The sequence below is a fragment of the Tardiphaga sp. 619_E2_N8_4 genome (genome assembly GCF_051810905.1).
In the GTDB taxonomy this organism is placed as follows: Bacteria; Pseudomonadota; Alphaproteobacteria; order Rhizobiales; family Xanthobacteraceae; genus Tardiphaga; species Tardiphaga robiniae.
In genome coordinates this window covers 3,812,430-4,267,425 of sequence record NZ_JBPWQJ010000001.1, presented here as the reverse complement: position 1 = coordinate 4,267,425, position 454,996 = coordinate 3,812,430, and the positions used below count along the sequence as shown (strand labels likewise).

The window sequence follows — 454,996 nt, the reverse complement described above, 5'->3', positions numbered from 1 at the left end:
ACGCTCCTGGTAGACGGCGTCGGCGGCGAGATCGTCGAGGTCGAGGCCTATCATCACACCGAGCCCGCGGCCCATTCCTTCAACGGGCAGACGCCGCGCAACCAGATCATGTTCGGGCCGCCCGGCTTTGCCTATGTGTACCGCTCCTACGGCATCCACTGGTGCGTGAATTTCGTCTGCGAGGCCGAGGGTTCGGCCAGCGCGGTGCTGATCCGGGCATTGCAACCGACCTTCGGGATTGGCGAGATGCAGCTGCGGCGCGGGCTGCAGGATGAGCGCATGCTGTGCTCCGGACCTGGCAAGGTCTGCCAGGCGCTGGGGATCAGCATCGCGCATAACGGGCTGGCTTTGGACAAGCCGCCGATTGCGATTCACGCAAGGACGGAAGTGCCGGACATTGTCGCCGGCATCCGCATCGGCATCACCAAGGCCGTGGAATTGCCGTGGCGATACGGGGTGAGAGGCTCAAAGTATCTGAGCAAGCCGTTTGCGAAGGTGTGAGCGGTAGGATGGGTAGAACGTCTTCGCGAAACCCATCAATCGCGAACAGGGAGGTGATGGGTTTCGCTGCGCTCTACCCATCCTACGATCAAACTCACACCGCGTTCTTGAGTCGCTCCAGCGCTTCTAGCGTCTTGGCCTTGCGGGCCTCGGCTGCCTCGCGCTTCTCGCGCTCTTCCTCGACGATCTCTTCCGCGGCGTTGGCGACGAATTTCTCGTTGGAGAGCTTGGCGTCGGCGCGCTTGATGTCGGCTTCGGCTTTCACCAGTTCCTTGTCGAGACGCGTCTTCTCGGCGCCGAGATTGATCACGCCCTTCAACGGCAGCGCTGCGACCTCGCCGCGGATCAGGAGCTGCACGGCGCCCTGCGGAGCGACATCGGCGAAGGATATGTCGCCGAGACGCGCGAGACGCTTGACGACATCGCTCCAACGCTGGGCACGGGCTTGAGTTTCCGCAGAAGCGCCGGCCAGCACCAGTGGCGTCAATGTTGCCGGCACGATGTTCATCTCGGCACGCACCGAACGAACCTCCGTCACCAGGTCGATGACCCAGCCGATTTCGGCTTCGGCGGCGTCATCCTTGAAGTCGGCGACTGGTTCGGAATCGCCCATCAGGATCGGTGCGACGATCGGATCGCTCGCGGCGGTCGCGATGATCAGGGCTTCCTGCTCGCGCGTCAGGCCGCTCGCCTTGCGGGACCATGGTGCAAGGGCCAGCAGACCGTCGCGCGGTGCGGTGACGGCCCAGAGTTCTTCCGTGATGAACGGCATGAACGGGTGCAGCAGCTTCAAGATCTCGTCGCGGGCCCAAGCGACCATCGCGCGGGTTTCGGTCTTGGCCGGACCGTCCTCGCCCATCATGAATGGCTTGGCGAGTTCGAGATACCAGTCGCAATACACGTTCCAGACGAAGCGATAGGCCGCGCCCGCCGCATCGTTGAAGCGATAGGCTTCGATGGCTTCGGTGACTTCGCGCGTTGCCTTCACGGTCTCATGCGCGATCCAGCGGTTGAGCACTTCCTTGGCCTTGGTCGGATCGAAGCCCGCCGGCAACACGCACTCGTTCATCTCGGCGAAACGGCAGGCATTCCAGAGCTTGGTCGCGAAGTTGCGATAGCCTTCGACGCGCTGGGTCGCGAGCTTGATGTCGCGGCCCTGTGCGGCCATCGCAGCCAGCGTAAAGCGTAGCGCGTCGGCGCCGTACTGGTCGATCAGGTTCAGGGGATCGATGACGTTGCCCTTCGACTTCGACATCTTGGCGCCCTTCTCGTCGCGGACGAGGGCGTGGATGTAGACGGTCGGGAACGGCACGTCCTTCTTGAAGTGCATGCCCATCATCATCATCCGGGCGACCCAGAAGAAGATGATGTCGAAGCCGGTGACCAGCACATTGGTGGGATAGTAGCGATCCACATCGACCGAGCTCTGCGGCCAGCCCAGCGTCGAGAACGGCCACAGCGCCGACGAGAACCAGGTGTCGAGCACGTCTTCATCGCGCGTGATGAAGCCCTCGCGCTTGACGGGATCGAGCGCCATCTCGTGGCCCTGCTCTTCCGTGATCACTTCCTGCTCGACATAATAGCCGAGCGCGTTGCCGACTGCTTCTTCCTCGGTCTCGGCGACGAACACCTTGCCGTCCGGACCGTACCAGGCCGGGATCTGATGGCCCCACCAGAGCTGGCGCGAGATGCACCATGGCTGGATGTTCTCCATCCACTCGTAATAGGTCTTTTCCCAGTTCTTCGGCACGAACTCGGTCGCGCCGGTGCGCACAGCGGCGATCGCCGGCTGCGCCATGGTCTTGGCGTCCACGTACCACTGGTCGGTCAGATAGGGCTCGATGACGACGCCGGAGCGATCGCCATGCGGCACCATATGCGTGTTGGGCTCGATCTTCTCCAGGAAGCCGAAATCTTCCAGCCGCTGCACGATGGTCTTGCGCGCCTTGAAGCGCTCCATGCCATGCAATTCTTCGACCAGCTCTGACGCTGCGACCGGCAGGCCGCGCAGATAGTCCTCGTTGTCGGCGAGTGCGAGCTTGCCTTCGATATCGAGGATGCTGATGCGTGCAAGGCCGTGGCGGTTGCCGACTTCGAAGTCGTTGAAGTCGTGCGCCGGCGTGATCTTCACCGCGCCGGAGCCCTTCTCCGGGTCCGAATATTCATCTGCGACGATCGGGATCAGGCGGCCGACCAGCGGCAGAACCACGTTCTTGCCGATCAGATGCGTGTAGCGTTCGTCATCCGGATTCACGGCGACGCCGCTGTCGCCGAGCATCGTCTCGGGACGCGTGGTCGCAACGGTGATGAACGAGGTCGGATCTTCCGGATCGAAGTTCTTGCCTTCGAGCGGATAGCGCAGATGCCAGAGGTTACCCTTGACCTCGACCTGCTGGACTTCGAGATCGGAAATCGCCGTCAGCAGCTTCGGATCCCAGTTCACAAGGCGCTTGTCCTTGTAGATCAGGCCCTCGCGGTGCAGCTGCACGAACACCTTGATGACGGCCTCGGACAGGCCCTCGTCCATGGTGAAGCGCTCGCGCGACCAGTCGCAGGAGGCGCCAAGGCGCTTCAACTGATTGACGATGACGCCGCCGCTCTCGGCCTTCCACTTCCAGACGCGTTCGAGAAATGCCTCGCGTCCCATGTCGCGGCGACCGGGCTCCTGGCGCTCCGTCAACTGGCGCTCGACCACCATCTGGGTCGCGATGCCCGCATGGTCGGTGCCGGGCTGCCACAGCACGTCGCGGCCGCGCATGCGCTCGAAACGACAGAGCACGTCCTGCAAAGTGTTGTTGAGGGCGTGGCCCATATGCAGCGAACCGGTGACGTTCGGCGGCGGGATCACGATCGTATAGGGCTCGGCATCCACCCGGTCCGCGCGGCCCGCCTTGAACGCGCCTTCGGCTTCCCAGGCAGCGGCGATGCGGGTCTCGATATCGGCGGGCTGATAGGTCTTTTCGATCATGACAATTCAATCAAATCAGGGGTTTTTGGCCACGGTTTTGAGGCCTGGGGCGAACGCAGGAAGCCGATGGCGCTAGAAACCCGCCAGCGCGGCTCAAGTCAACATATAGGGCTGTTTAGCCATCCCGGAGGGCCAAACGAAGGCCCCGAAGGGCCGTCGTTGCTTGTCTCGCGGGCCTAGCGGCCGCCGCCGCGTGAGACGCGCTCGATCTCGGCCTTGACGATACGCTCGACGAGGCCCGGCAGGTTGTCGTCCAGCCAGGACTTCAGCATCGGACGCAGCATCTCCTTGACGAGATCCTCAAGGGTCCGCGCGTTGTTGCTCAGGACCGTATTGGCCAGCGCATTGAAGGCCGACTCCACGGACGACACGGTGCTGTGTGACAGGATCTGCTGCTGTGGTGCGACCGGGGGCGGATCATAGGACGACGGGTCGAAGCGCGGTGCGGGTCGTTGGCTGCTGGCAGCGACCGCTTCGGCGAATTCGAGGTCGTCATCCGGCTCGACATGCTGGAATGCGGGTTCCGGCTCGGGGTCGGCGACCACCATCTCGTCGGTCAGTTCGAACACATCACCATCGGGCTGCGCCGGGCGCACCTCTTCCTCGGTGGTCGCGGCTTCCAGGCTGGCCAACATCGCGTCGATGTCGTCCTGGCTGTTGGAAGCAGCAGGCTCCGGCGGTGGTGGCGCGGGCTTCGGGGCTGGCGGCGGGGCTTTGGCGGCAGCAGCCTGCGCGGCAGGAATCGCCGACGGCGGAATGTCTGTCATCGCAGCAGGCTTGGATGCAGGAGCCGGCTTGGGTGGCGGTGGAGGAGCAACTTCAGCAACGGCCGGCTTCGCTTCATCGTCGGCGATGATACGTCGGATCGACGCCAGAATCTCCTCCATCGAGGGCTCCTGGACCTTTGCAGGTTGCGTCATGTCCGACTCCGCATCATCAACGCTCTCGTCAATATTTTACACCAGACGAGGCTGAATTTGCGGGTTGTCGTTTTGACGACCGTTCGATTCAGCGCGCAAGCCTGACTTGTCCCCAAGATCAAGCGACGCCTGACCACCAACTGTCGCGCGGGAAATGCCCAAGGAACTAGGAGAGGCATTCCGAATCGCTAAGCCAGCAATGCAAACGGTACGTCATCGGACAAATTGATTGCAAGCAAAGGGCCGCACAAGCGGCCCTTTCGATACGATATCAGGTGATATCTGAGCGCGTTAGCGCCCGTCGGGTGTACGCACGCCGACCCAGCTATCGCGCACCTGATGATAGTGCACGCTGGGGTCATACACATTGGTGTTCAGCTTCATCACCGTCGGTGACAGACGACCGACTGCGTTAAGCACCGAGTACGATGCCACCACACGATCATGCTGCGCGGTGACAAGCGCGACGCGCGCGTTCACCAGCGCCTGCTGCGCGTTCAACACGTCGAGCGTGGTGCGCTGGCCGGCTTTGGCTTCTTCGCGAACGCCGTTCAGCGCGATTTCGGAAGCCTGCACCTGCGCCTGCGCGGACGAGACCTGCGCCCTGCCCGCCAGCAACTGACCCCAGGCCTGTACGACGCTCGCGCGGGTCTGATCGCGCACCTGCTCCAGTGCTAGACGCTGCTGGGCCAGCGTTTCCTTGGACTGCCGGATCAGCGAATATTCCGCGCCGCCCTGGTAAACCGGGATGGACACTTGCGCTATGCCTGATGCCGTCAAACCGCGCGGCTGCGAAATCGACTGTTCCCAACCCTGCTGGATGTTGGCCTGCAAGGTCACGCTCGGGAACAGAGCGCCTTCGTTGACCTTCACATTGAGGAAGCTGACGTCGATACCGAACATCGCCGCGGTGACGTTGGGGTTTTCGACGAGGCCGAGATCGACGGCGCCGGGCAGCGTATTCGGAAGGAAGCGATCAACGGGCGAACCCGCCTGCAGGTTGCTCGGTTCGTTGCCGATGATACGGCGGAAGTTCGAGCGCGTGGTGGTGAGATTCGACTCGGCGGTCAGCAACTGGGTGCGGCCGGCAGCGAGCTGGGCTTCGGACTGCGCCACGTCGGTACGGGTGACTTCGCCGACATTGAAGCGATCGCGGGTCTGCTTCAGCGTCTGCTCGAGCACACGCACGTTGCTCTTCTGCACCTCGACCACGGCCGAGTCGCGCAGATAGTCCATGTAGATGGTCGCGGCGGAGAGGATCACTGACTGTTCAAGCACGCGCAGACCTTCGCGCGCAGCCGACACCTGTCCCTCGGCGGCACGTGTGCGGTTCGCCGTCTGCTGGCCGTTGTACACATTCTGAGTGATGGTCGCGCCAACGGCGCGGGGAACCTGCACGCCGTGAATTGCGGTCGCAGTACCTGCAATGCTGTTGACCGCGTCCGTGTACTGATAACCGCCGCTCGCGGTGATAGCGACCCTCGGCCGATAACCCGACAAAGCCTGCGGCACGTTCTCGTCAGTGACGCGCACCGAAGCGCGCTGGGCATTCAATTGAGGATTGTTCTGATAAGCGCGAACCAACGCCGCTTCGATCGTGTCAGCCAGAACGGGTGACGCTCCGGCAAATGCCAGCAAAAGGGCCGCAGCTGCAGCACCGGTGAGAGCTTTTACGCCGCCCATTCTTGGTAATCCATTCATGCCGTTCACTGATCCGGGCGCACACTTATGGCGACCGAACAGATGATGTCCGTTAGCGAGTCTCCACTCACCATATTCCGCGCATTGGCGAGACGGAACCTCTCGTGGAAACTTGACAGTGAAAACTTGGCGAATGGGACATCCAAGCCACACTTGTAATTACCGCTGGCGATATTAGCGGTGCCCCGATGCCCGATAAGGCGGACAGTCAGCCCTAGAAAACGAATGCCGGGAGCTTTTCCATGCCCGGCAGGACCGGTGCGGTAGCATCGAACAGCGGGCGGGAGCCAAAATCCTCGTGGGAATGGGTCACGATCACGGCGCGGGCGGGCTTGGTCAGGGCGAATACGCCCACTAGCTGACCATCGGGGGCCAGCTGCTTGTAAAGCCCGGTCGGGACGACTTCCGTCGCGCCGGCCAGAACGATCAGATCATAGGGGCCGCTCGCGGCATCGCCATCGGCCGGCATACCGACCGCGCTGGTGACCTGCCCGGCAAACTGGGCGATGACGGCGGCCGCATAGCCCGTGGGGCAACCAACCACCAGAACCTTGTCGGTCGCCTTTACGTCGGAGGCCTGCAGCATCCGCGCCAGCACCACCGGCTTGATTAGAAAGCGATTCGGGGCGACTTCCAGGTCGAGGTCCAGATAGGCCATGGCGCGCTGGCTGGCAGGAACGAACTCCTCGCGCGGCACCGCAAGCATGGCGTCGATAATGCGCAAATCGGTGACGTCGCTGGGACGCACCTGACCATCAACCATCTTCTGGCGTGCGGTCGAAAAGTCGGACATGAGCAATCCCTTGCAAACGGCTGGAAGTTCCTTTTGCAGGAATTACGGCAGCGCACAGCGGGATGCAAGGTTCGTAAAAACACGGCAGCCAAAGCGCTATCGAGGCGGTCCCGAGCGCGGTTTCTGGCAGCCATTTTTGCGGAAGGATGTTTGGCTCCCCGGGCTGGATTCGAACCAGCGACCATTCGATTAACAGTCGAATGCTCTACCGCTGAGCTACCAGGGAACGTGCGAAGCTTGTTCGCAGGCCGCAGCGTATAACAAAGCGATCCGCGCTTGGAAAGCAGGAAATGCAGCTTGTCGCACGGCAACCGCCAATCCGGGAAAACTCAGGAAATGCCTGATGTTACGGGATCTTCTTGAGGTGTGGCCCGTTCCAGTCGGGACCATGTCGCATATGAGCGAAGAATAATCTTTCCAACCGTGTCGCTATTTAGTCTTATTGCACCGCAAGACTGCCCTTCGCGACGTTGAACAAGTTCCGAATCGAACGAGGTGACCGATGCCAGCCACGCACACCGACCGCGCGCTTCCGACCGACCTCAACTCCCTGCCCTTTATCAGTGATGACGAATGCGTCACCCGGCTCGCCGAAGCCGTCGAGGCGCATGACAGCGATCACCTCGATGAGGTGGCGCTCCTGATCGGGCGCCTCGCGGTGCCGATCGAAATCTAGGGAATCACGTTGCCCGGGGCCATTGTCTCCGGGATTACGTCCCGGGAATCACATTCCGACGCCGAGGAAGTCCCGCATCAGATCGGGACTGGCATTGAGGTCAGCCGGCGTGCCTTCGAACACCACGTGGCCGTTATTGAGCCCATAGACGCGGTTGGCGAAACTCAATGCCGCCGCAACGTTCTGCTCGACCACAATCATGGTGCGGCCCTCGGCGGCGAGATTGCGTGAGACCTCGACGAGATCACGCACGATCAGCGGCGCCAGGCCCTCGAACGGCTCGTCCAGCAGGATGATGCGTGCATCACGGATCAACGCGCGGGCAATCGCCAGCATCTGCTGCTCGCCGCCCGACAGCGTGCGTCCGGCCGACTTGTGGCGCTCCTTGAGGCGCGGAAACACGTCGTAGATGCGATCGTAGGACCAGGCATTCGGCGCCGTTAGCGCTGCGATGCGCAGGTTTTCCTCGACCGTCAGGCCGCCAAAAATGGCGCGCTCTTCCGGCACCAGTTGAACGCCCATGCTGGCGATGGCCGAGGGCGGCAAGCCCTCGATGGATTTGCCATCGAGACGGATATGGCCGCTGCGCGGCGACAGCACGCCCATGATCGAGCGCAGCGTCGTGGTCTTGCCGGCGCCGTTGCGGCCGAGCAGTGCCACGACCTCGCCCTGCTCGACCCTGATCGACAGGTCGAACAGCACGTGGGAATCGCCATACAGCGTATTGATCTTGTCGACTTCAAGCAGGCTCATGCGCGTGCAGCCCTCCCAGATAGGCGTCCTGCACGGCCGGATTGCGCCGGATCTCGTCGGCGGTGCCGTCCGCCAGCAGCCGGCCCTCATAGAGAACGGTGATGCGCTCGGCGAGTTCGAATATGGCGTCGAGATCGTGCTCGACGATGACCACGGTTCGCGAGCGCCCGATGTCGCGAATGAAGGCGCAGGTCGCGATGCGTTCTGCCGGGCTCATGCCGGCCAGCGGTTCGTCCAGCAGCAATACGTTCGGGCTGGTGGCCAGCGCCATGCCGATCTCAAGCCGGCGCTTTTCGCCGTAGGCCAGAATATGCGCCGGCGTGTCGGCGCGCTGGACGAGATTGAGCAGGCTGAGGATCGAGGCGATCTGCTCCTCGACGTCGGGAATGCTGCCGGCTCCGCGCAACAGGTCAAAGCGCATTGGGCCGCGACGGCGTGCCAGTGCCGCGATCCGCAGGTTCTTGCGCACCGACAGGTTGGGAAACAGCTGATTGAGCTGATTGCTCTTGGCGATGCCGAGCTGCGCGGCGCTGCTGACGCCGACGCCCGTGATTTTCTCGCCGAACAGCAGGACCTCGCCGGAGGACGGGCTGACTTCGTCGAGCAGCATCTTGAACAGCGTGCTCTTGCCGGCGCCATTCGGGCCGATCACCGCATGGATCGAGCCGCGGCGGACCTTGAAGGAGACGCCATCGACGGCTTTGAGGCCACCATAGTGCCGCGCCAGAGATCTGGCTTCGAGTGCAATGTCGCTATCACCTGTCATGGGCTCGGCAAGGGTCAGCCTGACCTCCCTGGGCGGCGCGGTGGGCCTAATCGCTGCATCAATATTATGCGCCTCGATGGCTTCAGTTTTGGCCGCGGCCGCACGTGCGGCAGCCAGATTACGGCGTTCGTTCCACCAATGGGCGATCTCGCCGCAGATGCCGCGGCGCAGCCCGATCACCAGAATGATGAAGGCGATGCCGAGCACCAGCTTCCACAGGATCGCAAAGCCCGGAATGAGCTGCAGATTGTCGCGCAGCCAGAGCCAGACAGCCGCGCCGACCAGCGGACCAATCAGCGTGCCGGCACCGCCGACAATGGTCTGAACTACGAGCTGTCCCGACGTCTCCAGCGAGAACGCATCCGGCGGCATGTAGCTCTGGAACGAGCCGAGCAGACCGCCGGCAAGGCCCGCATAGAGCGCGGCGATGACGAAGGCCGTCAGTTTGTAGGCCGGCACGTTATGGCCAAGCATTGCGACGCGACCGGTGTTCTCCTTGATCGCCAACAGGATTGCACCGACCGGCGAACCCACGATGCGGCGCGCCAGCACGTAACCGAGGAAGAAGATCGCTGCGAACAAGATATACATCGGCATGCCCGCGCTGATGCGGATCGCACTGGCGCCGAAGCCGAGCACCGGCACCGGCACGCCGGGGATTCCGTTCTCGCCGCCGGTATAGTCCGACAGCGGCGAATTCTCGATGAAATAGGCCATCTGGCCGAAGGCCAGCGTAATCATTGTGAAATAGATGCCGATACGGCGCACGGCGAACCAGCCGACCAGGAGGCCGAACAGGCCGGCTGCAACGGTGCCGATCGCCAGCGCCAGCCAGACGCTATCGATGGTGTGGGACACCAGCAGATAGGCGCTGACAAAGCCGCCGACGCCGAAAAATGCGGCCTGTCCAAAGGACAGCAGGCCCGTCAGGCCGAACAGGATATCGAAGCCGAGGCCGATCAGGCCCCAGTTCAACACACGTGTCAGCAGATCGGTCGAGAAACCGAGATGCGGAAACACGATGGGTGCCACGATCAGCGTGCACAGCACCGCGAGTTCGGGAAGCCAGCCCCGCAAGCCGCCGGAACGAGGACGCATCATGCGCGGCCTTCCGAACCGAACAGGCCTTGCGGGCGCATGATCAGCAGCACCGCCATCAGCGCGTAGAGCATCACTTCCGAATAGGACGAGTTGAAAGCACTGGTCAGGCTGATGATCTCGCCCGCGATCAGGCCGCCGATGACTGCGCCCGGGAACGAGCCGAGGCCGCCGAGCACGATGACCACGAAAGACTGCGCCATGAAATTGGCGCCCATGTCCGGCGTCACGGCCACGACCGGCGCATAGAGCATGCCGGCGAGACCGACGGCGACAACGCCGATGGCGAAGACCAGCAGGAAGGCGCGGCGCACATTGATGCCGAGGATGCCGACCATGCCGGGATTCTCGATGCCGGCGCGAACCACAAGGCCCATCGAGGTGCGATAGAGCACGAGATAGAGACTGAGCAGCAGCCCGGCAATGATGGCGATCAGTTGCAGGCGATAAGTCGGATAGATCAGGAAGCCCATCTGGGTCGCGCCCTGCCCCCAGGACGGCACCGGCACACGCTGCGCATTGCCGCCGAAGGCTGCACGCACGCATTCGACGAGCACGATGCCCACGCCGTAAGTGACAAGGATCTGATCCTCATGCGGCCGGTCGTAGAAATAACGGATGATGATGCGTTCCAGCAAGAAGCCGAGCACCAGCATGAAGCCGCAGCCGACGACGATCGCGAGCACGAAAGACGACGTGTATTGCAGCAGGACGAAAGCGGCATAGGCGCCCACGGCGAACAGCGCGCCGTGAGCGAAGTTGAGGACGCCAAGCGTGCCCAGGATGATCGTCAGCCCGCTACTGACGAGGGCCAGCAGTGTGCCGAGGGCCAGGCCATTAAAGGCCTGGGAGATGAGGACGGGCCAGCTTGGCATGGTGATCCTTAGGTGTAGGGGCCGAGCTTGCAGCCGAAGAAGTCCGGCGCGTTCATCACGCTCTCGCCATCCGCAATATCGACGATCTCGTAGAAGTCTTCCTTGTTCTTCATCTCGGACGGCTTCTTGCCGCGCAGGATCGGGATCGGCCGCACCATCTGGTGATCTTCGGCGCGGAAATAGACCTTGCCGATGGTCGTCTCGTAAGGCTGCACCTTGGAGCTCTCCATCGCCTTGATCACATCGACCGGATTGAACGTACCGGCGCGTTCGACCGACATCGCCCACAGATAGGTCTGCATGTAGCCGATATGCGCGCCCCAGCGCGGATAGTACTTGTTCTGCGCCACGAAGCTCTCGACGAAGGTCTTGGCGAGCGGATAGGTGTCCTGCAGTCCCCACCAGAAGTCGCAGCTGCCATAGACGCCCTGCATCAGCTCGGCGCCGAGCTCCTTGTCCTGAAACGAGGACAGGTTCGGCACCACAAGCTTCATGCGCTTGAGCACGCCGAACTGTTCGGCCTGCTTGGTCGAAGCGACCGCATCGCCGCCGAAGGCGATGTTGACGAATACGTCCGCGCCGCTATTGGCGATGTTCAGGAGCGCCGACGAATAGTCGGTGGTGCCGAGCGGCACGACTTCCTTGGCGACTTGCTTCCAGCCCTGCTCCGCCGAGAACTTGGCGAAGCTGTCATAGACGGTATGGCCATAGGTGTAGTCAGGCACGAGGAAGGCCGACTTCACGTTCTTGCCGAGCGCCTTGGCGACGACGGGCGCCATCGCTTTCGCGGCCATGTAAGCGTTCTGCTGCGAGCGGAAGCCGTAGCGCTGGCAGTTCTTGCCAGTGATGTCGTTGGAGCCGGCGATGCCGACCATGTACAGCACCTTCTCGCGCGAACCGAGTTCTTCGAGCGCGATGGCGCTGGCTGATGACACCGAGCCCGACACCATGATCGCCTTGTCGCGCTGGATGAACTGCGTCGCGCTCTGCACGTCGAGGTTGGGCTTACCTTCGGTGTCGGAGACCTTGTACTTGATCTGCCGGCCGAGCACGCCCTTGCCCTTGAGGCCCCACTTCTGCGCGATGTCGCCGCCGGCATTGATCTGCGCGATGGCCAGTTCATAGCCGAGCTTGAGATCTCCGCCGTCGCCCGAGAACACACCGGTGAGCGGTATGGTCAGACCGACGAAGACCGAATCCGCAGTGACGCCTTCCGGAAATGTGCCGATCGTCGCCGGCGATTGCGCGAACGCGCTGCCTGGAAGCATGAGGCCCGCGGCAGTGCCGACTCCCCCGAGCAAAAGCTGTCGACGGTCAAACTGCATGACACACCCTTCTGGTTCGATCACCGCCGCCATTGGCCGGTGAGCTGCGATGGGGGCTGGCCCCCGCGAAATTGAGCTTCTGGAACGGCATGCCGTCGCGACTCTCGTGGTGCCTGCGAGATCATCGCAAGAGCCTCATTCATGGTCACTCGCTGAACCCGGACTTCCGGCAGCGCTGCGTCCGCAAAGCGAGAGAGACGGATCGTTCTTTGTTCCCGTCAGGCTAGGTTGCTTCGGATCGCACGGGGTATAGACAATCCTGCAAAGGGCCTTGCAGACTGGCTTTTCCACCGCGACAAGGCGTCCCAGTAGCGCGTGCTGGCACAGCTCTTGCTGTTAACTCTGCATGGAAAACTTCAAATCGCTCGATTGGGACGACCTCAAGGTCTTCATTCACGCGGCGCGCGGCGGCAGCCTTGGCAGTGCGGCCAAGCGCCTCCGGGTCGATCAATCCACCATCAGTCGCCGCATCGCGCATCTCGAGAGCACGCTGGGTGTGGCGCTGTTCGAGCGATTGCCGTCCGGACTGAAGGTCAACGAGACCGGCGACCGCCTGCTCTGCCATGCCGAGCGGATCGAGAGCGCCGTGATCGCCATGCGGGAAGACGTGCAATGCGGCGGCAGCCGTATGGCTGGCCGGGTCCGTCTTGCCACGATGGAAGGCATCGCCTCGCTCTACCTCGCCTACCGCTTCGTCGAATTGCGCAAACAGCATCCCGACCTGACCGTCGAGCTGCTGACGTCACCGCAGAGCGTCTCGGTGAACCGGCGCGAGGCCGATCTGTTTCTGAGCTTCTTCCGCCCGACCGGTCAGGGCATGGTGTCCGAGCGGATCGGCTGCTTTCAGCTCGGGCTCTATGCGTCGCAAGAGTATCTCGACGCGCATGGCGTGCCGAAGAGCCCATCCGAACTCACAAAGCACAGCTTCGTCACCTATATCGACGACCAGATCCAGCTCGACTCCGTGCGCTGGCTCGATGACATCATCAAGAGCCCGCCGGTTTCGTTCCATTCCAACAGCATGTGCGCGCAGATGAACGCTGCGGCCGGCGGCATTGGGCTTGTACTGCTGCCAAGTTTTGCAACGGCGCGTCGCCCCGACCTGATCCCGGTGCTGCACGACAAGCTGTCCACCACGCGAGAGCTGTGGATCAACGTCCATAACGATCTGCAATTCGTGCCGCGCATCCGCGCGGTATCGAGCTTCCTGAAATCGACCTTCAAGGCGGATCCCCTGATGCAGGCCAGCACCAGGGGCCGCAAGATGCTGGATACGCTCCTGGAGACAGACACACCCGTTACAGCCCAGACAGTTTAATGTTACCGTCGGCGATGCTTGATCGGCGTTCGCGAGCCACGCCATTGATCCAGTGAGGTAAACGTCCCGGTAACCATGACGGGCCTCGCGTGTGGATCGGTACAATTTGAACGATCCATTCAACAGCCCAACAAAGGCTTTGCGTCAGATTGCTCCCAAGACAGGGAGCTAAAAGATGAGCGAAGCCGAATTTGACTATCTGCTGGAGACAGTCCGAGCCGAAATCGAGGCCGATGTGCGGGACGATCTGCGCAGCCAGGAAATGTTCTTCGCCCCGATTCCGACCGCTGCGAACGACAATGACGGCCCCTGGCCGCTGATTCCGTTTCCGGATGGCTGGCAGGCCTCCTGCTGATCTTGTGTCGGTATGTCGGACCCCATGAAAGATTTCAGCCGGGCATTGCCTAAATGGCGAACGGTCTGTAACTAACCCGCTATGGGGCCATGTGGCGGAATGGTTACGCGCCGGTCTGCAAAACCGTTTATTCGGGTTCGATTCCCGACGTGGCCTCCATCAATCCAATCAATAACTTAGCCTGCCAGACCCGCGATCGGGCGCGACTGCTATGAGTGGTGCGCTGCAACACTTCGCTTGGCAAGATTGGAGTATTGATCGTAGCATCCTGCCAACCCTAGGGGGCACGATGAACATCCGGGTCTTGATCGCAACGTTGCTGATGACCTCGCCAGGCTGGGCCCAGGCCAAACCGCCCGTTCCGGCCCGCACCGATCCCTGCGCGCCGATCGGCCGGACCGCCGACGGCCAGTTGGTCTACTCCCTGAAGTGCGAGAAGCTGCCGGTTCCAGTGGTGCCGCCGCAGGCTGCAGCCCCGGCACCGCCTCCCGCACCCGTCGTGGAAGAAGCTCGCGGCGGACTGTTCCGCAATCCGTTTCCGTCGCTCGTCAGACCGTCATCATCGAGTGACGAGCGTGAAGCCGGCGTCGGTCCGCCGCCCAGCAGCCGATAGGCCGGGATCAATCAAAACCGAACGCGATCAGGCGTGCTTCTTACGCCGCCAGTCGCGCTTGGGTTTGGGCTTTGGCGCCAGTTCCGGCATGACGGTCTGGGCTTCGCGATATTTCGCCAGCATCCGCTCGAAAGCCTCGTTCAGCGTGGTCTCGATCTCCGGCTTCCGTTCGAGGCTGGCCAGCAACATCCCCGCGGCTTCGATGGTCGACAGGCCGTCCTTGCGCGGTTCGCGGCGCAGCTTGCCGTAAAGCGACGGTTTGGCCGGTCCGAGGATCACGCGCTGGCATTTCAGCATCCAGGCATTGCGCCACCACAGCGCCTTGGCTTGGCTCCAGGTGCCGTCGAGCAGCACGATGCCCTGGATGTCTTTCAGCAATGCGCGCTGGTTTTCCTCAGCCTGACCCTTGCGGTCGATGGCGAGGATATCCCGGTCAGTCTCGTAATCGGTGACCTTGGCCGAGCCGAGATAGAGGATCGCCCAACGCGCGGGATCCGCGACCGGCTTGCCCAGCGCCTTGGCGAGGCTCGGCCAGGACAGGCCGATCTTGACCGTGGCCTTCTTGAAATGAAGCGCCGCGACGCGGGCGGTGCCCAGCGCCCTGTCCTGCTCCTGCGGATGCTGCAGGATCAGGAGCTCGATCTTGTTGTCGATGGGCGTAATGCTGTCGCAGATGCACAGCGGCATCGGCTTGTGGCAATGCGGACATTCCGGGATCGCTTCAGCGACCTCAGCGGCTTGCAGATCTGATTTCTTGGACATTGCCCGCTATACGCCGCGTGGCCCGAGGCTTCAACCGCCGTGACGCCCGGATTTTTGCTATTCGGCAGGCGCAGGTAGCGGTGCCGGGCGGAAGCGGTTACGCAGCCGGTCGATCAGGAGATAGATCACCGGCGTGGTGTAAAGCGTCAGCACCTGCGAGACGAACAACCCGCCGATGATGGTGATGCCCAGCGGGCGGCGCAGTTCCGTGCCCGGCCCGGTCGCGATGACCAGCGGGATCGCGGCGAACACCGCGGCCAATGACGTCATCAGGATTGGGCGGAAGCGCACGGTGCAGGCCTCGAAGATCGCCTCGGCGGGCGACAGTCCGCGATGCCGCTCCGCCTCGATGGCGAAGTCGACCATCATGATTCCGTTCTTCTTGACGATGCCGATGAGGAGAATGATCCCGACGAAGGCGATCACGGTCAGCGGCGTGTTGGTGATCTGCAACGCCAGCAATGCGCCGAGCCCCGCCGAGGGCAACGTCGAGATGATAGTCAGAGGATGCACCAGGCTCTCATAGAGCACCCCGAGCACGATATACATTGCGATGAGCGCGCCGAGGATCAGCAGCGGCTGCCGCCCCGTGGTCTTGCTGAAGTCACCGGCATTGCCATCGAAGCCGCCCCGGATTCCTTCCGGCATATGCAGTTCGTCGACCGCGCGCTGGATGTTGCCTGTCACGGCATCGAGCTGCACGCCAGGTAGCGTGTTGAACGACACCGTCGTCGACGGGAACCCCTGCGAGTGGAACACCGCCAGCGCCGACAACGTGCGCGACATGCGCACAACCGCCGACAGCGGCACCTGCGACCCATTCAGACCCGCGACATAGATGCGATCGAGATCGGACGGATCGTTCTGGAATTTCGGATCGATTTCCAGCACCACCTTATACTGGTTGCGCTGGGTGTAGATCGTCGAGATCTGTCGCTGCGAGAACGCGTTGTTGAGCGCGTTATCGATGTCCTGCACCTTGACGCCGAGGCTCGATGCCATCTTGCGGTCTATGGTCAGCGTCAATTGCAATCCGCCGGGATCGCGGTCGCTCGACACGTCGGTGATGCCCTCAACGCTCTCCAGCCGCTTGCCGACCAGCGGTGCCCATTTCTGCAGGAGATCGAGATTGGTCGAGGTCAGCGTGTATTGATAGTTGGAGTCGCTCTGGCGCCCGCCGGCACGCAGATCCTGGGCAGCAAACATGAAGAGACGGATACCGGGGACCGCGCTGAGCTTCGGACGCAACCGGTTGATGACGTCTTCGGTCGACGCTCCGTTGCGCTCCTCTGGTGGTTTCAAGGCGATAAACATGGTGCCCCGGTTGGCGCCGCCGCCGCCCGGCCCGCCAGTGCCGCCAAGCGACGAACCGATACTGGCCACGCCGGGATCGCTCAGCACGAGATCAGCCATATGCTGCTGCAATCCGAGCATCGCCTGAAACGAGACATCGGCCGATGCGCGCGTTGCGCCGATCACGAAGCCACTGTCGTCGTTCGGGAAAAAACCTTTCGGCGTCTTGATGTAGAGTGTGACCGTCAGCGCGATGGTGGCGAAGAACACCAACAGCGTCAGGAGTGGAAAACCCAGCACCACATGCAGCGTGCGTTCATAGAACGCCACGACGCGTGACAGCGTGCCTTCGACGATACGGTCGAAACGGGTCTCGGTGCTCGACAGACCGCTTTTGATATATTGCGCACAGATCATCGGTGTCACCGTCAGCGATACCAGCGTCGAGACGACAATCGAGAATGTCAGCGTCAAAGAGAATTCGCGCAGCAATCGGCCGACCAGACCATCCATAAAGATTAGCGGGATGAAGGCGGCGATCAGCGACAGGCTGATCGACAGCACCGTGAAGCCGATCTGCCTGGCGCCGCCGAGCGCCGCCTGCATCGGCGCCATGCCCTCTTCAAGATTGCGGTACATGTTCTCGATCATGACGATGGCGTCGTCGACCACGAAGCCGACAGAGATCGCCAGCGCCATCAGCGACAGGTTGTTGATCGAGAAGCCGGCCAGCCACATGCCGACGCAGGTACCGGCCAGCGCCAGCGGCACCGAGACGCCGGCCGCGATGGTGGGCGTGCCACGACGCAGGAACAGGAACACCACGGCCATCACCAGTACGGCCGTGGCAAATAGCGTCCACTCCATGTCCTCGACCGAGGCGCGAATGGTACCCGTGCGGTCGGTCAGAACCGAAATCTCGATCCCCGCGGGAATCCATTGTTTCAGATCGGGGATCAGCGCTTTCACGCGATCGACGGTGTCGATGACATTGGCGTCGCCCTGTTTGGTGATCTGGATGAGCACCGCCGGCTGCTTGTTGAACCAGGCAACCGAGCGACTGTTGCGCGTCGCATCCTGAACATCGGCGACATCAGACAGCCGCAGATAATTGCCGTTCGAACTCTTGACGATGATCTCGCGAAATTCTTCCGCCGTGCGCATCTGCGGATTCATCGAGATCGTCTCGCTCTGCCGCGATCCTTGGAAGATGCCGACAGGACCAAGCGGATTGGCATTGACGATGGCGGTGCGCACGTCGTCGGTGGCTATCCCGGCATTCGACAGCGCGACCGGATTGAGCTGGATGCGCACCGCGGGCTGGTCGGCGCCGCTGGCAGTGACTTCGCCGACCCCCGGCACCTGCGACAGCCGCTGTACGATCACGGTATCGGCGACGTCGTAGATCGCGGAGGCCGACATGGTTGGCGACGTCAAAGCGAGAATGAAGACAGGCGCGGCGGACGGGTTGGCCTTGCGGAACGTAGGCAGTGTCGGAAGATCGGTTGGCAGATCGGCCATCGACGCATTGATCGCGGCTTGCACGTCACGCGCGGCGCGATCGACATCGCGGCCGATCGCGAACTGCAACTGAATACTGGTCGAGCCGAGCGAACTCGTTGAGGTGATCTGATCGAGGCCGGCAATGATGCCCAGACGTCGTTCTAGGGGCGCTGCGACGGTCGCCGCCATGATCGACGGATCGGCGCCCGGGCGCGACGCCTGTACGCGGATCATCGGAAAATCGACATTGGGTGTCGCGGCGACCGGCAGGAAGTGATAGGCGACGACGCCGAGAAGAAACAGTCCGATCGCCAGCAACGTGGTGCCGACCGGCCGCATGATGAATGGCGCTGAGATGGAGATGGAAGCCACTAGGGCGGCCCCCCTGCTCCCGCCGTTCCGGCTGCACCCGCAACGGGCGGCGCACTCTTCTCGAACCGGCGGTTGATGCGATCCAGCGCCAGATAGATCACCGGCGTGGTGTAGAGCGTCAGGATCTGGCTGAGCAGCAGACCGCCGATGATCGAGACACCGAGCGGGAAGCGCAGCTCTGCGCCGGTGCCACTTTCGATCGCCAGCGGCAACGCACCAAACAATGCCGCCAGCGTCGTCATCATGATGGGCCGGAACCGCAGTAGACAGGCTTCGACGATCGCCGCTTCCGGTGCCATGCCGCGATTGCGCTCTGCATCCAGCGCGAAGTCGATCATCATGATCGCGTTCTTCTTGACGATGCCCATCAAGAGGATGATGCCGATCAGGCCGATCACCGACAGGTCCTGCCCGGTCAGCATCAGGGCCAGGATCGCACCGACACCGGCGGACGGCAGCGTCGAGAGAATGGTGATCGGATGGATGTAACTCTCATAGAGCACACCGAGCACAATATAGATCGTCACCAGCGCCGCGAGGATCAGCCAAGGCTGCCCTGACAGCGACTTGGAGAATTCCGCAGCATCGCCGGAGAACATCCCGACAATGCTGGTCGGCATGCCGATCCGGGTCTCGATCTTTTTGACCTCCTCAACCGCATCGCCGAGCGCCTCGTTAGGCCCGAGGTTGAAGCTGAGCGAGATCGCGGGGAATTGCGCCTGATGCGAGATCGCCAGTGGCGCCGTGGTACGCGTCAATGTAGCTACGGCAGACAGCGGCACCTGCGCGCCGGCCACACCCGGCAGATACAGTTTCGACAGCACATCGGGATCGCGCTGCTGTGACGGCAATGCCTCCAGCACAACGCGGTACTGATTGGCCTGTCCGTAGATGGTCGAAATCTGGCGCTGCGCGAAGGCGTCATTCAGCGTGTCGGTGACGCCCTGCAGATTGACGCCGAGCTGACCGGCGCGCTGCCGGTTGATATCGAGCGAGGCCCGCAGTCCACCGGTCTGGGCTTCCGAGGATACGTCTCGAAACATCGGATCGCGGCGCAATTCAGCAACCAGCTTCTGTGACCACTCGGTCACCTGCGCCGCATCAGTCCCGGTCAACGTATATTGATATTGCGAGCGACTACTCTGCGTACTGATCTGGATGTCCTGGACGGGCTGGAAATACACGGTCATGCCCGGGATCGCCGCGACGCGATCCTTGAGCCGCGCGATCACGGCGGTCATGTCATCCTTGCGCTCGCCGCGCGGCTTCAGGGTCATCACCAGCCGGCCGACATTGGTGGTCGGATTGACCGAGCCGCCGCCGATCACCGAGATGATTCCCGTCACATCCGGATCGGCCTGGATCGCTGCGGCTGCCGCGCCCTGCCGGCTCTGCATTTCTGCGAAGGACACGTCGGCACCAGCCTCCGTCACAGCCGTGATCGAGGCGGTGTCCTGCAGCGGCAGGAAGCCCTTGGGGGCGATGACATAGAGGCCCAGCGTTGCAACGATGGTCAGGAACGTGACGACCAGCGTCGCTGGCTGATGCTGCAACACCCACAGCAGCGTGCGGTGATAGAATGCCACCATACGGTCGATGAAGCGGCTAACGGCTCCCAGACCCGGCACCTGCCATTCATCCTTGGTGTGCTTCAAAAGCCGCGAGCACATCATCGGCGTCAACGTCAGCGAGACCACGGCGGACATGACCACGGCGATGGTCAGCGTCATCGCAAACTCGCGGAACATGCGGCCCACGAGGCCGGACATGAATAGTAGCGGGATAAACACCGCGATCAGTGACACCGTCAGAGAGATCACCGTGAAGCCGATTTCCTTCGCTCCCGCCAGCGCCGCTTCCATCGGGCTCTCGCCATCTTCCATGTGACGGACGATGTTCTCGATCATCACGATGGCGTCGTCGACCACGAAACCGGTGCCGATGGTCAGCGCCATCAGGCTGAGATTGTCGAGGCTGAAGCCGGCGAAATACATCACGCCGAAGGACGTGATCAGCGACAGCGGCAGCGCTACGCCGGCAATCAGCGTTGCACGCAGCGACCGGAGGAACAGCAGCACCACCAAAGTCACGAGGATCACGGACAGCACCAGCGTGAATTGCACGTCATGGACCGAGGCGCGAATGGTCACGGTGCGGTCGCTCACGATGGTCAGCTTGACACCGGCCGGCATCGAGCGCTGCACCTTCGGAATTTCCTCGCGTATCTGGCGAACGACCTCGATGACATTTGCACCGGGTTGACGCTGGATCTCGATGATCACGGCGGGCGTGCCTTGATACCAACCGCCCGTGCGGTCGTTTTCCAGGCCGTCGACAATCTGGGCGATGTCGCCGATGGTGACAGGGGATCCGTTGCGATAAGCGATAATGATCGGCCGATACTGATCCGCCGCCGCAATCTGGTCGTTCGCGGCAATGGTGTAGGCCTGCTGCGCGCCATCGAGCGAGCCCTTGGGACCCGACACATTGGCGCCGGCGATCGCTGCGCGCAGATCTTCCATCGCGATGCCGTAGGCAGCGAGCCGCGCCAGATCCGCCTGCACCCGCACCGCTGGCTTCAAGCCGCCAAGCACGGCAACCTTGCCGACACCCGAAATCTGACTGAGCCGCTGCGCCAGCAATGTGTCGGACAGGTCGCTCATCGATCGCAGCGAGATGGTGTCCGAGGTCAGCGCCAATGTCATCACCGGCGCGTCGGCCGGATTGACCTTCGCGTAGACCGGCGGATATGGCAGGTTTTTCGGCAAAACGCCGGCGGCCGCATTGATCGCCGCCTGCACGTCCTGGGTCGCGCCATCGATGTCGCGGTTCAGGTCGAACTGCAGCGAAATCTGGCTGACGCCGAACGAGCTCGTCGAGGTCATCGATGCCAGTGACGGAATCTGTCCGAGCTGACGTTCCAGAGGCGCGGTGATCAGCGACGCTGTCACTTCGGGGCTCGCGCCCGGCAATTGCGTCGAGACCTGCACGGTCGGGAAATCGACCTGCGGCAGCGCCGATACCGGAAGCCCGAAGTAGCCAAGCGCGCCACCGATCAACAACGCGATGCCGAGCAGCGACGTCGCGATAGGCCGGCGGATGAAGGGTTCCGAGACGCTCATGACTGTGCGCTCTTTGGTATCGAAATCATCAACTCAAGCGATCGATCGTGCGAACATCATGGCTACTTCGCTCCCGATGGCGCAGCGCTCGGGCTGGCTGGAGGCGGCGTCTGGCCAATCGGTGCCTGCGGATTGCCTTGGCCACCCGCACCACCTGAATTCTGGCCGCGCTTGCCACGACGCTCGCCAGCATCATTGCCCTTGCCCCCGCCACGCTTACGTGGTGCCAAGTCGGCGGTCGGCTCCTGATCGTTGGTGCCGACAGACACCTTCGATCCTTCTGCGAGATTGGCAAAGCCCGTGGTGACAACACGCTCGGTCGCCGACAGGCCCTTGGCGATGACGGCCGTGGTCTCGTTCTGCTGCGTTACGGTGACCGGCACCGCCTTGACGATGTCGCCCTCCTCGATCACGTAACTGAACGTACCGGCGGGACCGCGTTGTACGGCCGAGGTCGGCACCACCATCGCATCCTTCAGGGTCTCGACCTTCAGCCGCACATTGACGAACTGACCGGGCCAGAGCTGATAATTCGGGTTCGGGAATTCGGCCTTCAGCTTCACTGTGCCGGTGGTTGTATCGACCTGATTGTCGATGCCGGTGAGCGTACCGGTGTCGATGACGGTCACGCCGTCATTGCCGAACACATCGACCATCAGCGTGCCCTTGGCAGCAGCGGCGTTGGCGCGAACGATTTGCTGCTGCGGCAGGCTGAACAGTACTGCGATAGGCTGCAGTTGCGTGATCACCACGAGGCCCGTGGTATCGGACGCGTGGATGATGTTGCCCTGATCGACCTGACGCAGGCCGGCCCGGCCAGAGAGCGGCGCGATGATCTTGGTGTAGCTCAGCGTTGCGGCGGCATTGTCGATGGCAGCCTGATCGGCATTCACCAGAGCCTCCTGCTGGGCAACGAGAGACTTCTGGGTGTCGGCCTGCTGCTTGGAGCCGGCGTTTGACGTTGCGAGCTGCTGGTAGCGGATCAGGTCGAGCCGCGCATTGGCAAGCGTCGCCTCGTCCTGCGCCTTCTTCGCAACAGCCTGATCGTACAGTGCCTTGTAGAGCACCGGGTCAATCTCGCCGAGCACATCGCCAGCCTTGACGTCCTGACCTTCCTTGAAATTGACCTTGATCAGTTTGCCGTCGACCTGCGCGCGCACGGTGACGTTGTTCAAGGCCTTCACCGAGCCGACGCCATCGAGATAGACCGGCACGTCCTGGATCTTCGGCATCGCCGCAAGCACCGGCACCGTCATCATGTCCGGCCGGAAACCGCCGCGGTTGGCAGTCTGACGCTGCTGGAAGGCGTTCCAGCCGATATAGCCGAGCCCGCCGAGGATCAGCAGCGTCACGGCGATCGACACAGTACGGCGGCGCGCCTTGCCGGCGACCTTGGCGACACCATCGCCCGTCGCTTTCGCGGCCTCTTTCAACTCCGGCTTAAAGAGCATTGACCGGTCTTTCCATTTTCGGCTCCCAGCCGCCCCCCAGCGCCTGATAGAGGCTGATGATCGCCTGCAGTCGCGCCAGTTGCGCCTGCGACAGGACATCTTCCGCCTGGAACAGCGTCAGCTGGGTGTTTAGCACAGTTACGATGTCAGCGGTTCCGGCGCGCAATTGCTGCTCGGACAGCTCGAAGGCCCGCCGGGACGCCCGGACCACCTCACGCTGCAGCCGCAGCCGCTCGGTGGTCTGGCGAATCGCGACCAGCGCGTTGTCCACGTCGGCAAAGGACTGCACGACCGTCTTGCGATAGGTCTGCAGGAGCTCGTCCTGCTGTGCCTGGGTCAGCTCGAAATTGCCCTGGATGCGCCCGCCATCGAAGATCGGCTGTGTCAGGCCGCCGACGAGGCTGAAGAAGGCGGCATTGGGTTGGAACAGCGAGGCCAGCGCTGCGCTCTGATAACCGCCCGAGCCGGTCAACTGGATACTCGGAAAGAACTGCGCCCGGGCGCTGCCGACATTGGCCGTGGCCGAGGCCAATTGCGCCTCCTGCCGGCGGATATCCGGCCGCTGGGTTAACAGCTCTGACGGCAGGCCGGGCGTGACGCGCGGGGCTGCGATATTGTTCAGCGACCCGCCGGCCACGCGCACGCTTTCAGGGGGGCGGGACACTAGCGTCGCGAGCGCATTGACGTTCTGCGCCAGCGTGGTCCGCAGCGGCGGCACCGCAGCGCGCTGATTGGCCAGCACGCTTTCCTGCTGCGCGACATCGAGATCGGTGCCGGTGCCGGCACTGAAGCGCTGTTTGATCGCATCAAGGATACGCTGCGCGCTGGCGATGTTGCGCTCCGCTGTGCGAATGCGGTCCTGCGAGGTCAGCACCTGGAAATAGGCATTGGCGACAGCCGCCATAGTGGTTAGCGCCACCACGTCGCGGTCAAAGCGATTGGCCGTCGAGGTTTCTTCCGCAGCCAGCGCCGCGTCGCGGTTCTTGCCCCAGAAGTCGATCTCATAGCTGGCCGAGAGCGAGGCAGAATAGGTCACCACCTCGCGGCCGCCATTGGTTAGGCCGCTAGAGCTTGAGCCCGAGGTCCGCGAATAGGTCTCCTGCCCGCCGCCGCTCACGCTGGGCAGCAGCGCTGCGCCGGTGATTCGTGCCTGCGCATCGGCCTGCATGATTCGCGATGTTGCCGCAGCGATATCGAGGTTGACCGTCTGGGCCTCCTCCATCAGCTGCGTCAGTTCCCTGGAGCGAAAGCCGCGCCACCAGTCCAGTGTCGGCGTGGCGCCGTTCGGATTGGCCAGCCGTGCCGCCTTATAGCCCTCGGGAATATCGAGGGCCGGATCAGGCAGATCCTTGGTCAAAATGCAGCCTGCCGAACTGGCAGCAACGGCAAAGGCGACGATCGAACGCCCAATCTTTTTCGCGAACACGAGATTCACCGCACGAACATCCGGACAAGGCTCCGCCGCGCGCGCTTTGCGCCGAGATTCGGGGCGTTGGAGTATGCAGCCTGAGACACGTTCACCGGGTGATGCTGGTCAATGAAGCGAGCCCGCATTCTAGCGGCCCAATCATCCTGCGGACAGTGTTCTTACGTGTCGCAACGTGCAAGCGACACGAATGATGGATGCCCGCAAATGAGTGGATTTGCACAGATTCTCCCGATTTTGTGGGGTTTTTTGGTCCCTGACAGAAGCGCCGGCAGGTCAGGCTTACGAAGATTTCATGTGTTCATTTGTTGCTGACATCCGGATTGCGTTCACCTGCGCCGTCGACGCCATTTTGAAAGCCGCTGGGGATGCCAACCGTGACCTGGATGAACCGTTTGCAGGGCATTGCCGACGATGACGCCAGGGCGCTCGCGGCGCGAAAGCGCCTCGACCAGATTCAGGGCGAGCACCGCACCAGGTTCTGCGACGCATGGACTGGTTATTGGATCAAGGGTGCATACGCCTGGTGTCGCGTGAAGCAAACCATGCAAGAAATACCCGCTTGGCGAGCAAACAAGGCCGCGCTTATACTCCTGCAAAATCGTCCGCGCGTTGACCGAATTTCGCAGCGCACAAAGACGATCCTGTTCGACAAAAGAGCGGCGGCCACATCCTTCCATGCGACTTGAATTCGGGCACAGAACCACGAACTCCCCTGGATCTGCACATGTCTGATCTGATCGTTCTCACTCCGGAAAATGTCGACAAGGCGCTGCCCGATCTGCCGCGCATCGTCCGGCTGGCATTGGGCTTCGGCTCACGTCTGCGCCGCGGCACGCTCGACGTGACACTTCCCGATGGCCGGCGTGTCCGCCTCGGCGGCATGGAACCTGGTCCTGCCGCGGAGATGACGATCACCAGCTATGCGTTCGCGTCGCGTCTTGTGAATGGCGGCGATATCGGCATCGCGGAAGCCTATCTACACCGCGAATGGGACACGCCGGATCTCACGCAATTCCTGTATCTGTTCTGCGTCAATCACGATCTCATTCAGGTGATGCTCGGCAACAATCCGCTGATGCGCTTCGTCCAGATCGTTCGTCACTGGTTCAATCGCAACACCAAGCGGCAAGCTCGCAAGAACATCTACGCGCACTACGACATCGGCAACGCGTTCTATTCTGCGTGGCTCGATCCGAGCATGACCTATTCGTCCGCGATTTTCGAAGACGGTACGCAGGATCTCACGGCCGCGCAAAACAACAAATATCGCCGGCTTGCAGAAGCAATCGATCTGAAGCCCGGCCAGAAGGTGTTGGAGATCGGCTGCGGCTGGGGTGGCTTTGCCGAATATGCCGCGAAAAACTACGGCGCGCATGTCACCGGTCTCACCATCTCGACCGAGCAACGCGATTTCGCACGTAAGCGGATGCAGGACGCGGGCCTTGGCGACAAGGTCGAGATCAAGTTTCAGGACTATCGCGACGAACGTGGACAGTATGACCGCATCGCTTCGATCGAGATGATCGAGGCCGTCGGCGAACAGTTCTGGCCGCAGTATTTCTCACAATTGCGCGACCGGCTGCTGCCCGGCGGATTGATCGGTATCCAGGCCATCACGATCCAAGACAAGTTCTTCCAGACCTATCGGCGCGAGGTCGACTTCATTCAGCGCTACGTCTTTCCCGGCGGCATGCTGCCGTCGCCGGAAATCCTGAAATCCCTCGGGGCCAGATACGGCGTTCCTGTCATCAAAGAACGCATATTCGGACTGGATTATGCCAAGACGCTGGCGACCTGGAGAGATAGTTTCCGCGCGGCCTGGCCAAGCCTGACGCCGCTCGGTTTCGACGACCGATTCCGGCGGCTCTGGGAATACTACCTGGCCTATTGCGAGGCCGGTTTCCTGTCGGGGAATATCGACGTTCGCCAGGTCGTATTCGCAAAAGCCCCATAGTCCGCGCTCTGGACTTTCCGCACTGCGGCACCAGATCTTGAGGCCAGACCCTTCCCTTGTCTGGCCCGGCGGCCTCCACTAGGGTCGCCGCGAGATCGACAACCCGAGCGAAGAATTTCAGCACCATGACCTTCAACAAAGACGTCGTCGAGGCGATCGGCAACACGCCTCTGATCAAGCTGAAGCGCGCATCCGAACTGACCGGCTGCACCATTCTCGGCAAGGCCGAATTCATGAATCCCGGCCAGTCGGTGAAGGACCGCGCGGGCAAATGGATGATCCTTGAAGCCGAGAAGCGCGGCGATCTGAAGCCCGGCGGTCTCATTGTCGAGGCGACTGCGGGCAATACCGGTATCGGTCTCGCCGTGGTGGCGAGCGCGCGCGGCTATCGCACGCTGATCGTGATCCCGGAGACGCAGAGCCAGGAAAAGAAAGATATGCTGCGGCTCAACGGCGCCGAGCTGATCGAAGTCCCCGCGCTGCCGTTCGCCAATCCGAACAACTATCAACATGTCGGACGACGGCTCGCAGATCAGCTGCGCAAGACCGAGCCGAACGGCGTTCTGTTTGCCGACCAGTGGAACAATCTCGACAATGCCAAAGCCCATTATGAATCGACGGGCCCCGAGATCTGGGAGCAGACTGGCGGCAAGGTGGACGGCTTCATTTCGGCAGTCGGTACCGGCGGCACGCTAGCCGGCACGACCCGCTACCTGAAGGAAAAGAACAACAACATTATTACGGCCTGCGCCGATCCAAATGGCTTTGCGATGTATAACTGGTTCAAGCATGGCGAAGCCAAGTCCACGCCCGGCGACTCCATCACGGAAGGCATCGGGATTGGCCGCGTGACGCCGGTCATCGAGACTGCGAAGGTCGATACCGCCTTCTTGATCCCTGACGAGGAAGCCGTCGCCGTCATCTACGACCTGCTCCAGCACGAAGGCCTCTGTCTCGGCGGCTCGACCGGAATTAACATCGCCGGCGCGATCCGTCTCGCGAAGGAGTTGGGCCCAGGCAAGACCATCGTCACCCTTCTCTGCGACTCCGGCGGCCGCTATCAGTCGAAGCTGTTCAATCCCGACTTCATGCGCAGCAAGAACCTGCCGGTGCCGGCATGGCTGGAGACGAAGAGCGATATCTCGGTGCCGTTCGAGAAAGTCTGAGGCGCAAGGCCTCAGCGGAGAATCTGGCTCAGGAACAGCTTTGTCCGCGCATGCTGCGGATTGGCGAAGAACTTGTCCGGTGTATTCGCCTCGATGATCTGACCGGCATCCATAAATACCACGCGGCTGGCGACTTCCTTGGCAAAGCCCATCTCGTGCGTGACCACAAGCATGGTCATGCCCTCGCTGGCAAGATCGACCATGGTGTCGAGCACTTCCTTGACCATTTCCGGGTCCAGCGCCGATGTCGGTTCGTCGAACAACATCACCTTCGGCGTCATCGTCAGCGCCCGGGCGATCGCCACACGCTGCTGCTGGCCACCGGAGAGCTGACCGGGATAGGCATTGGCCTTGTCCGGAATGCGCACCCGCTCCAGATATTTCATCGCCGCAGCATCGGCGTCCTTCTTCGGCATATGCCGTACCCAGATTGGCGCCAACGTGCAGTTCTCAAGCACGGTCAGATGCGGAAACAGATTGAAGCTCTGGAACACCATCCCGACATCGCGTCTGATATCGTCGACGCGGCGCAGGTTAGGGCCGAGTTCGATGCCGTCGACCGCGATGCGGCCTTCCTGAAACTCCTCCAGCGCATTGATACAGCGGATCAGCGTCGATTTGCCCGAGCCCGACGGCCCGCAGATCACGATGCGCTCGCTGCGGCCGACCGCAAGATCGATGTCGCGCAGCACGTGGAAATCGCCGAACCATTTGTTGAGGCCGGCAACCGAGACGATGGGATTCACGGATACGGACATGTCACCTCAGCTCCGTCGATGCACATTGAGCCGATGCTCGACGAATAGCGAATAGCGCGAGATGCCGAAGCACATCACGAAATACATGATGCCGGCAAAGGCAAAGCCGGTGAACAAGGTCGTCGGCGTCGACCAGTTCGGATCGGCAAAGGATGCGCGTAGCTGACCTAGCAGATCGAACAGCGCGACGATGGACACCAGCGATGTATCCTTCAGCAGCGCGATGAAGCTGTTGACGAGGCCGGGAATGACATGCCGCAGCGCCTGCGGCATCACCACCAGACGCGTGGTCTTCCACCAGGACAGGCCCAGCGCACTTGCCGCCTCCGCCTGACCGCGCGGGATCGCCTGCAACCCGCCGCGGATCACCTCGGCATTGTAGGCGCCGGCAAACAGCGCGATGCCGATCAGCGCACGCACCAGGCCATCGACAGTGAAATTGCCAGGCAGGAACAGCGGCAGCATGTAAGTGGCAAAGAACAATACGGTGATCAGCGGCACGCCGCGCCAGAATTCGATGAAGGCAATCGAGAACAGCCGGATCAGCGGGATGGTCGAGCGTCGGCCGAGCGCCAGCGCGATACCAACGGGCATCGACGTCACGATGCCGGTGATCGAAACCACCAGCGTCACCAGCAATCCCCCCCAGAGCCGCGTATCGACGATCGGCAATCCGCCACGATCAAGCCGCAGCAGGGCGATGACGACGGCGATGCCAGCGAAGACGGAGATACTGTTGGCCAGCGCACGCCAGCCGCTGCGGAAGTGGCCGTTCAACAAGAAGATAAGTAGCGAGACAATGATGGCGGTTGTCGTCAGTTCGAACCAGACAGGTTTGCCATGATTGACGCCTTCGTTGCGTAACCACTCAAACGGCAGCGCGACGAGTTGCAGGCCGTCGCCGAATGCTACGACGCCGTCGCCTATCAGCGTCAGCGGATAACCGATGACAGCTATATCGGACAGAAGGCCCACGCCCTTGAGCCGGCGACCCACATCCGTGATGTGGACCGCGACGGTCGACAGAAAATCCGCGGCCCAACTGATTCCGAAGCCATTGATGCCACCGCCATACAGCAGGAAGAACGCTACGACAGGGAAGGCAAGGAAGAACAGTCCGGCATTCACGCTCTTCGCGGGTAGACGCGGGATCAGCAGCGGTAGAAGTAATAATGCACCGAGCAAGAATGTCAGGTTGACGCGCCAGCGTTCCGGCTCCGGATAGAAGCCGTAGATGAATTGTGTGAACTTGGCCTGCACGAACGGCCAGCACGCGCCCACCGGGCGACCGACGTTCTCCGGCAGACACGCGGTGCGGTCCGTGCCCCGCCACACCGCATCGACCAGCAGGAACTTCACCGTCGGCGCGATGGTGAACCACAGCAGCAACAGGCTGACGACAGTCAGCAGAATATTGGTCGGTGAATTCAGCAACCGTGTCTGCACAAAGCCGACGAAACCCGTGCTGCGCACTGGAGCGGCGCGCTCTGTAACCAGTTCTTTTGCAACGAAGCTGGTGTCGCTCATGCGCCCATGCTCCGCGAGATCCGCCAGCCATAGGCGCTCATGATGGCGCTAGTGACCAGTGAAATCACGAGATAGACCGCCATTGTGATGGCGATAATCTCGATGGCCTGCCCGGTCTGGCTCATGGTCGTCCCGGCAAAGACCGAGACCAGATCGGGATAGCCGATGGCAACAGCCAGCGACGAATTCTTGGTGAGGTTAAGATACTGGTTGGTCAGCGGCGGCAGGATCACGCGCATCGCCTGCGGCACCACGATCAGCCGCAGCGTTGCACCCCGGCTAAGTCCAAGCGATGCGCCCGCTTCGGTCTGTCCTTTATGCACCGACTGGACTCCCGCGCGCACGATCTCGGCGATGAAGGCGGCGGTGTAGGTCGAGAGCGCCAGTGTCAGCGCGACGAATTCGGGAAGTACGCGCAGGCCGCCTGAGAAATTGAAGCCTCTCAGTACCGGATACTCAAACGTCACAGGTTTGCCGAGTACGAGCACCGTCAGCAATGGCAAGCCGACCAGCAAGCCCAAGGTCATCGGCCAGACGGCTATTACACGCCCCTTGGCGAAGAGCTGCTGTCGCGCATAAACGCGCAACACCAGCGCGGCGATGATCGCAACGATCACAGCGACCGCGAACGCCGTGAAAGCCTCCGTCCCGATCGGCTTTGGCAATCCAAAGCCGCGATTGCTGAGAAAAAAACTGTCCAGCAACGAGATGCTCTGCCGCGGCTGCGGCAGTGTCGCGAGCACGGCGAGATACCAGAAGAGGATCTGGAACAGCAGCGGCAGGTTACGGATCAGTTCGACATAACCGCCTGCGATCCGCGCCAGCAGCCAGTTCGGCGACATCCGGCCGAGCCCGACGATGAAGCCGATGATGGTCGCAAAGAATATGCCAATCAGCGACACGACCAGCGTGTTCACGAGGCCGACAAAGAACACCTGCAGATAGGTGTCGGATTCCGAATACGGGATCAGCGCCTGACTGACCGCAAAGCCCGCGGTGTTTGACAGGAATCCGAAGCCGGATGCGATCTTCTGCGCGGCCAGATTGGAGCGTGCATTCTCGACGATCTCATAGCCGATCCAGACCAGCGCCGCGACAAACACGATCTGGAGCACAAAGCCGCTCCAGCCCGCCTGCCCGCCCAGCACACGTCGCAGTTTTGCAGCGAGTTGCAGCGGCGGTTTTCTGGCTTCGGTCGATGTCGCCACGGGCGATGATGCGCTCAGCGGATCGGCGGTGCGTATTGGATGCCGCCCTTGTTCCAGAGCTGGTTCAGTCCGCGCGAGATCCCTAGCTTCGAGCCTGCGCCGACATTACGGTCGAACACCTCGCCGTAATTGCCGGTCGCCTTGATGATGCGCGCAAACCAGTCCTTGGTGAGGCCCAGCGTTTCACCGAGATTGCCGTCGGTGCCAAAGATACGCTTCAGCTCCGGCCTGTCGGATTTTGCCTGGTCATCGACGTTCTTCTGCGTGATGCCGAGCTCCTCCGCATTGATCATGGCGAACAGCGTCCAGCGCACCACATCCAGCCACTGATCATCGCCATGGCGTACCAGCGGGCCGAGCGGCTCCTTGGAGATCACTTCAGGTAACACTGCGTGATCGGCAGGCACGGTGAGCTTCAGGCGTTCCGCATAAAGTTGCGAGAGATCAGCGGTGAAGACGTCACAGCGACCGGACTCATAGGCTTTGATAGTCTCGTCGGCGGTCGAGAACGCGATCACTTCATACTTCATGTTGTTGCCCTTGAAATAGTCGGCAACATTCTGCTCGTTGGTGGTGCCGGTTTGCAGGCAGATCGAGGCGCTGTTGAGCTCGAGTGCCGAGTTCACCTTGAGCGCCTTGCGAACCAGAAAACCCTGGCCGTCATAGTAGTTGATACCGGCGAAGTTCACGCCAAGCGACGTATCGCGCGACAGGGTCCAGGTCGTATTGCGCGACAGCACGTCGATCTCGCCGGACTGCAAGGCAGTAAAGCGATCCTTCGCCGAGAGCGGCACATATTTCACCTTGGTGGCATCGTTGAAGATCGCGGCCGCGATGCCGCGGCACAGGTCGACATCGAAGCCGACCCAGTTGCCCTTGTCATCCGGCGCCGAGAAACCAGGCAAGCCCTGGGTGACGCCGCAGGACAGCATGCCGCGGTCCTTCACGGTCTTGAGCGTCTGCGCAGATGCGCCTTGCGCGGTCAGACTGGCGGCAAGAGCGAGAGAGAACATCAAGGTTGCGCGTTTCATGTAAGGCCTCTTTGGGGACGTCAGGACGCTCGGTCGACGCAAAGAATTGAATGACGAGCCTACGGATCAGTTCCATAGCCGTGAATGGCCCGACCGGAAAGGCGAACGACAGCAGAGACGATCTAAAAAGACCGCACGAATCAGCAGGAAATCGCAGATTTCGCGGCAGGCCCCCAACGTGCCGCGGGGGATCGCGAGGTCCGCAACAGAGAACGATCAGCCAGCCGGGTCAAGGGGTTGACGGCCATCCGCTGTGTCCTCTTAGTGACGGAACCAGCCATTCGGCAACCCAGATGCCAATGGCCTTGCAACACCTGCAGACCGGCGGCCCCATTATGACAGCTTCGAACGATAATCACGGCACCACCTCGCTCAACACGGACACCGTGATCGTCACCGCTGGCCGCGACACCAAATCGCAGCGGGGCTTCGTCAATCCGCCGGTCGTGCGTGGCTCTACGGTGTTGTATCCGACCGCCGACGACCTCCACGCGCATCGCGGCGAGTTTCAGTATGGCCGCCACGGCACGCCGACCACCAAGGCATTGCAGGAAGCGTTGATGGCGCTGGAAGGCCCGAAATGTGCCGGCGTGGGGCTCGTGCCATCGGGCCTCGCCGCGATCTCGACCGCCCTGCTCTCGGTGCTCAAGGCCGGCGATCATCTCCTCGTCAGCGACAGCGCCTATCGGCCGACACGCAATTTCTGCAACGGCATGCTGGCACGCTACGGCATCGAGACCACCTATTTCGATCCGCTGATCGGCGCCGGCATTGAAGCGCTGTTCAAATCGAATACCCGCGCCGTCCTGGTCGAAGCGCCGGGCTCACAATCCTTCGAGATGCCGGATGTGCCTCTCATTGCCGGCATTGCGCATGCGCGCGGCGCGCTGGTGCTCGACGACAACACCTGGGCCACGCCGCTCTATCATCGCTCGCTCGAACAGGGCGTCGATATCAGTATCCAGGCGGCGACCAAATATATCGGCGGCCACTCGGACATCATGTTCGGCACCATCTCCGCCAACGACGCAGCGTGGCCGCTGATCAGCGAAGGCATCAGGCTGCTCGGGACATGTGCAGGCCCGGACGACGTCTTCCTCGCGCTGCGCGGACTACGCACTATGTCGGTACGCCTCGCGCATCATCAGCGCTCGGCGCTGGAGATGGCCCGGTGGCTGGAGACACGCCCCGAAGTGCTGAAGGTGCTGCATCCCGCTTTGCCCAGCCATCCAGGCCACGCCATCTGGAAGCGCGATTTCACCGGCGCATCCGGCCTGTTCAGCATCATCCTGAAGCCGTCGCCGCAAAAAGCGGTCGATGCCCTGCTCGACACCGTCAAGCTGTTCGGCATGGGTTACTCCTGGGGTGGCTTCGAGAGTCTCGTCATCCCGTTCGATTGCTCGGATTATCGGAGCGCGACGACATGGGCACCCGGCGGTCCGGCCCTGCGGTTTCATATCGGGCTGGAAAGTGTCGATGATCTGAAGGCCGATCTGGAGCGAGGCCTGGCGGCGTTCAATGCGGCGCTTTGATCGGTGAGGACGCCAGACGAAGACGCTCAGCTCTCGAGCGTCTTCGATCCGCTGCCGCGGTTCTTGATGATCAGCATGATGTTGCGGACATAGATCACGGTGGCGAAGGCCTGGCCGAGGATGATCACCGGCTCGCGCTTGGCTATGCCGTAGATCAGCGTCATAAACCCGCCGGCCATGGAGAAGAACCAGAAGGCCATTGGCACCACGCTCTGTCCGGCGCGTTCGCTGGAAATCCACTGCACGAGAAAGCGCGCGGTAAACAGCAGCTGGGCGATCAAACCAAAGGCGAGCCAGAAATCAAACTTCGCGACGAATACGTCGTAGATATAGTCGCCAAGCGCCTGACCGTATTGAATCAGCATTTATTTGAACTCGGTTGCGACCGGCGTCGTACGCTTGCGGCGGATCAGCCACCAGACGCCGGCGAGATCCATGATGCCGATCCAGAGCCGATCGAAAAAACCATAATTGGACACACCGGAATGGCGCGGCCGATCGGTGACATCGACATAAGCGATGTCGAAGCCCTCACGACGCACCAGCGCCGGGAGGAAGCGATGCAGACCATCGAAATAAGGCATCGACAAGAACACATCACGGCGGAACGCCTTCAGACCGCAGCCGGTATCACGGGTACCGTCCTTGAGGATCGCATTGCGTACGGCATTGGCGATCTTCGATTGGGCTTTCTTGAAGCCGGTATCCTTGCGGCCAACGCGCTGCCCGGCGGCGAGACCAACACGTCCGCCGCCATCCTGAATGGCCAAAATCAGGTTGGGCAGGAATGCCGGATTGTTCTGGCCATCGCCGTCCAGCGTGGCCACGATGGCGCCGCGGGCGTTGCGCACGCCGGTTCGCACGGCGGCCGACTGGCCCGATGACGCAGCGTGGTCGATGCGACGCAGGTTGGCGCGCGTTTGCATCAACTCGGCGAGCCGTGCTGGTGTCGCGTCGGTGGAGCCGTCATTGACGTAGATGATCTCATAGGGCCAGCGGCCGTCGAGCGCGGCGGTGATCTCGGCGATCAAAGGCGCGACATTGTCCTGCTCGTTGCGCACGGGCACGACAATGGAGACGTCGACGGGGGCAGCTTCGGGAGCGGACAAATCGGAGCTCATGGTTGGAGGGCGGTCCTGCGGGAACTTGTCGCAGCCGGCCCGGCGAAGACCGCTTATTATGGGGCCGCGGTCCCGCGGGCAACCCTTTTGAGATGGCCTGCGGACGGCCCTGGCAGCGGGTCGATCGTGCCGTCCTGGTGGATGGTGAAAGCCAGATGCCGGGCCGCAAACCAGTATCGCACCGTCATGGCGCCAATCCAGCCGACCAGCCCGCCGCCGACCACGTCACTGGCATGATGCGCCAGCAGGACGAGCCGACTGGCACAGATGGCGACGGCGTAGACGATCATCACCGTGCGCAGCCGCGGCCAAAGCGCGGCGACCGCGAAAGCCAATGCGAAACTCGTGGTCGCATGACCCGACGGGAAACTGGCATAGGCTGGCGTCCAGGCGAAATGCGAAAAGTGAAAGGGGTCTGCCGCGCCACTGACGAAAGGTCGGCCACGGCCGAGCATGCCTTTGATGATTTCAGCCACGAAGACCGACAGCGCGACGGACAGGAAGATGTACTGAATGCGCGTGCCGAAGCTGACAAGTACGGCGCGCGACGTGCCGTGCCGCAGTGGCGCCAGCAGGGCCAGAACGATCATAAACGCGAACAACGCCAGCAGGACATATTCGTCCTTGCCGAAGTCAGTGAAGATACGCAGCGGCCACAGGCCGGCCGTGCCCCGCGCCGGCATCAGTCCGATCTCGGTGGCATCGACGATGAACATCAGCGCGATGATGATCACGGCGGTCACGGCGCCAAGCACCAGCGAACGGCGCGCCCAATAACGAGCAGCTTCGGCACGCCGCGAATGCGACGGTGCGCGAACAAGCTGTGCGAATGACTGCCAGACCAGCGCAACGAGTTGCGACAGATAGGTCTGTGGCTGCGATTTGTCCGGGGCTACCATTACTCGGTCCCTTCGGAGCGATAGATCGCCACCGAAATCGCTTTGCCCTGCGAGAAGTTATAGCCGTCGATGCGGGTTGCCATGTTGTAGCGCAGGCCGATGGCCTCGGCGCGCATCGCGAACTGGCGCTCCGAACGCAATTCGACAAGCGCGAAGCGACAGCTGCCCTGCCCCAGGAAATCCGCCGCGCCGGCACCATCAGTGAGTTGTGTGGATGTGCCGGTCATGAACACCAGGCTCGGCTCGTGATATCCCGCTGCCGCAGCCTTGGGACCGACGCAGACCACGTTACGCAGCGCACGTGCGATCTGCACACTCGGAAACAGCGGTCGGAGCGACGGCAGCAGCACGCCATAAAAGGCGGCGCTCATGAACAATGAGGCCACAACCGCATTCAGCAACGAGCGTTCTGCGCGGGCGTTATCATACAGCCACCAGGCAAACAGGCCGAACACCAGTGCTGCGGCGGCAAATGGCCAGGCCAGAAACACCGGGTGGCGGACGATCGCGACGGCACCGATCTCGGCGACCACAGCGGTTAGCGCCGGGATCGCGAACCACCAAGCCGCGCCGCGCGCCAGCCAATTGCGCGCCAGCACCTGGCGTTCAAGCGCGCCGATGACGAGGATGGCGATCGCCGGATAGAGCGGCAGCACGTAATGCGGCAGCTTGGTCATCACGACTTCGAACACGATCCAGGATGGGATCAGCCAGGCCAGCAGATATTGTGCGCCGGGCTCGCGGCGCGCGCGCCAGATCGCCGGCGTGGCCATACCGGCCAGCGGTGCCCCGGGCCAGAAGGTGATCCAGAACAGCAGGAAATACATGCCCGGAGGCGCGCCGTGGGATTCTTGTGCAGCCAGTTTGCTCAGCATGTCGCCACCGAGCGAATTGGAGAAGAACGCTTGCCCGGACTTCAGGAAGATCGCGACGAACCACGGCAGCACCAGGAACAGCATCCAGATGACGCCGACCAGCGGCCGTAATCGCCACAGCCATGCGACCGAGCGATCCATGATCGCCAGCGCAATGATCGTCAGCCCGACGAACATCAGGATCAGCGGGCCCTTGACCAGAATGCTGATCGCCATGGCCGTCCAGAACACCGCCGGCTCCTGCCAGCGCGACTTGTCGGCCTCCTCGCCGCGCTGCCACGCCAGGTAAATTCGCGCCATCGCGCCCATCACGGCAATGACCGTCAGCAGCAGCATGGCGTCGGTCTTGGCGAGCCGGGCCTCGACGTTGAGCAAGACCGAACTGCACATGATCAACGCAGCCAGCACGGCGCCGCGCCGCGCCAGGAAAGCCAGCGCGGTCCAATAGGTCAGCAGCACTGCACCAATGGCGCCGATCAGCGATGGCACCCGATAGAGCCAGATGCGGACTTCGGCGTTCTGCAAGCCCAGCGCCTCGGCGGTCTCGACTACGGCCGCCTGCATCCAGTAGATGCCGACCGGCTTCTTGTAGCGGACCTCGTCCTGGAACCGGATGTCGACGAAATCGCCGGTCTCGACCATCTGCTTGGTCGCCTGCGCAAAACGCGCTTCGTCGCGGTCAATCGGCGGGATGGTGAAGAAGCCCGGCAGGAAGAACAGGAACCCGCAAATGGTCAGGAACGCGACTGCGCGGGCATGGCCGGAGCTGACGAAATCCAGCACGCGCACCAGTCTGCTGCCTGGATCGACACGGGTTTTCGGCTCGCGCGGGGCGCCAAATCGGGGTCTTGGATAGGTCTCGGCCATGCCTGTCGCATACGCTGAAACCGCCGACCGGACAACCAGTTAGCCCGTGCTTATTGGATTCTGACCACAACTGTGTCTGCGGTGCCCATGGCGTCCATGACCGTCAGCCGGACGAAACCCGGACCAGGCGGATCGACCAGCCGCTGGCGCCGGCTGTCGAGTTCCCCGGCGGCCATGCCGTTGACCAAAACGGTCATGGGCAGCACCCCGCCGGCCACCTTGACCGGTACGGCCGAAAGCTGCCCCTCGCCGCCACTGGCATCGATCCGGGAACCGTTCAGCGGGAACTGGATGTGCAGGGCCTGATCGCTGCCGGTACGGATCAACTCGCCGACCGGGCGGAACCGGCGCAGCGGCAGCGGCAATTTTGCATTACTGGCCATCAGCACGCCCTTGGGCGCCTTCGGCAACGAAGCCGGCAGCTTGCCGGTCCGGGCAAAGGCATCGAACAGGATCGGAGCCGCCGCCGTACGACCGACCAGGCCGGGCACCGGCGCGCCATCGGGCCGGCCGACCCAGACGCCGATGGTCATGCGTCCGTCGAAACCGACCGACCATGCGTCGCGATAGCCGTAGCTGGTGCCGGTCTTGAAGGCGATCCGGTTATGCGCGGCATTCTCCGGCGGCGGCGTGCCGATCAGGACATTGCCAACCTGCCAGGCTGCGACCGGATCCATCAGCCGCAACGACTCGCGATCGTCGCCGCCATTGGCCTGCATGATCTCCCGCAGCGGCTTCGAACTGCCGAGCCGCGCCACGCCCGTATAGAGCTGGACGAGGTCCTGCAGCGTAATGCCGACGCCGCCGAGACCCATGGCGAGACCGGGCGCCTCACCCGGCGGCAGCACCAGATTGCCGCCCGCCTGTTTGAGCCGTGACGACAACCGCGACGCGCCAACACGATCCAGCAGCGCAATAGCCGGCACATTCAGTGAGAGCTGCAGCGCCTTGCGCACCGGCACGGTGCCCTGAAAGCTCATGTCGAAATTCTCCGGCGCGTAACTGCCGAAGCGCACCGGCCGATCCTCGATCAGGCTTTCCGGATGCACGAAGCCATCTTCAAAGGCGAGGCCATAGATGAATGGCTTCAGCGTCGAGCCCGGAGAACGCACCGCGCGGGTCATATCGACCTGCCCGGCGCGGCGATCGTCGAAATAGTCGGGCGAACCGACATGGGCGAGCACGTCGCCACTCTCGTTGTCGACTGCGATCAGGCCGATGGAGATATTGTTGCCCAGTGCCGCGGCGCGATCACGTGCGAGGCCTTCAAGCGCCCGCTGGATGCCGGCATCGAGCGCCAGCTTGATGATGGGGCGATCCTTGTGCAGTGATGTCGCCTGATCCGCCGAATGCGGCGCCAGGATCGGCATCGGCTTGCGCAGCTTTGGCACGCTGACGGATTTCGCCTGCATGGCATCGGCAGCCGACACCCTGCCCTCGCCGACCATACGTTCGAGCACGCGGTCGCGCGCCACGCGGGCATTGCCGGGATGGCGATCAAGCCGGCGGTGTTCCGGCGATTGCGGCAGCGCTACGAGCAATGCAGATTCCGCCAGCGACAGCCGTTTGGGCTCCTTGCCGAAATAGGCGATCGACGCGGCGCGAAGACCTTCGAGATTGCCGCCGAACGGCGCCAGCGCCAGATAGAGATCGAGGATCTGATCCTTGCTCATCTGCCGCTCGATCTGCAGCGCACGGACGGCTTGTCTGATCTTCGCCGATATCGAGCGTTGCTGCCGTGGTTCGATCAGCCGCGCAAGTTGCATCGTGATGGTCGAACCGCCCGACACGATCTCGCCGCGGGTGACGAGCTGCAGCGCGGCGCGGCCAAGCGCCAGTGGATCGACGCCATGATGGCTGTAGAAGCGCTTGTCCTCATAGCCGAGCAGTATGTTGAGATAACCGGGGTCGACGGACGTCCTCGCGTCGACCGGCAGCCGCCAGCGTCCATCGGACATGGCATAGGCGCGCAGGAGCTTGCCGTTGCGATCGATAACGGTGGTGGAGATTTTGCGCGCCTGGTCGAGCGGCAAAGGGCCGAGGGAGGCCACCCACGCGGCGGTCGCTGCACCAGTCAGGACCACAACTACGGTGGCAGCGGCGACAGCCTTTCGGATAAGCCACCAGCCTCTCCTCACGTCGTGGCCGGGCTTGTCCCGGCCATCCACGTCTTGCCCACGATCCACACAAGAAGACGTGGATCCCCGGGACAAGCCCGGGGATGACGGAGTGTGTGGTGTGGACGTGCCCTCGCTCATTTCGCCTTCGCGACCTCGACACTGCCCGTCCCCGTCCGCCCGTAGCGCGACGGATTATACATGTCCTCCACATAGGCCTGCGGCAGCACGTACTTCCCGGGCGATACCGCCCGAACAATATAGGCGACGGTGAACACCGCCTTGTCGTCGCTCTTCCGGTCGATCGCCGCGGTGAAGCGGTCGTCGCGGAATTCTGTGTTCTCAGGTTCTTCGCCATCCTCGATCCAGTCCAGCGTGCCGCTGTCGCCCGACGACACTAGATGCGGATTGTCGATCTCGAAACCGGCCGGCAGATAGTCGGCCACCATGATGTGCCCGTATTCCGGCTTGGCCTCGGTGATCTTCAGCACCACGGCAAAGCGATCGTTCTGCTTGGCCTTGGTGACATCCGCGGGCTTGCCGTCGAGCGTGAAATAATTGCGCTCGATCTTGAAGCCGTTGGATGCCGCCGGCTCTGGCGTGATCGGCGAACCGGACACCGAGACGACCGCCTGCACCGGTGTGTCGCCGGTGTTTGTGATCTTGATCGGCTGCCCGGACATCTCCGCCGCCTTGTAGCTGCGATAGAGCGCGGTCTTCACAGCCGAGCCGTTGACGTCGAGCGCCAGCGTGTTGGCTTCCTTGGCCAGCGCACGCGACGCCAGCACCAGCCACGCATTCTCCTGCGTAGAGGTGAACGGCGTCAGGCCGCGCGCGGCCTCGACACGCTGGACCGCCTGCGTCAGCGTTGCACGCGGCGCATTGCCTTCGCTGGCAAGCGAGACCAGCGCCGCAGCATCGCGCAGCGCGGAGCCGTAGTCGACGCGGCCGAACTCGATGATCGGCTTCGGCGCGAGGCTTTCGACCGCTGCCGCGTAGACGCGCTCGGCACGGGCCCGGTCACCGACCAGCGCCAGTGCCGCGGCCAGCTGCGACTTGGCGATGGGCGTCGCCAGGTTCTTCAGTTTGGTGTCCGCGAGATAGCGCAGGTCGCCGATCGGCGCGGTGCCGTTCTTGGCCAGCACGTAGAGGCCGTAAGCGAGATCGCGGCCGCCGTCTTTTTCGGGCTCGTCAGCATTGACGACCGAATTGCGCACGCGGTCCAGCGCGGCACGGAACAGCACGTCCGGCACCACAAAACCCTTTTCGCGAGCGCGGGTCAGGAAGTCCGTCACGTAAGCGTCCAGCCAGGCATCGCCGCCGCCCGCCGACCACAGGCCGAACGAACCGTTCGAGCCCTGACGCGCCAGTAGTTTGTCGATCGAGTCCTTGATGCGCTGATCGACACCGGTATCCATCGCCAGATGCGCGCCGGCCGCAAGATCATTCACATAGAGGAGCGGCATCGCGCGGCTGGTGATCTGCTCGGAGCAGCCATAGGGATAGCGATCCAGTGCCTTCAGGATGGTCGCTGCATCAAGTGCTGTGGACAGGCTGACCGACAGCGAGGCGCCGCCGGTGCCCGATACGAGATCGGAGAACATGTCCGACGTCAGCGTCAGGCTCTCGCCCTTCGCGAGCGTGCGGATCGAGCGCCGCGCCAAGACTTGCGTCGCCGCCTTGACGTCGAGCACATAGTGCCGAGCCAGTGTCAGCCCGTTCGGTCCCTTGATATCGACGTCGAACTGCGCCGTGCCGGCACCGGATGCATCGATGGCCAGCGCCATTGAGGTCCGCTGCTTGGCGGCGAGCTTGATCGTCGTGGCCGGATTGCCGGTCAACTTGACGGGGCCGGAGGTCTTCACGGCAATGGTGTAATCGCCCGGTGCGCCTTCGACATTGTCGAGGTCGAAGCTCATGGTGCCTTTGTCACCGGACAGCAGGAACCGCGGCAGGGTCGCAGTGAGCACCACGGGATCGCGCACCGTGACGTCCACAGTGGCGCGGCCGAGTTTGGTCGCGGTCCAGGCCACGGCCATCACGCGCGCGGTGCCGGCGAACTCCGGAATCTCGAACTCGATCTGCGCGGTGCCATCGGCAGCCACAGTGACAATGCCGGAATATAGCGCCATCGGCTTCTGCGTGGGCGGCGAGCCCTCGATCTGCGCGCCGGCACTATCGCCGCCAGTGCGCAACTGACCGCGGGTGCCCTGCATGCCGTCGATCAACTGCCCATAGATGTCGCGAATTTCCGACGTCATGCGGCGCTGGCCGAGATAGTAATCGTCCGGCGCTGGCGGCTTGTAATTGGTCAGGTTGAGAATGCCGACATCGACCGCAGCCACCACGATCTTGGCGTCCTCGCCGGGATTGAGCCCGCCGAGTTTCACCGGCAGCTTCAGCGTCGTGCTAGGCCGGATCAGCGCCGGCGGCGACAGTGCGACGTCGAGCGTGCGTGCTTTTTTGTCGATACCGAACCACTTCAACCCGATGGCGCGGCCGGGCATCCGCTTGGCGGCGGCGTCGAGAGGTCGGCGCAGCGTGGCCACCACATAGGCGCCTGTGCCCCAGTCCTTGCCGACCGGGATCTTGATCTGCGACTGGCCTTCCTTGACCTGAATGCTCTGGGTCGTCAGCAGGCGGTCGCCGAGCACATTGATTGTCAGAAGGCCGGCTGTGCGGGCATTGACCGAAACGATCATGGTGTCGCCCGACAGATATTCCGGCTTGTCGATGGAGGTCTCCAGCAGGTCCGGCGTATCGGCGCTGCCGTCGGAATACCAGCCAACATCGAACTGCACCGAGGTGATCGGGCCGTCGGCTTCATTGGATTTCACGTCGAGCCGATAACGGCCGGGCTGCGGCTGCAGCGAGATGCGCGCGGGCACGTTGGCGGCGATGGTGAGATCGCCATCGGCGACGCGCTTCGTCGATTTGACCGGTTCATAGTCCCAGGACGAATTCTGCCGATACCACTGGTAGCGGGATTCCATTTTGAGCAATTCATAACGCAGGCCACTGCGTGCCAACGAGGCTCCCTCGGGCGATACGACCACGACGTCGAAGGCGGCGTTATCCCCTTCGGCGACGTTCTTGTCCTTGAACAGCGGCTTCACGCCGATCATTGGTGCACTGGGGGCAACCGGTAGTACGAACTTGCGCTCGACGGCACGACCGCCGGCTTCCGTCATACGGATGAAGATCTGCGCTTCCTGCGGACGGGTTGAAGACGGCGGCTTGGCGAGGCTGACCGGGAACGTCGCGACGCCATTGGCATCGGCTTCCGGCAGGCCCTCGATCGGCGTCCGCTCATTGCTGGCGCTTTCCTCGTCGGCAACGCCGAACTGGTAGCCAGCGAATCCGGGGCGGTTCGCGGCAGGGCTGACAAGCAGATCGCCTTCGAGCTGCAGGCCCGACGCGGGCGCGCCATAGAGGAAGCGACCATCGACCTTAAGTTCTACGGGAGCATCAGCTTTGATCAGCTTGTCCTTGGAAGATATATCGAATTCAATCCGGTCCGGGACGTAATCCTCGACCATGAAAGTAGTCTCACCGACCGATGGCGCCTTCGGATCGGTGAAGGCGCGGACACGCCAGGTGCCGGTTGGGACCGCAGAGTTCAGCGGCAGCGTCAGGCTGCGACCGCCTGCGCCCTGGTCAGGCAGGACGGCGCGGCGGAACTCGACGCCATCGGGGCGCTCGACCACGAGAGTCATTGGGCCCGAGGTCACGGCATTGCCCTGCCCGTCGCGCAACAGCGCGGTGAGATAGACCGTCTCGCCGGAGCGATAGACGCCGCGCTCGGCATAGACGAAGGCATCGGCACCGGTAGGAACCGCGCGGCCGGAGACGCCACGATCGCTGAGATCGAAGGCGTTCGATTTGAGACTCAGGAACGCATAGTCGTTCTTGTCGCTGGTTACCGTCAGCAATGCCGGCGACAGACCGCCCTCGCCCTTGGCGAGCCCCGCCTCGAACAGCACATGGCCGGAGTCGTCGGTCTTCCTGGTCGCAAGAATCTCGTTGTTGCGCGCGACCAGCCGGACGTCGGCCTTGGCCATCGGATCGGTCGAAGCGAGCGAATTGACGAAGACATGGATGCCGTCATTGCCCGAGAAGGCCGTGAGACCAAGATCCGACACGATGAACCACTGGGTCGCCAGCGAGCCGTCGTCATCGCCACTGCCAGACCCCGGACCCTTGGCCGCCGCGGTCATGACATAAACGCCGGGCTGCAGCTCGCCGATGGCCTGATCGACGGGGAATGCCGTGGTGACGTCGGCATTGAGCGTCGACGCCGTGGCCAGCTCGCCGGTCCAGACCTTCATGCCGCGCTCATCGCCGAGGCTCTCGAGCTGGTACTTGCTCAGTGCCGTCTGGAAGTCGCTGCCGATCACAGTGTTGATCAGATTGCGGTCGCCGATCCGGAACACGTTGACGGTGACCGCCTGGGTGTTGACCGAGACCACGGGGATACCCTGCTGGCCAGTGCGTGGCAGCACATAGGCACGGCCGGTGAAGCGCACGAACGGCTTGCGATCGCGCACGTAGATGTTGAACTCGGCCGACTTCGGCAGACTCTCCTTCACCGTCGACGGCAGACCGGCCCGCAGGTTGATATTGTAGCGCTCGCCATGCTTGAGGCCCTCGACGCAGAGCTGTTTCTCCTCGGAGGTCAATGCCGGCTTGTCGCTGCCGGCGAGCGCCAGGAACGGCGCGAAATCGACCCGCTTGGCGAGTTCTTCCGAGAACTGGAAACAGGCCCGCGGCGAGGCGGAATCCGAGTCCACTGTGTAATCGAGCAGCCGGAAGCCGTGATCGTCGCGCAGCTTCTCGTATTGACCGCGGACGTCGGCGACCTCGCGCATCTCGAGCGACAGGCGCAGCGCGTCCAGTGCCGGGCGCCACAGCTTGCGTTCTTCCATAGCCCGGCCAAGCACGGCCAGCGCCTCGGCCTCCTCGCCGGCATTGCCGGCGCGCTGATAGGCGATATAGGCCGCCGTCGCAGCGCGCTCGCGCAGGAAGGTGGTTTCGGACGAGGTTGCCGGGCGGATCTGGAAGATCGTCTTGGCGAGCCGCAGCCAGTTGGCGCTGTCATCGGGCGCAATCGCCACGATCTGGCCCAGCGTCTGCAGACCGGCGCGGAAATCCGAGCGTTTGAACGCGGCGTCGGCGTCGGTGCGCAAAGTTGCCGCGCTCTTGGCGACAGGCCCCGCCTCGCTCTTGATCTGCGCCTCGAGCTTGATCGCGGAATCCGCCAGCTCATCCCGTCGGAAAGCCTTGTCGGCCGCGTGAGCCGAGACGAAGCCGAACGCCAGCGTGGCGCAGACAGTGACGGCGCGAACCAGACCAATCATGGACAACTCCCCTGCACGGACGAATGCCGCCTGGATTCAAATGTGCGTAAAAACGGTGACGGACTCATGGCCAGCTTGTTCGCGAGTCTCTCGACCGGCGCAACGCGAGACACGGTGATTGCTGGCAACATCATGTGACGAACCCGGGTAACTCAAATCGCAGCCCCACGCGCAAGCCGCGGGCATCATGGCGGCGGGCCCTCCCGAAAGCAAAGCCACGTCACCGCCGATTGGTCGCCCCTGTGTGGGAAACGGTTCGAGCACGCGCCGACGATTTTGGTGACAGTTTTACAACGGGTCATACGCCCATGAACGCCCGGCCCGGCCCGGCCCGCGATCGCCCCCTACGCGTTTTAATCAAACGCGACACGTTAAGACTAAAAGCAGCCTGTTGGGGACGACCGGAGATCACGGGTACCCAAGTCTTCCAGCTGCGGTCAGATGGGTGCGCCTTGCGGCACCGGACGATCACGGCGATCGCCCGACCGTTCGGTCGTTCTGGGCGCATCGCATCATGATCGAACTTCTTTTGGCGACAAGTTCACTCGCGGGCCTCGCCGTCGGACTCGTCGGCCCCGTCTGGGTCATTGTCGTGACGACCGTGCTGGTCGCTGTCCTGTCCGCCGTCGTGACATGGGGCCAGGGATTTTCGGCGCTGGGCGGCGTTGCGGTCACGACCGGATGTCTGATCGCGTGCCAGATCTCCTATATGGCCGGCCGTTTCGTGACCAGGCAATACGGCTTCCCGGAGCAGCTATTTGAGGATGACGTCGACGGCGAGCCAGGCGAGACCGGCCAGCGCGGCATCTCCAGTGACAATAACAAGGACGACAAGCCACCATCGCGGCCCCCGCCGTCGGAGTCTTAGGGCCCGCCAATCTGCCGGCCCCGAAGCTGCGAAGGCATCCCCGAACGGGACAGGTATCGAAGCGACGTCGAACGCACAGACGGCTGTTCGGTTTTGGAACGAAAAGCGGATCAAGTCGGCACACTTTCTGGCTGAAATCGCGGGTTCACCGCTCAATCAGCAAGAGAAAGGCCAGCTCACCAACCGCCCAAACGCTTGAAAACCGTGTCCGAATCCGGCCAACTTACCCGGTCTGTCCAAGCCATACCGACGATGATATGACGACGCGCCGGTCCCATAGCTCAACTGGATAGAGTAACGGATTTCTACTCCGTGGGTTGCAGGTTCGAATCCTGCTGGGATCGCCACGTCATTTTCCGATTCCAATACTTTCAATGACTTGCCGTACATTATAACGCGGTAACTTTTTTCACGGTCAACGTGCCTCAATCAGAGACGCAGTCGTGGGTCTTTGCAGGATTGGCGATTGTGATCGCACTGATCACATACCGATCGTGGATTGGACAGATCGCGACGAATTTTTCAAAGCTGCGGCGGCCTTCTTCGGCGCCGCGTCGACTTCGCCTAAACAACGCTTAACTCCTTGGCACTTCGTTAGTTCCGCCTCCGCCAAAAACTGTCTTCTTGTGTCCCGCGCATGACGGCTTACGCTGAAGACCTTGCGGATCTCTCCGTCGCCGTGCCGACAGCGGTGCAGCCTTGTGGGCACCGCCAAACCGGACACGCATTAGTAGTTTCGCGGGAAGTGAACGATGGCAGAGACAAATAACGCTGGACGCGGTCTTTTCGAAAGCGAGCGCGCCTTTCGGCTCCTCGTTCAAGGCGTCACAGATTATGCGATCTATCTGCTGGACCTGAACGGCATTGTATCAAATTGGAATACAGGCGCCGAGAAGATCAAAGGATATTCCGCAGATGAAATCGTGGGTCAGCACTTTTCGGTTTTCTACCCCCCGGAGGATCGCGAAGCCGGACTTCCCGCTGCTGCGCTAGAGGCCGCGCGGCGGGACAAGCGCTTCGAAGCGGAAGGCTGGCGGATGCGTAAGGACGGTTCGCGATTTTTCGCTTCCGTCGTCATTGATGCCATTTATGAAGATGGTGTGCTTGTCGGTTTCGCGAAAATCACGCGGGACATCACCGAGCGGATGCAGGCGCGCTTCGCATTAAACGAGAGCGAGAACCATTTTCGCCTGCTGGTGGGAAATGTCACCGACTACGCTTTGTATATGCTTGATCCGGAAGGTCGGATCACCAGCTGGAACTTGGGCGGCCAGCGAATCAAGGGCTATCTTCCCGAAGAAATTATCGGACAGCACTTCTCGCGATTTTACACCCCTGGTGATCGCGAAGCGGGAAAGCCGGCGCGTGCTCTGGAGACTGCCCGTAAGAACGGCCGTTACGAGGAGGAAGGCTTACGCGTTCGCAAAGACGGCACGTTTTTCTGGGCGAGTGTGGTCATCGATCCCGTCCGCAATGATGCAGGCGAGCTGATCGGCTTTGCCAAGATTACGCGCGACATCACAGAACGACGCCTGGCGGTGCAGCAACTTGAAAATATGCAAAGGCAGCTGGCTGAATCACAGAAGATGGATGCGCTCGGTCAACTGACCGGTGGAGTGGCACATGATTTTAATAACCTGCTTATGGCGGTTACCGGTAACGCTCGGCTTATCAAGCGCCACGCCATCGACCCTCGCGTGGTCAAGGCAGCAGAAGCGATAGAGGCAAGCGTTCGCCGCGGGGCGGCACTGACGCGCCAACTGCTGACTTTTGCGCGGCGCCAACAAGTCGACCCGGTGCTGCTTGACGTTGGAGAGACAGTGCAAGCTGTACGCGAAGTCTTGGCCACAGTCCTAGGCAGCGCGATAAAGCTCGAAATCTCCGTACCCGCCGGAGTCTGGCCGGTCTTCGCGGATCCAACCGAGCTCGAGACCGCAATCATCAATCTCGGCATCAACTCTCGTGATGCCATGCCCGACGGGGGCACGTTGACGATCACAGCAGAAAATCATCGTGTCGTGGACGGAGAAGATATAGGCGAGCATGTGAATATCAAAGTGATCGATACCGGCGCTGGTATTCCTGAGGATGTCATTGCGAAGGTGTTCGATCCCTTTTTCACGACCAAGCCTGTCGGCAAGGGAACGGGATTGGGGCTCTCGCAAGTCCATGGCTTTGTCAACCAGGCTGGCGGCAGTGTAGAAATCAAAAGCAAGCTCGGCGCAGGCACGGAAATCGTCATTCGGCTCCCACGCGGAGAGGGCCATGCTGGCGTGCATGAAGCAGAGGTTCTGGCCGAAGGCGCCGGCACCGTTCTTCTCGTTGAAGACAATCCAGATGTCGCAACCTCCAGCACCGTTCTTTTGGAAGAGCTGGGATATCGCGTGAAATGGGTAACGGACGCAGAATCCGCAATGCGCGAGATTGAACGCGACGGCATCGACATTGTATTTAGTGATATTGTGATGCCCGGAAAGTTGGATGGTCTCGGCCTCGCTCGCAATCTTAGACGGAGTCACCCGCACATGCCGGTGGTGCTTGCGACGGGCTATAGTGACGCCTCCCGGAAATCAGGTTCAGAGTTTCTGCTATTGCGCAAACCCTATGAGCTTCACGAGCTCAGCAATGCATTAGAGACAGCTCGCAGCGGTGTCGCTTGACAGCATCCTCTGACCATCCACGTGAAGCGCGCCGGTCGGGCCGGCTCCGGCACCGCTTTCTGTGCCAAACCGGTTTCGGAGGTGACCTCCTTCACAACCGCGAATTTGTTGCGCCGCAGAGCGACCTATGGCGCCGGATTCGGCTCGGAACGATATTCGATGACTGAGATTGATCGCATACAGGCACGGAAGCAGCGCTCCCGATGCAGATCCCTTACGGTATTTCGGGCGATTTATTTCTCCGAGGCTCTTTACGTCTGATTTGTGGAGCGCAGAATGAGGTCTGTTCTGAAGTGGGGAGGAAGCGATGAAAGAGCTTCTACATGCACGAGCAATGGAGAGCATGTGTCGACAGCGCGCCTCGTTTTTTCCCGAGGAAAGTTGGAAATTTCTAGCCGAAGCAGAAAGGTGGAAGCATCGGGCGCTTGATTTGATCAGCGACCATCACGTTGACTGTAACCAGACAGCTCTGCCAGATGCTGCTGAACCTTCTAACATTCACGCGTCACGCTAGGTCTTTCATTTCGGCAACGCTGGAACTTTTATTCGCGTATCAATGCGAGCTGCGCCGCATCTTTCGAACTAGCACGCGAAAGCTGATGGCCCGATATCAATAGGCCCGCTCTTCGCCGGCCTTGCGATACTTTGTCTCATGGAACTACACTCATCTTCTTGTCGTTGGTTCAACGCGCCCGCTGTTTTGCGAAATAGTGGAGTGTTTGTCGCGCGGTGAAACCTAGGACATCGATGGCTCCCACAAAGCTCCAGCGAAAAGCGATCGCAACAGCAGTTCAACTGAGGGCCATGTCTCGAAGGTGCAAAGAGTTCGCCAAATTCGTCGGATTTCGGTCAGTATCAGATCGGCTGAATGCTTTGGCGGCGAAATACCAGGAAGAAGCTTGGCAGGTTGAGGAACGCGCTGGACTGCACTTGAACGGAGGGGATCCCGACGAGCCCTCGAGCGGATAGATTTCAGGCGAGAAGGTCTGACCATGGCCTGGAATGCCGCCCGCCGATTTACTTGATGGAAGCCCAAGCGATCGCGTCATGCGACGAGCCGGTTACGCGCGGCCGCGACAAAGCACCATGCAGTAGTACGCTCCGTCGCTCGCGGAACACCGCACGTTCTTAGGCAAGAGTAGAACGTCCTCGACAGCCTAAGCGATGAATGCCCCGCGTGCTGAAGGCCGGTTCGTCATGAACATCAGCAGTCGCTACCTTGAGCCTTCGCCCCGTCGGCCTGCTGCGCCGCAGTTGGCTTCCCTTGCATTTGCTTCTGGGCGTCCTCAGATGAAGCAGGAATATTCCCGGACTGCTGGTTCATGGCGCTCGTCGGCGGGTGCTGATCAGTTTTGGAATTTGCACCGACAGTCGAGCCGGTGTTGCCTGGAGTCGGGCCCGAACCAGCGTCGCGCATTTCAGTCGTTTTGCTGGTGTTGCATGGACCCGCTTGGACCGACGCGCTACCGAGACCCAGCGTGGCTGCACAAACTAGTACAACTTGGCGTGTTACTTTCATCTGCCTCTCCCTTGGGTAAGGCCCGCATAGCCACGCCCTCGCGAGGATGCCGGCCTTTGCCTTAACCGGCCCGATGACGCCAAGTTCCGAACTCGCTCGGAAACTGAGGCCGCGGATACCTTCTTGATAAAGAGCCTGAGGCGACGCGCCAGATGCGTCGCTTTTCCGCACAATCATATGCCCTTAGGAGAGTTCACTTAGCTCACATCAAGCCCAGCTGCGGCGCGCGCGACTTCGCCAAATTAGCCGGCCTTGACACGGCCGCCTTTGAGGCGCCGAACATTGCAATGGCAAATAAAGCTCAGTTCTCCATTCTCGCTTACCAGCGACGGCCAGGATTCTGGCGTGCAGCTATTTCCCGCAAAGATGGAGCCGTCCTGACCATGAATGGCGTTGCATTGAAAAGCGTTGTCACGTCTGAGGATTTCCCATCAGAAGAAGAGGCTTATACGGATGCCGAGAAGGTTATCCGTATGATTTAGGCAGAGGCTTCCACCAGCGCAGCAGACGCGCGGTACCGGAATCGAATTGCCGACGCCAGCCACCTAACGCATGTTCTCGAACGTCCGCATCGCAGATATCACCGCCGTGGTCAGGTAGGGCTTCGGAATGAAAAGCGCGTTGGCCGGAATCGTCATGGGCCTCGCCTTCCCAGTTGTGATAATGATGTGGATCGGTGGCCACCTGTCACGAACAGCAGCAGCTAGCTTGAGGCCATCCATGGAGCCGGGCATATCGATATCCGTGAACACGAGGTGGATATCCTGGCGGGCCTCTAGGACGGCAATTGCCTGATTGGCGTCGCCTACCTGCAAAACATCGAAGCCTGATTCGACCAATTCTTCGCTAATCAAATCCCGAATGAGGGGGTCATCCTCAACAACCAGCACTGTCGGCATTCCGAAACCTCGAGAGCCAACATGGCACTCCTCCTAAGTTAGTTAGCGTACAATCGTTCCCGATCATTACTTCGGAGACTTGAGATTGGAATCCCGCCAAGCCCTCGAACGAGCATCCGCCTCGTAGTCTCGAGCTTTCTTCAAGTGAGCCTGCTTGGCATCGCCCTCGGGGAGCTTGCCGGCCTTGTCAGACTGGATTTTCCCCAGCCGGCGGTTTTCTTCAGCGTCGGGCACTTGCTTCATGACACACCTCCGGTTTTTTCAGACCGGATAATGGATTTCTGTTCAGAGAGTTCCCGCGTAACGAACATGCAATCTGTTGGCGCCGGGCCAGTCTACAGAGACAAACGGGACTGGGTCAGAAATGGCGTCGTGGCATCAGCCCGGACACGCCGCGCCGGTCTTCGCCCAGGCTTCCACGAGAGCGCCCGCCTCAGCCTGCGTACCCGGCGCAGGCGCACGTCCGTAACCCGGCGCCCAAGCCCAGCCGACCAGCGTATCCTTGCCAATGTGGTCGATGAGATCCTCGACCTTGCGGCCGCCATTGCGTGCGGGATCTTTGATCTGCGCGCAGATCTCTGCGACGGTCTTGCCTTCCCATGCCATCTCGCGCGGCGCCAGGTGCCATTCGTGATGACCGGGGATGCGGCCGGGTTCGAAATTGGCGTCCTTGTGACAGGAGTTGCAGCGCATCGCCGCGGTGCCGTGGCCATCGGACCCACGCGTCACCGGCGGCTGATGCAAACGGCGCGCATCGCCCTGCCGCGGCATGTCGCCGGCGGGATGGCAGTTCACGCAGCGCGGATGCGTCAACACCTTGCCGAGTTCGGTAAAGATCGCTGCGGAGCGCGCACTGGTATCGGCGATGCCATTGAAACTCTCCGGGCTCGCCAGCCCTTTCGATGCGCCCTGCCCGGCCGCATAGGCCGTGAGCATGCTCATCCCGAGCGTCGCGACGACAACCAGAGTCTTGACGCGTGTCTCGGCTCTCATCCGCGCGGCTCCTGAATGAGATAGCGCTTCGCGTCGCTGAGGATCACATCGAGCACGGCCTCATGATACTTGAAGTAGCCGGTGCAGCGACACAGATGCCCGTCAAGCGCCTCGGCGATCCTCTCTTCAAGGCCCGCGCGCGGCACAGGCGTCCTGGCCATCTGCTCGAGCAGCACCTGCCCTTCATTGAGAAAACCGGCGGTACAGTAACCGCACTGGAACGCGAAATGCCTGATGAAGGCCTTCTGCAACGGCGACAGCTCGCCGTTCTTGGCGTGGCCCTCGACCGTGCGGATGGTCTTGCCGTGGAAGCTCGCCGCCGAGGTCACGCAGGTCGGATTGGTGTGGCAGGTGCCGTCGGGCTCGTCGACGATCACGACACAGCTCAGGCACTGCGCGGCGCCGCAGCCGAATTTGGTGCCGGTCATGCCCAGATATTCGCGCAGGAAGTCGTTCATGGAGAGATCGTCGCGCACCTCGGTGGGCGCATGGACCTGTCCGTTGATGGTGATGCCCAGTGTCGTCACGCGAGCGCTCCCTTGAGCATGGCCTGTGTCACCGGCAGCGCCGCGAAGCGGTGGCCGATGGCGTCATGGATGGCGTTGAGCAATGCCGGCACGATGGGGATCATCACCACCTCGGCCATGCCCTTCGGCAATTCGTCCGGTGTCAGCGGCGGCATCAGCTCAATCTCGACGTCGCGCAGCGACAGGTCTGATCCTCGCGCCACCAGATATTGACCGAGATTCCATTGCCCGTTGCCGGGTCCGCCCTCAAACGGCGGCAGCGTTTCCAAAAGTGCGTAACCGACGCCCATGGCGAAGCCGCCTTGTGCCTGGCCAATCACGACCTCCGGCACCAGCGCCTGCCCGCATTCGAATGCGGTATAGGCTTTGGCGATGCGCAGCACGCCGGTCGCTTTCTCGATCTCGACCCGGACTGTTGCACCGCATGCCGCTGTATAGGCCGTGCCCATCCGGTTGTTATCGGTTGGCGGGAACAACACGCTGGCACGGTTGATGCGCGTGAATTTGCCGGCGCCACGACGTAGCGCGAGCCCGTCGATCTCGGCGCGATACTGCTCGCCGTTAATGGGGAAACGTGCGCGTGCCCACGACCAGCGCGAGAACCCGTGCGCCACGGCGCCGGTGACCAGATTGCGTGCATGGGCCGCAGCGGCGAGTTTGTCCAACGGCAGCGACGGCAGGCCCGCCATTGTGAGCTGTCCGTCCTTCCACTGCGCTTTGGCAAAGTCCCTGGCGCGTGGATCGCGCGGGCCGATATTCCATAGCGCCAGCGCCGCCGGCCACAGACCGAAGCGGAAGATCACCCGCGCAGCTTCCGCCGCGGCATGGGTACCGACATGGGCGCCGATGGAGGCTGACGTGGCCGAACTGATCGACGGCACCCAGCGCGGATCCTTCTCGGCCTTGTCCTGGGTCTTCTGGTCCATGGTGTAGCAATCGCCGGAGGTCACCAGCTCCAGCGCATCGAACACGCCGACCTGCGACACCGCCACTTCGTCAGCAATGCTGCCGAGGTGCAATGCGACGCGATTGGCCAGCGCCGTGCCGATGCCATTGCCCATCTCCACATGGTCGCAGAAGATCGCGATCCTGCCGTCGGGGCTGAGTTCAACGCGACCGTTAGAACTATCGCCGCCGGTGCCGTAGTCCTTGGTCACACAGGCGACGCCGGTGCCGACCAGTATGCCACTGGTCGCGCGCGCCTTCTCTGCAGCTCGTTGCTTCCAGATCGCGTGCTGCTCGAGCTTGTCGAGAACCTCTAAGCTCCGCACCGAGACGATATAGGGATTGCCGGTCATGGTGCGGCCATCCTGCTTCAGGGCATTGCGTCGCCGGAAGTCGATGGGATCGAGCTTCAGCGCAAGCGCCGCCTCGTCGATCAGAACTTCCAGCGCGGTCATGGTCTGCAGCGAACCGTAGCCGCGCATCGAGCCCGCGGTCACGCCGCGGGTATGCTCTGCCACAGTCGTCACATCGACCTTCGGCACGTCATAGATACCAATCGCAGCCGTTGCGGCGCAGGTGGCGACATTGGCCGAGAAATTGGCGAGACCACCGCCATCGAGCACGTGATCGGCGGCGAAGGCCGTGATCTTGCCAGAGGCGCGATCGACCGACATGCGCGAGCGCATCTTGATGGCGTGGCGTTTGATGCCAGCCTGAAATTGCTGATACCGATCGTGCGCCAGCCGCACCGGACGGTCCGGGAAGAATATCGCCGCCAGCGTCACATAGAAAATGAATGGCGTATGGTCGCGGCCGCCGAAACCGCCCCCCACATAGGCGAATTGCGCGTTGATCGCACTCGGCTTGAACGGCGCTTTGGTTTCGCCAAGCAGAAACGCGATTGATTCCGCCGCTTCATACGGCGACTGCACGCCCAGCACCAGTTCGAGCGCCTTGTCTTTTGCGCTGTACCAGCCCAGCCCGCATTCCGGCTCCATAAACATCGGATCGACGGACTGCGTATCGAAGGTGCGGTCCAGTACCAGAGCCGAAGACTCGCTGGCGGCGATCTCGGCACGGATCTGGTCGCCATAGACCGCAGCCTTCTCGTAACCGGCCTCGTTCTTGTGCGCGGTCGAGGACCATACCGGCAGCGCGGACGCCTGGGTACGGCCGGGCGTGACCCAGCCGGCAAGGACCGGCGAGTAGACATCTGGCGCATCGGGCGTGGCGCCGGCAACGCGGGTGAAACGATACGCCGCATAGTTCGGCATTACGATCGGGCCGGTCTCCTCGCCAAACTGCACGAAGGTACCATCGCGCAAGGCCATCCGCGCGCGGTCATAGGTGTCGAACTGCTCAAAGATCAGCAGCGCAACAGGCTGGCCCATATAGAGCGGCGTCTTGCCGACGGGACAGAACAGATCGCCTTCATAGTAGGCGGGAACGCGGATGTTGATCCTGGCGAGATCCACCGCGGTGACGATTACCGTAGGCTTCAGCGCCCCGCTCAACCGCGCGAGGTCCATGCCAAGATAAACATGAGTGGCATCGGGCGCGCGCACCAAAATCGCGTGCGAGGTCTTGGCCGGCCAGCCCGGCAGGTCATTCGCCCGGAAATCCGAGGCATAGAGTTTCGAGCCGGTGACCTTGGCGACGCCATCGACACGGCCGGCGCCGCCGATAGCGGGATTCAACTTGCCCCGCCCCGGCAGTGTCTCGCGTGCCGGGAACGCCACCGGCTCCGCCGCAGCTAGATGCGACAGGCTGAGCGAAATACCGCCAGCCGATACCCACTTCATAAACTCGCGACGCGAAGTCCGCATGCTTCCACCCCTGATCGACAGTCGTCCGCCGCCGCGCCGATTACTTGAGATCGGCGATGGTGGCCGGCCCCGGCCCGGTCGTGATCAGCGTCGGCCACTGGTTGGAGCCGAACGGCACCACGGGCGGCAGGAACGGCGTCATGCCGCGCTTGGCGCTCTCGGCGATGATGGCAGCGCGGGCGTCGCCCCCCATCAATTCGTAGTCCATCAGGTGATAGTTGCCGAAGAACAGCGCCCCCACGGAGCGATCCGCGATGATGCGCGTCAGCGACTCCAGCATATCGGCCTGCGTGGTGGTGAACGACACGGTCTCGATCAGCAGCAGACGATCGTTGATGGCCTCCGGCGGGAAGAACTGTGCCAGCACGCTGAACAGCACGTTGTTCTGCCGTGCCACGTAAATCGTGTTGCTCGCGGCATAGGCCTTGTCCCAATCGGGACCCAGCATCTTCTTCCAGTCGCCCAGCACGGTCATCCAGTGATTGACCTGGGTCTGCGCGGCCCAAGTCACGTTCTTCGCAAGGAACGGCGCCTGCTTCTTGCCAAATGTCTCCAGTGTATCGAAGGGGATGACGCCCTTGGCGATGCACTCATCCATGAAAGCCAGGTTGTTCTGCAGAATGGTGCGGTTGTTGTCGCGCCAGTCGGCCTGCATCGGCGTGAGGTCGAGACCATCCAGCGCCGACTGCATGCGGCTGCGATAGGCCTTCATCGAGCCGAGCCAGGATTTGTTGTCGGGATTGTTCACATAGGGGCCGACCACCTCGGCCAGCGCCATGGTGCTGTGCCCGACCGACTTGAGCAGCTGATAGACCATCGGCACCGAGGGCGCGTCGAGTGGCGGTTTGCCGGGCTGGTACAACGTGAATTTGCCGCCGGCGCCGGAGAACAGGCCGAGGATCACGGGATGCTTGGCGAGAATATTGGTGCGGAAGACTTTCGCTGCGTCGCCATAAAGCTCAAACATGCCGGTGTTGAGCGCGAGCATATCCTTGGTGGCGGTCTCGGCAGGCGTTGTCGCGGTCAGCCCGGAAATCGGCGCCATGTAGGATGGCAGGGTCTGGGCATGGGCGGCGCCGACGCCCCCCAACAGGACAGCCGCAAGGGCGACAGCGTGGCGATACGTCATATCCGGACTCCTCCGAGTCATCTTGGCGATTGCTACTGTCACGACTAGCGCAGCACATCTTAAAAATCTGCCTTTCCATTCAGCAGAAATGGTCGCGACATAGTTGACGAAAGCAAACCCGCCGTGACGGGCGGAATGCTCTCGAATGCAACTGAACTGAATAAGAAAAACGCTACGAATCACGCAAAGCGCTGGTGGTTCAAGGCTACACGCAATTTCGTGACACAGGAATTGGTTCGCGATCCGGAATGCGCAGCGCGTAGCGGTTTTTCGTTCGCCTGTAGCGGAGGCTGGACGCTCGAAACAGGCGGGGTTATTTTCACGACACGTAGGTAAGCACCACTAATAGAGCTGTATGGCTCCGGGCGTCGAAGGGGGAGCGCATGGCAAAAAAGACGCCCAGCAAATCGACGGAGATCAACGAGGCAGGTTCTCCCTCCGTGCTGATCGACACGAAGATCAAGGAGCTGGGTGACTGGCGCGGTGAGATGCTCGCTTCCGTCCGAAAGATCATCAGGCAGGCTGTCCCCGACGTGGTCGAGGAATGGAAGTGGCGCGGCGTTCCGGTCTGGGAACACGCGGGCATCATCTGCACCGGCGAGACCTACAAGGCGGTCGTGAAGATGACCTTCGCGAAGGGCGCATCGCTCGATGACCCGTCTGGCCTGTTCAACTCCAGCCTCGACGGCAACACCCGGCGGGCCATCGATATTCACGAGGGCGACAAGCTGGATGAAAAGGCGCTGAAGGCGCTCATCCGCGCTGCGGTGGCGCTGAACACCTCGACAAAGAAGAAGCCAAAGAAAGCGTGAGCGTCGTTATTTAGCGACCGGCCATGACAGGTCGTAAGACATCACATAGATGACGATGGCTGCCAGGCACAGAACAACACCGATCCAGAACAGCGGCGAATGATGGATGGGGCGGTTGCGCGCCGCATCATCCCTTTGTTCGTCTTTCATTCGTCCTCCATTCCGGCGCCAAGTACCTCAATCGCTCGAATTGTCGCGCGACACTCTGACACGCTGCCTGCGCCCACTGAAGCAAGCATTGTCGCACCATTCGCAGGAAAGGTACGCATGCGGCACGGCGCGATTCGACGCAACGATGATGGTTTATCCGCGCTGCTCCAGCCAGCACAGCTGACCGATGTCGTCGACATTGGCGCCAATCCCATCGATGGCGATCCGCCCTATAAGCCGATGCTGCAAAGCAGACTTTGCCGCGTTACCGGTTTCGATCCGCATCCGCAGGCATTGGCGCAACTGCAGGCACACAAGGGCGCGTTTGAGACCTATCTTCCTTATGCCGTCGGCGATGGCGGCAGCCATACGCTGAACATCTGCCGCGGCATCGGCTTTGCCAGCCTGCTGCAGCCTGAGCCGAAAACACTCACGCACTTTCCGAATTTTACCGAGCTCGGACGTGTCGTCGACAGGCTCCCGCTCGATACACGGCGGCTCGATGATATCGCCGAGATCGACCACATCGATCTCTTGAAGATCGACATTCAGGGTGGCGAACTGTCGGTGTTCAGGAACGGTCGCAGCAAACTGGCAAAGGCCGTCGCCATTCAGACCGAAGTCTCCTTCGTGCCGCTCTATGAGAAGCAGCCGGTGTTCGGCGACATCGATCTCGAACTGCGCAGCCTCGGCTTCATTCCGCACATGTTCGCGGCCATCAACAAGAAGATGATCGCGCCGATGATGGGCCCCAACCCTGCTGCTGCCATTAATCAACTCGTCGAGGCCGACGTCGTCTATGTCCGGGATTTCATCCAGGCCGAGGCGATGGATAGCGAGCAGCTCAAGCACCTCGCGCTGATCGCGCATCATTGCTACGGCTCGTTCGATCTGGCGCTGAACTGTGTGCATCATCTCGCCAGCCGCGGTGCCGTCGCGCCCGATGCCAAGAACCGCTATGTCGCCCTGCTCCAGGCCAATCGCCCCAAAGTAGCTGGCGGCAGACTTTAAACTTCTCCGGTTCCGACGTAACATGGCGTCCGGCGCAGGGGGCGCGCCGACGCTTGCATCAGATTCCAGCCAGGACACGGGGCAGACAATGCTTTCTCGGCGCCGACTTTTGCTGACTGCGGGAATGGCGATCGCCTGCCCTGCAGTCCTGCGCGCCGAGCCGCTGAAGATGCGCCTCGCCCATAGCCTGCCGACCACCCATCCCGTCCACCCGGCCATGCAGCACTTTGCCGACCTGGCGCGTGAGCGTTCGCAGGGCGAACTCGACATCGCGCTGTTTGCGGACGGGCAGCTCGGTCAGGAAGTCGACCTGCTGTCGCAGGTACAGGCCGGCAAGCTGGATTTTCTGAAAGTCAGCGCCAGCGTGCTCGAACGCGTACATCCGGCCTACAAGGTTCTCAACCTGCCTTTCACGTTCCGCGATCGCGCGCACTGGCTGAAAGTAACGAGCAACGAGGTTGGCAACGACATTCTGGCCTCGACCACTTCGGCCGGCCTCACCGGCCTGACCTTTTACGACGCCGGCGCGCGCAGCTTCTATGGGCGGAAACCGATCCTTCATCCCGACGATCTCAAGGGCATGAAGATCCGCATCCAACCATCGGAGACCATGGTCAAGCTGATGCAGCTGTTCGGCGCCGAAGGCATCGAACTGTCATGGAGCAATGTCTATGTCGCGCTGAAGTCGGGATTGGTCGATGGTGCAGAGAACAGCGTGGCTGCGCTGATTGTCGGCAAGCATGCCGAAGTCGCAACCCACTACTCGTTCGACGAACACACCATGATTCCGGACGTGCTGCTGGTAGGCGCCGGCCGGCTCAACAGCATGACGCCGAAACAGCGGGAGATCATCCGCGAAGCCGCCGCCCTGTCGTATCATCACATGAACAAGCTGTGGACCGCATTCGAGGCGCAAACGCGCCTGCAGGTCGAGGCGATGGGCGTGACATTCGTCAAGCCGGACAAGGCCCCCTTCATCGCGAAGGCAGCGCCCCTCGCCGACATCTATGCCGGCGAGGAAGCGTCACGGACATTGCTGCGCAGGATCGCGCAGGCATAGGTTCGTTTGATCGGGCTTATTTGACGCCGAGCAGTTCGACGTCGAAGATCAACGTCGCATTTGGCGGGATCACGCCGCCAGCACCACGCGCGCCATAGCCGAGATCCGGCGGAATGATCAGCGTGCGCTTGCCGCCGACCTTCATGGTGGCGACGCCTTCGTCCCAGCCCTTGATGACACGCGACATGCCGATCGGGAATTCGAACGGCTCGTTGCGATCGACCGACGAGTCGAATTTCTTGCCCTTGACGCCGTTCTCATAGAGCCAGCCGGTGTAATGCATCACGCAGGTCTGTCCCTTGGCCGGCGTTGCGCCGGTGCCGACGGTGGTGTCTTCGATCTTGAGGCCTGAAGCTGTGGTCATGGTTTTTCCTGCGGCTGGCGCCATTTTCTGCGGCGCTTGTTTTTGAGGCGCTTGCGCCATGGCGGAAGAAAGGGAGACGTCGGACACGGCCACGATCATGGCCGCACTTAGCGCGACGGCCGTAGCTCTAACGGCACGCTGGGAGTTTCGCATCATGTCTCCTGGATGGTTGGGTCTGCGAGCGGCGCAGTCATGCCCCGTCATCGCACCGCAACGCAAGTCCTGGCAATGCCGAATCCCGAAGCCGCGATCCATGAAGATCGGTCAATGAGGATGCTTGAATCGGTCCTCAGTCAGGCTTCGAGCTGCGTCGGGCCAGCTGACCCTTGTAATTTTCAAGCAACCGGGTCGCCAACTCTGTCGCCTCATCGCTTGCCTGGATCGAGCGACTGTCGGACATCGGCTCTGCGAGCGAGGCCGGATGTTTGAAGCTGAACGAGCGGATGACGCGATCGATGGCTGCTTGCATGGATAACTCCCGATGGCGACAGGAACTCCGCATTTCGCGGAAAGTTCCTGATCAGTCAGCCGGAGGGCACCGCAGGTTCAAGGCAGCAGCACGGCCGCTGCAAAGCCGCAACATGGCCATTTTGGCTACAAATGTTGCTAAGGGCCTGCTTCTGCTGCGAATTGCAGCCCTTTGAAAGTCAGTCGCTTGGGGTCGCGAACGCCCGCCAGATACAGGCCGCGAATGAAGTGGGTCACCATGTCGCGATCACAGCCGGTCAGAATGACCACGGCATCGACGGCTGTCTTCTGGGCATCCATATCGGTCCTCGCGCCGCACAGGCGGCTTGCTCCGCGCGCTCCAAATCGCCGGATGACCAAAACATGCCCGATTCCCGGGATTTGCGGATATACGCGGATCACCCCGGCGCAAGCTCCGCCCCAGCCTCGCGCAGGCCTCCTGGCCGGCAAATCATGCGTAAGATTGCCGTAAATCGCAGATAGTTGATGCGTTGCCGCGCTGTCGGCTGTAAACCGCAGCGGAGTTTCGGCCATTGCCTGGGTGTTTGCCCGGCTGCCGCACCCGACGATGACCCACCCCAAACCAAAGAAAGCGACAAGGCCTCGTTCATGTCATTTAAGGAACCCAGCTTCGCGGATCGCCAGAAGGCTGCGATCGAAGCCAAGAAGAACATTCTGAACAAATTCAAGGCAGCACCGGGGCCCGATGATCCTGCCGTGAAGGCGCGCGCCGCCGAGCGCGAAGCCGCTGCCGTCGCACGCGCGGAAGCCAAGGCCATCCGCGACGCTGAGAAGGCCGTCCAGAAAGCCCGCGAAGCCGAGGAAGCCGCCGCTGCTCTAGTCCAGGCTGCGCGCGAGAAGGAAGAAGCCGCGCTTGCCCAGGCCGCGCTGGAAGCCCAGCAGAAAGCTGCCCGCGACGCCCGCTACGCCGCCCGCAAGAAGCGTAAATAAGCACGAGATCAGCGTGCCATCATCTGATGGCACGCTGCCTGAATTGATTGTCCGAGGTCAGTTCGTTTTGCCGAATTGCGGCTCGTCGGGTTTGACGAAATTGTTGCCGCTCGGGCCGTAGCCGGTGATCTGAATCACGGCGCCCTCTTCCCGTGTGCCGTCCCAATGCACCGCGCCAGCGGGATGCACCATGTAGCCGCCGGTCTTCATCGGGATCGATTTCTCGGGCACGAAGGCTTCGCCCGTGCCGGTGTACCAGATGCCCGACAGCACCACGACGTGACGATCTTCCGGATGCTTGTGCGGCTTGCTCATGATGCCGGGCGGCCACTTGATCCGCAGAACATAGATGCCTTGCTTTGAGGGATCTCCGTAAAGTGTCGCGACTTCGACGCCAACACCGAACGGGTTCTTCCAGACTTCCTCGCCCTGATTGATGCGCACGAAGCCCATCTCATCGGTGGCGCTCCATGTCGTCACGCTTGGAAACAGTGTTGCTGCGATCAGACAAGTCGCCGCAACGACGACGCGTCGTTCTTTTTTCATCATGGCCTCCCAGGCATTTTCTTGTGCGCGGAGGCTATGCCGAGTTTTCAGGTCCAGCAACGAGCAGCGCAACATGACAAGCCCGTCGCGCGGACGGGCCCGTCACAGCGATGCGTGTGAAGACGTTACTTCTTCATCATTCCGTCTTCCTTCTTCATCATGCCGTCTTTCTTCATGCCATCGTCCTTCTTCATACCGTCGTGAGACATGGCATCCTTCTTCATGCCATCGCCCTTCGACATAGTGTCCTTTTTCATGCCGTCATCCTTGCTCATCTTGTCCTGAGCGAACGCAGCAGGTGCCAGCGCGAGGCTGAGCGAGACGAGCGCGGCGGACACGCCGAGCGCAAACCTGGTGGAGATGGTCATGATGTTTTTCCTCGGATCCATTTCTGAAGCGCGACGTCTGTCGCTATGAACCAGACGTACGGAGGTCGCGGTTTGTTACGTCGGATCAAAAAAGTCTTGATGATGCATCCGATAGCCATTGCGTGCGACGCAACATCACTTGCCCGCCGGTTCGGATTGTATAAACGAAGGGACGCGCGGTGACGGAGCAACAGGACGCGGGCGCATTTTGTCCCGCCCGGCACCAGACGAACACTTTCAGGAGTTACGCATGCTGACTCGCCGCCACATCCTTGGATCGGCCCTCGCCGTGCCTGCGATCCTCCGTTGCGGTGTCGGTACGGCGCAGGCAGCGACTACACTGAAGATTTCGCACCAGTTTCCCGGCGGCAGCATCGACAACGGCGACTTCCGCGACCGTCTGGTCCGCACTTTCGCAGCCGCCATTGCCAAGCAGAGTGGCGGCGACCTTGTTGCCGAGGTTTATCCGGATTCGTCGCTGATCAAGGCGGATGCGCAATTTTCCGCCATGCGCAAAGGGACTCTCGATCTCAGCCTTTATCCCTTGCCTTATGCCGGCAATGAATTGCCGGAGGCAAATATCGGCCTGATGCCCGGTCTGGTCTCGACCTACGATCAGGGCCTGCGCTGGAAGAACCTCCCGATCGGCAAGGCATTGAGCGACATTCTCGCCGACAAGGGCATCATGCTGCTGACTTGGGTCTGGCAGGCCGGCGGTGTGGCTAGCCGCTCGCGCCCGCTGGTTGTCCCTGAGGACGCCAAGGGGCTCACGGTACGCGGCGGTTCGCGCGAGATGAACATGATGCTGCAGACTGCCGGCGCACGCGTGCTCTCAATGCCGTCCAACGAAATTTACGCGGCGATGAAGAGCGGCGCCTGCGATGCCGGCATCACCTCATCGACCAGCCTCATCTCATTCAAGCTGAGCGAAGTCGCCAAGCATCTGACCTCCGGCGCGGGTGCGTCCTACTGGTTCATGCTTGAGCCGCTGATGATGTCCAAGGCTGTGTTCGACAAGTTGCCGAAAGCACACCAGGATATTCTGGTCTCGGTCGGCGCCGAGATGGAAGCCTTCGGCAAGGCCGGCGCGCAGCAGGACGATGTCGAAGTGTCCAGGGTCTATGAGAAGGCCGGCGCCAAGGTCAGCGCGCTCGACGCTGCGACCGTCGGCAAGTGGCGCGATATCGCGCGCGATACGGCATGGAAGGACTATGTCGCCAAGACGCCGCTCACCGCGAACCTCCTCAAGCTCGCGCTGGACGTCCCGGCCTGACCTATCCTGTCGTTCGCCAGCTGGCTCTCAGCGCGTCTTCGCGTTGAGCGCCGAAGCGACACGACTGACCGGCGGGCGGCCGATCAGAGCGCTGATGGTGTTGGTCGCAGCGAGCAGCTTGTTCATGTCGACGCCTGTGGCAATCCCCATGCCTTCCAGCATGTAGACCACATCTTCGGTGCCAACATTGCCGGTCGCACCAGGCGCATAGGGGCAGCCGCCGAGACCGCCGGCAGCGCTGTCGACAACGCGACAGCCTTCTTCCATCCCGGCATAGAGATTGGCCAGCGCCTGACCATAAGTGTCGTGGAAGTGCATCGCGAGCTTTGGCATGGGAACCGAGCCAGCAACGGCGCGCAGCATCTGCCGCGCCTTCGACGGCGTCCCGACACCGATCGTGTCGCCGAGCGAGACTTCGTAGCAGCCGAGATCAAACAGCGTCTTCGAGACATCGACAACCGCCTGCGGCGCGACGTCGCCGTCATAGGGACAACCGAGAACGCAGGACACGTAACCCCGCACGCGGATGCCGTCGGCCTTGGCGCGCTCGATCACCGGCTTGAAGCGCTCGATGGATTCGGCGACCGAGCAATTGATGTTGGCACGCGAAAAGCCTTCCGAGGCCGAGGCGAACACTGCGATGACTTTCGCGCCGACCGCCTTCGCGCCCTCATAGCCCTTCTCGTTCGGCACCAGCACATGGAATTCACCAGGCAAATCGCGCACGCCGAGAAATACCTGATCCGAACCCATCATTTTGGGGATCGCCTTGGGCGACACGAACGAGCCGACCTCGACCGTATGCAGGCCAGCCCCGACCAACGCCTTCACGAAGGCGATGCGGTCTTCGACCGACACCGGCGTCTTTTCATTCTGCAAACCGTCGCGCGGGCCGACCTCGACGATACGAACCTGATCACTCATGTTTGTTTCAATCTCACGTGTCTTTCAGAGGATCAGGCGCTCGGCTCGACTTCCGCGAGCTCGACGCCTTCTCCAACGATATCGCCAACCTTGCACTTGATGCGCTTGAGCACGCCGGCGAACGGCGCGCGCAGGGTCTGCTCCATCTTCATGACTTCCAAGGTCAGGATGGCAGCGCCCTTCTCAAGGATTGCGCCCTCCTCGGCCAGCAGCGCCACCACGGTGCCGGGCAACGGCGCAACGATCTTGTCCTCGCCGACCTGCTCTTCATCGTCGCCGCCGAACGGATCGACCCAATGCATGTCGAAACGGCCGTGACGCGTACGCAGGTAGAGTTCGTGGCCCTCGATCACCGAAACGATGTGCGAGCGTGCTCCGTCCAGTGTCAGATCGAAATGCCCGTCATCGGCCGCTGCCGTCTCAAACCCCAGTTCGCGAGTGCCGATCGAAATCGTTGCAGGACCGCTGCCGTAATTCAACGTCACGCGCTGCTCGTCCGAACCATGCTTGAATTTGAACACCCGCTGGCGACGCCCGACCGGCATCCAGCCAGCCGTCAGCCAGGGCGAGGTACCGGCAGCCCGTGCTGCCTGCTCTTCGCTTGCGACGATGGCGGCGACTGCCGCGCATAGTTCGAGATCGCCAGGCGCCGCCGAGTCCGGCGTCAACACTTTCAATTCACGCTCGATAAAGCCGGTGTCGATGGTGTTGGCACGCACATCCGGATGCGTCACAAGCGCCGATAGGAACGGCGTGTTGGTGACGATGCCGCGAATATCGGTTTCTTCCAGCCCACGATTGAGCCGGTTGATCGCCGCATCGCGCGTCGGCGCCCAGGCGATCACCTTGGCGAGCATAGCGTCGTAGTTCGGCGACACCGCATCGCCCTCGCGATAGCCGGCATCGATGCGCAAACCGTTGGTTTCCGCGGGCGTGCGCCAAGTGCGGATCCTGCCCACCGACGGCATGAAATTCTTGTGCGGATTCTCGGCGTAAACCCGTGCCTCGATGGCGTGGCCGTTGAGCTTGATCTCGCTTTGCGTTAGCGGCAGCTTTTCGCCGAACGCCACGCGGAGCTGCCATTCGACCAGATCAACGCCGGTGATCAGTTCGGTGACGGGATGCTCGACCTGCAGGCGCGTGTTCATCTCGATGAAGAACACGTCCTTGCCGTCAGAGACGAATTCGATGGTGCCGGCGCCGACATAGTTCACCGCGCCTGCGGCCTTGCGGGCAGCCGCGCAAACCGCCTCACGCTGCGCGCCGTTCAACGTCGGCGACGGCGCCTCTTCGATCACCTTCTGATGCCGTCGTTGCAATGTACATTCGCGCTCGAACAGCGAGACGAGATTGCCATGACTGTCGCCGACGATCTGCACTTCGATGTGACGGGGATTGTCGACATACTTTTCGATCAGCATGCGGTCGTCGCTGAACGCTGCTTTGGCTTCGCGCTTGGCGCTGACGATGGCCGGAGCCAGTTCAGCCGCCGAACGAACCACGCGCATGCCGCGACCGCCGCCGCCCGCTGAGGCCTTCACCAGAACCGGGAAGCCGATTTTGTCCGCGGCTTTGGCCAGTGTCGCGTCGTCCTGCGCTTCGCCATGGAAGCCAGGCACCAGTGGCACGCCAGCCTTCTCCATCAGCGCCTTGGAGCCCGACTTCGAGCCCATCGCAGTGATCATCTCCGCAGTGGGTCCGACGAAGATCAGGCCGGCATCGGCACAAGCCTGCGCGAACTCGGCGCTCTCGGAGAGAAAGCCGTAACCGGGGTGGATCGCCTCGGCGCCGGTCTTCTTTGCAGCTTCGAGAATGCGCTCGATATTGAGATAGCTGTCGCGCGCACGCGCCGGGCCGATCAACACGGCCTCGTCGGCTTCCACGACATGCAGCGCATTGGCATCTGCCTCGGAGTAGACCGCGACGGTGCGCAAGCCCATGGCCCGCGCGGTACGGATGACGCGGCAGGCTATCTCGCCGCGATTGGCGATCAGGAGCGTGCGAAAGCGGCGATATAAAGCTTTTGAAATTTCGGCTTTGGCCATCATCACATCCTGAACAGGCCGAAGCGCGTCGGCTCGATCGGCGCATTGGCCGACGCTGACAAACCAAGTCCGAGCACCAGGCGCGTATCTGCGGGATCAATCACGCCATCATCCCAGAGGCGCGCCGTCGCGTAATACGGGCTGCCCTGGGTCTCGAACTGGTCGCGTGTCGGCTTGCGAAACGCTTCCTCCTCTTCGGTCGACCAGGTACCGCCCTTGGCTTCGATATTGTCGCGGCGCAGCTGACTCAGCACCATCGCGGCCTGCTCGCCGCCCATCACCGAGATACGGGCATTGGGCCACATCCACAGAAAGCGCGGGCTGTAGGCGCGGCCGCACATGCCGTAATTGCCGGCGCCATAGGAGCCGCCGACCACCACAGTGAATTTCGGGACGTTGGCCGTGGCGACAGCTGTCACCAGCTTGGCGCCATCGCGCGCAATGCCGCCGGCTTCGTATTTCTTGCCGACCATGAAGCCGGTGATGTTCTGCAGGAACACCAGCGGGATGTTGCGCTGGCAGCAGAGCTCGATGAAATGCGCGCCCTTTAGCGAGCTCTCGCTGAACAGGATGCCGTTGTTAGCGATGATGCCGACCGGGAAGCCCCAGATATGCGCGAAGCCGCAGATTAGCGTCGTGCCGTAGAGCTTCTTGAATTCGTCGAATTCGGAGCCGTCGACGATGCGCGCGATGATGTCGTGCATGTCGAACGGCTTGCGCGCGTCGGCAGGAATGACACCGTAGAGTTCTTCAGCCGCGTATACGGGATCGCGGGACGTCTGCATGTTCAGTGCGGCCCGCTGTGGTGGCTTCAGCGTCGCGACGATTTTTCGCGCGATGCCGATGGCGTGGCCATCGTTCTGTGCGTAGTGATCGGTGACGCCAGACTGCCGCGAATGCACATCCGCGCCGCCAAGTTCTTCGGCGGTGACAACCTCGCCGGTTGCGGCCTTCACCAGCGGCGGACCGCCGAGGAAGATCGTGCCCTGATTGCGCACGATGATGCTCTCGTCGGACATCGCCGGCATATAGGCGCCGCCGGCGGTGCAAGAGCCCATCACGACAGCAATCTGCGGAATGCCCTGCGCCGACATCTGCGCCTGATTGTAGAAGATGCGGCCGAAATGGCGCTCATCCGGAAAGATGTCGTCCTGCTGCGGCAAGAACGCACCGCCGGAGTCCACCATATAGATACACGGCAGATTGTTCTGCCGTGCGATGTCCTGCGCGCGCAGATGCTTCTTCACCGTCATCGGATAGTAAGTGCCGCCCTTGATGGTCGCATCATTGGCGACGATCATGCACTCCCTGCCCGACACCCGGCCGACGCCAGTGATAACGCTGGCGGAATGGACATCGCCGCCATAGAGGCCGTTGGCGGCCAATGGCGAGAGTTCGAGGAAGGCCGTGCCGGGATCGATCATCAGATCGACACGCTCGCGGGCCAGCATCTTGCCGCGCGCGGTGTGCTTGGCGCGGGACGCCTTGCCGCCGCCCCCGGCGACCGCACCGAGCTTGTCCTTGAGCTCGGCAACCTGCGCCTTCATCACATCGACATTGCGTTTGAACTCGGCCGAGGTGGGATCGATCGTGGAGCGAAGCGACATCGGCTTCCGTTTCCTGCAGGGTCTGTTTCTTGTTTGCACGGCGGCCCGGCAACGGGCCTGCCATGATGGTGTCACCCCGTCGTGGCGGGACGCAACCCTAACTTTCGGTGCTAGTCAGGGTGAGATTTGGGAGCGTTACGGGGGCTGATTTGCCCGCAAACCGGTCGTCAGTGCGACCATGGCTCCGAGCGGCGGAACGCAAAATTGTCGGCATAGGCGATGGTCCGGGGCGCACGCACCTTGGGCTCGATCACCTGATAGGGAATGCCTTCGCGCTCGCAGTAGGCGACCGCCTCTTCCTTGCTGTCGAAGTGGATGGACAGTTGCTGCTTCATGTCACCGGACGACGTCCAGCCCATCAGGGGCTCGATCACCCGCGCCTGCTCCGGCTCATAATCGAGCTGCCAGTCCTTGGTCTTGGCAAGGCCGGCCTGCATTGCGTTCTTGGGGGCTTTGAAGATACGTGCGGTCATGGAATGCGATAGCCTTTTAAGGATGGGCCTTCGTCTCGGGATTAGCGTCTCGGGATCGGCCTTGGTCAGCTGCGACACTGCGACAAATTGGTGAAAACGGCGGGGCTGGTATATCCAATTGTCACGAATTTGATCCGTGATTCCGTCGTTTGGCGGCTTCGTTATTGTGTATATTCGTTCCACGGCGTCGTGACAATCGGGGCACGAAGCGGTCTATCTGATCTCGCAATTCGGCATCACGAAGGGCTCCTGAAGCGGCACCCATGGATATTCACGCCATCCTTCCCCCCAAAGGCCGAGACCTTCGGCTGGACCTGTTCCGCGGTATCGCCAACTGGGCGATCTACCTCGATCACATCCCCGACAATGTGGTGAACTGGGTCACCACCCGGAACTATGGCTTCTCCGACGCCGCCGACCTGTTCGTCTTCATCTCCGGCTACACGGCGTCCTTCGTCTACGCCAAGATGATGCTGGAGCGCGGCTTCATCGTCGGCGCTACGCGCCTCACCAAGCGGGTCTGGCAGCTCTATGTCGCCCACGTTATCCTGTTCGTGATCTACATCGCCGCCATCGGCTATGTGGCGCAGCGCTATAACGACCCCGACATCATCAACGAGTTCAACGTTGCCGGTCTGGTCGACAATCCGATCCAGACGCTGACGCAAGGTCTGCTTCTCAAGTTCAAGCCGCTCAATCTCGACGTGCTGCCACTCTATATTGTGCTGATGGGCCTGTTCCCGCCGGTGCTGTGGATGATGCTGCGCAAGCCGGATCTGACGATGCTGGCGTCGCTGGCGCTGTATTTCGCGGCACGCCAGTTCGGCTGGAATCTGCCCGCCTATCCCTACGGCGTCTGGTACTTCAACCCGTTCACCTGGCAATTACTGTTTGTGTTCGGCGCCTGGTTCGCGCTCGGCGGCGCGCTCGAGTCACGCTCGGTGATCCGCTCCAAGGTGCTGCTGTATTTCGGTATCGCCTATCTCTTGTTCTCGCTTGTCATGACCATGGCCGGTCGCTTCCCGGACACCGGCCACATGATCATGCCGGACTGGTTGTTCGACGCGTTCAATCCGAACGACAAGACCAACCTCGCGCCCTATCGCGTGCTGCATTTCGTGATCATCGCCTTCTTCGTCACCCGCTTCGTGCCGAAGGAATGGAAAGGCCTGGAGTGGCCGGTGTTTCAGCCGCTCATCAAATGCGGCCAGCAGTCGCTCGCCGTATTCTGCGTCGGCGTGTTCCTGTCCTTCGTCGGCCACTTCCAGCTGATGATGTCGTCAGGCTCGCTGCTGGCGCAAATATTCGTCAGCGCCGCCGGCATCGGCATCATGACCTGCGTGGCCTATTACATCTCGTGGTCGAAGAAGCAGGACAAGCCGTTGCCGAAGCCGGCTGCTCCCGCAACGTCAGAACAGCAGGCATCGCCGTCGAAAGCCGCAGAATAGACCCGTTGTCGAACATGGTGCGGGACAGGCGAGAAATCGCCGGCAGATGCCTTGCTGCCCCCGGCCTAAGCGTGTATCGACACCGCATCGTCGGGGTATAGCGCAGCCTGGTAGCGCGGCGGTTTTGGGTACCGCAGGTCCTAGGTTCGAATCCTAGTGCCCCGACCATCCTCCATTATATTCAATGACTTAGCGCCTCTTGAACAGCGGGTGGACCACCTGGTCCCCGGGCGCGATTCCGTATTTTTTGGCGGTGCCTGCGACCACTTCGAGAACAGCCCGTGCCGGGCCTCCCGATGAAATGATCTTGAGGGATTGTGGCTCGGTATTCTCCGCGATCCGGAGCACCCGGCCATCACCGCCGATGAAGATCATGTCGAGTGAAACGAAGGTGTTCTTCATCCACATGGAGATCTGCTGCTCGGGGGTGAAGTCGAACAGCATACCGCGGCCATCCGCGAGCTCCTTGCGGTACATCAGACCGGTCGCCCGCTCCTCGTCGGTCTTGGCGATTTCGACGGAGAACATCCGCACACCTGACTTGGTGACGATTTCGAGCGGCTGGAATTCGGCGGCTGCGGCTGGCTTATAAGGGCCGACAAGGGCCAGAGCGGCGATCACCGCCAGCATCGAGAGGCGGCAGCGGGCGGCGAAGCGAAACAGACTCATGAAGGGCAATCCACGCAAAGAGCCCGGTCAGGACGCCGGGCGGCGCGACCCTAGCCTGACGACGCGTGCCAGCGCCAGACGGTCGTGATGCACAGCCGCGTGATGGCCCTAGGACGGTAAGGCCGACAGGAAACCTGCAAGAAACTTGGAAAACCGTAGACGGCTTAGTGCGACGAAAGACCCGGCGTACCGCCTTCGGGCTGGATCTCGGCAGCCATCATGCCCTTGGAACCAGGCCCGAAGCGCACTAGCACATACTGGCCGGGACGCAGTTCGGTCATGCCGAAACGGCGCAGGGTTTCCATGTGGACGAAGATGTCCGGCGTGCCTTCACCGCAGCTCAGGAAGCCGAAGCCACGCAGCCGGTTAAACCACTTCACCTGCGCCCGCTCGAGGCCACTGGTGGGCGTCACGCTGACATGGGTGCGCGGCGGCAACATCTGCGCCGGATGGATGGCAGTCGACTCGTCCATCGAGACAACGCGGAAAGCCTGATAGCCCTTGGACCGCTGGGTGCATTCAACGACCACACGGGCACCTTCATAGGCCGTCTGGTAGCCGTCGCGGCGAAGCACGGTCACATGCAGGAGCACGTCGGCTGCGCCATTGTCAGGAATGATGAAGCCATAACCCTTGGAAGCATCGAACCACTTGATAACACCGCTGATCTCGACGAGATCGACGGCGTTGCCTTCGCCGACACCCGCAAAGGGGTCGAGTGCGTCACGGCTTGCGTTGCCTGAAAGCTCATTCCCTGGTCGCGGACCACCCGCTCCGGGAATCAGTCCCCCCAACCGCTTGGACTCAAATGCGTCCGACCCCATGGCCCCGGATCCCACTATCATTTGCGCTGTCAGCCCTGTCAGCGCCATCTCACATGCCCCATCGAAGCTAATTCACGATGGCGCGGTGCGAATCTTTCGATTCGAAGATAACACTGTCGCCTGATCAGCAAAGACAAAAAACGAACACAGTGACAGCTATGAACAGCTTGCGCTCAAACGAATCAGATGCGCATCAATTTCCGACGAATGGTCCGAGCGTTTCGCCGATATCATGGCGAATGACAAGGTCAGCGTGATCGTCCTGCTCGGTCGCCTCATTGTTGATGATAACAAGGCGTGCACCGGCATGTTTCGCCATCATCGGGAATCCCGCTGCGGGCCACACGACGAGCGACGATCCAATCGCAATGAACAGATCGCAGTGCTGCGATAGCTCAGCTGCGCGACGCATCTCATCTTCAGGCATCGCCTGACCGAATGAGATCGTCGCAGCCTTCACGGGCTCGCCGCATACCGTGCAGTCTGGCGCCTGTCTTTCGGAATCGAATCTGCTCTTCACCCAATCGAGCTCATAGCGCCTCGCGCAACCGATGCAGCGCGCATAGGTCGTATTGCCGTGCAGCTCGATCACAGCGTCAGCCTTGAAGCCGGACGCTTGATGCAGGTTGTCGATGTTTTGGGTGATCACAGCAGGAATCTTGCTAGCCTTGTAGAGCGAGGCGAGTGCGCGATGCCCGCGACCTGGCTTGGCCGCAGCGAATGTCTCTTCCATCGCAAAGCGCCGGCGCCAGGCTTCATCGCGTGCGTCCTGGCTGGCGACGAATTCGTCGAACGGAATTGGCTGGTTGCGGGTCCACAAGCCACCAGGCGAACGAAAGTCGGGAATGCCCGTTTCAGTCGAAATCCCCGCGCCGGTGAACGGCACGATGGTTCTGGCTTCGGCGATCATCTCACCAAGACGGTCCACGCCAGTACGAAGGTCGGTTGCAATCATTGGAAGGTCCGAAAGGAAGTGATCCGACGACAATGCCGCAGACCGGGATCCGGTGCCATGCCGGGATCAATGCATGTTTCGCTTCGTCGCCATGTTTCCTGGATCTATTTCGCTTTGGCGCGTCCATTCCTGGCGGGCTTGTCGATCAAAAAGTCTTCCCGCTTGCGACCGGCGGCGATCTCCTTCGCGAGCCAGCCCGCAACACCGCCGCGCCCGGTCCAGGTCTCTCCCGTTTTGGGATGGCGATACTTCGCCGGAACCTTGATGCCTTTGACGCGGCTGGTTTTGCCATCGACGCTTCTGATCTGTGCGAGTTGCGCCTGCAATTCGGCACGGTGGGCTTGCAGTTGCTTGTCGATATCCTCCCGCAATGCGAGGAGTTCGGGAACTGAAAGAGACTTGATATCAAGGGTCGGCATAAACAAGCTCCGATCAAATACGTCCGCACTCCTTCTCCAAGGCGCGCAAAATATGCGCCAGCGTGCGTCAACTAAATGAAATGCGGGCGGTGTCAAAACACCACATCAAAATCAAATATCGGGGCGAAGCTGAAATGAGCTCCGCCCTTAAGTAATCAAATACCGATTTGCGAAATCTTTATGCAGCCCGCGAGACATCGGCGGAGAGCTCGCTCTTCGGCAGATCGTCCTTCTTTGGCTTTGCCACTGGCGTTGCCTGAGACTTCTTCACGGACTTGCCGTACTGCGCGAGCTTATCGAGCTCGGCTTCGAGCTCAGCCTGACGCGCAGCAACTTTTTCCGCCAGCTTGTCGGATGCATGATCGCGCAGTGCCGCAAGTTCCTCGATGCTCAGTGAGTCCAGATCGATCTTGGCCATGGAAATCTCCGTTTGTTCCGAACTAGCGGTAACATCCATGCGCCGCAAGCGCGGCAGCACGATCATCCACCGAAGACATCATGATGGATGCAATTCAATTGACGTCGAGCTCTTGCTTCGCAGACAATGCACGCGGGATTGAGGAAACGCGTCATGGCATCCTGGAAAGAAGAGCGTGACCGGCTGGTCGCGCAGACGCTTGTATTCGTACAGGAAGTCGCCGCAGCGCATCCGGTCGCGGCCCAGCGACTGAACATCTGGCAACCGCCGAGCCACGCGCCATCGCAAGCGTCTGTTTCAACGCAAACCGTCACCTCGCCTGCCATCATGGAGGCAGATCGCTTGACGGCCCCTACATTGATTGTACATGCGGCGAACGCGGCAATTGAAACCTCGGAGCGTAGTTCGCAGGACATTCCTGTTGCAGTTCCAACTAACGTGCCATCTCCTGCCCGGAGAGATCCGCTTTATTCGGGCCCATCTGAGCGGGCAGAGATCCTCAAGCGCGTTGCTTCGTTCAAGGCTCGCCAGGCCCAGATGATCCACGAGCGCGACGTCTATTACGAAGCCATGCAGACGCGTATCCGAACAACGCTGCGGAACGATTCCGGGCGCGACCGGTTGTAAAGCCGGAGCAGTTTCCCCGATGCTCTGTTTTCAGAAAGCCCCGTCCTCCCCCGGCGGGGCTTTCGCCTTGCGGGCTTCAACTTGCTGGAGCTTCAACGTGAGGAGACGGTCTGTCGGTTCGGGTTATTTGCCGAGGTGTCGCCGCACGGCGGCAACCGACGAGCCGACCTTTTCGATCGCGGCGTTCAATTCGGTCGGCGAGACGCTCAGCCGATAGGCCCAATAGTCGCGCTGGGTAGCGTCACTGGAATCGATCACCGGCGCCGGCCGGACGCCACGTTCGGACGCCAGGACGGCGGCGACTGGGACGAGACTGATCATGCCGGCACGGTAACACGTCGCCCGTACAGCCCAAGCGAGCGCTCGCTCCAACGTTAACAGGCGATTGATGCGATCTTGGAAAGTCGTCCAGCCAAAGCAAGCCTTGCCGCGAGCGGCTACTGAACCACCGAGCCCAGCGAGGCCTGGATCTCATTGAGCGGGATGCACAGCTTCTTGCGGCGCAGGCCGCGAATGGCGCCGGTGACCTTCAAGATCTTGCCGGCCGCACATGACCCGTCCTGAACCAGCGCGCTCTCGTAAGGCGCCAGGATGAGCGGTTCAGCTGTCCGAATGGACTGAGCGGCGGAAGGTGTGGCCAACGCCACCAGAGAAATTCCGAAAGTCCCCAAAACCCAAAAACGCATGGTCGTCCCCAACACAGCAAATACGCACCGGTCCAAGGGTAATCGTTCACGCCCTTCAATTTTTGCAGTCAGCTCTGCTCGAGCCGTTACCGCAATTATTGCCCCGGACCACCGCGAAACACAAAGCAATTTTCGCGCCGATTTCCGGTCTCAGCATAGGGTCAGAGCGTGACCTGCTCGTGACCGCACTCCTTGCAGGTGAAAGACACCCGCGCGACGCCCTTTGGCGCCGAGACCTTGTTCGCCGCGCCGCACTTGCCGCAGGTCGTCATAATCCGTGTGTCGCCCTGCTTCACTACCAGCGCCTTGCGCTCCATAGTCTCGCGGATCAGGCGCTCGGCCTCTTCGCGCATTGCCTGCTTGCTCATGCAGCTCTCCTGACAGACGCCGAAGCAAAAGGCCCCGATCGAGCGGCCTTATAACCGATGACAATGACACTCTCCATCGCGATCAAAATCGGGAGCCCCGGATCGCACCATTCCCCTGCAGAATTTCCGTGCATTCCAATCTGCCGCAGCGAGATCCCGATGGACAGAATGGCTGACCTGAACTAGAACAAATAGAGAACTTCATTCGCCAATGTTTTATCGGGACGTCACAGGAATCGCCGGGTTGGCGGGGCATACGCGGCTGGAAAACAGGGAGACTGACATGGATTTGCAGGCACGTATCGACCTTTGGAAAAGCATCGATCCGGATCCGGAATTCTGCCGCAAGGCAGAACGAGAAATGCTGCTCTTGAGTTGTCAGGACGAAGACTGGGTCAACGCGCGGATGCGGGATTTCGAACAGGCGCTTGCGTTGGAGAGTGCTGAATAACGGAACCCTTTGGCGTCGACGGCGTTACGTCTGCGCTGGAATATCCAACCTCGCTTCACAGCGGTGATGCGAGGTTTTGTTTTGCCGGTGATTCGGTGCGGGAGATCTGAGCTTGCGTGAGCGTCGCGCGCTGCGACTTATCCACCGGTCGCCTTGCAAAGATCGGATTGATGCCGCATTCGGCATCGATGCTCTCCTTGGGGAGCGAAACGAAGAGAAGAAAATGAACGAAGAAAGAATTTCAGCGGCGCGCGCCGACATGGAACGCCGGGTGGCAGAATTTCGCGAGAAGCAGGCGAAGTTCCAGCGCGAACGTGAAGACTATTACGAGACCACGATCGAAAAGGTACGGGCAACCGACTGGAACGAGTTCGTGACACCCCGTCAGGAGCGCCGTGTGCGGCACTAGCTACGATCTGCTCGCAGCAGCGACCAATAAAAAGCCCGCCATTTCTGGCGGGCTTTTTATTGAATGCGCGTCGCGCACGTGCAGCGCAATAGGCCCGAAGCAATGCTCCGGGCCGTGTTCGGCCCTACCAATAACCATAGCTGCGATAGTAACGCGGGCCATAGGCATAGGGGCCGGGACCATAGTAACCGCCATAGTAAGCCGGACGGTAATAACGCGGTCGGTAATATCCGTAGCCGGGACCGTAGCCATAATAGCGTGGGCCATATCCGTATCCGTACGGTCCGTACGCACCATAGGCCCCCGCGGCCAGCGCACCTGCGGCAATACCAAAGCCGATTGCGGGACCCGGTCCCCAACCTCTACCCCATCCGCGCGCTTCAGCAGGCGCCGTAACGGCGGTCGTGCCGATGGCTGCGACAGTGGCCAGGATCAATGCTGCTTTTTTCATGTGATACCCTTTCTGTTCACCACCGGCCAAATAACGCCAAGCTTTTTTGTTGGTTTCAGGGCCTGTAAGATTTCACCGCTCGGGTTCCGGACCGGAGGTGCGTCATGATGCCCATTCGCTATCGCCGTGCGCAACTCGCACGCCAGCTTCAGGCCTTTCACGCGGCGCATCCCGAATTCATCCGAGAGCGGCTTCGCGCTTTCGATGAACACAACGGACGCGACAAGATGATTCCCGTGACGCATCGCAAAATGAAACCGTCACCCTATGCGCGTCGCTTGGCTGCGCTCCCCCGCGACAAGGCGCCGATTAGCTCGGGGTGAAGCCTTAACGCGCCCCATATCGCCTTCACGTTTCATTAACCATGAGGGGCCGGTTATCGGAACGGCTCGCAAAGCCGACGCTTTCCTCTCCATGAATGTACGCGGAGTCGCACGGACACGCGTGCGAGCAGTGGAGTAATGGCGATGATTGAACAGATCGCAAAGATCGACAAGGCGCTCGATGAATTGCTCGTCGGCCTTGGCCAGATGGTGCTGCGCCTGTCGAGTCCGCATGTCACGCGTACGCGCGAGGAACGCGAGGCTCTTGTCCGCTCAGTCAATCAGTTCTCAACCTGCGCAGCCCGCTCCAGCGATCCGCGGGTCCTCAAGCTTGCTGACGACTTGCAAAATACGCTGAAGCCGCGCCTGCGTCTCGTGGCCAGTCGCTGACGACGCTGGGCGTCCCAAAACATTTGCAGGGCAACGACGTAGGAACGTTTCTCCCTTTTACCTGTTGGCCAGACACAACCAAAAGGGAGGCTCTACATGCCCATCGAAGCAAGTGAACAAGGTAACCTGATTGGCAGCGACAAGGTCGAAGGCACCGCAGTGTTCGGCGCTGACGACCAGAAGATCGGTTCAATCGAGCGCGTGATGATCGACAAGAAGAGTGGCCGGGTGTCCTACGCTGTGCTCAGCTTTGGCGGCTTTCTCGGCATCGGCGACGATCACTATCCCCTGCCCTGGCAGTCGCTGAAATATGATACCGCACTGGGCGGTTATCGCACTGGCGTAACGCAGCAGCAGCTGGAGAACGCTCCCAAATACGGCAACGACAATAGTTGGAATTGGGCTGACACATCGCGGGCCCGCGCGGTGAACGATTACTACGGCGTTCCCATGGGCAGCTGACGCCAGGGATATACCACACAGCAGAACGGCACCCGATCGGGTGCCGTTCTTGTTTGTTCACCCAGTCCGATGCATCGGCACTCTAGTGCGCCAGTTCCTTGCGCACTGCCGCAGCCGCATTGCCGACTTTCTCTACTGTTGCCTGCAGCTTCTCGCGGGACACACCGAGCTGATGGGTCCAGTATTTCACCTCATGCGCCTCGTGCATGTTGATCTTGCTGCGATCCGGCTGACCCTTGTTCTTCCGGTCGTCCATCGTCGTCGGCCTCTTCAATTAACTGGTTGATGTACATGGCGAGCTGCTCGCCGGCGTCATTGAAATCTTCGTCCACGCAAGGTGTCCCATATGCCGTTTGGTGAGTGCAAAACATGCACGACTGTGACTTGTTCCGGGCGCCGCTCATCTGCCACACAAGCAATCGTTCAAATGCCGGAGATTCCGCCAACCCGGCTTTAACTGCACTTCCAGAGCTCGGAGAACCCAATCGCACCCGCGGCATTATGGGAGATGATGTCCACAGCCCTTGTCGTTCAAACCGTCGAACTGAGGCCGAACCCGCCGCCTTACGGTCGGCTGTCATTGCGCACGGGGGCATGGGACCAGTTGCAGGCGAAACGGGCCTATGACGACCATCACGAGCCGCCGGAGGCGCCGGTCGAGCTCGACAAGAAGGTCTGAGGAGCCAGCAGTCCGCGGCGATCCACGCTCTAGTGCGAAACGCTTCCACCAATGCCGACGCTCCCGCCGACCCTGATGCAGGTCGACGTCCCCTCAACCTGGACGAAGCCGGCGCCGTATTGCTTACACGGATCTGCTTTTCGTGGTGCCGGCGTCATGCTCTGCTTCGTTGCCACTGGCTTCTTCGACGCCGCAGCGAAGGCCTGCAGCGGTATGACAGCGATCAGCAATCCAACAACGACAATTCTCATGGTCTTCCCCCGCCGCTCTTACGCGAGCCGTATAGCTCATTGGAACGAACGCCGCAGTGCGGTGTTTCCATGGCATGGGACCGAGAGAAGAAGATAATGGTGTATTGCTGCTCAGCGCGGTCGCGCTTGTCTGCGGAATGATCGCCTTCGTACCGTGGCTCCTCGAGCCGACACCCGCTGTTGCAAGCAAGAACGCCCGGCATGTCGCTTATGAACGACCTGTGTCGCAAGAGCCGGTGCGCGTGATCATGCCCTTTAGCCCGAACACCACGCCGAGCCAGCGTTGACGCTTTGCTTGGTTAGTTGGCAGTCACGGGCTGGCCGGCGGTGCGAGTGAGCTTGTCGGCTTTCAGCAGGACATGGTCCGTTGCCGGCTGCGGCCGGGCGAAGAAGCTCACCGCGACAAAGGCTGCGCAGAACAAAAATCCTACCAGCATCACCCGTCGATGCGTCGGCTTGTCGGCATTGTGAAACGAAGCGGACATGGTCACTCCCTCGATGGGAAATGAATAGCTCACTCTTATTTCCGCGCAATCATACTCTGGTTTTAACCTAACCGATGAAGGTTACTTGGCCGATCGGATTTTAACGAAGCCGTTGTGGACTGTTAATTTCCGGCGCTCCCGCGATCAAACTAAACTACAGAACCGCATCGTGAAGCGATAATACCTGGTTCGTTACTTCCTCTGCCTGTTACTTCTTATCGACGTTGTCCTGCGAAATCGGCGGAGTGCAGGTCTCCTTCGCATACTTCTCAGCGAGTTCGAATATTTCGCGACGGCGCTCCGGCTCGTTAATGGTGAGGTAAGTCACAACCATTTTTAAGGCCTCCTCGTCCGAAGCCCTTCCAAACCGCCACACGAGTAACACTCCCAAGTTGTACAGAAAGGTTTCGGAACCTTTTCCCTGTACGTTGAATTGAATGCCCATCAATATACGCAATATTACGGTCAGTTGGCCAATAAGTTCCGGGAGCGGTGATGATTGTCGGTCGGCCCATCTCGGAGATCTGCAGGGAGCTCGCCATCTCGGCGCAGGCGGGCCATCACACAGTTCTCGCGCAGATCCTGCGGATGGCTTCGCTCGAAGCCGCCCAGAGCGGCGTGCGTCATCATGAAGGCGATTCCAGTATCCAGGATCGATTGGTCGGCACCTGGGACTGGGACATCGCCAATGACCGCGTCTATGCAGACAGCAAATTCGCCCGTCTGTTCGGCGTCAATGCGGATTTGGCCTCGCGGGGCACGCCGTTGCAAGACTGGCTGGATGCCATTCATCCGGACGACATCGATGATGTCGCCGCCGCTATCACTCGCTCACTGACGACCGGTCAGGTGTTCTCCCGTGAATATCGTGTCGTCTCTCACGGCGACACGCATTGGGTCTATGCGCGCGGTAAGTGCACGCTCGATTCGTCGGGCAAGGCGGTTCGGTTTCCCGGCGCCATCGTCGACATCACGCGGGAGAAGATCGATGACCATCATTTCAGCATCGTCCCGACCTAATTCCGCACGGTTCGAGATTGCCCTTTACGACAGCGTTGCCGATAAAATGCTGCGGTCACGGCTTAATACATCGTCGCCGGGAACGTAGCCTTGCGCTGCCGGTTATGCCCGCATGGCAAGGAAATTTTTTAGCGTCGTCGTCGTTCGCTCCGTCGAGGAATCCGTGGAGATCGTCGTGGAGGCCAAGAGCGCCGATGATGCCCATGTGGCGGCCATTCAGCATTTGCGAAAAAACGGTGACGAATATGCGTGGGAGAAGCCGCGCAAGGATTTGACCGTCTGGCACAAGCGGGAAATCGATACGCCCGCCATCGTGGATGTCAGCGCCTGAGGGCAACGCTCTTCACAATTCAGATGGTGCGCCCTCTTTCTCAAGACGACATCTGCCATTTGTCTTGTTTAGCTGCTATGGCAAGCGCCGCTGCCCTAGTGGTTGCACGCTTGTGTCGATCCCATGGAGACAATCCCAATGCGCTACCTTCACACCATGCTGCGCGTCCGCAATCTGGATGCGGCCCTGAAATTCTATGCCGATGCGCTCGGGCTCAAGGAAGTCCGCCGGGTCGACAACGACAAGGCGAAATTCACTCTGGTGTTCTTGTGCGCCGCCGAAGACGAGGCGTTATTTGCCAAGACCAAGGGACGAGGCGCGCCGCTGGTCGAACTCACTTACAACTGGGACGAAGAGAAATATGGCGAGGATCGCTATTTCGGTCATCTCGCTTATGAGGTCGACGACATCTACGCCACCTGCGACCGGTTGATGAAGCTCGGCATCACCATCAATCGTCCGCCGCGCGATGGCCAGATGGCCTTCGTTCGCTCGCCGGATCTGCATTCCATCGAGCTTCTGCAGAAAGGCGACGCACTGCCGCCGCAGGAGCCATGGTCGTCAATGCCCAACACCGGACATTGGTAACTCACAAAACGCATCGCTGCAGGTGCAGCGGTGGAACGCCATGAGCAGTGCCGCGTTGTTGATGCGATACTGATTTCATGGAGGCTGAGACAATGGGACGTGGAATTCTGCTCTGGCTGCTGGGTGTACCGATTCCGGTGATCATTCTGCTGTGGCTCTTCTTCGGTCGCTGACGCCTCCCAAGCTGAACCAATCAACAGGCCTCGCTCACGCGGGGCCTGTTTTGTTTGCGGGCTCGCTACTTTGTGAGAGGTCAGCACCAGACCGGCCTTGCGATGGCGGCGCGTTGCTGGCTAAACCTGCGGCGCTTATTCGCCAGCGAGGTTCATCGTGCCACAGACTCCCACTCCATCCCTGCAGATCTGGGGCCGCGCCAATTCGGTCAATGTGCAAAAGGTTCTGTGGTGCTGCCATGAACTCGACGTCGCCTATGAGCGCATTGATGCCGGCATGCAATTTGGCCGCAACAGCGAGGCCGACTATCTGGCGATGAATCCCAACGGCCGCGTGCCCACCTTGGTGCAAGGCGATTTCGTGCTGTGGGAATCCAATTCCATCATGCGCTATGTCGCCCTGGCCTATGGCGCTACATCGCGCCTCTACCCATCCACACCAAAGGTGCGCGCCGGAATGGAGCGCTGGCTCGACTGGACACTGACGACATTGCAGCCGGCCGAACGCCCGTTGTTCTGGGGACTGGTGCGGACGCCCGTCGCCGACCGCGACATGGCCGCGCTGCAGAAGGCCGCGGATGCCAATGCGTTGCTGTGGGAGATGGTCGACCGGCAACTTTCCCGTCAGACCTGGATGGAAGGCGACGATTTCAGCCTCGCTGATATCGCCATCGGTTGCTATGCGCGGCGATGGTTCGGCGTCGAGGGCGTCACGCGTCCGGCACTTCCGCATCTGCAACGCTGGTATCAGGCGATCTCGGTACGGCCGGGCTTCCAGACCTATGTCGCGCCGCCGCTCTCCTGAGCGCACGCGTTCGCTTGAACGTTAGTTCAGCGAGCGTTCGAGCAGCAGGATGCCCATGATCACCACCAGCGTAATCGCGGCCACGATAAGGCGCGTGGACCAGTTCATGCCACGGCCGATCCACCACAGCAGCGCGCAGCCCATCAATACGGGAATGACGATATCGGGGCGCACGATCGTGGGGCCCTACGCGATGAAGCGAACGCCCAGCGTCTTGCCGCGGCGCCAGACCACTTCACACGTACGCCCGGTGCGTGCGTCGCGCGAGAAGGCCAGCTTCATCTTGTTGGGGACCGACGTGGGATCGTCGACGACGACTTTCGCGCCGGAGGCCGAGAGATCCAGCACATTGCATTGCCGGGCCGCGAATCCACCGTCCAGCGTGATCCATGCGGCCTGGTGTACGGACCGGCGTGTGTCGCGTTTTTTCGTCACTGCCATCGCATCACTCCACGCCCCCGGGAGAGAGCCTTAAGCCTGCATGCTTTAAGAACCGTTGAGAGGTGCAGAAGAGTTCGAAATGTCCTGTGCACAAGGTCCGTGCGCCGCGCATGGGGATCATCCACCTGATCCCTCACCGCCCACTTGCCGACCCGAACAAACGTCACTATACGTTCGGCCGCTGGCACCAAACTGATTTGCTTTCGGTCGGTGCCGCCCGCGATAGATCAGCCCTAAAGCTTTGATGTTGCGGCGATTTTAGAAATAGCCGTGCAGAACCGCGGTATCCTTGGCCTGATTTCGGGCCGCTGGATCGGCCGGGGTTTTTTGCTCCCTTCGTCTATCGGTTAGGACGCCACCCTTTCACGGTGGAGAGAGCGGTTCGATTCCGCTAGGGAGCGCCAAAGCTCTTGTTCCTAAGAAATTCACCAACAAAATCAAGCGCGCAGCCGACGCCCGTTTGCCATGTTGGACGTTTTGTTGGACGTTTTCAGCGAACTTTGTTCTCGCCTTGTTCACGTGGGTCTATTATGGTCGAGTGACGGCCGGGTCGCAGCTCGCCGCCCTCGATTTCCTAAATTACCTGTTCCGTTGCGGAACGGGTAAAAGCCGATCTTGTCGTAATGCAGGGTGGCGATGGCCGCGCAGTTCCTGCACCCCCGATCAGTTCTTCGCGTTATTCGAAGTACGACAACGGCCTGTCATAATTGCCCTTCTCTAAGGTCCGAGGGAACGGCTGACCGGGATGATCCGTGCGCCTCTTCTCGTTGCTGCTTCTTCGAAAGCGAGTCTCGCAGATGGTGGATTGGAGCAAACCGATTCTCTGCAAAATCGGTGAAGTACCCCAAGCAGTATCGCAAAAACCCCGGCGATCGTGCCGGGCCTTTTGCTTTCCCGCAGAGGTGACAGGCCGCATTGGTTTTGCAGCTTAGAACAGAGCACACTACTGAACCGCCGCCCTGCCCGGATTCACGCAATAAAACTCCTCCCGGAACAGTTTCTGCCGATATCGCTCGCTATCGCTCCAAGAAATGTTCCTCAACTGAACAATTCTTTTCTCCGGCCAGGATTAGCGCTGCAAAAATTCATTCATTAGCGAGCATCTCGGGCGGCCCTTTCGATGCGCATGACGGCAATCTGCCAATGAACCTTTAGGTATTACGGCGCTCGACAAAAAGCACCGAATCAGTGTTTTCATCCGACCTCGGACGCCTGCAACCGGTCATCGTCACCGAGGAGCAGATCTATCCGGTCTTACATCCCACGGATGTCGGAACGGATCGTGAGGAGCCATACGGCTTCGGCGCACTCATCGGCCTCGCGGAGGCCATGAGACGCGCGAAGCGCGCCGTGAATTCTCCTGCAGAATGCAACTTCATTGTGAAGCGTGCTGGTCCCGCATGTCGTTCAGCTGCTGCTATCAACAGCGTTGACACGAAGGACGGACTCAGTATTTTCATCCACGCATTCTCGCGCGAGACGCCTTTTCCAACTGGAAGAGAGTCAGGTTGAGCTGGAAGACGTGCCGACCGGTACGAAGGACAGGTCAACGTGGATCAGATAAAGATCCAGGCGCAACGCCAAGGCTCCATGAGCTTGGCGAAACAAAATGCATTTCGCTCAAGCCCGGCTCATCGCCGGGCTTTCGCGTTTCTAGAGCATGGTGTGTGGGCTCTGTTCCACGCTTCTCGGTCATTCCTGCGTGGACGTCGCGGCCCCTTATTACGAGCGCCGCCTCTGGATGCGTCACGCAACGGCCGGAAATCCCAAAAACTGCTCAATCGGAACGAGCGTCGATGACTATAATCAGAAGAAAGCACAGTTCCCGCTACGCGTCGTTTCCAAATTCGATCTGGGAAGACGGCAGGATCGGCGTCGATGAAAAAGGCGTCCTGGGATATCTGCTGTCACGACCTCCGAATTGGAGTGTGCATCTGTCGCAGGTCGGACGGGTCATGGGTGTTGGCAAGGATCGCATGCAGCGAATCTTTCGCACCCTGATTGCTGCCGGTTACGTTACCCGCGAAACGATCCGCAATGAAAATGGTGCGTTCGTCGCCCTCGAATATGTGATCCGTGACGAGCCCGCCCCCGTGACGGACGTCGATGATGTCGCAGGCGATGTTGTAACAGACGCTGTGGCATTTCTACCGCAGCCTGAATACCCGGCTCCGGCTGACCCGGCGCCGGCTAGCGCGGCTGCATATAAAGAAATGAAGAAACCAAACACTGACTTTACTAAACCTTCTTCTTCTACCGAGAGCTCTACTGCCGCGCGCGCGCGACCCCCTTCCACGCCACCGCCTGTTCGATCCGAGGCGCTGCAATCGCAAATTGCTGGTCGGCTGGGTCGCGGGGACGTGGCCCTTGGCTGGGAATTGCTCGGCGAACTTGCTCCCGGCCGGCTAGACCAGCTCACCGCCCAGCAGCGATCCGGCAGCCTGACCGAAGAAAGCCTGGCAAGGGTTCGACTCGAACTGATGAGCCGGAGGGCAGCATGACAGGTGGCATTTCAATGGATCGCCTGTCTCGCTTGGCAGACACGCTTCGAAAGGTCGATGATGCTGATGCGAGGCTGTTGGCCAGGTTGATCGAGGCGTTTGTGCACGTCATCGACGACGCCCCGCGGACTTCCAAGACGGGGCAGTCCGTAGTCGCCGCACAAGCTGCTCGCCCCGACCCTTTCAGGCGGTGGGACACGGATCCGCTGCTGGCCGCCGTTGTGAGGCGTCTACGGAGGCGGCTTGGCGATGACAAATGCGGCGCCTGGATCGCGAAGCTGAGCTTCGTTGGCGAAACGGCGGATGTCGTCACGCTGGCTGCACCGACCAACTTCGTCGCTGACTACGTCAATGCTCAGTTCGGTCTGACGCTCCTCGAGGCGTGGCAAGCTGAGAAGCCAACCGTGATGCGGGTGAAGGTTCGTGCTGCCCCACCTGATCCGCAATGACCGACGTGCGCTGCCGAAGTATGCAATTGGCGGAACATGAGCGCTAGCGCATCAGCGAATTATACGGCTCGACGGCCCTTCGGATGTCGAACGCCACATCGCACCACGGGACAGGACCAGCCAGTATATTGCGCAGACGCGCCCCCCCCCGGCGTAGGGACCGTATGCCCTGTTTTTCGTGTTACACGGGGTCGCAGCCCCTAGCATTTTGTCAGTAGATCACCTCGCAAGCGGTACACGCGTGCACGCATTTACACGTGTGTTTCCACGTATGACTCTGGCCGAGCCTCCCCGTGACCTCCCGCAGGACGGTCACCTTGGCGATGCCGTCAGCCGATTTGCGCTGGCGGCGGCTCGAGACAGATAAATGCAGCGCCCCTTGATAAACTGCCCCCGGTCCGTGATCCGGGCTCGGGCCGATCGCCCGCTTCTCTTGTTCGTGACCGTGACGTGTCTCGGAAGCGCCTGGTGCGGTGCGCGGCCGCCACCCATGCAGGCGCATTCACGAACAATAGCTGGAACGTCGGGCTCCAGGCTGACATATACCGCCAGAACGGCGGCCTGATCCCGACGATTACGATACAGGAGACTTTAACGCGCTCCGTGCCCGACGCTTCGCTGGCGACGACATCTTTCAACAACGTCATCGAAGCGGATTACGCTCTGAACGATGACGAGACGTGTGGAATGCTGGCCGCCCTTCAATACACAAAGGTGGCAGCCGGTGCTGTCTTGGCCACCGTCAATGCAAATCTGATCGGCTACATCGGCGGCTACTACCGGTGGGACAACAATTGGAAGCTCACCGGTCGCGTCGGGGTTCAGTCTTTCGGAGGCGCACGGCTCCTCAATTTTAATCCAATTGGATCGTTCACTCAGCCACTACTTCGTATAGACCTAGACCAGTTAGATGACAGTGATAACCATTTGTTCGGCGCCTCGTTACTGGTCTCCTGGGTGCCGAAGCCTTCTTATCAATTGACCTTCAGAACACCGTTATACATTGTGAGGAACTTGACACTGAATAGCGTTCCTTCCACGAGGCTCTGAACTCGGAAATCTGCTGGTGAACAGTTGAAACTGGCGGGGATTTGCCACTTTACGATTGCAGCGACAAGGTTGTGGGCCTCAGAAAGGGCTTCGTCGGCATAGGCTTTCCCGCTTCCGGAACAAGCACGGATTTGAGCGTTAGCGTTCCGATAATCGCTGGCGTGGCAGCAATGAAGACAGGTCACAACAGATACCATTGCGCAGGGATTCAACATGGCGCTGATCGGTCACCAACCCATTGCAAGCGGACCGTCGGAACTGAAAGGCACACATATCCTATTGGTTGAAGACTCTTGGCAACTCGGCAATGCTATGAAACGACTGCTTCGCTTATTGGGAGCGGATGTATCCGGTCCAGCTGCTACCATAGCCGACGCCGAGCGCCTGATTGCCGAAGATGCTCCCGATGTAGGCATCATCGATATCAATCTCCGAGACGGCGAGCGGTCTAACGACTTGATTGATCGCCTGCACGAACTTTGTATTCCCGTTCTCGTCGTCACAGGTTACTCGTCCGTCTCTCTACCTCCCGGCAAGGCCGAGGCCATTCTGACGAAACCCGTAAGAGCGGAAACACTTCTCGCGATGTTGCGCCCTATCCTTAACAGACAGAAGGAACGATGAGAGGTCCTTTCACGTGGCATCGGCTATGCCTGTTTTGAGTGGTATCTCGATTGTACAGGATATACCCTCAGACGAAAATGCAAGGTTGACCGTACCACCGAGCTCATGCGGGATGAGACTGCAAATGAGGCTTGTTCCGTATCCTTCCTGAGGCGGAGCCTCTACCGGTGGACCCCCTGTCTCGCGCCACACGATGTTCAAAACTTTCGCGGCGCCTCCATTGCTGCGGGAGCCCCAGCTTACGGACACCCTGCCTTCCGGGATCGACAGTGCGCCATATTTGGATGCATTCGTCACAAGCTCGTGCAACACCATCCCCAGCGCCTCAACTGCCACGGCGTTGAGCGCGATATCGGGTCCGCAAGTCGTCGTGTTTGCTTTCGTCGCATAGGGCGCCAACTGGAGGCGGACAATATCCGCGACGCGAACTCGCTCCCACTTATTCTGGCTTAACAACTCATGGGCAATTGCCATGCTTTGAATGCGCTGATCGAGGGATTGGACAAATTCGTCCATCGTACTGCTGCCCTGTCTCGTGCACATGGCGACCGCCCCGACCCGCGCAAGCACATTTTTGACGCGGTGATCAAGCTCTGCCACCAGCAACCGTTGATGCTCCTCAGCTCGCTTGCGTTCCGTTATATCGCGGGTCAGGCCCCTGATGCATATGCATTCCCCGGCTTGGTCGAACTCGGCCGTTGCCGTTTCTTCAAGCCACATTTCCCGACCGTCGGGGTGCATCACTCGAAAGGTGATTGCATACGAAGTTTTGTCCGGCCGGACATTTTTCACCTGCGACTTGAAGCGAGCGCGGTCATCAGGGTGAACCAGCGCAAAAAAGCGAATTGTTGTTAACGGAACTAGTGTGTCGCAGCCAAGTACGTTCGCAGCATTTTCACTATGTCGCGACAAGCCGGTGCGAGCGTCCCATTCGAAGGCCATTACCGCACCGGCCTCCAACGCCTCTTCCAACCGGGCCGCAACCTCGCTAACCGCTGCCTCGTGCTCACGCCGCTCTGCGAACAGAGAGGCAAGAACCAGCGCGCAGAGCGACGTTGTCAGGATGGCGGCTTGCGCGCCCACGACGCGTTCGTCTATCGGCAGATAAGGGGTGCCGAAATACCCAATGTCAAAGGCTATAGTCCACACGATTGTCAGCGCAAAGATGAATGCTGCTGCCGCGGCGAACATCGGTTGGCAACGGGCCGTCAGCAGCAGCAATAGCGGGAACAGCAGCGCGATGGGAACCACATGCGTCCATGATCCGTGCGGCGGAAAGACAACAAGGGCGCCCAGCACAGTTATTGCCAAGAGCAGTAATGATCCTTCCACAGCCTCGTTTGCCGACGGCGGGTTGCGCACGGCCGCGCCAGTTCCGATCAGCAAAGGCGCAAAGGTTACGATGCCAAGCGCGGCTGACGCGAACCAGTGCTCCCAAATGGTCAAGATCGGTGCTGTCGAACCCTGGAATAATTTGAACCCCAAGATCCCGCCGATCCCCGAGATAGCGCTCGCGAAAACCGCTGCCGCGAGCAATTCGAGGACATGTCGCAACCGGTCGAGAGCGAAACCCGGACCAAATCTGTGCTCAATAAGGCCAGCGGCAAGCAATGCCTCACCGGCATTGCACAGAGCAAAGATGACAGAGCCTGCCAAGGTTCTGTCTCCCGACATATTGGCTGCAATCGTTGCCGCGGCCGTCCCGATCGCAACTGGCAATTTGGCACGGGGACCAAGCGCTATCAGGGCTCCGGTGGCAACACCGGAAGCCGGCCAGAACACGGCCACGCCATCAGGCTTTGTCAGCAGAGTAAGACCGAGCCGCGCCGCTAGAAAAAACGCGAAGCCAACCGCCACGGTCACGCCAATCGCGGTGACCCATTGCCGGGTCGGATCAACTGCCCCTAGCCGCCCCACGCCATTGCCAGTCAAGAGTGCCTCCGCCCTGGAATGATCCCTGCCCCAACATCAAAGCATGGGAGGCAATCCCCAGCTAGAGCGGCAGTTACAAATACGTTGCGACATTCGTTCTGGATCATTCTCGACCGGGCCGAGGGCAGTTACGGCGCTGCCCGAGACGTTCCCGAATTCTGAAACCGGAGCCACGAAATCCCACGGGGTCTGGCTGAGGTGATGCCAGCAACACCCCGCATTGTCCTGTTCTTGAAACGATGGAAGTCGACTACCTTTCGCCCTACTAGCAATTTTGCCCGATTGCGTTCGGTCGACCGAAGCTACGAGCGGTACGCCGCACACGGCAGGCAACCTCGAGAGCGGCGTGCGCTCGGGCAACGCGCGAGGAATTGCATTAGGCCTGTTCTCCAGACGCGCCAGTTCGCTGCGCCCCAACCAACAGCTTGCGATCATGGATCAGGTTTTCCAGCCGATGGGCTGCCACGTTTAGCGCAACAACATCGCGGGCCTCCTCATCGCTCGACGCGCGCTTTAATTGTTGCGTCTGAAGCACTCCGTCGATCTCACGCTCGATTTCGTCGAGTTCAGCCTCGTCGCTGCTGCCACGGATACGCCGTCCGAGTGCATAGAGTACATCCAGCGCCTCCTCTTGGGTCAGCGGCGGCTTCGCCCACAGGAACTTCCAGGATGCAGCGAACACTGACGCAAGCGCGCCCACGATCATCGGCACCAAAAAGATTATGTTGCCCCATTTGTCCAGAAAACTCACCTGCGTGCCGTTGTAGAATTCCGCCGCCCCCGGGTGCGCCGGCAGATAGGCGGACGCGTCTGTATCGGCCGCCGAGACCTGAGCCAAGATCGGCAATTCGGCCAATAAGTCGCGCCGCGCTTTCATCACGGATTCCGTGAGGTCCGCCACGAGGTCGCTGCTCAACGTCTTTTGGGCAACCAGATAGAATGAGGTCCGCAGCGTAGTGACGTCCTCCGCCGGATTGGGCGGAGAGCCTCGCAACGTACCTTTTGGGATGTCGAAGGACTCATACGCCCGCTCCTTTTGGGCAATAGCCGGAGCCGATTCGATCGGAATCAGTGTTGGGCCGGATTTCCCGGCCTGCGGAAACAGACCGCGCAGAAGCGACAGATACTTTTCCGCAAGTGGCATCACGATCAGTATCGCGCGCACTTCCTTGGAGTCGATCATGCGTCGCGTGTCAGCCAGCCCAATATTCTTGAAGACGACCCCAGATCGCGTGAGGTCATACTCGTCGATCAAGACTTTTACGAGCCGCTGATTGATATCGCCGCCGACTACGCCGACGTTGGCGCGCTTCAGGCTTGCAATATCAGTAATAGGAGAGCCCGGTGGAGCGACCAGCAGAGCCACCGTATGCGTCACAACGGCGACCGCTTGCGCCTGCGAGAGGTCGCCAACGTCACCCCTGACCACGGCAAGATCCACCGTGCCGGAAGAAAATGCATCGGCCGCTTCGGCAGCGCCCGCTGCCTCAACGATGTTGAGCCGCACCGGCGCCTTCTGCTGCGCCAGCCTGCTAGCCAATGCAGCGACCAACCTGCTCGCCTCGCCATCCAGTGACCCCGCCGCGATGGAGAGGGTTGTAGGCCGGGCATGCCAGTGCCAGGCAAATAGTCCGGCGCTCGTCATCAGAACGACAGCGCCTGCGACCAAAGTGACCCGCAGCCAGATGGGTAGCTTGATCGCGTCCATGCTGCGTGCCTCGCACAAAAACTCCTCCACTGCGGCTTTGGGACCGTAAAAAGAGGAGCTGTCAGCCTACTGCCAGGAAATGACCGACGCTAATGGACCCCTGACCCGGCCGCTCATTGATTCAGATCAAGTCCGGGTAGCCGCAACCAGCGGAATCTGCCCGCCGAGGCATAGCGCGGCCGCTTGGTTGCGTATGAAACGATGCAGAGGGCAGCATGCATAAATTACTGGTTGCGACCACGGTCATATCATCATTGGTTGCGCCGGCCGCTGCAGAGGACAAGATGGTCGTCGACATGAGCAAGTCGAGCTGCAGTGAATTGACTAAGCTCGGCTTCCAGGATTTCTCCGGCGCCATGTGGCTGAGCGGCTACTACAACGCGAGCGTTCGCAATAACACCATCGACCTCTATCAATTCGCGCAAGCCACTAAGGTGGTGAAAGACTATTGTTCGATAAACCCACGCGCAACGGTGGTGTCCGGCGTTGAACGGGCGCTCGGCATCAAGATGCCACGACCGCGGTAGAGAGTATCGCTGCTAACACCAAAGTACGGACAAGAAGTGAGCATCGAGTGACCGCTTTAGGCACGTCGTGATTTCGTGGAGCTCATCTATTCATCGCCGGTACTGGCTGTCGAGTAAGACGATAGCGATATCGTGGCGGCACGATCTATTTCGGAAGGCATTCCACATTAAACGCAATGATGATCTGCGCAGGGTCGGCCTTACCGACACTCTTCAGGTCTTCAAGCCCGCTTTTCAACTTGGCTCCCGCCTCCTTTAAGCTGCCTTCAAGCATCAGCTTGGCCTTCTCGCATCGTTGCTCGTTGGAGAACTCCTGAAACACGACAGTTGGAAGAAGTCTCCATTCCGATCTGTCGCTTGTCACCGCAGGGCTAACTGAGTAGGAAAAGACGTACATCAGTATCCACATCGACATGCTCCATCTATGATGCGATAGCGATGACGGCCTTGCGTCTGTGCTACCATCAATAAACCAATACGCCTTAATTTTGCGGCGGCAGCGCCTCCGAACTAGGAACGGGCCGCCTGTCGTACAGGACGGACGCGCTGACGACCAAGACCCACAGTGGGAAAACGAGCAAGCTTCCATCAAAGTAATTACTTCCAAGCAAAAGAACAGCTGCGATGAAATATCCGCCGACCGCGAGCCAACGCGGCGTCAAACGGGTATAGATAGCAATAGTCGATGTCGTGATCATGAAGACGGCCGCCGTCTTCGCCAAATAGATGTTGACCATCCCGTAGGCCAGGCCGCGCCCGAAGTGAAACGTCGCAGAGTGAATGAGCAACTCGGGTGCCGCGTGGAAGGCAATGATGATCGCACCAACAACCGCGGCCGCGGCGAAGAGCATAGCCAACATCAAAAATCCGCTTCCTAAGAAGACCGTAGCAAAAAAGCGATCTTCCCGTGCCCCAAGTCGATCGCGAAGAACTCCCACGAACCATAGAAAAGCTATCCCGGCGAATGGCACTAGGTTCATGGCAAGCGTGACATAAGCAGTGTCCCCCGCAAGCCAAGCTCCCCGTTCGAAAGGATCGGAGGGGACTGAGAGCCGCATGAGCCCAAACACCGCAAACAGCAGGACCGAGAATATGATCCCGGCAAACGCCGCGGCCTTTGGCGTTCTCAGATAGGCGTCCGTTAAAGGCGGCTCGCTCGGAATCACAGCGAAGCTCCCGAGAAGGAAGAGATCAAGGTCTTTGTCTCGCAGGCACTAGTCGCGCTTGGGCGGCTGCTGACCTAGCCGCAGACGCTGCGCTCTCATTCGTTTTATTTCTTCATTCAGGGCATCGCTCTTTTCGTCGCGTACTGCGCTATCCGATTTTGCATCGTTCTCACGCAGTTTACTCAACGCTTTCTCTACGGAGAGTTTGGGTGTTTCAGCCATTCGGAACCCTCTTTCAATTCACACAATGCCAAGAGCCGTTTCTCCCCTACAAGTTCGCAGCACATATCAGGCGGTCCCGCCGCATCGCTGCAAGACCAGCGCCCTTAAACTGAGTGACCGCTCGGGCGGGTAAGACCACGGAGAGGTAAGAACTCTGTGGACACAACTGCGCTTGGGTCAGCGTTGGCTTGATCTAGATCAAGCATCAGTAGCCCGGCTGGACCAACATCCGAAACACTTGCTCGCGCAAAATCACCCCATCGGCACAGCGACCGAGGAAGCACCGGAGGAAACCATGAAAGCAAGTGTTGCTCTCAGGAAGGAAGCTGACACCAAAGATTGCTGGAAGGGGTTCCGGCCAGGAGACTGGCAGACTTCGATCAATGTGCGCGATTTTATTGTCCGGAACGTTACGCCTTATACCGGTAGCGAGAATTTCCTGGCAGCTCCATCGCAGCGCACAAAGGCGGTATGGGCGAAACTGCAGCCTTACTTTTCGGATGAGAGAAAGAAGGGCGTGCTTGCGGTAGATGCGGCCTCTCCTTCCACTATGCTGGCACACAAAGCTGGCTATATCGATCGCGACAACGAAGTCATTGTCGGCCTGCAGACGGATCAGCCCTTCAAGCGAGCGATCTTCCCCTTCGGCGGCCTGAGGATGGTTGAGAACGGTTTGCAAGCTGCCGGCTTCGAACCTGACGCGCGCGTGCACGAAGCATTCACGAAGTATCGTAAGTCGCACAATGATGGCGTGTTCGACGCCTATACGCCCGAGATCATGAACTGTCGGAGATCCGGGATCGTTACCGGTCTGCCCGACTCTTACGGGCGCGGCCGGATTATCGGTGATTATCGCCGTTTGGCTCTTTACGGGATCGACCGTCTCCTTGAGGTCAAGCAGGCAGAACGCGCCCAGATCGACGACATGTGGCCAACCGACGAAATCATTCGGATGCGCGAAGAACTCTCGGAGCAGATGCGTGCGCTCGGCGATCTGGCTGCAATGGCGAAGCTCTACGGGAGCGACGTATCCAAGCCAGCAGCGAATGCACATGAAGCATTCCAGTGGACGTATTTCGCCTATCTTGGCGCGATCAAGGAGGCAAACGGCGCTGCGATGTCGATCGGCCGTATATCGAGCTTCCTCGATATCTTCATCGAGCGCGACCTGAAGGCCGGCATTCTGGACGAAACCGGGGCCCAGGAGCTTTGGGACCAGCTTGTCCAGAAACTCCGTATCGTCCGCTTCCTCCGTACCCCTGACTATGATGCGTTGTTCAGCGGCGACCCCTACTGGGCGACCGAATGCGTTGGCGGCATGGATTTGGACGGGCGGGCTCTGGTGACCCGAAGCAGCTACCGGATGCTGCACACGCTCTACAATCTCGGTCCGGCGCCCGAGCCGAATATTACGGTGCTCTGGTCGACCAAGATGCCCGCCCCCTTCAAGCGATACTGCGTGAGAGTCAGCAAGGACACCTCCTCACTTCAGTACGAGAATGACGATTTGATGCGACCTTTCTGGGGCGACGATTACGGCATTGCCTGCTGTGTTTCGGCAATGCGCCTCGGAAAGCAGATGCAGTTCTTTGGAGCGCGGGTCAATCTGGCGAAAGCACTGCTCTATGCCATCAACGGCGGCCGAGACGAAGTATCTGGCGAGCAGGTCGCGCCTCAGTCGCAGCCCGTTGCGGGCGACTTCCTCGACTACGACGATGTGATGGGCAAGTTCGATACGACGATGGAGTGGCTCGCCAAGATTTACGTCCACGCCATGAACTGCATCCACTATATGCACGACAAGTACTTCTATGAGCGTCTGGAGATGGCGCTTCACGACCGCGACATCCTGCGGACGATGGCGTTCGGCATAGCAGGCCTCTCGGTGGTTGCCGATAGTCTCAGCGCTATGAAGTACGGAAAAGTACGCGTCGTGCGAGACGCGACGGGACTTGTGGTTGACTACCAGAACGAGGGTAACAAGTCGACGCCGCAGTTCGGAAACAACGACGACCGGGTTGATCAGATCGCCTCTAGCCTCGTCACGCGTTTCATGGAGAAGATCCGTAAGCATCCGACCTACCGGAACGCGACACACACCCAGAGCGTGCTCACAATTACGTCCAACGTCGTCTACGGCAAGGCCACCGGAAATACCCCGGACGGACGGCGGAAAGGAGAGCCGTTCGGACCTGGTGCGAACCCAATGCATGGACGCGATAGCCACGGTTGGCTCGCGTCCTGCCTCTCGGTCGCAAAGCTACCCTACAAGGATGCGCAGGACGGCATCAGCTACACAGTTTCGGTCGCTCCCCAGAAGGCTCATCTGTCGGAAGACCAACTCGTGGATGAAGCGGTCAAGGCGTTCGACGTCTATTTCGATCGAGGCGGGTTTCATATGAACCTGAACGTCATCGACAAGGAGGTCCTCGAGGACGCGATGAAGAACCCGGACAAGTATCCGCAACTCACGATCCGGGTCTCGGGTTACGCTGTGAATTTTGTCCGACTGACGCCAGAGCAGCAACGCGACGTGATCAGCCGCACCTTCCACGGCCAGATCTGAGCGAGGTGCACCATGTCAACGGTGCAGACACTGGAGCCGGGAAGTCGTCATGACCTCCGGGTCGGGATTTCACCCGACGCGCCCGATGAGGACAAATTCAAGGATCAGGAAGGCACGTTCGGATACTGCCATTCCTATGAGACGTCCTCTCGCTACGACGGGCCCGGCTTGCGCACCGTGCTGTTCGTCTCGGGCTGCCTTCTGCGATGCACCTATTGTCACAATCCAGACACTTGGCACCTTAAGGACGGCACCTACGTCTCGGCCGCCCACGTGCTCCGCCGCCTTGCTGATTTCGCGCCCTCCCTTCGGGCACTTGGCGGCGGACTAACCATCTCAGGTGGCGAGCCGATGGTACAGCGCGCGTTTACCCAGCAAATATTTGCCGGTGCCAAGAAGATGGGCCTGCACACGGCTGTGCAGACCTCCGGCTTCCTCGGCGATCACGCGGACGATACCTATCTGTCCGAGATCGACCTCGTTCTTCTCGACATCAAGAGTTCGGATCCCGAAACATATCGTCGAACTACCGGCCGCGACATCGCGCCAACGCTTCGTTTTGCCGAGCGCTTGGCGTCGATGTCGAAGCCGGTCTGGGTTCGCTTCACCCTCGTTCCCGGCGAGAATGACGATCCGGCGAATGTCGATGGCATCGCGCGATTTGTCGCGCCGATGAAGAATGTCGAATGGGTGGAAGTGCAACCTTTCCACCAGATGGGCGCGTTCAAGTGGAAAGCGATGGGTCTCGAATACAAACTTGCTGACACGCTACCGCCCAGTCCGGATCTGGTGAACCGGGTGCTCGGACAGTTCCGTGCTGCGGGATGTCAAGCACGCTGATCAAACAATTGTTCAGCAGATTTGGGAGTAAGACACATGATGGATTTTGCGCGCGACATCATCGGCAGCCAGCCAATCTTGACGGCTTTTCTGGCTATTGGATTAGGCTACCTCGTCGGCCAGATCAGCATCGCCGGATTTTCCATGGGCGTCGGAGCCGTTCTTTTTGTCGGCCTCGGGATCGGGGCCTTTGCGCCAAAAGCCCAGATCATTGGTCCGATCGGACTGACCGGTCTAATCATGTTCCTCTACGGGATCGGCATCCTCTACGGCCGTCAATTTTTCGAAGGCATGAGCGGAGTTGGGCAGAAATACAATCTGCTCGCCCTCGTTGCGTGCCTCACCGGCTTGGCCGTAGCGCTCGGGCTGGGGCAAATATTCAACATCAAAATTGGTCATACCCTTGGGCTTTATGCGGGATCGATGACAAGCACGGCATCACTACAGGCCGCGCTCGACGTCATGAAGAACAAGGACCCGTCGATCGGATATTCAATCGCATATCCGTTTGGCGTCATCGGTCCAATTCTCTGCATCTATTTCATGACCAGGCTCGTTAAGCCCAAGTTCCCGCCCAAGGCCCAGCATTTTCATATGGGCGAAATCACTATCGGCGAGAACTTTTCCGGTGTCACGCTTGGAGACCTCGCCACTGACTCTCTCGCCGAGCTGCAGATCACGATGGTCCGCCAGAACGGCCGCAACGTCGTTCCGACCGACGGCACCATTCTGAATGCGGGAGACGCCCTGCTCGTCGTCGCCGATCGCAAAGAGGAAATCGCACTGGCGGCTGAACGTCTTGGCCGACTCGAACCGGGCCGGCTCGCGAGCGACCGCGCCGACCTCGATTACATCCGGGTCTTCGTTGGCAAGGCCAGCACGGTCGGCGTACCGCTTTCGAAGCTGCCGATGCCGCCCGGCGTGCCAGCGCACATCTTGCACGTGCGGCGCTACGATGCTGACCTCGTTCCATCTCCCGACCTCATGCTGGAGTTTGGCGACCGCGTCGGAGTGCTGACGCCGCCGGACAAGAAAGAAGACATCCGCAAACATTTTGGTGACTCCATCAAGGCGACTGCTGACTTCAGCTATGTTTCGCTCGGTCTCGGCATGGTGATGGGCGTCCTTCTCGGTCTGATCCCTATTCCGATTCCGGGCGTGGGTACTGTGACGCTCGGCATCGGCGGCGGCCCGCTAATCGTTGCGCTCGTTCTCGGCAAGCTCCGCCGCACCGGACCGATGCTTTGGACCATGCCTCTGCCAGCGAACATCGTTCTTCGGAACTTCGGTCTCGCGATTTTTCTCGCAACTGTTGGGGTGAATTCCGGACAGCCCTTCGTCCGCACCGTAGCGGAATCGGGATTCACAATGCTGTTCATCGGCGTTGCCATACTTCTGACGACAGTGTTCATCGTCCTCGTTGTCGGCCACTACATTCTGAAGATCCCATACGATGACCTGGTCGGCGTGGCATCCGGCGCAACTGGAAACCCTGCCATCCTGGTCTATTCAACGAAAATGGCGCCGACCGAACGCCCAGACATCGGCTACGCCATGATCTTCCCATCGATGACACTTTTGAAAGTGATCGCGGCGCAGATCGTCGGGCTTTTGACGATAGGCAGTACAGGCGGGCAATAGCGCCAGTGACGACGATCGAGGAGAAGCAGGAATGCCCGATCGGACCCCCGCGCCGCAACCGGCTATCTTCAATCTGCAGGCTTACAGCCCGGCAGAAATCAAGGAAGCTGTAGAAAAGGTCGGTATAAAGAAGGCAGCGCTACCGTTCCTGGCCTCCTTCATGCTGGCGGTCATCGCGGGCGGTAGCGTCGGCTTCGGCGCCCTTTACTACACGATCATTGCCAGCGACGCAGATCTCAGCTTCGCCACTGTGCGCGTCGTCGGCGGGTTAGTGTTCTCCCTCGGACTTGCGCTTGTTCTAGTTGGAGGCGCCGAGTTGTTCACGGGCAACAACCTGATCGTGATGGCGTGGGCGAGCGGAAAGGTATCTACGGCGGCGATGCTCCGCAACTGGGCCATCGTCTATCTCGGAAATTTCCTCGGATCACTTGGACTGGTTGTACTGGTCTTTCTCTCTCATCACCCGGACATGAATGATGGCCGCATCGGCCTTTCGATACTGAATACGGCCGCCGGAAAAATTCGCCCCGATATGATGACACTGTTCTTCAAAGGCATCCTTTGCAACGTGCTCGTTTGCGCGGCGGTGTGGCTTGCTTATGCTGGCCGGTCAGTTACCGACAAGATCGTTGCAGTCATCCTGCCGGTGTCTGCTTTCATAGCAGCCGGGTTCGAACACTGCGTTGCCAATATGTATTTCCTCCCCCTGGCGTGGCTGCTAGTCCAGACCGGTCACGCGCCAGCGAATTTCGACACTTCATCCATCACAATGTCCGCGATATTCCACAATCTGTTGCCGGTAACGCTCGGCAACATCATAGGCGGCGCCGGCTTTGTCGGTGTCGCCTACTGGGCAATCTATCGTGCGGCGTTCGGCGCATCGGACCGAGATCAGAAATAACAGGCGCAATCTCCACGCTCGAATCGGCTTACCAACATGTCGCCACAGCCCAACCATCGGCAATCCTATCGGACGACCGCTTCGGACGCGATACGGAGCGGCCTGTTGAGCCGAACGCTTGCCCCAGCGACCGCAATTGTGACCGCAATGCTCCTCGCGGCCTTGGCCGCCGTCGGCAGCGTAGATGCAGCGACGCGAGCCAAGCCCAACCAGATCCGATACAAGTATGTTGCGCCAACGGACCCGTCGCACCAGGCGATCTACGATCAGATCGAGCAAGGCCGATCCCTCGAGCTCCTGCAGCAATTGCTGAGCCCTCTCCGCCTGCCCCACCCGCTCACACTCAAAGTCGCGAGTTGCGACGGCGTTCCCAACGCCTGGTACGAAGATGAGGTCGTCACATTATGCTACAAACTGCTGGCAGAGATTTTGAAGAATGCGACGACGCGCGATCTCTCTGCTGCTGGGGTCTCCAAAGCCGACACAATTCTTGTCACGGCGTCGGCACGGCAGTTCAATACCTCCTTAGCATGCCGTGTTCCACGCTTATGTCGCCGTAATCGGCGCACGCCACTTTAGGCGTTCTCCTCAAGGCCGCGAGCACTCGATTGGTCGTTTTTCCAGCCGCCTCTGATACTTCAGGACGGAATTTACTTCGGTCGTAATCCTTGGCATCGTGGGCCTTTATAGCAGCGTCATAAGCTTCGATCATTGCCATCGCCGCATCAGCGCTCCCGAGAAGCTTGGCCCCTTGTTGGACGCCGCCGACGCCATTGGCCTCGTAGCCGGTGCACCGTTGTTCGAGCACCGCGGCTGCGGTAGCAAGTTGGTCTAGGAACGTCGATTCGGCGTCCGTCAGCGTCTGCATCTGCATCTGCACCGTCACGATTATCGGGAGCAGTGCGATGGTCGCCAAAGTGATTTTCATCGTCTCGGTCCTCCCTACGGCGGTCGAAAGATTCAGCTACTGCTCGACGCCAGCATCCGCAAACCCATTAGCACCGAAGTATGAATTATCCATCGACGTCAATAGCGCCAAGCAACTCGGTCTGAGCGTGCCGTCGGCGCTTCGCGCAGAAGCACCGAAGTCATGGAAAAATCAGTGACCGCTTTCCATGTCTGCTGTACATGTCATTTTGCTTGGCTGCTGGATCAGTCGCCATGGCAGCGTATTATCCTTGCATTAAAACCACGGCCTTTCTCAAGCCAGATATCGTCAACAGTTGCGGTCGCACAGTCCCAACTCAGTCCCCTCCACAGAACCTGCGGACCCATGACGATGAATCGCGTTCCCGACTCTCAGCAGTAGCGCCACAGCGCGTCATCTTTGGCAACGGTGCCGCCGGTCGGGTCGGAGACAAAACCTTTGATCTAGGTCAACGTCTGCGAGCTTCAAGCATTCACGCTATAGTAACGCGCCCCACAGGCGTCTCCACCAGTCACCCTTCGGTGACGCAAGCGTGAAAGAGGGAGTGCGGCCATGCACCCGAGGAAAAGTCCATCAATCAAGTCGGCGACTATTGCCGGTATTATTGCGAGCGCCCTGTTGGGGTCTGCAGGCCTCACTCTCAATCCGGCGCCAGCCAACGCGGTCGTTTATTGCCAATACGTCAGCTATCCTTCAGGTTGTGTTGCCCGCGCGGGCGTCGCGCTTAGGGCACGTCCGGTGGCGCGCGCTGCGGTTCGTCATAACGCCGGTGGCAACATGAATGGTGGCGTCAATCGCGTCGGGGTGAGACGGTAGACGTCGGTATGCCGCGGCTGCCCGGCTCGTTGTCGCCATTCTCATAATTGCGGTCGCGGAGCTTCCAGGCCACCGCGATCTGCATGCCAGCACGCCCTGGCACCCGGCGCGGGCCGGCAAGTAAAGCGCTTGCGGCTGCCGCTTGCTCGCGGGCGCACTTCTAACAACTGAGATGATAGCTCAAATTCAACGCGCCATTCTTGAAAATCAAATCTCTGTTGCCCAAACCCTGCGGATAGTCCTGTACTCGCAAGCCGTAAGTCGATGCAAGGCTGGCGAACGTCTCCGCCCGCATCAAGCGAACGAGAGAGCTGCTCGAAGAGCGAAGAGACCCCTTAAAAGCAGGTCGAACATGTCGCCACAGGTCGACCATCTGCAATCCCATCGGACGACCGTTTCGGATGTAGTACGGAGCGGCTTGTTGAGCCGATCGCTTGCCGCAGTGACCGCAATACTCCTCGGCGCCATGGCCGCCATCGGCAGCGTAGATGCTGCGCCGCGAGCCAAGCCTGACCAGATCCGATACAAGTATATTCGGCCAACAGATCCGTCGCACCAAGCGATCTACGATCAGATCAAGCAAGGCCGAGCCCTTGAACTCCTGCAGCAATTGCTGAGCCCTCTCCGCCTTCCCCATCCGCTCACACTCAAAGTCGCGAGTTGCGACGGCGTTCCCGATGCCTGGTACGGAGATGAGGTCGTCACGTTGTGCTACGAACTGCTGGCAGAGATTCTGAAGAATGCGACGACGCGCGATCTCCCTGCTGGGGTCTCCAAAGCCGACACAATTCTCGGTCCAGCGCTCGACGTTTTCCTGCACGAGACCGGACATGCTGTTTTCGACATGCTGCAAATCCCTGTCATCGGCCGGGAGGAGGATGCGGCCGATCAGTTCTCCGCTTACGTCATGCTCCGGCTCAGCAAAGCCGAGGCCCGCAGAATGATCCTCGGCGCAGCCTATCTTCGCGCAAAGGAGCTTCCGGAAGCGGAGCCCCTGTCCTCTCGCGATAAGTTCTCGGACGAGCATTCGATGCCGGCCCAGCGAGCTTTCAATGTTTTGTGTATCGCTTACGGCGCGGACAAGAAGCTGTTTGCCGATATCGTCGCGAACGACATCTTGCCTAAGCAGCGAGCCGAAACCTGCGAGATCGACTACGACGATCTCACATTCGCTATGACGGCCTTGATCGGTCCGCATATCGACAAGACTTCAGCCAGGAAATTTCATGAGGTTTGGACGAGAACCGTCAGCGCCCGCCGTACGCGTCTGAATCGCCAGTAGGATAGATTTTATCCTCGTCCCGCTGTAGTCGGTCATCCCGGCGAATCGGCGTTCACCGTCTCCCAAGAAGCGATCGTCGAAAACCACTACCCCGAGCTTCTTTCTCGCAACCGAAACTTCCCGTCATGCCTCGCCCGTATTTTCTCTGCCGCTTGAGGTAATAGACCTCGTCGCGATAATCGAGCCAAACAACAGTATCTTCATGGCAATGCTCCCGCGCCTGCGTCTCATAGCGAAACGAAGTAAGCGGGAGAGCAGTGACAGCAGACGGCGCGAACAGCAGAAATGCGAACACCCAGGGGCACTGTCGGCAGATCAAGGCCTTACCGCGAATAGTGGATAGTTTACGTGACAGCACTAATCCCCAGCCAATTTCTGCGGACCGCACCAAGAATAGATAAGGCCTTTCAGGCGCTTTCGATAAATTCATACTGAGTGCGCACCTCTTACGAAATCAAACCGATTACGTCGTGACTATCCGCTCGTCACTCCTTCAGGGAAATTGTGATCTGGCCGATATTTCCAGCAAGCTCCACTCCCGCGCGGGGTCCGCGCAAGGCAATCCTTACACCCTGCCCATTCGTTAGTTGAACGCCGCCCATCCCGCCAACGAAGGCGCCTCCACCCCCAACAGAGCTATAGGTGCCGGCAAAGTCCCTGATCTGCCTTATGCCCGAGGCCCATCCTGTCAGTCGAATGACGGACACTCCCGCTGCAAACCCGAGACTCAGGCCGGATACCCTGAATGGATAGTCCCGGCCGCGATATGTCACGATGCCGCTGCCGCCGCCCGCTCCCAAGACCAGCCCCGCCTTCAACAGCTTTACCCGAACATAGCCGGATGCCTGAGCCCGGGACGGCGTCACCGGAACAGTCGATGTGAGCAGTACAACCGCCGTCAGATGCATCACGAGCAGACGCAAAGCAGATATCCCGCGCTCAGGGCTTTTCTGCATCGACTTTCTTCCAGGTCTGGTCCGGATCGAACAAGGACATGCGCCTCACGATCCGGTCGGTCTGCGGTCCGAGATCCTTTTCGTAGACCGTCCCGGCATGATTGACCACGAACGTCTTGACGCCGGAATTTCCGTATTCGGCAGGCCAGGCGATTAGTCCATAGCCGCCGATCATCTTGCCTTTCACCAAATAGATCAGCGCGCCGCCGGGAGCATTGGCCCCCTGTCCTTTCAGTATGCGAAAGTAGTAGCCGTGATACGGCTGCGGCTTTTCACCGACCTGGTAGCCTTCAGTTGAAGCTTCTGCGACCAACGCACCCAACGGGCTCGGATCGCCATCATCACGCCAAAACAGCCCGTCCTTCTTGCCCGGCGTCGATACAATCCGCTGTGCATAAACGCCAGCGCCCTCGCCGCGATCCTTCTCGGCATATTCGTTCTGGGCGTCGACATAGGCGAGACTGGTCTGGATCGCATCAAGTTCGTTACGGCCGATCCGGCGATACAGGACCTCGATGCGGCCCTCTTCAGTATCGAACTCCCAACCTGTCTTGGTGTTGATGAGTGGAATCGGGAACGGAAAGTCGTCCGTACCGAGCATCAAGGTAGCTCTCTTGTTGCCCTCCGTCTTGATCGCATGCTTGGCGTCATACATGGACGTGAAGCGCAGACGCGTGTCAGCGTCGGCCACCTCGTCACCGGACGACACGATGTCATCGGCTGCCTTGCCGAGGACCTTTAGAATATCGCTAGCGTCACCCTTGACCGCGATGGCAAGCGCCGCTGCAGCAGCCTCCGGCGTTGGAAAGGATTGTTGCGCTTCCGACACCGAGCCCATGAGAGCCAGCGCCACGACAGCCGCCGCAGTTGTCGATGCAGCGCGATGGATTGACGTCCAAACGATCATGGCGACATCTCCGAAGGGATTTTTGCGCCATTTGCAAGCCAATCCCGATAGGTGCGGAACGTCAGACCGAGCGCCTCATACTTCACCCGCAGGTAGCCGTCGCTGCCCCGCCTCACGGCATCTGGCACCACGTTTTCGACTTCCTGCGCGATCACGCCGACATAGGCCTTCTGGCCGCCGAGATAGCTGAAGCGATAGTAGCCGAGACCGTTGGCGAGATGGCCGAGCAGGACAACGTCATGCTTCAGAGCGATGTCAGACCGCCGCCCACCGCCGCCGCCGCCACGGAAACCACCGCCGCCACCGCCATGAAAGCCGCCGCCTCCGCGCGCACCAGCGAAGCTTGCGCCGCCGCCGCGCGGCATGCTCGCCATGCTGGCCCGCCCGCGTGCAGACGCCGCCGCCGCCGCGCGGCCGGACGACACATTCATTGCACCGCCACGATTTCCACCGCCACGCCCGGCCGCGCCGGCCCCGCTGCGGTTGGCAGTCTTCGCACGATCACCGCCGCCTTTGGCGCGATTGCCAGCCTTCGCGCGATCGGCGCCGCCTTTGGCCCGGTCCGCAACGCCGGCGCGATCTCCACCTCCCGGCCGATCTCGTGTGCCGGCGCCAACGCCGCCTCGATCTCCCGCGCGATCGCCAGCGCCCTGGTTCGGACGCAGCACCTGCTGCCCGTCGCGACCACGGAAATCCATCCGGTTCGAGGCGCCCGCCTTCAGATTGTTGTTGCTGAAGCGCTGCTGAACGTTAGCGTTGTTGTAGCGCACGCCCTGGCGGTGCGCCGGGTTGTGCTGCCAACCGTTTCCAACATTGGTCGTGCGATGGTTGACATAGACGTTGCGGTTACCCCAGTTGAAGCCACCGCCCCAGTAGTTGCCCCAACGCCCGATTGCCCATGCGGTGCCGAAGGCGACACCCGCCGCGACAACACCCGCGCCGATATAGGACGGGTACCCGAAGTAATACGGTGGATATTCCGCATAGGGCCAGGTCCCGTACACCGTTGCCGGATCGTAATACGGTACATAAACCGCCGCAGGATCCGCCTGTTCGATCACGACCACCTGCTTGCTTTCCTGGGCCTTAACGCTGACCTTTTGCTGCTTGGTGGTCACGAGCTTTTTGTTGTCATAGGCTTTCGCCCGCAGCCGCTGGATCGCATCCATGACATCCGGCTGTTGAGCGAGCACCGCATCGCCGAGGCTCTTTGTCCAATCGACCTTGTCGCTCATCATCGCCAGGACGTCCGGAGTGCTGACCAGAGCCTTGACGCTGTCGTCCCACGCCTGCTTGTCGACCGCTTCCTTCAGCGCGTCACCCTTGAGCGACTTGCGTTCCTTGGCCCAACGATCCGCCTGCACTACCTCCAGCGGGTAGGTCGATGCTGCCAGGATATTCGCGAGCAGTTCGTCGGGATAAAGCGCAATGGGTGCGACCAGCGCCTCAAGTTGCTCTGGCTTTAGCAGCTCGACGCTCGGCGTTGGTCGGCTCGCCGGAACGTCTGGAGCGGCTGCCTTGTCAACCGTCTGGGCCGAGACAGCGACAGGGATCGCCATCACCAGTGCAAGCGCGAACAGAATCTTGCGGCAGCAGAACATCACACCCTCCTTCGGGGTTCCCTGCAGCAAACATCGACGGAAGGGAAGAAGGTCCTTTGATCAAGATCAAGGAAAGCCGAATTTCCAGTGACCGCGACGTTGGAGGATCTCTGACTTCATGCCGTGGACGACTGCGCGAGAGCGAGTGGGATTTTGATCACAAACAGCGCGCCGCCTGATACTTGATTTGCGGCAGAGATCTCCCCTCGGTGCGCCTCTACGATAGTACGGGCGATGGCGAGTCCCATACCCAAGCCTTGCGCCTTGGTCGTGAAGAATGGGTTGAAGATGCTCCGGATATCCGCGACCACGATTCCTGGACCGGTGTCGCTAATCTTGATTTCGGCGTACGCGTTCAGCCGGGCCGTCGATATGTTGACTTCGCGCTCTTTATCGTCGGCATCGGAGATTGCGTCCATTGCATTAATGATCAGGTTGAGAATGACCTGTTGCAGCTGAACCGGATCGCCCTTGACGTACAAATCGCCCGAAGCGGCACCAAACCTTAGCGCAATGCCGCGTCGATCAGTCACTGCTTCCACAAGCCCGATCGCCTCCCGCACCGTATCGTTCAAATCGATATCGCGGACCTCGAACGGCGTTTTCTTCAGTACGCTGCGGAGCCGGCGGATCACTTCGCTGGCCCGTTGATCATCACGCCTGATGTCGGCAAGGATTTCCCTGACTTCGGCAAGATCCGGAGAGGCCCCCTTCAGCAAAAGCTCCGCTGTCTCTGTATTTGTAAGAATGGAGCCAAGCGGCTGGTTCAGCTCATGCGCAATAGAGGTCGTCAACTCTCCGGCGGCCGAATAGCGGTTGACGTGCGCAAGTTCCGCCAGCCGCTGTCGTGACTCGATCTCGGCAAGGCGTCGCCGGCGACGTTCGTGCAATAAGCCGCTGATCAACCCCGTTTGGATCAGAATCACGGCTGCAATCAGCTGAATCTGCCAGCGATACTGCGCCCAAATATCGGGCTCGCGAAACAGGATCTCGCTACCCGGCGGCAGATTGCTCTGGTTGATGCCCCAGCGTTGCATTTGCCGCCAGTCGAATTTCGGCGCAGCGAATTCAATCGGCTCGACTTTGATGTTCCCCGGCTTCTCGCCACCAAGGATTCGAATCGCGGCGTTGACAGTCTGCCTGCTGGTTTCGGCGATTGAATGCATCGGGCCGCCAACGGTTTCTGGATCGAAAAAGGCTTCCTGGTAGGAGAAAATCGGCGCATTGGCGACTGCATGAAGGCTACGCAAGGCAAGGTCGCCTTCATGGCTGACACCGGCAGCGTCGATAGACATCAAGCCCCAGAACAGGACGGTGTGCGGCGGAAGCGCAGACGCTCTCTTGAGAATTTCCGTGAACGGAAGATCGGCATAATAGACAAAGGCGACCCGCTTCTCTAACGGCTTCAGTTCCCTTTTTAGCTCCTCAAGCCAGAACTTCTCCAATGCTGAGGCACCGATCACGACGGCAATCGTCTGAGTTTCCGGCATGACCTGAAGAATATTCTTGAACGCGGCCAGAAAATCATTGCGGACCGAGATGACGGTATCGTTGTCTGTGACGTTCACGCGGTTGACCAGCCGCTGCTCCACCACCGTCAAAACCATTGGTGCCTCGGGAAAAAGTTGCTCGCGATACTTCTGAACGAATCTTGCCGCCGGCGCTCCGATGCTCAACACGATATCAGGTGGACGGCCATGGTAGAGCGAGTTCAAATAGTCGACGAACGGTGCTTCCGGACCCGGGTTATTGAGCCTCGCCGTGAGCAGCGCATGTTCCTGGATGTCCAGCGGCCACGGCGATAGCCGCTCGAGCGTTGCCTTGATGCTCCTTGCATGTTCGCTCCAGGGACGAAATTCCCGGCCGAACGAATGCAGCAGCAGCACGCGCTTTACTTCGCTGCGCTCAGTAGCGTCGACAGGTTGCAGCTGAACCGACATCCAGACCAGAACGCAGACACAGAGACGCACGATTAAGCGACGCACGATTAAACTTTGTAGATATAAGACAACAATAGGGAATCGTCGTCTCATCCTCTTCCCCAACCGTCAGAGACCCGCAAACTGTCACCGTTATACAGTGTCAGCGCATGCGAGTTTCTGCAACAGCCGGCCAGGCAGCCCAGATCTCAACAGACCGTCGTGACCCGCCCATAAGCATCCACGACTTGCCTGCATGATGAGCCATAGTAGGCGCCGGCTGCAACGCCTGCAGCGCCTACGGCGACGGCCCGGCGCGTGGTTCGGCGCGCTACACCCGCATAGCTCATCGGCGTCAGCGGTCGCCCAACTCTGGCCTCAGCAGTGGAGAACACTCCACGCGTTATGACGTCTTCGCCACTCCACGACCACCCCACTGCAAACGACGTGAGGGCGGCGGTCACCATAATCACCTTTGGCACTGATCTCATTTCTTTGCTCCTGATGGTGTGCCGGGGGGGACTTCATCGAACTCAGCCATAGCGCTGGAATCCAGATCGACCTTCGTCACGCCGGCAGGTGGCTTGAATACAAACGTGTCGGCATCCGCGACAGCATCGTTTTTCCAGTCTCTGATCCGTAATGTGTATTGCGGCGCCCCGGCCACAGCCTTGCTGGTGATCACATATTTCCGAGGGACAGGCCGCGCCCCACTCTCGATCCAGATCTGCCAGTCAGTATCAACACCGCGGAACGCAAGATGCTCGCATTCGACACCATCGATCATACCTTGCCCGATGTGCTGGGACAGGATGACATTGGACATCAATACGTCGTAGGTATTTGTAAGGAGCAAGTCCGTTCCCGGCATTGCAGCGCCCGATCTCGCCTGGATCAGGTCGACCAGTTGATCGATCGACCCGACAATGTCGGCCTGCACATATGCCTTCGCATTGTTGCCATAGATCGACGCAGTCTTTCCGTCGTAAATTAAGTCGACGTCAGTGTAACCGCCCGTTCGGCTGATCCGAAGCTTGTCCGGTCGCGATAGCTGCAGCTTTCCAGAGCTCGTGAACTGGATCTTCTCCAGCTCTGGTGTCACGACCTCGATATCACTCTCGAACGTCGCAGAGATCGACTTCTGCGCGGCCGTGTAGTCGGCCATTGCCTTAAGCAATTTTGCGGGATCGTCCGCTCTCGCCGGCTGGGCCGCGAATGCGATGAAGGTAGCGACCACAGTCACATTTGCAAAGAAATTAACCTTACCACGAAACTGCGTTCTCTTGTTCATAGCATTTCTCCGTTGATCAACCTCACCCAGCCACAAGCCACGTCGCCTTCTGTTGATCCAGGTCAAGCTTATCGTCGAACGTTAATCCGCTAAATCTGACAACGATGGTATGTCACTTTCATATCCACCATTCCCGGAAACTCGCGAGATATCGTGTTTTCATCGACCACGTTCAGGATGAATTGGACGTGCGAAAGCATAATGCTCGAGGCGCAAGCAGCGATCAGATTGATCGTTCGATCGCTTTCCTTCTTGGACGCTATTTTGCAAATCTCGTGTTTTCCCCTTAAGCGATCCGCCTCAGCGATAAATCCGCCGCCATACACTCCAGAGAAACTCGTGAAGGCGATCTGTTTCGCACGTCCCTTGCGGGTAAATACCTTGTTACATTGATCCGCGCTTGTCGCCCAGGCACCAGCAAGTTCGATCGCCTTTGCACTCTGCGGTGCCAGCAATGCAGCAGAAGTCGCAATCGATGCAAGGACGACAAGTTTTTGAAGCGTGATCATTGTATCTCTTCTCAGTGGCCGCTCAACACCAGTGTCTTGATGGGCAACAGCAACGCTTGGATTCGCAGTAGCAATGCATGTACAAGCCCGGTCGCATCTACGGCGTGCAGTAGAAATGCCTTCACTGCGCCGGTTTTCGGATCGGCAATGACATCATGATTACTGGTGTAGGCGTTGACAATGCACGCGCTACCCGGCGTAACCCCCTCGAGGCCACCTTTGTAGAGCGGCTCCAGAAAGGCGAGAATTGAACCGGGCCTTTGCAGGTTCTGCGGATCGATCAAAAGCTCGCCGGACCGGAACTGGCCGGCGGCGATGAAATCCTGCACGCTTGTGACGACCAGCGGAATGATGACCCACGGCTTCGAGATGCAAGTGGCTTCCGCGACCATACCAGGCTTCATCACCTGGGCTTCGATCTGGCCAAATCCTGCCTGTAGACTATTGCGGCCTGCGCCGTCAGGTATCAGGATTCCGGCCGGCCGCATCAACTGATTGACGACGTCGCCGGTGCGAACGAGGAATTGTTCAACGCGACCATCGACGCCCGCTCGCACATAGGTCTTATCGACATCCACCTGCGCTTGTGCCTGCGCAGCTTCGGCGCTTGCTCTCTCAGCCGGCAGGAGAATGGAAACGCGCAACAGCGAAGATTCCCTAGCCGCTGTCGCTGCATCGATACCGGCCTGCCGTTGATCCACCAGTACCTGGAGCTTCTCGATATCGCGCTGTGGTACGATGCCTGGATTTCGACGTTGCAGCTCGGTCTTGACTTCCAGTTCATCTTTGGCCTGCTGGTGCGACGCTCTTGCTTCAGCGATCTGGGCATCCGCCTTGGCAATGTCGGTTTGTGCCGAAATAAGCGACGCCTCCACCTCAGCGATTTTTCGCTTGGCGGTCTCCAGTGCTGCGTTCTGCGTCGAACTATCCAGTCGGAACAGAACATCGCCCTTCTTAACATTAGCAGTGAATCCGACATTCACCTCAGCGACACGACCGGAGCCCTCAGGGAGAATTGGTACCGTCCGGAAGTAGATCGCCGCCGACGTTGTGGATGGATGAAAATAGAAGATCATCGTGATCAGCCCGATCGTCAACATCAGGCAGCCAGTGATTCCCCACCTCAGTTCATACCAGACAGAGAAGAAAGTGATTTCTTTGCCGAACCGCTTTCCCTGCCGGTAGCGGCGATAGAGATAATCTGGAAGGATGGTAACCAGTGAACAGATCATGAGTTCAAGCATGGTCGTGTAACCCTTCCTTCATCAAGGCCTGAACACCGAGCTTGCCGCCGGTTACAGGGTCAACCTCGGCTTCAGCGGGAAGTGCACCCGGCGTAGCATTTGCAATGCGCTCGACAGAAACGGCAATGCTGCGCATCGGCGTACCGAAATCCGGCAGGTCGATCATGGCGAGCAACAATCCCGCAACCCAGAAAATATGCATGTGAGTGAACAGCGAGATCAGTCCAAGGACCGCTACGATCTCCATCTGCAGTTTTTGTGTTTTGTGGGCCATGCGCTCGGGTAGACTGTGCAGCTTCCAGTAAAACGTACCGGCCCATAGCACTGTCGCTACGAGAAAAAATCCCATCACTACCATCAGGGTATCCGCTCCGTCGGCACCGGGAACGAAGAATGGCAGATGATGAGGAGCTGCGGGGTGCAACTGTTCGTTCAAGGCTTCTCTCCCTTCCGGACGCCCGGACGCTCCGCAGCCATGCGCTCCATCGTGCCTCCCCACGAAGCGGATTGCTTGATTTGGATCAATAAAACACACCCACCCGTACATAACCTTGTGGCAGCGCCGAAGCCGACAATCACCAGGAGCAATCAATCATGTCTCGTAGCATCGACGATCTCATCCCCAACGCCACGCAGATCCGTAAAGAGGCCGCCCTCAAGGAAGCCGAAGCGGTGGAAAAGTACGCCCGCCTCGCCGCGGCGGCTGAGGCCGAGAAGCGCGCGCTGATCGAGCGACTCAGCCAACCGTCCGGCAAGAGCGAAGCCGAAAAGGTTCAGCTTGCGTCAACCATAATCCAGCGGGCGGTACGAAACGGTTTGACGGAAGTTCAGGTCTATCGCTTTCCCAACTCGCTGTGCACCGACAAGGGTCGCGCGATCAATCAGCAAGAAAAGGGGTGGGAGAAAACACTTACGGGAATTCCAAGTGAGATCTTCCAGCTTTGGAGCGACTATCTGCAGCCACGCGGCTATCGTATCGGCTACCAGACCATCGATTATCCGGGAGGCATACCCGGCGACATTGCCATCACAATTTCTTGGGGAGATTGAGCGTGGTTCGCATCGGATTCATGTTGGAGCTGTGACATGTCAGCTGACGTGCCAAGGGAGCGATTAAAGCGCAAGGACTACGAGAAGGAGTTAGGAAAGCTCCAGGTCGAACTCTGCCATTTGCAGGACTGGGTTAAAGCGAATAATCTAAAAGTCATCGTTCTGTTCGAAGGACGCGATGCCGCTGGCAAGGGCGGCGCCATCAAAGCCCTCACCGAGAAGGTGAGTCCGCGGGTCTTCCGCGTCTGCGCCCTGCCAGCACCGTCTGACCGCCAAAAGTCTCAACTATTCCTTCAACGTTACATCGAGCAGTTCCCGGCAAGCGGCGAGATCGTGATCTTCGACCGAAGCTGGTACAACCGCGCTGGCGTCGAGTATGTGATGGGCTTCTGCAGCCCGGCTGAACACAAACGCTTCCTGGAATTGTGCCCGCTGGTCGAGAAATTCGCTGTGGATGCTGGGATCATCCTGATCAAGCTGTGGCTCGAAGTCGGCATGAAGGAGCAGGAGCTGCGCTTCAAGGCACGCATCGAGGATCCTCTCCGTCAATGGAAGCTAAGCCCGATGGACACCGAGTCATTTGGGCGCTGGTACGACTATTCCCGAGCGCGCGACATGATGTTCAAGGCGACCGATACAAGGCATGCGCCATGGCGATTGGTCCGCTCCGACGACAAGCGGCGGGCTCGGCTCAACATCATATCGCATATCCTCAAGACGATCCCATACAAGAAGATTGCGCGAAAGAAGATTAGGCTGTCGAAGCGTTCCAACAAGGGCCGCTACAACGATCAGGCCAGCCTCCGTCGAATGAAGTTCGTCGAAAATCGTTACTAAAAGAAACGAGGCCGCGCAGTGCGCAGCCCCGTTCGACGCCGGCTTACTTCAACCGTATCGTGACGCCGCCAACAGCGGCGGATAGCTCAGCGCCAACTTTGGGGCCGCTGAGCTGCAGGATCACGCCATTGCCATTCTGCAATTGCACGCCTCCAGCGCCACCCACCACCGCCCCACCCGCTCCGACCACTCCGTAGGTGCCTTCAATTGATGTGGGCCCCTTCAAATTGATCGCGCGACCGATAAGCTTGGTGGTAGATGCACCAATCGTGAAACCCACGCTCATGCCCGAGACGGTAAAGGGATAGGTTTTTCCGCGGTACCTCAACACGCCCTCGCCGCCGCCGACCCCGACAATAAAGCCACCCTTGGTAAATATCACAGCAACCTGGCCCATATCCGCGCTTGATGGCGTGGCGAAGCCGACGACTCCAGCAAGCACCGCGACTACAACGGCAAAGACGCTAAATTTTCGCATGGTTCATTCCCTTCTGGTTGTGAAACTGACTTCTTGGGCCAAGATCATCGCGAACTATCCGAACACGGTGAAAAGTCGGCCGGACATGGCATGGCCGACCGGGAAGCCATCCTCGGTACCGAACTCTGGATCTCGCGCCGAGGAAGCCGATAATCGTTCCCGCGGCCAATGTCAGCAGATCGGTTGTTGCGGCGTTGCCGTCTTTGGACATGTAACAAATCCAGGATGCTGATGGCGTGTAGCCAATGCTGAAGCCGTTCCCAGTGGCGCCTGTTGATCCAAGTCAATGCAACGTGATGTTGTGAACGACGCTCCGCTTGGCACGGCAACACGGTCAACCTTTCCTCAGATCGTCGAGTACACTATCCATCCTTCGGGTCCAGTTGGCGCTGTCGGTCTTCTCCGCGAGGCCATCAGCCTGCAAAACATCTCGGACTTGCCCGCGGGCGCCGACGATCTGAAAAGCGATGCCGCGCGAGACAAGTTCGCCATGGAGGTCGTGAAGCATTTTCACGCCCGCAAGATCGATAAAGGGTGAGGAAGAGAGCCCGCAGACCACAACCTTGGTGTCCGGTGATGCGCGAACCTTTGCCATCACATTCTCCATCGCCGTTTCCGTATTGATGTAAAGTAACGAGGCCTCTGGGCGGAAAGCGAGAACACCGGCAAGGGACTCTACGTCAGGGTATCGCGCACTATCGGCATATCGGCCTGTTCCTGGTAAGCGCCCGAGAATCGCGACGTTTGGCTGCGAGGCACGCGCCAGTAACAGAAATATGGACGCTAGCGTAGCCAGCAGGATGCCCTGAAGGATGCCCAGCATCAGAACGGAGACTAGGGCGATCGCCGCAGCATAGAAGTCGATCCGACTGATACGCCACATCCGCATGAGCGCGGCGATGTCAACTAGTTTGTAGACAGCCGTGCAAACGATCGCAGCAAGTACTGCCTTAGGCAGATTGGTCAATATCCCCGTGAGGAAAAGTAGACAGATCGCCAAGGTGGCTGAACAAATGATCAGAGCGAGCGGCGTTTTCGCGCCGGCCTGATCATTAACGGCGGATTGTGACAAGCCTCCCGCAACAGGGTAACCATGGCCGAGCGCTACCGCCAGATTGGCGGCGCCCAACCCCAGAAACTCCTGCCGCACGTCGATGGGATAGTCGTGCCTCGCCGCAAAACTTCGCGCACCTGCGACGCCTTCGACATAGGCGAGCAACATGATGCCGGCAGCGAGAGGAAATAGTTCATCGAACTCAAGAAGCCCGAAGGTCGGCATGGCAATGCTCGGCAAGCCCTTCGGAATTTCGCCGGTGACGGGAATGCCAAGCGCCGGCAAGCCGAGCGCTGTCGCGATAACGATCGATAGGATGACGACTGCAAGTCCTACCGGCCTGCCGGGCAATAGACGCTCGCCCTGGAGCAGCATGATCGCAACAAGTCCGATCGCAAGCACGATCCAGTGAACACCACCGAGCTGCCCAACAAGCACGACAAGGCGATCGAAGAAATTTCGCCCGCCACCAGCAACGCCAAATAGGCTCGGCAGCTGCGTCATGATAATGGTGAGACCCGCGCCAGCCTTGAAGCCAACCAGAATGGTGTCGCTGATCAAGCGTACCAGCATGCTTAGTCGAAAGATCCAGGCAATCAGGCAGAGAGCCGCAACGCCAAGGGCTGCTACGCTCGCAATCTGCGCATAGCGAAGCGCATCGCCTGCCGCTAGACCCCCGACCGAAGCGGCGATCATCAGCGAAATCGCCGAAGTCGGGCCGACAGCAAGTTGCCGCGAAGAGCCCAACAAGGCATAGCCAATGCCGCCCAGCATGTAGCCATAGATCCCGATCTGGGGCGGCATGCCGGCGAGCGCAGCATAGGCCAACGACACCGGGATCGCATAGGCGGCCAGCGTGACGCCAGCGATCATGTCACAGCGAAGCCAGTCAGCGCGATATTCGGCAAGCCAGCGCGTCGGCGGAAAGATCCCGTGCGACCTCATGCCTGCTCCCTTCGATCAACGCGATCCCGCATCACGCCGCGGAATCCGCCGCAGCATAGAAGAACCAGCAGCAACGCACCGACAGGAACGGTTAGAGTGAGTGCTGGCGCCCGCTCTGTAATGAAAGCACCGACAGCGGCGCCTGTGCCAAATGCGGCGCAAACCCCCATGAATATACAGGACTTACGCAACAGACCGACCTGGATATCTCCAGCAACCAGTGCGACCGCTCCCTCAATCGCCTGGCGAAAGTTTCCTGTGATCATCACAGAGCTGTAGTTTGAACCCTCAACCTTGGTGAAATTCGAAGTCTGCATTGCGGCCGCCATCGAGACGCCCAGCGTGCCCGCAACGTCAGGCACGCGATTGTGCAGCACACCGACAAGGATCAGAACGCCAGCTTCTACGAGAATGCTGATCGGGCCGACTCGATCACCGACTGCACGCCGCAGCCATGAGGCGAGCACCACGCCGACGACGAAAGCGAAGAGCGATGGCACGAAGTGAAATGCCTCCGTCCACTTCCCGGCCGTCGCTTTTACCCATAAGAATACCAAGTTGGCGGTCTGCGCATTCGCCAGAACGCCATGCGTAATCCACGTATAGGCATCGAGATAGCCGCCTGCGAAGCCCAGCAGCAACGCGACCATCAGGGTTTCTTCGCGGCGCGTCGGCACATTAACCACACGTATCGCAGAAATATTCGAGCTCATCGGGCCAACAGGCGCTGGCTCCGGCAATGAGGATTGATCTGAATCAACCGCCTTCAGAATTTTGGCTGTCGGATCGCGACATGAGGCGATCCGGAAAGGCACCCACCATGCATGCCATTCACGCGTTCGTCACGGCGGCGCTTCTTATATCCATGGCCCCTGCCGCGCCGATGCAAGCGGCCGACAAGCCCGACGCTGCGCGCATCCAGGAAGAGCTCTGGGTGCTGCCGCTGCCGTTGCCGATGTTTGCCTATCTGGTGCGCCCGATAGGCAACGGCCCCTTCCCGCTGGTTATCATGAACCACGGCGTCTCGCTCAATCCGACTGACCGCGGCTTCTTTCCCCTGGTTGAATTCCGCGATGCGGCCAAATGGTTTGCGAGGCGCGGTTATCTGGTGGTGGCGCCGGTCGGCACCGGATATGGGGCATCCGCCATCGACATTCCCGAGCGTGCCATCTACGGCCCTTTCTTCTCCAAGATCGGAAAATGCGAAAATCCAAACTTCCACGACGCCGGGCTTGCAGTCGCAAAAGTTAACCTCTGGATTATTGACTATTTGATCGCAGAAAACCGCATCGTGCCGAACGATGTCATCGTCGTTGGACAATCCGCCGGAGGTTGGGCATCCATTGCGCTATCGAGCGTAAATCCACCACAGGTTAAAGCGATCATTACTTTCGCCGCCGGCCGCGGTGGCCGCGTCGACGGCAAGCCAAACAACAACTGCGCGCCGGACAGGCTCATCGAAGCGACGGCAGATTTCGGCCGCACATCACGCATGCCAATGCTGTGGATCTACATCGAAAACGATACGTTCTTCGGACCAGCACTGTCGAAACGTATGCACGAGGCCTTCACGGCCGCCGGCGGTAAAGCAGAGTACCGCTTGATACCGCCTTTTGGTGATGAGGGGCACTTTCTCATCGGATCGCCGGAAGCTATCCCGATTTGGTCGCCAATTGTAGCGAAGTTTTTGGATGACCAGAAATGAGACCAATGCCGGAGGTCAGCTGTGACATATTCCGATCCCAATAAACCACAACGCAAGCATCCGTTGAACCCCTTCCGAGCGCTCCTACTTGCGGCGCTGGCGAGCCTCACGTTCAACAAACCCGCAGTATCCCAACAAGACCCGGCGGCCACCGCTCCTGACGGGGAAGTTCGCGCCCGCGGTCAGCGCCCAGTGAAGGACATCACCTTCGGGGACTGGAGCAAAGTCTGCTTCAAGCCTGGCGGGGCAAAACCACTTTGTCGCACATCGATCACCGGTACTTTCCCGACCGGTCAAATGGCGGTTCGGCTGGACATCATCGAACGCGAAGGCGATGCCGCCAAGCGGATACAAATATTCTCCCCCGTAGGTATGTACCTGCAAAAGCCGGTTGAACTCACGATCGATCAAGGCGTGACTTACAGAGTTCCGTACACTTGGTGTCTGACCAATGCCTGCATCGCAGGAACTATCGCCGAACCAAGCTTGGTAAAACGTATGGCACAGGGGCATATTCTGCATCTGCAGTTTGTGGATTCCAGTCTGTTACGACTGACGACCTCGCTAGCCCTTGGTCGCTTCGCCACCGCTCATGAAGGCCCGCCCACGCAGATGTTCAATCAGGATATCGATGAATAGTGAGAGCTGCGGCCGCTGCGATTCAAACTCGGTCGCGCATCCCCAGCCGCTCTGCGATAGAAACGAGTTCTGCGAGTGAAAGGACACGCATTTTCTCCATTACCTGATGGCGGTGCGCTTTTATCGTGCGCTCCGTCGTTCCCAGACTTATGGCGATTTGCTTGTTGATCTTTCCACGTACCACTAGATCGAACACCTGTCGCTCACGTGGCGTAAGAGATGAAACCAGCAGGCGACATAAGGCGGTTTTCTCTTGCTGACCTCCCGTAGACTCCTGGCGCGCTAGCGCACGCTCAATCGCATCAATCAACTGCTGTGATGTCACGGGCTTGGTCAGGAAGTCTTCCGCGCCGGCCTTGATCGTTCGCACCGTTACCGCGGTATCGACATGTCCCGTAAGGAAGATGATCGGCATACTCGAGCCTAGCTCGATCAAGCGGCTCTGCAATTGCGGGCCGTTAAGTGCCGGCATCTGAACATCCAGCACGATACATGCGCGCGGATTAACGTCTGGCAATCGATCCAGAAACTGCTGTGACGAAGCATATACCGCAACCTCATACCCGGCCACCCTGAGCCGACGTTCGATCGCAGCTCTAAACGACGCGTCGTCATCCACTACATGGATCAAACCAGGCATTTTGCCCTCTGAGATCAAGTTTCTCTAATGACAATCACAGCTCTGACATTTCCTGCCCGACCGACCTTCGCATTCTCTCCTATCGATCATGCGAGTGCGCCGTCCATCCGCTCAAATGATTCATTCCAAGCGTAATGCCCTTGGCGACGTAAGGCCTCGCGCATTGTACTTTGGGACAATGACCTTTGGACCAATAGCCTAAGGTTGCACCCTAGTCTTAGATCAGCTCTAGAGGAAGCGAAAAGCTCAACACTTCCCTGCAATGCAACGTTGCTCTGGCGATCATTTGGTGAGGGGAGTTGACCCATGTTTGCTCGCACGACTACGAATCCGACGCCTCGCCCCAATTCCCTCCGTGAGTTCGGCATGGCCAGCGACTCGAATCCCATCGTCAGCTTGAATGAGTTTACTTACAAAAAGAGCACCGAGATCTACGGGGAGAAAGAGCCTGCAGAGTACGTATATCAGGTGAAATCCGGTGCCGTGCGAAGCTACAAACTGCTCTCCGACGGCCGCCGTCAGATCGGCGCATTTCACCTCGCCGGAGACATCTTCGGCCTTGAGAACGGTGGCGAGCATCGGTTCACTGCGGAAGCGATTGTAGACACCACTGTTCGCCTCATTAAGCGACAAAGTTTAGAGATCGTGGCTGAAAGCGACACCATGGTCGCGCGCAACTTGCTCAGTATGACCACAAGCAATCTGCAACACGCGGAGGATCACATGCTTCTGCTTGGCCGCAAGACCTCGCTGGAGCGGGTCGCGGCCTTCCTGCTTGAGATGGACAAGCGGTTGTCTGCCGCGGGCACTATGGCCCTGCCGATGTCACGCCGCGATATCGCCGACTACCTGGGCCTAACGCTGGAAACTGTTTCCCGCGTACTGTCGCGATTGCACGAACTGAGGACTCTCGGTTTCATCGGCAACACTCAGCGTCAGATTGTACTCTTGGACCGAAGCAGACTCGCTAGTCTGGATCTACAGGGCTGAAGCCGCGCGCACCGATCGCGGCAAGATGATCCAGCGTCTTACGCAACACTTCGAAGAGGACCGCAGTCGACCAACCAAACATCAGAATGCCATTCATGGCGGTCATCGGCCCGATCAGCCGCCAAGCTTGCACCGGCGTTATATCGCCGTAGCCGAGGGTGGTGTAATTTACGAATGCGAAATAAAGAAGGTCGCTGTCGTCTGGGGCAGCGCCGACTATTGCATAGGCCAGCGCCCAAGCGAGCATTTCCAGCGTATGTGCAATCATCAGCACGGCAGCGACCCCAACCATCACGGCCATCAGGTGAAGTCTCGGTCGCGTGGTGTGCCGTAGCCCTGCTGAGCGGGCGATGCCCACCGCACCAACGGTGACCAGCGCATGAACCATGATGGTGATCACGGTAACGATCGTGCCGACGAGGAGCTGAATTGCCATTGCCTGCCCAGATCCCTGCTATTTCGAACGCCCTCCGAACCATGCGCCGAAATAGCCTGCGTAGAGCGCGGGTAGTTCAAGATTCATCGAATGCCCGATACCGGGCACAACCACGAGCCGGCAATCTGGCATTACCGCAGCCATCGCCCGGAGATCGGCTGGCGGAATCCAGCCATCCTGTTCCCCCCACAACACCAGATGGGGATGCCGGATATCCGGCATGCGGCGTTTGAGTTCTCCACTTTCTCGCTCGCGGGTAAGATTGACCGGCGTGCCGATCCAGATCCCTTCAGAAACACCGAAGGTCTGTTCGATGATGCGTTCAAACAGCGCCGGAATTTCCCCGAGCCCTTCGCGAAAACGTGGGATCGCATTTGGCGCAAAGCTCTCTGGCAAGAATAGTGAGGACGCCGCGCTGGCCATTACCGTCCGCGTGACTTGCTTGCTTGCCATCATCGCCCGAAAAACGCCGATCTGATCGGCGTTGAAGGCCATACCGAGCGGTGAAACTGGATCGAGGGAGAATACGCTCCCAAAGCGCTCCGGCTGCATCAATAACATACGCGCGGCAATGATGCCGCCCGTCGAGTGCGTAGCGAGATGGCAGAATTTAACGTCTAGAGCGTCGAGCGCAGCTAACATATCCTCCGCATGCTGCTGCATGGAGTAGTTACTATAGTCGGCCGTCGCTTTCGTCCGATCGCTTTCGCCGCAGCCGCGCCAGTCGATTCCGACCACGCGCAGTCCGGAAGGAAATAGCGACGCGGCTAGTTCGATCCAATCCTTGCTGGCGAGGTTGCCGTGAATGAAGACGACGCTAACGTCGCCTCGTCCCCACTCCCTCCAGCCCAGAGAGACCTCACCTGCCCGCACTCTTGGCATGTATCACCCTACTTGTTCAGGCCGGCAGTCGGCGCAGCTCCGGGCGGCGTCGGTGCTAAAGGGACGGCTGACGCGACAGCTCCCCTGATCATACGGTCAGTGCCGAGTGGTGAACTGGTGTCGAGGGTTCCCTTCGTTACAAAATCGACCACGTCTGCGGAGTATTCAACTGGATTGTCCGTATGGATGAAGTGCCCGGTCTCCGGATAGATTTTAAGCATCGGCCGGTTGCCGGCATTGGTCATGCGCGACATGAACGGCGTAATGACGTCACGTCCCAGGTCGGTTAGCCCGTTAAAAGCAGGCGTCGGGATAAATGGCTCCTTGTCCCCGAACGCGAGGAAGATCGGCGCCTTGATCTCCGTCAGCCGATCGTAAAGGTTCTTCGGATCGTCCTGCTGCAACTCCGCCCCGATCGTGTAGACGTCGAAAATGAAGACGTTACACCACTGCTCGAGCTCCTTGGGATTTCCCTTCGTTAACCCAACACGCTGCTCCGTATGGAAGCGGGCATATTCGCTGTCGCTAAAGAAGTATCCGCTCTTGGCAGCCGACACCACGCCGGTCTCAGGGGCACGTTTCTTGAAGTAAAAGAAGTCGCGGATGTTCGGCTCAGATCGCCCCATTTCCGCTTTGAGAATTCCGGTCTGTTCCCAGCTCTGCTTCCACTTGTCGAAATCGCGGCCGAAGGCCTCATCGAACAAGCGCGCTTTCTTGTCCTTGGCGATCGTGATGTCGCGCGGATACTCCTCAAGGCCAGACGGCGCTTCAAGCGCAAGGCCCTGCACTGCATCCGGCCAAGTGAGCGCGTAACCCATCACAAATTGACCACCAAGCGAGTGTCCAAGGTAATGCGCCTTTTTGACGCCGAGCTGATTGACAACGAGATCGTAAATCACCTCGCGCATGTCCTGCATGGTCCGCGCCGGGCTCTTATCTAGATTGCCGGGCCCTGACATGCCGTAATGAGGTAAATCCGGAACGATCACGCGCAGTCCGCTGCGCAGCGCATACTGCATGATATTGCCGTAGTGCCCGCCAAACGCGCCCTTCCCGTGAATGACGACAAGAACTTTCGGTTCCTTGTCGGTCCCAGCATATTCGTCCATGTAGCCGATCTGCCAGAGCGTTCCACGCTTGTCCTTCGCGGTCGCGTATTTGACCGGATAAGGATAGGTCACATGATCTTTCCAGAATGATTTTGTCTTATCCACATTCTCGGCAACACCAGGAACACGATAATTCTTGTCGACGAACTTCTGCGCCCGATCAAGGCTCGCCACGTCGTCCATGAAAGCCACGAACTTCGGATCGTTCTTGCGATTGTTGATAATCGGGAACACGCCGTAGTGTGCGACCGGACTCTCCTCGGAAATGAGGTCCGCGCCCGGCACGCGATCGACGGCGCGCTGGGCGAGCTTGAAGTTCAGCCAGAGATCATTGGTGATGTGCATCACCAATGTGCGCGCCTGAATTCGGCCGAGGTACGGATTGACGTTGTAGGTTTCACCAACTCGATTGCGCCAGACAAGGTCGACCGCATCATACATCTTGGAGCGATTGTTGACACTGAGACCGGCCTTCTCGTTCGGTGGATCCCAATAGAAGACCTCGGGCTGTACCGATGCGAAACTCTGAGTAGTCCTGAAGCCGAAATCATATCCGGTCAGGCCGAGCACCGACCAGCCGAAGGCCATGCCCGGCAAGGGGTGCTTCTCCTTGGGAAGCTTGTAGTAATCACCTTTGGTGGATTGCCATACCGGATCAGATTGGATCGCGGCCGTCATCAACTGAAAAGTCCAATTGCCGACGGGGTCCTCGGCGTCGGACTGGGTCGTTCCGCCGATCGGCATAAGTGCGCCGATATACTCTGGATGCAGGACACCCCAAACGTAGGTCTGCGTGCCGCCCATCGAGACGCCAGCAACAAGCGCCACGCGCGCGACCTTCAGGTGATCACGCAACATGCGGTAGTTAGCCTGCACCATATCAAAATAGCTGTATTGCGGAAATTTGATGCCTAGACCGTCTGATGGCTTACTAGCACCCCAGGTCCCCAGCGGATCGACCATAATGACATAGTACCGGTCGGTATCGATCGGTCGACCCGGACCAATAATCGGCACGCCGCCCGACAGGGCAGCGCCCCTGACCCATTGCTCATACATGTCAGTGGAGTCACCGGAATAATAGGAATTGATGACAACGGCGTTGGTGATCTCGCCGGCCGCATTGCGGCGCGCATTCCCAATCGCGACGTACGCGGTGCGCAATTGTCCGCCACCGAGCGACTCCAGCGTGACCCCGCCCTCTCCGCCGTTCTCCCACTTGGTCGGATCGTTCAGATCATACTTACCGCCCAACCTGAAGTTTGGCACCTCATAGTAGTTTTTCAGCCCATCATGTTGCACTTGCGACGACCGGCGTGTGAAGGGTTGCGCAACCGCAATTGCAGTGCCAACCAGCAACAGGATCAGGCTGACGAGGCAACGTTTCATGGCAGCTCTACCGGTCATGACGGTCTCCTCCCGATGATGTTTTGTGCATATGTTGAGGGGCTCAATCAGGAAATGCTTGATCTAGCTCAATAGAAATTGTCTTCGTCCGCTGATCATTGCGACGATCAAATCGCCAACCGGTCAGCGCAATGCCCTTCCTGAGCTACGGTTCATATCGGATACGTTATGAGCTCGACGGACCGACGGACGCGCCCGTCTACGTTCTGGTCAACGGACTGACGCAATACGCTGAATTATGGACGGCCTATCGCGACGCACTGGTGGCGCGTCACTTCCGCGTCGCGACGTTCGATCTGCTCGGCCAAGGTGCGTCCGATAAGCCCGCGCTGTTCATCCGTCAGGACGACCACGTCGCCGCATTACATCTCCTGATTGGAGAACTCGGCGACGGTCCCATTTTTCTGAGTGGCATCAGCTTCGGCGGCCTTATTGCACTGCGCTATGCAATCGAACACGGCCAACGGTTGACCGGTCTGGTGCCGATGAGCTGCTTTGCCGAGCTACCGCCTCAACTGTATCTGCTCGGCAATGCCTTGCGAACCGGGTTAGTCCTTGGCGGCACCAGCTATCTTCAGGACCTACTGCTGCCAATGAACGTCAGCGACCAGTGGCTGAAGCCGGTTTTGGAAACGCTCGACAACGTCAAGCGGCAAGGCTGGCTTATCAATGACGTTTACGCCCTGCAGAATCTGATGGAGTCTTTCCTCGACTTCCAGCCTTTGACGCCGCAACTCCCTCTAATCGGCGTACCAACGATGATCCTCAACGGTGAATTCGACTTTCTGACGCCACGTGCACTCCACGAGACCCTGCGTATCCAAATTCCAGACAGCTCGCTTGTCATCGTTCAACGCGCTTACCATGCCTTTACGCTGGAGAAACCTGCGCTCACCGCCGACCTGCTCGCACGCTTTGCAGAGGATGTGCTGGCGGGGGGCTGGCAAGGCAACAAGGCTGTCTGGATTGCTCCGGAAGAAGCCGGCGGGCAGCTCGTTCCATTTCCAGCCGGCTACGACCATCTGCGAGCGATACCAGTACAGGAAACGCTACGATGAGGGCGTTCTTCGGACCACTCGACCCCGAAGGCCGCGTGCCCTTACATCAGCAAACACGCGTCGCAGCATTCTTGATCTCGGCCCACGGCGCGTTGGCGCGACACTTCGCGTTCGCCATGCCACTCAAGCTCGAATCCGCCTGGCAGACCGAATTGAATGCGCAATTCTATCGAGAAGCGGAAATCGTTTCCCTGTTGCTGCGCGCGACATCATGGATACCCGATCTTGCACTGAGCTATTTGGCAGCGTCTTGGGAAACGACATGGCTCCCAAAGCCCATCGAAGGCATTGACGATGCCCCCCTGGCACTGGCGGGTGATTTGGCTGCCCGCGCGCATGCCATACATGCTGGAATTCGGCCCGCCGCCCTCTTGCCGGTCGAAGCCGACACGCATGATCCATTCGTCACGGCGCTGCGCCGTATTGAATTTGAAAGCGGCCGCCTGCTGCAGGCACAGATCCTTCTTCTAAAGAGCCCGAATCTGACGCCCTTCCGTGAAGCCGTGAGCGCTACTCTCGAAGAGCGCCACGCAGAGATCCGCAAGCTCTGGGCGGAAGCCCTCGAAGGCGTGGGAGTCTCTGTTCGCGAAGGAAATAATGACAAGTCTTGACGCAGATCAAAGGAGCACCGGCTTCGTACACCGACACTTCTTCACCATCGGCTCTCCTGATCGACTGTTGACCGGAGCTCCATTATGAAGGCTGTTTCTCTGGAAGATGCCATTGCGATGATCCCGACCGGCGCAAGCATCATGGTCGGCGGATTCATGGGTGTGGGAACGCCGGAGCGCCTGCTCGACGAACTAGTGCGGCAGAAGAAGTCGAACATTTCTCTCATCAGCAATGATGCGGCCACCCCCGGTAAAGGTGTCGGGAAACTATTCGAGGGCGCACAGGTAGCCCACATGATCGGGACCCACATTGGCCTCAATCCGAAGGCTCAACAGCAAATGCTGGGCAAACAGATCACCGTTGATCTGATCCCGCAGGGCACTTTCGTCGAGCGCATTCGCGCCGGTGGCTGTGGGTTGGGTGGCGTATTGACGCCGACTGGCGTCGGGACGCTGGTCGAGGAAGGCAAACAAAAGATCGATGTGGGCGGGAAGAGCTATCTGCTCGAGACCGCCCTACGCGCCGATTTTGCGCTTGTGCACGCATTTCTTGCCGACTACGCCGGCAACCTGTCCTACGCCCTCACGGCCCGCAACTTCAATCCGGTCATGGCGATGGCGGCGGACACCGTCATCGTCACCGCGGAGCATATCGTCCCGGTCGGCGTCATCGCGCCCGACCACGTTATTACCCCCGCCCCCCTGGTCGATTACCTCGTCGCGAACGGGTGATCTATGGATGCACAAACCACTATCGCCCGCCGCGTGGCGCAAGAGCTTCGACCGGGCAACCTCGTCAATCTAGGCATTGGCATTCCAACTCTGGTCGCTAACTATGTGCCGCCAGGGTTGAACATTTTCTTTCAGTCCGAGAACGGATTGATTGGCACCGGTCCCATCCCCGAGCAGGGCATGGCTCATCCGCTGCTGACCGATGCCGGCGGCAAGCCGATTAGCGCGCTGCCCGGCGCCGCCACGTTCGATAGTGCGATGTCGTTCGGTTTGATCCGCGGTGGCCATGTCGACATCACCGTACTCGGTGGTCTGCAGGTAGATGCCGGCGGGCGGCTCGCCAACTGGACGATTCCCGGCAAGATGGTGCCAGGTATGGGCGGCGCGATGGACCTCGTTAGTGGTGCCAAACGTGTAATCGTTGCCATGCAACATGCAGCCAAGGGAAAGTCTAAGATTGTTGCCAAATGCAACCTACCACTCACGTCGGTTCGGCCAATCGATCTCGTCGTTACCGATATGGCGGTCATCGCCTTTCCTGGCGGCAACGCAACTTTGCAGGAGACGGCGCCCGGCGTCACCATCGCCGAGGTACTGGCGGTGACGGAGGCCGAGCTCGTCGTTCCAGACAAAGTTCCCGAAATGAAACTGTAACCTGTGGAATCGGATCACATTCATGCGGATTTTCAACGGGTTTGAAGAACTCAAGGCCGCCGTCGGTACAGAGGTCGGCGTTAGCGACTGGATTGAGGTGACGCAGGACCGCATCAACAAGTTCGCGGAAGCGACCTGCGACGAGCAATGGATTCATGTCGACCAGGAGCGCGCGGAAACGGAGATGCCGGGTGGTAAGACTATCGCTCACGGCCTGCTGTCCCTGAGCTTGACGCCGATGTTTATCCGCTCAGTGATGGGTCTGAAGGGGCTGAAGAATACCCTTAACTATGGCGCGGACCGCGTCCGCTATCTCTCGCCTGTGCCGGCCGGTTCAAAATTGCGCGGCCGCGTCAGCATAGCGGAAGCCGAGGAAGTACCACCCAACGGCTTGCGCACCCACTATCGCGTGACAATCGAGATCGAGGGCGGCAAGCGCCCTGCCTGCGTCGCTGAGGTAATCGGCCTACACTTCAGCTGAAGCAAGAACGCCACACGTTAATCGATAATGTGGTAGCCACCATCGACGTAGAGCACACTTCCAGTGATCAGCTTGGCACCGTCGAGCGCGAGGAATGCAGTCGCCCTCCCCACATCGTCAATGCTGACAAGACTGCGCGACGGCGCTTGCGACTGCGCCTTGTCCATCAGTTCGTCGAACTCCGGAATGCCGGACGCAGCGCGCGTTGCCAGAGGCCCGGGCGAAATCGCATGCACGCGAATGCCTTTTGGACCGAGTTCGGCCGCGATATAACGCACTGCGGCCTCGAGAGCCGCTTTCGCGACACCCATGACATTGTAGTTCTTCACCACCATCTGACTGCCATAATAGGTCATGGTGAACAGCGTGCCACCGTTCTTCATGAGCGGCTCCGCCAGGTGCGCCATCCGCATAAACGACCAGCACGAAACGTCCATGGTCTTCTGAAAGCCCTCACGATCAACGTCAACCACACGGCCATGCAACGCATTCTTGGGCGAGAAAGCAATGGAGTGCAAAAGAAAGTCGAGTTGCCCCCATTCCTTGCCGATCCGCTCAAACACCTTCTCGGTTTCGCCTTCAACCATCACATCAAGCGGCATGAAGATTGGAGACTCCAGCGCCTCCGCGAGCGGCTCGACGTGCTTCCTGGCCTTTTCGTTCAGATATGTAACGGCAACGTCGGCGCCAAGCGCCCGAAAGGCCTTGGCGCAGCCCCAAGCTATAGACTGGTCGTTGGCTATACCGACGATGAGCCCCTTCTTGCCTTTCAACGCGATACTGGTCTCTGGATATACCGGAATCTTCATGACACTCTTTCATGTTTCTGATCGTGCGTTTTCAGATTCATCAACAACGATAGCGTATGCTGCGCAATCATCAGCTCTTCGTCGGTAGGAATGACATAGACGGGAATACGGCTATCGAATCGCGATATCCTGCTTGCGTGTCCAGCATTCTCTGCCGGATCAAGCACGACGCCGAGCCAGGCAAGCCTCTCGACAATGCGCGCCCGGATCGATGCCGAGTTCTCACCGATCCCAGCCGTGAACACGAAGGCGTCGAGACCCTGCAACGCGGCAGCGAGCATGCCGGCGTGCAGCCCCACTCGATAGACGAAGTAGTCGATCGCAAACGCCGCGCGCGGATCCCCGCTGCTTTCAAGTTCACGCATGTCGTTGCTGACGCCAGATAGCCCCTTCAGGCCGCAGTCCCGATAGAGAAAATCCTGCACTTTCGATACCGACATGCCTTTCTCTGCAATCAAATACAGAACGACTCCCGGATCGAGCTGACCGACACGCGTTCCCATCGCGAGCCCATCGAGCGCCGTAAAGCCCATTGTACTCTCGACACTCTTTCCATTCTTGATCGCACCCATCGAGGCACCACTGCCGAGGTGGGCGACGATCACGCGTCCGCCTGCGACGTCGGGCGCAACCTGCGGCAGGCGCTTGGCGATATATTCGTACGATAAGCCGTGGAAGCCGTAGCGCCTGATGCCCTCGGCATGGAGCTCGTACGGAATCGCATAGTGATCCGCGAGAGCGTTGTGATCGCGATGAAAGGCGGTGTCGAAACAGGCGACCTGCGGCAGAGCCGGGAAGTTGTTCAGGATCGTTTTGATCGGCGCCAGGTTATGCGGCTGGTGTAGCGGGGCCAGCGAAACATATCGCTCCAGGCGCCCCACGACGCCGTGATCAATCAACACCGGATTTGCATAATCCGGCCCGCCATGGACGACGCGATGGCCGACGGCGACGGGGTTGATATTGAGTTCTTCGCGGAGCCAGGCGCCGGCGACAGACATCGCAGCTGGCACGTCAGCCACGGCCTCGATCGGATAGACACGATCGGCCATCGGCTCAGCATTAGGCCCGTTCGCACGTAACCGCGGACGACTGCCGATTCCATCAATCTGGCCCTTGATCCGCCTGTGTAAGTTCCCCTCTCCCTCGACCGAAAAGACCTGAAACTTGACGCTCGACGAGCCAGCATTGACGACAAGGATTGTGTCCATGGCTATCACCCAGCGACCGTTGGCGCGCGTTGACGCCTGGCATGCGCATAGAGCGACGCGATAGCGCAGGACGCCATCCGCGCGCGTGCCGTGTCGGCTCGTGACGTCAACACAACAGGCACTCGGGCACCCAGCACAATTCCCGCACCATCGGCCTTGGCGAAATACGCCAGGTTCTTTGCCAACATGTTGCCAGCCTCAAGGTTAGGAACAACCAGTATCTGCGCGCGGCCTGCGACCTCGGACTTGATACCCTTGATCCGCGCCGCCTCAACATCGATGGCGTTGTCGAATGCCAGCGGTCCGTCGAGCAATCCCCCGGTGATCTGACCTCGGTCGGCCATTTTGCACAGCGCTGCCGCATCGATCGTCGAAGGAATCGTGGCGGTAACGGTTTCAACCGCAGACAGGATCGCCACGCGAGGAGACTGGCCGAACCCGGCCTGATTGTAGAGATCGATGGCGTTCTGGATGATGTCTCGCTTGGCACCAAGGTCCGGGAAGATGTTGATCGCAGCATCTGTGACGAAAATGGTCTCGGTATAGGCCGGCACATCCATCACGAAGACATGGCTGATGCGCCGGTCGGTGCGTAAGCCGCCCGCCTTTGCCGTCACCGCGCGCATCAGCTCGTCGGTGTGCAGGCTGCCCTTCATCAGCATTTCGCCTTTGGCTGCGTGGATCAATTCGACGCCTTTGGCAGCAGCGTCCTCACTATGCGCGGCATCGACGATTTCAAAGCCCGTGATGTCAAATCCGCCCTTGTCTGCGGTGTCCCTGATCTTCTGCTCGGGACCGACCAGGATTGGCCGAATGATGCCGGCCTTCGCACTGTCGACAGCTCCGCGTAGTGATGTTTCGTCGCAAGGATGCACGACGACGGTTGAAACCGGCGGCACGGCCTGCGCCAACGCGATCAATCGATCATATTTACTGGGAGATTGTGCCTGGCTTGCGTCGGTTGACATGATGTTGCTCCCCCGTTTGAAATTTCTTTACGACGCTCGTGCCTCAGGGTCGAACGCGGCAACGTTTGACGCCCCCGCCTCTGCGGCGTCGACGCCGAACAACCCGGCGATCCGCGCCCAGCGGCTCGCGCGTTCACCAGCGATGTCACCGCTGGCGGACAAAATCTCACGCATTGCCGTGAAGGCCGATCGCTTTTGAGCACCGTCCGCGGGCAACAACTTCGGAATAGCGGCCAGCGCCCCTTCAGAATCGAGCAACAACATAAAGAACTGCTCACGCACCAACATCTTGAACTCAGGCAGCGTCAGTCGTGCTCCAGCGTGATCGCTCCGAACCTGACGCAGTGCCTCGATACTTCGCTCATCGACCATTCCCCGCGCAGAACCCACATAGAGCAATGAGCGCAAGGTCGCTTCGCGTAAGCCCCCTTGGGAAATCTTCGATTTTAACTCAGCGATCCTCTTGTCGAGCATCACGCGGTGTTCATCCGACATCTCCCGACGACGCGACGGCTCGGACTTCGGATCAATGCCGACGGCCGCCTGCAACGCCGGTGAACCATAGATGTTGAGGAACATGGCTTCGCTCAGCGCCTCCTGAGAGTCACGCCAGCTATCCAGCAGATGAACGATTTGCTCTCCCATCTGCTCCTGGAATGCCAGGAAGGGATTGTTCTTCGAGACCGGTTTACGGTTATCCTCAATGCCTTCGGCTGCGGACTTTACGGCGCTCATCCACGGATTTTTGCTGCTGAAGGCTTCATATTGCAGTCGTAACGGGTGCAAATTACGCATCATCTCCGCCATCTGCGGCGTCACTGCGTTCTTAAGCCAGGGTTGAACAAATTTTTGGTAGGCTGCGAGATTCATCTCAGAGACGCGCTTGGCCGCAGCGAAACGCCGCTCGTCCTCAGGCGAATTGCCACCCATGGCCCTGATATCATCGAGCGTCCGCGCCTCGCAGCGCATCACCCATTGGCCTACGACAAGGTCGGAGTTCGTGGTCTCCTCGCCCTTCGCCTCGAAGGTCGCTTCGTAGAGACCAGGTGGCAGCACATCTATGAGATCGATATTGCTAGAAAATTCGGCGTGTTCCTTCTTGGCGACGCCACCGGAAACGAAAATGCCGAGATGGCCGATGCTTTGGTGAACGGTATAGACAATCGTCTGCCCATACGCCCTGATCTCATCCACATCAGCATAGCAATCCAGTATCCAATTCAGCGCTTGTTGCGGCGGCGTAACGTTGTCACCCTCGGAACAGAACACCAGGATCGGCGACCTGATGTTGCGCAAGTCCACCTTTTGTCCGTCTGACATCTCGACCTTGCCCGCGGCAAGATTGTTGCCGATGAAAAGCTCGTCGACGATGAACTGGATTTCTTCGGCGTTCAGATTGACGTGCCCGCCCCACCAGCGCTCGAACTCGAGATAGCGATCCGCCTCGGTATCAATATTGGAGTAGACGTTATACTGCTTGGTCCACAGTGTGTTCGAAGGGTTCTGACTCTCGAAGTTCTGCACCAGCCACGCGCCATCGAATTTTCCCGCACCGAGATCACTGGTCATTGCGGTGAGCCAACTGCCGCCCATGAGGCCACCCGAATAACGCATCGGGTATTTGCCGTGCACGCCTTCCCAATAAGCCAACGGAGCCCCTGCAATGATCAGAGGCCCGAATAGCTCGGGTCGCAGTGACGCCAGGATCATGACGGCCCAACCGGCCTGGCAATTGCCGATGACGCAGGGCTTGCCGTCGGCCTTGGGATGCAGGCTGATGACCTTCTCGATGAACTGCGCCTCGGCGCGCGCAATGCGCTCGATGGTCTGTCCCGGCATAGGTTCGGGGAGAAAGCCGATGAAATAGCAGGAGTGCCCCGCTCTCATCGCTACGCCGATCTCACTGTCAGCCTTGAATCCGCCGATTCCCGGACCGTGACCAGCACGAGGATCGATCACGATGAAGGGGCGCCGCTCGATATCGATTTCGACGTCGTCTGGCGGAACGATGCGGACCAGTGCATAGTTGACGGGTTCGATCAGTTCGCGACCATCGATGATCAATTCGGCTGCATATTGCAATACATGCGGCGCTGTCTGCGCGACGTGCTCACGATACTGATCGCCGCGTTGGCGCATGACGTCCAGGAACAGCATGCTCCGCTGCCCCGCATCGACCATGTACTCCACTGCCGAGGCAACAAGCCCGGACATGGGGCCGCCTGGCAGGTTTGGCGTTTCCATCGACATGTTCTGGCCTCATCGTCGCGCAAGCTCATTCAAGGGGCTTCCCGGCCCGCAACGTTGATCTAGGTCAAGGGTCTAAGTCAGTTCGGCGCGGGTTGGGAACGATCCTCACGCATCCATGCGGCGATCAACTCCCAGGCAACCGAGAGAACAATTGGCCCGATAAAGAGGCCGACAATTCCGTGCGCGAGCGTTCCGCCGATGACTCCGATGAAGATGACGATCGTCGGTGTCGTGAGCCCGCGCCCCATCACGAGCGGTTTCAATATGTTGTCGAGAATGCCGACGGCGGTGAGGAATAATGTCAAAAGCAGCGCTGTGGTGAAATCCTTGTCCATCCAGATCCAGATGATCACGGGAAAGAGGACGATTGCTGCGCCGATCTGAACAATGGTCAGCAACATGACCGCGAAGGCCAGAAGGCCGGCGTTGGGGATGCCGGCCATCTTGAAGCCTATGCCCGCCAGCAGGGCCTGCACGACCGCGACGCCGATCACGCCTTGCGAGACGGCGCGGATTGTCGCCCCCGCCAAATCCAGCAAATGTTCGCTTTGCTCATGGACGATAAGTGACAGAAGGCGCCTCCCGCCCGAGACCAGTTGAAGACCGTAGGGAAAGAGAAAGCCGGCTATAAGAACAGACAGGAGAAATTTGAGCGTCCCGACACCGGCGCTGCCCGCAAGTGTGAGCATCGTCCCCGCCAAGGGCTTCAAATACGGTGCAACCTCACGCAAGACCGCCCGGACATTACTGGATGCCCGCCCCCAGAATTCGTAGAGCTTAGGCCCGACAATCCGCCATTCCTTGACCTGTTCGGGCGGTGACGGAATGGCTAAATTCCCGGCGGTCAGTTCACCGGCGAGTTGTCTCACCCCCTCCACTGCGCTCAAGCCTAGCCAGGTCGCCGGCCCGACGACCACTGCAAGATTGACGATGGTGAGGATGACTGCGGCGGTCTTTGGACGACCGCCCAGCAATTTGGCCAGCCAGTTGAAAGCAGGGTAGAAGGCGACTGCAAGGACACCGCTCCAGGCCAGAATTGGCACGAAGGGACGGATCACTATAAATGTCCAGGTCACCAGCAAAGCCAGCAGTCCCAGCCGGACTACAAGCTGGATGATGACGTCTCCGGATAGAAATTGACGGATGGTTCTCACGGACGCGCCTTGATTTGTGCAGGTCATACGAGCGTTGCCGTTGCACTCGCCCGCGGTCTTGATCCAGATCAAGCACCCGTCCGTCGGCCGCAGTTTGCTTGGCACTGGTCCGAACTAGTGTACCCGACCAGCCAGCGGAGTTCCCATGTCCGATGCCGCCACCTACGCCGCGCAAGAGCAGTTACGCGATGGCCGCCTGGTGAATATCCTGGCGCTTCGCCCCGAAGACGAGCCCGATATGCTCGCCGCGCTAGCGCAGGCCAGCGTGCAGTCGCTGCAGCGGCGCTTTTTCGTCATGAAGCGCCATTTCTCAGACAAGGAGCGCGCTTTCTTCATGGACGTCGACTTTGAGAACCATGTCGCACTGATCGCGCGGCTCGAGGAAACCGGCCACAATATCCTGATGGGCGGTTGCCGATATATCGTCTCGGAGCCAGATCGGGCCGAAATGGCGTTTATGGTCGTCGATGGCTGGCAAGGGCGCGGAGTGGGTTCGATCCTCATGCGCCACCTCATCAATCTCGGGCGCGATGCCGGGCTAAAAGAATTGACCGCAGAAGTTCTGCCCGAGAACACTGCGATGCGAAAGATTTTCACCAGGTTCGGCTTCAAGGCAGCCCCGAGGAAAGATCCGCAGATCGTCAGCCTGATGCTCACACTCACTTAAGATCCAAGGTCGGCAAATCCTAACGCATCTAGATACTGATGATGTGCATAGCCCTCGCGCCATCAGAAGAAATCCGGCCCTCCCGACGGCTTCTGACGCAACGCCGGCATTTTGTAGGGGATGTGGTGAAGAGCGGTCGAAGTGCGTTCGCGTTCTTCCAGCTTCGGGGTCTTGTTGAGCTAGATCAATACCGGTCCGGCGATGGGATCGGAGTTTCCGCCGTCGCATTCGATATGGAGATGGCGCCGCCATGAAACCCCTGCTCAAGCAAATTCAGCACACACCGCTGCTTTGGATGTTGATCTTCGTGCCTGCCGTACTTGTCACGGAAGCAATAGCGCCGCATTCCCATACGCTGCTGTTCATGCTTTCGGTTCTCGCCATCGTGCCTCTGGCCGCCCTGCTCAGCCACGCGACCGAAGCGGTTGCCGCCAAGACCGGTGATGCCGTCGGCGGATTGCTCAATGCGACGCTGGGCAACTTAACGGAGCTGATCATTGCGATCACCGCGCTACGTGCCGGCCAGTACATGCTGGTGAAGGCGTCAATTGCTGGTGCGATTGTCACCAATGCCCTCTTCATGCTCGGTGCCTGTCTGCTCCTCGGCGGCCTGCGCTACCATGTCCAGGAATATAATCGCTCCGGCGCGCGGCTCTACTCCGGTCTTCTACTCATGGCGACCGTCGCCCTGCTTGCCCCATCCGCAGTCGCCGACCTGGATCTTGTGCAGGGTGAGACCGTCATGCAGAAGCTCAGCATCGGCCTCGCCATCCTGCTCATCATTGCTTACGCACTCGGCCTGCTATTCTCGCTGAAGACCCACAAGGAATTGTTCGCAGGCGCCGCGCATAGCGAAGGCGAGGAACATTGGCCAATTGCCCTTGCGGTGGGCACACTGCTTGTTGTCACTGTGCTGGTTGCACTTGTGAGTGAGATTTTTGTCGAGTCGGTGCAGAAGGCCGCAGCAACGTTTGGAATGAGCCCGGCCTTCGTTGGCTTTATCATTGTCTCAATGGTCGGCGCCGCCGCCGAGTTTGCCGTTGCCTTTTCTGCGGCACGCAAGGACCGCCTCGACATGAGTGTCAGCATCGCGCTTGGCAGCGCCTCCCAGATTGCTCTCTTCGTCGCCCCCGCCCTGGTGCTACTCAGCTATGTCGTCGGACCAATGCCGATGAGCCTGCAATTCTGGCCCGGCGCCGTCACCATGGTCATGATTGCGACCGTGACAGCGAGCTTCATTACGAGCAGCGGCCGCTCGGCCTGGTTCGTCGGCGCCCTGCTCATCTTCATTTATGCAGTTTTTGCACTGACGCTGTATGTAGTCCCGCCGACGGGCCAAGGGGCGGGGTGAAGTACGCGCTCGCTGGGGACAGCGGGCCGCTAGCGCTCAGCTCTATTTGACATCAACGCTTCGGGATTCTGGCTTGCAGAGCATTGATTGAAATCAACTCTCAGGGGACTCTCGCTAGCAACATCCGTTGAAATCCGCAGGCACTCAGGGTTTTGACGATGCTGAAGTTGAAGGATACCGCTGGGGACGCGGCGATCATGGTGCAACAACAACGAGGCAAGATAGGGAGCCGAGATGATCACAATTCCTCAACTGACGGCGCAAGCCCTTGGCTCTTTTCTCGCGCGGGAAACCGAAGACCGCTTCCGCTCCTCGCATTCCGATCTGACAAAATTGCTGCCCTTTGCAGCTAGGCTGGCATTGGAGTGCATCGGGAATAGTGACGCACTCTATCACAATATCGAACATACCATGCTGGTTACGCTGGTCGGGAACGACATCCTGGCTGGGCGTGCCCTGCAACGTACCACCACCGCAACCGACTATGCGAACTTTATTATGGCCTGCCTAACCCATGACATTGGATATGTGCGGGGCATTATCCAAGGCGATGAAGACGGCGCTTATGTTGCGGACCTTACTGGGCGCAAAATTGCATTGCCGGTTGGATCCTCCGATGCCGCGCTCGCGCCCTACCATGTCGACCGCTCAAAGCTCTTTGTGATTGAGCGGCTCCATGCTGTGGAGGAAGTCGACGCCGCCCGGATTGCCCGGGCCATCGAATACACGCGCTTTCCCTACATCGATGCAACAAACGGAGGAGGTGATGACCTCGATGAGGAAGAAGGATTGCTGTTGCGTGCTGCGGATCTGATCGGTCAGCTCGGCGATCCCAATTACATCAGGAAATCAAATTCCCTATTCCATGAGTTCGAGGAGATCGGACTAAACAAAGTGCTTGGTTATGCAACGCCAGCCGACATCGTCTATAAGTTTCCTCAGTTCTACTGGACTAACGTTGCACCACAGATCCAGCTTGCGATCCGGTACCTCAATGTCACCTCTAGCGGCCGACAGTGGATCGCCAGCCTGCACAGCAATGTTTTTCGGGCTGAGCGTGAGGTGAACCTATCGGGGCCGCAGAGATGAACACTGACTTACTCCCCTACGCCGGGGTGATGAATTCGGGGCTTAAATGGCGCCGGACCATCCTGCGAGTACAGCGAAAAACTAATGTTCGTCTTCTGGAAGATGAGCAGACATAAGAACCGCATCTCCCCACGAGTAGCCTTTCGGACTCCGACGGAAGCGCCCCTCGAAATAGTCAGAACAATTAGGATACAGTAGTTCACAAGCGCCGGCAGCTTGCGCCACCGCGCTCGTTATTTCCCCGGAGATCTCATCAACCGTGATCTCCTGAAAGGCCTGCAGTTCGATTAGGGAGTTGAGGAGACCGGCGTAAAGACGGCGCCGGTTCCACCCTAAGACGTCGACCATGGCTTTCGTTGTTTCGATCCAACTATTCTCCGTCACATAACTGAGGCCATTCTTAACAGCCTGCAAGCGCTTTTGGTTATCCTCCGGTGCTTGCTCGTCGTAGATGGCCTCGAGCACTTTCCAGATTGCACCGAGGGCTTCCGCAATATTATCGACGTCAAAACTGAGCAGCTCTTCCACTTCAATTCGGTCAGCCTGCGCGCGTTCTCGCGCTCGGTCATCTGCGTCTGGACTGCCGTCCAGGCAAGCCACCCTGCGAACAAGGTGCCCGCGGCCCAATCAATCCGCCGGCTAAATTCTCGTGGTTCGCAACGACACATCTCATCCACTTTGGAAATTTTAACTCACAATAGCCATTCGACGTGGGATCATTGCGAACTCTGCGCCCGCAAGAATAGCAAATACAAACGCTAACAGCGATAGTCCGGCGGCGATTGCTTTGAGCTTAACTGGAGAGAATATCACTGCCGTTCTCAGCGCGCGGAACGTCGATATAGTATTGATCGAACTATCGGGCATTGAAATACCATGTGAGTGCAGTGTCTAAATAGAATTTGGCGATGCAGAGTGTTGGCGCGCAATTCAGGACAGTTCAGTGCTTCAGTCCACTCTGCAGCATCAACTCCTGAACCACCGTCCTGATATCACCCAGCAAGGGCTGGATGTCGCCACGCCTGGCCACGAAATAGCGGTTATGCGCCGACTTGTCGCCGACGTCCTTAAGCCTTGGCAACGCGGCCTTTAAGTTGCGGCTGGGGTTCCAAGCGGTCTCTGTCAAGGTCACGTTGATCATGTCTCGAAGGAACATGTAGTCCCCGCTGCCGGACAGCTTAATTTTTTGTGCGGCACCGTGCCTCTCGAATGTGGTGACTCCTGATGTCACTCAAGAATCTTTTCGCGGTCGCAAAGGCCATCCAGGAGGATGTTGATGTTGAACTAGGACCTCCCGAGGAAGGCCTCGTGCCGAACTCACATCATGTTATTATGAGCAGCTTAACGCGCGGCTCGCGCAGCTACATCGTTTCGATCGCCAACCAGATTAACGGGGCTTATGAGAACGGTTGGTACGATGCCTGCGCAGTGATGATCAGGCGCTTTGTCGAGACTCTTTTGATCGAGACACGGCTTCGACGCGCTGAACGACCAGGCGACGGCCGCAGTGCACGGTTCGAACCATGCGCTGAATATGAGTGATGTTCTTGTTTGCGGTGCCGATGGCAACTTGACGCTTCACGGCGCGGGCCTGCCAGTAATCGCGATACTTGAGAGCATCGTCGCGGGTCATTTCTTGCAGGGCCTTATCGGTCACCACCTCGATCAGGATCTCGATGGCGCGCTCTTTGCCGGCCTTCCATTTCTTGAGCTGCTTCGGTGAATAGTTCATCCGCTCGGTTGCCGTGGCCGCCTCGAATTCGGCGAACAGGGTCGAAAGCTTGATAAGCGGCTCAGTGACACCACCGAGCACGGCCGCGCGCGTCGCGGGATCATGCAGCCGGTCGCCCTCGGCCAGGGTTTCGATGCGTCGCTTCAGCTCGGCCGGCGCTTCCAATGCCACGGCCGCAGCGGGGCGATATGAAAGGTCGAGGATCCGCGCCCGCCGAATCGCTTCGGCGTGGTCCGTAGCCGCTCTGCCAGCTTCACCGGCGGCGCACTTCTGCCAGTAGGCTTCGAGGTCCAGATTCATCCGATCGGCGATCAGGGAGGCCCGCCGTCCATGCCTGTCTCGAGCAATGCGCACCTTTGTGGAAAGCTTCACGATGCCGCGTTTGTCACAACTTGAAAACTCTTCCGGCACCCGGCGCACGAAGTGCCAAGTCCCATTGCGCTTAGTTAGATGCTCGCCCATCCCTGCCCCATGTTGGACGTTTTGTTGGACGTTTTTGTCGACGAAGACCCAAAAAATGTCAAACAATTCGCGCTTTTATTCGTTAATTCAAGATGTTATGCACAACCTCGCTGGCACTGCTAGGGAGCGCCATTCGCGCACTGCCCTGGGTTAGGCCACGTTATTGCCACCCGAGCCTTATTTTCGTTGAACTTGGCCGCGAACCTCCCGAAATTCACGCGTTCTGGATGGTTTTGTCGCGGATTGGAACGATCACACGCCATAGGACTTCGAGCTTCATGGTCGAAATCATGCCGAGCGCTTCCCAGCACAGTTACGCGTCCGAGCCCAGTCACACCTGGCGCATTAGCCAGCAGCCGATCATGGTTGCGGCTGCGGCCCTGTTTCTGGTCGTGATCGGCATCGGCGGCATCTTCACGTGGCGCAGCTATAGCGGCGCAACGCCGGAGCCGGAGCGGCTCACCGCATCGCGCCTGCAACAGGCCCGTGTGGCGCAGGCGTCCGAACAGCTGATCGAAAAGACCAAAGGCATCGAGGCCACGCAGCAGCAGTCGATCGATCAGCTTCAGGTCGTGCAGGATCAGTTGCAGACCATGCAGCGTCTGATGACAGCGCAGCAGAACGAAGCGCGCAAGCTCAACGAACAGGTCGGCGCCCTCACCTCCACGCTCGACACTCTCCGGCAGTCTTTTGCCAGCACCTCGGCGACTGACGACAAGCCTGCCGCGCGAGAGCAACCGCGCCGCTCACGCTCCCGCGCCGCGGCAAGCAAGGGCCGTCAGAAGATGAAGATCGTTGTGCAGCGCAAGCGCCCCGGGGCGCGCGGCTAAGCCATCCCGCGCGATTGCTCCCGAGCACACGTGAACTGCTTGTACTCTCCACAGCACCGCGCCTAGTCTGTCTGGCCGAACGCAATCTGCACTGCTCAAGGTGCGAGATCATGCGATACCGGCAGGGAGCGAGACATGAAGCATGACGGCGGCGATCACCTTCACGCGCACGACAGCGCGATGACCGAGAAATACGGCAGCACCACACTGGCAACACTCCGCAAGATCTACGGCAAGTTTTTCGCAGCCGGGCATCCCGACACGCTCACGCTCAGCGAAGTGCTGCCGAAGCTCAACGACACGTCGCTCAGTCAGCTCCGCCGCGATCACGACACCGGGCATCTCAAGAAGAAGATCTCGAAGGCCGCGTGATGCGGGACGTTGGCGCTGGGGCTACAACGCCTTGCGCAGCAACATCACGGTCAGCACGATCACGACGACCGGTGCTCCGAATGTCACCGGGAGCAACCATGGACTGTCGGCGTCGATGAGTGTGCCGGGGATGACGCCGATCAAGGCGTGATCGACGATCCAGACCATTGCTGACACGATACTGGCGGTTTCGAACTTCAGACGCGGCATGCCGGTAATGCCCGCGACGCTGGTGACCAGCGCGCGCGCCGGCCCGATATGATAACCGACCATGATCGCCGCGATGCCGTAGCGCTCGAATAGCCCCCGCACCCGCGCCACCAGTTGCTGACGCGATTGGAGCATCCGCATCTCCAGCAGCCTCGGCCCGCACCGTTTGCCGAGCTCATAGGACACGCTCATGCCGAGCACCGCACCGCCGATGGCCCAGAGGACGAAAGTCCAGGATACCACGCCGGCGCCGATCAGCACGCCGGTCGCCGTCACGATGGCCGCAGCCGGAACGACAAAACTGGAGCCGACCAGACATCCGAAGAAGGCGATGACGAAGCCAAGCGGTCCAGCCCAATCGGCTTGCGCCGCGATCAGCGCCGAGATTTTCTGAATGATGTCCATCAGGGAGGAGATTCCGAACCGGCGCGCTGTGTTTCGTCCATCACCAGCAATGAAACAAAACCGCGGTCGAAGAAACCGTTTCCTCGCCTCCGCGCAAACTGCCTGAAGCGAACGCCCTCTATCCCATTGCTCCAACGACGCGCCGATCGGCGCACGGATGGACACAAGATCGAGGGACACACGATGACATTCACCACCGCCAAGCTCGCCGCCGCCACCGTTCTTGCATTCGGCATGCTGACCACCGTCTGCCACGCCTACAGCGCCGAACAGGAACAGCTTTGCACGGGCGATGCGATGCGACTGTGCAGTTCGGAAATCCCGGATGTCGATCGCGTCACGGCTTGCATGATCCGCAACAAGTCTCAGCTAAGCGATGGCTGCAAGTCGGTCTTTGCGCCTGCCTCGGCCTATCAGCCGGTATCGCTACGGACTACGAAGCCGGTCAATCTGGTGCCGGCCCGGATTCGCTGACGCCTAGCGCCGGCGCGCCACGGCGACGCCGAGCAGAAAAGCAACCAGCAGCGACCCCAGCGGCGCTTCACGCGCAACATTGGCCAGGATGCTCAACGGCATGCCTGGCTTCTTGCCGGACTCGATGGCACCGCCGATGCGGTGCGCGGTCTCGGTAACCGCCTCTTTCACATCCGTGATCGTTTCTGTGATTGTCGACCTGGCCTCAGGCACGGGCTCGACGCCTTCGTAGATGTAGGGGGGTGTCTTTGCGTCGTCGGCCATGGTCATTTCCCGTGCAGTATGAGCTGTGTCAGCCCAATCGACCGAACACTGATTGGTTCCGGCCCTGGCCCTGGCCCGCTAGCTTCTCTTTTGTCGCAGGCGGCTCCCGCAAGAGTCACTCTTTCCGGTCTGCCCGGCCGTCTATAATTAAGTTCCATGAACCTGCTCGAATCGCTCCCCACCGTGATCGGTATCGCCGCCGTCGCACCAGCTTTGCTGTTGCTGTGGCTGGTGATTGCTGCCGATGAACGGCCGGGACCGCCCGGGTTGGTCTGGGCGTCATTCCTGCTGGGGGCCGCCAGCATCTCCCTACTCGGCTATGCCCGCGCGCTGTTCGCGGCAATTCCGGGTCTTACGGACAACCCGACCCTGGCCATGGTGCTCCACGCCGTGTTTGGCGTCGCCGCGCCGGAGGAGATCGTGAAGATCTTCGTCATCATCGCGGTGTCCACCCAGCGCGCCCGGACGGCCGATCCGATGGACACGGTGGTTTACGGCGCCGCCGCCGGCCTCGGCTTCGCAGCCTACGAGAATCTCGTCTATCTCCTGCAATATCCCGACATGTGGCGGACGCTCGCGGTGCTGCGCAGCGTGCTGACCGTGCCATTTCACGGCGCGCTCGGCGTCATCGCCGGCGCTTACATCGCCATCACCCGTTCCGGCCGCGCGCTCGGCGCCCATCGCCGCGACGGCTGGGCTTTTATTCGCACGCCCATGCTCATTGTTCTCGCGCCGGTGACGCTGCATGCCTGTTTCGATCTTCCTTTGCTGACGCTGCAGCGACATCCGGAAATCGTCGGCGTGATGCGCCGCGTGCTGGAGGTTGCCGGCGTGGTGATCGGCTTCGGCACCATTGCGCTGGCGGCGCGGCTGGTCCGGCGGATCGGCGCGCATCATGCACCGCATACCGAGGTGTCACGCGAGCGGCTCAGCCAGTTGCGCGGCATGTGGGCACTGCTGGTTGCCGGCGGCGGTGCGGGCTTTGCCGGCACGGCCTTTTTGCTGACTTCGATTCATCACTGGTTTACGAACCCGGCGCGCAACGTCACCATGGTGCTGATCCCGCTCGGTCTGGCATCGATCGCCATCGGCGCCGTGCTGCTGGTCCTGACGACGACAGCCTATATTCTCGGGCGCAACCGCATGCGCACGGCCGCACCGGCCATGACCGCGCAGTCGTAACGTTCAAGACCTCACGCGACATTCGAGCTATTCCCGATCAACAAACTTGCACGCTTCCGCGTGTGAGCGGATAAATGCAAGGTACGGCCAGCATGCTGCCGGCCAGATCAGGACATGCCGCCATGACCATGCCGCCCAACCTCGCCGAGCTGCAATCGAAGATGAGCGACGCCGTGCGCGCGCATTGGAAGGCATTTCTGATCGAGGGCATCGTGCTGGTGATCCTCGGCTTCGCCGCGATGATCGTGCCGCAGGTGGCCAGCATCGCCGTCACCGTAATGCTGGGCTGGATGTTCTTCATCTCGGGCGTTGCAGCGCTGCTGATGACCTTCTGGGCCCGTCAGACACCAGGCTTCATCTGGTCGCTGATTTCAGCAATCCTCGGCATCGGCGCCGGCATCATTCTGCTTACGCGCCCGGCCGAAAGCACGCTGACACTGACATTCGTGGTTGGCGTCTATTTCCTCGCCGAGGGCGTAGCGACCATCATGTACGCGCTCCAGCATCGCAAGGAGCTGTCCGAGCGCTGGAGCTGGATGGCCTTCTCCGGTCTGATGGATATCGTGATCGCCTTCATCATCATCTCGGGCCTGCCCGGCACGGCAGCCTGGGCCATCGGCTTGATGGTCGGCATCAATCTGGTGATCGGCGGCGCTTCGCTGATCGGCTTGGCGATGGCCGCCCGCAAGAAGGCCTGACCCCGCCAACTGTCTGCAGGGGCTCAGCAGCCCTTGCAGATATTCTTGATCATACGATCAAGTTCGCGATCCTGCGCGTCGATGCGGGACGGATCGTTCTTGCCGGTCTCCGGCGGCAAATCGCCTGGGCGCGGCTGGCGATGGCCGACGGGAGCCTCTGGCAGAGCACCGCCGCTGTTGGTCTGTGTGGTCGGCTGCGAGCGCAGGCCCTTGGGTGGCAGGTTGCGGGACGAATCCTGCGCCAGAGCCAGCGAATGGCCGAGAACGAACAGGCCTGCCGTCATCACGAACAATGTTTTCATTTTTTGTCTCCGACACCAGGTGGCGCGTGTAAGCCGATCGCTACGGCTTCGGTGGATAGATATGAACGTCGCCGCAGTAATCCACAACACGATAGACCGATTCCGCAGAAGCTTCACCGTCAGGCTTGAGGCTGATTGAAGAATTCTCAGACAAATATTCGGGACCGATCGGCGCCTTGCCATAACCGCCGGGAATATCGAGCACATAATCCGGCTGGCACAATCCGGAAACATTGCCTCGAATGGCGCGCATCAAGGCCTGTCCCTCCGCGATGCTGGTGCGCAAATGTGCGGTGCCGGGCGCGAGGTCGCCGTGATGCAGATAATAGGGCTTGATGCGGCATTCGACGAAGCCGCGCATCAGCGCCGTCAGCGTCGCGGCATCGTCATTGACGCCGCGCAGCAATACCGACTGGCTCACCATGGGAATGCCGGCATCCACCATCAGCGCGCAGGCCGCACGTGCAGCATCCGTTAGCTCGCGCGGATGATTGGCATGCAGCGCCACCCATGTGCTGGCACCCGTGACTTTCAATGCATCCACCATCTCCGCACTCACGCGGCCGGGATCGGCCACGGGGACCCGCGTATGCAATCGAATGATCTTTACATGCGGGATATCAGCGAGATCCGCCATGATCTCGCTCAATCGCCGCGGCGACAACATCAGGGGATCGCCGCCGGTGAGGATTACCTCCCAGATCTCGTCATGGCTGCGGATGTAATCCAGCGCCGCTGCATAAGCCTCACGCGACAGCGCGGTCTCCTTGCCCGGCCCCACCATCTCGCGGCGGAAACAGAACCGGCAATACACCGCGCAGACATGTACCAGCTTGAACAGCACACGGTCGGGATAACGATGCACGATGCCGTCGATGGGCGCGTGGGCGTGATCACCGATCGGATCAGCGTTCTCTTCGGGCTGCGCGTTCAGTTCATCCACACTCGGAATGTACTGGCGCGCGATCGGATCGTCGGGATCGCTGCTGTCGATCAGTGCGGCTACGGCCGGCGTCACCGCGACCGCATAACGCGCGGCGACTTTCTCCAGATCAGCCAGCGTCGACGCCGGCGCGAGGCCGTTTTCGATGAGGTCGCTGGCTTGCCGCAGGGTCGTCGCAACTTTCACGTGACGGTTCATGACACACCTGCCGGCGGCGTCCACACCACCTGATCGATCCGCGTCGCGCCCGAGGCCAGCATCACCAGCCGGTCGAGTCCGAGTGCTACGCCGGATGCTGCCGGCATTGCCGCCACGGCTTCAAGAAACTCCTCATCGAGCGGATAGCGCGCGCCATAGCGACGCTCCTTTTCATCCATCGCTTCCATAAAGCGGCGGCGCTGCTCATCGGCATCGGTCAGCTCGCCGAAGCCATTGGCGAGTTCTACGCTGCACGCATAGATCTCAAACCGCTCAGCCACGCGTCGGTCGCCTTCTTTGGTGCGTGCCAATGCCGCTTCCGGCGATGGGTATTCAAACAGCACCGTCATCCGTCCCTGCCCGAGATGCGGCTCAACATGTTCAACCAGGATCTTGCTGAAAATATCTGACCACGTGTCGTCGTCGCTGATCCGCACCTTGCCAGTCGCAGCAGCCGCCAGCATAGCGCGATCCCCCTCGGCGCCATCGATGCTTGCAAGCAGATCGATATCCGCAAAGCGTGTGAACGCTGCTGCCACGGTCAACATCTCCGGCTCGGCAAACGGATCGGCAACCTGACCGCGAAACGTGAACTGCTTGATGCCTGTTGCCTGCGCCGCGCATGCAATGATCGCCACGCAATCGGCGATCACAGACTCATAGCTCTCCTTGGCACGATACCATTCCAGCATCGTGAATTCAGGCAGGTGCTTGTCGCCGCGCTCGCGGTCGCGAAACACCCGGGCGAATTCGAAGATTTTCGTCTCCCCCGCCGCCAGCAGCTTCTTGCAGGCGAATTCCGGCGATGTTCGCAAATACCGCGAGAACCGCTCGCCGTCGCGGTCAATCAATGTCGTCTTTGGAGCATGCAGATGGGTCTCATTGCCCGGTGAGACCTGCAGGACGCCAGTCTCGACCTCCAGGAAGCCCTGAGCCTCGAACCACGTCCGGATACCCTTCGTGATCGCTCCCCGCGCCAGCAGGAAGCCCCGGCGGTCCTGATGTCGCGCCGGGCTCCACCAGGGCGACGGACGGTCGGTTCCAGTCATCGGCAAACGGCCCTTTTGGGTTGCAAAACGCTGGCATCGCCGCGTGAAATCAGTATGTTGCCCCCCGAAACCGCTTCGCTGGCCACAGGACACACACGTCCGGATCGGTCCCGGGCCTGAAATCTAGGAAACATATCTGTGAAAGTCATCGCCAGTTCTATTCGCAAGGGCAACGTCATCGAGCAGGAAGGCAAGCTCTACGTGGTTCTGTCCGCGGAGAACATCCACCCCGGCAAGGGAACCCCGGTCAGCCAGATCGAAATGCGCCGAATCAGCGACGGTGTGAAGATCTCGGAGCGCTACAAGACCACTGACCAGGTGGAAAAGGCGACGATTGAAGACCAGAACTTCAATTACCTCTACAAGGACGCCGACGGCTTCCACTTCATGAACAACGACAATTACGACCAGGTTCAGGTGCAGAAGGACGTCATCGGCGATGCCGAGCCCTATCTGCAGGAGAACATGACCGTAAAGCTGTCGCTGCACGGCCTCGTTCCGGTGGCGATCCAGATGCCGCAGCGCGCGACCCTCGAAGTCGTCGATACCGAGCCGGTGACCAAGGGCCAGACCGCGTCGTCGTCCTACAAGCCTGCCATGCTGTCCAACGGCGTCCGCACCAACGTGCCGCCGCATGTCGGCACCGGCACCCGCATCGTGGTGCTGATCGAGGACGGCTCCTACATCGAACGCGCCAAGGACTAAAGGATCCCGGCTGTCGCAAGACTGCCGCAAGTTTTTCGCAAGACCGCCGGACGCCCGAAAATGGCTTCCGGCGGTCTTTTTTATACATGATATCAATCTGTTGTTTGCGTTGACGCGCCGCGACGCATTGCCCCTGCCACGGCGCAAATCATGCGGCTACAGTGGGGCATGACCGCACGCGATTCCCTGATCGACCGACGCAGTCTGTTCCGCTCCGCCCTCGGTGCCGGCGCGCTGCTGGCCATGCCCGGGACCGCCTTTGCGGCCCCCGCGGGCTTCGACGCGTGGCGCGACGGCTTTCGTGCTAAGGCAATTGCCAAAGGCGTCTCCGACGCGACCTACTCGCGCGTGATGGGCCGCATCGAGCCGGACATGTCCGTGTTCACCAAGATGCAGAAGCAGCCGGAATTTCACGAGCAGCTCTGGCAATACATCAACCGCCGCGCCTCCGACTGGCGCATCGCCGCCGGCAAGGACGCGCTGCGCAAGAACGAAGCCGTGTTCGACCGCATTGAGCGCGACTTCGGCGTCGAGCGCGGCACGCTGCTGGCGCTGTGGGGCGTCGAGTCCGCCTATGGCGATCCCATTGTGCAGCAGAACCACATGCGCCCGGTGTTTCCCTCACTCGCGGCGCTCGCATGGAACGAACCGCGCCGCCGCGCCTATTGGGAAACCGAACTGATCAACGCATTGAAGATCGTCGACAAGGGCTGGGGCACGCCGGACGAGATGCGCGGCTCATGGGCCGGCGCCATGGGGCATACGCAGTGGATGCCCGAGGTGTGGCTCAATGTCGGCATCGACTATGACCGCGACGGCCGCGTCTCGCCGTTCGGCAAGCCCGATGATGCACTCGGCTCCAGCGCACGCTTCCTCGTCAATCGCGGCAAATATCCGCGCGGCGAACACTGGGGTTATGAAGTCCGCGCCAACGCTGCTGGCTCATCGGATAGCAATCGCAGTTTTGCAGCATGGACCGCAGCCGGCGTGACCCGCGCCGACGGCCAGCCGTTTCCGCAGCCGAATGCGAACGCCAAATTGTGGGTGCCTGTGCAGGGCGGCCCGACCTTCCTGCTCGGCCAGGGCTTCTACGCGGTGCGCAGCTACAATCCGTCGATGAACTATGCGCTGGCGATCTGCCATCTCGGCGATCGTATTCTCGGCGCACCACCTTTCATCCAACCATTCCCCGGCTCGGAACGCGCGCTGACCCTTGCCGAAGTACAGGAAGTGCAGACCCGCCTCACCCGCGCCGGTTTTGATACCGGCGGCACGGATGGCCGCGTTGGCAACGACACGATGAAGGCGGTGAAGGACTATCAAACGAAGACGGGTCTGCTGCCGGCGGATGGCTATGGCGGGCTGAAGGTACTCGCGCGACTGCGGCAAGGCGGCTGAGCCGCTCCGTCAAATCCCCGCCATCCGCTGCGGATCGACGTGACGATCATAGTCTTCACCCGAGAGCAGTCCCAGTGCGATCGCGGCTTCGCGTGGTGTGATGGTTTCATCCAGCGCCTTCGCCGTGATGAGCGCGACCTTGTCGTAGCCGATCACCGGATTGAGGGCTGTCGCGAGCAGCGGCGCGTTGGCGACATTCGCAGCGAGCTGTCGCCGATCGACGTCGAGATCTCGGATCAATCGGGACGTAAAGACATCGATGCCGTCGGCGAGGATGCGGATTGACTGCAAGACGTTGTAGATGATGACCGGCTTGGCAACGTTGAGCTCGAAATTGCCGGATGCGCTGGCTGCAGTGACGACGGCGTTGTTGCCCGTCACCTGAAAACAGACCTGCGCAAGCATTTCGGCGATGGTGGGATTGCGCTTGCCAGGCATGATCGACGACGTCAGCCCGTCATGCGGGATGACGAGCTCACCAAGCCCGCAGCGCGGACCCGAGCCGAGGAAGCGCACGTCGTTCGCGATCTTCAGCAGCGTGACGGCAAGGCCGTTGAGCGCGCCGGACACTTCGACCAGCGCGTCATGTGCGCCCATGCCTTCGAACTTGCTCGGGTTCGGGACGAATGCAACGCCAGTCAGTGCGTTCAGGTGATCGCAAAAGGCGCTGTCGAATCCCTTTGGCGCATTGAGCCCCGAGCCGACGGCCGTGCCGCCCTGGGGCAGCATCAGCAGACGCGGAAACACTGCTTCGATGCGGTCAATCGCATGGCCGATCTGACGGGCGAAGGCATCGAAGGCCTGCCCCATCGTCATCGGCACGGCATCCATCAGATGCGTACGGCCTATCTTCACGACGTCGGAGAATGCGTCCGCCTTGGCGCGGAGATCATCGCGCAGCACCTGCAAGGTCGGAAGCAAGCGCCCGCGCAACTCCAGCGTTGTTGCCACATGCATCACGGTCGGAAAGCTGTCGTTCGATGACTGTGAGCAATTGACGTGATCGTTGGGATGAACGGGTGATTTGGTCCCAAGCGGCTGGCCCAGCAATTCATTGGCGCGGTTTGCGATCACCTCATTGGCGTTCATGTTGGTCTGGGTGCCGGAGCCAGTCTGCCAGATCGGCAACGGGAAATGATCGTCGAAACGGCCTTGCTGAAGTTCGAGTGCCGCTGCTTCGATCGGCGCTGCGATCTCCGGCGCGATCGTCCCGAGTTGCAGATTGGCGCGAACGGCCGCGATCTTCTGCAGGGCGAATGCACGGATCAGCGCGACCGGGAAACGCTCATCGCTAACCTGGAAGACCTCAAGCGCGCGTTGGGTCTGCGCGCCCCAATAGCGATCCTTCGGCACCGCGATGGCACCGAAGGCGTCATGTTCCGTGCGAACGTCACTCACGAGTCTCGCTCACTGCGCGCCGACAACGCCCGCTGCCTTGATGATCGGCGTCCACTTGTCGATCTCGGATTTCAGATGCGCGGCCAGCGCATCGGGCGTCGCCCGTTCCGGCGCTACTGGCTGCACGCCGAGCCCGGCAAGCCGGCTCTTCACGGTCTCGTCCTTCAGCGCCACGTTCAGCGCGGCCACGAGTTTGTCGATGATCGGCTTGGGCGTGCCCTTTGGCGCGAACAGACCGTACCAGACCGTGTAGGTAAAGCCCGGCAGCCCGGCTTCGGCTGTCGTGGGCAGTTTTGGCAGCGCCGGCGCCTTCTCGGTGCTGGTGACGGCGTAGCCCTTGATCGTGCCGCCATCGACATTGCCGACCACGTTGACGATCTGGTCGCACATGACATCGACCTGCCCGCTCATCATGTCGTTCATTGCCGGACCAGCGCCGCGATAGGCGATCTGGGTCGGTTGCGTACCGGTCGCCGTATTGAGCAGCAGGCCACACAGATGCGACGCCGATCCGATGCCGGCATGCGCGTAGTTCACTTTCTCCTTGTTCGTCTTCATCCAGGCGATCAGCTCGGCGAGATTGGCGGCCGGGAGATCCTTGCGTGCCACGAACACCGACGGCAGATCGACAGCGAGACCGATCGGCTCGTAGTCCTTTATCGGATCGTATTTGAGTTTTGGATACAGCGCCGGATTGGTCGCGTGGCTGATATGGATCAGCAGCAGATTGTAGCCGTCCGGTGGCGAAGCGGCGACCTTGGCGCTGCCGATGGAGCCGCCGGCGCCCGTCGTGTTCTCGACAATGACCTGCTGTTTCAGCGGGCCACTCATGCCCTGCGCCAACAGCCGCGCGATGGTGTCACCGGGGCCACCTGCCGAATACGGCATGTTCATGGTGATGGTGCGGGTCGGATAATCCTGCGCCAGACTTGGGCCAGACAGCAGTGCACCGGCGAGCACGAATGCGGTCGTCAAAATGTTCTTCGTCATCGAAATTCCTCCCCTGTTGTGTATGTATGTTGTTTCAGCGTCCGCTCATTCTCAGCACGCGATCGACCATCGGACCGCACAGGCCGAGATAGTTGGCCGGGTCGCAGTGACGACGGATGGCCTCCTTGCCACCAAGCGCTTCGGTGATTTCCGGGACCTCGGCGAGGATATCCGCAAGCTGTCCGCCGCCTTCGATCGCCTTGCGGCAGGCGTCGTAGACAACGTCATGCGCATGCTGGCGGCCGAGTTTCGGCGCCGCTGCCATCATCACCGCTTCGGCGACGATGAGACCACGTGTCAGATCCAGATTCTCCAGCATGCGCTTCTCGTGAACCACGAGTCCGGCCAGCATGAATTTGGCATTGGCCAGCGACGAGGCGGTGAGCAGGAAGCTCTCCGGCAACGACACCCATTCGAGGTGCCACGGCCCCGTTGCACGTTCCAGGTCATGGATCATGCCGTCGAGCATGGTCGCGACGTGCTGACGCACCGCCTTGGCAGCGGCGAGCATCAGTTCGCTTGAAATCGCGTTACGCTTTTGCGGCATCGTCGATGACGCGCCGCGACCGGGCACGAAAGGCTCAGACACTTCGCCGAATTCGGACGATGACAACAGCATCACGTCGGTAGCGATCTTGCCGAGCGTACCGGTGATCAGGCCAAGCAGCGTGACCGCCTCGGCGATGCCGTCGCGGGCGACATGCCAGGTGATCGACGGTTGATGCAGGCCGAGCTCCTCGCAGAACAGCTTTTGCATCTCCAGGCCGCCCTCGCCCACCGACGCGAGCGTGCCCGCGGCGCCGGAGAACTCGCCGAGCAGGATCCGCGGCAGTGCCTGATCGACGCGTTCGATGTGGCGATCGACGGAGGACAGCCAGACGGCGGCCTTGTAGCCGAAGGTCACCGGCAGCGCCTGCTGCAGATGGGTGCGCCCGGCCATCGGCGTGTCGCGATATTTTTTCGCCATGGTAGCGAGGACGTCGCGGACCTCGCGCAGATCGCGTGCAACGATCTGCAGGGCCGCGCGGATCTGCAGGACATTGGCGGTATCCATGATGTCCTGGGTGGTCGCACCCCAGTGGACGTAGCGGCCCGCCTCTCCTGCGGCTTCGGAGAGCTGATGGACCAGCGGCAAGATCGGGTAGCCGACGATTTCGGTCTCAGCTCGGAGCTTGTCGAAATCGATCCGGATCGATTTGGCGGCGGCCTCGATGGCCCGCGCGGCTTCCTTGGGGACAACGCCGAGACGGGCCTGGGCGCGGGCCAGCGCGACTTCGGCCTCGATGTAGCGGCCGACCAGGGCTTCGTCGGCGAAGACCGCCCGCATTTCCGCGGTGCCGAACATGTCCCGAAACAGGACCGAATCGAAAACCGTGCTGCCCATACCGCTTCCTCTTATTATGTTCGTACATATTAAATTGTACGAACATAAACCGTGTGTCAATCTCCTTCCTTGACGAGATGGTCGCCAATCAGGCTTCCATCCTGCGATCAGGGACTTAGGGGTCGAGGGACGACGGTGGAAAAGCGTTACGCGTTCGTGGCCCGAGCACTGACCGAGGCCATTGCAGACGGACGGCATCCGGTCGGGTCCGTGCTGCCGACAGAGTTCGAGCTGGCGGACCAGTTCGCCGTGAGCCGATCAACCGTGCGCGCGGCGATGCAGGAGCTGCAGGCGTCCGGCTTGGTCAGCCGGAAGCGCAATGCCGGGACGCGTGTCGAGGCGACGTCTCCGGCCAAGGGCGGTGATGGCTTTACGCAGGCACTCAATACGATCGAGGCGGTGCAGCAGTTCGGCACCGAGACGGAGCGCCACGTGCAGCGCGTTGCGGATGTCGTCGCCGACAGCGAGCTTGCCAGCCAGCTCGGATGCCGGCCCGGCCGCCGCTGGCTGTGCATCTCAAGTCTGCGCACGATTCCGGGCGACGTCACACAGACGCCGATCTGCTGGACGGACGTGTATATCGACGGCGCCTTCGCCGACGAAGTGCGCGCGAAGATGGGCGGGCATCATGAGATCTTCGGCACGCTGGTCGAGAAAATCTCGGGACGACGCTTTGTCGAGATCCGGCAGGACATTTCTGCGGTTGGCGTGTCGGACGCGATGGCGGAGCCACTGAAGGCAACGGCTGGCGCGCATGCGCTGTCGATCCGGCGGCAGTATCTGTTCGCGTCAAACGAGCTGGCTGAGGTCTCGCTCAGCATTCATCCGGCGGACCGCTATCGATACTCGACCAGACTGCTCCGCCGGCAAGACATAAATGGATGAGTGCGCCGGTCAAGCCGGGAGCCGACAGACTGAGATTGATATCATCTGATCATCTTCGGGCCGGGATCCGGCGCCGCCACATCGATCACGCGCATCTGCACGCGCTCGGCACCCTGCCAGCGATCGACGGTCAGCGAGCCCGCCACATGGACGGGCTGACCGCGCAGCTCCTGCAACGCGTTGCCAAGTTTCTGCCCCACTGAACGAAACGCGATACCGTTGACCATGGCGCCGTCCGACGCCTTAAAGCGCAGCCGCAGATGCGCCTGCCCGACTTCATCGACATAGACGAGCTGATGCGCCGGCAGCGCAATCACCGGCTCGGGATTGGCCTGCCCGAACGGGCCGGCGCGATTGAGCGTATTCACGAGATCCGTCGTCACACCGCGCGCAGTGATAGCGCCATCGATGAAGAGTTCTTTCTCGTTGCGGGACTTGCCGACATCCGCAGCCAGCGCGCTTTCGATATAGGCGCGGAATTCGCCGAGCCGTTCCTTGCGTAGCGTGATGCCCGCGGCCATGGCGTGGCCGCCACCTTTCATCAGAAGCCCATCGGCAACAGCTTGCCGCACGGCTTTGCCGAGATCGACGCCGGAGATCGAGCGGCCAGACCCCGTGCCAATTCCGCCAGGCTCCAGCGCGATGGCAAAAGCCGGACGCGCAAATTTCTCCTTGAGCCGCGAGGCGACCAGACCGACCACGCCCGGATGCCAGCCTTCGCTGGCCGTCACGATCACCGAGCCTTTGTCTTCGAGCCCGAGTGACGCCAACGCCTCCGCTTCGGCCTGCGCTTCCGCGGCCTGTTCGATTACGCGGCGTTCGATGTTCAGCCGATCGAGTTCGGCAGCGATCTTCGCGGCCTCGGAAATATCGCCTTCGAGCAGCAGCCGCACGCCCAGGTCCGCGCGCCCGATGCGGCCGCCGGCATTGATGCGCGGTCCCAGCATGAAGCCGAGATGCCATGCTTCCGGCGGACCATTCAAACGCGCCACATCCATCAGTGCGGTGTGGCCGATGTGATCGCGGCGGCGCAATGCGATGAGACCCTTGGCGACAAAGGCGCGGTTCAGACCGATCAGTGGAGCCACGTCGGCCACGGTACCCAGCGCCACGTGATGCAGCATGCCGAGCAGATCCGGCTCCGGCATCTCGGCGGTCCAGAAGCCGCGCTTGCGCAATTCGCGATTGACGGCGACCAGCGTGATCAGCACGAGGCCCACGGCAGCGAGATGACCGAGACCGGAAATATCGTCGAGCCTATTGGGATTCACGACGGCATCGACGTCAGGCAATTCCTCGCCGGTCTGATGGTGATCGATGACGACCACAGACATGCCGAGCTTCTTGGCCTCGGCCAGCGGCTCAAAACTGGTCGTGCCGCAATCCACGGTGACGAGCAGCGTGGCGCCCTTGCCCGCCAGCGTCTTGATGGCATCCACATTGGGGCCGTAGCCCTCGAAGATGCGATCGGGAATGTGGATCTGCGGGTCGAGCCCGCAATGGCGGAGATGCCAAGCCAGCAGCGCCGACGACGTCGCGCCATCGACGTCGTAATCGCCGAAGATTGCCACTTTCTCCCGGCGCTGTGCGGCATCCGCGATGCGCTTCGCCGCTGCTTCCATCTGCGTGATGGTGAACGGGTCCGGCATCAGCTTGCGGATGGTGGGATCGAGGAAGTCTTCGACCGCGTCGAGTTCGATATTGCGGCCGGCGATGACCCGCGCCAGCATCTCCGGCAATTGGAAACGTTGCACCATGGCCAGCGCCCGCGCCGCCCCACGCTGATCCACCCGGTCGCGCCAGATCCGCCCGGTGGCGGATTCGGTAACGCCGAGAAAGGCCTGCTGGGATTCGACGGGAATGATGGTCGGTGGCGTCATGGCATCAGCAATAGGCCGCGCAGCCGCTTTCGGCAAATCCCAAGCCGGTCAGCAGCCCATCCGCTTCGCCAGATCGTTGAAGTCGTCGGCCACCACGTCCCACGGGCCCTCGGCCTTGAAGTCGCGGTTCTGGTGCGGGCCGTATTCAGTGACCCGCGGCACGAAGGCGGTCTTGAGGCCGAGTTTGTGTGCGGCATCGAGATCGCTGTTATGGGCGGCGACCATCATAACTTCCGCAGGCTTCAGATTGAGCAGTGCGGCCGCGCCGAGATAGGCCTGCGGATCGGGCTTGTAGTGTTCGAACAGTTCCGCGCTCATGATCAGGTCCCATGGCAGGCCGGCGAATTTCGCCATGTTGGTCAGCAGCGCGACATTGCCGTTCGACAACGGGCTGATGACGTATTTTGTCTTCAGCCTGGTCAAGCCGCTCACCGAATCCGCCCACGGATGCAGCCGGTGCCAGCCGAGTGTCATGTAATGCAGATCGTTGTCCGAGAGCCCTTTGATGCCGAACTTGGCGACCAACACATCGAGTGACTGCCGATGCAGCGTGTCGAGCTTGACGAAGCCGCGCTCGGGATGATGGCGCACGACATCCATCGACGGCATATAGGCCTGCCGCCAGGCATCGACGAGCGCGGTCCAGTCAGCCGTGATGCCGCGCGCTTTGCCGAACGCGGTACAGTCAGCAATCAGGCTGGAACGCCAATCAACCACGGTGCCGAACACGTCGAACACCAGAGCCTTGACGTTATCGGTCTCGCTCATGGTCTCATCCCCATTTTGTTTTTTGGTTTTTAGTTCGATTAATCCGAGCGCATATTGGCGCGCTCGGATTGCCTTAATTAGAGTATCTTCCGATATTGCATAAATCCGGAATTGTCCGCGACCTGATCATACAGAATGCGCGCCTGCGCATTCTCGTTCTGTGTCAGCCAATGCACGCGGCTGCAGCCATCGGCCTTGGCCTTCGCATAGACCGCCTCGATCAGAGCGCGACCGACGCCGAGCCCACGCGCGTTGTTGTCGACGAACAGATCCTGCAGATAGCAGTAGTTGCCGGGCGTCCAGGATGAGCGGTGATACAGGAACTGCACGATGCCGGTGAGCTTGCCGTCCACATAGGCGCCGAGCAGGAACATCTGCTCATTGGCGTCGTGGAAACGCTTCCACGCCGTGTCGGTCGCGGCCTGTGGCAGCGTCGCCTTATAGAACGTCAGATAGCCCTGCCACAGCGGCTCCCAGGCAGCCCGCTCATCGGGGCCGACCGGGCGGATCTCAACATTCGCCTTCGCCATGTGACCGAACTCAATCCAGGTGGAATTTTTCGAGCTGGCGATGCTCGCCCTTGATAATGCGCACCGTGCCGGTCACCGAACGCATCACGATGGTCTCGGTCTCAATGACGTCGCCGCGGAACTTGACGCCCGACAGCAATGCGCCGTCGGTGACACCGGTGGCGGCAAACAGGCAGTCGCCCTTCGCCATGTCCTCGATGCCATAGATCATCTTCGGATCGGTGACACCCATCTTCAGCGCACGCTCGCGCTTCTCGTCGGTATCGAGGATCAATCGGGTCTGCATCTGGCCGCCGATGCAGCGCAGTGCTGCGGCCGCCAGCACGCCTTCCGGTGCGCCGCCAATGCCAAGATAGATGTCGATGCCAGATTTGGCGGGATCGGTGGTGTGGATGACGCCGGCGACGTCGCCGTCCGGAATGAGACGCAGCGCCGCCCCGGTCGAGCGGATCGCTGCGATCAATGCTTCGTGCCGCGGCCGCTCAAGCACGAGGGCGGTGATCGCCGACACCGGCACGCCCTTGGCCTTGGCGAGGCGCTTGATGTTCTCTTCCGGCGATGCGTCGATGTCGATCACGTTCTTGGCGTATCCCGGGCCAATCGCGATCTTGTCCATATAGACGTCGGGCGCGTGCAGCAGCGTGCCGCCGTCGGCCATCGCCATGGTGGCGATCGAGCCCGGCATGTCCTTGGCGCACAGTGTCGTGCCTTCCAGCGGGTCGACGGCAATATCGACCTTCGGGCCGGCATTGATGCCGACCTTTTCACCGATATAGAGCATCGGCGCTTCGTCGCGTTCGCCCTCGCCGATCACGATGGTGCCGTCGATCGGCATCTTGTTGAGCTCGCGGCGCATCGCATCGACCGCTGCCTGATCGGCCGCCTTCTCCTGCCCATGACCACGCAGCCGCGCAGCCGACACTGCCGCGCGCTCGGTCACGCGAACGATCTCCAGCGTCAGAATGCGCTCGAGCAGTTGCTGCGGCGGGACGGTAATATGGGTCGACATCGGCGGGCTCCTTCTACGGTGGGACGAATGTCCCCGTACAACTCTCAACGCGTGGATTTAGTTCTTCTCGATCCGGATAACCTGCGGCTTGCCCGATATCACCTTGTCGCTCTGTACGGCCTGGAGGGCGCGGCGCATCGCGTCCTCGGTGGTGGCGTAGGTGATCAGGATAACAGGCACCGGTGACGATTTCGTGCTCTTGCCGACCGGCTCGATGCCGCCGTTGGGATGGCGCTGCACAATCGACTCCAGCGAGATCTTCTGCTCGGCCAGACGCGTTGCGATGCGTGCGGCCGTGCCGGCAAGATCGCGCGCCATCAGGCGGATGTAATAACCACCTTCATGGCGTTCCATCGGCGCCTTGGTGGTGGTCTTGAGCTTCTCAACCGGCCGCCCGAACGGCAGCGCACGCACATTGCGGGCGACATCGGCGATATCGGCAAGAACGGCAGACGCCGTCGCGGCGCCGCCAGCGCCGGGACCGACCAGCGTGATCGGCGCGATGCCGGCACCGTCGACGGTGACAGCGTTGGTGACGCCCATGACCTGCGCAATGGAGGACGACAGCGGCACCATGGTTGGATGCACGCGCTGTTCGATGCCAGTCGCGGTGCGCATGGCAACGCCCAGTAGCTTCACGCGATAGCCGAGCTCTGCAGCAGCGCGCAGATCTTCAGCGGCGATGGACGAAATGCCCTCGACCGAAACAGCGCTCTGCGCGACCTTGGTCCCGAATGCGAGGCTGGCGAGAATGGCCAGCTTCTGCGCGGTGTCGTGGCCATCGACGTCGAAGGACGGCTCGGCCTCGGCGTAGCCAAGCCGCTGCGCGTCTTTAAGGCATTCCTCGAAGGACAGGCCCTCCAGCTCCATCCGGGACAGGATGTAGTTGCAGGTGCCGTTGAGAATACCGTAGACGCGATTGATATCGGTGCCGACGAGACCTTCGCGGATGGTCTTGATGATCGGAATGGCGCCAGCGACGGCGGCCTCGTAGTTCAGCGCGCCGCCGTGCTTCTCGGCCGATGCCGCGAGCTTCAAACCGTGCTTGGCGATCAGCGCCTTATTCGCGGTGACGACCGACTTGCCGGCGCGCAGCGCCGCCTCGATCGACGACAGCGCGGGATCGCCAACACCGCCCATCAATTCGACGAAGCACTCGACATCCGGATGCTGCGCAACCGCGAGCGGATCCTTCATCCAGTCGATGCCGCGCAGATCAACGCCGCGCTTCTTGGTCTTCAAGCGCGCGGTGACAGCAACCACCTTGACGCCACGACCGCAGCGCGCGGCCAAAATCGAGTTCTGCTGTTCGATGAGACGGACAACTTCGGCACCAACGGTGCCGAGTCCCGCGATACCCACTTTGAGGGGTGCGACCATTAAGCTTCAGACCTGTCGGAATTCTTGTTGAGCGATGACCGGTCCGAAAACCGGTTGCCGGTTTTCGGGGATCACGCCTATCGCCGGTTGGCGAGAGGAACCACGTTGTGCAACGTTTCGAGACCGCTTTCAAGGAAGCGGCGAATGCCGCGGGCAGCCTGGCGAATGCGCTGTTCGTTCTCGACCATCGCGATGCGGACATAGCCTTCGCCATGCTCGCCGAAGGCAACGCCGGGAGATACCACCACGCCGGACTTTTCAACGAGAAGCGTTGCAAACTGCATGCTGCCGACTTCGCGGAATTTCTCCGGCAGCGGCGCCCAGGCGAACATCGACGCCGATGGCGGCGGAATGTCCCAGCCGGCACGCCCGAAAGACTCCACCATGGCATCGCGGCGCTTGCGATAGGTGTCGCGCATCTCGCGGATGCAATCGTCCGGTCCGTTCAGCGCGGCAGTCGCTGCGACCTGCACGGGCGTGAACGCGCCGTAGTCGAGATAGGATTTCACCCGCGTGAGCGCGGCAATGATGCGCTCGTTGCCGACCGCAAAGCCCATGCGCCAGCCGGCCATCGAGAAGGTCTTCGACATCGAGGTGAATTCGACGGTGACGTCCATCGCGCCCGGTACCTGCAGCACCGAGGGCGGCGGGTTCTTGTCGTCGAAATAGACCTCGGCATAAGCGAGGTCCGAAAGAATGTAGATCTCGTGCTTCTTCGCGAAGGCCACGAGGTCCTCGTAGAAGTCGAGGCTCGCCACCTGCGCCGTCGGATTCGACGGATAGCAGACGATCAGCGCGATCGGCTTCGGGATCGAATGGATGATGGCGCGCTCGACGGCCGCGAAAAAGTCCGGCGTCGGCTCGGACGGCACCGAGCGGATCACGCCGCCGGCCATCAGGAAGCCGAAGGCATGGATGGGGTAGCTCGGATTGGGGCACAGCACGACATCGCCGGGCGCGGTGATCGCCTGGGCGACGTTGGCGAAGCCTTCCTTGGAGCCCAGCGTCGCCACCACCTGGGTGTCCGGATTGAGCTTCACGCCAAAGCGGCGCTCGTAATAGCCGGCCTGGGCCTTGCGCAGGCCGGTGATGCCCTTCGAGGCCGAATAGCGGTCGGTGCGCGGCTTGCCCAGGGTCTCCTTGAGCTTCTCGATCACATGCGGCGGGGTCGCAAGATCCGGATTGCCCATGCCGAGGTCGATGATATCGGCGCCAGCGTTTCGCGCGGCGGCCTTGGCCCGGTTGACCTGTTCGAACACATAGGGCGGCAATCGTCGGATGCGGTAGAATTCTTCCATGGGATCGGGCTCCAGAACCGCTTCATCATGCGGTTGAATCGCTTCTTTTTATCACGGAAGCCCGGTGACACCAGTCACGACGGGCAGTTTTGACTATTTGGCCGCCGGTTTGGCCGGCAGCACGACGGCCTGGCGATCGCGGGCGGCAGTCAGTTCGGCCTGCATCTTGGCCTGATCCGCCGGCGCCATGGCGGTGCCTTCGCGGGTGGTCGGCAGATCATGAACCGGCAGATAGGTGCCCACCTCGGCCGGACGCGCCGGAGCGCCCGCCGGCGTCCCCACCATGGGCATGTCGGCGATGGTCGAGGCGCAGCCGCCCAGAGGCAAGCCAAGCCCCAGCACCAGCAAGGCGGCCGCTGTCGCCGCCCGCCCGCTGCGACCGCCAATTGCCCTGAATGTGCCTCTACGCGTCACGCCACAACCCTACATCGCATTAGAATCGATTTCATCCCTATCGCAGCGCACCATCCAACCAATCTGGTCACAAACGATTAATGCCGGGAGAAGGCGCTAAAGGCTTGGATCTTCAATATGACGGAAGCAAGACCCAAAGCCGAATACATGACGCGGTGCAGCACATCGAATCCTGCGGCAATCCGCGAACTGTGCCATCATCGATTTTGCGTGGCGACGTACCGTTGCCCGACTGGAATGAAGCTGTTGTTGCGCCATGACCGAAGTTGCCGCCGACGCCAAAGCTGCTAACGACAAAATCTCGGGCGACGCGTCCGCCAAACCGTTCAATCCCGAAGCTTTTGCGCTCAACATGGCCAAGGCGATGGAGAATGGCGGCAAGGCCCTGGCCGCCTATCTGCAGCCGCGCCAGACCGGCGAGACGGTCGACAAGCCGCCAAACGAGCTGACGGAGCTGATCAAGACCTTCAGCATCGTCGCCAATTACTGGCTGTCCGACGACAAGCGTGCCGCCGAATTGCAGATGAAGCTCGGCAAGGCCTATCTCGACCTCTGGGGCTCGGCGATGCGCCGGATGGTCGGCGAAGCCGGCTTGCCCGCCATCGAGGCACCGCCGCGCGACAAGCGTTTCAGCGATCCCGAATGGAAATCGAACCAGTTCTTCGACTTCGTCATGCAGGCCTATCTGCTGACCACGCAATGGGCGCACGACCTCGTCAAGAACGCCGAGGGGCTCGATGCGCATACCCGCAAGAAGGCGGAATTCTACGTTCAGCAGATCACCAATGCGATGGCGCCATCGAATTTCGTGCTGACCAATCCGGAAGTACTGCGCGAGACCGTGATGTCGAACGGCAGCAACCTGATGCGCGGCATGACCATGCTTGCCGAGGATATCGAGGCCGGCAAAGGCTCGCTGCGCATTCGCCAGTCCGATCCGAAAAACCTCGAAGTCGGCGTCAACATGGCGACGACGCCGGGCAAGGTGATTTTCCAGAACGAGGTGATGCAGCTGATCCAGTATCAGCCGGCAACCGAGAACGTACTGCGCACGCCGCTTCTGATCGTGCCGCCCTGGATCAACAAGTTCTACATCCTCGATCTCAAGCCCGAGAAATCCTTCATCAAGTGGGTCGTCGATCAGGGCGTCTCGGTGTTCGTGATCTCCTGGGTCAACCCCGACAAGCGCCTCGGCGCCAAGACCTTCGACGACTACATGAAGGAAGGCCCGCTGACCGCGATGGACGTCATCGAGCAGATCACCGGCGAAATGACCGTCCACACCATCGGCTATTGCGTCGGCGGCACCCTGCTCGCCTCGACGCTGGCCTGGCTCGCCGAGAAGCGCCGCGTCCGCGTGGCATCGGCGACGTTCCTGGCAGCCCAGGTCGATTTCACCCATGCCGGCGATCTCATGGTGTTCGTCGACGAGGATCAGATCTCGGCGCTGGAAAAGGACATGCAGGCAGCAGGCGTGCTGGAAGGCAGCAAGATGGCCATGGCCTTCAACATGCTGCGCTCCAACGATCTGATCTGGTCCTATGTCGTGAACAACTACCTCAAGGGCAAGCCGCCTTCGGCCTTCGACCTGTTGCACTGGAATTCAGACGCGACGCGGATGCCGGCGGCGAACCACTCGTTCTATTTGCGCAACTGCTATCTGGAGAACAAGCTCTCGACCGGCAACATGATCCTCGACAACACCCGGCTCGATCTCTCCAAGGTCAAGGTGCCCGTCTACAATCTCGCCACCCGCGAGGACCACATCGCGCCGGCGCAATCGGTGCTGTACGGCTCGCAATTCTTCGGCGGCCCGGTGAAATACGTGTTGTCCGGCTCCGGCCATATCGCTGGCGTGGTCAATCCGCCAGCCTCCGGCAAGTACCAGTACTGGACCAACGATAACGCCCACGCCACCGATCTCGCCGACTGGATGAAGACCGCACAGGAACATGCTGGCTCGTGGTGGCCGAACTGGCGGGAGTGGCTCTCCGGCATCGATGGTGAGGAAGTTCCTGCCCGCCATGTCGGCACAGACGCATTCCCCGCACTGGAAGACGCCCCCGGCAGTTATGTGCGGGTGCGGGCGTAACGGCCCGCCTCTCCGCGCTTGCTTGGCGTCGTCACAGCAAACGTCTATGATTTCAGCTAGGACGCGTCGCATCCGCTTGCGGCGCGTGTGTTTTGCATGACCATCTCCGCGTTTTCCGCGGGAATTTCGACTGAAAGGATACCCGGATGACGCGCGAATTGTTCTGGCTGACGCTGACCGTGATTCTCACCGGCCTACTCTGGGTGCCTTATATGCTGAACCGCATCATGGTCCGCGGTGTCACCGGCGTCATGGCCAATCCGACGCGAACCGACAGGCCGCAGGCTGAATGGGCTAACCGGATGATGTTCGCCCATGACAACGCCGTCGAGAATCTCATCATCTTCGCGCCGCTGGTGCTGATCCTGAATGCCGCCGATGTCTCGACCCCGACCACCGTTCTGGCCTGCGCGGTCTATTTTTGGTCGCGCGTGGTGCATCTGATCGTCTACACGCTCGGCCTGCCGATTTTCCGCACGTTGGCCTTCGTGGTCGGCTTCATCGCCCAGGCGGTGCTCGCCATCGCGATCCTGCGGATTCCGTACTAACACTTCTTCTCGCCAGATTGATCTGCAATGAACCACGCTGCCCCAAGTCTCCATCTCGTCGTCAAGGAAATTGCCGACGAGATGGCGCAGCGAACGGACCGCGGCGACGTCGCGAGCTATATTCCGGAACTGGCGGGTGTCGATCCCAACCAGTTCGGCCTTGTGGTCATCGATGCCGATGGCCAGGTTGCGGCTGGCGGCGATGCCGATGTGCCGTTCTCGATCCAGAGCATCTCGAAAGTCTTCACGCTGACGCTGGCGCTCGGCATGGTCGGCGACCGGCTGTGGAAACATGTCGGCCGCGAGCCCTCGGGCAATCCGTTCAACTCCATCGTCCAGCTCGAACGCGAGCGCGGCGTGCCGCGCAATCCCTTCATCAATGCCGGCGCCATCGCCGTCACCGACGTCATTCTGTCCGGCCATCAGCCGCGCGAGGCGATCGGCGAAATCCTGCGTTTCATGCAGTTTCTGTCCGGCGACAGCTCCATCGTGATCGATGAAACCGTCGCCGCGTCCGAGAAACGCACCGGCTTTCGCAACACCGCGCTCGCCAATTACATGAAGTCGTTTGGCGTGGTCGAAAACCCCGTCGACTTCACGCTCGGCGTCTATTTCCACCACTGCGCGATCGCGATGTCGTGTCGGCAGTTGGCCATGGCGACGCGCTACCTCGCTTATTCGGGCCGCAATCCGTCGACCGGACTCTCGGTGGTGTCGTCGGAGCGCGCGCGCCGTATCAACGCGTTGATGCTGATGTGCGGCCATTATGACGGTTCGGGTGAGTTCGCCTATCGCGTCGGCCTGCCAGGCAAGAGCGGCGTTGGCGGGGGCATTATCGCAGTCGCCCCCGGAAAGGCCTCGATCGCAGTCTGGGCGCCGGGTCTCGACAAGCACGGCAATTCGCATCTCGGCCGCATCGCGCTCGAAGCGCTTACGAAGCGGCTCGGCTGGTCGATCTTCGGCGTCTGACGCCAACCCGGTTTACGGTCATGAAAAAGGGCTGAAACATCGTTGTTTCAGCCCTTGATCGTCGTCGATAAACCGCACCCGGGGCGGTGAACCTTGCGTCCGGCCAAGCACCGTCAATGTTCGTAGGTCCGATTGGCTTCCTGGATGGCAGCCTCGTGGTACCAGCTGTCATAGTCGGCCACGGTTTTTACCGTCGAGGCACGCAGATCCAGCGGCTTGCTGAGCCGTCCCCGCGGGCCGACCGATCCACGGCCGCCAACCGGGAATTGGTAGATTTTAGCGGTATGGGGGTGATGCGTTTGAGACGTCGGCATCGCTTCTCTTCCTTCCTCTGATCTGTTTTTTCCTTTCGGATCATCATTGTAACAGAGACGCCCTTCTTTTGTGCCGACTGCCTCGTAAGAAGCATCCAAATGGCTACAATATGCGCACTGGATGGACATGCGCTTTGGGCGCGCAGGTTTTGAAGCCGCCTACGCAGCGCCTGACCTCTCATTTGAGCGTCTGAAAGGCAGAAAAGTTCCGGTCCAAAATAGCCTGCAAGGGAATTGGGCAGCCGGTATTTTTCGCGCGCGGTCGAATTCCTCTGAAAAATTCGCGAATCCGGACCGATTCCCGGTCTCCGATGCCCTCTCCAGACAGCGAATTACAGCCCCGTTGGGGACGCGCCGCGGTTTTCGTCACAAAAGCGTTGCGCCGCGACAAGTTGGCATACTACGTGCTTTATATGCAGCGCCTGGGCGGATTTTGCGTCCGCCCGCCGGCAAGCTCAGGGCTCACGCCCTACGCATCGCCAACTCATGAGAGACCCGCATGACAAAGTATAAGCTCGAGTATATTTGGCTCGACGGTTACACGCCGGTTCCGAACCTGCGTGGCAAGACGCAGATCAAGGAATTCGAAGATTTCCCGACCCTCGAACAGCTCCCGCTGTGGGGCTTCGACGGTTCGTCGACCATGCAGGCCGAAGGCCACAGCTCCGATTGCGTGCTGAAGCCGGTTGCGATCTATCCGGATGCGGCCCGTGAGAACGGCGCCCTGGTGATGTGCGAAGTCATGATGCCCGATGGCGTCACCCCGCACTCGACCAACAAGCGCGCCACCATTCTCGACGATGCCGGCGCCTGGTTCGGTTTCGAACAGGAATACTTCTTCTACGAGAACGGCCGTCCGCTCGGTTTCCCCGAGGATGGCTATCCCGCGCCGCAGGGGCCCTACTACACCGGCGTCGGCTTCAAGAACGTCGGCTCGATCGCCCGTGAGATCGTCGAAGAACATCTCGACCTCTGCCTCGAAGCCGGCATCAACCACGAAGGCATCAACGCCGAAGTGGCGAAGGGCCAGTGGGAATTCCAGATCTTCGGCAAGGGCTCCAAGAAGGCCGCTGACGAAATGTGGATCGCGCGCTACCTGCTGCTCCGTCTGACGGAAAAGTATGGCATCGACATTGAATTCCACTGCAAGCCGCTCGGCGATACCGACTGGAACGGCTCGGGCATGCACGCCAACTTCTCGACCGAATACATGCGTACGGTCGGCGGCAAGGCTTACTTCGAAGCCTTGATGGCCCAGTTCGACAAGAACCTGATGGACCACATCAACGTGTACGGTCCGGACAACGACAAGCGTCTGACCGGCAAGCACGAAACGGCTCCGTGGAATAAGTTCAGCTACGGCATCGCGGACCGCGGCGCCTCGATCCGCGTCCCGCACTCCTTCGTCAAGAATGAGTACAAGGGCTATCTGGAAGACCGTCGCCCTAACTCCCAGGGCGACCCCTACCAGATCGCTTCGCAGATCCTGAAGACCATCTCGGAAGTCCCGACCGCCAAGTCGGCAGCCGCGTAAACGTCACTTACAGATCAAAAGCGAACGGCCCGAACGCAAGTTCGGGCCGTTTTGTTTGGCCCCTGCGTCCTTTCGCCGCCTTAGAGGATTGGACAAGAGATCGGCAGGATCGGTCTAACGCCGGCCGTGCGACATGCCCCAATGCTTGTCCGCTGTCGCAACATTCACGCGGCGAGAAAAACAGGGAGAAGCGATCATGTCATATCGAACGACCGCTTTCGTTGCGGCTTTCTGCGTGCTGGCATCCACGGCAAGCCTTCGCGCGGAGACGACGGAAGAACGCCTGCGACGCGGCGACGAGGTTGTTCGATCACTCAATGCCGGCAGCAGCCAGCCGACCCTCGAAGACCTGCGCGCCGAATTTCCATTTCTCGCCGATGCGATCACGGGCTACGCACTCGGCGACGTCTGGGCGCGGCCGGTTCTCGACGCGCGCACGCGACAGCTAGCAGCCGTCGCCGCTTTCGCGGCGCTGGGGCATCGGCCGTTCATGAAGATCCATGCGAACTACGCGCTCAACGCCGGCGTGAAAGAGGAAGAGCTGAAGGAGATCGTCTATCTGACGACCGTCCATGCCGGTTTCCCGCGCGCCATTGAGGCGGCGCAGACACTGAGTGAACTGTTCAAGGAGCGCGCACCGAAGCCGGGAGCGGCGAAGTGACAAGAGCATAGAAAAAAGGCCCGAACGCAAATTCGGGCCTTTTCTGTTGTCTCTCGCTGTCGTCACCCGGCCTGCAATGCGGGCCAAGGTGTATGCGCGCTCTCTACGGGAACATCGCGGGCTGATCGATGCCCAGCGTCTCGGCAAAGCCAAGCACCAGATTCATGTTCTGCACCGCCTGCCCCGATGCGCCCTTGGTCAGGTTGTCGAGGGTCGAGACGATGATCGCGCGGCCCGGGATACGGTCAGCGGCAACGCCGATGAAGGTCATGTTGGAGCCGCGCACGTGCCGCGAATGCGGCGTCTTGCCGAATGGCAGGATGTGAACGAACGGCTCCTTCTCATACTGTTTAACCAGCACCTCGTGGAGATCCTGCGCCGTCTTGCCCCGCCGGCCACGCACATAAATGGTCGAGAGGATGCCGCGGTTCTGCGGCAAGAGATGCGGCGTGAAGCTAACAACAACCTCCTTGCCGGCAGCCTTGGAGAACTCCTGATCGAGCTCCGCCATGTGCCGGTGATGGCCGACACCATAGGCGTTGAAGCCTTCGGACACTTCGGAGAACAGCATCTCTTCCTTGGCCGAACGCCCTGCGCCCGTCATGCCGGACTTGGCATCGATCACGATCTCATCGGTCTCGATGGCGCGCGCCTTCAACAGCGGCACCAAAGGCAGGATCGCGCATGAGGTGTAGCAGCCGGGATTGGCGATGAGCCGCGCCTTCTTGATGTCGCGCCGATAGAGCTCGACGAGGCCGTAGACGGCTTCCTTCTGCAGCTCCAGCGCATGATGTTCGTGGCCATACCACTTCGCATAGGCGGCTGCGTCCTCGAGCCGGAAGTCGGCCGACAGATCCACCACCTTCGTCTCCGGCGCCTTGGCCAGCAAATCCTGCAGTACCTTCTGCGTGGTCGCATGCGGCAGCGCGCAGAACACCAGATCGAGGCCAATGGTCGTCCAGTCGACGGAGTCGATGCTTACGAGCGTCGGCAGTTCATAGGGTGCGAATTGCGGGAACACATCGCCCATCGCCTGCCCGGCGCGCCGGTCGGCCGTCAGCAGCACGAGCTCGACCTTGGGATGGCGCAGCAGCAGCCGCACTAGTTCGGCTCCGGTGTAACCGGACGCACCGAGAATGCCGATTTTCTTCTTCGTGCTCATCCCATAAATCCTTCGGCCTCAGCCATAGCAGTCAATTGTGTCGTCTCTTCCGCAAACAAATGCGGCCGCAATTTGCGCATCGCATTTGAAATCTCGAACGCGGCAGGCTCCGGCCGCAGCGCCAGTGCGCTCATGACAGCCAGATGATCGGCATCTGACTTGTGCTGGTTGAGCTTGGAGCTACCCTCCACCTCGTCCACTGTCATCACCACACCGACGATCGCCTTCTTCATCGCCTCAAGCCGCCCCGCCGCCATCTTATCGGAGGTCCAGGGCTTCTTCGGCGCCAGCCGTGTTTCGAACCTTGCGCTCAGCGCGTCAAGATGCGGGCCAAGTTCACCACCTGACAGGATGCGCACCGGTCCGGTGAGATGGACCGCCTGATAGAGCCAGGTCGGCACCTGATCGGGCGATACGTACCAATCGGCCGACACATAGGCATCAGCGCCCAGGATGGCCATGGCCCATGGCGTCACGCCGTCTGCGAGCTTGAGCAGCGGATTTTGTCGCGCAAGGTGAAAGGCCAGACGCGGCGTACCGTCATTGCCGTAGTCGAGGCAGAAAGGCACCGCGGAGGCGATCGGCTTCCTGCCATCGAAGGCGCAGACCGTGCCGAAGCCGCACGCGTTCGCAAACGCAAGTGCGTCGGTCCGGTCGGTCTGAAATTTGGGCGGCGTATACATGACGGGCTCCTTCCTGAGTGAAGGCCGCCGGATGGGTCGCGCTGCTGTTTGGGAGAAAGACTGCCGCGGACCATATCCGGCGGCAGTGAGAGATCGAAACGCTTATGCGCGCATATCTCCACCTGCCGCGAGAATGCGGCGGCGGCGGGCGATGATGCTGGTCGCAAGGTTGATCATGGGCGCGGTCATAGGGCCGCGCCCGCGATCCGTCAAGATCACCAGAGCGCAGACCTCAGAGAACTGGGCTCCACGGCGCCGGCACGACGCGGTAGCCGTTGCCATCCTTCTCGACGAAACCGTTGGCCGGGAACGGATAGTGGAAGCCTTGCACCCGCATCCTGTCGGCGACCAGCATGTCATAGACCTTGCGGCGGGTGGCTTCGGCCTGCACCGGATCCTGGTCGAAATTCACGTGCCAGCCGGGATTGGCGGCGAATAGCGCCGGAAGGTTGGTGACGTCCGACTGGATGAAGACCTTGTCCGATCCGGACGACAGCACATAGGACGTGTGGCCCGGCGTGTGCCCAATCGAGGCGACAGCCAGCAGCCCGGGCGCGACGTCCTTGCCCCATTCATAGGGCGTAACCTTCTTCTTCAACCCGGCCTCGAACACCCGCCGATTGTTCTTGAACAGACCGGTCATGCGATCGCCGGTGGCACGGCTCATCTCGCCGTCGTCCATCCAGAACTTCCACTCTACTGCCGGCACCAGCACTTCGGCATTGGGAAACGCCAGCACGCCGTCCGCCGTCAGCAGGCCGTTCACATGATCGCCATGGAAGTGCGAGATCACGACCATGTCGATCATCTTTGGATCGATCCCTGCCGCCGTCATGTTGGTAATGAACTGACCGACATTGCCCTTGCTACTGGCATAGGCGCCCGGCCCGTTGCCGGTGTCGATCACCACCAGCTTGCCACCGGTGTTGATCACCAACGGCGCATAGAAGTTGGTGATCTGATCTTTCGGCAGAAATGCCCTGGCGAGCACGGCATTGATATCATCGCGTTTGGCGTTGGAAATATAGGTATCGGCCAGGGGAAACGTCGCCGCACCATCGGAAATGGCGTTCACCTGGATATCGCCGACCTTGTAGCGATAGAAACTCGGCGCCTGCTTATCGGCCGGCGGTGCGGATGCCTTTGCCGGGGCCGATGAAAGCAGTGGCGTCGCTGCGAGCGCGGCGGCGCCCGCCAGCGCGTGTCGTCGTGACAGATCCATGAAGTCTTCTCCCCTTGCTTTGCAGGTCGCTGTTGGCGCGACTCCGGCGCAGAGACTGGCACGACGCACCGACGGAGGCGATGGGTGTTACGAGGCCAGCCGGCCTGCACTGCAGCGCAGGCCGGGAAATTTGCCAGGCTTCGTTTAGATCACCGGGCTCCATGGGGCCGGCACCAGCCGATAACCGTTGCCATCCTTCTCGACGAAGCCATTGGCCGGGAACGGATAGTGGAAGCCCTGCACACGCATCTTCTCGGCCACCAGCATATCATAGACCTTGCGGCGCGTGGTTTCCGCCCGCGCCGGGTCCTGGTCGAACATCAGATGCCAGCCGGGATTGGTGACGAACAGCGACGGATGGTTGGTGACGTCGGACTGAATGAACAGCTTGTCGCTGCCGGACGACAGCACGAACGAGGTGTGGCCAGGCGTATGGCCGACCGACTCCACGGCGAGCAGGCCTGGCGCGACGTCCTTGCCCCATTCATAGGGCGTGACCTTCTTCTTCAGCCCATCGTTGAAGAGCTTGCGGTTGCTGGCGAACAGACCCTTCATGCGGTCATTGGCGGCCTTGGCCATCTCGCCGTCGTCGTTCCAGTACTTCCACTCGGCGGCCGGGACGAGCACTTCGGCATTCGGAAAAGCCGGCGTGCCATCGGCGGCCAGAAGCCCGTTCACGTGATCGCCATGGAAATGCGAGATCACGACCATGTCGACGTTCTTGGCGTCGATACCAGCGGCGGCCATGTTGTTGGCGAACTGTCCGACATTGCCCTTGGTCGCCGCGAGGGCTCCGGGGCCGTTGCCCGTATCGATCACCACCAGCTTGCCGCCAGTGTTGATGACCAGCGGCGCAAAGTGGATGGTCATCTTGTCCTTCGGCAGGAAGGCCTTGTCGAGCGCGGCGTTGACCTCATCCTTCTTGGCGTTGAGCACGAAGGTGTCGGCCAGCGGAAAAGTGCTTGCGCCGTCGGAGATTGCATTCACCTGCGCATCGCCGACCTTGTAGCGGTAGAAGCTCGGCGCCTGCTTGTCGGCGGGTGGAGCAGACGCCTTGGCAGAGCCTGCGGTGAGCAATGGAGATGCGGCGAGCGCGGCGGCTCCGGCAAGGGCGTGGCGGCGTGACAAGTCCATGATGTTCTCCGGGGTGAAGCAGTGACAGGCGGGGGCTGGCGGAATTATTTACCAGCGTTCGATGACTTCTGCGAGATGTCGCGGCATTCAGGCACCGCGACATGTCAGCCCGTTCAACACCCGGACACGGCGGTTATTCCCCGCCGGACTACTTCAGCTTCCAGAGCCATTCCACGGTCATCGACAGGCCGTCGCCGAACAGCAGCAGGACGCCCGCCCAGATAAAGGCCGAGGTGAAGTTGGCGACCTGAAAGCGCCAATAGGGCATTTCGAAAATGCCGGCGGCCAGCGGCACTGAGGCCCGCAACGGGCCGAAGAAGCGGCCGATATAAATGCTGGGCACGCCCCATTTTTTGACGAAGGCTTCGCCGCGCGGAAGCAGGTCGGGAAATTTGGACAGCGGCCAGATCTGGGCGACCTGGTCCTTGTATCTGAAGCCGAACCAATAGGAGAGCCAGTCGCCGAGCGCCGCGCCGAGAGCGCCGGCAATCAACACCGGCCAGAAGCTGATGCCGCTCGCGCCGACCAGTGCGCCGATGGCCACCAGCGCGCCCCAGGCCGGCAGCAGCAGGGAGATGAAAGCGAGCGATTCCCCGAAGGCCAGCAGCAGGACGATCGGCGCCGCCCAGACCTGGTTCTGGCGCACGAATTCGATCAGCCCGTGCATCCAGCCTTCCATATGGAGAGTGTCCCTTTACGGCTCTGGCCCGGCCGGATTGGCCGCGAACCGCTTTAACCTTCAAACGCCCGCGACAGGTAATCCGGCGGCGCCGATCACATCAAGTCACAACATCTGAGGGCCGATAGCCGCGGTGCGGGTGCCCACCGGTAAATTTGAACCTTTTCCAGGCCTCTGCGTCCAAGGTCAGAGACCGGCTTACCCAATGGCAACTCTGTACCGCCGTTGGGCTGACTTCCCGCCCGGCTGTCAAAAATCAAGAACGCAAAGGACTGAAGATGATCGGATCGCTGATGATGTGCGTGAGTGCGCTGGTATTGCTGATCGGCATGGTCGCCGGCATCGTGATGGGCATACGCCAGGACTTCCTGCTGAGCCCCGCGCATGCGCATCTCAACCTCGTCGGCGGCGTGCTGCTGTTCCTGTTCGGGTTGTATTACCGCCTGATTCCCCTGGCCGGACGCTCGCTACTGGCCAAGGTCCAGGGCACGATGCACATCGTCGGCGGCATCATGTTCCCTGTCGGCATCGGCATCACCCTGCTCGCCAACCACGCCTATATGGCCATTCCGATCATCGGTTCACTGATCATGCTCGCGGCCATGGCCCTATTCGTTGTGATTGTGCTACGCACCGAGCGCTCTGGCACGGCCGCATGAGCCCCGAGGTCGCAGCCACATTGCCAACCTGAACGTGGCATAGTCACAGCAACGATTCGCCGCGCCTCGCGCGGCGCCAACCGAGACAAAACTTTAAGACATATGGCCAAGGCACAGAAATCAAACGCGAAAGCTGATCTTTTTGGTGGCGCCAGCGCGCCAAAATCGGCTGCGGCACCGAAGGCGTCCACCCGCTCCGCCAATGCCGAAGACGGCTATACGGCCGCGGACATCGAGGTCCTCGAAGGCCTCGAGCCGGTCCGGCGTCGTCCGGGCATGTATATCGGTGGCACCGATGAAAAGGCGCTGCATCACCTGTTCGCCGAAGTGATCGACAACTCGATGGACGAGGCGCTGGCTGGCCATGCGACCTTCATCGAGGTGGAACTCACCGCCGACGGCTTCCTGTCGGTGTCGGACAACGGCCGCGGCATCCCGGTCGACCCGCATCCGAAACATCCGAAGAAATCCGCCCTCGAAGTCATCATGTGCACGCTGCATGCCGGCGGCAAATTCGACTCCAAGGTCTACGAGACTTCGGGCGGTCTGCACGGTGTCGGTGTCTCCGTGGTCAACGCCCTCTCCTCGCTGCTCGAGGTCGAGGTCGCGCGTAACCAACAGCTCTACAAGATGACGTTCGCCCGCGGCATTCCCCAAGGCAAGCTTGAGGATCTCGGCAAGGTTCATAACCGCCGCGGCACCCGCGTGCGCTTCAAGCCGGATACCGACATCTTCGGCGCCAAGGCAGCCTTCAAGCCGCAGCGTCTGTTCAAGATGGCGCGCTCCAAGGCCTATCTGTTTGGCGGCGTGAAGATCCGCTGGAAGTGCGATCCGGAACTGCTCAAGGGCCTCGAGGACACTCCGGCCGAGGACGAATTCCACTTCCCCGGTGGCCTCAAGGACTATCTCGCCGCGGCGATCCATGCCGATACGCTGGTGCATCCGGAGATCTTCTCCGGCAAATCCGGCCGCAATGGCGCCCATGGCGCCTGCGAATGGGCTGTCGCCTGGACCGCGGATGCCGACGGTTTCATGTCGTCCTATACCAACACCGTGCCGACGCCAGACGGCGGCACCCATGAAGCCGGCATGCGCAGCGCCATGCTGCGCGGATTGAAGGACCACGCCGAACGCGTCGGCCAGGGCAAGCGCTCTGGCACCATCACTTCGGAAGACGTGATGGTCGGCGCCGCCGTGATGCTCTCGGTATTCGTGCGCGAGCCGGAATTCCAGGGCCAGACCAAGGATCGTCTCGCGACCGCCGAAGCCCAAAAGATCGTCGAACAGGCCATCAAGGATCCGTTCGACCACTGGCTGTCCGGCAATCCCGTCCAGGCCAACAAGCTGCTCGAATTCGTGCTCGAGCGCGCCGACGAGCGTCTGCGCCGCCGCGCCGAAAAGGAGACTTCGCGCAAGACCGCGGTGAAGAAGCTGCGCCTGCCCGGCAAGCTGGCCGACTGCACCAATACCGCGACCGAAGGCTCCGAACTGTTCATCGTCGAGGGCGATTCGGCAGGCGGCAGCGCCAAGCAGGCGCGCGATCGCAAGACCCAGGCCATCCTGCCGCTGCGCGGCAAGATCCTCAACGTCGCCTCGGCGACCAAGGAAAAGCTGACGGCCAACGCGCAGATATCAGACCTCATGCAGGCGATCGGCGCCGGCACCGGCGCGCATTACCGCGAAGAAGACCTGCGCTATTCGCGCATCATCATCATGACCGACGCCGATGTCGACGGCGCCCACATCGCATCATTGCTGATCACCTTCTTCTACCGGCAGATGCCAAAGATGATCGATGAAGGGCATCTCTATCTCGCAGTCCCCCCACTCTACCGCCTGACCCATGGCAGCAAGACGGTCTATGCGCGCGACGATGCGCACAAGGACGCGTTGCTGAAGAGCGAATTCAACGCCAATGCCAAGGTCGATGTCGGTCGCTTCAAAGGCCTCGGCGAAATGATGCCGGCGCAGCTGAAGGAAACCACCATGGACCCGGCGCGCCGCACCTTGCTGCGCGTGCAGCTGCTGCCGGAAGACCGCGACGGCACTGCTGACTCCGTTGAGCGCCTGATGGGCACCAAGGCCGAAGCGCGCTTTGCGTTCATCTCGGACAAGGCGGAATTCGCCAACGAGGAATTGCTGGACGTCTAAAAGCTCGTTTCTCGGACGCGCTCACGCTTCAGAAATCATCGGGCGCGTGCCGGGAGCAATCTTTTATTCCCTATTTAGTCATTGCCCCTCGCCGCCCGGCGTGCGAACGCCGGCGATCAGGATATCGACGAGCCGCTTGGCGCTGGCTTCCCAATTCGGACCTGCGCTGACACTGGCCACGCCGGCCAGTGCGCGCAACATGTCGAGCGGATCGAGATCGAGGCGGATGTCACCATTGGCAACGGCGCGGTCGACCAGCATTGCCATCGCAGTTTTGATCTGCGTGCCAGCATCGGCATAGAGGTCCGAACAGTCGCCAACAATCGAACCCAGCACACCCGCCATCAGTTGCTTCGTCGCAATGTGATCGACGAAGATTCGCATCCAGGTGCGCAAGGCCTCCACCGGGGCATGTGTGGTCGCAAGTTCCGCAGCGGCCTCGGCAAGCTGCTGTGTCTCGTTGCGATAGACCGCCTCGACCAATGCGTCGCGGGTGGGGAAGTGGCGATATAGCGTCCCGATTCCGACGCCCGCGAGCCGCGCGATCTCCTCAAGACCGGCCGCCTCGCCCTTTTCGGCAAATGTCGCCTTTGCCGTTTCCAACAGCCGCTGACGATTGCGCTGCGCATCGATCCGTGGTCCGCGAACGGCCTTCGGCTTGGCCTCCTGTGCCATTTTACGGGTCACCTCTTGATAAACGGAGGGTGCCTCCGTATTTAAACGGAGACGGCCTCCATTTATACCCTCAAAGCGCCGTTCGACAAAGCTCGATCAGCTCGGAGGCGCGTCGTGCCAAACGCAAGGAGCTATCATGGCAGGACCTTTCAGTGCCACTTCCACCACCAACGACGTGCTCGCTGGCGTCGACCTCCGCAGCAAGCGCATTCTGGTCACCGGCGTCTCAGCCGGGCTCGGCGTCGAGACGGCGCGCAGCTTGGCCGCCCGGGGCGCGCAGGTGGTCGGTGCCGCCCGTGACCTCGCCAAGGCGGAAGCGGCGACCGCGCAAGTGCGCGCCGATGCCACTGGTGGCGGTGGCCTCGAACTGATTGCACTCGATCTCGGCTCGCTGGCCAGCGTCCGGGCCTGCGCCGACGCACTGGTCGCGGCTGGCCGCCCGTTCGACCTGGTGATCGCCAATGCCGGCGTGATGGCGCCGCCGTTCGGCCTCACCGCGGACGGCTTCGAGACCCAGTTCGGCACGAACCATCTCGGTCACTTCGTATTGGTCAACCGTATCGCGTCACTGCTGTCGCCCACCGCGCGACTGGTCAACGTCGCTTCGTCCGGCCATCGCTTCGCCGATGTCGATCTCGATGATCCCAACTTCACCAAGGGCTCCTACGAACCGTTCATCGGCTATGGCCGCTCGAAGACCGCCAACGTACTGTTCGCCGTCGAGTTCGACCGGCGGCATCGGGCACGTGGCGTGCGCGCCACCGCGCTGCATCCCGGCGGCATCAAGACAGAACTCGGCCGCCATATGGGCGAAGCAACGATCGATGCCATGCTCGACGGCATCAATGCCGAGCTCGCTGCCGAGGGTAAACCGCTGTTTCAATGGAAGACCATTCCGCAAGGCGCTGCGACTTCGGTGTGGGCCGGCGTGGTCGCCAGCGCGGACGAGATCGGCGGCCGCTATTGCGAGAACTGCCACGTCTCGGAGATCGTCGACGGGCTGATCAATCCGGCCAGCGAAGGCGTGCGCGCTTACGCGCTCGATGCCGAACGCGCCAAGGCGCTATGGGCCAAGAGTGAGGAAATGGTTGGCGAGCGCTTCTGATCGCCCTGCCGAAATGAAACTGCGGTGATGAACCAAACAGTTGGTTCGTCACCGCCACAGCTGGCGCTTGAAACCTTTGGCTCCGTTCATTGTATCTATCCCATGCGCGCACCACTCCTCACTCTCGGCATTCTCGCTTTTCTGATCGGCACCTTCTGGATCGGCCAGGGCACCGGGCTCGTGAACTGGCCGAAATCCAGTTTCATGATCAGCCAGATGCAGTGGGCCTATTACGGCGCTGCCCTCGCCGCGCTTGGCGTCGGACTGATGGGACTGGCGCTCGCGCGGCGCTGAGGCCCTCTTCCATCTTCCCGCCAGTCTTGCGATGATCCGTCCCAGACGCGCCAAGAACGCGTCGGATACAACGCAATGCGGGACGGACACCTTTGACCAGCAATCTCTTCGACCTCGCCGGCAGGGTCGCCATCGTCACCGGCGGCAATACCGGAATTGGCCTCGGTATGGCGCGTGGGCTCGCGAATGCCGGTGCCACCCTCGTGATCGCCGATCGCAACCGCGATAATGCCGCTTCAGCAAAAGCCGAACTGGAGACATCCGGACATCCGGTACTCGCATTGACGACCGATGTTACCGACCCGAACTCGATCGCGCAGATGGTGTCCGCAACGTTGAACGCGTTCGGCCGCATTGACATCCTCGTCAACAATGCCGGCATCAGCATCTCCGCGCCAATCGAAGAAATGGCGCTGGCCGACTGGCAGAAGGTCATCGACGTCAACATGACCGCGCCTTTCATCTGCGCGCAGGCTGTCTACCCGGCGATGAAAGCCGCAGGCCGCGGCAAGATCATCAACATCGCCTCGGTGTTGGCCACACTCGGCGCCGGCGGCGCGGCGAACTACGCCTCAAGCAAAGGCGGCATCCTGCAATTCACCCGCGCGCTGGCGACTGCCTGGGCTGCGGACAACATCCAGTCCAACGCCATTCTCCCCGGCTGGATCGACACCGACCTGACCAAGCGCGCCAAGGACATCCGACCCGAACTGCACGATCGCATTCTCGGGCGTGTACCGGCGCAGCGCTGGGGTAGGCCTGATGATCTTGCGGGCGCGGCCGTGTTCTTGGCCAGCGGGGCTTCCGACTTCGTCAACGGTGCCGCGCTCACGGTCGATGGCGGCTTTTCAATTCAAGGCTGATGCAATGAGGACAACACCATGACTGCAGGACTGTTCGATCTCTCCGGCAAAGTGGCCATCGTCACTGGCGGCAATGGCGGCATCGGGCTCGGCATGGCGCGGGGTCTGGCGCAGGCCGGCGCCGCCATCGCGGTGGTGGGACGCAACCAGACGAAATCCAAGGATGCCGTCGCGGAATTGACTGAGAGCGGCGCCAGGGCGGTCGCCATTGCGGCCGATGTGACCGACAAGACCGCTGTCGATGGAATGATCGCACGCGTGCTGAAAGAACTGGGCCGCATCGATATCCTCATCAACAATGCCGGCATCAACATCCGCAAGCCGCCGCACGAGATCGCACTCGACGAATGGGACAGCGTGATCAAGACCAATCTCACCAGCGCCTTTGTATGTTCGCAGGCGGCGCATCCGGCGATGAAGGCCGCGGGCGGTGGCAAGATCATCAATATCGGCTCGATGCTGTCGATCTTCGGCGCGTCTTTCGCGCCAGCCTATGCCGCCAGCAAAGGCGGCATCGTCCAGTTCACCCGCTCCTGCGCCGTCGCCTGGGCACCTCACAATATTCAGTGCAACGCCGTTCTGCCGGGCTGGATCGATACCGAACTGACACAGAATGCGCGCCGTGAAATCGACGGCCTGCATGACAAGGTACTGGCACGAACGCCCGCCGGCCGCTGGGGCGCGTCGGGAGATTTCGCGGGCATCGCGGTGTTCCTGTCGTCGCGCGCCTCGGACTTCGTCACCGGTACGGCAATCCCCGTGGACGGCGGCTTCTCGGTGCAGGGATAGCCTCTCCTACGCTTCCGGCGACTGCACGTGCTCCGGTCGTACGCCAATGGCCAGGAAACGCGCGGTTAATCCCTGCAGCGGCGGAAACGCGCTGACCAGGCGCATGATCAGCGGCGGCGTCAGCGGCTCGCCGCCCTTGGCCAGTGCACGGCTGATGATGTTGTTTTGCATCACGACCTGCATGCCCTGTGTTGCGCGCATCGGGAATTCGCGGCGGCGACGCACCGCGCCGAGGTCGTCCTCGGTCACCGGTCCCTTCGCCAGCTTCGCCGCCAGCAGGTTAGCGGTCGCGACGGCGTCCTGCACCGCGATATTCACACCGACGCCGCCAACCGGGGACATCGCATGCGCGGCGTCGCCGATGCACAACAGCCCCGGCCGGGTCCAGCGCTTGAGCCGATTGATCGCGACGGTCAGTAGTTTGACGTCGTCCCAGCTCTTCAGCTCTTCGATATGCGCGCTCAGGATCGGCGCCAGACGTGACGTTTCGGCACGGAAAGCCTCAAGGCCACGCACCTTGATCTCCTCATAGTGCCCCTTGGCGATCACATAAGCGCATTGCCAGTAGTCCCCGCGATCGATGGTCACCATCATCTTGCCGGGCTCGAGCCGCGCGAACACGCTCTCGGTCTCCGCGCCCTTGGCAACGCGAAACCACAAGATGTCCATAGGCGCACCGATGTCTTCGACCTCCAGCTTCGCCGCCGGCCGCACGATCGAATGCCGGCCATCGCAGGCCACTGTCAGATCGGCATGGATCTCGACCGGCCCCTGCTGCGTGATGGCCTTGACGCCGACTACTTGCTCGCCCGACCAGATGAGATCGGTCGCCTCGGTGTTCATTATCACCTTGAGATGCGGATAGCGCTGCGCTTTGTCGCGCAGGAAATTGAGGAAATCCCACTGCGGCATGAAGGCGATAAACGGATACTTCGCGCTGGTGCGGCTGATATCCGCAATGCGCAGCTTATGCGTTCCGAAGAAGCCATCCATCTTCTGGATACGATCGTGCTTGATCTTCAGGAAGTCGTCGATCAGGCCAAGCTCGTCCATCACCTGCAGCGTCGATGGATGCACGGTGTCGCCGCGGAAATCGCGGAAGAAGTCGGCGTGTTTCTCGATAACGATCGTATCGACGCCCGCGCGGCCGAGCAGATAGCCGAGCATCATTCCGGCAGGGCCACCGCCAACGATGCAGCAGCGCGCGGTCAGCGAGTTCTCGTTCGCGCCTCCAGCCATTCGCTACTCCTCCGGCGAGTCGAATTTCTTGATCAAGGAATGCGAGCTTGCGATAGTCGAAATGCCGTGGTTCGCAGGGCGGTGTCGATCATGCTCATCGATTTCCCGAACGTCGGAAGCTCTTGGTTTCGGAGATGCTGCCGTCCCGAAACGTCAATTCGACCGACACGAACTTCGTCGAGGCCGGGATTTTGATGTAGGTCTCGGCATCCGACGGCGTCGCAATGGGGTCGCGCAGGTCGCAGGGCGGGAATTTCAGCAGCTTGTCCGGCACGGCGCTATCGATCCCGACGCGGGCCTCGCGAATGGCACAGCGATACGACATCAGATGCGTATAATACATCAGGGGCGTGTTGTAGCCACCGAAGGCAAGCCAGCTTCCAGCGGTCATATCGAGGATCTTGCGCTGGTCGCGAACCAGCGCCGCCTCGGGATCGAAGCGGATCGGAAACGGGCCCTGCATCTCGCCGTTCGCGTCGACGTAACGCAGATAGATCGTCGTCGCCGCGGCGTCGGCGTCGAGCTGGATCGCCGGATTCGGCATTCGCTTGCGCGTGCGCGGATCGAGCGTGTCCATGAAGCCGGTCTCGCGGAAATTACCTCCCTCGCCCATCCGCCAGGAGATACCCAGTGTCGGATCGGCGATCGAGAACATCACGGTCCAGCCGCCATTGTGGCGCGAGAAGCTGGCGATCGGTGCGTTCACCGCATCGTTGGCCGGCGGTAGTTGCGGAACGTTGACGGGCGGCAGCGCAGCGACCTGCTGCAGCGGTTCGGCCGGCCGCGCATCAGCCTGCTTGAGCGCCACACCATTGAGAAAGACGTCATCGACCATCTGGTCGAAATACACCGGCACCTGACGGTGCTTCACGGTCTCTGCCATCTCGCTGACGGTCCGCCGGGTGCGCTGCGCGACCTGCACGAGGTTCAGCGATGGCTCCTGCAGCTCCTTGATGAAGGCGCGCGTGAAAACCGAATTCGGATCGGTGTCGTTGTTCGACAAACGATCCAGCGCGGTCTGCCGCGGCCCGGCCGAGAAGATCGAAAACACGCCTTCCGGGAGCGTCGTCATCGGAGCGAGGCCACCGCTGCCGGCCACAGCGCGGGTGCCAGCGCGCTCGAACGGATTGTTGCGACAGGCGTCGAACACCAGAATCGACGTCCGCGCGCCGCGCATCTGCAGCCGCGTTACAATCCGGTCGGCGAGAATCGCTGAGTCGCGCACCAGCTCTTCCTGCCCTTCCGTGGCGGCAGGGACATCCGTCGGCAGCAGGAAGTTCTGGCCGGCGATCTCGAAGCCGTGCCCTGCAAAAAAGAAAAAGGCCGTGTCGCCTTTTTCAATCGTCGAATCGAAAGCGAGCAACGACTGACTGAAGGCTTGCCGGGTCTGGTTCTCGGCCACCATGACACTGAAGCCGAGATTCTTCAGTGCGTCCCCTATGCTGCGGGCGTCATTCACGGCCTTCTGCAGTTTCGGCACATTGCGATAATCGTTATTGCCGATGACCAGCGCCACGCGTTTTGCAGCAAAAGCCGGCGCTGTCGAAAGTACCGCCGCTGCCAGCGCTGCCAGCAGAATCAAAAGCCGTCGCATTGTTCTATCCCCGCCCCGCCAGCACATGTATCCGTGTGGTGGCTCGACCGCGTCATTGTCTGCCTTGGTCGAGGCAGAACTGCGGCCGGTTCAAACCGAGGTCTAGCCGTTACCACCCATTTTGTCCTGCCTGCTCAGGCAGATCATCTGCCCGCCGATTGCAGCCCCGCTGCCACATTTTCCGCCTTAATCTCCGCTAGCCCGAGCCCCAATCAGAGTCAGGAGATCCTCGTGAAATCACTCGTCCTCGCAGCCGCCCTGCTGCTTCCCACCATGGCACTCGCGCAGGATGCGGCCCCCGCTACCGCGGCGAAACCGCCGGCTGCCGCCGCCAAACCGAAACGCGCCCCGGTAGCCGCCAAGCCTGCACAGACCACCCCTGAAGTGCTCGATATCAACCAGATCATCGGGATCCGCCAGGTCGATCCGGCGACGTATGAGGTCGATGCCCGTCTACAGAGCGGCAGCGAGGTGCATCTGCGCATGAATGCTTTCGTGATGCAGAATCTCGGGATGCAGCTAGGCACTTACGGCAAATAGTCAGCCTGCGGTATCCCTCTCACGCGCGCCGGAATAAGTCGACTTCCGGACGGCTCGGCGTGCGCTCTCGATCAGGGGTGATGAGGTACCACATGTCGCGAAGTCCTGTGGATAAGGGTTACGCGGCCAATCATCGACATGATTGCCCCGACATGTGCTATGTGACAATTCATCAGGTCCGGAGCCAATCCGGGGAGCAATTGCTAAAACCGGCTCCTGCTACAGGCAACCAACGTCAGGAAGCGCGCTTCAGGAACTTTGCGTTCCTCGTAGCTTGGCGATTTGAGGATGGGATTTTTTAGACTGTAAGATTTCAGGCAGTTTTAATCACCCGCCCGAAGCCCGCTACGACTGGATACCTGACGACCAATGGCAAAGAAGATGATTACGCCCGGGCACGAGTTGCTGCTTCGGGTCAACAAGGCATTTCTCGACCACGGCTATGCCGGCCTGTCGATGGTCGGTCTCGCGAGAGAGTGCGGCTTCACGCAGCGCGCGCTCTATTACTATTTCAGCAACAAGGAAGAGGCATTTCGTGCCTCGATCGGCCATCGCAATGAAGTCGCGATAGCACAGGCACTCGAGGCCGGCCAGAAGATCCGGGAAAGTGGCGGCAGCGCACTCGACATCTTTGCGACGATCATCGACCTGAGATACGGCGAAACCCGTCGGATGCTGACATTCTCACCGCATACCGTCGAGCTCAATGCGGAAGCCTTTCGGCGCTGCCGCGATCTCATGATCGAGTCCGCAATCGCCTTCCAGGCCGAGCTGGAAAAGCTGATTATCGATTTCCACTACAGCAAGCTGCTGATCCTGACCGGCCGTTTTACGGCCGCGCAGATCGCGCAGGCGCTGGCCGACGGCGGACGGGCTGTCAATCAGGCACTCCCTCCGATCGCAGCGAATGACTTCTCGGCGCGCTATCGCCAGACCTGCGAGATGATCCTGTATGGCTGCGCGGCAACGCCGACGCAGATTTGAGACGCTGCGGTTCGCCGCCACATACCCTCCTCTCGACTCATCCAGCTCCATCGACATATGGTCCGCGCGGGCAGCGGAGGACGCGCATTGCGTTGCCGCTATGAGATGCGGGGCGTCAAATGAACGACCAGGTGCGGACGCACGGGGCGCCAGCGGGCGCAGCCGTGCCAACTATTGCGGCACGCCTGGACGGGCTGCCAGTCACGCCGCTTCACCTCGGCATCTTCGCGCTCTGTGCCTTCGGCCTGTTCGCAGACATCGCCGAAGTGGCGCTCAGCAATGCCTTTTCCGGCATCTTCCTCGCGCCGCCCTACAGCATCTCGCGCGGCGAGCTCTCGCTGTTGTTGGCATCGGTCTTTGCCGGCGGCGCCGTTGGTGCACCTGTGTTCGGCTGGATTGCGGATCGCTATGGCCGCCAGATCGCGCTGCAGAGCGCGCTTGCCGTCCTGGCGCTGAGCTCGCTCGCCGTCGCCGCCAGTCGCGATGTGGCAACCATGACGGCCTTCCGCTTCATCTCCGGCCTCGCCATCGGCGGCTATCCGCCTTTGACATCGGCCTATCTGTCAGACCTGCTGCCGCCCCGGCGGCGTGGCCTCTTGATGATGCTGTGCGGCGCGCTCGCCTTTCTCGGCGCACCGGCAATCATCCTGATGATCCGCTGGCTGACGCCCATCGCGCCATGGGGCATCGAGGGCTGGCGCTGGGCTTTGATCTTCGGCAGCGCGTGCTCGACCCTGACAGCCCTGCTGTTCTTCCTGGTGCCGGAATCGCCGCGCTGGCTCGCATCGGTCGGACGCGACGCCGAGGCTGATGCCGCCTGCCGCCGCTTCGAGGCATCCGCGCGTCAGCCGTCACCGCCGGCGATCTCCGCTCCCGAAACTATTGCGACCAGATCCAGCGGCTTCCGAGCGCTCGCCCGCGATCGGATCAGCCTGCGGCGCACAGCGCTCCTTGCCGCGCTCTATGTACTCGGACCCTGGGCCACCATTGGCTTCCCGCTGCTCAGCGCCGCGGTGATGGTGCAGAAGGGATTTCATGTCAGCGAGTCCCTGCTGTTCGCGGGACTTACGATGTTCGGTCCATCGATCGGCATCGCGGCGGCATCGGCCTTCGTCGATCGTATCCCGCGGCGCCTCGCTCTGGTCGCCTGTGCCGTGGTGATGATCGCAACCGGGCTGACTTTCGCTGTCAGCACGGTGCTAACGCCGCTCATCGTCACCGGCATCGTGTTCAACCTCGCCAGTGCCGTCTACAGCGCCGTGCTTAGCCTCTACGCTGTCGAGCTGCTGCCGACGCATCTGCGCGCCTCGGCTACCGCTGGCGCATGGGGCCTCGGCCGCGTCGTATCGGCGCTGGTACCGATCGCGCTGCTGCCGCTGCTCGGCAGCCACGGTCCGATCGCGATGTTCACGGTGATCTCGACCGCGCTGTTACTGAGCGGCGCACTCATCGCCATTGCCGGTCCACCCGGCCGCGAACGCAGGCCGGTCGACTAACGGTCAGTGCTGCATCGACGTCACACGCGACGTCGCGTAGCGGCCGTCCGGCGGGGCCCCAAGCCCCGCCAATATCCCGGTTTTGGCCCTTTTCCGCTAAAACATTAAGCTTTTTGGGATGTTCCAGGGTGTGGCGGATTGACTTTGGCCGATTCCAGCCTATGTTCCGGCTCGACGCGGCCCGGTATCGAAACGCGATATCTTGAGTAAGCCGCCTGTCAGCGCCCAGCGTCTCCGTGCATGTTTGCGTGCCGCTCCGGGGATAAGCGCTGCAGTATTTCCCGAGAATCCAAGCGGCGGTTTCGACCTGAGGCGTGATTCCGAACGGTGATCATCCGGATACCGGATCAGATCATGCCCCCATACAGAGGCTCAATGTCCTTCTCCAATCTCGGCTTGTCCGACAAGGTTCTCGCCGCCGTTGCGGCCACCGGTTACACCACCCCAACCCCCATTCAGGAACAAGCGATTCCTCATGTGCTGGCGCGCAAAGACGTGCTCGGCATCGCCCAGACCGGCACCGGCAAGACCGCTGCCTTCGTTCTCCCGATGATGACCATGCTGGAAAAGGGCCGAGCCCGCGCCCGCATGCCCCGCACGCTCATTCTCGAACCGACCCGCGAACTCGCCGCACAGGTCAAAGAGCAGTTCGACAAATACGGCGTCGGCCAGAAGCTCAACGTGGCGCTGCTGATCGGCGGAGTCTCGTTCGGTGATCAGGACAGCAAACTCACCCGCGGCGTTGACGTCTTGATCGCCACGCCGGGGCGCCTGCTCGACCATACCGAGCGCGGCGGACTGCTTCTCACCGGCGTCGAATTGCTGGTCATCGACGAAGCCGACCGCATGCTGGACATGGGCTTCATCCCCGACATCGAACGCATCTGCAAGCTGGTGCCGTTCACCCGTCAGACTCTCTTTTTTACGGCGACCATGCCCGCCGAAATCCGCCGCGTCACCGAGACCTTCCTGCATAATCCGGTGAAGATCGAAGTCTCCAAGCCCGCCTCCACCGCCGTCACCGTGACCCAGTCGCAAGTGGCCGTCGGTCGCGAGCCGCACGAGAAGCGCGAAGTGCTCCGGGCCCTTCTCCGCGAAGCCACCGACCTCAAGAATGCGATCATCTTCTGCAACCGCAAGCGTGAAGTCGCGTTGCTCGCCAAGTCGCTCCAGAAGCATGGCTTCAGTGTCGGCGCCCTGCATGGCGACATGGAGCAGTCGGCCCGCACCGCTGCGCTGGACCAGTTCCGCAAGGGCGAGCTGCCGATCCTGGTGGCTTCCGACGTCGCCGCCCGCGGCCTCGATATTCCCGCCGTCAGCCACGTCTATAATTTCGACGTCCCGCATCATTCCGACGACTACGTGCACCGCATCGGCCGTACCGGCCGCGCCGGCCGCACCGGCTCCGCGATCTCGCTGGTGTGCCCGTCCGACCAGAAGTCCATGCTGGCAATCGAAAAACTGATCGGCCAGTCGATCCCCAAGGTCGAAACTTCCATAGCGATCTCCGAGCCTGTCGAAGGCGAAACCGCTGAGGCGTCGCGCCAGTCGCGCAACCGCACCGGCAATCGCGAAGCCAATGCCGAACAGCCGCGCGGCGGCCGCAACGATCAGCCCCGCGAAGGCGGACGTGATCGCAAACCGCGCCGTGAGCGTGGCCCACGCCGTGAAGGTGGTCGTTCGGAAGGCGGCGAGCGCAGCCCGCAGCCGCAACCCGCGGAAGCCGCTTTGGCAGCACCGGTCGTGGCAGCGGCAGCCCCACAGGCGCAGCGTCCCCCCTCCATCGGCCGCGCCGAAGCGCCACGTCCGCGCCGCGAAGACAACGAACCGGCGGATCATTCGCACCTGCCGGCCTTTCTGTTGCGTCCGATCCGGGCACGCGCATAGGTAGTATCGCGCCAGGAACGTTTACTTGCCGTTCACTCTCGTCCCCTAATCTGAATGCGATATTTTTAACGAATTTGCATTTCAGAGGACCGCGTATACCCGCTGTCCACGAGGGCACAGAACGTGACCGGCATCCTGGACGAACAAGAGCGGACTTTGGCCTTTGCCGAAGTCGCGCTGGGCCAAATCCGATCGCTGCGCCAGACGGCGATTCCGCGCAACTATGAGATCTGGTACGTCTATGCGACTGGCTACAATTCGGCGCTCAACAAGGTCATAAATGAGACGCTGGCCCGCAACGGCCGCCTGACCGAAGCCGACCTCGACCTGATCCACGACACTTATCTCTCACAGATTCGAACCACCGATCGCATCGATCAGGTCGGCGCCCGCGTTATCGGCGAGATCGACGACGTGATGGCGCTCATCACCGACGCTCTGGGCATGACGACGAACTTCAATGCCAGTCTGGATGGTGCCAGCAAGGATTTGTCGCGGGCGCACGATTCTGCTGCGGTGAAAGCCGTGATCGAGAGTCTCGTCAAATCTACCCGTGAAGTGCACGACACGAACAAGGCGCTGGAAGAGCGGCTACTGTCCTCGAAGAGCGAGGTCTACACGCTGCAACAGAGCCTCGAGGCGATCCGCGCCGAGAGCCTGACCGATCCCCTCACCGCACTCGGTAACCGCAAATATTTCGACCGTGCGCTGATGGCGGCAATCGATACCGCGGTGAAGCGCGGCGAACCGTTGTCGCTCCTGATGCTCGACATCGATCACTTTAAGTCCTTCAACGACAATTATGGCCATCTCACCGGCGACCAGGTGCTGCGTCTTGTCGGCCAGTCATTAAAGCAGACCATCAAGGGCCAGGATATCACCGCGCGCTATGGCGGCGAGGAATTCGCCGTGGTGCTACCGAACACGCCGTTGCGTCAGGCGCTCACCGTTGCCGATCACATCCGCCGCGCCGTGATGTCAAAGGAGCTGAAGAAAAAATCGACTGGCGAGATCCTGGGACGCGTCACGATTTCCGTCGGCGTCTCGATGCTGCAGATCGGCGACGATATGGAATCGATCATCGGCCGTGCCGACGCCTGTCTCTATGCCGCGAAGCGCAGCGGCCGCAACCGCGTGATCTGCGAAGTCGATCCGGAGTATTCGGCGGAGCTGCAGTTTCAGGTAGCGTGACGCCCCACACTCCGTCCTCATGGTGAGGAGCGCGTCTTCGCGCGTCTCGAACCATGAGCTCGCGCGCCAGCTCCTGTAGCTATCCCCAGCGAATGGCTTCACCATTCGCAAGGAGACGCCGCGCAAGCGCACGGCTCCTCAGGATGAGGATTTACGCTTCTTTGCGGCTTTACTGGCTTTCTTGCTGGCGACCGTCTTAACTGCAGCCTTCTTGGTGGCCTTCTTTTTCGCCGCGGTCTTCTTCACGACCTTCGCTTTCTTCGTTGCCCGCTTCTTGCTTGCTTTTGCCAGCGATGCACGGATCGCTGCGGCATGCGCGACCCTCGCCCATTCGGTGACTTCATCGGGATCGTCATAGAGCCGTTCCGGCAGCTGCCAATAGGATCCGATCATCCGCAGCTTGCCGCGCATCTCATACTGAAAACACTGCGAGCCCTCACTCTCGAAACGCGGGATCGAGATTTCATCGGCACGCAGATAGACCGCGCCGCGCAGCACCAGCGCGAAGTTGATGCCATCGGCGGAAATGCCAAAGCCGGAAAACATCCGGCGGATCGTTACCGGGCCAAAGCCGGCGAAAAGTTCACTGAGAAATTCGCGGTCCATCGGGGAAGTGTAGGATGCGACGCGCGATTGCGGAAGCGGTACGTCCGCGTCGTCTCCCTACGTCATGGCCGGGCTTGACCCGGCCATCCAGTCTCCCTCGCTTTCACCGAAGCCCAGAAAAATGGATGCCCGGGACATCTAGCGAAGCCGCGCTTCGCGCTTTGCCCGGGCATGACAGAGTTTTAATTTCGAAAAGACAACTCTCAGCCGTCGATCTTCGCCGGCGTCAGTTGCACGGACTCGCCGCAGCCACAGGCCGAGATCTGGTTCGGGTTGTTGAACACGAACTGGGCCTGCATGCGGTCGGTCTTGTAGTCCATCTCGGTGCCGAGCAGGAACAACACGGCCTTAGGATCGACCAGGATCTTGACGCCCTTGTCCTCGACGATTTCGTCGGTCGGCTTGATGTCGTGGGCATATTCGACGGTGTAGGACTGGCCGGCGCAGCCACCGTTCTTGATGCCGACGCGCAGGCCGACGATCTCGGAATCCGCACGCTCCGTCAGCTCCCGGATCCGCGTTGCGGCAGCATCCGTCAGGCGCATCACCTGCGGACGGGGTCGCGGCTTCGGCTTGGCAGCCGGTATGGTTGGGTTCGGTGTCATCTCAGTCATGTGTTCAGTCCCTTCGGCGGTTCAAGGCCGCCATAGGAATTCAAGCGACTTGGGCGTATTCAGCAAACCGGACGCAACTCACCACATATTCAGAACGAGACGGGCCTCGTCGGTCATCCGGTCCGGCGTCCAGGTTGGCTCCCAGACGATCTCGACCTTGACCAGACCGACTCCGGGCACGCTGGCCACGGCGTTCTCCACCATGGTCGGAAGCTCTTCGGCCGCCGGACAATTCGGCGTCGTAAGCGTCATCTCGACCTGGACGGAGCGATCGTCCTTGATGTCGACCTTGTAGATCAGGCCGAGCTCGTAGATATCCGCGGGGATTTCCGGGTCGAACACGGTCTTCAGTGCAGCGACGATCTCGGTGCCCAGGCGTTCGGTTTCGGCGGGATCGAGCGCCGAGGTGGTCTGCATGTGAGCGGGCTTCTCAGCCTCGGGGGTGGCGTCCGGCGTTTTGGCTTCTGCAATGTCACTCATGCAAACAACTCCCGTGCCTTGATCAGCGCCTGTGCGAGGTGGTCGACCTCCTCGCGGGTATTATACATTCCGAATGATGCACGGCACGTGGCCGTCACATTGAATCGCTCCAGAAGCGGCATCACGCAGTGGGTCCCCGCGCGGACAGCGACGCCCTGTCGGTCGATCACGGTCGCCACGTCATGGGCGTGCGCGCCCTTCAGTTCGAACGAAATCACCGGGCCCTTGTTCTTGGCAGTGCCGATGATACGCAGCGAATTGATCTCGCGCAGCCGGTCCTGTGCATAGACCAGGAGGTCGTGCTCATGGGCGGCAATTCGCTCCTTGCCGATCGAATTGACGTAATCTATGGCAGCGCCGAGGCCGATGGCCTCGACGATGGCCGGCGTGCCGGCCTCGAACTTGTGCGGCGGATCACCATAGGTGACCCACTCCTTCGCCACTTCGCGGATCATCTCGCCGCCACCGGCATAGGGCCGCATCGCGACCAGGCGGTCATATTTGCCATACAGCACGCCGATGCCGGTCGGTCCGTACAGCTTGTGGCCGGTGAAGATGTAAAAATCGGCGTCGATATCCTGCACGTCGATCGGCATGTGCACGGCAGCCTGGCTGCCATCGACCACGACCGGAATGCCGCGCGCATGCGCGAGCTTCACAACGTCCTTGACCGGAACCAGCGTACCCAGCGCATTGGACATCTGGGTGATGGCGACGATCTTGGTACGATCGGTCAGCAGCTTCTCGAACTCATCGATCAGGAAGTTGCCTTCGTCATCGACTGGTGCCCACTTGATGACGGCGCCCTGGCGCTCGCGCAGGAAGTGCCACGGCACAATGTTGGAATGGTGCTCCATGATCGAGAGCACGATCTCATCGCCTGGCTTGATGTTGTCGCCGCCCCACGATGCCGCGACAGCATTGAGCGCATCGGTGGCATTGCGGGTAAAGATGATTTCCTCGGGGCGCTTGGCATTGAGGAAGTGCTGCACCTTGATGCGCGCGCCCTCATAGGCCTCGGTCGCGGCATTGGCGAGGTAATGCAGTCCGCGATGCACATTGGCATATTCGGACTTGTAGGCCTCGGTCATGCGGTCGAGCACGGCATACGGCTTCTGCGCCGATGCCGCGTTGTCGAGATACACCAGCGGCTTGCCATAGACCTTCATCTCGAGCGCCGGAAAATCCTCGCGGACGCGAGCGACGTCATATGACCCGTTCGAGACCGCGGGATGCAATGTCATGCGCGCGTCTCCAGCCAGCGCTCCGCAGCCGATATCGCAACGTCGCGCAGATCGTCATTCACGATCGACTCCAGCGCTTCGCCAACGAATGCCTGGATCAGCAGCGCCTGTGCCGCCTTCTCCGGCAGGCCGCGAGCCCGCAGATAGAACAGCAGGCTGTCATCCAGCGCGCCAATGGTCGCGCCGTGGCCGCACTGTACGTCGTCAGCGAATATCTCGAGCTCGGGCTTGTTGTCGATCTCGGCCTCGTCGGACAGCAGCAGCGCCCGGGACATCATCTTGCCGTCGGTCTTCTGCGCGATTTGATGGACGTTGATGCGACCCTGGAACACCGAATGCGCGCGATCATCAAGCACGGCGCGGAACAGCTCACGGCTGAGGCAATTCGGCGCCGCATGCTCGATCACAAAGGTACAGTCGCCATGCTGCTTGTCGCGCAGCAGATGAACGCTGTTGGTCGACAGCTCCGAATCCACGCCAGCCAGCGTGATGAAGCTCTGATAGCGGCTGACGCCACCGCCAGTGGTCAGGCTGAAGGTGTTGAACTTGGTGCGCGCACCGACTGTGACGATGGCCGTTGCGATATTCGCTGCATCGCCGGCGTCTTCCATCACGCGCACATGCTGCAGATCGGAATCGTCGCCGATCCAGATCACGACGGCATCATGGGCCTGATACGCCTTCGCGGATTCTGTCGCGACGAAGCTTTCGACCAGCGTCACGCGCGCGCGATTGCCGATACGCACCAGCGACCGCGTGAATGCGGCCACGCTCGGGCGTGTCGCGACATGCACGATATGCAGCGGCCGGGCCGGAACGGCATCGTCCGCGATATCGATCAGCATGCCATCGGTCGCAAAGGCGGCATTCAGCGCGATCATCGGATCGACAATGCGCGAGCGCAGCAGGTCGGCACGCGTCGCACTGGTCGCGTCATCGAGCATGGCGCTGAGCGCATGCACGGTCACGCCGCCGCCCGACGTCAGATCGGAGAGACCTGCCGCGAAGACGCCATCGACGATGACCAGCTTCTGCGTATCACCCGTACCAAGCGTTTCGACGAGCTTCGCGGCCTGGGCCAGCGCGGCCTGATCCGGCGCGGGTGCCAGCGGCGCCACGTCACGCAACAGGTTGCGCAGGTCGGTATATTTCCATTCTTCGATGCGCCGGGTCGGCAGACCGGTACGCGCGAAATCGTCGAACGCCTGCTGGCGCGTTTCCGCCACCGTGCCGACGCCCGGCAGCCGGCCGCGCGCAGCGGCGAATGTGCCGTCCAGCACCGCGCCCGTCGTTGTCTTTGCGAGAGCTACATTCATGATTGTCTCACTCAGGCCGCCGCGTCTTCATACTGCGCGTAACCGGACTCTTCGAGTTCCAGCGCCAGTTCCTTGCCGCCACTCTTCACGACGCGGCCCTTCGACATCACGTGCACATGATCCGGCACGATGTAGTTCAGCAGGCGCTGGTAATGGGTGATCACCACCATGGCGCGATCCGGGCTGCGCAGCGCATTGACGCCGTCGGCAGCGACGCGCAACGCGTCGATGTCGAGACCGGAGTCCATTTCGTCGAGGATGCACAGGCTCGGCTGGAACAGCGCCATCTGCAGCACTTCGTTGCGCTTCTTCTCTCCGCCGGAGAAGCCGACATTGACGCCGCGCTTCAGCATATCCATTGGGATGTTCAGCGAAGCAGCGACCTCGCGGACCTTCCTGAGGAAGTCCGGCACCAGATATTCGGATTCGCCGCGCGCCTTGCGCTGCGCGTTCACCGCAGTGCGCAGGAAGTTCATCGTGGTGACGCCGGGAATTTCCACGGGATACTGGAACGCCAGGAACACGCCCTTGGCGGCGCGCTCGTCGGGCTCCATTTCCAGCAGGTCTTCGCCCTTGAACAGGATTTCGCCGCCGGTCACCTCATAACCGGGCTTGCCGGCGATGACGTGGCTGAGCGTCGATTTACCCGAACCGTTCGGTCCCATGATGGCATGCACTTCACCGCCATTCACGGTCATCGTCAGCCCATGGAGAATCTCGCGATCCTCGACACGAACCTGCAGGTCTTTCACTTCAAGCAATGCGGTCATCAGTAACTTCCTTCTTGCCCGGCTTGCCTGGATTCGGTGGCGCCGATGCATTGACGTTCAATTGAGACGATCCGGTAGGCGTCGACGTGCCCAGCAGACCGAGAAGTTCTCCGAGAGGCGACAGAAGCAGAGCAAAGAAACCAAGTGCTCCAATCCCGCTGACCGCCCCTCCAGCTACCCTGGCATTTTCAAATCCGGCCATGCCGCCGAATAACGCAACGATCGCGCCTGCGAATGCGAGAAACAGCGTGATCGCAAACAGAAGACCCACGGCACCTCCGAGGATCTTCAGCATTCTCACTATCCCACGCTGCCTTCGAGACTGATCGAAATCAGCTTCTGAGCTTCCACCGCGAATTCCATCGGCAGTTGCTGCAACACGTCCTTCACGAAACCGTTGACCACGAGGCCGACGGCTTCTTCCTGCGACAGGCCACGCTGGACGCAATAGAACAGCACGTCTTCGGAGATCTTCGACGTCGTTGCTTCGTGCTCGAACAGCGTCGAGGCGTTCTTCGCCTCGATATACGGCACGGTATGCGCACCGCACTGATCGCCGATCAGGAGTGAGTCACAGGCCGTGAAGTTACGCGCGTTCGTCGCCTTGCGATGTGCGGTGACGAGGCCGCGATAGGTGTTCTGCGACTTGCCGGCAGCGATACCCTTCGAGATGATCCGGCTCGTCGTGTTCTTTCCGAGGTGGATCATCTTGGTGCCGCTATCGACCTGCTGATAGCCGTTCGAAATCGCGATCGAATAGAACTCGCCGCGCGAATTGTCGCCGCGCAGGATGCAGCTCGGATATTTCCAGGTGATGGCAGAGCCGGTCTCGACCTGGGTCCAGGAAATCTTCGAGCGGTCGCCGCGGCAATCACCACGCTTGGTGACGAAATTGTAGATGCCGCCCTTGCCTTCGGAATTGCCGGGGTACCAGTTCTGGACCGTCGAATACTTGATCTCGGCATCGTCATGGGTGACGAGCTCGACGACAGCCGCATGGAGCTGGTTCTCGTCGCGCTGCGGCGCCGTGCAGCCTTCGAGATAGCTGACATAGGCGCCCTTGTCGGCAATGATCAGCGTTCGTTCGAACTGGCCGGTGTTGCGCTCATTGATGCGGAAATAGGTCGACAGCTCCATCGGGCAACGCACGCCCGGCGGCACATAGACGAACGAGCCGTCGGAAAACACCGCGGAGTTCAGCGTGGCATAGAAGTTATCCGAGGTCGGCACGACCGTGCCGAGATACTGCTTCACCAGGTCGGGATGTTCGCGGATGGCTTCCGAGATCGGCATGAAGATCACGCCAGCCTGCTTCAGCTCCTTCTGGAACGTGGTCGCGACCGACACCGAATCGAACACGGCATCGACGGCGATCCTGCGCTCACCTTCCGGACGCACGACGCCTTCCAGCGCCTCGATCTCGCGGAGAGGAATGCCGAGCTTCTTGTAGGTTTCGAGAATTTCAGGATCGATCTCGTCGATCGAGCCAATGGTCTTCTTCGGCTTCGGCGCCGAATAGTAATAGAGATCCTGGAAGTCGATCTTCGGATACTCGACCCGCGCCCACTTCGGCTCTTCCATGGTCAGCCAGCGGCGATACGCCTCAAGACGCCATTCCAGCATCCATGCCGGCTCGTTCTTCTTGGCGGAGATGTAACGAACGGTTTCTTCGGAAAGGCCCTTCGGGGCCTTCTCGGATTCGATGATGGTCTCGAATCCATAACGATATTGATCGACGTCGATCTGGCGAACCCGATCAACGGTCTCTTGTACGGCAGCCATTTTATCCTCCGCTCGCGGTTTCAAGGACCGCGGTGGATCAATCCAGAAACGTGAAACTCAAAGCTTGTCGGGGTTCTTTACGATGTTCCCGCGGGGAAATCACCCCTCTTAGAACCGTTCAAGCTGTGTTTCGTCGCTATGTTTAAGTAGTGTACCCGAGAGCTTTCGCCAAGCCTCCAGGCACCGATCGACGTCCGCTTCGGTGGTCGACCAGCCCAGACTGAGACGCACAGCACCCCGGGTCAGCTCCGGCCCGAAACCCATGGCTTCGAGCACGTGAGACGGCTGTACCTTACCAGAAGAACAGGCCGATCCCGACGATACCGCAATACCTTCGAGATCAAATCCAATTACGGCGGTCTCGGCGCGCAATCCGGGGGCGCCGAACAGGACCGTATTGGGCAGACGCGGCACATCTTGGGCGAACACAAGTCCATTGCTGGATTGCCGCAAGCCCGCCTCAAGCCGCTGACGCAGTTTTTCGACCCGTTTCATGTCATCAAGCGACGCGATAGCGGCCGTCACGGCGGCGCCGAAGCCGGCGATTCCGGGCACATTCTCGGTTCCCGCCCGACGCCCCAGTTCCTGCCCGCCGCCGCTGAGCAGCGCATTGAGCCCGGCGACGCCATTGGCCAAGACCAGCGCACCAATACCCTTTGGGCCGCCGATCTTGTGCGCAGAAATTGATAGAAGATCAGCCTGCAATAATTTGATATCTATTGGTATCTTTCCGAACGCTTGCACCGCATCGACATGCAGCAAGCCGCCGGCGTCATGCACGATGCCCGCAAGCTCAGGAATTGGTTGAAGGGCGCCGGTTTCATTATTGGCCAACATCACGGAAACCAGCGCCGGCTCCCCACCCGCCAGGAGCGCCCTCAACTCATCCGGTTTCACGACGCCATCGCGGTCCACGCCCAGCACCTGGAGGTCTTCCGCGGCGAAGCGCCCGCCCGCGAGCACCGAGGCGTGCTCCACCGCGGAGACGATCAGCCGCCGCACGGCCGCGCCTGGATTGCGCACCAGCCCGGGCGTTAGCGCCAGCACATTGGCTTCGGTTCCGCCTGAGGTGAATATGACGTTTCGCGAATCTGCGCCCAAGGCACCTGCGACCGCCGCACGGGCGTCCTCAACGGTCCGGCGGGCCTGACGGCCCTCGGTATGAACCGATGACGGGTTACCAGCCAAATCCCACGCGGCCACCATCGCCGCCCGCGCCTCAGGGCGTAGCGGTGTCGTCGCATTCCAGTCGAGATAGACCCGGTCTTTGGCCAATTCTGCTTTACCTTGAAGGACTTGGAGCCCTGCTGGCGGCATCGGACGTCGTCCGGTGCCGCGCGCCGTCTCTCTTAGCCCAATTGCTCACCAAATGCGCCCGCGGCAACGCATGTCACGGCCGCGGACACGTTCAATATGCTTGCTTTTCGCCCCTGCGCTCATGGTAGAACGCGGCCTCAACTTCACCCGGTGCCGCCCGCCATCAACCTGACGGTGCCCGATCGCCCTTTCCTCGCAGGGTCCCCTCCGAGCCATTCTCGCCGAGCCCTGCGCGAAACCGGCTGATCACGCCAAGAACGGGACCTAAGGATCACTATGCCCGAAGTTATTTTTACCGGTCCCGCAGGCCGTATTGAAGGCCGCTATCATCCGGCCAAGCAGAAGAACGCGCCGATCGCCATGGTGCTGCATCCGCATCCGCAATTCGCGGGCACGATGAACCACCAGATCGTCTACCAATGCTATTACGCCTTCGTGCATCGCGGCTTCTCGGTGCTGCGCTTTAACTTCCGCGGCGTCGGCCGCAGCCAGGGCTCGTTCGACCATGGCACCGGCGAGTTGTCGGATGCAGCGGCAGCGCTCGACTGGGCACAGACGATCAATCCCGAAGCGCGCGCATGCTGGGTTGCCGGTTTCTCGTTTGGCGCCTGGATCGGCATGCAACTCCTGATGCGCCGCCCCGAGGTCGAAGGCTTCATCTCGATCGCGCCGCCGGCCAATCTCTATGATTTCTCGTTCCTCGCACCCTGCCCGTCCTCGGGCCTGATCGTGCACGGCGAGAAGGATGCGGTCGTGCCGCCGAAGGACGTCAACACGCTGGTCGAGAAGCTGAAGACCCAAAAGGGCATCGTGATCGATCAGCACATCATTCCGGGTGCCAATCACTTCTTCGATAACAAGCTCGAGCCGCTGATGGAATCGGTCACCGGCTATCTCGACATGCGCCTCGCCAACGTACGCTAAGGCGTCGATCGGCCTCACGCCGGCCGCTTCATGTCAACCTAACAAAAAGCCCTCGGCCGGATCGGCCGAGGGCTTTTCAGTTTCAGTTTTAGGTCCTGATCGGGATCAGAACGAGCGCAGGATCTGGACCGAGCCGTTGTAAAGATTCTGATCCTTGATCTGGTAGGCCTGATTGGGCTTGCCACTTGCCGTGCCGGTATAGGTGCCGTCGAGATTCTGATCGAGGCGGCTATAGGTGAATTCAGCCGACAGGGTCAGGTTCTTGACGGGGGTCCATGCAGTACGTGTACCGACCTGGGCAATTCCGAAATCAAAATTGTTGGTCGTGCCAGTAATGCTGCCAGCCGTAGAGCCCGGGTTGGACGAACTGCTCGTTCCCAGGCGACCGCCGGCCGGGCTGAATGCCGCGGCGAGCATCGCGTTGCCGGCATCGCCATAGGAGATATGGCTGTAGTTGCCGAACACCGAGGTGCGCCATGCCCTGTTCCAGTAGTGCTCATAGAAGGCACTGACTTCCCAGGCATCACTCTGCTGGATCGAGCTTCCCGGTGAATACACACCATCGAGCACGTAGCCGAAGCCAACCGTGTTGCCATCGAACTTGGCAAAACGACCGCCGCCGGAGGTTTCGAGCGAACCGCCGGTGAAGGCATAACGCGCGGCGCCCTTTGCATAAGACGCTTCGATCTTCAGGCTGTCGTTTGCACCGGTTGGCAGGACCTTGAATTCCACCGCGCCGCTGACGGCAAAGCCGTAGACATCGTCAGGATGCCCGAAGGATTCATTTGCCCCGTAGAAGCCGGCCGTGGATGTGTGCATGGCCGCAGCGAAATGCAGCGAGCCCCACTTCTGATCGAGCCGAAGGTTGCCGACGACATCAGGAATATGGTTGCCGCCCGTGGCGTTGCCGAAGAACGTGTTCGAATTGGTGCCGTAGAAGGCACCGGTGAACGACCCCGCGCCCGGCGCGACGATGAAGTTTGCGGTGTTGTAGAGGCCGGCATTGCGATAGGGCGACGCATTCTCGAGCGCGATGGTGCCCGAGAAGCCGTTGCCGAATTCAGCGGTGTAAGCGATTTGGGGAATGCCGGTCGTATTGCTCGAACCCGCAAGGAAGCCCGATGAGATCCAGGGCTTGGTCAGCGCCCATTGCGGATCGAAGTTCGAAACAGCCTTACCTAAGGTGAATCCGGCGAACTGGATGAATGCGAAATCCACTTCCGTGAAGCCGCCGGCGATGCTGTCGCGGTTCTGCGTGAAGTCGAGCTGCATGTTCGCATAGGTACGCACCACGCCGTATTCGGAGGCCGTGCGCGTATCGGTCGTGATGTTGATACGTTCGCGTGTGAGGAAGTTATCCTTGGTCCAGAGATTGTTGCCACCGGCGCCGCCCTGCCAGAACGGCGCGTCGTACGGGCCACCGTTAAAAGTCGTATCAAGGCGGATCGCGCCGCCGATCTTGATGCAGGTGTCGGTGCCCGGGATGTAGTAGAAGCCGGCACCGTAGATCGAGCAGATCTTCACGTATTCGACAGCCTTGGCCTTCACCGGAAGGTCCGCCGCCTGGGCAGTGCTCGCTGCCAGCAACGCTGCGGCGGAACCAAGTATCATTTGCTTCATCGTGGTGGTCATGTCGCCTCCGTACCGATCGTGTCGGCACGCGCGATTGCCCCGGGCGTGCCATTCATGAGGCAGAGTTGTGGAAGATCATGTTGCGAAACAATGCGCGCGGTCGATTGTCGCAGCATCATTTTCCGGCTGTGTGCTTTCGGCAACATAATCGGCAAGCCGCGGCATTTCCGTACCGAACTTATCACGAGATTTAATGATGCCATCACGCATCCGTGTCCGCGGCAGCTTGCCGACTACCACAGGCTCGACGCCGTTATTCGCGATCAACCTGATTCGTTGAGTGAGTCGAATCGCCTTAGCTATGGCGAACTTCGCACTAGCTCGCGAGGTAGTCCGCTCTCACACCGCCCGTCATCGGCTCCGGCACACCAGTCGTTGCCGGATAGCTCAACGGCAAGCCCGCAAGCGAGCGCACCGCCAGGAACGCGAAGGCCTGCGCTTCCATCGCATCGGCCGACCAGCCCAGGTCATTCGCACTCTCGACGCTAGCGGCCGGCAATCGCTCCCGCAGCATGCGCAGCATCGTCGGATTGCGTGCGCCGCCGCCGGTGATGATCCAGCTGCGCGGCGGCTTCGGTAACAGCGGCGCAATGCTGGCGATGGTCGCCGCGGTGAACGCCGTCAGTGTCGCTGCACCATCAGCCGGAGTCGTATCGCTCAGTTGCAATGCAGCGAAGTGATTGCGGTCAAGCGACTTCGGCGGCGCTGCCGCAAAGAACGGATTCTGCAATCCCCGCGCGATCCACGCATCATCGACGCGGCCCTGCGCCGCCAGTGCGCCATCCGCATCGAACGGCTGCCCCGTTGCGCGCAACACGAAATCATCGAGCAGCGCATTGCCCGGACCGGTGTCGCAGGCAATCAACGCGATATCGCCATCAATGTAAGTCACATTGGACACCCCGCCGATATTGACCACGGCCACGGGCCCGTCGCGATGCAGTCCCTGCGCCAAGGCACGGTGATAGACCGGCACCAGCGGCGCTCCCTGCCCGCCCGCAGCCACGTCAGCCGCGCGCAGGTCGTGGATCACCGGCAGGCCGAGCATCCCGGCAAGACTCGCCCCATCGCCAATCTGCACGGTGAGTCGATCGGCGGGACGATGCAGCACGGTCTGGCCGTGAAAGCCGATGATGTCGATGCTGCCTCGTGCGATGCCATGATCAGTCAGAAACGCCTCGACCGCCTCAGCATGGACCGATGTAACCACCCGCTCCGCCTCGGCCAGACTGCCCGGTCTGATATCGCGCCGGCTCAGTTGCACGGCCTCAGCCAGCGCCTGGCGCAACACGGCACGCTCAGCCTCGCTATATGGCCGATACCCCGACGGGCCAAACGACCCGACCCGTTCGCCATCAGTCTCGATCAGGGCGACATCGACCCCGTCCAGCGAGGTTCCGCTCATTAGTCCGATCGCGGTCAGCATATCAGGCACACGGCAAAGCCCTCATTTCCGGTCAAAACTTGTGTCGAAGCGTCCAATCTTATAATGCCACAGGCACTTTGGGGCAGCCAGCACGCCCCCACCTTGCCGCCAATCCATTGAGACAGCGTAAAATTATCCAACCGAGCCGTAAACCGATGACCAGCTACAAGTCCGATTTTCTCAACGTCCTGCAGAGCCGCGGCCTGATCCATCAGGTCTCGGATGCCGAGGCGCTGGACGCCGCCTGCTGCAAGGGACCGGTCACGGCTTATGTGGGTTATGACGCCACGGCGACCAGCCTGCATATCGGCAATCTGATCTCGGTGACCATGTTGTACTGGTTTCAGCAGACCGGCCATCGCCCGATCACGCTGATGGGTGGCGGCACCTCCATGGTCGGCGACCCGTCGTTCCGGGACGACCAGCGACAATTGCTGACGGTCGAGAAGATCGCGGAGAACATCGAAGGCATCAAGAAAATCTTCGGCAAGATGCTGACCTATGGCGACGGCCCGACCGACGCACTGATGGTCAACAATGCGGACTGGCTGCTGAAGCTGAACTATGTCGAATTCCTGCGCGACGTCGGCCGCCACTTCTCGGTCAATCGTATGTTGTCCTTCGACAGCGTGAAGCTGCGCCTTGATCGCGACCAGTCGCTGTCCTTCCTCGAATTCAACTACATGATCATGCAGGGCTACGACTTCGTCGAGCTCAACCGCCGCTACGGCACGCTGCTGCAGATGGGCGGCTCCGACCAGTGGGGCAACATCATCAATGGCGTCGATCTCAGCCACCGCATGGGCGGCCCGCAGCTCTACGCGCTGACAACGCCGCTGCTCACCAAGTCATCTGGCGAGAAGATGGGCAAGTCGGCCTCCGGCGCCGTCTGGCTCAATGGCGATCTCTTCAGCCCCTATGACTTCTGGCAGTACTTCCGCAACACCGAAGATGCAGACGTCGGCCGTTTCCTCAAGGTCTTCACGCGCCTGCCCCTCGACGAAATCGCCAAGCTCGCGGCCTTGGGCGGTTCGGAGATCAACGAGGCGAAGAAGATTCTCGCCACCGAAGCGACGGCCGTAGTGCACGGCCGCGATGCAGCAAATGCCGCTGCGGAGACGGCACGCAAGACCTTCGAGGAAGGCGCGCTCGCCGACAGCTTGCCGACCGTCAATATTCCGCAAGCTGAACTTGAAGCAGGCGTCGGTGTCCTCGCGGCCTTCGTCAATGCCGGTTTCGTCGCGTCGAACGGCGAAGCGCGGCGGCAGATCAAGGGCGGCGGCTTACGCGTCAACGATGTTGCGGTGACCGACGAGAAGATGATGCTGACCCCCGCGTTGCTGACGGAAGGCGTCATCAAGCTCTCGCTCGGGAAGAAGCGGCACATCCTGCTCAAGCCTGCATAGCCACATTCATCCAGCGCACTTGTTCATGCACGGTGAAACGCGCTCCATGGCGCAGCTGTCGCAAACGCCGTGAAGAAGAGCCAGATGGATTTGAAGTCGTCGCAACGCATCGGACTATCGGTCCTCGGCCTCAGCTTCACCTTTGCGCTGTTCGGCCGGGGACTGCAGGAGAGTTTCTCGGTCTTCCTGCTGCCTATTTCACAATCATTCGGCTGGGACCGTAGCGAAGTCGTTTCGATCTATTCGTTGACGGCGCTGTGCGTCGGCCTGTCATCTCCATTGATCGGCCGGCTGTTCGATCGCTCGGGGCCGCGCACGGTATTCGTCGTCGGCCTTTCGGTCCTTGGACTTTCGTTGCTGGCCGCCGCCTATGCCCAGCACCTGTGGCAGTTTCAGCTCGCCCTCGGTGCCTGTTTCGGCTTTGCCGTCGCCTGCATCGGCAACGTCCCGAATGCGCTGCTGCTGGGACGCTGGTTCGGCAAGCGACTGCCGCTGGCAATGTCGGTTTTCTATTCCGCCACCGGCGCAGGCGTCCTGGTGATGCTGCCGCTTGCCCAGCTTCTGATCGATCGCATCGAGTGGCGTGGCGCCTACCGCACCTTCGGCATGATCGCGCTGGCCCTGCTGGTACCCACCATATTGCTACCTTGGCGTAAGATCAGCGCGGGGTCGCCGCATCTCGATAAATCGGAGAAGCACGACGACATCATCGACGAAGGATGGACACTGGTCGGCGCCATGCGCCATCACGCATTCTGGGCGCTATTCGGCACATTCTTCTTCACTGCCATCGGCATGTTTGCAATCACGCCGCAAGTGGTCGCCTATCTCGTCGATGTCGGCTTCCCGCCTCTGCAAGCAGCGACGGCTTGGGGCTTCAGCGGCATAGCGCTGCTGTTCGGCATGATCGGCGTCAGCTGGCTCGACGGCGTGATCGGTCGACGGCCGTCGATCCTGTTCAGTTATTCAATGTCGATCCTCGGCATCGTGATGCTGTGGCTGCTGCAATGGTATCCGAACTACGCGCTGCTCACCGGCTTCGTCGTCTGCTTCGGCAGCATGATCGGATCGCGCGGCCCGCTGCTGTCAGCGACCGCCATGAAGATCTTTCGCGGCAAACGGATGGGCACCATTTATGGGACGATCACCTTCGGCAGCGGGCTCGGAGCGGCACTTGGCTCATGGACCGGCGGCCTGCTGCATGACTGGACCCAGAGCTATAACGCGCTGCTCGCCTTTGCCTTGATCAGCGTCGTGATCGGCATGATCCCGTTTCTCGTCGTCCCTGTCTTGCGCCGCTAAATCGCTACACGCGCGTTCGCACAGCGAACTCGTTGAGTTTGTCAGCTTTCACGATTGGTAAGCGACTCGCTGGTATCTCTTTGCCAGTAGTGCTCCGATCAGAGGTCGACATGAGTTTGCTTAGCCGTTTCACCATTCGCACCAAGCTCACCAGCATGGTGCTGGTCTCTGCTGCGTCTATTTGCGCCATCATCGCGGTGGCCGCTTCGCTGAGCCAGAAGCGCATGCAGCAAGACCGCATGGAGCAGCTTCACACTGCCGTCGATCTGATGGTCGGCATGGCCGACAGCATGCAGGAAGAAATTGCAGCCGGAAAGATCACCCTGGCTGACGCCCAGATGCGCTATCGCCAGCTCGCCCGCAACATGACCTTCGGCAACAAGCAGGGCTATCTCGTGGCCTACAGGCCCGACGGCGTCCTGTTGGTAAATGCCGGTAATCCGAAGTTGGAAGACAAGAACACGGGCGCCAAGGATTCCAACGGCATTCTGATCTCAAGGGCCATCATCGACGCCGCACGCCAGACCGCAAATGGCGGCAGCACTTACTATCTCTATCCGCGTCCCGGCCAGACCGAGCCGACCGCCAAAATGGTCTTTGCTCGTTACTATGCCCCATGGGATATCACCTTCAGCACCGGCCTTTATATCGATGACCTCGACGCCGACGTTAATGCTCTCCTCGTCCGCCTCGGCTCGCTCGGCGCCGGCGTCCTTGCTGTGATGGCATTGCTGTCCTTTCTGATGGCCAGCGACATCCTGAGCGCACTCCGCCGGCTGCAGGCTCGTATGCACGCGATTGCCAATGGCGCGCTCGATGAGAATGTCGGCGAAACCGATCGCGGTGACGAAATCGGCCGCATGGCCGAAACGCTGGAAATGCTGCGCCAGACCTCGCTGACCGCCCGCTCCCTCGAAGCCGAGCAGGCCAAGTTGAAACAGATGAGTGAAGCCGAGAAGCGCGATGCGCTGATTGCCCTCGCCGATCGTTTCGACTCCTCTGTCGGTCAGTTGGTCGGCCTGATGGCGTCCGGTTCCACCGAGCTCGAAGCCACCGCGCAGTCGATGAGTGGCACTGCCGCCCGCACCAATGACCAAGCCGGCATCGTCAACACTGCCGCCTTGCAAGCCAGCACCCGCGTGCAGACGGTCGCCGCCGCCGCCGAGGAGCTGTCATCGTCAATCGCCGAGATCGCGCGTCAGATGGCGCAGTCGGCCAAGATCACCACCCACGCCGTCGACAGCGCCCGCCGCACCGACACCATCGTGCGTGCCCTCGCCGACGGTGCTCAGCAGATCGAGCATGTCGTCGAACTGATCTCCACCATCGCCGGCCAGACCAACCTACTGGCGCTGAACGCAACGATCGAAGCAGCCCGTGCAGGCGATGCAGGTCGCGGCTTCGCCGTCGTGGCGACCGAAGTGAAGAGCCTCGCCGGCCAGACCGCCGACGCCACCAAGGAAATCAGCACCCGCATCGCGCAGATCCAGAGTGCGACCAAGGAAGCTGTCGACGCGATCCAGGGCATCACCGCCACTATCGAGGAAGTCAGCGCCATCGCCACCACGATCGGCTCTGCGATCGAGGAGCAAGGTGCCGCGACCGCAGAGATCGCCCGCAACGTGACCCAGACGGCGCAGGCGACGCAGGACGTCACCACCAATATTGGCGGCGTCAGCGCTGCCGCGCATGAGACCGGCGACGCTGCCGGCATGGTGCTCAACGCCGCTTCCGGCCTATCGAAGCAGGCCGAGCAATTGTCTGGCGAAGTCACGACGTTCCTCGCCGGCGTGCGGGCTGCCTAAGCATGACGAACTAAACCCCATTGAATGAAAGGCGCAGTCAGCAATGACTGCGCCTTTTTCATTTCAGGACCTGACGAAGCGGCACATGCTGAAAGGGATGCATTGCAACCCGTGATTTACCATTGGTAAGCAGGTTGACGGTATTATTGTCTGGCCACTCTCACGCCGAGGTCCAGATGAGTCTGCTCAGTAACTTCACGATCCGCACCAAGCTCGTCAGCATGGTCGCGGTCTCTGCCATTGCGGTCTGCGCCGTCATCGCGGTCGCCGCTTCGCTTAGTCAGAAGCGGATGATGGAGGATCGGATTTTGCAGCTCCGCACCGCCGTCGATCTCGTCACTGGTCTCGCGCAATCGCTCCAGGACGAAGTTGAAGCGGGCAAGATGAAGCTGCCGGAAGCTGAAGATCAGCTTCGCCTGCGCAGCCGACGCATGTTGTTCGACAAGGGACAGGGCTACGTGCTCGCCTATCGCGCCGACTCCACCGTGATGGTCCACGGCACGCTTCCGAAACTCGAAGGCACCATCACCAACGGCAAGGATTCGAACGGCGTCCTGATCGCCTCCGCCGTCATCGCCGCCGCCAACAGCAAGCCTGAAGGTGCGACCGCGACCTATCTGTATCCACGTCCTGGACAGGATGAGCCTCGGCCGAAAGTCGTGTTCGCGCGCAAATTTGCGCCGTGGAACGTCGTCATCAGCATCGGCGTCTATGTGGACGACCTCGATGCCGACATGAATGCGCTGCTGATGCGCCTCGGCGCTATCGGTGCTGGCGTCCTCGCGCTGATGGCGCTGTTGTCCTGGCTGATTTCCAGCGACATCCTCGGTGCACTTCGCCGGTTGCAGTCACGCATGCATGACATCGCCAACGGCGCGCTCGACGCCAAGGTCGAGGAGACTGATCGCGGCGACGAAATCGGCCGCATGGCGGAAACGCTGGAAATGCTTCGGCAGACCTCACTCACGGCACGGTCTCTCGAAGCCGAGCAGTCCAAGCTGAAGCAGATGAGCGAAGCCGAGAAGCGCGAGGCGTTGATCGCCCTTGCCAATCGTTTCGACGCATCCGTCGGCCAGCTGGTCGGACTGATGGCGTCGGGTTCGACCGAGCTCGAAGCCACCGCGCAATCCATGACGGGCACGGCCGATCGGACCAACCAGCAGGCCACGATGGTCAGCTCGGCTGCGACCGAAGCCAGCACGCGCGTGCAGACGGTCGCATCTGCCGCCGAGGAGCTATCCTCGTCGATCACCGAGATCGCACGTCAGATGGCCCAGTCCGCCAAGATCACGTCGCACGCGGTGGATAGTGCACGCCGCACCGATACCATCGTGCGGGCGCTGGCGGATGGCGCACAGCAGATCGAACATGTCGTCGAGCTGATCCAAACCATCGCTGCCCAGACCAACCTCCTCGCTCTGAACGCCACCATCGAAGCTGCGCGCGCTGGCGATGCCGGCCGCGGCTTCGCGGTGGTCGCCACCGAAGTGAAGAGCCTCGCCGGGCAGACCGCCGATGCCACCAAGGAGATCAGCACGCGCATCGCGCAAATCCAGAGCGCGACCAAGGAAGCCGTCGATGCCATCCAGGGCATCACGGCCACGATCGAGGAAGTCAGCGCCATCGCCACGACGATCGGCTCGGCCATTGAGGAGCAAGGCGCGGCGACTGCCGAAATTGCTCGCAACGTGACGCAGACAGCGCAGGCGACCCAGAACGTCACCACCAATATCGGCGGTGTCAGCTCGGCAGCGCACGAGACCGGCAACGCTGCGGGCATGGTGCTGAGTGCGGCAACCGGCCTATCGAAACAGGCCGAGCAACTGTCCGGCGAAGTCAAAACCTTCCTCGCCGGCGTTCGCGCCGCCTGACGCAGATATCCCTCAAGCACGAAGGGCGCGGTCAGCAATGACTGCGCCCTTCGCTATTTTAGGAGTAACTGCCGATCAACGCGCGGTGAAGCCGCCGTCCACCGGCAGCGCAACGCCCGTGATAAAGGAGGCATCGTCCGAACCGAGCCACAGCGCGGCATGCGCCACATCCTCGGCCTTGCAGAGACGGCCCATGGGCACCGCCGCCAAAAGCTTGGCCTCGTTGGCCGCAGCTTCCGCTGCGACGCCCGAGCGGCCGGTGAAACCGAGCTTCATCGGTGTATCCGCAAGACCCGGGCAGATCACGTTGACGCGGACTTGATCGGAAGCAAATGCCTGTGCCAGCGACTTGGTGAGGCCGACCACAGCGAACTTAGCAGCCGAATAGATCGGGCTCATCATGGAGCCGACAATGCCCGACACCGACGAGGTGAAGATCACCGAGCCGCCGCCGCGCTTGCGCATGTGCTTGATCACTTCGCCGGCCGCCAGCGTCGCCGAGGTGACGTTGAGCGCCATCGCAAATTCATAGGCCGTGAGGTCGAGATTCTCGACGCCGGCCGGCCCCGGTGTGCCGGCATGGGCCCAGAGGATATCGATACCGCCGAGCGCGGCAGCCGCGTCGTTGATCGAACTCTTCATCTGTTCGGTCTTCGACAGATCGGCCTGGATGGTGGTGAGCTCATAACCCAGCTTCTTCATGTCGGATTTGAGCTGCGCGAGCGCGTCCGCATTGACGTCAATGGCGGCGACCTTGGCGCCTTCCTTGAGGAACAGTTCGACGCCGGCGCGTCCCATGCCCGATGCAGCAGCGGTGACGGCGGCGAGTTTATTGGCGAGACGCATTCTGTTGTCCTTGTGATGGTTTTGATATCGCGGTTCAGAAAAAGAAAAACGCGCAGTGCGGGGTCACCGACATCTACGCGTTCTCGTCGTTCGTTGTTGTGCCGTTACTTAATCAGCGGGCAGCCGCCGTCCTTGAGCGGACGGAAGGCCGTGTCGGCCGGGATCGTCGCCAAAACATTGTAATAATCGTACGGCTTCTTCGACTCAGCGGGCTTCTTGACCTGGAGCAGATACATGTCGTGCAGCACGCGGCCGTCTTCACGCAGCGTGGTCTTGCCGAACAGCGGATCGTCGAACGTACCCATCTCGCGGATCGCCTTCACGACCGCCGCGCCATCCTTCGGCGAGCCAACCTTGGCGACCGCCTTCAGATAGGTGAGCGACGCCGAATAGGCGCCGGCCTGGTTCATACTGGGATAGCGACCGTTGTTGCGCTTGGCGAACCGCTCGCCAAAGGTGCGGGTCTGCTCGTTCAGATCCCAGTAGAAGCCCTCAGTGAGCTGCAGGCCCTGCGCCGTGTTGAGACCGAGAGAGTGGATATCCGAAATGAACATCAGCATGCCGGCGAGCTTCTGGCCCGCCTGCACGATACCGAATTCAGACGCCTGCTTGATCGCCTTGATGGTATCGCCGCCGGCATTCGCCAGTGCGATGACCTCGGCCTTGGAGGCCTGCGCCTGCAGCAGATAGGACGCGAAATCGTTCGAATCGGTCGGGTGCTTGATACTACCGAGCACCTTGCCACCATTGGCACTGATGACGGCTGTAGCATCACGCTCTAGCGAAGCGCCCAGCGCGAAGTCGACAGTAAGGAAGAACCAGCTCTTGCCGCCGGCCTTGGTCATGGCGTCGGCCGTGCCGTGCGCCAGTGCCCAGGTGTCATAGGTCCAATGCACCGAGTTCGGCGTGCAGGCCTTGCCCGTCAGGTCCGACGTGCCTGATGCCGTGAACAGCGCGACCTTGTTGAGCTCCGCCGTGAGCGGCGCGACAGCCAGCGAGGTGGCGCTGGTCGGAATGTCGACGAGGACGTCGACGCCTTCGGTCTCGTACCACTTGCGCGCGATGTTGCGCGCGATGTCCGGCTTGTTCTGCGGATCGCCCTGGATCACCTCGACCTTGAACTTGTCGGCGCCCGGAAGCTTGTTGAAATCCTCGACGGCCATCTTGGTGGCATCGAACGAACCCATGCCGCCGATATCAGAGAAAATGCCGGACATGTCGGCGAGGACGCCGAGTTTCACCGGCGTCTGTGCCGACGCCATCTGCGCGGACAGCAATCCGAGCGACAGCGCCACGGCTGACACGGCAACAGTATTGCGAATGGTCATCTATTCCTCCCCTGACAAATTCCGTGATTCACCCCGGCAAGGCGCCAGCCCGGCAATCACGTGAATAATTCTTGTTTATGAATTTATAAGACCTATACGTGAATTGTAAGTCAAGACCACCGCCGCCGATCTGGATGGCTTCAAGGACGTTTCAGCGATACAGGGGCCAAACAGAGCGCGCAGAATCGCAAGCGTGTCGCGACGCGTGACGTGCCGACAAGGAAGAATGAGAATTCCAATGCTGGTCAGACAAGCTGCCAACGTCCTGGAACTGATGGAATATTTCGCCCGGCGCAAACGCCCCGCGACGCTGGCCGAAATTTCGGACGACCTCGGCTGGCCGCGCTCCAGTACGTTCAATCTCGTCGGCACCATCGCCGACAAGGGCTGGCTCTATGAGCCCCGTGCGCGCAACGGCTACTATCCCAGCCCCCGCTGGCTAATGCTTGCCCGCGCTGTCGCAGATGCCGAGCCGCTCCCGGACGCGGCCCATGCGCTGGTGACCGAAATCGCCGACCAGACCGGCGAAACGACCGGCGTCGCCGCCCTCGCCGGAACGTCAGCAATCTTCCTGGATGTCGTCGAGTCCACGCATTCGGTGCGCTACTTCGCGCAGATAGGCGACCGCGTTCCGGTCCATGCGAGTTCGGTGGGCCGCGCCATTCTCGAGCAGCATTCGCCCGAGGAACGCAAGGCGATCTATCGCAAGATCAAGTTCGAAGCCTTCTCCCACACGACACCGACAACGGCGGAGGCGATCGAGGACGAACTCAGAGAGGCGGCCGAGCGCGGCTATCAGCAAAGTTCATCGGAATATATCGCCGACCTCGCGGGCGTCGCCGTGCCCTTGCCGGTGCAACATCGCCGGTTGTCGCTCGTGGTTGCCGGTCCGACGTCGCGCTGCCTGACACGGCGTCCCGAAACGGCAGCCATCATCCGGAAGCTGATACAGAGATTCGCATCCGAACTCGCGTCAAGCTAAGCCCCGCACAATGCGGCGAGCGCTGCGCTTGAGCCACAGACGTCGTTAGTTGCTGTTGTTGTTCTGGTTCGGGAATTCGACCGAATTGTTCTGCTTGCCGGTGCCGAATTCGAAGATCTTGCGGAACACGCCCGGTGCCATGGCCGAGATCGGATTGACGCGCAGCACCGGCGCACCTGGCGTACCGACGACTTCGTAAGTGACGCCGATCAGGCCTTCATTGCTGCCGCCGCCGAGAAACAGTCCGACAATCGGAATCTGGCCGAACATGTTGTTCAGCCCATACATCGGCACAAAGGTGCCGCTCATCCGAACCTGGTTGAGCGGGTAATCGATGCTGCCCTCGATGGTCGCACCGACGGTCGGGCCTTTGACAACGCCGTCCCGAATGGTGAGCTGGCCGTTTTGCCGCGTGAACTCGGCACGCAACCGCGAGAACGCGACGCTGCTCTGCGCCGCGTTCTGCCCGCCTCCGGCGACGCTGGCCAGTTGCGCCTCGCCCTTGACGTTGAAGTCGCGGATGTTGATCAGGCCTTCCTTGGCGCGGGCGTCCGACGATGGCGGATCCATTGCCAGTGCGAGCTGGCCCCCCGACATCTTGGAATAGGTGTCGGTCGCGCGCAGGAAGGCGCCGGCATCGTTGGTCTCGATATAGATGACGTCACGGCCGGCACCCTGGGAGCGTCCGCGCATATCGCCCGTCAGCGGTGTGTCGCGTCCAAGCTTTCCGCTCAGGGAGAATTTCTGGATCGTACCGTTGCGCCGCGAAATCTTGGCATCGACACTGCGAACCGCCTCGCCGTAGTAACCGGCAACGGCGCCGAGCTTCACATCAATATCGAAGTCGACCGACTTGGTTTTGCTCTTGGGATCCCCATCCTTGCCTGAAATCGCCGATTTCAGGAAGCCGCGGCCGTCGAACACGTCGCCACGCATCGTGACTTTCAATACGCCATCCGGACCACGGTCTGCCTTCAACGACGTCTTGTCGCCTTCGGACGGCGAATAAGTCGGGAAGTTCACACCGACGAGGTCACCGTTCTGATCGACTTCGACGGAGCCTTTGATCGAAGCCCCACCACCATCGACGACGATATCTTCCAGACGGGTTGTGTCGCCCTTCTTCACGACGTTGAAGACAGCGCGAGCGCTCTTGCCGGGCAGCTTCATCCAGCCTGGCAGGATGTTGTCGAGCTTCAACGGCGTCAGATCGGCGTCGACCCCCAGCTTGCTGTCACGGTCACCAGAGCCGATCTTGCCAACAACCTTGATCGGGAGATTGCCGACCACCGCCGGTCCGAGGTCCACACCGAGCCGCGCGCGACTTGCATCGTCGAGCGTCGCGTTGATACGCACATCGGCATCGCCATCGGTTGGCTTGCGATAGTCGAGCGATGCCGCCTGCCCGTTGATCTTGACGTCACCCTTGACCTGATAGCCCTGATTGTTCGCTGTGACCTTCAGCGAATTGGCTTCGAGCTTCTGGTTCATTACCAGCTTGTCCGCGGAAAATGCCGTTAAATCCGCGGTGATGTTGTAGGTCGTATCGGCCTTGGTCAGTTCGTGCTGGATCGGCATGCCCATGGCGACCTGCGCGGTCACATTACCCTTGGTGGTCGCCGGGTCGAGCATGTTGCCGGTGACTTCGCTCAGACGGTTGGAGTTGAGGACATCGGCCACCGCCGCCACCGGTCCCTCCAGTTTGAAACGCACGCGAGCTGGCGATGGCTTCGGCGCCATATCCGGAACTTCGAACACGATATCGCTGAGATTGAGCTTGCGTCCGCCCGCGGTCTCGGAGTTTGCCTGACCGATGGTCACGGTCGCGGTCCGTCCCGTGACGCGCGCGCGCAGATCGCCGTCGCGGATCACCGGCATGCCATCCACCGGACGCAGCGCCACGCCATTGGCGAGGATCTTCACCGACAGCCCCTCATCGGGGATTGGCGGCCCGCGCCGTGTCAGGTTCTTGGTTGGCGAATTGACCCCGATCTCGATGCTCTGAAGCTGCCCGCCCTCGATGCGTTCGGTGACCCATTCGCGCACTTCAGGCACGATCAGGATCGGCCACATGCGCTTGAGCGCCGAGGCGGACATCGGCGTTCCCGCAAAGCCGAGGGTCATGCGCGGCTCGCCGGCGTAGTCGATACTGCCTGTGCCGGCGACGCCGATCTCGCCGTTGCTGATATTCGCCCGCGTCAGCAAAACCCGGCGGTTGTCGGAATCGAAACGCAAGCCGATGTCGATGCTGTTGAAGATCAGTGGCGCTTCACCCGGACCTCCACCCAATACGATGGTGCCGCCGCTGATCCCTGCCTGCCACGAGTCGGTCGCGCCATTGGGTGGCTCGACATGGGCAAGCGAAGTGACGCGGTTCTCACCGGACACGAACTTGAACGGCGCCAGCAGCACACGGCGGCCGGCATCCCACTCGACGCTCAGCTCCGCCTGATCGATCGGCATCGGATAATCCGGCGTGTCATTATCGATGATGTTGCCGGCGCCTGCAGTGAGCTTGCCGCGGAAATAGGTCGGGAGGCCGTCGCGCCCGATTTCGCCCCTCAACTCACCGGTCAGCGGCAGATCGGCGCTGTAAGTCAGATCCTTCATGCGCAGCGCGAGCAGGATATTCCGGGTCGAGACCTTGTCGGCCCGCAGACTGACCGCACGTACGCCATTGGCTGGCGCACCGACTGTGACGCCGAGTGTCCACGGGGCCTTGCCGCCTTCGCCCACTGTCATCATGACGCCGCCGCCGCTCGGTCGGCGCAGGGTCAGGCTGATATTGTTGAAGTCCCACGTATTGCCGCGCTGCTGGTCATCGACCACCAGCTTGCCGTTCTTCAGACCGATCTCGTTGAGGTTCTGTCCGTCGAGGCCCGACAGGGTCAGGCTGTCGAGCCAATCGAGACCCGCAAGCAAGCCGGTCGAGGCCTCGCGCTTGTCAGCAGGGGGCTGCGGAATCTGGACCACTGGCGGCTGCGGCTGCCGCGGGAAGGTCAGTTCCGGTTGCCTGCCCGGACCGAGCCACGACCCTGGCGTGCGCGGCGATGCGACACCCGTCGCGATCGGGCGAGCATTCTCGCCAGTCGACACGGTCACCTGCCCATCCGGCGTAATGCGCACAGCCAGCACGACATCGACCAGGTTGAGGCTTTCGGCGCGCAAGCGGCCCATCATCATGGCAGCAGCGGAGAGCCGGACTTCGGCTTTCGGAGCACTGGCCACGACGGCGTGATCACGATCGCGGACGACGATGTCGCGGATTCGCACAGCCATCCGGACCCGCCCGGCGCGTTCGATCTGCGTGCCGCCAACTTCGACCGTATTACCCTGCCCGATATTGTCCTGGATCGCCTCGACCAGCCACGGTGTGGCCATGTCGAAATTGATCGGGCCTGCGCCCAGCCGGACCCACAAGGCGCCAAAGCAAACGCCAAAAATAATCAGAAGGATGCCGAGAACAGCCGCGATCCGCTTGACCCATCGACCGCCGAACAGCCAATCGCGAACCGCAACGAGTCGATCGCCGAAACGGTGCCAGCCACTATCTTTCTTGGACAGCAAGCGGCGTGCACGGTGATGCCCGGCCTCGTCATGCTGATGATCCCAATCGGCATCATCCCATTGCAAGGACTCGTCATCGGCGCGCGATCGATACGCTTGTGGCGGCTTATTTCTGGCCATTGCCTCTCGGTGCTGGCGCTGACTATGAGAATGATCGTCACCGGCCCTTCGCGCATCGACAACCGACGAGCGCTTTTCTGCCGGCATCGCTGCCAATCCTCGGTTTGAATTATAACTCGTCGTGCGGTCGTTGCGGCGCCCCTATGGCGCACGGAACGTGTGTTGCGTCGAATCCTTTGTAACCATACTCCGAGACCAGCATATTTGGGCTAGCGCATTTGCACCGCAACGTGCCGCCACCCGATCGCTGGTGCTTTGCAATGTCATCACACTGAGCCGCTGAAAGCGACGAAAGGAAGGCGTATGTCCAAGAAATCGCGCAAGAATCCCTCGAAACGAGCCATCTGTACAGTGGCAGAAAACGCATCGGGCGCGAAAGCCGGATTGACGCTGGAAACTGCGGCCAAGCGCCTCGTCGGGCGCGCCGCGCAATTGAACCGCTGAACGCGAAGAAAGGAACATCCATGGCCAAGAAAGCCAGCAAGAAAACGGCCAAGACTGCTTCTCCCTCGAAGGCGAAGAAGCCTGCCAAGGCTGCGACAAAGTCCCCAGCCAAAAAGGCTGCCGCCAAGCAAGCCAAGCCTGTGGCGAAAGCCGTGTCCAAGGCGCTAGCCAAGCCAGCCGCCAAAGTCGCGAAGGCTCCTGTCGCCAAAAAGGCTCCAGCGACTAAGACGATCGCCGCGAAGGCGTCGCCCAAAGCAGTTGCGAAGCCTGCGCCGCCCTCCGTGGCGGCACCGAAAGCAACTCGCGAGAAAATCGCACCGGCGCCCAGTGTCGCAGCCGAGGGGGCCAAGGCTCCGGCCTTCCAGTTGCCCCGTGACGGCGGCGCCACGGTCTCGCTGTCGGACTATGCTGGCCAGAAGCTGGTGATCTTCTTCTACCCCCGCGCCAGCACTCCGGGCTGCACCAAGGAAGCCATCGACTTCACCCGCCTGTCCGCCGACTTTCAGGCAGCCAACGCCGCCGTGCTTGGCGTCTCGGCCGACCCGCTAAAGGCTCAGGAGTCGTTCCGCGACAAGTTCGCGCTGGGAGTTCCGCTGCTGTCGGATGCGACACAATCGATGCTGAAAGCCTATGGCGCCTGGGGCGAGAAATCCATGTACGGCAAGACCTTCGAAGGCGTTCTTCGCACCACGGTTTTGATCGATGCAAAAGGCAACGTTGCGAAGATCTGGCACAGCGTCAAAGTGGACGGACACGCAGACGCGGTGCTCGAAGAGGCACGTCGGATTTGATCAATGTCATTTGCTCAAAATTAACCATGAAGGGCTCAAATCGCCTCCGTTGAGCCAGCCGACGAGTCTCCGGCTGGCATCAGGAGTGCTGATGTCGAACCGCCCTACCCAATATGCCGAGTACCCTCAGCACCACGCACATGACCATGGACGGCCACAGGCGCGCCGCGTCGGGCCGGTCAAGGCGCCGCCGCCGAAAGCCAATCAAAGCGACTATACGATTGCTCATGGCGGCAAGCAGGTCCGCATCGGGCCTGTGGTGTTCTGGATCGTCGTCGGCACGGTGACCGTGCTGGGAGCATGGTCTGCGGCCACAGCCACTTACTTTGCCTTTCGCGACGACGTGCTGACCAAGCTCATCGCGCGCCAGGCGGACATGCAATATGCCTACGAAGATCGCATCGCCGAACTCCGCGCCAAGATCGACCGTACCACCAGCCGCCAGATGCTGGACCAGGAGCAGTTCGACCAGAAGCTCGATCAGGTCATGCGCCGGCAGACCACGCTGGAATCGCGCGCCACGGCGCTCGGCACCATGCCCGATCTGTCTGTTACAGGTTCGATCGGCAAGCCGCCGGCCCGTGGCGCCGCGATCGAGCCTACGACATCGATCCCCAAGCCGTCGCCGATCAGCGACACGGTGACCTTCGTGGCGCCGCCGGATCGCGAAGCGCGGCTTGAGTCCCGCACGCCTGCGCTCACCGCCCAGCAACCTAACCAGTTCGCCAAACTCGGCGGCGTCGACAATGTGATTGGTCGTCTACAGGCCTCGCTCGATCAGGTCGAGAGCCGCCAGATTGCGACACTCGCCGCGGCTGAAGAATCCATGGACTCCAAGGTTCGCCGCATGCGTGGCGCGATTTCGGACCTCGGGCTGAATATGGCGAAACTCGAATCCGCCACACCGCGCGCGCCCATGGGCGGCCCGTTTGTGCCGGTCAAATTGTCATCGAGCGCGGATCCGTTCGAACGCCAGCTCTACCGCATCCACGTGACCCGCGCGCAGATGGACAAGCTCAACCGGACGATGGCGCTGGTGCCCTATCGCAAGCCCGTCGTCGGCGAAGTCGAATTCACCTCAGGCTTTGGCGTGCGCAGCGATCCGTTCCTCGGCCGTCCTGCGATGCATACCGGCCTCGATTTCCGCGGTGCTACCGGGGATCCGATCCGCGCCACGGCCAATGGCCGCGTCGTCTCCGCGGCCTATGCCGGCGGCTACGGCCGCATGGTCGAGATCGACCATGGCAACGGATTGTCGACCCGCTACGGCCATATGTCCGCGATCAACGTCAAGGTCGGCGATATCATCAAGATCGGCCAGGTGATCGGCCTGGTCGGTTCGACCGGCCGCTCCACCGGCCCGCATCTGCACTATGAAACCCGTATCGATGGCGAAGCTGTCGACCCGCAGAAATTTCTCCGCGCCGGCGTCCGCCTAAACGCAGGCTAAGTGCGGCACGCAGGGCATTGTTGCCCTGCTCCGACTGTGGTTGAAGCGGGTCTCCGTCGATCAGAGGCAGCCCGTTGAAATCCCCCCAACGCATCGGTCCCCGTTTCCCCCGCCTCGGCCGGTTCTGTTTCCGCGCCACCCGCCGGCTTGCGACCTGGGCGATGACGCTGGCAGGATTTCATGCCAACGACTCCCACTTTACTGTCCGTCGCATCTCGGAGCTCCGCGCCAAGCTGGCGCGCGGCGAAACGGTTCTGCTCGCCGGCCTCGGACTGCCCGGCACGCACAATTCCGGCGTAGCGCTGGTCGAAGTCACGCAGGCTCACGGGCCGCGCCTCATCGTCAACAACGAAGAAGAACGCTTCTCGGGCGACAAGCACACTACGCAATATCCCCGCGCAGCACTCGATGCGATGCGCGTCACGCTGCAGGCGATGGGCCGTGACGTCGCCGATATCGATGCATGGCTGACGACCTGGGACTATCCCGATCTGCTCGGCACGCTGGTACGAAGCATCGTCGAAGAACTGCCCGACGGATTGAAGCTGCTGCGCACCAAGAACTCCGTCAGCTTCGACGCACGGCGCCTCGAGCAGATGACGCGGACCCCGAAGCTGCTCCGCAAGCAATTCGGCCTGCCCGCGCGTGTCCCGCTGCTGATGGTGCCCCATCACGACAACCACGCCTGGTTCTCCTTTGCCGCATCGCCCTTCCCCGATGACGAACCGGTCGCGATCGCCGTGCTGGATGGTACAGGGGATCTGGGCTCGGTCTCCCTATATGTCGCCAAGCATGGCGAGATGCAGCGGCTCTATTGCAATAACAGCGTCTTCGACTCCTTGGGTGCGTTCTACAGCGTCATCTCGTCGACACAGGGCGGCTGGACCTGGCTCTCCAGCGAGGGCCGCTATATGGGCGCTGCTGCCTGGGGCGACATGGATCGCGCCAGCAATCCGTATTACGCACGGTTGCGCGAGGTGCTGCATTTCGGTGCGAATGGTGAGATCCAACTCAACCGCGCGATGGGTAACTGGTATTGCGACCCGTTCGAAGCGCCTTACAAGTCCGCATTGATCAAGATTCTCGGCGAGCCGCTCAAACCAGATCAGCTCTGGAATCCGGACGCAGTGCTGCGCGTCGAAGATATTCAGCATCGACCGGATACGCAGGATCGCCTCGATAAGGCCGCGGCCACGCAACTCGTCTTCGAAGATGCGATGAAGCACGTCGTCGATCATCTACTGCGCACCACCGGCGCGCATCGGCTGGTGCTCACCGGCGGCGTGGCACTGAACGCGCTCGGCAACATGCGACTGCTGCAGCATTTCGACGAAACATGGTTCCAGAAGGCGCAAGGTCGCGCGAAACGACTGCATCTGTGGATTCCACCGACACCCGGCGACCCCGGCGTGACCATCGGCGCTGCCTGGATGTTCGCGCATCTCATCGGCGCGCCACGCGGCGCCGCGATGACGCACGCGTTCTATTGCGGCGATGCGCCGACACAGAGCGACATCACCGCGGCACTGCAGGCTGACGACATCAAGACACAGACAATCGGCAATATCTCAACGCCTGAGGGCTGCGATGCAATTGCCGACCTGATGGCCTTCATGGTCGCTCAGAGCGGCATCATCGCGCTTTATCAGGGCGCGGCAGAGACCGGCCCACGTGCGCTCGGCCATCGCTCGATCCTCGCCAATCCCTGCGATGCCGGTACGCGCGAACGGCTCAATGAACGCGTGAAATATCGCGAGGCGATCCGCCCGTTGGCGCCGATGGCGACACTTGACGCGGCGCACGAGTATTTCGATTTGCTGGAAGGCGCGTCTGACGCGAACTACAACGCCTACAATTACATGGTGCTGACGGCGCAATCGAAGCCTCATGCACGGGAGAGAATTCCGGCCGTTATCCATGCCGATGGCACCGGCCGTATCCAGATCGTCCGCGCCGAGGACGATCCACTAACCTATGCCTATCTCAAGGCGCTCGGTCGCCATATCGGCGTTGAGCTCTCGGTGAATACCTCATTCAACGTCGCTGGCCCGATCGCACAGACGCCGCAGCAGGCCGTAGAGACCCTGCGCCGTTCGGCGGGTCTCGACGTGGTGCTGATGGTTGCGAGCGACGGTCAGATGACTGCCGCCTGGCATGGCGGCACCCGCGACAGCGGCCGCTTCACGGCCTGGCTGTCGGAGTGGACGCGCAGCCGCAATTAGACCTTGCCGATCTTCCTTGCGACGGCAACCAGACGCGCGCTGTCTTTGGCCACGAACGCCGCGAACTCTTCCGAGTCCTGATAGGCGGGCATGTTGCCGGCAGCCTCGAATGTCTTCGTGACTTCCGGATCGCTCATCGCCTGCTTCATGGTCTCGCGCAATTTGGTCACGACAGGAGCTGGCATTCCCTTCGGCGCGAACAGACCGGCCCAGATGTAGAACTCGACATCGGGATAGCCCAGTTCCTTGAACGTCGGCAAATTCGGGAAGGCAGCGAGGCGTTCACCGCCGAAGTTCGCGAGAACACGCAGTGTCCCGGCATCGACATGCTGCTTGAGCGTGCCCGGCGCCGAGGCCAGCGCCTGGATTTGGCCGCCCAGGAGATCGCTGATCGCAGGCGTTGCGCCGCGATAAGGGACGTGGAGCAGCTTGATGCCAGCGGCGATCGCAAACATCTCCATCGAGACGTGCAACGTACCGAACGGGCCCGACGATCCGTATGATATCGCTCCGGGTCGCGCCTTGGCGTCGGCGACGAATTCCTGAATCGTTTTCCAGGGCGCACTAGCCGGCACGGCGAACAGGGTCGGATCTGCGAGCACGCGCGCAACAGGCTGCAGTTGATCGACTTCATAGGCGACCGGCCGATCGTAGATGCGATCCGACTCAGGCAGCACCGCGAGCGACGACAGCGTCATCAGCAGCGTATGCCCGTCAGGCTGGGCGCGGGCAACGGTCGCGTTGCCGAGCGAGCCGCCGGCGCCGCTGCGGTTGTCGATGATGACCGGCTTGCCGAGGACCTTCTGCATATAGCTCGCGACCGGACGCGCGGCGATGTCGGCCTGCCCGCCGGCCGGAAATGGCACGACCATGGTGATGTTGCGGCTTGGCCAGGCTTCCTGCGCGCGTACGCCCTGACCGGTCAAAGCGAGCGTCGACAGGCCCCCGAGGCCTGCAATGAAGTCACGACGTTTCATACTTGTCTCCCGTTTTGTTTTTAAGCAACGCATTGGTTTCAGTCGCATCCAGGGGACGACGCGCCATCTCGGGAGACAGCGCCTGCGCGCCTTGGAGCGCTCTCAAAGCTCTAAGTTGTTGAAGTTCGCAGAATTGAGCGTGGGGCAGATGATGCCCCGCGCCTCTTCATCAAAACCGCAACCGATGTAAGCTTAATCAGCCGACCGGGTTTTCGAGTTTGCCGATGCCGCTGACCTCGATCGTAACCACGTCGCCCTTCTTCAGGAAGCGCGGCGGCGTGAAGCCGAGGCCGACGCCAGCCGGCGTTCCGGTCGCGATCAGATCGCCCGGCTCCAGCGTGATCCCTGCCGAGAGCGTCTCGATCAGCGTCGGAATGTCGAAGATGAGATCGGTCACCGACGCATCCTGGCGCTTTTCGCCGTTGACGGATGTCGTCAGTCGCATTTTCGTCGGGTCGGGCATCTCGTCAGCGGTCAGGATCGCCGGACCCATCGGGCAGAAACCGTCGATGCCCTTGCCGATGAACCACTGACGATGCTTGTGCTGCAGCGTGCGTGCCGTGACATCATTGATGATCGTGTAACCGAACACATGCGCCAGCGCGTCTTGCTTCTTGATGCCGCGGCCGCCACGCCCGATGACGACCGTCAGCTCGCCTTCGTAGTCGGTGCTGTCGGTCGGATCGAGATAATTCGGAATCGACTTGCCGGAACCGATCACCGTGCTCGACGGCTTCGTGAAGATGACTGGCGCTTCCGGCACGACTTCCTTTGCCGAGGAGTCGAAACCACTACCCGCGAATTCCTTCGCGTGCTCATGGTAGTTCTTGCCAACGCAAAACACATTGCGTGCCGGGCGCGGGATTGGCGCAAGAAGCTCAACGCTGGCGATAGGAAGGGGCGCGCCCGCTGAAGCGGTAAGCGTACCCTTCAGGCTATCGAAATTGGCAATTAGCGCAATCATATCGGGGGCAACGTCGCGCGGCAGCGGCGAGACCTGAGTGAGCGCCTGATCTGCAATGCCGACCGTGGCCCGGCCCTCATGCAGGAAAGTAACAAGGTGCATTCTTCCTCCTGATATGTCTGCTTGTCGGCGAACGGATCGCCGGCATCTTCTAAAGATACACCTATCTTCGATAGAAGATTTTGGCAAGCTGATCATCCCGGCTATTTATTCTTTAGAAGACGCACGCGGTCATCTGCCGCAGCAGGATGTGACATGGCGGGCAACGGCGCCTAAGATGGAATCACCGGCGGATTACATCCGCGAATGACATTGGAGCAGCACCCGATATGGCGAAACCGGCGACGCGGAAGGTCGTTCGTGAAGACCCCGTCAGTCGCGCATTCGGCGATCGGGTTCGCATATTGCGTGAACAGGCCAACCTGACCCTGGAGCAGTTCTCCAAGCAGTCCGGTGTCAGTCGGGCGATGCTGTCGAAAGTCGAGCGCGGCGAGAAGAGCCCGACGATCGGGGTCGCGCGACGTATCGCGCTGGCTCTGGAAACATCGTTCTCGACGCTGATGGGCGACGACGACGCGCCGCGCCGGGCCTTCGCTGTGGTGCGCAAGGATCAACGCCAGATCTTTCGCGATTCAAAGACGGGCTTCGAGCGCTTCCTGCTGTCGCCCGTCATGGCCGGCATGGCAGTGGAAGTCGTCCTGCATCACCTGCCCCCGAAAACCTCGACCGGCAAATTGCCCGCCTACCCGCAGGGCACATCCAAACACGTCCTTGCCACGCACGGACGCGTCACCGTGCGCACCAAGGATACCGAGACGGTTCTGGATGAGGGTGACTCGCTGTATTTCGAAGTCGACGTCGAGCACTGGTTCGAGAACAAGACTGCGCGCCGGTGCGAATACTATCTCGTGATTTCGGTGCCTCCGAGTTACGGACGACGCAGCGACGGTAAGGCCTAGCACGCGTCCGCAAGTTTGAAGGCCCTCGCTCACCTGCGAGCGAGGGACCTGTTGGCTAGCAGCCGATTTCAATCTGCCACACGATTACTTCTTCAGGCAGAGACCAACGGTTGGCGTCGTGGTGCACTTGGTGCCATCCGGTGCGCCGCCACTCGGGCAGACAACGGACACCAGCGTCTCTGTCGCCTCGCAGCTAATCGCGCCATCTGCCTGCACCGCGCGGAAGCTCACTGGTGCCGCATCGCCCTTGTCACCCTTGGCGCCGGGCGTGCCCTGCGGACCTTGAGGTCCCTGTGCACCCGCCTGCCCCTGCGCGCCGGGAATGCCCTGAACGCCTTGCGCACCCTGCGGACCGGCCGGCCCCTGCGCGCCGGTTTCGCCCTTCGGACCTGCTGGTCCGGGATCGCGGCCACAGCCGCCCAGCATCAATGCAACGCCAACAGCAAGAATTGGAATGATCTTCTTCATGCCCCACACCCCGTTGAATTCGTGACACCGCGACATGCGGAGTCAGGATAAGCCAGCGCCGGATATTGAGTTCCGGCATGGGGATGATATCGGGTGACAAGAAGAACGGAAGCGGCCACGCAGCGACGCGACTGTTTCAAGACGCCGCAGACTTTGGCGGGCGGTTAGCTTGCTCAGCCGTCTCTCGGTTGCGAGATGAGCTCGATCATTTTGGCTTCGTCATCGTCGGGCGCGAAAGCCTTTGCCTTTTCATAGGCTTCAACAGCCGCCGCGCCGACCAGGGGCCTCGCCTGCAAAAGCTGCTCCGCCAATCTCACAGCATAGGCCGCATCCTTATGGCGCAATGCAGCGGTGAAGGATGCACTTGAATAATCGCGGGCCACCATCCGCGGCGCATGTCGCAGCACCTGTGGGCTTGCCGCGACGCCGCTCGCGATGGACTCCAGCACCAGCTTCATGTCCAGCCCGGCATGTTCTGCGATGGCCAGACCTTCGGCGAGCCCAGCGATATGGATTGCGCCCATCAGGTTGTTGATCAGCTTGTAAACCGTACCCGATCCGACGGGGCCGAAATGCCGGATCGTCGATCCGATCGGCGCCAGGAACGGCCGGGCCTTGTCGAGGTCCGCAGCATCCGCGCCGACCAGCAGCGTGAGTTTGCCGCTCGCAGCCGCATCCGGCAGACCGGTGACCGGACTATCGATATAGATCAGGCCGCGATCCTGCAGCGCCCTGGCAAGATCGAGCGCATGCTGGTGCGACACCGTCGAACATTCGATCGCCAGCGCGTCCGCCTTCGCGGTTCGCCCGGCACCATCAATGCCGAGCCACACAGTCTGTGAAGCCTCGTCATCGGCGACCATCGTGACGATGGCATCGGCGCCTTCGGCTGCATCCGCCGGTGAAGCTGCCCAGCGTGCGCCACGTGCGATCAAATCTTCTGCTTTCGCCCTGCTGCGATTCCAGACGGCAACGCTGAAGCCGGCTTCGAGATAGCAGCCGGCCATGCCGTGCCCCATGCGTCCCAAACCGATGAACGCAACATGGGGCAAAACTTGGGGCATGGCTTAGTCCACGTCGTCGATTGCGCCTGGCGATGTGCCGAAGGCGCGCTGCGCCAGTGTCGCCGCCATGAACTCGTCAAGATCGCCGTCGAGCACGCCTGAGGTGTCCGACGTCTGCACGCCGGTGCGCAGATCCTTCACCATCTGATAGGGCTGCAGCACGTAAGAGCGGATCTGGTGACCCCAGCCGATATCGGTCTTGGCGGCCTGATCGGCAGCAGCCTTCTCTTCGCGCTTCTTCAGCTCGATTTCGTAAAGACGCGCGCGCAGCATGTCCCAAGCTTGGGCCTTGTTCTTGTGCTGCGAACGGCCGGCCTGACAGACCACGGCCACGCCGCTCGGAATATGCGTCAGACGCACCGCCGACTCCGTCTTGTTGACGTGCTGACCGCCGGCGCCGCCTGAACGCATCGTATCGACGCGGACATCGGACTCGTTGATGTCGATCTTGATGCTGTCGTCCACGACCGGGAAGATCGCGACGCTCGAGAACGAGGTGTGACGACGGGCGTTTGAGTCGTAAGGCGAGATACGCACCAGACGATGCACGCCGCCTTCGGTCTTCAGCCAGCCATAGGCATTGTGACCGGAGATCTGGATGGTGGCCGATTTGATGCCGGCTTCTTCACCCTGCGTCTCTTCGAGATACTCGATCTTAAAACCGTGCTTTTCGGCCCAGCGCGTATACATGCGCAGCAGCATCGAGGCCCAGTCCTGGCTCTCGGTGCCGCCGGCGCCGGCATGGACTTCGAGATAGGTGTCGAAGCGATCGGCCTCGCCAGAGAGCAGCGCTTCCAGCTCGCGGCGCGCGACCTCTTTCTTCAGCGCCTTGAGCGCATTCTCGGCTTCGGTCACTACGCCCTGATCGCCCTCGGCCTCGCCGAGCTCGATCATTTCGATATTATCGTCGAGTTCGCGCATGACCTTGCCGATGCCCTGAAGCGAATCCTCTAGCGAGGTGCGCTCCTGCATCAGCCTTTGGGCCTTTTGCGGGTCGTTCCAGAGATTGGGGTCTTCGGCGAGAGCGTTCAGCTCTGCAAGTCGTGCCGTGGATGCATCGACGTCAAAGATGCCTCCTCAGCAGCCCGACTGACTGCTTGATCTCTTCTACGAGGCGTTCGATTTCAGCGCGCATGGAAACTCTGATCTGGCGGCATCAGCCGCAATACGAATGGTGATCGGGATGTAGCGGCGTGCGCGGCAAAGCGCAATCCGCAAGGATCTGCTGTGGGTCAGATGAGCCTCAATACAGCCCGCCCGTTCCCGGTCGCATGAAACTGCGGTCGGTTTCCGGCGACACCGAGAGCGAACGACCATCCGCATCGGCGACCCCGATCACAGAATAGTTGTCCGGCGGCGCCGTACCCGGCTTGAAGGCCTCGAGGATGGTGCGACCGCCATCGCCCGGTCCGGCGCGCATGCCCGACTTGGCGTCGACGCGGATCAGCTTGATGCCAGCAGGCACGCGGAACGGCACAGCCGGCTTGTCGGCGAGCGCAAGCTTCATGAAGTCCTTCGCAATCGGCGCAGCCAGCGCACCGCCGGTGGCCTTGTTGCCGAGGTTCCGGGGCTTGTCGTAACCGACATAGATACCGACCACGACGTCAGGCGAGAAGCCGATGAACCATGCATCCTTCTCGTCATTGGTCGTACCGGTCTTGCCGGCGATCGGCTTACCAACTTCGCGGAGCACGGTCGCGGTGCCGCCCTGCACGACGCCTTCCATCATCGAGGTGATCTGGTAGGCGGTCATGGCGTCGAGCACCTGCTCGCGGCGATCGACGAGCTGCGGCTCGGCTTGGTTCTTCCAACCCTCCGGCGCGTCGCAGCCGCGGCATTCGCGCTGGTCATGCTTGAAAATCGTATGCCCGTAGCGGTCCTGAATACGGTCGATCAGCGTCGACTTCACGCGGCGGCCACCATTGGCGAACATCGAGTAGGCCGTCACCATCCGCATGACGGTCGTTTCACCGGCGCCGAGCGCATAGGAGAGATAGTTCGGCAATTCATCATAGACGCCGAATCGCTTGGCATATTCGCCGATCAGCGGCATGCCGACGTCCTGCGCCAGTCGCACTGTCACGGTGTTCAGCGAGCGCATCAATGCATTACGCAGCGTCACCGGGCCGTAATACTTGCCGGTCGAATAGTTTTCCGGACGCCACACCCCGGCGCCCTGCCCTTGATCGATCTCGATCGGCGCGTCGACTACGACGGTGGACGGCGTGTAGCCATTGTCCATCGCTGCCGAATAGACCAGCGGCTTGAAGGATGAGCCGGGCTGACGATAGGCCTGCGTGGCGCGGTTGAACTGGCTCTGGTCGAACGAGAAGCCGCCGACCATGGCGAGCACACGTCCAGTCAAAGGATCCATCGCAACCATGGCACCGGACACTTCCGGATACTGCCGCAGCCGGAACTGGCCTTCGACGACCGAGCCGTCCTTGTTTGTAAGCGGATCGACATAGATCACGTCGCCCGCGGCCAAAACCTGCGACACTGCCGTCGGTGTTTTGCCCTTCGTCGGTCCGGCCGCGGGCTTGGCCCAGCGCACGCCGTCCAGCGTCAGAATGCCGGTCTGGCGATCCTTGAGCACGGCACCGCCGAGTTCACGGCCCGGCTGAAAGCCGATCCGCGCCGACTGATCGCTGACATCCAGCACGACCGCGAGCTTCCACGGCGCGATGTCGGACAGCGCTTTGACCTCGGCGAGCTTCACGCCCCAGTCGCCGGAAATATCGATCTTGTTGGTCGCCCCGCGCCAGCCACGCACCTCGTCGAAATTGATCAGGCCGTTGGTCATGGTCTTGCGCGCCATCACCTGGAGCTTGGGATCCAGTGTGGTGCGGACCGAGAGGCCGCCCTCATAGAGCTTCTTTTCGCCGTAGCGTTCCAGGATGTCGCGGCGCACTTCCTCGGCAAAATACTCGCCGGCAAAGATGTGACCCGAACTGTTGCGGCCGGTGACGCTCAGCGTCTCCTTGCGCGCCTTGTCGGCATCGGCCTGCTTGACCCAGCCGTTCTCCAGCAGACGATCAACCACATAGTTGCGGCGCTCGATGGCACGGTCGCGGTTCTTGATCGGATGCAGCGACGACGGCGCCTTCGGCAAAGCTGCGAGATACGCCGCTTCCGACACGGTCAGTTCGTTCACCGACTTGTCGAAATAGACCAGCGAGGCGGCGGCGATGCCATAGGCACCGAGGCCGAGATAGATTTCATTGAGATACAATTCGAGAATCTTGTCCTTCGAATAGGTGCGCTCGATGCGCATCGCCAGCAAGGCTTCCTTGATCTTGCGGGTGAAGGAGACCTCGTTGGTCAGAAGGAAGTTCTTCGCAACCTGCTGCGTGATCGTCGACGCGCCCTGCGGCCGGCGGTTGGAGCCAAGGTTCTGCGCGTAAAGCACCATCGCGCGCGCCATGCCCGAATAATCGAGGCCACCATGCTCGTAGAAATTCTTGTCTTCGGCCGCGAGGAACGCGTTGATCACGAGCTTCGGCACGGCCTGAATCGGCAGATAGAGCCGGCGCTCCTTGGAGTATTCGCCAAGCAGTGCACCGTCCGCCGCATGGACGCGCGTCATGACCGGCGGCTCATAATCCTGAAGCTGCGAATAGTCCGGCAAGTCCTTGGAATAATGCCAGATCAGCCCGGCGGCGGCGGCGACGCCCACCAGGAACACCACGGTTCCTGCAGCGAACAAGAAACCCAGAAACCGCACCAGCAGACGCATTATCGACGATCCGTTTCAATCGCTGTGCCACAATATAGCATACGGCGGCCCCCATGGGCGCGAAGTCAGCAACAAGTCCCGCGGCAAAAATCAGCAAGGAGACAACCCGAAATGGCCGTCAGTCTTGACCGATTCTGACAGCCACACGGAAATTTTTATAGAGCTCCGGCTGTGGCCAAACTAGGGCTTTCATACTGAAGGCCAGGGCTTTCGTACTGAAAGATTTGTCATTTTCAGTTCCGGTCGTCAGTTTCCCGGGCCGGCAGAGACCATCCGCTTGGAGAAGAACCCGTCGATCGCCTTGGCGACCGCCCCGACCGTCTTGGAGCGCCAGTTCTCGGACATCAGTTGCTGGAGATCGTCCTTGTTGGACACGTAACCCAGTTCGATCAGCACCGAGGGGACGTCCGGGGCCTTGAGCACGCGGAAACCTGCCGATTTCAGGGGATGCTTGTGCATCCGCGCCGTGGTCTTCATCTCGCCCACCACAAGCCGGGCAAAGCGGTTTGAGAAGGTCCGGGTTTCGCGCTGCGCCAAGTCGATCAGGATGTCGGCAACGTCGGTTGGCTCTTCCGTCAGATTGACGCCGGCGATGGCGTCCGCCTTGTTTTCCGAGTCTGCCAGCCGCTCCGCCTCCGCATCGGAAGCCTTGTCGGACAGGGTGTAAACAGTGGCGCCCTGCGCATCCCCCTCGCCTCGCGGCAATGCGTCGGCATGGATGGAGACAAACAAAGCAGCCGACTGGTTGCGCGCCACCTTCACCCGTTCATCCAGGGGGATGAACGTATCGTCGGCGCGGGTCATGACGATGCGGTATTTGCCAAGCTTCTCCAGACGGTCACGCAGGGCCAGACCGAAGCCCAGCACGATGCCCTTCTCACTCTCACCGCCCGCCTGTGTGCCGTTATCGATGCCGCCATGACCGGGATCGATCACGATGACCGGACGGGCGTCCGGCGCGGCATCGGGCACTCCGCTGGCGACCACCTTGGTGGCAACCGGAGACGCCGCAGCAGTCGTTCCGATGGCCGGTCGCAGATCCGGGCGATTCTCAACCGCCAGCGCCTGTACGAATGTGGTGCGATCGACCGATTCGAGTTCGATCACCATCCGCGCCGGCTGCCCGTTAGCGGGATCGAGCGCGTAGGAATTCTTGATCTTGGCTGGTCCGGTCAGGTCAAACACCATGCGCGACCCGCCCGGCATCACCAGACCGTAGCGGAACGCCTTGATCAGGCCGCGGGAGACCGTCCCGGCGCCAGGATCGAGATGGAAATTGACCTGGGGAAGATCGATGACCACCCGATATGGGTCAGCCAGCGCAAAGGCCCGCAGCGGGATCTTCCGGTCGAGATCGAGAATGAAACGGGTCTGTTTCTCGTCACCGGCGATGCGCACGTCGGAGGCGATCGGGAAAACGCCCTCGACTTCCGCGCGTGGCGTCTCGCCGGCGGCCTGGGCGGAATTCGGGCACCAAAACAGCCCGAAACCGGCGCTGAAGAGCACCGTGGCCAGCCTGACGATGTGGTTTGCGCGGCTCGTCAACGAATCCACTGCCTCCGAAGCAGCCCCTCATTAACCCAATAGGATTGCAGGGTTAACCGGAGCTTAAGTCGGCCATATCGAATAAGCCTGAGTGTTGCAGCCTTGTGACGCTTCCCTTGCATGCGACCCCCATTCCTCGTATGTACGAAGAGCTGACGGTTTAACTCCCGGTTGTGTCGCGTTCAGCCTCCCGGTGCAACGCTCGTTCCCCCGACCATCTATCGGTGGATCCAGCGTTTTCCGGCTTCCTCTCTACAACCAGCGCAGCGCGCGGTTGCCCAGAGAGGCGGTCTTAGCCCAGGCGGTGTCCGGTCCCAGGTCCTTTCTCGCTCCCGGGGCGGCTTTAGACACTTCATGACCGATTATTCCGGCCTTACGGGCGGAGTATGCGACAGCCGGTGACCGCGTTCTGCGGCGCGCCGGACGTCAGCAAAAGGCGGCGCCTTTGCCGCCAAGATGTTCAGACGGGCCGACGCTTGATGCGCCAGACTGTGATGCCGACCGAGACCCAGGTGGGAACTATGCCGATGCGAGGCCCAAGCCTCGCGCGTCGCCCCGCACTGACCTCGCGATCGGCACGGCGTTCAGGGCTGTGTTTCGGCCTTCCCCTCACCCCCGAATCAGGTGGACCGTTGCGTCACCCGGCTGCGCGATACGCGCTTGCCGCCACGCACGCCGTCCGCCTCCATGAGCTTCCAAATGCCAAACAAAATGTTGATCGATGCGACTCACCCGGAAGAGACCCGGGTCGTCGTGGTTCGCGGCAATCGCGTCGAAGAGTTTGATTTCGAGACTGCGCAGCGCAAGCAGCTCCGCGGCAATATCTACCTCGCCAAGGTCACGCGCGTCGAACCATCGTTGCAGGCCGCCTTCATCGAATACGGTGGCAACCGCCACGGCTTTCTCGCTTTCAGCGAAATCCATCCGGACTACTATCAGATCCCGGTCGCCGACCGTCAGGCGCTGATCGAGGCGGATGAACGGGCCCATCGCGAAGCTGAGGAAGAGACCGAAAACCGCTCCAACCGTAAGCGCTCGCGTCATCGCAACTCCCGTCGCCGCGACCGTGGCGAGCGGGTGCAGAGCGATGTCGTCGATACGACGGCGATCGATCCGTCGCAGGCCGAACAGCCGCGCGATCCGGCCTTCGAGGTCCACAGCCATACCCATGATGACGGACACCACGCTGCCGATCACGACCATCATGACCATGACGGTCACGAGCACACCCACGCGCATGAGCACGCCGAAGGCGATCATGCGCACGACCATGATCATCACGATCATGCCGCCGCACCGGTCGCGTCCGAGAGCGTCGCTGCCGAAGCTGTGGCTCCCGAGGTCCTCGTGTCAGAGGTCGTTGCATCCGAGCCTGTGACCGAACAGCCTGTTTCGGCAGGCTTCTCGCCTGCTCCGGTCGAAGCCGTTGCGGAGACGCCGGCGCCAGTCGCCGCCGAGGCGCATGATGATCACGCGCATGACGAACAGATTCAGGCCGCTCACGCCGAAGAGAACGCGGCGCATGCCGAGGACGTTCACCACGAAGAGCGTGCCGAGGGCGAGCACACCGCTGCCGCTGACAGCGACGAACACGACGACGAGGAAGACGAAGACGACGGCGAGGAAGAAGCCGAAGAGGATCAGGTCGAATCCGTCGGCGGTGACGACGTTCTCGAGGAAGTCCCGGAGCGCGCCTTCCGTCCGCGTCGCCAGTACAAGATCCAGGAAGTCATCAAGCGCCGCCAGGTCATGCTGGTGCAGGTCGTCAAGGAAGAGCGCGGCAACAAGGGCGCTGCACTGACCACCTACCTGTCGCTTGCCGGCCGTTACGCCGTGCTGATGCCGAACACTGCCCGTGGCGGCGGCATCTCGCGCAAGATCACTTCGGCACAGGATCGTTCGCGTCTCAAGGAAGTGGTGTCGGACCTCGACGTGCCGGAAGGCATGGGGATCATCCTGCGCACCGCCGGTGCCTCGCGCACCAAGCCGGAAATCAAGCGCGATTTCGAATACCTGATCCGGATGTGGGAAACCGTCCGCGACATGACGCTAAAGTCGCAGGCCCCGACCCTCGTCTATGAGGAAGGCTCGCTGATCAAGCGTTCGCTGCGCGACCTCTACAACAAGGAAATCGACGAAATCCAGGTTGCGGGCGAAGCCGGCTACCAGGAAGCGCGCGATTTCATGCACATGCTGATGCCGAGCAATGTGCGCGCGGTGAAGCAGTATCGCGACGGCCAGCCCCTGTTCTCGCGCATGGGCGTCGAGAGCCAGTTGGACGCAATGTTCTCGCCGACCGTGCAACTGCGCTCCGGTGGCTATATCGTCATCAACCAGACCGAAGCCTTGGTTTCGATCGACGTGAACTCGGGCCGTTCGACCCGCGAGCACCACATCGAAGATACCGCGCTGAAAACCAATCTCGAAGCGGCCGAGGAAGTGGCGCGTCAGCTCCGCCTGCGCGATCTCGCCGGCCTGATCGTGATCGACTTCATCGACATGGACGAGAAGCGCAACAACCGCGCTGTCGAACGCAAGATGAGCGACTGCCTGCGGCAGGATCGCGCGCGCATCCAGGTCGGCCGCATCTCGCATTTCGGCCTGCTCGAAATGTCGCGCCAGCGCATCCGCGCCAGCGTGCTGGAAAGCTCCACGGATATCTGCCCGCATTGCGGCGGCAGCGGTCACGTTCGTTCGGTGTCGTCGGTGGCCCTGCAGTTGCTGCGCGGCCTCGAAGAGACCCTTATGAAGGGCGCCACGCATAACCTGATCGTGCGCACCCGCACCGATGTCGCGCTCTATGTGCTGAACCACAAACGTGGCCATCTGCGCGATCTCGAAAATAGCTTCAAGGTGACGCTCGCCGTCATCGCCGATCCGAATGTCAGCGGTCAGCAGTCCTTCGTGATCGACCGCGGCGAACAGGTCCATACGCTGGAAGCCGCCAAGGCGCTTCTCGCGGCTCAGGTTGCGGCCTTCCCGCCGCCGCTGGAAGAAGAACCCTTCGACGACGAAGACCTGTTCGAGACGGAAGCCGAAATCGAAACCGAGGAGACCGAAGGTCTCACCGACGACGAGACCTCGGGTGAAAGCGCCACCGGCGATGCAGACGGCGATGGCCGCAAGCGCAAGCGCCGTCGGCGCCGTCGCGGTCGCTCCGGTGAAACCCGCGAAGGCGGCGCTCCCGGTCGCGAGGGCGGCGATCTCCAGAACGCCGCTGAAGGCGCGGTTGAAGGTAACGTCGAAACCGTTGGCGACGACAGCGAAGGCGAAGACGACGAGGCCGACGATCAGCCTCGTGAGGCCCGTGCCGATCAGCCGGCCGATGGCGAGCGTCGCCCGCGTCGCCGTGGCCGTCGCGGCGGACGCCGCCGGCGTGGTGGTAACGACGAAGGTCTGGCCGGATCGATCTCCGATGAACTCGGACCGACCCAGAGCTCGGAAGCCAGCGATGCCGTGGCCGATCTCGAAGGTCAGGACACGCGCCACGACGCACAGCCGCACCAGTACGCAGCTTCGGACACCGTGACGTCCTATGTAGCGCCACAGCCAGAGGCCGAACAGAGCCGTCACGATGCCGTGCCGATGTTCGCGCCGGCAGCGCCTGAACCGACGCTAGTCGCTCCTGCTCCCGTCGCAGCACCTACCCCCGTGCAGGAAGCCGCGGCACCGCAGGAAGATGACAAAGCTGCAGCACGTCGTCGCTCGACGGTGCGCGAGAAGGTCAACTTCGGTTCGATGTCTCCGGAGCCACAGCCCGCGGCAGCGCCTGTCGCTACAGCCCCGGAGCCGGCACCTGCTCCAGCCGCTGCACCGGCCCCTGCGGTCGAAGCCCAGCCGCGCAAAGCCGGCTGGTGGTCACGCGTCCTCGGCAGCGACTAAGCGCCTTCCAACGCAACAACGAAAAGCCGCCCGGCAAAACCGGGCGGCTTTTTTAGTGCTGCGATCTACTGCGGATCAGTCCGTGGTGATTGCCGTTTCGACATCCGATGGATCGATGGTCTTGTTGAGATTGGCGTGCATCGTGTCGTGATCAAGCTCGCCTTCCCACCACGACACGAACACCGTAGCAATGCCGTTGCCCGTGATGTTGGTAAGCGCGCGCACCTCGCTCATGAATTTGTCGATCGAGAACACGATCGCCATGCCGGGCACCAGACGCGGATCAACCACCGACAGCGTGGCTGCCAGCGTGATGAAGCCGGCGCCGGTGACGCCCGAAGCGCCCTTGGAGGTCAGCATCGCCACGATCAGGATAGTCACCTGCTGGCCGAACGACAGATCCACACCGAGCGCCTGGGCGATGAACAGCGTCGCCAGGGTCATGTAGATGTTGGTGCCGTCGAGGTTGAACGAATAGCCGGTCGGCACCACGAGGCCGACGACCGACTTCGAACAGCCCAGACGCTGCAGCTTCTCCATCAGCTGCGGCAACGCGCTTTCCGACGAAGAAGTGCCGAGCACGATCAAAAGCTCATCCTTGATGTAGACGATGAACTTGAAGATGTTGAAGCCGACGATGCGGGCAATGATGCCGAGCACGACCACCACGAACAGTGCTGCAGTCGCGTAGAACAGCACGATCAGGCTCAACAGGTTGGTGAGCGCCGCCGGGCCGAACTTGCCAATGGTGTAGGCCATCGCGCCGAATGCGCCGAGGGGGGCTGCCTTCATGACAATGGCGATCACGCCGAACACGGCATGCGACGTCTCATCAATCATGTCGCGCAACCTGTGGCCACGCTCGCCCAGCGCCATCAGCGCAAAACCGAACAGGATCGCGAACAACAGCACCTGCAGGATGTCGCCCTTGGCGAAGGCGCCAACGACACTGTCGGGAATGATGTTGAGCACGAAATCGACCGACTTCGTTGCTTCAGCCTGCTTGACGTAATTGGCGACTGCGCCTGCGCTACCTTCGGTCTTGGTCACCAGACCATGGCCGACCTGGAACAGGTTGCCCATCACAAGGCCGAGGATCAGCGCGAAGGTTGAGACGATCTCGAAATAGACCAGCGCCTTGATGCCGACGCGGCCAACCTTCTTGGCGTCCTGGATATGTGCAATGCCAGACACCACGGTACAGAAGATGATCGGCGCGATCACCATCTTGATCAGCTTGATGAAGCCGTCGCCGAGCGCCTTGATCCATTCATTGGTGGCGAACTGAGGCTCCAGCCACCCGACCAGCACACCGATCACGATGGCGATCAGCACCTGAATATAGAGAACCTTGTACCAGGGCTTTTTGGCCGGAGTAGCCGCTCCCGGACCCGCCGTTGCCGTTACCGCAGACATTCCGCTTCAACTCCCTGAGCATTTTTACTGCCGCGGTCATTAGTCACATGGGCGGCCTCTTGCAAGCCGCCACGCGGAATTACTTGGGCGATTAACGAACAAATATCGCGCCGAGCGTTCAGCGATACCGGCGATCAACCATTCCGCGCAGGACGGGCACTAGGATCGCGCCCAATGTGTTCTTCACTAATGCCCCCGCCAGGAACGGCATGACGCCGACCAACCAGGCTTTCTCGGCGCCGAGCTTCATACCGTAAGCCAGCCAGACAAAGCCCATGGCCATAATCACGATGTGGCCGATGGCCATGGCAACGAACAGGCGGACCATCGAGCGATCCCATCCGCGTTCGCTGAACCAGCCCGTGACGAACGCAGCAACGACGAAACCCGACAGGAAGCCGGCCGTCGCCCCTGTGAGCGGTTTGAGACCGCCAACGGGCCCGGCGAACACCGGCAATCCCAATGCACCGGCGGCGAGATAGGCGATGATCGTCAACGTGCCGAGGCGCCAGCCACAGACGGCGCCGATCATCAAAACGACCAGCGTCTGCAGGGTCATCGGCACATATGGCAGTGGCAGATTGATCTTCGCCGAAACCGCCAACAACGCGACTCCAAACGCCGCCAGCACCACGGCGCGCCGCAGGACGGCAAAACCTCTCCTGCGGCTTGGCCACCATACTCCGGCGATGGGGACACGACGCGCGTTCGCGGTGGATGCATCCGACAAGATGGGCTCCCTCACTTCGGGCCGCCCTGCCCGAGCCATTTGCTGATCCGCGCGACCGCCTCATGCATGTCCTCGGTCGAGCTCGCATACGAAAAGCGAATATAGGACTTGCCATGGATCGGATCGAAGTCGCTGCCGGGCGTTGTGGCCACATGTGCCTGTTCCAGCATCTGCTTGGCGAAATCGAAGCTGTCAGTGGTGAATTTCGACACGTCTGCATAGAGATAGAAGGCGCCATCGGCCGGCAGGAAGTCCGTGAGGCCGGCTTGCGGCAATCCTGCGGTCAGGATGCGGCGGTTCTCCTGATAGCCATGCTTGATGTCTTCCATCTGCGCATGACCGTCGAACGCAGCTTCTGCCGCAATCTGCGACAGCGTCGGCACCGAGATCGATAGGTTCTGCTGCAGCCGTTCCATGGACCGCACCAGCGGCTTGGGCACAACCATCCAGCCGACGCGCCAGCCGGTCATGCAGAAATATTTCGAGAACGAATTGATCACCAGCGCGTTCGGCGATAGCTCGGCCGCGGTCACTGCGGGAAATGCATAATCGAGACCGTGATAGATCTCGTCGGAGATGAAGCGAATGCCCGCATCATCTGCCGCGTGGATCAGGCTGGTGAGCGCTTCGCGCGACATCATGGTGCCCGTGGGATTGGCCGGGCTCGCGACCAGCACGCCCTTCAGCGGCTTTTCGCGATGCGCGGCGAGCAGATCCTCGGCGGTCAGGGCGTGGCGCTTGTCGGCATGGGTTTCGATCAGCACCGGCTCGCAGCCCAGCGCAGTCAGAATATGCCGATACGGCGGATAGCCAGGCACGGTGACGGCGACGCGGTCGCCGGGCTCGAACAGGGCCAGGAAGGACAGGATGAACGCGCCGGAGGAGCCGGTGGTCACCACGATCTGCTCCGGATCGACCGTGCAGCCATAGACGTCGCGATAATGCCTGGAGATCCGCGCACGCAGCGACGGGGTGCCAAGCGCAGCGGTATAATCGATCCGCCCGTGCGCCAGTGCAGCCTGTGCAGCCTCGATGGCCACCTTGGGCGCGGGCGCTGCCGGCTGTCCGACTTCCATGTGAATCACGTGCCCGCCAGCGGCCTCGATCCGCGCCGCAGCGGCCATCACATCCATCACCATGAACGGGGGAACGTTGCTGCGGCCGGAGGCTGCAAGAAGGCTGTGTGCCCGGGTTTTGAGGATCGTATCTGGCATGGAAATCTGCTATCTGCGCGGCGTTATGCACGTTACGGCATGGGAGCAACGCCGCGCTCCCGCCGCAATATTTGACTTGTTAGGGCTTATATCGAATCCGAACCTCGGCCAATGATGAAAGACCTGCAGCTGCAGCCTAAAAGGGCTGCATCTCGATTGTTCTCGAAGCTGACCACGCTGCTGACCGCGGCGACGCTGACGCTGACGCCAATGGCCGCCCAAGCGCAGCAAGGCGACGCTCCGCGCCTGCTGCGCGACGCCGAGATCGAACAGCTGCTGCGTGACTATACGCGCCCGATTCTGCGCGCCGCAGGCCTCGAAAAGCAAAACATCCAGGTCGTCATCATCAACAACGCCAGCTTCAATGCCTTTGTCGCTGACGGTCGCCGCATCTTCGTCAATCACGGCGCGCTGATGCAGTCACAGACGCCGAACCAGCTGATCGGCGTGCTCGCCCACGAAACCGGCCATCTCGCCGGCGGCCATCTGTCAAAGCTGCGCGAGCGCATGGCGCAGGCGCAGACCCAGATGATCGTGGCGATGCTGCTCGGCGTCGGCGCCATGGCGGCCGGAGCGCGCGGCGGCAACTCCAATGGTGCTGCCGGCAATATCGGCGCCGCAGCGGTCGCCGCGCCGCAAGCGATGATGATGAATACGATGCTGTCCTATCAGCGGCAGCAGGAAGAGAATGCCGACCGCGCCGGCGTCAAATTCCTGAACCAGACCGGCCAGTCGTCCAAGGGCATGTACGAGACGTTCCAGCGCTTCGGCACCGACAGCCTGTTCGCAGCACGCGGAAGCGACCCGTATATGATGTCGCATCCGATGCCCCGGGAGCGCGTTGCCGCCCTCGAGGAGCTTGCGAAGTCGAGTCCCTATTGGGACAAGAAGGACGATCCGGCGCTGATGCTGCGCCACGAGCTGATGCGCGCCAAGACCGCCGGTTTCATGGAGCAGCGTGACACGGTGCTGCGGCGCTATCCGCCATCCGACACCAGCCTGCCCGCGCAATATGCCCGTGCCATCGCCACCTATCGCCATGGCGATCTGCGCGTGGCTGTCGAGCAGATCGATGCGCTGATCAAGGCGCAGCCGAACAATCCATATTTCTACGAGTTACGCGGCCAGGCGCTGCTCGAAGGCGGCAAGCCCAATGAGGCGATTGCGCCGCTGCGCCGTGCGGTGCAGCTCTCCAACAACGCGCCACTGATCGAGATGATGCTCGGCCAGGCGCTCGTCGCCTCCGACAACAAGGCCTATACCGACGAGGCGATCCGCATCCTGCGCACTGCGGTGGCGCGCGAGAGTGAAGCGCCCGTCGGCTACATGCAGCTCGCCATGGCCTATGGCCGCAAGGGTGAACTCGCAGAGGCCGACTTGGCCTCGGCCCAGGCCGCCTTCCTTCGCGGCGACAACAAGACCGCCCGCGACCTTGCCTCGCGCGCCAAGGCGCGGTTTGCCGTGGGCACGCCCGGCTGGGTCAAGGCCGATGACATCATCGCCGCGAAAATGCCGGGCAAGAACTAGCGCGACTCCCTCTGCAATGTTCTGAAACAAATGGCGGCTGATCCGTAATCTTTCGCAATGTGGCTGACAATTTGTCTCCGTACGCAGTGTCCCTGACTATTGGGGGACATCTCTATGCGCGCGAACGCCATCAACCACGTGTTGAAACTGATATGCCTGCACGCTCTGACAGCAACTGTCGCTGGATGCGCCACGGCGCAGCTGGAGACATCAGGGTCTCTCGCCTCGTATAACGACCTCGCGCCGGCCGACGGCATCACTACCAAATCCAAGATGCGCGTCGACAAGGCCGGTGTCCTGGCGGCCAGGAGTGTCAGCATCATACCCACGTCCTTCTCTCATGCCGCATCTCGAGCCGCCCTCACCGACAAGCAACGTCGCGTCATCGCGAATGCTGTCGACCGTTCCGTCTGTATCGGACTGAGCGACCGCTTCAATGTGGTCCCATCCGGGCAACCCGCCGACCTCACGGTGCATGTCACCGTGACGCGTGTGACCGTCACCGATCCGAATGTCGCTGGGGCCGCCAAAGTTGCCTCCGCCGCACCTATGTTCATCAGTGCAGGCTTTCCCATCGTCGTGCCCAGAATCCCGTACGGCATGGGCGGCCTGTCGGTCGAGGCGGAAGCCCGCGACGTACAAGGCCAGCAGAAAGCGGCATTCGTCTGGGCCCGCGATGCCGACATGTTGACGAGCACACCGCGCGTTGCGGCATCCGGCGACGCCTACGATCTGGCGGGCGAGTTCGGCGCAGATTTCAGCAAGCTCCTCATTACCGGTGAAAATCCGTTCGACAAGAAGCTGTCCACGCCCAGTCTACAGCGCGTGAATTCGGCTTTTGGGGGGAAGCCTAAATACGCTGCCTGTGACGCCTTCGGGCGCACCGGCGTTTCCGCCTTCATCGGCGGGAAAATGGGAGCACCTCCCGAGTGGAACGACGACGCGATGCCGGTGACGGAATGACCGGACATGCATGACAGTGATTACCGTCCCTCCGCCCAAGACAGCTATGCTACGACATTAGCAGTCACGTTGAACGAACCACCGCCTGGAGCCGGATGCCGCCCAATGCAGACCATGTCTCACATCCTCATCGTCGATGACGATCTTGCCATACGAAAATTGCTGGGACGCTATCTGACCGAACAAGGCTACCGCGTATCCATCGCCTCCGACCAGCGAACGATGAAGGAAGCGCTGCAGACCAACGAGGTCAGCCTGATCGTTCTCGATGTCCTGCTCCCCGATGGGTCGGGGCTCGATATCTGCCGCGATCTTCGGCGGGAGGGCTCCGAGATACCCGTCATCCTGTTGACGGCGCTGAAGGAGGATGTCGACCGGATCATCGGCCTCGAAATCGGCGCGGACGACTATCTCGGCAAGCCGTTCAATCCGCGCGAATTGCTCGCCCGCATCCGCGCGGTGCTTCGTCGCAAGGTGACGCAGGACATCCAGCTCTCCCAGGTGCTCGAACATCACTTCGGCAGATTTAAACTCCATCCCGGCGCGCGGCAGTTGCTGGACGAAAACGGGCAGCCGTTCGATCTCACAACAGCCGAATTTGAACTCCTGCTGGTGCTCGTCAGACGGCCGGGTCGCCTGCTCTCGCGTGATCAGTTGATCGAACTGACGAACCGCAGCTCCGACGACGTATTCGATCGCTCGATCGACGTGTTGATGAGCCGGTTGCGCAAGAAGCTTGGCGACAATGATGATTTCCAGTTGATCAAAACCGTGCGCAACGGCGGTTACATTTTCTCGGCACGCGTTGAAACCATTGGCGCAGACACATGAACTCCATACGCATTCGATTTTCCTTGATGCTCGTGGGCTCGGTCCTTTGTGTGGTGATCCTGGCCAGCGCCGTGATGTCGCAAATGATACTCGGGCTGGTCGAAAAGGATTTTCGTGACGGATTGACGTCTCGCGTCGCTGCATTTTCCAACAGCATCACCTTTCGCGGAAACGATGCAGTCTTTCATCTTCAGCCGGCGCCCATCGAGGGAAAGCTTCTGGAAGCGCCGACCAAGCTTCTGCAGGAAGCATTTCAAAAATCGCAAGCCAATTTCGACATTTTCGTCAAGCAAACGCCGGATGGCCAACGATGGGCGTCCATCAAGATGGGCCCCGGCTGGCTGAGCTGGCCCATACGCGAGCACGCGCCGCCTCCTGAAGTGTGGTGGGGCCTCGCCGGCTGGATGGTACTGATCACGGTTGGCGTCATCGGGGTTGCTCTTACGGTCGCCCATCAGACGACGAACCAGCTTAAATTGCTGCAGAGCATGGCGATGTCCGTTGGTAAGGACGGCGTGCTGCCCGTGCTCAAAGAAGAAGGGTCTATCGAAATCAAGGCAACCGCTCAGGCACTGAACATGATGGGCGCAAGTCTCAAAAAAGCGATGGACAGCAAGATCAGACTTGTGGCTGCCGCGGGGCACGATTTGCGGACACCCATGACACGCATGCGTCTGCGCGCCGAATTTCTCAACGAACGAGAGCGTGAGGAGTGGCTGCATGACCTCGATGAAATGGACCACATTGCCGACAGCGCCATCCAGCTCGTTCGGGAAGAGACCGTCGGAAAAGGCACCGAACACGTCAGACTCGACGAACTCGTCGGGGACGTTTGCGCCGAACTCACCCTGATCAAGATGCGGGTGACAATTGCCGGACTCGATCACAGCAGCGTCAAGATCTCACCGCTCGCACTCAAGCGCGCCCTACGCAATCTCATCATCAATGCTGCGACCCATGGCGGCGGCGCCATCGTAAGCCTGAGAGTTCACGATCGCCGCGCTGTCGTCCTGATCGATGACAACGGTCCCGGCATTCCCGAACAATTCCTGGCAAGTGCCTTCGAACCGTTCTTTCGCGCCGATCCGGCCCGCCGCCAGTCAATCCCCGGCGCCGGGCTCGGCCTGGCCATCGCCAAGGAAATTGTCGAACGACAGGGAGGCACACTCGAAATCGAGAACCGGCAACCTCACGGGTTAAGGCAGACGCTTTCCATTGAGATCGATATCGCGAACGTATCATCGGTCGCAGCCTGAACGACGCGCTCGCCATGCGACCACACGGTGCCGCTGCAGACGATCGCTGAAGAACGATCCTTGGCAAGCAGCTCCTGTTCAGCCGGACCACAAGATCATCGCGATCCCGAAGACGAGCAACGGATAATACGCAACCTCCACGCTCAGGAACGCGATCTCTTTTGTGCGAGACCAAAGGCGCCGAACGGATATCCGTATTCGGGAGCGTTCCAAAGACGCTGTTGGAGCGATGCGACACATCTAGCTACCCTGCCCCCTCAACCCTTCCAGGTTGGATTGAAATCCACTCGCCGAACCGCCCTTGGCGCGACCGTAGGCATAGAGCTCTTTCATATAATCAGTATCGAAATTGGTTGGATCGCTCGTGGTAAGCTTGCCCGCGTCGATGGCCGTTGCTTTGAAATCCCAGTTGTTGCGTTTGCAGAAATCGTATGTCGCGATCATCGCATTGCGCGTATTGGCCTTCACCGAGGTCTGAAACGAGCGCGCCACGATCGGAAGCGTCAGATCCGATGTATAGGAGGCGTCGGGCGACAGCTTGCCGTTAACGATCACGAAGACCCGAGACTTCGTAGCCAGCGATCCAGCATGGGCCGTCAACACGCTTTCCGGCACAGCCAGAATATTCGACGTCACGCCGCCATCGACATGCATCTCGGAATACATGTTTCCGCTGGACTCGACGGCGATCAAGGCCGGCGGGAAAATCCCGGGAATAGCGGCCGACGCAGCGAGAACATTCCGGAAAAACTCATAGCGGCCAGGACTATCGCTGCTTGCGATCTCCCCCATATTCCAGAGCGTCGTCCCTTGGGTGTCGAGGTTCGTGGTGGCCACGATGAGCATCTTGCCCTTGCGATACCGTGCGCCGACCGCATCGATGATCCGATCATCGGCATATTTTGAGATGAGGTCTTTCATCGGTCCCGCCTTGAAGACGCCCGATCCAACAACGGCGTTGATCCCCGCGATACGCATCAGATTTTCAGTAGCGCCGCTGGTGAAGATCGTTTCGAGACGGCCGTCATAGCCCGGGCCGAGAAACGCAAATGGCGCAATCAGGGCGCCGACGCTGGAGCCAGTGACGATATCGAAATCGGGGCGCAGCCCGGAGTCGGACCAGCCTTTCAGGAATCCTGCGCCATAGGAGCCGTCAGCGCCGCCGCCGGACAAGGCAAGGATGGTGAGCGGTGCGGCACCGCGCCGCGATCCCGCGAAGATGCGATAGCCTTCGTCGGGCGATATCCTGGCCAACGGAATCTGCGGGATCGTCGCGCGCGCGCTTGCGATCAGCGGAGCGCGCGGCAGCGACGCACAGGCCGACAGCAGCAGCGCCGTGCAAATAATGGTAAGCGTCGCGCGAGACATCACGCGAGCTCTGCAACGATCAAAGTGAATCTTGAAAACTGGGCCATGCGGGTTTCCATGTCCGGAAACTCTTGCACGGTTGATTTGCCATTTGTTTGCGCGCTTATTTCATTATGTTTCGCGCGGCGGCTGCAATCCGAATGCGACAATTCCATCCACGCGTCCACGAATGGGAAGATGACCGAGTGCGCTGATCGTGAATGGCGGAGTCGAGGCAAAGCAATCCATCGCCGCCTTCGAGGCGACAAAACCGCCCTCTACACCACGACTGAGCTCTTCCAGCCGCGAGGCGGTGTTCATGACGTCGCCATTGAAGACAATCGCACGTTTGACGTCGCCGATTTCGCCGATGATCACCGGCCCGAAATGCAGGCTACCGCGAATGCGGGGCGCTGCGCCAAACTCACGTTCAAACTGCCCCGCTTTGCGTGCCAATTCGTCGCGCATGGCGATGAAGCAGCGCAACGGACGGCAATCGACCGCACCGTCCCGCTTCGTCCAGGTCACGATCATCTCGTCGCCGACATAGGCAAGTACCTCGCCGCGATAGTCGACGACCGGGAGCGATAGCAGGCGAAAGGTCCGATCGAGGAAACGGTGGATACCGACGCCACCGAGTTGCTCGGCCAGGCTGGTCGAGCCCGCAATATCCACGAACAGGACGAAACGCTCTTCCTCGACCGGCGTGTGATAGCGCCCGGTGAAGAAGTTCAACAACGCGCGTCCGCCGACGAGATTGGTGATTGCCAAAGCCAGATTGACGACGATGGAGACGACGACCGAATAGACCAGGCTGGACCAGAACGTATCCTCCGCGATCTCGACCGTCCGCCCGATCAGCACATCCGCAAGCCGAAACCATTGCACGGCCAAAATCACGACGGCGTAGAACGCGCTCTTGATCAGGAGGTTGGCGGTGAACGAGCGACCGCTCAGCCAGATCCGGATCGGACCATCGGCCACGATGATTTCGAAGCCGCCCAGAACCGTGCTGATCACCAATCCGATCACGAGCCCGGGCAGAATGGGCAGATCGTGGGTGGCACTGAACGCCACGCCGGCGGCGGCGCCAGCTGCGATAATCGTCGTGAGGACCCTCAGTTTCCGTTCAAACCTGGCGTTCATGGTCCCTCCCATCGGCACCGCCGACGGGAGGGGGTATATCAGATCGTCCGAGGGAGGGCTGGCACGGGCCGATGGCAAACGTTGCCCGCCTGCGGCGGCCTCACCGGGCCCTGCCGTGCACGCCGATATGATCTTCATCCTTTTACAACCACCCCAAGCTTCTCGCCGGCAGCGGTCAGGTTCCGTTAACGGAACTCGCTGCATTTAGTGAAAATGGATGCGCTCATCGCGTCCGGCGGGGAGACCAATGCAGCCATCGGAGCACGAAACCGCACACAGCGGCGTCACACGCACGTGGGACCGGCGGCAATGAGCACGACGACCATCTTCTGGTTCACGCTCGCCAACTTCCTGTCATCAGGTCTCGTCTGGGCCTATGTCGCACGCTGCTATCCGAACTTCGTCCCGGCCCGCTACTGGAGCGCCGCTTCACTGAGCGCGTCGATCGGCCCTGCTCTCGGCCTGCTGTTTCCCAATCCCGTCGGCCTGCTGTTCGCCGCGCAGATGACAGTTCTCGCTTACTGTCTGTCAGAGGTCGGTATCCGTCGCTTTTACGACAGGCCTACATCCTGGATCGCCACCGCCCTGGTAATTTCCGCGAGCCTAGCCGGATTCCTGTTCTTCAGACTGGTCATCGACGATTATGCGATGCGCGTTGTCGTCTACTCGCTGAGCCAGGGCGTTCCCGTGGCGCTGACGCTACCGCTGCTACTGTCGCGTGATCATCGGCGCAGCAATCACGGCGCACGGATGGCCGGCTACCTCTCGATTCTCTTGCTTGTTGCTTTTGCCTGCCGCGCGATTGCCGCGCTGCTTCATCTGGGCGGCAGCGAGACGACCATGGTGACGGTCGATGCGGTACAGGCCGGCTTCATGCTGGTGGCGGCATTCCTCGCCATGACATGGAATTACGGACTGCTGATGATGGCGATCGACCGCCTGCGTGGCGACGCAGCCGAACTGGCGCTGATCGACGATCTGACCGGCGCTGGCAATCGCCGCCGCCTGTTGCAGCGGATGGACGAGGAATGTGCGATGGCGCGGCGGACCGCACGCCCATACGCACTGCTGGCGATCGACCTCGACGGCTTCAAGGCGGTCAATGATGGCTTCGGTCACAGCGCCGGCGATGACTGCCTGAAGCAATTCGCCCAAGCGGCGCAAGATCAGTTGCGCCCCGGCGATACGCTGGCCCGATGCGGCGGCGACGAGTTCTGCATCGTGCTGCCCGACACCGACCTGCAGCAGGCCGGCGAGATCGCGCGGCGCGTGCTGGCAGCCTGCCCGCGACAAATTGGCAATGCCGGACACACAGTGAGAACCCTATCCGCCTCCATCGGCGTCGCGCAGTGGTCCCCCGACCTCATCGCTTCCCCCGAACGATTAATGGCGGCTGCCGATCACGCCCTGTATCAGGCCAAACACAGCGGCAAGAACCGGGTCGTGCTCTATGAGCCCGCACCACCGCTGGCACCGATCTTCGATGACGAGATCGGAAGCGCTCCCTTGCCGGCACCGCATGCCCTCACTGCAATGACCGGGCCGGATCACCACCATTCCGGCTTCTGAGACCTGCGGCGCCATGATGAATTGCGCGTGACCGCCTTCACAAATAACGCGTATTTCGCCCTCAAAATGCTAAGCAGCTTCCCGAATGACACGTGGCTTTCTGACTCGGCCTTTTCCAAAGGATAATTTGCCCATGCCTTCGTTCCGCCTTCTCGCCTCTGCCGCTGTGGCCCTCGCCCTGTGCGGCGCGCCTGCATCGGCGCAGACGTTCAATGACGCCCAGCGCGGCGAGATCCAGAAGATCATCAAGGACTACCTGATCACCCATCCGGAAATTCTCGAAGAGGTCTCGGCCGAGCTGACCAAGCGTCAGGCCCAGGCTGAAGCCGAGAAGCATCAGGCTGCGATCGCCGCGAATGCAAACACCATCTTCAACTCGCCACGCGGCGTCGTCGTCGGCAACAAGGATGGCGACGTCACCTTCGTCGAGTTCTTCGATTACAATTGCGGCTACTGCAAGCGCGCCATGGACGACATGGTCGGCATCATGAAGAATGATCCGAAGCTCAAGGTCGTGCTGAAGGAATTCCCGGTGCTCGGGCCCGGCTCGGTTGAAGCCGCCCAGGTTGCTGTCGCCGTGCGCATGCAGGACCCGACCGGCAAGAAGTATCTCGACTTCCACCAGAAGCTGTTGAGCGGCCGCGGCCAGGCCGACAAGGCCCGCGCCTTGGCAGCGGCCAAGGAAGCAGGTCTCGACGTCGCCAGACTGGAAAAGGACATGGCCAGCCCGGAAGTGCGCGCGACCATCGAAGAGAACTTCAAGCTCGCGGAATCCATGGGCATGAACGGCACGCCGAGCTACGTCATCGGCAAGCAGGTGATCATCGGTGCCGTCGGCGCAGACGCGCTGAAGGAGAAGATCAACCAGGCCCGCTGCGGCAAGGCGCTCTGTTCGTAAACCCAGACACCGCCAGGGTGATTCATACCATCGCCCGCGCCGTCCTGAACATCTCGGAAATATGACAAACCGGCTGCATCGCAGCCGGTTTTTTATTTATCTTGCGGTAGCGGTCAAAGCGGCTGAACGCCATCTGTGATAGGGTAACCTATCCCCAACGGTAAAAGGATGCAGCGGACACCCCGCCTAAGTTCCCAATGTTGACCGATACCAAACAGGAGCAGCGGCTCCTGAAGATTTCAATTTACGTCACGCTTCTCATTTCATTTGCCAGCATCGCTTTCGGGCTCGCCATCAGTTCGCGCGCCATCGCCTTCGACGGTTTTTACACGTTGATCGACGCAGCCATGACCGGCGTTGCATTGCTGACCGCAAGACTGATCAGCAGAGGCGAAGACGACCGCTTCCAGTATGGCTACTGGCACCTTGAACCGATCCTCGCGCTGATCAACGGCACGGTGCTCAGCTTCGCCTGCGCCTATGCCTTCATCGACGGCCTTAACGGGCTGATCACCGGCGGTCGCGCCATCGAATTCGGCCCCGGCGCTATCTTCGCTGCGGTGGCGGGTGCCATCAGCTTCGGCATGAGCATCTATATCCGCCGCTCGGCCGGCGAACACGGCTCGCAACTGCTCGACATCGATGCCCGTGCCTGGCTGATGGGCGGCGTCCTCAGTCTGGCGGTCTGCATCAGCTTCTTGCTCGGAGCGGTGATGGCGAAGACTCCGGCAGCGGCCTATGCACCGCTGGTCGATCCGCTGATCCTGCTGGTGGTTGCGATCTGCCTGCTGCCGTTTCCGCTTTCGACGATCTGGAATGCCGGCCGTGACATCCTGCAGGTCGCACCGAGCGATCTCGACGAGGAGGTTCGCGAGCTCGCGCAATCGATCGCGTACAAGCACGGCTTCAGCGATTGCAGCTCGCATGTGATGCGCTCCGGCCGCCAGCAATTCATCGAGATAGGACTGGTGGCACCGTCTGGCGAGATCAGCAAGACCTTCGCCGAACTCGACGCCATCCGCGCGGAGATTGCCCTGGCCATGGGCGGGCTCAGCCCCGGCTACTGGCTGACAGTGGACTTCACCGCTGACAAGCGCTGGGTTTAAGTCACACCCGCGCCTCGCGCCGAACACGCCAGGCTAGAACAAAAGCAAGAAACAGGACGAGCAAAGCGCCAAACGCGATCGCGCCGGCGCGAAGCCGGCCGCCGGGACGATCGATATAAAGCGAGCGCAGCGATGGCGCCTCTCCGTCGTGCGCAAGACGAAACGCCACGACGCTGTCGCCGATCGAGGTGCCTACTTCCGAATGACCGCCGGCGGCGATGACCACATACTGCTCTCCGCCGATGACGTAAGTCATGGGATTGGCGACGCCCGGCACCGGTAGCCGCCCCTGCCAGAGTTCGGCGCCGGTCTTCGCATCATACGCACGCAGGTAGGCGTCCATCGCGCCGGTGAAGATCACGCCGCCGCGTGTCGCCAGCAGACCATTGACCAGCGGCATGCCGGTGGCCAGGGCGAGGCCCAGTGGTGCGATATCCTCGCTGGTGCCGACCTTCGACTCCCACAGCACTTTGCCGGCCTTGAGGTCCACCGCGACCATCGCGCCCCAGGGCGGCTTGTTGCAAAGCATGCCGAGCGGCGACGTTACAAGCGCCCGCGTCATGGCAAAAGGCGCGCCGCGCTGCGCGCCGAAATCGGCACCGGCCGGCCGCCTGTAGTTCTGCGCCTCGGCGCGCGGGATCAGCGTCACCCGATGCACGGCGCGGCTCGTATTGGCATAGAGCACCTGCCGGACAGGATCGAAGGCAACACCGCCCCAGTTGACGCCGCCGCCGGTCATCGGAAACAGCAAGGTGCCGGCACCCGTCGCAGGTGGCGTGTAGAGGCCTTCGTTACGTCCATTGGCCAGTTCATCCCGGCACTTGCCGCGATCCCAGAATGTCACGCCGAACGCGTCATCCGGCGTTACCCGCTGCGGCACCAGTGTCGGAAGATGCGTCGGAAATGGCTGCGTCGGCGATAGCGCTTCGCCCTCGACACCGCCTTGCGGAACGGCCCTCTCCTCCACCGGCCAGATCGGCGCGCCGCTGGTGCGATCCAGCACGAACAGAAAGCCCTGCTTGGTGGCCTGGATCACGACGTCGCGCGGACCGCTTGCCAGATCGATACGGGCCAGCGTCGGCTGCGCCGGCACGTCGTAGTCCCAGACATCGTGATGCACGGTCTGGAACGACCAGACCAGTTCACCCGTGTCGATCTTCAGCGCAACGACCGAATTGGCATGCGCATTGTTACCGGGCCGCTTGCCACCCCAGAAATCCGGACTGGGTGACGACGTCGGCAAGAACAGTAATCCGCGTTCGTCATCCACCGACATCGGCGCCCAGACATTGGCATGCCCGGCTTCGATACCGTCATGGACCAGCGGATCCCACGACCATCGCGGCGCGCCGCTGCGCACATCGAACGCGCGGACGGTCCCCTTGGGCGCGCTCACACGCCGATTGTCCGCGAGTGCAGAACCGACCACGACGACGTCGCGCCCCACCACCGGCGGCGATGTGATCTGAAATTCACCGGGGCCATCAAGCGGCATTCCCGGGTCGAGCTTGACCTCACCCTGCGCGCCGAAGTCTGCACATGGCAGTCCGGTCGCGGCATCCAGCGCAATGATGCGAGCATCGTTGGTACCCATGAAGATGCGGCTGCGACAGGTAGCTCCAGATGCTGCGCGATCGTCACGCCAATAGGCTACGCCGCGGCACACCCATCGATTGGCCGGACGCACATCCGCTGCGACCCGCGCATCGAAACGCCACTTCTGCCGACCGCTAGCAGGATCGAGTGCAATCACCTCGTTGAATGGCGTACAGAAGACGAGGCTGTCTTCAACCAGGAGCGGCGTCGCCTCGAACTTGGTGCGCGCCATCTGCGCAGGTGTGCGACGCAGGAGATCGCCAGTCTGGAAGCGCCAAGCCTCGATCAGGCGGCTGACATTGTCGGAGGTGATCTGCTCAAGCGGCACAAAGCGAGAGCCACCAGGGTCGCCGCCCCAATGCTCCCATCCGAGCGCGGGCACAGCCGACAAGACTACCAGCGCCAGGATTCCTCCAATCCAATTCCTCATCGAAGCACAGCTCCGCAGATCCCGACTGACATGACCTGATGTTAGTCGTTGAGCCCGCCCTGTCCATGTCGAACGCATAGTAAAGAGGCCGGCTGCGTAACAGCCGGCCTCTTTGAAACCTGATCAATATTACAACGATGGTTACGCGACGTCCTCGACTGTCGTCTCGCCGTCATCCGAGCGCTGCTCAAAGCGCGATAGCCTGTTTGCCGTATTTTCCAGGACGCCGGCGACAAAATCGAACACCGAATTCTCGATCGGCGCCGCTTCCGCTATCTTCTGAACGATCATCTCCACAAAGGCAGGCATCGCATTTTCCTTATTCGATAGTGCAATGCACGTGCTGCCATTTGGTTCCGGCTGAGACCGTCTTCATTCCATTTCCGACTTAGGAACATCCCCAACGGTGGTGGATTGCCCTTTACGGAGGAGGAGAAAGAGCAATGCCAAAATATCATTTCGAGATTGTCGATGGTTTCCGGCTTGAGGACCCCGTAGGTCTGGATTGTAGCGACGACACGCAAGCCAGGGATGTCGCCAAGAGTATTGCTCATCAAATCGCGGTTGATATCGCAGGCGACTGTGACCGGAAGGTCGTCGTCATCGATGACAACGGCGATGAAGTCTACAAGACGAAGATCAAGCCCTGACGCGGCGTGACGTATACTCAAGCATAACAAAAGCAATGGAACTACACTTTCTCAGGAACATCCCTCCGCCAATGCCGTTGTACGGCGGGCAATGCATCGCGAGGAGAACCAAGATGAACAACCGTTTATTGATGAGCGTCGCCGCCGCTGCACTGATTGCAGGTTCGGGTTTGGCTAGCGCGCAAAATCCCGGCGGCGCGGGAGCTGCAACGTCGGGTGGTGGCGCCGGAGGTGCCGGAATGACCCGTGAGGCGCCGGCGGGCGGTGCTGCACGTAGCGGCGCAACGAGCGCGCCCGCAAGCGGCGCGGCTGCTGATCGTGCTGCGCCGGCCGAACGCAACGCACCAGTCAACAAGGACGAAGCGACCGACACCACCAACAAGTCCGAGCAGAAGCCGGCGGTGAAGTCGACGCAGTCGGACGACAAGATGCAGCGTGACGACAAGCGTACGACCGACTCGACCCGTGACAGCGGAAAAGCCGGCAAGGACATGAAGGCCGATTCCAAGTCGACCGACTCCAAGTCAGGTGCTGACACCAAGTCGACATCGACGGAGACCAAGTCGACCACGACTACCGGTCAGGCCGGCGCGGGCGCCAAGCTGACCACCGAGCAGCGCACCAAGGTCACCACGGTCATCAAGCAGCAAAATATCCAGCCGGTGACCAATGTGAACTTCTCGATCTCGGTCGGCACCCGTGTGCCGCGTGAAGTCCGCTTCCACCCGCTTCCGGCTGAGATCATCACCGTCTATCCGGATTGGCGCGGCTATGAGTTCTTCCTGGTTCGCAACGAGATTATCGTCGTGAACCCGCGGACACTCGAAATCGTCGCAGTCATCGACGCCTAAGGCGGGGCATCTGATGTGACACCCGGGCGGGCTCGAAAGGGTCCGCCCGTTTGCTATCCGGGACGCTCCGCCCCTGTCGTGATCCGGCAGATTGCCGGAATGGCACCAGTGGCTTTAACCTTGGTTAATAAGCATTTTCCACAGGTTCCATCGGGCTTTTTATGAATTGGGTGAGGTATTTGGCTGGGGGAACCCGGGGTCTAGAGGCTTCCCCTCCGCGGTTTGGTTACCTATAACCCCGGGCAGAACGGCGCCCACCCGCGCCCATTGCTATTGCCCGGGATGTCCGATGGCCAATGCCACGACCAACACCATCTACGTGCTCAACGGCCCCAACCTCAACCTGCTGGGAATCCGCGAGCCGGACACCTATGGGCATGCAACTCTGGCCGATGTCGAGAAGTTGTGCGTGACCACGGCCGCGCAATATGGCCTGACCGCAGATTGCCGGCAGTCCAATAGCGAGAGCGAGCTCATCGGCTATATCCATCAGGCCCGCGAGAAACACGTGGCCGGCATCGTGATCAATGGCGGCGCTTATTCGCACACCTCGATCGCCTTGCACGACGCCATCGTCGGCGTGCGCATTCCAACTGTGGAAGTGCATGTCAGCAACGTCTACACCCGCGAAAGCTTCCGCCACCATTCCTTCATCGCCAAGGCAGCCTTTGCCAGCCTCTGCGGCTTCGGCATCGAGGGCTATCGCCTTGCCATCAGCGGCCTCGCCGCAAAAATCGGTGCCAACGCCATCGCGTGACGCGCCCGCTTCGCTCATTATTCGTCTTTCACTTCAGACATTGGATTGCCCATGGCCCGCAAGCCTGACGACATACAGACCGCAACGCCGCAAGCCAGCAACGATAGCGGCATGATCCGCGAACTGGCGCTGCTGCTGGATGAAACCAACCTCACCGAGATCGAGGTCGAGCGCGCCGGTCTGCGCGTGCGCGTCGCGCGTAACATCAGCGTTGCTGCCGCTGTGCCGGCTTATGCGCCCGCACCGGCTGCTGCACCCGCGCCTGTCGCCGCAGCTGCTGCCGCACCGGCCGCCGCCGACATGACCAAGCATCCCGGCGCCGTGCCCTCGCCGATGGTCGGCACCGTCTACCGCGCCCCGGAGCCCGGCAAGCCGGCCTTCATCGAAGTCGGCGCCAAGGTTGCTGCCGGACAGACTTTGGTCATCATCGAGGCGATGAAGACCATGAACCAGATCCCAGCACCGCGGGCCGGTACCGTGACGCAGATCCTGATCGAAGACGGCTCGCCGGTCGAATACGGCGAAGCGCTGGTCATCATCGAGTAACACCACAACGTCCTCTGACTTCGGAACGCCATGTTCGAGAAAATCCTGATCGCCAACCGCGGCGAGATCGCATTGCGCATCCTGCGGGCCTGCAAGGAGCTCGGTATCGCGACCGTGGCCGTGCATTCAACAGCGGACGCCGACGCCATGCATGTGCGCCTCGCCGACGAGAGCGTGTGCATCGGCCCGCCGGCGTCGAAAGACAGCTACCTCAACATCCCGTCGCTGCTCGCCGCCTGTGAAATCACCGGCGCAGATGCGGTGCATCCCGGTTACGGTTTCCTGTCCGAGAATGCGCGCTTCGCCGAGATCCTCGCCGACCATAATCTGAAGTTCATTGGCCCCAAGGCCGAACACATCCGCCTGATGGGCGACAAGATCGAAGCCAAGAAGACCGCCAAGCGGCTTGGCATTCCCGTGGTGCCCGGCTCCGACGGCGGCGTCGGCCCCGAAGACGATGCCATAGCCATCGCCCGCGAGATCGGCTTCCCGGTCCTCGTCAAGGCAGCCGCCGGCGGCGGCGGCCGGGGCATGAAGGTCGCGCAGACCGAAGCCGATCTGCTGATGGCGCTGTCCACTGCCTCGAACGAGGCCAAGGCTGCGTTCGGCGACGCGTCGGTCTATCTCGAAAAGTATCTGACCAGGCCGCGCCACATCGAAATCCAGGTGCTGGGCGATGGCCGCGGCGGCGCGCTGCATCTTGGCGAACGCGATTGCTCGCTGCAGCGCCGGCACCAGAAGGTCTGGGAGGAAGGCCCCTCGCCTATCCTGTCACCGGAAGCGCGTGCCAGGATCGGCGGCATCTGCGCCAAGGCGATGCAGGACATGCAGTATCTCGGCGTCGGCACCATCGAATTCCTCTACGAGGACGGTGAGTTCTATTTCATTGAAATGAACACCCGCATCCAGGTCGAGCATCCCGTCACCGAGATGATCACCGACATCGATCTCGTGCTGGAGCAGATCCGCATCGCCGCCGGCGGCGACCTGCCCTGCACCCAGGAAGAGGTCAACATCATCGGCCATTCCATTGAGTGCCGCATCAATGCCGAGAACCCGGAAACCTTCCGGCCCTCGCCCGGCACGATCACCCAGTATCACGCCCCCGGCGGCCTCGGCGTTCGCATCGATTCCGCGGTCTATCAGGGTTACAAGATCCCGCCTTATTACGACTCGCTGGTGGGCAAGCTGATCGTTCACGGCAAGAATCGGCCGGAATGCCTGATGCGGCTGCGCCGGGCCTTGGACGAGATCGTGGTGGACGGCGTCGAGACGACCCTGCCGCTGTTCCGGGCCTTGGCCCGGGAAAGCGACATTATCGAGGGCGACTACCACATCCACTGGCTGGAACAGTATCTCGCGGGCAAGCCCGCCAAGACCTGAAACATTTGGGATCAGTCTGGAACCAATCGCCTCGATCCGCGTTTTTTGTGCTGCCGGGAGACGTCCGGCGGCGGGGGCCATATTGAAGTCCAATCTGCAATCCAAGCGAGTACTACGTGACCGCTGACGCCGCCCGCAGGCGAGCGCTATGGCAAATCCTGCTGCTCCTGGCGGGATTGCTGGTGCTTGCCGCCATCAGCGCGGCCTCCGTTATCCTGGTGAACCAGGCACGTGACGATTCCAGGTGGGTGGTGCACACCGTCGAAGTCCAGAACCAGATATCGAACCTGCTGCTGGAAATCCGCCGAACCGAAAGCGCGACCCGCGCCTATCTGCTGTCCAGCGGTCCACAATTCCTTTCCGAATACGAAACCTCGGCGGCCGCGATCCTGCCGGCCGTCGACAGACTGGTGGCCCTCGCCAACGACAATCCGGCCCAGGTCGCCAACACGGTCAAACTGCGTGCAGCCGTCGAGCAGCGACTGGCGGAATTCGCCAGGGGGATCGACCGCATCAAGAACAACGACATCCAGTCGAGCATCGACATCCTTCGTCGCGGCGGCGCCAATCAGGCCGTTCAGGACATCGCCGATATCACCCGGGCGATGCGCGCCGAAGAAGGCCGCCTGTTTGTCGAACGCACCCGGACGGCCGACCAGAGTCAGCAATGGGCCTCGTTAGTCACCGTGGCCGGCTCCGGCCTGGTGGTGCTCCTGGCGGCGCTGTCGATCTTCCTCGTGCGCCGCTCGTCAAACGCCCGCGATGAGGCGGAGGCCAGGTTGCGCGACAGCAACATCGACCTCGAAGCCGCCGTTGAGGAGCGCACCGCCGACTTGCGCGAAGCCAACGACGAGCTGCAGCGCTTCTCCTATATTGTCAGCCACGACCTGCGCTCGCCGCTGGTCAACATCATGGGCTTCACCAGCGAGCTCGAGGAGCTGCGCGGCGACATCTTCAGGCGCATCGCGACGCTCGCCAATGCAGAGCCCGTCGTGGCCGATGTGAACGGCGAATTGCCGGAGCCGGCGCTGCCCGAACAGGACAAGCAACTCTCCGCCGATTTCACCGAAGCGCTCGGCTTCATCAAGTCATCGATCGGCAAGATGGACCGCTTGATCAGTGCTATTCTCAATCTGACCCGCGAGGGCCGGCGCGAATTCAAGCCCGTCAAGATCGACACCCGCGAACTCATCGAAGGCATCGCTTCCACTGTAGCGCATCAGGCAGCCGAGACCGAAACCCAGATCCGCATCGAGCCATTGCCTGACATCGAGAGCGATCGTCTCGCAATGGAACAGATCTTCGGCAACCTGATCGACAATGCGCTGAAATATCTGAAGCCCGGCGTCCCTGGCGACATTCTCGTCAAGGGCCGCACCAAGATGGGCTTTGCGATCTTCGAGATCATCGACAACGGCCGCGGCATCGATCCCCGGGATCATCAGCGCATCTTTGATCTTTTCCGCCGTGCGGGTACACAGGACAAGCCCGGCCAGGGCATCGGATTGGCCCATGTGCGCGCTTTGGTGCGACGAATGGGCGGCACCATGTCGGTGTCATCGGAACTCGGCAACGGCAGCAACTTCACCGTCACGCTGCCGGCCAGATGGACGGGGCATAACCGGGATAAACAAACATGAGTAAGCCAGTTACCATCATTATGATCGAAGACGACGAGGGGCACGCCCGTCTGATCGAACGCAATATCAGGCGCTCGGGTGTCAATAATGAGATCATCCCGTTCACCAACGGTACAGACGCCGTCAACTATCTGTTCGGCAAGGATAGCACTGGCCTCGATCACAAGGGCGAAGCCCTGCTGATTCTGCTCGACCTCAACCTGCCCGACATGACCGGGATCGATATCCTGAAGCGAGTCAAAGAGAACGAATTTCTCAAATGTGCGCCCGTCGTGGTCCTCACCACCACCGACGACGCGCAGGAAATCAAGCGCTGCTACGAGCTCGGATGTAACGTCTACATCACCAAGCCCGTGAACTACGAGAGCTTCGCCAACGCGATCCGCCAACTCGGTCTGTTTTTCTCCGTCATTCAGGTTCCACAAGCGTCCACATGACATCTGCCACGACGCCTACGCTGCTGTATATCGATGACGACGCAGGTCTTGCGCGGCTGGTGTCGCGCGGCCTGACGCGGCAGGGCTTTGGCGTCGAGCATTGCGACAATGGCGAAGCCGGTATCGAACGGATCAAGCAGGGTGGCATCGACGTCATCGCGCTCGATCAGTACATGCCGGGCCTCGACGGGTTGGAAACGCTTGAGCAGATCCAGAAACTGCCCTCGCCGCCCCCTGTGGTGTTCGTCACGGCGTCGCAGGACAGCAAGATCGCCGTTACCGCACTAAAAGCGGGCGCTGCTGACTATCTGGTGAAGGACACCCAGGGCGACTTCCTGCCGCTGCTGCATGTCGCCTGTACGACTGCCATCAAGCAGGCCCTGATATCGAAGGCCCGCGACGACGCCGAAGCGGAAGTCCACGCATCGCGTGATCGCTACGCTGCCCTTGCAGCCGAGCGCGAGGTATTGCTGCGCGAGGTCAATCACCGCGTTGGCAACTCATTGCAGATCATCGCTTCGCTGCTACATCTGCAGGCGAATTCAACCAGTGAAGATCACGTCAAGGTAGCGCTGACCAACGCCATGGGCCGTGTCGCCGCCGTGGCGCAGGTCCATCGCCGGCTGTACACCTCGCACGACCTCAACAGCGTGCTGCTCAATCAGTATCTGGAAGCCCTGCTGGAAGATCTACGTCGCTCGGCCGAGGGCAACCGGATGTCGCGCCTGACGCTGAAGGCCGAATCTGTCGAGATCGATCCGGACCGCGCCGTAGCCATCGGCATCATCGTCAACGAACTGGTGATGAACGCCGTCAAATATGCCTATCCCGACGGAGCCGGCCCGATCCATGTCGTGCTCACCGCGCAGGGCGACCAGCTCGAACTGTCGATCACTGACGATGGCGTCGGCCTCAACGTGAAAGTCGACCCGCGCTCCACCGGCATGGGCCAGCGGATCGTCAATGCCATGGCCAACAAGCTCGACGCCTCCGTCGAGCGCGATCCCGACCATGCTGGCACGCGTATCGTGCTGCGGTTCTGCGCCGTCACCAAGCCCGTGGCCAAACCGCCGGTCAGCGCTGCGGGCTAGGCCCGTCTGCGCTGCGGCCGCGCCTTAAACACTCCCAACCTGCACAAATATGCCGCGCCCGTTCGCCTTGCGCGGTTCCATCGCATGCCTAGACTGCACCTTTCAGTCTGCTGATATTTCTCTTTCTTTCCGGACCTCGGATTTCATATGCGCTGCCTTGTCGTGGCCGACCTGCATTATTCTCTGCCCCAGTTCGACTGGCTGCTGAGCGTCGCGCCGCAATTCGACCTCGTGATCTTTGCCGGTGACGCGTTGGATATCGCGTCGATCGTGGACTTCCGTGCCCAGATCCTGGTGGTGAAAAAGTATCTCGGCCTGCTTGCCCAACGCACCAAGGTGATCCTGTGCTCTGGCAATCACGATCTCGACGAACGCAACGATGAAGGCGAGAAGATCGCGCGATGGGTTGGCGATGTCAGGCAACTCGGCATCGCCTGCGATGGCGACAGCCTCACCATCGGCGATACGTTATTTACAGTCTGCCCGTGGTGGGACGGTCCGCTGGTTCAGCAGCGTATCGTGCAACAACTCAGCGAAGCATCCGCACAAAGCGCAAAACGCTGGATCTGGGTCCATCACGCACCGCCGACCAACTCGCCGACGAGCTGGAGCGGCAAGCGATACTTCGGCGACGTCGAACTGGTGCAATGGATCGAGGCGCATCGGCCTGCGATGGTGATCTCAGGCCACGTGCATGAGTCTCCGTTTGTCAAAGACGGCTCATGGTACGACCGGATTGGTGAGACCTGGGTGTTCAATGCAGGCCGACAGTTCGGTCGGCCGCCAACTTACATCGTGCTCGACCTTGATGACGGCACAGCATTCTGGCTATCGGCGGAAGGCGCTGACCATATCGATCTGAACGCTCCGCTGCAGCGTCCGGCGTTACCGATCAAGGTCGCGCCCGCATGGCTCACATCCGTGGATCGTTTTGTCGATCCGAGCCCCGATCCGAACCTGGTGACACCTTCGTCGGCGACAGGTTGACCATGTTGTCCAGGAGCTCGCCGACCATCGACAGATGCGTACCATGGCCGGCATATTGCTGCTTGATATCGGCAAGATAGCTCGTCGCCACATTGAGCCGCTGCGCCAGCAGCCGCGCGATCATCAGCGCGACGGTCGGGTGATCCCGCAAGAAATCCGTCGCATTCTCGAATTCATAGACTTGCGTCTCCATCGCGGCGCGCACGGTCGCGGTATGCGGCTGTTCGAGGAGCACCGACATTTCACCGACCACAGCACCGGGTTCGGTCAAACTCGCAACCACCGTGTCGCCCTTGACGACATCGAGCTGCCCTTCGATCAGCACGAACAAATGCCCGCTGGTCTGTCCTTCCCGGATGATCGTATCGCCCGCTGCAACGCTGTGCTTCACGCCATCGCTGCAATGATCCAGAACGGCGCGCATATCAGGCACTCCAACATGGTTGATAAAGCGTATGCTCGCCGTGACGATCGCGTGACACAAGGCCCGAATGCGCCGAAATTGTCGGCAACCGGCGCATATTGGGTGCGGCGGAGCTTGCGAGACGTCCCGCCCCGGCTACCACGTCTTTCTCCCTGTTGCATTTGTTCGGGAGATAGTTATAGTTAGTTGCTTCCTTAGCAATAAGGCCCGTCCTTCCAGACGGGCCGTTGCCATTTTAGGGGGCCTTTGCGATGAGCCGTTCCAACCGGATCGATCATATTCGCCTGACGTCGCATCCTGCGCCGGGCGCCAAGCATCACTTCCCGATCCATTGGGGCGCAGCCTCCGCACGCGAACGTGGACCGGTCATTGGCACCGTATCCCGCCCGCAGGACCGCAACGTCATTGGCACCCATGGCGGCTCCTATTCGGTCTATCGCGCGCTCGCCGTTTCATCCGGCGCGCTTGATCCGCTGAAGCGTCCCGATCTCACAAATACCCATCCCGCTGCTATCGTCGGGCCTTTCGGACAATGGACCGATCCCGAGAAGATCGTATCGCTCGATCCCTGGGGTCATCTCGTTGCCGAAAACTTTGCGCCCGAGATCGCCGAAGGCATCGATATCCGCCCGAGCATTGCGATCACCAAGGCGCGGCTCGATCTGCCCGAGCTGCAGGCCGCGATCGCTGGCGGTCGCCTCAAACACGACGGCGACGTCGTGCATGCCAATGGCAGCGTCTCCGTGGTCAAGATCGCTATCGATCCCGTGTGGTATCTGCCCGGTCTCGCCAAACGTTTTGATACCAGCGAGAACAATCTGCGCCGCCAGCTGTTCGAACAGACCGCCGGCATGTTTCCCGAACTCGTGACCCGGCCTGACCTGCAGGTGTTCCTGCCGCCCATCGGCGGGACTACTGCCTATCTGTTCGGCGACGTCAGCAAGCTACCGGATCACACGACCAAGATCACCTGCCGCGTCCACGACGAGTGCAACGGCTCCGACGTGTTCGGCTCCGATATCTGCACCTGCCGCCCCTATCTAATTCACGGTATCGAGGAATGCGCGCGCGCCGGTCAGTCCGGCGGTCTCGGCATCATCATCTACAACCGCAAGGAAGGCCGTGCGCTCGGCGAGGTCACCAAATTCCTCGTCTACAACGCGCGCAAACGTCAGGAAGGCGGCGACGCTGCTGCGCAGTATTTCGAACGCACCGAATGCGTTGCCGGCGTGCAGGATGCGCGCTTCCAGCAGTTGATGCCGGATGTGGTGCACTGGCTCGGCCTCAAGCGCATCGATCGCTTCATTTCCATGAGCGACATGAAGCATGATGCGTTGACCAGTCAGGGCGTCGAGATCGTCGAGCGCGTGCCGATCCCCGACGACATGATCCCGGCCGATGCGCATGTGGAGATCGCCGCCAAGAAGGCGGCTGGCTACTTCACGCCGGACCCGGTGACACCGCAGGATCTGATCGATTCCGTCGGTCGCGGGCTTGAGAAGTATTGAGATATCAGCAGTGAATCCCCAGACCCCGGAAGCCTCTGCGGCCCTCTCGTTACTGTCAGCTCACGCCGTACGCACCCGTGCGCAACGCATGCTGACCCTCGGCCTCGACGACAAACTGCCGAACTTCCGCATCGATCTCACGCGCATGGACGACGTGATCAACCTGGTGCTGGACACGACGCGCGCCTCCTATCCGTCGCTCGATGTCCCGTTCCATTCGCGCTGGCGTCACTTCGTCAATGCCGGCGACAATCGCTGGGCCGATGTCGCGGGTGGCACTTCATGGCCTGATCGCGCAACACGCGGACGCGCGGAATTCGATCTCGCTATCACCAGCGTGTTCCTCGATGCCGGGGCCGGTCCAACCTGGCGCTATACCGATCCCCAAACCGGCGCGGCCATCGGCCGCTCCGAAGGTCTCGGTCTCGCCAGCCTTGCGATGTTCGCCGGCGGCACGTTCTCTGCCGATCCCGCACAGCCACTGCGCGCCGATGCCAGCAAGCTCGCAGAGCTCGACGTCAGCGATCTCAAGCACGGCATGCAGGTCTCCGACACCAATCCAATGGTCGGCATCGACGGCCGCGCCGATCTGCTGCGCCGGCTTGGCGAACACGTAGCGTCGAAGCCCGATATGTTCGGCACGAAGGGTACGCCGCGGCCCGGCGGATTGTTCGACCGTCTGGCGTCGCTGGCTGACAATGGCCGCCTGCCCGCTCCCACCATCCTCTCGGAACTGCTGCTGCAACTTGGTCCGATCTGGCCGTCGCGGCTGACGCTGGACGGCATCGCGCTCGGCGATTGCTGGAAGCATCCGGCGATGACGACCTCGGATGCGACGAGCGGCCTTGTGCCCCTGCACAAGCTGTCGCAATGGCTGGCCTATTCGCTGATCGAACCGCTGCAGACCGCAGGCATCGATGTGACCGATATCGACGGCCTCACGGGATTGGCCGAATATCGCAATGGTGGTCTTTTCGTCGATGGTGGTGTCCTGAAATTTCGCGATCCTGCTGACGCCGCGCGTGAGCACGACGTATCGTCGCCGCTGGTGGTGGAATGGCGGGCACTGACCGTAGCGCTACTTGACCGCGTTGCCGGCGGCCTGCGACAAAGACTGAAGCTCGACGCGACGTCGCTGCCGTTGGCCAAGGTGCTCGAAGGTGGCACATGGGCCGCCGGCCGCATCCTGGCGCGCGAGCGCCGCGAGGATCATTCGCCGCCGGTGAAGGTCATCAGCGACGGTACGGTTTTCTAGATCAAAGACGGTTTTACACTCTCGCAACGGATGAGGTTCATGGACGGCGTCACGATCGTTAATCACCCGCTGGTGCAGCACAAGCTGACGCTGATCCGCGACAAGAACCGCTCGACCAAGGGCTTTCGCGAACTGCTCAACGAAATCGGCATGCTGCTGTGCTACGAGGTGACGCGCGACCTTCCGCTCACCGATGTCGAGATCGAAACGCCGATCATGAAGATGACCGGCAAGGAAATCGCCGGCAAGAAGCTGGTCTTCGCACCGATCCTTCGCGCCGGCCTCTCTTTCGTCGAAGGCATGATCGGCCTCGTCCCTTCCGCGCGCATCGCGCATATCGGCCTGTACCGCGACCCCGAAACATTTGTCGCCGTGGAGTACTTCTTCAAGGCGCCGACCAATCTCGACGAGCGTCTGGTGATCGTGATCGATCCGATGCTGGCCACAGCGAACACGGCCGTCGCCGCCATCGACCGCATCAAGGAACGCGGCGCCAAGGATATCCGGTTCGTCTGCCTGCTCGCCGCCCCCGAAGGTATCGAGCGCCTGCGTGGTTATCACCCCGATGTGCCGATCTGGACAGCCGCGATCGACGATCGTCTGAACGATCACGCCTATATCGAGCCGGGTCTCGGTGATGCCGGTGACCGTGCTTACGGCACCAGGTAGCGGGGTGCACCGACACGCTGGCGCCTCCTACCACGCGACACTTCCTTGGACTGTGGCTCAGTTGATCATCAGCAGCCAGGGCATTACGACCAGCAGCAAGCCGGCGAAATAGATCAACCCGAAGATCAGGCCAAACTTCCAGAAGTCGGCCTTGCCGATATAACCGCTGCCAAAATACATCGGTGCCGGTCCGGTGGCATAGGGCGAGATCACGCCCATCAGGCCAAGAGAATAGATACAGAGCAGTGTCAGAGTCGACATCGGGATTCCGGGAATGCTCGACCCCACCGCCAGCACGACAGGCAGCATCGCCGCCGCGTGCGCCGTAATGCTCGAGAAAAAATAGTGGATCCAGAAGAAGATCGAGACCAGCAGGATCATCGCAATGGTCGGGCTGAATGTGGCGAGTGGAGCCGCCAGGCCGGCGGCAGCCCATTTGATGAAGCCGATGTCGTTGAGGCCGGATGACAACGTCAGCAGCGATGTGAAGTAGAAAAACACCTCCCACGCAGCCTTCTCGGCGATGATGTCGGAAAACGTGATGACGCCCGTGACGAGCATCAGCGAGATCACAACGAACACCACCATGGTCGCATTGATGAAGTTCGAACCGACGCCCGGCAGCGAGATGTCGGGATTGGATCCGGTGATCCACAGGAACATCGCAAGCACGACCAGTCCGGCCATGATCCATTCACTGCGCGACAACGCCCCCATCGACGCGAGTTCGCTCGCGCTCCACGCCACGATCTCCGGGCTTTCTTTCACCTCCGGTCGGCAAATCGCGTAGCTCAGCAGTGGCAGAAGCAAAATCAGCGGCACGCCGAGCGGCGCGAAGCCGATGAACCACTGTGACCAGCCGACGTCCACGCTCACGATCTTCTTGGCGATGCTCAGAGCAGCCGCATTGGGCGCAAGCGCGGTGAGGAACATCGAGCTCGTGACAGCGGTCGCCGCGAAGGCGGTCCACATCACATAGGTTCCGATCCTGCCGGCTGTCGGACCCGGCTCCGATCCGTAGATCTTCGGGATGTTGCTGACAATCGGATAGACCGTGCCGCCACTGCGCGCGGTGTTCGATGGCGTCGCTGGCGCGAGAACGAGATCGGACAGCGCAACGGCGTAACCCAGTCCCACCGTGTTGCGCCCGAGGCTGCGAACCAGCAGCAAGGCCAGACGCCTGCCAAGACCGCTCTTGCGATAGCCGGTCGAGAATACGAAGGCGCCGACAATCAGCCACACCGTGCTTTCGGAGAATCCGCTCAGCATCCAGCGCAGCGACTTGTTGGGATCGTGTTCGACATATCCCATCACGCCCGCAAAGGTCAGACCGATCAGACCGACCGCGCCTACGGGCATGGATTCCAGGATCAGGCCGGTAATCACCGCAGCGAAAACGGCAAAATAATGCCACTGATTGGCGACAAGCCCTGCCGGAATCGGGATGACGTACAGCACCAGCCAGACAGCGAGAGGTGCAATCTTCTTCCAGCTCAGCGACACAGCTTCTCCCCCGGCGAACCGAGCCGCCGTACCTGCGACAATACGTCCGGCAACGTAACACCAGTTATTGCCCGGCGAGCAACCGCCAACGCGATCTGCGCCGCATGTATCACCATCTTAGAGCGCGCCTCTCTTTCCTTTCGCATCCGCAGCAAACGTCGCGCTGTCATGCAGCCGGTTACGCGCGGCGTTGCGCCGGCAGCTCCGAACGCGACATGGAGCGGCGGGAAATGCCGGTCTATCGGATGGTTTTCTTCAACGCATGGGGAGCAAGCCGACGACTGATTATGAGTGAAGCTGCCGATCACCAGCACATTGCGTGCGCGTAGCTCGGCCTGTGGGCGCACAGTCAGGCAACGCTCTCAGGCTGGATCAGCCGCGGCCCACGCTTGGCGGCATCCATGGCGTCTATTTTTGCCAAACCGCCCTGGCAACCGCCCCAAGATTTCAGCGCGCCGAACTGACGCGCTTTTCCTCGCCGCTATGCGACGGCACGGATTTGATATCGACCACGGCACGCCCCTGCGTGATCAGCCGCGCGCCGCGCTGATCCAGCGTGTGGATCCAGAGCCAGTTGATCGCAACGGCAAGACGATTGCGCAGCCCGATCAGGAAGTAGATATGGGCGATGCCCCAGATCCACCACGCCAGCGCGCCGCGCAGCCTGACGCGGCCGAAGTCGATCACGGCGAGCTTCTTGCCGATCTGTGCGAGACTGCCGTCGTGCGAATAGCGAAACGGTGCGGGCGTCTCACCACGCAAACGTTGTTTGATTGCTGACGCCACATAGCGCCCTTCCTGCTTTGCTGCCGGGGCAATGCCAGGTACCGGCTTGCCATCAGGAGCAGCAATGGTCACGGTGTCACCGACAGCGAATATCTCGGGATGACCCGGCACTGTAAGATCCGGGTTGACCTGCAGACGTCCGGCGCGATCAGCGGCAACGCCCAACCATTCGGCAGCCGGCGACGCGCGCACGCCTGCCGCCCAGATGATCGTCCTGGCGCCGAGTGCCTTGTCGCCATAGACAACGCCATCGATGTTGCAATCGGACACGGCATGTCCGAGCGCGACTTCAACGCCGAGCTTCTCTAACGAGCGTTGCGCATAGGCCGACAGATCCTCCGGAAATCCAGCGAGCACGCGTGTCCCCGCCTCGATCAGCACCACGCGCGTCTCGCGCGTATTGATATTGCGAAAATCTTCCGGCAGCGTCACCCGCGCGAGCTCCGCGATGGTGCCGGCGAGTTCGACACCAGTCGGTCCGGCGCCGATAATTACGAAGGTGAGCAGCGCCGCGCGCTTGACGGGATCGCTCTCGCGTTCGGCACGCTCAAAGGCCGTGAGAATACGACGGCGCAGCGTGGTCGCGTCTTCCAGCGTCTTGAGGCCCGGCGCGAACGGCTCCCATTCATCATGGCCGAAATAGGCATGGCCGGCACCTGTGGCGAGCACCAGCGTGTCATAGGGCAGCGCCTGCCCGTCATCGAGCAATACCCGGCGCGCCCCCGCATCCACGCCGGTCACGGTGCCGAGCAATGTCGTCACATCCTTGCGTCCACGCAACAGATAACGGATCGGCCAGGCGATCTCCGACGTCGCCAGCGATGCGGTCGCGACCTGATACAGCAGCGGCTGAAACAGGTGATGATTGCGGCTATCGACAATGGTAATGCTGACATCGGCGCCAGTCAGCCGATACACGGTCTCCAGCCCGCCGAAGCCGGCACCGACAACGACCACCCGATGAGGCGTTGTCGATCTGGTCGATGCCTTGCCGTCGATTGTCACGATATTCGTCATGGTGAACAGGCTCCCTGCCTGCATCCTGATAGCTATGCCCGTCGTCCGAACAATCAAGCAACAATCGGGCGCGCCAGGCCGGTTGTTGAGCGGTTCCAGATTGATCAGCCCGCGTTGGCGTCAGTGTGCCCTGCGCGACCAGGACCGATCCAATAAGTAAGCCAAATGCCGGGCATAAGCATTGCTTGGTTCGTGATTCCGATCCTCCGAGGCACCCTCAATCCGCTCAGCGCCTGTTGAGCGCCGAGACCGTCGCCCGCGCCGCCTCCGCCTGCTATGCTGGCCGCATGAGCTCACGCGACTCCGCCTCTTCCGAGGTCACGCCCGAACTGCTGCTGCGCGCCTATGCCTGCGGCATCTTCCCGATGTCGGAAAGCGCCGACGATCCCGGCCTGTTCTGGGTCGAGCCTGAGCAGCGCGGCGTCATTCCGTTGGATGGGTTTCGCATCAGTTCACGCCTCGCCCGCACGGTGCGTTCCGATGTTTTCACCGTGACCGTCAACACCGCCTTCAAGCGCGTGATGGCCGAATGTGCTGCGCCAAAGCCGGGCCGGGAGGACACCTGGATCAATACGCGTATCCGCGATCTCTATGGCGAGCTGCATGAGATGGGCCACGCGCACAGCGTCGAAATCTGGCAGGACGACACGCTGGCCGGCGGGCTCTATGGCGTCTCGCTCGGCCGCGCGTTCTTCGGCGAGAGCATGTTTCATCATGCGCGCGACGCCTCGAAGGTGGCGCTGGTGCATCTGGTCGCCCGGCTGATCGCCGGCGATTTCAAGCTGCTCGACACGCAATATGTCACCGATCACCTGCTGAGCTTCGGCGCACAGGAAGTGCCGCGGGCCCGCTATCGCAAGCTGCTCGACGCGTCGCTCGACGGCATTGCGGAATTCGACAGACTGCCGATGGATTTCCCGCTCAAGGGCGCGACGATGCTGGACATCATCGCGGGACGGAACGCCGCCTCTTAAGACGCGCCGTAGTGCTTACTGCCGGAACGCCGGGAAGCCCGGTGGCGGCTGCAGGGGCTGCTGCTGGGCGCGCGGCTGCTGCTTCGGCGGCGCACGCTTCTGGGCCGGCGGCGGCGCACGCGGGGCGTCGGGCTGTGTCGTCGCAACCGTGGCTTCCGGCTGCTTACAATCGGTCAGCCAGATGTCGTAGATCGGGTGCTCGACGCCGTGCAGACCCGGACTGGCCGCAAACATCCAGCCGGAGAAGATCCGCTTCACCTCGCCCTGCAGGGTGATTTCATCGACCTCGACGAAGGCGTCTGTATTCGCGGCCTCGGTCGCCGGACGCGTGTAGCAGGCATCGGTCTTCACGCGGAGCGCGCCGAACTGCACAGTCTCGCCAATGTCAGCGTCGAAATTGATGATGCGGCCGGTGATCTTGTCGAGGCCCGAGAAGCTCGCCTTCTTGTTGACGATCTTCTGCGCCGGCGGCTCGGTAACGACTTCATCGCCGGGTTGCAGCGTGGCTGGCGTCGGCGGCGCCACCTTCGGCGGCTGACGGCCACCGGGAGTGGCGGCAGGCGGCGCGTTGGCGACGCCGGGCTGTTGCTGCCCTGGCGCAGCCGGCTGCTGGGCCTGTCCCTGCCCCGGCGGGTTCTGCGGAACGATAGTGGTGTTGCTGCCGGGCGGCGGCGCCAGCGGCTGCGACTGCACGGCGCCGGGCGGCGGTGCGCCCATGCCCGGACGGGTCGGCAACAGACGGCCCTGCGGCAGTTCCGGCACCTCTTCCTCGTCGTCCATGGGCGGCGGGGGTTGCTGGCCACGCGGCACGGCCCCGGGCGGGCGCGGCGGCGTGTCGCCGAACAGCGGACCGAACTGCGCTTGCACAGGTGCAGGCGACAGTGAGGTGGCGGCCAGAAGGGCCGCAAATCCGGCAATGGTCAGGGTTCGCAACATGCGGCGCGGCTCAATCGAGAATCAGGCTCGCGACATTGTAGGAGAATGGCCGCGTAATCGCCTCCGGTTAACACGCCGAATGCGGCGGCGAAAGGGCACCCTGCTCCCCATACCGCCCGGCTGGTCAGGTCATTCTCCCCGTGAAATAGTCCACATCAGGCAGGCGCGCGATACGCGACCAGCCATCAATCCGGAACAAACCGGAGCATGGGGAGAACGTTCAAGATGACTGACGGAATCCGTCTGGACGGCAGAATCGCCGTCGTTACCGGCGCGGCCGGGGTGATCGGCACCGAGACCATCCAGCTACTGGCGGCGCGCGGCGCCAAAATCGTCGCGGTGGATCGCGATGCCGGCGCGTTGCAGCGCGCCGTCGCAGAACTCCCCGCCTCCGCCGAAGCGCTCGCTCTCACCGCCGACGTGACGAGCGAGGAAGACGTCATCGGCTATGTCGCCGCCACGGTGAAACGTTTCGGCACCATCGACATTTTCTACAACAATGCCGGCATCGAAGGCACGATCACGCCCATCGTGAAGATGTCGCTCACCGACTTCCGGCGAGTGCTCGACGTCAATGTGGTCGGCGTCTTTCTCGGCATGAAGCACGTGCTGCCAGTGATGCTGAAGGCCAACAAGGGCTCGATCATCAACACCGCGTCCATCGCCGGCATGATCGGCTCGGCCGAAGTCGCCGTCTACAGCGCCAGCAAACACGCCGTCATCGGCCTCACCAAGAGCGCGGCGCAGGAATGCACCGGCACCAATGTGCGCGTGAACTGCGTCTGTCCCGGCCTGATCGACAGCCGCATGCTGAGCGCGATTGTGGACGCCCGCGTCGGCCGCGGAGCGCCTGCCCCTGTGGACAAGGTCGTCGATCGCGTGCCGCAGCGCCGGCTCGGCCTCGCCCGGGAAGTCGCGCCGATCGTGGCCTTCCTCGCCTCCGACGATGCGAGCTACGTCACCGGCTCCGCTTACACCGTCGATGGCGGCCGCACCTCCGCCTAAACATCCAAAAACCAAGAGCAGATCACATGCCCGTTGTCCTCGATCCCGATGCCGCCGCCGTCCTCAACGTCTTCCGCGATGCCGGCCGTCCGCCCTATGAGACGATCTCGCCCCAGGAAGCGCGCGAGTGGTATTTGAAAGCGCGCCCGGTCGCCAATCCCGAACCGCCGGAACTGGCGTCGGTGACATCCATGACGGTGCCCGGCCCGGCCGGCACTATTCCCGTGCGCCTCTACACACCAAAGACCCTACGGAAAAAGGACGGCATGTCGCCATGCCTGGTGTTCTTCCATGGCGGCGGCTGGGTGATCGGCGATCTCGATAGCCACGACGTGGTGTGTCGCATTCTTGCGCATGAAGGTGAGATGATCGTGATCTCGGTCGACTATCGCCTCGCGCCCGAGCACAAGTTTCCCGCCGCCATCGACGACGCCATCGCCGCAACGCGCTGGATCTCCGACAATGCCGTGCAGCTCAATGTGGATGCAAAGCAGATCAGCGTCGGCGGCGACAGCGCCGGCGGCAATCTCGCCGCCATCGTGGCCATCGATGCGCGGGACAATGGCGGGCTAAAGCTCGCCGGCCAGTTGCTGATCTATCCCGCCACCGATTTCCGCATGAGCCATCCCTCTCACAGCGAACCGGAGACGAGTTGCCTCCTGACCCACAACGTCATCCGCTGGTTCGCCGATCACTATCTCACGGGCAAGGCCGACGTGGACAACTGGCGGGCGTCACCTGCCCGCGTGGAGAACCTGAAGGACCTCCCGCCGGCCTATGTGCTGACCGCCGGCGCCGATCCGCTGCGTGACGAAGGCGACGAATATGCCAGACGCCTGTCGGACGCCGGCGTCGCCGTGGCCTACAAAACCTATCCCGGGCAATTCCACGGCTTCATCACCATGGGCAAGATCCTGCCGAAGGCGAACACCGCGCTCCATGAGATGGGGGAATGGCTGAAAGGGTTGGGCTAGCGCGCTGGCGGCGCCCCGGGAGCAATCACGATGAAGAAGCCGGAGAAGATCGCGCCCGGCGGTCCGGTTAGGGGCCATTGCCTGTGCGGCACGGTTCAGTTCGAAATCGATTTTCCGGCGCGCTGGGCGTGGCACGATCATTCCCGCGCAACACGTCAGGCGCATGGCGCCGCCTACGCCACCTATGTCGGCAGCTGGCGCAAGCGTTTCCGCGTCACCGCAGGCGAAGCGGAGATCACACGCTTCGAAGACAAGGCGTCGGGAACAGCGCGAAGCTTCTGCGCGCGGTGCGGCACGCCGGTGTTTTACGAGCGCGCCCGCTCGCCGCATATGGTCAACATTCCCCGCGCATTGTTCGAAAGCCGCACCGGCCGGCAGCCGCTTTATCATATCGGAATCGAGGAGTTGCAGGAGTGGACCTACACCGGCGAACCGCTGGTTCCGCTCAAGGGCTTTCCGGGCGTCGTCTGGGAACGTCCGGGAAGAAAGAAGAAACGGACTCCCAGCGACGAGCCGTTCTAGGTTTTCGGCTTCCTGCGCTGCTGGATGGTCTGCTGCCGCGATGGAGCCGGTCTCAGCCAGTCCGAATTGCCAAGCGCATGTTTCACGCAGTCATGGATGTGGGTGTGCAGCAATTTTCGCGCCTTCGCGGAATCCCGTGCCAGGGCGGCGTTCATCAATTCGCGATGCTCGACCGCGGCCACCTCGCCGCGAAACACGACGGCGAGCATCTGGTAGCGCAGATACTTGTCGTAAGCCGCCGACAGCGCATCGAGCAGGACCTGCGATCCACAGGCCGCGATCAGCGCACGGTGAAATTGCCAGTCGCACTGCTTCCAGGCCTCGGTCTTCGACTTGTCGCCAGCCAGCATGGCCTTTTCCATGGCGGACAGCTTGTGATGAGCCGAGACCACCAGCGCTTCCCAATCGAGATCGCCTGATTTGAAAGACTGCTCGATGGCATGGCCCTCGAGCAGTTCGCGCAATTCGGCGATCTGCTGGAATTCCGTGGCCGAGATCGAGGTGACCTCGAAGCCGCGCTGGCCTTCGGCTACGACGAAGCCTTCCGAGCACAATCGGTTCAGAGTCTCGCGCAGCGTGCTGACGCTGGTGCCGTAGGCGACGCTCATCTTCTCCAGCTTCAGCTTCTGGCCGGGCTCAAGCGTGCCGAAAATCACGTCGTTGCGGATGCGCCGATAGGCGCTGTCGCCGACGGTCTCTCCGGCGCGGTCCGCAATGGGGGTATCCAGCATGAAAGGTCCTGGTGACGAGGAATGGTCGCGCTGCGCCACCATACATCACCCCGCGCCTCAGACACAAATCATCATAGATAATGTAAAATATCGGTTGATTTTTGTTTTGTCGTAGATGACGGTGACGCCAAGAAGTAAAAATACCATCCAAGGGAGCTTCAACATGTCTGCACACTCGAAGTCCGCCGTCTGGCTTGCCGCCATCGCCGCCACCCTCGCCATCGCAGGCGGCCCTGCATCCGCGCAGGTGCAGGAGCGCACCATCCGCTGGGGTCACCTCAACAACACCGATCATCCCGTCAGCAAGGGCGTGCAGAAGTTCACCGAACTCGTCGCGGCCAAGAGCGGTGGCAAGATGAAGGTGCGCGAATATCCCGCCAACCAGCTTGGCTCGGAGATGCAGCAGCAATCCGCACTGCGCGCCGGCACGCAGGAAATGCAGTCGCCGGCCACGACCTCGCTGGTCGGCATCGTCAAGGATTACGGGCTGATCGATTTCCCGTTCATCGTCTCGACGCCGAAGCAGGCCGATGCGCTGCTGGACGGCCCGCTCGGCTCGGCCCTGCTTGCCAAGCTGCCGGAGAAGGGTCTGATCGGTCTGGGCTACTGGGATCTCGGCTTCCGCAACGTCACCAACAGCCGCCGCCCGGTCACCAAGGGCGAAGACCTCGACGGCATCAAGATCCGCGTGATCCCGAACCCGGTCTATCTCGAGACCTTCAAGGCGTTCAACGCCAATCCGGTGCCGATGAGCTTCTCCGAGCTCTACACCGCGCTGGAAACACGCACGGTGGACGGCCAGGAAAATCCGTTCTCGGTGATCCTGTCGAACAAGTTCTATGAGGTGCAGAAATATCTCAGCGTCACCAACCACACCTATTCGACCAATATCATCCTGGTGAGCAAGGTGTTCTGGGACAAGCTCTCCAAGGACGAGCAGAAGATCCTGCAGGATGCCGCCAACGAGGCCCGCGACTATCAGCGCAAGGTCAGCCGCGATGCCGCAGCGGCTTCCATCGGCGAGCTGAAGGCCAAGGGCATGGAGGTCAACGAGATCGCTCCGGCCGAGCTTGCGAAGATGCGCGACAAGACCAAGCCGATCGCGGCAAAATTCTCCGCCGACTACGATCAGGAGATCGTCAAGCTGTTCAACAGCGAACTTGAGCGCGTTCACAAGGACTGAGCCGCGCATCACCAACCGTCACTACGCGGCGACCCCACGCTCACTGCGAAAGCATCCATGCCCGCTTCATCAACTACTGCGACAAGCAGGATCGTCGAAGCCTATTACCCGTCGATCAAAATCGTCATGGCGGTGTTGCTCGCCGCCATGGTGGTCCTGGTATTCGGCAATGTGGTTCTACGTTACGTCTTCAACTCGGGCATCGCCATTTCCGAGGAGCTGTCGCGCTGGTTGTTCGTCTGGATGGTGTTTCTCGGCGCCATCGTCGGCCTCCGCGAACACGCCCATCTCGGCGTCGACAGTTTCGTCAAGCTGCTGTCGCCGATGGGCCGTAAGATCTGCTACGCGCTCAGCCATACGCTAATGCTCTACGCCTCTGTATTGCTCACCGAAGGCTCGTGGAAACAGACGGTGCTGAACTGGGACACGACAGCGCCCGCCTCCGGTCTCTCCGTCGGCCTGTTCTACGCCGCAGGTCTCGTCTTCGGCGTCGCCTCAATCCCGATCCTGCTGCATGATCTCTATCGCCTGTTCAGCGGCCAGCTCGCCACGTCGGAGCTGATCGCCATCAGTGAATCCGAGGAGCATGTCCCTGCGGCGCCCGCCCCTGCCAACGGGAACGACCGCCGATGACCATCAGCATCTTCACGTTCTCGCTGCTCGGCGCGATGGCGATCGGCATGCCGATCGCATTCGCCCTGATCATCTGCGGCGTCGCTCTGATGACCTATCTGGATATCTTCGACTCCCAGATCATCGCGCAGAACGTCATCAATGGCGTCGATTCCTTCCCGCTGATGGCGGTGCCGTTCTTCATCCTGGCCGGCGAGATCATGAACACCGGCGGCCTCGCCCGCCGCATCCTGAACTTCGCCATCGCCCTTGTCGGCCATCTGCGCGGCGGTCTTGGCTATGTCGCGATCCTGACCTCCTGCATCCTGGCATCGCTGTCCGGGTCGGCCGTCGCCGACGCCGCCGCGCTCGGCGCATTGCTGGTCCCGATGATGGTTGCGGCCGGGCATAACCGCGCCTCCGCGGCCGGCCTCGTCGCCGCCGGTGGCATCATCGCGCCGGTGATCCCGCCTTCGATCGGATTCGTGATCTTCGGCGTTGCCGCCGGCGTTTCCATCTCAAAACTGTTTCTCGCCGGCGTGGTGCCGGGCCTGATGCTCGGCGGCAGCCTGTGCTTTGCCTGGTGGTGGGTTGCACGCAACGAGAACTCGGTGAGCCCGCCGCGCCAAGAGCCTGGCGCAGATCTTTCGCGCGCTGATCGACGGCTTCTGGGCCTTGATGCTGCCGATGATCATCATCGTCGGCCTCCGCTTCGGCATATTCACGCCGACTGAGGCTGCCGTCGTTGTTGCGGTCTACTCCTTCATCGTGGCAACGTTCGTCTATCGCGAGCTCACGCTGGCGCAGCTGATGAACATCCTGATCAGTTCAGCCCAGATCACTGCCGTGGTGATGTTCCTGGTCGCGGCAGCGCTGGTGTCGTCGTGGCTGATCACGGTGGCCGAAATTTCCGGCCAGATCGTCGAACTGGCCCGGCCCTTCATGGGCAACCAGACACTGCTCATGATTGTGTTGATGATCATCGTCGTCATCGTCGGCACCGCACTCGACATGACACCGACCATCCTGATCCTGACGCCCGTGTTGATGCCGATTGTCCGCGAGGCCGGCATCGATCCGGTCTATTTTGGCGTGCTGTTCATCATCAACAACGCGATCGGACTCATCACGCCGCCGGTCGGCGTGGTGCTCAACGTGGTGTGCGGCGTGGCGAAGGTGAGCATGGACGAGATCATGCGCGGCGTCTGGCCGTTCATGATCGCACAATTGGTGGTGCTGGCGCTGCTGACGCTGTTTCCGTCGCTCGTGATGGTGCCGGCGAAGTGGCTCGGCGGCTAGAAGGAAGTTCGATAATGAAACGCGTGATGATCCTCAACGGTCCCAACCTCAACCTGCTCGGCGTGCGGGAGCCGCATATCTACGGAACCACCACGCTCGACCAGATCAAGGCCAGTTGCGAGGAACAGGCGGTCAAACTCAAACTGGCGCTGGCGTTCCACCAGTCGAACCACGAGGGCGTATTGGTCGATCTCATCCAGTCGGCCCGTCAGGATGCCGACGCCATCATCATCAATCCCGCGGGCTATTCGTTCACCTCGATCGCCATGCTCGACGCGATGAAAGCGTTCGAGGGACCGATCGTGGAGCTGCACATTTCGAACATCCACGCGCGCGACAAGTATCATCGCCATTCCGTGCTCTCGCAGGCTGCCACAGCTGTGATCTGCGGTCTCGGACCGTACGGCTACGTCGCAGCGATGCTGGCGGTCGCGCAGATGCCCACGCGTTGATCGCGCCGGGCCGATGCGGCCTTCATTCGCGGATCAACATACTCTGGGGTTTGGTGAGTACGTCGGGGTGGAGAATGGCAGCAAGGGTCGCTGCAGGTAGCAAACCTTTTTCCAGCACCAGATCGTAGACGCTGCGGCCGGTCGCATGGGCCTCGACCGCGACGGCGGTGGCATTGGCGTAACCGATATAGGGATTGAGCGCAGTGACGAGGCCGATCGAATTCTCGACATAGGCACGGAGACGTTCGCGGTTCGCGGTGATACCCGCGACACAACGTTTTTCCAGTGTCAGGCAAGCCTCGCGCATATGGCTGACGCTCTTGAACAGGCTGTGTGCGATGATCGGCTCGAACGCGTTGAGCTGAAGCTGGCCGGCCTCGGCCGCGAAGGTCACCGTGAGATCGTTACCGATGACTTCAAAGGCGACCTGGTTCACGACCTCGGGAATAACGGGGTTCACCTTGCCCGGCATGATCGAGGAACCTGCCTGTACCGCCGGCAGATTGATCTCATTGAAACCGGCGCGCGGGCCGCTCGACAGCAGCCGGAGGTCATTGCAGATCTTGGAAATCTTGACGGCCACCCGCTTGAGCACGCCTGAGAGCTGAACGAACGAACCGCAGTCCTGCGTGGCCTCGATCAGGTTTACAGCGGTGACCAGCGGCATGCCGGTGATGGCGACGAGATGCAGGCAGACCAGACGCGCGTAGTCCGGATGGGACGTGATCCCGGTGCCGATGGCTGTCGCACCCATGTTGATCTCGCAAATCAGCAGTGCTGTCTCGCGGAGCCGGTCCTCGTCCTCGCCGATCATGACGCCGTAAGTGCTGAACTCCTGACCGAGCGTCATGGGCACCGCATCCTGCAACTGGGTGCGGCCCATTTTCAGGACATCCTTGAACTCTTCGGCCTTGCGTTCGAAACCCTGGCGCAACACGGCCATCGCATCGATCAGGTGAAACACGCCGTGATAGGTCGCGATCTTCAACGCCGTGGGATACACGTCGTTGGTGCTCTGGCTCATATTGACCTGTTCGTTCGGGTGCAGGTACCCGTAGTCGCCTTTGCCATGACCGAGAATTTCCAGCGCACGATTGGCGATCACCTCATTCGCATTCATGTTGGTGGAGGTCCCGGCGCCGCCCTGGATGACGTCCACCACGAACTGGTCATGCAGGCGACCGGCGCGAATTTCCTCGCAGGCAGCGATGATCGCATCGCCGCGTATCTTGTCGAGCAGCCCCAGCTCCATATTCGACAGTGCCGCCGCCTGCTTGATCGCGGCAAGCGCACTGATGAGTTCGGGATAGATGGAAATCGGAATCCCGGTGATCGGAAAATTTTCAACGGCCCTCAGCGTATGAACGCCGTAATAGGCGTCGGCCGGAACATCGCGGTTGCCCAACAGATCGTGCTCACTGCGCGTGTCGTTGGTCATGTCGGATTTTCCTGAGTTGTCGCTGTGAACAGACGAATGATCTCGTCAGCCGTCCTCGTCCCCGATCATGCCAGTGAGCTTTCGAAACCGAACATCTCGAACTCACATGTTACGGCTATATCGTATCCGCTCTAACCCAGTCGATCGAGTACAATCCGGCGCCGCCCTGCAAGGCGGGCTCATCCGAGGCGGCACGCCGGACGTGCTTGCCGGTCTCACTGCAAAAGCTGGCGGCTGGAAACAATGCGAGGCCGCGCGCGCCGCAGAGCGGCTCGCACAACCGGTCGTCCAGAACGGATGAGTCGTTACGAGCCCGGCGTCCAGGCCTGGTAGTCGCCGGTCGCCTTGGGACGCCGGCCGCTGGCCAGAGTCGAACCAGACGGACGATAGGCTGCGGGCGTGCCGGTTAGGTTCGGCTGATGCGGCTTCTGCCATTCGCGCGGCGTATAATTCTCTTCGGTCGGCGGCACGTCCACGGTGTGGTGGATCCAGCCATGCCAGTCCGGCGGGATCTTGGTGGCTTCGGCATAGCCGTTATAAATCACCCAGCGGCGCTCGAAGCCCAGCGTCGGGTCGATCTTGCCGCCCTTGGTACGGTAATATGTGTTGCCCTGCTCGTCGGTGCCGACCAGTTCGCCGAATCGCGACGTCCACAGGTTCGTCCCGAAGGTCGTCCCGCTCCACCACGTGAAGAATTTCAGCAGAAACTGTTTCATATTTTGAACCGTTCGAAGGTTTTCGTTGGGCTGTTGATGCCATCCGGGCCGCCAAATGTCCAGTTACCGCCGCGACCGATCGCCGCCTGCAACTGATTGTGACATGCCTCGTATGGGCCTCCCCCGAACCCTACTTCCAAAGTACCTGCAGTCGCAGAAACGGCGCAATCCATTCATGCCGCATACAGTTCCGGACCATCATTCTGTCGTTGCGCAATAACCGCGTGGCGGCAGGGAACGGCAGTCCCTTCAGGGGGTTGAACATGCATCCCAGACAGGAGCAAATGATGACGAATTTGAAAATCTTGAGCGTCGCAGCAGCCGTCGCTGTGGCCATCCCCGCTTTCGCAGTGACCCCCAGCTACGCACAGAACACCAAGGTCGTGGGCGTCGGCCCCGGCGGTGCGCGCACGATCGGCACGTTCTCTGGCGGCGGTCAGCGCTTTGGTGGCGGAGGTGGCGGCTGGCATGGCGGCCAGCGCCCCGGCGGCGGCGGCTGGAATCACGGCGGCGGCTGGCGCGGTGGTGGCTGGCGTGGCGGCGGTTACGGCCCGGGCTTCGCAGCCGGCGCCATTATTGGCAGCGGTCTGGCCGCCAGCAGCTATTACGGGAATTCCTACGGCTATTACGGCGGCAGCCCGTATTACGGCAGCAGCTATTATGACGACGCGCCGGATGTGGTCGAAGTCGCTCCTGACACCGGCGGCGGCGACGTTGACTACTGCATCCGCACCTACAAGTCGTACAATGTCCGCACGGGCACCTATCTCGGTTATGACGGCCTGCGTCACGCCTGCCCGTAACACGACGATCTAAGCGTTACGCAAAAGACGGTGCCTCGCGGCATCGTCTTTTGTCGTTTCTGGTTTGCGCCTGCTGTCTCAAGGTCTAAGAACGTGGGTGCAGCGTACGGGGGACATTCAGGGAACTCGCGCGTAGTGTTGGTAGACATGTGGACCTATCTACCGGTTCGATGGGTCGACGTCGGGTGTGAGCAGGTTCAGTGGACGCGTCAGACAAGCCGAAGATCGCCAGGCTCCATCCCAATGAAGCCGAACGCCTCAAGGCGCTGCGCTCCTACGGCATCCTCGACACCGCCATTGAGCCATCCTTCGACGACATCACCAAGATCGCCAGCTATGTCTGCCAGACGCCGATCTCGATCATTAGCCTCGTCGATGACGGCCGGCAGTGGTTCAAGTCGGAGATCGGTCTTGGCGTGCGGCAGACGCCGATGGATCAATCGATTTGCGCGCACGCGATCCTCGAACACAGTTTTCTCGAAGTCGAGGACGTCACCAAGGATCCAAGATTCGACTGCAATCCGCTGGTGACCGGCGAGCCCCATTTGCGCTTCTATGCCGGCGCACTGCTGCGCACACCGGACGGCCTGCCGCTCGGCACCGTCTGCGTGCTCGATGACAAGCCGCGCGTGCTCTCGGTCGAACAGCGCGAGGTGCTGGCCGCCCTCGCCCGCCAGGTCATGGCGCAGATGGAATTCCGCCGGGCGCTGCATCTGTCGGATCGGCTTCAGCGCAATATCAGTCGCCTGATGGCGGTGGCAGGCCACGACCTGAAGCAGCCATTGCAGGTCATGATCATGGCGATCGACCGCATCCGCAACAAGCTGACCGACGAGAAGGATCGTGAGCGGCTCGGCTATGCCATCGATGCCGGCATGCGGATGGCGGAAGAGCTCGACCGTCTCGCCGAGACATCTGTGCTGGATGCCGGCTTTGGGATTCCGAACCTGCGATCGTTCCCGATCTCTGACGTGTTCGAGTCGATCAGCGCCAACTGGCGCCTGCATGCCGAAGCCAAGGGCCTCGACCTCGTCATTGTGCCGAGCAAGGCGCAGGTGGTCAGCGACCCCGGCATGTTGCGCGCGATCCTTGGCAATCTCGTCGGCAATGCCATCAAATATACCGAGCGCGGTCGCGTGCTGGTCGGCTGTCGCAAGCACGCAAACGCGGTGACCATCGAGGTGCTGGACTCTGGCACCGGCATTCCCGCCGAACAGCTCACCGCGATCTTCGATGCCTTCCACCAGATCAATCCGGCCAGCGAGGGCCTTGGCCTCGGACTATCGATCGTTCGGCGCACGGCCGAAGCACTCGGCCATGTGATCGAGGTGAAGTCTGACCTCACCCACGGCTCGCATTTCACAGTGAAAGTGCCGTTGGCGGCGAAACCGCTCTAGCGACTACTCGCCCGCATTGGGCGCCTCACGCGGGGGCAATGTAACGGGCGCAAAACCCCATTCGTTATTGCCGCGCAGGAATGCGATCCAGCCCCACGCCGCACCGGCGTGACGCAGCAACTGAAAACTAAACGGTTCGAGGATCGCCGCGAACACCGCTGCGGCGAAACTCGTCCGCGTGCGGCCGCCTGTCAGGCGCTGATAGAGATGCACGGTCCAGAGATAGACCAGGAAATCCGCGACGATCTTCGCGGTGATCAGACCGAACACTGGCACGGCGATGGCGGTCTTGCCGGTGACGAGCAAAGCCAGTAGCAACACGAAGGCCGTGAGGCCGTAGATCGGCTGCAGCGTATCCAGCGCCTTGATCAGCAACATGCGCATACCGAGCCGGCCATAGCGGCGATTGCCGGTCATGTCGCGATTCCAGTACTGCGTCTGCAGGAAGCCCGCGAACCAGCGCCGGCGCTGCCGCAGGAACGTCATGACCTGAGACGGCGCTTCCGTGCGCGCTAGCGACGTACCAACCATCCGCAACTGCCAATCCAGACCGTGATCGACGGCATGGCGATGCATGCGGTGGGTCAGCTCATAGTCCTCGACAAGACACTCCGGATCGAAGCCACCGACGGCCACCAGCGCCTCCCTGCGGAAGCCAGCAAAGGCGCCGGAAATCAGCAGCAGGCTGTTGCCGCGCATCCAGGCGAAGCGCGAGATGATGTTGCGGATATATTCGTAGGTCTGGAACCACTGCATCACGCGGCCGCTGGCGCTGTCGTCGCAGACCGGCACGAGAATGCCGCCTGCCGCGACCAGTGCGGGATCGGCGCCAAAGGCCGCGCGCATTTCGGCGATGGCGTCATCAGCCAGAAACGTATCGGCATCCAGCGTGATGACGATGTCGGTATCGGCCTTGAGGATCGCCGTGTTCAGCGCCCGCGCCTTGCCCTGATGCGGCAGGCGCAGCCATTGCAGTCTCGATCTGCCGAACTGGCCGATGCTGCTCTGGCCGACGGCCGGAATGGCGAGACCGTAGCGGTCACGGAGGAGCGTGTCGGTTGCATCGCGCGAGCCGTCATCCGCGATCAGGATCAGATCCGGCGCATCGGACTGGCGTGCGATGGCGGCCAGCGCCTCTGGCAGATTCAGCACCTCATTATGCGCGGCTATCAGGATGCCCACCGATGGACGCGATTGCGCAGCAACCGCTCCAGATGGACCACGCGCGGACACTGCCAGCGGCAGCGTCTGCCACACCACATAAAGCATCAGCACCGTGTCATAGGCGATATAGACCATGCCCGCTGACCACGCCCAGATGCTGTTCAAAAAGAACGCGCGGCCGAACAGCAGCGCCCATAGCGCGAGTACGGCGAGATAGATCATCAGGCTGATGAACGGCATCCGGCGCGGTGTGATACGCGGCGATGCGGCGGCGAAGGCCGCCTGAAGGGATATTGTCATGCCGTCAATTCAATCGCGCGTTCGAGCAAACCGATCCTGCGAGAGCTACGCGTGAATCGTGATCGAGTTGCGGAGCCGCGATCAAATAGCGCGTGATTGCGGTCACGACGAACACACAAAGTCGTCATGCCTCAAAAGACAAATCCTGTTTAAACTTATTCCATGCACGCACAGAAAATGCCGATTCAACGTTACAGCCGCATCGCCATGATCCTGCACTGGCTGATTGCCGTTCTGATCACACTCAATGTCGCGCTGATCTGGAGCGTGAACCTCATTCCCGAGGACAACATCCGGTTCGTCATCGATGCGCACAAGTCATTCGGCATCACCGTGCTCGGCCTCGTGCTGATGCGCCTGTTGTGGCGCGCGGCCAACAAGCCGCCTGATCTGCCCGAGACCTATCCGCCCGCCGAGAAGGCCGCCGCACATGGTGCGCATCTCGCGCTCTATGTGCTGATGATCGGACTGCCGCTGTCCGGCTGGATGCACGATTCCGCCTGGAAGGCGGCCGGCGAGATTCCAATGTACCTGTTCGGCCTGTTCCAGTGGCCACGCATTGGCTGGATCATGTCGATCGAGCCGGCCTTCAAGGAACGCCTGCACGACATCTTCGGCGGCATTCACGTGTGGCTGTCCTATGCGCTCTATGCACTGGTCGGCCTGCACATCGCCGCCGCGCTGAAACATCAGTTCTGGGACGGCCATCCCGAACTGCAGCGGATGTGGCCCGGTGGCGACGCGCCCGTGCCTAGCCCCTTGTCGCCAGCGCAACGCCCGCCAGCGTAAATACCAGGGCCGCGATCTGCATGGCGCCGAGCGGTTCCCGCAGGGCGATGGCCGAGCTGACCACGCCGATCACGGGCACCGCCATGGTCCCGATTGCGGCCACCGAGGCCGGCAACTGCTTAAGCGCCGCGAACCAGCAGACGTAAGCGATGCAGAACCCCACCAGCACGACATAGGCGAGCAGCCCCCAGCCCAGTGGCGTCAGTGCTGCAAAATGCGGGCTTTCGAAGATCAGACCCAGCAACAGCACCGGCACGCAACCGATCCCGATCTGCCAGGCGGATGACGTCACCAGTGGCAGCGTGAGCCCGAACTTCTTGGCCAGCACCGTGCCGAGTGCAAAGCCGAACCCGCCCAGCAGCGCCAGAGCGATTCCCGGGAGCTTCTCCGCGCTCGCGGCCAGACCACCGCCCCCCATCAACGCGGCGATGCCGGCAAAGGCCATCAGCATGGCCACGATCCGCTGCATCGACAGGCGCTCGCCGAGGATCAGCCAGGCCAGTCCGGCAGCCCAGACCGGCATGGTGAACGCAATTACCGCGGCCTCGCCGGCCGGCAGCCACAGTAGCGACAAGCCGACGAAAGCCATCCAGCCGAACACGTTCAGGCCAGCCAGCACGACCAGATGCAACCATTGATGATGCGGTACGCGAAGACTCTCGCCGCGCCAGACGGCGATCCCGGCCAGCAGCAATGCCCCGACGATGCCGGTGCTGCCGCGCGCCGATAGCGGTGGCCATTCCGACAGCAGCGCTTTCGACACCGGCCAGTTCAGACCCCAGGCGATCGACGCGATGGCGAGCAACACGAGACCGAAGGGAGCGATTCGCGCGCGCGAAACGGGGGGACTGGGCATTGTCATGGAGGGAACCGGCTGAGGAATCGGCGGGACCATGCGCGCAGTTGAAGGGTCTGACCACTGCCGGTGGAGGGAACCTGCCCGGCAACCACCGCTGCGCCTGAGTCCCCCCAAACGCAATCCCTGGATGACAAAATAAAGTTGGGCTGTGAACAGTGGGCGCAGCTCGGATTCCGGACAGTTTTAGAAATATTTTTGACTTCCGAATCCATGAGGACTCACTGATACTTGACCTCAATCGAGGCGCGCTCTGCCCCCTTGGTTATCCACCCTTTCCACCATATTTAGTATTTGATTCAGGAACCCCGACTACTCCTTGACGGGTGAGATCGGTTTGGCCTAGTTTTCGAACTGTTCGGCGCGGGTCGTTTTTTGTCCCGTCGGACGCTCCCAAACGGGTTCCAGATTGACCGCTCCGTCCTCCAGTCGAGGCTACGGGATCGGGGATTTGCGTCCTGGAATCCGGGCCGGAAAGTCGGCGCTTGGAGCACTAAAAAACGGGCCGGAAACCGGCTCAAACAGCGTGGTGAGGCGTTAGGATCAGGTCGACCCGCAACAGCGAGGAAGCCCGATCCAAGGAAGCATGACCCCGGCAGTCCCGGGTGGCCGAGATGACGGCCAGCACATGCTCCACAGAGAAAACAGGACCGGTTCACCCGGCCAAGCTGCGGCGAATTTGGGGCAACCCGGACGTCGCTAACAGAAATCGCCGATGCCGCCAGATGGGGTGTCGGGCTTAAGACGGGGCACGACCACGATGCAGATTCAACGCCGCTACACCACCGAAGGACAGTCGCCCTATGCCGGGATCGACTTCCGCCACACCACGTCCGAGATCCGCAATCCGGATGGCTCCGTGGTGTTCAAGCTTGAAGGCGTTGAAGTGCCCGACTCGTGGTCGCAGGTCGCCTCCGACGTGCTGGCCCAGAAGTATTTCCGTAAAGCGGGCGTCGCCGCGAAATTGAAGAAGGTCGAGGAAGAGACCGTGCCGTCGTGGCTGTGGCGCTCGGTGCCGGACACCGAGGCCCTCGCCGCACTGCCCGAGAAAGAGCGCTTCGTCAGCGAACTCTCGTCCAAGCAGGTGTTCGACCGCCTCGCCGGCTGCTGGACCTATTGGGGCTGGAAGGGTGGCTACTTCACCTCTGAAGCCGACGCCCACGCCTTCCATGACGAGCTGCGCTTCATGCTCGCCAAGCAGATGGTCGCGCCGAATTCGCCGCAGTGGTTCAACACGGGTCTTCACTGGGCCTACGGCGTCGATGGTCCCGGCCAGGGCCACTATTATGTGGACTGGAAGACCGGCAAGCTGACCAAGTCGAAGTCGGCTTACGAACATCCGCAGCCCCATGCCTGCTTCATCCAGGGCGTCGAGGACGATCTGGTCAATGAAGGCGGCATCATGGACCTGTGGGTGCGTGAAGCCCGTTTGTTCAAATATGGCTCGGGCACCGGCTCGAATTTCTCGAAGCTGCGCGGCGAAGGCGAGAAGCTGTCGGGCGGCGGCCGCTCGTCGGGCCTGATGTCATTCCTGAAGATCGGCGACCGTGCCGCCGGCGCCATCAAGTCGGGCGGCACCACGCGCCGTGCGGCCAAGATGGTGGTGGTCGATGCCGACCATCCGGATATCGAGACCTATATCGACTGGAAGGTGAAGGAAGAGCAGAAGGTCGCGGCCTTGGTCACTGGTTCGAAGATGAACCAGAAGCACCTCAAGGCGATCCTGAAGGCTTGCGTCAATTGCGAAGGCTCCGGCGACGACTGCTTCGATCCCGAGAAGAACCCGGCGCTGCGCCGCGAGATCAAGCTCGCCCGCCGCTCGCTGGTCAATGACAACGTCATCAAGCGCGTCATCCAGTACGCCAAGCAGGGCTACAAGGACATCGACTTCCCGATCTACGACACCGACTGGGATAGCGAAGCCTACCTCACCGTTGCCGGCCAGAACTCCAACAACTCCGTCTCGCTGAAGGACGATTTCCTGCGCGCCGTCGAGACCGATGGCACCTGGGACCTGATCGCCCGCAAGGACGGCAAGGTCATGAAGACCATCAAGGCCCGCGATCTCTGGGAGAAAATCGGCTACGCCGCCTGGGCGTCGGCCGACCCCGGCCTGCACTTCAACACCACCATGAACGACTGGCACACCTGCAAGTCGTCGGGCGATATCCGCGCGTCCAATCCGTGCTCCGAATACATGTTCCTGGACGACACCGCGTGTAACCTCGCCTCGGCCAACCTGCTGACCTTCTACGACACCGCTTCGGCCACCTTCGACATCCACGCTTACGAGCATCTCTGCCGTCTGTGGACCATGGTGCTCGAAATCTCGGTCATGATGGCGCAGTTCCCGTCGAAGCCGATCGCCGAACTCTCCTACGAGTTCCGCACCCTCGGCCTCGGCTATGCGAATATCGGCGGCCTGCTGATGACCATGGGTCTGTCCTACGACTCCAAGGAAGGCCGCGCGCTGTGCGGCGCCCTCACCGCTGTCATGACCGGCGTCAGCTACGCGACCTCGGCCGAGATGGCCAAGGAGCTCGGCCCGTTCCCCGGTTACAAGAAGAACGCAGCCCATATGCTGCGCGTCATCCGCAACCATCGCCGTGCAGCCCATGGCGAAACCCGCGGCTATGAAGGCCTCGCTGTCGCCCCCGTGGCGTTGGACCATGCCTCCTGCCCGCAGGCTGACATCGTCACCCGCGCCAAGATTGCATGGGATCTCGCCCTCGAACTCGGCGAACTCCATGGCTATCGCAACGCCCAGACCACCGTCGTGGCGCCGACCGGCACCATCGGCCTGGTGATGGATTGCGACACCACCGGCATCGAGCCTGACTTCGCGCTGGTGAAATTCAAGAAGCTCGCCGGTGGCGGCTACTGGAAGATCATCAACCGCGCCGTCCCCGCAGCACTGCGCGTGCTCGGCTATCGCGAGAGCGAAATCGCCGAGATCGAGGCCTATGCCGTCGGTCACGGCTCGCTGTCCAACGCGCCGGGCATCAATGCCTCGACGCTGAAGGCCAAGGGCTTCACCGATGAAGCACTGAAGAAGGTCGAGGCTGCGCTGCCGACCGCCTTCGACATCAAGTTCGCCTTCAACAAGTGGACCTTCGGTGAGGACTTCCTGCGCGACACCCTCAAGATCGAAGCCGAAGCCATTGCCGCTCCGGGCTTCGACCTGCTGGCCGCGCTCGGCTTCACCAAGCGCGAGATCGAAGCCGCCAACGTGCACATCTGCGGCGCGATGACGGTGGAAGGTGCCCCGCACCTCAAGGCCGAGCACTACAGCGTGTTCGATTGCGCCAATCCCTGCGGCAAGATCGGCAAGCGTTATCTGTCGGTGGAAAGCCACATTCGCATGATGGCGGCGTCGCAGCCCTTCATCTCGGGTGCGATCTCCAAGACCATCAACATGCCGAACGACGCCACGGTGGAGGACTGCAAGTCCGCTTACCTCCTCTCGTGGAAGCTCGCGCTGAAGGCCAACGCGCTGTATCGCGACGGCTCCAAGCTCTCGCAGCCGCTCAACTCGCAGCTCATCAGCGATGATGACGAGGACGAGGATACGCTGGAGAACCTGATGGAGAAGCCGATGGCGGCCCGCACCGCCGCGATCTCCGAGAAGGTGGTCGAGCGTCTGGTCGAGCGCATCGTGGTGATGCGCGACCGCGAGAAGATGCCGGATCGCCGCAAGGGCTACACCCAGAAGGCCGTCGTCGGCGGTCACAAAGTGTACTTGCGCACCGGCGAATATGATGACGGCCGCCTCGGCGAGATCTTCATCGACATGCACAAGGAAGGCGCGGCGCTGCGCTCCTTCATCAACAACTTCGCCATCGCCGTCTCGCTGGGTCTCCAGTATGGCGTGCCGCTGGAAGAATATGTCGACGCCTTCACCTTCACCCGCTTCGAACCCGCGGGCCCGGTGCAGGGCAATGACAGCATCAAGTTCGCGACCTCGATCCTCGACTATGTGTTCCGCGAACTCGCGGTCTCCTACATGTCGCGCTTCGATCTCGGCCATGTCGACGTCTCCGAGTCGGGCTTCGATGCGCTCGGCAAGGGCGAGGACGAAGGCAAGGCGCCGGCCGACCAGAACAAGTATGTCTCCAAGGGCCTGACCCGCTCGCGCACCGACAACCTCGTCGTCATGCGCGCGCCGGCTCCGGCTGAGAACACCGACGCCCGCGCTTCGGGCAACGTCACCTCGCTGAACGCGTCGGGCGCCACCGCCCGTCACGGAAGCGGAGATGCCGCGGTGGCCCTCAAAACCGCCGAGCCCGAGCACGCGCTCTCGCCGACCGAAAAACTCGAGGCGCAAGCCTGGAGCAAAGCGGGCACCGCCGCAGCCGCCGCGCCCTCCAAGGCCGAACGCCGCGCCGAAGCGAAAGCCAAGGGCTACGAAGGCGACATGTGCGGCGAGTGTTCGAACTTCACGCTGGTGCGGAATGGGACGTGTATGAAGTGCGATACGTGTGGCAGCACGACGGGGTGCAGCTGATATCAAACGACGTCATCATCATGGCCGGGCTTGACCCGGCCATCCACGGCTAAAAGGCGACCGGTAGTAAAGGGTGTAGTTGTTTTTCGAGTGTGACTTAATCAAACGCAAGTGATGAGAAAGGAACGATCAAATGGCAACAAACCCTCCCAAAGGCGACGGACACCGTAACGGCGCAGTGAAGGACCGATCTCAGACATACAATACAAAGACCGAGACTTGGACTAAACGCGACGCGGACACCGGCCGATTTATGGACGGCAAGAAAGACGGGACGCCCTTCAAGGGCGTGCGTAAAGAAGACTAGAAAATTATTTGGGGCGCCATTCCACCTCTGGAATTGCGCCCCTATTTTTAGTGGGGCGGCGATACATTGCTAGCGCGCGCTGACGTTTGAAATTCGAAAGCAGAGGTGGGGGTCAAGCAGCTTTAGGAACACCAACAAAATGAATGACGACTATAGAGTTAAATCACTCAAAAATTCAGAAGTGCGCGCGATAGCAAAGAGGCAGCGCGACTATTATGGCGTAGGCAGCGAAGAGAGGATCGATATCCTCGCATGCGTAAAGCGCAACACGGTTCTGACTGTGAATGGCGAAAAGCGACTCAACCTCAATATCCTATCAGATAACGAGATGGCATTGGATGACGGCACAACGTCATACGATGGAACGACTATAAATATTTCAATCAAGAGAACAATACATCAGCGTGCTTACATAGGCGACGGATACGCCAGAAACACTATAGCACACGAACTCGGTCACGCTGTCATGCACTACGAAACAATGACTCACGGCGCAAAATTGGCGCGCCGAACGATTGGCAACAAAACTCCGGGCTGGTTGAAATTTTACGAGTCAGCCGAGCACCAGACCAAGGTGTTTGCGCCTGCATTTCTTATAAATGAAGATATTGCCAGAACTCTATCCTCTGCGACCGAAATTTCGGTCCGCTTTGGGGTAAGCCAGCAATCTGCAGAGATTTATTTTGCAGAGTTGATCGCGGAGATAGATCGGCCCAAACAACGCGCCGAACTTGGGCAACAGATCAGAGCTTTTGCAGATGAATTCAAGAGAAGCACAACTGACCGGCCCGTAGAGATCCAATACTTGAGTGACCCATGTACGTGCTGCGGTCGCCCAACCGTATTCCCCGTGGGACATAAATTTATGTGCCAGACGTGCGATACAATCTATGATCGATTTCAAGACGGTGATCGCGCAGAATAACAAGCCTGGCCCGGACTTAGCGAAGCGTAGTCCGCCACTCTATTTCTCCGCAACTAGCGCAGTACGATTCGCTACTACGATCTACTCGCTGCTCTTTTTGGGATTAAAGATTTGAGCTTTCCAAATGAATTTGACAGAAAGCTTTTGCGATTTGCGAAGTTAGTTGCCGAAGTCGGCGTCAATGTCTTGGTCGTTATTTTTAACAAGCAAATGCGATTAGTGGGACTTGGAGAGGTCAGAATCAAGACCAAAGAGGGCCGCATCAAGCTGTTGGTTGGTGACGCGACAGAAGCGTCGGTTGACGAAAGAATAGCAAAAATCGAGTCAGCACGAACCAGTCTAACCGAGGCACTCTCCGCCATTGATGAACTCAAAGAACGCGCAGAAGAAAATAAGCAAGACTTAGAATTTCTGACGAAACAAATAGAGCGAGCAGAGCTAGACAAAGCAAATCTGAGCGGAGAGCTACAAACCCTCAAGGGGCTTGCTGCGTTGGATTCTGATTCTGTCAGGCGAGTTCTAAAGCTACCAACAAGAGTGAGTATCTGGACTGAGCGAGTAATTGCATTCCTATTCGGAGTTGCAGCGTCCACAGTGGCCAGTTTGTTGTATGAATACGTTGTGAAAAAGTTCATTTAGCTTTCAACAGCGAGCGTAAGCCGAATTAGCGCAGCGTGCACGCCTTCGTCCTATCAGCGTAGCACGCTCACTCTTGCGCTCTGCTCACTGATCGTCCGAGTGATCAGCTCTCTGCTTCCGCCTTTCTGCCGCCGCTTTCAATTGTGTGTGCCTCACCTCAGCAATTCTACGTTTTTTCCCGAGCTTGGATTTCCCTCTTCGTACTTTTGCGACCAGATAGTTTCTTCACTGACATTTTTCCACCCGTGTTGTGCCCAAAGCAATGGCCTGCAATACTGCACGCAATTAGAAACCAACTGTACAATTTCAACCGGAGGGCGCAATGACCGATCTGGGGAACTCAATTGTTGTGATCATTTTGGGTTGGGCGATCCCAGCCATTCTAGCTGCGCTCGTAAGTCGCTTTCCCAAGATAAAGGAGCGGTATCCGTTCGCCGCAAGCACGGTGATTAGCTGCCTGTTTGCAATTGCTGCCAGCATAACCACTCTCGTCATATACGATCGCATGTTTGTTCGTGATCGATTGGGCATTCCGAAGGACTCCGTTGTCTTCGCTCGTGAAGACGGCCGATGTCCATCAGGCTACAGAGATATGAGCACGCTACTCATTGCGACGTGGCGGGACGCGCCTGAACGATTCCAAACTGCAAAAGATATCAACCTGACTATAGGCGTGAGCCGTGACTGGCCATGGGATCATTTCAAACTATGCCTCAGACTGTAGCGGCACTATTCAACGCAGCAAGCGTAACGCGGATTAGCGCAGCGTAATCCGCCACAGCTATTTCTCGGCGCAATACCCTTCGGCATTCCGCCCTACGCGCTGCGTTTTCCCTAGTCCCTTGGATGTCTTGCAGTACGCGGTCAAACCGTCCACGGCCATTGTCGAGGCACGAGGCGCGCTTCATTCACCAGAGGTCGGGCACGGCTAGGCGCTGGTGACGCAGCGCCGCGTGATGTGGTTGATGTCCAGCGCACCCACCTGCCGCATGATCGTGATGAACTCATCGTCCAGGATCTGCAGCACCCGGTCCACGCCGGCCTCGCCGAATGACGCCAGGCCCCACACGTAAGGCCGGCCAATGCCGACAGCCGCGGCGCCCAAGGCGAGCGCCTTCAGGACATCGGTGCCGCGGCGTACGCCCCCGTCGATGAGAACCGGGATGCGGCCGCCGACCGAATCCACGACCTCCGCCAGCACACCGATCGTCGACTGCCCGCTCTCTTCCGCGCGCCCGCCGTGGTTGGAGACGATCAGGCCGTCCACGCCGTGGCGCAACGCCTCCTTGGCGTCCTCACCCGTCATGATGCCCTTGAGCACGAGCTTGCCCTTGACGATCCCGCGCAGGCGATCGACGAACTCCCACGTCATCCCGGTGCCGTAGAGGTTGGTGACTTTGGAAACGTCGATGTCCGCGAAGTTGGCCTTGCGGCTGACCTCATTGGTGAAGCCCGGTGTGTGACAGCCCGAGCACTCGCGCAGGTCCTGGCGCCGCTCGCGGAACAGGGTTTCGGTGTTGCGGCCGCCCTGGCGGTCGACCGTGAGGACGATCGCCGGAGAGCCCGCGCTCTCGGCGCGCTGCACCAGCGCGCGCGTCACGTTCCAGTCATCGGTCGGATACAACATGAACCAGGCGGGCCGGCCGTGCGCCTTGTTGACGTCGACGATGCTCGCATTATCGACCGTCGAGAGAATCATCGGATGGTTGCGCTTGGCAGCGGCGCGCGCCACGGTGACCCCGGCCTCGGGATCGTAGGCGCCGAGACTGCTGACCGGGCACATGAAGATGGGGCTGGCCCAGGTCTCGCCGAAGATCTTCACGCTGGTGTCGATCTTCCGCGCATCGATGAGACGCTGGACGCGGATGTTGTACTTCGCGAAGGCCGTGTGGTTGGCGTCGCGCGTCACGTCGCCGTCGACGCCGCTCTGGAGGTAGCCCCAGTGGGCCGGCGCGTCCTGGCTGAGCACGGCCTTCTTCGCCGCCGGCTCGAACTCAAACACGTCCAGCGCATCGGCCGGAGCGGTGATGATGCCGTCCGGGCCGAACGCCCTTCGCGAGCCGCGCAGCACGTCGTAGCTCTGCGCGAGCGCTTGATGCGAGTTAGCCGTCAACAGGGTGGTGATCGCACCGAGAGAGGTCGCCGTGAGAAGAGGACTGGCGGCGAAAAAACGCAGGAGTTGGCGGCGCGCGATCATGGTGCGCTCTGAAATATCCGACACCCCGGCTGCACTTGTCGCCTTCACCAGCGTCGTCCTGCGCGAGAGACCTGTCATCGTGTTCTTTCGAATGCGAATGAGTGCTGCAGGTTAGGCGGATTGGTCTGTATCGTCGTCACCAGTGTCATCAGGTAGGCGATGACATTCCGGCGATATAATGACAATTTTGGTCGCATGTCCATCGGCAAGCGGTGGCCGGATTGGCGCTGCGTAATCCGCCATCGTCGTATCGGCTACGCTTCCGCCTTCGCTCTGCGAGCTACGGCGGACAGGTCGCACTTGCGCCCCACCCGTTGACTTCGGACGTTGCGCCCGTTGGGAGGCGACCGCGCGTCGACCTCCGTCATTGACGAGTCCTGCGATGCTCTATCTAGTTGCCGCGGGGCCGTCACGCGGCAGCCCGATGACCGGAATATCAATATGCGCTTTCAAATAGCTCGCTGCCTCACGCGTCTCACCGTCGCAACTCTGCTGTCCGCCGCACTGTCGCTGCCCGCTCACGCGGACACCGGCAAAGTCCGCTTCAAGTTCTTCAAGGCCGGATGGTTCATCGGAGCGCAGGCAGGGAGCGGAATCCTCAGTTTCCGTGGTGAGATGTATCCGTTTCGCATCGGCGGCGTGAGCGCGGGCCTGACGTTTGGGGGCTCCTCGACCGATCTGGTCGGCGCGGCGCAAAATATGCATCAGGCTTCGGACATCGAAGGCATTTATACGGCGCTCGGTGCAGGTGTGGCGGTCGGCGCAGGCAGGCGCGCCATCCAGATGCGCAACGCCAAGGGCGTCGTCCTGACGCTGGAAGGCGAACAACTGGGCCTCCAGTTCGATTTCGACCTGAGCGGAATGAGCGTCTCCATCCAGAACCAGTAATCGGATGCACCAACGTCGAGACATCTGCTGCCGGTGAAACCATCGCGACCCGCGCATCACGAAACCCGGCCGCTCGCCGTCCGGCGCTGTGAAGCGAGGCAACTGCGTATCGCGAAAGCAAGCGTAGCCCGAATTACGCGGAGTTTATCATCGGGCGCGCGACGCGCGACCCGTTGGCTTCATCCGGGCTACAGACTATTATAAGTGCTCATGAAACTAAGCCAGAAATCCGACGCTGTCTGGACCTCACAGCAGGACGAAGAATTGCGGCGGCAATTGTCGGTCGGTCGCAGCGTCAACGAGATCGCGATCCGGTTGAAGCGGTCACCGCTATCAGTCCGCACCCGCGTCAAGAAGCTCGGCATCAGCCAGCCGCAGGCGGATTAGCGCGCTGCCATCAGCCATGACGAAGGTCCCGTTCATCTTCAGCGCCAAACGCCGTCACCGCTGGCGGCGCAGCCTGCGCTCGGCGCAACGGAAGCTCGCGAAACTGCCGCGCGCCATTCAAATCACTGGCGCCGTCGCAATCGTGCTTGTCACCCTCGTGCTGTCCAACCTCATCTATCACGTGATCCACAAGCCGACCGAGTTGTTCTTCTTTGTCGGCCACAGGCTGGACAAGGAGCCGGCCGAGACGTGGCGGCATTACGGGCCGCTGTTTCGCGCCTTTTCGACGCGGTCGATCACGCCCGAATTGCTGGCCGCGCTGGCGCAGGTCGAGAGTTCCGGCAATCCCCTGGATCGCACCTATTGGCGCTGGCGGTTCAGCTTCAATCCGTTCGCGATCTATCGGCCCGCATCCAGCGCCGTCGGTCTCTTTCAAATGACCGATCCGGCCTATGCCGAAGTTTCGCGCTTCTGCATCCGGGCGAACGCGGTTCAGGATACGGGCTGCGGCTTCGGCCCCTATATTCGTGCCATCCCGAGCCATGCCACCGAGCTCGCATCGATCTATCTGGACCGCAATGTCGCCGCCGTCCTCGCGCGCGCCGGCGGCGTGGCGCCGACCCCGCAACAGGTGCAGGATCTCGCCGCCTTCATCCATCTGTGCGGTGGAGGACCCGCCACCGCTTATGCACGCCGTCGCTTCCAGATGACGGCCAGTGAGCGATGCGGCGACCATTCCGTTGCGGGTTATGTCTCCAGGGTCAACGCGCTGAAGCGCAAGTTCCTGCTGATGGCATCCGATAGCGATAAATAGCGCGTAGTTTGGGTCGAGCAAGCGCCGCCGGGATGAAGCTCTTGCGTCATCCGGGATTGATCCCCTCAGTTCTTGAACCTCGCCTGCCCGGACTTGCCGTCGGCGGTCTTGAGCGTGACGCTCACCGACGCCCCCTTGGCGATGTCGCCCTTCGCTTCGGCTTTCAATGCAGTCCCGGAGGTGACGAGCGGCAGCGTCTCGCGGTCGCTTCCGGCTATCAGCAAGACCGCGCCGGAAAAGCCGCTGGCCGGGAGCGGCTTGTTGGCCTCGTCGAGGATGTTGAAGGTCAGCACCTTCCCCGCAGCGATCATCTCGACATGCACGCCGGCGACATCCTCCATGGGTCCGCCATTCGGCCCCTTCTGATGGGCGTGCTGCGCCATCGCCGGCGCCGCCAGCACCAGCGCGGATAGGACGAGCAGGATTGTCTTCATCAATGGTCTCCGTGGATGGCATGGACAGGCTTCGCCTCCGCATGGGCAGGCGACGATTCCCGGCGGAACAGGATGTAGAGCGCCGGAAGAACGAGAAGCGTGAGGATGGTCGAGGAGACGATGCCGCCGATGACAACGGTCGCGAGCGGGCGCTGCACCTCGGCCCCCGCCCCCGTCGCGATCGCCATCGGCACGAAGCCGAGCGAGGCCACCAGCGCCGTCATCAGCACAGGCCGCAGGCGCGTCAGCGCGCCTTCGCGCACGGCCTCCACCACCTTCTTTCCGTCGCGGCGCAGCCGTTCAATGAAGGTGATGATGACGAGACCGTTGAGCACCGCCACGCCCGAGAGCGCGATGAAGCCGATGCCCGCGCTGATCGACAACGGAATGTCACGCAGCAGCAGCGCGAAGATGCCGCCCGTGAGCGCCAGCGGCACGCCGCTGAAGACCAGCAGCGCGTCGGCCACGGAGCCGAGGCTGATGAACAGCAGCAGGAAGATCAGCAGCAGCGCGATCGGAACCACGATGGTCAGACGCTGCGTCGCCGAGACGAGCTGCTCGAACTGGCCGCCCCAGCCGATCCAGTAGCCTGCGGGCAGTTTGACCTTCTGCGCGATCTGCTGCTGCGCCTCGCCGACGAAGGAGCCGAGATCGCGTCCGCGTACATTTGCGGAGACGACGATACGGCGCTTGCCGTCCTCGCGGCTGATCTGGTTCGGCCCCGGCGCAACCGAGATTTCCGCCAGTTCCGACAGCGGCGCGTAGCGCATCTGGGCCAGCGGCGAGGTGCCGAACGCCGCCGGCATCGCCTTGTTCTGGCTCGGCTGGCCCTCCAGCGGCGGTAGAGGGATCGGCAGCGCTTTGATCGCCTCGATATCCGTCCGCAGTTCGTCCGGAAGGCGCACAACGAGATCGAAGCGGCGGTCGCCCTCGAACACCAGGCCGGCGGTCTTGCCGCCCACGGCGATCTCAACCAGGCTCTGCACGTCCGACACGCTGATGCCGAAGCGCGCCAGCGCCTTGCGGTCCAGCTTGACCGTCAGCACCGGAAGCCCTGCGACCTGCTCGGTCTTGACGTCCGCGGCGCCCTGGATGTTCTGCAGCGCCGACTGCACCTGCCCCGCGATCCCTGCCAGCACATTGAGGTCGTCGCCGAAGATCTTGACGCCGACGTCGCTGCGCACGCCCGAGATCAGTTCGTTGAAGCGAAGCTGAATCGGCTGCGAGAGTTCGTACAGACTGCCGGCGACCTCCTCGGATGCGGCCTCGATCTCCTTCATCAGATCGAGCTTCGACTTCTTCGGGTCCGGCCACTGGTCGCGCGGCTTGAGCATGACATAGCCGTCGGAGATCGACGGCGGCATCGGATCTGTTGCTACCTCCGCAGTACCGGTGCGGGCAAAGGATTCCTTCACCTCCGGAATCTTCAATAGCCGTCGCTCGAGCGCCATCTGCATCTCGAGCGATTGCGTCAGGCTGGTTCCGGGGATGCGCATCGCCTGGATCGCCACGTCGCCCTCGTCGAGACTCGGGATGAACTCGCCGCCCATCCGCGTCGCAGCGTATCCGCTCACGACGACCAGCGCCACGGCCGCAGCCGCCACGACGACGCGCAGACGGATCGCGAGTTCGAGCAACGGCACATAGGTCCGGCGTGCGGCACGCATGAACCAGTTCTCCTTCTCGGAGACCTTGCCGGTCACGAACAGCGCGACAGCGGCCGGAACGAAGGTCATCGACAGGATGCTGGCGCTCAGCAACGCCATCAGCACGGTCAGAGCCATGGGCGTGAACATCTTGCCTTCGACGCCGGTCAGCGTGAGCACCGGCAGATAGACCACCGCGATGATCAGCGTGCCGAACAGGCTGGGCTTGATGACCTCGCGCGACGCTTCGATGATCGTCTCGAAGCGTTCCTCGCGGGTCAGCAGGCGCCCTCGCTTCGCCTGCTCATGGGCGAGCAGACGCAGGCAGTTCTCCACGATGATGACAGCGCCATCGATGATGATGCCGAAATCGATTGCGCCGAGGCTCATCAGGTTGGCGCTGACCTTGTTCTCGAACATGCCCGTGATGGTGAACAGCATGGACAGCGGAATGACGAGCGCGGTGGCGAAGGCCGCCTTGAAGTTCCCGAGGATGAGGAAGAGGATCACGATGACGAGCAGCGCGCCCTCGACCAGGTTCTTCTCGACGGTCGCGATGGTCGCATCGATCAGATGGGTCCGGTCGTAGATCGCGCGCAGAGAGATGCCCTCCGGCAGCGACTTCTGGATCTGCTCCAGCTTCTGCCCGACACGCTGCGCCACGGTCCGGCCGTTCTCGCCGATCAGCAGCATCGCCGTGCCGAGCACGACTTCCTTCCCGTCGACGGTCGCCGCGCCAGTGCGCAGGTCCGTGCCTTCCTTGACCTCCGCGATGTCGAGGATGCGGACCGGGACGCCGTTCCGGGAGCCGATGACGATCTGCCGGATCTCCTCGACGTCAGCGACCTGTCCGGGCGTGCGCACCAGATACTGCTCGCCGTTCTTCTCGATGTAGCCGGCGCCGACATTGGCATTGTTGTTGGCGAGCGACGTCATGACGTCGCGGAAGCTGAGGCGATAGGCCATCAGCCTGGCCGGATCCGGAAGCACGTGGAACTGCTTCTCGAAGCCGCCGATGGTGTTGACCTCGTTGACCCCCTGCACGTTGCGGAGCTGGGGCTTGATGATCCAGTCCTGCACGGTCCGCAGATCGCTCGGCGTGTAGGGCTTGCCTTCAGCGTTTTTCGCGCCCTCCTTCGCCTCGACGGTGTACATGTAGATCTCGCCGAGGCCGGTGGAGACCGGTCCCATCGCCGTCTCGATGCCCGTCGGCAACGAGTCCTTCACCCGCTGGACGCGTTCGTTGACCAGCTGGCGCGCAAGATAGATGTCCGTGCCGTCCTTGAACACGACGGTGACCTGGCTGAGGCCATAGCGCGACAGCGAGCGCGTGTTCACGAGGTTCGGCAGGCCGGCCATCCCCGTCTCGATCGGGAACGTGATGCGCTGCTCGACCTCCAGTGGCGAGAAGCCCGGCGCGTTGGTATTGATCTGAACCTGGACATTGGTGATGTCAGGAACGGCATCGATCGGCAGGCGCGTGAAGTTCCAGACGCCGAAGGCGCCCATCATCAACACGGCGATCATGACCAGCCAGCGCTGGTGCACGGAGAATGCGAGAAGCCTGTCGATCATGGTTGAATTCCCGGAGCGAGCTCAGTGTTCATGGGACGCCGATCCCTTTCCGAGCTCCGCTTTCACGATGAAGCTGTTCTTCGCCGCGTATCTGTCGCCGTCGAGCAGTCCGAACAGGATCTCGACATTGTCGGAGTCGCGCGCGCCGAGTTCGACGTCGCGCGCCTCGAACTTGTCGCCGTTGCGGACGAAGACGACGCTGCGGTTCTCGACCGTCTGGATCGCCGACGCCCGAACGGCGATCGCGACCGGCTTGGCTGACAGGATCAGGCGCGCGGACACGAACAGGCCCGTACGCAGGCGCATGTCGATATTCGGCACGACGGCGCGTGCGAGCGCGCTTTGCGTATCGCTGCTACCGACCGGCGAGATGTAGGACAGGCTGGCCTCGATCGGCTGTCCGCCATCGCCGACATCGATCAGGATCTTGTCGCCGATCCGGACGCGCGGCAGGTTGCGACGGTAGACGGACAGATCCACCCAGACCGTCGAGATGTCGGCAACGATGAAGGCCGGCTTCTGCTCGGAGGCATATTCGCCGAGCGAGATCTGGCGGTCGATCACCGTGCCCGAGATCGGCGCCCGCATCTCATAGACGCTCAGGCTCTGGTTGCTCTCGATCTTCGCGAGGAGTTCGCCCTTCTCGACAGTATCGCCGATGCGTTTCTTGATCTCGCGTACAACGCCCGGAAAGCGCGGGGTCACCTGCACCAGCGTCTCCTGATTGGGCTGCAGGATGCCGTTCAGCACCAGAGAGTCGTGCAGCGTCTCGCTTTTGGCGGAGAGTATCTCGATGTTCGACGAGGCGACGCGGGCATCGCTCATTTCCACGACGCCCTCTTCACCGTGGCCTTTCTCGTCGCGGCCCTTCTCACCCTTCGCCTTTTCGCCTTTGGCCTTGTCGCCCTGCCTGGCAGCCTTGGAGGTGGCCGCGGCCTGCGTGTCGGACTTGCTCGGTGCGGTGGCGTAGACCCCGGCGCCGAGCGCGAAGATCGCGGCGGCGCTCACCAGGAACATGATCGGCTTGTTCATCGTGCGCTCCCCCGCGCCAGTGCAAACGGATTGCCGACCAGCCCCTCGATGGTGGCGACAGCAACGTGGAAATTCTGCTGGGCTTCCTGCTCGCGCAGGCGCGCCTGCGCGACGCTGGCCTGGGCGTCGAGCACTTCGAGCAGCGAATAGCGCCCCTGCCCGTAGCCTTCGGAAATCGCGTCGGCCGCGTCCCTGGACTTGGGGATCGCGGTCTCGCGCAGGATGGCGAGTTCGCGCAGCGAGCCCTGCAGCGAGTCGTAGGCGCGGCCCGCCACCACGATCAGCATGTTGCGGTTGCCCTGGCGTTCGGCAGCGGTCTTGGCGAGGCTTTCCTGCGCGGAGAGGATGTTGCCCTGGTTCTGGTCGAACACCGGGATCGGCACCGACAGCGAAAGCCGAACGGCGTTGTCGCCGGTCTCACTGAAGCGGCGCCATCCGGCGGATATCGTGACGTCCGGATAGGGCTTCAACCGGGCGAGCAGCAGTTCGGCATTGCGCTGCGCATAGATCGCCTTCCAGCGGACGAGCTGCGGGTTGGCATCAATCGCCGCGACCACCGACTGGAAGGTCGGCGGCTTGCCGGTCGCTTCCAGCCGTCCGGAGACGGCCGCGAATTTCGGCGCGCTATCGCCCATCAGGATCGCCAATTCACGGCGCGCGCTCGCGAGCGACGACCTGGTGCGCTCACGGTCGGCCTTGACCAGTGCCGATGCGACCTCGGCGCGTCCGGTCTCTGCGATGGATGAGGCGCCAGCTTCGACGCGCCGCTGCAGCAGCGGCGAGATCTTGTCGATCGCCTCGATCTGTTCGTCGAGGATCTGGATCCGCCGCTGCAGGCCGAGCACGCTCACGAAGGCGATCGCGGTCTCGGACAGCACTTCGAGCCGGACGGCCAAGCGTCCAATGCCCGCGACGTCGAGGCCCGCCTGACCGGCGGCGATGCGCGCGTCGCGCTTGCCCCACAGCTCGAACATCTGGCTGACCTGCAGCGTGGTCTCCGCCGAGCGGGTTCCCCTGTAGGCGCCCGAACCGAACGAATTGTCCTGTTCGTACGAAATCTCCGGATTGATCAGCGCGCCGGACTGGATGCGCTGACCACGCGCGATCCCGACGTCACGCTCGGCGGCTGTCAGACGCGGACTGGCGGCAAGCGCGCGTTGAAGCGCAGCACCCATGGTGAGGGTTTGCGAATGAGCTACCCCCGTCAGCGACGAACTGACGAAGAGCACAGCCGCGCACGCAAAACGCGTGGCGATCTTCGAGAACATGATGGAAACCTGACGAATGACGGAGTCTGGGCGCCAAGCGCCCGGCGATGACGGTCAGGTCAGGAATTTGGGTGGGGGAGGATCGATCCCGCGCGGCAGGCTGCGACGTTCGACATCATGGAAGACCGCAGTGCGGGTCTCGATGGAGACGGGCATCGCCGCAAAGACAAGCGGCTGTGCCGTCACAGAGAAGCAGCCGTGACAGTGATTGTCCGCGACAACTCCCTTGTCGGAATGGCCGGTCGCCTTCTCCGCGAGCGAGACGATCGTCGCTCCGGACGGATTGGTCACATCGAATTCGCAGAGACCGTGCATGGCGCCGGCGAAGATATAAGTCGCCAACACAACCATCACCAACGCCTTGCGCGAGATGCGCAGCAGGCCATGGCGAAGAATGCGGGCGAAAATCGTCACTTTCAGCGTCTCTTTCAAACTCTGCGAGCGAGGTAGCACGGATCGGCGATTCATGTCGATGCGCAATAATGTAACAACATATGGTTATGCGCAGGGTACGTATTGCCTGCGTGTTACCATGTTAACGAGTAACCAGATCGCAAATGTGGCAAGCGCGACGTCTGGCCACATGGTCATGATCGCTGGACGTGGCTGCAGGAGAGGAACTCAATCGGATGGGTTAAGTTCGCTTCAGCCAGTCTCACCGAGACGTGGAAAATTCGTTGCCCTGCATGCCATCTGTCCTGATCTGCCCGAGCAGGCTGTAGATGTCACCGAGCACCCAGAGGTCGCGCACCTTCGGCCCGTCGAACGAAAAGATAGGCGCTCCAAGCCAACCAACGAGCTTTCCTGTCGGCGGATTGCCGAACATCGCTTCGCGTTGAACGCCATGGAAGTAGACCTTGCCGGAAACGCGATTGCCCTCCTCGATCATCAGGAGAATGTCCGTCGTATAATTCTGCAGCACGCCGGTGACCCAGCGGACATAGTCGGCGAACTGGGCATGTCCGACCAGCACCGGTCCGAGCGATCCCCTGAAGGTGAAATCCTCATGGAAAATTTGCGGGATCAAAGTCACGTCCGCATGGTCCCACATATCCTTGTAGAAGGCGCGGACCACTTCCTTCTGCGGCGTGAGCGTCACGCCATCGAACGTCATTGGCTTTTCAAGATGATCGCTGCGTGTGTTCATCGCCCTCGGCCCGGCATGATGGGATTGAACAACAACACTAGCAATCGCAGGGCGGATTGGCGAAGCGTAATCCGCCACCATCGAGATGTTTGCGCAGCGGAATACGCTTCGCTGTTCCGCCCTGCAACTGAACGGCGACCGCCTCCTGCCCCTCACGTCAATCTTGCACACGGCCCAGGAAACCGGGAATATCCCGCCCAATTCAGAGACGCCCCCGGGAGATTCCAGGCCTATGAAGTTCGATGACGTCATTCTCGGCCGCCGCAGCATCCGTGGCTACAAACCAGATCCGGTCCCCAAAAAGCTGATCGAGGAAATCATCAACCTTGCGATGCGCGCGCCGTCGTCGATGAACACCCAGCCATGGAATTTCTATGTCGTGACCGGCGAGCCGCTCGACAGGATCCGCGCCGGCAATACCGAACGGATGATCGCAGGTATCCCGCAGTCACGCGAATTTCGCACCGGTCAGGCTTTCGGGGGTCATCACCGCGACCGGCAGGTCGGCGTCGCCAAGCAGTTGTTCTCGGCCATGGGGATCGCCAGGGACGACAAGGAGATGCGGCAGGACTGGGTGCTGCGCGGCTTCCGCCAGTTCGACGCGCCGGTCTGCGTGATCGTGACCTATGACCGCGTGCTGGATGGCAGCGACGATACGCCGTTCGATTGCGGCGCCGTGGCAACCGCCCTCGTCAATGCGGCCTGGTCGCGCGGCCTTGGCGCCGTGATCAACAGCCAGGGCATCATGCAGTCACCGGTGGTGCGCGAGCATGCTGGCATTGCCGACGATCAGGTCATCATGAAAAGCATTGCGCTCGGATGGCCGGATGACAGCTTTCCCGCCAATGCGGTGGTGTCCGAACGCAAGTCGGTCGAGGAAGCGACGGTGTTCGTCGGCTTCGACAATTAACGCGTCGCCTATTGCGGTCCGACTGTGCCGGTGTGTTTCAGGCGGGATGATCTGACCCAGCCTGTGACGCCGCCGCCCGTCGCACGCGCATACATCACCGAGGTCCACCCGTCGCGCGTTTCAGCATAAGCGACCAGATGATCCCTGGGGATGACAAACACACCGGCCATCGCGCAATGCGCGCTTGGCGCCGAATGAAATTGCAAGCGCCCCGTACCGGTGACGACGGCGCCGAGCGGCGGCGAAAAGATCGGCGTGTCTTTGGTACCGGTGCCGGGCTCGTTGCAGGCGGCGAATACCGGAGACGCCAGGAATGCCAGCGCGATCACCAATGCTTTCGACGTCACGTGCATTCTCCCGGGGCTGATTGAGCGAGGCCGCGTCTCGGTATCAGCTCTCACCCTGGGTTGGTCGGGCAAAACGCATTGCGGTTCAGCAAGCGCTGGGCGGATCGACGTTGCACGCGCCCTATGCGCGCAGCGCGGTTGACGTCCCTGCCTTTCCCGCGCATCCAGCCTCCAACGAGAAACCTGGGGGCGGAACGTGCTTTACCTGATCTGGGCGCTGCCCGCGTTGGCGGTGATCGGCGCCATCGCCAGCGGACTCGCCGGCACGCTCCCCGCCTCGCTCATCGGCCTCGCCACGGCGCTTGCGGTCGCACTGGCCACCGCCCCGCAACTGTTCGGGATTTCTGACGCCTGGACGGCGCTGCTGCGCGGCGCATGGATCGGCTGGATCGTCGTGCCCTACATTCTCGGCGGCTTGCTGTTCTGGCAAATGGCGATCCGCCCTGGCGACGCGGCCATGCCGGTCGAGACGTCGCTGCCGGATGCGCATGCGCGGCGCCGCCTGCTGTTCACCGCCTGCTATCTGATCGGGCCCTTCGCGGAATCCGCCACCGGCTTCGGCATCGGCATCATGGGGACGATGGTGCTGATCCGCCGCCTTGGCCTGAAGCCGATCGAGCTCCTCGCCTTCTCGCTGATCAGCCAGACCATGATCGTGTGGGGCGCCATGGGCAGCGGCGCGGTGGTCGGCGCGGCCTTCGCGCGAACCGATCCCACAGCGCTCGCGCTGCACACCAGTCTCATCTATCTCGTGTTCAACATCCTGTGGCTGCCGATCTACTGGCGCATGGCGGAGCGCGCCGGCATCGGTGCCGACTGGCGCGAGCGCGCCAGCGAAGCGCTCTGGCTGCTCGGCAGTCTTGGCCTCACCATCGTCGCGACCGCGTTTCTCGGGCCGGAGCCGGCGATGCTGGCGGCGTTCGGGCCAGCCATCGTGCTGCGTTATCTCATCGACGAGAAGCCGGACCGTGCGGCGATCGCCGCTGCCGCACGGCGCATGCTGCCATTCACGCTGCTAATCGGCTGGCTCGCGCTGACGCGCCTCGTGCCTCCGCTCAATCAACTGCTCCAGACCGCATGGAGCATGCAGCCCTTCGACGGCGCGCCGGTCTGGGCGCCGTTGTTTCACGCCGGCACCTGGCTGGTCGCAGCCGCCGTGCTGACCGCCCTGCTACACGGCCATCAGCGGGCCTTCCCTGCGGAGATCACAGCCGCCTGGAAGACCGGCCGGCTCGCGGTGCTTACCGTCATCGTGTTCTCGATGATGGCCGAACTGCTGTCGCGCTCGGGCATCGCCGGCGGCCTCGCCCGCGGCATGTATGACACGTTCGGGGTCTGGTCGGTGACGGTCACGCCGATGATCTCGGCCGTGTTCGGCGCGCTGGCCAATAGCGGCAATGCGGCCAACGGATTGTTCATGCCGTCGCAGCTCAGCCTCGCCACCGAGGCCGGCCTCGACGTCGCCGCCGTCGTCGCGCTTCAGCACGCCGCGGCACTGTCGCTCAACATGGTCTCACCGGTGCGGATGTCGATCGTCTGCAATCTCGCCGGCACGCCCGGCCACGAGCGGGACGCCTATCGCGCGATGCTCCCCTTCGTCGTGGTCATCGTCGCGGTTCTGCTCGTCATCTCCGTCCTCATCGCCACCCGGCTCATCTGAGGTTCTGGATCGATGCCGCCGGTTGGCTGAAAGCCGGTGGCGATCCCCCTCAGCCGATCTTGAACTTGCTGTAAGCCTCGCTCGTGCAAATGATCACATGCTCGGCACAGCCGCTAGTCCGGTGCGGGTCGCAGAGATTTTCATAGTCCGGTGACGTCATCATCTCGATGAAGGCTGCAACGGAGGGATAATACACCAGCGCCAGATAGTCCCACTGCTGGTGATCCGGTTCGCCGAGCGCGATGGCCTTGGCGTCACCGGTCCACAGCAAGGTGCCGCCGCGTGCCTTGATCATCGGCACGGTCAGCGCGCTGTAACGCAGATAGGCGTCCCAGCCCGACCCATCGCCGTCGAGCGAGCGCTCGCGGAATCGCATCAGATTGACCATGACGACCGGGCCCTGATGCTCCAGCTCTTTGAGCCCCTTGATGTTCAAGAGATCGACACCCATGCACAATCTCCTGTTTCAACTGGTGGTAAGCAGATGAGCGCACAGCGCGGTTAGGCCTCGGGATCGACATCGTCCAGGAACGTCGCTGTGGGAACGAAGAACAGCGTCCCCGTCACCGCGCGGCTGAAATCCAGCAGATGGTCGTAAGTGCCCGGCGGGTTGCCGATGAACATGTTCTCCAGCATCTTCTCAATGCGCTGCGGGGAACGGGCGTAACCGATGAAATAGGTGCCGAACTCACCTTTGCCCACCTCGCCGAACGGCATGTTGTCGCGCAGGATTTGAAGCTGCTCGCCGTTCTCTTCAATCGACGTCAGGACGTTGTGCGCATACGGCTTCTTCTCGGAATCGCGCTGTTCGATATCGGACAGCTTGTGCCGGCCGATGATGTTCTCCTGTTCCTCGACGGGCACCTTGTTCCATCGCGCGACGTCGTGCAGATATTTTTGCACGATCACGTAGCTGCCTCCGGCAAAGCCGGGGTCTTCATCGCCGACAAGGGTGGCCGCGTCAGCGGCCTGACCGACAGGGTTTTCAGTTCCGTCAACAAAGCCGATCAGATCGCGGTCGTCGAAGAATTTGAAACCGTGCACCTCGTCCACGGCCGAAACCGCGCCGGCGAGCCGCGACATGATGTGCGTCGCCAGCTCGAAACAGAGATCCATGCTCGCCGCGCGGATGTGAAAGAGGATGTCGCCGGGTGTCGAAACGGCAGTATGCACGCCGCGAATTTCGCGAAACGGATGCAAGTCTTTCGGACTCGGCGCTCCGAACACCCGACTCCAGGCGTCAGAGCCGAACCCCATGATGCAAGACAACTGCCCATTGAGATTGCGGAATCCCACGCCGCGCAGCAGGCTCGACAGGTCGCCGCACAAGACACGAACCGCCTTCTCGGGGGCCGGTCCGGGATTGATCGTCACGACCAGGAATATCGCCGCCCGCGTCAGCCTGGCAGCGACCGACTGGGACACGGGAGCCGGTAAGCTTGAAACCATGTTCGATCCATTCGATATCCGCTGTGTCACGCATCTTTAGCACGACGAAGACAAGATACGCCGACACGCCTATTGCCGGCTGACATGCTTTGCCGGCAGCTTGCCGCCATTCCACTTGCCGTCGATCGCCCGCTCGATCTGCGCGGCCAGTTGCAGTAGCAGGCCGTCATTCGCCTGACGCGTCTGCGCCTGAATGCCGAGCGGCAGTCCGTTCTCCTGCGACGCCAGCGGCAGCGAGATGCCGGGGATGCCGCACAGATTGGCGAGCGGTGTATAGGCGAAATTCTTCCACAGGTTGGCGAACCAGTCATGGACCGACGGATTGGTGCTGGTGGTGAGATATTCCGATGTGCCGACCTTCGGTGTCGGCTTGGCGGTGATCGGCGTCAGGATGATGTCGTAACGCTCGAAGAACGCGCCGAAAGCGCGCGACGTCGTGTTGAACACGGCCTGCATCGCGTTGCGCTCGGTATAGGACGTGTTCAGCCCGCTCTCCCAGATCTTGATGTTGATCGGCTCCAGCAGATCGGTGGTCGGTTTATCCAAACCGAGCCGCGCCAGATGACCGGCGATCACCTGCGCGAAATTGCTGATGTAGCAGGTCGTCTGCGCGGCGAACGCGTTGCGGAAATCCACCTCCGGCAATGCCCATTCCACGTGATGGCCGAGCCCTTCGAGCATTTTGCCGACACGCTCCAGCTCTGCAACGAAATGCGGCGGCGCCTTGTAGTCGCCCCACTCATGCGACAGCGCGATGCGCAGTCTGCCCGGGTCGTGCTTGATCAGATCGCTATAGGGTTCGACCGGTGACCAGAACGGCATGAATTCGCCGGGTGCGCCGCCGCGACAGTTGTCGACGAAGGCTGCGGTGTCGCGCACGCTGCGGCTCACGCAGCCCTGGATCGAGACCAACCCGGAGAGATCCGACAGCGCGGGCGCCAGCGAATAGACGCCGCGCGAGACCTTCAGGCCGATCAGGCCGTTCACACCTGCGGGAATGCGGATCGAACCACCGCCATCCGTGGCATGGGAGATCGGCAGCACGCCGGCCGCGACCATCGCCGCAGAGCCAGCGGAGGAGCCACAGGTGGTGTAGTCGGTGTCCCAGGGATTGCGGGTGACATAGAGCTTGTTCTCGGCAGAACTGCAGACGCCGAATTCTGGCGTGGTGCTGCGGCCAATGATGTTGAGCCCGGCGCCCCGGATCTTACCGGTCAGGAAGCTGTCCTGCGCGGGGCGGTGCCCCTGCATGATCATGGAGCCGAATTCCTGCAGCCGTCCCTTCAGGGTCGGGCCGAGATCCTTCATGAGGTACGGAACGCCAGCGAACGCGCCCTCGGCATTCATACCGTCCTTGGCAGGATCGGCGACGACGTCGTCGAACACTTCGACGACGGCATCGAGCGCGGGATTGGTGCTGGCGATGCCGGCGGCGGCCTGCGCCGCCAGATCGGCCGGCGTCAGGTCGCCCTTGCGCACGCGCGCGGCCAGCGCCACGGCGTCGTGTTTGGCCCATTCGTCCCAGCTCATCGCCAATGTCATGTCGCACGTCCAATTCGAGATTCGGTTGGTGCGAGCCTAGACCGGATGGCGGTTTTTTCGGAAGCCGTGGCAGGTGCCCTGAGCGCGCGGCAGACGCAGGGCAGACCAGCGTGCCGAAGCGCGATCGCCGTCACCCTCCCCGGCGGCGGCGGTAAATTCCAGCAGGACGTCAGCGTGCGGCACCATAACCAAGCCGCCGACGCCCGGGTGGCGCTTCGCTCACCCGGGCACCGCGCCGCTCTCGTCAGTTTGCCGAGAACGGCAGAGAATACGGCCGTCCGAACGGGACCCCGCCGCGCACGGTCTGGACCGCCTTCAGATAGGCCTTGCCAGTGCGGGGCTTGTTCGAGGTATCGAGCAGTTCGACCGGCCCCTCGACGAGTTCGAGAATGGCGACATCGGCGGGCGCGCCGACCTGCAGCGTGCCCAGTTTCGGCACGCGGTTGATGACATTGGCCGGCTTGATCGTGGCGGCCGCGATCACCTGGTCGAGCGAGAAGCCAAGCGCGAGAAACTTGCTGAGCACCCAGGGCAAATACGGCCTGCTGGGCGTGTTCGCCGCGGCCACATGGACGTCGCTGGAAATCGTATCGAACACGAGCCCCTGCTGGATGGCTTCCTCGGCAATGTCATAGTCGAAGCTGCCGGCGCCATGGCCGACATCGATGATGACGCCGCGCTTCTTCGCCTCCAGCAGCGCCGGAAGCACCTTGCCGTTCTGCACCGTGTTGTTGCCGAGCGCGCTGTAGGGATGCGTGAGGATATCGCCGGGACGCAACGTATCGACGAGCACCGACAGATCGCCCGGTGCATTGCCGATGTGGCACATCACCCGCCCCTTGGTGCCCGAGCGTTCAACGGCCAGAATGGCCCGCTTCAGCGGCTCGATGCCGTTATTACCGACGAAAGCCAGCGTCTCGCGCACCTTGGCGCCGAGCACGAGATCGGGATTTTCGGCGATGGTGCGCGCCGCGGCATCGACATTCGCATAGTCGATGTTCAGCAATTCGCCCACGGGAAAGCCCGCAAGGCCGATGGTCGAGATGTGCACGAAAGCAAACAGCCGGCTGCGCGAATGCCCGACGACATCGCGCTTGAATCCGGCAAAGGTGTTGGCGCCGGCATCTCCGGCACTCACATAGGTCGTCGTCGCCGAGAACGGCACCAGCTCGTCCGGCGGAATGCCGATCGCCGACCCATAGGGATAGACATGGGTGTGAAGATCGACGAGGCCGGGCGTCACCAGTTTGCCCTTGGCATCGATGCTCTGCTTTGCGCGCTCCGCTGGAATGCTCGGCTCAACGGCGGCGACCTGCCCGAACTTGATGCCGATATCGCGAATGCCGCGCAGATTCTGGCTGGGGTCGATGACCTCGCCGCCCCGGATTACGAGATCGAAATTCTCGGTGGGCTGCTGGCCGAACGTCCCCCCGGATGCGCCAAGCGACCCAAGCATGGCCGCGCCACCTGCCAACACATCACGTCGTGAAATCTTAGCCACTGATATCTCCGCCCCTGAACCAAAGTCCTGTCGGGCGAAGATAGTGGCCGGAACTCGAAATGTGCTTTCGTTGATTTTGATTTCACGGCGCTTTTGAACTCCGCCGCGATCAACCCGGAGCAACAGATAGTCGCTGCGATGATTTAATGAAGGTCGCTACAACGTCGACCGGAAACTTTCACGGGAATCGGCGCTGCGAGATGCGCCGCCTCGCCTAGCCGCAATTCCAGATCGGTCCGATCGGGGTTCGCGTCCAGCATGGGCCCATGCTGCCGCCATTGTACTGGCCGCGATAGAAACCGGGCCGGCCGAAATAATACCTCTCGCCGTCGGACCAGCGGTAATAGACCGGGGTACGGTCGATATACCAATGGCGCCGGTCGCGTTTGGCCATACGCAGGTCCGCGCGCTTCTGCATGAACAGCGGAACGCTGTTATTCAGCGGCTGGTGATAGCCCGGCAGGAAGCCGTAGCCCTTCCATTGCGGCGGCTTCTTCTTGACCGGCGCCGCAAGCGCAGCGGCGGAGGTGAGCGACAGGACGAGAGCAATCGATAGACACATGAATCGCGACATGCCCACAGCATAGAGATTTGGCGCACCGGCAGCCATTCAAATTCAGGTGGGGCAGATGGGTTCCTCAGGGTATCCCCGTGACGTTGTGTGTCCGTCGTAATACCTTGACGCCATGAAAACGAAGCCCCTCGCCGATATCCTGGAACGCGTCGAGACGTGGCCGCCACATGTGCAGGACGAGCTGGCGGCCTATGCCCGCGAGCTTGAAGCCGGCGTGAAGGGGGACGCGTATCAGCCAACACCGGAAGAACTTGCCGGCATCGATCGCGGATTGCGGGCTGCCGATGCTGGCCGGTTTGCCACCGTGACTGATGTCGAAGCCGCCTTCGCCAAATTCCACCGCTGATGAAGGTCGTCTATACAGACGAAGCTCTCGCAGACATCGATCAGATTGCTGACTGGCTTATCGCCTATTATCCGGCGATCGCCCCCACCGTGGGACGGCGTATCCAGGCTGCATATCTCAAAACGTCGGCGGCGTGCAGACGCTGATCAGCTCGCAGGATTTCGCGCCGACGCAGCGAAAGCGATGCGGGCGTCGGCTTTAGAAACAACAGGCATCGCCGGAAGCGAGGATGCGTCGTTCTTCGCGGACATTCACCTCCCGCGAGTCATTGGCACTTGCACCCTGCCTCGCCTCGCAACGTGCCCCTGTGAAACACCTGCGATCTCCGAGCAACGATCCCGATCAGTTTCGGCTCATGTTGATGGTGACGTTCCGGATGTCGCCTTCGGACGATATCGAGAAAGACTGCTTGTTGCCGCGCGTCGAGAGCGACAGGCTGGCCGAAAAGCCCGGCGCGTCGATGACGGCCGAGATGAGGCCGCCGGACTCCCTGCCCGCGATGCTTCCGCTGATTCCGCGACTGGTTTCGCTCCACGTTCCGGCGATGGTCCCATCCTGGCTGACCACGTCGCTGTTGAGATCGAAGCGGTAGCTGTCGCTCGCGCAACGCAAGCTCTGCAGGAGCCGCCTTTCGCCATTGCTGACCTGGTATGTCGCCTTGCAGCGAAGCCGCTCCTTGGATCCGTCGGACAGCGAGATCGCTCCTGCGCCTGCCCAGGATCCGGTAAGGCCGGTGAACGGCGGCGACTGCGCCGCCGCCGACCCTGAGGCGGCGGCGAGCAGGATCGACACCAGGGCAAGCCGGCGGGGCGAAACGATCTTGCGAAGCATGGAAAGTCTCATGAGGTCACTCCTGTTTCAGCACGCATGTGCCGGGTTTGAACGTCGCATCGCGCATCAGTTGCCGCTTGCGACTTGCCGCGTGATTGCTGTGTGTGACGCCGCCACGGAATCCTGATCGTCGGAGGGCGGGGATTTCGACCAGAGACGATTGCCCCGCGCCCTCTCGTAACCGTACTGGAACAGCGCGCGCATATAGGCGGTGTCGAAGCCGGACATCGGCGATGGCGGTCGATCGCCCTCGATATAGGTCAGATTGAATCCGAACTTGTTGCGGCGAGCGAAGGCATAGGTGTTGTAAAGGATGGAGCGTGTCTGAATCTTCGTCACAGTCGATGACGCCCGCGCAGCGATTTCGATGGTGGAATTGGGAATGACCTGAAATTCCCGTTCGATCTTGTTGTTGATCAGGACGTAGAGTTGCAGCTTCTCTGCCCTGGCGAATGTGGCGTCGCGCAGCAGGAAGGCCTCCGGCAATGTCAGGACAGGCGCGGTGACGCCGCCATCGACATGCATCTCCTCGAAGCGCTTGCCGTTCGCCTCCGCGGTCACCAGCATCGGCGGAAACACCACGGGCAGACTCGCCGAAGCCGCGACAACATCCCGGAACAGGTTCAGTGCTTCGGGCGTACGCAGCGAAGCGATCCGTCCCATGTCCCAAATGGCGGTCCGCTGGGAGTCCAGGTTGGTCGTGACGACGAACAGCATCCGCCCCTTCGCGTGTTCGGCTGCGACGGCCGCGACGAAGGTCTCGTCGATATACTTCGCCACCAGTTCGCGTAGCCGCGTGTTGCCGAACAAGCCCGAACCAAAGATCGCATTGAACGGATTGGGTGCATCGAGCAAGCTCGCGGCGACACCGCTGGTGTAGACGTCACGCAAGGTCGCGTCATAGTCGGAACCGAGAAACGCGAAGGGCGCGATCAGCGCGCCGGTGCTCACACCGGAGACCATCGAGAACGACGGGCGCGTCCCCGCCTCGGTCCAGCCACTCAGCACGCCGGCGCCATAGGCGCCGTCCGCCCCGCCTCCCGACAGCGCCAGATAGGTTCGAGGCCCTCGCAACGCAACCTGATTTTGACCGCTTCGGAATGTCGAGGCCGGTTCGTCCGCATAACGGCGCAGGTCCGTAAGATCGAGGACGCGCGCACTGGATGCATCCGCGGCGCTATGCGGTGTCCGTGGCAATGACGAACATCCGGCCACCAGAAGGCTCAGCGCCGCAAGGACAGGCAACGAAACCGACGGCCGCCAACGGCGGCCACGCATGACATGTTCGGTCAGGAGAGCGCTCACGGGTTCGACGCCCCGTCCATAGAACCGCGTCGCTGGGCAACCTGAAGGGATGCCGCCGCGGGTTGAGTAACGAGTTCGAGGTAGTCCCGGTGGATCGCCTGGACGGTCGTGCGCTCGTCGAACTTCACCCGCCAACTGCTCGGCGAGCCGCGGCCCACGATGACTCCCTGGCGATCGCCGTATTTGGGATGCCGCTCACGACCGAGAACGCTCATCCGGACACGGGCACCACGGAATAGTCGCGGCGGCGATGCGTCACTATCCGCATTCATCATGCAGCCCTCGCCCGGTCGGGCGCCTGATGGACAATCAGTTTCGCTTTCGCTGTGGCCACGGTTTCGATCAGCTTGCGTCGCCGATCTGCGGTGCCGGCCGCATCGGCTGGCAACGGAGACATCATTTTGAAAGCACTATGCATTTGACCGCGCGTGTTAAGTGAGCAATCACTCACTATTATTGACTGACTCAAAAGTCAATAGCAGCCCTGCCGGGGATCGATTATCCTGCCCCCATGAATGCTGAGCTGAAGAAGCGCGCCCGACGAAAAGCGGAACGACCGATCGAGATCCTCGACGCGGCCTTCGAGGAATTCGCCAAAAACGGCTATGCGGCGACCCGGCTGGAGGATGTCGCCGCCCGCGCATCCGTCACCAAGGGCACGATCTATTTCTATTTCGAAACCAAGGAGCGCGTGTTCGACGAGATGATCCGATACAAGTCCCAGGCGTTCTTTCCCGAACTGGAAAGCTATGCCGCGACGCTGGAAGGATCATACAACGCGCGCCTGCGCGCACTCATGGTCTTCGTGTATCGCAAGATTGCCGAGGACAGACCTTTCCGCGAAACACTCCGCTTCCTGATCGCCGACGGCTCCCGCTTCCCCGACCTCGTGGACCGGCACTATGACGAGTTCATGCGGCCCGTCATCGACCAGTTCCGAATGGTGATCGAAGCGGGAGTCGCGGCCGGCGAATTCCGCCCGTCGCAGGCAAGCACATTCACCGAGATCGTGATGAGCCCGGCGCTGCTGTTGACCGTGTGGTCACTGCTATTTGGAACGCGAAGGCAGATCGACGTCGCGGTCTTTACCGATGCCAGTATCGACCTGCTGATGCGAGGAATCGATACTTCCCGTTAGCCCGGGCGTGAGCTTAGGTCCTCAAAACGTCGGCGGCGTGCACGCACTGATCACTTCGCAGGGTTTCGCGCCGACGCAGCGAAAGCGATGCGGACGGCGGCTTTCGAAATAATAGGCATCGCCGGGATCGAGGATGCGGCGCTCCTCGTCGACGGTCACTTCCAGCCGGCCTGAGACCACGATGCCACCCTCCTCGCCGTCATGCACCAGCGGCACCCGTCCGGTGTCACTGCCCGGCTCGTAGCGCTCCTTCAGGATCTGCAGGCTACGGCCGAACAGATTGTCGCCAACCTGACGATAGGAGATTGGCGTCTTGCCGATCTCGGTCAGTTCGTCGGAGCGGTAAAATGCTTTGCGCGGTCGGTCCGGCTCGATGGCGAAGAAGTCGGCGAGCCCCATCGGAATGCCATCGAGAATACGCTTGAGCGCGCCAACCGACGGGTTCATCTGGTTGGACTCGATCAGCGAGATCGTCGAATTGGTTACGCCCGCGCGCTTGGCCAGTTCACGCTGCGACAGCTTGTGACGCCCACGCACGAAGCGCAGCCGTTCGCCTAGATCGATGGTCACGCCAAATCCCTGTTGCGAGTGTTTCGGATCGAACAAATATGACCCGGACCATTCAATAAAATCAACAGGTTAATCAGATCGAGAAAAGGACTTGTTGCATTCGGGCGAACATGATCCAGATGCTGAATCAGCCAAGGGAGCCGCGCCGTGACCGTTCATCAGATTCCGAACACGCTACAACTCGAGTCGTTCTGGATGCCGTTCACGGCCAACCGCCAGTTCAAGGCGGCACCGCGCATGTTCGCATCCGCGCAGGGCATGTATTACACCACCGAAGACGGCCGCAAGGTGATCGACGGATCGGCTGGCCTCTGGTGCACCAATGCCGGCCACGGCCGCCGCGAGATCGCCAGCGCCGTTGAGAAGCAGCTTACCACCCTCGACTTCGCCCCCGCGTTCCAGATGGGCCATCCGCTCGCCTTCGAATTCGCCAATCGTCTGGCTGAGATCGCACCCGCCGGCCTCGACCGCATCTTCTTCACCAATTCCGGTTCGGAGTCGGGCGATACCGCGCTGAAGATCGCGCTGGCCTATCATCGCGCCAACGGCCAGGCCTCGCGCACGCGCCTGATCGGCAGGGAACGCGGCTATCACGGCGTCGGCTTCGGCGGCACCTCGGTCGGCGGCATGGTCAATAACCGCCGCGCCTTCTCGTCCGCCCAACTGCCCGGCACCGATCACATCCGCCACACCCACGATCTCGCACGCAACGCATTCTCCAAGGACCTCCCGGAGCACGGCGCCGAACTCGCCGACGACGTTGAGCGACTGGTGGCCCTGCATGGCGCCGACACCATTGCCGCCGTCATCGTCGAGCCGGTGCCCGGTTCGACCGGCGTGCTGCCGCCGCCGAAGGGCTACCTGCAGCGTCTGCGCGAGCTCTGCACCAAGCACGGCATCCTGTTGATCTTCGACGAAGTCATCACCGGTTTCGGCCGTCTCGGCACGCCGTTCGCCGCAAATTACTTCGGCGTGACGCCGGACCTGATGACCACCGCGAAAGGCATCACCAACGGCACCGTGCCCTGCGGCGCCGTGTTCGCCAACCGCAAGATCTATGACGGGCTGATGACCGGACCGGAAAGCCAGATCGAGCTGTTCCACGGCTACACCTATTCGGCGCATCCGGTCGCCTGCGCCGCGGGCATCGCGACGCTGGACATCTACAAGAGCGAGGGACTGCTGACGCGCGGTGCCTCGCTGTCCGACTACTGGCGCGATAGCCTGCACGCGCTCCGCGACCTGCCCAATGTCATCGACATCCGCAATTGCGGCCTTATGGGCGCCGTCGAACTTGCGCCCCGCAAGGATGCACCGGCTGCGCGCGGCTATGACGTCATGGTCGACTGCTTCAACCGCGGCCTCTATCTGCGCCAGAGCGGCGACGCCTTCGCGATGTCGCCGCCCCTCATCGTCGAGAAGAACCAGATCGACGAGATCGTTTCGATCCTGAGCGACGCCATCAAGCGCGTCGCCTGAGTCCACACACCGTCTGATCCAACAAGGCCCGGATGAAGCGCCTGCTTCATCCGGGCCTTGTTGTTTAAGAGATCCGGTTGCGATCAACTCGCGCTGCCATGCGCCCGCGCGCACATCCGTGTCACATGATCCGCGCTCATCACCGGCGTCGGCGCAACGGTGTCGCTCGAACCTGTGCTGGTCGTCCATGAGAGACCGCCGAGCGACGCCATGACAGGCGCTATGGCAAAGCGCGACATCATCGCGACATTCACCATCGCCGGCACGTCGACGCGGGGATGGCTGACGATCGCGTCCAGGATCAGGCCGAAGGCGGCCAGTCCCAGTGTTCGCTTGCGAGATCTGATTGAGGTCTTGCGGAATTGGATCGGCATCGCGGGCTCATGGGCTTGAGGATGCGCACGCACCGGAGTCGGAGTGCGCCGACGCGTCGACGTCGCGCGCAATTCTACAGCTCGACTGTGACTATCCGGTCGGGCACCGCGAACAACAAAGCTCGCAACCGATCACGTCGCGAAGAGTCGCTCGATATCGGTCATCACATCTTCACGAGGACGAGACCTCGGACGCGGCGAGCAACCGCCAGGCTTCGTGTCATCCGGACAGCGTCTCGATCATCCGGCAGTCACTGACCCTGCCATGACTGCACTCTTCCACCATGCGCTTCAATTCTCCGCGTAACGCGGTGAGTTGCGCGATCCGGCGCTCGACGTCCGACAAGTGCCGGCGCGTGATCCGATCGACCTCTGCGCAAGACTGATCGGGTCCCTCGCTCAGGGTCAGCAATTCGGCGATATCGGCGATCTCGAAACCGAGCTCGCGGGCGTGCCGGATGAAATTCAGGCGGGCGACATCCTCCGGCCGATAGCGGCGCTGCTTTCCCTCCGTCCTCGTGGGCGCGGCCAGAAGGCCAATCCCCTCGTAGTAACGGATCGTCGGCACCTTGATGCCCGTCAGACGCGACGCTTCTCCGATTGCGTAATCCATTTTTCCCTTGGACCTCTAGTCGCTAGAGATTGTACGCTTGTCTCACATTGAGAGGAAGCCGATGTCCGACAAGACCTGTTGCACCACCGACACCTGCTGCGAGCCGCCGCCCATCGATTTTTCGAAGGCGAACGCGAAGCCTGTCTCCCCGGCGGCCTGCGAGACCGAGGCATGTGGTTGCTCCGGCGGCGTTCCGGTCTTCGACGGCGTCGATCCCCGCTACAAGCGCGTGCTGTGGACGGTCATTGCCATCAACGGCATCATGTTTCTTGTCGAGATGATCGCGGGACAAATCGCGGGATCGCAGGCGCTGAAAGCGGATGCGCTCGACTTCCTCGGCGATACCGTCACTTACGGGCTGAGCCTCGCGGTCATCGGCACCGGCATCAGGACGCGGGCAACGGCGGCTTTGTTCAAGGGCCTTTCGCTCAGCGTCATGGCTCTATGGGTGTTCGGTTCGACCGTCTACCACACGCTTATCCTGGGCGTTCCAAGTGCCGAGGTTATGGGCGCCATCGGCTTCCTGGCGCTGGCAGCCAATCTCGCCTCGGTGCTGCTCTTGATGCGTTACAAGGACGGCGACGCCAATGTGCGCTCTGTCTGGCTGTGTTCCCGCAACGATGCCATCGGCAACGTCATTGTCATGTTCGCAGCCCTGGGAGTCTGGGGCTCGTCGAGCGCGTGGCCGGATCTGGCGGTTGCCGCCGTGATGGCCTTCATATTTCTCTCCTCCTCGGTGCAGATACTCCGTCAGGCCTGGACTGAATATTCCGAACAGCCCGCGCCCGTTGGCATGTCCCAGCGTTCCTGAGCCTAACATGCTGCCCTCTATTGCTGACGTGCTCGCCCGCGGCGATGGCCTTGAAAATAATCCTTGACGTTGTTTTCAAGGAGATTATATTCCATTGCATCCCGTCCCACTTCGAGGGGCGTTGCCAGGGACGCTTGTTAGCGCGGGGCGGGATGTGGTGCCTGCGGGCGGGAGGGAGACGTTTCCTCACGCACTCGGGAGGCCTTGGGTCACCGTCCGGCCCCACTACGGGGGTCTGCCACTCATGCTGGCTGGACGTGGCATTGGTGAACGGCGGGAAACCGTCGGGATAAGCGGACTGCGGAGGTCTGCGCCTTTGCCCGGAAGAACGGTCCCGGGGACGGAAATCGCCACGGTGGAGCGTCGAAAGGCGTTTCCGCGGCCTCTGCGGTTCGGCGATCCGGACACTACGCTGCGGCACTGTTACCAAGTCGCGCCTTTCGGCGCTTCATCTCCCTCATTTTCGAGGGAGGCCACCGGGACGGCCACGCACGCGCACAGGCGCGGGCAAGGATGGCGCACGCTCGTCCCTCACCTGCATCACAGTAATCAACAACGTCATCACGGGAGGTCACATGCTCCTTGGTCACAAGCATCCGCGTCTCACATCGACAAATTCCACGCTGCGGCAGCAGACGTTAGCGGCCTTTCGTCTACTTTCCCCGTTACCATGCGATGCGGTAGCCTGCCTACGGGACTCTGCATTCCGCGACATCCGTCGCGGCGCAGAACGGGCAGACAACAAGAAGAACGGTCTGCGATCCAGAGCGAGCGCTACGGCGCTCCCGCCGCTCTGGAGCGCGCCGGCAGTCGAGGAAATGAAATGATGAAGAGCTTCGTCCGCGCCGCGAGCGTGATCGCCGTGATGGCCGCCTGCGCCGGCAGCGCCGGGACTGCCTTTGCGCAGAGCTGGCCGAACCGGCCGATCCGCATGGTCGTGCCCTATACGCCGGGCGGCTATACCGACCTGATGGCGCGCCTCGTTTCCGAAAAGATGTCGACGGCGCTGGGCCAGCCGATCGTCATCGAGAACAAGCCGGGCGCCAATGCCGCCATCGGCACCGACGCCGTCGCCAAGGCAGCCCCCGACGGCTACACCTTCGGCACCGTGATCGCGGCGCATTCAGTGAATCCGACGCTCAATCCGAAGCTGCCCTATGATGCGATGAAGGACTTCACTTACGTGTCGCTGACCTCGGTCGCGCCGCTGATTTTGATTGCGACGCCGTCCCTGCCCGCCAAGGACATGAAGGAGTTCATCGCACTCGCCAAGGCGAAGCCCGGCTCGCTGAATTTCGCCTCGTCAGGCATCGGCTCGGCGGCGCATCTGACCATGGAAATGCTGAAGAGCCGCGAAGGCATCAATCTGCAACACATTCCCTACAAGGGCACGTCCGGCGCGCTGCAGGATACGGTCGGCGGCCAGATCAATGTGATGTTCGACGTCATCGGCCCGCTGATGTCGCAGGTGAAGTCCGGCAATGCCAAGGCGCTCGCCGTCGCCGCCAAGGAGCGCGTCCCGGCGGCCGGCGACGTGCCGACCATGGCGGAAGCCGGCGTGCCGGATTTCGTCTCCGGCACCTGGTCCGGCATCATCGCGCCCGCAGGCACACCGAAGGAGATCGTGGATCGCGTAGCCGCGGAGGCAAAGAAGGCGCTCACCGATCCCGACCTGAAGAAGAAGCTCGACGATCAGGGCATCGTCCCCATGGGCACCACCCCGGATGAATTCCGCGCCTTCGTCACCGACGAAATCGCACGCTGGAAGAAGGTGATTACGGACGCCGGGATCAAGATGGAGCAGTAAGAGCCAACCTCGTCATTCCGGGACGTGCTGATCTGCGAAGCAGACCGGCGCGCTCCCGGAATGACAGAGCCGCCCTCACCCTTCGCTGCGCGTTTTCAGAATCGCCAGATGCACGAAATGCAGCTTTCCCCTCACCGCCTGTGTGAGATGAAACGGATAGGCGTCGCTCATTCCCATCGAACGATTGAGTTCGTTCATGCTGTAGGACACAGCATCCCACAACGACAGCAATGCTTCGAAGTCACGCTCGAGATAGGGATCGTCCAGCGTATGACGCGAGCGCTCGTCCAGTGACAGCGGCAGCGAAGACGCGGTGTCCAGCGTCGAGACGATGTGCAGGAAATGCGCAAAGGTCTCGGCCCAGTCTTCCCAGGGATGCGACGTCGCATATTCGCTGATGAAGGCATCGCTATTCCAGGAGCGATCGGCGCGATTGTGATAGGCCGCGAGTGCCTCGCCATAGTCGCGCGTTTCATCGCCGAAGATCATCCGGAACGGACCGATGAGCTGCGACTGATCGACCAGCGCTTCCCAGTAGAAATGCCCGACCTCGTGGCGGAAATGCCCGAGCAGCGTTCGATACGGTTCGCGAAACGCTGCGCGCCGCGCCTCGCGCTCGGCATCGTCAGCTTCCGAGAGGTTCATGGTGATCAGCCCCGACAAATGCCCGGTCATGATCGGATGTCCGGCGGTCTCATCCGAGAGAATGTCGAACGCGATATGCGCGCCGCTGGAAACGGCAAGGGGCAGTCTGAGCCGCATCAGATCATAGGTGAGACGTCGCTTGGCCTGTTCGACCCGCTTCCAGAGCGCGACATTGCGATCCGACACCAGATTGGGAATCGTGCGCGTAAGCCGGCAGGACGGACAGAACGGATCGCTCTCATCCGTGGCCCAGTTGCACGCGATTAGATCGCGATTGGCACAGGATATGGCCAACGCGGCACTGACGACATTGGACTGCGCGGTGTCGAAGATCAGCGCCTCGCCGCATTGCACGCAATCGCTCTGCTCGAAGAAGACGCGCGTCTGGCAATTGGGGCAGATCAGTTGTTTCATGGATGAAGTCTAACCCAAAACGGCCGGGATGGTTCAACGCGCTCGCAACATTCGCCGCCCGGCCGTGCCTGTTATGCGCGATGCCGGCATGCAGGAATGGCGCTTGAGCCATCCGCCCAAATCGCGCTTCAATCCTGGCGTTCAAAAGAACCAATAAAAATCGAACCGGGAGGCCATCATGAAGACGCTCGCAGGAGCCATCTGCGTTCTGGCGCTATTTGCAGGCAACGCGCAGGCACAGACCGTCAAGGATTTTCTAGCGCAGGTGATGGTCAAGTGGACCGCGCCATTCGAGCCTTTTCAGCTCATCGACAACATCTATTACGTCGGCACCGACGGCATCGCGGTCTATCTCATCAAGACATCCGACGGTCTGATCCTGATGGACACCGGCGTCCCGCAATCGACGGGGATGATCAAGGAGCACATCACGAAGCTCGGTTTCAAGGAAACCGATATCAAGATCATCCTCAACAGCCACGCCCATTTCGATCACACTGGCGGTTTTGCGGAGATCAAGAAGGACACCGGCGCGCAACTGATCGCAGGCCTACGGGACAAGCCGTTGCTCGAGAGCGGCACCTATCCGGGCGATGAAAAGAACACCGATATCGGCTTCCCGCCGGTCAAGGTGGATCGCACCGTCACCGAAGGCGACAAGGTCACGCTCGGCGGCACCACGCTGACGGCGCATGCGACGCCCGGTCATTCGCCGGGCTGCACGAGCTGGGAGATGACCGTGAAGGACGGCAGCGAGAACCGTGAGGTCCTGTTCTTCTGCAGCGGCACCGTGGCGCTGAACCGGCTTGTCGGCAATCCAACCCATACCGGCATCGTCGACGATTATCGGTCGACCTATGCCAAGGCCAAAGCCATGAAGATCGACGTGCTGCTCGGACCGCATCCGGAAGTCTATGGCATGCAGGCCAAGCGCGCGGCGATGAAGGACGGCGCGCCGAATCCGTTCGTGAAACCGGGCGAGCTTGCCGCTTACGCTGCAGTGCTCGAACAGGATTTCGACAAGCAGCTCGCCAAGCAAACGGCTGCGCTGCAAAGCGGCAAATAGCGACTGCCAGCCGCGGCGAGCGATTTGTCGCAAGCCGCGGCAGTTGTCGGCGATTGCGGTCGGCTGGTAGTTTTGCGCATCAGATGAGGTGCGCCCATGGAACTCGCCTGCCCCTGCAACGCCGTGAAGCTCAGGATTTCAGCCGACCCCATCGCCCATTTCTGGTGCCACTGCGCCGACTGCCAGACCGTCCACGGCGCGGCTTATGTGGCCGAGGCCGTCTATCCGGCTGACGGCGTTGAAGTCGTACAAGGCGACACGACGTCGTTCGCGCTGAAGACGACCCCGCGCCTCAGTTGCGCAAAGTGTGCCACGCGGCTGATTATCGAGCTCGACGGGATCGGCATGCGCAGCATCAACGGCTATCTGCTCGGGGACGCGTTCAAGCCGAGCCTGCATATCAATTGCAGCGAGGCGATCGCTCCAGTCCGCGACGGCCTGCCACATTACGCCGCCATGCCGGCTGCGTTCGGCGGCGACGACCGGCTGGTCGACTGGTAGGACGCCGAGGTTTTTCCTCGCTAGGGCAGCGCCAGCAAACCCGCTGCAACCACCATGGTCGCCAGCGCCGACAGCGCCAGCGACCAATGGATCCCGATCATGCTGCCGACGACGCCGACCGAGATGCCGCTGAAGGCGCGCAGACCCAGGCTCGCCATATTGAACAGACCGATGACGCGGCCGCGTTTGTCCAAGGGTGCATCGAGCTGCACAAGGCTCTGCGCCATGGCGTTGAACGACAATTCGAGGAATCCCGCCGCAAACAGGAACACCAGCGCAATGGCGTAGTGACCGGTCAGCGCGAAGATCGCCAACGCACCGCACCAGAGCAGCGCCAGAATGATCGCTGTGCGCGGCTTCGGCGCCAGCAATTGCCTGCCCTCCAGCGCCAGGCCGGCAAGCAGGCCACCGGCTGCGTCGGCCGCCAGCAGCATGCTGTAGGACATGCCGGGATCGCCATGGCCGAGATCACTGGCAAAGCCCGGCATCTGTGAACTATAGGCGTTGCCGACGAAGAACGATGCCGCGCCGGCCAGCGCGATCATGGAGACGATCACCGGACGGTGGCGAACGTCGCGCATGGTCTGGACGATGTCCGCAAAGCCCCGCACGGCACGCTGAGGCGCGGGCGCGCCGGTGCGAAACCGCGGACCATAGGGCGCCTTGATCAGCCACAGCACCAGCGGCAGGTAGAAGATGATGTTAAGCATGATGCCATAGGCCGGACCCAGCGCGAGCAGGATCACGCCGCCGACCGCAGGGCCAACCATCACGCCGAGATAGCGCGCCATGGCGTTCAGGCGCACCGCGCTCGGCAGGTCGGCGGAACCGACGACGTCGTAGAGCAGCATCTGGTTCGGCGTCTGCCACAGCACGCCGGCACAGCCATGGATCACCAGCAGCACCATGGCCTGCCACATCTGCAGCGTATCAGTGATGAAGAAATAGCCCCAGCCCAGCGATGCCAGAATGAACAGCGCCATGCCGCACTGGATCACGCGCCGCGGGTCGAACCGCTCCGCCAGCGCGCCAGATGTGACCGAGAACAGCAGGAACGGCAGCCAGTGCGAGACGATGGCAAACCCACCGAGCGCGGGCGACTGGAATTTCTGAAACACCACCCAGTAGCTGATCACATGCTCGATATTGTCGGCCATCATGGCCAGCACATAGGTGATGAATTGGGCGCGGAATCCCGGGTGATGCAGCGCCGCGAAGGATCGTTTGGTGGGCGATGCGCCGACGGTCTGCGCTGGGGTGTCGCTCATCGGGAGGGGAATCTTCGGACGGAGGGAAACGCCGCCATCGGCAATTACGGCGCAGACTCGTTACATCGCATGTCTTCACCCGGCACAAGGCGGCTTCCGGCATAGGACGCCTCGCCATCTTGCATGCAATTGCATTCATCCCTACCTGTCCCCGGCAACCATCAACCCTGCCCCTTTTCCGGAGCCAGCCTGACATGACCGACGCCCCCTACACGCCTCCCAAAGTCTGGACCTGGGACAAGGAAAACGGCGGTAAATTTGCCTCGACCAACCGGCCCATCGCCGGTCCCACCCATGAGAAGGAGCTCCCGGTCGGCAAACATCCGTTCCAGCTTTATTCGCTGGCGACGCCGAACGGCCAGAAGGTCACGATCATGTTCGAGGAACTGCTCGCAGCCGGCCACACAGGCGCGGAATACGATGCTTGGCTGATCCGGATCGACGGCAACCAGTTCGGTTCGGGTTTCGTCGATGTGAACCCTAATTCCAAGATTCCAGCTCTGATCGACCGCAGCGGCGACAAGCCGTTTCGCGTGTTCGAATCCGGCGCGATCCTGGTGCATCTCGCCGAGAAATTCGGCGCCTTCCTTCCAAAGGGCGGCCCGGAACGCGCCGAGTGCCTGTCCTGGCTGTTCTGGCAGATGGGCAGCGCCCCCTTCCTCGGCGGCGGCTTCGGCCATTTCTATGCCTATGCGCCGACCAAGATCGAATACGCCATCGATCGTTACGCCATGGAGACGAAACGTCAGCTCGACGTGCTGGACCGTCGCCTCGCCGATAACGAGTATCTCGCCGGCAAGGATTATACGATCGCCGATATGGCGGTGTTCCCCTGGTATGGCGGCCTCGCAGAGAATGCGATCTATGGCGATGCCGGCACTTTCCTCGATGTGCAGAGCTACAAGAACCTGCAGCGCTGGACCAAGACCATCGCGGCACGACCTGCCGTGAAGCGCGGTCGCATGGTCAATCGCACCTCGGGCGACCCGGCCGGCCAGTTGCGCGAACGCCATGACGCCAGCGACTTCGACACGAAGACTCAGGACAAGCTCGAAGCGAAGAGCTGAGACGAAGACTTCGAGTTGACGTCGCTTCAGCCCGGAATCGAAAAGCCCTGCGCGAGCGGGGCTTTTGCGCGTCTGGATGCGTGAGGCAGCAGCCTCAGCCCTTCATGCACTTGTTGACCGATGAGGTCTTGGCGGCGCCGGCCAGTGGCTTGCCCTCGGCGCTCTTGGCGTTGTCCTCGCAGCACTTCTTCATGAAGCTCTTCTTGGCAGCGCCCGCGAGCGGCTTGCCGTCGCCGCTGACGGCGTTGCAGGATTGCGCCATTGCGGGCGCAGTACTGAACAGGCTCAAGAGAACGAGGACAGACAGACGTTTCATGGACCGACTCCCGGTTTGTTGGAGCTGCAGCCTAGCGCAACCACGGGCTCTCGCAAGACCGGCTATGCATCACGTGCCTACCGCTTAAACGCTATGTCGCGGCGCAGCGATTTCGCCGCGCACAGAGGCAACGCCCATCTCGAAACTGTCAGCGATACGGCGCGCGCGGATCAGGAAGGCCTCGGTGACCTCAGCCGGAAATATCTCGCGCGCGGTCTGTTCGAACAGCAAAAGCCAGCGATCGAAATGTTCGCCCTTCAGCGGCAGCACGAGATGCGGACGCATCGGCCGGCCATTGTAGCGGCCGGTCTTCAGCATCATCGACGACCAGAAATCGCTGATCTGCGCGATGTGATGATCCCAGTTAGTCACCGCGCTGTTGAAGATCGGCCCCAGCAAATCATCCTCGCGGGCACGGCCGTAAAAGGTCTGCACCAGGAGCGCGATATTCTCTTCATTCAGGGAAGGCTGGAAGCTGGTGAAGCCGATTTCGGAGGTCTGCGTCATGCGCCCTGATGTAGGCGACGGCGGCCAGCTCGGCAACCGCCATCGCCCGAAATCCGTTTTGCAATTGATCCAGCGCAAGCTCAGTTGCGACGACCCGCCGTCTGCGTCCGTTCCATCAGGTCCCATTCCGAGCGAACGCCATAAAATGCCTGCAGGAGCATCCCCCGACGCAACTTCCCGGGTGTGATGGAGCGGCACCCAGAATTCTTATAGAGCTGCCGAACTCCTCGGAGAGACCGTCCAGTGTCGCATTCGCCAACACGCGGTACTCTCCGGCTTTTTGCGATAGGATGACGCTGATAACCGTGCCCCGAAACCGCAAGGACACCTTCACTTGCCCGAAGCTCTCCTCTCCGCCCGCTCCGGCGAGTTTCCGACCTTTGAAACCTCGGATTTCGCGGGCGAAGGCTCGTTCTACTTCGACCTCGTACGACTGGAGGACCGCGACGACATCCCGCGCGGTTTCCTGCACCGGCACAACTACTACCATCTGCTCTGGATGACCCGGGCGAGCGGCACGCACACACTCGACTTCGCGCATTTCGACGTGCGCGACCACTCAGTGTTCTTTCTTTCGCCGGGCCAGGTCCATGCCTGGACGTCATCGGTCAAGCCTCACGGCTACGTGCTGAACTTCAGCACCGACTTCTTCGCGCGGATGTTTCCGCGCGCCGAAGATGTCGCGAAACTTCCGTTCTTCCACCCTGCGCGCGGCAATAGCGCGCTCTATCTCACGCAGGCCCAGCATGACGGCATGCTGCCACTGCTCTGCGAGATGGAGCGTGAGGCACGCGATCGCCAGCCGGGATTTCCCGATGTGGTGCGGGCCAGCCTGCTGATCCTGCTCACGCGCCTGCGCCGTGTGTGCCCCGGCAACGAGCCCGCTGGTGGCGTTGGTCCACACCAGGCGCTCGCGCGCCGTTTCGCGATGCTGGTGGAAACGCACTACCTGCGCTTCGGTACCATCGGCCAGTACGCCGAGGCGCTTGGCGTGAGCGAGCGCCAGCTCAACGATGCGGTCAAGCGCACTGTGGCGCGCACGGCCAGCCAGGTGGTGCAGGAGCGCGTGGTCCTCGAAGCCAAGCGCTGGCTCAGCAACACCGAAACGGGCATCGCCGAGATCGCGTTCCGCCTCAATATCGAGGATCCGGCCTACTTCGCGCGCTTCTTCAAGAAGCAGACCGGCCTCACGCCGGGCGACTTCCGGAGGAAGCATTGCCGTCCACTGGACTGACACGCGAAAAAGTCCAACACAACGTCTGATCCGTCCTAGCGCCGTCGCCGCGCGGCTGCATAGAGTGTCCCGCATGGACGCCTGACCGGGCGCTGCCATCGCCACCTGCGCGTTTGTATGCGCAGGTCGGCATGGCATGACGCCCACCGCCACGACCGCCCCGCATCTGCGGAGCGCGCCGTCGGCAGGACATAAAAACAAGAGGCAGAGGAAACAAAATGCACAAAGCAATCATCCCGTTGCGGAGCCTCGTCGTGGCCGCAGCATTGGCCCTCACCTCAGTCAGCGCGATGGCCGATTATCCAGAACGTCCCCTGCGCGTGATCGTGCCGTTCGCCGCCGGTGGTGCCACCGACGTGATCGCGCGCACCGTGGCGCAAGCCATGTCGGTACGGCTCGGCCAGTCGATCGTGGTGGAAAACAAGGCCGGCGCCAACGGCAATATCGGCGGTGCCGCGGCGGCGCGCTCGGAGCCCGACGGCTATACGCTGCTGATGGCCACATCGAGCCACGCGATCAATGCATCGCTCTACCAGAAGCTCAGCTACAGCCTCACGCGCGATTTCGCGGCCTTGTCAAACCTGGCGTCGGTGCCCCTGCTGCTGGTGGTGCACCCGTCGGTGCCGGTCAATTCGGTGAGCGAACTCGCCGCTTACGCCAAGGCCAATGCCGCGAGCGTCAACTATGCATCGGGCGGCGTGGGCACCGCGTCCCATCTGTCCGGCGAGCAATTCAGCACACTGGCTGGTGCGAAGATCACGCACGTCGCTTACAAGGGCGGCGCGCAGGCGCTCAACGATATGATCGGCGGCCAAGTGCAGATCATGTTCGCCAACCTGCCCGAAGTTCTCTCTCTGGTGCAGAGTGGCAAGCTCAAGGCGCTGGCGGTGACGGGCAGCACGCGTCACGCCGCCTTGCCCGACGTGCCCGCTTTCTCAGAAACGCCGTTCCCCGGCATGAACGCGCGCTCGTGGTTCGGCCTGTTCGCACCGGCCGGCACGCCCCCCGCTATCGTCGAGAAGCTTGCGCAGACCATTGTTCAGAGCGTGGCTGACCCCGCTGTCCAGGAGCGGCTCAAAGGGCTCGGCGCCGACCCCGTCGGCGACGATCGGGCGACATTCCAGAAATACGTGAACGACGAGGTGGCGCGCTGGGCCGTGCTTGTCGCGCAGTCCGGCGCCACCGCCGAATGACCCTATTGATCCGCCACCGCTCGAGGAAACCCCATGCTGCTTGACGTTCGCACCTACACCTGCCGCCCCGGCACGATCAAGAAACACCTGGCGCTGTATGCCGAGCACGGCTACGAGATCCAGAGCCGCCATCTGGGCAAGCCACTCGCCTACGCGCAAATTGAGACCGGCAACGTCAACAGCTACATGCACATCTGGGTTTATGACAGCGCAGCCGATCGTGAGGCCAAGCGCCAGGCGCTGCAGAAGGACCCGGCCTGGGCCGACTACCTGAAGATCAGCGCCGAGGCCGCCTATCTCATCAGCCAGGACAACCAGTTGATGACGCCGGTATCGTTCTTCAAGCCGTAGGCGGACCTGTAGTCGCGGCATCTGACTGCCGAACCTACGATGCGCCGCATTCTTGATGCTGCGCATCCCTTCTGTTCATCAGGTGGATGCCGCGCCTGCGAGCCCGGCAGTCGCCGAGCCTGCCAGCGCAAGCTCAGTTGCGATAGGACGGATCGACCCGGTCGAGCTTGCGGAGCAGCGCCGGCCACGCCAGTTCGCCACTGAGGCCCGGAACATTATCGCGCGGCTTCATGCGGTCATAGGTATCCTGCAGGACCTTCTGCGGCGGCGTGATGAGCTTGGTGTTGCACGACAGCGCTGCAACCTGAACCTGACAGGCCCGCTCCATCCGGAACAGCACGTTGAAAGCCGCGGCGATGGTCTTGCCGACCACCAGCAGGCCATGATTACGCAGCACCATCGCTTCGTGATTTCCGAGATGCGCAATCAGCCGTTCGCGCTCCTCGGGATTGTCGGCGATACCCTCGAAATCATGATAGGCGACATGAAGGAAGCGCATGCAGGTCTGCGCCACCGGCAGCAATCCGCATTCCATCGCCGATACGGCCATGCCGGCCACCGTATGAGTATGCGCGACGCAATCGACATCGTGACGCGCCATGTGGATGGCACTGTGGATCACAAAGCCCGCGGCATTCACGGCGTAGTCGGACGCGTTGAACAGCGTGTTGCCGTCGAGGTCGATCTTGACGAGGCTCGACGCATCGATCTCCTCATAGAGCATCCCATAGGGATTGATCAGGAACTGATCTTCCGTTCCCGGCACGCGGCAGGAGATATGGTTGGCGATCATCTCGGTCATGCCGTACATCGCCGTGAGACGGTAGCAGGCCGCGAGATTGACGCGCGACTGCCATTCCTCGGGGCTGACCTGATCTTGCACCGAACGGACGACTTTCACGGCGGGTGAGCTGACGGCTGCATTCATTGATGTTCTCCCTTGATCTTGTTCACGCGGTCAGTCGACCGTGATGTTGGCTTCACGAATGAGTTTGCCCAGGCGGTCGCGCTCGCTCTTCACATGGGTCTCGAGTTCCGCCGGCGTCATCGGCCACGGCTGATTGCCGATGGGCTCCATTTTCTTTGCAAATTCCGGCGTCTTGACGATGCGGGTGATGGCAGCGCTGAGTCTGTCCAGAACTGGCTGCGGCGTACCCGCGGGCGCGAAGACTGCGAACCATGTCGCGCCGACGATCGAGGGAAATCCGAGCTCCTTGAAGGTCGGCACATCAGGCAATGGCGGAAGGCGCTCCTCGGACAAGACCGCCAGCGCGCGGTACATGCCCGCCTTGTGGTTTGGCACGGTATTGGTCAGCGCCTCCACATTGCTGTCGACGATGCCCGCAAGCAGGTCGTTCATCGCCGGCGCTGCACCGCGATAGTGTACATGCTGCAGCTTCACACCGAGTCCGCGGGCCACGATCTCACCCATGAGGTGCACGGTGCTGCCCGGTCCGTTGGTGGCATTGTTGACCTTGCTCGGATTGGCCAGCGCATAGGCACGAAACGCCGCGACGTCGGCGGCCGGAAAGTCCTTCTTCACGACGAAGGCAAACGGCACCTTCACGACCATCGCGACCGGCGCAAAGTCCTCGAGCTTGTATTTGATGGAGGCCAGCAGATGCGGGTTGGTCGTGAAGGTCGTCGCGCTGGCGAATAGAAGCGTGTAACCGTCCTTGTCGGCACCGGCCACGACTTGCGCACCGATCGATGTGCTGGCGCCGCCGCGATTCTCGATCACCACCTGCTTGCCGAGTTCGGTGCTGAGCTGTTCGGTGAGGATGCGCGCGACGATGTCGGTCGTTCCGCCGGGCGGAAATGGCACGACCATCGTGATGTTGCGCTCAGGATATTGCTGCGCCTGCCCTGGCGCTACGGCGAACAGCGATGCGGCAAGGATCGCGGCGATGGCAAACCATCGCCCCTTCTTGTTGTTGCTCACGTTTTCTCCCTTTGCGCCGGTCCATTGGGCTTTCGCCTGGAACGACATTTTCGGGAGAGGCTAAAACAAGAGCCCAGCCGATGCGACGACTAAATAAGCCGGGCAGCTATCGGATTAAACGGGACGCGCAGTCGGCGAACGGGACGCTACCGTCTCCGTGAATCAATGCACCGTGGCGTTCGAGAACAGGTTGATCACGACCTGATCCTTCCTGCCGACCGATAACGGCTGCTCCATGCATTCCGGGGCAGTCAGCACCGCTTTCGCTGCCGATGTCGTATAGAGCCATGCGGGCTATGTCCTCATAGCCTATCCCCGAGAGAGTCCCGTGACCGCTCCGACGCCGCCTGCTTTCGCACTCGATGCACCCTTCTTCAAGCTCCTCATCGGGAGTTATCTCCGCACTGTCGGGAAGCCCCTGTTGGCGCCTGGGCAAGATGCAGCGTGGCTCTACAGCGACGCACCATTTGCGGTGCTCGCACATAATACTGCCGCCGATCCGGTCTTCGTCTATGCCAACAGAACCGCACAGCGCTGCTTCGAATATGGCTGGGATGAATTCATCACCATCCCGTCGCGCCTCTCGGCAGAAGCGCCGAACCGCGACGAGCGCCAGCGCCTGCTGGATGCCGTCGCGCGTAACGGCTTCATCGACAATTATCGCGGCCTGCGGATCGCAAAATCCGGCCGGCGCTTCTGGATCGAAGGTGGCATCGTCTGGGAACTGAGAGACGAGAACGGCGAGCGACGCGGTCAGGCGGCGCTGTTCACGTCATGGACGGATGTGTGAGCGCAGCAGCTACGACGTCGCCAGCGCCTCGCGCAGCGGCCGGCGCAACTGTCCGTTGGCATCGGCAAGGCTTGCGAGATAGTCGGCGGCCTCGGTGATATCGGCGACAATCTCGCGCTCGGCGGCATCGGCATCGCCTGCGACGATGGCCTTGAGCGCCGCCGTGTGGTGATCCCAGCCCTTCAGCAGCACGACATATTCGGGAATCACGAAAGACAGCGCCGGGCCGCAGCGCAGCCACATATTCTCGATGGTCTCGACGAGGATCGGGACGCCCGACATCGCATAGATCTCGAAGTGAAACTGGCGATGATAGTCGAGATAGCTTTCGAGATTTTTTGCGGCGATCAGCGACTGCATCGTCGCCAGCAGTGACTTCAGACGTTCGAGTCCTGCCGCGTTGCGCCGGGTCGCGGCTTCCCGCGCCGCCTGTCCCTCCAGCGCACAGCGCACCACGGTCAGATCCGCGAGTTCACTCGCCGTCAGATGCGGGACGATCGCCGCATTGCGCGGTCCCTGCTGCAACACGCCCTGTGCGACGAGCCGGGTGACTGCATCACGTACAGGCGTGATCGACGTGCCGAAGCTCTCCGCGAGCGCGCGCAAGGTCAGCACCGTGCCCGGCGCGAAACGGCCAGCCAGCAGCGCGTCCCGGAGCTGCGCATGCGCCAAGTCCCAGAGCGGTTCGCGTTCGATCCGTTTCAGTGCGGTCATTCCCTGCTCGCTACCTCACCCCATTGAGTCCCGCAAATTCATGTCCCGCAACCGCGGTGAGTTGCTCCATTGACCCGTAAAGATGTTTGTTATAACAAACACCAAAAATGGGAGGAAAACAATGTTTGTTCAACGCGTCAGCTTTGCCGCGCTCGGATTGGTATTGGGATGCTGGTCCCTGCCTGCTCACGCGCAATCCAACTTTCCGCAGAAGGACATCACCTTCATCGTGCCGTGGAATGCTGGCGGCTCCAACGACGTGGCCGCACGTGCGCTGGACCCCATCCTGCGCGAGCACGGCATCAAGATCGTGATCGAGAATGTCGTCGGCGCCACCGGCGTCATCGGTATGAAACGCGTCGCGAGTTCCGCTCCGGATGGCTACACGATCGGCATGGGGACCAGTTCGACGCTGGCGCTGATCGCCCAGAACAAAGCGAACGGACTCACCAACAGCAATTTCACCCACATCGCGCGCGTCTCGACCGATCCCCTGATGCTGCTCGTGCCTTCCACCGGCACGATCAAGGCCCTCCCCGACTACATCGCCAACATGAAGGCGAAGCCCGGCAAGGTCACCATCGGCACGCCCGGCAACTACAATCTCAACCACATCTTCGCATCGATGACGGCACGTGCGGCCGGCGTCGAATATGTCAATGTGCCCTACACCGGCGGCTCGAAAGTCGTCGCAGACCTGATCGGCCAGCATGTCGATTCCGGTGTGTTGAAGCCGTCGGAAACGCTCGGCCAGATCCAGGAAAAACTGCTTACGCCGCTCGGCATCTTCGCCAATGAACGGCTCGAGATGTTTCCGGATGTTCCGACATTCAAGGAAAAGGGCATCGACGTCTTCCCTTACGGTCCTGTCGTGCAGATGGCCTATGTGGTCGGCCCCGCCAACCTGCCCGCCGATGTCCGCACCAAGCTGACCACGGCTTTCCGCGCCGCCATCCAGGATCCCCGCTTCAAGGAATTCGCCAAGAAGAACGTCTTCCTGGTCGACGACCTCACTGGCGATGCGCTCGCCAAGGAAGTCGATGGCGTCGCCGCCGCGATCGGCAAAGTCGCCGCACAGACGTTCCCGAAAGAATAACCGCAGCCGGCGCTGCGCCGCCGGCTGCATTCATCTGCCAGTACCCGACGAGGATCTCACTTTGAAAATCAAGAAAATCACCTGCCACGTTGTTGCCGCTCCCGTGCAGCGTCCGTTCACGTCATCGCGCGGATGGCTCTACAAGACGCGCGGCACCTGCCTCGTCGAGATCGAAACCGATGACGGAATCGTCGGCTGGGGCGAATGCTATGGCCCCTCCGCCGTCGCCAAGGCCTTCATCGATACGCAGCTCGCGCCCCGCGTCGTCGGGCGCGATCCGTTCGATGTCGAGGTGATCTGGGAAGACCTCTATAATCGCATCAAGGACTACGGCCCAAAGGGCATGTCGATCGCCGCCATCAGCGGCATCGACATCGCGCTGTGGGACATTATCGGCAAGGCTTGCAACAAGCCCGTTCACAAGCTGATCGGCGGCGCGTTCCGCACCGAAGTCGATTGCTATGCAACCGGCCTCTATTTCACCGACATGGAGCGCCTTGTTGACGAAGCCGTCGAGGAGGCCGAGGGCTACAAAAAGGCTGGCTTCAAGGCGATCAAGATGAAGATCGGCCTCGGCTCCATCAAGCGCGACTATGAGCGCGTCAAGGCCGTGCGCGAAGCCATCGGCTCCGACATCAAGCTGATGGTCGACGCCAATCACTGCCTCACGGTGCCCGCAGCGATCAAGCTCGGCCGCAAGCTCGAAGAGCTCGATATCGAATGGTTCGAGGAGCCGATTTCGCCGGAGGATATCGACGGCTATATCGAAGTCACCCGCGCGCTCGACATGGCGGTCGCCGGCGGCGAGAACGAATTCACCCGCTGGGGATTTCGCGACGCCATCGTGCGCAAGGCGATGGACATCGTGCAGCCGGACGTCTGCGCCGCCGGCGGCATCACCGAATGCAAGAAGATTGCAGCGCTCGCCAGCACCCATGGCGTCGAATGCGTGCCGCATGCCTGGGGCTCGGTGGTCGGCCTCGCCGCCACGATCCACTTCCTCGCCTCAATCTCGAACCAGCCGCCCAGCTTGTTCCCGATGCCGCCGATGCTCGAATTTGAACAGGAAGAAAACCCGTTCCGCGACCATCTCGCGAAAACACCGATCCAGCAGGTCAACGGCGTCATCGCTGTCCCGACCGGCGCAGGCCTCGGCGTCGAGGTCGACCGCGCGGTGATCGACAAGTATCGCGTAGCGTGATGACGAGGACGCACGCATGAAGTTTGTCACCTTCGTCGAGTCCGGCCTGACGCGCGCCGGCGTCCTTGTGGGCGACGCCACGCGTCCGACTGATATTGTCATCGATCTGGCTCACCCGGCGATGCGGGTGGGCCTCAACGGCATAGCACCACAAATTCAGGCGTTTCTCGACGCAGGTCTTGGCAAGGTCGTCAGTATCATCACGGCTCACGGGCTGGCCGATGCCGCGCGGTTGACTGCGGACCGAGTGACGTTGCTGGCGCCGCTCCCCGCGCCGCGGCGCATCTTCGGGATCGCTCACAACTATCGCGACGCGGTTGCCGAACGTGGCATCGTCCCGCCATCCGAACCGGTCCTGTTCATGAAAGCTGCGCGTACGGTCATTGCCGCCGGCCGGTCGATCATCCTGCCCGCAGGGATCGGCGGCGTCACCTATGAGGCCGAACTCGCCGCCGTGATCGGCAAGCGCGCCGTGAATGTCTCGAAGGAACAAGCACTCGAATGCGTCGCGGCCTATGGTTGCTTCAATGACATCAGCGCCAGCGAAATGATCAAGGCCGACGGCCATTTCGACCGCGGCAAGAACATTTCGAGTTTCGGCCCGTTCGGACCGTTCCTCGCCTCATCTGACGAGATCGCCGATCCGCAGGCGCTGCAGGTGTCGCTGACCATCGACGGCAAGGTACTGCAGAAGGGATCGACCAAGGACATGATCTTCGGCGTTGCCGACCTCGTGTCCTGGCTGTCGCATCGCGGGCCGCTTGAGCCTGGCGACGTCATTGCGACCGGAACGCCGGCTGGCGTCGCGGCCATGCACAAGCCACCAGCCTGGCTGAAACCCGGCTCGACCGTGACCGCCAGTGTCGAGCGACTTGGCCAGCTCGCCAATCCCATTACCGAAGGACCGGCTTTCGATGCCTGACATGCCCACCGTTCTCCTGACTAACCCGATGCATGCCGATGGCGAAGCGATCCTGTCGCCGCATGCGCGGCTGATCACGGCGCCCGATACCAAGCCGGACACGCTGCGCGCATGGGCGAAAGACGCCAACGGCATCATCGTACGCGCAAAACTGCCCGACGACATCGTCGATCACGCGCCGCACCTGAAGGGCATGGTCCGTCACGGCGTCGGCCTCGATTTCATCCCCGTCGATGCGGCCACGGCGCACGGTGTCGCCGTCGCCAACCTGCCCGGCAGCAACACGAGCGCAGTCGCGGAATATGCGATGTCGGCGCTGCTGCATCTGCGGCGTCCGATCCATCTCATGAACGGACTGATACGCGATAAAGGCTGGGGCGCGTCGCGCGCGACAGCCGAGACCTTCACTGAACTGAACGGCTCGACACTCGGCATTCTTGGCGTCGGCACGATCGGCCGCCGCGTCGCGCAGATTGCCAGGCAAGGTTTTGGCATGAAGGTGATCGGCACATCGCGGCGCAAGGGATCGCTTCCCGCCGATGTCGAGGAAGTCTCGCTGGATCAATTGTTCGCGCGCAGCGATGCCCTCGTGATCTGCTGTTCACTGACCGATGAAACGCGCGGCCTCGTCAATGCCGCGCGCATCGGCCAGATGAAGCCCGATGCGGTTCTGGTCAACGTTTCGCGCGGCGCCGTCGTCGAGAACGCCCCGCTGATCGCCGCGCTCAAGGCGAGCAAACTCGGCGGCGCGGCGCTCGATGTGTTCGACATCCAGCCCCTGCCTGCGGATGACACTCTGTTCGATTGTCCGAACGTGCTGCTGACGCCGCATTCGGCAGCGATCACCGCGAGCAGCAGCCGCGGCATGGCAGTCGGTGCTGCCGAAGAAATGCTGCGCATTCTGCGCGGCGAACAACCGCTCAATCTCGTCAATCCCGATCACAAGGCAGCGTGAGGCTCCCATGAAGATTAGTGCGATCAAAGCCGTTCCGATTTCCTATCGCGTCCCACAGGGACAAAACGTCCGTCTCGGCATTGGCCGCGCTGTCAAGCGTGACGCAGTGCTGGTGAAGGTCACGACCGACGAGGGCATCACCGGCTGGGGCGAAGCGCATCACGGCCGCTGCCCGGGTGCGATCGCCAAACTCATCGACACGACTATCGCCGAACTCGTCATCGGGATGGACGCGATGAATGTCGTCGGAGTGTGGCACCGCGTCTATCAGATGCAGTTGTCGAGCCATGGCATGGGCTATGCCGCGGCCATGGCGCTAAGCGGTCTCGATCTCGCGCTGTGGGATATCCGCGCCAAGGCAGCCGGCTGGCCGCTCTACAGACTGCTCGGCGGCGCGTCGAAGCCGATCAAGGCCTATGCCGGCGGCATCTCGCTCGGCTGGCAGGCGCCGGAGTCGCTCGCCGAGGAAGCGCAGGGTTACGTCGCGAAAGGATACCGCGCGGTGAAGCTGCGTGTCGGCGATAATCCGCGCGATGACGTCGCCCGCGCCACGGCCGTGCGCAAGGCTGTTGGCGACAGCATCGAGATACTCGTCGACGCCAATACCGGCTACACGCTCGACGATGTGCGCCGCGTGATGCCGGCCTACGACGATCTGCAGATCGGCTGGCTCGAGGAACCGTTCCCCGCACTCGACTATCGCTCCTATCAGGCCGCCGCCGCGATGGGCTCGACGCCGCTCGCCGCCGGCGAGAACCACTTCACGCGCTACGAGTTCAATCGCCTGATCGAGGACCGCGCCGTGAGTTTCGTGCAGCCTGACCTGTCGAAGACCGGCGGAGTCACCGAGTCCATGCGCATCGCCGGCATGACCCAGGCGTGGAAGCTCTCCTTCAATCCGCACACCTCGGCGACCGGCATCAACATGGTGGCGACCATCAACGTGCTCGCCGCTGTCGAAGACCCCGGCTATTTCGAAGGCGACGTCGCCAAGCACAATCCGTTCCGGGATGAAGTTGGTGGCATTCCCTACAAACTCGACGCCAATGGCTGCGTCGCTCCGTCGGAGATCCCCGGCCTCGGCGTCGAGATCGACGAAGCCTTCATCAATGCACATCCGCTGATCGAGGGTCCCTGTTATGTCTGATCCGCGACAGATTGAAGTTGTACTGCGCGCCTCGCGTCTCGTTCACTTCGCCTGCCGCGCGCTCATTCTTCTGCTGGCCGGTACAGCCTGCGTCCATGCGCAGGCGTCCCCGCCGACGGGCGAGACCTATCCCAGCAAGACGATCAAATACATCGTCCCCTATCCGCCCGGCGGCTTCAACGACACGCTCGGGCGGATCTTTGCGCAGAAACTGCAGGACGCCTTCGGCGTTCCTGTCGTGGTCGAGAACCGGCCGGGCGGCGGCACGCTGATCGGCACCGAAGCGGTCGCCAAGTCCGCGCCCGATGGCTACACGCTGCTCGGGGTCGCCTTCCCGTTCGGCTCCAATCCGAGCATCTACAAGAACCTGCCCTATGACACGGTGAAGGACTTCACGCCGCTGGTCTTTGCAGGGCAGACGCCGAATCTGCTGGTCGTCAAACCGTCGCTGCCAATCAACTCCATCAAGGAGCTGATCGATTACGCACGTCAGAATCCCGGCAAGGTGACCTACGGCTCGACCGGCATCGGCTCCTCGAACCATCTGTCGATGGAACTGTTCAAGAGCCTCGCAGGTATCGACATCGTGCACGTTCCCTACAAGGGCAGCGCGCCGATGGTGAACGACATGCTCGGCGGCCATATCGATGTCGCCTTCGACAACACGCCCAATGTGCTGCCGCAGGTGAACGGCGGGAAGCTTCGTGCCCTTGGAGTGAGCAGCAAGACGCGATCGACACTCGCGCCCGACGTTCCCACCGTCTCCGATGCCGGCGTGCCCGGCTATGAGGTCAATGTCTGGTTCGGCGTCGTCGGCCCAGCGGGCATGCCCGACCAGATCGTGCACAAGCTCAATACCGAAATGAATGCGATCCTCAAGCAAGAGGACGTCAGGCGTCGCTTCATCGACCAAGGCGTCGAACCCGTTGGCGGCACGCCCGCGCAATTCGCCGATCAGATCAAGACCGAGATCCAGAAATGGGCCCGGGTCGTGAAGGACGCAGGCATCAAACCGGAATAGACGACTGCAGTGATCCGCCGCCCGCGTTGCCATTGACCGACGTTCAAGATGCGCCGCTTCGGCCGACGCGTTTCGCCATGTTGCCGATCACGCTTTCGTCCATAGCAGCTTGCGCGACCGCTCTGCCATTAAAACACCGCATGATTTCAGCTATAGAACATCATGACGGTTTTACGACAGCAACGATTCCAATGGCGATTGATCGCTCCACTGCCGGGATTTGCCGCGCTGCTGCTGGCGCCTAGTCTCGCCATTCACTGGGGGTTTCTGCCGTTCGAATACCGCATTCCCGCATTGCTGCTGGTCTCGGTGCTGTGTATCGCGCTGTGCCTGCTGGCTGGCTTTTCTGTTGCGGAACTTGGCCTCAGCCGTCCCTCTGACATCAGGCACTGGCTGTTCTGTGCCGCGATCACGGCAGGCATCGCGGCAATCATGGTGGCGCAGACCCGCTTTCTGACCTTCGACCACAAACCGCCGGTCTGGCTCAGCTTCGCGCCGTTCTATGTCCTAGTCTCCAGCCCATGCCAGGAAGTCGTGTGCCGGTCTATACCGAAACTGATGACCGATCGGCTGCAGGTCAGGCCGTGGACCTATGTGATCTATTCCTCGGCGGTATTCTCGCTGATCCACATCGCCTATGGCGACAGCGTGCTGCTGCTCAACACGTTCCTGGTCGGCATCGTCTGGGGTTTCGCCTATCTACGGATGCGCAACATCTGGCCGGTGATCCTGTCGCATGCCGCGATCGGCACGCTGGCCTTCTCGCTCGGGCTGGCCTGATTCAGATTTGCCTGAGCCTAGCGATCGTATCCGCCGCCGAAGCTGCTCTTGATCTGATGCAGCAGCGTCAGCACCCAGCATAGCGCAAAGGCTCCCGCGAGGCCGTAGGCCGTGCGGCGATCGATCACCGACAGGCCGGTCCAGAGATAGATGCGATAGAGCCAGAGGCCGGCGAGACCGACGCCGAGCAAACACACCAACAGCTTGACGAAGCGCGCATTGGCCACCCCCACCGCGGCAAACAGAATGGTCAGCGGCACCAGAAACAACTGGCAGATAGCGATCAGGCTCTCGTTCACAGGCGGCTCCAGGGAAACGCAAAAGGCGACTCAGAGCCGGGAGTTTAGGCGGCCAATTTCAAACAAATGGTTGCGGACGCATGCGGCAGAAAATCGCTGTCGCAGCCCCATGAACCCGCCCGCTGCCGCCGCGACAAAGGATCATGACACCATCCTTGCCTCGCGACCGCCGCACCCTCGCCGTTGCCATGATGATGCTGGCCGCGCTCACATCACACGCGGCAGCACAACAGCCCTGCACCACCGCCCCGCTCGCACAATATGCCGAGGTGAGATCCACGCTCGCCGACGTCGCCAGACGCGGTCTGCGCGGCCGGCACTATTACGAGATCACGTTCAGGACCTCGTTCGACGGCGTCATCGTGCCCGATGCCCAGCGCGCCAAATATCCCGAAGAGATGACGTTCGTGCTGCAGCACCAGTTCGAACGACTGAACGTCACCGCGGATCGCTTCAGCGTCAACCTGTGGTTCAAGGGGATCAAGTCGCGCGTCACGGTGCCGTTCAACGCCGTCACCTATTTCGTTGATCCGTCGGTGAATGACCAGCGCGAATTCGACGTGGGTACGCCGGCGCGCGCCTGCGACAGACCGCAGTCAGGCTAGGCTGATCAGAAGCACATATTGCTGACCACGTTGCCGCGCTTGTCCTTGAGCACATAAGGGCACTTGATGCGTTCCAGCGCCTTCTTCGCATCGTCGTCGCCGAGCGCTGCAGCCTTCTCATAATAGGCCTTCGCGGCATCCTTATCCGACGCACCACCGCGGCCGCTTTGCGCGAACGCGCCCATGCGCTCCAACGCTCCCGCATGGTTCTGTGCTGCCGCCTTCTCGAACAGGCTGCGTGCCGCAACATCGTCTTTCGCGCCGCCGATGCCTTCCGACAGCATCATGCCGAGCTGATATTGCGCCTCGGCATTGGTCTCCGCGGATTTCGCCAGCAATTGCCGTGCACGCACCGGGTCTGAACCCGCGCCTGCGCCTCCGGATAGTGCCGCAAGATTGCTTACGCCGCGCGGATTGCCGGCTTCAGCCGCACGCTCGAACAGTTTGCGCGCCTGCGCCTCGTCGCGCGCGACGCCGGTTCCGTTGCCATAGGCGACGCCGAGTTCGACCATGGCGGAGGTACTGCCTTTGTCAGCCGCCTTGCGCCATGCCGCGAGCGCCTCAGCTACCTGCGCATTGGCCGCGTAAGCACGCCCGAGCTGGAACATCGCACGGCGCGACCCGCCGGACGCGGTCCGGCAGAATTTGATGGCGGTGGCAATATCGGCTTTGGCAATATCGGCCACGCCCTTCACATCGGCAGGCTTGTCGGGATCGGCAGGATCGGCCGCGAGGCGATCGCACAGAACCAGATCGGCGGACTGGGCCTGCGCGCGTGTTGGCGCGGACAGCACAGCCAGTCCGGCGGCGACGCCGAGCAAACAGATCAGAGCGGTCGCGCCGATACGCTGGGTCATGGATTTGTCGCCACCTGTGTCATTCGCCGGTGACATTACGGACAGGCGCGCACCCCATCAAGCCGTGCGCCAGCCTGGAACTTACACGGCCTTGCGGATCAGCTTCAGCACTGCCTGCAACCGCAGGCTCCGTTTGCCGGCCAGCGCCGTGGCTTCCAGTTCGGCGCCGGTTTCGTCGCAGGTGCCGGAAAAGCCGATACCGATTTCATGGCCGCCGAAGACCGGGTTCTCGCCCTTTGCCGGCGTGTGCTCCTGATTGAGCATCTCGCCCTTCCAGCGTCCGTCCGCGGAGGAATAGGCGCCGAGATAATAGAAGAACGCGTCTCCGCCGAGGATGCGGCCGTCATGCAGCAGCATCACGCCGTTGAGCCCGCCATCGATGCCGTCGAGTGTGCGCAGATGGATCGAATACAGCCCGTTGGCGATGCCACCCGCACCGATCGGTCCGGCCGGAGGCATCTCGCCGTCATCGATCGTCGTCATGACCGACTCGAATTTTGCACCCGGCATTTGCGGCGACGAACCCTGAAAACGATAGGTGTCACCATAGGGCCGGCCGGTGACGCTGATGGTCGCCACATCCTGGCCGAGCAGCGAGGGATAGTTGGGATCGTTCATGTGGCGGCGGCTCTCGATCTCCGCCACCACCTCGTCACCCCGGAGCTCATAGCTGCCGATATGGGCAAAAGCGGAATTGCCCCCGAGCATGCTGCCATGCTCGACAAACATCACGCTGCGGCCGACCGCCTCATCAACCCGGTATTCGCATTTGTAGAAACCCGTCCGCAACCCGTCATTCCCCTGCAGCGCCTTTCGCATTGTAGCGGAAGATGTGCAGTGGAGGAAAGCGCACCCGGCCAATTGGGGGCGATTCCAACAGCCTTGGACGCAGGCTACGCAATTCCTCGCCCTAGAATGGGTCGAAACGGCGCATCCGTGGACCAGCAGCCCTCATCAGGCGTCTCCTTCCCCGATCCCGGGCGTTACGAATGCGACGTGGCATGCGGGCGCGATTCTGCTTCGTGCGATCCCGGTGCCAGCGGCGCCGCCTGATCGACCGTCGCTTCGCCATGCTGGGTCAGCGGACGGTTGCCTGCCATGCCGCGCAGCAGCACGTAGAACATCGGCGTGAAGAAGATGCCAAAGGCCGTGACGCCAATCATGCCGGCGAACACCGCGACCCCCATGGCATGACGCATCTCCGAGCCTGCGCCAGTGGACGTCACCAGCGGCACGACGCCCATGATGAAGGCCAGCGACGTCATCAGGATCGGCCGCAGCCGCAGACGGCTGGCCTCGATCGCGGCCTGGATCGGTGTCCGCCCGGAAAATTCCAGCTCGCGGGCAAACTCCACGATCAGGATGGCGTTCTTCGCCGACAGACCCACCAACACGATCAAACCAATCTGGGTGAAGACGTTGTTGTCGCCCTTGGTCAACCAGACGCCGAACATCGCCGCCAGCAAGCCCATCGGCACAATCATGATGATCGACAATGGCAGTGTCAGGCTTTCGTATTGCGCGGCAAGCACCAGGAACACCAGCAGCATCGCCACCGGGAACACGATCAGCGACGAATTGCCGGCGATGATTTCCTGATAGGTCAGTTCAGTCCATTCGAAGTCGATGCCCTTGGGCAGCGTCTCCTTGGCGACACGCGCCACGGCGTCCTGCGCCTGGCCGGTGGAATAGCCGGGCGCCGCGCCGCCGTTGATGTCGGCCGACAGGAAACCGTTGTAGCGCATGGCGCGCTCCGGCCCTGCACTCTCCTTAACGCGCAGCAGCGTCGAGAGCGGGATCATCTCGTTGCTGTCGGAGCGAACTTTCAACTGGCCAATATCGTCGGCCCGCGCCCGGAATTTGGCGTCAGCCTGGACGCGCACCGAATAGGTGCGACCGAATTTGTTGAAGTCGTTCACATAGAGCGAGCCGAGATAGATCTGCATCGTGTCGAACACCGAGGTAACCGGCACGTTGAGCTGCCGCGCTTTGGTGCGATCGACATCCGCATAGAGCTGCGGCACATTGATCTGATAGCTTGAGAACAGACCGGCCAGCTCCTTCTGCTGCATTGCCTTGCCGATAAAAGCCTTGGTGGCGTCGTTCAGCGCCTCATAGCCGAGACCGGCGCGATCCTCGATCTGCAGCTTGAAGCCACCGATCGTGCCAAGACCCGATACAGGCGGCGGCGGGAACATGGCAATAAAGGCGTCCTGAATTCCGGCAAACTTCTTGTTCAGCGACAACGCAATGGCATTTCCGCTCAAGCTCGGATCCTTGCGTTTGTCAAACGCATCCAGACCGATGAAGACGATGCCGGAGTTGGACGAGTTGGTGAAGCCGTTGATCGACAGGCCCGGAAACTGGATCGAATTCTCGACGCCGGGCTCCTTCTGCGCAATCTCGCCCATGCGACGGATCACCTCTTCGGTACGATCCAGCGTAGCGCCGTCGGGGAGCTGCGCAAACCCGACCAGATACTGCTTGTCCTGACCGGGGACGAAACCGCCCGGGACTGCGTGGAACAGATAACCGGTGACGCCAATCAGCAGAACGTAGATTCCCATCACCGCCGCGCGGCGCGAGACGACGCGCTTCACGCCGCCGCTATAAGCGTCGGAGCTTCTGGCAAAGAAGCGGTTGAAGCGGACGAAAAACCAGCCGAGCGTCTTGTCCATGAAGCGCGTCAACGCATCCTTCGGCGCGTCATGGCCCTTCAGAAGCAGCGCAGCGAGTGCTGGCGACAGTGTCAGCGAATTGAAGGCGGAGATCACAGTCGAGATCGCCACCGTCAGCGCGAACTGCTTGTAGAACTGCCCGGTCAGGCCGGTGATAAAGGCCAGTGGTACGAACACGGCGACCAGCACCAGCGCGATCGCGATGATCGGGCCGGTCACTTCGCGCATGGCCTGATAGGCCGCGCTCTTCGGATCGAGTCCGCGCTCGATATTGCGCTCAACATTCTCGACCACGACGATGGCGTCGTCGACGACGATGCCGATGGCCAGCACGAGGCCGAACAGTGTCAGCGCATTCACCGAAAAGCCGAACACATGCATCACGGCGAAGGTGCCGACCACCGATACCGGCACGGCGATCAGCGGGATGATCGAGGCTCGCCATGTCTGCAGGAACAGGATGACGACGAGCACCACCAGTGCGATGGCCTCGAGCAGCGTATGGATCACCGCCTCGATCGAGGCGCGAACGAATTGCGTGGGGTCGTAGACGATGTCGTAGGTGACACCGTCCGGCATGTTTTCCTTCAGCTCCTTCATCGTCTTGCGCACGTTGTCGGAAATCTGAATCGCGTTCGAGCCGGGCGACTGGAAGATCGGAACCGCCACTGCGGACTTGTTGTTCAGCAGCGAGCGCAGTGCATAGTCGGCGGCGCCGAGTTCGATACGGGCGATGTCGCGCAGCCGCGTCACCTCGCCATTGTCGCCGTTCTTGACGATGATCTCGCCGAATTCCTCTTCGGTCTGCAGGCGCCCCTGCGCATTGATGGAGAGCTGCAGGTCGAGGCCCGGCTCATTGGGCGAACCGCCCACCTGCCCCGCTGCTGCCTGCACGTTCTGCGCGCGGATCTCGCGCACGACATCGCCCGGCGACAGGCCGCGCTCGGCGACCTTCTGCGGATCGAGCCAGACGCGCATGGAGTAGTCGCCCGAGCCGAACAGCTGCACCTGACCGACGCCTTCGATGCGCGCGAGGCGGTCCTTCACGTTGAGCACCGCGTAGTTGCGCAGATAGGTCATGTCATAGCGGTCATTCGGCGACAGCAGATGTACGACCATGGTGAGGTCTGGCGCGCTCTTGATCGTCGTCACGCCCAGCGCGCGCACTTCCGCCGGCAAGCGCGGCTCGGCCTGCGAGACGCGGTTCTGCACCAGTTGCTGCGCCTTGTCGGGATCGGTGCCAAGGCGGAAGGTGACGTTGAGCGTCATCCTGCCGTCGGTGGTCGCCTGGCTGCTCATATAAAGCATGTTCTCGACGCCATTGATCTGCTCTTCGATCGGCGTCGAGACCGTTTCCGCAATCACCTTTGGATTGGCTCCGGGATAATTCGCTGTCACCACCACGGTCGGCGGCGCGACTTCCGGATATTCGGAGATCGGCAGCACCGGCATCGACAACAGGCCGGCGAGAAAAATCACCGTCGACAACACGCCGGCAAAGATCGGACGATCAATAAAGAATTTTGAAAAGTTCATGGCGCTATTCCGTGATGATCCAGACCTGCGGGGTACAATGGCCCCGCGCGACCGATCGCTCGACCTCGATGACGTGCTGTGTATTAGGAAGAGCGCCCTGCCCGCCTGCGGACAGGGCGGTCGTTATCAGTTCTGCGCGACGGCCTTGATCGAGACGAGAGACGCGGCGTTCATCGCCACCATCTCCGGCTTGATGGTCACACCCGGCCGCACGCGCTGAAGTCCGTTGACGACGATCCGTTCACCGGCTTTGAGGCCATTGAGGATCACGCGCATGCCATCAACCGAGGGTCCCAGGATCACTTCGCGATATTGCGCCTTGTCCTTGGCATCGACCACCATGACGAACTTCTTGTTCTGGTCGGTGCCAACTGCCCGCTCGCTAATCAGCAGCGTCTGTTCTGCCTTCGGCTGGCCCATTGTGAGCCGCGCGAACTGGCCGGGCATCAAGCGCCCATCGGCATTGTCGAACATCGCACGCACCCGCACCGTGCCGCTGCGCGGATCGACCTGATTATCGATGAACTGCATGCGGCCCTTCACCGGTGCGCTATCAGTGACGGTGGTCATGTGAACCGGGATGCGGTCGATATCGCCCGGCGTCTTCTCGTCTGCCAGCGTCTTCAGCGCGCGCGATACCACCTGTTCGTCGGCATTGAAGCTTGCATAGATGGGATTGACCGAGACCAGCGTCGTCAGCAGCGGCGCGGACGGGCCGGCCGAAATCAGGTTGCCGACGGTGATCTCCACCTTGCCGACCCGGCCCGCGACCGGCGCGCGCACTTCAGTGTAGCTGAGATTGAGCTCGGCGGTCTTGAGCGCGGCTTCTGCAGCCTTAAGGTTGGCTTCAGCCTCACGATACGCATTGACACGATTGTCGAGGTCGCGCTGGGTGATGCTGGAGCTGGTCAGTTGCTGACCGCGGTCGAAATCGGCCTTGGTGAGGATCAGGCGCGCCCGCGACGCGGACACTTGTCCCTGGGCACGATCGACGTCGGCGGCGTAGAGCGCCGGATCGATCAGCACCAGAAGGTCGTCCTTCTTGACCAGCGCGCCTTCGCGAAAGTGGATCTCCTGGACGGCGCCTGCGACGCGGGAGCGAATCTCCACGCGCTCGATGGCCTCAAGGCGGCCCGAGAACTCGTCCGAAGGCGCCGTGGCCTTGGCTTCCACCAGGGCAACCGAAGCCTGAACAGCAGCGGGAACAACCGCGCCGGACTCGGCTTGAGCCGCTACGCTGGACAGATTCATCAGCGCCGCGCCGCCACCAACGGCGACCGCCACCAACGCGATTCCGGCGCCAAAAGCGATCTTGCGAGGGAGATTGTGTGCCATTGTGAACCCCATTTAATCTGCGTGGGCCTTGTAAAGCCCTGTCATTTCAGTAGCTAAGCTGTACATTCCGCGTCTGGCCGGTCCCGCCGGGCATCTCGCTGCAACGCACACATTCGTAACGTCCGGTATAGATGGACTATCGACATCCACTGTCAAGAGACTTATCTACTGAACGGTAGAAAACTTTGGAGGGCCCGTCGTGGCACTGGGACGTCCTCGTGAATTCGATACCGACACGGCCCTCGACCTCGCGCTGCATGTGTTCTGGCGCAAGGGTTACGAAGGCGCGTCGATGGCCGACCTCACCGAAGCCATGGGCATCACCAAGCCCAGTCTCTATGCAGCGTTTGGCAACAAGGAAGATCTGTTCCGCAAGGCGCTGGATCGCTACGTCGATGGCCCCGGCGGCTATTTCCGCACCGGCCTGGAGAAGGCCACGGCCCGCGAAGCGGTCGAACATATCCTCTACGAATCCGTTGAGGCGGTGACTGATCCCAGAAATCCCGGTTGTCTCGCGGTCCAGGGCGCCCTCTGCTGTGGTGATGCCGCGGAAACGATCAAGCAGGAACTGATGGCGCGCCGCTCGAAGAGCGAAGGCGATCTGCGCCTCCGTTTTACACGCGCGATCGCCGAAGGCGATCTGCCAGCCGATGCGGATGCCGGCGATCTCGCGCGCTACGTGTCTGCCATCTTGCAGGGCATGGCCGTGCAAGCCGCAGGCGGCGCACCGCGCGAGCAATTGCGAAAACTCGCCGACATGGCCATGCGCAGCTGGCCTCCGGTCTGAGCCGTCCGCCTGCATTTTATGCTGAGATCGCACAGCCGGCCTATTGTCCGCTGACAGCCGCTCCATCGAAACGCCTCTCGACAGTTTGATGACCGAGATGCGCAATGCTGCCTCCCCCGCGAGGCGGTCGCCAAATCCCTGAGGTCGTGGCACATCTCCTGATATTGCATCGCAATATTTCCGCTCAGGAGAATACCCATCCGACTATCCCTTCCTATTCTCGCATTGGCTGCGGCATCTTTCGGCATCGGCACGACCGAGTTCGTCATCATGGGCCTGCTGCCCGACGTCGCGCGTAGCCTGTCGGTGACCATCCCGCAAGCCGGCTATCTCGTGTCGGGTTATGCATTGGGCGTCGTGATCGGCGCCCCCATCGTGGCAACGGTGACCGCAGGCATCCCGCGCAAGACTGCTCTCCTGGCTCTGATGGCGCTGTTCACGATCGGTAATCTCGGCTGCGCCCTCGCGCCGGATTACTGGTTGCTGATGACCGCGCGCGTGGTCACTGCCTTTGCCCATGGCGCGTTCTTCGGAATTGGCGCCGTCGTTGCCAGCAATCTGGCGCCACGTGAGCAGCGCACGCAAGCGGTGTCGTTGATGTTCGCCGGCCTTACGCTGGCCAATGTGCTCGGTGTGCCATTCGGCACAGCTCTGGGACAGGCCGCCGGATGGCGTGCGGCATTCTGGGCGGTCGTGGTGATCGGTATCGTTGCGTTCCTCGCGATCACGCGTTTCGTTCCATCGGGCATGCCGGGCACACGCGGCGGACTGGCGAAAGAGTTTCGCGCCTTGGGCCGCTGGCCGGTGCTGCTGCCGATGCTGATCTCGACCATGGCTTCAGTCAGCATGTTCAGCCTGTTCACCTACATCACGCCGCTGCTCGAAGAGGTCACCGGCCTCACGCCGCATGGCGTGACCGGCGCACTGCTGGCGATCGGCGTCGGTCTCACCATCGGCAATCTGATCGGCGGCCGCCTCGCCGACCGCAACCTGCTCTCGACCATCATCGGTGCATTCATCTGTCTCGTCATCGTGCTCGGCGCACTTGCGCTTGTGGTGCACATGACGCTTCCGACCCTGGTGCTGCTGATCCTGTGGGGCGGTATCGCCTTCGCGCTGGTCTCGCCGCTGCAGATCTGGGTGGTCGATGCGGCCACGGACGCGCCGAACCTCGCCTCGACCCTGAACCAGGGCGCGTTCAATCTCGGCAATGCCACCGGCGCATGGATCGGCGGCGCAGCGCTGAATGCCGGCGTGCATTATGCACAGCTCCCGCTGCTCGCAGCACTCGTTACCATGGTCGGGCTTGGGCTCACGCTGAGCAGTCTCATTGACCGCCGGATCTTGCCGGCGCAAATCAGTCCGGCAGAATAGCGCCGCGACCGCATAAACACTTTCTCGCATTTTCAAGGAATCGATTTTGGCCCTCAGGCGCGACAGCTTCGCCTTCACCGCCTTTCTGGGCACATTGACAGCATTGCCACCGCTTTCGATCGACATGGGATTGCCGGGCCTTCCGGCGATCGAGGCGAGTTTCGCCGACGCCGCAGGACGCGGGCCGTTGACGCTCAGCCTGTTCCTGGCGGGCTTTGCGATCTCGCCGCTGATCTGCGGTCCCTTGGCTGACCGCTTTGGGCGCCGCGCAACCTTGCTGGATGGACTGCTGCTGTTCTCGATCGCGGCGGGCGCCTGTGCGCTCGCGCCGTCGTTTAGCGTGCTCCTCGCGTTTCGATTGCTGCAGGGCCTCGCCGCAGGCGCTTGCGCCATCCTGCCCTTCGCCATCGTGCGCGACCTGTTCGAACACGGCACGGCGCGCCACAAGCTGTCGCAGATCGCCGCCGTACTCGGCATCGCGCCGATGATCGCGCCGGTGCTGGGCGGCTGGGTGATGACCGTCAGTGACTGGCGAACGATCTATGCGGTGCAGGCCGCCGTCGGCCTGATCCTGCTGATCGTCGGCGCGATCAGTCTTGAGGAATCCCAGCCCGTCGAGAAACGCCGTTCGCTCAATCCCGCGCAATTGCTCGAGAGCTACCGCATGGTGCTGTCCGATCGCATCTTCGTCGGCTTCTCCCTGCTCTACGCCTTCGCCTTCGCCTGCATGTTCGCCTTCATCTCGGGCGCGCCATCCGTGTTGATCGGCAGCCTCGGTCTCTCCACCACGATGTTTGCGCTGCTGTTCGGGTTGACCTCCTGCGGCGTGCTGGTTGCCTCGCTGATCAGCGGAAGCCTGAGCCGCCGCCATGTGGCCTCACGCAAGATCATCATGGCCGGTCTGCTGCTGATGATCGCCAGCGCTGTTGTAGCCGTCGCTTTGGTGCCTGCCGGCGCCATCACGACGCTGTCGTTGATGCCGCTGATGGCGCTCACGATCTTTTCCTTCGGCCTGCTTGCACCGAGCACCAACCACGAAGCCTTGCAGAACCTGCCGCATGTGGCAGGTGCGGCAGCCGGCGTGATGCGATGTATGCAGATGGTCATGGGCGCCTTCGCCAGCGCCATGATCGCGGTGTTCGAACCGTTCGGGCATCCGGCGCTGGTGATGACCGGCCTGATGGCCGGCATGGCGCTCGCCGCCGGTGCGATCTATCTGTGGCTATTACCCAAGGCCAATTCCGGGCAGGATCATCGCGCGTAACAGGAGTACCCCATGAACGGAAAGATCGTCGTCATCACCGGAGCGTCCGGTGCGCTGGGTCAGGTCGTGCTCGAACGCGCCGTTAAGAGCGGTGCAACCATTGCCGCCATCGACCATTCCGCCAGGACGCCGGCCTCAACGCCAGATCGCTTGCAGATCGGCGGCGTCGACCTCTCCGATGCCGCGCAAGCCGACGCCGCCATCGCTGCAGTGGTCAAACAATTCGGCAAGATCGACGTGCTGATCAATATCGCCGGCGCATTCACCTTCGAGAATATTGCCGACGGTAACAACAAGAGCTGGGAGACGATGCATCGGCTCAACTTGCTCACGGCTCTCAATGCCTCGCGCGCGGCAATCCCGCATCTGACGTCGTCGAAGGCCGGACGGATCATCAATATCGGTGCGATGGGTGCGCTACAGGCCGGCGCCGGCATGGGGCCTTACGCCGCCTCGAAGGCTGGCGTGCATCGGCTGACGGAAACGCTCGCCGCCGAGCTGAAGGGCAAGGTCACGGTCAATGCCGTATTGCCGTCGACGATCGACACAGTCGCGAACCGCCGCGATATGCCCAATGCCGATTTTTCAAAGTGGGTCACGCCGGACGAACTCGCCAGCGTGATCCTGTTCCTGGCGAGCGATGCGGCGAGTGCGTTGACCGGCGCGCTGCTGCCGGTAAGCGGACGGGTTTAGCCACTATTTGTCCCACGCTCCGCCCTCATCCTGAGGAGCGGCCGCTTGGCCGCGTCTCGAAGGATGATTGCATATCACCAACTCATGGTTCGAGACGCGCGCTAAAGTAGCGCGCTCCTCACCATGAGGTCGGAGCCCAGACTACCCGGCGTTGCCCCAGATCTTTTTCTTCTTGCCGAAAGCCGGCTTGGCAGCTGGCGCACCGCCATCGCGCTTGGCCTTGGCGACGTAGGGCGGCTTGTCCGCGCGTGGTTTCTTGTCGAACTTCGGCTTGCCTTCGTAACGCGTGTCTTCGCTGCGGGGCTTTGCATAAGCCGGCTTGTCGGCGCGCACCGGATCGTATTTCGGCTTGCCGTCGAACTTGGGCTTGCCTTCATACTTCGGCTTGTCGTCGAAACGCGGTTTGCCCTCGTAGCGCGGCTTGTCGCCCTGGTAAGGCTTGTCGCTCTTCGGCTTGTCCTTCCAGGACTTCTCCTTATAGGCACCCTTGTCCTTGAAGTCCGGACGGTCGCCATCGGATCTGAAGCTGGGCTTGCGCGGGCGCTTGTTGGAATAGTCGCGATCTTCCGGCGCCGTGCGGCTCGATGCGACCGCGCCTTCCGGACCGTTAGCTAGCGGCTCGATGTGGATATTGTCTTCCTTGTCCGGACGCTTGATCATGGTCGCGAACTTCTCAGCCGCGGCTGCCGAAATCTCGAATTCCGAATTGCCGTCATAGATCTTGATCGCGCCGATATCGGCCTTCTCGATGCCGCCGCGACGGCAGATCATCGGCAGCAACCAACGCGCTTCGGCATTCTTCTGCCGGCCGATGGCGACGCGGAACCACTTGGCGCCCTCGCCCATCGGTTCGCTCTTCTTCGGGGTCTTGCGGACCGGAGCGCCTTCTTCGTCCCGGCGACGGCTGCCGGGGCGATCCTCGCGACCGCGGAACGTGCCGGGATCCTGCACATCTTCCGGCGACGGCAGACGCGAACGATACAGCCGCGCCAGCGCCGCTGCGATCTCCTCGGCCGAACGCTCGGCGAGCATCGCGCGCGCCAGCGTCAGATCGTCCTCGGTGGACTCTTCAGTGAACAACGTATCCTGCAGCATGCGCTGCTGATCGAGCACGCGGATTTCCTCGACGGTCGGCGCTGATCCCCAGACGGCATCCGTGCCAGCGAGATTGAGCAGCATCTCGGCGCGGCGACGGCGCGATGGTGGCACCAAGAGAACACTGACGCCCTTGCGGCCGGCACGGCCAGTACGACCCGAGCGATGCTGCATCACTTCCGGATCGTTCGGCAGGTCGGAGTGAATGACGAGACCGAGATTGGGCAAATCGATACCGCGCGCAGCCACGTCGGTGGCGACGCAAACCCGTGCGCGACCATCGCGCAGCGCCTGCAGCGCGTGAGTACGCTCGTTCTGCGACAGTTCGCCCGACAGAGCGACGACCGAGAAGCCGCGCTCCAGCAGAACGGTCTGCAGATGGTTCACCGCATTGCGGGTGTTGCAGAACACGATGCTGCTCGGCGATTCAAAATAGCGGAGCACGTTGACGACAGCGTGTTCGACGTCGTTCGGCGAAATCCGGATCGCACGATATTCGATGTCGGAGTGGCCACCTTCGGTGCCAGCGACTTCGACGCGGAACGCCTGCTGCTGATACTGCTTGGCCAGATTGGCGATGCCGCGCGGCAACGTTGCCGAGAACAGCAGCGTACGGCGGGATGCCGGCGTGGTCTTGAGGATGAACTCCATGTCTTCGCGAAAGCCCATGTCGAGCATTTCGTCGGCTTCATCGAGCACCACGGCCTTCAGTTCGGAGACGTCGAGGCGGTTGCGACGCAGATGGTCGCATAGACGTCCGGGCGTACCGACGACGATATGCGCGCCTGCGGCCAGTTCGCGCTGCTCCTTGCGCGGATCCATACCGCCCACGCAGGAAACGACGCGTGCGCCGGCATATTGATAGAGCCAGGTCAGCTCGCCATGCACCTGCAGCGCGAGTTCGCGCGTCGGTGCGACGATCAGCGCCAGCGGCGATCCAGCCTTCGGCAGCTTCTCCGCGCCTTCGAGCAGATTTTCGGCGATCGCCAGACCATAAGCGACGGTCTTGCCGGAGCCAGTCTGCGCAGACACGAGAAGATCACGACCGACAGCATCGTCAGCGAGGACAGCGGCCTGGACGGGGGTGGATTCATTGTAGTTGCGCTCAGCCAACGCGCGGGCGAGCGACGGACCAGTCGAGAGAAATGACACAGATGTAAACCTTGGTTGCAGCGGACCGCGTCGCGGTCGGACTCATTGAGATCCACGGGATCAATACTTGGGACCAAACGGAAACGAATCTGCCGCCCTTCAGTTGGCGGTCACGTCGGGTCCAGGAGTCCGGTGCGTATCGGGATCGACGGAGCTTTACGCTGCTTCGCAGCAAAAGGCCAATCATTGCTGCCATGTGCCGGCGAAATCGGGCGAATTGAGGTTAACCCTCACAGAATTGCGCCAGCACCGGTATTTTGTCGCTCAAATTTCGCTGGGAGGCTTTTTAACGTCCTCTTCCGTCTTTGGCCCCTCCTGCTTGAAAGGTACCAGGAGCCAAAGAGTCAGGAAGGTGAACAGCGAGATGACGACCGCCACGTCATAGGCGCCGAGGCCCACGGCAGCGCCAGTTGCGCCGGTTGCCCACAGACTGGCTGCAGTGGCGGTACCACGCACCGAGCCGTTGTCTTTCAAAATGGCGCCGCCGCCGATAAATCCCATGCCGGTCATCAGGCCTTCGATGATACGCGCCGTGCCTTCGGGATGACCGTTCAGAAACCCCTCGGTCGCCTGAACGATGCCGCAAGTGGCAAGCGCCACCAGCGGAAAGGTCCGCAGCCCGGCGCTGCGCTCGGCGCGCTCGCGATTCCAGCCGATGGGCAGCGCCAGAACATAGGCGATCGACATGGCGATCAGATGCGGCAACAGACGAAAGCTGTCCGACATTTCCAGAAGGGTCTTCACCGCGGGTCTCCGATCGCACAGGGATAAGGCGCCTCGGGTGTCGCCGCGGGCCAACCCGGATAAACTCCGCCGGTGAGTCGCGGTTGCAGCGACGCATCGTCTCATGGACCTCGACTTGGACATTCGATTTGGAAACCTCGCTCTACCTCCCGGTAAAACGCTTCCTCGAACGCCTTGGCTTTACCGTCAAAGGCGAGATATCAGGCTGCGATCTCGTGGCGCTGAACGGCGATGATCCGCCAATCGTCGTGATCGGCGAGCTCAAGCTCAGCTTCAATCTCGAACTGATCCTGCAGGCTGTCGATCGCGCCGGCGCCTGTGATGAAGTCTGGGTCGCCGCCAAGCTCTCCATCCGCGGCAAGGGGCGCGAAAGCGATGCGCGCTACCGCAACCTGTGCCGCAGACTCGGTTTCGGCATGCTCGGAATTACGGAAGCCGGCGGTGTCGAGGTTCTCGTCGCGCCTGCCACTGTCGCGCCCCGACGCAATCCGAAGAAGCGTTCACGCCTCATTACCGAACACAAGAAACGTCAAGGCGATCCTGCCCTTGGCGGCAGCACGCGCGCGCCGATCATGACGGCCTATCGTCAGCAGGCGCTCGCTTGCGCTGCGATGCTCGTCGTCGGTCCGCGCAAGGTGCGTGAGCTCACGCCGGATTATCCGGATGCGCAGAAGATCCTGCATCGCAACGTCTATGGCTGGTTCGAAAGTCCCGCGCGCGGCACCTACGCGCTCACCGATGCCGGCCACGCGGCGCTGAAACGTTGGCCGCAACCCCAACGGGATACCGCCCCGCCATCCGCTTTGTCGTAAAGCTACCGATCAAACTCTTTCTCGTTTTCCGGGAACAAGTTTGCATGGCTGCTTTGTCGCGGTAATTCCATATTGCAATGCAACAACGGCTCCCTTAGGTATCGCAAATCAACACTGAGGCGAGCGATGAGCGAAGACTGGAACACGAAATACGGAACGCGGCGCGTACGGCGCGATCCGCCGACCCTGGAAGAAGCCATCTTCGCCGCGATGGGTATCACCGAGGATCTCGATCAGCAGGCTGAGATCGCTGCATCGCTGATGGGCATGCCATTCGACGCCGTGCAGGCCGAAGTGAAGAAGGCCAATCGCTCGACCGGTACGCTGCGCGTCACCCGCGTCATCGCAGGCGAGCAAGGTGCTCAGCGTTCGGTGGTCGTGGAACGTCGCGTGACGCGCAAATTCGGTAACGACAAGCGCATCTGATTTTGAGGGCGCTCACAGCCCTCCCCGCAGTCGCAAAAAAGGCCTCGTTCACCACGAGGCCTTTTCTTTGTCGCGATAGTTTCTTGGCTCAGGACGATCTGCCCCAGCCGGCGAGCTTCAACCACAGACCCCAATAAGCCCGGTTATAGTCGGCCACCGCGCGCGCCACATCGAGCGCCGAGGTCTTGGGCTGCGGCGCGACACCAGCGCCCATGGGATCGCGCAGGTCTATAACTCCCGTGGATTCGCCGTGCCGGAACGACAGGTGCGCACCAAACTTGTTGGCCAGTGCACGCATCGCATCGTTCTGCGCGCCGGTGGTGATACGCAGCCTCGCGTAGCCCATCGACCGCGCCTTGGCGATCAGCTTCGTGAACAGGATGCTGCCAACGCCCTTGCGGCGCACGATGGCTTCAACGCTGAAGGCAATCTCGGGCAGTGAGTCCGGCGACAGGTCGGCTTGATGCAATTCGGCGGCGCCGCGCACGATGCCATCCTCGAAGTAAACGAGAATGACGGTGCCGGTATTGACGGACTTCTCGGCGTAACGCGCGACCCATTCGTCGTCGAGCGAACCGTTGAAACGATCACGGCGGCTTTCGCGGTCCAATCTCAAGAGATGATCGCGGAACAGCGGCAGCTCGCGGGCTGCAAGGACACGCACATGTCCGCGGGCCGGAGCGCGTGTCGAAATGGCAATGGTGGTAGCTGCGTCTAACATGGTCAAAATCCTCAAGTTGCCCTCGAGGAAAGCGTCGATTCCCTAGATGCCCTATATTGTGCAACGCACCATGAAATTCAAGGGCGCTGATGCCGCACCTGCCAGCGCCCACCGCAGGTGAGCCATGCAATTATCCAGGATTAACAAAGCCTTAAAGGCGCAACGCGCCGCTCTACAGCACCAGTTGGGTCTGCGTCACGATGCCCACCAGCTTGCCCTCCTCGGTCTCGATTCGGGTCTGCCAAACCTGCGTTCTGCGCCCCCGATGAACCGGTGTTGCGATCGCGCGCACGGTGCTTCCTGCTTTCGCCCCGCCTGTGAAATTGGTCTTACTCTCGATGGTCGTCGTTCCCTTGGCGCCCTCCGGCAGATTGATGACCGTCGCCGCCGCACCAACCGCATCGGCGAGCGCCATCACCGCGCCGCCATGGATCGTGTGGCCGAGTGTGCACAGGTCCTCGCGCACCAGCATCGTGGCAACGACGCGCTCCAGGTCGGCGTCGGTAAAGGTCACGCCCATCGAGACCGAAAACGGCATCGTGAGGCTGTGGATCTTGTCGAGTGGCGTCATGCTGGCCTCAACTCCCTGCAGTCTGTCTCGCCCATCGTCGTGCGGGCTTGATGAAATTTCACGACACAACACCCCGCCGTGACAAGCTCTTTGTTAACAGGCATATCGACGTCATGCGCCACTTCCCGCCAAGCCGGATCGTCTGTCTTACGGAAGAGACCGTGGAGACGCTGTATCTACTCGGCGAGCAGTATCGCATCGTCGGCGTTTCCGGCTATGCGGTGCGGCCGCCGCAGGTGCGGCGCGAGAAGCCGCGGGTGTCCGCGTTCATCTCAGCCGATGTGCCAAAGATCCTCGCACTCGATCCTGACCTTGTGCTGTGCTTCTCCGATCTGCAGGCCGAGATCGCCGCAGACCTGACGCGCGCCGGCATCGCCGTTCATGTATTCAACCAGCGCGACATCGCTGGCATTCTGGCGATGATCCGCACGCTCGGCGCGATGGTGGACGCCAGCGAACGCGCAGAGCAACTGGCGGTACAATTCGAGCTGCGACTTTCCAGCGTCAATGCTGCGGCAAACTTGCGACTGAGCAGACCGCGCGTCTATTTCGAGGAATGGGACGATCCGCTGATTACCGGGATCGGCTGGGTGTCCGAACTGATCGAGATCGCCGGCGGCGAAGACGCTTTTCCGCTGCTTCGACATCAGAAGGCAGCAAAGGATCGCATCGTCATGCCAGCCGACGTGATTGCCGCGGCCCCCGATGTGATCCTCGCCTCGTGGTGCGGCAAGAAAGTCGTGCCCGATAAAATCCGGCAGCGACCGGGCTGGAACACGATTCCTGCCGTGCGCGACAATCGCATCTATGAGATCAAATCGCCGCTGATCCTGCAGCCAGGACCAGCAGCGTTGACGGATGGACTCGACGCGATCGTCGCGGCGCTGTGGCCGTAACCGGCACGAGCACCGACGCCGTCATCTGAGATGCTCGCCCCTTACCCCTTCGGGTATTGCAGAAAATAGGCATCTGTCAGCGCATCTTCGAGCAGCCGGCCTTCCGAATATGCTTGCAAGGAGGCCGGTCGTTCGACGCCGGGCAACAACCGCGGACACGGCTCCGGCGCGCCGATCACCGTCCTCACCGGAATGCGCTCGGCATAGATCGGCAGTTCGTAATCCTCGTCATCGTCAGCCACGCCCTTGGCGCGAATTTTTGCCGACGCCTCCTCGACCTCCATGGCGATGAAGGACGTCGCCTTCATCTCTTGTGCCGTGGTCTCGCGCAGACTGGCCGTACGATCCGGAAAGAAACGGTCGACCATCGCGATGCCAGCCTGCTCCTTCTCGTGGGGATCGGTGACGAGATAAGCGTTTCCGAATGCCATCACCGCACGGTAGTCCGCTGAATGATTGAAGCCGCAACGTGCCAGCACGAGGCTGTCGAGAAAAGCCACAGTGAGGCAAACGCGTTGCTGCGCGGTCTGGTTCTTCAGCATGCGGCTGGCGCTGCTGCCGTGCCAGTACAGCTTCGTGCCTTCGCGCCAAAATAAGGTCGGCGTGCAATAGGGCTGCCCGTCGATCACGTAGGACACATGGCACATCATCGATGCGTCCAGAATTTTATGGACGGTCTCGTGGTCATAGAAGCCGCGGTCATGGCGTCGCTTCACGCGATTGCGCGCCGTGAGCGGATAGGACGGTGTGGTGTCGGTACCCGTCGTTTCAGTGGTCTTCAGTTCGGCTGTAGTCACGGCAATCCCCCGTCAATTGGAAGTGTTCGAATGTGTTGTACCGCCGCATTTGGTCTGCGATAGTGCCAATTCCATGCGAAAAATTCCGACCAATTTGGCGAAGCCAATTCCGAAACCCGAGCTACCGCTCGATCTCACGGGCGCACATATCACCGAAGGATCGTCCTCGCAGGATCGGCTCTATCAGGCGCTGTGCCATGCCATCACCGGCGGCGTCGCCAAGCCCGGCGCAGCTCTGCCGCCATCGCGTATCCTTGCGAAGCAAACCGGTTTTCAACGCAATGCCGTCACCAATGCCTATGAGCGTCTGATCGCCGATGGCTTTGCCGTCGCACGCGTCGGCTCCGGCACCTTCGTCGCCGCGCGGATTCCGACGCGGACCAACAGCAAGCCAGCCAAGGCCATCGCCATCGACGCGCCGCAGCGGGGCACGCTCGCTCTCGGCTGTACCGATATCGACGAACAGGCGCTGCGCCGTTTTCGCGCTTTCGCCGGCCGCCGCCTGCGCGCTTTCGGCGCCGAGCATCTGCACTACGGCGATCCCCGCGGCAGTCATGAACTACGCACCGCCATCGCCAATCATCTTCTGTCAGCGCGCGGGCTGCGCTGCGATCCCGATCAGATCATGCTGACATCGGGCACACAGCATGGGCTGCGCATCGTGCTGTCAGCCATTCTCAAGCCAGGCGAACAGATCTGGTGCGAGGACCCCGGTTACCCCGCCGCACGAAAATCGATCGAACATTGCGGCGCGCGGCCGGTGTCGGTGCCGGTCGATGACTTCGGCCTGATCGTCGCCAGGGGCCGTGCCACGGCGCCATCTGCGCGCGCGGCCTATGTCACGCCCTCGCATCAATTTCCACTCGGCGTGCAAATGGCGATGCCGCGGCGTCTTGAATTGCTCGACTGGGCGAAGGACGCCGGCGCATGGATATTCGAAGACGATTACGACAGCGAGTTTCGCTATGACGGCGCGCCGTTGCTGTCGCTCGCCGGCATCGATCACCTGCAACGCGTGATCTATATGGGCACGTTTGCCAAGACTCTGTTTCCCGGTCTGCGCATCGGCTACTGCGCCCTGCCCGAACGCCTGATTGGCCCGGTCACGACGGCGCGCGCGGCGATGGACCGCTTTCCCGGCACATTGATGGAAGGCGCGGTCGCCGACATGCTGAACTCCGGCGCCTTCGCAGCCAACCTGCGCAAGATGCGGAACATCTATCGCGAGGCGCGCGACGCTCTGGCGACGACGTTGACGGATGCGTCGGACGGGCAACTGACCGTGCCGGTGCCGTCACAGGGCCTGCATCTGGTGGCGAAGTTCGCGCCCGCGACGTCGCTTGAGATCGCCGCAAAGGCCAAGGCTGCAGCCGGCGTCGAGGGCTGGTTGCTGGCTGACACCTATCTGCGCGCCCGCCCTGCGCCGGGCTTCGTGCTCGGCTTCGCCGGCCATCCCATTCGTGAGCTTGTCACATCGGCGGAAAGACTGGCGAAAGCCTCAGCGGCGAGTTTGCGCGCCCACCGCAAGCCTGCAGCAAAGACGCGTGGAACCCGCGTGGGGGCTAAAACTTGAGGCTGGCTGGCACTCAATGCCGGCAACCGCTGCGCTTCTAGAATCGGATGCGCATCCCTACAATCCAGGCAGACAAAATGCCCAGCGGGCAGATCTGCCCCCAACGGAGACCTCATGTCCGGCAATCGCAACGTGCTCTACCTGATCATCGGCGCGCTGATCGTCGGCATCGGCGTGCTCGGCTACAATCTCTACCAGACCAAGAAAGAACCCAGCGGGCTGCAGATCAATGTCGGCCCCGACGGCCTCAAGATCCAGAACAAGTAATAAAGGTCGCACAATGCGCTCGGCAATTTGGCTATCAGGAATTCTGGCTTCGCTTGCGTTAGCGAGGCCGGCGCTTGCAATCGATCAGGTCAACCGCGAACAGGACATTGTTGATGTCCGCCTCGGCCAGCGCATTCTGGTCGATGACGGCTCTTGCCCCACCGGCCAGATCAAGGAAGTGTCCGGCACGACGCTGACCACGTCCGGTGTGACGCGTGTTCGCAAATGCGTTCCCCGCGCGGGCACCAAGACGCGCTAGTCCAAGACATGCTCATCAATGTCGCAGCGGCTCGCTTGGCGGCACCGGTGAACCGGTCTGGCCCACACTCGCACCGCCATCGATCGCTAGCGTAATCCCTGTGATCCAGCGCGCCTCGTCGCTGGCAAGAAACAGAACACCATAGCCGATATCCCAGCCGGTCCCTTCGGTGCCCAGCAGTGTGCCCGCTGCGCGCGCTTTGCGCATCTCATCGCTCATGCCACGCGACGCCACCATCGGCGTATAGACCGTGCCGGGCGCGATGCAGTTGACGCGAATGCCGTCGCGGCCGTGATGTGCCGCCATCGCTCTGGTGAGGCCGATCACCGCCGATTTCGACGTTGGATACAACAAGCTCGGGTGGCCCCCGCGCAGGCCGGCGATCGACGTCAGGTTGATGATCGAGCCGCCGCCGGATTTCATCATTTCCGGAATCGCATACTTCGCCATCAGCATCATTGAGGCAACGTTGATACGCATGGCGCCGTCCCAGGCGCGGTCGTCGACCTCGATGGCGTCGCCGCGCGGCCCGGTGAGGCCAACATTGTTGACGAGGATATCAAGACGGCCAAAGCCTTCGACGGTGCGTTCGACGATCGCCTCGCATGACGCGCGATCACTGACATCGCCGTCATAGATCTGCGTGATGCCGCCCTCCACAGCGATCAATCGCGCGGTTTCTTCGGCAGCGTCTACGTCGGTGTCGACCAACGCGACGCGCGCGCCATGCCGCGCCAACAACACCGCTGCGGCACGTCCGTTGCCAATGCCATCGCCGCGGGAACCCGCACCGGTGATAATGGCGACCTTGCCTTTCAATCGATCGTCACGCTGGGGCTGCGCCATATCCATCAGAACATGCCGTTGGTGTTAGCGGATTTTTCCGGGATCGGCTGAACGGCATCCCAATGTTCGACGATCTTGCCGTTCTCAAGCTTGAAGATGTCGATGATCGCGTTACCGCGCGTGCCCTTTTCGCGCACGGCATGCACATGCAGGATCACATAGTCGCCGTCGGCGAAGACCTGCTTGATCTCGCTATGCGAGTCCGGGAATTTCTCCCGCAGGAAACCGATAAAGCCTTTGAAGCCCTCGACACCATCAGCCGCGTTGGGATTGTGCTGAACATAACGCGGACCGAAATATTTGGACGCCGCCTCGAAGTCTTTCTGGTTGAGGCCCTTCTCATAGAATTCAACGACGGTTTTCTTGTTGGTGTCCTGGGTGCTAGCATCTGCAGCCAACGCCGCGCCGGTCAGAAATATCGAGACACACGTCAAGCCGATCGAAACAAATCGCATAAAAAATCCCTCGGTTCCCACCAATTCAATTAGTAGCGAATCCACCCACCTAACGGTGGTGTAGTAAAACGCTATCATTGGCAGTAACGGGATGACGAGAGGGAAAGACAGAAATCCGCTATCATTTTGGCGCGACGACGCAGCGCAAAAAGATCACGCGAACTAACTGAGTGGTTCAATCCAGCGGCGCCGGATCATACATGCATTGCAGGGTCGGCTTCGCGATCTGCGTGAAGGTCGCGCTGATCATCGACTGCTTCGATGCCGGGATCCAGTCCTTCTCGATCGTAGGTACGCCGCGCTCACTGATGCCCCGCAGCAGTGCCTCGCGCAAATCAGCGTCTTCCACCGTTGCCACGGCGTGGTCATGCAGGCAGCCGCACACTTCTTCCGGATGCGCCCAGCGCCCGACCATATGCGGCGAGCACAAACGAACGAACTCGCCACGCTGGTCCGGCAATTTCCGCCATGACCAGATCTGCGCCTGCGCCGCACTTCCCGTGATGGAACTCGCAAGGGCGGCAGCGACAACAATGGCAGTCAGAATACGTGGTCTAGTCATTTCAAAACTTTTCTTGTTGTTTCTCGGGTTATCCGCCCGCGATCGAAATCAGCGTGCGTAGGCCACAAGCATCGGCGCAGTAGCACTGATCGCGGGCGAACCGGTAAAGGCGAAAGTGCCGATACCCGGCAGGTTACCCTCAATGGAACCGGCCATCGACGGGCCAGCCAGGATGAAGGCGAAAGCGAGGATGAAGCTGATGGTACGCATCTGACGTCTCCAGTTCGGCAGCGCTGCCCGCCGCGTCGTTGACAAATGGATAGCCAATGCGGGTTTCGGCACGTCTGCGGCCCAAGAGGAAAATGGTTTCGTCCCCCGTCGAATTGTTTCGTGGCGCCCATGCCGACGACACAATCCGGGCGGCAAATCTGCGAACGGCTTAGAAAGAACGCCTTGGAAAGGATGTCTCGAAAGTTCGTTCGGCTGTCGCACGCCCTTAACAAAACTGAACCGAAACGCGGCTAAAGCGACTTCAGGAGAGCGTATGCAACCTTTTCAGGCGACTGCGCGTTTCTGTTCACCTCGAAGAGAAGGAATGCAGTCGTGGGAACCGGCAACAACGACGTTGGCAAGGATACCCCGATCAGCGCCCCCGGACGGCCACTGGTCTCCACGGTACACACGCGCGCCAAATGCCAAGGCGCCATGTCGCAGCAGGGCTACGGCTCGCACGGCAACGAGTGCTATCCGCAGCAGCTGGTCCAGCTCGTGGGCTATCGTGACCCGCAGCCGCAGCAGTCATGGGACCGCTTGCGCACGAAACGCGTCGTCACCCACTCCGCTGAATAGCGAAGCATAGCTAAGTTCTAGCGGCCAATAGCTCGCTTATTTGATGAAGTCGCCGCATTTCTGCACGGCGGCGTCTGACTGCCCCCAGGGCATGATCGGAACTGATGACGTTGAGTTCTTCGGCGAACCCTCGATGATCCGGTCCGAATAGACCATGTAAACCAGCACGTTTCGCTTGGCGTCGCAGCCGCGGACGATTTGCATTTTCTTGAAAAAAAGGCTGCGGCGCTGCCGGAACATGTCCTCGCCCTGATCGCTCTTGGCCTTGAACGTAATCGGGCCGATCTGCCGGCACGCGAGCGAGATGTCCGAGACTTCTTCGGCCAGACCGAGCCAGCCCTTGAAGCCGCCTTTTTCCGGCACCGTGAAGTGGCAGGCCACGCCCTCGACCTCGGGGTCGTCGACGCCGTAAGTCGCCAGCTTGTCGTTTGGGCTGAGCCATTTGAACACGGTGGAGCGCCGGAAAATCAGATCCGGCTCGTCCGCAGCGTGTGCCGGGACAATTGCCAACGCCGCGAATGCCAAAAGCGCCAAGACGCCGCGCCGCAGCATCTTGGTGAGCGCGCCAGATCCATTAAACGTCATGCAACTCTCCGTGACCGATCCAGAATATGTAGGCATTCCAACCGGATTCGGAAGCCAGGATGCCCCTCTGTTAATTCAATGTGAGGCTTTTTTGCTAGGCTGATCCCGACTCAGCGGTAGCCAGATCACTCATGCTGGTGAACCCATCTCGCGCCTGCGAGACTAATGTTTTCAGATGGATTCGAGGATATTGGACGTGAGTGCATTTCAATTGTCGCGGGGATCAACGGACAAGAGCCGCTTTCTGGGCAGCACATTCTTTTCCGGCAGCTTCCTGCGGATCGCACTCGTCGCCATGGCCGGCATGACCGTGGCGGCGCCTGCCGATGCGGCGGTGTTCTGGACCGACGAAAATCCAATGATCATGCGGGAGATCGAACCGCCGGCGCCGCAACCGCAGCAGCGCCAGAAAAAGCTGAAGCGCCTTGGCGCCAAGCTCGAGAAGCAGGTCAAGGAACACGCAAAGCCGGTCGGCCCGCTGGTGATCGCCATCTCGATCGAGCGACAGTCCCTGCGGGTATTCGACGCCAATGGCCTGTTCGCGGAAACACCGGTCTCGACCGGCATGCGCGGCCATTCGACGCCCATGGGCGTGTTCAGCATCATCCAGAAGAACAAATGGCACCGCTCCAACATCTATAGCGGCGCGCCGATGCCCTACATGCAGCGCATCACCTGGTCGGGCATTGCTTTGCATGCCGGCGCGCTGCCAGGCTATCCGGCGTCCCACGGCTGCATCCGCATGCCGATGGCCTTTGCGACCAAGATCTGGGGCTGGACCCGCATGGGCGCCCGCGTGATCATCGCGCCCGGTGAAATCTCTCCTGCGGAAATTTCGCATCCGCTGCTCGCCGCTCAGAAAATCGCGCCGGGTCCGGTCGCGGCAGCGGCGCCTCAAGACGTCCAGACATCGCCAAAGGCTGATAAGGCATCGGCAGATGCGAAGCTCCAAGACCTCGGTCTGAGGCCATCCGCCGCCGACCGCACCAAGACTCAGGACAAGACCCAGACCGCCGATGCCAGCAATGCGATGACAAAACCGGCGCCTGCGACTGTGATGTCGGACGCCACACCTGCAAAGGTCGAAACCGCCGTTAAGGCCGCAGAGCCCGAAATCATGACGCGCCGCGATCTCGACGCCGCGATCGCCAAGGTCGTCGAATTGCCGACCCCCGAGGTCAAATCGGCAGAGACCGTCGCGGAAGCACCAGCCAAGCTTGAACCTGCCAAGACGGAAGCACCGAAGGCGGAAATCGCAAAAGCTGACGTCGCACCGGCCGTCGCCAGTGTGCCCGACGTCAAGAAGGACGAAACGCGCCCCGCCGATTCAGCCAAGGCCGAGATGCCTGCGGCACCTGCCGCCGATGCGACGCCAAAGCGATCCGGCCAGATTGCCGTGCTGGTCAGCGGCAAGGACGGCAAGCTCTATGTGCGGCAGAATTTCGCGCCGCTGTTCGAGACGCCGATCGCCATCAAGCCCAGCGATCGCCCGCTCGGCACTCACATCTTTACCGCCCGCACCGACAAGGATGATGCCAAGGCATTTCACTGGACCGCAGTCTCGCTGCCTGCCGTCCCGCGTCGCGCCGACGAGGACGACAATGTTTCGCGTCGCCGCAAATCCACTGGCGCCGTTGAAGTGAAAACCCGTCCTCTGCCAAACAGCGCCGCAGAGGCGCTCGACCGCCTGACGATCCCTGCGGACGCGATGGCCCAGATCACCGAAGCGCTCGCGAGTGGCGGCTCCATCGTGGTGTCCGATCAGGGCATTGCCGCCGGCGGCGAGACCGGCCAGGGCACTGAATTCGTGGTGCCGCTGCGCTAGCCTCGTTCACTCCGGCCTTGTAACAGCTTGTTGAGTGCGTCATCTCGGAGATAACGCTACTCTGCTCGCGAAACAGGCTGGGCTACGACGAATGGCGATGATCAATCGCAGGCAGATACTGACAACGGTATTGGGCGCGGCAAGTGCCGTGGCGGTCGCGCGTCACGCCTCGGCGCAAGGCGCCGTGAGCCGCATGACCGCCTATGGCTTCGCGTTTCCCGGCCTCAAGGGTGGCGACATCAAACTTGCCGACTATGCCGGCCGCCCGATCATGGTGGTCAACACCGCCTCGCAATGCGGCTTCACCCCGCAATATGCCGGGCTTCAGACACTGTGGACCGAATTCCGCGAGCGCGGCTTGATGATCGTCGGCGTGCCCTCCAATGACTTCGGTGGACAGGAGCCGGGGGGCGCCAAGGAGATCGCCGAGATTACCGAGGGACATTTCGGTATCGGCTTCCCGATGGCCGCCAAGACAGTCGTGAAGGGACCGAACGCACACCCGTTCTACAAATGGGCGGCAGAGACACGGCCGCGCGACCTGCCGCGGTGGAACTTTCACAAATATCTGGTCGGACGCGATGGCTACCTCATCGACTCCTTTGCATCCGAATTCGAACCGACCGACACACGCATCAAGACCGCCGTCGGACGCGCCCTAACCGCGGCTTGAGCGGTTCAATATCGAAGCCAGGCGCTGACTGGGGAGCTGACTGGGGATAAGGTCCGTTGCCATAGCGGGACCGCCTGAAATCGCGCTAGAATTGCGATCACGACCATCTGGATCAGCCCGACCACCTCGCTGACGACGCTGGTCGCAGGTCAAGGGGGACGTGATGCGCAGTGCGGCAGGTCTGATTTTTGCGAGCGCTATTTCATTGTGGGCAGCAGGCGCACAGGCGCAGGCACCCAAAGCCGGAGCCCCAGCGCCCGCCCCCGCGGCAACGCCCGCGCCGCCACCGGCGCCCGCGGCTGCACCTGCTCCCGCCAAATCGACCTGCGCCAATCCCGATGCGCTCGGCGTCAGCCGTGTGGTCGAGATCGACACGACGGGCGGTCCGGGCTTCGGCTTCGAACATTTCAAGCAGCTCGACTTCCTGCGCGACAAGGAAGTGGTGCTGACCTTCGATGATGGTCCATGGCAGACCACAACGCCGACTGTGTTGAAGACGCTCGCCGACGAATGCGTCAAGGCGGTGTTCTTCCCGATCGGCAAGCACGCCACCTATTATCCGGAGGTGCTCAAGCAGGTCGCTGCGGCCGGCCATACCGTCGGCGGACACACCTGGGCTCATATCGCGCTGACCAACAAGAAACTGACCCAGCAGCAGCGCATCGATGAAATCGAGAAAGGCTTCAGCGCGGTGAAGTGGGCACTCGGCTCAGCCCCCGCACCGTTCTTCCGCGCTCCGGCGCTGCAGCACCCGCCGGAAATCGTGACCTATCTCGGCACGCGCAACATGGCGATCTTCTCCTGTGACATCGACTCGTTCGACTTCAAGACGCGCAAGTCCGAACAGGTCATCACCAATGTGATGACCAAGCTCGACAAGCTCGGCAAGGGTATCATCCTGATGCACGACTTCCAGAAGCATACCGCCGAAGCGCTGCCGACCCTGCTGCGCAAGCTCAAGGCCGGTGGCTACAAGGTCGTGCATATGCGTGCCAAAGCGCCCGTGCAGACCATCGCGTCCTATGATGAAGCGATCGTCAAGGACGCCAAACTGCCGACGGTCAGCAGCCGTCCTGTGAACAGCGTCGTCCAGACGATCTCGGAATAATGAGGACGCGTCGACGCCCCTGATGCCCGCATTTCGTTTTAACGGCTACGTCATCGTCTCGGCGGACGGCATGCTCGCCGACGCCAGTGGCGTGATGCCCGATACCCTCAAATTTCCCGGCGACCTCGCCTTTTTCACCGCAGGTCTCGACCGTGCCGACCTGATCGTGCACGGCAGGCATTCGTTCGAGGATCAGCCGAACTCACCGAAGCGCAAGCGCATCATCGTCAGCCGCAGCATCGCTGCCCTAGGCCCCGATCCCGAAAACAACAAAGCCACGCTGTGGAATCCGGCCGGCGCATCTTTCGAAGACGCTTGCGCACATGCTGGCGTTCATGCCGGCACCGTCGCCGTCATCGGCGGCCCCAGCGTATTCGAGATGTTCTTTGATCGCATCGACGTGTTTTGGCTGTCGCAGGCGCCGCATGTCCGTCTGCCCGGCGGCGAGGGATGCTTCCCCGGCGTCCCCGAACGATCACCGCAGGACATTCTCTCCAGTCACGGCCTACAAGCGAGCGAGGTCCAGCTCCTCGACGCCGCGCGTGAAGTCGCAGTAACGGCCTGGCGGCGGGTGTCCTGAACGACAACTACACTTCGTTGTAGCCGCCCGGCAGCCGCGCGCTGCGGCCGATACCGGCGATCATGAAGAGGCCGCCGATCAGCGACAGGTTCTTCAGCGCGTGGATCATCTGGTTCTTGGCCTCAGGGCCTGTCAGGTTCCAGAAGTCGTGGAAGTAGAACGTTGCGGCCATCACGAACAGCACCAGCACCAGGGCGAAGAAGCGCGCGCCCAGATTCAGCGCGACGAGAATACCGCCGACCAGTTCCAGTGTTGCAATGGCGATTGCGAGAATCTGCTTCAGTTCCATGCCCGCCAGCCCTTCGAGCTGCGTCGCATAGGGCGTCACGACTGCGGGGATCGTCGGGATAACCTTGTTCGCGATTGCATCCGCAGTTGCGCTGAGGTCGAGAAACTTGGATGCGCCGGACGCAATGAAGATCACGGCAAAGAGAATGCGCCCGAAAGTAATAAACGCTGGCATTTGTCGGCCTCGCTGGACTGCAATGAATACTTGTCGAAATACGTGACGAGTATGATCATTCCATCACATTTTTCAAACGAACAAATGGATGACCTCGTTGGCGTCATCCATTTGTCGCGATGTCTTTCAGATCGGCGAACTATCCAAAAGCGCAATAGCCGGGCAGCATCCAGCCAGCGCGAGGCTGACTGAACGCGCTAGCCGAACAGGCTCGCCTGCGGACGCCCAGCCCGCTCCTGCGCCTCAACGGCGGCCACCGCCGTCATGTTGAGGATACCACGCGCTGTCACCCCCGGCGTCAGGATATGCGCCGGACGCGCCGGGCCGATCAAGATCGGGCCGACCGGGAGCGCATCCGCCAGCGTCTTGATCATCTGATAAGCGACATTGGCGGCATCGAGCGTCGGCATGATGAGGACATTCGCCGAGCCTTCGAGTTTCGAATGCGGCAGCACGATCTTGCGGGCCGCTTCCGACAGCGCGGTGTCGCCCTGCATTTCGCCATCGGACTCGATTTCCGGATGCTTCTCACGCAGCAATGCTGCGGCGCGGCGCATCTTGCGCGAAGAGTCCGTATCGTAACTGCCAAAGTCAGAATGCGACACGAAAGCGATCTTCGGCTTCATGGCGAAGCGCTGCACGTGGTTGGCAGCGAGCGCCGCGATTTCCGCGAGTTCTTCCGCGCTCGGATTCGGACGCACCTGCGTATCGGCGATGAAGTGCGCACCCTTGCTGGTGATCATCAGCGACAGCGCTGCAAAATCGCTGACGCCCGGCAGGAAGCCGATGATCTCACGCACATGGCGCAGATGGCTCATGTAGCGGCCTTCGACGCCGCAGATCATTGCATCCGCCTCGCCGCGGATCACGGCGAGCGCGGCGATCACCGTCGCATTGGTGCGGACGACCGTGCGCGCCGCATCCGGCGTCACGCCGCGACGGCCGGCCACGTCGATATAGGACTGCACGTAAGAGCGATAACGCGGATCGTCCTCGGGATTGATCAGGTCGAAATCCTGGCCGGCCTGGATCGCCAGACCAAACCGCTTGATGCGGGCTTCGACGACCGACGGACGGCCAACGAGGATCGGACGCGCCAGCTTCTCTTCCAGCACCACCTGCACGGCGCGCAGCACGCGCTCGTCTTCGCCTTCGGCATAGATCACGCGCACCGGCTGGGTCTTTGCCTTCGCGAAGACCGGCTTCATCACCAGACCGGAGCGGAATGCGAAACGCTCGAGACCTGCGGTGTATTCCTCGAAATTGGCGATCGGGCGCGAGGCCACGCCCGATTCCATCGCCGCCTTGGCGACGGCCGGCGCGATGCGCAGGATCAGGCGTGGATCGAACGGGCTCGGGATCAGCGACCCCGGACCGAAGCCCTGGGTCTCGTTGTCGAAGCCGGCGGTCACAGCATCCGACGGCGGGTCTTGCGCAAGCTGCGCGATGGCATCGACGGCGGCGATCTTCATCGCCTCATTGATGGCCGTCGCCCCGCAATCGAGTGCGCCGCGGAAGATGAACGGGAAACAAAGGACGTTGTTGACCTGGTTCGGAAAGTCCGACCGGCCGGTGCAGATCATCGCATCCGGGCGCGCCTTGCGCGCTTCGTCCGGCATGATCTCCGGCGTCGGATTGGCTAGCGCCATCACCAGCGGCTTGTCTGCCATCGCCTTGACCATCTCGGGCTTCAGCACGCCCGGAGCGGAGACGCCCAAGAAAATATCGGCGCCGGCGATGACATCGCCCAGCACGCGCGCATCGGTCTTCTGCGCATAGACCGCCTTCCAGCGATCCATCAGGGTGTTGCGGCCCTCATGCACGACACCGTCGATATCGCAGACCCAGATGTTTTTCTTCTGCGCGCCCAGCGACACCAGAAGATTGAGACAGGCGATCGCCGCAGCGCCAGCACCCGAGCAGACGATCTTGACGTTCTTGATGTTCTTGCCGTTGAGCAGCAGCGCATTCTTGATTGCGGCGCCGACGATGATGGCGGTGCCATGCTGATCGTCGTGAAACACCGGGATCTTCATGCGCTCTTTAAGCTGCGCCTCGATCTCGAAACATTCCGGACCCTTGATGTCCTCAAGGTTGATACCACCGAAGGTCGGCTCCAGCGCCGAGACGACCTCGACCACGCGCTCGATGGTGTCGGCGGCGATTTCGATGTCGAACACGTCGATGCCGGCGAATTTCTTGAAGAGGACCGCCTTGCCTTCCATCACCGGCTTCGAGGCCAGCGGACCGATATTGCCGAGACCAAGCACGGCCGTGCCGTTGGAGACGACAGCCACGAGATTGGCGCGCGAGGTCAGCGACGCCGCTTCATTGGGGTCGGCAGCAATCGCGAGACACGGCGCCGCCACGCCCGGCGAATAGGCCAGCGCCAGATCGCGCTGGTTGGCAAGCGGCTTGGTAGCCTGGATTTCGAGCTTACCCGGCTTGGGAAGGCGGTGATAGGCAAGCGCCGCGCGCGAGAGATCGTCAGAAGATGAAGAAGACATGCGTGCTCCCGCGCGTCATAAAACAAAAGTTAGGTAGAAGGGCGTTTCTTCTTGTTGGTTTGCCGGACTACTTGTCCTGCAGATTGAGACGGATATGCGCTTCACGCAACTGCTTCGGCGAAGCCTCTGACGGCGCGCCCATCAACAAATCTTCAGCACGCTGGTTCATCGGGAAGAGCGAGATCTCGCGCAGGTTGTTCGTACCGCAGAGCAGCATCACGATACGATCGACGCCTGCCGCCATACCGCCATGAGGCGGTGCGCCGTACTGGAAGGCGCGATACATGCCGCCAAAGCGCTCGACCACCGTCTCCTCGCCATAGCCGGCGATCTCGAATGCCTTCACCATGGCTTCTGGCTTGTGATTACGGATGCCGCCCGACGCGATCTCGTAGCCGTTGCAGGTGATGTCGTACTGGAAGGCCTTGATGGTCAGCGGATCCTGCCCGACCAGCGCATCCATGCCACCCTGCGGCATCGAGAACGGGTTGTGCGAGAAGTCGACCTTCTTGTCGTCCTCGTTGTACTCGTACATCGGGAAATCGACGATCCAGGCCAGCGCAAAGCGCTCCTTGTCGATCAGGTTCAGCTCTTCGCCGACCTTGGTGCGTGCGAGACCGGCGAACTTGTAGAATTTCTCGGGATCGCCCGCGACGAAGAACGCGGCATCGCCGGCCTTCAGGCCGAGCTGCTGACGGATCGCTTCGGTACGCTCCGGTCCGATGTTGTTGGCGAGCGGGCCTGCACCCTCACCGCCCTCGCGCCACATGATGTAACCGAGGCCCGGCTGGCCTTCGCCCTGCGCCCAGGAATTCATGCGGTCGCAAAATGCACGGCTGCCGCCGCCGGGACCGGGGATCGCCCAGACCTGATTCTTGTCGTCTTCGAGCATGCGCGCGAACACCTTGAAGCCGGAGCCGCGGAAGTGCTCTGCCGTGTTCTGCATCTCGATCGGGTTGCGCAGGTCCGGCTTGTCGGTGCCGTATTTGCGGAGCGACTCCGCGTAAGGGATCTTCGGCCAGTCCTTGTTGACCGGCTTGCCCTTGGCGAACTCCTCGAACACGCCGGTGATGACCGGCTGCACCGCCGCGAACACGTCTTCCTGTTCGACAAAGCTCATTTCGAGATCGAGCTGGTAGAACTCGCCCGGCAGACGATCGGCGCGCGGATCCTCGTCGCGGAAACATGGCGCGATCTGGAAGTAGCGGTCGAAGCCCGACATCATCAGCAGCTGCTTGTACTGCTGCGGTGCCTGCGGCAGCGCGTAGAACTTGCCGGGATGGATGCGCGACGGCACCAGGAAGTCGCGCGCGCCTTCCGGCGACGACGCGGTGAGGATGGGCGTCTGGAATTCGAAGAAGCCCTGCTCCTTCATCCGCTTGCGCATCGAGTCGACGATGGCGCCGCGGGTCATGATGTTCTGGTGCAGCTTCTCGCGACGCAGGTCGAGGAAGCGATATTTCAGCCGGATGTCTTCCGGATAGTCCTGATCGCCGAACACCGGCAGCGGCAATTCGGCCGCAGGGCCGAGCACCTCGATGGCATCGATATAGATCTCGACATCGCCGGTGGGCAGTTCGGCATTCTCGGTGCCGCCGGGACGACGACGCACCTTGCCGTCGATCTTCACGACCCATTCCGAACGCAGCGTCTCGGCGACCTTGAATGCCGGCGAGTCCGGGTCGGCGACACATTGGGTCAGGCCGTAATGGTCGCGCAGATCGATGAAGAGCACGCCGCCATGGTCGCGGATACGATGGCACCACCCCGACAGGCGAACGGTCTGGTCGATATGGCTGTCGCGGAGCGCGCCGCAGGTGTGAGACCGGTAGCGATGCATGGGTATCCTGGAAATACGTCAGAGGGCGGAATCGGGATCGCGATCAAGCGCGAAGCGCAGGGTTTACCCGACCGCATCCGACGCGGCAACCAAAGCTCGGCGATCAGATCGCCCGAATTTGCGGGCCGCGACTGCATCACCGGAGGCCTCCGACCGATGAATTTCGGACGACCATTTCCAAATGCAATCGAGCGATCGGAAAACCTCCCGCAACGCGGGAACTACATGATTGCACACGCAATAACCATCTACCTCGGGTCAAGCACCATCGGCACCGGATACGTCACGTCGGTATTTCAGCACCAGATTCAACTACTTAAAGCGGTATTTGTGTCAAAATTTACTGAACGTTGACGACCACCATTCACTGTCTTGCCGTGAACCCCAGCCCGTTTTGAAGGCAGGTGATTCAACTGGAACTTGCTGCTTCTTGCCCTGCCGCAACCCAAGGCAGCCGCCATTTCGGCTGACCGGCGTCGCAGCCTTAGAACCGCCGAGGAATATGTTCGTGCTCGCCAGATATTCGATCAGTACCAAGCTGTTTGTCATTGTTGCTTTTCTTTTCGTCGTGATCGCGGGCATCGGCACCCTCGCCTTCATGCAGATGCGAGCCATCAACGCAGCGACCCAGGATATCCAGACGCAATGGCTCCCGAGCGTCCGCTGGATCGGTGAGATGCGCGTTCAGTCGGCGCGGTATCGCGCTGTGCTGCGCGACCACCTGATCGTGGCCGATGCCGACCGTCCGGATGTCGACAAGAACCTCGCCGCCCGCAAGTCTGACTTCGACAAGGCCGCGAAGGCCTACGCCCCGCTGGTATCGTCGCCAGCCGAACGCGAACTGGCCGATAAGCTTGACGCGGAATGGAAGGCCTTCATCGCCGCCGGCAACGACGTCCAGGCCCTCGCCAACAAGGGCGACGTGGCGGCAGCCAAAGAGATCAACGCCAAGAAGGTCGTTCCGACCGGCCGCGCCATGGACGGCACATTGGCCAAGCTCGTCGAGTTGAACGACAAGGGCGCCGAAGTGGCCGGCAGCAATGCCAACGCAACCTATGCCAACGCCATCTGGATGATGGTCATCATCCTCGGCGCCTCGGTCGTGCTCGGCCTCGGCGCTGCCATGTATCTGGTGCGCGACATCTCCGGCGGCATCGCCTCGATCCTGAAGCCGATGGGCCAGCTGACCGATGGTCAGTTGGAGGCCGTCATTCCTCATCAGGGCGAAAGCACCGAGATCGGCCGTATCGCCAGCGCGTTGCAGATCTTCAAGGACGCCCTCATCGCCAAGCGTGTCGCGGATCAGGCTGCCGGTGCCGAGGCCGCCATCAAGGCCGCCCGTGCGGAAACCATCACCAAGGCGACCAGCAACTTCGAGTCGATGATCAGCGAGCTGGTTGGTTCGCTTTCATCCGCCTCGACCGAACTCGAAGCCTCTGCCACCACGCTGACCCGCACGTCGGATATCACCATGACGCTGTCGGGCTCTGCAGCGTCTGCATCGCATACGGTGTCGAGCAACGTTCAGTCGGTGGCCGCGGCAACGGAAGAAATCACCTCGTCCGTGAATGAAATCGGCCGCCAGGTTCATGAATCGAACCGTATCGCTTCGACCGCCGTGCTGCAGGCCGAGAAGACCAATGAAAGCATTGTCAAACTCACGCAGGCCACTGCACGCATCGATGACGTCGTGAAGCTCATCACCGCCGTTGCCGAACAGACCAACCTGCTGGCGCTCAACGCCACCATCGAGGCCGCGCGCGCCGGTGACGCCGGCCGCGGTTTCGCTGTTGTCGCCGCCGAGGTGAAGGCGCTGGCGTCGCAGACCGCCAAGGCCACTGACGAAATCAGCATGCAGATCGCCGGCATGCAGGCGGCCAGTGCCGAGACGATCGAGACCATCAAGGAGATCGGCTCGACCATCACGCTGATTTCCGAAGTCTCGTCGGCTATCGCAGCGGCGGTCGAGGAACAGGGCGCAGCGACACAGGAAATCGCGCGCAATGTCCAGCAGTCGGCCCAGCTCAGCACCCAGGTCGCCAGCGAGGTCACCGAGGTCAATCGCGGCGCCAGCGAGACTGGCTCCGCATCGACCCAGGTGCTGGCCGCAGCGCAGTCGCTGTCGCTCGAAAGCAATCGCCTGAAGGATGAAGTCGACCGGTTCCTCGACACGGTTCGCGCCGCCTGAGACCGCTTTCAGCGGTTGCCTAACACGTCGTGGCCCCCCATCTTGGGGCCATGACAGTCCACTTCCCGTTCGACAACAGCTATGCCGCCCTGCCCGCGAATTTCTTCGCCCGCGTTGCACCGACGCCGGTGACAGCGCCGAGGCTGATTAAGCTGAACCGCGCGCTGGCCGACCAACTCCGCATCGATCCTGACTGGCTGGCCAGTCCCGAAGGCGTCGAGGTCCTCGCCGGCAAACGCGTGCCCGATGGCGCCGATCCCCTCGCGATGGCCTATGCCGGACATCAGTTCGGACATTTCGTGGCGCAGCTCGGCGACGGGCGCGCGATCCTGCTCGGCGAGGTCATTGACCGCGACGGCGTGCGCCGCGACATCCAGCTCAAGGGTTCCGGTCCGACACCCTTCTCGCGCCGCGGCGATGGCCGTGCTGCGCTTGGTCCAGTGATCCGGGAATATATCGTCAGCGAAGCCATGGCGGCCCTGGGCATTCCCACAACGCGCTCCCTTGCTGCCGTCCTCACAGGCGAACGGGTTCAGCGTGAGACGATGCTGCCGGGTGCGGTGCTGACGCGCGTCGCCTCAAGCCACATCCGCGTCGGCACCTTCCAGTTTTTTGCCGCGCGCGAGGATATCGCCGGAGTGAAACAACTCGCCGATCATGTGATCGCCCGGCACTATCCCGACGCAGCCGAAGCCGAACATCCGGTTCGCGCGCTGCTCGATGCGGTGATCCGCCGTCAGGCCGAACTTGTCGCACGCTGGCTACATGTCGGCTTCATCCATGGTGTGATGAACACCGACAACTGCTCGGTATCCGGCGAGACCATCGATTACGGCCCCTGCGCCTTCATGGACGCCTACGATCCCGCGACGGTATACAGCTCGATCGACGAGATGGGCCGCTACGCTTATGCGAACCAGCCGCGCATCGCGCTGTGGAATCTCACGCGCTTCGCCGAGACGCTGCTGCCGCTGATCGACAGCGACGAGAAGACCGCCATCGAGATTGCGCAGGCCGCATTGGGCGAATTCTCCGATATTTTCGACACGGCCTATCAGGCCGGTCTCCGCCGAAAGCTCGGGCTGTTCACCAGCCAGCCGGACGATGCCGCATTGGCGCAGGATCTGCTGACCGCCATGACCGCCAATCAGGCCGATTTCACCCTGACCTTCCGCCGCCTCGGCGCCGCCGCGGTTGACGCAGACAGCGACGAAGCCGTCCGCGGGCTGTTCATCGATCCGACGGCGTTTGACGCCTGGGCCGTGAACTGGCGGGCACGACTCGGCCGGGAGTCGCAGGACGCCGGTACCCGCCATCAGGCCATGCAGACGATCAATCCAGCCTTCATCCCCCGCAATCATCGCGTCGAGGCGGTGATCCAGGCGGCGCTGGCCGACGACTACGTGCCGTTCGAGAAATTGCTGGCCGTGCTGGCGAAACCCTATGAAGATCAACCGGAGATGGCGGATTACGCCGAGCCGCCGGAGCCGGATCAGCGCGTACTGAAGACCTTCTGCGGCACCTAAACACCCTCATTCTATCGGAGCAGACCTCCAATCTGCCCGAAACACCTTGACTCAACAGGTTTTTCGGCCGAACGCCTTGGCAAAAGCGTTATGGACCGTCCATGGAACTGATCACGACCACTGCCCAGCTGACCGCCGCCTGCGAGCGACTTGCCAAGCACCCCGTCATTACGGTCGATACGGAATTCCTCCGCGAGACCACTTATTACCCGCTGCTCTGCGTGGTCCAGATGGCCAGCGCGGAAGACGCGGTGGTGATCGACACGCTTGCCGAGGGCATCGACCTCACGTCGTTCTTCGACCTGATGGCCAACGAGGCCGTGCTGAAGGTCTTCCATGCCGCGCGGCAGGACATCGAAATCATCGTGCACCGCGCCGGCGTGGTGCCGCATCCGATCTTCGACACCCAGGTCGCAGCCATGGTGCTCGGCTACGGCGACAGCATTGCCTATGACCAACTCGTCGAACGCGTCACCGGCCACCGCCCCGACAAGACCCACCGCTTTACCGATTGGTCGCGCCGTCCGCTGACCGAAGAGCAGTTGCACTACGCCGTCTCCGACGTCACCCATCTGCGCGACGTGTTCGCCAAGCTCGATGCCGATCTGAAGAAGCGCGACCGCAGCGACTGGGTCAGCGAGGAAATGGAAATTCTCACCTCGCCAAAGACCTATGATTTCCATCCCGAGCGCGCCTGGGAACGGCTGAAGACCCGCGTCCGCAAGCCGAAAGAGCTCGCGGTGCTGATGGAAGTCGCTGCCTGGCGCGAACAGGAAGCACAGAGCCGCGATGTACCGCGCTCGCGCGTGCTGAAGGACGATGCCGTCGGCGATATCGCGACCCACGCGCCGACCTCACTGGAGAAGCTTGCCAATCTGCGTTCGCTGCCGAAGGGTTTTGATCGCTCCAAGTGGGGCAGCGACATTGTCGCCGCCGTCCAGCGTGGCATCGCCCGCGACCCCAACACATTGCCGAAGATCGAGAAGCCGCGCGGCAATTCAAATGGCGCGGCCACCGTCGAACTGCTGAAGGTGTTGCTGCGCATGACCTCTGAGCGTCACGCCGTCGCCAGCAAGGTCATCGCCACCGTCGACGATCTGGAGCAGATCGCCACCGACGACAATGCCGATGTCGGCGCCCTGCACGGCTGGCGGCGTGAGTTGTTCGGCGAGGCCGCCCTGGCGCTCAAGCATGGCCGCCTTGCATTGGCGATGGAAAAAGGCCGGGTGATCCGGGTGGATCGTGCGTAGGCTGCGTCGTCCAAGGTAGCGTTCTAATTGCCTGCCGCAAACAGCAGGACGGGGCGTACCAGACCTCGCCCTGCGAGACGCAATGACGATCGCTTTACGCCGCCGATCTGTTCTTGATGGCTCCGACGATTGCCGTCAGCACCGCACCCGCGACACCGCCTCCGGCCACCTGACCGATCAGCGAACCGATATCGGTGGTCGCCGATGCGTTTGAAAGCATAGGAATCAGCATTCCGAGAATTTGACCGCCAACGCCGCCACCTATTGCACCTGCGATCGTGTTGCCGATTGTACCAAGATCGACAGACTTCGATGCACCGCCGGCAACATTTCCGCCAATCGCGCCGCCAATCAGTTGAACGATAAGGTTGATCAGAAGGGCTGACATTTCGACTCTCCCGGTCCGGAAATCGTATGTACTTGCCGCGTGGACCAAAACGGCCGCACCGGAAAATAGTATACGCACGGAAACCGAGAGTCACGCCGCGGTGCAATCAGTAGTGTCATTCAGAATGAGCGACGGCGGCTATCGCCTGACGATCGTCCCGGACTTCCCCACTAATCGTGCGAGCTGCTTGAAGCGGCTGCCGACGCGGTCGGCGACGAGATCGACCATGCGATGCTCGAAGACGAGCATCATCTTGCGATCCTTGGTGGCGAAATGCGTGGCGGGCAGCACGCCCGGCCGCGCCGCCGAAATGAGATGCGCGACCCTGAACAACGCGCCGAGCAAACGGGCGCGTTCGACCTGTGCCGGCGAGACAAGCGCACGGACCAGATCCGGGGGCTCGTTCTCGGCGCCGAATCCTGCGTAGCGGTAGTACACACAGAGCGCGAGGAATGCGCGACCGTGATGATCGACCGAGCCGAAATTGCCGTTCGTGATCAAACTGAGCGTCTGCTCGCCGCGATGATCCGGATGGACCCGCCAGCCGATATCGGACAACAGACACGCCACCCGGCGTAGCCGACGATCCTCGTCGGTTTCTTTGAGCTTGGCGACACGGGCGAACCGATCACTCCAGTCGCTCAGCTCCTGCGCGTGGCGGGCCGAACGCGACAGCAACTCGTTCATGGTCTGCGCGGCGCCGACCAGACCATCTTGCATGCGCTGCGCTTGCGGCAGCATTTCGTACAGCAAGCCTTCACGGACGCCATAGGTCGAGAACACGATAGTCTTCGGCTTGGCGGTGCGAATGACATATTCGAGCACGAGCGCCGCGTAGACCAGCAGCGGCTGGCGCTGTTCGGCTATGGCTTCGATGTTGGCAAGAATGTTGGCTGTTGCGAGCCGGCGCAAGCGGCGCACGAAATCGAGCGCTTCGGTGGCCGGGATCGAATAGCCATGCATCACACGTAGCGGATAGCCGCTCTGGATGATGTGCAGCCGCGCCAATGCACGCCAGGTGCCGCCGACCGCATAGAAATTGCGACCTACGCCCGCCTTGAGCTGCGCGACGTCAGCCAGCGCCAGCCTGACGATGCGCTCCGCCTTCTTTGGTGATTTCTGTGAGGCATCCTGCAATGCGAGACTGCCGAGCGGCAGCGTCACGCCCTGCCGGACCGCATTGCCTTTGACATCGATCAGTTCGAGCGAGCCGCCCCCGAGATCGCCAACCAGGCCATCCGGCTTGTGCACGCCCGAAATCACGCCCAGCGCTGAGAGCTTCGCTTCGCGCGGCCCCGATATGATCTGGATCTCGCAGCCGCAGATTTTCTCGGCTGCTGTGATAAAGGCAGGTCCATTGCTCGCATCGCGCGCCGCAGCGGTCGCGATGGCGTAGACGCGACCGACCTTCATGACCCTGCACAGCGCACGGAAGCGCCGCAGCGCCGTCAGCGCCTTATCGACAGCGTCCTTGGCCAGCAACCCGGTGCTCTGCACTTCGCGGCCGAGACCGCACAGCGCCTTTTCATTGAAGAGCGTGACAAGGCTTCGCGTCAGCGACTCGTAGACAACGAGACGCACCGAGTTGGAGCCAATATCGATGACGGCGACGCTGGTCGCGCGTTGATTGGCACGCGCTACCACGTTGCTGGTTCCTTACGAGGATTGGTGACGCTCCGAACGGCGGGTGAGCCGGCGCGGGGATGATTTCTCAAGCGACTTTCCACGGCCAGACAGACTCGGATTCGTCATGAAGTAATTGTGCACATTGAAGGGTTCCTCGCCCTTCGCTGCCTTCATACGCGTTGACGACCCGTCCGGCAACAATTGCCAGCTCTGTTCCGTATCCTTGAGATTGGCCACCATGATCTGCTCGAGCACCTGGGTATGCACGGTGGGGTTCTGCAGCGGACACAGAACCTCGACGCGGCGATCCAGATTGCGCGGCATCATGTCAGCCGACGATATGTATATTGCCGCCTTCGGGCTCGGCAGGCCATTGCCCATACCGAAGCAATAGATTCGACCATGTTCAAGGAAGCGGCCGATGATTGACTTGACGCGAATGTTTTCGGACAGGCCGGGCACGCCCGGCCGCAAGCAGCAGATGCCACGCACGATCAGTTCAACGGATACACCGGCATTCGACGCCTCATAGAGCGCATCGATGATTTCCGGATCGACCAGCGAATTCATCTTGAGCCAGATCGCACCCGGCTTGCCGCTGCGGGCGAATGCCGCTTCACCGCGGATGTGTTCGAGCATGCGCCCGCGCAAGGTCAGCGGCGATACGGCCATCTTCTCGATGTCGCTCGGCTCGGCATAACCAGTGATATAGTTGAACACGCGTGCGGCATCGCGACCGATGATCGGGTCGGATGTGAAATATGACAGATCGGTGTAGATGCGCGCGGTGACCGGATGATAGTTGCCGGTGCCGGTGTGCACATAGGTCGTGAGCGAGCCGCCCTCGCGGCGCACCACCAGCGACAGCTTGGCGTGGGTCTTCAATTCCAGGAAGCCATAGACCACTTGGACACCGGCGCGTTCGAGATCGCGAGCCCAGCGGATATTGGCCTCTTCATCAAACCGCGCACGCAGTTCGACGAGCGCCGTTACCGACTTACCGGCCTCAGCGGCCTCCACCAGCGTGCGGACAATCGGCGAATTGTTGGAGGTGCGATACAGAGTCTGCTTGATCGCCACCACATCCGGATCGCGCGCGGCCTGCTGCAGGAACTGCACGACGACGTCGAAGGACTCATAGGGATGATGGACAATCAGGTCCTTCTGACGGATCGCGGCAAAGATGTCGCCGCCATGATCGCGGACACGTTCCGGGTGACGTGGCACATAGGGCACGAATTCGAGATCGGGCCGATCGAGCCGTGTGAGTTGCGAGACCTCGTTCATGGCGAGAATGCCGTCGACCAGCAGGATTTCGTCATCCGAGGTCGCCAGCGCGCGCTGCACGAAGGCACGGAGTTCTGCCGGCATGCCGGCTTCGATTTCGAGGCGGATCACCGACCCTCTGCGGCGACGCTTCAGCGCAGTCTCGAACAGCCGGACCAGATCCTCGGCCTCTTCTTCGACTTCAAGTTCACTGTCGCGGATGATGCGGAAGGCACCCTGCCCCTGAACAGTGTAGCCCGGGAATAGACGCGCGATGAACAGGCCAGTGGCCTGTTCCAGCGTGATAAGGCGGACCGCGCCGTCCTTGCCGGGGGTCGGCAGGCGGATGAAGCGATCGATCTTGCCGGGCATGCGGATCAGCGCGTTCATCGTCTTGCCGTCGGACACCCGCGACAGATGCAGCGCGATGGTGAAGCCCAGACTCGGAATGAACGGGAACGGATGCGCCGGATCGATCGCCAGCGGCGTCAGCAGCGGGAAAATGTTGTGGAGGAAGTGGTCCTCGATCCAGGTCCGGTCGGCCTTGCTGACCTCCTTGCCGTCGAGCAGCACGATTCCGACATCGGCCAGCATGCCGCGCTGGTCGCGCCAGATCGCCTGCTGGTCGCTGCCGAGCTTGGAGACCGCGCTGTTGATCAGCACCAGTTGCTCGGCCGGGGTCAGGCCGTCCGGGCTGCGCTCGCTGATTCCCTCGCGGACCTGCGCCTTGATGCCGGCGACGCGGACCATGAAGAATTCATCAAGGTTGTTTGCGGAAATCGACAGGAAGCGGACGCGCTCCAGCGCCGGATGGCCCGGATTGACGGACTCCTCAAGGACGCGGCGATTGAAATGCAGCCAGGACAGCTCGCGATTGATGAAGCGCTCGGGACCCGACGCGACCACCTCTGCCGGCTTCGCTTCGCCCTTTTTCTCTTCAATAACAATCTCTTCTGCGGAGTCCATGAGGCAGCAATCCATCCAGTTCAAGCAGCGCTATAGTGCCGACAAATCACAGCGGACATTGCGTCAGTTGCGTGACGCTTCGATGACATTGAGGAACCTGCCTGCTGCGCCGTCAAGGCACGGTTTGACGCGCCGCGCTTGACGTCCAAGGCTAAGTCAGGCGTCGCGCAGCAGTTCCGCGGCCAATGCACGGGTGACCGGCCGCCCAAGCCGAAGCGCCTCGCTATCCAGCAATTCCACCGTATGGCGGGCGGCGGCGAATGACCGCTCGATGCGGCTGGCCACATAGCTGACCACGCTCTCGTCGATGCTGAGCTGGCGGTCGGCGCAAAACTTCACGATCAGCGCCCGAAACAACCCGTCATCCGGCGGCAGCAGATTGAGTACCGGGATCGCACGGAGCCGCGACCGCAGATCGCGCAACTCGACCTCCATGGCGGCCGGGGCGACCCGCGCCGTAATCAGCACATAGGCGTTGTCCTGACGTGCCAGATTAAGAAGGTGGAACAGCGCCCGCTCGTCGAAGGCACCGGCATTGAGATCCTCCACCACCAGTGCGTTGGTCACCAACTCAGCCGGAACCGTCGCAGCCGTCAGGCTGTGCGCCATGGTGGAGCGCGCCCCGGCCTCCTCGGCCCAGATCGCCGCCAGATGGCTCTTGCCGGACCCTTCCGGGCCGACAAGGAGCATTACCCGGTTCGGCCAGTCCGGCCAGCAGTCGATCAGTCCCAGCGCCTCGGCATTGGCCGGGCCCTCAAGGAAGTTATCGCGGGACAGACTCTCCGCATGGGGCAGCGCGAACGCCAGTTGACGGGGTTGGACGCGGGCGACCACGCAAATACTCCTGCCGGCTCCGCCGGCGAACGTCACGAATACCGGTTTACCGGGGCTCTTGACCGGGTTCGATGGTGCTCATGTGTCGCATCCACTCGACGAGATAGAAGGACACAGAGAGCAGCGTCAAGACGGTCACAAAGCCCATTAAAATCAAATCGTAAGGCGATGATTTGAAACCAAATCCGAGGGCAGCAAGAACCAAGGCTGCGAAGGCCACCTGCGCCACCGTATTGAGCTTCGATACCATCAGCGGCTTCATCGGGATCGGTTTGCCGAACAACCACGACACAATGACGGCGCCCACGATCATGATATCCCGCGACACCACGAGAATCACGATCCAACGCGGAACTGCCCCCCATATCCCCAGGGAGACATAGATCGAGACCAGCAGCGCCTTATCGGCCAAGGGGTCGAGCAGCGCACCGAGTTCGCTGGCCATGTTGAAACGCTTGGCGAGAAAGCCGTCCACGGCATCGCTGACCCCCGCAATCACGAAGATTGCAAAGGCGATTTCCATCTGGTTCGAGGCAATCGCCCAGACAATCACGGGCACCAGCAGGATGCGCCCGAGGGTGATTAAATTGGGGATACTCACGCGGCGCTTCCCGGCTCCGGCCTGTTTCGCAATCCGAGCTTGGGGGCTCCGACCGGCTTACCGCCTACATAGTAATCGGGATAGCGTTTACGAGCCATTGCGCAGGCGGGGATTCCGACGTAACCAGCCGAAAATACACAGTTTCGCAGCTCCGGCAGGATACCCGGCATGACCGACCAGAAAAAAGGCCTCACTTACGCGGACGCGGGCGTCGATATCGATGCCGGCAACCGTCTGGTGGACCTCATCAAGCCGATGGTTCGCGCAACCGCCCGTGCCGGCGCTGACGCCGAGATCGGCGGCTTCGGCGGACTGTTCGACCTCAAGGCCGCCGGCTTCAAGGATCCGGTTCTCGTCGCCGCCACCGACGGCGTTGGCACCAAGGTCAAGATCGCTATCGAAGCCAGCATCCATAACGGCATAGGCATCGATCTCGTCGCCATGTCAGTCAACGACCTCGTGGTCCAGGGCGCCGAGCCGCTGTTCTTTCTCGACTACTTCGCCTGCGGCAAGCTCGACCCAGAAGCCACCGCCTCAATCGTCGCTGGCATCGCAGAGGGCTGCCGTGAATCCGGCTGCGCGCTGATCGGAGGCGAAACCGCCGAAATGCCCGGCCTCTACAAGGACGGCGACTACGACCTCGCCGGATTCTCGGTCGGTGCTGCGGAGCGCGGCACGCTGCTGCCGACCAAGGATATCGACGTGGGCGACGCCGTCATCGGCATGGCCTCGTCTGGCGTCCATTCCAACGGCTTCTCGCTGGTCCGCAAGATTGTCGAGCGCACGGGCCTCTCTTACGCCGACAAAGCGCCGTTCTCGCCGGTGATGACGCTTGGCGGTGCGCTGCTGACCCCGACCCGGCTCTATGTGAAATCCTGCTTGCGCGCGATCCGCGAGACCGGCGCCGTGAAGGGCCTCGCGCATATCACTGGCGGCGGCTTCACCGACAACATCCCGCGCGTGCTGCCAAAGAACCTCGGCGTTCGCATCGACCTGCCCTCCCTCACCGTCTTGCCGGTGTTCAAGTGGCTGGCAAAGGAAGGCGATATCGCCGAACTCGAGCTGCTGCGCACCTTCAACTGCGGCGTCGGCATGATCGCCATCGTCAAGCGCGAAGCCGTGCAACAGGTGATGGACATCCTGCGCGAGGGCGGCGAGACCGTGTCGCTGCTCGGCGACGTCATCGAAGCTAAGGGCGACGAGCGCGTCGTCTATGACGGACATCTCGAACTCAACCTGTGAGGCCGTGATGCGTCGCGTCGCCATCCTGATTTCCGGCCGCGGGTCGAACATGACCGCATTGATCGAGGCCGCCGCAGCAGATGGCTTCCCGGCCGAGATTGCGCTGGTGATTTCCAACAGGGTTGACGCTCCCGGCCTCGCCACTGCGCAGGCCAATGGCGTCAAGACGCTGGTGATCGAGAGCAAGCCATTCGGCAAGGATCGCGCCGGCTTCGAGAAGCTGCTGCAGGCGACCCTCGACGAGCACAAGATCGAGCTGATCTGCCTCGGCGGCTTCATGCGCCTGTTCACGGCGGAATTCGTGCGACACTGGTACGGCCGGATGCTGAACATCCACCCGTCGCTGCTGCCGTCCTTCCCCGGCCTCGATCCGCACGGTCAGGCATTGCGCGCCGGCGTCAAGATTTCCGGTGCCACGGTGCATTTTGTCATTCCGGAGACCGATGCCGGCCCGATCGTGATGCAGGGAGCCGTGGCGGTAGCCGATGACGACACCCCCGACACCCTCGCCGCGCGCGTGCTCGACATCGAGCACAAGATCTATCCGCAGGCATTACGGCTGTTGGCCACCAACAGCGTCGGCATCACCGGCGACACCTGCACCACCAGTACCGGCGCCAGCGCCAGCCGCGACGACACGCTGATCTCGCCGACAGTGATCTAGGGCGAGGCGCCCGCGGATTCGCGCGATCGTAACTTTTCCGCAACGAGGACAACGCATTTTATTGTTCGGGACGCGCCCCGGACTGTCGTGTGTCCGTCGTCAATGGGGATTGTTCAGTTCGCGAGCACCGGTCGCAGGACCATCAAAGACAATGCGAACGACGCAACACGTACTGCGTCGTTCATACCGGTTCGTTTAGCTGCGAACAAATGCCAGCAGATCCGGGTTGATCACATCCGCATGGGTGGTCAGCATGCCGTGCGGGAAGCCCGGATAGGTCTTCAGCGTGCCGTTCTTGAGCAGCTTCACCGTCAGTGGTGCAGCGTCGGCATAAGGCACGATCTGGTCATCATCGCCGTGCAAAACGAGCACCGGCACATCGATCGCCTTCAGGTCTTCGGTGAAGTCGGTTTCCGAAAATGCCTTGATGCAATCATAGTGCGCCTTGGCGCCGCCGATCATGCCCTGCCGCCACCAGTTGTCGATCACGCCCTGATAGACTTTCGCGCCCGGCCGGTTGAAGCCGTAGAATGGCCCGGCCGGGACATCGACGTAGAACTGCGCGCGGTTGGCAACAAGCGCAGCACGGAAGCCGTCGAACACTTCGAGCGGCAGGCCGCCGGGATTGTTCTCGGTCTTGAGCATGATCGGCGGCACGGCGCTGACCAGCACCGCCTTGGCGACGCGTCCCTTCTTGGCACGCGCGACGTAACGCGCAACTTCGCCGCCGCCGGTGGAGTGACCGATATGCACGGCGTCCTTGAGGTCGAGTGCATCGGTGAGTTCGGCGACATCAGCGGCATAGGTGTCCATCTCGTTGCCGGTCGCGGTCTGGCTGGAGCGGCCATGGCCACGGCGGTCGTGCGCGATGACGCGATAGCCCTGATTGAGGAAGAACATCATCTGGTTGTCCCAGTCGTCCGCACTCAGGGGCCAGCCGTGATGAAACACAATCGGCTGCCCGGTGCCCCAATCCTTGTAGAAAATCTCGGTGCCGTCTTTGGTGGTGATGGTTCCCATGATCCAGACTCCTTTGAGTGGGTTGCGGGCAAGCGCGACTTCGAATTCGCAGCGGCTTATGCGGACAACCTGGCCGCTTTCCGCCTCTGCGCCGATGACAGGCCAGTGAATAGACTAACGGGCCGCAAGTCTCTTGTACGTTTCGAATACAAAAACAAGATGTCGCCGAACCGCCAACGGGCGACGACCAGCTGCATGCTATTCAGGCGGCAATGCCGAAGTTTCGGCATTGCGCTCTTCGTCAATTAATATACCAATAGTACAGTTATTAAATTTTGTCGAGCGGATCGCTTGTCGCACCCTCGGCAAGCGTCAACGGACCTTCCGGAGCTGCAACATGAATACGCCGAACGACTACCAGATCTTCGAGGCGGGTGACGTGCTGCTGCAATCCGGCCAGCGGCACCCGCGCCTGCAGCTTGCCTACAAGACCTATGGCGCACTCAATGCTGCCAAAGATAACGTCATCCTCTATCCGACGTCGTTCGGCGCACAACACTACGACACTGAGTGGCTGATCGCGCCGGGCGCCGCACTCGATCCGGACCGCTACTTCATCGTCATCCCCAATCTGTTCGGAAACGGGCTGTCGTCATCGCCATCGAATTCGCTGGAAGCTCTGGCTGGCGCCCCCTATCCGAACATCAGCTATCATGACGCTATTTCGATCCAGCATCGCCTGCTGACCGAGCAATTCGGCATCGCCCGTCTGGCACTGGTCTATGGCTGGTCGATGGGCGGCATGCAGGCCTATCACTGGGCCGCCCGCTATCCGGACATGGTGGCACGCGCGGCAGTGGTTTGCGGCAGCGCCCGTTGTTCGCCGTTCAACGCCGTATTCCTCGAAAGTGTGCGGGCCGCTTTGACCACCGATCCTGCCTTTGTCGATGGCCGTTTCGTCTCGAAGCCGTCTGCCGGTCTTCGCGCCATGGGACGCGTCTATGCCGGCTGGGCGATGTCGCACGGCTTCTACCGCGATGAGCTCTGGCGTAAGGCCGGTTTCACCTCGCTGGAAGACTATCTGACACGATCATGGGATGTCGCCTTTGCGCATCGTGATGCCAACAATCTGCTCGCTCAACTCTGGACCTGGCAAAATGGCGATATCAGTCGCTGCGATGCATTCCGTGGCGACTTCCGGAAAGCCATGGCTGCTATCAAGGCGCGCGTTCTGCTGATGCCCGGACAAACTGACAACTATTTTCAGGTTGGCGACAACGAAGACGAACTCCCCCTGCTAACCAACGCACGCAAGGCCGAACTGTGTCCGATCCCCTCGCTGCACGGACACCGCGCCGGCAATCCCGTCAAGATTCCAACCGACGCAGCCTTCATCAACACGAAGGTCTCCACGCTGCTCGCCGCCGACGCCTGAACCGAGAACGGAACGAACCGATGACGATGGATGCAGTTGGCCATGGCAAGATCGAAACCCGCGCCCTAACGCCCGCACAGCTGAAGGACCTGTCGGTTCGCGCCAATCTTCCGGGGCTCATTCGCTCGATCAGCCATTATGCCTTGATCGCTTTGGTTGGAACGCTGATCTGGCAGGTCGCCACCCGCTACGGCGTGGTGTGGGCGATCCCGCTGATCATCATCCAGGGTTATCTCATCGCCTTCCTGTTCATGGCGGTGCACGAGGCTGCGCACAAGACCGTGTTCACCAACCGGCGGCTCAACGAGATCCTCGGCCATGTCTCATCGCTGATGATCGTTCTGCCCTATGAGCACTATGCGCTGTTTCACTGGGATCATCACCGCTTCACACAGGATCCCGACCGCGACCCGGAGCTCGTCACCGCGACCATCCCCTCGTCCGACACCAGACTCGCCATCGCCTATACCGGCATCGTGCAACTGACCAATCGGATCCGTCTGCTGGTCCGCCGTGCTCTGACCGGACAAGCCGTGGCGCCGTGGATCCCGGAATCCAAGCAGGGCATGGTGGTGCGCGAAGCCCGCATCTATGCCCTCGTCTATCTGGCGCTGCTGATCGCTTCTATCGCGCTCTCCAGCACGATGCTGCTGTGGTGCTGGCTCGTCCCGCTCTATGTCGGCCAGCTATTCCTGCGGCCCTATCTCTATGCCGAACACACCGGCTGCGAGCGTACCCGCAGCGCCTATGAGAACACCCGCACGACCTATACCGATAGGCTGACGAAGTGGTTCACCTGGAACATGCCATTCCATGTCGAACATCACGCCTATCCGTCGGTCCCCTTCCACGCATTGCCCAAGCTCAATGCCATCATCGACGAGCGCATCGCGCATCGCGGTTGGGGTTACCGGGCCGTCACGCGCGAAACCTGGCGCTGGTTTCGCCGCGCGCGGCAAGGCGGCATCTGACTATTGCGCCGACAATACGGATTTGACGAGCTTGCGCGCATAATCGGCCGTCAGCGGCCGAAATCCAAAGACATACTCATAAAATAACGTGCCATAGATCCGATCATAGAGATCGCCGGCTGGCTCCAAAGCAACGATGCTGCCGTCCTTCTGGCCGTCCTTGATAATCGCCAGCGATATGTCCCGGCGAATACCAAGATAACGTTCGGAGAAGATTTTCGCTGAACCGGTGCGCGCGATGCATTCGGCAATGACAGCGAGCTGTACCTTGCCGAAATCGCTGTTCAGCGCCATGGCATAGGCGGCGGCATGTTTCGTGATGCGGGTAAACGGATCACCGCTCTCGGAAAGCGGCAGCATGGTGGACGCCTGCCGCAGGAATGCGTCGATCAGCACTGCTTCGCGCGACGGCCACCATTTATAGATCGTCATCTTGGAGACGCCGGAATCCCGCGCAATCGCATCGATGGTCGTCGCAGCAAGCCCCTCAGCCGCCATCATGCGATAGGCGCTGTCCAGGATCGCATCCTCGGTCTCGACCGATCGAGGACGACCTCGCCGCACCGGGGTCACGTCGGTCATCATCGCAATATTTCTCTGTCGGCTGCCATGCGTTCACTATAGCGCGGCCCCCTTAGATCAAACAGGGAAATTGGCGTGGCGATCAGACGCGGCGACGGAATGTTGGTCTCGCGCGCCGAGCAACTCATAGATCTGCACTTCCGCGGCAAAGCCTTTCGGCTTGATCCGGGCGACGCTGCGGAAAAGGAACAGGGAGTCCACCCGCTCCTTGACGGCTTCGCTGACCAGGACGCTGGTTCCGTAGTCCTTGTTCAGCGTCTCGAGCCGTGACGCGAGATTTACGGTCGCGCCGAGCGCCGTGTAGTTCATGCGGTCGGGTGACCCGATATTGCCGATCATGACATCGCCCACATGCAGGCCAAACCGGGTCTTGTAGACGGGCCAGCCCTCACGCTCGAATTCCTCATTGAGCTTCCGATTGGCTTCGACGCAATCGAGCACAGCGGCGCAAGCCTGCGCGACATGGTCGGTGTGCTCGATGGGTGCGTTCCACAGCCCCATAACCGCATCGCCGATATATTTATCGACCGTGCCCTGATGCGTAGCAATGACGTCCGAAATCGCAGCGAAATAGCGCGACGTGTAGAGCATCACCCGGGTCGGATCTTCGTTCTCCGTCATTCCCGTAAAATTCTCGACATCCGTGAATAGGATGGTCGCTTCGCGGCGCTCGCCGCCCAATTGCATGGCCGTGCCGGTTTCGACCAGTTGCTGAACCAGACGCTTGGGGACGAAATTCGAGAATGTCTGCACCAGTGTGCGCATGGTGAAGACCGATCGACCGAGATCATCGATTTCGCGGATCGGCGAACGCAGTTGCGGCATCGACGAGAACCGGAAGTTCTGGATGCGGTCGACCTCGCGCGCCAAAATCCGCAGGGAGAGCGACAGCTTGTTGCCGATCCAGAATGCAATCGGTATGGCCGCGAGCACGAAACAAAATGCGAGAATGAAGAGCGTGCGCTTTTCTTGCTCGATCTCGGCATAGAACTCATCGAGCGGCGCGAAGAAGCCAACACGAAGATTGGCCGATCCAGCCATCTCTACGGGCCTGAATGCGGCCGCATAGGCACGCCCTGTGCTGTCATCAAAGAACTGTTGCTCAACTCCGGTCTGGCGCCACGCCTTGATGGCCGCAGTCGCGCCGATCGTATCGACATCGCTCAGTCGCGGCAGCTCCGACAGTTTGTTTGGCACGCTCGTGGCTTCAAGCCACCGGGACATCTCGGGATGCGCCAGCACCCGGTCGGCATCATCAAACAGGTAGGCCACGCCCGAATGCCCGAGCTGCTGCTTGCGCAGCATGGCCTCGGCTTCACTGAGCAGGATATCGCCGGCCACAACACCCCGCTGCCCCTCCACAATGGGCATTCGCAGCGTGTAGCCGATGTCACCGGTCTGATAGAAGATATAGGGCTCGGTCAGCAGACTGGCATTGGGCTCGAAGGCGCCACGATACCACGGCCGAACGCGAGGATCGAAATCGACCGGTCCGGGCAGACTTGCCAAAGGCTGCAGCGCATCGTCGAGATAGGAGGTCGTGGTCTGAAGCGGTCCAAAATCGCCAGCCTTCACGATCGTGAACAGGCGAAATCTGGCCCCGTCCGGCGCCCCGAAGCGCGCTTTCACCCCAGCTCCCGTTCGGTCGATCAGGTCCATTTCCAGGAACGAGCCGTCCTCATATCCCATGTACAGGCTGAAGAGCTGCTTGTTGTTGCGTAGCATCGACGCCAGCAGGATGTTCAGCCGCGGGTTATTCTTGAGCTCCGCGGACTGGACCGATGTGATACCGCGCAGGATATCCAGATTGTCGTGAACGCTCTTGAGCTGCGCATCGATGCGATCGGTTGCCGATTGAGCGACCACGCTGAGATACGATGAAGCCGCCGTCCGGATGATCGTGTTGACCCGGCTGAAGCTGAGATAGACCAGCGCAAGACCGACCGTGAGGACGACGCCGACGAACAGCGCAATGATTGACGTCCTGAAGCCAATCCGAAAACGTGATCTCGCCGGCACCGTCATCGCAGGATGCTCCACACGCCAGCCAATCTGGCACCGCATATCGACAGGCCAGACCTGGCTGCGCCGGACGGGAAGTCTCGCGGTATCATGATTCCGTCACGCAAGCGCAATTGCCGAGTATCTTTACGGTAAAGAAACCCGATCTGTGCTTACGACATCGGACAATGAACTCACCTCGCCCAGCACGCTGGCCAGCGCCACGAGCTGCGACGATTGCAATGCCTCAATGGCAACTGCATAATTGAAACAATTGACTATTCTGGCTGTCACTTAAGGAAATGAAGAATGACGGGCGCCGATCTGGGTGTGATCATCCGGCAGACTGCTAAGCAGCAAAACAAGACACTGATGGCAGCTGTCAAGGCACAACGCGATCGCTATGCGGGCCTGGCCGCCAAGGCCAAGGACAAGACCGCCAAGGACCGTTTCAAGCAATTGGCGAAGGACGCGACGGAGCAAGGCATGGCCGCCGCCAAGCGCCTTCAGATGTCCGCGGATAATGCCGCCGACAGCTATGCGCGATCGATGCGTAAGGCCGTTGAAGCACTTCAGATCGCAGAAGCAGCGCAAGCGATGAAGGCTCAGAACGCCGAGAAGGACAAGGCCCCCAAGAAGGCAGTACCCGCCAAGAAAACGGCCAAAAAGGCGAAGAAGCCAAAGAAGCGATAGTGCGGGCATAACCTCGCCCGCTCGGCACGATCCGCACCGGAGCTACAAAAGGCCCGGCTTGCGCCGGAGTTACATCAGTCGGCCGGCCCACATGTCAGGGCCGGCAGGGCAAAACTCGGTTATGAGACCTTGAGGTTCTCGGCAGACGCCTTGCCGCGATTTTCCACCAGGTCGTATTCGATGGTCTGGTTTTCGTTGAGGGTACTAAGGCCCGCGCGCTCCACGGCGGAGATGTGCACGAAGACATCCTTGTCGCCGACAGTCGGCTTGATAAAGCCATAACCCTTGGTGGGGTTGAACCATTTGACGGTGCCCTTCTGCATCGTCTGTCTCCCGATCTAGATACAAAAAAGACGCGGCCACGCATCATGCGTACCACGCCACAAGCGGGCTTCCCGGTGTCTGCTGAATGTCCTGCTCGCAAAACGCACAGTCGAACGGCCTCAATCCGATTGCGCAAGAATTCCAACATGAAAATTTTGGCTACGCAAGTCTTTGGCTTTTTACGGCAGACGTTTTGATATCACCGGCCGCGTTCAAGCGTACCTATCGAAAGCCGCTGACCAGACCCATGAGCAGACGTGCCGGATTGAAGTATCGTCGGCCCGCTCTGCGTGAATGGCCATAACGTGATGAAAAGCGACACGAATCCGCTGTGGCAATCGCACAACAATACGCGTCAATCGCCACCAGAGGCGCTCAATGCGCAGCGGCAATGCTCATTGGATCGCGTATGCTCTGCCGCAGTCGAACGGCACTGCAGCGACAATTTCGAAACGAGTGACAATGCGCGATCCATCGCGATACGCCCAAACGGACAGGAGCCCAGCTGCCAGTCGGCAACGCCGGACCATTGTACTCGGCCTTGCCGTCGCGCTTGTCGTTGCGCCTTCGCTTGCATCCGCCCAGGTCGCGCCGCCGCCTACCACGCCGCCCCCAACCACACCGCCGCTGCCAGCCGCACCGGTGCCATCATCGACCGACTTCAATGCCGGGCAATCCGCAGGTATTGCCATTGGCGATCTCGGTAGCCAGTTCCTGCGGCGCCTCGGCGATCAGGCGAGCTACGGCTTCAACCGCGCGTCGCGCGCCAATCCCGGCGGCGGCGGTGCGTCGGAGACCACCGAGACGCCGCGCTTCCGAAGCTGGGCCGAGTTCTATGGTGTCGGCGCCCATACCGGCACGATCGGGGATTTCGTCGGCGACAAGCGCCGGACCATCGGCGGCGTCGCCGGGATCGGCGCGCGGCTGATGCCGGGTGTCAATGTCGGGCTGTCGGTGGACCAGAGCCACACCACGATCGACGTTCCGCTGGCGCTGCAATCAGCGACGCTCGACCTCACGCAAATCGGCCTCAATGCGTCGGTTGACCAAGGTGCATGGACCTGGGCAATCGCATTGGTGCACGGCTTCGGCGACATCAACTCGCGCCGCGACACGGGCCTGGGGCTCGCGAGCGCCGGCTACAATGCGCGGATCGACGGCGCGCTCACTGAGCTGAGCTATTACTGGAGTTACGAACAGGCACGGATCGTGCCCAAGGCTGCCTTCGAATACACCCGCGCGACAACCGGCGCGATGCAGGAGCTTGGCGGCCTCAATCCTGTCAACGCGAGCGGTGCCTCAGCCGAGCGTGCGCGTATCCTGATTGGCGCAGAAGTCGGCCGTTACTGGATATTTGATCAGAAGATTCTGGATCTGTCGGGCTATGCCAAATTCGTCGACAACGTGCATCAGCGCTTTAGCAACGTCACGGTTAGCCTGGGTTCCGAGAGCATCACCGTTCAGGGGATCGGCGAAAGCCAGTACGGCGCGGACGCCGGCGCATCGGCGTCGCTGAGCCTCAGCAACACCGCGCGTCTCTATCTCAATTATGACGGCAAGTTCCGCGCCTATTCGCAGTCCCACCAAGGAACGCTGGGCGTCGAATTCAAGTTCTAGAAACCGTCAGATTCCAGAAACAAAAAAAGCGGGCGAAAGGCAAATGCCCCTCGCCCGCTTTGCGTTTTTATTGAGTTAGGCCGCCTGCTCGGCGTGCCCTGCCATGCTGCGACGACGCCACAACGTTCCGACAGCGAGCACCACAGCGACACCAATCAGACCGCAGACGATCTCGCCACCATGTCCCCCATTGGTGAAACGAACGCCAAGGCCCAGCGATGACATCAGGCTGTCGAGGCCAGTGCCGACCGAACCGCTGAAGAAGCTGTGCATCAGCGGCAGGACCGCAGGATCCGTCGCGATCACTTCGCCGGCGACCCAGCCCAGCAGGGCCGCACCGAGCCAGACCAGAACGGGCAGACGGGTCAGCAGCGCCATGATCAGCGCCGCGCCGGCGACGATCAGCGGGACGCTGATGGCAAGGCCGAGGATCAGCAGCGGCACGCTGCCATTGGCAGCGGCAGCAACTGCAATGACGTTGTCGAGGCTCATGACAATGTCGGCTACGACCACGATCTGCACAGCGGCCCACAGATGCGAGGCGGCCTTCACGCCGTCCTCTTCTTCCGGTTCGGGTACCAGCAGTTTGGCTGCGATGACGATAAGTGCGAGGCCGCCCACCAGCTTGAGATAGGGCAGCGCCATCAGCGAGGCGACGATGCCGGTGAAGATGATACGAAGGATCACGGCGGCAGCGGCGCCGAGGATCATGCCCCACATGCGCTGCTTCGGTTCCAGACCACGGCAGGCCAGTGCGATCACGAGCGCGTTGTCGCCGGACAGCAGAACGTTGATCCAGATGATCTTGCCGACGGCTACCCAAAATGCGGGCTGCTGCATTTCGACCTGAAACTGAACGAAAACCGACTTGATCGTCGCCGGATCGAGAATATGCAGCAACCAGTCCACAGCGCGCCCCTTTGTTTGTTCGTTTTGATTGGAAAGGCCGGCGCGCCCCCGCGCGCCGACCGGTCGTCAATTCGGCTGGAAGTTTAGCCGACGATCTCGTTGCCCGAGAAGAACTGTGCGATCTCGATCGCTGCAGTTTCCGGAGCGTCCGAACCGTGCACGGAGTTCTCGCCGATCGACTTGGCGTGAAGCTTGCGGATGGTGCCATCAGCAGCCTTCGACGGATCGGTTGCGCCCATCACATCGCGATGCTTGAGGACGGCGTTCTCGCCTTCCAGCACCTGCACGACAACCGGACCCGAGGTCATGAAGTCCACCAGTTCGCCGAAGAAGGGGCGTTCCTTGTGAACGGCGTAGAAAGTGCCGGCCTGTTCGCGGGTCATGCGGATGCGCTTTTGCGCGACGATCCGCAGGCCGGCCTTTTCGATCAGCGCGTTGATCGCACCGGTCAGATTGCGCTCGGTCGCGTCGGGCTTCAGAATCGAAAAGGTACGCTCGATAGCCATGATTTATCCTTGAATAACAGTCGCTGGAAGATGGCGGCTTATATCGACGCCATCCGGGAACGGCAAGCGATCCGTCCAAATGTCGCAGGCCCCATTTTGGCAGATCAGGCGCTCGAAATTACCGAGATGTCATCCACATGAACCATTCCTGACAGGATTGGCGCGATCCGGTTCAGCTTCCTCCTCCTAGACTGCCTGCAATGACCCCGGCCAACGGCATTTGCCCCCGGTGCCATGTTCACGGCAGGCGCAACATGCGCCGTACCAGAGGAGATGAGAATGTTCCGCAAGATCGCACTGACTTTGGTTGCAGCGGCCTCATTGGGCGCCGCGGCGCTGGCTCCGACCTCGGCTTCCGCCTGGGGCGGCCACGGCGGATGGCACGGCGGTGGCTGGCATGGCGGCGGCTGGCATCGCGGCTGGGGCGGACAACGCTTCGTCGGCGGGCCGGTTTACGGCTATGGCGGCGGCGGATGTCTCGTCCGCCGGGTCGTTCCGACCCCGTGGGGACCGCGTTGGCGACTGGTCAATCGCTGCTACTGACGCTCCACGAGCAGAGAAATACCGCCCGGCCGTTCCCTCGGCCGGGCTTTTTCTTGGCAGATCCATCGACGATTCATCGAATTTTGACTCAAACAGCCTCAAATCCATAAATCTTGAAACAATTTCGGCCCGGACGACTTGCCTTAGTGTCATTCAACTGCCACGAGCGCCGGGAAGACAATGCAGAACCAGTTCATCAATGATGGCGAAGAACACATCGACCGCACCACCAGCGTGGCGATCTGCAATGCCATCGGCGAGCGGTTGCGCCGTGATATCGGGTCGGATGATGACACTCTGCCCTCCCATCTCCAGACGTTGATCGACCGGATGCGGCAGCAGGACGAAAAGCGGTAGCCGCTGACGGCATAATTGACCTTCCGCGCACCAGTAGCGAGCAAATCGGGGTTGCCTTTGTGCGTCGCAGCGGTGACAACCCCGCATGCTTTCCATCACAGACATTTCGATCCGGATCGCCGGACGCCTGCTCATTGACGAGAGCACGGTACAGATTGCGCCGGGAGCCCGCGTGGGTTTCGTGGGCCGCAACGGCGTCGGCAAATCAACCCTTTTTCATGCCATTCGCGGCGATCTGGCCACCGAAACTGGAAGTATTTCGATTCCGCCCCGTTGGCGTATCGGCAGCCTCGCCCAGGAGGCGCCGGACGGCCCCGAAAGCCTGATCTCTGTCGTCTTGAAAGCCGATCTCGAGCGCGACGCACTGTTGAAGGAAGCTGAGACCGCCTCCGATCCGGAGCGCATTTCCGACATCCAGACCCGCCTTGTCGATATCGATGCGCATTCCGCGCCCGCTCGCGCCGCAGCGATTCTGAGCGGCCTTGGCTTTTCGGCTGAAGCCCAGTTGCGCTCCTGTTCCGAATTCTCCGGCGGCTGGCGCATGCGCGTGGCGCTTGCAGCGACGTTGTTCTCGGCGCCGGACCTGTTGTTGCTGGACGAACCGACCAACTATCTCGATCTCGAAGGCACGCTGTGGCTCGAGGATCATCTCGCCAACTATCCGCGCACGGTCATCGTCATCAGCCATGACCGCGACCTGCTCGATACGTCGGTGAACGAGATCCTGCATCTCGACCGTGGCAAGCTCGTGCATTATCGCGGGACTTACTCAAATTACGAAGAGTTCCGCGCCAACAAAGAGGCGCTCGACGCCAAGAACGTCAAGCGTCAGGAAGCCGAGCGCAAGCGGCTGCAGGACTTCGTCGATCGCTTCAAGGCCAAGGCCTCCAAGGCACGTCAGGCACAATCGCGCGTCAAGATGCTTGAGCGCATGAAGCCAATCTCGGCGCTAGTAACGCAAGACGTGCGCGAGATCGTCTTCCCTGCGCCCGAAAAGATCCTGTCGCCGCCGATTCTCGCGGTGGACAATGTGTCGGTCGGCTATGAGCCCGGCAAGCCGGTGCTCAATCAGGTGACACTTCGCATCGATACCGAGGATCGCATTGCCCTGCTCGGCTCCAACGGCAACGGCAAGTCAACGCTGGTCAAGCTGCTGGCAAACAAGCTGAAGCCATTTTCAGGATCGATTACGCGCGCCGACAAACTGTCGATTGCTTACTTCGCCCAGCATCAGCTCGACGAGCTGGTGATGGACAACTCCGTCTATGATCACGTGCGCAAGCTGATGCCCGACATGCCGGAATCGAAAATCCGCGCGCGCGCCGGCAATATCGGCTTTTCCGGCAAGGCTGCGGATACGATCGTAAAAAGCCTGTCCGGCGGCGAAAAGGCGCGGCTACTGCTGGGGCTCGCGACTTTCTACGGTCCGAACATGATCATCCTGGACGAACCGACCAACCATCTCGATATCGACAGCCGCGCAGCGCTGGCCGAGGCGATCAACGAATTCCCTGGCGCGGTGATCATGGTCTCGCATGATCGCTATCTGATCGAGGCCTGCGCAGACCAGCTCTGGGTCGTGGCCGACCGCACCGTCACCAATTTCGACGGCGATCTCGACGACTATCGCAAAGTCGTCATGCAAGCCCGCGGTATGCGCGCGCCGACACGCGACCGCGCAAACACGGACCGCGAAAAGCTGGCGAAGCCTAAAGAAAAGAAGGTCCCGCTCAAGCAGCAGGTCGCCGAAGCAGAATCCGAGATGGAGCGGATCACCGCCATCATCGCCAAGATCGATACTGCGCTCGCATTGCCTGACCTGTTCAAGAAAGATCCGAAGCAGGCCACTCAACTCACCAAGGCGCGGGCGGCTGCAGCGGATGCATTGCAGCGCGCCGAGGAGAAGTGGCTCACGGCAAGCTCGCAACATGAAGAAGCGAACGGCTGATCACGCAGCCGTCGCTTACTTCGACATCATCACGAAAAGATCAGGTCGCGGCGCGCTTCTTCGCCTTCGGACGCGCGGTCTTCGGCTGTTCAACTTCCGGACCGCGTTCGACCACGGTCAGACGACCGGCGGTAAACGTATAGATGCCAGCGCGCGGACCGCGCAGATAGGTCAGCACGGCAACGCGATCACCGCGCGGGCTGGTCGAGAGACTGACATTGTCGGGTGCGCCTGCACCGCGCGCCACGTCGCATTCGGTATGGCCGAGCGCCACGACGCCAGTTTGAACCGGCGCACCTGCGGTACCATCGGCAAGCGCGTTGGCATCACGCGGCGCCATGCCCGGGCACGCACCGTCAGCGCTGATGAGATCCTGCGGACTGACGGCCTGCTCAGGCGACAGCGGCGGCGTCTCAATCGAAACATTCTTGATGAACACGCGACCTGGCTTGGAGAACCAGTCGGCATCCTTGGACAGCAGGTCCGTGGAGAATGCGTCACCGCCCACACCGGCGCAGCCAGCAAGCAATGGCGCAGCAAGCAGCAGCACGAGCAGACCGTTTCGATGAAGCTTTTCTTGTCGCACGATTACGCAACCCCAAGACAGGCGATAAGCGCCTGTAACATCATTCATTTGCGGCACCACCATGACACAGCAGTAGATACCGGTGAGGAAATCTACAATTATCATTAATTGCGGCAGATCGCCAATCGCCAGCTAATTCTTACGCTGCCACCGGCCACGTTCATCGGTCTGCCAGTAAGTGGCGGTAAAGCCCCTCGCCTTACAATCAGTCCAGGCTGCTCGCGCTGCAGCGAGCGCATCGGCATCGTCGCCGTTGAATACCAGCACCATGCGCTCATAGCCGTCGGCATCCGCCGGCACTCCTGCGCTGTCCACAAGGAACCGGACCTGGGCACGATTGGGATTACCCTCTTCGATCGCGAGAATGATCGGCTGATCCGCAGCGTCTGCCACACGCCAGGTCGCGTGCGGCAGAAATGAATCATCACGATAGGTCCACAAATGCGCATCGAGCGCATCGGCGCGTTCTTCTGATGTGGATTGCACCACGACACGCCAGCCGCGCTCAAGCGACTTCTCGAGCAGCGGCGGCAGCACGCTCTCCAGCGTCATGTTCTGCAGGTGATAGAACAGGACATCGGTCATCGTGTCAGACTACTTCTTCGCCTCGTAATAGTCGGCCACAAGCCGATCCAGCAGCCGCACGCCGTAACCCGAGCCCCAACTCTGATTGATCTCGGTCTTCGGCGCGCCCATGGCTGTGCCGGCAATATCGAGATGCGCCCACGGCGTATCGTCGACGAAACGCTGCAGGAACTGCGCCGCAGTGATCGAGCCGCCATTGCGCGTGCCGGTGTTCTTCATGTCGGCGAACTGCGAGTCGATCTGCTTGTCGTATTCTGGACCGAGCGGCATCCGCCAGACACGTTCGCCGGTGGCCTTTCCGACGGTGGACAGGCGCTCTGCGAGTTCATCATTGTTGGAGAACATGCCGGCATATTCGGTACCGAGTGCGACCATGATCGCACCGGTCAGCGTCGCCAGATCGACCATGAATTTCGGCTTGAACTTCTTCGCCACATACCAGAGCACATCGGCCAGTACGAGGCGACCTTCAGCGTCGGTGTTGATGATTTCGATGGTCTGACCGGACATCGACGTCACGATGTCGCCCGGACGCTGCGCGTTGCCATCCGGCATGTTTTCGACAATGCCGATGGCGCCAACCACATTGGCCTTGGCCTTGCGGCCCGCAAGTGCATGCATCAGGCCAACGACGCAGGCTGCGCCGCCCATATCGCCCTTCATGTCTTCCATGCTGCCGGCCGGCTTGATGGAGATGCCACCGGTATCAAAGGTGACGCCCTTGCCGACGAAGGCGACGGGCTGCTCGCCCTTCTTGCCACCGTTCCAGCGCATCACCACCATGCGGCCGGGACGCACAGATCCCTGGGACACACCGAGCAGCGCGCCCATGCCAAGCTTGGTCATCGCCTTGACGTCGAGCACTTCGACCGTGACGCCGAGTTTCTTTAACTCACCGGCGCGGCGCGCAAATTCGGCGGGAAACAGCACGTTCGGCGGCTCATTCACGAGCTCGCGGGCCAGCACGACGCCGTTGACGATATGATTGCCCGGCACAAAGGCCCTCTTGGCTGCGGCGACGTCACCGACGGCCAACGAAACCGCGACACTGCCGGGCGTCTCGTCAGCATCCTTCTTCTTGGTCTTGTAACGATCGAATTTGTAAGCGCGCAGCAATACGCCGGAGGCGACCGATGCCGCCTGCTCCGGCGTCATTGCACCCGAAGCCAGCTCCGCGATGACGGTCACCGCCTCATTGCTGCCGCCGACCTTGCCGGCGAGCACGCCGCCAAATTTCAGCAGATCGGTCTCCTTCAGATCGGCCGGCTTGCCGGTGCCGATCACGATGAGACGCGACGCCTTGATGCCGTCCGGGGCCAGGATGTCGAGCGTCGATGCACTCTTGCCCTTGAACTTGCTGGTTGTAGCCGCGCGCTTCACCGTTGCTGCGGCGTCCCCGAGAGCCTTGGTCGCGGCAGGACCGAATTTCAGCGTTTCGTCGCAGAACACCACAAGAGCACCGCGCGCAGCAGTGGCAAACGGGACGAAGCCGACCTTGACGGCGTCGGACATGGCAAATTCCTCCAGAAGATCAGGGCTGTCGCAGGGGTCGGCGCGGAATCCGGTCAGTGCGGCGGGGTTGAAGTGTTTTGTTGTCGCCGCAGCGTGAACCGTCAAGACAGGTTCTGACCGAAACCGCCAAGGATCGATAGTTTCTTATGTTTCCCCGAGGGAAACCAAACCGCCCGTAACCCACGATTCGGGCAATACCTGTGTCCGAATGTGTCGACTCTGGCCTTAGGTGACGGCCTTGCCAACGAATAGGCCCCACCGACGGATCCGACTCCTCGTCGCCACGCGGGTTGCGAAGCATTTCAGTGGCCCGAGGGCCACATCGGGCACATAATTAACCATATCTTGAGCGAGCCATCCCCCGGCCATTTTGTTGACTAATCAAAGGGATGCTAAGTGAGATGATGGCTTGTAGGGATCGCGGCATGTCCTTTGGGGGTCCCCTTGCGGGATTGGGCATGCGGGCGGCTTTAACGGCCGGAATGGGGATTGATCGGACCGATGGGGTCTATCGACAAGTATATTTTCCGCACGACGCTGGCGTCGTTTGCGGTGGTTCTGGTCAGCCTGACGGGCGTGATCTGGATCACGCAAGCGTTGCGCGGAATCGACCTGATGACGAGCCAGGGTCAGACCATTCTGACCTTCCTCGGCGTCACCAGCCTGGCGATTCCCGTTCTCGTTCTGATTATTGCTCCAATCGCCCTGATGATCGCGGTGTCCCACACCCTGACCAAGCTCGCGACCGACTCCGAAATCATCGTGATGAATGCCGCCGGCCTGTCGCCGCGACGGCTGTTTCGTCCCTTCCTGTTCGCGACAATGGTCGTATCGTTGCTCGTGGCTTTCATTGGCTCATATCTGGCACCGGATGGTATGCGCCGGCTGAAGCGCTGGGACGCCGAGATCACCGCCGACGTTCTGGCGAATATCCTGCAGCCTGGCCGCTTCGCTCAGCTCGATCAGAACCTGACTATCCGCGTCCGGGAGCGTCAGCCCGGCGGATTACTGGTTGGGATTTTTGTTGATGATCGTCGCGATCCCAAAGAGCGCGTCACCATCATTGCCGACCACGGCACGGTGCTGAAGAACAAGGATGGTTCGTTCCTGATTCTGGAAGATGGCAATCTGCAGCGTTTCGAGACGGGCAAGACCGACCCCGCCATGGTGGCGTTCGGCCGCTACGCTTTCGATATGTCGAAGTTCTCCAATCGGAGCCAGGACGTCACCTACGGAATTCGTGAACGATATCTCTGGGAATTGATGGTGCCGCCAGTGGATGACCCGCTTTACAAGCAGGTGCCGCGGCAGTTCAGCGCCGAGATGCACGACCGCTTGATGGCGCCGATCTATCCGCTTGCCTTTGCCGCCTTGACCTTTGCATTCTTGGGCTCGCCACGGACGACGCGGCAGAGCCGCAACTTCTCGATGGGCAGCGCAATTGCCGCGGTGTTCGGCCTACGCATGGCGGGCTTTGCCTGTTCCGTCGTGGCAGCGAAATCGGACTTCGCCGCACCGCTTCAATATGCCTTGCTGGCGACAGCGATCGGCGTCAGCTTCTGGATCATCTCTGCCGGCATTGTGGTGGAACCGCCGGCGAAGCTGGTCGAAGCAATCAATAGATCCAACGAGCGGTTGTTGCGCCTCTTCCGACGGCCGGCCGCCGCATGAGCATGATCACCAACACCATCGGCAGGTATTTCGCCGGTCGCTTCCTGGTGGCGGCCTTGGGCGTGTTCACCAGTATCTTCATGCTGCTGGTGCTGGTCGACTACATCGAGATGGTCAGGCGCACCTCCGGGCTGGCCTCGGCCTCCGCTCTGATGGTCGCGCAGACGTCGCTGTACCGGGTGCCCCAGTTGCTCGAGAAGATGATGCCGTTTTGCATCCTGATCGGCGCCATGACTTGTTATCTCGCCCTGTCGCGGCGGCTCGAACTGGTGGTCGCCCGCGCCGCCGGCGTCTCGGCCTGGCAGTTTATTTCCCCTGCACTGGCCAGCGCTCTCATCCTGGGCGTGCTGGCGACCGTGGGCTACAATCCCCTGTCGGCCAACCTGCGCGAGGAATCGAAGCGAATGGAGGCCCAGATGTTCGGCGATGCGCCCGGCGGCGGCGTCCAGGACGCCTCCGGCTTCTGGATCAACCAGGTCAACCGCGAGGGCCAATCGATCATCAATGCCGCCCGCAGCGAGCAGCAGGGCGTCCGCCTGACCGGCCTGACCGTGTTCCGGTTCGACACCGAATCCCAGTTCAAGGAACGGATCGAAGCTCGCGAGGCATCGCTGGAGCCCGGCCGCTGGTTGTTCAAAGGGGTGCGACGCTACACCCTCGATTCGCCCGTGGTTGAGCAGGACAGCATGTACCTGGCCACGACCCTGACCCCGCTGCAGGTCAGAAACAGTTTTTCGACCCCCGAAACAGTGTCATTTTGGCAACTTCCTTCGTATATCAAATCCTCAGAGAGTTCGGGTTTCGCGACGGCGGGGTATCGCTTGCAGTATCATAAGCTTATCGCACAGCCGTTTTTGCTGGTTGCGATGGTGATGCTGGCTGCTTCCGTGAGCCTGAGGTTCTTTCGGATGGGCGGTGTCCAGAAGATGGTTTTGAGTGGCGTGGGCGCAGGCTTTCTGCTCTACGTCCTGTCGAAAGTTACGGAAGATTTGAGCAAGGCTGAGTTGATGCATCCGATTGCTGCGGCGTGGCTGCCTGTGTGTGTGGGCGGCCTCACCGGCTTTTTGGCCTTGTTGTACCAGGAGGACGGATAGTGGCTGTGTTTGCCGCCCTCCGTGAGCAGGCATTTGATTGGAAGCTGCGCATGACCGTGCGCGGTGACCGTTTCTGCACGTCTGGCGTACTGGCCCCGGTGCTCGCAACCGTTTTGGGTCTGGCGGCTGCATTTGACGTCGCGGCGACGACCCCGGCGGCTGCCCAGAGTTTCACTTACAATCGCCCCGCCACCCGGCCGAAGCCGCCGCCTGCCGCCCAGACCGGGCAGATGCTGGTCCAGGCGACCGAGGTCAATTACGACTATAACAACTCGCGCGTCGCCGCAGTCGGCAGCGTGCAGATGTATTACAACGGTACGTCCGTCGAAGCCGACAAGGTCATCTACGACCAGAAGACCAAGCGCCTGCACGCCGAAGGCAATGTCCGCATGACGGACGCCGACGGCAAGATCACCTATGCTAACCTGCTCGATCTCAGCGACGACTACCGCGACGGTTTCGTGGATTCGCTGCGCGTCGATACGGCCGATGCGACGCGCATGGCCGCGACACGCGCCGAGCGCACCGCCGGCAACTACACCGTGTTCCAGAACGGTGTCTACACGGCCTGCGCCGCCTGTAAGGAAGATCCGAAGAAGCCGCCGCTGTGGCAGGTCAAGGGTGCCCGTGTCATCCACGACCAGACCGAAAAGATGATGTATTTCGAGGACGCCCGGATCGAGTTCTTCGGCGTGCCCCTCGCCTATATCCCGTATTTTTCGACGCCCGATCCGACGGTGAAGCGCAAGACCGGCTTCCTGATGCCGGGCTTCACGCAGAACACCAATACAGGCTTCGGCGTTGAAACCCCGTTCTATTGGGCAATCGCGCCTGATTACGATGCAACCATCTCGCCACGCTACACCAGCAAGCAGGGCCTGTTGATGCAAGGAGAGTTCCGGCAGCGCCTGATGGATGGCGCCTACCAGATCCGTGCCTATGGCATCAATCAGCAGGATCGCAGCGCCTTCGCCAATACGGTCGGCGACAAAGACTGGCGCGGCGGAGTCGAGTCCAAAGGCCAGTTCGCGCTGAACGACAAATGGGTCTGGGGCTGGGACGCGGTCGCACTCAGCGATTACAACTTCCTGCAGGACTACCGGCTGTCGATGTACCGGGATCCCTATGCCTCGTTTTTGAATCTGCAGACGGAAGCCGTTTCGCAACTCTATCTGACGGGCGTCGGCAAGCGTAGCTTCTTCGATGCACGCACGATCTACTACCTGAGCTTCTCCGGTAATCAGAGCCAGGTCCCGGTCATTCACCCGGTGATCGATTACAACAATGTGCTCAACCAGAACATTCTGGGTGGCGAGTTCAGTTACAAGTTCAACATGACCAGCCTGAGCCGTGATCAGGCCTCATTCACGCCGATCACGTCTCTCGCCAATACTAACGGATTGTGCAATCTGACTTCCGCAGATCCGCTCGCGAGAACGCCAACCAATTGCCTGATGAACGGCATTCCTGGCACCTATACCCGCGTGACTGGTGAAGCTCAGTGGCGCCGCTCCTATACGGACTCGTTCGGCCAGATCTTCACGCCGTTCGCGATCCTGCGCGTCGATGCGATCGATGCCTCGATCTCGAACCAGCCCGGCGTGTCCAACTTCCTGCCGACCGGCGACACGACCGCGCTGCGGGTGATGCCGACCGTAGGCCTCGAATATCGCTATCCGTTCATCAACGTTCAGCCGTGGGGCACCACGACACTCGAACCCATCGCTCAGGTGATCATTCGTCCGAACGAAACCTACGCCGGTAAGTTGCCGAACGAAGACGCGCAGAGCATGAGCTTCGACGCGAGCAATCTGTTCAGCGTCAACAAGTTCTCCGGTTACGACCGTGTCGAAGGCGGCGGCCGCGCCAACGTAGGCGTGCAGGCCACCACGCAGTTCGATCGTGGCGGTTCCGTCAAAGTCTTGTTCGGTCAGTCCTATCAACTTTTCGGTCTGAACTCGTTCGCAGTCGCCGATACGACCAACACCGGCGTCAACTCAGGACTGGCCACCTCGCGGTCAGACTACGTCGCCAGCCTCGCCTATTCGCCGAACCGCACTTATACGGTCAGTACCCGTGCTCGCATCGACGAAGCAACCGGCAACATCTCGCGCTTTGAGGCGGAGGGTCGCGCGAGCTTCGACCGCTGGTCGGTCAGCCTGATGTATGGCAACTACGCACCGCAGGCGGAATTGGGCTACCTCACCCGCCGCGAAGGCCTCCTTGGCACCGGTTCGATCAAACTGGCATCGAACTGGGTGGTGACCGGTGGCGCGCGCTGGGATCTCGAGGCCAACAAGATCAACCAGTACACGGTCGGTGCCGGCTATGTGGACGATTGTTTCGTGCTCGGCGTCAATTATGTCACGTCCTACAACTACGTGAGTAATCTGAGCACGCCGCCCGTTCTGAGCCATACATTCATGTTCCAGCTTGGCTTGCGGACAATTGGCAATACCACGTCTGCGAGCGGAACCGGCGGCACTTACTAGTATCGGTCGTTTGTGCCGTGAAATCTCCGTTTTCCGTCGCGATGTATGCGAATTCTGCTTTCAAGAGAGCTTTGACACCGCGGTTTTGACAATGAAGGGTACGATGATTTCCGGACGCGTTCTGCAAGCCACTTTGGCGACGGCAGTTACCCTTCTCATTTGTGCGGGATCACCGGCTCGGGCCCAGTCCGTCGCCGTCATGGTCAATGGCGAGCCCATCACCAATTTCGATATCGAACAGCGCACCAAGTTGAATGCGCTGTCGGGCGCGAAGACAAACAGCCGCCAGGACGTGATCGAGGAGTTGATCAGCGAAAAGGTGAAGATCAAGGAAGGCAAGAAATACAGCGTCGATCCCGGTGCTTCGGAAGTCGATGGTGCATTTCAGAACATGAGCTCGCGCATGCGCCTCACGCCGGATCAGCTGGTGCAGTCGCTGGCGTCCAAAGGCATCCGCCCGGACACCCTGAAAAGCCGTTTGAAGGCCGACATGGTCTGGAACGCGATTGTCCGCGGGCGCTTCAAGCAGAGCCTGCAGGTCGGTGAAAAAGAAGTCGATGCAGCAGTCCAGAGCGCCGGTGGCGATGCCATGACCGAAGCGTTCGAATATCAGATGCGACCGGTTGTGCTGGTCGTGCCCCGCGGTGCGGCGTCCGGCATGATGGAAGCGCGGCATAAGGAAGCCGAAGGGCTGCGCGAGCGTATCCAGAGCTGCGAAGACGCCAACCGTACCTTCAAGTCGATGCAGAATGCGACTATCCGCGATACGGTCGTCAAGACCTCTGCCGATCTGCCGCCGTCGCTGCGAGAATTGCTCGACAAGACCCCGATCGGACGTCTAACGCCTCCGGAAGTGACCCGCCAGGGTGTCGAAATGGTCGCTCTATGCGCGCGCAAGCCGACCAAGGTCGATACGCCGAAGAAGCGGGAAGTCCGCGACAAGATGTTTGCCGACAAATTCGAAGCGAAGTCGAAATCCTACCTGCAGGAAGTGCGCAAAGCGGCGATGATCGAATATCGGTAATTTCCGATCCGGCTTAGGCCGCGACTGGCTTAGGGCGGCACCATGACCAAACCTCTTGCGCTGACATTGGGCGAACCGGCCGGCATCGGTCCGGACATTGCCATAGCTGCCTGGCTGCGTCGGCACGAACTCGACCTGCCCCCGTTTTATTTGCTTGGCGACCGTGACTTCATGGCGGAACGTGCCAAGACGCTCGGCCTCGACGTCAGGCTGGCCGATGCAACGCCCGCCGGTGCTGCTGAGACGTTTGCTGACGCGTTACCAGTGGTGTCGATCGGGCAGACGGTCACCGCGCCTCCCCGTCGTCCTGACGCTTCCAGCGCGCCTGCAGCCATCGCCTCGATCCGTCAGGCGGTCGAGGACGTGGAAGCCGGCCACGCCAGCGCCGTCGTCACCAATCCGATCGCCAAGAGCGTGCTCTATCGCGCCGGTTTCACCCACCCAGGTCACACCGAATTTCTCGCCGAGCTTGCCGCCCGCGACGGAAAGGTCCCGCTGCCGGTGATGCTGTTGTGGTCGCCGGAACTGGCCGTGGTGCCGGTCACGATCCATGTCTCGCTGCGCGATGCTATTGCCCAACTGAGCGGCCCGCTGATCACTGCCACCGCGCGCATCGTGGTCAACGACATGAAGACCCGTTTCGGCATCAAGCGGCCGCGACTGGCCATTGCTGGCCTCAATCCGCATGCCGGCGAAGATGGTTCGATGGGCGACGAGGAGCAGGCCTTCATCATGCACGCGGTCACCGTGTTGCAGAACGAAGGCATCGACGCACGCGGGCCTTTGCCCTCCGACACCATGTTCCATCCCGCGGCCCGCGCGACCTATGACTGTGCGATCTGCATGTATCACGATCAGGCGCTGATCCCGATCAAGACCATCGCCTTCGATGAGGGCGTCAACGTCACGCTCGGCCTGCCCTTCATCCGCACCTCACCCGATCACGGCACCGCCTTCGACATCGCCGGCACCGGCAAGGCTAATCCGTCGAGCCTGATTGCGGCGCTGAAACTCGCGGCCCGCATGGCTGCGACGCAATCCGCATGAGCGGGATCGACGATCTGCCGCCGCTGCGTGACGTCATCAAACGTTTCGATCTGCAGGCGCGCAAATCGCTCGGCCAGAATTTTCTGCTCGATCTCAATCTCACCGCACGCATCGCACGCGCCGCCGGCCCGCTGGAAGATTGCACGGTCATCGAGGTTGGCCCCGGTCCCGGCGGCCTCACCCGTGCATTGCTGGCGACGGGCGCCAAACGCGTCATCGCCGTCGAGCGTGACGAGCGCGCGCTCGGCCCGCTCAAGGAAATCGCCGCGCACTATCCTGGTCGGCTCGAGATCGTCATCGGCGACGCCCAGACCTTCGATCCGCGCTCGATGCTATCAGGCGAGCGCGCCAAGATCGTCGCTAACCTGCCCTATAATATTGGCACGCAGCTCCTGATCGACTGGCTGTGCACCGAGCCGTGGCCGCCCTGGTACGACATGATGGTGCTGATGTTCCAGCGCGAGGTCGCCGAACGCATCGTCGCGGTCGAAGATGACGAGGCTTATGGCCGGCTCGGTGTGCTGTCGAACTGGCGCGCCGAAACCAAAATCCTGTTCGACATCTCGCCGGCCGCCTTCACGCCGCCCCCGAAGGTGACGTCATCGGTTGTGCGCCTCGTTCCCCGCGCGGAGCCAGAGGCCTGCGAACGACGCCTGCTGGAACAGGTGGCCGCTGCAGCATTCAATCAGCGCCGCAAGATGCTGCGGCAGAGCCTGAAATCCCTCGGCGTCGATCCGGAGCGGCTCGCCGCAGCTGCCGATGTCGACGTTACCCGGCGTGCCGAGACGGTTCCGGTGTCAGGTTTTGTCGCAATGGCACGCGAATTATCCGAGATCCGAAAAACCAAGAGCGTTACGCCGACGCCTTGATCTCCTGCGCCGGGCTCCTGATCGCGGCCCACATGAAACATGTGCAGGCGAGTGCCACGAACATCGGCAGCCCATGCGTCATTCCCTGCATCGCAGCGCCGGCGAAGACCGGGCCGATCAGCGCGCCTGCGCCCCACATCAGTCCCATCGCCGCATAGATACCAACCAGCTGGCTGCCGCTGAAGCGACTGCCGACAATGGTCAGCATGATCGTGTAGATCCCGACGAACACACCGCCCCACACGAACAGCAAGGGATAGGTGGTCCATGGCGACAGCAGCGCCCATGGCCACACGAGGGCACCGATCACGGCCAGTCCCGCCAGGACGATGATCATGCGACGGCGGTCGAGCTTGTCGCCGAGCCAGCCGATCGGCAGTTGCAGGATGATGGCGCCGACCATCATGCACGACATCAACTGCGTCGCTTCCGTCTCGAGCCAACCGAGCTTCACCGCATAAAGCGCGAGGAACGACAGCCCGGCGCTTTCCACTGCGGCATGCAGAACCGTCGCCGCCATCGCGATCGGCGCCAGCATGATGAAACGCAGCGGATTGGCATCCGCGGGTTCATCGAACACCGGCTGTGCAATCCCGGGCATCGCCAAACACATCAAGGCAAGGATGGAGAAGCCCGCACCGATCCAATAAGCGGTCCCGCCCTGCGTCCCCACAAGGGACAGCGTAAACGGACCGAGCGCGAAGCTGACCGAGAGCGCTGCAGTATAGGCAGCCATGGCGCGGGCCCGCGTCGCATCGGTGCTCAGGCTGTTCAGCCAGGTTTCCGATATCACGAACAGGGTTTCGGACGCAGCGCCAAGCACGATGCGGAGCGGAAACCACAGCCAGATCGACGGCACGGCCGGAAACAGTACGAGCACCACAACAGCGACGGCCAGCGCACCGATCACCATACGCCGCATGCCGATACGGGCGGCGAATCTTGGCAGTACAAATGCCATCGCCAGCACACCGACCGCATGCATCGCAGCATTCGCCCCGATGAACGCGTCAGACGAGCCGCGTTCTGCCAGATCCAGCGCAATCAGTGCGGCACTGAGGCTGTAAGTCAGCCCGAAGATCATCGCAGCCATGATCACCGCGGCGCGCGACCAGAGCGTGGAACCGGGTATGGAACCGGCTGAAGACTGCATGCGTGCCCCCACGATGAACGCAGAGCTCCTTGCATAAAAACATTAATCATCCGCTGGCTATATCTGGCCCTGGAAACTGGGATCATGGGCAACCGATGATACGACTGCTGCTCCTCCTGCTGGGCGCGGAAGTGGTGCAACGGCGCTGGCGGTTGCTGCTCGCGATCGGCGTGCTGTGGGCTGCCTTGGGCCTCGCTATCGTGATCGACGCGTTCGATGGCAGCACGATCGTGCGGCCGCATTACTTCGGCTACCTGCTGCTGCTGGAAGGCATTGTCAGCCTGCTGGCTGCTCTGCTTGCCGTCACACGTCGGCCCTATCAGTTCGCCAAGGCCGTTATCCTGATCGTACCAGCCATCATCATCATCGCGCAGCCGCGCCATTCCAACCTGTTGATCGCGATGCTGCTGGGCGGCGTGCTGCTACTCGACGGCAGCGCGCGCATCGTCAGTGCCTGGGTGGTGCGCTTCGAGAACTGGCGGATGGCAATCGGTGCTGGCGTGATCGAACTGATGCTGGCCGCCACCACGCTGGAACCATGGCCGACCTGGTACGAGGGCACGATCGGCTTCAACATCGGCGCGTTGCTGATCGTATCGGGACTGAGCACGATGTTGCTGGCTAATCGCTTGCGGCGATTGCCACCGGATGCACCGATCTCGATGCTGGTGGGCGGCGCGTTTCCGACCGCATTGTGGGTGCCCGCCACGCCGGATGATGCCGGCAAGGACGATCTCGTCGTGCATGTCTGGACACCCACAGGACCCGGCCGCAGCGCGCGGCGCCGACCGTTGGTGGACCGCTACATTGCAGCTGTCGATGCCGACGGCATCGTCTCCACCGGACATGCAGCACTTGAACTCGCGCCCAATGTCTATGTCAGCCACTACCCCGCCGTCGAAATCGATCGCGCGCCGGATGAGTTCGGCCGCGTGCTGCGCGCTGGCGTCGAGAACGATCTTCCGGGTCGTTTTCAGCCGAGCTATGCCGAGGAAGCAGAGGGATGGTGCGAGGCCACTGAACATATCCGTTTCACGCGCATCGATCGCGTTCGCGTCCGCCACTTCTGGCGGACTTACCGCGTTGATACGACCTACAACCTCACCAGCCGCAACTGCTCGACTGCCGTGGCACACGCGCTCGATGCAGCACTCGAAGGCGTACTCGGACGCACCGAGCGACCGTGGCGCGCATTTTTCCGGGCGGCGGTCACGCCCGAATTATGGGTCGCGGGCGTCTTGCGGCAGCGCGCCGAAGCAATGGCCTGGACACCCGGATTGGTCCTCGACTATGCGCGGCTGCTCCAGGTGTTGGTCGAACCCACGCCGGAACAGATCTCCCCGGACTGGTCGCGCCTCAGACGGCTCAGTATCCGCCGAGCAGCACGGGCCCGCACGCGCACGGCATGACCTTCTGCACGTGTGGCGCAGTGCGAACCTGGCGCTCTTTCGCACCCTTGAACTCGCCCCCATCCTGTGATTGCTAGGATGCAACGAAGTCTAGGGAAAACAAAAATGGCTCTTATGAAACGCCAGTCTCTGGTGAAATTCGACGCTCCGCTCTGCGAAACCATCGTCGACACACCGAAGCCGCAGGGCAAGGAAGTGCTGGTCCGCATCGAGTGCTGCGGACTCTGTCATTCCGACCTGCACATCCAGGACGGCTATGCGGATCTCGGCGGCGGCAAGAAGCTCGACACCACCCGCGGCATGACGCTTCCCTTTACGCTCGGCCACGAGATCGCTGGCATCGTCGATGAGGTCGGTTCCGATGGCGATCAATCGCTGATCGGCAAGAAGAAGGCCGTCTTCCCGTGGATCGGCTGCGGCAAATGCCGCGACTGTCTTGCTGGCGACGAGAACCTCTGTGCCAAGAACCGATTCCTCGGCGTGTCACTCGACGGCGGTTTCGCGACGCATGTCCTCGTGCCGGACGAGAAGTATCTGCTCGATTATGATCCGCTGCCGATCAACATGGCCGCGACCCTGATGTGCTCGGGCATCACCGCTTACGGCGCACTCAAACGTCTCGTCGATCGTCCGCGACAACGCAACCTGCTGCTGGTGGGTCTCGGCGGCGTCGGCATGGCCGGTCTCGCGCTGGCACAGGCGATGTTCAAGCAGCCGATTTCGGTCGCCGACCTCAACCCCGCCGCACGCGAAGCCGCGCTCAAGAACGGCGCCGCCTTCGCCTATGACCCTTCCGAGCCCGATGTCGCCAGGCGCATGGTCAAGGAGAACGATGGCGGCTTCGATGGCGTGGTCGACTTTGCTGGTAATGACAAGTCCATGAACTTTGCGGTGGCCACGGTGGCGCGGGGTGGCAAGATCGTGGTGTCCGGCCTGATGGGCGGCGAGTTCAGCCTACCCATGGTGCAATGGATCTACAAGCGCATGACCATCGAGGGCTTCATGGTCGGCACGCTTGAGGAAGCCAAAGAGCTGATGGCTCTGGCCCGCGCCGGCAAGCTCAAGCCGACGCCGATGAAGGCGGAGCCGATGGGCGATGCGCAGAAATGGATCGATGAATTGCGCGCCGGCAAGGTCGTCGGCCGGATCATGCTAACCAACTGAATTAGACTGCACTCAGGCTCTGGCCCGGATTGCGCTTCATGCGATCCGGGCTAGGATATGTCCCATTGCAGGATGGGATTCATGGACCATTTCGTCCAACCGGTCAGGTCGCTTGCGCGAATTGCCGCGCTGATGGCCCTGACTTTGCTGCTCTCGGTCAGCGCTGCATTGGCCGAGAAGCGCATCGCGCTTGTGGTCGGCAACTCCGGCTACCAGAACATCACCCGCCTCGATAACCCGAAGAACGACGCCAAGCTGATGGCGGAGACGCTGAGCGGTCTCGGCTTCACGTTGATCGGCGGCACTGCGCAATTGGACCTGGACAAAAGCGCACTTGATCTCGCCGTGCAGAATTTCGGGCGGCAGGTTCAGGGCGCTGACGTCGCCCTGTTCTATTACGCGGGCCACGGCGTGCAGGTCAGCGGCTCCAATTACCTCGTGCCGGTGAACGCCAATCCCACCCGCGAGGCGGATGTTGATTTCCAGATGGTCGATATCAATCTGGTGCTGCGCCAGATGCAGGGCTCCGGCACGCGCCTCAACATGGTCATCCTCGATGCCTGCCGGAACAATCCGTTCGGGTCGCGTGGCCTGCGCGCCTCGGAAGGCGGCCTTGCCCAGATGCGCGCACCGGAAGGCACCCTGATCTCCTATGCGACCCAGCCCGGCAGCGTGGCGCAGGACGGCAGCGATGGTAACAGCCCCTATACCAAGGCATTGGCGAGTACCGTGCGTCAGGCTGGGCTTGATATTTTCCAGACCTTCAATCAGGTAGGCCTTGCCGTGAAGCGCGCCACCGGCGGCTCGCAACAGCCATGGGTATCGTCGTCGCCGATCGACGGCACGTTTTACTTCGTGGCACCAACCGCCACCGTGCCGCTCGTCGTGCCGCAGAAGCCCGTGCAGGAAGCCCGCCTGCCCGATGCGCCGCGGATCGATTTCGACAAATTGCCGATCACCGATCCAATCAAGCTTACAGAAATCAGCGACCGGCTTTATGAGCTGAATTTCGATCCCGAACCGCTGAACAGCAAGAATGGCATCGCGGTTGCGATCCGCGATTTCCAGGTCAAAGGCGGCATGCCGCCAACGGGAGAGGCGACCGAGGGCCTGCTGCAGCGTTTGCGCAGCGCGAGCGACCAGAAACAATGGGGCTCGATCGTCTACGACATCAAGAACAAGAAATGGGGCATGTCGTGGGATCAACCGTCCCGCAAGTCAGCCGTGACCAAGGCACGCGCCCAATGCGGCACGGCTCCCTGCCCGCTCGAACTGTCGTTTTACGGAGCGAATTGCGGTGCATTCGCAGCTCTCGGCGGCAACTGGTCGCTTGTCGCGCGGCCCACGCTTGCACAGGCGCGCGATGCGGCCATCGATCAATGCACCAAGACGGGAAAATCATGTCCGATCGTCGGCGCCATCTGCGCCAACGCCACGATGGGGCCTGACGCGAAATTGTAAGTTCGATCTGTTTTTTGAAAGTTATTGAACATGATTTTTCGATCTGGACTTCTGTTTGGTTTGGCCATTCTGACATTTTCGGGAGACGCAGTTCTGGCACAGGGCGCAACCGGTGGCAGCCTTGGCAACGACAGCAAGACGCTGTCGGGCTCCTCCCCCGAATCCCGATCAGCGGCGCCTGCCCAACGCGAAAGTTCCGAACGCCGCGCGCCGCGCCGTCAGACCGCGCCGCGCAACCGTGGCGAGGGCACGGGAGGTGGCGGAAATTTCGACGGCGCCTGGTCGATATCGAGCGTAGGCACCTCCGGCTGTTCCGACACATTCACGGAAAACTTCGTCGTGGCCAACGGAAGGATGATCGGCAAAGACGGCAGCGCCCCGGTCAGCGCCAACGGGACAGTGCGCGGAAGCGGAAACTACAGCGGTATCCGCGTCACCAGCCAGGGTCGCCTCTCCGGCCGTACCGGCTCGGGAGTTTTCCAGCGATCCGATGGATGCTCGGGCCGCTGGGTCGCAAGCAAGCAGTAACCGCCCATGGCAATCCCGCAGATCATACTGAAATCCGGCAGCCTCCCCTGTCTGCTCATCATCGCACTCGGCGGCAGCGACGCATGGAGTCAGGGCGCGACCGGCGGCAGCCTCGGCAATGACAACAAGACGCTGTCCGGCTCATCCTCCGAGCCGCGTGCCGCCAAGCCAGCACGCCCGCCGCGATCCGAGCAGCGTGCAGCTCCAGCCCGCCGCGGCGCTGGTGACGGCGGCGGCAGCGCCGCCAGATTCGACGGCATGTGGCAGATCACTTTCACCGGTCAGTCGGCGGTGTGCGCGGGCAAAACCGCCAGCAGCACATTGACGATCTCCGGTGGGAGCGTCGGCGGAGGCGGCAGCATCAGTCCGAGCGGCGTATTGCAAGGGGTCGGCAGCAGCGGCAGTGTGAGCGCGGTCATGACCGGCCGCCTGTCCGGCCGCGGTGGCGGCGGCTCGATGCAAATGTCGAATGGCTGCACCGGCCGCTGGACCGCCAGCAAGCAATGATCGGCGGCAGCGACTACGACTTGCGCTGCGGACGCATCGCTTCGCCGATCGCCACGACGACGGCGCAGATCGCCACCAGCACGATCGATGCTGCGGATGCGGCCGGCAGATCGGTCCCCGTCTCCGAGATCTTGCTGTAGAGCACCAGCGGCAGGATATTCACCTGCGTGCCGGCGAGCGCCAGCGCGGTGCCATAGGCGCCGACGGCAACTGCTGCCGTCAGGCAATAGGCGGCGATCAGACTCGGCAATATCTGCGGCAGCATCACTTCAGTCAGCGTGCGGAAGCTCCCTGCACCGAGCGAACGCGAGGCGAGCATCTGGTTGCGATCGAAATTGCTGATCGCCGGCAGCACGATCAACACGACGCGCGGCACCAGATAGTAGGAATAGGCCAGCCCCAGACCCACCGGTGAAAAGATAAAGCCACCGATCACTGCGGGATCGAAGCCGAGCTTAGCCAGCAACAATGTCACGAAGCCGGCACGGCCGAGCAGAAGGATAAAACCATAGGCGACGATCAGCCCGGAAAATGTCAGCGGCAGCGAGATCGCGATCAAGGCGGCCGTCCGCAGGCCCGGCGCGAACCGCGCCAGTGCAAGCGCCACGCAGAAGCCGACAACGAGCGAGAACAACGGCGCAACCGTGCCCAGCACCATCGTGCCGCGCAGGCCGTTCCAGAACACCGGATCACCAGCCAGTCGGCCGAACGCACTGCCGCTATCCGCGAAAGCGCCGACCAGCACCGCGCAAACCGGAATCAGAAAGAACAGTCCCAGCACCACGCCGCCGGGAACGGCAAAGGCAGCGAGCATGGATGTCGGAACGCGCGCGCTCATCGTAATCTTTATTCCGTAATGACGAAAACGCGATCCCCGCGCTATCGCGGAGATCGCTTTGGTGAGTTCGGCTTACTGGCCGAGAACGGCCTTGGCCCAACCGGCATCGATCTCGGCCTTCTTCGCGGTGGCCTTGGCGATATCCATCGCCTGCACCTGCGGCGCGGCCGGCATCTTGTCGGCAACGCTCGGCGGCAGGGCGACACCGGGCACGGCCGGACGCACATAACCCTCGGCGAAGATCTTCTGGCCCTCATCGCTCATGATGAAGTTGAGCCAGAGCTTGCCGGCATTCGGGTTTGGGCCGTTCTTCACCAGCGAGATCGCGTAAGGCGCGGCGGCTGAGGCTTCCTTCGGAATGACGACGGACACGCCATCGCCGAGACCGTCGGTGAACTTGGCTTTCAGGCCGTCGTTCTCGTAGCCGATCCAGATCGGGATCTCGCCCTTCAGGAACTGCGCGTAAGGCGTGGTGCCGACCGTGCGCAGCACGTTGCCGGCCTTGGTCAGCTTGCCCAGATAGTCGATACCCGGCGCGACATTGTCCATGCTGCCGCCATTGCCGAAAGCCGCAGCGAAAGCCACCACCTGGCCCTGCCCCGTCGAGCGCGGGTCCTGATACACAATGGCGTTCTTGTATTCCGGCTTCAAAAGATCCGCCCAGCTCTGCGGCACGGTCTTGACCAATTTGGTGTTGACGAGGAACGCCACGCTCAGCGTGTGGATGGTGAACCAGCGGCCTTCGGCCTCGCGCAGCGGATCGGCGAGCTTGTCGAAATTCACCGGCTTGAAACCATCGACGACGCCGGCCTTTGCTGCGTCCAGAGCGGACGCTGCAAAGTAATAGGCCGTATCGGCCTGCGGACGATTGCGCGCCTTGTCGAGGGCAACGACGGTCGCCGCAGAACCGAGGTCGTTATAGACCATCTCGACGCCGGGATAGCGCTTCTGGAAGGCCTTGAACTGGTTGGCCCAGTTGGCCCAGGTCGGTCCGGTATCGAACGACACGACGAGGCCTTCCTTGCGCGCGGCTTCGTACAGAGTCTTCTCGCCGGCGTAGAGTTCGGCGCCTTCGAAGGCCCATGCGGCCGGGCTGATGGCAATGGCGAGGGAAGCTGCGGCAACGCCGCTCAGAAACTTGCGTCGGTTCATGTCGATCTCCTTTATGAGGTCGGGGGAAGAAGGCGGATGGCATCGTGCGGGATCGTCACGCCGGTGATCGGCCCGCGCAGATGAGTTTCGAGACGGATGGCCCCGCCGGCGACGGCCATATCGATCCGCCTGACGGGACCAAGATAGCGGTCGGCCGACATGCTGCCCGCGAAGCAGCAGGGATTGCTCGCGTCGACCTGACCCGTGATGGGCTCGACCCGCTCGGGGCGTACGAAGACGGTGACCTTTGTGCCGAGGCTCTTGCCCTGCGTGTCGCAGGCCAGCGCGCCAATCGGCGTTGTCACCATGCCGTCACCGGAAATGCTGCCGGGCCACAGGTTGGATTGACCGACAAAGGCCGCGACACTGGCATCGGCCGGCGTCTCGTACAGTTCGCGCGGCGTGCCGATCTGCACGATGCGGCCGTCGCGCATCATCACGACCTTGTCGGCAATCGACAGCGCCTCTTCCTGATCATGCGTCACAAGCAGCGTCGCAATGCCGGCCTGACGCTGCACGCGCAGAATTTCGTCGCGCATTTCCAGTCGCAACCCCGCATCGAGCGCCGACAGCGGCTCGTCGAGCAGCAGGCCTTGCGGCTCGAACACCAGCGCACGGGCCAGCGCGACGCGCTGCTGCTGACCGCCGGACAATTCTGCTGGATAGTCTTCCGCGCGCTTGCCCATGCCAACACGTCCGAGCATCTCGATGGCACGCGCGCGCCGATCCTGTTTGGCGATACCGCGCACCTTCAGCGGATAGGCGATGTTTTCCCAAAGCCGCATATGCGGGAACAACGCATAGTTCTGAAACACGACACCCAGACGACGCGCCTCGGGCAGTGACGCGCCGACGTCCTTGCCATCGATCAGGATGCGCCCGGAGTCAGGCTTGAGGAAGCCCGCCAGCAATTTCAGAATCGTCGACTTGCCCGACCCCGACGCGCCGATGATCGCCAGCAATTCGCCGCGGCCGATCTCCAGGGCAATGTCGAACACACCAGTGCTCGTGCCGGGATAGCTGTAGCTCACTTGATCGTATCGCAGCGTCACGCGCCTGCCCCCACTTTACGCCGGCCGGTGACCCGCGCCGTCAGCCCGCTTGTCAGCGATGCGATCATCGCAAGCCCAAGCAATACGACGGTGGCCGCGCAGGCAAAGCCCGTCGCGCCGTAGAAGGCTTGCAGCAGCACCACAGGATAGGTGCGCGACAGAAAGCCCGAGACCAGATTGGATAATTGAAATTCACCGATCGACAACGCAGCCACCGTCAGCATGCAGGACAGCAGACTCGTATGCAGCTGCGGCAGTGTGACGTCCCACATACGTGCCGGAAACGATGCGCCGAGCGTTGCGGCTGCGTGCTCATATTCGGCGAGCCCGAGCTGATCCATATCGGCAACAAGAGCCGTCACCGTATAGGGCAGCGTCAATACGAGGTGCCCCGCCGCCAGCAGCCAGAAACTGCCGAGCCACGGTAAGGCGTCTGACGAGAAGACGAGGATGAAGCCGAACGCCAGAACAAGTTCAGGCACGGCGATCGGCATCAGCGTGACGATTCGCGCCGCGAGCCGCACGCCGCCGCGGGCACCGGCATGAATGGCGTAAGCGAGCGGCAGTCCGATCAGGATGTTGAGAATGCAGGTGGTCGCGACGATCTTCAGGCTGGTGGTGAAAGCGCGGCGAAAGCTGGGATCGCCAGCGACCTCTTGATACCAGCGCCAGGTGAAGCCTGACGGCAGCAGCGTGCCGCTCCAGACTTCTCCAAATGAACCTACAAATAGCAACAGAACTGGCGCCGCGAGAAAAATCAGATAGGCGATCGCGACGAACGGCACGAGCCATGTCCTGTCAAATGTGATGCTGAAGTCTGCGCCTCAGTATAACGGCGGCATATCAGTTTTATGACAGAGCGGCAAAGTTATGCATTTGCGAGAAGGCGTGCTGCGATGCGAGCGATGACGCCGTCGACATCAGCGACGCGCTCGACCGTATTCACCTCAGGCGCATCGGCCATCGCCAACACCAGGCGATTGAATTGTAGTCCGAGCGCCATCTCCGAGAGTGTCCCGACACCTCCGCCAATCGCGACCAGCACGAGACATGCGCGCGCGATAATGGCATTCCGTGCAGGGCCGATGCCCGTTGCGATGGGGATCGCAACATATGGATTGGCTGCGTGCCACTCCTCATCGGGCAACAGGCCGACGGGCATGCCGCCCTCCTGTGCATGGCCCTTGCACGCTGCTTCCATCACGCCGGTCTTACCGCCGCACAACAATTGCAGGCCATGGCGCGCCAATGCTGCGCCCATCTGTTCGGCGAGATCGCGTTGCGCTTGTGTCGCGTCTCGCGGCCCGATGATGCCGATGGGCACACGGCGCAGCTTGCGCGTTACTGCGAGCCGCAGCAACGCCTCGGAAGCCGTCACAGCTTCTCCACCCTGCTCCACGGCATCATCACGCCACGTGAGCGCCAGCGGATCGAATAGCCGTGCGCCATCGCTGAGCTGCTGCGTGCGCTCATTCCAGAACAATGCCTGCATGATGTTAGCCTTCGAGTTCTTGCTGCAATCCGCGCACGAAAGATGTCAGGCCGGTGCGGCGTTCGCGCTTCAGGCGCTCGGCCTTGAGAATCGACTGCACCTCGCTATAGGCCTCTTCCACATTGTGGTTGATGACAATGTAGTCGTATTCGGCCCAGTGGCTCATCTCGTGGCTGGCGCGGCTCATGCGCCCGCGGATCACTTCGTCGGAATCCTGCGCGCGGGTATGCAGACGTTTTTCGAGATCGGCCGCCGAGGGCGGCAGGATGAAGACGCTGACGACGTCGGCCCGCGCCTTCTCGCGCAATTGCTGCGTACCCTGCCAGTCGATATCGAACAGCACGTCATTGCCGGCTGAGAGCGCGGCTTCCACTGGCGCACGCGGCGTGCCGTAGCGGTTATCGAACACCGTGGCCCATTCGAGCAGTTCATTGCCCTTGGCCATCTTCTCGAAGCGCGGCTTGTCGACGAAGATGTAGTCCTTGCCGTCAACCTCGCCGGGCCGCATCGGGCGCGTCGTGGCCGAGACCGACAGTTGCAGCCCCGGCATCCGGTCGATCAGCAGCCGCGTCAGCGTCGTCTTGCCGGCACCGGATGGCGATGACAGCACGAACATCAGCCCGCGCCGCTCGACTCCGTCAAAGCCAGCTTCTTGAAAATTTCGGCTGCCCCCGGACATGGTCACTCCAGATTCTGTACCTGTTCACGGAATTGCTCGACCACGTTCTTCATTTCGAGGCCGGTGCTGGTCAATTCCAGATCGTTGGATTTCGAGCAGCAGGTGTTAACCTCGCGGTTGAACTCCTGCGACAGGAAATCCAGCCGCCGTCCCACCGGACCGCCTTTCTTGATCATCTCGCGCGACTGCGAAATGTGCGACGCGATGCGGTCGAGCTCTTCGCGGATGTCGGCCTTGGTTGCCATCATCAGCGCTTCCTGGCTTAGCCGATCACTATCGAAACGATCCGAGGCTTCCAGCAACGTCGCGATCTGTTCGGCAAGTCGTGCACGAATGGCTTCCGGCTTGCGGCCGGGCGCGGCCTCGGCCTTCTTCGACAGCGCCTCGATTTCATTCAGACGCTGGGACAGGATGTCACCAAGCGTCATGCCCTCACGCTTGCGCATGGCGACCAGCGCGGTGAGGGCCTCTTCGAATGCGGCGGCCACGGCAGCCTTCGCCGCCTTGTCCTCGGCCTCGTCAGCCTCGGGCTCGACCACTTCGATGACGCCCTTGATATTCATCAGACCATCGACGCTCGGCGCGACGGCGTCGATCTTGCTGGCCAATTCGGCGGCAATACGCAGCACCGAATTCAGCACCTCTTCGTTGATCCGCACGGTCGAAGCCGCGTTGCTGCGCTTAACGGTGAGGTTCGCGTAAACCGTGCCGCGTGACAGCACTTCAGTGGCGCGCTTGCGGGCGACCGCCTCGACTTCGTCGAAACCCGGGGGCATCCGGAAGCGCAGGTCGAAGCCCTTGGCGTTGACGGATTTCAGCTCCCACTCGAAGCTGTAAGGCCCGCTGGTGCCGTGGCTTCGCGCAAAGCCGGTCATGCTCGACAACGCCATCGCGGAACGTCTCCAAAGAATACGAGTAAGATTCGCAAGGCGCGAACCGGCTCAGGTTAGGGCCTTTTCAGGCCAAGGGGAATTCGAAGCAGAAGCCAGCGCAGGGCTTGGTGGTACGGCCTATTGCTGAACAACCGGCGGTGTACCCGTCGACTGCGCAGCGCCCTGACGAGCCGGCGCGGCAGGCGCGGGAGCCGTGCGGGCGCGCTGCTTGGCCGGTGCGAGTCTGGCCGGACTTGTACCGGTCGCCGCAGCAGGATCCGCAGGAGCACCGGCGGGCGCAGCAGCCTCTTCCGGCGGCTCGACAGCGTCGTTCTGGACGGCCTTCTCGAGCGCGCGCAGCTTGCTGACGTTCTTCTGGTGTGCGTCGTAGGTTTCGGTGAAGGCGTGACCGCCGGTGCCATCGGCTACGAAGAACAGGTCGCGGGTGCGTGCCGGATTGGCAGTCGCCTCCAGCGACGCACGGCCCGGATTGGCGATCGGGCCCGGCGGCAGGCCTTCCACCACATAGGTATTGTAGGGCGACGGCTGCTGGATCTCGCTGCGCTTGATCGGACGGCCCAATGTGCCCTTGCCGCCGACGATGCCATAGATGATCGTCGGATCGGACTGCAGCTTCATCTTCTGGCGCAGGCGATTGGCGAACACGGCGGCCACGCGGCTGCGCTCGTCAGCGCGGCCGGTTTCCTTCTCGACGATCGAGGCGAGCGTCACCAGTTGTTCCGGCGTCTTCGCCGGAATGTCGGCGTTACGGCGTTCCCAGACTTCGGCCAGCACGCGCTTCTGCAATTGCTGCATGCGCTGGATCACCTGGTCGCGCGGCGTGCCACGGGGGAATTTGTAGGTCTCGGGCAACAACGTGCCTTCGCGCGGCATTTCACGGATCGAGCCGGTGAAGATGTCGCTATCGGTCAAACGCGCGACGATCTGCTCGGAGGTCAGGCCCTCGGGAATCGTGATGGAGTGTTGCACGACCTTGCCTTCGACGATGGTGCCGATGACATCGCGCAGATTGGCGTTCTTCTGGAACAGATATTCGCCGGGCTTCAGTTCCGAGCTGGCCTTCAACGCAAACACGGCGCCGATGAAAACCCAGCGATTGGCTGAGATCACGCCTTCGCGCAGCAACGCTTCGGCGATATCGCCTTTGCCCGCACGCGCGGGGATATTGACGACCTTTTCTTCCTGCAGCGGTCCCGGCGCTTCCAGCGCCTGGCGACCATAGACGTACGCGCCACCTGCACCGAGCATGGCGACGATAATGATGGTGATGATGGCATTACCGGCAACCACGAGCGGATTACGCGCATGATCAGAACGCTTCGGCGGCGGCGGAACCTGCTCCGGCTCCAGCGCGGCACGCGGACTCCTCGGCGAAATGGGCGGCCTCTCACTCATCGATAGTACCTGATCCTGTCGGTTCAATCGTGACGGGGACAAACACGATCCCCGTCAATAACATACGCCCAGTGTAGGAATTAGCGCGGAATACGGCGAAACGGTGGAGGTTCTCTAACCAGCCACGCGCTGTAGGATCACGGACGCATTAGTACCGCCGAAACCGAATGAATTCGACAAGGCAATGTTGATCTCGCGCTTGCGCGGGGTCAATGCGACAAGATCGATCGCAGTTTCCACCGACGGATTGTCGAGATTGATCGTCGGCGGCGCGATGTTATCCCGAATCGCAAGCACACAGAAGATGGCCTCGACCGCACCAGCCGCACCGAGCAGGTGGCCGATCGACGACTTCGTCGATGACATCGACACTTTTGACGCGGCATTGCCGAGCAGGCGCTGAACCGCGCCGAGTTCGATCTCGTCGCCGAGTGGCGTCGAGGTGCCGTGCGCATTGATGTAGTCGATGTCGGCCGCGGCAATGCCGGCGCGCTTCATCGCAGCGTTCATGCTGCGGAACGCACCATCGCCATCCGGCGTCGGCGAGGTGATGTGGTAGGCATCGCCCGACATGCCGTAGCCGATAATCTCGGCATAGATGCGTGCGCCGCGCGCTTTGGCGTGCTCGTACTCTTCGAGCACGACGACGCCGGCACCCTCGCCCATGACGAAACCATCGCGGTCCTTGTCGTAGGGCCGCGACGCTTTCTCCGGCGCTTCGTTGAAATTGGTCGACAGCGCGCGTGCTGCCGCGAAGCCGGCCATCGCCAAACGGCTGATTGGCGACTCGGTACCGCCGGCGACCATGACATCGGCGTCGCCGAGCGCGATCAGACGGCCGGCATCGCCGATCGCGTGCGCGCCGGTCGAACATGCGGTGACGACGGAGTGATTGGGGCCTTTAAGACCGTGCTCGATCGAGACATATCCCGAAGCGAGATTGATCAGGCGGCCGGGAATGAAGAACGGCGACACTTTGCGCGGGCCGCGCTCTTTCAGAAGCAATGCGGTATCGGCAATGCCGGACAGACCGCCGATGCCGGAGCCGATCATCACGCCGGTGGCGCAGCGATCGTCTTCATTGTCGGGGTGCCAGTTGGCATCGTCGAGCGCCTGCTTGGCGGCGCACATCGCATAGATGATGAAGTCGTCGACCTTGCGCTGGTCTTTCGGCTCCATCCACTGATCGGGATTGAAGGTACCGCCCGTGCCGTCGCCGCGTGGAATCACACAGGCGATCTGGCTGGTGAGATCGGATACATCGAATGTATCGATCCGCTTTGCGCCGCTCTCACCGTTGAGGATGCGCTTCCAGGTCGGCTCGACGCCGCAGCCAAGTGGCGACACCATGCCAAGGCCTGTGACGACCACCCGCCTCATTGTCGTACCTCCATGGCCCATCCTTGAGCCAATGCCTTTGAGCAATGCCTACGCGTCACAGCAAGAAGCCGGTGGATCGCACAAACGCGATCCGGCCGGCTTCAAAATGTGTCGCGCGAAGGTGTCAGCTCTTTGCGTTCTTCTCGAGAAACTTGGTTGCGTCGCCGACGGTCAGAATCGTCTCGGCGGCATCGTCCGGAATTTCGCAGCCGAACTCTTCTTCGAACGCCATCACGAGCTCGACCGTGTCGAGGCTGTCAGCGCCGAGATCATCGATGAAGCTCGCGGCATCGACCACCTTCTCGGGTTCAACACCAAGGTGTTCAACCACGATCTTCTTCACTCGCTCGCCAATCTCGCTCATATCAACCTCGTGCTTGTTACATTGGGCCCGTCCGCAGACGATACGAGCCATCGTGGAGCGTTTAACTCGTTAAACCTTGCGCAGTTACGCGTCTCTGGATTGACCCCGTCGTCCCGGACGGAGCCTCGCGAAAACGGCAGGCTCGTCCCCGCCAATATACAGGGTTTCAAATTCCTGCAATGGCCTTCTTTGCCCCACCGTTGGAGGTTCGGTTACCATACTTCATTTGGCTTGGCCACATAGCCCGGTGACTGTCCAAACCTCAATTAAATCACGACGTTGGGGTTCCCCCGACGCTTAGATCATCGCCATGCCGCCATTGACATGAATCGTCTGTCCGGTGACGTAGGCCGCCTCATTTGAGCTCAGATAGACCGCTGCTGCCGCAATATCTTCCGGCGAGCCGAGACGCCCTGCCGGCACCTTTGTCAGAATCGTTTCGCGCTGCTTGTCATTGAGCACATCGGTCATCGGCGTTGCGATGAAACCGGGTGCAATGCAATTGGCCGTCACGTTGCGCTTGGCGTATTCCGCCCCCAGCGTTTTCATCATGCCGATCAGGCCGGCTTTCGCTGCGGTGTAATTCCCCTGCCCGGGATTTCCAGTGACGCCGACCACCGAAGTGATGGCGATGATGCGACCGAAGCGCTTGCGCATCATCAGCTTGGTTGCGGCGCGTGCGAGGCGGAAGGTCGCGGTCAGATTGACGTTGATTACGTCATCCCAGTCTTCGTCCTTCAACTGGACGAACAGATTATCGCGGGTGATCCCGGCATTGCTGACGAGGATGTCGAGCTGGCCCATGGCTTTCTCGGCTGACGGCACCAACTCTTCGACATCAGCGGTGTTGGAAAGATTGCACGGCAGCACATGCGTGCGATTGCCGAGCTTCGCGGCCAGCGTTTCGAGAACCGCCTTGCGCGTTCCGGACAGCGCCACCGTCGCGCCCTGAGCATGCAGAGCTGTGGCGATGGCTTCGCCGATGCCGCCGGTCGCGCCGGTCACCAGCGCGGTCTTGCCTGTCAAATCGAACATCTTGTCTTCTCCTCTGGCCGCTTACGCCGAACGCGCTGCTGCGAGCGCATCCTTGGCGGCGGCAATGTCATTGGGTCCGCCGACGGCGACGCCGACGGCGCCTTCGGCAATGCGTTTGACAAGTCCGCTCAGCACCTTGCCGGAGCCGACCTCTAGGAAACGCGTCACGCCCTGGCCTGCCATATAGGATACGCATTCGCGCCAGCGCACGGTGCCGGTGACCTGCTCGACCAGGCGGCGGCGGATTTCATCGGGATCCGAGATCGGCGCGGCCAGCACGTTGGACACCAGCGGCACCACCGGCTTGTTGATCGTGACCTTGGCCAGCGCGTCCGCCATCACGTCGGCGGCGGGCTGCATCAGGCTGCAATGGAACGGCGCCGACACCGGCAGCAACATCGCACGCTTGGCGCCCTTGGTCTTGGCTATCTCCAGTGCGCGTTCGACCGCAGCCTTGTTGCCGGACACCACCACCTGACCGCCGCCATTGTCGTTGGCGGCGTGGCACACTTCGCCCTGTGCAGCTTCTTCAGCCACGGTCACGGCGGTCTCGTAATCGAGGCCGAGCAACGCCGCCATGGCGCCGACACCCACCGGCACGGCCTTCTGCATGGCCAGACCACGGGTCCGCAGCAGGCGGGCCGCATCCGTGACTGAGAGGCTTCCGGCCGCTGCCAGCGCCGAATATTCGCCGAGCGAGTGGCCGGCCACGAAAGCGGCGTCCCGGGCCAGCGAGATGCCCGCCTCGGCCTCGAGCACTCGCATGGTCGCCAGCGACACCGCCATCAGCGCCGGCTGGGCGTTTTCGGTCAATTGGAGGGTTTCGGCCGGGCCGTCCCAGATAATGCCGGTCAGCTTCTCGCTGAGAGCCGAATCGACCTCGTCGAACACGGCCCTGGCGACGGGAAATGCATCCGCAAGCGCCTTGCCCATGCCGACCGCCTGGGACCCCTGCCCCGGAAAGGTAAATGCTGCGGTCATTGACGCCCCGTCATGTTTTTTGGCTTAAACTCGTTCAAACGTGCGCCGTAAGACACTGGCACGACGGGGAATGTCAAGCCGCAGCGCCCAGGATGCACCACGATCCGGGTTCCCGCCCGCTCCCGAAATCCACTCATTTGGCCCCGTTTCGCTTGCCATTACTGGGAAAATCCGTATAAGGCCCCGATCCGCAGATCCCGGCCGGGAGCTGAACGGACGGTCACAGCAAAATCACACACAGGTTTGTTGCGATAGGGCCAGTTGGTCCGTCGTCCCGTGCTCCCGCCTTCTGAGCAATATCGAGTCCTTTCCATAAGGGTTCGAAGGGCTTGCCGCCGGGAAACGCGCTAACCTTGGAAAGGACAGCCATGCCTCTTTATGAGCATGTATTTCTCGCGCGTCAGGATGCGAGCGCACAGCAGGTCGAAGACCTCACCACCCAGATGACCGGCATCGTCGAAGGTCTCGGCGGCAAGGTCGTGAAGATGGAAAACTGGGGCGTGCGCTCCCTGACCTATCGCATGAACAAGAATCGCAAGGCGCACTTCGTGCTGATGAACCTCGATGCCCCGTCCGCGGCGGTCACCGAGATTGAGCGCCAGGAGCGTATCAGCGAAGACGTCATCCGTTATCTGACCGTCCGCGTCGAAGAGCACGAGGAAGGCCCGAGCGCCATGATGCGCAAGGCTGATCGTGATCGTGAACGCGACGACCGTGGTGGTGGCTTCCGTGGCGACCGTGAAGGCGGTGGCTTCCGTGGTGATCGTGGTCCGCGTCGTCCGCGTGACGACGAAGCAGCATCGGTTGAGGAGTAAGAATAATGGCTGAAGCTGGTGCACGTCGTCCGTTTTTCCGCCGTCGCAAGACCTGCCCGTTCACAGGTCCGAACGCGCCGAAGATCGACTACAAGGATTCCAAGCTGCTGATGCGTTACGTCTCTGAGCGCGGTAAGATCGTGCCGAGCCGCATCACGGCCGTCTCCGCCAAGAAGCAGCGGGAACTCGCTCGCGCCATCAAGCGCTCGCGTTTCCTCGGTCTGCTGCCCTACGTTATCCGCTAAGGCGGTTTTCGACCGGCGGCCTCGTGCCGCCGGTCGCTTTTATTTCTCATAAGGCTTCCGGGTCGTCCGGTCGCCGATGGTTGGGGCAAGTGCCTCTAACCGCTCAAAGGGGGCGGGACAGCTGATGATCGCAAGTCTTCTCATCGCGTTTGCCGCCGGCGCTGCCTCAGCGCTGATGTTCGCCTCGATCATTTCGGGCGCGTTGATTTCCCTTTTGCTGTTCTATCTCGCGCCGCTGCCCTTGATGGTGGCCGCTCTCGGCTGGGGTCCGGTGACTGCTGCCATCGGCGGCATCGCAGCCGGCACCTCGCTCGGCCTGTTGTTCGGCATGCCCTATCTCGCCGCCTTCGTCTTCACTGTGGCCCTGCCCGCCTGGTGGCTTGGCCATCTCGCATTGCTCGGCCGCCCTGTTGCTGCAGAAGTGCCGGGCGTGAATGGCGCAGCCGCGCCCCCCCCCGTGGTCGAATGGTATCCGGTCGGCCGCATGTTACTGTGGACCGCGGGTTTCGCCGCATTCACGACCATGGGCGCGCTGCTGACCCTCGGCACCGATGGCGACACTATCGTCTCGGCGCTGCGCCGCGCTCTGACCCGCATCCTGGGATCGCGCGGCGGCGCTGGCGACTCCGAACAGGTCATCAATGCGCTGGTGACGATCGCGCCGGCTGCCGCCGCCATCGTCGCGATCATGACACTGACGCTCAATCTCTGGCTCGCCGGCCGCATCATCGTGACATCGGGCCGACTGAATCGGCCGTGGCCTGAGCTGAAATCCGCAGCACTGCCGCCGATGACGATGGTCGCGCTGTGTCTGGCCATCGCGCTGTCCTTCATGGGCGGCATCGTCGGCATCTTTTCGCAGATCGTCACCTCGGCGCTGATGATGGCCTATGCCCTCACCGGCTTCGCCGCGCTGCATACGCTGACCATGGGCATGAAAAGCCGCGTGATGGTGCTGGGCCTGACCTACGCCATGGTGCTCGTCCTCGGCTGGCCCATCCTCACCATGGTTGGCCTCGGCCTCGCCGATGCCTTCTTCGGATTTCGCCAACGTTTTCTCGCACGCAAGCCGCCTTCTTCGACGGTGGCCTGACCAACTCACCTCAACTCAACACCTGCTCACCACTTAAAGGAGAACGATCATGGAAGTCATTTTGCTCGAACGCGTTGCTAAGCTCGGCCAGATGGGCGAAGTCGTCCGCGTCAAGGACGGCTACGGCCGCAACTTTCTACTGAAGCGTGGCAAGGCGCTGCGCGCCACCGCCGACAACCGCGCCAAGTACGACGGCATGAAGGCTGACCTCGAAGCCAACAACATCAAGGCCAAGGCGGAAGCCACCACGGTTGCCGAGAAGATCGACGGCCGCAACGTCGTCATCATCCGTCAGGCGTCGGAAACCGGTCAGCTGTTCGGTTCGGTGTCGGTGCGCGACATCATCGCCACCTTCGAGGCTGACGGCGTCACCTTCGCCCGCAGCCAGGTGCTGCTCGACGCGCCGATCAAGACCATCGGCCAGCACAAGATCTCAATCGCCGTGCATCCGGAAGTCGAAGTCAGCGTCAGCGTCACCGTTGCCCGTTCGGCCGACGAAGCCGAGCGCATCAACCGCGGCGAAGACATCTCGAGCCGTCAGGAAGATCAGGACGCAGCCGCCGAAGCACTCGCCGCCGCCGGCGAGTTCTTCGATCCGGACGCACAGGGCAACGCCGAAGAAGACAACGGCTAAGTCACGGACCTCGGAGCTTCTGCTCAAACGAGAAAAGCCCGGCCAGATTGGCCGGGCTTTTTTGTATCGTCACTCAAACGGCTGATCTACTACTGCGAGATCGGCGGCACCGGCGAGCCTGACGAGGCCGGAGGCGCCGGTGGTGCAGCCGACGCCGGAGGCGGTGGTGGCGGCGCGGCCGGTGCCGGCGAAGGCGCAGCTGGAGCCGGGGCCACAGGAGTCGGCGCGGGCACTGGCGGAGTTGCGGGAGGCGCGACCGCTGGCGGCGGAGCTGCGGCTGGCGGAGGCGTTGGAGCCACAGGTGCCGGGGCCGGCGTTGCTGCGGGCGGAGACGCAGGGGCTGCCGGCGCAGGAGGCGCCGGCTCGGCAGGCGCCGGACGGCTTTCCCCTTCAGGCGCCTTCGGAGCCGGCGTGACCGACGGAACGGGATCTGGACGAAGTGCCGGCGTCTCAGGCTTGGCTTCGGGCTTCGCCTCAGGCTTGCTCTCTTCAGCGGGCTTCGCAGGCTCGGTCTTGGCCGGCTCAGGCCGTGGCTCAGACTTGGGTTCAGCCTTCGGCTCAGTCTTGGGTTCGACCTTGGGCTCGTCCTTCACAGGTTCGGCCTTCGGCGGCTCTTCCTGATGACGGCGCCCCTTCTTACCGAGCTTTTGCTTCTGCGCGGGACGCTCTGCTTCGGCGGCAGCCGGCGACTGTGCGTCTACGGGCTTGGCCGCATCGGGCTTCGCTTCGGGATTGTCTGTCGCCGGGCGCGCCTGTCGCCGAGCATTGCGGCCCTGGCGCGTGCCGGGCTCGGCCTGAGCTGGTGCAACATCGGCATCGGGCTTGGCGGCCTCCTGCGGACGTAGCCGGCGTCCCGGCGGCGGAGCCTCGGACGGCGGCGCAGCACCGGGCTTGGCATCGGCCGGGGCCGGCTTCTGCTCGGTCGTGAGTTCACGGCCCTGACGCGTCAGGTTATCCCCGGCAGGACGGCGGTCGGCCGCCCCGTTGGACACGACATAAGCGGCCATGGACGCCGCCATATCTGTACTTGTGGTGTAGTGCTGGCGCAGGAAGGCCGGCAACTGACCGGGTGCCACCGTCTTCAGCAGCCCGCGCGGACTTTTATGGCAGACGGCACAGCCGCCCGCGAAAATCTGGGAGGGTGACTTTCCGGCTTCGAGGTTTTGGGCCTGTGCCGGGACTGCCGCGAAGCCAATCAGGAGCATCACCGTCGCTAAACTGAGCGCTCGGCTCAACATTTCAATCTCCTGATGTGGCTAGCTTAATCACGCGGATCACCTTGTATCCGATTGTGACGTGAATGGAAGCATCGACATATCGCAACGATGTGATCGGAACAATCGGGATAGCGGCATTGCAGCGTGCGCATTGGCACAGGCGGTGCACCACTACTATCTTCTACTCAAGAGCTAGGGAGACAGTTGATCTCGTGCACGGCGGGAAGTTACGCTGTTGCTTCAGTTTGCGCGTGATCGGATCATTGGGGTGATTTCGATGGACCGTCTGTTGCGATTCTTCCTGAGTCAGTACATTCGCCGAGGGGCAATAACCTTCACTACGGCCTCCGGCCAACAATTCACCTTCGGTGATGGCTCCGGACCTCCCGTCTCTGCCCGCTTCGTCACCAAAGCCGCCCAACGCCGACTACTTCTCGATCCCGAACTGGCACTCGGCGAGATATTCATGGACGGGCTCCTCGTTATGGAGCGTGGCACCATTGCCGACCTGCTCGCCATCGCCCTGAACCAGCCCGACATGGCGCCCCGCTGGGCCAAGCTGCAATGGTGGCTCCGCTACGTCCTGCGCCACGCCCAGCAGTTCAATCCCCGCAAGCGCTCCCGCAACAACGTTGCCCATCACTACGATCTGGACGGCCGGCTCTACTCATTGTTTCTGGATGCTGACAAGCAATATAGCTGCGCCTATTTCGAAGGACCGGACGCGACCCTGGACGACGCCCAGCTCGCCAAGAAGCGCCACCTCGCGGCCAAGATGCTCATCGAAAAAGGCCAACGCGTACTCGACATCGGCTCCGGCTGGGGCGGGCTTGGGCTCTATCTGGCAGAGATGACCGGTGCCAATGTCACCGGCGTTACGCTGTCCACCGAACAGCTGCAGGTCGCCAATGCCCGGGCCGGCGAGAAAAACCTCAAAGACCGCGCAAAATTCCTGCTCGAGGACTATCGCGACATCCCCGGTCCATTCCACCGCATCGTCTCCGTTGGCATGTTCGAACATGTCGGCGTCGACCATTACGACACCTACTTCAAGCGGTGCGCAGAACTCCTGACCGAGGACGGCGTCATGGTGCTGCACTCCATCGGTCGCCCTGAGGGACCCGGCATCACCAATCCATGGGTCGCCAAGTACATTTTCCCCGGCGGCTACATCCCCGCTCTGTCGGAAGTTCTCCCGGCGATCGAACGGGCCGGGTTATTGGTCTCGGACATCGAAATCCTGCGGCTGCATTATGCCGAGACGCTCAAGGCATGGCGCGAGCGCTTCATGGCACGACGCGAGGAAGCCGTGCGGCTCTATGACGAGCGCTTTGCGCGGATGTGGGAGTTCTATCTGGCGGCGTCGGAAATGTCGTTCCGTATGCAGAACGTGATGAACTTCCAGATCCAGCTCACCAAACGTCAGGACGTTGTGCCGTTCACGCGCGATTATATCGGGCGGGAGGAAGCTCGGCTTCGAGCCAGGGAACGGAGCCAACAACCGCGTCTGCAGATTGCCGGCGAATAGGCTGGTTTAGTGCTGGAATAGGAGCGTCGCATGCCGGCGGCGCAAGACAGGCCGTGGCCGCAGAATGGCGGGGCGCTGGAGGCGCGCTTTGGCGGCTGAGAGCGCTTTCGTATCGCATGGGACATTTTCAAGCTGCGCGGTGCGCTCGAACGTGTCGATCAGTGTGGACAACCACGCAGAACCGTCGGTTCCGGCAGCCTGAGTTCCGGCATCGGGATGCTGGTGACGCTGGCTCATGGATCTATCCTTCGCCTCTATATTCGTTTTGAAGCCAACGCCCGGCTCCCCGTGGGGTTCCGGCACTGCCGTGCTTGCCAGCGGCTGGCTCTCTTGTAAGTGCGAGAGATCGCCATCCGGTTCAGGCGCGGGGCGCAATTTTTCCGGGTTCCTTAAGCAATGATTCAGACCCCTCCCCTTGCTGCGGTGGAAGCGTCAAGCGCAATGCGCGCCACCGGCCGGAATTCCCCCGCCTTGATGTGTGAATCGTGCATAAGGCCGCTTCGTCCTTCCACTCGGAGACCGTCAGGCGCTTAGTCGCCGACGCCCGCGTGACCACGCCGTTCATCCGCCCAATTCGGAAGACCCAATAGAGACCATGGCCGCATTCGATTCGAACGTTCTCAAGCTCACCCCCGAGGCGGGCACCCCGGCCTATCGGTCGGCGCCGCACAATATCGAGGCGGAACAGGGCGTGCTGGGCGCGATCCTGGTCAATAACGACGCCTTCTACCGGGTCTCGGACTTCCTCAAGGCCGAGCATTTCTTCGAGCCGATCCACCAGACCATCTTCGAAACGGCCGCTGCCATCGTGCGCGCCGGCAAGATCGCCACTCCCGTGACGCTGAAGACCTTCCTGCCGACCGACACGGATCTCGGCGGCATGACCGTCGGCCAATACCTCGCCCGCCTCGCCGCCGAAGCCACCACCATCATCAATGCGCAGGATTACGGCCGTACGATCTATGAACTGGCGATCCGCCGCCAGCTGATCAATGTCGGCGAGGACATGGTCAACGTCGCCTATGACGCGCCGGTGGACTTCGCTCCTCGCGCCCAGATCGAGGATGCCGAGCGTCGGCTGTATGAGCTGGCCGAAGCCGGCCGCTATGACGGCGGCTTCCAGCGCTTCTCCCAGGCAATGACCACCGCGCTGGACATGGCGGCCAACGCCTATCAGCGCGACGGCAAACTGTCGGGCATCTCCAGCGGGTTGCGCGACCTCGACGCCCGCATGGGCGGCTTGCAGCGCTCCGACTTGATCGTGCTAGCCGGACGTCCCGGCATGGGCAAGACCTCGCTGGCCACCAACATCGCCTACAACATCGCCGCCGCCTATCAGTCCGAAGTGCAGCCCGACGGCAGCATGAAGACCATCAATGGCGGCGTCGTCGGCTTCTTCTCCTGCGAAATGTCGGCCGAACAGCTCGCCACGCGTATTCTCGCAGAGCAGACCGAGATTTCCTCCAGCGCGATCCGCCGCGGCGGCATCACCCAAGCCGAATTCGACAAGATCCGCGACTACACCATCAAGCTGCAGAACCTGCCGCTTTACGTCGACGAAACCGGCGGCCTGTCGATCTCGCAGCTCACCGCCCGCGCCCGCCGCCTGAAGCGGCAAAAGGGCCTCGACGTCATCATGGTGGACTACATCCAGCTGCTGCAGGGCTCCGGCAAGCGCTCCGACAACCGCGTGCAGGAAGTCACCGAGATCACCACCAGCCTCAAGGCGCTGGCGAAGGAACTGAACTGCCCGGTAGTCGCGCTGTCGCAGCTCTCGCGTCAGGTCGAAAATCGTGAAGACAAGCATCCGCAGCTGTCCGACTTGCGTGAATCCGGATCGATCGAGCAGGACGCCGACGTGGTGGTCTTCGTGTATCGCGAGGAATACTATCTGCAGGCCAAGGAGCCGCGACTCGGCACTCCCGAACACGAGAAATGGCAGCTCGAGATGGATCTTGCGCACGGCAAGGCCGAAGTCATCATCGCCAAGCAGCGTCACGGCCCCACAGGCACCGTCGACCTGCAGTTCGAAGGCCAGTTCACCCGCTTCAGCGATCTCGCCGGTGGCGCCCAGTTCCGCGCCCCGCAGGAGTGACGCGCGTGCGGTTGAACCGTCTCTGACGCGCGCATATTGTGCGGCGCAGAATTCGATCGTGTGATCCCATCACACGATCCCTGTGCCAGGACATTTCGATGAACAGCGTCTCCGCCCCGAAACCAACAACTCCCGCCGACATGGAGTTGCCCGCAGACGCCAGCGGCATCCTGACCATCGATCTCGACGCCATCGTCGCCAATTGGCGCAAGCTCGAAAAACACGGCGTGCCCGCCGAATGCGGCGCAGCGGTGAAAGCCGACGCCTATGGCTGCGGCATCACCCCCGTGGTGCGCGCGCTGGCGAAGGCGGGCTGCAGGACCTTCTTTGTCGCCACCTTCGATGAAGCCCGCGCCGCGCGCGCCGCCGCGCCCGAAGCCGCGATCTTTCTGTTGAATGGTTTTCCGCCGAATTCCGGCGATGCGCTGGCCGCTATCAATGTGCAGCCCGTGATCGGCGACCTCAACGAACTCGCCGAATGGGACATGTTCTGTCGCCGCACCGGCTGGAAGGGCGGCGCGGCGGTGCATATCGACACCGGCATGAACCGGCTGGGCCTCGGCCTGGTTGACGTCCAGGGCCTGATCCCGCGCCTCGGCTCGGGCGATCACGGCTTCACGCTGGTGATGAGCCACCTCGCCTGTGCTGAACAACTGCACAATCCGATGAACGCCCGGCAATATTCCAGTTTCCGCGAGGCGTCATCGCTGTTCTCCGGCGTGCCTGCATCCCTCGCGAATTCGTCGGGCATCTATCTCGGCGCGGCCTATCAGTTCGATCTGATGCGTCCGGGTGCTGCGCTCTACGGCGTTAATCCGACGCCGGAAGCCGACAACCCGATGGCACCTGTGGTCGATCTCAAGGTGCGCATCCTGCAGACCCGCAGTGTCGAGCGCGGCGACAGTGTCGGCTACGGTGCCACCTGGGTGGCGCGGCGTCCGACCAGACTTGCGATCATCGCGGCCGGCTATGCCGATGGCTATTTCCGCGCGGCCGGCAGCAGCGACGGCACCCGCGGCGCCGAGGTGATTATCGCCGGCCAGCGCTGCCCAATCGCCGGCCGCATCTCCATGGATCTGCTCGCGGTGGACATCACCGACCTGCCCCATAACGCCGCCCGCCGCGGCCATCTGGCGACGCTGATCGGCGACGGCATCACCGTCGACGAACTTGCGCATCACTACGGCACCATCGCCTATGAGGTGCTGACCAGCCTCGGCCGACGCTACCTGCGGGTCTACAAGGGCGACGACGGCACCGCCGCCGCAGAGCCCGCCGCCGCGTCCTAGACGTCGACCTTGAAGCTGAGTTCGATCTCGGAGGCCGGCAGGCCGCCGCGCACGCCCCAGTTCTCCAAAGGCTGTTCGTTCAGGACGATCTTGATCTCGAGTTCCGGAACGCCGAGCGCCGCAAGGTTCTGCACGATCGTCTTATAGAGGCTTCGCTTGGCCTCGATGGAGCGGCCGGCAAACATCGTGATCTCGACCCGCGTAAAACGCTGCGAGCGCCCGGTCGGCACGATGCGCTGCGTTTCGCTATAGGTGTCCACCGTCACGTCGCGGTCCCAGTCGGGAATTTTGAGCGCCGCCAGCATCGCCGACTGCACGGCCTCGATGACCTCGATCTCACGGCCCCGCGCCCATTCTCCGGTGACTATTCTTGTGACTGGCATCGTCGTCTCCCATCGGATCGGTTGCACCCACACGACTGGAGCGCTCTTGTAGCGTCCCGCGCTTGGAGAGTCGCGCCTTGAACTTCATCTTCGTCTGCACGGTCGGCCTTATCGCCGGCACCATTTCCGGGATCGTCGGCACCGGCTCGTCGATCATGCTGATGCCGGTGCTGGTCTGGCAATTCGGGCCGAAGGAAGCCGTGCCGATCATGGCGGTCGCAGCCGTGATGGCCAACCTGTCGCGCATCCTCGCCTGGTGGCGCGAGGTCGACTGGCGCGCCACCGCCGCCTATTCGCTCACCGGCATTCCAGCTGCAGCCCTGGGCGCACGCACGCTGCTGGTGCTGCCGTCGCATGTGGTCGATCTCACCATCGGACTGTTCTTCATTGCCATGGTGCCGCTGCGCCACTGGCTGGCGCGGCGCTCCTTCACCATCAGCCTGTGGCAACTCGCACTTGGCGGCGCGATCATTGGCTATCTGACCGGCATCGTCGTCTCCAGCGGCCCACTCAGCGTGCCGCTGTTTCTGTTTTACGGCCTCGCCAAGGGCGCCTTCCTCGCCACCGAAGCCGCGAGTTCGCTCGGCCTGTATCTCAGCAAGTCTGTCACCTTCCAGCGGTTTGGCGCGCTCGATCTCGACGTGCTTGTGAAAGGCCTGATCGCCGGCGCCTCGCTGATGGCCGGCGCATTCATCGCCAAGCGCTACGTACTGAAGCTGAGCGTCGAGACGTTCCGCCTGGTCATGGACGGGATCATGCTTCTGGCTGGCGCAAGCATGGTGCTGTCAGGCATGGCGCTGATCTAGGGCGTGGACTCACAAATCGCGGTAAGTATGTCCGCTACCCCGCGAGTTGCAGGCTCAAACAGGACATCGACTCGGGTCCGAAAAGCGCCAACAGGAGATTTCCAAACGGCGGGCCGCTGGAAACTGGCGCTGTTTAAAGTTGTATCGATTACTTACAAGTACGTACGACTGATGTTCATAGATGGCGATCAGCCAGCAACAGGTATTAGTATCTCGCGAATCCGCATTTCCAACGTGCGCAGTGCAACATAATCCTTTGCCTCGCCGCGTACAGTAAAGCCAATATTTCCAACCTATTATTAAGGTTCGTCATCCACGCTGAAATCCGGAATTTCATTTGTTTCATTTGTAACGACTACTGGACGCTTCATGCGCGCGTTCTATGGAAGACTGGCCCGGCTGCCAGGATTTTCATTGGTGGTGCTCGGCGTCTTCTTTGCGACGTCGATCATCGTTGTGTTTTTGGTGGATCTGCAGGCGCGCCATCATGCGGCGCTTTCTGAGGCAAGAAAGGCAGCACTGAACATCGCCGAGATTCTCGCCGAACACACGGCGCTGACCTTTGAGGGGATCGATCGAACACTGCTCGAAGCCGAGAGAATTCGCGAAGATAACCTTTCGGGAAAGTATGCAACGCCCGAAGCCGCAAATACCGCGTTGCGTCTTCTCAAGAAGGCCTCATCGATCGTCGTTGCCGTCGGCTGGACAGATGCAGCCGGTAACCTTCTGGCGCATTCCTACGATCGCACGCCGCCGCGAAGCAATATCTCCGACATGTTGCACTTCACCGCTCAACGCGATCAGGCCGATGGCCGGCTGTTTATTGCGCCCCCCTATCCCTCGGCTGTCACCGACAAATGGTTGACGGCGGCGTCGCGCCGGTTAAGCAACGCCGACGGCAGCTTTGCAGGGGTCGTAACTGCGCCGCTCGACCCGACACATTTCACGCAGGTCTATCGCGCGATCGATGTCGGCAAGGGCGGATCCGTGCTGTTGCTGCATCGCGCGGGCACGGGACGGGTTCTTGCGCGAGAGCCCGCGAGAAAAGGAGCCATCGGAAAATCTTTCGCGGATAGCCCGCTCGTCTCCGAATATCTGCCAAAATCGGAAGCGGGCACCTACGAGACGATAGGCGTTATCGACGGCATCGCGCGCCTCGCGGGGTACAAGGCCGTGCCCGGACTGCCGCTGGTCTTGGTCATCACATACGCCCGCAGTGAGGTGCTGGGACCATGGCGCCAGCACCTTTACATGGTGGGCCCGCTCGTCGCCATGATCGTTGCCGTCATCTTGTTCGGCACGTTTAGGATTTTGCGCCAGACGAATAGTCTTGCCGTGAAAACTAGGATTCTGGAACGAACGAACATGCAGTTCGATGCTGCCTTGAGCAACATGTCGCTAGGGCTCTGCCTGTTTGACGCGAACAAGAATCTGGTGGTTTCGAATGGCCGCTTCCGCGAGATGTACGGTTTCCCGGAAGAACTCGTCAGGCCCGGAACACCCTTGTCTCTCATGCTGCAGGCCCTCAAAGATCGCGGAAAGCACGATTTGTCCATCGAGGGGGATGTTCAGGAGATTCCGACGAAGCAAAGACAGATTTTTATGACTGCCGACGGTCGCGTGATTTTAATTCAACGCAGGTCGATTGCGGATGGCGGATGGGTCGCAACCCATGAAGACATCACCGAGCAGAAACGCGCACAGCGCTTGTTGACTGATAAAGCTGCTGAACTCGAGCGGATCAACATGCGCTTCGACGCCGCGATGAACAACATGTCGCAGGGTCTTTCGCTGTTTGATGGTGAGCAGAGGATCATTCTTTCAAATGCGCGCTATGCGGAAATCTATCACCTCAGCGAGGAACAGGTGAAGCCAGGGACTACGCTGCGGCAAATCATTGAATATCGCCGGGCGAAGAGAACAAATTGCGAAATGGCTGCGGATGTCCTTGTCGACGCCAAACTGAAACTGGAGAAAGAGGTCCAGGAGCTTGTCGACGGGCGCCTCATTTCGATGACGCGCCATCTGATGCCGACCGAAGGGTGGCTGGCGACTCATGAAGATGTCACGGCGCAAAAACACAGGGAGCAGTTGCTGGCCACGAAAGCCGTGGAGCTGGAGCAGACCAACGAACGCTTCGACATTGCGCTGAGCAACATGTCGCAGGGTCTCTGCATGTTCGACGGAGCGAAACGGCTCGTTGTCTGGAATGATCGTTATGCGGAACTATACCAGTTGCCTGCGGCTTTGTTGAAAGTCGGGACGCCTCATGAGGCTATCATCGCCGATCGCGTCTCCCGTGGCATTCTCAAGGGCGGGACGAGCGAACCAGCCATCAGGAAAAAGATAGCTGAATTGGGCCAGCACTCGACCGATTCAAGCTCGGCCAGGGTCGATGAATTTGCGGATGGGCGATTGATGCTCGTCACCCGACAGCCGATGAAAGACGGCGGTTGGGTTGCAACGCACGAAGATATCACCGAACGGCGACGCGCAGAGGCCGAGATCGTTCATCTGGCGCGTCACGATGCGCTCACGGGACTTGCCAACCGAACACTGTTTACCGAGAAACTTGAGGAGGCGAGCCAGCGTCTTAGCCGCCATGACGATGGCTTTGCCGTGGTCATGCTCGACCTCGATAGATTCAAGACCGTCAACGACACGCTGGGACATCCTGCTGGGGATCGTTTGCTTGTTGAGTTCGCACAACGACTGAAATCGTCGACTCGCGAAACCGATGTGCTAGCCCGCCTTGGCGGTGACGAGTTTGCGATCATCCAGGACGGCGGCCCCAATCCGCAGGAGGGTGCAATCGTGCTTGCCCTCAGGATCATCGATGCCATTGCTCAGCCATTTGATCTCAACGGCCACCAAGCCAGCATCGGGATCAGCATTGGAATTGCCCTCGCTCCGGAACAGGGCGTCGATCCCGAGGACCTGTTGAGAAAAGCAGATCTCGCGCTCTACGACGCCAAGACGGGCGGGCGAAACGATTTCCGCCTGTTCCAGTCCGAAATGATCGAGGCTGCCCACTCGCAGAAGATATTGGCAAACGAACTGCGGGACGCGATCGCGCGAAATGAATTCGAAGTGCACTACCAGCCGGTGGTTGACGCCAAGACACGGCAGATCCGCGGCGCCGAGGCGCTGGTCCGCTGGCGACATCCGTCGAAAGGGCTCATCGCTCCCGATCAATTTATTCCGCTCGCGGAAGCGACGGGGCTGATCCTTCCTCTTGGCGAGTGGATCCTGCACCAGGCTTGCACGGATGCAGCGTCGTGGCCGGCTCACCTCAAGATCATGGTCAACATCTCTGCGGTTCAAGTCAGCAAGGGAAAGCTGCTCGACGTCATGCTGGATACTCTGATGGAGACGGGTCTTTCGCCTGAACGGCTGGAGTTGGAAATTACGGAGACGGCTCTTCTTGAGAACGCGACGGCGCATCTGGGGACGATACGGCAGCTGAAGAATCTCGGCATCTCCATAGCGCTCGATGATTTTGGCACTGGTTATTCAACGGCGAGTTATTTGACCAATTTCCCGTTCGACAGGATCAAGATCGACAAATCCTTCGCACAAGGCGCTCCCGATCGCCGCGATTGCGCAGCGGTAGTGTCCTCGGTGCTTGCGCTGGCCCATGGTCTTGGCATCGCAACGACGGCGGAGGGTGTCGAGACCGAAGAGCAATTTGAATATCTGCAGGCTGCAGGCGTAGACCTCGTCCAGGGCTTTCTGTTCGGTCGGCCCGTCCCGCTCTCCGAATTCGACCTCGATGCCGCAGTTTCATTTGGAAATGGTGCTGCTGACGGCGAGTTGTGCGCAGAGGTCATCACCGCAGGGAGATGACCGCCGCCACCGGTGGCCTCCCCCAAACGCAAATCGGCCACCCTGAGGCGGCCGATCGCAGTCCTGAAAATCTGAGCTACCCGCGGCTTAGTAGCCGTATCCGTAGCTTGAGCCGAAGTTGAAACCGCGATTGCAGGTCGAGCAGCCCTGCTGCACCGGTGCGTAATAGACCTGCGCCGGAGCGACCATCTGCACACGCTGCTGCGTGGCGTATTGCGCCGGAATGCGCTCGTAATCGACACGCGCAGGCGCAACCATCACGGTCTTCGGGACCATCACCGTCTCGTACTGCGCCGGCGTGCGGCGCGCGACGGTGCGGCCGGGAGCGACCATCACCGTCTCTTCGACCGTACGATACTGCGGCGGCACCACCTGCTGCTGATAGCAAGTCTGGCACGGCGGCGGTGGCGCGTAGCAATTATAGCAGCCAGCCGAGGCAACACCGGGCATCGCCATTCCGGCGACAGTGGCGAACAGCGCAGCAGCAATCAATTTTGTCATGATGAGACCCCGTGGCGAGCTTGTTTGAAATGGGTTCGTATCGCTTTGATGCGCGACACTCAGCCAAGCACCACCACCGGTCAACGCGGTCCTGATATTTACCTTGATGAACGTGCTTAAGATTTGATGACGGCAACATATGAGGATGCCAAGGCAGGCACATTGCGCTGCGTTCGGATTCACAGCCCAGCGCAGCGTGAGATCAACCGGTCCCTGCGGACTATCTTAATAACCGTCGCGGGGCAGCCCGAAGAGTTGCTCGAACACACTCGGTTGGCGAACCACCCATTGGCCCGGTTCGCCCGTTCTCAGATCCCGCACATAACGCGGCGGCGCTTCCACATAATAAAGCGGCGGCGGCGCGCGAATGCCGGTATCCATCGTGATGGGATAGCGCGCGGTGCCGGCACGATAGCGCGCATCGCGGTAGTCAGAGGCAAGTACCGGCGTCGCCAGCGTCGCCGCACCCAGCACGATCATCAAAATACGCACCGCACACCTCACGCTGACGTCACTGCGGTGAGGCTATCGGGCGGAGGTTAATGAAGGATTCGTCGCATGGCAGTTCCACGCGAGCTCCTGCGCGGAACAAATTGGACTCGCGAAGCGCTGGACTGCGGCTCAGCTCGTTGGTCGAGCAGCCTCGATTGCTCACCACTGCTGCTCGCGGCGCGTCTACCGAGCGTAAGCAATCGCCAAGTTGAACAGGACCACTGCAGAGGCTGCACCTCCGGCATCGCCGCGGCAAAGGCGATCCAGGCCGACATTGCCGACCAGTTCTCGCGCGTCGGAATTTTGGCAACCAAATAGACCTTGCCCATGTGCCGGTCGATGCGTCCCACCCGGCGAGGCTGGCGAACCCTTCGAGAAGAAACTTGCAAATGCCCCGTTCAACCGCGTAGACCAAGAGAACAAACCAAAAACACCCACAGTCGCGATTCCTTCCGCCAATGGCCAAAAACCTCCTCTCCTTCGTCTGCCAGAATTGCGGTGCCGCCTATAACAAGTGGCAGGGCAAGTGCGACGCCTGCGGCGAGTGGAATTCGCTGGCCGAGGAGGACACCACCGGCGTCACCACGATTCCGGTCAGCGCGCGCTCCAAGCGCAAGGGGCGCACCTTCAATCTCGAAAGCCTGACCGGCCAGAGCAACGATGCGCCGCGCATTGCCTCGGGGATGGGCGAGCTCGACCGCGTCACGGGCGGCGGTTTCGTGCGCGGCTCGGTGCTCTTGATCGGCGGCGATCCCGGCATCGGTAAATCGACCTTGCTGACGCAGGCCACCAGCCTGATGGCGCGGGCCGGCCATCGCGTGGTTTACATCTCCGGCGAAGAAGCCGTGGCACAGGTGCGGCTGCGCGCGTCGCGGTTGGGCCTTGCAGACGCCTCGGTGCAGCTCGCGTCCGAGACCTCGGTCGAAGATATCGTCGCCACGCTGTCCGAAGGCAGGGTGCCGCGGCTGATCGTGATCGACTCGATCCAGACCATGTGGACCGACACCGTGGAATCCGCGCCGGGCACAGTGACTCAGGTCCGCGCCTCGGCGCAGGCGCTCATTCGCTTCGCCAAGAAATCCGGAGCCACCATCATCCTGGTCGGCCATGTCACCAAGGACGGCCAGATCGCCGGGCCCCGTGTGGTCGAGCATATGGTCGATGCCGTGATGTCGTTCGAGGGCGAAGGCTCGCAGCAGTTCCGCATCCTGCGCGCCGTGAAGAACCGCTTCGGCCCAACCGACGAGATCGGCGTGTTCGAGATGACCGGGCTTGGCCTGCGCGAGGTCTCCAACCCGTCCGAACTGTTCCTGTCCGATCGCGACCTCGGCTCGCCGGGCACCGCCGTCTTCGCCGGCATGGAGGGCACCCGCCCGGTGCTGGTGGAACTGCAGGCTCTGGTTGCGCCGACGACTTTGGGCACGCCGCGCCGCGCCGTGGTGGGCTGGGATTCATCCCGGCTGTCCATGGTGCTGGCCGTGCTGGAAGCCCATTGCGGGGTCAAGCTGTCGGGCTACGACGTCTATTTCAATGTCGCCGGCGGATTGCGCATCAACGAGCCCGCCGCCGACATGGCCGCGGCCGCGGCACTGGTGTCGTCGCTGTGCAATGCGCCGCTGCCCACCGACGCCGTCTATTTCGGCGAAATCTCGCTGTCCGGCGCCGTGCGCCCGGTGGCGCAGACCTCGGCGCGGCTGAAAGAGGCGGCAAAACTCGGCTTCGGCCGCGCAGTACTGCCGGAATCGGCGCGCGGCGACCCCGGCGGCGATGCCGGACTGTCGCTGAATACCATCGGCGGCCTGACCTCGCTGGTCGCCGATATCGCTGCGCGCGGCGTCAAACCCACGCGCGACAACAGCAAAAGCACAGATGCCGAGAAAAATACCGCACCGGTGCGATTCAAGCGCCAGGACGGCTGACAGCGACGTGACCTGCGCTGCCGCGGCCGCTATAGAATGCGCGCGCGACAGACTGCGCAGATGTGCAACACGCTCCGTTAAGGCACTCTGCCGAAAGCGGAACAATGGTGTGATCAGGTGTGCTCTTGCGGCCGATAGCGGTTTTCCGGCCTTGCGAGACGTGCCATATCACCGTCACCTGAAGCGGCAGCCTGTGCCGATTCGCGGTTTCTGATTCACGAGCGGACCTGACCAGCCGATGCCGATCACGATTCTCGACCTTGTCCTGCTCGGCGTCATGCTGATCTCCGGCCTGCTGGCCATGGTCCGCGGCTTCATGCGCGAGATCCTGTCGATCGCGGCCTGGGGCGCGGCGGCGCTGGTCACCCTGTTTGCTTTCCAGAAACTGCTCCCGACCGCTAAAACTTATTTCAACAACGATACCGTCGCCAGCATCGTGGTGGTGGCCGGCGTGTTCATCGGCACGCTGATCGTGGTCTCGATCATCACCGTCCGCATCTCCGATATGATCCTGGATTCGCGCATCGGCGCGCTGGACCGCACGCTCGGCTTCCTGTTCGGCCTCGCCCGCGGCCTCCTGATCGTGGTCGTCGCCTTCCTGTTCTTCTCCTGGCTGGTACCGGACAAGCAGCGTCCGGACTGGGTCACGGGTGCAAAATCGCGCGTCGTTCTGCAGGGAACCGGCGATTGGCTGATGGCACTCTTGCCGGATGACCCTGAAAACACCATCTTGAAGAGGTTCAAGAAAAACAAACCCGATGAGGATACGACCGACGCCGAGCCCGCAGCGCCCGGCGCCGCGGATGGCTATTCCAAACCTGCCCGCGACAGCCTGAAAAAGCTGATCGATGGCAAACCGGCGGGACGCTAGGCGTTCTTAGTTTCTCGCGACACCTGAAAGGCGCGATGGATCCGATGCAGAGCCCTTCCGACGACGCGAGCACCACCATGCGAAATCCCGATCTAGACGGCGACATGCTCCGCGAAAAATGCGGTGTATTTGGTATCTACGGCCATCCCGATGCGGCGGCGATCACCGCGCTCGGTCTCCACGCCCTCCAGCATCGCGGCCAGGAAGCGGCCGGCATCGTCGCCTTCGACGGCAAGCGCTTCCATTCCGAACGTCGCCTCGGCCTCGTCGGCGACACCTTCTCCCGCCGCGAAGTGATCGAGCGCCTGCCCGGCACCGCCGCCGTCGGCCACACCCGCTACTCCACCACGGGCGAAACCATTCTCCGCAACGTCCAGCCGCTATTCGCCGAACTCAATGCCGGCGGTTTTGCAGTAGCCCATAACGGCAACCTCACCAACGGTCTGACCCTGCGCCGCGAGCTCGTGAAGAACGGCGCGATGATGCAGTCGACGACCGACACCGAGGTCATCCTGCACCTCGTCGCGCATTCCAAGCGCAACCGTTTCATCGACCGCTATATTGAAGCACTCCGCGCCATCGAAGGCGCCTATGCGCTGGTGTCGCTGACCAACAAGAAGCTGGTCGGCGCCCGTGATCCGCTCGGCATCCGCCCGCTGGTGCTGGGTGAACTTGACGGCTCGCCGATCCTCGCCTCGGAAACCTGCGCGCTCGACATCATCGGCGCCAAGTACATTCGCGACATCGAGCCTGGCGAAGTCATCGTGTTCGACGAGAACGGCGCGCAGAGCCACAAGCCGTTCGCGCCGCAAGCGCCGCGCCCCTGCATCTTCGAATATATCTATTTCGCACGTCCGGACTCGATCGTCGGCGGACGTTCGGTCTACGACACCCGCAAGGCAATGGGCGAACAGCTCGCCCGCGAGACCCATGTGGAAGCCGACGTGATCGTGCCGGTGCCGGACTCCGGCGTGCCTGCCGCGATCGGCTACTCCCGCGCTTCGGGCGTGCCGTTCGAACTCGGCATCATCCGTAATCACTATGTCGGCCGCACCTTCATCCAGCCGACCCAGAGCGTGCGCGAACTCGGCGTGCGCATGAAACATTCGGCCAACCGCGCCGCCATCGAAGGCAAGCGCATTGTGCTGATCGACGACAGTCTGGTGCGCGGCACCACCTCGAAGAAGATCGTCAAGATGATGCGCGACGCCGGCGCCAGGGAAGTCCACTTCCGTATTGCGTCGCCGCCGATCACCCATCCCGACTATTACGGCATCGACACGCCGGACCGCGCGGGTCTTTTGGCCGCCACGCACACGCTGGAAGAAATGCGCGACCTGATCGGCGCGGACTCGCTGGCCTTCGTCTCGGTCGACGGCATCTACCGCGCCATGGGCGAACCCGGCCGCGATCCCGCCCATCCGAAATTCGCCGACCACTGCTTCACCGGCGACTATCCGACCCCGCTCACCGACATGAGCGAGATCGATGCCCCGCGGCAGCTCTCGCTGCTGGCCGAGGCGAGCTGATCGCAGTCTTATCGGGTGTCATCCCCGCGAAAGCGGGGACCCATAGCCACGATCTAATTTGTTTGGCTCTGGATTAGACACAACCACCTTTCCGCATCATAACCCTCCCGTGTATGGATCCCCGCCTTCGCGGGGAGGACGCCTGAGATTTATGAGCCGCGCCATGACCCTTCCCCTCGCCTCCCGCATCGCCCTCGTCACCGGCGCCTCGCGCGGCATCGGCTATGCCACCGCGCTGGCGCTGGCCAAGGCCGGCGCGCACATCGTCGCCGTGGCCCGCACCCAGGGTGGCCTTGAAGAACTCGACGACGCGATCCGTGCCGAGGGCGGCAGCGCCACGCTGGTGCCGCTGAACATCACCGATCTCGACGGCCTGTCGCGCCTCGGCGCTGCTTTGCATGAGCGCCACGGTAAGCTCGACATTCTGGTCGGCAATGCCGGCGTCGCAGGCCCCTCGTCGCCGCTCGGCCATATCGAGCTGAAGGCCTGGAACGACACCATGGCCACCAACCTCACGGCCAACTTCCAGCTGATCCGCTGCATGGAGCCACTGCTGCAGCAGTCCGATGCGGGCCGCGCCGTGTTCGTCACATCCGGCACCGCCAGCAAGGCCTCTGCCTATCGCGGCCCCTATGCCGTCTCCAAGGCTGCGCTGGAAACATTGGTCCGGGTCTGGGCCAACGAGACCGCGACCACGAATATCCGCGTCAACCTGTTCAATCCCGGCCCCGTGCGCACGCATATGCGCGCCATTGTGATGCCCGGCGAGGATCCCGAGACGCTCAACACGCCGGCGCAAGTTGCCGAGACCATCGTGCCGCTCTGCCTGCCGTCATGGACGGAGACGGGCAAGTTCGTTGATTACAAGACCGGCAAGGTGATGGGCTTTCATCCGCCGGCGTAAGCACCGTAGGGCGAGTTAGCGAAGCGTAACCCGCCGACTCATCATGTGGGCGGCGGATTACGCCTACGGCTAATCCGCCCTACACACCGCGCCGCAAGATTGACTCTGCATCACGACGGTACTTCACTCCCTCCCAAGCGGGACAACCCGCACCGACAATCAGGGAGGTCGTCATGGCGTCGCCAACTCATCGCGCGCGGTCACTGCGTGCACTTGCAACAGCAGCCCTCGCTTTCGCCGCGCTGTCCCTCGCACCTCCCTCCTCCCGCGCCGCCGATATCCCCCGCTTCGAGGTCGACGCGTCCTGGCCGAAGCCGCTGCCGAACAACTGGATCCTCGGCCAGGTCGGCGGCATCACGACCGACAAGGACGGCCACATCTGGGTGATCCACCGCCCGCGCTCGCTCACCGATGACGAGAAAGGCGCGGCACTCAATCCGCCGCGTTCGAAGTGCTGCGTCTCAGCGCCGCCGGTGCTGGAGTTCGATGCCGCCGGCAATCTGTTGCGCTCATGGGGCGGTCCTGGCGAAGGCTATGAATGGGTCGGCCGCGAGCATGGCATCGAAGTCGACGAGAAAGGCTTCGTCTGGGTCGGTGGCAATCTCGACAACGACAATGCGATCCTGAAATTCACCACCGACGGCAAGTTCGTCATGCAGATCGGCAAGATCGCGCCGAGCAAGGGCAGCAACGACACCACCCAGCTCGGCAAGCCCGCCGAGACCGCCATCGACAAGGATGCCAACGAGATCTATGTCGCAGACGGCTACGGCAATCGCCGCGTCATCGTGTTCGACGCCACCACCGGCGCCTACAAGCGGCACTGGGGTGCCTATGGCAACAAGCCGAATGACGACAAGCAGGCGGCCTACGACCCCAATGCGCCGGTGTCGCAGCAGTTCGGCAATCCCGTGCATTGCGTGAAGCTCGCCAATGACGGCCTCGTCTATGTCTGCGACCGCATCAACAACCGCGTGCAGGTGTTCAAGAAGGACGGCAGCTTCGTGAAGGAGTGGTTCTACGAGAAGGCCACCCTCGGCAACGGCGCGGTGTGGGATCTCGCGGTGTGGCCCGATCCTAAGCAGAGCTGGCTGCTAACAGCGGATGGTGAGAACAACGAGATCCGCGTCATCAATCGCGACGACGGCAAGGTCGTCGGCACCTTCGGCCGTAATGGCCGTCAGGCCGGCCAGTTCCACTGGATTCACGCCATGGCAGTCGATACCAAGGGCAACGTCTACACGGCCGAAGTCGACACCGGAAAGCGCATCCAGAAATTCAGGCTTGTCTCGGATGCGCTGAAGTAGCTGTCGCTACGAGTTATAGCCAGATCGTCTGTTTCCGGTCCCGACGATGCACGCCCCATGCTGGTGCATGCGAACAATGGAGCCGTCCATCATCTGGACAGCTCCATCGTTTGCGCTCTCGGTTTGGGAATTTGAATCGCTGACGTACAGCCAAACGCAATGGCCCTGGCTCGGCTCTCGCCCTTCGGGACGACGCCGACAATACATGCTAGTCTCGCGCGCCATCAAACGGACGACGGGTGATAGCAATGCTGGAAACCGACAAGTTGTTCGCTGGCTCGATTCCGGAAAACTACGATCGCTATATGGTGCCGTTGATTTTCGAGCCCTACGCCGCAGATCTCGCACAACGCGCAGCGTCTTTCGCGCCAGGCGCCGTTCTGGAAATCGCCGCGGGCACCGGAGTTGTCACCCGCGCGTTGGCGCCAAGATTATCCCCCGGCGCAAGCTATATTGTCACCGACCTCAACCAGCCGATGCTCGACTACGCCGCGTCGCAACAAGCTCCGGACAATCGCATCACGTGGCGACAAGCGGATGCTCTGGCGCTCCCGTTTGAAAATGCGGCCTTCGATCTCGTGTGTTGTCAGTTCGGCGCGATGTTCTTTCCCGACCGCCCAGCCGCCTACCGCGAAGCAAAGCGAGTTCTGAAGCCCGGAGGACATCTTTTATTCAATGTATGGGATCGCATCGAGGACAATGTATTTGCTGACGATGTGACGAATGCTCTCGCAAAGATTTTCCCGAACGATCCGCCGCGCTTTCTGGCGCGCACGCCACACGGCTACCACGATACGGCACTGATCCGTCGCGAGCTGGAGGACGCAGGTTTCTCCCATGTGATGATCGAGACGAGAGCCGAACAAAGCCGTGCATCCTCGCCGCGCCTTCCGGCCGTTGCTTATTGTCAGGGAACTGTTCTTCGCACCGAAATCGAAGCCAGAGACGCGGGAAAACTGGAAGCTGCAACTGACTACGCAGCATCTGAAATTGCGCGCAGACATGGCAACGGCGAGGTTGCTGCTAAAATTCAGGCACACGTGATCGTGGCTGCGGCCTGAGTGTCGGAATATCCCGTGCCGGCACTTCGCATGGCCGGGCTTCCGTGAATTTCGAACCGTTCTATATCACGTCCTCATCAATAACTTGAGCTGGACGGTGGTACCGTCTATCTCTGCCGGACAATCAGGAATATCCTGACTACAGGAACCGGTGATGAGCGAGATTTCCGATAGCGACATTGGCGCCGTCGGTGACATGGTCGACGATCTCGTCATGCAGACAACCTATCGTCTGTATGGGTCAGCTATCGTCCCGTTCTCAATGATCACCGCAACGCATCGAATCCCGTCTTGTTCGAACGCGTGACATCATGACCCTCTGGAAGAGCACGATCGCGAGGCTCTTTACATCACATCGCGCTCATCTCGAAACGCTGGTACGTCGCCGGGTCCGCGATCGTGAAGTGGCTTCGGAGATCGTCCAGGATGTCTTCGCCCGGGTGCTTGCCGCCGGGACTAACGGCTCGGATGAAGACAACAAGCGCGTCCTCTACGCTGCAGCCCGGAACGCCGCGATCGACCATAACCTGACGGCATCGCGGCGGCATCATATGCTCGCCGACGTACTGCCTGAACAGCTCAGCCCCGGGCAGCCATCGGAAGACGCAGCATTGCAGGCGCGCGAAGCCGTCGCTGCACTGGATCGCGCGCTCGCGCAGCTCCCCACCCGAACCCGCGAAATTTTCATTCGCCGACGTGTCAATGGCGAATCCAATGCGGAGATCGGACAGCGGTTCGGCATTTCCGTGAGTGCTGTCGAAAAACATCTGCTACGCGCCATGCAGCACTGCCGCGCCGCCGTGGCCGATCATCTCAATCTCGCCAGCAAAGATTTCCGCTAAAATGGATGTGGGTTCTTTCTCGTCGCTCGTTGTAAAGGTAGGAGTAGCTGGAACGCTTCTAACGGCAGGAGCATTCCCGCATCGCCTTTTCGATCGATCGAAGGAATTGCTGATGAAACCTGGCGACCGGCCAACGAAAGCACAGTGCGCCGCCGCTGATCTCTGGCTCATCCGACGCGACGGGACGACAACTGAGGCCGACGAAGCGTCCTTTCGGCAATGGCTCAATGAGGATCATCGTCATCAACTTGCCTATCGCGAAGCAGCGGCGATCTGGCAGCAGCTTGAGGAGCCTGCCATTCGGCTGGCTGCACGCGACCATCGTCTCGGCAACATCGCTGCCCGGCGCCAGATGAGATGGTGGCCGGCATTGCCCGCAGCGATCGCTGCAGCCTGCGTCATCTGGGTCATCAATCTATCGATGCTTGAGAACTGGCAGGCAGATATTGTCACTGCGCGTGGTCAGGTGATGGCCCGCGACCTGCCGGACGGCTCCCGCCTGAACATCGGTGCCGACACTGCCCTGGACCTGGACTTCAAGGATGGTCGACGCCGGGTCGTTCTGCGCCGTGGCCAGGCCTTTTTCGATGTAAAGCCAGACCAGACGGCCTTCACGGTCGACAGCGGCGCAGGCGAAATCCGCGTGCTCGGGACTGCCTTCAATATCGACCGGACGGCTGATGGTGTCGAGGTGACAGTTCAGCGCGGACTGGTGTCGGTCGCCGGCGAGGATCGCGATGCGACCGTCAAGCTATCGGCAAACCAGCATGTGCGCGTGTCCGGCGGAAAGCTCGGCACCGTCGAAACCGGAGACATTGACGCCAGGCTCGCATGGATATCCGGCCGCCTGGTCTTCGACCGCGTCCCGCTGCATCGGGTCGTCGAAGCCCTGCAGCGCCAGACATCAAGCCGCATTGTCATCCGCGGCCGCTTCAGCGATCTACTCGTCTCCGGCACGTTTCCGACTGCGAATGTCGATGAAAGCCTCACAGCCATTGCCGGCATGATCGAGGGCAACGTCGCCCATCTCACCCCCTGGGTGACCGTTATCTACTGAACTCCTCCGCTGTTTACCGGAATTCTAAACCGCAACACCCATAGACCTGATGTGGGTTTGATTTCGTGACTCGTTGAACTGGATGAAGAGCAGAAGCTCTTCGCGGCGCTGGGTCGGCGCACAGCAAACAATGAGACAACGGAGTTCGTGCGTAATGCGGTTCGTGGGTAGACGGGGCGTCGCTCGCCATGTGGCGGGCGGGCTGATCGGCATATTGCCGTTGATCACGACAGTACCGGCCTTTGGCCAAAACAATGTCGAAGCAACAGCGACCACCCCTACGACCTACCCGCTCAACATTTCCGCCAAACCTCTCGCAGCAGCAATTGCTGACCTCGGCGCCAGCAGCGGATGGCGCATCCTCTACACGATCCAGCTCGCGCCAGACATCCGCAGCCAACCGTTGAACGGCAACTACACCGTGGCACAGGCGCTCGCACAGCTCCTGGCCGGCACAGGAATTACGTATCGCATCACCGGCCCGAAAGCCGCGCTGCTGATCGATCCGTCGCAGAGCCGCGCGGGCCCCGTCCCTTCCGGCGACGGCGTCCAGCTCGACACAATCGTCGTCGATGCGGCCCAAACCGACGGCGTTGGCTCCGGCTATCAGGGAACGCCGGACTGGGTCTATCAGCGACCGGCAGCCGTCAGCGTGATTTCCCGCGAGGCGATCGAGAGCAGCCCGACGCGCAATGCGCGCGATCTCCTGGATAATGTGGCCGGCGTCTATGCCAACCGCTCGGCGGCGCAGAACCCTGGCATCAGCGTCAATATCCGCGGCCTGCAGGACCAGGACCGCATTGCCACCATGATCGACGGAGCGCGGCAGAATTTCCAGCGCGGCGGCCACGGTGCGACGCAGCGGACCTATGTCGATACGGCCTTCCTGCGCCAGATCGACGTGGAGAAAAGTACGACGTCGGGCGTCGGCAGCGCCGGTGCGCTTGGCGGCCTGGTCAATTTTCGCACCTTCATCGCCGACGATTTGATCAAGCCCGGCAATCAGTATGGCGGCGTGGTGAATGCCACCACGGGTACCAACGCCTATAATTTCGATGGCTCGACGGCAGCAGCCGTCCGCGTGTCGGAACGCTTCTCGGTGCTCGGCGGCGTCAGCTACAAGAACATCGGCGCCTACGATATCGGCCAGAACGGTACCATCGGCGATGGCATGAAGGCCTATGACGGCAATGTCTTCCTGTTCTCCGGCCAGGAGGTATTCTCGACGATCCTCAAGGCCGAGGCGCTAACGACCGAGGACGTGAAGATCACGATCGGCTGGCTGCATAACGACTCCCGGTACAATACCGGAAACTACGATGACACGATCGCACGCGGCGGAATCCTGAAGTCCAGCGAGCAAGTCGCCAACGACACGTTCACGTCCGCGGTCGACTGGAATCCGGGCAATGACATCGTCGATCTGAAAGCCAAGCTCTATTACAACCACCTCAAGAACGACACGGTTTCCGATGGCGCGTTTGCACTGACCGGGCCATCGAATTTCGTGTTCTCAACACTAGGCGGAAGCGTCGAGAACACCAGCCGTTTCGCGACAGGCATCGGTGCACTGGCACTCAATTACGGCGTGGAAGCGTTCAGCGACACCGGCAAGACGACGCTGCAGCGCGGTTTTGTCGCCGGCAACGGTGTCGACTATTCGAGCACGCTGACCGGCGGCACGCCGAGCGGAAACCGCGACGTCGCCAGCGGTTTCGGCACCGCGACACTCAAGCCGGCGGAATGGGTGACCCTGATCGGCGGCGTGCGTTACGACTGGTATCATGTCGCGGGCAACGCGACGATCTACGGCGAAAGCCAGGAGATCGTCGGGCAACGGATGACCAATCCCGGAAGACCGGCCATCTGCAATGCGCGCGGCTGCGGCGCAGCCGTCCCACCGACATATGTGCCCATCGTTGGCACCGTTTATAGGCCGTACAATCTCGATGTCGATAAATCGGGCGGGGCCTGGCTCCCGAATTTCACGGTCGCGTTTCAACCAGTCGATTGGCTGCAGCCCTTCGTAAAATATTCCAAGAGCTATCGGCCGCCAACGATCATGGAATCATTCCTGAACGGCGGCCACGATGCAAATGAGATCCATGGCTACGCCCCGAACCCGTTCCTGCGTCCGGAACGCGGCGACACCTACGAGGCCGGATTCAATGTTCTGGCCAACGGCATCCTGACCGAGCGCGACACCGTCCGCTTCAAGGCCGTCGGCTTCTATCGTGAGATCACCGACTATATCAGCTTCGGTCGAATCGAGAATGCGAACAACGCCCAACAATACACCTCGTACGTCAATCTCAACGGCGTCACCCGAATGAAGGGCGTCGAGGTCGAGGCCAATTACGACGCGCGCTTCCTCTATATTGGTGGCACCGTCACGCGCATCGACACGGATTTCGCCGACAGTTTCACCAGCCCGACAGGGCGGGACATGCCGATCAACAGCGGCCTCGGCGCCCCTGTCATCTTCGAGCAGCCGAAACTGCGCGTGACACTCGATGCCGGCATCCGTCTGTTCGACGAGAAGCTGACGCTGGGCACGCGCATCGTCGACGTCTCGAAGACCGTCCCTGCCCTGGGCTCGCTGCGCAGTGGCTACGAAATGCCGGGCTACCGCGTCTACGACATCTACGGATCCTATGCCTTCGACGAGGCGACCAAGCTGCGCTTTGCGGTGAACAACGTCACCGATCTCGCTTATGCGCCGGCGGTCGGCGCCAATTTCTACGCCGCGCCGGGCCGTACCGCGACGGTGTCGCTGAACTACAAGTTCTAGGAATTCCCCGCCCCATTGGCGTGGATGGAGGCCCGCCACAAGGCGGGTAAAACAAGCAGAGAAGGGTTTCGAGAATGGCACTCAATCTTCAGCTTACGGCAGCAAGCAGCGACCTCGCAACATATCTGGCGTCGTATGACGCCAACTTCACCTACAATGGAAACGGCTGGTTCTCCACCTCGTTCACCGGCCAGGATCAGTGGTCGGCCGGTGTCGATACCGAAGGAACCGACAATAACCTGCCTTCCGTCATCATGAACATCCATGACTACAGCTATTCGCCCGGTACATTCAACGGCGATGTGGAATCGCTCACACTCGGCCATAATCTTGAATATGTGCCGGCCACGGATCTGTGGGTGCAAGATCAGGAACTGATCATCACCAATAGCACTGGCTACATGCCCGTCACCACCACCTTCAATCAGGCGATCTATTCGCTGTCGCATGGCGGGCAGGTCGATGGCGGGACGTTCTTCGGTCAGTCATTCGCTGGTCTGACCGACTATTTTGCCGAACAGGGAACGAACCAGACCGGCACCGCAGGCGACGATGTTCTCGTCAGCTTCGCTGGCGACGACGTTCTGACCGGCAATGGAGGCGTGCTGGTCGATACGTTCCTCTGGAGCGCGAATTACTACGATACTGCCGCCGGCACTGCAGCGCAGGGCTGGGGCGACGACGTCATCACGGATTTCTTCGACGGCGCCGACCAGATCCAGATCTCCGGTTTCGGCTGGGCCAATGCCACAGGATTCCAGGGCGCAGGCGGCAGCCTGTCCGGCAATGTCCTCACCTATGCCGACGCGACCAACGGCCTGACCAGCACCATTACGGTGAACTTCGCTGGCGGCGGCACGCTGGACTGGAGCGATATCGCCTTCGTCTAACAGGCTTCGCTGCGAACTCGCAGCCACGCGACCTGCTGACGCGACACTGATGTCGCGTCAGCCCCTCCAATCGGGATCGCCTGCAGTGATCACGACACGCCGCTGGATCACGACGTCCCGACAACCCAAATTCTGAGGAACGGCAATGGCACTGACCATCACCTATAGCGAAGCAAGCAGCAACCTGCCCGCTTATCTGGACAACTGGATCGACAATTTCGAATATCGCGGCCCCGGAAATTTTAACGCCGTGAAGAACACCACCGACCAATGGTATGCCGGCACACGCATCGGCGGCGGCGTCGATAACGACAAGTCGTCGGTCATCGTGAGCGGTGATGACTTCTCCTATACGCCGGGCGTCATCGACGGCACGGTCACCAACCTGACACTCGGCAGTAATCTGGCCTATGTCGCGCCGACCGATCTGTGGGTCCAGGATCCCGGTCTGTCGATCGGATTCAGCGGCGCAACGCTGACGCCGGCCTTCGACGCCGCAATCACCGACCTCTCGCAGAACGGCAGCCTGAACGGCCTTTACGGCTACTTTGCCGAACAGGGCACCATCCAGACCGGCACGGCCGGCGACGATGTCATGCTGAGCTTCGGTGGCAATGACAGCTTCACTGGCGGTCTTGGCAACGATACGCTCGTTTTCGCCGACGGGTGGGCCAATGACGTCGTGCTGGATTTTCACGCGGCCACCGGCGATTTCGACGTCCTCGACCTGCAGGGCGTGACCAACATCTCGAACTATGTCGATCTGTTCTTCAACCACAGCAACTGGTGGGATCAGAGCAACGTACTCACCATCACCGACGGCGCCAACTCGATCCAGCTCGATGGCTATGTCGGGACAGACATGCTTGGTCTGATCCTGGACGGCCACTTCACCGTCTGAGCCGAGCTGTCGTGGTGAAAGCTCCGCAGCGAAGTACGCCGCAGCCATTGGCTGCGGCGGCCATCTCGCCATTCAAGTCCGCCATCGCGGGGATCGCCGTGATCAGCGGCATCGTGAACGTGCTCGCGCTGACCGCGCCGCTGTTCATGCTGCAGGTCTATGACCGCGTGCTGGCCAGCCGCAGCATTTCGACGCTGATCGGCCTCGGTGTGCTGGCGGCCACGCTCTACGCTTTTCAGTCCCTTTTCGACATCATTCGATCGCGCATTCTGCTGCGCATCGGCGAGCGCTTTGATCATCAGTTGTCCGGCCGTGTGCATGATGCCGTTGTCGGCCTGCCGCTTGAAATGCCTTTGCCCGGCGATGGCCTGCAGCCGTTGCGCGATCTCGACAATGTGCGCGGCTTCCTGTCCGGCCCTGGCCCGACCGCCTTCTTCGACCTGCCGTGGATGCCGTTCTACCTCGCCATCTGTTTCGTGTTTCACTTCTGGATCGGCATCACGGCCCTCGTAGGTGCGGTCATCCTCGTATCCCTCACCCTTCTCACCAATGCCCGCTCCAGGGGACCCGCCCGCGAGACCGTCCAGCATGGCATGTTTCGCAACGCCCTGATGGAGGCCAGCCGTCGCAACGCCGAAGTGGTGCGCGCGATGGGCCTCGGCGGCCGGATGGCCGCGCGCTGGCATCGTACCAACTCGGATTATCTGGCGGCCAATCGCCGGGCTGGCGATGTGGCGGGAGGCCTCGGTGGTGTAGCCCGCGCGCTGCGTGCGCTGCTGCAGTCGACCATGCTCGGTGTCGGCGCCTATCTCGTGATTAGGCAGGAAGCCAGCGCCGGCGTGATGGTGGCGAGTTCGATCATGATGGGCCGCGCGCTCGCGCCCGTGGATCTGGCCATCTCGACATGGAAGCCGTTCCTGATGGCACGGCAGAGCTGGGCACGGCTCGATGAATTGCTGACGTGCATGCCGGAAGCCACCAAGACGATGGCACTGCCGCGTGCCCATATCGATCTGCGCGTCGAAGCAATGACCATCGCGCCGCCCGGAGAGAAACGGCCGACGGTCACGGGGCTGAGCTTTGCCGTCTCCGCCGGAAGCGCTCTTGGCATCATCGGCCATAGTGGCAGCGGCAAGTCCACACTGGCACGCGCACTGGTCGGGGCCTGGCGACCCGCCAATGGCAAGGTGCGCATCGACGGCGCCAGCTTCGACCAATGGGACCGCGAGATGCTCGGTCGCGATATCGGTTATCTGCCGCAGGGCGTCGAACTGTTCGATGGCACCATTGCCGAGAATATCTCCCGCTTCGAAGATGACCCGGACTCGGAGGCCATCGTCGCTGCCGCCAAGGCTGCCGGCGTGCACGATCTCGTCCTGCGGCTGGAACATGGCTACCAGACGCGGATCGGCGAAGCCGGCTCCGCCCTGTCCGCCGGCCAGCGTCAGCGCATCGGGCTGGCACGCGCACTCTATGGCGATCCATTCCTGGTCGTGCTCGACGAGCCCAATGCCAATCTCGACGTCGAGGGCGAAGCGGCGGTCATCCGCGCCATCGCCGCCATCCGCGAGCGCAAGGGCATTGCCATTGTCATCGCTCATCGTCCGAGCGCAATCGGCGCCGTTGACCTCGTCCTGGTGATGGAAGGCGGTCGTGCCAAGGCATTCGGTCCGCGCGCGGACGTCCTCAGCAAAGCGCTGAAGGCTCCCGCCCCCGCAGCACACGGCAGCGGCACGACGACCGGCCATGCGGCCACCGCGCGGTCTCTGGCGCCGCTGCGGGTGATCGCCAATCCCGCCGACAAGTCGGGAATGAGCACACATCCTCACGACGATATGGAAGATCGCGATGCCCGATAGCAATGTCTCGGCGGTCTCCCACTCGATCCTGCGCCACCTCGGCATCGCCACGCTGGCGGGTGTTGTGCTGGTCGGCGGCATCGGCGGATGGGCCGCGGCGACCAATCTGGCCGGCGCAGTCGTCGCCGCAGGACACTTCGTCGTGGATACCAACGTCAAGAAGGTCCAGCACCCGACCGGCGGCGTGGTCGGCGAAATTCTGGTCCGCGAAGGACAGCGTGTGACTGCAGGCGACATTGTAATGCGCCTCGACGCGACGCAGACGCGCGCCAATCTCGCCATCGTTACCAAACGGCTCGACGAATTCGCGGTCCGACGGGCCCGGCTCCGCACCGAGCGCGACGAGGTCGGCGTCATCGCCTTCCCCGACGAAATCAGATCACGCGCCGCCGATCCGGAGATCGCACAGCTCATGGCAGGCGAAAGCAGACTGTTCGAACTGCGCCGCGACGCCCGGCTCGGCCAGAAGGCGCAGCTTCGCGAGCGCGGCCTTCAATACGGCAAGGAAGTGCGCGGCCTCGTGGCTCAGGAAGAAGCGAAAATTCGCGGCATCGGCCTGATCCAACGCGAACTGACAGGCGTGCGTGAACTCTGGGAGAAAGGGCTGGTGCCCATTCAGCGGATGATGGCGCTGGAACGCGAAGCGGCAAACCTCGACGGCGAACGCGGCCGGCTCGTTGAAGCTCAGGCGCAATCCGGCGGCAAGATTTCCGAAACACAGTTGCAGATGATTCAGATCGACCAGGATCTCCGCAGCGAGGTCGCCAGCAGCCTGCGCGACATCGAGGGCCAGACAGCGGAATATGTCGAACGGAAGGTGACTGCAGAAGATCAGCTCAAGCGGATCGATATTGTCGCGCCGCAAAGCGGACTGGTCCATGAGCTCGCGGTGCACACCGTTGGCGGCGTGATTTCGCCAGCCGACACCGTCATGCTGATCGTACCCGACAGCGACAGGCTGGCACTTGAAGTACAAATCAAACCGCAGGATATCGACCAGATACGGCTCGGCCAGCCTGCCGTGCTGCGCATGTCGGCCTTCAACCAGCGTACCACTCCCGAACTGAACGGCAGCGTCAGCCGCATCGCCGCCGACCTCACGCTGGATCAGAAGTCCGGGCTTTCCCATTACATCGTGCGGATCACCATCCCGCCGCAGCAACTGGCGCGCCTCGGCAAACTCGCTTTGGTTCCGGGGATGCCTGCGGAAGCCTTCATTCAGACCGGCGAACGCACAGTCCTGTCTTTTCTGGTCAAGCCCATCGGCGACCAGATCGCACGATCATTTCGCGAGGAGTAGCCGGTGTCGAGGTCAGCCTCTGCGCATGGGGCTCGGATACGGCTTCGCCGACTTCGCGCCGTCACGCCAGCGACCCGGCGCTATTCCGGTCACGCGCTTGAAGGCGCGATTGAAGGCCGCCTCGGAGTCGTAGCCGACATCGCTGGCGATGACAGCAAGACTGTCGCCACCCGTTCGCATGCGCTCCGCTGCCAACTGCATCCGCCAGCTGGTGACATATTCGATCGGAGCTTGGCCCAACACCTCGTTGAAGCGCTCGGCGAGCACCGTGCGCGACGTGCCGCATTCGCGGGCCAGATCGTCAACCGTCCAGCGATGGCCGGGATTTCCGTGGACATGCCACATCGCACGTCCGAGCACGGGATCGTTCAGTGCTGCGAACCAGCCATGCGCGCTGGGCGGCAATCCCGCAGCGTAGCGACGCAGCACCTCGACGAATAGCAGCTCCATCAGTCGGCCGAGCATGATCTCGCTGCCGGGCGTCGCATCTTCGGTCAGTGAGAGAATTTCGCGCACCGTCGTGGCGAGAATCGCGCTCACCTTGTCGTCGCCGGCGCGATCGATGAGCATCGGCGGCAGGGTCCGAAAGACCGGAGAATGCAGCAGCTCCGACGATTCGATGAAGCCGCAGACCATGCGGGTCTCCCGCCCTCCGCCGCCATGCTCGATCGTCCACATGCCGGATAGTGGACCGGCCCGCACCAGTTCCATCGCGGAACATAACTCCGCGCCGCCGCCGCTGTAGAACCTGTGCGTGTCGGCGAACGGCATCAGCAGAACGTCGCCCGCAGCAATGGTGCCTCGCTCGCCACTGGCGAGTTCGACGGTGCATTCGCCCGCCGCGATCAAATGAAAAATGCTGACATGGCGCAAATGCGCCATCGGAGTGCGTTCGTCGAAATGTTTCGGACTAATGAGGCCGAAGGGCTCGGTCAGGCTGGCGTTCAGAAATACCGATCCGCTGAGCCGGATCGACCGCAGCATATCTGCGAGCAAATCCCCACCGCGATCAATATCCGGCGTCGCTGCAAATGATGGCGGTGTCTCGATCATGTGAGGTCCTGAACCTCCGATCATCGTCCGCAGCCCCAACCGTGCGCGGCATGTGGCGCATTGTATCCGATGGAGACGATGATGATCAAGAAACGGCTGTCCAAAGCCGCCGATCGTAGCTTCCGCTTGATTGCAGCACTGTTGATGCGGCGCGCCATTGCGCGGCTAATCAGCATCGACGACAGATCGCTATCCAAGGCAGGAATATCACGCGCCGCGGTGGCCGAGTTCCTCGAGAGTCCGCTCCGAACCGACCCGCACCGCTTCTTCAGTAGCAAGCATGCGCAGCGCGATATGCAAGACGTCGATACCGCTCTTGAGTCGGGTCAAGTGTCGCTGCCCCAACCGGACCCGACTCAACATCTCGCAGATGAATCGATCGCTTTCGACGGCCACCGCGCGCAGATTGATACGCTGCACCGGGAAACCATCACGCGCGCGATCCGACAAATGGTGAGCTTCCGCATTCGGATACTTACAGCTGGCGTGCTCGTCGCCGTCGGCGCCCTGAGTGCTTGCTCTGGCAGCCTGCCCGATCACAATGCGGCACAAATCCGCCGTGATCAGCCCGCGCGCTGTCAGTTGCGGCCGAATCTCATTCATCTATCGCCGATCACGCCGTCAAGCGAGCGCGTGGCCGAGGCATCTCTCCTCCCCAGCCAGCCGCGCAGCAGGCAACCCGAAGCGCGCGCCGGTCCTCCCGGACGGACCGGCTAAGGCAACGCTTACGCTTGGTTCAAATCGACAAGACAACCAGCAAAGGATAGTTCCATGACCCGCCTCATTGCACTCATCTACGGGCTCGCGTCCTACGCGATCTTCTTCATCACGATCCTTTACGCCATCGGTTTCGTCGACGGAATGATGGTACCAAAAGACATCAACGCCGGAACGCAGGTTCCGTGGCTGGAAGCTGTGCTCGTCAATCTCGCTCTGATGTCGCTGTTTGCAATCCAGCACAGCGTCATGGCGCGGAAGTCGTTCAAGCAGTGGTGGACGCAATATGTCCCGGCGTCGGTCGAGCGCAGCACCTATGTGCTGTTCGCCAGTCTGAGCCTTCTGCTGCTGTTCTGGCAGTGGCGCCCGATGCCGGCGATCGTCTGGCAGATCGATAATCCGCAACTGGCCATGGCGATGACAGGGCTGTCCCTGTTCGGATGGGTCCTCGTCTTCACCAGCACGTTCCTGATCAACCATTTCGAGTTGTTCGGCGTGCAGCAGGTGGTGCAGAATCTGTCTGACCAGAAGCCATCTGCGCCGGTGTTTCGCACGCCGCTCTACTACAAGTTCGTGCGTCATCCGATCTATCTCGGCTTCATCATCGCCTTCTGGGCGACGCCGCTCATGACGGTCGGACATCTGTTGTTTGCGGCCGTCACCACCGCCTACATCTTCGTCGGGATCTTTCTGGAAGAACGCGATCTGGTCGAGCTGTTCGGCGACGACTATCGCCGCTACCGCGATCGGGTGTCGATGATCCTACCGTGGCGCAAATCACAGCGTCCGCCTGCGCAGAGGCACGCCAATCCGTTCGGACTCAGCGGCGAGCGATAGCACACAAAATAGAAACGCCGGATCGCGTGCACCGCGATCCGGCGTTTTTTCTTGCTGGCTGATCAGTTCGGCCGCTTGCGCTTATGCGCGAAGGGATTAGCCTTTTCACGCAGCGTGATGCGGATTGGCGTGCCCGGCAGGTCGAACGCCTCGCGCAGCGTATTGGTGAGATAGCGCAGATAGCTCGTCGGCACCGCATCGGCGCGCGAGCAGAACACCACGAAGCTTGGCGGCCGTGCCTTGTTCTGGGTGACGTAGTTTAGTTTCAGCCGGCGACCCGATACCGACGGCGGCGGATTCTTGTCGATCGCATCCTCGAACCAGCGATTGAGGCCGGCGGTGGGAATGCGGCGATTCCAGACCGCGTAGGAATCCTGTATCGCCTTCATCAGCCGTTCCACGCCCTCGCCCATCAGGCCGGAGATCGCAACGACCGGCACCCCCCTGATCTGCGGCAACAAGTGATCGGCATCGGTGCGCAGCGCGCCAATCTGGCCGCCCTGCTTCTCGACCAGATCCCATTTGTTGACCGCAAGCACCAGCGCGCGTCCCTCACGCTCGACCAGATCGGCGATGCGCAGATCCTGTTCCTCGAATTTGTTCTGCGAGTCCATCATCAGCACGACGACTTCGGCGAAGCGCACCGCGCGCAGCGTATCAGCAACGGAGAGCTTCTCCAGCTTCTCCTCGATGCGCGAACGGCGGCGTAGACCCGCGGTATCGAAGATGCGGAAGTCGCGGCCCTTGTAGTTGAGCTCGACCGAAATGCTGTCGCGCGTGGTGCCGGCTTCCGGCGAGGTCAGGAGGCGCTCTTCACCAAGCAGATAGTTGATGGTGGTCGATTTGCCGGCATTGGGGCGCCCGACGATGGCGACGCGGATCGGCCGCGTCTCGATCTCTTCTTCGGGAATGATGACGTCGTCATCGTCGAATTCTTCAGGCTCTTCGACCGGCTCCGGCATCAGCACGCGCAGCGCATCGTAGAGTTCGCCAAGGCCTTCGCCGTGTTCAGCGGAGACCTGGATCGGATCGCCGAGGCCCAGCGCATAGGATTCCATCGCGCCGACTTCGCCGTGCTTGCCCTCGCTCTTGTTGGCGAGCAGCAGCACCGGCTTGTTGGCGCGGCGCGCGAAATCCGCGAAGGCGCGGTCGTTCGGCGTTAGGCCCATGCGCGCATCGATGACGAAGAACAGCGCGTCTGCCAGCGCGATCGCCGTCTCGGTCTGTTCCTGCATGCGCGCGGTCAGTGAGCCCTTCGGGCCTTCATCGAGACCGGCGGTGTCGACCAGCGTGAATTCGAGATCGCCAAGCTTGCCCTCGCCCTCGCGGCGGTCGCGGGTGACGCCGGGGGTGTCATCGACAAGCGCGAGCTTCTGCCCGACCAGACGGTTGAACAGCGTGGACTTGCCGACATTGGGCCGGCCGATAATGGCAATCGTGAAGGACATAGGTGATCCGTGCGCCCTTTACGGACAGCCTGTCAATGAGAGGGCGCGCGAACTCAGCGCGAGAAACTACCCGACGGCACTGGTGCCGGGAATGGTGTGGTGGCCTGCTGGGCCGGCGCGGCTGCTGCCGGCTCATCCGGCGGCGGCGCGGTAGTGCTGCGGCGGCGGGCGACCTTCTTGCCTTGCGGCGGAGGCGGTGCGGCAGCCGTGCTGCCTTCCTCGGCGGCGGCGGCATCGGGATCGGCGGGCGCTGCGCCGTCCTGACGGACGGTGCCGACCTGAACGGAGCCACGGCTCTTCGCCTTGCGGCCCTTCGGCTCTGGCGTGCCCGGCGGCGGCTGCAGTGGGGCGGCTGCGACGGGCGCAGCCTCCTGCGCGCGCTGGCGCTCGACATTCTCCTTGTAGAGATCGCGCGGCACGCCCTGCTCAAGACCGGGGACGCCATCGGGGAATACCGGCTTGCGGTCGCCGGGCAGCTTCTTCTTGGTGTCCAGGAAGTCGAGCATGTCGGACGGGTCCCAGCCGGTCATACTGCCGCAGCCCGAGAGCGCGCTGGACAGCGCGATCAGGACGGCGGCGGAAACGAGGCGTTGCATCGGGCGCATGGACGACTTCTCACTCAACTCGTGATCTGAACGATCGGCTTCAGGTCAGCTTTAATTCGGCTCTTGTCTTGCTCAGCTTTTCGCCGCGGGCGGCAGCAGCGCCTGCAGTGCTTCGGCACGGGTCCGCAGGCTCGCCGGCGTCTCCGCATCGTTGGACATCATGTCCAGCCACTGCCGCGTCGCCACGGCGTTGTTGGCCTTCCATGCCGACAGCGCCAGCAGCTCGCGCGCCGAATGGCGATAGGTGCTGGTATTGGTCGTCGCCGGCTCCAGGCGGGTCTGCATCGCCTCATAGGGCGTGGTCTCCAGCAACAGGCTGCCGGCGCGGATGCGCGCCAAATCCTGCTCGGGTGCTGGAACGGTGCGGTCGGCGATGATGTCGTCATAGAGCTTCACGGCGGCTTGCGGGTCGCGCGAAGCAGCCTCGGCAGCGGCGCGCAGACGCGCCAGCGTGCGGTAGCCGGACGGCGCCTCGGCAGCGAGCTTGGTGAAGGCGGCTTCCGCCTCGGCATGCTTGTTCTGCTCGGCCAGCTCGACCGCGCGGTCGAACGCCGCACCGGCCACGGCGGCCTTCTTGGCCTCGAGATAGCTGTAGCCACGCCAGCCGCCGACGCCGACCACGATCAGAATCGCGACTGCGATGATCAGGAGCGAATACTTCTCCCAGATCTTCTTGAGCTGCTCGCGACGCAGATCTTCGTCGACTTCATTAAATAATTCAGACACTTAAAGGTATCCTGTCCCCGATGGGCCGCGCTCACCCCGAGCGGCGCCGGGCATATGCGCTCCGGCATGGCGGCGGCGATACCCTAGCGTTATGGCGCTGGCAAGGCAAAGCCAGCGCGATCAAAGCGTTATCCCGAAATGCTTAATTTCGAACCGATGCCTTTTGGGCGCGTCAGTTCATGCCGCCGGCGCCGCCGCTGGTGCGGCCATTGGCATTGGACCCGGCGCTGTTATCGCCGAAGGCCGAATTGGCGTTGTTGCCACCCAGCGCCGCATTGCCGCGGGTGTCGTTGGGCGGGCCTACGACCGGGCGCGGCTCCTCGACGCGATAATGGGGCTTGCGCTCCTTTTTGGCCGGATCGGCATGGGAAGCCGCGGGAAGCAGCGCCAAAACGGCGACAAAGCTCAGGAATTTCAAGGCCTTCATCATCAACATCCTTCGCATTGCCCCCTGCTCTTTCAACCCCGGCCGGGCCGCAAAATTCCTGCGGAAATCCTGCGTCCGTCTTGCGTCAAAC

The 454,996-nt window shown here is 61.4% G+C and carries 440 protein-coding genes, 5 tRNA genes and 2 pseudogenes (1 of these 447 running past the window's edge); 218 read left to right on the top strand and 229 right to left on the bottom strand.

From position 1 onward, the window contains the following. A protein-coding gene (locus AB8A23_RS20520) for a DNA-3-methyladenine glycosylase (protein ID WP_439058402.1) crosses the window boundary here: on the top strand, positions 1-501 show its 3' portion. The gene continues 105 nt to the left of window position 1, outside the view; 501 of the gene's 606 nt are visible here — the last part of the coding sequence; its start codon lies off the left edge, out of view; it ends in the stop codon at positions 499-501. 94 nt (positions 502-595) lie between these two features. Here AB8A23_RS20520 and AB8A23_RS20515 read toward each other — a convergent pair whose 3' ends face one another. The 5 genes from AB8A23_RS20515 to AB8A23_RS20495 form a co-directional block, all read right to left on the bottom strand. Beyond that, a complete protein-coding gene (locus tag AB8A23_RS20515) occupies positions 596-3,469 on the bottom strand; it encodes a valine--tRNA ligase (RefSeq protein ID WP_439058403.1) in 2,874 nt (957 codons plus the stop codon). Between the two features lie 176 nt (positions 3,470-3,645). Further along, complete coding sequence (locus AB8A23_RS20510) at positions 3,646-4,389, bottom strand: PopZ family protein (RefSeq protein ID WP_439058404.1); 744 nt, start codon at positions 4,387-4,389, stop codon at positions 3,646-3,648. 291 nt (positions 4,390-4,680) lie between these two features. After that, positions 4,681-6,072 (bottom strand): TolC family outer membrane protein, encoded by a 1,392-nt coding sequence (locus tag AB8A23_RS20505; protein WP_093758553.1) that lies wholly within the window; start codon positions 6,070-6,072, stop codon positions 4,681-4,683. A 232-nt stretch (positions 6,073-6,304) separates the two neighbouring features. Beyond that, complete coding sequence (locus AB8A23_RS20500) at positions 6,305-6,883, bottom strand: protein-L-isoaspartate O-methyltransferase family protein (protein ID WP_439058405.1); 579 nt, start codon at positions 6,881-6,883, stop codon at positions 6,305-6,307. A 151-nt stretch (positions 6,884-7,034) separates the two neighbouring features. Then, positions 7,035-7,109: transfer RNA gene (locus AB8A23_RS20495), tRNA-Asn, on the bottom strand. 276 nt (positions 7,110-7,385) lie between these two features. Between AB8A23_RS20495 and AB8A23_RS20490 the strand changes: the two genes are divergently transcribed. Continuing rightward, positions 7,386-7,559, top strand: coding sequence for a hypothetical protein (locus AB8A23_RS20490; RefSeq protein WP_170849674.1), 174 nt, complete (start codon positions 7,386-7,388; stop codon positions 7,557-7,559). Between the two features lie 48 nt (positions 7,560-7,607). Here AB8A23_RS20490 and AB8A23_RS20485 read toward each other — a convergent pair whose 3' ends face one another. Genes AB8A23_RS20485 through AB8A23_RS20470 form a run of 4 tightly spaced genes read right to left on the bottom strand, consistent with a single transcriptional unit; the run spans position 7,608 to position 12,376 of the window. After that, positions 7,608-8,312, bottom strand: coding sequence for an ABC transporter ATP-binding protein (locus tag AB8A23_RS20485; RefSeq protein ID WP_439058406.1), 705 nt, complete (start codon positions 8,310-8,312; stop codon positions 7,608-7,610). Beyond that, the gene (locus tag AB8A23_RS20480; RefSeq protein ID WP_439058407.1) at positions 8,299-10,179 is read right to left on the bottom strand and encodes a branched-chain amino acid ABC transporter ATP-binding protein/permease; all 1,881 of its coding nucleotides are present in this window, start codon (positions 10,177-10,179) and stop codon (positions 8,299-8,301) included. The genes AB8A23_RS20485 and AB8A23_RS20480 overlap by 14 nt, the downstream gene beginning before the upstream one ends. Further along, positions 10,176-11,051: a branched-chain amino acid ABC transporter permease gene (locus AB8A23_RS20475; RefSeq protein WP_175368999.1), complete on the bottom strand. Its 876-nt coding sequence runs from the start codon at positions 11,049-11,051 to the stop codon at positions 10,176-10,178. The genes AB8A23_RS20480 and AB8A23_RS20475 overlap by 4 nt, the downstream gene beginning before the upstream one ends. A gap of 8 nt (positions 11,052-11,059) precedes the next feature. Beyond that, positions 11,060-12,376: an ABC transporter substrate-binding protein gene (locus AB8A23_RS20470; protein WP_175368998.1), complete on the bottom strand. Its 1,317-nt coding sequence runs from the start codon at positions 12,374-12,376 to the stop codon at positions 11,060-11,062. A 346-nt stretch (positions 12,377-12,722) separates the two neighbouring features. Between AB8A23_RS20470 and AB8A23_RS20465 the strand changes: the two genes are divergently transcribed. From AB8A23_RS20465 to AB8A23_RS20450, 4 genes are all read left to right on the top strand, one after another. Beyond that, positions 12,723-13,694: a LysR family transcriptional regulator gene (locus AB8A23_RS20465; protein WP_175368997.1), complete on the top strand. Its 972-nt coding sequence runs from the start codon at positions 12,723-12,725 to the stop codon at positions 13,692-13,694. A gap of 175 nt (positions 13,695-13,869) precedes the next feature. Next, positions 13,870-14,049: a hypothetical protein gene (locus tag AB8A23_RS20460; RefSeq protein ID WP_068736432.1), complete on the top strand. Its 180-nt coding sequence runs from the start codon at positions 13,870-13,872 to the stop codon at positions 14,047-14,049. An 85-nt stretch (positions 14,050-14,134) separates the two neighbouring features. Beyond that, positions 14,135-14,208, top strand: a tRNA-Cys gene (locus AB8A23_RS20455). Between the two features lie 130 nt (positions 14,209-14,338). Further along, complete coding sequence (locus AB8A23_RS20450) at positions 14,339-14,662, top strand: hypothetical protein (protein ID WP_175368861.1); 324 nt, start codon at positions 14,339-14,341, stop codon at positions 14,660-14,662. A gap of 27 nt (positions 14,663-14,689) precedes the next feature. Here the strand turns inward: AB8A23_RS20450 and AB8A23_RS20445 are convergent, their stop codons facing one another. The 5 genes from AB8A23_RS20445 to AB8A23_RS20425 all read right to left on the bottom strand — a co-directional run bounded on the left by AB8A23_RS20445 (position 14,690) and on the right by AB8A23_RS20425 (position 24,591). After that, positions 14,690-15,424 (bottom strand): tRNA-uridine aminocarboxypropyltransferase, encoded by a 735-nt coding sequence (locus AB8A23_RS20445; RefSeq protein WP_175368996.1) that lies wholly within the window; start codon positions 15,422-15,424, stop codon positions 14,690-14,692. A 57-nt stretch (positions 15,425-15,481) separates the two neighbouring features. After that, a complete protein-coding gene (locus tag AB8A23_RS20440) occupies positions 15,482-18,559 on the bottom strand; it encodes an efflux RND transporter permease subunit (RefSeq protein WP_175369133.1) in 3,078 nt (1,025 codons plus the stop codon). A 32-nt stretch (positions 18,560-18,591) separates the two neighbouring features. Further along, a complete protein-coding gene (locus AB8A23_RS20435; protein WP_439058408.1) occupies positions 18,592-21,714 on the bottom strand; it encodes an efflux RND transporter permease subunit in 3,123 nt (1,040 codons plus the stop codon). A 62-nt stretch (positions 21,715-21,776) separates the two neighbouring features. Next, entirely contained in the window at positions 21,777-23,165 is a 1,389-nt protein-coding gene (locus AB8A23_RS20430) for an efflux RND transporter periplasmic adaptor subunit (RefSeq protein WP_184516709.1), read from the bottom strand. Further along, positions 23,155-24,591, bottom strand: a complete 1,437-nt coding sequence (locus AB8A23_RS20425) for an efflux transporter outer membrane subunit (RefSeq protein WP_439060486.1) — start codon at positions 24,589-24,591, stop codon at positions 23,155-23,157. Before AB8A23_RS20425 ends, AB8A23_RS20430 begins: the two co-directional genes overlap by 11 nt. A 377-nt stretch (positions 24,592-24,968) precedes the next feature. Between AB8A23_RS20425 and AB8A23_RS20420 the strand changes: the two genes are divergently transcribed. From AB8A23_RS20420 to AB8A23_RS20410, 3 genes are all read left to right on the top strand, one after another. After that, positions 24,969-25,280 (top strand): hypothetical protein, encoded by a 312-nt coding sequence (locus tag AB8A23_RS20420; protein ID WP_320444183.1) that lies wholly within the window; start codon positions 24,969-24,971, stop codon positions 25,278-25,280. A 38-nt stretch (positions 25,281-25,318) separates the two neighbouring features. Continuing rightward, on the top strand, positions 25,319-26,548 hold the full coding sequence (locus AB8A23_RS20415) for an SAM-dependent methyltransferase (protein WP_093758543.1): 1,230 nt from the start codon (positions 25,319-25,321) through the stop codon (positions 26,546-26,548). Between the two features lie 125 nt (positions 26,549-26,673). Then, entirely contained in the window at positions 26,674-27,714 is a 1,041-nt protein-coding gene (locus AB8A23_RS20410; RefSeq protein WP_439058409.1) for a cysteine synthase A, read from the top strand. 11 nt (positions 27,715-27,725) lie between these two features. On the opposite strand, the gene AB8A23_RS20405 is transcribed toward AB8A23_RS20410, so the two are convergent. The 4 genes from AB8A23_RS20405 to AB8A23_RS20390 are packed head-to-tail and all read right to left on the bottom strand — an operon-like array spanning position 27,726 to position 32,238. Beyond that, positions 27,726-28,472, bottom strand: coding sequence for an amino acid ABC transporter ATP-binding protein (locus AB8A23_RS20405; protein WP_439058410.1), 747 nt, complete (start codon positions 28,470-28,472; stop codon positions 27,726-27,728). 6 nt (positions 28,473-28,478) lie between these two features. After that, complete coding sequence (locus tag AB8A23_RS20400) at positions 28,479-29,999, bottom strand: amino acid ABC transporter permease (protein ID WP_439058411.1); 1,521 nt, start codon at positions 29,997-29,999, stop codon at positions 28,479-28,481. Beyond that, complete coding sequence (locus tag AB8A23_RS20395) at positions 29,996-31,207, bottom strand: amino acid ABC transporter permease (protein WP_439058412.1); 1,212 nt, start codon at positions 31,205-31,207, stop codon at positions 29,996-29,998. Before AB8A23_RS20395 ends, AB8A23_RS20400 begins: the two co-directional genes overlap by 4 nt. A 14-nt stretch (positions 31,208-31,221) precedes the next feature. Then, positions 31,222-32,238, bottom strand: a complete 1,017-nt coding sequence (locus AB8A23_RS20390) for an amino acid ABC transporter substrate-binding protein (protein WP_439058413.1) — start codon at positions 32,236-32,238, stop codon at positions 31,222-31,224. Between the two features lie 335 nt (positions 32,239-32,573). On the opposite strand from AB8A23_RS20390, the gene metC reads away from it, so the two are divergent. Next, complete coding sequence (gene metC, locus AB8A23_RS20385) at positions 32,574-33,770, top strand: cystathionine beta-lyase (protein WP_231080654.1); 1,197 nt, start codon at positions 32,574-32,576, stop codon at positions 33,768-33,770. Between the two features lie 26 nt (positions 33,771-33,796). Here metC and AB8A23_RS20380 read toward each other — a convergent pair whose 3' ends face one another. Genes AB8A23_RS20380 through AB8A23_RS20355 form a run of 6 tightly spaced genes read right to left on the bottom strand, consistent with a single transcriptional unit; the run spans position 33,797 to position 45,006 of the window. Next, positions 33,797-34,135 (bottom strand): lipid-A-disaccharide synthase N-terminal domain-containing protein, encoded by a 339-nt coding sequence (locus AB8A23_RS20380; RefSeq protein WP_089264280.1) that lies wholly within the window; start codon positions 34,133-34,135, stop codon positions 33,797-33,799. Then, complete coding sequence (locus tag AB8A23_RS20375) at positions 34,136-34,891, bottom strand: glycosyltransferase family 2 protein (RefSeq protein WP_120289651.1); 756 nt, start codon at positions 34,889-34,891, stop codon at positions 34,136-34,138. Between the two features lie 56 nt (positions 34,892-34,947). After that, a complete protein-coding gene (locus AB8A23_RS20370) occupies positions 34,948-35,790 on the bottom strand; it encodes a phosphatase PAP2 family protein (RefSeq protein ID WP_439058414.1) in 843 nt (280 codons plus the stop codon). Further along, a complete protein-coding gene (locus AB8A23_RS20365) occupies positions 35,790-37,532 on the bottom strand; it encodes an ArnT family glycosyltransferase (RefSeq protein WP_120289647.1) in 1,743 nt (580 codons plus the stop codon). The genes AB8A23_RS20370 and AB8A23_RS20365 overlap by 1 nt, the downstream gene beginning before the upstream one ends. A gap of 50 nt (positions 37,533-37,582) precedes the next feature. Continuing rightward, the gene (pbpC, locus tag AB8A23_RS20360) at positions 37,583-39,790 is read right to left on the bottom strand and encodes a penicillin-binding protein 1C (protein ID WP_439058415.1); all 2,208 of its coding nucleotides are present in this window, start codon (positions 39,788-39,790) and stop codon (positions 37,583-37,585) included. Then, positions 39,787-45,006 (bottom strand): alpha-2-macroglobulin family protein, encoded by a 5,220-nt coding sequence (locus AB8A23_RS20355; RefSeq protein WP_439058416.1) that lies wholly within the window; start codon positions 45,004-45,006, stop codon positions 39,787-39,789. The genes pbpC and AB8A23_RS20355 overlap by 4 nt, the downstream gene beginning before the upstream one ends. 445 nt (positions 45,007-45,451) lie before the next feature. On the opposite strand from AB8A23_RS20355, the gene AB8A23_RS20350 reads away from it, so the two are divergent. From AB8A23_RS20350 to AB8A23_RS20335, 4 genes are all read left to right on the top strand, one after another. Next, positions 45,452-45,874 (top strand): hypothetical protein, encoded by a 423-nt coding sequence (locus AB8A23_RS20350; RefSeq protein ID WP_439058417.1) that lies wholly within the window; start codon positions 45,452-45,454, stop codon positions 45,872-45,874. A 270-nt stretch (positions 45,875-46,144) separates the two neighbouring features. After that, positions 46,145-46,221: transfer RNA gene (locus AB8A23_RS20345), tRNA-Arg, on the top strand. A gap of 405 nt (positions 46,222-46,626) precedes the next feature. Then, positions 46,627-48,534 carry a PAS domain S-box protein gene (locus AB8A23_RS20340; RefSeq protein WP_439058418.1) on the top strand — a complete coding sequence of 636 codons (1,908 nt, stop codon included), beginning with the start codon at positions 46,627-46,629 and terminating at the stop codon, positions 48,532-48,534. Positions 48,535-50,205: 1,671 nt separating this feature from the next. Next, positions 50,206-50,535, top strand: a complete 330-nt coding sequence (locus tag AB8A23_RS20335) for a hypothetical protein (protein ID WP_439058419.1) — start codon at positions 50,206-50,208, stop codon at positions 50,533-50,535. Positions 50,536-50,598: 63 nt separating this feature from the next. On the opposite strand, the gene AB8A23_RS20330 is transcribed toward AB8A23_RS20335, so the two are convergent. From AB8A23_RS20330 to AB8A23_RS20305, 6 genes are all read right to left on the bottom strand, one after another. Then, the gene (locus tag AB8A23_RS20330) at positions 50,599-50,952 is read right to left on the bottom strand and encodes a response regulator (protein ID WP_231080648.1); all 354 of its coding nucleotides are present in this window, start codon (positions 50,950-50,952) and stop codon (positions 50,599-50,601) included. Between the two features lie 66 nt (positions 50,953-51,018). After that, positions 51,019-51,195 carry a hypothetical protein gene (locus AB8A23_RS20325; protein ID WP_170849671.1) on the bottom strand — a complete coding sequence of 59 codons (177 nt, stop codon included), beginning with the start codon at positions 51,193-51,195 and terminating at the stop codon, positions 51,019-51,021. A gap of 135 nt (positions 51,196-51,330) precedes the next feature. Beyond that, positions 51,331-51,945, bottom strand: coding sequence for an Isoquinoline 1-oxidoreductase subunit (locus tag AB8A23_RS20320; RefSeq protein ID WP_231080643.1), 615 nt, complete (start codon positions 51,943-51,945; stop codon positions 51,331-51,333). Beyond that, positions 51,942-52,472, bottom strand: a complete 531-nt coding sequence (locus AB8A23_RS20315; RefSeq protein ID WP_184516750.1) for a (2Fe-2S)-binding protein — start codon at positions 52,470-52,472, stop codon at positions 51,942-51,944. Before AB8A23_RS20315 ends, AB8A23_RS20320 begins: the two co-directional genes overlap by 4 nt. Continuing rightward, positions 52,469-55,243, bottom strand: a complete 2,775-nt coding sequence (locus tag AB8A23_RS20310; protein WP_231080642.1) for a xanthine dehydrogenase family protein molybdopterin-binding subunit — start codon at positions 55,241-55,243, stop codon at positions 52,469-52,471. Before AB8A23_RS20310 ends, AB8A23_RS20315 begins: the two co-directional genes overlap by 4 nt. Positions 55,244-55,283: 40 nt before the next feature. Beyond that, positions 55,284-56,372 carry a hypothetical protein gene (locus AB8A23_RS20305; protein WP_231080641.1) on the bottom strand — a complete coding sequence of 363 codons (1,089 nt, stop codon included), beginning with the start codon at positions 56,370-56,372 and terminating at the stop codon, positions 55,284-55,286. Between the two features lie 383 nt (positions 56,373-56,755). Between AB8A23_RS20305 and AB8A23_RS20300 the strand changes: the two genes are divergently transcribed. Continuing rightward, complete coding sequence (locus tag AB8A23_RS20300) at positions 56,756-57,184, top strand: DUF1801 domain-containing protein (protein WP_231080640.1); 429 nt, start codon at positions 56,756-56,758, stop codon at positions 57,182-57,184. A gap of 6 nt (positions 57,185-57,190) precedes the next feature. On the opposite strand, the gene AB8A23_RS20295 is transcribed toward AB8A23_RS20300, so the two are convergent. Then, positions 57,191-57,334, bottom strand: a complete 144-nt coding sequence (locus tag AB8A23_RS20295; RefSeq protein ID WP_231080639.1) for a hypothetical protein — start codon at positions 57,332-57,334, stop codon at positions 57,191-57,193. Positions 57,335-57,451: 117 nt separating this feature from the next. Here AB8A23_RS20295 and AB8A23_RS20290 point away from each other — a divergent pair, with 117 nt between their 5' ends. Next, on the top strand, positions 57,452-58,345 hold the full coding sequence (locus tag AB8A23_RS20290; RefSeq protein ID WP_231080638.1) for an FkbM family methyltransferase: 894 nt from the start codon (positions 57,452-57,454) through the stop codon (positions 58,343-58,345). Between the two features lie 124 nt (positions 58,346-58,469). Then, complete coding sequence (locus AB8A23_RS20285) at positions 58,470-59,405, top strand: TRAP transporter substrate-binding protein (RefSeq protein WP_231080637.1); 936 nt, start codon at positions 58,470-58,472, stop codon at positions 59,403-59,405. A gap of 16 nt (positions 59,406-59,421) precedes the next feature. Here AB8A23_RS20285 and AB8A23_RS20280 read toward each other — a convergent pair whose 3' ends face one another. The 3 genes from AB8A23_RS20280 to AB8A23_RS20270 form a co-directional block, all read right to left on the bottom strand. Beyond that, complete coding sequence (locus AB8A23_RS20280) at positions 59,422-59,922, bottom strand: FKBP-type peptidyl-prolyl cis-trans isomerase (protein WP_309946178.1); 501 nt, start codon at positions 59,920-59,922, stop codon at positions 59,422-59,424. Between the two features lie 136 nt (positions 59,923-60,058). Next, the gene (locus tag AB8A23_RS20275; RefSeq protein ID WP_089264262.1) at positions 60,059-60,238 is read right to left on the bottom strand and encodes a hypothetical protein; all 180 of its coding nucleotides are present in this window, start codon (positions 60,236-60,238) and stop codon (positions 60,059-60,061) included. A gap of 137 nt (positions 60,239-60,375) precedes the next feature. Continuing rightward, a complete protein-coding gene (locus tag AB8A23_RS20270) occupies positions 60,376-60,537 on the bottom strand; it encodes a hypothetical protein (RefSeq protein ID WP_231080635.1) in 162 nt (53 codons plus the stop codon). A gap of 309 nt (positions 60,538-60,846) precedes the next feature. Here AB8A23_RS20270 and AB8A23_RS20265 point away from each other — a divergent pair, with 309 nt between their 5' ends. Further along, positions 60,847-61,188 carry a DUF6481 family protein gene (locus AB8A23_RS20265; protein WP_093758522.1) on the top strand — a complete coding sequence of 114 codons (342 nt, stop codon included), beginning with the start codon at positions 60,847-60,849 and terminating at the stop codon, positions 61,186-61,188. Positions 61,189-61,245: 57 nt separating this feature from the next. Here the strand turns inward: AB8A23_RS20265 and AB8A23_RS20260 are convergent, their stop codons facing one another. Both AB8A23_RS20260 and AB8A23_RS20255 read right to left on the bottom strand, forming a co-directional pair. Beyond that, on the bottom strand, positions 61,246-61,734 hold the full coding sequence (locus AB8A23_RS20260) for a cupin domain-containing protein (RefSeq protein ID WP_439058420.1): 489 nt from the start codon (positions 61,732-61,734) through the stop codon (positions 61,246-61,248). A gap of 125 nt (positions 61,735-61,859) precedes the next feature. Next, positions 61,860-62,102, bottom strand: a complete 243-nt coding sequence (locus tag AB8A23_RS20255; protein WP_309946173.1) for a pentapeptide MXKDX repeat protein — start codon at positions 62,100-62,102, stop codon at positions 61,860-61,862. 250 nt (positions 62,103-62,352) lie between these two features. On the opposite strand from AB8A23_RS20255, the gene dctP reads away from it, so the two are divergent. After that, positions 62,353-63,375, top strand: coding sequence for a TRAP transporter substrate-binding protein DctP (gene dctP / locus AB8A23_RS20250; RefSeq protein ID WP_439058421.1), 1,023 nt, complete (start codon positions 62,353-62,355; stop codon positions 63,373-63,375). Between the two features lie 27 nt (positions 63,376-63,402). Here dctP and AB8A23_RS20245 read toward each other — a convergent pair whose 3' ends face one another. The 4 genes from AB8A23_RS20245 to AB8A23_RS20230 form a co-directional block, all read right to left on the bottom strand. Continuing rightward, complete coding sequence (locus AB8A23_RS20245) at positions 63,403-64,299, bottom strand: hydroxymethylglutaryl-CoA lyase (protein WP_439058422.1); 897 nt, start codon at positions 64,297-64,299, stop codon at positions 63,403-63,405. 32 nt (positions 64,300-64,331) lie between these two features. After that, positions 64,332-66,344, bottom strand: coding sequence for an acetyl/propionyl/methylcrotonyl-CoA carboxylase subunit alpha (locus AB8A23_RS20240; RefSeq protein ID WP_439058423.1), 2,013 nt, complete (start codon positions 66,342-66,344; stop codon positions 64,332-64,334). A gap of 2 nt (positions 66,345-66,346) precedes the next feature. Next, entirely contained in the window at positions 66,347-67,951 is a 1,605-nt protein-coding gene (locus AB8A23_RS20235) for a carboxyl transferase domain-containing protein (RefSeq protein WP_439058424.1), read from the bottom strand. A 167-nt stretch (positions 67,952-68,118) separates the two neighbouring features. Further along, on the bottom strand, positions 68,119-68,424 hold the full coding sequence (locus AB8A23_RS20230; protein WP_175368967.1) for an ETC complex I subunit: 306 nt from the start codon (positions 68,422-68,424) through the stop codon (positions 68,119-68,121). Positions 68,425-68,687: 263 nt separating this feature from the next. Between AB8A23_RS20230 and AB8A23_RS20225 the strand changes: the two genes are divergently transcribed. Together AB8A23_RS20225 and AB8A23_RS20220 are read left to right on the top strand one after the other, a co-directional pair. After that, positions 68,688-69,872, top strand: a complete 1,185-nt coding sequence (locus AB8A23_RS20225; protein ID WP_089264253.1) for an OpgC domain-containing protein — start codon at positions 68,688-68,690, stop codon at positions 69,870-69,872. A 91-nt stretch (positions 69,873-69,963) separates the two neighbouring features. Further along, positions 69,964-70,040, top strand: a tRNA-Pro gene (locus AB8A23_RS20220). Positions 70,041-70,061: 21 nt separating this feature from the next. On the opposite strand, the gene AB8A23_RS20215 is transcribed toward AB8A23_RS20220, so the two are convergent. From AB8A23_RS20215 to AB8A23_RS20195, 5 genes are all read right to left on the bottom strand, one after another. Then, positions 70,062-70,502, bottom strand: coding sequence for a DUF192 domain-containing protein (locus tag AB8A23_RS20215; RefSeq protein ID WP_439060487.1), 441 nt, complete (start codon positions 70,500-70,502; stop codon positions 70,062-70,064). Between the two features lie 203 nt (positions 70,503-70,705). After that, positions 70,706-71,365, bottom strand: a complete 660-nt coding sequence (locus AB8A23_RS20210; protein WP_170849667.1) for a cold-shock protein — start codon at positions 71,363-71,365, stop codon at positions 70,706-70,708. Positions 71,366-71,558: 193 nt separating this feature from the next. After that, positions 71,559-72,320: an SIR2 family NAD-dependent protein deacylase gene (locus tag AB8A23_RS20205; protein WP_439058425.1), complete on the bottom strand. Its 762-nt coding sequence runs from the start codon at positions 72,318-72,320 to the stop codon at positions 71,559-71,561. Positions 72,321-72,424: 104 nt separating this feature from the next. Then, positions 72,425-72,739 carry an H-NS histone family protein gene (locus AB8A23_RS20200; protein ID WP_068736501.1) on the bottom strand — a complete coding sequence of 105 codons (315 nt, stop codon included), beginning with the start codon at positions 72,737-72,739 and terminating at the stop codon, positions 72,425-72,427. Positions 72,740-72,917: 178 nt separating this feature from the next. Beyond that, positions 72,918-73,157 carry a hypothetical protein gene (locus AB8A23_RS20195; protein ID WP_093758515.1) on the bottom strand — a complete coding sequence of 80 codons (240 nt, stop codon included), beginning with the start codon at positions 73,155-73,157 and terminating at the stop codon, positions 72,918-72,920. Between the two features lie 153 nt (positions 73,158-73,310). Here AB8A23_RS20195 and AB8A23_RS20190 point away from each other — a divergent pair, with 153 nt between their 5' ends. Continuing rightward, complete coding sequence (locus tag AB8A23_RS20190; protein WP_439058426.1) at positions 73,311-73,784, top strand: hypothetical protein; 474 nt, start codon at positions 73,311-73,313, stop codon at positions 73,782-73,784. Positions 73,785-73,907: 123 nt separating this feature from the next. On the opposite strand, the gene AB8A23_RS20185 is transcribed toward AB8A23_RS20190, so the two are convergent. The 3 genes from AB8A23_RS20185 to AB8A23_RS20175 form a co-directional block, all read right to left on the bottom strand. Beyond that, a complete protein-coding gene (locus tag AB8A23_RS20185; protein WP_439058427.1) occupies positions 73,908-74,105 on the bottom strand; it encodes a DUF3606 domain-containing protein in 198 nt (65 codons plus the stop codon). A gap of 116 nt (positions 74,106-74,221) precedes the next feature. Further along, the gene (locus AB8A23_RS20180; protein WP_139212548.1) at positions 74,222-74,470 is read right to left on the bottom strand and encodes a DUF6719 family protein; all 249 of its coding nucleotides are present in this window, start codon (positions 74,468-74,470) and stop codon (positions 74,222-74,224) included. A gap of 161 nt (positions 74,471-74,631) precedes the next feature. Next, the gene (locus tag AB8A23_RS20175) at positions 74,632-74,838 is read right to left on the bottom strand and encodes a hypothetical protein (protein WP_089264246.1); all 207 of its coding nucleotides are present in this window, start codon (positions 74,836-74,838) and stop codon (positions 74,632-74,634) included. A gap of 283 nt (positions 74,839-75,121) precedes the next feature. Here AB8A23_RS20175 and AB8A23_RS20170 point away from each other — a divergent pair, with 283 nt between their 5' ends. Then, the gene (locus AB8A23_RS20170; RefSeq protein WP_158550333.1) at positions 75,122-75,289 is read left to right on the top strand and encodes a hypothetical protein; all 168 of its coding nucleotides are present in this window, start codon (positions 75,122-75,124) and stop codon (positions 75,287-75,289) included. 112 nt (positions 75,290-75,401) lie between these two features. Continuing rightward, positions 75,402-75,698, top strand: a complete 297-nt coding sequence (locus AB8A23_RS20165) for a hypothetical protein (RefSeq protein WP_120289595.1) — start codon at positions 75,402-75,404, stop codon at positions 75,696-75,698. Positions 75,699-75,822: 124 nt separating this feature from the next. Here the strand turns inward: AB8A23_RS20165 and AB8A23_RS20160 are convergent, their stop codons facing one another. Further along, complete coding sequence (locus AB8A23_RS20160; RefSeq protein WP_092143275.1) at positions 75,823-76,149, bottom strand: hypothetical protein; 327 nt, start codon at positions 76,147-76,149, stop codon at positions 75,823-75,825. Between the two features lie 467 nt (positions 76,150-76,616). On the opposite strand from AB8A23_RS20160, the gene AB8A23_RS20155 reads away from it, so the two are divergent. Both AB8A23_RS20155 and AB8A23_RS20150 read left to right on the top strand, forming a co-directional pair. Beyond that, on the top strand, positions 76,617-76,862 hold the full coding sequence (locus AB8A23_RS20155) for a hypothetical protein (protein WP_081422011.1): 246 nt from the start codon (positions 76,617-76,619) through the stop codon (positions 76,860-76,862). A gap of 96 nt (positions 76,863-76,958) precedes the next feature. Further along, on the top strand, positions 76,959-77,324 hold the full coding sequence (locus tag AB8A23_RS20150; protein ID WP_231080630.1) for a PRC-barrel domain-containing protein: 366 nt from the start codon (positions 76,959-76,961) through the stop codon (positions 77,322-77,324). Positions 77,325-77,406: 82 nt separating this feature from the next. Here the strand turns inward: AB8A23_RS20150 and AB8A23_RS20145 are convergent, their stop codons facing one another. Next, entirely contained in the window at positions 77,407-77,580 is a 174-nt protein-coding gene (locus tag AB8A23_RS20145) for a DUF3606 domain-containing protein (protein ID WP_089264239.1), read from the bottom strand. 255 nt (positions 77,581-77,835) lie between these two features. Here AB8A23_RS20145 and AB8A23_RS20140 point away from each other — a divergent pair, with 255 nt between their 5' ends. Beyond that, a complete protein-coding gene (locus AB8A23_RS20140; RefSeq protein ID WP_170849665.1) occupies positions 77,836-78,003 on the top strand; it encodes a hypothetical protein in 168 nt (55 codons plus the stop codon). 29 nt (positions 78,004-78,032) lie between these two features. On the opposite strand, the gene AB8A23_RS20135 is transcribed toward AB8A23_RS20140, so the two are convergent. The 3 genes from AB8A23_RS20135 to AB8A23_RS20125 all read right to left on the bottom strand — a co-directional run bounded on the left by AB8A23_RS20135 (position 78,033) and on the right by AB8A23_RS20125 (position 79,073). Next, positions 78,033-78,254 carry a hypothetical protein gene (locus AB8A23_RS20135; RefSeq protein WP_231080629.1) on the bottom strand — a complete coding sequence of 74 codons (222 nt, stop codon included), beginning with the start codon at positions 78,252-78,254 and terminating at the stop codon, positions 78,033-78,035. A gap of 299 nt (positions 78,255-78,553) precedes the next feature. Continuing rightward, the gene (locus AB8A23_RS20130) at positions 78,554-78,739 is read right to left on the bottom strand and encodes a hypothetical protein (protein WP_231080628.1); all 186 of its coding nucleotides are present in this window, start codon (positions 78,737-78,739) and stop codon (positions 78,554-78,556) included. 208 nt (positions 78,740-78,947) lie between these two features. Continuing rightward, complete coding sequence (locus AB8A23_RS20125) at positions 78,948-79,073, bottom strand: hypothetical protein (RefSeq protein ID WP_256461297.1); 126 nt, start codon at positions 79,071-79,073, stop codon at positions 78,948-78,950. Between the two features lie 161 nt (positions 79,074-79,234). On the opposite strand from AB8A23_RS20125, the gene AB8A23_RS20120 reads away from it, so the two are divergent. From AB8A23_RS20120 to AB8A23_RS20105, 4 genes are all read left to right on the top strand, one after another. Continuing rightward, positions 79,235-79,759, top strand: coding sequence for a PAS domain-containing protein (locus tag AB8A23_RS20120; protein ID WP_175368960.1), 525 nt, complete (start codon positions 79,235-79,237; stop codon positions 79,757-79,759). A gap of 163 nt (positions 79,760-79,922) precedes the next feature. Further along, positions 79,923-80,090, top strand: coding sequence for a hypothetical protein (locus tag AB8A23_RS20115; protein ID WP_231080627.1), 168 nt, complete (start codon positions 79,923-79,925; stop codon positions 80,088-80,090). Positions 80,091-80,228: 138 nt separating this feature from the next. Next, entirely contained in the window at positions 80,229-80,678 is a 450-nt protein-coding gene (locus tag AB8A23_RS20110; RefSeq protein WP_439058428.1) for a VOC family protein, read from the top strand. Positions 80,679-81,008: 330 nt separating this feature from the next. Further along, complete coding sequence (locus AB8A23_RS20105; protein ID WP_439058429.1) at positions 81,009-81,656, top strand: glutathione S-transferase family protein; 648 nt, start codon at positions 81,009-81,011, stop codon at positions 81,654-81,656. 21 nt (positions 81,657-81,677) lie between these two features. Here AB8A23_RS20105 and AB8A23_RS20100 read toward each other — a convergent pair whose 3' ends face one another. Both AB8A23_RS20100 and AB8A23_RS20095 read right to left on the bottom strand, forming a co-directional pair. Continuing rightward, positions 81,678-81,830 carry a hypothetical protein gene (locus AB8A23_RS20100; RefSeq protein ID WP_089264231.1) on the bottom strand — a complete coding sequence of 51 codons (153 nt, stop codon included), beginning with the start codon at positions 81,828-81,830 and terminating at the stop codon, positions 81,678-81,680. Between the two features lie 12 nt (positions 81,831-81,842). Next, complete coding sequence (locus AB8A23_RS20095; RefSeq protein WP_175368958.1) at positions 81,843-82,097, bottom strand: PilZ domain-containing protein; 255 nt, start codon at positions 82,095-82,097, stop codon at positions 81,843-81,845. A 329-nt stretch (positions 82,098-82,426) separates the two neighbouring features. On the opposite strand from AB8A23_RS20095, the gene AB8A23_RS20090 reads away from it, so the two are divergent. From AB8A23_RS20090 to AB8A23_RS20080, 3 genes are all read left to right on the top strand, one after another. Then, positions 82,427-82,501: transfer RNA gene (locus tag AB8A23_RS20090), tRNA-Glu, on the top strand. 1,392 nt (positions 82,502-83,893) lie between these two features. Continuing rightward, the gene (locus AB8A23_RS20085) at positions 83,894-84,598 is read left to right on the top strand and encodes a hypothetical protein (RefSeq protein ID WP_439058430.1); all 705 of its coding nucleotides are present in this window, start codon (positions 83,894-83,896) and stop codon (positions 84,596-84,598) included. Next, positions 84,595-85,047, top strand: coding sequence for a DnaA N-terminal domain-containing protein (locus AB8A23_RS20080; RefSeq protein WP_439058431.1), 453 nt, complete (start codon positions 84,595-84,597; stop codon positions 85,045-85,047). Before AB8A23_RS20085 ends, AB8A23_RS20080 begins: the two co-directional genes overlap by 4 nt. Positions 85,048-85,359: 312 nt before the next feature. Here the strand turns inward: AB8A23_RS20080 and AB8A23_RS20075 are convergent, their stop codons facing one another. Beyond that, positions 85,360-85,539, bottom strand: coding sequence for an RlpA-like double-psi beta-barrel domain-containing protein (locus AB8A23_RS20075; RefSeq protein ID WP_439058432.1), 180 nt, complete (start codon positions 85,537-85,539; stop codon positions 85,360-85,362). On the opposite strand from AB8A23_RS20075, the gene AB8A23_RS20070 reads away from it, so the two are divergent. Together AB8A23_RS20070 and AB8A23_RS20065 are read left to right on the top strand one after the other, a co-directional pair. Further along, entirely contained in the window at positions 85,498-86,097 is a 600-nt protein-coding gene (locus tag AB8A23_RS20070; protein WP_439061210.1) for a hypothetical protein, read from the top strand. The two genes, AB8A23_RS20075 and AB8A23_RS20070, sit on opposite strands and share 42 nt — an antisense overlap. Before the next feature lie 213 nt (positions 86,098-86,310). After that, positions 86,311-86,721, top strand: a complete 411-nt coding sequence (locus AB8A23_RS20065) for a response regulator (protein WP_439058434.1) — start codon at positions 86,311-86,313, stop codon at positions 86,719-86,721. Between the two features lie 9 nt (positions 86,722-86,730). Here the strand turns inward: AB8A23_RS20065 and AB8A23_RS20060 are convergent, their stop codons facing one another. Together AB8A23_RS20060 and AB8A23_RS20055 are read right to left on the bottom strand one after the other, a co-directional pair. Continuing rightward, positions 86,731-88,653, bottom strand: coding sequence for an HWE histidine kinase domain-containing protein (locus AB8A23_RS20060; RefSeq protein WP_439058435.1), 1,923 nt, complete (start codon positions 88,651-88,653; stop codon positions 86,731-86,733). A 376-nt stretch (positions 88,654-89,029) separates the two neighbouring features. Beyond that, positions 89,030-90,361: a TAXI family TRAP transporter solute-binding subunit gene (locus tag AB8A23_RS20055; protein WP_439058436.1), complete on the bottom strand. Its 1,332-nt coding sequence runs from the start codon at positions 90,359-90,361 to the stop codon at positions 89,030-89,032. 215 nt (positions 90,362-90,576) lie between these two features. Between AB8A23_RS20055 and AB8A23_RS20050 the strand changes: the two genes are divergently transcribed. Continuing rightward, the gene (locus tag AB8A23_RS20050; protein WP_439058437.1) at positions 90,577-90,888 is read left to right on the top strand and encodes an HdeA/HdeB family chaperone; all 312 of its coding nucleotides are present in this window, start codon (positions 90,577-90,579) and stop codon (positions 90,886-90,888) included. Between the two features lie 145 nt (positions 90,889-91,033). Here the strand turns inward: AB8A23_RS20050 and AB8A23_RS20045 are convergent, their stop codons facing one another. The 3 genes from AB8A23_RS20045 to AB8A23_RS20035 form a co-directional block, all read right to left on the bottom strand. Beyond that, on the bottom strand, positions 91,034-91,297 hold the full coding sequence (locus AB8A23_RS20045; protein ID WP_439058438.1) for a hypothetical protein: 264 nt from the start codon (positions 91,295-91,297) through the stop codon (positions 91,034-91,036). Positions 91,298-91,370: 73 nt separating this feature from the next. Next, positions 91,371-92,054, bottom strand: a complete 684-nt coding sequence (locus tag AB8A23_RS20040; RefSeq protein WP_439058439.1) for a hypothetical protein — start codon at positions 92,052-92,054, stop codon at positions 91,371-91,373. Positions 92,055-92,102: 48 nt separating this feature from the next. Beyond that, positions 92,103-92,276, bottom strand: a complete 174-nt coding sequence (locus AB8A23_RS20035; protein ID WP_170849664.1) for a hypothetical protein — start codon at positions 92,274-92,276, stop codon at positions 92,103-92,105. Positions 92,277-92,571: 295 nt separating this feature from the next. Here AB8A23_RS20035 and pflB point away from each other — a divergent pair, with 295 nt between their 5' ends. From pflB to AB8A23_RS20015, 4 genes are read left to right on the top strand one after another with little or no spacing between them, the layout of a single operon-like run. Then, positions 92,572-94,842, top strand: a complete 2,271-nt coding sequence (pflB, locus tag AB8A23_RS20030) for a formate C-acetyltransferase (RefSeq protein WP_439058440.1) — start codon at positions 92,572-92,574, stop codon at positions 94,840-94,842. Between the two features lie 12 nt (positions 94,843-94,854). Then, positions 94,855-95,682, top strand: a complete 828-nt coding sequence (gene pflA, locus AB8A23_RS20025; protein WP_093758490.1) for a pyruvate formate-lyase-activating protein — start codon at positions 94,855-94,857, stop codon at positions 95,680-95,682. Between the two features lie 36 nt (positions 95,683-95,718). Continuing rightward, positions 95,719-97,323 (top strand): aspartate:alanine exchanger family transporter, encoded by a 1,605-nt coding sequence (locus AB8A23_RS20020; RefSeq protein WP_439058441.1) that lies wholly within the window; start codon positions 95,719-95,721, stop codon positions 97,321-97,323. Between the two features lie 31 nt (positions 97,324-97,354). Then, positions 97,355-98,224, top strand: a complete 870-nt coding sequence (locus AB8A23_RS20015) for a formate/nitrite transporter family protein (RefSeq protein WP_439058442.1) — start codon at positions 97,355-97,357, stop codon at positions 98,222-98,224. 514 nt (positions 98,225-98,738) lie between these two features. On the opposite strand, the gene AB8A23_RS20010 is transcribed toward AB8A23_RS20015, so the two are convergent. Beyond that, a complete protein-coding gene (locus tag AB8A23_RS20010; protein WP_439061181.1) occupies positions 98,739-99,152 on the bottom strand; it encodes a hypothetical protein in 414 nt (137 codons plus the stop codon). On the opposite strand from AB8A23_RS20010, the gene AB8A23_RS20005 reads away from it, so the two are divergent. The 3 genes from AB8A23_RS20005 (at position 99,130) to AB8A23_RS19995 (ending at position 101,250) form a co-directional block, all read left to right on the top strand. Continuing rightward, positions 99,130-99,330, top strand: a complete 201-nt coding sequence (locus AB8A23_RS20005; protein WP_439058444.1) for a hypothetical protein — start codon at positions 99,130-99,132, stop codon at positions 99,328-99,330. The two genes, AB8A23_RS20010 and AB8A23_RS20005, sit on opposite strands and share 23 nt — an antisense overlap. Positions 99,331-99,704: 374 nt before the next feature. After that, positions 99,705-99,968: a hypothetical protein gene (locus tag AB8A23_RS20000; RefSeq protein ID WP_120289550.1), complete on the top strand. Its 264-nt coding sequence runs from the start codon at positions 99,705-99,707 to the stop codon at positions 99,966-99,968. Between the two features lie 421 nt (positions 99,969-100,389). After that, the gene (locus tag AB8A23_RS19995) at positions 100,390-101,250 is read left to right on the top strand and encodes a DUF4344 domain-containing metallopeptidase (protein WP_439058445.1); all 861 of its coding nucleotides are present in this window, start codon (positions 100,390-100,392) and stop codon (positions 101,248-101,250) included. Positions 101,251-101,735: 485 nt separating this feature from the next. On the opposite strand, the gene AB8A23_RS19990 is transcribed toward AB8A23_RS19995, so the two are convergent. The 8 genes from AB8A23_RS19990 to AB8A23_RS19955 form a co-directional block, all read right to left on the bottom strand. Then, complete coding sequence (locus AB8A23_RS19990; protein WP_120289546.1) at positions 101,736-102,206, bottom strand: hypothetical protein; 471 nt, start codon at positions 102,204-102,206, stop codon at positions 101,736-101,738. Continuing rightward, entirely contained in the window at positions 102,190-103,113 is a 924-nt protein-coding gene (locus tag AB8A23_RS19985) for a DUF2950 domain-containing protein (protein ID WP_120289544.1), read from the bottom strand. Before AB8A23_RS19985 ends, AB8A23_RS19990 begins: the two co-directional genes overlap by 17 nt. Beyond that, the gene (locus tag AB8A23_RS19980) at positions 103,110-104,714 is read right to left on the bottom strand and encodes a DUF3300 domain-containing protein (protein ID WP_439058446.1); all 1,605 of its coding nucleotides are present in this window, start codon (positions 104,712-104,714) and stop codon (positions 103,110-103,112) included. Before AB8A23_RS19980 ends, AB8A23_RS19985 begins: the two co-directional genes overlap by 4 nt. A gap of 116 nt (positions 104,715-104,830) precedes the next feature. Further along, the gene (locus tag AB8A23_RS19975; RefSeq protein ID WP_439058447.1) at positions 104,831-106,654 is read right to left on the bottom strand and encodes a sensor histidine kinase; all 1,824 of its coding nucleotides are present in this window, start codon (positions 106,652-106,654) and stop codon (positions 104,831-104,833) included. A 466-nt stretch (positions 106,655-107,120) separates the two neighbouring features. Further along, entirely contained in the window at positions 107,121-107,924 is an 804-nt protein-coding gene (locus AB8A23_RS19970; protein WP_439058448.1) for a DUF2092 domain-containing protein, read from the bottom strand. A gap of 89 nt (positions 107,925-108,013) precedes the next feature. After that, a complete protein-coding gene (locus tag AB8A23_RS19965; protein WP_439058449.1) occupies positions 108,014-108,433 on the bottom strand; it encodes a hypothetical protein in 420 nt (139 codons plus the stop codon). A gap of 11 nt (positions 108,434-108,444) precedes the next feature. Then, positions 108,445-109,677: an HlyD family secretion protein gene (locus tag AB8A23_RS19960; protein WP_439058450.1), complete on the bottom strand. Its 1,233-nt coding sequence runs from the start codon at positions 109,675-109,677 to the stop codon at positions 108,445-108,447. Continuing rightward, complete coding sequence (locus AB8A23_RS19955; RefSeq protein ID WP_439058451.1) at positions 109,670-110,113, bottom strand: hypothetical protein; 444 nt, start codon at positions 110,111-110,113, stop codon at positions 109,670-109,672. Before AB8A23_RS19955 ends, AB8A23_RS19960 begins: the two co-directional genes overlap by 8 nt. Positions 110,114-110,271: 158 nt before the next feature. Between AB8A23_RS19955 and AB8A23_RS19950 the strand changes: the two genes are divergently transcribed. Next, positions 110,272-110,727: a hypothetical protein gene (locus AB8A23_RS19950; protein ID WP_089264212.1), complete on the top strand. Its 456-nt coding sequence runs from the start codon at positions 110,272-110,274 to the stop codon at positions 110,725-110,727. A 36-nt stretch (positions 110,728-110,763) separates the two neighbouring features. Then, positions 110,764-111,564 (top strand): polyphosphate kinase 2, encoded by an 801-nt coding sequence (gene ppk2 / locus AB8A23_RS19945; RefSeq protein WP_439058452.1) that lies wholly within the window; start codon positions 110,764-110,766, stop codon positions 111,562-111,564. 43 nt (positions 111,565-111,607) lie between these two features. Here ppk2 and AB8A23_RS19940 read toward each other — a convergent pair whose 3' ends face one another. From AB8A23_RS19940 to AB8A23_RS19930, 3 genes are all read right to left on the bottom strand, one after another. Beyond that, positions 111,608-112,042 carry a hypothetical protein gene (locus AB8A23_RS19940; protein ID WP_439058453.1) on the bottom strand — a complete coding sequence of 145 codons (435 nt, stop codon included), beginning with the start codon at positions 112,040-112,042 and terminating at the stop codon, positions 111,608-111,610. A gap of 334 nt (positions 112,043-112,376) precedes the next feature. Continuing rightward, positions 112,377-113,969, bottom strand: coding sequence for a SulP family inorganic anion transporter (locus AB8A23_RS19935; RefSeq protein ID WP_439058454.1), 1,593 nt, complete (start codon positions 113,967-113,969; stop codon positions 112,377-112,379). 68 nt (positions 113,970-114,037) lie between these two features. Beyond that, a complete protein-coding gene (locus AB8A23_RS19930) occupies positions 114,038-114,691 on the bottom strand; it encodes a YoaK family protein (RefSeq protein WP_439060488.1) in 654 nt (217 codons plus the stop codon). Positions 114,692-114,906: 215 nt separating this feature from the next. Between AB8A23_RS19930 and AB8A23_RS19925 the strand changes: the two genes are divergently transcribed. Together AB8A23_RS19925 and AB8A23_RS19920 are read left to right on the top strand one after the other, a co-directional pair. Further along, positions 114,907-115,746 carry an alpha/beta hydrolase family protein gene (locus tag AB8A23_RS19925; RefSeq protein ID WP_439060489.1) on the top strand — a complete coding sequence of 280 codons (840 nt, stop codon included), beginning with the start codon at positions 114,907-114,909 and terminating at the stop codon, positions 115,744-115,746. 21 nt (positions 115,747-115,767) lie between these two features. After that, complete coding sequence (locus AB8A23_RS19920) at positions 115,768-116,385, top strand: invasion associated locus B family protein (protein WP_439058455.1); 618 nt, start codon at positions 115,768-115,770, stop codon at positions 116,383-116,385. Positions 116,386-116,407: 22 nt separating this feature from the next. Here the strand turns inward: AB8A23_RS19920 and AB8A23_RS19915 are convergent, their stop codons facing one another. Next, positions 116,408-117,025, bottom strand: a complete 618-nt coding sequence (locus tag AB8A23_RS19915) for a response regulator transcription factor (RefSeq protein ID WP_439058456.1) — start codon at positions 117,023-117,025, stop codon at positions 116,408-116,410. Positions 117,026-117,331: 306 nt separating this feature from the next. Here AB8A23_RS19915 and AB8A23_RS19910 point away from each other — a divergent pair, with 306 nt between their 5' ends. Beyond that, positions 117,332-118,015: a helix-turn-helix domain-containing protein gene (locus AB8A23_RS19910; protein WP_439058457.1), complete on the top strand. Its 684-nt coding sequence runs from the start codon at positions 117,332-117,334 to the stop codon at positions 118,013-118,015. Here AB8A23_RS19910 and AB8A23_RS19905 read toward each other — a convergent pair. The 3 genes from AB8A23_RS19905 to AB8A23_RS19895 are packed head-to-tail and all read right to left on the bottom strand — an operon-like array spanning position 117,993 to position 121,849. Then, entirely contained in the window at positions 117,993-118,451 is a 459-nt protein-coding gene (locus AB8A23_RS19905) for a potassium channel family protein (RefSeq protein ID WP_089264203.1), read from the bottom strand. The genes AB8A23_RS19910 and AB8A23_RS19905 overlap by 23 nt on opposite strands. Before the next feature lie 18 nt (positions 118,452-118,469). Beyond that, the gene (locus AB8A23_RS19900; protein ID WP_439058458.1) at positions 118,470-119,333 is read right to left on the bottom strand and encodes an alpha/beta fold hydrolase; all 864 of its coding nucleotides are present in this window, start codon (positions 119,331-119,333) and stop codon (positions 118,470-118,472) included. Positions 119,334-119,341: 8 nt separating this feature from the next. Next, on the bottom strand, positions 119,342-121,849 hold the full coding sequence (locus tag AB8A23_RS19895) for an alpha/beta hydrolase (protein WP_439058459.1): 2,508 nt from the start codon (positions 121,847-121,849) through the stop codon (positions 119,342-119,344). Between the two features lie 131 nt (positions 121,850-121,980). Here AB8A23_RS19895 and AB8A23_RS19890 point away from each other — a divergent pair, with 131 nt between their 5' ends. The 5 genes from AB8A23_RS19890 to AB8A23_RS19870 all read left to right on the top strand — a co-directional run bounded on the left by AB8A23_RS19890 (position 121,981) and on the right by AB8A23_RS19870 (position 125,385). Then, entirely contained in the window at positions 121,981-122,907 is a 927-nt protein-coding gene (locus AB8A23_RS19890) for an alpha/beta fold hydrolase (protein ID WP_439058460.1), read from the top strand. Beyond that, on the top strand, positions 122,904-123,518 hold the full coding sequence (locus tag AB8A23_RS19885) for a hypothetical protein (protein ID WP_439058461.1): 615 nt from the start codon (positions 122,904-122,906) through the stop codon (positions 123,516-123,518). Before AB8A23_RS19890 ends, AB8A23_RS19885 begins: the two co-directional genes overlap by 4 nt. Positions 123,519-123,602: 84 nt before the next feature. After that, a complete protein-coding gene (locus AB8A23_RS19880) occupies positions 123,603-124,250 on the top strand; it encodes a 3-oxoacid CoA-transferase subunit A (protein ID WP_120289508.1) in 648 nt (215 codons plus the stop codon). 3 nt (positions 124,251-124,253) lie between these two features. Beyond that, positions 124,254-124,904, top strand: coding sequence for a 3-oxoacid CoA-transferase subunit B (locus AB8A23_RS19875; RefSeq protein WP_120289506.1), 651 nt, complete (start codon positions 124,254-124,256; stop codon positions 124,902-124,904). 22 nt (positions 124,905-124,926) lie between these two features. Continuing rightward, a complete protein-coding gene (locus tag AB8A23_RS19870) occupies positions 124,927-125,385 on the top strand; it encodes a MaoC family dehydratase (RefSeq protein ID WP_120289504.1) in 459 nt (152 codons plus the stop codon). A 17-nt stretch (positions 125,386-125,402) separates the two neighbouring features. On the opposite strand, the gene fabI is transcribed toward AB8A23_RS19870, so the two are convergent. From fabI to AB8A23_RS19845, 5 genes are all read right to left on the bottom strand, one after another. Continuing rightward, a complete protein-coding gene (gene fabI, locus AB8A23_RS19865) occupies positions 125,403-126,194 on the bottom strand; it encodes an enoyl-ACP reductase FabI (RefSeq protein WP_439058462.1) in 792 nt (263 codons plus the stop codon). Beyond that, positions 126,191-127,405, bottom strand: coding sequence for an acetate/propionate family kinase (locus tag AB8A23_RS19860; RefSeq protein WP_439058463.1), 1,215 nt, complete (start codon positions 127,403-127,405; stop codon positions 126,191-126,193). The genes fabI and AB8A23_RS19860 overlap by 4 nt, the downstream gene beginning before the upstream one ends. A 5-nt stretch (positions 127,406-127,410) precedes the next feature. After that, positions 127,411-128,373, bottom strand: coding sequence for a phosphate acetyltransferase (locus AB8A23_RS19855; protein WP_120289498.1), 963 nt, complete (start codon positions 128,371-128,373; stop codon positions 127,411-127,413). A gap of 27 nt (positions 128,374-128,400) precedes the next feature. After that, positions 128,401-130,623, bottom strand: coding sequence for a DUF3141 domain-containing protein (locus AB8A23_RS19850; protein WP_439058464.1), 2,223 nt, complete (start codon positions 130,621-130,623; stop codon positions 128,401-128,403). A 77-nt stretch (positions 130,624-130,700) separates the two neighbouring features. Beyond that, positions 130,701-131,804 (bottom strand): AI-2E family transporter, encoded by a 1,104-nt coding sequence (locus tag AB8A23_RS19845; RefSeq protein ID WP_439060490.1) that lies wholly within the window; start codon positions 131,802-131,804, stop codon positions 130,701-130,703. Positions 131,805-131,922: 118 nt separating this feature from the next. On the opposite strand from AB8A23_RS19845, the gene AB8A23_RS19840 reads away from it, so the two are divergent. The 3 genes from AB8A23_RS19840 (at position 131,923) to AB8A23_RS19830 (ending at position 134,884) form a co-directional block, all read left to right on the top strand. Beyond that, the gene (locus AB8A23_RS19840; protein WP_439058465.1) at positions 131,923-132,444 is read left to right on the top strand and encodes a GNAT family N-acetyltransferase; all 522 of its coding nucleotides are present in this window, start codon (positions 131,923-131,925) and stop codon (positions 132,442-132,444) included. Positions 132,445-132,694: 250 nt separating this feature from the next. Next, positions 132,695-133,795 (top strand): calcium/proton exchanger, encoded by a 1,101-nt coding sequence (cax, locus tag AB8A23_RS19835; RefSeq protein ID WP_439058466.1) that lies wholly within the window; start codon positions 132,695-132,697, stop codon positions 133,793-133,795. A 234-nt stretch (positions 133,796-134,029) separates the two neighbouring features. Beyond that, positions 134,030-134,884, top strand: coding sequence for a metal-dependent phosphohydrolase (locus AB8A23_RS19830; protein WP_439058467.1), 855 nt, complete (start codon positions 134,030-134,032; stop codon positions 134,882-134,884). Positions 134,885-134,965: 81 nt separating this feature from the next. Here the strand turns inward: AB8A23_RS19830 and AB8A23_RS19825 are convergent, their stop codons facing one another. The 3 genes from AB8A23_RS19825 to AB8A23_RS19815 form a co-directional block, all read right to left on the bottom strand. Further along, complete coding sequence (locus AB8A23_RS19825; protein ID WP_439058468.1) at positions 134,966-135,412, bottom strand: hypothetical protein; 447 nt, start codon at positions 135,410-135,412, stop codon at positions 134,966-134,968. Between the two features lie 412 nt (positions 135,413-135,824). Beyond that, the gene (locus AB8A23_RS19820) at positions 135,825-136,115 is read right to left on the bottom strand and encodes a hypothetical protein (protein WP_439058469.1); all 291 of its coding nucleotides are present in this window, start codon (positions 136,113-136,115) and stop codon (positions 135,825-135,827) included. 204 nt (positions 136,116-136,319) lie between these two features. Next, complete coding sequence (locus AB8A23_RS19815) at positions 136,320-137,144, bottom strand: hypothetical protein (protein WP_439058470.1); 825 nt, start codon at positions 137,142-137,144, stop codon at positions 136,320-136,322. 212 nt (positions 137,145-137,356) lie between these two features. On the opposite strand from AB8A23_RS19815, the gene AB8A23_RS19810 reads away from it, so the two are divergent. Together AB8A23_RS19810 and AB8A23_RS19805 are read left to right on the top strand one after the other, a co-directional pair. Then, a complete protein-coding gene (locus AB8A23_RS19810) occupies positions 137,357-137,908 on the top strand; it encodes a hypothetical protein (RefSeq protein ID WP_309946149.1) in 552 nt (183 codons plus the stop codon). A gap of 135 nt (positions 137,909-138,043) precedes the next feature. Continuing rightward, entirely contained in the window at positions 138,044-138,280 is a 237-nt protein-coding gene (locus AB8A23_RS19805) for a hypothetical protein (RefSeq protein ID WP_068736536.1), read from the top strand. A gap of 21 nt (positions 138,281-138,301) precedes the next feature. Here AB8A23_RS19805 and AB8A23_RS19800 read toward each other — a convergent pair whose 3' ends face one another. Beyond that, a complete protein-coding gene (locus AB8A23_RS19800) occupies positions 138,302-138,895 on the bottom strand; it encodes a DedA family protein (RefSeq protein WP_439058471.1) in 594 nt (197 codons plus the stop codon). Positions 138,896-139,078: 183 nt separating this feature from the next. Here AB8A23_RS19800 and AB8A23_RS19795 point away from each other — a divergent pair, with 183 nt between their 5' ends. Then, complete coding sequence (locus AB8A23_RS19795; RefSeq protein WP_439058472.1) at positions 139,079-139,369, top strand: hypothetical protein; 291 nt, start codon at positions 139,079-139,081, stop codon at positions 139,367-139,369. A 3-nt stretch (positions 139,370-139,372) separates the two neighbouring features. On the opposite strand, the gene AB8A23_RS19790 is transcribed toward AB8A23_RS19795, so the two are convergent. Then, positions 139,373-139,633 (bottom strand): hypothetical protein, encoded by a 261-nt coding sequence (locus AB8A23_RS19790; RefSeq protein ID WP_068736902.1) that lies wholly within the window; start codon positions 139,631-139,633, stop codon positions 139,373-139,375. 156 nt (positions 139,634-139,789) lie between these two features. Between AB8A23_RS19790 and AB8A23_RS19785 the strand changes: the two genes are divergently transcribed. Next, the gene (locus tag AB8A23_RS19785; RefSeq protein ID WP_439058473.1) at positions 139,790-140,815 is read left to right on the top strand and encodes a PrsW family glutamic-type intramembrane protease; all 1,026 of its coding nucleotides are present in this window, start codon (positions 139,790-139,792) and stop codon (positions 140,813-140,815) included. Positions 140,816-140,937: 122 nt separating this feature from the next. Further along, positions 140,938-141,513, top strand: coding sequence for an HdeD family acid-resistance protein (locus tag AB8A23_RS19780; protein WP_089264182.1), 576 nt, complete (start codon positions 140,938-140,940; stop codon positions 141,511-141,513). A 23-nt stretch (positions 141,514-141,536) separates the two neighbouring features. On the opposite strand, the gene AB8A23_RS19775 is transcribed toward AB8A23_RS19780, so the two are convergent. From AB8A23_RS19775 to epmA, 3 genes are read right to left on the bottom strand one after another with little or no spacing between them, the layout of a single operon-like run. Continuing rightward, entirely contained in the window at positions 141,537-141,815 is a 279-nt protein-coding gene (locus AB8A23_RS19775; protein WP_081422013.1) for a hypothetical protein, read from the bottom strand. A 40-nt stretch (positions 141,816-141,855) separates the two neighbouring features. Then, positions 141,856-142,956 carry a lysine-2,3-aminomutase-like protein gene (locus AB8A23_RS19770; protein WP_089264181.1) on the bottom strand — a complete coding sequence of 367 codons (1,101 nt, stop codon included), beginning with the start codon at positions 142,954-142,956 and terminating at the stop codon, positions 141,856-141,858. Next, the gene (epmA, locus tag AB8A23_RS19765) at positions 142,953-144,005 is read right to left on the bottom strand and encodes an EF-P lysine aminoacylase EpmA (protein ID WP_439058474.1); all 1,053 of its coding nucleotides are present in this window, start codon (positions 144,003-144,005) and stop codon (positions 142,953-142,955) included. Before epmA ends, AB8A23_RS19770 begins: the two co-directional genes overlap by 4 nt. A gap of 138 nt (positions 144,006-144,143) precedes the next feature. Here epmA and efp point away from each other — a divergent pair, with 138 nt between their 5' ends. After that, positions 144,144-144,710 carry an elongation factor P gene (efp, locus tag AB8A23_RS19760; RefSeq protein ID WP_068736546.1) on the top strand — a complete coding sequence of 189 codons (567 nt, stop codon included), beginning with the start codon at positions 144,144-144,146 and terminating at the stop codon, positions 144,708-144,710. Positions 144,711-144,878: 168 nt separating this feature from the next. Next, positions 144,879-146,108: a lytic murein transglycosylase gene (locus AB8A23_RS19755; RefSeq protein WP_439058475.1), complete on the top strand. Its 1,230-nt coding sequence runs from the start codon at positions 144,879-144,881 to the stop codon at positions 146,106-146,108. 9 nt (positions 146,109-146,117) lie between these two features. Here the strand turns inward: AB8A23_RS19755 and AB8A23_RS19750 are convergent, their stop codons facing one another. From AB8A23_RS19750 to AB8A23_RS19740, 3 genes are read right to left on the bottom strand one after another with little or no spacing between them, the layout of a single operon-like run. Then, positions 146,118-147,506, bottom strand: coding sequence for a class II fumarate hydratase (locus AB8A23_RS19750; RefSeq protein ID WP_439058476.1), 1,389 nt, complete (start codon positions 147,504-147,506; stop codon positions 146,118-146,120). Positions 147,507-147,515: 9 nt separating this feature from the next. Then, entirely contained in the window at positions 147,516-148,496 is a 981-nt protein-coding gene (locus AB8A23_RS19745; protein ID WP_175368936.1) for a tripartite tricarboxylate transporter substrate-binding protein, read from the bottom strand. 34 nt (positions 148,497-148,530) lie between these two features. Beyond that, positions 148,531-149,880, bottom strand: coding sequence for a class-II fumarase/aspartase family protein (locus tag AB8A23_RS19740; protein WP_439058477.1), 1,350 nt, complete (start codon positions 149,878-149,880; stop codon positions 148,531-148,533). A 135-nt stretch (positions 149,881-150,015) separates the two neighbouring features. On the opposite strand from AB8A23_RS19740, the gene AB8A23_RS19735 reads away from it, so the two are divergent. After that, positions 150,016-150,765: a GntR family transcriptional regulator gene (locus AB8A23_RS19735; RefSeq protein WP_439066025.1), complete on the top strand. Its 750-nt coding sequence runs from the start codon at positions 150,016-150,018 to the stop codon at positions 150,763-150,765. A gap of 41 nt (positions 150,766-150,806) precedes the next feature. Here the strand turns inward: AB8A23_RS19735 and recJ are convergent, their stop codons facing one another. From recJ to AB8A23_RS19700, 7 genes are all read right to left on the bottom strand, one after another. Then, on the bottom strand, positions 150,807-152,645 hold the full coding sequence (gene recJ / locus AB8A23_RS19730; protein ID WP_439058479.1) for a single-stranded-DNA-specific exonuclease RecJ: 1,839 nt from the start codon (positions 152,643-152,645) through the stop codon (positions 150,807-150,809). A gap of 48 nt (positions 152,646-152,693) precedes the next feature. Next, positions 152,694-153,413, bottom strand: a complete 720-nt coding sequence (locus tag AB8A23_RS19725) for a haloacid dehalogenase type II (protein WP_439058480.1) — start codon at positions 153,411-153,413, stop codon at positions 152,694-152,696. Between the two features lie 77 nt (positions 153,414-153,490). Then, the gene (locus AB8A23_RS19720; protein WP_439058481.1) at positions 153,491-153,943 is read right to left on the bottom strand and encodes a GNAT family N-acetyltransferase; all 453 of its coding nucleotides are present in this window, start codon (positions 153,941-153,943) and stop codon (positions 153,491-153,493) included. A gap of 10 nt (positions 153,944-153,953) precedes the next feature. Then, positions 153,954-154,952 carry a class II fructose-bisphosphatase gene (gene glpX, locus AB8A23_RS19715; RefSeq protein WP_068736567.1) on the bottom strand — a complete coding sequence of 333 codons (999 nt, stop codon included), beginning with the start codon at positions 154,950-154,952 and terminating at the stop codon, positions 153,954-153,956. A 57-nt stretch (positions 154,953-155,009) separates the two neighbouring features. After that, on the bottom strand, positions 155,010-156,332 hold the full coding sequence (locus AB8A23_RS19710) for a homoserine dehydrogenase (RefSeq protein ID WP_439058482.1): 1,323 nt from the start codon (positions 156,330-156,332) through the stop codon (positions 155,010-155,012). Positions 156,333-156,409: 77 nt separating this feature from the next. Beyond that, positions 156,410-157,630: an LL-diaminopimelate aminotransferase gene (locus AB8A23_RS19705; RefSeq protein WP_439058483.1), complete on the bottom strand. Its 1,221-nt coding sequence runs from the start codon at positions 157,628-157,630 to the stop codon at positions 156,410-156,412. A 93-nt stretch (positions 157,631-157,723) separates the two neighbouring features. Continuing rightward, on the bottom strand, positions 157,724-158,044 hold the full coding sequence (locus AB8A23_RS19700) for a hypothetical protein (protein WP_414716883.1): 321 nt from the start codon (positions 158,042-158,044) through the stop codon (positions 157,724-157,726). A 352-nt stretch (positions 158,045-158,396) separates the two neighbouring features. On the opposite strand from AB8A23_RS19700, the gene AB8A23_RS19695 reads away from it, so the two are divergent. The 3 genes from AB8A23_RS19695 to AB8A23_RS19685 all read left to right on the top strand — a co-directional run bounded on the left by AB8A23_RS19695 (position 158,397) and on the right by AB8A23_RS19685 (position 161,653). After that, on the top strand, positions 158,397-160,136 hold the full coding sequence (locus AB8A23_RS19695; RefSeq protein WP_439060491.1) for a PHA/PHB synthase family protein: 1,740 nt from the start codon (positions 158,397-158,399) through the stop codon (positions 160,134-160,136). A gap of 146 nt (positions 160,137-160,282) precedes the next feature. Continuing rightward, positions 160,283-160,684, top strand: a complete 402-nt coding sequence (locus AB8A23_RS19690; RefSeq protein WP_089264168.1) for an MAPEG family protein — start codon at positions 160,283-160,285, stop codon at positions 160,682-160,684. A gap of 27 nt (positions 160,685-160,711) precedes the next feature. Further along, on the top strand, positions 160,712-161,653 hold the full coding sequence (locus tag AB8A23_RS19685) for a glutaminase (RefSeq protein ID WP_439058484.1): 942 nt from the start codon (positions 160,712-160,714) through the stop codon (positions 161,651-161,653). Between the two features lie 113 nt (positions 161,654-161,766). Here the strand turns inward: AB8A23_RS19685 and AB8A23_RS19680 are convergent, their stop codons facing one another. Further along, positions 161,767-161,967 (bottom strand): DUF2735 domain-containing protein, encoded by a 201-nt coding sequence (locus tag AB8A23_RS19680; RefSeq protein WP_093758441.1) that lies wholly within the window; start codon positions 161,965-161,967, stop codon positions 161,767-161,769. Between the two features lie 499 nt (positions 161,968-162,466). Between AB8A23_RS19680 and AB8A23_RS19675 the strand changes: the two genes are divergently transcribed. Both AB8A23_RS19675 and AB8A23_RS19670 read left to right on the top strand, forming a co-directional pair. Next, positions 162,467-163,501 (top strand): glutamine synthetase beta-grasp domain-containing protein, encoded by a 1,035-nt coding sequence (locus tag AB8A23_RS19675; RefSeq protein ID WP_089264165.1) that lies wholly within the window; start codon positions 162,467-162,469, stop codon positions 163,499-163,501. A 196-nt stretch (positions 163,502-163,697) separates the two neighbouring features. Continuing rightward, positions 163,698-164,162 carry a carboxymuconolactone decarboxylase family protein gene (locus AB8A23_RS19670; RefSeq protein ID WP_175368926.1) on the top strand — a complete coding sequence of 155 codons (465 nt, stop codon included), beginning with the start codon at positions 163,698-163,700 and terminating at the stop codon, positions 164,160-164,162. 103 nt (positions 164,163-164,265) lie between these two features. On the opposite strand, the gene argC is transcribed toward AB8A23_RS19670, so the two are convergent. The 5 genes from argC to AB8A23_RS19645 all read right to left on the bottom strand — a co-directional run bounded on the left by argC (position 164,266) and on the right by AB8A23_RS19645 (position 169,042). Then, positions 164,266-165,324, bottom strand: coding sequence for an N-acetyl-gamma-glutamyl-phosphate reductase (gene argC, locus AB8A23_RS19665; protein WP_089264164.1), 1,059 nt, complete (start codon positions 165,322-165,324; stop codon positions 164,266-164,268). Next, positions 165,321-166,007, bottom strand: coding sequence for an FMN-binding negative transcriptional regulator (locus AB8A23_RS19660; RefSeq protein WP_439058485.1), 687 nt, complete (start codon positions 166,005-166,007; stop codon positions 165,321-165,323). The genes argC and AB8A23_RS19660 overlap by 4 nt, the downstream gene beginning before the upstream one ends. Positions 166,008-166,239: 232 nt before the next feature. Next, a complete protein-coding gene (locus AB8A23_RS19655; RefSeq protein ID WP_115028867.1) occupies positions 166,240-167,229 on the bottom strand; it encodes an MBL fold metallo-hydrolase in 990 nt (329 codons plus the stop codon). A 144-nt stretch (positions 167,230-167,373) separates the two neighbouring features. Continuing rightward, complete coding sequence (locus tag AB8A23_RS19650; RefSeq protein WP_439058486.1) at positions 167,374-168,363, bottom strand: MBL fold metallo-hydrolase; 990 nt, start codon at positions 168,361-168,363, stop codon at positions 167,374-167,376. Between the two features lie 148 nt (positions 168,364-168,511). Continuing rightward, positions 168,512-169,042, bottom strand: a complete 531-nt coding sequence (locus AB8A23_RS19645; RefSeq protein WP_120289448.1) for a DedA family protein — start codon at positions 169,040-169,042, stop codon at positions 168,512-168,514. A 278-nt stretch (positions 169,043-169,320) separates the two neighbouring features. Between AB8A23_RS19645 and AB8A23_RS19640 the strand changes: the two genes are divergently transcribed. Together AB8A23_RS19640 and parE are read left to right on the top strand one after the other, a co-directional pair. After that, positions 169,321-169,701 carry a hypothetical protein gene (locus AB8A23_RS19640; RefSeq protein WP_175368921.1) on the top strand — a complete coding sequence of 127 codons (381 nt, stop codon included), beginning with the start codon at positions 169,321-169,323 and terminating at the stop codon, positions 169,699-169,701. Between the two features lie 102 nt (positions 169,702-169,803). After that, positions 169,804-171,852: a DNA topoisomerase IV subunit B gene (parE, locus tag AB8A23_RS19635; RefSeq protein WP_089264158.1), complete on the top strand. Its 2,049-nt coding sequence runs from the start codon at positions 169,804-169,806 to the stop codon at positions 171,850-171,852. Positions 171,853-171,930: 78 nt separating this feature from the next. Here the strand turns inward: parE and AB8A23_RS19630 are convergent, their stop codons facing one another. After that, a complete protein-coding gene (locus tag AB8A23_RS19630; RefSeq protein WP_439058487.1) occupies positions 171,931-172,527 on the bottom strand; it encodes a TetR/AcrR family transcriptional regulator in 597 nt (198 codons plus the stop codon). 136 nt (positions 172,528-172,663) lie between these two features. On the opposite strand from AB8A23_RS19630, the gene AB8A23_RS19625 reads away from it, so the two are divergent. The 4 genes from AB8A23_RS19625 (at position 172,664) to AB8A23_RS19610 (ending at position 175,578) form a co-directional block, all read left to right on the top strand. Continuing rightward, positions 172,664-173,632, top strand: a complete 969-nt coding sequence (locus AB8A23_RS19625) for an SDR family NAD(P)-dependent oxidoreductase (protein ID WP_439058488.1) — start codon at positions 172,664-172,666, stop codon at positions 173,630-173,632. Positions 173,633-173,734: 102 nt separating this feature from the next. Continuing rightward, on the top strand, positions 173,735-173,926 hold the full coding sequence (locus AB8A23_RS19620) for a hypothetical protein (RefSeq protein ID WP_089264155.1): 192 nt from the start codon (positions 173,735-173,737) through the stop codon (positions 173,924-173,926). Positions 173,927-174,018: 92 nt separating this feature from the next. Continuing rightward, positions 174,019-174,789: an SDR family NAD(P)-dependent oxidoreductase gene (locus AB8A23_RS19615; protein WP_439058489.1), complete on the top strand. Its 771-nt coding sequence runs from the start codon at positions 174,019-174,021 to the stop codon at positions 174,787-174,789. An 18-nt stretch (positions 174,790-174,807) separates the two neighbouring features. After that, a complete protein-coding gene (locus AB8A23_RS19610) occupies positions 174,808-175,578 on the top strand; it encodes an SDR family NAD(P)-dependent oxidoreductase (RefSeq protein WP_231080603.1) in 771 nt (256 codons plus the stop codon). 6 nt (positions 175,579-175,584) lie between these two features. On the opposite strand, the gene AB8A23_RS19605 is transcribed toward AB8A23_RS19610, so the two are convergent. Both AB8A23_RS19605 and AB8A23_RS19600 read right to left on the bottom strand, forming a co-directional pair. Then, the gene (locus tag AB8A23_RS19605; protein ID WP_439058490.1) at positions 175,585-176,817 is read right to left on the bottom strand and encodes an FAD-dependent oxidoreductase; all 1,233 of its coding nucleotides are present in this window, start codon (positions 176,815-176,817) and stop codon (positions 175,585-175,587) included. A 94-nt stretch (positions 176,818-176,911) separates the two neighbouring features. After that, the gene (locus AB8A23_RS19600) at positions 176,912-178,411 is read right to left on the bottom strand and encodes a caspase family protein (protein ID WP_439058491.1); all 1,500 of its coding nucleotides are present in this window, start codon (positions 178,409-178,411) and stop codon (positions 176,912-176,914) included. A gap of 231 nt (positions 178,412-178,642) precedes the next feature. Between AB8A23_RS19600 and AB8A23_RS19595 the strand changes: the two genes are divergently transcribed. From AB8A23_RS19595 to AB8A23_RS19575, 5 genes are all read left to right on the top strand, one after another. Beyond that, positions 178,643-178,951 (top strand): hypothetical protein, encoded by a 309-nt coding sequence (locus AB8A23_RS19595; RefSeq protein WP_093758428.1) that lies wholly within the window; start codon positions 178,643-178,645, stop codon positions 178,949-178,951. Between the two features lie 369 nt (positions 178,952-179,320). Continuing rightward, entirely contained in the window at positions 179,321-179,935 is a 615-nt protein-coding gene (locus tag AB8A23_RS19590) for a TetR/AcrR family transcriptional regulator (RefSeq protein ID WP_089264150.1), read from the top strand. 119 nt (positions 179,936-180,054) lie between these two features. Beyond that, positions 180,055-181,431, top strand: a complete 1,377-nt coding sequence (locus AB8A23_RS19585; RefSeq protein WP_439058492.1) for an MFS transporter — start codon at positions 180,055-180,057, stop codon at positions 181,429-181,431. A gap of 375 nt (positions 181,432-181,806) precedes the next feature. Next, positions 181,807-183,318 (top strand): DEAD/DEAH box helicase, encoded by a 1,512-nt coding sequence (locus AB8A23_RS19580; RefSeq protein WP_439058493.1) that lies wholly within the window; start codon positions 181,807-181,809, stop codon positions 183,316-183,318. 123 nt (positions 183,319-183,441) lie between these two features. After that, positions 183,442-184,509, top strand: a complete 1,068-nt coding sequence (locus AB8A23_RS19575; RefSeq protein WP_120289426.1) for a diguanylate cyclase — start codon at positions 183,442-183,444, stop codon at positions 184,507-184,509. Between the two features lie 138 nt (positions 184,510-184,647). On the opposite strand, the gene AB8A23_RS19570 is transcribed toward AB8A23_RS19575, so the two are convergent. The 9 genes from AB8A23_RS19570 to AB8A23_RS19530 form a co-directional block, all read right to left on the bottom strand. Continuing rightward, positions 184,648-185,115 (bottom strand): TfoX/Sxy family protein, encoded by a 468-nt coding sequence (locus AB8A23_RS19570; RefSeq protein WP_120289424.1) that lies wholly within the window; start codon positions 185,113-185,115, stop codon positions 184,648-184,650. A 203-nt stretch (positions 185,116-185,318) separates the two neighbouring features. Further along, positions 185,319-185,729 carry a HesB/IscA family protein gene (locus tag AB8A23_RS19565; RefSeq protein WP_120289422.1) on the bottom strand — a complete coding sequence of 137 codons (411 nt, stop codon included), beginning with the start codon at positions 185,727-185,729 and terminating at the stop codon, positions 185,319-185,321. A gap of 78 nt (positions 185,730-185,807) precedes the next feature. Beyond that, positions 185,808-186,209, bottom strand: coding sequence for an SUF system Fe-S cluster assembly protein (locus AB8A23_RS19560; protein ID WP_170849663.1), 402 nt, complete (start codon positions 186,207-186,209; stop codon positions 185,808-185,810). Next, positions 186,206-187,453: a cysteine desulfurase gene (locus AB8A23_RS19555; RefSeq protein WP_120289420.1), complete on the bottom strand. Its 1,248-nt coding sequence runs from the start codon at positions 187,451-187,453 to the stop codon at positions 186,206-186,208. Before AB8A23_RS19555 ends, AB8A23_RS19560 begins: the two co-directional genes overlap by 4 nt. Then, positions 187,450-188,769 carry a Fe-S cluster assembly protein SufD gene (gene sufD / locus AB8A23_RS19550; protein WP_120289418.1) on the bottom strand — a complete coding sequence of 440 codons (1,320 nt, stop codon included), beginning with the start codon at positions 188,767-188,769 and terminating at the stop codon, positions 187,450-187,452. The genes AB8A23_RS19555 and sufD overlap by 4 nt, the downstream gene beginning before the upstream one ends. Positions 188,770-188,780: 11 nt before the next feature. Next, on the bottom strand, positions 188,781-189,539 hold the full coding sequence (gene sufC / locus AB8A23_RS19545) for a Fe-S cluster assembly ATPase SufC (RefSeq protein ID WP_089264143.1): 759 nt from the start codon (positions 189,537-189,539) through the stop codon (positions 188,781-188,783). Continuing rightward, a complete protein-coding gene (locus tag AB8A23_RS19540) occupies positions 189,523-189,834 on the bottom strand; it encodes a hypothetical protein (RefSeq protein ID WP_120289416.1) in 312 nt (103 codons plus the stop codon). The genes sufC and AB8A23_RS19540 overlap by 17 nt, the downstream gene beginning before the upstream one ends. Positions 189,835-189,839: 5 nt before the next feature. Further along, on the bottom strand, positions 189,840-191,321 hold the full coding sequence (sufB, locus tag AB8A23_RS19535; protein ID WP_439058494.1) for a Fe-S cluster assembly protein SufB: 1,482 nt from the start codon (positions 191,319-191,321) through the stop codon (positions 189,840-189,842). A gap of 108 nt (positions 191,322-191,429) precedes the next feature. Beyond that, a complete protein-coding gene (locus AB8A23_RS19530; RefSeq protein ID WP_439058495.1) occupies positions 191,430-192,638 on the bottom strand; it encodes a cysteine desulfurase family protein in 1,209 nt (402 codons plus the stop codon). 276 nt (positions 192,639-192,914) lie between these two features. On the opposite strand from AB8A23_RS19530, the gene AB8A23_RS19525 reads away from it, so the two are divergent. Beyond that, complete coding sequence (locus AB8A23_RS19525; RefSeq protein WP_068736626.1) at positions 192,915-193,562, top strand: alpha/beta hydrolase; 648 nt, start codon at positions 192,915-192,917, stop codon at positions 193,560-193,562. Between the two features lie 105 nt (positions 193,563-193,667). Here AB8A23_RS19525 and AB8A23_RS19520 read toward each other — a convergent pair whose 3' ends face one another. The 3 genes from AB8A23_RS19520 to AB8A23_RS19510 all read right to left on the bottom strand — a co-directional run bounded on the left by AB8A23_RS19520 (position 193,668) and on the right by AB8A23_RS19510 (position 196,620). Next, a complete protein-coding gene (locus tag AB8A23_RS19520) occupies positions 193,668-195,194 on the bottom strand; it encodes a porin (protein ID WP_439058496.1) in 1,527 nt (508 codons plus the stop codon). A 75-nt stretch (positions 195,195-195,269) separates the two neighbouring features. Further along, positions 195,270-195,461, bottom strand: coding sequence for a hypothetical protein (locus tag AB8A23_RS19515; protein ID WP_439058497.1), 192 nt, complete (start codon positions 195,459-195,461; stop codon positions 195,270-195,272). 49 nt (positions 195,462-195,510) lie between these two features. Further along, a complete protein-coding gene (locus AB8A23_RS19510; protein ID WP_439058498.1) occupies positions 195,511-196,620 on the bottom strand; it encodes an anhydro-N-acetylmuramic acid kinase in 1,110 nt (369 codons plus the stop codon). Between the two features lie 155 nt (positions 196,621-196,775). On the opposite strand from AB8A23_RS19510, the gene tyrS reads away from it, so the two are divergent. The 4 genes from tyrS (at position 196,776) to AB8A23_RS19490 (ending at position 203,004) form a co-directional block, all read left to right on the top strand. Then, complete coding sequence (gene tyrS / locus AB8A23_RS19505) at positions 196,776-198,026, top strand: tyrosine--tRNA ligase (protein WP_439058499.1); 1,251 nt, start codon at positions 196,776-196,778, stop codon at positions 198,024-198,026. An 84-nt stretch (positions 198,027-198,110) separates the two neighbouring features. Beyond that, positions 198,111-199,328 carry an MFS transporter gene (locus tag AB8A23_RS19500; protein WP_439058500.1) on the top strand — a complete coding sequence of 406 codons (1,218 nt, stop codon included), beginning with the start codon at positions 198,111-198,113 and terminating at the stop codon, positions 199,326-199,328. Between the two features lie 110 nt (positions 199,329-199,438). Beyond that, complete coding sequence (locus tag AB8A23_RS19495; RefSeq protein WP_120290292.1) at positions 199,439-201,133, top strand: methyl-accepting chemotaxis protein; 1,695 nt, start codon at positions 199,439-199,441, stop codon at positions 201,131-201,133. A 176-nt stretch (positions 201,134-201,309) separates the two neighbouring features. Then, positions 201,310-203,004, top strand: a complete 1,695-nt coding sequence (locus AB8A23_RS19490; protein ID WP_439058501.1) for a methyl-accepting chemotaxis protein — start codon at positions 201,310-201,312, stop codon at positions 203,002-203,004. 75 nt (positions 203,005-203,079) lie between these two features. Here the strand turns inward: AB8A23_RS19490 and AB8A23_RS19485 are convergent, their stop codons facing one another. After that, the gene (locus tag AB8A23_RS19485) at positions 203,080-203,850 is read right to left on the bottom strand and encodes an SDR family NAD(P)-dependent oxidoreductase (RefSeq protein WP_120289404.1); all 771 of its coding nucleotides are present in this window, start codon (positions 203,848-203,850) and stop codon (positions 203,080-203,082) included. A 104-nt stretch (positions 203,851-203,954) separates the two neighbouring features. Beyond that, on the bottom strand, positions 203,955-205,178 hold the full coding sequence (locus tag AB8A23_RS19480) for an ABC transporter substrate-binding protein (RefSeq protein ID WP_439058502.1): 1,224 nt from the start codon (positions 205,176-205,178) through the stop codon (positions 203,955-203,957). 238 nt (positions 205,179-205,416) lie between these two features. Here AB8A23_RS19480 and AB8A23_RS19475 point away from each other — a divergent pair, with 238 nt between their 5' ends. After that, positions 205,417-206,160 (top strand): IclR family transcriptional regulator, encoded by a 744-nt coding sequence (locus AB8A23_RS19475; protein ID WP_439058503.1) that lies wholly within the window; start codon positions 205,417-205,419, stop codon positions 206,158-206,160. A 45-nt stretch (positions 206,161-206,205) separates the two neighbouring features. Here AB8A23_RS19475 and AB8A23_RS19470 read toward each other — a convergent pair whose 3' ends face one another. Beyond that, positions 206,206-209,439 (bottom strand): YhdP family protein, encoded by a 3,234-nt coding sequence (locus tag AB8A23_RS19470; RefSeq protein WP_439058504.1) that lies wholly within the window; start codon positions 209,437-209,439, stop codon positions 206,206-206,208. Between AB8A23_RS19470 and AB8A23_RS19465 the strand changes: the two genes are divergently transcribed. The 5 genes from AB8A23_RS19465 (at position 209,395) to AB8A23_RS19445 (ending at position 214,754) form a co-directional block, all read left to right on the top strand. Beyond that, positions 209,395-209,955 (top strand): hypothetical protein, encoded by a 561-nt coding sequence (locus AB8A23_RS19465; RefSeq protein ID WP_244558289.1) that lies wholly within the window; start codon positions 209,395-209,397, stop codon positions 209,953-209,955. The genes AB8A23_RS19470 and AB8A23_RS19465 overlap by 45 nt on opposite strands. 195 nt (positions 209,956-210,150) lie before the next feature. After that, positions 210,151-210,291 carry a hypothetical protein gene (locus AB8A23_RS19460; RefSeq protein WP_158005733.1) on the top strand — a complete coding sequence of 47 codons (141 nt, stop codon included), beginning with the start codon at positions 210,151-210,153 and terminating at the stop codon, positions 210,289-210,291. A 20-nt stretch (positions 210,292-210,311) separates the two neighbouring features. Next, positions 210,312-211,082 carry a peroxiredoxin gene (locus AB8A23_RS19455; RefSeq protein WP_439058505.1) on the top strand — a complete coding sequence of 257 codons (771 nt, stop codon included), beginning with the start codon at positions 210,312-210,314 and terminating at the stop codon, positions 211,080-211,082. A 91-nt stretch (positions 211,083-211,173) separates the two neighbouring features. Further along, positions 211,174-212,532: a M23 family metallopeptidase gene (locus AB8A23_RS19450; RefSeq protein ID WP_120290290.1), complete on the top strand. Its 1,359-nt coding sequence runs from the start codon at positions 211,174-211,176 to the stop codon at positions 212,530-212,532. Between the two features lie 74 nt (positions 212,533-212,606). Continuing rightward, a complete protein-coding gene (locus AB8A23_RS19445) occupies positions 212,607-214,754 on the top strand; it encodes a carbamoyltransferase C-terminal domain-containing protein (protein WP_439058506.1) in 2,148 nt (715 codons plus the stop codon). Here AB8A23_RS19445 and AB8A23_RS19440 read toward each other — a convergent pair. Continuing rightward, the gene (locus AB8A23_RS19440; RefSeq protein ID WP_089264130.1) at positions 214,751-215,731 is read right to left on the bottom strand and encodes a tripartite tricarboxylate transporter substrate binding protein; all 981 of its coding nucleotides are present in this window, start codon (positions 215,729-215,731) and stop codon (positions 214,751-214,753) included. The genes AB8A23_RS19445 and AB8A23_RS19440 overlap by 4 nt on opposite strands. Positions 215,732-215,927: 196 nt before the next feature. Continuing rightward, entirely contained in the window at positions 215,928-216,797 is an 870-nt protein-coding gene (locus AB8A23_RS19435) for a fumarylacetoacetate hydrolase family protein (RefSeq protein ID WP_093758407.1), read from the bottom strand. Between the two features lie 227 nt (positions 216,798-217,024). On the opposite strand from AB8A23_RS19435, the gene AB8A23_RS19430 reads away from it, so the two are divergent. After that, entirely contained in the window at positions 217,025-217,654 is a 630-nt protein-coding gene (locus tag AB8A23_RS19430; RefSeq protein ID WP_089264128.1) for a helix-turn-helix domain-containing protein, read from the top strand. 84 nt (positions 217,655-217,738) lie between these two features. Here AB8A23_RS19430 and AB8A23_RS19425 read toward each other — a convergent pair whose 3' ends face one another. The 5 genes from AB8A23_RS19425 to AB8A23_RS19405 form a co-directional block, all read right to left on the bottom strand. Then, a complete protein-coding gene (locus AB8A23_RS19425) occupies positions 217,739-218,122 on the bottom strand; it encodes a hypothetical protein (protein ID WP_116662286.1) in 384 nt (127 codons plus the stop codon). Between the two features lie 173 nt (positions 218,123-218,295). Next, positions 218,296-219,174: an NAD(P)-dependent oxidoreductase gene (locus tag AB8A23_RS19420; RefSeq protein WP_439060492.1), complete on the bottom strand. Its 879-nt coding sequence runs from the start codon at positions 219,172-219,174 to the stop codon at positions 218,296-218,298. A 15-nt stretch (positions 219,175-219,189) separates the two neighbouring features. Then, a protein-coding gene (gene prfB, locus AB8A23_RS19415; protein ID WP_139285829.1) for a peptide chain release factor 2 occupies positions 219,190-220,321 on the bottom strand; the annotation gives its coding sequence in 2 pieces (ribosomal slippage) (positions 219,190-220,251 and positions 220,253-220,321; 1,131 coding nt in all). A gap of 108 nt (positions 220,322-220,429) precedes the next feature. Beyond that, a complete protein-coding gene (locus tag AB8A23_RS19410; RefSeq protein WP_439058507.1) occupies positions 220,430-222,922 on the bottom strand; it encodes a penicillin-binding protein 1A in 2,493 nt (830 codons plus the stop codon). A 246-nt stretch (positions 222,923-223,168) separates the two neighbouring features. After that, positions 223,169-224,467 carry an N-acetylmuramoyl-L-alanine amidase gene (locus AB8A23_RS19405; RefSeq protein WP_439058508.1) on the bottom strand — a complete coding sequence of 433 codons (1,299 nt, stop codon included), beginning with the start codon at positions 224,465-224,467 and terminating at the stop codon, positions 223,169-223,171. A gap of 699 nt (positions 224,468-225,166) precedes the next feature. Between AB8A23_RS19405 and AB8A23_RS19400 the strand changes: the two genes are divergently transcribed. Then, positions 225,167-228,349: an Rne/Rng family ribonuclease gene (locus tag AB8A23_RS19400; RefSeq protein ID WP_439058509.1), complete on the top strand. Its 3,183-nt coding sequence runs from the start codon at positions 225,167-225,169 to the stop codon at positions 228,347-228,349. Positions 228,350-228,424: 75 nt separating this feature from the next. Here AB8A23_RS19400 and AB8A23_RS19395 read toward each other — a convergent pair whose 3' ends face one another. From AB8A23_RS19395 to AB8A23_RS19385, 3 genes are all read right to left on the bottom strand, one after another. Further along, positions 228,425-229,765: a dicarboxylate/amino acid:cation symporter gene (locus AB8A23_RS19395; protein WP_439058510.1), complete on the bottom strand. Its 1,341-nt coding sequence runs from the start codon at positions 229,763-229,765 to the stop codon at positions 228,425-228,427. 118 nt (positions 229,766-229,883) lie between these two features. Further along, positions 229,884-230,495, bottom strand: a complete 612-nt coding sequence (locus AB8A23_RS19390) for a biotin transporter BioY (RefSeq protein ID WP_439058511.1) — start codon at positions 230,493-230,495, stop codon at positions 229,884-229,886. 11 nt (positions 230,496-230,506) lie between these two features. Beyond that, complete coding sequence (locus AB8A23_RS19385; protein ID WP_439058512.1) at positions 230,507-231,709, bottom strand: pyridoxal phosphate-dependent aminotransferase; 1,203 nt, start codon at positions 231,707-231,709, stop codon at positions 230,507-230,509. Positions 231,710-231,823: 114 nt separating this feature from the next. On the opposite strand from AB8A23_RS19385, the gene AB8A23_RS19380 reads away from it, so the two are divergent. The 4 genes from AB8A23_RS19380 (at position 231,824) to AB8A23_RS19365 (ending at position 236,286) form a co-directional block, all read left to right on the top strand. Further along, the gene (locus AB8A23_RS19380; RefSeq protein WP_439060493.1) at positions 231,824-233,236 is read left to right on the top strand and encodes a M48 family metalloprotease; all 1,413 of its coding nucleotides are present in this window, start codon (positions 231,824-231,826) and stop codon (positions 233,234-233,236) included. Positions 233,237-233,350: 114 nt separating this feature from the next. Next, positions 233,351-234,199: a DUF3313 family protein gene (locus AB8A23_RS19375; protein WP_184516964.1), complete on the top strand. Its 849-nt coding sequence runs from the start codon at positions 233,351-233,353 to the stop codon at positions 234,197-234,199. A gap of 105 nt (positions 234,200-234,304) precedes the next feature. Then, a complete protein-coding gene (locus AB8A23_RS19370; RefSeq protein ID WP_089264118.1) occupies positions 234,305-235,030 on the top strand; it encodes a response regulator in 726 nt (241 codons plus the stop codon). Then, complete coding sequence (locus tag AB8A23_RS19365) at positions 235,027-236,286, top strand: ATP-binding protein (RefSeq protein ID WP_120289370.1); 1,260 nt, start codon at positions 235,027-235,029, stop codon at positions 236,284-236,286. The genes AB8A23_RS19370 and AB8A23_RS19365 overlap by 4 nt, the downstream gene beginning before the upstream one ends. A 240-nt stretch (positions 236,287-236,526) precedes the next feature. On the opposite strand, the gene AB8A23_RS19360 is transcribed toward AB8A23_RS19365, so the two are convergent. Next, positions 236,527-237,654, bottom strand: a complete 1,128-nt coding sequence (locus AB8A23_RS19360; RefSeq protein WP_439058513.1) for a patatin-like phospholipase family protein — start codon at positions 237,652-237,654, stop codon at positions 236,527-236,529. A 111-nt stretch (positions 237,655-237,765) separates the two neighbouring features. After that, complete coding sequence (locus AB8A23_RS19355; protein WP_439058514.1) at positions 237,766-238,983, bottom strand: adenylate/guanylate cyclase domain-containing protein; 1,218 nt, start codon at positions 238,981-238,983, stop codon at positions 237,766-237,768. Between the two features lie 105 nt (positions 238,984-239,088). Between AB8A23_RS19355 and AB8A23_RS19350 the strand changes: the two genes are divergently transcribed. The 3 genes from AB8A23_RS19350 (at position 239,089) to AB8A23_RS19340 (ending at position 242,352) form a co-directional block, all read left to right on the top strand. Then, positions 239,089-240,348, top strand: coding sequence for a GGDEF domain-containing protein (locus AB8A23_RS19350; RefSeq protein WP_439058515.1), 1,260 nt, complete (start codon positions 239,089-239,091; stop codon positions 240,346-240,348). Between the two features lie 133 nt (positions 240,349-240,481). Then, positions 240,482-241,246 carry a DsbA family protein gene (locus AB8A23_RS19345; protein WP_439058516.1) on the top strand — a complete coding sequence of 255 codons (765 nt, stop codon included), beginning with the start codon at positions 240,482-240,484 and terminating at the stop codon, positions 241,244-241,246. A gap of 197 nt (positions 241,247-241,443) precedes the next feature. After that, positions 241,444-242,352 carry a cation diffusion facilitator family transporter gene (locus tag AB8A23_RS19340; RefSeq protein WP_231080569.1) on the top strand — a complete coding sequence of 303 codons (909 nt, stop codon included), beginning with the start codon at positions 241,444-241,446 and terminating at the stop codon, positions 242,350-242,352. A 1-nt stretch (position 242,353) separates the two neighbouring features. Here AB8A23_RS19340 and AB8A23_RS19335 read toward each other — a convergent pair whose 3' ends face one another. Together AB8A23_RS19335 and AB8A23_RS19330 are read right to left on the bottom strand one after the other, a co-directional pair. Continuing rightward, positions 242,354-244,378, bottom strand: coding sequence for a pyrroloquinoline quinone-dependent dehydrogenase (locus AB8A23_RS19335; protein WP_439058517.1), 2,025 nt, complete (start codon positions 244,376-244,378; stop codon positions 242,354-242,356). A 141-nt stretch (positions 244,379-244,519) separates the two neighbouring features. Then, positions 244,520-244,687 (bottom strand): hypothetical protein, encoded by a 168-nt coding sequence (locus tag AB8A23_RS19330; protein ID WP_439058518.1) that lies wholly within the window; start codon positions 244,685-244,687, stop codon positions 244,520-244,522. A gap of 134 nt (positions 244,688-244,821) precedes the next feature. Here AB8A23_RS19330 and AB8A23_RS19325 point away from each other — a divergent pair, with 134 nt between their 5' ends. The 9 genes from AB8A23_RS19325 (at position 244,822) to AB8A23_RS19285 (ending at position 252,720) form a co-directional block, all read left to right on the top strand. Continuing rightward, the gene (locus tag AB8A23_RS19325) at positions 244,822-245,028 is read left to right on the top strand and encodes a DUF6894 family protein (RefSeq protein WP_439058519.1); all 207 of its coding nucleotides are present in this window, start codon (positions 244,822-244,824) and stop codon (positions 245,026-245,028) included. A 113-nt stretch (positions 245,029-245,141) separates the two neighbouring features. Then, positions 245,142-245,879 (top strand): DUF1236 domain-containing protein, encoded by a 738-nt coding sequence (locus AB8A23_RS19320; RefSeq protein WP_439058520.1) that lies wholly within the window; start codon positions 245,142-245,144, stop codon positions 245,877-245,879. Positions 245,880-246,168: 289 nt separating this feature from the next. Beyond that, positions 246,169-246,636 carry a type II 3-dehydroquinate dehydratase gene (gene aroQ, locus AB8A23_RS19315; RefSeq protein ID WP_231080565.1) on the top strand — a complete coding sequence of 156 codons (468 nt, stop codon included), beginning with the start codon at positions 246,169-246,171 and terminating at the stop codon, positions 246,634-246,636. 51 nt (positions 246,637-246,687) lie between these two features. Next, positions 246,688-247,182: an acetyl-CoA carboxylase biotin carboxyl carrier protein gene (accB, locus tag AB8A23_RS19310; protein ID WP_231080564.1), complete on the top strand. Its 495-nt coding sequence runs from the start codon at positions 246,688-246,690 to the stop codon at positions 247,180-247,182. 30 nt (positions 247,183-247,212) lie between these two features. Continuing rightward, positions 247,213-248,565: an acetyl-CoA carboxylase biotin carboxylase subunit gene (accC, locus tag AB8A23_RS19305; protein WP_439058521.1), complete on the top strand. Its 1,353-nt coding sequence runs from the start codon at positions 247,213-247,215 to the stop codon at positions 248,563-248,565. 116 nt (positions 248,566-248,681) lie between these two features. Then, positions 248,682-250,205, top strand: a complete 1,524-nt coding sequence (locus tag AB8A23_RS19300; protein ID WP_439058522.1) for a sensor histidine kinase — start codon at positions 248,682-248,684, stop codon at positions 250,203-250,205. Next, entirely contained in the window at positions 250,202-250,642 is a 441-nt protein-coding gene (locus AB8A23_RS19295) for a response regulator (protein ID WP_089264105.1), read from the top strand. The genes AB8A23_RS19300 and AB8A23_RS19295 overlap by 4 nt, the downstream gene beginning before the upstream one ends. Then, the gene (locus tag AB8A23_RS19290) at positions 250,639-251,733 is read left to right on the top strand and encodes a response regulator (RefSeq protein WP_120289356.1); all 1,095 of its coding nucleotides are present in this window, start codon (positions 250,639-250,641) and stop codon (positions 251,731-251,733) included. The genes AB8A23_RS19295 and AB8A23_RS19290 overlap by 4 nt, the downstream gene beginning before the upstream one ends. A 147-nt stretch (positions 251,734-251,880) precedes the next feature. Then, positions 251,881-252,720, top strand: a complete 840-nt coding sequence (locus AB8A23_RS19285; protein ID WP_439058523.1) for a metallophosphoesterase family protein — start codon at positions 251,881-251,883, stop codon at positions 252,718-252,720. Here AB8A23_RS19285 and AB8A23_RS19280 read toward each other — a convergent pair. Continuing rightward, positions 252,647-253,144, bottom strand: coding sequence for a cyclic nucleotide-binding domain-containing protein (locus tag AB8A23_RS19280; protein WP_120289352.1), 498 nt, complete (start codon positions 253,142-253,144; stop codon positions 252,647-252,649). The two genes, AB8A23_RS19285 and AB8A23_RS19280, sit on opposite strands and share 74 nt — an antisense overlap. A 251-nt stretch (positions 253,145-253,395) precedes the next feature. Here AB8A23_RS19280 and AB8A23_RS19275 point away from each other — a divergent pair, with 251 nt between their 5' ends. Genes AB8A23_RS19275 through upp form a run of 3 tightly spaced genes read left to right on the top strand, consistent with a single transcriptional unit; the run spans position 253,396 to position 256,576 of the window. Then, positions 253,396-254,652, top strand: coding sequence for a GTP cyclohydrolase II (locus AB8A23_RS19275; RefSeq protein WP_120289350.1), 1,257 nt, complete (start codon positions 253,396-253,398; stop codon positions 254,650-254,652). A 10-nt stretch (positions 254,653-254,662) separates the two neighbouring features. Then, complete coding sequence (locus tag AB8A23_RS19270) at positions 254,663-255,907, top strand: URC4/urg3 family protein (RefSeq protein ID WP_439058524.1); 1,245 nt, start codon at positions 254,663-254,665, stop codon at positions 255,905-255,907. A 39-nt stretch (positions 255,908-255,946) separates the two neighbouring features. Beyond that, complete coding sequence (upp, locus tag AB8A23_RS19265) at positions 255,947-256,576, top strand: uracil phosphoribosyltransferase (RefSeq protein ID WP_068736713.1); 630 nt, start codon at positions 255,947-255,949, stop codon at positions 256,574-256,576. A 57-nt stretch (positions 256,577-256,633) separates the two neighbouring features. On the opposite strand, the gene AB8A23_RS19260 is transcribed toward upp, so the two are convergent. Together AB8A23_RS19260 and AB8A23_RS19255 are read right to left on the bottom strand one after the other, a co-directional pair. Continuing rightward, positions 256,634-258,079: a DASS family sodium-coupled anion symporter gene (locus AB8A23_RS19260; protein ID WP_439058525.1), complete on the bottom strand. Its 1,446-nt coding sequence runs from the start codon at positions 258,077-258,079 to the stop codon at positions 256,634-256,636. A gap of 447 nt (positions 258,080-258,526) precedes the next feature. Beyond that, on the bottom strand, positions 258,527-259,882 hold the full coding sequence (locus AB8A23_RS19255) for an NAD(P)/FAD-dependent oxidoreductase (RefSeq protein WP_439058526.1): 1,356 nt from the start codon (positions 259,880-259,882) through the stop codon (positions 258,527-258,529). 287 nt (positions 259,883-260,169) lie between these two features. Here AB8A23_RS19255 and aat point away from each other — a divergent pair, with 287 nt between their 5' ends. Beyond that, on the top strand, positions 260,170-260,856 hold the full coding sequence (aat, locus tag AB8A23_RS19250) for a leucyl/phenylalanyl-tRNA--protein transferase (RefSeq protein ID WP_439060494.1): 687 nt from the start codon (positions 260,170-260,172) through the stop codon (positions 260,854-260,856). A gap of 15 nt (positions 260,857-260,871) precedes the next feature. Here aat and AB8A23_RS19245 read toward each other — a convergent pair whose 3' ends face one another. Then, the gene (locus AB8A23_RS19245; protein WP_093758384.1) at positions 260,872-261,792 is read right to left on the bottom strand and encodes a DUF2155 domain-containing protein; all 921 of its coding nucleotides are present in this window, start codon (positions 261,790-261,792) and stop codon (positions 260,872-260,874) included. 225 nt (positions 261,793-262,017) lie between these two features. Between AB8A23_RS19245 and AB8A23_RS19240 the strand changes: the two genes are divergently transcribed. Genes AB8A23_RS19240 through AB8A23_RS19230 form a run of 3 tightly spaced genes read left to right on the top strand, consistent with a single transcriptional unit; the run spans position 262,018 to position 264,293 of the window. Then, positions 262,018-262,797 (top strand): SDR family NAD(P)-dependent oxidoreductase, encoded by a 780-nt coding sequence (locus AB8A23_RS19240; protein WP_439058527.1) that lies wholly within the window; start codon positions 262,018-262,020, stop codon positions 262,795-262,797. 26 nt (positions 262,798-262,823) lie between these two features. After that, the gene (locus tag AB8A23_RS19235; RefSeq protein WP_439058528.1) at positions 262,824-263,771 is read left to right on the top strand and encodes an alpha/beta hydrolase; all 948 of its coding nucleotides are present in this window, start codon (positions 262,824-262,826) and stop codon (positions 263,769-263,771) included. A gap of 30 nt (positions 263,772-263,801) precedes the next feature. Further along, positions 263,802-264,293 (top strand): GFA family protein, encoded by a 492-nt coding sequence (locus AB8A23_RS19230; RefSeq protein ID WP_439058529.1) that lies wholly within the window; start codon positions 263,802-263,804, stop codon positions 264,291-264,293. On the opposite strand, the gene AB8A23_RS19225 is transcribed toward AB8A23_RS19230, so the two are convergent. Continuing rightward, a complete protein-coding gene (locus AB8A23_RS19225; protein ID WP_068736727.1) occupies positions 264,290-265,024 on the bottom strand; it encodes a GntR family transcriptional regulator in 735 nt (244 codons plus the stop codon). The genes AB8A23_RS19230 and AB8A23_RS19225 overlap by 4 nt on opposite strands. A gap of 163 nt (positions 265,025-265,187) precedes the next feature. Here AB8A23_RS19225 and AB8A23_RS19220 point away from each other — a divergent pair, with 163 nt between their 5' ends. The 4 genes and pseudogenes from AB8A23_RS19220 to aroQ (AB8A23_RS19205) all read left to right on the top strand — a co-directional run bounded on the left by AB8A23_RS19220 (position 265,188) and on the right by aroQ (AB8A23_RS19205) (position 268,570). Beyond that, positions 265,188-266,207, top strand: a complete 1,020-nt coding sequence (locus tag AB8A23_RS19220) for a TRAP transporter substrate-binding protein (RefSeq protein ID WP_439058530.1) — start codon at positions 265,188-265,190, stop codon at positions 266,205-266,207. A gap of 57 nt (positions 266,208-266,264) precedes the next feature. After that, complete coding sequence (locus tag AB8A23_RS19215; protein WP_439058531.1) at positions 266,265-266,840, top strand: TRAP transporter small permease; 576 nt, start codon at positions 266,265-266,267, stop codon at positions 266,838-266,840. Then, a pseudogene (locus tag AB8A23_RS19210) lies at positions 266,837-268,118 on the top strand (TRAP transporter large permease subunit). Before AB8A23_RS19215 ends, AB8A23_RS19210 begins: the two are co-directional and overlap by 4 nt. A gap of 14 nt (positions 268,119-268,132) precedes the next feature. Then, the gene (gene aroQ, locus AB8A23_RS19205; protein WP_093758380.1) at positions 268,133-268,570 is read left to right on the top strand and encodes a type II 3-dehydroquinate dehydratase; all 438 of its coding nucleotides are present in this window, start codon (positions 268,133-268,135) and stop codon (positions 268,568-268,570) included. Between the two features lie 22 nt (positions 268,571-268,592). On the opposite strand, the gene aspA is transcribed toward aroQ (AB8A23_RS19205), so the two are convergent. Further along, complete coding sequence (gene aspA / locus AB8A23_RS19200; RefSeq protein WP_439058532.1) at positions 268,593-270,008, bottom strand: aspartate ammonia-lyase; 1,416 nt, start codon at positions 270,006-270,008, stop codon at positions 268,593-268,595. A gap of 305 nt (positions 270,009-270,313) precedes the next feature. Next, the gene (locus tag AB8A23_RS19195) at positions 270,314-270,724 is read right to left on the bottom strand and encodes an NADH:ubiquinone oxidoreductase subunit NDUFA12 (RefSeq protein WP_089264087.1); all 411 of its coding nucleotides are present in this window, start codon (positions 270,722-270,724) and stop codon (positions 270,314-270,316) included. A 287-nt stretch (positions 270,725-271,011) separates the two neighbouring features. On the opposite strand from AB8A23_RS19195, the gene AB8A23_RS19190 reads away from it, so the two are divergent. Continuing rightward, entirely contained in the window at positions 271,012-271,527 is a 516-nt protein-coding gene (locus tag AB8A23_RS19190; protein ID WP_093758378.1) for a BA14K family protein, read from the top strand. Positions 271,528-271,727: 200 nt separating this feature from the next. Next, positions 271,728-272,924, top strand: coding sequence for a GAF domain-containing sensor histidine kinase (locus tag AB8A23_RS19185; protein WP_089264085.1), 1,197 nt, complete (start codon positions 271,728-271,730; stop codon positions 272,922-272,924). Positions 272,925-272,927: 3 nt separating this feature from the next. Here AB8A23_RS19185 and AB8A23_RS19180 read toward each other — a convergent pair whose 3' ends face one another. Beyond that, on the bottom strand, positions 272,928-274,388 hold the full coding sequence (locus AB8A23_RS19180; RefSeq protein WP_439058533.1) for a glycosyltransferase family 2 protein: 1,461 nt from the start codon (positions 274,386-274,388) through the stop codon (positions 272,928-272,930). Positions 274,389-274,565: 177 nt separating this feature from the next. On the opposite strand from AB8A23_RS19180, the gene AB8A23_RS19175 reads away from it, so the two are divergent. Next, positions 274,566-275,177: a cytochrome b gene (locus tag AB8A23_RS19175; protein ID WP_439058534.1), complete on the top strand. Its 612-nt coding sequence runs from the start codon at positions 274,566-274,568 to the stop codon at positions 275,175-275,177. Here AB8A23_RS19175 and AB8A23_RS19170 read toward each other — a convergent pair. Next, entirely contained in the window at positions 275,140-276,039 is a 900-nt protein-coding gene (locus AB8A23_RS19170) for a DMT family transporter (RefSeq protein WP_068736749.1), read from the bottom strand. The two genes, AB8A23_RS19175 and AB8A23_RS19170, sit on opposite strands and share 38 nt — an antisense overlap. Positions 276,040-276,793: 754 nt before the next feature. Between AB8A23_RS19170 and AB8A23_RS19165 the strand changes: the two genes are divergently transcribed. The 4 genes from AB8A23_RS19165 to AB8A23_RS19150 all read left to right on the top strand — a co-directional run bounded on the left by AB8A23_RS19165 (position 276,794) and on the right by AB8A23_RS19150 (position 283,132). Continuing rightward, positions 276,794-280,537, top strand: coding sequence for a vitamin B12-dependent ribonucleotide reductase (locus tag AB8A23_RS19165; RefSeq protein ID WP_439058535.1), 3,744 nt, complete (start codon positions 276,794-276,796; stop codon positions 280,535-280,537). 446 nt (positions 280,538-280,983) lie between these two features. Next, positions 280,984-281,769 (top strand): ImmA/IrrE family metallo-endopeptidase, encoded by a 786-nt coding sequence (locus AB8A23_RS19160; RefSeq protein ID WP_439058536.1) that lies wholly within the window; start codon positions 280,984-280,986, stop codon positions 281,767-281,769. Positions 281,770-281,880: 111 nt separating this feature from the next. Further along, positions 281,881-282,408: a hypothetical protein gene (locus AB8A23_RS19155; protein WP_439058537.1), complete on the top strand. Its 528-nt coding sequence runs from the start codon at positions 281,881-281,883 to the stop codon at positions 282,406-282,408. Positions 282,409-282,730: 322 nt separating this feature from the next. Then, the gene (locus AB8A23_RS19150; protein ID WP_439058538.1) at positions 282,731-283,132 is read left to right on the top strand and encodes a hypothetical protein; all 402 of its coding nucleotides are present in this window, start codon (positions 282,731-282,733) and stop codon (positions 283,130-283,132) included. Between the two features lie 204 nt (positions 283,133-283,336). Here the strand turns inward: AB8A23_RS19150 and AB8A23_RS19145 are convergent, their stop codons facing one another. Further along, a complete protein-coding gene (locus AB8A23_RS19145) occupies positions 283,337-284,683 on the bottom strand; it encodes an alpha-hydroxy acid oxidase (protein WP_439058539.1) in 1,347 nt (448 codons plus the stop codon). 258 nt (positions 284,684-284,941) lie between these two features. Here AB8A23_RS19145 and AB8A23_RS19140 point away from each other — a divergent pair, with 258 nt between their 5' ends. The 3 genes from AB8A23_RS19140 (at position 284,942) to AB8A23_RS19130 (ending at position 286,694) form a co-directional block, all read left to right on the top strand. Next, positions 284,942-285,493, top strand: a complete 552-nt coding sequence (locus tag AB8A23_RS19140; protein WP_439058540.1) for a hypothetical protein — start codon at positions 284,942-284,944, stop codon at positions 285,491-285,493. 210 nt (positions 285,494-285,703) lie between these two features. Beyond that, on the top strand, positions 285,704-285,880 hold the full coding sequence (locus tag AB8A23_RS19135) for a hypothetical protein (RefSeq protein ID WP_158005736.1): 177 nt from the start codon (positions 285,704-285,706) through the stop codon (positions 285,878-285,880). Positions 285,881-285,896: 16 nt separating this feature from the next. Beyond that, the gene (locus AB8A23_RS19130) at positions 285,897-286,694 is read left to right on the top strand and encodes a lytic transglycosylase domain-containing protein (RefSeq protein WP_439058541.1); all 798 of its coding nucleotides are present in this window, start codon (positions 285,897-285,899) and stop codon (positions 286,692-286,694) included. Positions 286,695-286,759: 65 nt separating this feature from the next. Here the strand turns inward: AB8A23_RS19130 and AB8A23_RS19125 are convergent, their stop codons facing one another. From AB8A23_RS19125 to AB8A23_RS19100, 6 genes are all read right to left on the bottom strand, one after another. Then, positions 286,760-287,128, bottom strand: a complete 369-nt coding sequence (locus AB8A23_RS19125) for a hypothetical protein (protein ID WP_439058542.1) — start codon at positions 287,126-287,128, stop codon at positions 286,760-286,762. After that, positions 287,128-290,349, bottom strand: coding sequence for an efflux RND transporter permease subunit (locus AB8A23_RS19120; protein ID WP_439058543.1), 3,222 nt, complete (start codon positions 290,347-290,349; stop codon positions 287,128-287,130). The genes AB8A23_RS19125 and AB8A23_RS19120 overlap by 1 nt, the downstream gene beginning before the upstream one ends. A 21-nt stretch (positions 290,350-290,370) precedes the next feature. After that, positions 290,371-291,381 carry a divalent metal ion exporter adaptor subunit IhpB gene (gene ihpB / locus AB8A23_RS19115; RefSeq protein WP_439058544.1) on the bottom strand — a complete coding sequence of 337 codons (1,011 nt, stop codon included), beginning with the start codon at positions 291,379-291,381 and terminating at the stop codon, positions 290,371-290,373. Then, positions 291,378-292,649 carry a divalent metal ion exporter subunit IhpA gene (ihpA, locus tag AB8A23_RS19110; protein ID WP_439058545.1) on the bottom strand — a complete coding sequence of 424 codons (1,272 nt, stop codon included), beginning with the start codon at positions 292,647-292,649 and terminating at the stop codon, positions 291,378-291,380. The genes ihpB and ihpA overlap by 4 nt, the downstream gene beginning before the upstream one ends. Positions 292,650-292,703: 54 nt before the next feature. Continuing rightward, positions 292,704-293,063 (bottom strand): hypothetical protein, encoded by a 360-nt coding sequence (locus AB8A23_RS19105; RefSeq protein WP_439058546.1) that lies wholly within the window; start codon positions 293,061-293,063, stop codon positions 292,704-292,706. A 241-nt stretch (positions 293,064-293,304) separates the two neighbouring features. After that, complete coding sequence (locus AB8A23_RS19100; RefSeq protein ID WP_439058547.1) at positions 293,305-293,763, bottom strand: ester cyclase; 459 nt, start codon at positions 293,761-293,763, stop codon at positions 293,305-293,307. A 265-nt stretch (positions 293,764-294,028) separates the two neighbouring features. Between AB8A23_RS19100 and AB8A23_RS19095 the strand changes: the two genes are divergently transcribed. After that, a complete protein-coding gene (locus AB8A23_RS19095) occupies positions 294,029-294,706 on the top strand; it encodes a nitroreductase (RefSeq protein WP_120292480.1) in 678 nt (225 codons plus the stop codon). Positions 294,707-294,714: 8 nt separating this feature from the next. On the opposite strand, the gene AB8A23_RS19090 is transcribed toward AB8A23_RS19095, so the two are convergent. Beyond that, positions 294,715-295,053 (bottom strand): hypothetical protein, encoded by a 339-nt coding sequence (locus tag AB8A23_RS19090; RefSeq protein ID WP_439058548.1) that lies wholly within the window; start codon positions 295,051-295,053, stop codon positions 294,715-294,717. Positions 295,054-295,249: 196 nt separating this feature from the next. Between AB8A23_RS19090 and AB8A23_RS19085 the strand changes: the two genes are divergently transcribed. Next, the gene (locus AB8A23_RS19085) at positions 295,250-296,713 is read left to right on the top strand and encodes an L-lactate permease (protein ID WP_439058549.1); all 1,464 of its coding nucleotides are present in this window, start codon (positions 295,250-295,252) and stop codon (positions 296,711-296,713) included. Positions 296,714-296,762: 49 nt separating this feature from the next. Here AB8A23_RS19085 and AB8A23_RS19080 read toward each other — a convergent pair whose 3' ends face one another. The 5 genes from AB8A23_RS19080 to AB8A23_RS19060 form a co-directional block, all read right to left on the bottom strand. After that, positions 296,763-297,164 (bottom strand): DUF1330 domain-containing protein, encoded by a 402-nt coding sequence (locus AB8A23_RS19080; protein ID WP_439058550.1) that lies wholly within the window; start codon positions 297,162-297,164, stop codon positions 296,763-296,765. Between the two features lie 50 nt (positions 297,165-297,214). Continuing rightward, positions 297,215-298,162 (bottom strand): Dyp-type peroxidase, encoded by a 948-nt coding sequence (locus tag AB8A23_RS19075; RefSeq protein ID WP_439058551.1) that lies wholly within the window; start codon positions 298,160-298,162, stop codon positions 297,215-297,217. Between the two features lie 69 nt (positions 298,163-298,231). Continuing rightward, positions 298,232-299,704: an amidase gene (locus AB8A23_RS19070; RefSeq protein WP_439058552.1), complete on the bottom strand. Its 1,473-nt coding sequence runs from the start codon at positions 299,702-299,704 to the stop codon at positions 298,232-298,234. 244 nt (positions 299,705-299,948) lie between these two features. Then, positions 299,949-301,205: an amidohydrolase/deacetylase family metallohydrolase gene (locus AB8A23_RS19065; protein WP_309945776.1), complete on the bottom strand. Its 1,257-nt coding sequence runs from the start codon at positions 301,203-301,205 to the stop codon at positions 299,949-299,951. Between the two features lie 214 nt (positions 301,206-301,419). Then, positions 301,420-301,779, bottom strand: a complete 360-nt coding sequence (locus AB8A23_RS19060) for a hypothetical protein (RefSeq protein ID WP_439060495.1) — start codon at positions 301,777-301,779, stop codon at positions 301,420-301,422. A 112-nt stretch (positions 301,780-301,891) separates the two neighbouring features. Between AB8A23_RS19060 and AB8A23_RS19055 the strand changes: the two genes are divergently transcribed. After that, positions 301,892-302,125 carry a hypothetical protein gene (locus AB8A23_RS19055; protein WP_439058553.1) on the top strand — a complete coding sequence of 78 codons (234 nt, stop codon included), beginning with the start codon at positions 301,892-301,894 and terminating at the stop codon, positions 302,123-302,125. A gap of 117 nt (positions 302,126-302,242) precedes the next feature. Here AB8A23_RS19055 and AB8A23_RS19050 read toward each other — a convergent pair. The 4 genes and pseudogenes from AB8A23_RS19050 to AB8A23_RS19035 all read right to left on the bottom strand — a co-directional run. Further along, positions 302,243-302,386, bottom strand: a pseudogene (locus tag AB8A23_RS19050) (cupin domain-containing protein); the annotation flags it as partial. Between the two features lie 81 nt (positions 302,387-302,467). Continuing rightward, entirely contained in the window at positions 302,468-302,956 is a 489-nt protein-coding gene (locus AB8A23_RS19045; RefSeq protein WP_439058554.1) for a hypothetical protein, read from the bottom strand. Between the two features lie 66 nt (positions 302,957-303,022). Then, positions 303,023-304,234, bottom strand: a complete 1,212-nt coding sequence (locus AB8A23_RS19040) for a patatin-like phospholipase family protein (RefSeq protein WP_439060496.1) — start codon at positions 304,232-304,234, stop codon at positions 303,023-303,025. A 23-nt stretch (positions 304,235-304,257) separates the two neighbouring features. Next, the gene (locus tag AB8A23_RS19035; protein ID WP_439058555.1) at positions 304,258-304,536 is read right to left on the bottom strand and encodes a hypothetical protein; all 279 of its coding nucleotides are present in this window, start codon (positions 304,534-304,536) and stop codon (positions 304,258-304,260) included. Between the two features lie 236 nt (positions 304,537-304,772). Between AB8A23_RS19035 and AB8A23_RS19030 the strand changes: the two genes are divergently transcribed. Beyond that, positions 304,773-305,399, top strand: a complete 627-nt coding sequence (locus AB8A23_RS19030; RefSeq protein ID WP_184517301.1) for a TetR/AcrR family transcriptional regulator — start codon at positions 304,773-304,775, stop codon at positions 305,397-305,399. A 21-nt stretch (positions 305,400-305,420) separates the two neighbouring features. Here the strand turns inward: AB8A23_RS19030 and AB8A23_RS19025 are convergent, their stop codons facing one another. Further along, complete coding sequence (locus AB8A23_RS19025) at positions 305,421-305,969, bottom strand: cupin domain-containing protein (RefSeq protein WP_089264656.1); 549 nt, start codon at positions 305,967-305,969, stop codon at positions 305,421-305,423. Positions 305,970-306,116: 147 nt separating this feature from the next. On the opposite strand from AB8A23_RS19025, the gene AB8A23_RS19020 reads away from it, so the two are divergent. Beyond that, positions 306,117-307,448: an aspartate aminotransferase family protein gene (locus AB8A23_RS19020; protein ID WP_439058556.1), complete on the top strand. Its 1,332-nt coding sequence runs from the start codon at positions 306,117-306,119 to the stop codon at positions 307,446-307,448. Positions 307,449-307,531: 83 nt separating this feature from the next. Here AB8A23_RS19020 and AB8A23_RS19015 read toward each other — a convergent pair whose 3' ends face one another. Further along, on the bottom strand, positions 307,532-307,822 hold the full coding sequence (locus tag AB8A23_RS19015) for a hypothetical protein (protein WP_439058557.1): 291 nt from the start codon (positions 307,820-307,822) through the stop codon (positions 307,532-307,534). Between the two features lie 220 nt (positions 307,823-308,042). Further along, the gene (locus AB8A23_RS19010) at positions 308,043-308,435 is read right to left on the bottom strand and encodes a MerR family transcriptional regulator (protein WP_439058558.1); all 393 of its coding nucleotides are present in this window, start codon (positions 308,433-308,435) and stop codon (positions 308,043-308,045) included. 61 nt (positions 308,436-308,496) lie between these two features. Between AB8A23_RS19010 and AB8A23_RS19005 the strand changes: the two genes are divergently transcribed. Both AB8A23_RS19005 and AB8A23_RS19000 read left to right on the top strand, forming a co-directional pair. After that, positions 308,497-309,246, top strand: coding sequence for a cation transporter (locus AB8A23_RS19005; RefSeq protein ID WP_320444328.1), 750 nt, complete (start codon positions 308,497-308,499; stop codon positions 309,244-309,246). An 826-nt stretch (positions 309,247-310,072) separates the two neighbouring features. Further along, positions 310,073-311,053: a Bug family tripartite tricarboxylate transporter substrate binding protein gene (locus AB8A23_RS19000; protein ID WP_439058559.1), complete on the top strand. Its 981-nt coding sequence runs from the start codon at positions 310,073-310,075 to the stop codon at positions 311,051-311,053. 75 nt (positions 311,054-311,128) lie between these two features. Here the strand turns inward: AB8A23_RS19000 and AB8A23_RS18995 are convergent, their stop codons facing one another. Continuing rightward, the gene (locus AB8A23_RS18995; protein ID WP_439058560.1) at positions 311,129-312,112 is read right to left on the bottom strand and encodes a zinc-binding metallopeptidase family protein; all 984 of its coding nucleotides are present in this window, start codon (positions 312,110-312,112) and stop codon (positions 311,129-311,131) included. Positions 312,113-312,290: 178 nt separating this feature from the next. Between AB8A23_RS18995 and bla the strand changes: the two genes are divergently transcribed. Both bla and AB8A23_RS18985 read left to right on the top strand, forming a co-directional pair. Further along, positions 312,291-313,178, top strand: coding sequence for a subclass B3 metallo-beta-lactamase (gene bla, locus AB8A23_RS18990; protein ID WP_439058561.1), 888 nt, complete (start codon positions 312,291-312,293; stop codon positions 313,176-313,178). Positions 313,179-313,274: 96 nt separating this feature from the next. Beyond that, complete coding sequence (locus AB8A23_RS18985; protein WP_092143724.1) at positions 313,275-313,679, top strand: GFA family protein; 405 nt, start codon at positions 313,275-313,277, stop codon at positions 313,677-313,679. A gap of 20 nt (positions 313,680-313,699) precedes the next feature. On the opposite strand, the gene AB8A23_RS18980 is transcribed toward AB8A23_RS18985, so the two are convergent. Then, positions 313,700-314,947: an MFS transporter gene (locus tag AB8A23_RS18980; protein WP_439058562.1), complete on the bottom strand. Its 1,248-nt coding sequence runs from the start codon at positions 314,945-314,947 to the stop codon at positions 313,700-313,702. 194 nt (positions 314,948-315,141) lie between these two features. Here AB8A23_RS18980 and yghU point away from each other — a divergent pair, with 194 nt between their 5' ends. Beyond that, a complete protein-coding gene (yghU, locus tag AB8A23_RS18975) occupies positions 315,142-316,014 on the top strand; it encodes a glutathione-dependent disulfide-bond oxidoreductase (protein ID WP_439058563.1) in 873 nt (290 codons plus the stop codon). A 94-nt stretch (positions 316,015-316,108) separates the two neighbouring features. On the opposite strand, the gene AB8A23_RS18970 is transcribed toward yghU, so the two are convergent. Next, positions 316,109-316,330, bottom strand: a complete 222-nt coding sequence (locus AB8A23_RS18970) for a hypothetical protein (protein WP_439058564.1) — start codon at positions 316,328-316,330, stop codon at positions 316,109-316,111. Positions 316,331-316,414: 84 nt separating this feature from the next. Then, the gene (locus tag AB8A23_RS18965) at positions 316,415-316,837 is read right to left on the bottom strand and encodes a group III truncated hemoglobin (RefSeq protein ID WP_439058565.1); all 423 of its coding nucleotides are present in this window, start codon (positions 316,835-316,837) and stop codon (positions 316,415-316,417) included. Between the two features lie 334 nt (positions 316,838-317,171). Here AB8A23_RS18965 and AB8A23_RS18960 point away from each other — a divergent pair, with 334 nt between their 5' ends. The 3 genes from AB8A23_RS18960 (at position 317,172) to AB8A23_RS18950 (ending at position 319,615) form a co-directional block, all read left to right on the top strand. After that, positions 317,172-318,071, top strand: coding sequence for a helix-turn-helix domain-containing protein (locus AB8A23_RS18960; protein WP_439058566.1), 900 nt, complete (start codon positions 317,172-317,174; stop codon positions 318,069-318,071). 218 nt (positions 318,072-318,289) lie between these two features. Then, complete coding sequence (locus AB8A23_RS18955; protein ID WP_089264010.1) at positions 318,290-319,264, top strand: Bug family tripartite tricarboxylate transporter substrate binding protein; 975 nt, start codon at positions 318,290-318,292, stop codon at positions 319,262-319,264. A 33-nt stretch (positions 319,265-319,297) separates the two neighbouring features. Beyond that, positions 319,298-319,615 carry an NIPSNAP family protein gene (locus AB8A23_RS18950; protein ID WP_093758341.1) on the top strand — a complete coding sequence of 106 codons (318 nt, stop codon included), beginning with the start codon at positions 319,298-319,300 and terminating at the stop codon, positions 319,613-319,615. A 133-nt stretch (positions 319,616-319,748) separates the two neighbouring features. On the opposite strand, the gene AB8A23_RS18945 is transcribed toward AB8A23_RS18950, so the two are convergent. Further along, positions 319,749-320,543: a class II aldolase/adducin family protein gene (locus AB8A23_RS18945; protein WP_068736808.1), complete on the bottom strand. Its 795-nt coding sequence runs from the start codon at positions 320,541-320,543 to the stop codon at positions 319,749-319,751. A gap of 30 nt (positions 320,544-320,573) precedes the next feature. Continuing rightward, positions 320,574-321,557 (bottom strand): Bug family tripartite tricarboxylate transporter substrate binding protein, encoded by a 984-nt coding sequence (locus AB8A23_RS18940; RefSeq protein WP_439058567.1) that lies wholly within the window; start codon positions 321,555-321,557, stop codon positions 320,574-320,576. A gap of 328 nt (positions 321,558-321,885) precedes the next feature. On the opposite strand from AB8A23_RS18940, the gene AB8A23_RS18935 reads away from it, so the two are divergent. Next, positions 321,886-322,347, top strand: coding sequence for an MEKHLA domain-containing protein (locus tag AB8A23_RS18935; RefSeq protein WP_439058568.1), 462 nt, complete (start codon positions 321,886-321,888; stop codon positions 322,345-322,347). 9 nt (positions 322,348-322,356) lie between these two features. On the opposite strand, the gene AB8A23_RS18930 is transcribed toward AB8A23_RS18935, so the two are convergent. Further along, a complete protein-coding gene (locus tag AB8A23_RS18930; RefSeq protein WP_439058569.1) occupies positions 322,357-323,061 on the bottom strand; it encodes a GntR family transcriptional regulator in 705 nt (234 codons plus the stop codon). 121 nt (positions 323,062-323,182) lie between these two features. On the opposite strand from AB8A23_RS18930, the gene AB8A23_RS18925 reads away from it, so the two are divergent. The 7 genes from AB8A23_RS18925 (at position 323,183) to AB8A23_RS18895 (ending at position 330,183) form a co-directional block, all read left to right on the top strand. Continuing rightward, positions 323,183-324,157 (top strand): Bug family tripartite tricarboxylate transporter substrate binding protein, encoded by a 975-nt coding sequence (locus AB8A23_RS18925; RefSeq protein WP_439058570.1) that lies wholly within the window; start codon positions 323,183-323,185, stop codon positions 324,155-324,157. Between the two features lie 61 nt (positions 324,158-324,218). After that, entirely contained in the window at positions 324,219-325,358 is a 1,140-nt protein-coding gene (locus tag AB8A23_RS18920; protein ID WP_439058571.1) for a mandelate racemase/muconate lactonizing enzyme family protein, read from the top strand. 16 nt (positions 325,359-325,374) lie between these two features. Continuing rightward, entirely contained in the window at positions 325,375-326,280 is a 906-nt protein-coding gene (locus AB8A23_RS18915; RefSeq protein ID WP_120292425.1) for a fumarylacetoacetate hydrolase family protein, read from the top strand. 1 nt (position 326,281) lies between these two features. Further along, positions 326,282-327,235, top strand: coding sequence for a hydroxyacid dehydrogenase (locus tag AB8A23_RS18910; RefSeq protein WP_439058572.1), 954 nt, complete (start codon positions 326,282-326,284; stop codon positions 327,233-327,235). Between the two features lie 7 nt (positions 327,236-327,242). Then, complete coding sequence (locus AB8A23_RS18905) at positions 327,243-328,382, top strand: mandelate racemase/muconate lactonizing enzyme family protein (RefSeq protein ID WP_439058573.1); 1,140 nt, start codon at positions 327,243-327,245, stop codon at positions 328,380-328,382. Beyond that, the gene (locus AB8A23_RS18900; protein ID WP_439058574.1) at positions 328,375-329,403 is read left to right on the top strand and encodes a Bug family tripartite tricarboxylate transporter substrate binding protein; all 1,029 of its coding nucleotides are present in this window, start codon (positions 328,375-328,377) and stop codon (positions 329,401-329,403) included. Before AB8A23_RS18905 ends, AB8A23_RS18900 begins: the two co-directional genes overlap by 8 nt. 162 nt (positions 329,404-329,565) lie before the next feature. Further along, entirely contained in the window at positions 329,566-330,183 is a 618-nt protein-coding gene (locus AB8A23_RS18895; RefSeq protein WP_439058575.1) for a lysostaphin resistance A-like protein, read from the top strand. 17 nt (positions 330,184-330,200) lie between these two features. Here AB8A23_RS18895 and AB8A23_RS18890 read toward each other — a convergent pair whose 3' ends face one another. After that, positions 330,201-330,482, bottom strand: a complete 282-nt coding sequence (locus AB8A23_RS18890; RefSeq protein ID WP_089263998.1) for a hypothetical protein — start codon at positions 330,480-330,482, stop codon at positions 330,201-330,203. A 143-nt stretch (positions 330,483-330,625) separates the two neighbouring features. Between AB8A23_RS18890 and AB8A23_RS18885 the strand changes: the two genes are divergently transcribed. Beyond that, a complete protein-coding gene (locus AB8A23_RS18885; protein WP_439058576.1) occupies positions 330,626-331,087 on the top strand; it encodes a ClpXP protease specificity-enhancing factor SspB in 462 nt (153 codons plus the stop codon). 5 nt (positions 331,088-331,092) lie between these two features. On the opposite strand, the gene AB8A23_RS18880 is transcribed toward AB8A23_RS18885, so the two are convergent. From AB8A23_RS18880 to AB8A23_RS18865, 4 genes are all read right to left on the bottom strand, one after another. Beyond that, on the bottom strand, positions 331,093-331,944 hold the full coding sequence (locus AB8A23_RS18880; RefSeq protein ID WP_439058577.1) for a tetratricopeptide repeat protein: 852 nt from the start codon (positions 331,942-331,944) through the stop codon (positions 331,093-331,095). Positions 331,945-332,025: 81 nt separating this feature from the next. Next, positions 332,026-332,733, bottom strand: a complete 708-nt coding sequence (locus AB8A23_RS18875) for a GrlR family regulatory protein (protein ID WP_093759064.1) — start codon at positions 332,731-332,733, stop codon at positions 332,026-332,028. Positions 332,734-332,927: 194 nt separating this feature from the next. Then, the gene (locus AB8A23_RS18870; protein ID WP_439058578.1) at positions 332,928-336,158 is read right to left on the bottom strand and encodes an efflux RND transporter permease subunit; all 3,231 of its coding nucleotides are present in this window, start codon (positions 336,156-336,158) and stop codon (positions 332,928-332,930) included. Between the two features lie 126 nt (positions 336,159-336,284). Continuing rightward, complete coding sequence (locus tag AB8A23_RS18865) at positions 336,285-337,493, bottom strand: efflux RND transporter periplasmic adaptor subunit (RefSeq protein ID WP_439058579.1); 1,209 nt, start codon at positions 337,491-337,493, stop codon at positions 336,285-336,287. A 199-nt stretch (positions 337,494-337,692) separates the two neighbouring features. Here AB8A23_RS18865 and AB8A23_RS18860 point away from each other — a divergent pair, with 199 nt between their 5' ends. The 4 genes from AB8A23_RS18860 to fabG (AB8A23_RS18845) all read left to right on the top strand — a co-directional run bounded on the left by AB8A23_RS18860 (position 337,693) and on the right by fabG (AB8A23_RS18845) (position 341,611). Continuing rightward, positions 337,693-338,280, top strand: a complete 588-nt coding sequence (locus tag AB8A23_RS18860; RefSeq protein WP_093758335.1) for a TetR/AcrR family transcriptional regulator — start codon at positions 337,693-337,695, stop codon at positions 338,278-338,280. A 225-nt stretch (positions 338,281-338,505) separates the two neighbouring features. Then, complete coding sequence (locus AB8A23_RS18855; RefSeq protein ID WP_439058580.1) at positions 338,506-339,654, top strand: MFS transporter; 1,149 nt, start codon at positions 338,506-338,508, stop codon at positions 339,652-339,654. A 46-nt stretch (positions 339,655-339,700) separates the two neighbouring features. After that, positions 339,701-340,918, top strand: coding sequence for a multidrug effflux MFS transporter (locus AB8A23_RS18850; protein ID WP_439058581.1), 1,218 nt, complete (start codon positions 339,701-339,703; stop codon positions 340,916-340,918). A gap of 12 nt (positions 340,919-340,930) precedes the next feature. Beyond that, a complete protein-coding gene (gene fabG, locus AB8A23_RS18845; protein WP_120292407.1) occupies positions 340,931-341,611 on the top strand; it encodes a 3-oxoacyl-ACP reductase FabG in 681 nt (226 codons plus the stop codon). 141 nt (positions 341,612-341,752) lie between these two features. On the opposite strand, the gene AB8A23_RS18840 is transcribed toward fabG (AB8A23_RS18845), so the two are convergent. Further along, entirely contained in the window at positions 341,753-343,858 is a 2,106-nt protein-coding gene (locus AB8A23_RS18840) for a DEAD/DEAH box helicase (protein WP_093758332.1), read from the bottom strand. A gap of 264 nt (positions 343,859-344,122) precedes the next feature. After that, positions 344,123-344,602: an MgtC/SapB family protein gene (locus tag AB8A23_RS18835; RefSeq protein ID WP_093758331.1), complete on the bottom strand. Its 480-nt coding sequence runs from the start codon at positions 344,600-344,602 to the stop codon at positions 344,123-344,125. 128 nt (positions 344,603-344,730) lie between these two features. Between AB8A23_RS18835 and AB8A23_RS18830 the strand changes: the two genes are divergently transcribed. After that, positions 344,731-345,414: a DUF2161 domain-containing phosphodiesterase gene (locus AB8A23_RS18830; RefSeq protein ID WP_439058582.1), complete on the top strand. Its 684-nt coding sequence runs from the start codon at positions 344,731-344,733 to the stop codon at positions 345,412-345,414. Between the two features lie 126 nt (positions 345,415-345,540). Next, on the top strand, positions 345,541-345,840 hold the full coding sequence (locus AB8A23_RS18825) for a hypothetical protein (RefSeq protein WP_089263988.1): 300 nt from the start codon (positions 345,541-345,543) through the stop codon (positions 345,838-345,840). 88 nt (positions 345,841-345,928) lie between these two features. On the opposite strand, the gene AB8A23_RS18820 is transcribed toward AB8A23_RS18825, so the two are convergent. Then, complete coding sequence (locus AB8A23_RS18820; RefSeq protein WP_439058583.1) at positions 345,929-346,561, bottom strand: GNAT family N-acetyltransferase; 633 nt, start codon at positions 346,559-346,561, stop codon at positions 345,929-345,931. A 172-nt stretch (positions 346,562-346,733) separates the two neighbouring features. Further along, positions 346,734-347,132, bottom strand: coding sequence for a PaaI family thioesterase (locus AB8A23_RS18815; RefSeq protein ID WP_439058584.1), 399 nt, complete (start codon positions 347,130-347,132; stop codon positions 346,734-346,736). Positions 347,133-347,245: 113 nt separating this feature from the next. Here AB8A23_RS18815 and AB8A23_RS18810 point away from each other — a divergent pair, with 113 nt between their 5' ends. Next, complete coding sequence (locus AB8A23_RS18810) at positions 347,246-348,028, top strand: cobalamin-binding protein (RefSeq protein WP_439060497.1); 783 nt, start codon at positions 347,246-347,248, stop codon at positions 348,026-348,028. A 41-nt stretch (positions 348,029-348,069) separates the two neighbouring features. On the opposite strand, the gene AB8A23_RS18805 is transcribed toward AB8A23_RS18810, so the two are convergent. Then, a complete protein-coding gene (locus AB8A23_RS18805) occupies positions 348,070-348,825 on the bottom strand; it encodes a pyridoxamine 5'-phosphate oxidase family protein (protein ID WP_439058585.1) in 756 nt (251 codons plus the stop codon). Positions 348,826-348,898: 73 nt separating this feature from the next. Between AB8A23_RS18805 and AB8A23_RS18800 the strand changes: the two genes are divergently transcribed. The 3 genes from AB8A23_RS18800 to AB8A23_RS18790 all read left to right on the top strand — a co-directional run bounded on the left by AB8A23_RS18800 (position 348,899) and on the right by AB8A23_RS18790 (position 350,924). Then, on the top strand, positions 348,899-350,398 hold the full coding sequence (locus AB8A23_RS18800) for a PLP-dependent aminotransferase family protein (RefSeq protein ID WP_439058586.1): 1,500 nt from the start codon (positions 348,899-348,901) through the stop codon (positions 350,396-350,398). Between the two features lie 114 nt (positions 350,399-350,512). After that, entirely contained in the window at positions 350,513-350,665 is a 153-nt protein-coding gene (locus AB8A23_RS18795; protein WP_165826841.1) for a hypothetical protein, read from the top strand. Positions 350,666-350,678: 13 nt separating this feature from the next. After that, entirely contained in the window at positions 350,679-350,924 is a 246-nt protein-coding gene (locus tag AB8A23_RS18790) for a DUF6719 family protein (protein WP_439058587.1), read from the top strand. Positions 350,925-350,939: 15 nt separating this feature from the next. Here AB8A23_RS18790 and AB8A23_RS18785 read toward each other — a convergent pair whose 3' ends face one another. The 4 genes from AB8A23_RS18785 to AB8A23_RS18770 all read right to left on the bottom strand — a co-directional run bounded on the left by AB8A23_RS18785 (position 350,940) and on the right by AB8A23_RS18770 (position 352,997). Further along, positions 350,940-351,776, bottom strand: coding sequence for an SDR family NAD(P)-dependent oxidoreductase (locus AB8A23_RS18785; RefSeq protein ID WP_244558278.1), 837 nt, complete (start codon positions 351,774-351,776; stop codon positions 350,940-350,942). Next, the gene (locus tag AB8A23_RS18780) at positions 351,776-352,225 is read right to left on the bottom strand and encodes a nuclear transport factor 2 family protein (RefSeq protein WP_093758327.1); all 450 of its coding nucleotides are present in this window, start codon (positions 352,223-352,225) and stop codon (positions 351,776-351,778) included. The genes AB8A23_RS18785 and AB8A23_RS18780 overlap by 1 nt, the downstream gene beginning before the upstream one ends. Positions 352,226-352,400: 175 nt before the next feature. Then, positions 352,401-352,787 (bottom strand): hypothetical protein, encoded by a 387-nt coding sequence (locus tag AB8A23_RS18775; RefSeq protein ID WP_093758326.1) that lies wholly within the window; start codon positions 352,785-352,787, stop codon positions 352,401-352,403. Between the two features lie 48 nt (positions 352,788-352,835). Continuing rightward, positions 352,836-352,997: a hypothetical protein gene (locus AB8A23_RS18770; protein ID WP_439058588.1), complete on the bottom strand. Its 162-nt coding sequence runs from the start codon at positions 352,995-352,997 to the stop codon at positions 352,836-352,838. A 333-nt stretch (positions 352,998-353,330) separates the two neighbouring features. Here AB8A23_RS18770 and AB8A23_RS18765 point away from each other — a divergent pair, with 333 nt between their 5' ends. After that, a complete protein-coding gene (locus AB8A23_RS18765) occupies positions 353,331-353,576 on the top strand; it encodes a hypothetical protein (protein ID WP_439058589.1) in 246 nt (81 codons plus the stop codon). A 36-nt stretch (positions 353,577-353,612) separates the two neighbouring features. Here AB8A23_RS18765 and AB8A23_RS18760 read toward each other — a convergent pair whose 3' ends face one another. Next, on the bottom strand, positions 353,613-354,128 hold the full coding sequence (locus AB8A23_RS18760) for a CreA family protein (protein ID WP_439060498.1): 516 nt from the start codon (positions 354,126-354,128) through the stop codon (positions 353,613-353,615). A gap of 229 nt (positions 354,129-354,357) precedes the next feature. Here AB8A23_RS18760 and AB8A23_RS18755 point away from each other — a divergent pair, with 229 nt between their 5' ends. From AB8A23_RS18755 to AB8A23_RS18740, 4 genes are all read left to right on the top strand, one after another. Beyond that, positions 354,358-355,986 (top strand): L,D-transpeptidase, encoded by a 1,629-nt coding sequence (locus AB8A23_RS18755; RefSeq protein WP_439058590.1) that lies wholly within the window; start codon positions 354,358-354,360, stop codon positions 355,984-355,986. 97 nt (positions 355,987-356,083) lie between these two features. Beyond that, entirely contained in the window at positions 356,084-356,659 is a 576-nt protein-coding gene (locus AB8A23_RS18750) for a glutathione peroxidase (RefSeq protein ID WP_439060499.1), read from the top strand. Positions 356,660-356,822: 163 nt separating this feature from the next. Continuing rightward, positions 356,823-357,767, top strand: a complete 945-nt coding sequence (locus tag AB8A23_RS18745) for a polysaccharide deacetylase family protein (protein ID WP_439058591.1) — start codon at positions 356,823-356,825, stop codon at positions 357,765-357,767. 22 nt (positions 357,768-357,789) lie between these two features. Further along, a complete protein-coding gene (locus AB8A23_RS18740; protein ID WP_439058592.1) occupies positions 357,790-358,347 on the top strand; it encodes a dihydrofolate reductase family protein in 558 nt (185 codons plus the stop codon). A 7-nt stretch (positions 358,348-358,354) separates the two neighbouring features. On the opposite strand, the gene AB8A23_RS18735 is transcribed toward AB8A23_RS18740, so the two are convergent. The 3 genes from AB8A23_RS18735 to aspS all read right to left on the bottom strand — a co-directional run bounded on the left by AB8A23_RS18735 (position 358,355) and on the right by aspS (position 363,109). Then, positions 358,355-358,810 carry a DoxX family protein gene (locus AB8A23_RS18735; protein WP_439058593.1) on the bottom strand — a complete coding sequence of 152 codons (456 nt, stop codon included), beginning with the start codon at positions 358,808-358,810 and terminating at the stop codon, positions 358,355-358,357. Between the two features lie 197 nt (positions 358,811-359,007). Further along, entirely contained in the window at positions 359,008-361,317 is a 2,310-nt protein-coding gene (locus tag AB8A23_RS18730; protein ID WP_089263974.1) for an NADP-dependent malic enzyme, read from the bottom strand. Positions 361,318-361,384: 67 nt separating this feature from the next. Beyond that, positions 361,385-363,109, bottom strand: a complete 1,725-nt coding sequence (gene aspS, locus AB8A23_RS18725) for an aspartate--tRNA ligase (RefSeq protein WP_439060500.1) — start codon at positions 363,107-363,109, stop codon at positions 361,385-361,387. Here aspS and AB8A23_RS18720 point away from each other — a divergent pair. The 4 genes from AB8A23_RS18720 to rnd all read left to right on the top strand — a co-directional run bounded on the left by AB8A23_RS18720 (position 363,026) and on the right by rnd (position 368,121). After that, positions 363,026-363,511, top strand: coding sequence for a hypothetical protein (locus AB8A23_RS18720; RefSeq protein WP_439060589.1), 486 nt, complete (start codon positions 363,026-363,028; stop codon positions 363,509-363,511). The genes aspS and AB8A23_RS18720 overlap by 84 nt on opposite strands. Positions 363,512-363,665: 154 nt before the next feature. Then, positions 363,666-365,345, top strand: coding sequence for a methyl-accepting chemotaxis protein (locus AB8A23_RS18715; protein WP_439058594.1), 1,680 nt, complete (start codon positions 363,666-363,668; stop codon positions 365,343-365,345). Positions 365,346-365,395: 50 nt separating this feature from the next. Continuing rightward, positions 365,396-366,871, top strand: coding sequence for a protein adenylyltransferase SelO (locus AB8A23_RS18710; protein ID WP_439058595.1), 1,476 nt, complete (start codon positions 365,396-365,398; stop codon positions 366,869-366,871). Positions 366,872-366,972: 101 nt separating this feature from the next. Beyond that, positions 366,973-368,121, top strand: coding sequence for a ribonuclease D (gene rnd / locus AB8A23_RS18705; protein ID WP_184517371.1), 1,149 nt, complete (start codon positions 366,973-366,975; stop codon positions 368,119-368,121). Positions 368,122-368,215: 94 nt separating this feature from the next. On the opposite strand, the gene AB8A23_RS18700 is transcribed toward rnd, so the two are convergent. The 5 genes from AB8A23_RS18700 to AB8A23_RS18680 all read right to left on the bottom strand — a co-directional run bounded on the left by AB8A23_RS18700 (position 368,216) and on the right by AB8A23_RS18680 (position 373,802). After that, entirely contained in the window at positions 368,216-368,509 is a 294-nt protein-coding gene (locus AB8A23_RS18700; RefSeq protein WP_089263970.1) for a hypothetical protein, read from the bottom strand. Positions 368,510-368,647: 138 nt separating this feature from the next. Further along, positions 368,648-370,153: an exopolyphosphatase gene (gene ppx, locus AB8A23_RS18695; RefSeq protein WP_089263969.1), complete on the bottom strand. Its 1,506-nt coding sequence runs from the start codon at positions 370,151-370,153 to the stop codon at positions 368,648-368,650. Between the two features lie 12 nt (positions 370,154-370,165). Beyond that, complete coding sequence (locus tag AB8A23_RS18690; protein ID WP_320444374.1) at positions 370,166-372,367, bottom strand: RNA degradosome polyphosphate kinase; 2,202 nt, start codon at positions 372,365-372,367, stop codon at positions 370,166-370,168. A 156-nt stretch (positions 372,368-372,523) separates the two neighbouring features. After that, positions 372,524-373,201: a chromosomal replication initiator DnaA gene (locus AB8A23_RS18685; RefSeq protein WP_439058596.1), complete on the bottom strand. Its 678-nt coding sequence runs from the start codon at positions 373,199-373,201 to the stop codon at positions 372,524-372,526. Positions 373,202-373,247: 46 nt separating this feature from the next. Next, positions 373,248-373,802 carry a CDP-alcohol phosphatidyltransferase family protein gene (locus AB8A23_RS18680; RefSeq protein WP_068731090.1) on the bottom strand — a complete coding sequence of 185 codons (555 nt, stop codon included), beginning with the start codon at positions 373,800-373,802 and terminating at the stop codon, positions 373,248-373,250. A gap of 168 nt (positions 373,803-373,970) precedes the next feature. Between AB8A23_RS18680 and purM the strand changes: the two genes are divergently transcribed. After that, positions 373,971-375,044 carry a phosphoribosylformylglycinamidine cyclo-ligase gene (gene purM / locus AB8A23_RS18675; RefSeq protein WP_439058597.1) on the top strand — a complete coding sequence of 358 codons (1,074 nt, stop codon included), beginning with the start codon at positions 373,971-373,973 and terminating at the stop codon, positions 375,042-375,044. A 7-nt stretch (positions 375,045-375,051) separates the two neighbouring features. Beyond that, entirely contained in the window at positions 375,052-375,708 is a 657-nt protein-coding gene (purN, locus tag AB8A23_RS18670) for a phosphoribosylglycinamide formyltransferase (RefSeq protein ID WP_439058598.1), read from the top strand. 195 nt (positions 375,709-375,903) lie between these two features. On the opposite strand, the gene AB8A23_RS18665 is transcribed toward purN, so the two are convergent. Next, entirely contained in the window at positions 375,904-376,728 is an 825-nt protein-coding gene (locus AB8A23_RS18665) for an alpha/beta fold hydrolase (RefSeq protein ID WP_439058599.1), read from the bottom strand. 337 nt (positions 376,729-377,065) lie between these two features. On the opposite strand from AB8A23_RS18665, the gene AB8A23_RS18660 reads away from it, so the two are divergent. Beyond that, the gene (locus AB8A23_RS18660) at positions 377,066-378,103 is read left to right on the top strand and encodes an alpha/beta fold hydrolase (RefSeq protein ID WP_439058600.1); all 1,038 of its coding nucleotides are present in this window, start codon (positions 377,066-377,068) and stop codon (positions 378,101-378,103) included. 20 nt (positions 378,104-378,123) lie between these two features. Then, complete coding sequence (locus AB8A23_RS18655) at positions 378,124-379,074, top strand: fatty acid desaturase (protein ID WP_439058601.1); 951 nt, start codon at positions 378,124-378,126, stop codon at positions 379,072-379,074. Here AB8A23_RS18655 and AB8A23_RS18650 read toward each other — a convergent pair whose 3' ends face one another. Together AB8A23_RS18650 and AB8A23_RS18645 are read right to left on the bottom strand one after the other, a co-directional pair. Next, complete coding sequence (locus AB8A23_RS18650) at positions 379,075-379,656, bottom strand: TetR/AcrR family transcriptional regulator (protein WP_120292371.1); 582 nt, start codon at positions 379,654-379,656, stop codon at positions 379,075-379,077. It lies immediately after the preceding gene. A gap of 57 nt (positions 379,657-379,713) precedes the next feature. Beyond that, a complete protein-coding gene (locus tag AB8A23_RS18645; RefSeq protein WP_439058602.1) occupies positions 379,714-381,681 on the bottom strand; it encodes an adenylate/guanylate cyclase domain-containing protein in 1,968 nt (655 codons plus the stop codon). 285 nt (positions 381,682-381,966) lie between these two features. Between AB8A23_RS18645 and AB8A23_RS18640 the strand changes: the two genes are divergently transcribed. Next, complete coding sequence (locus tag AB8A23_RS18640; protein WP_439058603.1) at positions 381,967-382,350, top strand: hypothetical protein; 384 nt, start codon at positions 381,967-381,969, stop codon at positions 382,348-382,350. 119 nt (positions 382,351-382,469) lie between these two features. Here AB8A23_RS18640 and AB8A23_RS18635 read toward each other — a convergent pair whose 3' ends face one another. Next, positions 382,470-382,673, bottom strand: coding sequence for a cold-shock protein (locus AB8A23_RS18635; RefSeq protein WP_089263958.1), 204 nt, complete (start codon positions 382,671-382,673; stop codon positions 382,470-382,472). A 463-nt stretch (positions 382,674-383,136) separates the two neighbouring features. Between AB8A23_RS18635 and AB8A23_RS18630 the strand changes: the two genes are divergently transcribed. After that, positions 383,137-384,291: an autotransporter outer membrane beta-barrel domain-containing protein gene (locus AB8A23_RS18630; protein WP_439058604.1), complete on the top strand. Its 1,155-nt coding sequence runs from the start codon at positions 383,137-383,139 to the stop codon at positions 384,289-384,291. Between the two features lie 75 nt (positions 384,292-384,366). Here AB8A23_RS18630 and AB8A23_RS18625 read toward each other — a convergent pair whose 3' ends face one another. Continuing rightward, positions 384,367-385,200 (bottom strand): TerC family protein, encoded by an 834-nt coding sequence (locus tag AB8A23_RS18625; RefSeq protein WP_089263957.1) that lies wholly within the window; start codon positions 385,198-385,200, stop codon positions 384,367-384,369. Positions 385,201-385,283: 83 nt separating this feature from the next. Continuing rightward, complete coding sequence (ndk, locus tag AB8A23_RS18620; protein ID WP_068731078.1) at positions 385,284-385,706, bottom strand: nucleoside-diphosphate kinase; 423 nt, start codon at positions 385,704-385,706, stop codon at positions 385,284-385,286. A gap of 279 nt (positions 385,707-385,985) precedes the next feature. On the opposite strand from ndk, the gene AB8A23_RS18615 reads away from it, so the two are divergent. The 3 genes from AB8A23_RS18615 (at position 385,986) to AB8A23_RS18605 (ending at position 388,554) form a co-directional block, all read left to right on the top strand. After that, positions 385,986-386,249 carry a sulfur globule protein precursor gene (locus AB8A23_RS18615; RefSeq protein ID WP_439058605.1) on the top strand — a complete coding sequence of 88 codons (264 nt, stop codon included), beginning with the start codon at positions 385,986-385,988 and terminating at the stop codon, positions 386,247-386,249. 180 nt (positions 386,250-386,429) lie between these two features. Then, positions 386,430-386,606: a hypothetical protein gene (locus AB8A23_RS18610; protein ID WP_175366131.1), complete on the top strand. Its 177-nt coding sequence runs from the start codon at positions 386,430-386,432 to the stop codon at positions 386,604-386,606. A gap of 85 nt (positions 386,607-386,691) precedes the next feature. Continuing rightward, entirely contained in the window at positions 386,692-388,554 is a 1,863-nt protein-coding gene (locus AB8A23_RS18605; protein WP_439058606.1) for an ABC-F family ATP-binding cassette domain-containing protein, read from the top strand. A gap of 40 nt (positions 388,555-388,594) precedes the next feature. On the opposite strand, the gene AB8A23_RS18600 is transcribed toward AB8A23_RS18605, so the two are convergent. The 3 genes from AB8A23_RS18600 to AB8A23_RS18590 all read right to left on the bottom strand — a co-directional run bounded on the left by AB8A23_RS18600 (position 388,595) and on the right by AB8A23_RS18590 (position 391,237). Beyond that, complete coding sequence (locus AB8A23_RS18600; protein ID WP_246297406.1) at positions 388,595-389,188, bottom strand: hypothetical protein; 594 nt, start codon at positions 389,186-389,188, stop codon at positions 388,595-388,597. Positions 389,189-389,272: 84 nt separating this feature from the next. Next, on the bottom strand, positions 389,273-389,725 hold the full coding sequence (locus AB8A23_RS18595; protein ID WP_439058607.1) for a DNA polymerase III subunit chi: 453 nt from the start codon (positions 389,723-389,725) through the stop codon (positions 389,273-389,275). A 9-nt stretch (positions 389,726-389,734) separates the two neighbouring features. Then, a complete protein-coding gene (locus AB8A23_RS18590) occupies positions 389,735-391,237 on the bottom strand; it encodes a leucyl aminopeptidase (protein ID WP_439058608.1) in 1,503 nt (500 codons plus the stop codon). Positions 391,238-391,738: 501 nt separating this feature from the next. Between AB8A23_RS18590 and lptF the strand changes: the two genes are divergently transcribed. The 6 genes from lptF to rsmA all read left to right on the top strand — a co-directional run bounded on the left by lptF (position 391,739) and on the right by rsmA (position 399,434). Further along, the gene (gene lptF / locus AB8A23_RS18585) at positions 391,739-392,908 is read left to right on the top strand and encodes an LPS export ABC transporter permease LptF (RefSeq protein WP_309945670.1); all 1,170 of its coding nucleotides are present in this window, start codon (positions 391,739-391,741) and stop codon (positions 392,906-392,908) included. Next, on the top strand, positions 392,905-394,002 hold the full coding sequence (gene lptG / locus AB8A23_RS18580) for an LPS export ABC transporter permease LptG (RefSeq protein WP_175366134.1): 1,098 nt from the start codon (positions 392,905-392,907) through the stop codon (positions 394,000-394,002). The genes lptF and lptG overlap by 4 nt, the downstream gene beginning before the upstream one ends. Before the next feature lie 50 nt (positions 394,003-394,052). Then, the gene (locus AB8A23_RS18575; protein ID WP_439058609.1) at positions 394,053-396,494 is read left to right on the top strand and encodes an LPS-assembly protein LptD; all 2,442 of its coding nucleotides are present in this window, start codon (positions 394,053-394,055) and stop codon (positions 396,492-396,494) included. A gap of 91 nt (positions 396,495-396,585) precedes the next feature. Next, complete coding sequence (locus AB8A23_RS18570; protein WP_439058610.1) at positions 396,586-397,518, top strand: SurA N-terminal domain-containing protein; 933 nt, start codon at positions 396,586-396,588, stop codon at positions 397,516-397,518. Between the two features lie 42 nt (positions 397,519-397,560). Then, the gene (gene pdxA / locus AB8A23_RS18565) at positions 397,561-398,565 is read left to right on the top strand and encodes a 4-hydroxythreonine-4-phosphate dehydrogenase PdxA (protein ID WP_439058611.1); all 1,005 of its coding nucleotides are present in this window, start codon (positions 397,561-397,563) and stop codon (positions 398,563-398,565) included. Further along, entirely contained in the window at positions 398,562-399,434 is an 873-nt protein-coding gene (gene rsmA, locus AB8A23_RS18560) for a 16S rRNA (adenine(1518)-N(6)/adenine(1519)-N(6))-dimethyltransferase RsmA (protein ID WP_439058612.1), read from the top strand. Before pdxA ends, rsmA begins: the two co-directional genes overlap by 4 nt. On the opposite strand, the gene AB8A23_RS18555 is transcribed toward rsmA, so the two are convergent. Beyond that, on the bottom strand, positions 399,418-400,587 hold the full coding sequence (locus AB8A23_RS18555) for an MFS transporter (protein WP_439058613.1): 1,170 nt from the start codon (positions 400,585-400,587) through the stop codon (positions 399,418-399,420). The genes rsmA and AB8A23_RS18555 overlap by 17 nt on opposite strands. A 95-nt stretch (positions 400,588-400,682) precedes the next feature. Here AB8A23_RS18555 and AB8A23_RS18550 point away from each other — a divergent pair, with 95 nt between their 5' ends. The 5 genes from AB8A23_RS18550 (at position 400,683) to AB8A23_RS18530 (ending at position 405,656) form a co-directional block, all read left to right on the top strand. Next, positions 400,683-401,996, top strand: coding sequence for an HdeD family acid-resistance protein (locus AB8A23_RS18550; RefSeq protein ID WP_439058614.1), 1,314 nt, complete (start codon positions 400,683-400,685; stop codon positions 401,994-401,996). A gap of 105 nt (positions 401,997-402,101) precedes the next feature. Beyond that, complete coding sequence (locus AB8A23_RS18545) at positions 402,102-403,160, top strand: alcohol dehydrogenase (protein WP_439058615.1); 1,059 nt, start codon at positions 402,102-402,104, stop codon at positions 403,158-403,160. A gap of 81 nt (positions 403,161-403,241) precedes the next feature. Next, complete coding sequence (locus AB8A23_RS18540; protein ID WP_439058616.1) at positions 403,242-404,621, top strand: caspase family protein; 1,380 nt, start codon at positions 403,242-403,244, stop codon at positions 404,619-404,621. A gap of 60 nt (positions 404,622-404,681) precedes the next feature. After that, positions 404,682-405,149, top strand: a complete 468-nt coding sequence (locus tag AB8A23_RS18535) for a hypothetical protein (protein WP_439058617.1) — start codon at positions 404,682-404,684, stop codon at positions 405,147-405,149. Between the two features lie 6 nt (positions 405,150-405,155). Then, a complete protein-coding gene (locus AB8A23_RS18530; RefSeq protein ID WP_439058618.1) occupies positions 405,156-405,656 on the top strand; it encodes a hypothetical protein in 501 nt (166 codons plus the stop codon). Positions 405,657-405,669: 13 nt separating this feature from the next. Here AB8A23_RS18530 and AB8A23_RS18525 read toward each other — a convergent pair whose 3' ends face one another. The 12 genes from AB8A23_RS18525 to fabD form a co-directional block, all read right to left on the bottom strand. Continuing rightward, positions 405,670-406,494, bottom strand: a complete 825-nt coding sequence (locus tag AB8A23_RS18525) for an ABC transporter permease (RefSeq protein WP_439058619.1) — start codon at positions 406,492-406,494, stop codon at positions 405,670-405,672. Between the two features lie 72 nt (positions 406,495-406,566). Further along, positions 406,567-407,646 (bottom strand): extracellular solute-binding protein, encoded by a 1,080-nt coding sequence (locus AB8A23_RS18520; RefSeq protein ID WP_320444400.1) that lies wholly within the window; start codon positions 407,644-407,646, stop codon positions 406,567-406,569. An 11-nt stretch (positions 407,647-407,657) separates the two neighbouring features. Next, positions 407,658-408,698: an ABC transporter ATP-binding protein gene (locus tag AB8A23_RS18515; RefSeq protein WP_439058620.1), complete on the bottom strand. Its 1,041-nt coding sequence runs from the start codon at positions 408,696-408,698 to the stop codon at positions 407,658-407,660. Continuing rightward, positions 408,695-409,483: an ABC transporter permease gene (locus tag AB8A23_RS18510; RefSeq protein WP_116662420.1), complete on the bottom strand. Its 789-nt coding sequence runs from the start codon at positions 409,481-409,483 to the stop codon at positions 408,695-408,697. Before AB8A23_RS18510 ends, AB8A23_RS18515 begins: the two co-directional genes overlap by 4 nt. An 83-nt stretch (positions 409,484-409,566) precedes the next feature. Further along, the gene (locus AB8A23_RS18505; RefSeq protein ID WP_439058621.1) at positions 409,567-410,190 is read right to left on the bottom strand and encodes a TIGR00725 family protein; all 624 of its coding nucleotides are present in this window, start codon (positions 410,188-410,190) and stop codon (positions 409,567-409,569) included. A gap of 4 nt (positions 410,191-410,194) precedes the next feature. Further along, positions 410,195-410,869 (bottom strand): guanylate kinase, encoded by a 675-nt coding sequence (gene gmk, locus AB8A23_RS18500; RefSeq protein ID WP_089263940.1) that lies wholly within the window; start codon positions 410,867-410,869, stop codon positions 410,195-410,197. Positions 410,870-410,871: 2 nt separating this feature from the next. Continuing rightward, a complete protein-coding gene (locus tag AB8A23_RS18495; RefSeq protein ID WP_089263939.1) occupies positions 410,872-411,759 on the bottom strand; it encodes a YicC/YloC family endoribonuclease in 888 nt (295 codons plus the stop codon). A gap of 120 nt (positions 411,760-411,879) precedes the next feature. After that, positions 411,880-413,157, bottom strand: a complete 1,278-nt coding sequence (gene mltG / locus AB8A23_RS18490) for an endolytic transglycosylase MltG (RefSeq protein ID WP_439058622.1) — start codon at positions 413,155-413,157, stop codon at positions 411,880-411,882. Positions 413,158-413,271: 114 nt separating this feature from the next. Continuing rightward, on the bottom strand, positions 413,272-414,537 hold the full coding sequence (gene fabF, locus AB8A23_RS18485; protein WP_089263937.1) for a beta-ketoacyl-ACP synthase II: 1,266 nt from the start codon (positions 414,535-414,537) through the stop codon (positions 413,272-413,274). Positions 414,538-414,661: 124 nt separating this feature from the next. After that, the gene (locus tag AB8A23_RS18480) at positions 414,662-414,901 is read right to left on the bottom strand and encodes an acyl carrier protein (RefSeq protein WP_006020277.1); all 240 of its coding nucleotides are present in this window, start codon (positions 414,899-414,901) and stop codon (positions 414,662-414,664) included. A gap of 297 nt (positions 414,902-415,198) precedes the next feature. Then, positions 415,199-415,936 (bottom strand): 3-oxoacyl-[acyl-carrier-protein] reductase, encoded by a 738-nt coding sequence (gene fabG / locus AB8A23_RS18475; protein WP_439058623.1) that lies wholly within the window; start codon positions 415,934-415,936, stop codon positions 415,199-415,201. Positions 415,937-415,957: 21 nt separating this feature from the next. Then, positions 415,958-416,917 (bottom strand): ACP S-malonyltransferase, encoded by a 960-nt coding sequence (gene fabD / locus AB8A23_RS18470; RefSeq protein ID WP_439058624.1) that lies wholly within the window; start codon positions 416,915-416,917, stop codon positions 415,958-415,960. 368 nt (positions 416,918-417,285) lie between these two features. Between fabD and rpsF the strand changes: the two genes are divergently transcribed. From rpsF to rplI, 4 genes are all read left to right on the top strand, one after another. Then, the gene (gene rpsF / locus AB8A23_RS18465) at positions 417,286-417,732 is read left to right on the top strand and encodes a 30S ribosomal protein S6 (RefSeq protein ID WP_439058625.1); all 447 of its coding nucleotides are present in this window, start codon (positions 417,286-417,288) and stop codon (positions 417,730-417,732) included. Positions 417,733-417,737: 5 nt separating this feature from the next. Then, positions 417,738-417,977 carry a 30S ribosomal protein S18 gene (rpsR, locus tag AB8A23_RS18460; RefSeq protein ID WP_002711478.1) on the top strand — a complete coding sequence of 80 codons (240 nt, stop codon included), beginning with the start codon at positions 417,738-417,740 and terminating at the stop codon, positions 417,975-417,977. Between the two features lie 124 nt (positions 417,978-418,101). Then, positions 418,102-419,070, top strand: coding sequence for a hypothetical protein (locus AB8A23_RS18455; RefSeq protein ID WP_439058626.1), 969 nt, complete (start codon positions 418,102-418,104; stop codon positions 419,068-419,070). A gap of 49 nt (positions 419,071-419,119) precedes the next feature. Next, the gene (rplI, locus tag AB8A23_RS18450; RefSeq protein WP_089263933.1) at positions 419,120-419,704 is read left to right on the top strand and encodes a 50S ribosomal protein L9; all 585 of its coding nucleotides are present in this window, start codon (positions 419,120-419,122) and stop codon (positions 419,702-419,704) included. Positions 419,705-419,793: 89 nt separating this feature from the next. Here the strand turns inward: rplI and AB8A23_RS18445 are convergent, their stop codons facing one another. Then, positions 419,794-420,942: a hypothetical protein gene (locus AB8A23_RS18445; RefSeq protein ID WP_439058627.1), complete on the bottom strand. Its 1,149-nt coding sequence runs from the start codon at positions 420,940-420,942 to the stop codon at positions 419,794-419,796. Positions 420,943-421,198: 256 nt separating this feature from the next. Between AB8A23_RS18445 and AB8A23_RS18440 the strand changes: the two genes are divergently transcribed. After that, a complete protein-coding gene (locus tag AB8A23_RS18440; RefSeq protein WP_439058628.1) occupies positions 421,199-422,449 on the top strand; it encodes a class I SAM-dependent methyltransferase in 1,251 nt (416 codons plus the stop codon). 6 nt (positions 422,450-422,455) lie between these two features. On the opposite strand, the gene AB8A23_RS18435 is transcribed toward AB8A23_RS18440, so the two are convergent. After that, complete coding sequence (locus tag AB8A23_RS18435) at positions 422,456-422,686, bottom strand: hypothetical protein (RefSeq protein WP_120292319.1); 231 nt, start codon at positions 422,684-422,686, stop codon at positions 422,456-422,458. Between the two features lie 358 nt (positions 422,687-423,044). Here AB8A23_RS18435 and AB8A23_RS18430 point away from each other — a divergent pair, with 358 nt between their 5' ends. Continuing rightward, complete coding sequence (locus tag AB8A23_RS18430) at positions 423,045-424,544, top strand: replicative DNA helicase (protein WP_068731048.1); 1,500 nt, start codon at positions 423,045-423,047, stop codon at positions 424,542-424,544. 98 nt (positions 424,545-424,642) lie between these two features. Then, entirely contained in the window at positions 424,643-425,833 is a 1,191-nt protein-coding gene (alr, locus tag AB8A23_RS18425; protein WP_439058629.1) for an alanine racemase, read from the top strand. Here the strand turns inward: alr and AB8A23_RS18420 are convergent. Next, positions 425,830-426,216, bottom strand: coding sequence for a tautomerase family protein (locus tag AB8A23_RS18420; protein WP_184517443.1), 387 nt, complete (start codon positions 426,214-426,216; stop codon positions 425,830-425,832). The two genes, alr and AB8A23_RS18420, sit on opposite strands and share 4 nt — an antisense overlap. Before the next feature lie 77 nt (positions 426,217-426,293). Between AB8A23_RS18420 and AB8A23_RS18415 the strand changes: the two genes are divergently transcribed. Beyond that, positions 426,294-427,022 (top strand): sulfite exporter TauE/SafE family protein, encoded by a 729-nt coding sequence (locus AB8A23_RS18415; protein WP_309945537.1) that lies wholly within the window; start codon positions 426,294-426,296, stop codon positions 427,020-427,022. Positions 427,023-427,391: 369 nt separating this feature from the next. Further along, positions 427,392-430,868 (top strand): bifunctional diguanylate cyclase/phosphodiesterase, encoded by a 3,477-nt coding sequence (locus AB8A23_RS18410; RefSeq protein WP_439058630.1) that lies wholly within the window; start codon positions 427,392-427,394, stop codon positions 430,866-430,868. Positions 430,869-430,955: 87 nt separating this feature from the next. Here the strand turns inward: AB8A23_RS18410 and AB8A23_RS18405 are convergent, their stop codons facing one another. Together AB8A23_RS18405 and AB8A23_RS18400 are read right to left on the bottom strand one after the other, a co-directional pair. After that, on the bottom strand, positions 430,956-431,318 hold the full coding sequence (locus tag AB8A23_RS18405; RefSeq protein ID WP_439060501.1) for a hypothetical protein: 363 nt from the start codon (positions 431,316-431,318) through the stop codon (positions 430,956-430,958). Between the two features lie 276 nt (positions 431,319-431,594). Beyond that, a complete protein-coding gene (locus tag AB8A23_RS18400; protein ID WP_175366155.1) occupies positions 431,595-431,861 on the bottom strand; it encodes a hypothetical protein in 267 nt (88 codons plus the stop codon). A 66-nt stretch (positions 431,862-431,927) separates the two neighbouring features. Between AB8A23_RS18400 and AB8A23_RS18395 the strand changes: the two genes are divergently transcribed. The 15 genes from AB8A23_RS18395 (at position 431,928) to AB8A23_RS18325 (ending at position 449,092) form a co-directional block, all read left to right on the top strand. Next, the gene (locus AB8A23_RS18395; protein WP_439058631.1) at positions 431,928-432,179 is read left to right on the top strand and encodes a hypothetical protein; all 252 of its coding nucleotides are present in this window, start codon (positions 431,928-431,930) and stop codon (positions 432,177-432,179) included. A gap of 140 nt (positions 432,180-432,319) precedes the next feature. Further along, positions 432,320-433,780: a DNA repair protein RadA gene (gene radA, locus AB8A23_RS18390; protein WP_439058632.1), complete on the top strand. Its 1,461-nt coding sequence runs from the start codon at positions 432,320-432,322 to the stop codon at positions 433,778-433,780. Between the two features lie 238 nt (positions 433,781-434,018). After that, the gene (locus tag AB8A23_RS18385) at positions 434,019-434,651 is read left to right on the top strand and encodes a CvpA family protein (protein WP_068731040.1); all 633 of its coding nucleotides are present in this window, start codon (positions 434,019-434,021) and stop codon (positions 434,649-434,651) included. Positions 434,652-434,686: 35 nt separating this feature from the next. Continuing rightward, the gene (purF, locus tag AB8A23_RS18380; RefSeq protein ID WP_081421779.1) at positions 434,687-436,180 is read left to right on the top strand and encodes an amidophosphoribosyltransferase; all 1,494 of its coding nucleotides are present in this window, start codon (positions 434,687-434,689) and stop codon (positions 436,178-436,180) included. Positions 436,181-436,343: 163 nt separating this feature from the next. Beyond that, entirely contained in the window at positions 436,344-437,084 is a 741-nt protein-coding gene (locus AB8A23_RS18375; protein WP_439058633.1) for an SDR family NAD(P)-dependent oxidoreductase, read from the top strand. Between the two features lie 173 nt (positions 437,085-437,257). Then, a complete protein-coding gene (locus tag AB8A23_RS18370; protein ID WP_439058634.1) occupies positions 437,258-438,391 on the top strand; it encodes a hypothetical protein in 1,134 nt (377 codons plus the stop codon). A 248-nt stretch (positions 438,392-438,639) separates the two neighbouring features. Further along, entirely contained in the window at positions 438,640-439,452 is an 813-nt protein-coding gene (locus AB8A23_RS18365) for a methyltransferase domain-containing protein (protein WP_439058635.1), read from the top strand. Between the two features lie 154 nt (positions 439,453-439,606). Continuing rightward, positions 439,607-439,759 carry a hypothetical protein gene (locus AB8A23_RS18360; protein ID WP_176454537.1) on the top strand — a complete coding sequence of 51 codons (153 nt, stop codon included), beginning with the start codon at positions 439,607-439,609 and terminating at the stop codon, positions 439,757-439,759. Positions 439,760-439,763: 4 nt separating this feature from the next. After that, the gene (locus AB8A23_RS18355) at positions 439,764-440,294 is read left to right on the top strand and encodes an RNA polymerase sigma factor (RefSeq protein ID WP_089263921.1); all 531 of its coding nucleotides are present in this window, start codon (positions 439,764-439,766) and stop codon (positions 440,292-440,294) included. A gap of 112 nt (positions 440,295-440,406) precedes the next feature. Continuing rightward, a complete protein-coding gene (locus AB8A23_RS18350) occupies positions 440,407-441,351 on the top strand; it encodes a FecR family protein (RefSeq protein WP_439058636.1) in 945 nt (314 codons plus the stop codon). Positions 441,352-441,505: 154 nt separating this feature from the next. Then, positions 441,506-444,142, top strand: coding sequence for a TonB-dependent hemoglobin/transferrin/lactoferrin family receptor (locus tag AB8A23_RS18345; RefSeq protein WP_439058637.1), 2,637 nt, complete (start codon positions 441,506-441,508; stop codon positions 444,140-444,142). Between the two features lie 74 nt (positions 444,143-444,216). Next, positions 444,217-445,032: a hypothetical protein gene (locus AB8A23_RS18340; RefSeq protein WP_439058638.1), complete on the top strand. Its 816-nt coding sequence runs from the start codon at positions 444,217-444,219 to the stop codon at positions 445,030-445,032. A 145-nt stretch (positions 445,033-445,177) separates the two neighbouring features. Further along, entirely contained in the window at positions 445,178-445,933 is a 756-nt protein-coding gene (locus tag AB8A23_RS18335; RefSeq protein ID WP_439058639.1) for a hypothetical protein, read from the top strand. An 11-nt stretch (positions 445,934-445,944) separates the two neighbouring features. Continuing rightward, on the top strand, positions 445,945-447,792 hold the full coding sequence (locus AB8A23_RS18330; protein WP_439058640.1) for a type I secretion system permease/ATPase: 1,848 nt from the start codon (positions 445,945-445,947) through the stop codon (positions 447,790-447,792). Beyond that, positions 447,782-449,092, top strand: coding sequence for an HlyD family type I secretion periplasmic adaptor subunit (locus tag AB8A23_RS18325; RefSeq protein ID WP_439058641.1), 1,311 nt, complete (start codon positions 447,782-447,784; stop codon positions 449,090-449,092). Before AB8A23_RS18330 ends, AB8A23_RS18325 begins: the two co-directional genes overlap by 11 nt. A gap of 12 nt (positions 449,093-449,104) precedes the next feature. On the opposite strand, the gene AB8A23_RS18320 is transcribed toward AB8A23_RS18325, so the two are convergent. Further along, the gene (locus AB8A23_RS18320; protein WP_439058642.1) at positions 449,105-450,145 is read right to left on the bottom strand and encodes an AraC family transcriptional regulator; all 1,041 of its coding nucleotides are present in this window, start codon (positions 450,143-450,145) and stop codon (positions 449,105-449,107) included. Between the two features lie 81 nt (positions 450,146-450,226). Between AB8A23_RS18320 and AB8A23_RS18315 the strand changes: the two genes are divergently transcribed. Together AB8A23_RS18315 and mddA are read left to right on the top strand one after the other, a co-directional pair. Further along, on the top strand, positions 450,227-450,862 hold the full coding sequence (locus tag AB8A23_RS18315) for a hypothetical protein (RefSeq protein ID WP_439058643.1): 636 nt from the start codon (positions 450,227-450,229) through the stop codon (positions 450,860-450,862). 54 nt (positions 450,863-450,916) lie between these two features. Then, positions 450,917-451,699: a methanethiol S-methyltransferase gene (gene mddA, locus AB8A23_RS18310; protein WP_439058644.1), complete on the top strand. Its 783-nt coding sequence runs from the start codon at positions 450,917-450,919 to the stop codon at positions 451,697-451,699. Positions 451,700-451,761: 62 nt separating this feature from the next. On the opposite strand, the gene der is transcribed toward mddA, so the two are convergent. The 4 genes from der to AB8A23_RS18290 form a co-directional block, all read right to left on the bottom strand. Continuing rightward, on the bottom strand, positions 451,762-453,147 hold the full coding sequence (gene der / locus AB8A23_RS18305) for a ribosome biogenesis GTPase Der (protein WP_439058645.1): 1,386 nt from the start codon (positions 453,145-453,147) through the stop codon (positions 451,762-451,764). A 53-nt stretch (positions 453,148-453,200) separates the two neighbouring features. After that, positions 453,201-453,752, bottom strand: coding sequence for a hypothetical protein (locus AB8A23_RS18300; RefSeq protein ID WP_439058646.1), 552 nt, complete (start codon positions 453,750-453,752; stop codon positions 453,201-453,203). 72 nt (positions 453,753-453,824) lie between these two features. After that, entirely contained in the window at positions 453,825-454,478 is a 654-nt protein-coding gene (locus AB8A23_RS18295; RefSeq protein WP_068731023.1) for a tetratricopeptide repeat protein, read from the bottom strand. Positions 454,479-454,650: 172 nt separating this feature from the next. Beyond that, entirely contained in the window at positions 454,651-454,905 is a 255-nt protein-coding gene (locus AB8A23_RS18290) for a hypothetical protein (RefSeq protein ID WP_439058647.1), read from the bottom strand. Positions 454,906-454,996: the final 91 nt, after the last annotated feature.

Excerpts from the sequence above, each read along its gene's own strand:
- AB8A23_RS20515 (WP_439058403.1), bottom strand. The coding sequence starts at position 3,469 with ATGATCGAAAAGACCTATCAGCCCGCCGATATCGAGACCCGCATCGCC.
- AB8A23_RS20510 (WP_439058404.1), bottom strand. The coding sequence starts at position 4,389 with ATGACGCAACCTGCAAAGGTCCAGGAGCCCTCGATGGAGGAGATTCTG.
- AB8A23_RS20505 (WP_093758553.1), bottom strand. The coding sequence starts at position 6,072 with ATGGGCGGCGTAAAAGCTCTCACCGGTGCTGCAGCTGCGGCCCTTTTG.
- AB8A23_RS20500 (WP_439058405.1), bottom strand. The coding sequence starts at position 6,883 with ATGTCCGACTTTTCGACCGCACGCCAGAAGATGGTTGATGGTCAGGTG.
- AB8A23_RS20490 (WP_170849674.1), top strand. The coding sequence starts at position 7,386 with ATGCCAGCCACGCACACCGACCGCGCGCTTCCGACCGACCTCAACTCC.
- AB8A23_RS20485 (WP_439058406.1), bottom strand. The coding sequence starts at position 8,312 with ATGAGCCTGCTTGAAGTCGACAAGATCAATACGCTGTATGGCGATTCC.
- AB8A23_RS20480 (WP_439058407.1), bottom strand. The coding sequence starts at position 10,179 with ATGATGCGTCCTCGTTCCGGCGGCTTGCGGGGCTGGCTTCCCGAACTC.
- AB8A23_RS20475 (WP_175368999.1), bottom strand. The coding sequence starts at position 11,051 with ATGCCAAGCTGGCCCGTCCTCATCTCCCAGGCCTTTAATGGCCTGGCC.
- AB8A23_RS20470 (WP_175368998.1), bottom strand. The coding sequence starts at position 12,376 with ATGCAGTTTGACCGTCGACAGCTTTTGCTCGGGGGAGTCGGCACTGCC.
- AB8A23_RS20465 (WP_175368997.1), top strand. The coding sequence starts at position 12,723 with ATGGAAAACTTCAAATCGCTCGATTGGGACGACCTCAAGGTCTTCATT.
- AB8A23_RS20460 (WP_068736432.1), top strand. The coding sequence starts at position 13,870 with ATGAGCGAAGCCGAATTTGACTATCTGCTGGAGACAGTCCGAGCCGAA.
- AB8A23_RS20450 (WP_175368861.1), top strand. The coding sequence starts at position 14,339 with ATGAACATCCGGGTCTTGATCGCAACGTTGCTGATGACCTCGCCAGGC.
- AB8A23_RS20445 (WP_175368996.1), bottom strand. The coding sequence starts at position 15,424 with ATGTCCAAGAAATCAGATCTGCAAGCCGCTGAGGTCGCTGAAGCGATC.
- AB8A23_RS20440 (WP_175369133.1), bottom strand. The coding sequence starts at position 18,559 with ATGCGGCCGGTCGGCACCACGTTGCTGGCGATCGGACTGTTTCTTCTC.
- AB8A23_RS20435 (WP_439058408.1), bottom strand. The coding sequence starts at position 21,714 with ATGAGCGTCTCGGAACCCTTCATCCGCCGGCCTATCGCGACGTCGCTG.
- AB8A23_RS20430 (WP_184516709.1), bottom strand. The coding sequence starts at position 23,165 with ATGCTCTTTAAGCCGGAGTTGAAAGAGGCCGCGAAAGCGACGGGCGAT.
- AB8A23_RS20415 (WP_093758543.1), top strand. The coding sequence starts at position 25,319 with ATGTCTGATCTGATCGTTCTCACTCCGGAAAATGTCGACAAGGCGCTG.
- AB8A23_RS20410 (WP_439058409.1), top strand. The coding sequence starts at position 26,674 with ATGACCTTCAACAAAGACGTCGTCGAGGCGATCGGCAACACGCCTCTG.
- AB8A23_RS20405 (WP_439058410.1), bottom strand. The coding sequence starts at position 28,472 with ATGTCCGTATCCGTGAATCCCATCGTCTCGGTTGCCGGCCTCAACAAA.
- AB8A23_RS20400 (WP_439058411.1), bottom strand. The coding sequence starts at position 29,999 with ATGAGCGACACCAGCTTCGTTGCAAAAGAACTGGTTACAGAGCGCGCC.
- AB8A23_RS20390 (WP_439058413.1), bottom strand. The coding sequence starts at position 32,238 with ATGAAACGCGCAACCTTGATGTTCTCTCTCGCTCTTGCCGCCAGTCTG.
- metC (WP_231080654.1), top strand. The coding sequence starts at position 32,574 with ATGACAGCTTCGAACGATAATCACGGCACCACCTCGCTCAACACGGAC.
- AB8A23_RS20380 (WP_089264280.1), bottom strand. The coding sequence starts at position 34,135 with ATGCTGATTCAATACGGTCAGGCGCTTGGCGACTATATCTACGACGTA.
- AB8A23_RS20375 (WP_120289651.1), bottom strand. The coding sequence starts at position 34,891 with ATGAGCTCCGATTTGTCCGCTCCCGAAGCTGCCCCCGTCGACGTCTCC.
- AB8A23_RS20370 (WP_439058414.1), bottom strand. The coding sequence starts at position 35,790 with ATGGTAGCCCCGGACAAATCGCAGCCACAGACCTATCTGTCGCAACTC.
- AB8A23_RS20365 (WP_120289647.1), bottom strand. The coding sequence starts at position 37,532 with ATGGCCGAGACCTATCCAAGACCCCGATTTGGCGCCCCGCGCGAGCCG.
- pbpC (WP_439058415.1), bottom strand. The coding sequence starts at position 39,790 with ATGAGCGAGGGCACGTCCACACCACACACTCCGTCATCCCCGGGCTTG.
- AB8A23_RS20355 (WP_439058416.1), bottom strand. The coding sequence starts at position 45,006 with ATGATTGGTCTGGTTCGCGCCGTCACTGTCTGCGCCACGCTGGCGTTC.
- AB8A23_RS20340 (WP_439058418.1), top strand. The coding sequence starts at position 46,627 with ATGGCAGAGACAAATAACGCTGGACGCGGTCTTTTCGAAAGCGAGCGC.
- AB8A23_RS20335 (WP_439058419.1), top strand. The coding sequence starts at position 50,206 with ATGCGTCGCTTTTCCGCACAATCATATGCCCTTAGGAGAGTTCACTTA.
- AB8A23_RS20330 (WP_231080648.1), bottom strand. The coding sequence starts at position 50,952 with ATGCCGACAGTGCTGGTTGTTGAGGATGACCCCCTCATTCGGGATTTG.
- AB8A23_RS20325 (WP_170849671.1), bottom strand. The coding sequence starts at position 51,195 with ATGAAGCAAGTGCCCGACGCTGAAGAAAACCGCCGGCTGGGGAAAATC.
- AB8A23_RS20320 (WP_231080643.1), bottom strand. The coding sequence starts at position 51,945 with ATGAGAGCCGAGACACGCGTCAAGACTCTGGTTGTCGTCGCGACGCTC.
- AB8A23_RS20310 (WP_231080642.1), bottom strand. The coding sequence starts at position 55,243 with ATGCGGACTTCGCGTCGCGAGTTTATGAAGTGGGTATCGGCTGGCGGT.
- AB8A23_RS20305 (WP_231080641.1), bottom strand. The coding sequence starts at position 56,372 with ATGACGTATCGCCACGCTGTCGCCCTTGCGGCTGTCCTGTTGGGGGGC.
- AB8A23_RS20300 (WP_231080640.1), top strand. The coding sequence starts at position 56,756 with ATGGCAAAAAAGACGCCCAGCAAATCGACGGAGATCAACGAGGCAGGT.
- AB8A23_RS20295 (WP_231080639.1), bottom strand. The coding sequence starts at position 57,334 with ATGAAAGACGAACAAAGGGATGATGCGGCGCGCAACCGCCCCATCCAT.
- AB8A23_RS20290 (WP_231080638.1), top strand. The coding sequence starts at position 57,452 with ATGCGGCACGGCGCGATTCGACGCAACGATGATGGTTTATCCGCGCTG.
- AB8A23_RS20285 (WP_231080637.1), top strand. The coding sequence starts at position 58,470 with ATGGCGATCGCCTGCCCTGCAGTCCTGCGCGCCGAGCCGCTGAAGATG.
- AB8A23_RS20280 (WP_309946178.1), bottom strand. The coding sequence starts at position 59,922 with ATGCGAAACTCCCAGCGTGCCGTTAGAGCTACGGCCGTCGCGCTAAGT.
- AB8A23_RS20275 (WP_089264262.1), bottom strand. The coding sequence starts at position 60,238 with ATGCAAGCAGCCATCGATCGCGTCATCCGCTCGTTCAGCTTCAAACAT.
- AB8A23_RS20270 (WP_231080635.1), bottom strand. The coding sequence starts at position 60,537 with ATGGATGCCCAGAAGACAGCCGTCGATGCCGTGGTCATTCTGACCGGC.
- AB8A23_RS20265 (WP_093758522.1), top strand. The coding sequence starts at position 60,847 with ATGTCATTTAAGGAACCCAGCTTCGCGGATCGCCAGAAGGCTGCGATC.
- AB8A23_RS20260 (WP_439058420.1), bottom strand. The coding sequence starts at position 61,734 with ATGAAAAAAGAACGACGCGTCGTCGTTGCGGCGACTTGTCTGATCGCA.
- AB8A23_RS20255 (WP_309946173.1), bottom strand. The coding sequence starts at position 62,102 with ATGACCATCTCCACCAGGTTTGCGCTCGGCGTGTCCGCCGCGCTCGTC.
- dctP (WP_439058421.1), top strand. The coding sequence starts at position 62,353 with ATGCTGACTCGCCGCCACATCCTTGGATCGGCCCTCGCCGTGCCTGCG.
- AB8A23_RS20245 (WP_439058422.1), bottom strand. The coding sequence starts at position 64,299 with ATGAGTGATCAGGTTCGTATCGTCGAGGTCGGCCCGCGCGACGGTTTG.
- AB8A23_RS20240 (WP_439058423.1), bottom strand. The coding sequence starts at position 66,344 with ATGGCCAAAGCCGAAATTTCAAAAGCTTTATATCGCCGCTTTCGCACG.
- AB8A23_RS20235 (WP_439058424.1), bottom strand. The coding sequence starts at position 67,951 with ATGTCGCTTCGCTCCACGATCGATCCCACCTCGGCCGAGTTCAAACGC.
- AB8A23_RS20230 (WP_175368967.1), bottom strand. The coding sequence starts at position 68,424 with ATGACCGCACGTATCTTCAAAGCCCCCAAGAACGCAATGCAGGCCGGC.
- AB8A23_RS20225 (WP_089264253.1), top strand. The coding sequence starts at position 68,688 with ATGGATATTCACGCCATCCTTCCCCCCAAAGGCCGAGACCTTCGGCTG.
- AB8A23_RS20215 (WP_439060487.1), bottom strand. The coding sequence starts at position 70,502 with ATGCTGGCGGTGATCGCCGCTCTGGCCCTTGTCGGCCCTTATAAGCCA.
- AB8A23_RS20210 (WP_170849667.1), bottom strand. The coding sequence starts at position 71,365 with ATGGGGTCGGACGCATTTGAGTCCAAGCGGTTGGGGGGACTGATTCCC.
- AB8A23_RS20205 (WP_439058425.1), bottom strand. The coding sequence starts at position 72,320 with ATGATTGCAACCGACCTTCGTACTGGCGTGGACCGTCTTGGTGAGATG.
- AB8A23_RS20200 (WP_068736501.1), bottom strand. The coding sequence starts at position 72,739 with ATGCCGACCCTTGATATCAAGTCTCTTTCAGTTCCCGAACTCCTCGCA.
- AB8A23_RS20195 (WP_093758515.1), bottom strand. The coding sequence starts at position 73,157 with ATGGCCAAGATCGATCTGGACTCACTGAGCATCGAGGAACTTGCGGCA.
- AB8A23_RS20190 (WP_439058426.1), top strand. The coding sequence starts at position 73,311 with ATGGCATCCTGGAAAGAAGAGCGTGACCGGCTGGTCGCGCAGACGCTT.
- AB8A23_RS20185 (WP_439058427.1), bottom strand. The coding sequence starts at position 74,105 with ATGATCAGTCTCGTCCCAGTCGCCGCCGTCCTGGCGTCCGAACGTGGC.
- AB8A23_RS20180 (WP_139212548.1), bottom strand. The coding sequence starts at position 74,470 with ATGCGTTTTTGGGTTTTGGGGACTTTCGGAATTTCTCTGGTGGCGTTG.
- AB8A23_RS20175 (WP_089264246.1), bottom strand. The coding sequence starts at position 74,838 with ATGAGCAAGCAGGCAATGCGCGAAGAGGCCGAGCGCCTGATCCGCGAG.
- AB8A23_RS20170 (WP_158550333.1), top strand. The coding sequence starts at position 75,122 with ATGGATTTGCAGGCACGTATCGACCTTTGGAAAAGCATCGATCCGGAT.
- AB8A23_RS20160 (WP_092143275.1), bottom strand. The coding sequence starts at position 76,149 with ATGAAAAAAGCAGCATTGATCCTGGCCACTGTCGCAGCCATCGGCACG.
- AB8A23_RS20155 (WP_081422011.1), top strand. The coding sequence starts at position 76,617 with ATGATTGAACAGATCGCAAAGATCGACAAGGCGCTCGATGAATTGCTC.
- AB8A23_RS20150 (WP_231080630.1), top strand. The coding sequence starts at position 76,959 with ATGCCCATCGAAGCAAGTGAACAAGGTAACCTGATTGGCAGCGACAAG.
- AB8A23_RS20145 (WP_089264239.1), bottom strand. The coding sequence starts at position 77,580 with ATGGACGACCGGAAGAACAAGGGTCAGCCGGATCGCAGCAAGATCAAC.
- AB8A23_RS20140 (WP_170849665.1), top strand. The coding sequence starts at position 77,836 with ATGTCCACAGCCCTTGTCGTTCAAACCGTCGAACTGAGGCCGAACCCG.
- AB8A23_RS20135 (WP_231080629.1), bottom strand. The coding sequence starts at position 78,254 with ATGAGAATTGTCGTTGTTGGATTGCTGATCGCTGTCATACCGCTGCAG.
- AB8A23_RS20130 (WP_231080628.1), bottom strand. The coding sequence starts at position 78,739 with ATGTCCGCTTCGTTTCACAATGCCGACAAGCCGACGCATCGACGGGTG.
- AB8A23_RS20125 (WP_256461297.1), bottom strand. The coding sequence starts at position 79,073 with ATGGTTGTGACTTACCTCACCATTAACGAGCCGGAGCGCCGTCGCGAA.
- AB8A23_RS20120 (WP_175368960.1), top strand. The coding sequence starts at position 79,235 with ATGATTGTCGGTCGGCCCATCTCGGAGATCTGCAGGGAGCTCGCCATC.
- AB8A23_RS20110 (WP_439058428.1), top strand. The coding sequence starts at position 80,229 with ATGCGCTACCTTCACACCATGCTGCGCGTCCGCAATCTGGATGCGGCC.
- AB8A23_RS20095 (WP_175368958.1), bottom strand. The coding sequence starts at position 82,097 with ATGGCAGTGACGAAAAAACGCGACACACGCCGGTCCGTACACCAGGCC.
- AB8A23_RS20085 (WP_439058430.1), top strand. The coding sequence starts at position 83,894 with ATGACTATAATCAGAAGAAAGCACAGTTCCCGCTACGCGTCGTTTCCA.
- AB8A23_RS20080 (WP_439058431.1), top strand. The coding sequence starts at position 84,595 with ATGACAGGTGGCATTTCAATGGATCGCCTGTCTCGCTTGGCAGACACG.
- AB8A23_RS20075 (WP_439058432.1), bottom strand. The coding sequence starts at position 85,539 with ATGGGTGGCGGCCGCGCACCGCACCAGGCGCTTCCGAGACACGTCACG.
- AB8A23_RS20065 (WP_439058434.1), top strand. The coding sequence starts at position 86,311 with ATGGCGCTGATCGGTCACCAACCCATTGCAAGCGGACCGTCGGAACTG.
- AB8A23_RS20055 (WP_439058436.1), bottom strand. The coding sequence starts at position 90,361 with ATGGACGCGATCAAGCTACCCATCTGGCTGCGGGTCACTTTGGTCGCA.
- AB8A23_RS20050 (WP_439058437.1), top strand. The coding sequence starts at position 90,577 with ATGCATAAATTACTGGTTGCGACCACGGTCATATCATCATTGGTTGCG.
- AB8A23_RS20045 (WP_439058438.1), bottom strand. The coding sequence starts at position 91,297 with ATGTGGATACTGATGTACGTCTTTTCCTACTCAGTTAGCCCTGCGGTG.
- AB8A23_RS20035 (WP_170849664.1), bottom strand. The coding sequence starts at position 92,276 with ATGGCTGAAACACCCAAACTCTCCGTAGAGAAAGCGTTGAGTAAACTG.
- pflB (WP_439058440.1), top strand. The coding sequence starts at position 92,572 with ATGAAAGCAAGTGTTGCTCTCAGGAAGGAAGCTGACACCAAAGATTGC.
- pflA (WP_093758490.1), top strand. The coding sequence starts at position 94,855 with ATGTCAACGGTGCAGACACTGGAGCCGGGAAGTCGTCATGACCTCCGG.
- AB8A23_RS20020 (WP_439058441.1), top strand. The coding sequence starts at position 95,719 with ATGATGGATTTTGCGCGCGACATCATCGGCAGCCAGCCAATCTTGACG.
- AB8A23_RS20015 (WP_439058442.1), top strand. The coding sequence starts at position 97,355 with ATGCCCGATCGGACCCCCGCGCCGCAACCGGCTATCTTCAATCTGCAG.
- AB8A23_RS20005 (WP_439058444.1), top strand. The coding sequence starts at position 99,130 with ATGGTCGCCAAAGTGATTTTCATCGTCTCGGTCCTCCCTACGGCGGTC.
- AB8A23_RS20010 (WP_439061181.1), bottom strand. The coding sequence starts at position 99,152 with ATGAAAATCACTTTGGCGACCATCGCACTGCTCCCGATAATCGTGACG.
- AB8A23_RS20000 (WP_120289550.1), top strand. The coding sequence starts at position 99,705 with ATGCACCCGAGGAAAAGTCCATCAATCAAGTCGGCGACTATTGCCGGT.
- AB8A23_RS19990 (WP_120289546.1), bottom strand. The coding sequence starts at position 102,206 with ATGCAGAAAAGCCCTGAGCGCGGGATATCTGCTTTGCGTCTGCTCGTG.
- AB8A23_RS19985 (WP_120289544.1), bottom strand. The coding sequence starts at position 103,113 with ATGATCGTTTGGACGTCAATCCATCGCGCTGCATCGACAACTGCGGCG.
- AB8A23_RS19980 (WP_439058446.1), bottom strand. The coding sequence starts at position 104,714 with ATGTTCTGCTGCCGCAAGATTCTGTTCGCGCTTGCACTGGTGATGGCG.
- AB8A23_RS19975 (WP_439058447.1), bottom strand. The coding sequence starts at position 106,654 with ATGTCGGTTCAGCTGCAACCTGTCGACGCTACTGAGCGCAGCGAAGTA.
- AB8A23_RS19970 (WP_439058448.1), bottom strand. The coding sequence starts at position 107,924 with ATGAACAAGAGAACGCAGTTTCGTGGTAAGGTTAATTTCTTTGCAAAT.
- AB8A23_RS19965 (WP_439058449.1), bottom strand. The coding sequence starts at position 108,433 with ATGATCACGCTTCAAAAACTTGTCGTCCTTGCATCGATTGCGACTTCT.
- AB8A23_RS19960 (WP_439058450.1), bottom strand. The coding sequence starts at position 109,677 with ATGCTTGAACTCATGATCTGTTCACTGGTTACCATCCTTCCAGATTAT.
- AB8A23_RS19950 (WP_089264212.1), top strand. The coding sequence starts at position 110,272 with ATGTCTCGTAGCATCGACGATCTCATCCCCAACGCCACGCAGATCCGT.
- ppk2 (WP_439058452.1), top strand. The coding sequence starts at position 110,764 with ATGTCAGCTGACGTGCCAAGGGAGCGATTAAAGCGCAAGGACTACGAG.
- AB8A23_RS19940 (WP_439058453.1), bottom strand. The coding sequence starts at position 112,042 with ATGCGAAAATTTAGCGTCTTTGCCGTTGTAGTCGCGGTGCTTGCTGGA.
- AB8A23_RS19935 (WP_439058454.1), bottom strand. The coding sequence starts at position 113,969 with ATGATCGCTGGCGTCACGCTGGCCGCCTATGCGATCCCGGTGTCGTTG.
- AB8A23_RS19930 (WP_439060488.1), bottom strand. The coding sequence starts at position 114,691 with ATGGTCGCGTTGCTGCTGGGCTTCGCAGGCGGCTATCTCGATGCCTAT.
- AB8A23_RS19925 (WP_439060489.1), top strand. The coding sequence starts at position 114,907 with ATGGCCCCTGCCGCGCCGATGCAAGCGGCCGACAAGCCCGACGCTGCG.
- AB8A23_RS19915 (WP_439058456.1), bottom strand. The coding sequence starts at position 117,025 with ATGCCTGGTTTGATCCATGTAGTGGATGACGACGCGTCGTTTAGAGCT.
- AB8A23_RS19910 (WP_439058457.1), top strand. The coding sequence starts at position 117,332 with ATGTTTGCTCGCACGACTACGAATCCGACGCCTCGCCCCAATTCCCTC.
- AB8A23_RS19905 (WP_089264203.1), bottom strand. The coding sequence starts at position 118,451 with ATGGCAATTCAGCTCCTCGTCGGCACGATCGTTACCGTGATCACCATC.
- AB8A23_RS19900 (WP_439058458.1), bottom strand. The coding sequence starts at position 119,333 with ATGCCAAGAGTGCGGGCAGGTGAGGTCTCTCTGGGCTGGAGGGAGTGG.
- AB8A23_RS19895 (WP_439058459.1), bottom strand. The coding sequence starts at position 121,849 with ATGACCGGTAGAGCTGCCATGAAACGTTGCCTCGTCAGCCTGATCCTG.
- AB8A23_RS19890 (WP_439058460.1), top strand. The coding sequence starts at position 121,981 with ATGCCCTTCCTGAGCTACGGTTCATATCGGATACGTTATGAGCTCGAC.
- AB8A23_RS19885 (WP_439058461.1), top strand. The coding sequence starts at position 122,904 with ATGAGGGCGTTCTTCGGACCACTCGACCCCGAAGGCCGCGTGCCCTTA.
- AB8A23_RS19880 (WP_120289508.1), top strand. The coding sequence starts at position 123,603 with ATGAAGGCTGTTTCTCTGGAAGATGCCATTGCGATGATCCCGACCGGC.
- AB8A23_RS19875 (WP_120289506.1), top strand. The coding sequence starts at position 124,254 with ATGGATGCACAAACCACTATCGCCCGCCGCGTGGCGCAAGAGCTTCGA.
- AB8A23_RS19870 (WP_120289504.1), top strand. The coding sequence starts at position 124,927 with ATGCGGATTTTCAACGGGTTTGAAGAACTCAAGGCCGCCGTCGGTACA.
- fabI (WP_439058462.1), bottom strand. The coding sequence starts at position 126,194 with ATGAAGATTCCGGTATATCCAGAGACCAGTATCGCGTTGAAAGGCAAG.
- AB8A23_RS19860 (WP_439058463.1), bottom strand. The coding sequence starts at position 127,405 with ATGGACACAATCCTTGTCGTCAATGCTGGCTCGTCGAGCGTCAAGTTT.
- AB8A23_RS19855 (WP_120289498.1), bottom strand. The coding sequence starts at position 128,373 with ATGTCAACCGACGCAAGCCAGGCACAATCTCCCAGTAAATATGATCGA.
- AB8A23_RS19850 (WP_439058464.1), bottom strand. The coding sequence starts at position 130,623 with ATGTCGATGGAAACGCCAAACCTGCCAGGCGGCCCCATGTCCGGGCTT.
- AB8A23_RS19845 (WP_439060490.1), bottom strand. The coding sequence starts at position 131,804 with ATGACCTGCACAAATCAAGGCGCGTCCGTGAGAACCATCCGTCAATTT.
- AB8A23_RS19840 (WP_439058465.1), top strand. The coding sequence starts at position 131,923 with ATGTCCGATGCCGCCACCTACGCCGCGCAAGAGCAGTTACGCGATGGC.
- cax (WP_439058466.1), top strand. The coding sequence starts at position 132,695 with ATGAAACCCCTGCTCAAGCAAATTCAGCACACACCGCTGCTTTGGATG.
- AB8A23_RS19830 (WP_439058467.1), top strand. The coding sequence starts at position 134,030 with ATGATCACAATTCCTCAACTGACGGCGCAAGCCCTTGGCTCTTTTCTC.
- AB8A23_RS19810 (WP_309946149.1), top strand. The coding sequence starts at position 137,357 with ATGGTCGAAATCATGCCGAGCGCTTCCCAGCACAGTTACGCGTCCGAG.
- AB8A23_RS19805 (WP_068736536.1), top strand. The coding sequence starts at position 138,044 with ATGAAGCATGACGGCGGCGATCACCTTCACGCGCACGACAGCGCGATG.
- AB8A23_RS19800 (WP_439058471.1), bottom strand. The coding sequence starts at position 138,895 with ATGGACATCATTCAGAAAATCTCGGCGCTGATCGCGGCGCAAGCCGAT.
- AB8A23_RS19795 (WP_439058472.1), top strand. The coding sequence starts at position 139,079 with ATGACATTCACCACCGCCAAGCTCGCCGCCGCCACCGTTCTTGCATTC.
- AB8A23_RS19790 (WP_068736902.1), bottom strand. The coding sequence starts at position 139,633 with ATGGCCGACGACGCAAAGACACCCCCCTACATCTACGAAGGCGTCGAG.
- AB8A23_RS19785 (WP_439058473.1), top strand. The coding sequence starts at position 139,790 with ATGAACCTGCTCGAATCGCTCCCCACCGTGATCGGTATCGCCGCCGTC.
- AB8A23_RS19780 (WP_089264182.1), top strand. The coding sequence starts at position 140,938 with ATGACCATGCCGCCCAACCTCGCCGAGCTGCAATCGAAGATGAGCGAC.
- AB8A23_RS19775 (WP_081422013.1), bottom strand. The coding sequence starts at position 141,815 with ATGAAAACATTGTTCGTGATGACGGCAGGCCTGTTCGTTCTCGGCCAT.
- AB8A23_RS19770 (WP_089264181.1), bottom strand. The coding sequence starts at position 142,956 with ATGAACCGTCACGTGAAAGTTGCGACGACCCTGCGGCAAGCCAGCGAC.
- epmA (WP_439058474.1), bottom strand. The coding sequence starts at position 144,005 with ATGACTGGAACCGACCGTCCGTCGCCCTGGTGGAGCCCGGCGCGACAT.
- AB8A23_RS19755 (WP_439058475.1), top strand. The coding sequence starts at position 144,879 with ATGACCGCACGCGATTCCCTGATCGACCGACGCAGTCTGTTCCGCTCC.
- AB8A23_RS19745 (WP_175368936.1), bottom strand. The coding sequence starts at position 148,496 with ATGACGAAGAACATTTTGACGACCGCATTCGTGCTCGCCGGTGCACTG.
- AB8A23_RS19740 (WP_439058477.1), bottom strand. The coding sequence starts at position 149,880 with ATGGGCAGCACGGTTTTCGATTCGGTCCTGTTTCGGGACATGTTCGGC.
- recJ (WP_439058479.1), bottom strand. The coding sequence starts at position 152,645 with ATGACGCCACCGACCATCATTCCCGTCGAATCCCAGCAGGCCTTTCTC.
- AB8A23_RS19725 (WP_439058480.1), bottom strand. The coding sequence starts at position 153,413 with ATGAGCGAGACCGATAACGTCAAGGCTCTGGTGTTCGACGTGTTCGGC.
- AB8A23_RS19720 (WP_439058481.1), bottom strand. The coding sequence starts at position 153,943 with ATGGCGAAGGCGAATGTTGAGATCCGCCCGGTCGGCCCCGATGAGCGG.
- glpX (WP_068736567.1), bottom strand. The coding sequence starts at position 154,952 with ATGTCGACCCATATTACCGTCCCGCCGCAGCAACTGCTCGAGCGCATT.
- AB8A23_RS19710 (WP_439058482.1), bottom strand. The coding sequence starts at position 156,332 with ATGGTCGCACCCCTCAAAGTGGGTATCGCGGGACTCGGCACCGTTGGT.
- AB8A23_RS19705 (WP_439058483.1), bottom strand. The coding sequence starts at position 157,630 with ATGGAAGAATTCTACCGCATCCGACGATTGCCGCCCTATGTGTTCGAA.
- AB8A23_RS19695 (WP_439060491.1), top strand. The coding sequence starts at position 158,397 with ATGGCCAAGGCGATGGAGAATGGCGGCAAGGCCCTGGCCGCCTATCTG.
- AB8A23_RS19690 (WP_089264168.1), top strand. The coding sequence starts at position 160,283 with ATGACGCGCGAATTGTTCTGGCTGACGCTGACCGTGATTCTCACCGGC.
- AB8A23_RS19685 (WP_439058484.1), top strand. The coding sequence starts at position 160,712 with ATGAACCACGCTGCCCCAAGTCTCCATCTCGTCGTCAAGGAAATTGCC.
- AB8A23_RS19680 (WP_093758441.1), bottom strand. The coding sequence starts at position 161,967 with ATGCCGACGTCTCAAACGCATCACCCCCATACCGCTAAAATCTACCAA.
- AB8A23_RS19675 (WP_089264165.1), top strand. The coding sequence starts at position 162,467 with ATGACAAAGTATAAGCTCGAGTATATTTGGCTCGACGGTTACACGCCG.
- AB8A23_RS19670 (WP_175368926.1), top strand. The coding sequence starts at position 163,698 with ATGTCATATCGAACGACCGCTTTCGTTGCGGCTTTCTGCGTGCTGGCA.
- argC (WP_089264164.1), bottom strand. The coding sequence starts at position 165,324 with ATGAGCACGAAGAAGAAAATCGGCATTCTCGGTGCGTCCGGTTACACC.
- AB8A23_RS19660 (WP_439058485.1), bottom strand. The coding sequence starts at position 166,007 with ATGTATACGCCGCCCAAATTTCAGACCGACCGGACCGACGCACTTGCG.
- AB8A23_RS19655 (WP_115028867.1), bottom strand. The coding sequence starts at position 167,229 with ATGGATCTGTCACGACGACACGCGCTGGCGGGCGCCGCCGCGCTCGCA.
- AB8A23_RS19650 (WP_439058486.1), bottom strand. The coding sequence starts at position 168,363 with ATGGACTTGTCACGCCGCCACGCCCTTGCCGGAGCCGCCGCGCTCGCC.
- AB8A23_RS19645 (WP_120289448.1), bottom strand. The coding sequence starts at position 169,042 with ATGGAAGGCTGGATGCACGGGCTGATCGAATTCGTGCGCCAGAACCAG.
- AB8A23_RS19640 (WP_175368921.1), top strand. The coding sequence starts at position 169,321 with ATGATCGGATCGCTGATGATGTGCGTGAGTGCGCTGGTATTGCTGATC.
- parE (WP_089264158.1), top strand. The coding sequence starts at position 169,804 with ATGGCCAAGGCACAGAAATCAAACGCGAAAGCTGATCTTTTTGGTGGC.
- AB8A23_RS19630 (WP_439058487.1), bottom strand. The coding sequence starts at position 172,527 with ATGGCACAGGAGGCCAAGCCGAAGGCCGTTCGCGGACCACGGATCGAT.
- AB8A23_RS19625 (WP_439058488.1), top strand. The coding sequence starts at position 172,664 with ATGGCAGGACCTTTCAGTGCCACTTCCACCACCAACGACGTGCTCGCT.
- AB8A23_RS19620 (WP_089264155.1), top strand. The coding sequence starts at position 173,735 with ATGCGCGCACCACTCCTCACTCTCGGCATTCTCGCTTTTCTGATCGGC.
- AB8A23_RS19610 (WP_231080603.1), top strand. The coding sequence starts at position 174,808 with ATGACTGCAGGACTGTTCGATCTCTCCGGCAAAGTGGCCATCGTCACT.
- AB8A23_RS19605 (WP_439058490.1), bottom strand. The coding sequence starts at position 176,817 with ATGGCTGGAGGCGCGAACGAGAACTCGCTGACCGCGCGCTGCTGCATC.
- AB8A23_RS19600 (WP_439058491.1), bottom strand. The coding sequence starts at position 178,411 with ATGCGACGGCTTTTGATTCTGCTGGCAGCGCTGGCAGCGGCGGTACTT.
- AB8A23_RS19590 (WP_089264150.1), top strand. The coding sequence starts at position 179,321 with ATGGCAAAGAAGATGATTACGCCCGGGCACGAGTTGCTGCTTCGGGTC.
- AB8A23_RS19585 (WP_439058492.1), top strand. The coding sequence starts at position 180,055 with ATGAACGACCAGGTGCGGACGCACGGGGCGCCAGCGGGCGCAGCCGTG.
- AB8A23_RS19580 (WP_439058493.1), top strand. The coding sequence starts at position 181,807 with ATGTCCTTCTCCAATCTCGGCTTGTCCGACAAGGTTCTCGCCGCCGTT.
- AB8A23_RS19570 (WP_120289424.1), bottom strand. The coding sequence starts at position 185,115 with ATGGACCGCGAATTTCTCAGTGAACTTTTCGCCGGCTTTGGCCCGGTA.
- AB8A23_RS19565 (WP_120289422.1), bottom strand. The coding sequence starts at position 185,729 with ATGACTGAGATGACACCGAACCCAACCATACCGGCTGCCAAGCCGAAG.
- AB8A23_RS19560 (WP_170849663.1), bottom strand. The coding sequence starts at position 186,209 with ATGAGTGACATTGCAGAAGCCAAAACGCCGGACGCCACCCCCGAGGCT.
- AB8A23_RS19555 (WP_120289420.1), bottom strand. The coding sequence starts at position 187,453 with ATGACATTGCATCCCGCGGTCTCGAACGGGTCATATGACGTCGCTCGC.
- sufD (WP_120289418.1), bottom strand. The coding sequence starts at position 188,769 with ATGAATGTAGCTCTCGCAAAGACAACGACGGGCGCGGTGCTGGACGGC.
- sufC (WP_089264143.1), bottom strand. The coding sequence starts at position 189,539 with ATGACCGCATTGCTTGAAGTGAAAGACCTGCAGGTTCGTGTCGAGGAT.
- AB8A23_RS19540 (WP_120289416.1), bottom strand. The coding sequence starts at position 189,834 with ATGCTGAAGATCCTCGGAGGTGCCGTGGGTCTTCTGTTTGCGATCACG.
- sufB (WP_439058494.1), bottom strand. The coding sequence starts at position 191,321 with ATGGCTGCCGTACAAGAGACCGTTGATCGGGTTCGCCAGATCGACGTC.
- AB8A23_RS19530 (WP_439058495.1), bottom strand. The coding sequence starts at position 192,638 with ATGCCGCCAGCAGGGCTCCAAGTCCTTCAAGGTAAAGCAGAATTGGCC.
- AB8A23_RS19525 (WP_068736626.1), top strand. The coding sequence starts at position 192,915 with ATGCCCGAAGTTATTTTTACCGGTCCCGCAGGCCGTATTGAAGGCCGC.
- AB8A23_RS19520 (WP_439058496.1), bottom strand. The coding sequence starts at position 195,194 with ATGACCACCACGATGAAGCAAATGATACTTGGTTCCGCCGCAGCGTTG.
- AB8A23_RS19510 (WP_439058498.1), bottom strand. The coding sequence starts at position 196,620 with ATGCTGACCGCGATCGGACTAATGAGCGGAACCTCGCTGGACGGGGTC.
- tyrS (WP_439058499.1), top strand. The coding sequence starts at position 196,776 with ATGACCAGCTACAAGTCCGATTTTCTCAACGTCCTGCAGAGCCGCGGC.
- AB8A23_RS19500 (WP_439058500.1), top strand. The coding sequence starts at position 198,111 with ATGGATTTGAAGTCGTCGCAACGCATCGGACTATCGGTCCTCGGCCTC.
- AB8A23_RS19495 (WP_120290292.1), top strand. The coding sequence starts at position 199,439 with ATGAGTTTGCTTAGCCGTTTCACCATTCGCACCAAGCTCACCAGCATG.
- AB8A23_RS19490 (WP_439058501.1), top strand. The coding sequence starts at position 201,310 with ATGAGTCTGCTCAGTAACTTCACGATCCGCACCAAGCTCGTCAGCATG.
- AB8A23_RS19485 (WP_120289404.1), bottom strand. The coding sequence starts at position 203,850 with ATGCGTCTCGCCAATAAACTCGCCGCCGTCACCGCTGCTGCATCGGGC.
- AB8A23_RS19480 (WP_439058502.1), bottom strand. The coding sequence starts at position 205,178 with ATGACCATTCGCAATACTGTTGCCGTGTCAGCCGTGGCGCTGTCGCTC.
- AB8A23_RS19475 (WP_439058503.1), top strand. The coding sequence starts at position 205,417 with ATGCTGGTCAGACAAGCTGCCAACGTCCTGGAACTGATGGAATATTTC.
- AB8A23_RS19470 (WP_439058504.1), bottom strand. The coding sequence starts at position 209,439 with ATGGCTGTGCGAATCCGCGACATCGTCGTCCGCGATCGTGATCACGCC.
- AB8A23_RS19460 (WP_158005733.1), top strand. The coding sequence starts at position 210,151 with ATGTCCAAGAAATCGCGCAAGAATCCCTCGAAACGAGCCATCTGTACA.
- AB8A23_RS19455 (WP_439058505.1), top strand. The coding sequence starts at position 210,312 with ATGGCCAAGAAAGCCAGCAAGAAAACGGCCAAGACTGCTTCTCCCTCG.
- AB8A23_RS19450 (WP_120290290.1), top strand. The coding sequence starts at position 211,174 with ATGTCGAACCGCCCTACCCAATATGCCGAGTACCCTCAGCACCACGCA.
- AB8A23_RS19440 (WP_089264130.1), bottom strand. The coding sequence starts at position 215,731 with ATGAAACGTCGTGACTTCATTGCAGGCCTCGGGGGCCTGTCGACGCTC.
- AB8A23_RS19435 (WP_093758407.1), bottom strand. The coding sequence starts at position 216,797 with ATGCACCTTGTTACTTTCCTGCATGAGGGCCGGGCCACGGTCGGCATT.
- AB8A23_RS19430 (WP_089264128.1), top strand. The coding sequence starts at position 217,025 with ATGGCGAAACCGGCGACGCGGAAGGTCGTTCGTGAAGACCCCGTCAGT.
- AB8A23_RS19425 (WP_116662286.1), bottom strand. The coding sequence starts at position 218,122 with ATGAAGAAGATCATTCCAATTCTTGCTGTTGGCGTTGCATTGATGCTG.
- AB8A23_RS19410 (WP_439058507.1), bottom strand. The coding sequence starts at position 222,922 with ATGCGTCTGCTGGTGCGGTTTCTGGGTTTCTTGTTCGCTGCAGGAACC.
- AB8A23_RS19400 (WP_439058509.1), top strand. The coding sequence starts at position 225,167 with ATGCCAAACAAAATGTTGATCGATGCGACTCACCCGGAAGAGACCCGG.
- AB8A23_RS19395 (WP_439058510.1), bottom strand. The coding sequence starts at position 229,765 with ATGTCTGCGGTAACGGCAACGGCGGGTCCGGGAGCGGCTACTCCGGCC.
- AB8A23_RS19385 (WP_439058512.1), bottom strand. The coding sequence starts at position 231,709 with ATGCCAGATACGATCCTCAAAACCCGGGCACACAGCCTTCTTGCAGCC.
- AB8A23_RS19380 (WP_439060493.1), top strand. The coding sequence starts at position 231,824 with ATGAAAGACCTGCAGCTGCAGCCTAAAAGGGCTGCATCTCGATTGTTC.
- AB8A23_RS19375 (WP_184516964.1), top strand. The coding sequence starts at position 233,351 with ATGCGCGCGAACGCCATCAACCACGTGTTGAAACTGATATGCCTGCAC.
- AB8A23_RS19370 (WP_089264118.1), top strand. The coding sequence starts at position 234,305 with ATGCAGACCATGTCTCACATCCTCATCGTCGATGACGATCTTGCCATA.
- AB8A23_RS19365 (WP_120289370.1), top strand. The coding sequence starts at position 235,027 with ATGAACTCCATACGCATTCGATTTTCCTTGATGCTCGTGGGCTCGGTC.
- AB8A23_RS19360 (WP_439058513.1), bottom strand. The coding sequence starts at position 237,654 with ATGTCTCGCGCGACGCTTACCATTATTTGCACGGCGCTGCTGCTGTCG.
- AB8A23_RS19355 (WP_439058514.1), bottom strand. The coding sequence starts at position 238,983 with ATGCAGCGAGTTCCGTTAACGGAACCTGACCGCTGCCGGCGAGAAGCT.
- AB8A23_RS19350 (WP_439058515.1), top strand. The coding sequence starts at position 239,089 with ATGAGCACGACGACCATCTTCTGGTTCACGCTCGCCAACTTCCTGTCA.
- AB8A23_RS19345 (WP_439058516.1), top strand. The coding sequence starts at position 240,482 with ATGCCTTCGTTCCGCCTTCTCGCCTCTGCCGCTGTGGCCCTCGCCCTG.
- AB8A23_RS19340 (WP_231080569.1), top strand. The coding sequence starts at position 241,444 with ATGTTGACCGATACCAAACAGGAGCAGCGGCTCCTGAAGATTTCAATT.
- AB8A23_RS19335 (WP_439058517.1), bottom strand. The coding sequence starts at position 244,378 with ATGAGGAATTGGATTGGAGGAATCCTGGCGCTGGTAGTCTTGTCGGCT.
- AB8A23_RS19330 (WP_439058518.1), bottom strand. The coding sequence starts at position 244,687 with ATGCCTGCCTTTGTGGAGATGATCGTTCAGAAGATAGCGGAAGCGGCG.
- AB8A23_RS19325 (WP_439058519.1), top strand. The coding sequence starts at position 244,822 with ATGCCAAAATATCATTTCGAGATTGTCGATGGTTTCCGGCTTGAGGAC.
- AB8A23_RS19320 (WP_439058520.1), top strand. The coding sequence starts at position 245,142 with ATGAACAACCGTTTATTGATGAGCGTCGCCGCCGCTGCACTGATTGCA.
- aroQ (WP_231080565.1), top strand. The coding sequence starts at position 246,169 with ATGGCCAATGCCACGACCAACACCATCTACGTGCTCAACGGCCCCAAC.
- accB (WP_231080564.1), top strand. The coding sequence starts at position 246,688 with ATGGCCCGCAAGCCTGACGACATACAGACCGCAACGCCGCAAGCCAGC.
- accC (WP_439058521.1), top strand. The coding sequence starts at position 247,213 with ATGTTCGAGAAAATCCTGATCGCCAACCGCGGCGAGATCGCATTGCGC.
- AB8A23_RS19295 (WP_089264105.1), top strand. The coding sequence starts at position 250,202 with ATGAGTAAGCCAGTTACCATCATTATGATCGAAGACGACGAGGGGCAC.
- AB8A23_RS19290 (WP_120289356.1), top strand. The coding sequence starts at position 250,639 with ATGACATCTGCCACGACGCCTACGCTGCTGTATATCGATGACGACGCA.
- AB8A23_RS19285 (WP_439058523.1), top strand. The coding sequence starts at position 251,881 with ATGCGCTGCCTTGTCGTGGCCGACCTGCATTATTCTCTGCCCCAGTTC.
- AB8A23_RS19280 (WP_120289352.1), bottom strand. The coding sequence starts at position 253,144 with ATGCGCGCCGTTCTGGATCATTGCAGCGATGGCGTGAAGCACAGCGTT.
- AB8A23_RS19275 (WP_120289350.1), top strand. The coding sequence starts at position 253,396 with ATGAGCCGTTCCAACCGGATCGATCATATTCGCCTGACGTCGCATCCT.
- upp (WP_068736713.1), top strand. The coding sequence starts at position 255,947 with ATGGACGGCGTCACGATCGTTAATCACCCGCTGGTGCAGCACAAGCTG.
- AB8A23_RS19255 (WP_439058526.1), bottom strand. The coding sequence starts at position 259,882 with ATGACGAATATCGTGACAATCGACGGCAAGGCATCGACCAGATCGACA.
- aat (WP_439060494.1), top strand. The coding sequence starts at position 260,170 with ATGAGCTCACGCGACTCCGCCTCTTCCGAGGTCACGCCCGAACTGCTG.
- AB8A23_RS19245 (WP_093758384.1), bottom strand. The coding sequence starts at position 261,792 with ATGTTGCGAACCCTGACCATTGCCGGATTTGCGGCCCTTCTGGCCGCC.
- AB8A23_RS19240 (WP_439058527.1), top strand. The coding sequence starts at position 262,018 with ATGACTGACGGAATCCGTCTGGACGGCAGAATCGCCGTCGTTACCGGC.
- AB8A23_RS19235 (WP_439058528.1), top strand. The coding sequence starts at position 262,824 with ATGCCCGTTGTCCTCGATCCCGATGCCGCCGCCGTCCTCAACGTCTTC.
- AB8A23_RS19230 (WP_439058529.1), top strand. The coding sequence starts at position 263,802 with ATGAAGAAGCCGGAGAAGATCGCGCCCGGCGGTCCGGTTAGGGGCCAT.
- AB8A23_RS19225 (WP_068736727.1), bottom strand. The coding sequence starts at position 265,024 with ATGCTGGATACCCCCATTGCGGACCGCGCCGGAGAGACCGTCGGCGAC.
- AB8A23_RS19220 (WP_439058530.1), top strand. The coding sequence starts at position 265,188 with ATGTCTGCACACTCGAAGTCCGCCGTCTGGCTTGCCGCCATCGCCGCC.
- AB8A23_RS19215 (WP_439058531.1), top strand. The coding sequence starts at position 266,265 with ATGCCCGCTTCATCAACTACTGCGACAAGCAGGATCGTCGAAGCCTAT.
- aroQ (WP_093758380.1), top strand. The coding sequence starts at position 268,133 with ATGAAACGCGTGATGATCCTCAACGGTCCCAACCTCAACCTGCTCGGC.
- aspA (WP_439058532.1), bottom strand. The coding sequence starts at position 270,008 with ATGACCAACGACACGCGCAGTGAGCACGATCTGTTGGGCAACCGCGAT.
- AB8A23_RS19195 (WP_089264087.1), bottom strand. The coding sequence starts at position 270,724 with ATGAAACAGTTTCTGCTGAAATTCTTCACGTGGTGGAGCGGGACGACC.
- AB8A23_RS19190 (WP_093758378.1), top strand. The coding sequence starts at position 271,012 with ATGACGAATTTGAAAATCTTGAGCGTCGCAGCAGCCGTCGCTGTGGCC.
- AB8A23_RS19180 (WP_439058533.1), bottom strand. The coding sequence starts at position 274,388 with ATGACAATATCCCTTCAGGCGGCCTTCGCCGCCGCATCGCCGCGTATC.
- AB8A23_RS19175 (WP_439058534.1), top strand. The coding sequence starts at position 274,566 with ATGCCGATTCAACGTTACAGCCGCATCGCCATGATCCTGCACTGGCTG.
- AB8A23_RS19170 (WP_068736749.1), bottom strand. The coding sequence starts at position 276,039 with ATGACAATGCCCAGTCCCCCCGTTTCGCGCGCGCGAATCGCTCCCTTC.
- AB8A23_RS19165 (WP_439058535.1), top strand. The coding sequence starts at position 276,794 with ATGCAGATTCAACGCCGCTACACCACCGAAGGACAGTCGCCCTATGCC.
- AB8A23_RS19160 (WP_439058536.1), top strand. The coding sequence starts at position 280,984 with ATGAATGACGACTATAGAGTTAAATCACTCAAAAATTCAGAAGTGCGC.
- AB8A23_RS19150 (WP_439058538.1), top strand. The coding sequence starts at position 282,731 with ATGACCGATCTGGGGAACTCAATTGTTGTGATCATTTTGGGTTGGGCG.
- AB8A23_RS19145 (WP_439058539.1), bottom strand. The coding sequence starts at position 284,683 with ATGACAGGTCTCTCGCGCAGGACGACGCTGGTGAAGGCGACAAGTGCA.
- AB8A23_RS19135 (WP_158005736.1), top strand. The coding sequence starts at position 285,704 with ATGAAACTAAGCCAGAAATCCGACGCTGTCTGGACCTCACAGCAGGAC.
- AB8A23_RS19130 (WP_439058541.1), top strand. The coding sequence starts at position 285,897 with ATGACGAAGGTCCCGTTCATCTTCAGCGCCAAACGCCGTCACCGCTGG.
- AB8A23_RS19125 (WP_439058542.1), bottom strand. The coding sequence starts at position 287,128 with ATGAAGACAATCCTGCTCGTCCTATCCGCGCTGGTGCTGGCGGCGCCG.
- AB8A23_RS19120 (WP_439058543.1), bottom strand. The coding sequence starts at position 290,349 with ATGATCGACAGGCTTCTCGCATTCTCCGTGCACCAGCGCTGGCTGGTC.
- ihpB (WP_439058544.1), bottom strand. The coding sequence starts at position 291,381 with ATGAACAAGCCGATCATGTTCCTGGTGAGCGCCGCCGCGATCTTCGCG.
- ihpA (WP_439058545.1), bottom strand. The coding sequence starts at position 292,649 with ATGTTCTCGAAGATCGCCACGCGTTTTGCGTGCGCGGCTGTGCTCTTC.
- AB8A23_RS19100 (WP_439058547.1), bottom strand. The coding sequence starts at position 293,763 with ATGACGTTCGATGGCGTGACGCTCACGCCGCAGAAGGAAGTGGTCCGC.
- AB8A23_RS19095 (WP_120292480.1), top strand. The coding sequence starts at position 294,029 with ATGAAGTTCGATGACGTCATTCTCGGCCGCCGCAGCATCCGTGGCTAC.
- AB8A23_RS19080 (WP_439058550.1), bottom strand. The coding sequence starts at position 297,164 with ATGGGTGTCGATCTCTTGAACATCAAGGGGCTCAAAGAGCTGGAGCAT.
- AB8A23_RS19075 (WP_439058551.1), bottom strand. The coding sequence starts at position 298,162 with ATGGTTTCAAGCTTACCGGCTCCCGTGTCCCAGTCGGTCGCTGCCAGG.
- AB8A23_RS19070 (WP_439058552.1), bottom strand. The coding sequence starts at position 299,704 with ATGACATTGGCGATGAGCTGGGACGAATGGGCCAAACACGACGCCGTG.
- AB8A23_RS19060 (WP_439060495.1), bottom strand. The coding sequence starts at position 301,779 with ATGTCGCGATTCATGTGTCTATCGATTGCTCTCGTCCTGTCGCTCACC.
- AB8A23_RS19055 (WP_439058553.1), top strand. The coding sequence starts at position 301,892 with ATGAAAACGAAGCCCCTCGCCGATATCCTGGAACGCGTCGAGACGTGG.
- AB8A23_RS19045 (WP_439058554.1), bottom strand. The coding sequence starts at position 302,956 with ATGCTTCGCAAGATCGTTTCGCCCCGCCGGCTTGCCCTGGTGTCGATC.
- AB8A23_RS19040 (WP_439060496.1), bottom strand. The coding sequence starts at position 304,234 with ATGCGTGGCCGCCGTTGGCGGCCGTCGGTTTCGTTGCCTGTCCTTGCG.
- AB8A23_RS19035 (WP_439058555.1), bottom strand. The coding sequence starts at position 304,536 with ATGATGAATGCGGATAGTGACGCATCGCCGCCGCGACTATTCCGTGGT.
- AB8A23_RS19030 (WP_184517301.1), top strand. The coding sequence starts at position 304,773 with ATGAATGCTGAGCTGAAGAAGCGCGCCCGACGAAAAGCGGAACGACCG.
- AB8A23_RS19015 (WP_439058557.1), bottom strand. The coding sequence starts at position 307,822 with ATGCCGATCCAATTCCGCAAGACCTCAATCAGATCTCGCAAGCGAACA.
- AB8A23_RS19010 (WP_439058558.1), bottom strand. The coding sequence starts at position 308,435 with ATGGATTACGCAATCGGAGAAGCGTCGCGTCTGACGGGCATCAAGGTG.
- AB8A23_RS19005 (WP_320444328.1), top strand. The coding sequence starts at position 308,497 with ATGTCCGACAAGACCTGTTGCACCACCGACACCTGCTGCGAGCCGCCG.
- AB8A23_RS19000 (WP_439058559.1), top strand. The coding sequence starts at position 310,073 with ATGAAGAGCTTCGTCCGCGCCGCGAGCGTGATCGCCGTGATGGCCGCC.
- AB8A23_RS18995 (WP_439058560.1), bottom strand. The coding sequence starts at position 312,112 with ATGAAACAACTGATCTGCCCCAATTGCCAGACGCGCGTCTTCTTCGAG.
- bla (WP_439058561.1), top strand. The coding sequence starts at position 312,291 with ATGAAGACGCTCGCAGGAGCCATCTGCGTTCTGGCGCTATTTGCAGGC.
- AB8A23_RS18985 (WP_092143724.1), top strand. The coding sequence starts at position 313,275 with ATGGAACTCGCCTGCCCCTGCAACGCCGTGAAGCTCAGGATTTCAGCC.
- AB8A23_RS18980 (WP_439058562.1), bottom strand. The coding sequence starts at position 314,947 with ATGAGCGACACCCCAGCGCAGACCGTCGGCGCATCGCCCACCAAACGA.
- yghU (WP_439058563.1), top strand. The coding sequence starts at position 315,142 with ATGACCGACGCCCCCTACACGCCTCCCAAAGTCTGGACCTGGGACAAG.
- AB8A23_RS18970 (WP_439058564.1), bottom strand. The coding sequence starts at position 316,330 with ATGAAACGTCTGTCTGTCCTCGTTCTCTTGAGCCTGTTCAGTACTGCG.
- AB8A23_RS18965 (WP_439058565.1), bottom strand. The coding sequence starts at position 316,837 with ATGACGCAGACCTCCGAAATCGGCTTCACCAGCTTCCAGCCTTCCCTG.
- AB8A23_RS18955 (WP_089264010.1), top strand. The coding sequence starts at position 318,290 with ATGCACAAAGCAATCATCCCGTTGCGGAGCCTCGTCGTGGCCGCAGCA.
- AB8A23_RS18950 (WP_093758341.1), top strand. The coding sequence starts at position 319,298 with ATGCTGCTTGACGTTCGCACCTACACCTGCCGCCCCGGCACGATCAAG.
- AB8A23_RS18945 (WP_068736808.1), bottom strand. The coding sequence starts at position 320,543 with ATGAATGCAGCCGTCAGCTCACCCGCCGTGAAAGTCGTCCGTTCGGTG.
- AB8A23_RS18930 (WP_439058569.1), bottom strand. The coding sequence starts at position 323,061 with ATGACCGCACTGAAACGGATCGAACGCGAACCGCTCTGGGACTTGGCG.
- AB8A23_RS18925 (WP_439058570.1), top strand. The coding sequence starts at position 323,183 with ATGTTTGTTCAACGCGTCAGCTTTGCCGCGCTCGGATTGGTATTGGGA.
- AB8A23_RS18915 (WP_120292425.1), top strand. The coding sequence starts at position 325,375 with ATGAAGTTTGTCACCTTCGTCGAGTCCGGCCTGACGCGCGCCGGCGTC.
- AB8A23_RS18910 (WP_439058572.1), top strand. The coding sequence starts at position 326,282 with ATGCCCACCGTTCTCCTGACTAACCCGATGCATGCCGATGGCGAAGCG.
- AB8A23_RS18905 (WP_439058573.1), top strand. The coding sequence starts at position 327,243 with ATGAAGATTAGTGCGATCAAAGCCGTTCCGATTTCCTATCGCGTCCCA.
- AB8A23_RS18900 (WP_439058574.1), top strand. The coding sequence starts at position 328,375 with ATGTCTGATCCGCGACAGATTGAAGTTGTACTGCGCGCCTCGCGTCTC.
- AB8A23_RS18895 (WP_439058575.1), top strand. The coding sequence starts at position 329,566 with ATGACGGTTTTACGACAGCAACGATTCCAATGGCGATTGATCGCTCCA.
- AB8A23_RS18885 (WP_439058576.1), top strand. The coding sequence starts at position 330,626 with ATGACACCATCCTTGCCTCGCGACCGCCGCACCCTCGCCGTTGCCATG.
- AB8A23_RS18880 (WP_439058577.1), bottom strand. The coding sequence starts at position 331,944 with ATGACCCAGCGTATCGGCGCGACCGCTCTGATCTGTTTGCTCGGCGTC.
- AB8A23_RS18870 (WP_439058578.1), bottom strand. The coding sequence starts at position 336,158 with ATGAACTTTTCAAAATTCTTTATTGATCGTCCGATCTTTGCCGGCGTG.
- AB8A23_RS18865 (WP_439058579.1), bottom strand. The coding sequence starts at position 337,493 with ATGGCACACAATCTCCCTCGCAAGATCGCTTTTGGCGCCGGAATCGCG.
- fabG (WP_120292407.1), top strand. The coding sequence starts at position 340,931 with ATGAACGGAAAGATCGTCGTCATCACCGGAGCGTCCGGTGCGCTGGGT.
- AB8A23_RS18825 (WP_089263988.1), top strand. The coding sequence starts at position 345,541 with ATGAGCGAAGACTGGAACACGAAATACGGAACGCGGCGCGTACGGCGC.
- AB8A23_RS18820 (WP_439058583.1), bottom strand. The coding sequence starts at position 346,561 with ATGTTAGACGCAGCTACCACCATTGCCATTTCGACACGCGCTCCGGCC.
- AB8A23_RS18815 (WP_439058584.1), bottom strand. The coding sequence starts at position 347,132 with ATGACGCCACTCGACAAGATCCACAGCCTCACGATGCCGTTTTCGGTC.
- AB8A23_RS18810 (WP_439060497.1), top strand. The coding sequence starts at position 347,246 with ATGCGCCACTTCCCGCCAAGCCGGATCGTCTGTCTTACGGAAGAGACC.
- AB8A23_RS18800 (WP_439058586.1), top strand. The coding sequence starts at position 348,899 with ATGCGAAAAATTCCGACCAATTTGGCGAAGCCAATTCCGAAACCCGAG.
- AB8A23_RS18795 (WP_165826841.1), top strand. The coding sequence starts at position 350,513 with ATGTCCGGCAATCGCAACGTGCTCTACCTGATCATCGGCGCGCTGATC.
- AB8A23_RS18790 (WP_439058587.1), top strand. The coding sequence starts at position 350,679 with ATGCGCTCGGCAATTTGGCTATCAGGAATTCTGGCTTCGCTTGCGTTA.
- AB8A23_RS18785 (WP_244558278.1), bottom strand. The coding sequence starts at position 351,776 with ATGGATATGGCGCAGCCCCAGCGTGACGATCGATTGAAAGGCAAGGTC.
- AB8A23_RS18780 (WP_093758327.1), bottom strand. The coding sequence starts at position 352,225 with ATGCGATTTGTTTCGATCGGCTTGACGTGTGTCTCGATATTTCTGACC.
- AB8A23_RS18775 (WP_093758326.1), bottom strand. The coding sequence starts at position 352,787 with ATGACTAGACCACGTATTCTGACTGCCATTGTTGTCGCTGCCGCCCTT.
- AB8A23_RS18770 (WP_439058588.1), bottom strand. The coding sequence starts at position 352,997 with ATGCGTACCATCAGCTTCATCCTCGCTTTCGCCTTCATCCTGGCTGGC.
- AB8A23_RS18760 (WP_439060498.1), bottom strand. The coding sequence starts at position 354,128 with ATGCTGCGGCGCGGCGTCTTGGCGCTTTTGGCATTCGCGGCGTTGGCA.
- AB8A23_RS18750 (WP_439060499.1), top strand. The coding sequence starts at position 356,084 with ATGATCAATCGCAGGCAGATACTGACAACGGTATTGGGCGCGGCAAGT.
- AB8A23_RS18745 (WP_439058591.1), top strand. The coding sequence starts at position 356,823 with ATGCGCAGTGCGGCAGGTCTGATTTTTGCGAGCGCTATTTCATTGTGG.
- AB8A23_RS18740 (WP_439058592.1), top strand. The coding sequence starts at position 357,790 with ATGCCCGCATTTCGTTTTAACGGCTACGTCATCGTCTCGGCGGACGGC.
- AB8A23_RS18735 (WP_439058593.1), bottom strand. The coding sequence starts at position 358,810 with ATGCCAGCGTTTATTACTTTCGGGCGCATTCTCTTTGCCGTGATCTTC.
- AB8A23_RS18730 (WP_089263974.1), bottom strand. The coding sequence starts at position 361,317 with ATGTCTTCTTCATCTTCTGACGATCTCTCGCGCGCGGCGCTTGCCTAT.
- AB8A23_RS18720 (WP_439060589.1), top strand. The coding sequence starts at position 363,026 with ATGGTCGCGCAGATCGATGAAGAGCACGCCGCCATGGTCGCGGATACG.
- AB8A23_RS18710 (WP_439058595.1), top strand. The coding sequence starts at position 365,396 with ATGACAGTCCACTTCCCGTTCGACAACAGCTATGCCGCCCTGCCCGCG.
- rnd (WP_184517371.1), top strand. The coding sequence starts at position 366,973 with ATGGAACTGATCACGACCACTGCCCAGCTGACCGCCGCCTGCGAGCGA.
- AB8A23_RS18700 (WP_089263970.1), bottom strand. The coding sequence starts at position 368,509 with ATGTCAGCCCTTCTGATCAACCTTATCGTTCAACTGATTGGCGGCGCG.
- AB8A23_RS18690 (WP_320444374.1), bottom strand. The coding sequence starts at position 372,367 with ATGGACTCCGCAGAAGAGATTGTTATTGAAGAGAAAAAGGGCGAAGCG.
- purM (WP_439058597.1), top strand. The coding sequence starts at position 373,971 with ATGACCGACCAGAAAAAAGGCCTCACTTACGCGGACGCGGGCGTCGAT.
- purN (WP_439058598.1), top strand. The coding sequence starts at position 375,052 with ATGCGTCGCGTCGCCATCCTGATTTCCGGCCGCGGGTCGAACATGACC.
- AB8A23_RS18665 (WP_439058599.1), bottom strand. The coding sequence starts at position 376,728 with ATGGGAACCATCACCACCAAAGACGGCACCGAGATTTTCTACAAGGAT.
- AB8A23_RS18660 (WP_439058600.1), top strand. The coding sequence starts at position 377,066 with ATGAATACGCCGAACGACTACCAGATCTTCGAGGCGGGTGACGTGCTG.
- AB8A23_RS18655 (WP_439058601.1), top strand. The coding sequence starts at position 378,124 with ATGACGATGGATGCAGTTGGCCATGGCAAGATCGAAACCCGCGCCCTA.
- AB8A23_RS18650 (WP_120292371.1), bottom strand. The coding sequence starts at position 379,656 with ATGACCGACGTGACCCCGGTGCGGCGAGGTCGTCCTCGATCGGTCGAG.
- AB8A23_RS18645 (WP_439058602.1), bottom strand. The coding sequence starts at position 381,681 with ATGACGGTGCCGGCGAGATCACGTTTTCGGATTGGCTTCAGGACGTCA.
- AB8A23_RS18640 (WP_439058603.1), top strand. The coding sequence starts at position 381,967 with ATGACGGGCGCCGATCTGGGTGTGATCATCCGGCAGACTGCTAAGCAG.
- AB8A23_RS18635 (WP_089263958.1), bottom strand. The coding sequence starts at position 382,673 with ATGCAGAAGGGCACCGTCAAATGGTTCAACCCCACCAAGGGTTATGGC.
- AB8A23_RS18630 (WP_439058604.1), top strand. The coding sequence starts at position 383,137 with ATGCGCGATCCATCGCGATACGCCCAAACGGACAGGAGCCCAGCTGCC.
- ndk (WP_068731078.1), bottom strand. The coding sequence starts at position 385,706 with ATGGCTATCGAGCGTACCTTTTCGATTCTGAAGCCCGACGCGACCGAG.
- AB8A23_RS18615 (WP_439058605.1), top strand. The coding sequence starts at position 385,986 with ATGTTCCGCAAGATCGCACTGACTTTGGTTGCAGCGGCCTCATTGGGC.
- AB8A23_RS18610 (WP_175366131.1), top strand. The coding sequence starts at position 386,430 with ATGCAGAACCAGTTCATCAATGATGGCGAAGAACACATCGACCGCACC.
- AB8A23_RS18605 (WP_439058606.1), top strand. The coding sequence starts at position 386,692 with ATGCTTTCCATCACAGACATTTCGATCCGGATCGCCGGACGCCTGCTC.
- AB8A23_RS18600 (WP_246297406.1), bottom strand. The coding sequence starts at position 389,188 with ATGAATGATGTTACAGGCGCTTATCGCCTGTCTTGGGGTTGCGTAATC.
- AB8A23_RS18595 (WP_439058607.1), bottom strand. The coding sequence starts at position 389,725 with ATGACCGATGTCCTGTTCTATCACCTGCAGAACATGACGCTGGAGAGC.
- AB8A23_RS18590 (WP_439058608.1), bottom strand. The coding sequence starts at position 391,237 with ATGTCCGACGCCGTCAAGGTCGGCTTCGTCCCGTTTGCCACTGCTGCG.
- lptF (WP_309945670.1), top strand. The coding sequence starts at position 391,739 with ATGGGGTCTATCGACAAGTATATTTTCCGCACGACGCTGGCGTCGTTT.
- lptG (WP_175366134.1), top strand. The coding sequence starts at position 392,905 with ATGAGCATGATCACCAACACCATCGGCAGGTATTTCGCCGGTCGCTTC.
- AB8A23_RS18575 (WP_439058609.1), top strand. The coding sequence starts at position 394,053 with ATGACCGTGCGCGGTGACCGTTTCTGCACGTCTGGCGTACTGGCCCCG.
- AB8A23_RS18570 (WP_439058610.1), top strand. The coding sequence starts at position 396,586 with ATGAAGGGTACGATGATTTCCGGACGCGTTCTGCAAGCCACTTTGGCG.
- pdxA (WP_439058611.1), top strand. The coding sequence starts at position 397,561 with ATGACCAAACCTCTTGCGCTGACATTGGGCGAACCGGCCGGCATCGGT.
- rsmA (WP_439058612.1), top strand. The coding sequence starts at position 398,562 with ATGAGCGGGATCGACGATCTGCCGCCGCTGCGTGACGTCATCAAACGT.
- AB8A23_RS18555 (WP_439058613.1), bottom strand. The coding sequence starts at position 400,587 with ATGCAGTCTTCAGCCGGTTCCATACCCGGTTCCACGCTCTGGTCGCGC.
- AB8A23_RS18550 (WP_439058614.1), top strand. The coding sequence starts at position 400,683 with ATGATACGACTGCTGCTCCTCCTGCTGGGCGCGGAAGTGGTGCAACGG.
- AB8A23_RS18545 (WP_439058615.1), top strand. The coding sequence starts at position 402,102 with ATGGCTCTTATGAAACGCCAGTCTCTGGTGAAATTCGACGCTCCGCTC.
- AB8A23_RS18540 (WP_439058616.1), top strand. The coding sequence starts at position 403,242 with ATGGACCATTTCGTCCAACCGGTCAGGTCGCTTGCGCGAATTGCCGCG.
- AB8A23_RS18530 (WP_439058618.1), top strand. The coding sequence starts at position 405,156 with ATGGCAATCCCGCAGATCATACTGAAATCCGGCAGCCTCCCCTGTCTG.
- AB8A23_RS18525 (WP_439058619.1), bottom strand. The coding sequence starts at position 406,494 with ATGAGCGCGCGCGTTCCGACATCCATGCTCGCTGCCTTTGCCGTTCCC.
- AB8A23_RS18520 (WP_320444400.1), bottom strand. The coding sequence starts at position 407,646 with ATGAACCGACGCAAGTTTCTGAGCGGCGTTGCCGCAGCTTCCCTCGCC.
- AB8A23_RS18505 (WP_439058621.1), bottom strand. The coding sequence starts at position 410,190 with ATGCAGGCATTGTTCTGGAATGAGCGCACGCAGCAGCTCAGCGATGGC.
- gmk (WP_089263940.1), bottom strand. The coding sequence starts at position 410,869 with ATGTCCGGGGGCAGCCGAAATTTTCAAGAAGCTGGCTTTGACGGAGTC.
- AB8A23_RS18495 (WP_089263939.1), bottom strand. The coding sequence starts at position 411,759 with ATGGCGTTGTCGAGCATGACCGGCTTTGCGCGAAGCCACGGCACCAGC.
- mltG (WP_439058622.1), bottom strand. The coding sequence starts at position 413,157 with ATGAGTGAGAGGCCGCCCATTTCGCCGAGGAGTCCGCGTGCCGCGCTG.
- fabF (WP_089263937.1), bottom strand. The coding sequence starts at position 414,537 with ATGAGGCGGGTGGTCGTCACAGGCCTTGGCATGGTGTCGCCACTTGGC.
- AB8A23_RS18480 (WP_006020277.1), bottom strand. The coding sequence starts at position 414,901 with ATGAGCGAGATTGGCGAGCGAGTGAAGAAGATCGTGGTTGAACACCTT.
- fabG (WP_439058623.1), bottom strand. The coding sequence starts at position 415,936 with ATGTTCGATTTGACAGGCAAGACCGCGCTGGTGACCGGCGCGACCGGC.
- fabD (WP_439058624.1), bottom strand. The coding sequence starts at position 416,917 with ATGACCGCAGCATTTACCTTTCCGGGGCAGGGGTCCCAGGCGGTCGGC.
- rpsF (WP_439058625.1), top strand. The coding sequence starts at position 417,286 with ATGCCTCTTTATGAGCATGTATTTCTCGCGCGTCAGGATGCGAGCGCA.
- rpsR (WP_002711478.1), top strand. The coding sequence starts at position 417,738 with ATGGCTGAAGCTGGTGCACGTCGTCCGTTTTTCCGCCGTCGCAAGACC.
- AB8A23_RS18455 (WP_439058626.1), top strand. The coding sequence starts at position 418,102 with ATGATCGCAAGTCTTCTCATCGCGTTTGCCGCCGGCGCTGCCTCAGCG.
- rplI (WP_089263933.1), top strand. The coding sequence starts at position 419,120 with ATGGAAGTCATTTTGCTCGAACGCGTTGCTAAGCTCGGCCAGATGGGC.
- AB8A23_RS18445 (WP_439058627.1), bottom strand. The coding sequence starts at position 420,942 with ATGTTGAGCCGAGCGCTCAGTTTAGCGACGGTGATGCTCCTGATTGGC.
- AB8A23_RS18440 (WP_439058628.1), top strand. The coding sequence starts at position 421,199 with ATGGACCGTCTGTTGCGATTCTTCCTGAGTCAGTACATTCGCCGAGGG.
- AB8A23_RS18435 (WP_120292319.1), bottom strand. The coding sequence starts at position 422,686 with ATGAGCCAGCGTCACCAGCATCCCGATGCCGGAACTCAGGCTGCCGGA.
- AB8A23_RS18430 (WP_068731048.1), top strand. The coding sequence starts at position 423,045 with ATGGCCGCATTCGATTCGAACGTTCTCAAGCTCACCCCCGAGGCGGGC.
- alr (WP_439058629.1), top strand. The coding sequence starts at position 424,643 with ATGAACAGCGTCTCCGCCCCGAAACCAACAACTCCCGCCGACATGGAG.
- AB8A23_RS18420 (WP_184517443.1), bottom strand. The coding sequence starts at position 426,216 with ATGCCAGTCACAAGAATAGTCACCGGAGAATGGGCGCGGGGCCGTGAG.
- AB8A23_RS18410 (WP_439058630.1), top strand. The coding sequence starts at position 427,392 with ATGCGCGCGTTCTATGGAAGACTGGCCCGGCTGCCAGGATTTTCATTG.
- AB8A23_RS18405 (WP_439060501.1), bottom strand. The coding sequence starts at position 431,318 with ATGCCCGGTGTTGCCTCGGCTGGCTGCTATAATTGCTACGCGCCACCG.
- AB8A23_RS18395 (WP_439058631.1), top strand. The coding sequence starts at position 431,928 with ATGGCAGTTCCACGCGAGCTCCTGCGCGGAACAAATTGGACTCGCGAA.
- radA (WP_439058632.1), top strand. The coding sequence starts at position 432,320 with ATGGCCAAAAACCTCCTCTCCTTCGTCTGCCAGAATTGCGGTGCCGCC.
- AB8A23_RS18385 (WP_068731040.1), top strand. The coding sequence starts at position 434,019 with ATGCCGATCACGATTCTCGACCTTGTCCTGCTCGGCGTCATGCTGATC.
- purF (WP_081421779.1), top strand. The coding sequence starts at position 434,687 with ATGGATCCGATGCAGAGCCCTTCCGACGACGCGAGCACCACCATGCGA.
- AB8A23_RS18375 (WP_439058633.1), top strand. The coding sequence starts at position 436,344 with ATGACCCTTCCCCTCGCCTCCCGCATCGCCCTCGTCACCGGCGCCTCG.
- AB8A23_RS18370 (WP_439058634.1), top strand. The coding sequence starts at position 437,258 with ATGGCGTCGCCAACTCATCGCGCGCGGTCACTGCGTGCACTTGCAACA.
- AB8A23_RS18365 (WP_439058635.1), top strand. The coding sequence starts at position 438,640 with ATGCTGGAAACCGACAAGTTGTTCGCTGGCTCGATTCCGGAAAACTAC.
- AB8A23_RS18360 (WP_176454537.1), top strand. The coding sequence starts at position 439,607 with ATGAGCGAGATTTCCGATAGCGACATTGGCGCCGTCGGTGACATGGTC.
- AB8A23_RS18355 (WP_089263921.1), top strand. The coding sequence starts at position 439,764 with ATGACCCTCTGGAAGAGCACGATCGCGAGGCTCTTTACATCACATCGC.
- AB8A23_RS18350 (WP_439058636.1), top strand. The coding sequence starts at position 440,407 with ATGAAACCTGGCGACCGGCCAACGAAAGCACAGTGCGCCGCCGCTGAT.
- AB8A23_RS18345 (WP_439058637.1), top strand. The coding sequence starts at position 441,506 with ATGCGGTTCGTGGGTAGACGGGGCGTCGCTCGCCATGTGGCGGGCGGG.
- AB8A23_RS18340 (WP_439058638.1), top strand. The coding sequence starts at position 444,217 with ATGGCACTCAATCTTCAGCTTACGGCAGCAAGCAGCGACCTCGCAACA.
- AB8A23_RS18335 (WP_439058639.1), top strand. The coding sequence starts at position 445,178 with ATGGCACTGACCATCACCTATAGCGAAGCAAGCAGCAACCTGCCCGCT.
- AB8A23_RS18325 (WP_439058641.1), top strand. The coding sequence starts at position 447,782 with ATGCCCGATAGCAATGTCTCGGCGGTCTCCCACTCGATCCTGCGCCAC.
- AB8A23_RS18320 (WP_439058642.1), bottom strand. The coding sequence starts at position 450,145 with ATGATCGAGACACCGCCATCATTTGCAGCGACGCCGGATATTGATCGC.
- AB8A23_RS18315 (WP_439058643.1), top strand. The coding sequence starts at position 450,227 with ATGATCAAGAAACGGCTGTCCAAAGCCGCCGATCGTAGCTTCCGCTTG.
- mddA (WP_439058644.1), top strand. The coding sequence starts at position 450,917 with ATGACCCGCCTCATTGCACTCATCTACGGGCTCGCGTCCTACGCGATC.
- der (WP_439058645.1), bottom strand. The coding sequence starts at position 453,147 with ATGTCCTTCACGATTGCCATTATCGGCCGGCCCAATGTCGGCAAGTCC.
- AB8A23_RS18300 (WP_439058646.1), bottom strand. The coding sequence starts at position 453,752 with ATGCGCCCGATGCAACGCCTCGTTTCCGCCGCCGTCCTGATCGCGCTG.
- AB8A23_RS18290 (WP_439058647.1), bottom strand. The coding sequence starts at position 454,905 with ATGAAGGCCTTGAAATTCCTGAGCTTTGTCGCCGTTTTGGCGCTGCTT.